Genomic DNA, 446,990 nt, shown 5'->3' with positions numbered 1-446,990 from the left:
GGACGTAGACGGTCAGGCCGTCCGGCCCCTGAACGAAGCGCCCTTCCTCGACCAGCAGGGCGGCCAGGTCGGTGCGGATGGCGAACGCCTGGCGGCGACCCTCGCGCTGGGCCCAGGGCTGGACGAAGACGTTCACCAGCAGGGAGACGACCGTGACGATCAGGGCGATCTGCAGGGCCGGCCGGATCAGGGCCCAGCGGCTGACGCCGGCGGCGTAGGCGGCGGTCAGCTCCTGCTCCCGCTGCAGCCGCGTCAGGGCGATCAGGGCGCCGACGAACAGGCCGATGGGCAGGATGACGGCGATCAGTTGCGGCAGGGCTAGCAAGGTCAATTTGACCATGACCCAGACGCTCTGGCCGCGCTCGACGATGACCTCCAATTGATCAAGGCTCTGACTCAGCAGGCCTATCCCGGCCAGCGCCGCGACCGCCGCCACGATGGGCAGGCCGATCTGGCGGAAAAGATACCTCTGAATCAGGGTCATGCGGCGGGTAAGGTCGTATAATCGGCTGCGAACGTGTTGCAGCCCAGGGCGATGCGAGCCATGTAATACACATCCGGCCGCCCCGACGAAACCGTCGCCGCGACCATGGCAAATTCAAGCGTGACCGGGGCATGATTTCTCGGTCTGGAGTCAGTTTATGAAAATCGAATTCGTCGCTTCGTCGGGTGCAGCCGAAATTCTCGCCTTGCTGGTTCATGAGGGGCGGGCGCTGGCTGGGACCGGACCGACGCTGGATCAGGCCGCCTCGGGCGCCCTGGCCAAGGCGATGAAGAACAGCCGCTTCAACGGCGCCGCCAACAGCAGCCTGAACGTCGCGGCTCCGGCGGGGATCGACGCGAACGCCGTCCTGCTGGTCGGCGCGGGCGCGGCGGACAAGCTGGACGATCTGGCGGTCGAAACCGCGGCTGCGGCCGCCTATCAGGCGACCAAGCTGTCGGGCGCCGAAGTCCTGACCATCGACGTGTCGCACCTGTCGCCGGAACTTGCCGCCCGCGCCGGATTCGCCGTGCGCCTGGCCGCCTATCGCTTCGCCAAATACCTGACCAAGCAGAAGGCCGATAAGATCCCGTCGGTGACGACCGTGCGCGTCGTGACCTCGGACGTGAAGGCCGCAGAGGCCGCTTTCCAGCCGTTGTCGGCTGTGGCCGACGCCGTGCTGTTCGCGCGCGACCTGGTGTCGGAGCCCGCCAACATCCTGTACCCGGCCGAGTTCGCGCGCCGCGTGAAGGAGCTGGAGGCCCTGGGCGCCAAGGTCGAGATTCTGGGCGAGGCCGAGATGGAGAAGCTGGGCATGGGCTCGCTGCTCGGCGTCGGGCAGGGCTCGGTGCGTGAAAGCCAGCTGGCCGTCATCCAGTGGAACGGCGGCAAGGAAGGCGAGGCCCCCATCGCCTTCGTCGGCAAGGGCGTCTGCTTCGACACCGGCGGCATCAGCCTGAAGCCCGCTGACGGCATGGAAGAGATGAAGTGGGACATGGGCGGCGCCGCCGCCGTGGCCGGCCTGATGCACGCCCTGGCGGGCCGCAAGGCCAAGGTCAACGTCGTCGGCGTTCTGGGCCTGGTCGAGAATATGCCTGACGGCGCCGCACAGCGTCCGGGCGACGTGGTCACCTCCATGTCGGGCCAGACCATCGAAGTGCTGAACACCGACGCCGAGGGCCGCCTCGTTCTGGCCGACGCCCTCTGGTACACGCAGGACCGCTTCAAGCCGAAGTTCATGATCGACCTGGCCACCCTGACGGGCGCCATCATCATCTCGCTGGGCCTGGAATACGCGGGCGTCTTCACCAATAGCGACGAACTGGCCGCCAACATCGCCGACGCCGGTCCGAAGGTGGGCGAGAAGTCCTGGCGCATGCCGATCCCCGCGGAATACGACCGCCACATCGACAGCCCGATCGCCGATGTGAAGAACATGGGCAACGGCCGCGCGGGCGGCTCGATCACCGCCGCCCTGTTCCTGCAACGCTTTACCAACGGCACGCCGTGGGCGCACATCGACATCGCCTCGACCGCCTGGGTGAAGGACTCCAAGAACCCGACCGTGCCGGACGGCGCCGTGGGCTATGGCGTGCGTCTGCTCGACCGCATGGTCGCCGACCACTACGAAGGCTGACCTCAGTTCAGGAAGGTAGGGTCGGGTGTCTGACGCCAAGCCGGAAATCTGGTTCTATCATCTGGAGCGGTCGACGCTGGAACAGGTGCTGCCGACCCTGCTGGAGCGCACGCTTCAGCGGGGATGGCGCGCCCTGATCCGGGGCGCGACCTCGCACCGGCTCGACGACATCGACGAGCTTTTGTGGACCTATCGCGACGACAGCTTCCTGCCGCACGGACGGGCTGACGGCGGACACGCTGCGCGCCAGCCTGTGCTCCTGTCCGAATCGGGCGAAAATCTGAATGGCGCTCAGGCGCTGTTCATCGTCGATGATTCAGAGCTTGGGGCCACGCAGGAGTTCGCACGTTGCTTCATCATTTTCGACGGTCGGGACGAGCAGGCGCTGAACCATGCGCGCGGGCGCTGGCGGACGCTGAAGGCGGACGGCGCCGACCTGGCCTACTGGAAACAATCGGACGAGGGCCGCTGGGAAAAGGCGGCCTGATCCTGGGCGTCGGCCTGGTCGCCCTGTCGGCCTGCGCCTCGCCGCCGCCTGTGCGACACGCCGGCCAGCCGACGGCGCCGGTGCGGACGCCGGTCTCTTCCACTGAACGGCCCTATCTGTCCGAACCGGGCGTCCGCAGCATCGACGGCGACATGTGCAAGGCCGGCGAGCTTCAGTGGCTGGTCGGGAAACCGCGCAGCCAGATTCCCGTTCCGGTGGATGTAGTGAACCGTCGCGTCGCCTGCACGACCTGTCCCGTAACCGAAGACTATTCGCCTTACCGCTTGAATATTTTCTATAATCAGCAGACGGGCCTGGTCGAACAGGTTCGCTGCGGCTGATCGAAAAGGACGCCGCCATGAAGACGATTCTGACCCTGAGCGCCGCAGCGGGCTTCCTCGCCCTGGCCGCCTGCGCCCCGACCCAGGGCGGCGGCGCGACGCCTGCGCCCGGCGGCGAGGCGACCCCCGTCGCCTGCAAGGCCAGCGACTATCAGGAGTATGTGGGGCGCAATCGCTCGACCATTCCGACCGCGCCGCAAGGCCGCATCTTCCGCGTCCTGTGCAGCAGCTGCGCGGCGACCATGGACTATCGCGAGAACCGCGTGACCTTCACCTACGACGACAAGACCAACGTGGTGACGCGCGTCAGCTGCGGCTGAATCCCCTAGAATATCCGCTCATCCCGGCGTCCGCCGGGGTGAGCGGGGATCAGGGCTGTGGGGCTTATTGCTCCAGGCCGTAGAGGGCGTCGGCGACGTCCTCTACCTTCTGGCGCACCACGGTCTCCGCGTCGCGCAGGCCGCGGTTGTAGAACAGGCGGCCGATGTCGCGGCCGATGAACTCCACCAGCATTTCGGCAGGCAACTGGCCGACCTCCACCTCCAGCTCGTCGCGCAGGTAGGCGCGCAGACGGGCAGACGCCTCCTGCATCTCGTCCTTGGTCAGCAGGGGCGGCGTCTTGCTCATCAGGAGACCTCGGCCAGGGCTTCCTCGGCGGCGATCCAGTCGGCCTCGGCCTGATCCAGATCGGCCTGGGCCTTGGCGCGGGCGCGCGTCAGGCCTTCCAGTTTCTTCGGATCATTGACGGCGGCGTTGGCCAGGTCGTCGTCCAGCCGCGCCAGGTCGGCGGTCAGCTGGGCCATCCTGTCCTCGGCCTTCTTCACCGCATGGCGGAGCGTGGACGGAGACGGCCCCTTCTTCTTTTCGGCCTTGGGCGCGACGGCGGGCGCGGGAGCCTCGGCCACAGCTTCCTCATGCTTGACCTGGCTGGGCTTCATCCCAGCCTGCTTGGCGCGGTCGAGGACGAACTTCTGATAGTCGTCCATGTCGCCGTCGAACGGCTTCACCGACCCGTCGGCGGCCAGCCACAGGCGGTCGGCCACCAGCTCCATCAGCGAGCGGTCGTGGGTGATCAGGATGACCGCGCCGGTGTATTCGTTCAGCGCGTCCAGCAGGGCGCGGCGGCTGTCGATGTCCAGGTGGTTGGTCGGTTCGTCCAGAATCAGGATGTGCGGCGCATCCATCGCCACCAGGTTCAGCAGCAGGCGCGCCCGCTCGCCGCCCGACAGCGATGCGACGGTGGTCTCCTGCTTCTCGAACGGCAGGCCGAATTGGGCCAGACGGCTGCGGCGGCTGCTTTCCGAGGCGTCCGGCATGGCGCGGCGGATGATCTCCAGCGGCGTGTCGGTCGGGTCCATCGCCTCGATCTGGTGCTGGTGGAACCAGCCCACGCGCATCTTGCCGTCGCGATGGAACTCGCCCGTCTCGACGGTCAGGGCCTTGGCGATCAGTTTGGCGAAGGTCGACTTGCCCGCCCCGTTGACGCCCAGCAGGCCGATGCGGTCGTCCAGATCCATCCGCAGGTTCAGGTTTTTCAGGATCGGCTTGCCCGGCTCATAGCCGACGTTGGCCTTCTCCAACCGGATCAGCGGCGGGGGCAGGGGGCGTTCGGGCGAAGGCAGGGTGAAGGGGGCGACGCGCTCCTCCGGCGGCAGTTCGATCCGCTGCATCTTCTCCAGTCGCTTGACGCGCGACTGGGCCTGGGTGGCCTTGGAGGCCTTGGCCTTGAAGCGGTCGATGAACTTTTGCAGGTGGGCGCGCTCGGCGTCCTGCTTGGCCTGGGTCGACGCCATCAGGCGCAGTTTTTCGGCTCGCGTCTTTTCGAAGGTGTCGTAGTTGCCGGTGTAGAGGTCCAGCTTGCGGTTCGACAGCTGCAGGATGTGGGTGCAGACGCCGTTCAGCAGCTCGCGGTCGTGGCTGATGATCAGGGCCGTGTGCGGATAGCGTTTCAGCCGCTGCTCCAGCCACAGGGCGCCTTCCAGATCGAGGTAGTTGGTCGGTTCGTCCAGCAGCAGCATGTCCGGCTCGGCGAACAGGGCGGCGGCCAAGGCGACGCGCATCCGCCAGCCGCCCGAGAACTCGGCCATCGGGCGCAGGATGTCATCGTGGCTGAAGCCGAGACCGGCCAGGATTTCAGAGGCGCGGGCGGGCGCGCTGTCGGCGTCGATCTCGATCAGACGGCCCCAGATCTCGCCCATTTCCTCCGGCTCGGCGGTTTCCAGCCGGGTCAACAGGTCGTGGCGCTCGACATCGGCTTCCAGAATGGTGTCCAGAACGCTGACGGGCGTCGCGGGGTGTTCCTGATCCACCGAGCCGATGCGGGCGGTCTTGGGCAGGGAGATTTCGTCGCCGTTGGCGGCCAGTTCACCTAGGATCAGCTTGAACAGGGTCGACTTGCCGATGCCGTTGCGGCCGACCAGGCCGACCTTGGACCCCGGCGGCAGGCTGACGGAGGCGTCGTCCAGGAACTCGCGGCCCCAGGCGTTGTAGGTCAGGTTTTTGATCTGCAGCATGGGAACCGGAAAGAAAAAGGCTTACGCGCGGGGATATTGGAAAGATGTGCGGCGCTCGCTATAAGCCGCCGACCCTCAAACTCCCAAACAAGAAGTCACTCCCATGACCGAACGTACGTTCTCGATCATCAAGCCGGACGCCACCCGCCGTAACCTGACGGGCGCCATCAACGCTGTGATCGAAGGCGCCGGCCTGCGCATCGTCGGCCAACGCCGCGTCAAGCTGACCGAAGCCCAAGCCAAGAAGTTCTACGAAGTGCACGCCGAGCGCCCCTTCTACGGCGAACTGGTCTCGCAGATGATCGCCGAGCCGGTCGTCGTCCAAGTGCTGGAAGGCGACAACGCCGTCGCCAAGTACCGCGAAGTCATGGGCGCCACCAACCCGAACGACGCCGCTGAAGGCACCATCCGCAAGCTGTTCGCCCTGTCGATCGGCGAGAACTCGGTCCACGGTTCGGACTCGCTGGAGAACGCCGGCATCGAGATCGCCCAGTTCTTCACGGACGCTGACATCGTCGGCTGATTTCCGACCCGACGCGGCCTGTTTTTCTGAGCCGCGGTCAAAAGGCTTCGCCTTTTCGACCCGACGCGGCTTGATCGTTTGCGGCCAAGCTGTGTGACAATTCGGCCCGCCCTCGGAACCGGGGGCGGGCCGTTTCGTTTTCATGGTCACGCTGTCTCTCGAAGAAGAACAAGGATGACCGCCATGAAGACGATGCTGAAACTCGCCCCGGTGATCGGCCTGACGGCTCTGTTGGCGGCCTGCGGCACGACCACGGAACAACGCGCCGCCACGGGCGCCCTGGGCGGCGCGGTCGCCGGTCAGGCGATCGGCGGCAACACCGGCGCGACCGTCGCCGGCGGCGTCATCGGCGCCGTGGCAGGCGCCGCCACCACGCCGAAGAAGCCGCACGAGTAAGGCTTTCTTCGCAAGGCGAAATAAAAAGGGCGTCGGCCGCGAAGCCGACGCCCTTTCCTTTTGTCCGTCGCCGGACGCGCCGCTTACCAGATGCGGGCGCGCTTTTGGGGGGCGATGTATTCCGCCTGATCCGGGGTGACGCCGAAGGCGGCGTACCAGGCGTCGATATTGCGCGGCGGGGTGGCGGCGCGCGCCATGCCGGGCGAGTGCGGGTCGGTGGTCAGCTGCTCTTTCAGAGCCTCTTCACGCGACTTCTCGCGCCACACCTGGGCCCAGCCCAGGAAGACGCGCTGTTCGCCCGTCAGGCCGTCGATCACCGGGGCCGGCTGGCCGTTCAGGCTGCGCTTATAGGCGTCCAGCGCCATCAGCAGCCCGCCCAGATCGGCAATGTTCTCGCCCATCGTCAGGTCGCCGTTGATGTGCATCCCCGGCACGGGCTCCTCGGCGGCGTAGATGGCGCCCAGGGTCTTGGCGCGTTCCTCGAAACGGGCGGCGTCTTCCGGCGTCCACCAGTCGCGCAGCACGCCGTTGGCGTCGGTCTTGCGGCCCTGATCGTCGAAGCCGTGGGTGATCTCGTGGCCGATCACGGCGCCGATGCCGCCGTAGTTGACCGCCGGATCGGCGTTCGGATCGAAGAAGGGCGCCTGCAGGATGGCGGCCGGGAAGACGATCTCGTTGCGCGGCGGGTTGTAATAGGCGTTCACCGTCTGGGGCGTCATGCCCCATTCCAGCGGATCGACCGGCTGGCCGATTTTGCTGCGGTTCCAGGCCCAGTCGAAGGCGGAGGCGCGCTCGACGTTGCCGTAGAGGTCGCCCGCCGTCAGCTCCAGCCCGTCATAGCTGCGCCACTTCTCGGGATAGCCGATCTTCACGCCGAACTTGGACATCTTCAGCAGGGCCTGCTCGCGCGTGGCCTCGCTCATCCAGTCCAGGGCCTTCAGGCGCTCGGTCATGGCGGCGCTGAGGTTGGCGACCAACTGCTCCATCTGCGTCTTGGACGAAGCCGGGAAGTGCAGGCGGACGTACTCCTGGCCCAGAACCTCGCCCAGCTGGCCGTCGACCAGGGCGACGCCGCGGTTCCAGCGCGGACGGTTCTCGGGCTGGCCGCGCAGGGTCTTGCCGCGGAACTCGAAGCGCGAGTCGACGAATGCGTCGGACAGATAGGGGCTGGCCTGATCGACGGTCTGGAAGGCCTGCCAGGCCTTCAGCGTCTCGATCGGGGTGTCGGCGAAAACCTGGGCGATGCCGGGGATGGCGGTGTTCTCCATCAGCACCAGGGTCGGCACGCTCTCGACCTTGGAGGCCTGCAGGAAGGCGGCCCAGTCGAAGCCCGGCGCGAAGGTCGACAACTGCGCGGCCGGGGTCGGGTTGTAGATCTTGTCGATCTGGCGGCGCTCGACCGTGGTCCAGTGCTTTTCGGCGACCTTGGTCTCGAAGGCCAGGATGTCGGCGGCGGCCTGGGCCGGGTTGCTCCACCCGGCGGCGGTCAGGGCGCGCGTGACATAGCCGACGTAGGCTTCGCGTTGCGAGGCGAAGTCGGGCTTCAGATAATAGTCGCGGTCCGGCAGGCCCAGCCCGCCCTGGCCCAGATAGGCCGAGTTGACGTTGGGGTCTTGCAAGTCCTCGAACACGGCCACCCCGAACAGGGAGCCGCCGAAGCCTTCGTGGCTGGCGCCCATCAGGCGGGCCATGTCGCTGTGGTTCGCGACGGCGCGGATGGCGGCCAGGTCGGCGGCCAGGGGCTGGGCGCCCAGCTGGTTCACGCGGGCCTCGTCCATGAAGCTGGCGTACAGGGCGCCGACCTTGCGGGCGTTGTCGTTGACCGGGTTGGCGGCGCTGGCTTCGATGATGGCGCGAAGCTGGGCCTGCGAGTTCTCATACAGGACGTCGAACGGGCCGAAGCGGGCCTTGTCGGCCGGAATCTCGGTATCGCGCAGATAGACGCCGTTGGCGTAGGCGTTGAAGTCGTCGCCTGGCTTCACGGTCAGGTCGCGGCCGTCCAGGTCGAAGCCCCAGGGCTTGATCTCGGGCGTGGTCGAGGCGGTCGCCGAGGCGTGGGCGTGTTGGGCTAAGGTCGGCTGAGCCGAGAAGGCGAGGGCGAGCGCCATGGCGGCGGCGCCCATCAGGCGGGTTTTCATCATCGGGTCTTTCCCAGTGGTGCAGACGTGCGCGATTACGCCATCAGGACGGCGCATTCGTGCTTGCGGGCAACCTGCGCTCGCCTGCGACCGGCTGTCGCATTAAAAATCGTTAAGGATTACGAGCGGCGGACGAAATCGGCGAGCGCCTGGGGATAAAGGCCGTGCTCCGCCGCCTTGACCCGTTCCGCCAGAATGTCGGGCGTGTCGCCCGGCAGGATCGGCACGCGCGCCTGGCCCAGGATCGGGCCTTCGTCGACGCCCTCGGTGACGATGTGGACAGTGCAGCCCGCCTCAAGGTCGCCGGCCTCGATGGCGCGGGCGTGGGTGTTCAGGCCGGGATAGAGCGGCAGAAGCGACGGGTGGATGTTCAGCATCCGATCCGCCCATTTCCCGACCAGCCACGGGGTCAGCAGGCGCATGTATCCGGCCAGGGCCACGACCTGGACGCCGCGTTCGGCCAGGAGGGCGTCGATCGCGCGCTCGTGCGCCTCGCGGTCCTTGCCGAAGGGCTTGTGCTCGACAGTCAGCGCCTCGACGCCCGCCGCCTCGGCCTTGGCCAGACCGCCCGCGCCCGCGATGTTGGAGACGACGACCACGACTTCATACGGCGCGTCCGCCGCCTGACCCGCTGCGATCAGGCTGGCCATGTTCGAGCCGGTTCCCGAGATCAGGACGGCGACGCGGGTTTTGGCGACGGACATGGGCGGCTCACGCGTTGGAAAAGGCGCGACTGCCATGCGGCCCCGACGGCGACTTAGCAAGAGGGACTGCGAGGCGAAGGGGAGGGCGTAGCGCCGCCGAACGAATATCGACCAACTGACGCAAACTCCGTTGCTTCTTCGGAAACGGCGGCGCTAGCGTCGATCCGCCGGAGAGTCCGGCATCCTAGGGGGAGTATCCTATATGCGTCGTCTGTTGACCGCCGCCTGCGCCGCGGCCCTGTTGGCCGCGCCGGCCGTTTCCATGGCTCAGGAAGCCGCGTCCAGCGGCGGCTCGGGTCCGATCCGCTCGGCGGCCGAACGTCTGCGCAACGCCAACGCCGAACAGATCGAGAAGAACTGGGCCCGCGCCAGCGCCGACGAACAGACGGTGACGACCAGCCACTCGATCACCGCCCACGGCCGCGCCATGCGCTACAAGGCCACGGCGGGCACTCTGACGGTCCGCAACGACGCGGGCATGCCGACGGCCAGCCTCTTCTATGTGGCCTATACGCTGGACGGCCAGCCGGTCGGCCGTCGCCCGATCACCTATATGTTCAACGGCGGGCCGGGCTCGCCGACGGTGTGGCTGCACATGGGCGCCTTCGGCCCGATGCGGGTCCAGACCGACGCCCCGGTGGTCGAGCGTCCGGGGCCGTTCAACCTGGCGCCCAACGACATGACCCTGCTGGACAAGACCGACCTGGTCTTCATCGACATGGTCGGCGCCGGCTATTCGCGCCCGCTGGGCGAGACCCCGGGTTCGGCCTTCTGGGGCGTGGATCAGGACGCGGACACCTTCGCCCGCGCCATCATGCGGTACACGACCAAGTTCGACCGCTGGTCCAGCCCGAAATACGTGCTGGGCGAAAGCTACGGCACCCTGCGCGCCGGCGCCCTGGTGCATCAGCTGGAAAGCCGCGGCATGTCGCTGAACGGCGTGGTGCTGCTGTCGTCGATCATGAACTACGGCGTGCGCCAGCCGGGCTATCCGCAGAACTTCGTCACCCTGCTGCCGACCTATGCGGCGACGGCCTGGTATCACAACAAGATACCGAACAAGCCCAGCCTGGAAGAACACGTCCAGCGCGCCCGCGAATTCGCCATCGGCCCGTACTCGGCCGCCCTGTCGAAGGGGCATCTGATCTCGGACGCCGAGCGCGCCCAGATCGCCCAGCAGATGAGCGCCCTGATCGGCATTTCGCCCGAGGTTCTGGATCAGGCCAATCTGCGCCTTGAGCTGAGCCCCTTCCGCAAGGAGCTGCTGCGCGATCGTCGCCAGACGGTCGGCCGCCTGGACACCCGCTACCTGGGCATTGACGCCAATGCGGTCGGCGGCTCGCCCGAGGAAGACCCCTCCAGCAGCGCCATCACCGGCGCCTATTTCAGCATCTTCCGCGACTATGTGGCCACGACGCTGAACTACCGCACCGACATGGATTATCGCCAGTCGGCGCGCGGCCTGCCGGGCTTCGACTGGGACTGGAGCCACCGCCCGCCGGTCGGCGGCCCGCAGACGACGCCGAACACGGCGGTCGACCTGGCCACGACCATCCGCCGCAATCCGCACCTGAAGGTGCTGGCGCTGAACGGCTATTACGACGCCGCCACGCCCTTCTTCAGCACGGAGTACGACCTGGCCCAGATGATGCTGGAGCCGCACCTGCGCGGGAACCTGGAGTTCACCTACTATGAAGGCGGCCACATGATGTACACGGCCCGCCCGGCGCTGGAGCAGCTCTACACCGACATGGCCAAGTTCTACGACGAGACGCAGAACGGCGGCATTCGCTGATCTCGGCGACAGTCTGAACAAGGAAGGCCCTGGTCAGCGCGACCGGGGCCTTTTTCTCTTCATGCCCGCTCATCCCGGCGGACGCCGGGATCCAGTGCTTTGGCTAAGGACGCGGCGCTTGCGGTCCTTACTGGGCCCCGGCGTCCGCCGGGGTGAGCGGAAGAAGCGTGGACGCAAAAAAGCCCCCGGTCGCGTTGACCGGGGGCTTTTGTCTTGTCGGAAGGCTGCCGCCTTACGCCGCCTGCAGTTGTCCGCAGACAAACGCCGTCTCGCCCGCGTTCAGCAAGGCGGCCAGCACCGGCTCGACGTTCTCCGGCGCGACGATCAGGATGAAGCCCACGCCGCAGTTGAAGGTGCGGCGCATCTCGTGATCCGAAACGCCGCCCGTCTCGCCCAGCCACTGGAAGACGGCGGGCATCGGCCAGGCGCCCCAGTCGAAGCGGGCTTCCAGGCCCTCGGCGATGCAGCGCGGCGGGTTCTCGATCAGGCCGCCGCCCGTGATGTGGGCCGCGCCCTTGATCAGGTCCGCCTTCATCAGCGGCAGGACCGGCTTCACATAGATGCGGGTCGGCTCCATTAGGGCCTGGGCCAGGGTCTGGTCCTTGGCGAAGGGGGCGTCGTCGCCCCAGGCCAGGCCGGACTTCTCGACCACCTTGCGGATCAGGGAATAGCCGTTCGAGTGCGGACCCGAGGAGGCCAGGCCGATGATGACGTCGCCGGCCTTCTGCTGATCCAGATAGGGCAGAACCTTGCCGCGCTCGACCGCGCCGACCGAGAAGCCGGCCAGGTCGTAGTCGCCGCCCGAATACATGCCCGGCATTTCGGCCGTTTCGCCGCCGACCAGGGCGCTGCCCGACTGGCGGCAGCCCTCGGCGATGCCGGCGACGACGCGGCGCGCGGCGTCCACGTCCAGCTTGCCCGTGGCGTAGTAGTCCAGGAACATCAGCGGCTCGGCGCCCTGCGCCAGCAGGTCGTTGACGCACATGGCGACCAGATCGACGCCCACGCCGTCATGGCGGCCGGTCTCGATGGCGATCTTCAGCTTGGTGCCGACGCCGTCCGTGGTGGTGACGATCAGCGGGTCTTCAAAACCGGCGGCCTTCAGGTCGAACAGGGCGCCGAAACCGCCCAGCGAGGCCTCTGCGCCGGGGCGGCGCGTGGATTTGGCCAGGGGCTTGATCGCGTCGACCAGCTGTTCTCCGGCGTCGATGTCCACGCCTGCATCGGCGTAGGTCAGACCGTTTTTCAGGGCCTCGGGGGTGTCGCTCATCGGTCACGGCTCGAAATCGGGGGCGAAAATTTGTCGCGGCGCTCTTGCCACGACGGCGTCGCGCGGGGCTATAGCATCGGAATGACGCCAATCACCACCAATGACGCGCTGATCGCCTTCTGCGAGCGTTTGGCCAAGGCCCCGTACATCACCGTTGATACGGAATTCATGCGGGAAACGACCTACTGGCCCAAGCTGTGCCTGATTCAGGCGGCGGCTTCGCCAACGGACGCCGCCATCATCGATCCGATGGCGGAGGGGCTGGATCTGGAGCCTTTCCTCGACATCCTGCGGGACGAATCGATTCTGAAGGTCTTCCACGCGGCCCGGCAGGACGTGGAGATCTTCAACAAGCTGGGCGCCATGCCGCGCCCGCTGTTCGACACCCAGGTCGCCGCCATGGCCGCCGGTTTCGGCGATCAGGTCAGCTATGAGGCTCTGGTCCGTCAGATGCTGCGTCAGGAGCTAGACAAGGGCAGTCGCTTCACCGACTGGGCGCGTCGCCCGCTGTCGGACGCGCAACTGACCTATGCCCTGGGCGACGTGACGCACCTGTCGGCCCTGTATCCCAAGCTGCGCGACCGGCTGCAGAAGGAAGGCCGTCTGGACTGGGTCATGTCGGAAATGGGCGCGGTCACGGACCCGGCCCTCTACGACACCTCGCCCGAGAACGCCTGGAAGCGGCTGAAGCCCAAGAAGTTCAACGCCAAATATCTGGCCGCCTTCGTCGCTGTCGCCGTCTGGCGCGAGCGCGCGGCCCAGGAGCGCGATCAACCGCGCGGCCGCATCCTGAAGGACGAGGCCATCGACGAGATCGCCGTCCAGGCGCCGACCGACCCCGACGCCTTCAACCGCCTGCGTTCGGTGCCCAAGGGCTTCGGCGGCTCGCGCCTGGGGCTGGAGCTTGCGGCCGAGCTGAAGCGCGTTCTGGCCGACCCTGAAGCCCACGCGCCCAAGCTTGAGCGCCCGGCGCACAACCAGCCGGCGCCGCCTTCGGTGGTGGAACTGCTGAAGGTGCTGCTGAAGGCCAAGAGCGACAACGCGGGCGTGGCGTCAAAGCTGATCGCCACCGTGTCGGACCTGGAGAAGATCGCGCTGAACGACAACGCCGACGTCGAGGCCATGAAGGGCTGGCGCCGTCAGCTGTTCGGCGAGGACGCGCTGAAGCTCAAGAAGGGCGAGATCGCCCTGGTGCTGAACGGCGCCCGCGTCGAAGTGGTCGAGATCGAGGGCTGATCAAACCCTCTCCCGGCGGGAGAGGGCTTTATATCTTCAGGGTCAGATCCATCGCTTCAGCCAGCGCCTTGGCTCGGCGTTTCGTCTGTTCGCCCAGCAGCATGTCGGCGTAGCCCGTGGCGGCGGTGACGCGCAGGGCGCCTTTCTCGACCGTGGCCGTGGCGTTGGCCAGAAGCTGCGGCGAACGGCCCGACAGGTCGCAGGCCAGCCGCATGGCCAGCCCCAGGGCCCGGGCGCGCTTCTGGCCCTTTTCCGACAGCAGGCGGTTGACCGTTTCCGGCGCGGGCGTGCGCGCCTCGCCGCCATAGCGGGCGTTCATCGCCACCGCCATGAAGGCGCGCTCGGCGTGGGTCTGGCCCGGAATGGGCGACCACAGCACCTGATCGAACACCAGGTTGGTGCGGTGGTCCGGGTGCAGCCGCGCGCCCAGGTCGGCCAGGCGGCAGACCGAAGACGTCAGCAGGGCGTCGCGTTCCTCGCCGAACACCTCGGGCAGGGCCGAGGCGACCGATTGCAGCCAGCCGTCCAGCGCGCGGGGCAGGGCGGGGTCCACGCCCTGGCGCCCGCCCCAGGCGGAACACCCCGCCAGCAGGGGATCGACGGCCCGCATGGCCGGCTCCATGCCGTGATACAGCAGCCCCTCGCGCACGCCCCAGGCCGAGAAGTTGACGGAGGTCAGCCCCAGCCGTTCGATCAGCCCCTCCAGCACCAGGGCGGCGTAGGGCAGGGTCTCGGCGCGGCGCTTGGAAAGGCCGGGCAGCTTTTCGAGCGAGGCGCGGGACTGACGCGCGACCAGTCGGGCCATGTCGCGGGCGTCGGCGGCGCTCATGGCGTATTGATGGACGATGCGGATCGGGTGATCGGCCATGGCCATGTGCATCTGGGCCAGGCTGCGCCAGGCGCCGCCGACGGCGTAGAGCGTCGGGGTCGCGTAATCGTCTCCGATCGGCTCCAGCCGCTTGGCGATGCGGCCGCGCAGGCGATCGGCGTCGAAGCCCTTGGCGTCCAGCAGGGCGAAGGGCCCCAGCGGCAGGGTCACGCCCTTGCCGCGCGGACCGTCGCCGATCCGCGTCAGCTCCAGACTGGCGCCGCCCATGTCGGCGGCCACGCCGCGCGCGCCGGGATCGCCCGCCAGCACGCCCAGCGCCGAGTATTTGGCCTCTTCCTCACCGCTCAGGACGCGGATGAGCAGCCCCGTCTCGGCGGCCACGCGCTCGCAGAACAGCGGGCCGTCCTCGGCCTCGCGCACGGCGGCGGTGGCGGCGACCAGCACCTGGTCCGGCTGGACGCCCTCGATCACGGCGGCGAAGCGGCGCAGCGCCGTCATGGCCATGACCACGCCCGGTTCAGAAAGGCGTCGGGTCGCGGCCAGATCGCGGCCCAGACCCGCCAGAACCTTCTCGTTGAACATGGTCCAGACCGCGCGGCCTTCCAGCCGGTACAGCACCAGACGCACCGAGTTGGAGCCGATGTCGATGACGGCGATCTGTTTCGACTCGTATTCGCGCTCGGGGCTCATCAGCGGCGCTTCCGCGGCTTGAGGCCCGGATAGGACAGGGCGCCGGGCAGGGTCTTCACCTTGCGGCCGCGTCCCGACAGGCTGGGGTTGGTCATGAAGTATTTGTGCGCCGAGAAGGGCCGCTCCGACCCGCTGGGGGTCACCCGGCGATAGGAGCCGTCGGGCTCCAGCACCCAGCTCTGGGCGTCGTCCTTCAGATTGGCGACCATGATCTGGTCCAGCACCTGATCGTGGACGGTGGCGTTCAGGATCGGCGTCATCAACTCGACCCGGCGGTCCAGGTTGCGCGGCATCCAGTCGGCCGAGGAGATGTAGAGCCGCGCCCGGTTGCTGGGCAGGTCGTGGCCGTTGGCGAAGGCGACGATGCGGCTGTGCTCCAGGAAGCGGCCGACGATCGACTTGACCCGGATATTCTCCGACAGGCCCGGCACGCCGGGACGCAGGCAGCAGATGCCCCGGATGACCAGTTCGATGCGTACGCCCTGCTGGCTGGCGCGGTAGAGGGCGTCGATGATCTGCGGGTCGACCAGGGCGTTCATCTTGGCCCAGATGGCGGCGGGCTTGCCCTTGGCGGCGGCGGCCATCTCCTTGCCGATCATCTCGATCAGGCTGGACTTCATGTTCAGCGGCGAGACGACCAGGGCTTCCAACTCGTCCGGCGTCGCGTAGCCGGTGATGTAGTTGAACACCCGCGTCGCGTCGCGGCCCAGCGCCGGGTCGCAGGTGAACAGGCTCAGGTCCGTGTAGATCTTGGCCGTGACCGGGTGATAGTTGCCGGTGCCGAAATGGCAGTAGGTGCGAAGGCTGTCGCCCTCGCGTCGCACGACGACGCTCATCTTGGCGTGGGTCTTGTACTCGACGAAGCCGAAGACGACGTGGACGCCCGCCCGTTCCATCTGGCGCGCCCAGCGCAGATTGGCTTCTTCGTCGAAGCGGGCCTTCAGCTCCACCAGGGCGGTGACGTTCTTGCCGTTCTCGGCCGCCTCGATCAGGGCGGCGACGATGGGGCTGTCTTTGGAGGTGCGATAGAGCGTCTGCTTGATGGCGATGACGTTGGGATCGCGCGCGGCCTGACGCAGGAACTGGACTACCACGTCGAAGCTCTCGAACGGGTGGTGGATCAGCATGTCCTTCTCGCGCACCGCCGCGAAGATGTCGCCGCCGTTGTCGCGCACCCGCTCGGGGTAGCGCGGCTCATAGCCCTTGAACTTCAGGTCGGGATGGCCGCCGGGGATCAGTTCGGATAGTTGGGCCAGCCCCAGCATCCCGTCGACCAGCACCACGTCCTGAGGCTGGGCGTGAAGCTGGCCGATGATGAAGTCGCGCAGGTCGTCGGGCATGTCCGCCTGGATCTTGATGCGGACGACCGAACCCATGCGGCGCTGCTTCAGCGCCTCCTCGAACTCCATGACCAGATCTTCGGCCTCTTCCTCGATCTCGATGTCGGAATCGCGGATCAGGCGGAACAGGCCCTTTTCCAGGATTTCGCAGCCCGGAAACATGTGGTCGATGAACAGCAGCAGCAGGTTTTCCAGCGAGACGAAGCGCGTGCGTCCCGGCGTCGAGCGCCCGTCCGTCGCCAGCGCCCAGAAGCGCCGCACCTGGGTCGGCACCGGCACCAGGGCGTAGAGGACGCGATTGTCGCTGTTGCGGCGCAGCTTCAGCGCCAGCGAGAAGCCCAGGTTCGGCAGGAAGGGGAAGGGATGCGCCGGGTCGATCGCCATCGGCGTCAGCACGGCGAACAGCTGGTTCAGGAACTCCGGCTCCAGCCGTTCGCGCTCTGTCTTGGTGATGCGGGCGCGTTCGACGATCTCGATGCCGGCGGCGGCCATCTCCTTGCGCAGGACGCGCCACTGGCGCTGCTGTTCGGCCATCAGGCCGCCCGCCGCCGCATTGACCTGTTCGAGCTGCTGGGCCGGCGTCAGGCCGTCGGGCGAGACGACGCGCACCCGCTCGCGCACCTGACCCTTCAGGCCCGCCACGCGGGTCATGAAGAACTCGTCCAGGTTGTTGGCCGAGATGGACAGGAAGCGCACCCGCTCCAGCAGGGGGTGGCCTTCGTTCGCCGCCTCTTCCAGCACCCGCCCGTTGAAGGCCAGCCAGGACAGCTCGCGGTTGATGAACCGCTCGGGCGAGGCCATCAGCGCCTCGGACAGCTCCAGCTGCGGGGCGCGCGAGGAAGGGACTTCCTCGCCGGTGGTGTCGACGGCGATAGGCGCGAGATCAGTCATGATTCCGTTGTCGCTCGCGCCTGTGACGGCTGCAACCGTGATTGTGTCGCGGCAGGCGAGACTTTGGAACGCCAGGCATAATTCCGCTCATCCCGGCGTTCGCCGGGATGAGCGGGTAGGTAAAGGGCGGCTATTCCCCGTCCAGCACCTGACGAGCCAGCACGCGCGTCACTGGGCGGTGCAGGGCGTCCAGGCGGTCGACCACGGCCTCGGCGGCGTCGGCCGAGCGGTCGATGCGGCGGACCAGATAGTCGATCAGTTCGTCGGCTGGGGTGATGTTCCGGCTGGCGAAGGCGCGGCGCAGCATGGCGGCGAAGACCACGTCGTCCGGCGCCTCGATCCCCACGGTGCGGATGGCGTTCAGGCGCGAACGCAGGTCAGGCAGGTCCGTCGCCCAGGCCCCCGGCGGATCGCGCGACACCAGCAGCAGGGCGCCGCCGCCTGACTGGGTCAGGTTGATCAGGTGGAACAGGCTCTCGTCGTCCGCGTCCTGGGCCCGGTCCAGCAGTACGGGGCGGCCCTCAAGCTCCAGAGGGTCGATCAGGGCGGCTTCGGCGCCGTGCAGGGCGATGGCGCCGGTGCGCTCGACCCAGGCGGCGGCCAGGTGGCTCTTGCCGCAACCGGCCGGGCCGAACAGGGCCAGGATGGCGCCGGGCGTTTCCGGCCAGGCGGCCAGGGCGGCCACGCCCGCCGCGTTCGCTTCCGAGATCGCCAGGTCGGAGGCGCGTTGCGGCGTCTCCTGCTGCAGCGGCAGGCGCAGTTGACGGATTTCGGCGGCCGAGGCGTTCATGATGACCGGACCCTAGCCGGGCCGGGACGCGGGCGTCTCTGTTGATAGGGCGGGATCACGGGGACAACCTGTGCGCCGCTGTGGATGGCGCATCCTGTTCGATTCAGGCGTCAGCCTTGACTTTCGGGGGCGATGATGGGCCTTTCCCCGCTCCTAATTCACGCTGTTCGACAGCCGTTTTCAGACGAAATCCGATCATGCACGCCTATCGCACCCACACCTGCGGCGCCCTCCGTTCGACGGATGCGGGCGCCAATGTTCGTCTGTCAGGCTGGATTCACCGCAAGCGCGACCACGGCGGCCTGCTGTTCATCGACCTGCGCGACCACTACGGCCTGACTCAGCTGGTCCTGCACCCTGAAACGCCGGGCTTTGAAGTGGTCGAGCGCCTGCGCGCCGAGAGCGTGATCAAGGTCGACGGCGAAGTCGTCCTGCGCGAAGGCTCGACCGTCAACGCCAACCTGCCGACCGGCGAGGTCGAGGTGCGCGTCCTGTCGGTGGAAGTGCTGTCGGAAGCCGCCGAACTGCCGATGCCGGTCTTCGGCGAGCAGGAATATCCGGAAGAGATTCGCCTGAGCAACCGCTTCCTCGACCTTCGTCGTGAGCGTCTGCACAGGAACATCGTCCTGCGTTCGCGCGTGATCCAGTCGATCCGCACCCGCATGGTGGCGCAGGGCTTCCTCGAGTATCAGACGCCGATCCTGACGGCCTCGTCGCCGGAAGGCGCGCGCGACTTCCTGGTGCCGAGCCGGATGCACCCGGGCAAGTTCTACGCCCTGCCGCAGGCCCCGCAGCAGTTCAAGCAGTTGCTGATGGTGTCGGGCTTCGACCGCTATTTCCAGATCGCGCCCTGCTTCCGCGATGAAGACCTGCGCGCCGACCGTTCGCTGGAATTCTATCAGCTCGACGTGGAAATGAGCTTCGTCACCCAGGAAGACGTCTTCCAGGCGATCGAGCCGCTGATGCACGGCCTGTTCACCGAGTTCGGCGAGGGCAAGCCGGTGTCGCCAATCGACGGGACGCACGTCTTCACCAACGACTTCGGTCAGACGATGGAGCACAAGGGTTTCGAGCGCCTGACGTTCGAACAGTCGATGAAGTGGTACGGCTCGGACAAGCCGGACCTGCGCAACCCGATCAAGATGCAGGACGTGTCGGACCACTTCCGCGAGGGCGGGTTCGGCCTGTTCGCCAAGATTCTGGGCGCCGACGAGAAGAACGCCGTCTGGGCCATCCCGGCGCCGACCGGCGGCTCGCGCGCCTTCTGCGACCGCATGAACTCCTGGGCGCAGGGCGAGGGCCAGCCGGGCCTGGGCTACATCTTCTGGTCGGACGATCAGCAGTCGTGGGGCGGCCCCATCGCCAAGAACCTGGGTCAGGAGCCGACCGAGGCCCTGATGACCTCGCTGGGTTTGGGCAAGGGCGACGCGGCCTTCTTCACCGCCGGCCTGCCGTCGGTCTTCGCCAAGTTCGCCGGTCTGGCCCGCACCCGCGTCGGCACGGAACTGAAGCTGGTCGACGAGGACCAGTTCAAGTTCTGCTGGATCGTCGACTTCCCGATGTTCGAGTGGTCGGAAGAAGAGAAGAAGGTCGACTTCAGTCACAACCCATTCTCGATGCCGCAGGGCGGCATGGAGGCGCTGGAGACGCAGGATCCGCTGACCATCCGCGCCTATCAGTACGACATCGTCTGCAACGGCTATGAGCTGTGCTCGGGCGCGATCCGGAACCACAAGGCCGAGATCATGCTGAAGGCCTTCGAGATCGCCGGCTATGACGCCTCGGTGGTCGAGGAGCAGTTTGGCGGCATGCTGAACGCCTTCCGCTTCGGCGCGCCGCCGCACGGCGGTCTGGCGCCGGGCATCGACCGCATCGTCATGCTGCTGGCGGGCGAACAGGCCATCCGCGAGGTCATCGCCTTCCCGCTGAACCAGCAGGGCCAAGACTTGCTGATGAGCGCCCCGGCCGAGGTCGAGGAGCGTCAGCTGAAGGAGCTGTCGATCCGCACCCAGCTGCCGATCAAGGTCTGATCGGAGCCATAGGGCTGAATTGGAAAAGGGAGGGGGCGACCCCTCCCTTTTTTTGCGTCCGGTCCTCAGTTGCCCGAGGTGATGACCAGGTTGCGCTGGCGCGGCGGAATCGGGGGGACGGGCGGCGTCGGCGGTGCGGGCGGCGTACGGATGACGCGGACCCCGCCGCGGCAGTTGCGGGCCGTCAGGCCGCCCGGCAGGCGGGTCGAGGCGTCGCCGCAGGCCTCTTCGACCTGATCGGCCGTCAGGCCGCGTGCCCGGGAGAGGTCCAGTCCGCGAATGTCGGTGCGGCGCAGGGAGGCGTCGCGGAAGTCGGTGCGATTGAAGCTGCCGCCGGACAGACGCGCGTTGTCCAGGTCTGCGTTGCGGAAGGAGGCGTTGTCGAAATTGCCGCCTGACAGGTTGGAGGCCTTGACGTCGGCGCTCGTGAAGTCTGCGCCGCTGGCGTTCACATTGGCCAGGGTGGCGCCGAAGATCTCGGCGTCGTTCAGGCGGGCGCGGACCAGGACGGCGCTGTTCATATTGACGCCCTGAAGCTCGGCGCCGGTCAGATTGGCGCCGGTCAGGTTGGCCCGGATCAGGACCGCGCCGGTGGCCTCTGCGCCCATCAACTGGGCGCCGCTCATATTGGCGTTGGTGAAGGTGGAGCCGACCATTTCGATGCCGCGCATGTCGGCCCGGCTGAAGTCGGCGCCGACGAAGTTCGAGCCGACCAGTTCGGCGCCGCGCAGATTGGCTCCGACAAGGGTGGCGTAGGCGAAGTTGGCGCCGGTCAGCGTCGCGCCGGACAGGTCGCGGCCCGACAACTCGCAACGGGTGCAGCTTCCCCCCAGGGAGACCATGCGCGCGACGTCGCGGTCCTGGGTCCAAGTCGTGTCCACGGCGCCGGCCAGGGCTGGGGCGGCCGTCGTCAGTCCCATAAGGGCTGAGGCAGCGAGGGCCAGGCGGCGCAGGGGTGAAATGGAGCGTTTCATCACCCCTCCTGAATGCGCCTTAGTGCGTAAATACCCTACTTAAATCGTGGTAACGAAGGCGACGCTCAACAGGCGGGAATGCGCAGGCCCGAAGGCAAAACCGTGTTCTGATCGCCGCAGGCCTGATTGAGCTGCGACTGGCTCAGGCCGCGTGCGCGCGACATCTCGGCGCCCGACAGATTGGTCCCGTTCAGCTTGGCTCCGGTGAAGGTCGCGCCTTCCAGATAGGTTCCGACGAAGCTGGCGTTGGTCAGGTCCGCCCCGGTGAAGTTCGAGCTGGACAGCACCGCGCCATAAGCCTCGACGTCGCGCAGGTCCGAGCGGCTGAAGTTGGTGCGGTTCATCACCGACAGGCTGATGTCCGCCTGACGGATGCGCGCGCCCGACAGGTTCAGGCCCGTGCGCTCCAGGCCCGAGAAGTCGCCCTGGAACAGGTTGCAGCCGGGGCAGGAGGCGCCGCGACGCACCTGGCTGATCTGAGAGGCGTTCTGCGCCGAGGCGGGCAGGGCCGTCAGCGTCAGGCCGACGGCGGCGAGAAAGGCGATTGCGGGACGGATCATGCGGATGGCTCCAGGCTTTGCGCCTGTTGCAGCAAGAAGCGGGCCGCCGTTTCGGGACAGTGCGTCCCGTTTCAACCTTGAACTTGGGGCGCCGCGCCGCAGGCGCCGCACACCGGCGTCCCGTTCCGGTTCGTCAGCATCAGGTCGCCGCACTCGGGACAGGGGCCGGCCTGCACGGGCGGCGTGGTGCGCGGCGACGGCTCCTTACGGCCGAAGGGGGCGACGATCAGATTGTCAGGCGCGGCGCCCCGCGCGAAGCCCTTGGAGATGAAGCGGGCGGCGGGCACGGGCTGGGGCGCGTCGGTGGGGGCGCCGTCCATGCCGTCCAGATTGGCGGCCTCGGGCGTGACCTGGGCCAGCTCGCGACGGTCAAGATAAGAGACGCCCAGTTCGCGGAACACATAGTCGAGGATGGAGGTCGCCGAGCGGATGGAATCGTTCCCCGTGACCCGCCCCGACGGCTCGAACCGGGTGAAGACGAAGGCGTCCACGAACTCGTCCAGCGGCACGCCGTATTGCAGGCCGATGGAGATGGCGATGGCGAAGTTGTTCATCATCGAGCGGAAGGCGGCGCCTTCCTTGTGCATGTCGATGAAGATCTCGCCCAGTTCGCCGTCTTCGTATTCGCCGGTGTGGATATAGACCTTGTGGCCGCCGACCGAGGCCTTCTGGATATAGCCCTTGCGGCGATCAGGCAGGCGGCGGCGGGTGCGGTCGCGCTCGACCACCTTCTCGACCACGCGCTCGACGGTCTGGGGCGCGGCTTGCGGCGGGGCCTCGGCGCGGCGGGGGGCTTCGACCTCGGGCAGGGTCAGGCGGAAGCTGAGCGGGGCTTCTGCACGACGCAGGGCCACGGCGCGGCGATCGTCGCGCGCGCCGTCGGCGATGGCGCGGCTGATCTGCATGGCGTCGGCGCGCCAGTCCAGCAGGCGGGGGCGGGCGTCGGGCGCGTCGCTGAACGGCTCGAGCGCCTGGCGCAGGGCCGCTTCCAGATCGGCGCCCGGCGTCGCCAATAGGGCCGTCAGCGACGGCGGCGCCGGATCCCAGTCCGACAGGTCCGGTCGGCCGAAGACATAGGCGGTCGCGGCTTCGATCTCTTCGGCCGTGAAGCCCAGGCGAGGCAGCAGGGCGCCCTCGTCCGGCGTCAGTCCCAGCACGTCGCCGATGAAGCCCGCGTCCAGCACCGGCGGAGCGAAGGCGGGGCCGAAGTCCTCGACCAGGGCCAAGGCGCGCTCGATGGCCTCCAGCTCCAGATCGGTGAAGCCCAGTTCGCGCAGGCGTCCGTGGTTCACGCCCGGCGCCTCGGCCAGGGTGCGGCGGCCGAACAGATGGCGCTCCGCCGCCTCGACATCGCCGCCCGCCGTGACAATGGCGGCGACCAGGGCGGGCCTCAGGCGTCGGGCGATTTCGTCATCGGCGGTCTGGAACACATCCGTCGCGCTGAAGGGGGACAGGCTTAGCCGCAGATCCAGCTCAGCCTCGTCGACGAACAGGCCGATCACGGCGTTGCGCCGCCCGTTCTGCTTCAGCGCGGCGGCGTCGCGTCCTTGCGCGTGAAACGCGGCGATGACGTCATCCTTGGCGGTCGCCCATTCAGGGCAGGGCGCCAGTCGGGCCGCCAGCTCGCAGGAGGTCTGGGACGCCATGTCAGCGACGCGCCGCCCAAGGGCGGACGCCTGCGCGGCGGGGTCGGTCCCGTCCTGCCTGACCGCCCAATCCGCCAGACCGCCGAGGCCCAGGGCGATGGGCCGCGCGGCCTGCGCCTCGGCCTGGCCTGTCTGGTCCAGTTCGATGTCCAGCGCCGTGGTCCACAGGGCGACAAGGGCGTCCAGGGATGCGTCGAAGTCCGCCCCCGCCAGCGCCGCCAGGGCGGGCAGGTTCAGGATCGCGCGCGCGCCCGTCTGGGCGGCGGCAATGGCCTCGGATTCGGCGGGCGAGAAGACGACCACGACCGGGCCTTCCTGCACGGCCTCGGCCACGGCGGCGGTTCGGGGATCGCCCGAGGCGGTGGTGTCGCGCGCCGCCAGAACGGGCAGGGCGGCGGGCTGTTCGACGGCTTCGATCGTGAGATCGGCGGGCTCGCCCTGAATGGCGCGCAGGATGTCGGCGTCGGCGGCGCCGCAGCGGCGCGCCGCCACGGCGGCGCGGGCCAGGGCCGGGTTGGCGGCGGGATCGGCGCAGGCTTCGCGCGGGCCTTCGCAACGGGAGACGGCGTCGGCGACCTCGCCCAGCGCCTTGGCCAGGGCCTCGGTCGCGCGCGAGGACAGGCGGCGCCCGCGCCAGGCGGCGGCCTGGGCCGACAGGGCCTGCGCCGCATCCGGTTCGGACAGGTCGATCAGCGGCAGGAAACCGTTCGTCGTCGGCAGGGCGGGGGCGGCGAGGCCCAGCAGCACGGACGCTGCGAGTTCAGCGGCGAATCGCTCGGCCTCGGCCGTCGTAGCCAGGGCGCCGCTTTCACTCCCCTCGGACGCCAGTCGCGCGGCCCAGTCGTGAATGGCGGCGTCCAGGGCGTCGGACTGCGACGGCGCATAGCTTTGAGCCCAGTCCAGCCAGGCTTCGACGCGGACATCGGTCCACCCTGCGGGCGCTGTGACCGGCGTCAGGGCGCGACCGCGCTCGATCTCGCGGAGCTCGAAAGCGAGCGTCGCGGCGAGAGGAGCAAAGCGAGCCTTGAAGCGCATTCCACGTCTCCACGCATGTCGTCTCAACCAGCTTACCGACAGATCTGACGGGCGTTCAACGTATGTTGTGGTTCGTGCGGGGGTTGCCCACAAGATGTTGAGGCGTTTCGCGTGCGCTCCATGCTGGACGTAGGGCGTCGCGGTTTCTATGATCGGCCTGCGCCGCCGGACCTTCCCTGGGCGGTGGATTCGAGTGAGTTCGACGACGTGCTGAGCAAGATCTTCACCTGGTGGAACGGCGCCACGATCGGCACCCTGTTCACCGTCGGCAAACGCGGCCAGCTGGTCGGCACGGACGAGTTCGGCAACCGCTATTACGAATCCCGCGACGGCGTCAGCTATGACGGCCGCAAGCGCCGCTGGGTCATCTATGACGGTTACGCCGAGGCGACCAAGGTGCCGCCGGAATGGCAGGGCTGGCTGCGCTACACCTATGACGAGACCCCGGCCGAGCGCCCGCTGCCGCGCCAGGCGTGGGAAAAGGATCACCTGCCGAACCTGACGGGCACGCCGATGGCGCGCCGTCCGCAAGGCTCGCTGGCCGCTTTGGGCCAACGCCCGGCCGCCACCGGCGACTATCAGGCCTGGAGCCCGGAATGACCCTTCGCCATGTCCTGCTGGCCGGGCTGGTCGTCGCGGGACTGGCGATCTCGGGCGCCGGCGTGGCCAGCGCCCTGATGGACCTGCCGCAGGACGCGACGCCGGCTCCGGCCGATCCGATCGGCGACCTGCTGCGCGACACCGGCCGCACGCCGCTGCAGCCCGTCCAGCCGCAGACTCCGCCCGCTAACGGGGGCCAGTCCCCGGCGACGAATCCGGCGGCGCCGACCGCGCCCTCGCAACCGGGCGTCCCGACCGTCGCGGTCCAGGGACAGGAAGTCGCCGTTCAGGAAGAAGTCCCGGAAGACCTGACCGCCGAAGAGGAAGAGGCCGCGCCCGCGCCCGCCGCTCCGACCACGCCGCCGGGCGTGCGTCAGCGCCGTCGCATCGCCGTCATCCAGGCGGTCGACAAGACCACGGCCGAGACCATGCGGTTCGAGGTCGAGGTCGGCGGTCGCCCTGTGCGCTTCGGCAAGACCCTGCTGTTTAAGGCCCGCGCCTGCGAGGTCTCCGCTTCGGATGAAATGACCGAGGACGCCATCGCCTATATGGAGGTCGGGGTTCAGCCGCGCGGCCTGGCGACGCCGACCGAGGCGCGTCAGGTGTTCAAGGGCTGGATGTTCGCCTCGTCGCCCAGCGTCAGCGGACTGCAGCATCCGGTCTACGACGCCTGGGTGGTCGGCTGTAAGGGCTAAAGGGCGCAGGAATGACGCATCGGAAATCCCCCAAGAAGACCGAAACCGTCGAAATTCGGCTGTCGCACGCCGCCAAGACCGCCTTCATGGCGCGATGCCGGGCCGAGGGCATGACGGCCAGCGAGGCGATCCGACGTTTTATTGATGCTGATCGGGCTGACGTCCGCGGCGCGCCGTGGCGCCAGATATGGATTGCCGCGGCTGCCGGGCTGGCGTTGGGTGCGATTGCGGCGCCGTCGCTGGCTCAGAGCCTGTCGCCGTCGCGCGCCGCTTTCGACCGCCTGGACCGTGACCGGAACGGCGTCGTCTCCTTTGAAGAGTTTCGCGCTCGCTAGCGGATGGGGTTCAAAAACCGGTCGGTCTGAAGGTTCAGCCACGTTTTGGGTCTGGTTAGGCCGGCGCCCGGTTTCCATGACGCAAGCACGATCTCTGCTCGGCCGATGAGGTTCTCGGCCGGCAGCAGACCGACGCCGACCTCGGCGGGCCACCGGCTGTCCAGCGAGTTGTCGCGATTATCGCCCATCACGAAATACCGGCCCGCCGGCACGCGATAGACGTCGGTGTCGTCGCCGGGCCGAGAAGGGCCGCCATCGTAGGTGACATAATCTCGACCGTCGCCCAGCGTTTCGTGCACGGCCAGCACCTGTCGCTCGGGCGCGTCGTGATCCTGGGTCATACCCAGGGGCGTGCGTTTGACGGCGTGTCCGTTAATGAAAACCTGGCCGCTTCGAACCTGAACCGTATCGCCTGGCAGGCCCACGACGCGCTTGATCCAGGCGACTGACGGGTCGTTGGGCCGACGAAAGACGACCACATCGCCCCTGGCCGGCGAACGCGCCAGAAGCCGCCCCGGCTTTACGGGCGGGTTGAACGGCAGCGACGCCGTGCTCCAGCCGTAGCGGTACTTCGACACGACGATGTAGTCGCCGGTGACCAGGCCCGGCTCCATCGACGAGGAGGGGATGGTGAACGGCTGGAACAGGACAGTCCTGACGACGAAGACGAGCAGCAGGGCGCAGGCCAGGGTTCGAGCGATATCGACGACTTCACGGCGCCAGGCGGGCGCTGCGTCTACAGGGGCGGGGGCGTTGGCGACATGGGTCATGACGCCATGGAGCGCGGGGTCAGTCGGGAAGACCAGCCTTATCGTGTCCCGACAATTGCAAAACCTGTCCGGACACGGCCGCCGCCACGGCTTGGACGCCTGTCAGCGGGACGAACAGCGCGGTGGGATCCGGTACGACTTTTAGGGCCGGCGCCAGCATCCGCAGATAAGCTTCCTGCGGCGTCTCCACGGCGCCGAACTGGCTGAGGTGGTCGGTCAGGAACTGCGCGTCCAGCAGGCGCCAGCCGCCCTTTCTGAGCCGCGCGACCAGATGGACCAGGGCGACCTTGGAGGCGTCTGTGGCGCGGCTGAACATGCTCTCGCCGAAAAAGGCGCCGCCCAGCGTCACGCCGTAAAGGCCGCCGACCAGCGTCTCGTCTCGCCAGCACTCGATGCTGTGGGCGAAGCCGCGCTGATGCAGTTCGATGTAGAGACGACGGATCGGGGCGTTGATCCAGGTGTCCTCGCGTCCCGGCGCGGGCGCGGCGCAGGCGTCCAGCACGGCGGCGAAGGCCGTGTTCACCCGCACCTCAAACGGCTCGCCTCGCACGGTCCGGCGCAGGCGTGACGGAATGTGGAAGCGATCCAGCGGTATGACGCCCCGCTGGTCCGGCTCGACCAGGAAGACGCGCGGATCGTCGCGCGCCTCGGCCATGGGGAAGACGCCCCGCGCGTAGCAGGCGAGCAGCGCTTCCGGTCCGAAGACGTCGGAAGGGCCGCTCGCGCTGAAGCCCGGCTCGTACAAGAGAGGCGCCTTAGGCCTTGGCCTTTTGCGCCGCCGCCCATTTCTCCAGCCAGTGGATGTCGTAGTCGCCCGACAGGATGTCCGGCTCCTGCAACAGCTTCTGGAACAGGGGGATGGTGGTGTCGACGCCGCTGATGACCGTCTCGCCCAACGAACGCTTCAGACGGGCCAGCGCCTCTTCGCGATCGCGGCCGTGGACGATCAGCTTGCCGATCAAGCTGTCGTAGTAGGGCGGGATCGAATAGCCGGCGTAGATGGCGCTATCCAGGCGCACGCCCAGACCGCCCGGGGCGTGGAACTCGGTGATCGTGCCCGGCGACGGGGTGAAGGTCTCCGAGTTCTCGGCGTTGATCCGCACCTCGATGGCGTGGCCCTTGAACTCGATGTCGTCCTGCGTGAACGACAGCGGCAGGCCCGCGGCGATGCGGATCTGTTCGCGCACCAAATCGACGCCCGTGATCATCTCCGTGACCGGGTGTTCAACCTGCAGGCGGGTGTTCATCTCGATGAAGAAGAACTCGCCGTCCTCCCACAGGAACTCGATGGTCCCGGCGCCCAGATAGCCGATGGCGGCGATGGCCTTGTTGACCGTCTCGCCGATCTTGGCGCGGCCCTCGGCCGACAGGGCGGGAGAGGGGGCCTCTTCCAGCACCTTCTGGTGGCGACGTTGCAGCGAGCAGTCGCGTTCGCCCAGGTGGACGACGTTGCCGTGGCTGTCGGCGATGACCTGGATCTCGATGTGGCGCGGCTTCTGGAGGTAGCGCTCCATGTAGACGGCGCCGTTGCCGAAGGCAGCCAGGGCCTCGGACTGGGCGGTCTGCACGGCCTCGACCAGGTCGTCGGCCGTCATCGCTACCTTCATGCCGCGCCCGCCGCCGCCGGCGGCCGCCTTGACGATCAGGGGGAAGCCGATGGTCTTGGACGCCTCGATGGCCTGTTCGACCGTCTCGACTTCGCCGTCAGAGCCGGGAACGACGGGGATGCCTGCGTCCTTGACGGTCTGCTTGGCGGTGATCTTGTCGCCCATGACCCGGATATGTTCCGGCTTGGGGCCGATGAAGGCCAGGCTGTGGGCCTCGACGATCTCGGCGAAGCGGGCGTTCTCCGACAGGAAGCCGTAGCCGGGGTGGATCGCCTGGGCGCCGGTGATTTCCGCCGCAGCGATGATCGAGGGGATGTTCAGATAGGACTTGGCCGCCGGCGCGGGGCCGATGCAGACGCTCTCGTCGGCCAGGCGCACCCACATGGCGCCGCGGTCGGCTTCGGAATGCACGGCGACGGTGGAGATGCCCATCTCCTTGCACGCGCGGTGGATGCGAAGCGCGATCTCGCCGCGGTTGGCGATCAAAACCTTGGTGAACATGGGGCTCAGGCTTCCAGCACGACCAGGGCTTCGCCGAACTCGACCGGCTGGGCGTCGCCCACCAGGATTTCAGCCACGACGCCGTCGCGCGGCGACTGGATCGGGTTCATGGTCTTCATGGCTTCGACGATGACCAGGGTCTGGCCCTTCTTCACCTTGTCGCCGACCTTGATGAAGGGATCGGCGCCCGGCGCGGGCTGCAGATAGGCGGTGCCGACCATCGGCGACTTCACCTCTTCGCCGGCGCGGGCGACGATGGTGGCCGGGTCCGACGGCATGGAGAGCGGCGCGGCGGCGGCCGGCGCGGCCTGGGCGACCGGGGCCGGGGCGGCGGCGTACTGGATCGGGGCGGCGGCGACGGTGACTTCGCGCTTCACCTTGATCTTCAGATCGCCGCGCTCGACCTCGATCTCGGTCAGATCGGTGTCGTTCAGGATGTCGGCCAGGCTGCGGACCAGGTCGGCGTCGATGTTCTTGTTCTTGTCGTCGGACATGAGGGTCTCTTCTACTTGATCTTCAGACGGCGCGCGGCGGTCAGCCCTTGGCCCCGGCGCGGCGCGCCAGGTCCAGAGCGGCCCGGACGGCCAATTCATAGCTGCGGGGGCCGAAGCCGGCGATCACGCCGGTCGCGGCCAGGGACACATAGGAGTGATGCCGAAACGCCTCGCGCGCGGCGGGGTTCGACAGGTGGCACTCGACCACGGGGATGCTTAGCGTCTTCAGCGCGTCCAGCAGGGCCACCGAGGTGTGGGTGAAGGCGGCCGGATTGATGACCAGGGCGTCGGCCTTAGTCCTGACTTCCTGGATCCAGTCGACCAGCTGGCCTTCATGATTCGACTGACGGAACACCACGCGGGCGCCTTCAGCCGCCGCCTCGCACATGGCCTGAACGTCGGCCAGGGTCTCGCGGCCATAGATATCCGGCTCCCGAACCCCCAGCAGGTTCAGGTTCGGCCCGTTCAGGACATACAGGGTGAGAGTTTCGGGCATTCGCTCGCAAAACAGGCGCGCCGCCGCGCGGAATCGAGCGCGCGTTGTAGCCTAGGTGGCGCGCGGCGCAAAGCGGGCGGGGAAAAAGGGTGACGTAGGGGGAGGGTGGCGACTTCGAGCGGGCCTTGTGGAAGTCGCCTAAGGGTGGGAACCGGACGTTACGTCGCCGGTGGAACCGCCCCGAGCAACCGAACCTCTTCACCCGATGCGACGATCTCTTCACCATCAAAGGTCCGCAACCCATAGATCGGTTCTCCAGTGGGGTCGGACACATGCTTCTCAGCTTGGAGCACGAAAACCGGGCGGGTTGAGCCATCCTCATCCTGCCAAAGCGCATACTGAGGAATAGCGATCGGGTAGGGCTCGGCCTTTAGGACATCGTTAGACGCCTGAGAAAATACAGCATCGCCTAGATCGATGTCTTCCGCCGTCGCCACCCGGCCGAGCATAAAGCCGCTCTTGGGCAATGACGGCCAAGCAGCCTCATGCGGCGCGCGCTTTTTAAGCCAATTCTTGAACATGGCAGGACCTTCGCGCAGCCCGCCAACGTCCGCAACGGGTCGAGAGGCGAAGTTCGCCTAAGGGTGGAAATCAGAAGTTGGCTCCCACCCATCCCTGAAACGACGAAAGTCCGCCCTCCGACGGGAGGGGCTGTGCCTACCCTAGGCAGTCGTCGATAGCGCTAAGGATCGCCGCTTTTGCTGCAGGTGAAGCGACATCGGTCATGTCATTGTGCTCTACCTGGGACGTGAAGATATGTATGCCCAAGTCTCGGCGTTCTGCGTCGGTTGGCAATACGTCAGGGTCAGCGGGGAAGTCGCTTGACCTTACCGAACAGACGCGAGGGCTTGAACTCCGCGGCAGCGGCATTCGGCGATTATCCAAAGAGAAGGCAACGTCAACTAGCTCAGGATGTTGCGATGCAAATAGCATGGTCATGTCGCCACCGTTCGAATGGCCAACAAGCACAGCCCTGCGTCGAGGATCTGACAGGCCGCGACGGCTCATCTCACCAATGATGAAGCCGATGCTGTCGGCTCCTACCTGCCAGACAGGCCGGCGCGTTTCTGACAGTTTGCCTGAATTGACCATAGGCGGGTCGCCGGCTCGCTCAACGTGATCTATCGAAACGACCAGATAGCCGCGCTTGACCAAGTGATCGGCCACGAAGCTGTATTCAGAATTGGATACGCCATAGCCATGCGACAGGATCGCCAGCGGTCTAACCGTACCGGAGCGTGGCATGCCATAGACGAGAATGGGCACCACGCGATGGCGGGTATTGTCGGTCACAGCAATTGATGACGGCGTCCTGCTAGCCGACCGATGTGTTGGCAGTGAATCTACGCACCCAGCCAGCATTATGATCAAGAGGATAGAAGCTCTGCGCATGCACTTCCAATATACGCTCGGAACGTCCAGCCACAACAGACAGTGCACATTCGCCCTCTCAATCGACGAAAGCCCGCCCCGGCGAACCGGAGCGGGCCTGCCAGGTCTACAACTCAGCTAGGGGTCGAAAGCGGCTGAGACCGTGGATTTGATGTTTCGCGCTGGACCGCCCATTATCGACGTCTCCGAAAGACACCTTGCCTCTCCACCCTGCATGCCCTGGAGCGAACAGTTTGCGTATCGAAGTCAACGGCGAGGCGCGGGACACCGCCGCCACGACCATTCTGGGACTGGTTCAGGAACTGTCGCTGGATCCGAAGAAGGTGGCGGTCGAGCGTAATCTGGAGATCGTGCCGCGCTCGCTGCATGGCGAGACGGCGCTGGCCGAGGGCGACAAGATCGAACTGGTGCAGTTCGTCGGCGGGGGCTGAGCAGTAGAAGCGTGGGGCGATCAAATCCCGCAACGCCGCTTCCCCCCGGCGGCGGGCGGCGCTAGGTCAGGAGCATGAATGACACCGCTCCCCGCACCGACAGCTGGACCGTCGCCGGCCGCACCTTCAACTCGCGCCTGATCGTGGGCACCGGCAAGTATCGCGACTACGCCCAGAACGCGGCGGCGGCCGAGGCTTCGGGCGCCGAGATGGTCACCGTGGCCGTGCGCCGGGTGAACCTGACCGATCCGAACCAGCCGGTGCTGACGGACTTCATCGACCCGAAGAAATACACCTATCTGCCCAATACGGCGGGCTGCTTCACCGGCGAGGACGCGGTGCGGACCCTGCGTCTGGCGCGCGAGGCGGGCGGCTGGACCCTGGTCAAGCTGGAGGTTCTGGCGGACCCCAAGACCCTGTTCCCCGACATGGAGGAGACCCTGCGGTCGCTGAAGCTGCTGACCGCCGAGGGCTTCGAGGTCATGGTCTACTGCACCGACGACCCCGTCTATGCGCGCAAGCTGGAGGACGCGGGCGCCGTGGCCATCATGCCCCTGGGCGCGCCGATCGGCTCGGGGCTGGGGGTGCAGAACCCGATCAACATCCGCCTGATCGTCGAGCAGTCCAAGGTGCCGGTGCTGGTCGACGCGGGCGTCGGCACGGCCTCGGACGCCGCCATTGCGATGGAGCTGGGCTGCGACGGTGTGCTGATGAACACCGCCATCGCCGAGGCGCGCGATCCCCTGCTGATGGCCAGCGCCATGAAGCATGCCGTCATCGCCGGGCGTGAATCCTACCTGGCGGGACGGATGAAGAAGCGGTTCTACGCCGATCCGTCCTCGCCGTTGGCGGGGCTGATCTGAGAAGGCTCAGGGGCTGACCGGAAGGTCAGCCCTTTTTCTTGGCCGCTTCAATCAGGGCGCCGACCTCGCGCGGATCGATGCCGGGGCTGGCGACGCCGTTGATGAAGAAGGTCGGCGTGCCCTGCAGGCCGAGCGCAGCGGCGGCGGCATGAATGTCGGTGACGTGGCGCGTCATTTCGGGGGCCGAGATGGCGGCGTTCGCCCTGGCCATGTCGACGCCGTTGTCGGCCAGGATGCGGTCGATGGAGGCGCGGTCCAGCGCCCGTTCCGCCATCAGGGCGTCATAGACGGCCAGGTATTTGCCTTGTTGATGCGCGGCCAGGGCGGCGCGGGCGGCGTATTGCGAGGAGACGTCCTCGCCCCGGTCCAGAATCGGCCAGTCCTTGAAGACGAAGCGCACGTCGGGATGTGCGGCCATCAGGGCGCGATACTCCGGCGCCACAGCCTTGCAGCCGGGGCAGCGGAAGTCGAAGAATTCGATCACCGTCACCTTGGCGTTCGCCGGGCCGAAGGCGGGATCGCGCGCATCGACGGCCAGCAGGGCCGGGTTGGCGGCGGCGGCGGCGTTGATGGTCTGGACGCGCGATTGGGATTCCATCGTCTCGCGCGCGGCCAGGACTTCATCCAGCACCTGAGGGTTGCTGATCAGATAGTCGCGCACCTTGCCGCCGAAACCGCCGCTCAGATAGGGCGCGGCCGACAGCGCCAGGGCGACCGCCGACATGGCCACGGCGGCGCCGCCCAAAACGGTTCCCGACAGGGCGAAGCGGCCCTTGGCGGCGGGCGGCGTCACGGCGGGCTGGTGGGTTTCAGGGCCGGGTTCGCGGGCGTCGTCGGTCATCAAGGTCTCGTCAGGCGTATTGGGAAGGCGGAGTCGGCGTCAGGCGCCGGGCGGTATGACGCCGGAGCGGCTGCGCTGTTCATTGCGGCGCTCGGCGTCGGTGATGTCTTTTTCGGTCGCGCCCGAGGCCAGGACGATGTCGGTGGCGCGGCGCCATTCGATGGAGCTGCGGTCCAGCATGTCGCGGGCGCGCATTGCGAACTGGGCGGCCTGATCCGGGCGACGCAGGGCGAACCAGTATTCGGCCGAGGCCAGTCGCGCCTCGCCCTCCTTGCCTTGGCTGGCGTAGGCCTGGGACAGCAGGCGCCAGCCCATGGTGTTCTCCGGCTCCAGCGCCAGGGCGCGCTTCAGCTGGTTCTCGGCTTCGGTCAGTTTGGAGGCGTCGCTGGTCTCGATCAGGGCGTGAGCCAGGTTGATGCGCAGCAGGGGGGCGCCCGGCTTCAGCTCGACCGATTTCTCATGCGCGCCCAGGGCCTCGGCCGGGCGGCCTTCCTCGAACAGGATCTGGCCCTTCAGCTCCCAGAAATAGGGGTTCTCGGGCTGTTCGGCCAACAGGACGTCGACCGCGTCCAGCGCCTTCTGCGTCTGGCCGTCGCGATACCAGGCGATGGCGCGGGCGTAGCGGGCGGGCAGGGTGACGTCGCTGGACGGATAGTCGCGCAAGGTGGCGTTGGGCGCGTCCATGAAGGCGCGGATCTTGGCCACGACCAGGGCGTGCTGGGCCATGCGCGCGTCGCTGTCGCGCTTGTCGTAGTGGGAGGCGGCCTCGACCGGGCGGCGCAGGGCTTCGATCCGCTGCGAGGACAGGGGGTGGCTGCGGAAATAGGGATAGCGGCGCTGATCCGAGAAGATTTCCTGGGCGCGGAAATTCTCAAAGAACTCAACCATGCCGCGTCCGGATTCCCCGGCGCGTTCCAGGGCGCGGGCGCCGGTGATGTCGGCCTCGCCCTCCTGGCTCTGCATGTAACGCAGGGCGCCGAGCGTGCCGAAATACTGGCTGGAGGCCAGCAGGGCCGCGCCCGCGTCCGGCGCGCCGGCGATCGCGGCCAGGGCGCCCAGCGCCATGGTCATGATCATCGGCTGCATCCCGGCGTTCTGGGCGCCGTCGCGCAGGGTGTGGCGGTTCTTGATGTGGCCCGCCTCGTGGGCGATCACGCCCAGGAGCTGGTTGGGGTTCTTGGTCCGCAGGATCAGGCCGGTGTTCAACCCCATGATCCGCCCGCGCGTGGCGAAGGCGTTCAGGTCGTTGTCGTTGACCAGCAGGATCTCGACCTCGTTCGGGTCCAGCCCCATGGCGTCGAGCACGGGCTCGGACCACTCATGGATGATGCCCTCGATCTCGGTGTCCCGGATCAGGCTCTGCGCCTGGGCCGCGGCGGCCGAGGCCAGCACCGCGAGGGCGCCGACGCCGGCGGCCAGATAGCGCCGAAAGCGGGTTGCGGCGGGGGGCGTCCTGGTCATGACGATCTCCAGAGCGATAGTCTCCCCCGCAGCTTCCAGCTTAATCGTGTCCGATCAACGGCGCCACCAACCGCGCTTGGGCTTGGCGGGGGGCGCGCCGATCTGGTTCGGATCGTCGGCGATGATGGCCGCGATGTCGACCTCGGCCGTCGGCGCCGGGGCTGGCTCGGCCAGGACGACAGCCTCTTCGACCACGCTCTCGGCGACGGCCGGGATCTCGCCCAGAGCCTCTTCGAGGGCTTCTTCGATCGCCTGTTCGACGCGGGCGGCCACGGCGGGCGGCACGTCCAGTTCGGCGGGGACGGGCTGGTCGGCTTCGACCGGCGCGGCCTCAACCTCAGCTTTAGCCTCAGTCGGGGCGGCTGCCGTCGCGTCTTCCACGGCGGCGGCGCTGACCTTGCGGCGCACGCGGCGGCGCTTGGGCGCTTCGGCCTGTTCGACGGCCGGAGCGGCTTCGGCGGCGGGCGCCTCGGTCGCTTCGCCTTCGATCACCACGGCGATCGGCGTGTCGGGCGAGCCGACGGGCGGCAGGCCTTCATTGGCGGCGCGGTCTTCGACCTTGGTTTCGTGGGTCAGTTCGCCCTGACCGCGACCCCGGCCGCGGCCGCGACGACGGCGCGAGCGGCCGTTGCGGCCTTCTTCCGCAGCGGCGACCTGGTCCAGGCCGACGTCCTGAGCCGTATCCTCGCCGGCGGCCTCCGGCCTGCGCTCATCCTTGCGTTCGGGACGAGGGGCGACCGGGTTGATCGGGTCGAACCAGACGTAAGGATCCTGCAGCGACGGCGTGCGGCCGCGCACCCAGGCGTAGACGTCGCGTTCGCCTTCCTCACGCATCCGGCGACCGCCGCGACGGCCCCGACGGCGGCGACCGCCCCGGCTGTCGTCGTCATCGTCGGAAGCGGCGGCTTCGGTTTCTTCGTCACGGCGACCGCCGCGACGGCGACGGCGGCGTCCGCCGCGGCTGTCGTCGTCCTGTTCGGAGCGGGCGCGGGCCTCGTCGTCGTCCTCGTCCTCGCGGTCGAGATCGGCCTCGTCCTCGTCGTCGCCGAAGTCGTCTTCGTCCTCGGCGTCTTCGTCCTCGTCGTCATAGGCGCTGTCGTCGAAGCCGTCGTCCAGGTCGGCCAGATCGATGTGGCTTTCGGGGGCGACGAAGTCCTCGTTCGTCTCGGTGCGCTCGATCGAGTGCTCGCCCTGAGCCAGGCTGTCGTCGATCTGGATGATGACGTTCAGGCCGCGCTCTTCCAGCAGGAACTGCAGATAGGCGCGCTTGTGGTTCAGGATGTACAGGGCCACGGCGGTTGAGACGCGCAGGTTCACCGAACCCGCGCCGTTCTTGCCGGCCTCGATGTCGACGGCGCGCAGGGTGGTCAGGGCCGCCGATTCGGCCGAACGGACCCGCCCGGCGCCCTGGCAGCATTCGCAGACCTCGGTCGCGCCTTCGATCACGCCCAGGCGGCGACGCTGACGGCTGATCTCCATCAGGCCGAAGCCCGAGATGCGGCCCATCTGGATGCGGGCGCGGTCCTTGGCCAGGGCGTCCTTGAGGGCCTTCTCAACCGCGCGGTTGTTCTTGCCCTCGTCCATGTCGATGAAGTCGATGACGATCAGACCGGCCAGGTCGCGCAGGCGCAGCTGGCGGGCGGCCTCGACGGCGGCTTCCAGGTTGGTCTTGGTCGCCGTGGCCTCGACGTTGCGCTCCTTGGTGGCGCGGCCGGAGTTCACGTCGATGGCGACCAGGGCTTCGGTCTGGTTGATGACCAGATAGCCGCCCGACTTCAGCGGCACGACAGGCTGGTGAATCTGGGTCAGCACCTCTTCGATGCCGTTCGCCGCGAACAGCGGGCGCGAGCCTTGGTAGAGGTGGATCTTCTTGGCCTGCGACGGCATCAGCACGCGCATGAAGTCGCGGGCCTGCTTGAAGCCCTCGACGCCCTCGACCTGAATGCCGTCGAAGTCCTTGTCGTACATGTCGCGTACGGCGCGGCGGACCAGGTTCTCTTCCTCGTGGATCATCGCCGGCGCGTTGGAGCGCAGGGTCAGTTCGCGGATCGTCTCCCACAGGCGCAGCAGGTATTCATAGTCGCGCTTGATCTCGGCCCGCGTGCGCTTGGCGCCCGCCGTGCGGATGATCAGGCCCATGCCCTGCGGCACCTTCAGCGCGGCGGCGGCGGACTTCAGCCGGCGACGGTCCGAGGTGTTGGTGATCTTGCGCGAGATGCCGCCGCCCTTGCCGGTGTTTGGCATCAGCACGCAGTAGCGGCCGGCCAGCGACAGCCAGGTGGTCAGGGCCGCACCCTTGGCGCCGCGCTCGTCCTTGACGACCTGCACCAGCAGGATCTGGCGGCGCTTGATGACGTCCTGGATCTTGTAGCGACGCATCAGGCGGCGCTTCAGGCGCTCCTCGTCGGCCAGCTTGCCGTCGGAATCGGCGTCGTCGGATTCACGGCCCAGATCGTCTTCGTCCGCGTCGTCGTGCGCCTCGGCCATGATGGCTTCGCGGTCGGCGACGGGGATCTGATAGTAATCCGGGTGGATTTCGTTGAAGGCTAGGAAGCCGTGGCGGTTGCCGCCGTACTCGACGAAGGCCGCCTGCAGGCTGGGCTCTACGCGGGTGACCTTGGCGAGATAGATGTTCCCGCGAAGCTGACGGCGGGCGCGGGATTCGAAATCGAATTCCTCAACCTGGCGGCCGTCCACGATCGCGACGCGCGTTTCTTCCGCGTGCGCCGCGTCTATCAACATGGTTTTTGACATTGAAGGTCTCTCTCAGGCGCGCCAGGCCGTGCGCCGCGAACGCAGTCGCGGGAATAGGGGCGGCTCGCCGAATGGAAATGGGGGCCAGGGCGCGCGTCATCCCCTCGCTAAAAGCGAGAGCGGCATGGTCTTGCCGTTCAGGAGCGCAGGCGGGTCGGCCCATAAGGTTGTCGGTCCTGGGCCCGGACGCGCCGATCAAGGCCGCATCCCAAACCCGTATCTTCGGATCGACGGCCAGGCCGCGCGATCCTCGGAATTGGTGAAAAGTTCAACGCCGCGAGGAGGGCGCGCCTGATCCCGACACAGTGCCGGGCGGCGCGATCGTTCGCATGCGGAACCGATAATAGGCAGATGTTGCGGAAAATAAAAGAACCGCGCGCCGGTAAGAGGTCTTAACGAAATCCTTAAACCCTGGGCTCATCCTGGTCTCTAAACTGCAGGGCGATTTCCCTCTGATGTTGGGTCGGTGGCGTGACAATCTGAGCCGTTGGGGCGTGCGCGAGTGGTCGATGACCGGCCTTGCGTTCGTCGTCATCTGCCTTGTCGCGTTCACGGCGACGCGCGGTCTGGCCTTCGGTCCGGACGGCGAAATCGTGCGTCTGCGTTTCGGCGGCGACGCCCAGCGGACCCGCGTGGTGCTGGATCTGGGCCGCTCGACGCGCGGTCAGGTGATCGAGGACGGTTCGGCCGGGCGGGTCATCCTGTCGCTGGCGGGCGTCAATCCTGCGCGCGGTCTGGAAGGCAGCGGCTCGGGCCTGGTGCGCGGCTATGAGGTCAGCGCGGCCTCGGGTGCATCGCGCGTGCGGCTGGACCTGGCGCGCGGCGCCGAGATCGAGCGCCGCTTCCTGTTGCCGCCCGGCGACGGGGTGGACCACTATCGCTACGTCATCGACCTGAAGGCCACGGGCGCCGCCGCTGCGGTTCCGGTCGCCGCGCCGCGCCGAGAACAGGCCCGCGCCGAAAAGCCCCTGATCGTCATCGACGCCGGTCACGGCGGCCGCGATCCCGGCGCCCAAGGGCAGCATGTTCAGGAAAAGGCCGTCACCCTGGCCGCCGCCCGCGAACTCAAGACGGCTCTGGAGCGCACCGGCCGCTATCGCGTGCGCCTGACCCGCGACGGCGACGTCTATGTGGTGCACGGCCGCCGGGTGCAGATCGCCCGTGACGCGGGGGCGGACCTGTTCATCTCCCTGCACGCCGACGCCGGTTCGGACCCGGCCTTGCGCGGCGCCAGCGTCTATACCCTGTCGGAACAGGGCGCCGGTCGCGCCGTGCGCGAGTTCACCAAGGGCGACGACTGGCAGCGCGACCTGCGCCTGCCGGGGCGCGACCCCTCGGTCGACCGCATCCTGCTGGACATGACCCAGCGCGCCACACAGAACCGCTCGGCTCAGTTCGCGCGGGTGCTGCTGACTCATCTGGAAGGCGCGGACCATCCGCTGCTGCGCCGCAGTCACCGCGATGCGGGTCTGGCGGTGCTGCTGGCGCCGGATGTTCCCGCCATCCTGCTGGAGATGGGCTTCATCACCAATCCGGAGGATGAGCGCGTCCTGAGCGATGAACGCGCCCGTCGCCGCCTGATGCGCTCGGTCGCCGAGGGCATCGACCGTTATTTCCGCGAGCCGGCCGCCCCGGTGATGGTCGCCGGGGATATCGCCGGCGGCTGAGGTTTCAAGCTTCCAGGGCCGCCTTCGCGCGCTTGAAGATGTCCTCGAACATTTCCTCCGTCAGTCGGCCCGTGTTCGTGTTCAGCCGTGAGCAGTGGTAGCTGTTGATCAGCGTGTAGGGGCCAACCTGGCCCTCGACGCCATGTCCTGCCGGAATGGCCGAGCCGGGATAGCCCAGCGTCCGCAGGATGCTGCGCCGCGACACGTCGCCCAGGGTCACGATCACCTTCAGCCGGGGCAGGGCGGCCAGCCGATCCACCAGGAAGGGGCGGCAGGTGTTCTCTTCCGTCGCCGTCGGCTTGTTCTGCGGCGGGGCGCAGCGCACGGCGTTGGTGATCATGCAGTCGACCAGCGTCAGGTCGTCATGGCCGTCAGGATCGTAAGACCCCTTTGCAAAGCCGGTCTTCTTTAGCGTGTCGTACAGCAGCCAGCCCGCGTGGTCTCCGGTGAAGGGGCGGCCCGTGCGGTTGGCGCCGGTGCGGCCCGGCGCCAGGCCTGCGATCAGCAGACGCGCGTTCGGATCGCCGAACGAGGGCGCCGGACCGTTCCACCAGTCCGGGTTCTGACGCGCGTTCTCGGCGCGATAGGCGACCAGGCGCGGGCACAGGGGGCAGTCGCGCGCCGGTTCCGGGGTCAACGCTGCGCTCACGCGCGATCGCTCCGGTCCAGGGTGCGGGTCACGCCCTGATTCATCGCGGCCTTGGGCTTGCCGACCTGGTTCATGATGTCGGCCAGATCAACGAAGGCGTCGGCCTGACGACGCAGGTCGTCGGAAATCTGGGGCGGTTGGCTCTTGACGGTCGAGACGACGGTCACGCGCACGCCCTTGGCCTGCAGAGCCTGCACCACGCGGCGGAAGTCGCCGTCTCCGGAGAACAGCACCGCCTGATCCAGGCGCGGCGCCAGCTCCAGCATGTCGACGGCGATCTCCATGTCCATATTGCCCTTGGTGCGGCTGTGGCCCTGGGCGTCGGTGAAGCGCTTGACCGGCTTGGTCACGACGGTGAAGCCGTTGTAGTCGAGCCAGTCGACCAGCGGCCGCACGGGCGAGAATTCTTCGCCCTCGACGATGGCCGTGTAATAATAGGCGCGGATCAACCGGCCTTCGCCGACGAACCAGGTGGACAGCTTCTTGAAGTCGAGATCGCAGTTCAGGGCGCGTGCGGCCGAATAGAGGTTGGCGCCGTCGATGAACAGGGCGATGCGGTCATCGGGATGGTCGGTCATGAACGAAAATGAGTCCGTCGATATGGTCGAGAAAATGAACGCCCCGACCGACGCCTCAGGAGAATCCTGGGGCGAGACCGATCTGGACGCGGCAGTCATCGTCGCACTGGGCTGCAATGACAAGGGTGATTGGTCGTCCTGTGTCGAGGCGCTGGAGGCGGCGCTGGCCCGGTTCCGCGCCGAGGGGGTGGATGTGCTGGCGCGTTCGTCCTGGTGGTCGTCCCAGGCCTGGCCTGACCCCAGCGACCCGCCCTTCCTGAACGGCGTGGCCGTAGTCAGCACCGTCCAGGACGCCTCAACCCTGATGCAGACCCTGGGGCGGATCGAGGATCTGTTCGGCCGAGTGCGGACGGCGCGTAATGCGCCGCGCACGCTGGATCTGGATCTGATCGCCTATGGGCGGCTCAGCGGCGATCTGAACGGGCTGATTCTGCCGCATCCGCGAGCGGCCGACCGGCTGTTCGTCATGGGGCCGCTGGCCGAGGTGGCGCCGGGGTGGACGCATCCGGTTTGCGGCCGTCGTGCGCGCGATCTGGCGGCGGCGGCCACGGTCGGCGAGGATGCTCGACCCCTGCCGAGGGGTTGACGCCGGGCCGTCTGTTGGGCGAGGGGAGGCGCAACTGACGCCGATCCGCTCCAATGCCGCCTTCGCGGCGTTGCACAATCGGCTTTCAACCTATATTTTGTGCGGTTCTCCCTGCCGCCAGAGGAAATTCATGGCCCGCGTCACTGTCGAAGACTGCATCGAAAAGGTGCCGAACCGCTTTGGTCTGGTTCTGCTGGCCGGTCACCGCGCCCGCAACATCGCCAACGGCGCGCCGCTGACGCTGGACCGCGACAACGACAAGAACCCGGTCGTCGCCCTGCGCGAACTGGCCGAGGACACCGTCACCCCGGACGAACTGCGCGAGAACATCATCACCACCCTGCAACGGGTCGATGAGCGGACCGAGGCCGAGGATGAAGCCGAAGTCGTGGCCCTGCTGGCCGAGCCGCAGCACATGAACATGGCCGAAGCCGAACTGATCCGCGCGCTGCAGAGCGACCGCGACGGGGGCCAGGAGGAACGCTACTGACGGCAGAGCCTGTCACCGGCGTCACCTCCTCAACGGCGCGGCCCCTGGCGGACACGCCGATGGACCAACCCGCGAATCTGCAAGACAAGTCGGCGTCGTCCCCTGCCGGGGCGGCGCCGAAGTCGTCTGAAGGCCCTGCATTGTCTGATACCAAGCGCGCACCGATCATGCGCCAGTTCGAACTGATCGAGGCGGTCAAGGCCTATGATCCGACTGCCGACGAGGCGCTGCTGAACCGCGCCTATGTCTATGCGATGAAGATGCACGGCTCGCAGCTGCGGGCCTCGGGCGATCCCTATTTCGCCCATCCGATCCAGGTCGCGGGCATCCTGACCGACTATCGGCTGGATACGGCGACCATCGTCACGGCCCTGCTGCACGATGTGGTCGAGGACACCTCGGCCACGCGCGAGGACATCGCCGAGATGTTCGGCGAAGAGGTCGCCGTCCTGGTCGAGGGCGTAACCAAGCTGTCGCGGCTGGAGCTTCAGGCCGAGCACACGCGTCAGGCCGAGAACCTGCGCAAGTTCATCCTGGCCATTTCGCGCGACGTGCGGGTGCTGCTGGTCAAGCTGGCGGACCGCCTGCACAACATGCGCACCCTTCACTTCGTGAAGCCGGAGAAGCGCGAGCGCATCAGCCGCGAGACGCTGGAAGTCTACGCCCCCCTGGGCCGGTCGATCGGCATCCACTCCATCGCCGCCGAGCTGGAGGAGCTGGCGTTCGAGCATCTGAACGCCACGGCGCGCGTCGCCATCCAGCGCCGCCTGGAGGCGCTGAAGCTGGAGAACGGCAGCGCCATCGAGGCCGTCTCGCCCGAGATCGAACGGGTGCTATCCGAGGCGGGGCTGACCGCGCGGGTCAAGGGGCGCGAGAAGACGCCCTATTCCATCTGGCGCAAGCTGCAGCGCAAGACGGTCGGCTTCTCGTCCCTGTCGGACATCTACGGCTTCCGCGTCATCGTCGAGAGCGAGGACGACTGTTACCGCGCCCTGGGCGTCATCCATCGCGCCTGGCCGATGGTGCCGGAGAGGTTCAAGGATTTCATCTCGACGCCGAAGTCGAACAACTACCGCTCGCTGCACACCACGGTCGTCGGGCCGGGCGGCCTGCGCATCGAGATGCAGATTCGCACCGAGATCATGGACCGTGTGGCCGAGGACGGGGTGGCGGCGCACTGGGCCTATAAGAACCAGTCCTACGGCTTCGACCGCGAGGCCATGGAGGCCGACGGCGGCCGCGATCCCCTGCTGAACCTGCGCCATCTGGTTCAGGTGATTGAGCACGGGGAAGGCGGCGAAGACTGGGTCGAGCACGCCAAGCTCGAAATGTATCTGGATCAGGTCTTCGTCTTCACGCCCAAGGGGACGCTGATCACCCTGCCGCGCGGCGGGATGCCGTTGGACTTCGCCTACGCTGTCCACACCGAGGTCGGGGACACCGCCGTCGGGGTCAAGATCAATGGCGAGCTGAAGCCCATGCGCACGGCGCTTCAGAACGGCGACGTGGTCGAGATCATTCGCGGGACCAAGCGTGAGGCGCCCACCGACTGGCGCAGCCTGACCGTCACGGGCCGGGCGCGCTCGGCCATCCGTCGTTTCATCCGCTCGTCGGAGCGCGAAGAGTTCGTGCGCCTGGGCAAGACGACGTTGGAGCAGACGCTGGAGCGGGCGGGCAAGTCGCTGGCCGACGTCAAGCTGACGGAGGTGCTGAAGACCTTCGCCATGCCGTCCGAAGAAGACATGTTCGACGCCATCGGCCGGGGCCGCCTGACCGCGACGCGCGTGGCTGAGACCCTGTTCCCGGCGCTGAAGGGCCAGTTGAAGGCCGGGCCGGAACGCAAGCGCATCGGTGAGGAATCGCCGCGCCTGTTCGTGCGCGGCGGCGGCCTGACGCCCGGCGTCAGCATCCATTTCGGCCAGTGTTGTTCGCCGGTGCCGGGCGACCGCATCGTCGGCATCCTTGAGCCGGACAAGGGGCTGACGGTCCACACCATCGACTGTCAGACCCTGGCCGATTTCGCCGATGACGACTCCGTCTGGCAGGATCTGCAATGGACGCCGCAGGCCGAGCGCAGCGCCGTCGGCGCGGTCAAGCTGCACGCCACCCTGACCAATGCGCGCGGCGTGCTGGGGCAGGTGGCCTCCATCATCGGCGAGGCGGGCGGCAACATTCTGAATCTGTCGATGGCGCACCGGCAGCACGACTTCTACGACGTCGACATCGACGTGGAGGTCGAGGACGCCCGCCACGCCACCATGATCATTGCGGCGCTGAGGGCCAATCCCTACGTCGATACGGTTGATCGCGCGCGCGGCTGAGCCGACGCTGACGCCATCAGTTTTCTCAAAGGTCGAAATGTCCCCCGAACAACAGAAGCTCGCCAATGAGGCCCAGATGGCCTCGCCCTCCTATCGTCTGGCCGCCCTGGATCAGGACTTCCTGCTGGGCGAGTCGATGCGCGGCGTGCGCTTCCTGATGGAGTATGAAAAGGCCGAGCAGGCGTTGAAGGCCTGGGGCGTGCGCTCAACCATCGTGGTCTTCGGCAGCGCCCGCGTCGGCGTGAACGGCGACGGCCGCCACGCCTATTGGTACGAGCAGGCGCGTCAGTTCGGCCGCATCGCCTCCGAACGCGGCGGCGCCTTCCGCGGCGAGCCGGGCGAGGTGCGCGACAACGTCATCGCAACGGGCGGCGGACCGGGCATCATGCAGGCCGCCAACCAGGGCGCGCACGAGGCCGGGGCGCCGTCCATCGGTTTCAACGTCACCCTGCCGCACGAGCAGTTCCCGAACCCCTGGTCGACGCCGGAGCTGACGTTCCAGTTCCACTACTTCGCCATGCGCAAGATGCACCTGGCCATGCGGGCCAATGCGCTGGTCGTGTTCCCCGGCGGCTTCGGCACGCTGGATGAACTGTTCGAGATCCTGACCCTGCGCCAGACGGACAAGGCGCCGCCGATCCCCATCGTCCTGTTCGACGAGGCCTATTGGCGTTCGGTCATCAATTTCGACACCCTGATCGAGCACGGCATGGTCAAGGCGTCGGACATGAAGCTGTTCGCCTTCGCCGATGACGCCGAGACGGTGTGGACCAAGCTGCTGGAAGGCGGCTTGAAGCCCAACTGCGACATCAAATAGGGCGCGGGTTGAGGGCGGCCGCTGCAGGGTCTAAGGACGGCCTTCATGAACACTGAAGACGTCCTAAACGAATTCCGCGACGCCGGCGCCCTGCGCGAAGGCCATTTCGTCCTCTCGTCCGGCCTGCACAGCCCGGTCTTCCTGCAGAAGAACCTGGTCTTCATGGACGGCGCCCGCTGCGAGCGCCTGTGCAAGGCGCTGGCCGAAAAAATCGTCGCCACGGTCGGCCCGGTCGATGCGGCGATCTCGCCTGCTGTCGGCGGGATCATCCCCGGCTATGAGACGGCCAAGCACCTGAAGGTCCGCTCCATGTACGTCGAGCGCGAGGGCGGCGAGTTCAAACTGCGTCGCGGCTTCTCGGTCGAGCCGGGCGAGAAGATCGTCATGGTCGAGGACATCGTCACCACGGGTCTGTCGTCGCGCGAATGCATCGCCGCCATTCAGAAGGCGGGCGGTCATGTCGTCGCCGCCGCCTGCATCGTCGACCGTTCGGGCGGCAAGGTCGATGTGGGCGTGCCCCTGATCGCCCTGGCTTCGATGGAGGTGCCGGCCTATCCGGCCGACGCCCTGCCGCCGGAACTGGCCGCCCTGCCGGTCGAGGATCCGGGCAGCCGCCGCCTGTCCAAGTAGAGAAGAGAGAACGGGATGAAGCGTCAGCGGGTTCGTCTGGGCGTCAATATCGACCACGTCGCCACGGTCCGTAACGCACGCGGCGGCGCTCATCCCGATCCGGCCCGCGCGGCCGAGGCGGCGCTGGCGGCCGGGGCCGACGGCATCACCGCCCACCTGCGCGAGGATCGTCGTCACATCACCGACGCCGACATCGACGTGCTGACGGCCCTGTGCCGCCGCGCGGACAAGCCGCTGAACTTCGAGATGGCGGTGACGGAGGAGATGCTGGCCATCGCCCTGCGTCACCGGCCGCACGCCGCCTGCCTGGTGCCGGAGCGCCGTGAGGAAGTGACGACCGAGGGCGGTCTGGCCGTCGCCGGTCATGAGGCCCGCATCGCCCCGGTGGTGAAGGCCCTGTCCGACGCAGGCATCCGCGTCAGCCTGTTCATCGAACCCTCCGAGGACCAGGTCGAGGCCGCCGCCGCGGTCGGCGCCCAGGTGGTCGAGTTCCACACCGGCCGCTATTGCCACCTGACCGACCCGGCCCAGCGCGCGGTCGAGTTCGAGCGTCTGGCCGCCGCCGCCGCCCAGGCCGACATTCTGGGGCTGGAGGTCCATGCGGGCCACGGTCTCGACTACGCCACGGCAGGCGATGTGCTGGCCATTCGCGAGATCGTCGAGCTGAACATCGGCCACTTCCTGATCGGCGAGGCGGTCTTCGTCGGCCTGGACGCCGCCATCCGCCGGATGCGCGCGGCGATGGACGAGGCTGTTTCGTGATTATCGGCGTCGGCGCCGACCTGTCGGACATCCGTCGCATCCAGGCGTCGCTGGACCGTTTCGGCGACCGTTTCAAACAGCGCGTCTTCACCGAACTGGAGCGCACCCGTTCGGATCGCAAGGCCGATCCGGCCTGGAGCTACGCCAAGCGGTTTGCGGCGAAAGAGGCCTGCGCCAAGGCCCTAGGCACCGGCATGCGCTCCGACGTCTACTGGCGCGACATGGGGGTGGTGAACCTGCCGTCCGGCCAGCCGACCCTGGCCCTGACCGGTCACGCGGCCGAGCATCTGGCCCGCCTGACCCCGCCGGGGCATGAGGCGCGCATCCACCTGACCCTCAGCGACGAACACCCCTACGCCCTGGCCTTCGTGGTGATCGAGGCCCTGCCCAAGGCCTGATGCCGCTGCGAAGGTTGCGGTTCCTTCATCATCCAGAGTCTTGCTCGCGGCGGGTTCAGCGACTACGCCTCGACCTTCAAACCCCGCGTTCGGCGGGGGATTCGAGCAGACGATGAGCGACGACCCCAAGGCGAACGGCGGAGCAGCCGACCCAGCCCTCGATCCGGCTGACCAACGGCCGATCTGGAGCGACGACGGCGACGCGCCCTTCGACATGGGGGACGATCCCGAGGCGCTCGACAGCGAGACCCCGATCTATGCGCCCCGGCGCTCCAGGAAGGCCAAGCGAGTGAAGAAAGAAAAGTCCGCGAGCAACGAAACGGTCGAGATCATCAAGACCGTCGTTTTCGCCCTGCTGATCGCGCTGGTGCTGCGGGTGCTGCTGTTCCAGCCCTTCACCATCCCGTCGGCCTCGATGGAGCCGAACCTGTACGAAGGCGACTACATCGTCGTGTCGAAGTGGTCGTACGGCTATTCCAAGCACTCGATCCCGTTCAGCCCGCCGGTGTTCAACGGCCGCATCCTGGGCAAGGCGCCGGAGCGCGGCGACATCGCCGTGTTCAAGCTGCCGCGCGACAACAAGACGGACTACATCAAGCGCGTGATCGGCCTGCCGGGCGACAAGGTGCAGATGATCGCCAACAAGCTCTACATCAACGGCGCGCCGGTTCAGGACGTGGTGGTCAGCCGCGCCCAGATGGCCGACATGTTCGGTCCGCGCGCCGTGACCCAGGTGCGCGAGACCCTGCCGGGCGGCCGCACTTTCATGACGCAGGACTTCGGCCCCGGCGGCGATCTGGACGACACCCCGCTGTATGAGGTACCGGCCGGCCACTACTTCATGATGGGCGACAACCGCGACAACTCGATCGACAGCCGCGTCGAGATGTCGGCGGGCGTGGGCATGGTCCCGGCCGAGAACCTGGTCGGCAAGGCCGAGATCATCATGTTCTCGTGGACGCCGGGCGCCTCGCTGTTCAACCCGGTCAGCTGGTTCGCCAATGTGCGCTTCAGCCGGTTCTTCAAGATCCTCGACTGATGGCCGGCGGACGCACGAATGTGCGCGCCGAGGCCGTGGCGGCCCTGCGCCAGCGCCTGGGGCATGACTTTGAGGACGCCTCCCTGCTGGAGCGCGCCCTGACGCACTCCAGCGTGGGCGAAGGGGCGGGCCCGCAGGTTCCCGCCGACAATGAGCGGCTGGAGTTCCTGGGCGACCGGGTGCTGGGCCTTCTGGTCGCGGATCGACTGGTGCGCGACTATCCGTCAGCGGACGAGGGGCAACTGTCCGCCCGTCTGCACGCCCTGGTGGACAAGAGCGCCTGCGCCCGCGTGGGCGAACGGCTGGGCGTGGGCGACGCGCTTCGGCTGTCGCCCGGCGAGACCAAGACGGGCGGCCGCAGAAAGGCCGGAGTCATCGCCGATGCTGTGGAAGCGATCCTGGCGGCCGTCTATCGCGATGGCGGTCTGATCGCCGCCCAGACCGTGTTCGAGCGCGCCTGGGCCGAAGAATTGGCCGCGCCTCCGAGTGCGGCGGTGACCAACCCCAAGTCCGCCCTGCAGGAATGGGCGCAAGGCCAGGGCCGACCGCTGCCAACCTATGAAGTGGTCCAGCGCACCGGCTCGGATCACGCGCCGACCTTCACGGTCGAGGCGACGGTGACGGGCTATGAACCGGCCCGCGCCCAGGGACGTTCGCGACAGGAGGCGGAAAAGGCCGCCGCCATCGCCCTATTGAAACGAGAAGACGTAATTTGACCGAGACCACCGAAACCACCGAGATCACCGACCAGCGCGCGGGCTTCGCCGCCATCATCGGCGCGCCCAATGCGGGCAAGTCGACGCTGGTGAACCGGTTGACCGGCTCCAAGGTCTCCATCGTCACCCAGAAGGTCCAGACCACGCGCTTCCCCGTGCGCGGCATCGCCATCAAGGGCGACGCCCAGATCGTGCTGGTGGACACGCCCGGCATCTTCACGCCGCGCCGTCGTCTGGATCGCGCCATGGTCGCCTCGGCCTGGGGCGGGGCGCAGGACGCCGACGTGGTCGTCCACCTGATCGACGCCCAGTCGCATATCGACGCTGAAGGTCGCGAAGGCACCGCCGCCGACCGCCGCTCGGCCGAGGACACTGAGACCATCATCGCCAATCTGAAGGCGACCGACACTAAGGTCATCCTGGCGCTGAACAAGATCGACGGCATGCGCCGCGACACCCTGCTTGCCCTGTCGCAGCGCCTGTTCGAGACGGGCGTCTATTCCGAGGTCTTCATGATCTCGGCGCTCAGCGGCGACGGCGTGGACGATCTGAAGACCCGCCTGGCCCTGGCCATGCCCGAGGGTCCGTGGCTGTACCCGGAAGACCAGTCGGCGGACGTGCCCCTGCGCGTTCTGGCCGCTGAGATCACGCGCGAGAAGGTCTATCTGCGCGTGCACGAGGAACTGCCCTATTCGGCGGCGGTCGAGACGACCTCGTTCGAGGACAGGCCGGATGGTTCGGCCCGCATCGAACAGACCATCTATGTCGAGCGTGAAAGCCAGCGCCCGATCGTTCTGGGCAAGGGCGGCCAGACCCTGAAATGGATCGGCCAGAAGGCGCGTGAAGAGCTGATCGAGATCCTGGATCGGCCCGTTCACCTGTTTTTGACCGTCAAAGTCGATCCCAAATGGCAGGACTCAAAGGCATTGTACGCCCAGTTCGGCCTGGAGTTTGACGTCTAGTCTCGTGTTCATCGTTCCCAAGACCGCGGGCGGAAGGCCCTGGTTCCTCTGTTCCCTCGTCGCCGCCGGCCTGATCTCGGCTGGGGCGGGCGCATGGTTCGTGAAGGCCGTTGCGCCGGAAACCCAGGCAGCCGCCGTCTATCGGACAGACCTGCCCAAGCGTCCGCCGGTCGAGGTGGTCGAGGCCCTGCCGCAGTTGAAGGAACGTCTGGACCACCTGGCGGCCAGCAAGCAGTTCACCGGCGCCGTGTTGGTGGCCAGGGGCGATCGGGTTCTGTTCCGCCAGGTCTACGGCAAGGCGAACTATGAGCAGGATACGCCCTTCGCCCTGGACACTCGTTTCCGCCTGGCCTCGGTGTCCAAGCAGTTCACCGCCGTCGCCGTTCTGAAGCTTCAGGACGAGGGCAAGCTGTCGGTCGACGATCCCGTCTGCAAATGGATCGAGCCATGCCCCGACGCCTGGCGGCCGCTGCGTATCCATCACCTGCTGTCGCACACCTCGGGCATTCCGGACGTGATGGCCCAGGCCGAGTGGGGCCGTATCCGCGTCACCCACCGCACGTCGCAGGAACTGACCGAGACCTCGGCCCGCTATGGCCTGCAGTTCGAGCCGGGCACGAAGGTCCGCTACAATAACGCCGCCTTCAACCTGGCGGCCGAGATCGTGTCAAAGGCCAGCGGCCAGCCGTTCGAGACCTATCTGGAGCAGGCGATCCTCAAGCCTCTGGGCATGAAGGACACCGGCTCGGACGTGAATGACGACGCCCAGGGTCTGGCCATGGGCTATGGCCTGTTTCCGGCGGGCCTGACGCCGCAGCCCATCGCCAACGTCAGTGTCGTGGCGGGCGCCGGGGCGCTGTATTCGACGCTGGACGATATGCTGGCCTGGAATCGGTCTCTGCATCAGGGCCACGTCCTGAGCGACAAGGCCTATGCTGACCTGATCGCCGACCATGCGCCGGACGATATGCCGGAGCGACGCGGGCCGCATCGGGCCTATGGCTACGGCATCTACGTCAGCGCCTTGGGCGAGCGGACCTCTTCGCCGTTCAGCGACCGCCAGATTTACCACACCGGCAGCTGGGCGGGCTTCCGCAACCTGGTGTCCTACCAGCCGGAGCAGGAGGTGACGGTGGTGGTGCTGTCGAACAACTATCACCTGCGCGACCTGGTGCTGCTCATCAACCAGCAGGCCATGGCCGAGGCTCTGGGTCGCCCGTTCCCCGCCGCGCTGGCGCGCTGAGGCCGATCAGGCCTTCATCGACCCCGTCTCGATGAACCGCTGGTGCCACGACAGCGCCTCGGTCAGCAGGTGGGGCGATTGCAGGCCGTATGAGCCTTTCAGCGCGCGGGCGTAATAGTCCTTCAGCGCGTCGCGATAGTCGGGGTGGGCGCAGTTGGCGATGATGACCTGGGCGCGCTGCTTGGGCGACAGGCCGCGAAGGTCGGCCAGGCCCTGTTCGGTGACGATGACCTGCACGTCCTGGGTGATGTGGTCGACGTGGCTGGCCATGGGGACGATGGCCGAGATCTTGCCGCCCTTGGCCGTCGACGGCGTGACGAAGCAGGAGATATAGGCGTTGCGGGCGAAGTCGCCTGAACCGCCGATGCCGTTCTGGATGCGCGAACCCATGACGTGGGTCGAGTTGACGTTGCCGTAGATGTCGGCCTCGATCAGGCCGTTCATGGCGATGCAGCCCAGGCGGCGGATGATCTCCGGGTGGTTCGAGATTTCCTGCGGGCGCAGGATGATCTTGCCGCGGAACTGCTCCATCCGGCTGTTCAGATCGGCGGCGGCCTCAGGGCTGAGCGAGAAGGCGGTGGCCGAGGCGACGGTCAGTTTCCCTGAGTCCAGCAGGTCCAGCATCCCGTCCTGCAGCACTTCGGTATAGGCGGTCAGATTCTCGAACGGACTGTCAGCCAGACCCGCCAGCACGGCGTTGGCGACATTGCCGACGCCCGATTGCAGCGGCAGCAGATGGGCGGGCAGGCGGCCCAGCTTCACTTCATGCTGCAGGAACTCGATCAGATGCCCGGCGATGGCCGTGGCGTTGGCGTCCGGCGCGGCGAAGGGCAGGTTGCGGTCAGGGCTGTCCGTCTCGACGATGGCGGCGATCTTGGACGGATCGACGCGGAAGACCGTCTCGCCGATCAGGTCGGTCGGCTTGGTCAGCGGGATCGGCACACGCGCAGGCGGCAGGGCCGTGCCGTAGTAGATGTCGTGCATCCCCTCCAGCGCCGCGTTTTGCCAGCTGTTGACCTCAAGGATGATCCGGTCGGCGCGGTCCAGCCAGGTCTTGTTGTTGCCGATGGAGGACGAGGGGATCAACGCCCCGTCCTCACGTATGCCCGACACCTCGACCACCGCCGTCTCCAGCGGCCCCAGGAAGCCCTGCCAGGCGACCGGCGCCACCTGCGACAGATGCATGTCCAGATATTCCATCTCGCCCTTGTTGATCTTCTCGCGGGCGATCGGGTCGGAGTTATAGGGCAGGCGGAACTCGATGCCGTCAGCTTTTGCGAGCGCGCCGTCCAGCTCGGGCCCGGTCGAGGCGCCGGTCCAGACCTTCAGCTTGAAGGGATTGCCCGCCGCGTGCTCGGCCTCGATCCGCTCGGCCAGGGCCATGGGCACAACCTTGGGGTAGCCCGAGCCGGTGAAGCCGCTCATGCCCACCGTCGAGTTGGCCGGGATCAGGGCGGCGGCGTCCTGAGCGGACATGATCTTCGACTTGAGGGCGGCGTTACGGACGCGGGACATCGCTAACCTGACGACTGGAGCCGGGGAGGGCTCATTGAACGACGCGGACATAGGCGCCGCATCACCCTGATTCCAATACGGCTTTGGTCGTAACAGTTCGTGATCACAATGGCGTTAGCCGCCGGGTTTCCAGTCCGCCGTCGGGTTGGTGTTGACCATCCACGGGATGCCGAACCGGTCGGTGAAGCTGCCGAAACCGGGAGACCAGAAGGTTTCGGCGAAGGGCATCGACACCTTGCCGCCCTCGGACAGGGCGTCGAAGAGCTGCCGCGCCTTGGCGAGGTCGTCGGTGTGATACGACACGTCGAAGCCGTTCTTGGGCTTGTCGATGTTCGGCGCGAACTCGGGCGGCATGTCGGCCCCCATGATCGCCTGATCCCCGACCTCCAGCCAGCCGTGCATCAGCCAGTCCTTGTATTTGGGATCGACCGGCATGTCGGGCGGGCCGTCGCCGTACGGAAAGGCGGCCGTGACCTTGCCGCCCAGCACGCGGGCGTAGAACTCCAGCGCCTCGCGGCACTGGCCCTGAAAGCTGAGGCTGGTGACGATCTTCATGGGATCCTCCTTCGGATGGAGGCGAAACGCGCCAGGCGGACGTCGTTTCCCGGCGCTTCCCCCATTGACGGAACAGGACTAGAACAAAGCCATGATCACCGCCGCCCTGATGATGCTTCAACTGTCCGCCGCGCCCGCAGAGACCGCGCCGATAGAGCGCACGCTGGACGCCATGCACGCCGCCGCTTCGGTGGCGGACGGCGAGGCCTATTTCGCGACCTTCACGCCGGACGCCCGCTTCATCGGCACCGATGCCGCCGAGCGGTGGAGCCTTTCGGAGTTCCGCGCCTACGCCACGCCCTACTTCTCGCAAGGGCGCGGTTGGACCTATCGACCGACGGCGCGGACCGTGGCCATCGCCCCGATCGACTGCCGCTGCGTCGCCTGGTTTGACGAGGTGCTGGACAACGACGCCTATGGGACCACGCGCGGCTCGGGCGTGCTGCGCCTGACCGACGACGGCTGGAAGATCGAGCAGTATGTCCTCAGCTTCGCCGTGCCGAACGACAAGGCGCGCGCCGTCGTCGACGCCATCAAGGCCGACTGATGGAGGTTCAGGACGACGCCTTCGTGCTGTCGGCGCGGGCGCATGGCGATACGGGGGCGGTGGTCGATCTGCTGACCGAACGTCATGGCCGCCGCGCCGCCTATGTCGCGGGCGGGGCGTCGCGCAAGATGCGGCCCTTCCTGCAGCCCGGCGCCAGAGTTGTGGCGGATCTGCGGTCGCGGACGTCGGATCAGCTGGGCTCGGCGCGGCTGGAGCCGGTGGGCGAAGGCCCCGCCGCCCTGTTCGACGACCCGCTGGCCCTGACCGGGTTGAGCGCCGCCGCAGCCGTGGCGCAGGGCGCCTTGCCGGAGCGCGAGCCGCACCCCGGCGCCTTCTACGCCTTCGAGGCGCTGATGGGGGCCTTCGCCGTGCCGGAGGTCTGGCCCGCCATCTTCGTGCGGTTCGAGGCGGGGTTGCTGGAGGATCTGGGGTTTGGTCTCGACCTGTCGCGCTGCGCCTCAACAGGGTCGATGGACGATCTGGTCTGGGTCAGCCCCCGCACCGGCCGCGCCGTCAGCCGCGAGGCGGGCGCGCCTTATGCCGACAAGCTGCTGACCTTGCCGCCTTTCATGCTGGGCGCGCAGGCCGGGCTGGGCGAGGGTGACGTGAAGGCGGGGCTGGAGCTGACGGGACACTTCCTTGAGCAGTTCGTCTTCCACGCCCTGAACCGGCCTCTGCCGCCCGCGCGGGTCTGGATGATCGACAAACTGGGCCAGGCCGGACGGCTGTAACGCCTTCGCCGGGATGAGCAGGAAGGGTCAGAGGCGGGTCAGTCCCGCAATCGCCTCACGCGTTTCCCTTTCCAACATCGCGACCAGTTCAGCGGCGGGCAGCGCCCGGCCCAGTGGCGCGGCTTGCCCGGCCCAGTGCGGAGCATAGCCGTTGTCGCCCTTGGCCCTGGCCGCCGCGTTCAGCGCCTTGCCGAGGTCGTAAGCGTAAGGATAGGCGGCGATCTTCGTCTCATCGGCGCGGCGCATGAAGGCGTTCTCCACCCCGCGCGCCGGGCGGCCGGAGATGGCCGCGCTGACCCGCGTGCGTCCCGCTTCCGGTCCCTCCAGCGCTGAACGATAGGCCGCATCCGCCGCTGACTCCGGGCAGGACGCGAAGGCCGTGCCCATCTGCGCCCCGGCCGCGCCGAGCGCCAGCGCCGCCGCGATCCCGGCGCCGTCCATGATCCCGCCCGCCGCGATCACCGGAACCGGCAGGTCGCGCGCCAGGAGGCGGGTCAGCGGCAGGGTCGCAAAGTGCGGATCGTCGGCCGGGTTGAAGACGCCGCGATGACCGCCCGCCTCGACCCCTTGGGCAACCACCATGTCGAACCCGGCGGCGACGGCGGCGCGGCCTTCCTCGGGCGTGGTGGCGCTGGCGATCAGTACGCAGCCCGCCGCCTTCAGCGCCGCGATCTGATCGGCGCGCGGCAGGCCGAAATGGACGCTGACCACGGCGGGCTTTTCCTCGACCAGCACGGCCAGCTTGGCGTCGTCGGTCAGGAAGCTCTGATAGATGTCGTTGAGCCGCTCAGGCGGCGCGGCGTCGAACTCGCTGAAGATCGGGCGCAGGCTGTCGATCCAGACGGCGTCGCGCGCCGGATCGGCCGTGATCGGCGTATGGCAGAACAGATTGACGTTGAACGGCCGGTCGGTCAGCGCCTTCACCGCACGGATGGCCTTGCGGCTCGCCTCGGCGTCGATGGCCCCCAGGGCGATGGAGCCTAGCGCCCCCGTGTTCGACACGGCGGCGGCCAGTTCGGCGGTCGAGGTTCCCGCCATCGGCGCCTGAATCAGGGGGAAGGACAGGCCGAGGCGTTCGGTCAGGGCGGTCTTCATCGGGGCTCCTTCACGCGTTTCTGCACAGATAGGCGCTGACAATCCCGGCGTCAGGCCCCGGCTGCGCTAGACTTTCCTCGTCCGATCATTGATTCGAAGCCGTATGACCATCCACACCCCGACGCCCGAAGGCGGCCGCATCGTCGAAGAACCGATGGGCGATGCGCTGTCGCGCCGCTATCTGGCCTACGCACTGTCGACCATCACCAACCGCGCGCTGCCCGACGTGCGTGACGGCTTCAAGCCGGTGCACCGGCGCATCATGTACGCCATGCATCAGATGCGCCTGAACCCGCAGGCGGCGGCGCGCAAATGCGCCAAGGTCGTCGGCGAGGTGATGGGCGGCTATCACCCGCACGGCGACGCCTCCATCTATGAGGCGTTGGTTCGTCTGGCCCAGGATTTCGCCCAGCGCTATCCGCTGGTCGACGGGCAGGGGAACTTCGGCAACATCGACGGCGATAGCGCAGCGGCCATGCGCTATACCGAGTGCAAGCTGACGCCCGCCGCCGTCCTGCTGCTAGACGGCATCGATCAGGACGCGGTCGACTTCCGTCCCACCTATGACGATCAGGACGAGGAGCCGGTGGTCCTGCCGGCGGGCTTCCCCAATCTTCTGGCCAACGGGTCGTCGGGCATCGCCGTGGGCATGGCGACCTCGATCCCGCCGCACAACGTCGGTGAATTGATCGACGCCTGCCAACTGCTGCTGGAGCAGCCGGACGCCACGACCGAAGATCTGGTCAAGATCGTGCCGGGGCCGGACTTCCCCACGGGCGGCGTCTCGGTCGAGGGCCATGCGTCCATGCTGGACGCCTATGAGACGGGCCGGGGCGGGGTGCGGCTGCGCGCGGCCTGGGACACCGAGGATCTGGGCCGGGGCGTCTGGCGCATCGTCGTCACCGAGATTCCCTATCAGGTGCAGAAGTCCAAGCTGATCGAACAGCTGGCCGACCTGATCGAGAACAAGAAGGCGCCGCTGCTGGCCGACGTCCGCGATGAGTCGGCCGAGGACATCCGCCTGATCCTGGAGCCCAAGTCCCGGACAGTAGAGCCTGAAGTCCTTATGGAAAGCCTGTTCAAGCTTTCCGATCTTGAGACGCGCTTCCCCATCAACATGAACGTGCTGGACGCCACAGGCACGCCGCGCGTCATGGGGCTGAAGGACTGCCTGCGGGCCTTCCTCGACCACCGCCGCGTGGTGCTGAACCGCCGCAGCCAGTGGCGCATCGCCCGCGTCGAGAAGCGCCTGCACCTGTTGGAAGGCCTGCGCATCGTCTTCCTGAACCTGGACGAGGTCATCCGCATCGTCCGCGAGGAAGAACAGCCCAAGGCGGCCCTGATCACGACCTTCGGACTGAGCGAACTTCAGGCCGACTTCATTCTCGACACCCGCCTGCGCCAGCTGGCCCGTCTCGAAGAGATGACGATTGAGAAGGAATTCAAGGAGCTGTCGGAAGAACTTGCAGCATTGCAGGCGTTGACGTCTTCGGAGGCCAAGCAGTGGAAGGCCATCGGCAAGGAGCTGGAGGCCGTGCGCAAGGCCCTGGTCTCGCCGCGCCGGACCGTGATCGGCGACGCGGTCGACGCCTCGGCCTTCGTCGCGCCGGAAGCCTTCATTCCGCGTGAGGCGATCACCGTCATCCTGTCGGATCGCGGCTGGATCCGCGCCGCCAAGGGCAAGGTCGACGACCCCTCCGAGTTGAAGTTCAAGGAAGGCGACAAGCTGGGCTTCCTGGTCCCCGCCTATACGACGGACAAGCTGCTGATCGGCGCCTCGGACGGCCGCATCTTCACCATCGGCGCCGACAAGTTGGCCTCCGGGCGCGGGCATGGCGAGCCGTTGCGCCTGATGATCGACCTCGACGAGAAGGCTGAGATCATCAATGTCGTGGCGCACGAACCCGATGCGAAGCTGCTGATCGCGTCCAGGGCCGGCTATGGCTTCGTCGCGCCCGAGAACGACCTTCTGGCCCAGAAGCGCGGCGGCAAGCAGGTGCTGAACGGCGAGATGCTGGCCATGTTGCGCGTGCCCAGCCAGCCGCAGGGCGACCACGTCGCCGTCATCGGCGAGAACATCAAGACGCTGATCTTCCCCCTGGCCGAGTTGCCCGAAATGGGCCGGGGCAAGGGCGTGAAGCTGCAGAACTACAAGCAAGGCGGTCTGGCCGATGTGACGGTGTTCAACGCCGAGGCGGGGCCGGAATGGGCTGACGGCGGCGGTCGTCGCCGCAACTGGCCGGACTGGAAGGACTGGCTGGGCAAGCGCGCCGGGGCCGGTCGCCAAGGCCCGCGCGGTCTGCGCAAGTTCCGCTGAGTTCAACCCTCTCCCGGCGGGAGAGGGAAGGGTGACGCCGAATTCACTGGTTGCCGGGCCTTCCGCCCCCCATATTCCGCCTGAAATGCTGGAGGAGGCTCAATGATCACCTGGATCATCATCGGCGTCATCGTCGTCATTCTGCTGTTCGTCGTGGTCGGCGCCTACAACCGGCTGGTGAAGCTGGATCAGACGGCGAACCAGTCGTTCGCCGACATCGACGTCCAGCTGAAGCAGCGCCAGGATCTGATCCCCAACCTGGTCGAGACGGTGAAGGGCTACGCCACGCACGAGCGCGGCACCCTGGACGCCGTGACCCAGGCGCGCGCCGCCGCTGCGGGCGCTCGCACGGTGGATGAGAAGGTGCAGGCCGAGAACATGCTGACCGCGACCCTGGGCCGCCTGTTCGCCGTGTCCGAGGCCTATCCGGACCTGAAGGCCAACGCCAACTTCCAGCAGCTGCAGATGGATCTGTCGGACATCGAGAACAAGCTGGCCGCCGCGCGCCGCTTCTTCAACAACGCGGTCAGCGAGTTCAACGCCGTGCGCCGCCAGTTCCCGACCGTCCTGTTCGCCGGGATGTTCGGCTTCGGCGCGGACAAGCCTTTCTTCGATGTGGGCGAGGGCGAACGCGCCGCCCTGAACGCCGCCCCGCCGACGGTGAAGTTCTAAGCCCCAATGGCGGTTTTCGGTCAGGCCGTCGGCCTCAAGACCCACATCTGGCGGAACAATACCCGGTCAGCGATCCTGCTGGCCGGGTTCCCGGTGCTGTTGGTCGGCATATTGTTCGGCGTCCAGGTGCTGATGATGGGCTTCGGCCTGCTGCCCAACTCGGGCGGCGACCTGGGGCAGGATCTGGCGCTGGCGGCGTCCATGCTGGGCTGGACCGTGCCCTTCGCCGCCATCGCGGCGGCGATCTGGTTCGTCATCGCCTATTTCGGCAATCAGATGATGATCGACGTCATGACCGGAGCGCGAAAGGTCGAGCGCCGGGTCGAGCCGGACCTCTATAATTTGCTGGAGAACCTGGCGATCTCGCGCGGGATGAAGACGCCCGCCCTGCGCATCATCGAAAGCCCGTCGCTGAACGCCTATGCGTCCGGCCTGCATGAGGGCAACTACAGCGTCACCGTCACTCGCGGCCTGATGCAGACCCTGAACCACGACGAGATGGAGTGCGTCCTGGCGCATGAGCTGACCCACGTCATCAACAAGGACGTGCGGACCATGGTGATCGCCTCTATCTTCGCAGGGATCATCAGCGTGGTGGCCGAACTGGTGTTCCGCAGCCTGTTCTATGTGCGCGGCGGCCGCGGCGGGAACAACAAGAACGCCATGCCGCTGATCCTGATCGGACTGGCCATCGGCGTGATCGGCTTCGGCCTGGCCGCCGTCATCCGCATGACCCTGTCGCGGACGCGGGAATATGTGGCCGACGCGGGGGCGGTGGAGCTGACCAAGAATCCGGACGCCATGATCTCGGTCCTGCGCAAGGTGTCGGGCCAGTCGAAGCTCGAGGCGCCGGACGAACTGCGCGGCATGTTTCTGGACAATACGGCGGAGAAGACGGGGTTCTCGGGCCTGTTCGCCACCCATCCGCCGATCGAGAAAAGGATCGCGGCGCTGGTGCAGTTCGCCGGCGGTCGGGACGACGGCCCGTGGGGTGAGGCGCGTACGGCCGTGCCGACGACCTAATTCCCTTCGTCCTTCTCCCCTTGCGGGAGAAGGTGGCCCGTCAGGGCCGGATGAGGGGTCTCTCCGAAATCTGAAGAGGGGCGGCTCTGGCCAAGGTCCAGCAACCCCATCCGTCAGGCTTCGCCTGCCACCTTCTCCCGCAAGGGGAGAAGGGTTTAGAGACGTTCCCAGCCCCATGGCCGCAGGGCCTCCAGCGGGCGGAACTCGGCCTTGTAGTCCATCTTGGGCGAGCCCTGGACCCAGTAGCCGAGGTAGACATAGGGCAGGCCCACCGTTTCGACCTGATGCAGGTGGTCCAGAATGGCGAAGCGGCCCAGGCTGCGACGCTCCAGATCGGGGTCGAAGAAGCTGTAGACCATCGACAGGCCGTCATGCAGCAGGTCGGTCAGGCAAACGCCGACCAGACGGCCGGGGCCGTCGTCCTCGCTGGGCAGGCGGTATTCGATCAGATGGGTGCGGACGGCCGTGTCCTCGACCATCGACACATAGTCGAGCCAGCCCATGTCGGTCATGCCGCCGCCGGGATGGCGGGCGGCCAGATAGCGGCGCAGAAGGTCGAACTGCTCCATCGTCGCCTCGGCCTCGACCAGATCACGCGACAGGTCCGCATTGCGCGCCAGGATGCGGCGGCGCGAGCGCGAGAGTTCGAAATCCGCCACCGGAATCCGCACCGAGACGCAGGCGATGCAGGCCTCGCACGCCGGGCGGTAGGCGATGTTCTGGCTGCGGCGGAATCCTGCCTGAGTCAGGGCGTCGTTGACGTCGGCGCCGTCGCTGAACGGCAGGTTGGCGAAGACCTTGCGCTCGAACTGACCCGGTAGATAGGGGCAGGGCGCGCTGGCGGTCATGAAGAAGCGGAGCTGGCGCGAGAAGAAGTGCTGGGTCACGGCTGTCGCTCCGTGACGGCGTCAGCGCCCGCACAGTGGCTGGATGAATAGACGCGGCTCATGTCCTGATTTGGCGCGCAACCGGCCGTTTTCGCAAGTCTTCTTCGCGTCCTACAGGCTGGTGTCCGTGGGCAGGACCGGCGCTTCGCGCAGCAGGACGATGGCGATGCGGCGGTTTCCGGCCAGCGACGGGTCGTCGGGATACAGCGGGTCGGACCCCGCCTTGCCCGCGACGGAATAGACCCGGTCGCTGCTCACGCCCGCGCTCTGCAATGTCAGGCGCGAGGCGTCGGCGCGCGCCGAGGACAGGGGCCAGTCGCCGGGGCTGCTGGCGCGGCTGGAGCCGGCGACGGCGCTGGTGTGGCCGGTGATGGTGATGCGGTTGGGCAGTTGGTTGATCACCTTGGCCACGGCGCGCAGCAGCAGTTGGGCCCTCGGGTTGGGGCGCGAGGAGCCGTTCTCGAACATCGACCGGCCTTCCTGGTCGACCAACTGGATGCGCAGGCCTTCGGGCGTCTGGTCGATGATCAGCTGTTTCGACAGCTCGGCCAGTTCGGGCATGGACTGCATGGCCTGGCGCAGGGATTCGGCGGCGCTGGCGAAGTCGGCGGCCTCACGCCGGGCGATCTCGGCGCGCAGGGCGGCTTCGCTGGCCGAGGCCAGGTTGGAGTTCTGACCCGCTTCCTGCGGGGCGTCGGGGGCCTCGGGGGCCAGTTGTTCGATGACGGCGTTGGAGCCCGCGCCCTTGGCCCCTTCGGAATCGCCCAGCGACGTGCCGCCCAGGATGCCGCCGGAGCCCGAGGTCGAGGCCGAGACGTTGGCCGGGGCGAAATATTCGGCGATGCCGCGCTTCTGCTCCGGATCGGTCGTGTTGATCAGCCACATCAGCAGGAAGAAGGCCATCATGGCCGTGACGAAGTCGGCGTAGGCCACCTTCCACGCGCCGCCGTGGTGGCCGTGGCCGGACACCTTCTTCACCTTCTTGATCAGGATCGGGCGATCGTTCAGCGCCATGGGGCGGGTCCGTCTTAACCGTGTTCGTTCGCCCTAAATCCCATGCGGGGCTTAAGAAGCGGTTGCGGTGAGATGCGACGGCGCGCCGCGCCCTTGCCGATGCGGGCTTCACGGCCTAGCTGAGGGCCATGTCCGACGCGTCCGCTTCCCCTGCCGCCGATTTCGACCCTCGCGCCTATCGCCGGGCGCTGGGCGGGTTTGCGACCGGGGTGTGCGTGGTGACGGCCCATACGGTCGACGGTCCGCTGGGAATCACGGTGAACAGCTTCACCTCAGTGTCGCTGGATCCGCCGCTGGTGCTGTGGTGCATGGACGTCAAGTCCGACCGCCACGACGCCTTCGCCGGGGCGGATCGCTTCGCCGTCCATATGCTGCCGGTCGAGGATCAGGCCATGTCCGATCGCTTCGCCTGGGGCGTTTGCCGGCTGTCGGATGATGAGTTCGCGGTCGATGATCCCGAACCGCCGCGCCTTCTGAACGCGGTGACGCGCCTGACCTGCCGGACGCACGACCGCATCGTCATGGGCGATCACTTGGTCATCGTCGGCCGGGTCGAGGCGTTCGACACCCGGCCGGGCGATGCGCTGACCTATTTCCGGGGGAAGTACGGCAAGGCCGCCGATCCGACGGCCTGATCCTTCTCCCTTTGTGGGAGAAGGTGGGCCTGAAGGGCTCGGATGAGGGGTCTCTCCGAAATCTGAAATGAAAGGGGGCTGGCGTCGGCCGATGTCCAGCAACCCCTCATCCGTATCGCTACGCGAGCCACCTTCTCCCACAAGGGGAGAAGGGCAAGATCAGCCCATCATCCGCGCGGCTTGCGGCGCGAAGTAGCTGATGACGCCGGACGCGCCCGCGCGCTTGAAGGCGTGCAGGCTTTCCAGGATGGCGCGGTCTGGGTCCAGCCAGCCGTTGGCGAAGGCGGCCTGCATCATCGCGTACTCGCCCGACACCTGATAGGCGAAGGTCGGCGCCTTGAACGTCTGCGACACCAGCCGGACGATATCCAGATAGGGCAGGCCCGGCTTGACGATCAGGGCGTCGGCGCCTTCCGACAGATCCATCGCCACCTCGCGCAGGGCCTCCTCGGCGTTGGCGAAGTCCATCTGATAGGTCTTCTTGTCGCCGGTCAGCGATTTCGAGGAACCCACCGCGTCGCGATAGGGGCCGTAGAAGGCCGAGGCGTATTTGGCCGCATAGCTGATGATCAGCGTGTCGCTCAGGCCGTTGGCCTCCAGCGCTTCGCGGATGGCCTGGACGCGGCCGTCCATCATGTCGGAGGGGGCCACGGCGTCGGCGCCCGCGTGGGCGTGGATGAAGGCCTGTTCGGCCAGCCGCTCCAGCGTCGGATCGTTGACGATGCGGCCGTCTTCCAGAACGCCGTCGTGGCCGTGGTCGGTGTAGCAGTCGAGCGCCACATCGGTCATGACGCCGATCTCGGGCGCGGCGTCCTTGATGGCCCGGATGCAGTCGGGGATCAGGCCGTCCGGATCGGTGGCGGCCGTGGCGACATTATCCTTCAGCCCGTCGTTCACATTGGGGAACAGGGCCACCATCGGAATGCCCAGATCGCGCGCCTCGACGGCGGCCTTGGCGGCCTCCTTGGGCGACAGGCGAAAGACGCCGGGCATGGAGGCGACCGGCTGGCGGTCCTCGTCGCCGTCGTGGACGATCAGCGGCCAGATCAGGTCGGCCGGCGTCAGGGTCGTCTCGGCGACCAGACGGCGCACCCACGGCTGCGAACGCAGGCGACGCGGGCGGGCGTAGGGGAAGGCGGCGGGCTGGAAGGGCATGGTCATGCGCGCGGCTTAAAACAAAGCGCGGGGAGAGGCAAAAGGCGAACTGTCCACCTATGCTTATCCCTCGGCGGGGACGGGGTGACGCGCGCACCGCCAGCCGTTAGAAGCGCCTCGAACGCCCCGTCAGAGGGCAGGCTGTAATCCGGGAGCTTTCATGGACTTCGCCCTCACCGACGATCAACGCGCCATTCAGGACGCGGCCCGCGCCTTCGCCGAGGCCGAACTGGCCCCGCATTCGGCCCGCTGGGATGAGGACAAGCACTTCCCGGTCGACGTGCTGAAGGCCGCCGCCGAGATGGGCTTCGCCGGCATCTATACGGGCGAGGAGCACGGCGGCATGGGCCTGGGCCGGGTCGAGGCGGCGGTGATCTTTGAAGAGCTGTCGCGCGGCGATGTGGCGACGGCGGCCTTCATCTCGATCCACAACATGGCGACGTGGATGATCGATACGTTCGGCTCGGACGAGCTGCGGGCGCGCTTCGTGCCGTCGCTGGTCGGGATGGAGAAGATCGCCAGCTACTGCCTGACCGAGCCGGGCTCGGGCTCGGACGCGGCGGCGCTGCGGACGACGGCGGTGCGCGACGGCGACCACTATGTGCTGAACGGCGCCAAGGCCTTCATTTCCGGCGCCGGAACGTCGGACGTCTATGTCGTCATGGTCCGCACGGGCGGCGAGGGGCCGAAGGGCATCTCGACCATCGTGGTCGAAGCGGGGACGCCTGGCCTGTCCTTCGGCGCCAATGAGAAGAAGATGGGTTGGAACGCCCAGCCGACCGCCGTGGTCAGCTTCGACGACTGCCGGGTGCCGGTCGCCAATCTGGTGGGAGAGGAAGGCGCGGGCTTCAAATACGCCATGGCCGGTCTGGACGGCGGGCGCCTGAACATCGCCGCCTGCTCACTGGGCGGTGCGCGTCTGGCGCTGGAGACGGCCCAGGAATACGTCGCTGGCCGCAAGCAGTTCGGCCAGGCCATCGGCCAGTTCCAGAACACCCAGTTCGAGCTGGCGGACATGGCGACGGACCTTGAGGCCGCCCGCCTGATGGTGCTTCGCGGCGCCTGGGCCATCGACACCGGCCACGCGGAAAAGACCAAATGGTGCGCCATGGCCAAGCGCCTGACGACCGACGCCTGCTTCCAGATCGCCGATCAGGCGTTGCAACTGCACGGCGGCTACGGCTATCTGAAGGACTACCCGCTGGAGCGGATCGTGCGCGACCTGCGCGTTCATCGGATCCTGGAAGGCACGAACGAGATCATGCGCGTTATCGTGGCGCGCGAGCTGGCGCGCTAGGCGTCAGCCGCAGCGTTTCGCCAGGTTCACCAGCGCGGCGGATTGGCCTAGATACCACGGCTCGTCCGCCTCGTTCGGGGCGTCCAGATCGACGTTGCGCGCCTGTTTTAACGCAGCCTTGCCTTCGGGCGACAGGGTGTAGACTTGGCGGTCCATGTCATCGACCGAGGGCGCCAGCCGGTAATCGGCGCCGTCGACCGTCAGGGCCAGTGCGCGGGCGGCGGGGGCGGGCGATCCCGGAAAATCATAGAAATACTGGAATGTGACCTGGCCGCCTGCGCAGTGCGCGCGGGTGATGACGTTGGTGAAGTTCCAGTTCAGGAAGCTGGCCACCGGCCCTTCGCCCGATACGTCGTGCGTCACCCACTGCGCGCTTCTTTCATCGGCTGGAGCGGCGGTTAGGGTCAGGGCGGCGGTCATCGCGGCGATGAGCATAGGGCAGGTCTTTCGTGAACTAGACGGAGCCATACCAACGCTGCATCGCATCGAATGCAAGACGGCTCTTCGGCTTTACCCGCGACGGCGCCGGCTCTAGACCCAAGGCATGAGCACTGAATCCGAAGTCATCACCCGCATCGAAAATGGTGTCGGCCGCATCACCCTGAACCGGCCCAAGGCGATCCACGCCCTGAACCGGGCCATGTGCGAGGCGATGATCGAGGCGCTGCTGGCCTGGCGCGCGGACGATGCGGTTCAGTCGGTGCTGATCGACCATGCGGGCGAGCGCGGCTTCTGCGCGGGCGGCGACATCCGCATGATCGCCGAGAGCGGGGCAGGGGACGCCTCCGAGGCCAAGGCCTTCTTCAAGGCCGAGTATCAGCTGAACCATCTGATGTTCGTCTATCCCAAGCCGATCACGGCGGTGGTGGACGGCATCGTCATGGGCGGCGGCGTGGGCATCAGCGAGCCCGCCGACGTCCGCATCGCCACCGAGCGCACCACCTACGCCATGCCCGAGACCGGCATCGGCCTGTTCCCCGACGTGGGCGGCGGCTGGTTCCTGCCGCGCCTGCCGGGGCAGACGGGCGTGTGGCTGGCCCTGACCGGCGCGCGGCTGAAGGCGGCGGATACGGTGGCGCTGGGAATCCACACCCACTTCGTCGCGTCGGAGGCTGTCGAGGCGCTGAAGGCCGATCTGCTGGCCGCGCCTGCCGATCCGAAGACGGTCGCTGACTGCGCCGCCGGGGACGCCGGGCCGTCGCCTTTGGCCCCGCACCGCGAGGCCATCGACCGCCTGTTCGCCTTCGACACGGTGGAAGAGATCGTCGCCGCCCTTGCGGCCGACGGTTCGGACTGGGCGCAGAACCAGCTCGACATCCTGAAGACCAAGTCGCCGCAGTCGCTGAAGGTGTCGCTGCGCCAGATCCGCACCGGGGCGACGCTGACCGACTTCGCCGACAACATGGCGATGGAATACGCCCTGGGCGGGCGCGTGGTTCAGACGCATGACTTCCAGGAAGGCGTGCGCGCGGTCATCATCGACAAGGACAACGCCCCTCAATGGTCGCCGGCCGAGCTTTCTTCGGTTTCGGACGCCCAGATCGAGGCCCTGTTCGCACCCTTGCCCGCCAATGAGGCATGGAAACCGCTGACCGGCTGATTTCGCGCAAGCTTCATTGTTCCGGACGGGGGAAAAGCCTATCTTGCCGGCATGAGTAAGCGCTGGACCCCCGAATCCTGGAGAAACAAGCCCGTCCTGCACATGCCGACGGACTATCCGGACGCCGCCGAGCTGGCGCGCGTCGAAGACGAGCTGCGCGCGATGCCGCCCCTCGTCTTTGCGGGCGAGGCGCGCAAGCTTACCGATCACCTTGCCCAGGTTGAAGCGGGGAACGCCTTCCTGTTGCAGGGCGGCGATTGCGCCGAGAGCTTCAAGGAGTTCTCGACCGACAACATCCGCGACACCTTCCGCCTGATCCTGCAGATGGCGGTGGTGCTGACCTTCGCCGGCCGCAAGCCGGTGGTGAAGGTCGGCCGCATCGCCGGTCAGTTCGCCAAGCCGCGCTCGTCTCCGGTCGAGGAGATCGGCGGGGTCGAGCTGCCGTCTTATCGCGGCGACATCATCAACGGCATGGGCTTCACGCCGGAAGAGCGGATGCCTGATCCGCAGCGCCTGATCCGCGCCTATAACCAGTCGGCCTCGACGCTGAACCTGCTGCGCGCCTTCGCGGGCGGTGGATACGCTGACCTCTACAACATCCACCGCTGGACGCTGGGCTTCGCCGACGACGGCGCGGGCGCGGCCTACCGCGAGCTGGCCGACAAGATCACCGAGGCCTTGGCCTTCATGGAGGCGGTCGGCGTCACGCCCGAGACGCATCCCGACCTGTCGCGCGTCGAGGTCTTCACCAGCCACGAAGCCCTGCTGCTGAACGTCGAGAGCGCCCTGACGCGCCTGGACGGTTCGACCGGCGAATGGTTCGACACCTCGGCCCACATGCTGTGGATCGGCGAGCGCACGCGGCAGCTGGACGGCGCCCACATCGAGTTCATGCGCGGCATCTCCAACCCCATCGGGGTCAAGTGCGGGCCGACCATGACGGCGGACGATTTGCTGCCGCTGATCGACGCCCTGAACCCGAACAACATTCCGGGCCGCCTGACGCTGATCGGCCGCTTCGGCCACGACAAGGTGGGCGACCGCCTGCCGGGTCTGATGCGGGCGGTGAAGGCGGCGGGCAAGCGCGTCATCTGGTCGATCGACCCGATGCACGGCAATACGCTGAAGGCCGGCAACGGCTACAAGACCCGGCCCTTCGACCGCGTCATGGGCGAGGTCCGCACCTTCATCGACGTGGCGGAGGCCGAGGGCGTCCACCCCGGCGGCGTCCACCTGGAGATGACCGGCCAGAACGTCACCGAATGCATCGGCGGCGCCCAGGCGGTCACGGAAGACGACCTGTCGAGCCGTTACCACACCCACTGCGATCCGCGCCTCAACGCGGATCAGGCGCTGGAGCTGGCCTTCCTGGTCGCCGAGCGCCTCAAGGCCGGGCGGCAGGCCCGGTCCGAGGCCGCATGACGGCAGAAGACGAAACGCCCGGCCGCGTCGCCTATCAGGGCGCGCCGGGCGCCTTCAGCCATGAGGCTTGCCTCGACCTGCGCCCGTGGGACGAGGCGGTCGGCTTTGAGACCTTCCAGGGCGCGATCGACGCCGTCCTGAGCGGCGACTGCCATTGCGCTCTGATCCCGGTCGAGAACTCGACCGTGGGCGTGGTCGAGCCCGCCGCTACGCTTGTGAAAGAGGCGGGACTGGTCGCGGTCAGCGACGCCTGGCGGCCGATCCGTCTGGCCCTGCTGGGCGCGCCCGAGACGCGCCTGTCGGACGTGAAGACGGCCGAGAGCCATCCAGTCGCCCTGCAGCAGTGCTCCAAGGCCCTGAACGAGATGAAGATCGCGGCGGTCGAGGCGTTCGACACCGGGGGCGCAGCCGCCGCCGTGGCCGAGGCGGACGACGTGACGCGCGCCGCCGTGGCGCCGGCTCGTGCCGCCGAGGTCTATGGCTTGGTGGTTCTGCGCAACGATTTGCAGGATTTCAGCGACAACCGGACGCGTTTTGTCCTGTTCACGGCCCCTCAGGCTTGACCGCGCATAAAGTTTGCGGCTTTAAGGTCTGGTCGGATCGACCTTGATCCAGAAACCGGACCGGATTCATGTCCTCGCTGCGCGCACAAATGACCGTTGAAACCACCACGCGCGCGGTGGCCGGCTTCTATTTTGGCTACGGCTATTACGGCTTTCGATACGCCGGCTGAGGCGTCGGGCTTCTAACCAACCCTGACTGTCTCACTGGCGACCGCTTCTCCCCAAGCGGCCATACCGCGCGTCCCTGCCTGATCTCTATCGGCGGACGCGGATTCCCTATCGAAAATCCCATGCCGAAAGCCATCTCCCATGTCGCAATCCGCCATCCAGCAAATCTGGCCCGCTGAAACCGTTGAATTGAGCGCCGAACAGAAGGCGCTGGCCGCCCTGCGCGCCGAAATCGACAGCCTGGACGATCAGATCCTTGAACTGTTCGAGCGCCGCCTGGCCGTCGCCGCCCAGGTGGGCAAGGCCAAGGACGCCCCCATCGGCCCCCACACCAAGCTGCGCCCCGACCGCGAACAGGCCGTCCAGGCGCGCCTGCTGAAGCAGTGCGATCCTGAGAACCGCGAGGCGGTCGAGCATCTGTGGCGCGAGATCGTCGGCTGGGGCCTGGCGCGCCAAGGCCGTCTGCAGGTCCAGGTCTGGGCCCCCATCGACCCGGCCAAGGCTGTGGACGGCGCGCGCCTGCGTTTCGGCGCCGCCGCCGACATCAAGCTGGTCCTCGACCCGCAGGCCGCTCTGGCCCATGCGGCCGAGGGCAAGGGCGTGGCTGTCCTGTCGATCAGCGGCGACGATCCCTGGTGGATCGGCCTGCGCCGCGAATGGTCGATGCTGAGCGTGTTCGACGGTTATGGCGGCGAGACGCCGACGTCTCTGGCCGTGGGCAAGATCGATCCGCCGGCACTGCCGAAGGGCCGCCGTGTCGTGGTTACGGCGGGCGGCGATGCGGGCGACGGCTCAGGCGCGCGGCGCTGGGGCCTGAACACCCACCACGGCTGGACCCTGGCCCTGACCGACGCCGACGTGGCGCCGGGCGATATCGAGGGCGGCGTCGGCGCCATCGGCTGACCGCAGGCCGTTAACTCCGTCTCAAAGCAGGGCGGGCGAGGGTGGCTGCATGGCCCGTCCCGTCCTGCACAGACTGAGCATCGTCGCCGCCCTTTCGGCGGCTGCGCCGACGCTTGCGGGCTGTGGCGTGAACGAGGGCGACCCGCACCGTTTTGAGGCGATGGCGCAATCGGTGGCCGCTATTCCCGTTTTTTCCGGAGATGAATCCGCTGCGCCTGCCACCGCGCCGCAACGGGCGGATCGGAAGGCTTCTCCGCTGAAGGTCGAACTGCTGACCCCGCATGAGCTGTGGGATGTCCGCGACGGGGGCAGGGCGCGTGTCACGCTGGCCGCCGCCCCTGCGCCCCATCCCGATCCGGAGGCGCCGCCGCCGGCGACCGCGCCTGCTCGTTCGGCCTCTTTACGTCATGTCCAGCTGGGCGCCTTTTCCAGCGAGGACAGCGCCCGCGCGGCATGGTCGCGCCTGAATCAGGGTGCGGGCGCAGCCGTGCTGTCGGGGCTTCATCCCGCCTATGAGGCCGTCGAGGTCGCCGGACGTCGACTGGTTCGTCTGAAGGTCGCCGCCTCCGCCGAACAGGCGCAGGCCCTGTGCCGTGATCTGGCGGCTTCGGACCCGTGGTGCGCCCGATCCGGCGCTGGCTCGGCCTGATCGTCCACAGGCTCAGCTTAAGGTTTCGTTGACGATTGCCCCTCGGAGGCTGATCTTGCGGCCCATGGGCGGGCGGCGGACGAAGATGAGTCGCGCCTGCTGATCACATTGGGATTTCACATGGCGCAGCCTCAGGTCATCGTCATCGGCAATGAAAAGGGCGGGGCGGGCAAGTCCACCCTGGCCATTCACATCGTCACAGGCCTTCTGCACGCCGGACGCAAGGTCGCCATCATCGACCTGGATCTGCGCCAGCGGTCGATGGAGCGGTTCTTCGCCAACCGCGCCGCCTGGACCAAGGCCAACGGCCATGATCTGCCGCAGCCGATCGTGCCGGACATGGGCGACGGCAAGGCCCTGTACAAGGCCGATGAGGCCGAGCAATTGGCCCGTTTCGAGGCCGCCTACGCCGAGGCGAAAGGCGTCGCGGACGTCATCGTCATCGACACCCCGGGCGGGGACACGGCCCTGTCGCGCGCCGCGCACGGCCGCGCCGATCAGATCGTCACCCCGATGAACGACAGCTTCGTCGACTTCGACCTGCTGGGCGAGGTCGACCCTGTGACCTTGGATCTGGTCAAGCCCTCCATCTATTCCGAAAGCGTCTGGGAGGCGCGCAAGCACCGCGCCATCACCGAGGGCCGTCAGGTGACGATCGACTGGATCGTCGTCACCAACCGTCTGGCCGTGGCCGAGGCCCGCAACCGTCGCCGTCTGGCCTCTCGCATGGCCAAGCTGGCCAAGCGGGTCGGTTTCCGCGTCGGGCCGGGTCTGCGCGACCGGGTCATCTATCGCGAGCTCTTCCCCTTCGGCCTGACCGTGGCGGACCTGTCGAACGACATCCGCCCCGTGTCGGTGTCTCTGGCCCACGTCGCCGCGCGTCAAGAGATGCGCAATCTGATGCAGGCCCTGGGTTTGGACGACGCCATCGCCGCCATGGACGCGGCGGCTTGATCGTTTCATGGGGCTGATCTGGCTGGGTCTGGCCGCCGTGGCCCTGTGGGCCATGGTGCGGCTGGGCCGTCAGACCGAGCGCGCTCGGCGGGGCTATTGGCGCATCTCTGCGACCATATTGAGCGCCGCCTTGCTGGCTGGAGCTGTGATTGCGGCGGCGCGTGGCGCGTGGCTGATCGCGGGCGGCATGGCGTCTGCGGGCGTCTGGCTGGCCGTGCAGTCGCGCATCCGGCCTGTTGCGGGCAAGGCGACCCAACCCGCCGAGCCTATGAGCAAGGCCGAGGCGCGCGCCATTCTGGGCGTGGCCGCCGATGCGGACGCTCAGACGATCCACGCCGCCTGGCGCCGCCTGATGGCCCGCGCGCACCCGGATCAGGGCGGCACCGAGGGCCTAGCCGCCCGCGTCAACGCCGCGCGGGATCGGCTGCTGAAAGGGTAGGGCTCCTTCCTTCTCCAATGAGGGGAGAAGGAAGCGGATTGGGTATTTTAATACCGCATTTAAAATATTTAACAAAATCAATCTAATGTGCCGAAATCGTTGCCGCAACCGACATTGACCTTCGGCGCGTGACCCTCTATCACCCCGGCCTCCGCCCGATCCATCTGGTTCGGGCCGCGTTTTTCGTCTTCCAGGACCCTCATCATGCTGAAGAGCACCACGGCTTCGCTGAAGCCGGCCGAGGTCGAGAAGAAGTGGATCCACATCGACGCCGAAGGCGTCGTGGTGGGCCGCCTCGCGACCTTCATCGCCAACCGTCTGCGCGGCAAGCACCTGCCGACCTACACCCCGCACGTTGACTGCGGCGACTACGTCGTCGTCACCAACGTCGACAAGGTGGTGTTCACCGGCAAGAAGAACACCGACAAGGTCTATTATCGCCACACCGGCCACCCGGGCGGCATCAAGGAAACCACCCCGGAGAAGGTTCTGGGCGGTCGTTTCCCCGAGCGCGTGCTCGAGAAGGCCGTTGAGCGGATGCTGCCCAAGGAGTCGCCGCTGGCTCGCAAGCAGATGACCCACCTGCGCCTGTTCGCCGGCGCGGCTCACGAACACGAAGCCCAACAGCCCACGACCATCGACTTCAAGTCGATGTCGTCCAAGAACACCCGGAGCGCCTGAGCATGACCGACGTGACTCAAGACACCGCCGCCGGCTTTGACGCCCTGAAGGGCCTGGGCACTGCTGCTGCCGAGGAAATCGTCCGCGAGCCGAAGATCGACGCCCTGGGCCGTTCGTACTCGACCGGCAAGCGCAAGAACGCCATCGCCCGCGTGTGGGTGAAGCGCGGCACCGGCAAGATCACCGTCAACGGCAAGGACGTGGCCGCCTACTTCGCCCGTCCGGTGCTGCAGATGATGGTCGCCCAGCCGCTGACCGTCTCGGACCGCGCCACGCAGTACGACGTGATCTGCACCGTCGAAGGTTCGGGCCTGTCGGGCCAGGCTGGCGCCATCCGCCACGGCCTGTCGCACGCCCTGACCCACTACGAGCCGGAACTGCGCAAGGTTCTGAAGCCGCACGGCTTCCTGACCCGCGACAGCCGCGTCGTCGAGCGTAAGAAGTACGGCCGCGCCAAGGCTCGCCGCAGCTTCCAGTTCTCGAAGCGCTAATCGCCGAACCCGGCGATGGGTTTACGAAGGGGCGCTTCGAGGCAACTCGAAGCGCCTTTTCTTTTGTCCTTCTCCCCTTGTGGGAGAAGGTGGCGGCCGAAGGCCGACGGATGAGGGGTTTCTCAATCGTCAAAGTCGTTGCCTGAAGATCGCCAGAATGTCGCGTCAGTGCGACCCCTCATCCGACCCGCTGCGCGGGCCACCTTCTCCCACAAGGGGAGAAGGGCAGGAGATGCGAATGACCCATACTATCTTCATCGACGGCGAGGCCGGAACCACGGGGCTGGAAATTCGCGAACGTCTGGAGGCGCGCGGCGATCTGGAGCTGATGCTGCTGGGCGACCGACGCCGCGATGTCGAGGCGCGACGCGAGGCGCTGAACAGCGCCGATGCGGTCATCCTGTGTCTGCCCGACGACGCGGCCCGCGAGGCCGTGTCGATGATCGAGAATCCGTCGGTGCGGGTCATCGACGCCTCGACCGCCTATCGCGTGGCGGACGGCTGGACCTATGGCTTCGCCGAGATGGATTCGGGCCAGCGCGCGGCCATCGCCGCCTCGACGCGGGTGTCGAACCCCGGCTGCTATCCGACAGGCTTCATCGGCCTGATGCGGCCGCTGGTGAAGGCGGGGCTGGTTCCGGCCGACTGGCCCGTGACGATCAATGCGGTCTCGGGCTATTCCGGCGGCGGCAAGGCCATGATCGCGGAGTTTGAAGCTGAGGGCGCTTCGACCGCCTTCCGCGCCTATGGCCTGACGCTGAAGCACAAGCACGTGCCGGAGATGACGAAGCACGCCGGGCTGTCGCGTCCGGTGCTGTTCTCGCCCGCCGTGGGGAATTATCGCCAGGGGATGCTGGTCGAAGTTCCGCTGCATCTGTCGGCCTTGCCGGAAACGCCCTCGGTCGAGCGGCTGCACGGCGCTCTGGTCGAGGCCTATGAGGGGCAGCGTTTCGTTGAGGTCGCCGAGATCGACGAAACCGCAGCCATGACCGGCATCGAGCCCGAGGGCCTGAACGGCACCAACCGGATGCGCCTGCACGTCTTCGGCGATCGCGGCGGAGAGCAGGCTCGTCTGGTCGCCCTGCTGGACAATCTGGGCAAGGGCGCCTCGGGCGCGGCGGTTCAGAACCTCAACATCATGCTGGGTCTGGACGAGGCGACCGGCCTCAAGTGAGGCCGGGGCGTACGATCAGTGCGCCCGCGCGGCCTTGACCGCCGACTCCACCGTCCCGCCGAAGAAGACGGCGGCGATGATGATCAGCAGGCCGTAATCGTGGCCGGGGAAGACGAGCGGCACGCCCGCCGCCAGGATGATCAGCGCAGGAAACAGGCTGGCCCAGACGGCGGTCGAGGCGGCTTCGGGGTGGATCATCGGCGGACGCTGCATGCCCATCCGTCTGGCCATCATGCCGTTCAGCGGCACGAACGCCGCCGGCACAATGATGGCGATCGCCAGGTATTTCACCAGTTGGCCTGGCGTTCCGAACAGGGTCGCCGTGGCGATCAGCAGGATCAGCGGAATGGCCGTGGCGACGGCCAGCAGCAGGTTAGGCTCGATACGCTTCAAGACTTCACTTTCACATAGGCGCCGGGCGCCGGTTCGATAGGCTTCAGCGGCCCAGCCTTGGGATCGCGCGCGGCGATCTTCTCGCCGGACTTTGCGCCCAGCCAATCGGCCCAGTGCGACCACCAGCTGCCGGGGTGTTGCTGCGCCCCGGCTTGCCATTCCTCAAGCGTTTCGGGAAGGGCGGCGTTGACCCAGTGCTGATATTTCTGGGCGGAGGGCGGGTTGATGACCCCGGCGATATGGCCCGATCCGGCCAGCGTATAGGTCACCGGCCCACCGAACAGTCGCGCCGAGCGATAGACTGAGTTCATCGGCGCGATGTGGTCCTCGCGGCTGGCTTGGAAATAGAGCGGGATGCGGACCTTCGACAGGTCGATGCGTTCGCCGTCGATCTCCAGCTCGCCCTTGGCCAGGGCGTTCTGGCCGTACATCAGGCGCAGGTATTGCAGGTGCAGCCGCTTGGGCATCCGCGTCTGGTCGGCGTTCCACGCCAACAGGTCGAAGGCGGGCGGCGCCTTGCCCATCAGATAGTTGGACACGAAGAAGGACCAGATCAGGTCGTTGGCGCGCAGGGCGTTGAAGGTGTCGGCCATCGCCGTGCCGGGCAGGACGCCGCCCGCCTCGTCCATCAGCCGCTCGATCTCGGCCAGCCAGTGCTCGTCGGTGAACAGCAACAGATCGCCTGCCTCGGCGAAGTCGTGCTGGGCGGCGAAGAAGGTGGCCGAGGCGACGCGATCATCGCCCTTGGCCGCCATGTGCGCCAGGCTGGCGCCCAGCATGGTGCCGCCGATGCAGTAGCCGACGGTGTTCACATGCGTCTGACCGGTCTGCTCCAACGTCTTTTCGACAGCGCGATAGACGCCCTTCTTCATGTAATCGTCGAGGCCGAACTCCGCCTTGTCACGGTTCGGGTTGACCCATGAGCAGACGAAGACGGTGAAGCCCTGCGCGCTCAGCCACCGGATCAGGGAGTTCGCCGGCTGCAGGTCCATGATGTAGAATTTGTTGATCCACGGCGGGAAGATCAGCAGCGGGACGGCGTGCTGCTGTTCCGTCGCGGCGTCATACTGGATCAGCTCGAACAACTCGTCGCGCCAGACCACCTGACCCGGCGCCGTGGCGACGTTCTCGCCCAGAACAAAGCGGCCATAGTCGGCCTGGCTGATCTTCAGCGACCCGGCGCCGCGCTCCAGATCGGCGGCGAAGTTCTGCATTCCGCGCACTAGGGATTCGCCGCTGGTCTCGGCCAGGGCCTTCAGCGCCACGGGGTTCGACGCCAGGAAGTTGGCGGGCGAGAAGGCGTCGGTCAGCAGGCGGGTGAAGAACTCCGCCCGACGCTTCACGCGCGGATCGACGTCCTCGACGCTGGAGACCAGACTGTTCATCCAGTCCGAGGTGGCCAGATAGGACTGGCGCATCATGTCGAACATGGGGTTCTCGGACCAGGCCGGATCGCGGAACCGCTTGTCGGACGGGGCGACGCTGTCGACTGTCTCGCCCATCGCCCGGCGGGTCGTGGTCGACCACAGCTCCATGTAGCGGCCGAACAGGTCGGCCTGCGCCTGAAACAGCTTTTCGGGGCGGGCGGCCAGGCTGGTCATGACGGAAGACATGGCCGGGGCCACGTTGAACGGATCCGGCGACAGGGCGGCGGGGCGGTCGGCCTGCGACAGGGCCGCCTCGGCCACCGCCGTCTGGGCCATCATCGCCGCCTTGGCGAGGTTCAGCGACAGGGTCTCGAGCTGCTGGCGCTGTTCGGCGCTGAAGGCCATGAAGTCGGGCGCGGCGTTCGGCGTTTGGGGCGGCGGGGCAGAGGCCTCGGCGGCGGGTTTTTCAGGCGCGGCGGCCTTCATTTCTTCCACAGGGGCGGGCTTCTTGGCGGCGCGCGGCTTGGCCGAGGTGGGGCGTCCGGACTTGCGCGGCGCGGCGGGCGCATCCGGCGTGGCGGACGGGGTCTTGGTCGGGCGCTTGGCCATGGGCGCGGAACCTCCGATGGGGGCGCGCGACGCGCACGCCTTCCTCCCGGCGCGATGATGGCATATGTCGTTGCAGGAAATGAACGTGCTGATGCTGAAAAAGACAGGTCTGGCGGCAATGCTGGGTGGAGCCGCGCTGCTGAGCGGCTGCGTCAGCGCCTTCGCGCCTCAAACCGACCCGACCTCGCCCCTGGCGCCGCGCGTGCAGCAACTGGTGGACGAGAACCGCCAGTATCCGCGCTGGGCGGACTTTCCGCGCTCCAGTCAGCCCTTGCCTGGGCCGGAACAGATCGCCGGCCGCGTCGCCACCCTGCAGGGGCGCAGCGTCGCCCTGGGCGCCGAGGTCGCGCGCATCGAGTGGACGTTGAACGAAGACCCGGCCGTCTTCGCCGAATCGATCAACCGCCGCATCGACGCCAGCCAGATGTCGCCTGAAACGGCGCGCACGGCGGAAGAGGTCGAGGCCTACGCCGAGGCGTTGCGTCAGCGCGCCAAGGCGCCGCCTCCCATCGACCGGCCGCGTCCGCAATAGTCGTGGCGGCGGCCCAAGGTCGCCGTTTGGCTTTCGTCGCCCGTCTGGGCGAATCCGGCGATCCTGCCGCTGCGGCCGCGTTTCGCCGACCTGAGTGCGAGGAGCCGTCATGGCCCATGTCCCGTCTGAACCCTTTTGCCGTCTCGGCGGCGTGCGCTGATGGCTGACGGCGCCGTCTCGCCCGCCTTCCTCGACGTATCCCGATCCCTGTCGGGCCGAGCCTGGCGGCTGCGCCCGGCCGAGGCGGGCGTGACGCGGGCGCATATCCAGGCGCTGGGTCTGGACGAGCCGCTGGCGCGGGCGCTGGCGTCGCGCGGGGTGGCGGCGGAACAGGGCGCCGACTTCCTGAAACCGACGCTCAAGGCGCTGTTCCCCAATCCGTCCAGCTTCATGGACATGGACGCCGCCGCCGCCGCCATCGTCGACGCGCTTCAGGCGCAGGCCAGCATCCACGTCTTCGCCGACTACGACGTGGACGGGGCGTCCAGCGCGGCCCTGCTGGTGCGCTGGTTCCGTACCCTGGGCGCGGACCTGCCCATCTATGTCCCCGACCGCCTGACCGAGGGCTACGGCCCCAGCGCGCGGGCCTTCGATACGTTGAAGGCGCGCGGCGCCGATCTGGTCATCACCGTCGACTGCGGGGCGGCCGCCAATGAGGCGGTGGCCTATGCGGCGGCCATCGGCCTGAAAGTCGTCGTCATCGACCACCACATGATGCGCGAAGAGCCGCCTGCCTGCCTCGCCGTGGTCAATCCGAACCGGCCGGGCTGCGGCTCGGGGCAGGGCAATCTGGCGGCGGCGGGGGTGGTCTTCGTCCTGCTGGCGGCCCTGAACCGTGAGGCGCGCGGGCGCGGCCTGTTCGAGGGCAAGGCCGAGCCCGACATCCGCCAGTGGCTGGATCTGGCCGCCATGGGCGCCATCTGCGACGTGACAGGCCTGACCGGCTTCAACCGCGCCCTGACCAGTCTGGGGCTGGGGGTCATGTCGCACTGGCGCAATCCGGGCCTGCGCGCCCTGCTGGCGGCGGCGGGCGCCGAGCCGGGACCGGCCAAGACCAATCACGCGGGCTTCATCCTCGGCCCGCGCATCAATGCGGGCGGCCGCATCGGCAAGTCGGACTTGGGCGCGCGCCTGCTGTCCACCGACGATCCTGACGAGGCGCGGATGCTGGCCCAGGAGCTGGACGCCCTGAACATCGCTCGACGTGAGGTCGAGGCCGAGGTCACGGAGCAGGCCGTCCGTCGCGTCGAGGCGACCGGCGCCCACGCCGACGACAGCGCCGCAGTGTTGGTCAGCGGCGAGGACTGGCACCCTGGCGTGGTCGGCATCGTCGCCGGACGCCTGCGCGAACGCTGGCGCAAGCCGGTCATCGTCATCGGCGTCGACGCCGTCAACGGCGTGGGCAAGGGCTCAGGCCGTTCGCAGCCCGGCATGAATCTGGGCCGGGCGGTGCAGGCGGCGTGGAACGAGGGCCTGCTGATCGCGGGCGGCGGACACGCCATGGCGGCGGGGTTGACGGTGGCGGCGGATCGCATCGACGAACTGCGCGCCTTCCTCAACGAGCGCCTGTCGGCCGAGCGCGTCGAGGCCGTGGCCCAGGACTGGGTCGAGGTCGACGCCCTGATCGACCCGCGCGCCGCCACCCGCGATCTGTTCGAGGCGTTCGAGCAACTGGCGCCCTATGGTCCGGCCAACCCGGAGCCCCTGTTCGCGCTGGAAGGCGTCCAGGCGCGCGAGCCCGTCGCCATGAACGGCGGCCATGTGCGGTGTCGCCTGGTCGGCCCTGACGGCGCCTCGGTACGGGCCATCGCCTGGCGTTGCGCTGACCTGCCGACGGGCAAGGCGCTGCTGGCGGGGCAGGGGGGATTGAACGTGGTCGGGCGGCTTCGGGCGGATGACTGGAACGGCCGTCGCGGCGTGCAGTTCGAGATCGAGGACGTCGCCGACCCGCGCATGGCTTGAGACAGTCAGCCTTGGCCGTGAAACGACGCAGGTCTTTGAAAAAGTCGCATAAATCCGCTTCGGCGCGCTTGCCATAAGCGGAATCGGCGGCTATCTACACGGTCCTCCGCGCAGCGGTCCCTTCGTCTATCGGTTAGGACGTCAGGTTTTCAACCTGAAAAGAGGGGTTCGATTCCCCTAGGGACTGCCACGCGGAGTTATCCTTCCCCCGACAATCGAAGACGTTTCCAGCGGTGATTTCGCGCGCCTGGATGCCGCCGTCTGGATGTTGGGCGACGCCGTAATCGGGCGCTGAAACGGCGTCTCTGTCGTTTTTTTGAAAAAGCGCGCGACGCCCTCTTGCATCGCCGAAAAGGGACGGCTATCAGGCCGCTCCTCCGCGCAGCGGTCCCTTCGTCTATCGGTTAGGACGTCAGGTTTTCAACCTGAAAAGAGGGGTTCGATTCCCCTAGGGACTGCCACGCGGAGCGAATAACTCCTTCTCCTGTCATTGTTATTTCTTTCACCGAGCCTTTTCGGACGGCCTTTTCGCGTGCGCGACATTTGCTTGTCGACAATATGGCGCAAAAAGGGCAACTTGTCTGTCCGAGTTGAAAGAACCGTGTTAGTGTAGCTGACCCGCATTGTCGCGGGCGGGGGTTCAAGGTGGCGAGTATTGACGTGATGGAGCCGATCGAGACCGTAAAGGTCGTCGGAAAGGTCAAATGGTTCGACGCCGGCAAGGGGTACGGCTTCATCGTGCCGGACCAGCCGGAATTGACCGAGGAACGCGACGTGCTGCTGCACGTCACCAGCCTGCGCGACGCAGGCCATGAGATGGCGGGCGAGGGCGCGGCCATCGTCTGTGAATGCGCCAAGCGGGCCAAGGGCTGGCAGGTGATCAATATAGTGGATCTGGAAGCCAGCGCCGCGCCGGCTCGGCGGGAGCTGACGCGCAGTTCGGCCCACGCCCGACCCGAAGGCCTGCCTGACGGACCGCTGGAAGCCGCCGTCGTCAAATGGTTCAATCGCACCAAGGGCTATGGATTCGTCGTGCGCGACGGTCAGGCGGGCGATATCTTCGTCCACGTCGAGACGCTGCGCCGCTGCGGCCTGGACGACCTGCTGCCGGGCGACCCGGTGAACGTGCGTTTCGCGGAAGGCCCCAAGGGGCTGGTCGTGGCCGATATCAGACCGGGCGGGTGAGTCTCGTCCGCTAGGGGGACGAAGACATGAACCACAGCCGGCGTCTCATGCTGATCCTGGCGCTTTCGGCCGCAGCCGCGACAACGGCCTGTGCGAAGAAGGGGCCGCTGGACGAGAACGGCCGCCCGCTGGAGCCGCTGGCGATCGTCACGGCCTCTGGCGAGCACAAGTTCATGGTGGAGATCGCCGACGACGATGAGGCGCGGCAGCGCGGCCTGATGTTCCGTCCGCCGCTGCCCGACGACCGGGGGATGCTGTTCCAGTTCCCCGCAGCGGGCGAGCAGAGCTTCTGGATGCGCAACACGCCCAGCTCGCTGGACATCATCTACATCGACCCGCGCGGGCGAATCGTTTCGATCGCCAAACACGCCACGCCCAACTCCGATGCCCCGATTCCCTCGAACGGCGCGGCCAATGGCGTGCTGGAACTGCGGGCCGGCCGCACGGATGAGATCGGCGCCAAGCCCGGCGACCAGGTTAAGCACCCCTTCTTTCGTCCCTGAGCCGCAATAGGGCGCCTCATCCGTTGCGGAGGCCGCCTGCTCGTGCCATGAGAGCGCTCCGTCGGTCCGGGGTGTAGCGCAGCCTGGTAGCGCATCTGGTTTGGGACCAGAGGGTCGGAGGTTCGAATCCTCTCGCCCCGACCACGGTTTAAGCCCGTTTGGGCCGGATGAGTTTTACACTCGTCCAAAAGGCAGGAAACCCTGCCGTTCGGTCGCTTCCGTTGATCGACACTCGCCCTTGGTCCCTAAAGCTTGACCCTGCGAACGTCCGCGAAGGGTGGAAAGCGGACATTGGACTTGCGTCAAGCGCCGATAGTCCAGCGTATCGATACTAGGAGGCCAAGGCCCGCGTCTCGGCGCGCGCGTCGCGACGGGCCACGTCACCGCCCATTTCGAATCCCATAGAAAATACCTGCCAGCTAAACAGCGCTATCAACACCAGCAAGGACGCAGTCTGCAAACCGCGATAGAGGGCGGCTCCCATGGGCCGCGCTTCGATGATCGACCGGCTCTTGCTCAAGAATAGATATCCGAGGATAGACGCTATCATCAGGGTGAATGGCAAAACGTTCACACTTGGCTCCATGCTGGCACTGTAACTTTATACGGGCTGCGTGTGTTCGCCAGTCATGGGCAGGCTAAAAACGGGCGATAAAAACAACGCCAGAAAAAATGCCCCGAACGTCAGCAAGGGGTCGTGAACCGAAGTTCGCTTATGGGTGGGAAGCGGACACTTCTATCTGGCCCAGAAGGCCGGATACACAGCGATATGGAAGACGATCTAAACTGCCCTACCGGCCATATGGCAGAGCACCCGCAAAACGATTGGAGAACGGTTCGCTACGATCCACGCTTCGACCTCTACTGGGTGCCGACAGGCGACGCCAAGCAGCAGTTGTTCTTTTGTCCGTGGTGCGGCGAACGGCTTCCGCCCTCTCACCGTGACCGCTGGTTTGATGAGTTGGAAGCTCGGGGGATCGATCCAAACATCGACGCCATTCCCGATGAATTTCAAAGTGGCGCATGGCGAGGCGCCATCAATGAGACCCGTACCCCAAGAGAAGGGGGCGCTATTGAGGGCCGATATATCGATTTCTTCGACCTTCCTCCCGACGGAGATGAGTGCGCAGTGTCTGATCAGGGTCGAGAGGCGAAGTTCGCCTAAGGTGGAAAGCAGACACGGACAATGCTCAGTTTAGGCATGGCCAATGCAATTCTCTCTCGCAGTCGGGCGTCACTCAGGGCTGCGTGCGCGCTATCCATGCTGGCCTTATTGGGTTGCGCAGACGAGGGCGGCCGCGGATTGCCCGGTCACTGGTTCCCCACGGAGATCAACGGCCAGGACGTCACCGGGTCTAGCGTTGAACTTTGGCTCAACGACATCCAGACAACCGATCTCATGCCCACCACTTACGAACTACGCCTTGGCTGCGCGGATGCGGGGCGATGGGATTCGAAACAGCAACTCCTAGTCAGCAACGCTACATACGCGGGCGGGGCGCCGCAGGATCAATGCCAAGCTGCGGACGCGCCCCGTCTGGACGCCTTGCGTCGCATGACCCACGAAGGGGTCACGATTGGGGTGAATCCCGAGACCTACGAGGTCAGCTTTTCGACCGCATCAGGACAATCGGCTCGCTTCACCTATTTCCCTTCACCCGTTGTCGATTAGGCCTAGTAGGCTCGCATGGCTGGATCGGCGCTCTCTCCGATTCCGCCTCGACGCTTGTTTGAAGGGGAAGCGATCCAGCGACCGTCAGGTCGAGGCGTAGCCGCCGTTGATGGCGTAGGAGAAGCCGATCGGCAGGGCGGCGCGGAACTGGGTGAAGAAGGCGGCCAGTTCGCCCAGGGTCGAGCGCGGCACGAAGATGATGTCGCCGCGCCGCATGGGCGTGATCTCGGCGCGAGGGGCGCTCAGGTCGATCACCTTCATCATGCGGACGTCGCCGGGGCCGCGTCGAATCAGGGCGCAGCGCGAGGATCTGGCGGACGGCAGCACGCCGCCGGCCATGATGACGGCCTGATAGGCGTCGATGTCGCCGGGCATGTCGAACATGCCAGGATTGCGCACCTCGCCGTCGACCCAGACCTTCATCGGACCGGCCTGGCGCAGCGTCACCTCGACCTCGGGCCGCAGCAGGTGGGGGGCGTAGCCGTAGGAAATGTCGGCCTCCAGTTCGGACAGGCTGCGATCCGCCGCCATGACGTGTCCGAGCAGGGGGAGGGAGACCCGGCCGTCGGGCGCGATCTTCAACTGGCGCGTCAGTTCCGACGCGGTCGGCAAGGCTACCTCGATATCGTCGCCGGGATAGAGCCGGTACTCAGGCTCCACCTCGGTCCAGTCGGCGAAGGGCAGGCCGGGAGAGAAGTCGTCGACCACGGTCGGTCGCGGTCGGACGCCGCCCGCAGGGGCGCCGCCGGCGCATCCGGCCAGTCCGGCGGCCAGCGCCATGAGGATGAGGCGGCGATCAAATTCCATGGTCGGGGACGGTCCAGGCGGAGAAATTTCGTCTTCGGCAAAGCTGACGGCTTATAGGTAACGCGTGGTTAACGCGTGACCCTCAGTGTGGCGCACAACAGTCATTGACCGAGAAATTCCATCTTCATGCGTTCCTCCCTCGCAGCAGCTCGTCCCCGTTACGGCGTCGTCGACGTCGTGGCCCTGCTGTTCCGCGAGCTGGTGCTGATGATCGTGATCTTCCTGGTGATCGCCGCCATCGGCGCGGCCCTCGTCTTGACCATGAAGAAGACCTACACGGCGGGCGCCAGCCTGTTCGTCGGGGTGGGCCAGGAATATGTCTATCAGCCGCGCGTGGGCATGGGCGAACGCGCCATGCCGCCCTCGGCCAGCGAGGTGGCTCAGTCCGAGGCCGCCATCCTGAACAGTCTAGAGGTCAAGCGCCGCGTGGTGCGCGCCCTAGGCGTCGAGAGCTTCCAGGGCGGCGTACCCTCGACCGAAAGCCCGGCGCGTCAGGAAGCTGCGGCGATCCGTTCGGTGGCGTCGGGTCTGGGCGTCGAGGTCACGCCGCTCAGCCCGGTCGTGGGCCTGACTTATAAGAGCGGCGATCCGGCCCTGTCGGCGCGCGTGCTGAACACGGTGATCGACCAGTATCTGACCTATCGCCGCGAGGTCTTCCAGGACCGTGCGACCTCGGCCATCCGCACCCAGCGTCAGACCTTCGAGCAGGAGTTGGCCGACGCCGACCGCGCCTATGAGGAGTTCCTGCGCACCAACGCCATCGGCGACTTCACCACGGCCAAGTCCACGGTCGCCAACAGCTATCAGTCCGTCTTCACCGAGCGGATGGGCGTCCAGGCCCAGTTGCAGCAGGCCTCACAGCGGCTGGCGACCCTGGTGGCGCAACTGGCGCGCACCCCGGCAGAGGTGGCCCTGTATCAGGATCTGAACGTCTCGGCTCAAGACCTGATCCTGCAACTGCGCACCGAGCGTGAGAGCCTGTTGGCCCGCTACCAGCCTGACGCCCAGCCGGTGCGCGAGATCGATTCCAAGATCGCCCAGCTTCAGGCCTATGTCGGCTCGGGCACGGCTGTCGGCGCCAAGGAAGTCCGCACGGGGCCGAACCCGGTCTGGGTCGAGCTGGAGACCACCCGCATCAACGCCCAGGCCGAGCGGGACGCCCTGGGCGCCCGCCTGGCGGTGCTGGATCGCCAGTTGGGCGACCTGCGCGCGCGTCAGGCGCGTCTGACCGAGCTGGAGTCGCGCAACTCGACGCTGGCCGGCAACCGTGAAGTGCTGACGGCCTCGATACGCGAGTTCCAGCAGCGCGAGACCCAGAGCCGCGCCGACAACGAACTGGTCAAGGCGGGCGCCGACAACGTCACCGTCATCGAACGCGCCCAACCGCCGTCGAAGGGCAAGAGCCTGCGCTTCCCACTGATGATCGCCGTCCTGGCTTTCGCCGGGTTTACGGCCCTGTGTGTCGGCCTGCTGCGGGTCTTCCTGCAGCGCGGCTTCGTCATGCCGGCGACCCTCAGCCGCACGCTTCAGGCTCCGGTTCTGGCCGTGGCCCCCGCCAAGAGCGCCTGAGCCTTGCGCGTGCTAGGCTGGGTCAAAGGGCGCACGTAACGATTCGCATGGTCGATCTGACGACGGAAATGGCGGGACTGTGGGCGGCGCTGGGGCCAGCGCCGGCGCATCGCGGCCGCGTGATCCTGTTCGCCGCCGCCCAGACGGGCGAGGGCGTCTCGACCGTCGCGCGCGAGTTCGCCCGCATGGCGGCCGTGCGCGGCCGTCGCCCGGCCTGGCTGGTTGATGGCGACCTGACGCAACAGGCGCAGATGGAGCAGGTGGCGGCGCAGCCTGACCGCTTCGGGCGACTGGGGCCGGCGGTTCAGGCTTCGCCGGACGGATCGGCCTTCTATGCGGTGACGCCGCCGATGCGGGATCGCGAAGGGCGGCCCGTGGCGCCGGGGCGGCTGATGACGGCCAAGACCTGCCTGGGCGGCCGCCTTTACGTCACGCGGTTCCACAACGAAATCCTGCGCGCCGGTCAACGCGCCGAGGCGATCAACGACGCCCGCTACTGGACCCGCTTGCGCGCACACGCTGACACTGTGGTCATCGACGCCCCTGCGGCGGATCGCAGCGACATGATCCTGACCCTGGCGCCGCTGGCCGACGCCACTATCCTGGTGGTCGCGGCCGAGACGACCGACGCGGCCGGGCCCGTCGCCCTGCGTGACGAGATCGACGCCCAGGGCGGCCGCATCGCCGGGGTGGTGATGAATCGGGCCAGGTGGAAGCCGCCCGCCTTGCTCAAGCGATTCATCGGCTAAGCCGAACTAGCCCTGCTCGGCCGCGCGTTTCAGTCGCTCCAGCTCGCGTTGGCCGTAGAACTGCGGCTCGAAGCCCTTCATCCAGAGAATCTTGCCCAGTCCCCGCGCCGTACGGTCGGCCATGTCGGCGCGGCTGGCGTGACGGATCAGGCTGAGCGCCAGCGTCGCCGCGCCCCAGACCGCCGTCTGCGCCGCGCCCACCGCCATCCAGCGCGCGACGCCAGGCCAGTTCTTCGCCTCTGCGGCGGTCTGGCTGGGCCCCTGGCCATAGGCGAAGGCGCGCGTCAGGGCGTAGCGCAGGGTGGCGCGATGGGGCGGGGCGAACTCATCCACCCAGGCGTCGGAGGCCCAGGCGAAACGTCCTCCGCGCGCCTGCAGGGCGGCGAACAGGACGTCGTCCTCGCCGCCGATCTGATCCGACCCGACATGGAAAGGCTGGTCGCCGGGCAGGGCTGTGGCCCGAACCAGCAGGGAGTTGCCGCAACCGTGGGCGTGATCCAGCACGCCGTCCCGGTCCGGTCCGTGACGGCCGAAGAAACGCTCCAGATAAGACGTGGTCCAGCCTGTGCCCTCGGGCACGCGTCCGCGGATGGGGCCGAAGACGGCGTCGGCGCCGGTCGCCGCCTGAGCGCTCAACAGGGCGGCCAGCCAGTCGGTCGAGGCGGCCTCGTCATCATCAAGGAAGGCGATCAGGGGCGCTGAGGTGGCGGCCAGTCCCGTGTTGCGCGCGGTGGCGACGCCGGGGCGCGGTGCATGGGTCCATATGAGCGGGGCGGGCGCTTCAGGCCGCAGGGCCTCGACCGTTTCGCGCGAACTGGCCTCGGGGTCGTTGTCGACGACGACGATCTCGCGCAGGCGCGCCGCCACGTCTTTCTGCGCAAACACGGAGCGCAGGGCGCGCGTCAAGCTGTCCAGACGGCGCATAGTGGGGATGACGACGGCGACGTCGGGCGCGCTCATATCGCCTCCGCATAGAGCGCCGCGCGATAAAGGCGCAGGGCGAAGGCGCGCAAGCTGTTCGGCAGGACGGTCGTGCGGGCGACGCCCTTGATCAGCGGACGCAGCGCCTTCAGTCCCGGCACGGCCTTCAACGCCTTGGCGACGCGATAGCTGGGGTAGGCCGAGACGAAGTCGGGATGGCGGGCCACGACGCGGGCGAAGTTCGGCGCCGACTGTTCGTATTTTGCGGCCAGGGCCTCGACTGTGTCCAGACCCATGTGGGTGGCGGGGTTGTCCAGATGGACGACCTCGAACCGGCGCGAGACGCGCATGGCCCACTCGACGTCCTCCCAGCCCCAGCCGCTGAAGCCGGAGTCGAAGGTCTCCGTATCGAAGACGTCGCGGCGGACCAGCAGGTTTGAGGTGAAGACGTATTTCTCAGGCTGTTCGGCGCGCTGGGCCGCGGGGATGCAGTCGGACCGCGCCGCCATGTGGCGATGGACGGCGAAGCGGGCGTCCTGCGGCGCCTGCAACAGGGAGAAGCCGCCGAAGGCCACCGCCGGGCGCGCGTCGCGGGCCAGATCGACCCACGTCTTCAGGAAGCTCGGATGGTCGGGCCGCATGTCGCTGTCTAGAAATAGGAAGGTCTGGCCGCGCGCGGCCTGGGCCAGGCGGTTGCGGCCTTCCGAACGGCCCTGATTGGCGTCCAGCGAGATCAGGCGCACGGGCAGGGCCATGCCGTTGATTAGGGCGCTCAGACGCGCGGTCAGCGCGGCGTCCTTGGTGCCGTCGTCGAGCACGATCAGTTCGGCCTGTCCGGCCAGGGCCTGCGCCTCGGCGTCCAGGCGCTGCAACAGGTCGGTCGGATCGTCGCGCAGGAAGGGGATCAGCACCGACAGGATCGGCTGGGCCTCGGTCCATGCGGAACTGTCATGGTGAAGGGCGTGACTCATGCCGTTTGCCTCCGTGCGCGCAGGAAGGCTTTCAGCCGCACGCTCAGGTCGCGCACCCCCGCCGCGTTCAGGGCGTAGGCGGCGACGCCGTAGACGACCATGCCGACGCCTGCGTCCAGCATCAGCTCAAGGAAGCCTCCGATCGGCGGCAGCATCATCACGACTCCCGCCATGACGGCGGCGGCCAGACCGCATCGCGCCAGGGCGTTCCACGGCACGGGCAGGGGCAGGATGCGTCGCCCGATGGTCATGGAGGCCGCCAGACCCAGCGCAAAGCTGATCGCCGTCGCCCACGCCGCCCCCATGACGCCGAAGCGCGGGATCAGCAGGACGTTCAGGATGATGTTGCTGCCCGCCGGAATGCTCATGGCCAGCAGCAGCCAGCCGGTGCGACGGCCCAGGGTGAAGGCCTGTCCGAAATAATAGGTCGTCATCCCCGACAGGAAGGCGCCCAGCGCCACCCACGGCGTGACCGAGGCGGCGACGGTGCGCAGGTCTTCGCCGATCATGAACTCGGCCAGCGGCCGCGCGACCAGCGCCACGCCCACGGCGGCGGGCAGGCCGATCAGCACCAGGGTCGAGGCCTGCTCGCGCGCAGCTGCCTGAAGATCCTCGCGCCCGCCGCGCTCCAGCGCCATGACCAGAGCCGGCGCCCCGGCCGCGCCCAGCCAGACGAACATGACGTCCAGCGTCCGGTTGGCGATGCTGTAGGCCGCGTGATAGGCGCCGACCGCCGCCTCGTTCATGAACAGGGCCAGCAGGAAGCGGTCCGTCGAGGCCAGCACCACGGTCAGCCCCAGACCGACGGCGATCGGATAGCCGTAGACGGCGTAGGCCTTCAGCCGCTGGCGATCCAGCCGTCCCCGCCGGGCTTCGCGCAGTTCGGCGGGCAGGACGAAGGGCAGGGCGGCCAGCGGCGCCAGCAGCATCCCCGCCAGCGGCGCCTCGGCTCCCATCCCCAGCAGGGCCAGGCCGACGCCGAAGGCCAGCCCTGCGACCGCGCTCCAGATGTCGATGGCGGCGGCGGGGCCGACCTCGCCCGCCGCGCGGAACCGCTCCTGCGCCAGCTTCAGGAAGCAGCGCACGGGAATCCCCGCCAGCGCCACGGCCAGCGGCAGACGGAAGCTGTCCGGCATGGGCCACAGCCAGACGGCGAGTCCGGCGACGGGCGTGAAGACGGCGGTGATCAGGAAGGCCGCGCGGTACAGGCTGGCGAAATGCTCGGCCATCTGGGCTTCATCGGACTGGGCCGCCCAGAACCGCGCCATGGAGGCTTCCAGCCAGCTGAACGTCGCCACATGGGCCAGCGTAAGCACCGAATAGGCCAGGGCGTAGCGCCCGAAATCCTCGGGCGACAGCAGGCGCGTGAAGATGATGATGGTCAGAAACCCGACCACGCCCTGCACGATATTGGCCGGCAGGTAGCCGAACACCCCCCGCCAGAACATCAGCGCACGGCCATCCGGTCGCCCAGCAGCACGGGAACGGTCACGGCGATGATCCACAGGTCCAGCCAGAAGGACTGACGCTCGATGTACTCGATGTCGAGCTGAACCCGGTCGCGCACTTCATCCGCCGTATGCAGCGGCCCGCGCGAACCCTTGATGGCGGCCCAGCCGGTCATGCCGGGCTTGATGCGGTGGCGGTGGGCGTACTCAGCGACCAGACGCGCTGACTCGGCGTCGCCGGTCTTCATGCCGATGGCGTGCGGGCGCGGCCCGACCAGCGACATCTCGCCGCGCAGCACGTTCACCAGCTGCGGCAGTTCGTCCAGGCTAGTGGCGCGCAGAATCTTGCCCAGGCGCGTCACCCGGTCGTCGCCGGCGGTCACCTGACGGCTGGCGGTGGCGTCGGAGGCTTCCTGACGCATGGTGCGGAACTTCCACACCACGATCTCTTCCTGATTGAAGCCGTGGCGGCGCTGGCGGAACAGGGCCGGCCCCTTGCTGTCCATCCGCACGGCCAGTCCGATCAGGAACAGCACGGGGCTGAGCACGACCAGAGCCAGGGCGGACAGGATGATGTCGAGAATGCGCTTGTTGAAGGCGCGGCGCTCGCCGTCCACCGCGCCGCCCAGCAGGGGCAGGGACGCCGAGGCCAGCTTCTCCAGCGCCTCGTTCCGCTGGGCCGCGCCCTTGGGGTCGACCAGCAGGGTCAGGGGGATGGGCAGAACCTCAAGGCGATGGGTCAGGGCGCGGACGCGCGCCTCGGCCTTGGGGTCGATGGCCAGGATGACGCGGTCGATGTAGGGCGTCAGCCGATGCTCCAGCAGTGCGTCCGTCCCACCCAGAACCGGCACCCCGGCCAGGGCGTCGGGCGTGCGGGCCAGTCGATCGTCGAATACGCCAAGGATATTCAGGTCGCGCCGGTCCAGCGCCTCGCGGATCAGGGATTCGGCATGGCGGGTGGCGCCGACCACGACGACGTTGGGCGTCAGGTCGCCCCGGCTGCGCCATTGGGCCACCAGCATCCGCCAGATCGTGTGCAGGCCGGTCAGAAGCACCGCGGAGGCGATCGCCCACCAGCCGTATTCCGCCAGCGGAGTTTCGTTATTGGGCAGGGCCAGACCCAGCAGGCAGGCGACCGCCCCGCCCACGCCGGCCACGGCGGCGACCCCGGCCAGATGACGCGCGGGCGCCCGGCTGTTGTCAAAACGATACAGGCCCAGCGACCGCATCAGGCCCAGGGTTATCAGCGCGCCGATCAGAATGGGCGCGGCTTCGAGCAGGGTGACGTGCGACAGACCGCCGACGTTCATGCGGCCGATCGCCACAAGGCAGAGGAAGCTCGACGCGACGATGTCGACGCCGCGGAAGTAGAAGACACGCCGCCGCGCGGCCGCGCGCTGCCGGGTGTTCAGCCAGACGTCCGGCCGCAAGGGGCCGCGTCGAGCCCGACCCGCACGCCCCGCCGGGGCGCGCGATTCGACCAGCGCCGCGCGATTCGCGCGTGCGCCTTCTGTCGCAGAGCCCAGAGTGTCAGCAGGAGTGATGGCCAAGTCTTTTTCCCGATATCGAGCAAAATAGGGTGGGAACCCCGTGTCACATGCCACTCTTATGCCGGGTTAACACAAAGGGCGTCAGTTCCGCATTGCGAAGCGTCGCGCGACTCGCTATCCACGCGGCCTGCCGGAGACGTGGCCGAGTGGCTGAAGGCAACGGTTTGCTAAATCGTCGTACCCTGTAAGGGGTACCGAGGGTTCGAATCCCTCCGTCTCCGCCAGAATTTTTTCTGAAAATCAGAAGTCAGTCGCGGCCCTCCAAAGCGGCGGCGGCCTTGGCGTCGCTGGGGCGGCGCACGGCGACGCCGTGCTGGCGCAGGATGCGCCGGGCGACCTCGGGAGCGCCGATCATGGGCAGGGGCTGGCCGAAGTGCTCGCGCCACAACTGGTCCAGGCGAACTTCCTCCGGAGTGAGCAGACGGGTCATTGGCGAGTCCTTGTTATGCAAGCGCGCAACTTCTAGGCCATCTCGTCAGGACCAAACGCAAACTCATGTAAGCTGGACCACAGTTGATGGAACCGGTGCGGTAGGGGCTTCCTGGCCTGACCTTCCCTTGCGTGATCTTGGCGCCGCCCGGCGCGCGGGTTAGGCGTGTGGTTCAACTTCTCAACGGGAGAGACGCACATGGCCGATCTGGCCCTCGCCACCGACAAGATCCGCGCCGCCGTCGGCGAAAACTCGGGTCTGGGCAAGACCGTGAAGCTGGACTTCGGCGATGACGGCAAGATCTTCATCGACGGCGCCTCGGCTCCGAACACCGTCAGCAATGACGACAGGCCGGCCGACGCCACCGTCTCGATCAAGTGGGACGACTTCGTCGCCTTGGCCGAGGGCCGTCTGGACCCGATGATGGCTTTCATGCAGGGCAAGCTGAAGATCGCGGGCGACATGATGATCGCCCAGAAGCTGGCGCCGCTGCTCAAGGGCTGAGAGCGGGCGGAGGCTTGATGTTCGACGGCGCGGCTCTGACGGGGCCGCGCCGTTTTCATGTAGGGAGAGACGCAAGATGGATTTCCGGCTGAGCGAGCGGGGCGAACACTGGCGCGAGCGGGTGCGCCGTTTCATGGAGGCGGAGGTCCTGCCGTGCGAGGCGGAGTATCGCGCCCAGGTCCGCGCCGATCCGAAGCGCCAGCCGCCGGTGATGGAAGATCTCAAGGCCAGAGCCAAGGCCGAGGGGCTGTGGAACATGTTCCTGCCGGGCGAGCACGGCGCGGGGCTGTCGAACCTGGAATACGCTCCCATCGCCGAGTTGATGGGGCGGGCGCTGTGGTCAGCCGAGGCGTTCAACTGCAACGCGCCCGACACCGGCAATATGGAAGTCCTGCACATGTACGGCGACGCCGCCCAGCAGGAACGGTGGCTCAAGCCGCTGATGGCCGGCGAAATCCGTTCGGCCTTCCTGATGACCGAGCCCGAGGTCGCCTCGTCCGACGCCACCAACATCCAGACCCGGATCGAGCGCGACGGCGACCACTATGTCGTCAACGGCCGCAAATGGTGGTCGACCAATATGGCGCACCCGAACGTCGCCGTGACCATCGTCATGGGCAAGACCGATCCCGACGCCGCCGTTCATCAGCAGCAGAGCCAGATCATCGTCCCGGTCGACACGCCCGGCTTCCGCGTCGAGCGGATGCTGTCGGTGTTCGGCTATGATGAGGCGCCGATCGGCCACGCCGAGGTGGTGCTGGAGAACGTCCGCGTTCCCGCCTCCAACCTGATCGCGGGCGAGGGGCGCGGCTTCGAGATCGCCCAGGGCCGCCTGGGGCCGGGCCGCATCCACCACTGTATGCGGACCATCGGCGCGGCCGAAAAGGCGCTGGAGCTGATGGTCGACCGCCTGCTCAGCCGCACCGCCTTCCGCAAGACCATCGCCGAGCATTCGGTGTGGGAGCAGAGGGTGGCCGAGGCGCGCACCAATATCGAGATGTGCCGCCTGCTGGTGCTGAAGGCCGCCTGGATGATGGACGAGGTCGGGGCCAAGGGCGCCAAGTCCGAGATCGCCCAGATCAAGGTCGCCGCGCCGCGTATGGCCCTGAAGGTCATCGACGACGCCATCCAGGCGTTCGGCGGGGCGGGGGTGTCGGGCGACACGCCGCTGGCAGAGCTTTACGCCATGGTGCGGACCCTGCGCATCGCCGACGGTCCGGACGAGGTGCACAACCGCACCATCGCCCGTCTGGAATACGCCGCGCGGACAGGACGCTAGGCTGTCGCTCGGCTCATAACTCGTCGCTGGGCGGACGTTTGTGGTGATGGTGGACCGAGGGCGAACTGAAGTCGCCGTCTACGATGTCGCCCAGATAGAGGTTGGAGCTGGCCTTGCTGGGCGGCGGCGGGGTGCGGCCGAACAGCCAATCCATGAGGCCGCGCTTGTCTGTGCGCGTGGGTTCGGGGGCGGGGGGGCGTCGCGGAGTCATCATGACGGACTCTCCTGAGATCGGGAATTGAACCCTTTCGCGGGTTCCTCTGTTCCACCCGCCTAGCTGTCGTCGCCCTCATTATTTTCTGCGCCGTCGAGCGGGAGTTCGTGCGCCAGAAGCAGGGCCAGGCGGCGGCGGGCCCGGTTGACCCGGCTCTTCACCGTGCCCACGGCGCAGCCGGCGATGTCGGCCGCCTCCTGATAGGAGAGCCCCGCCGCGCCGACCATGATGATGGCCTCGCGGTGTTCGGGCGGCAGGGTGTTCAGCGCCTGTTGCAGCGCCGTCAACTCGGCGGTCCATTCCTGGTTAGCTTCTGAGGTCAGGCTGGCGGCGTGGCGGCCTTCCTCGTCGGCCACTTCGCGTCGGCGGCGGGCCGCGCCGGTGTACCAGCTGTTCCTCAGAATGGTGAACAGCCAGGCTCGCAGATTGGTCCCCGTCTCGAACCGCGCTCGGTGGGCCCAGGCCTTGACCAGGGTCTCCTGAACCAGATCGTCAGCGTCCGCGCGGTTGCGCGCCAGTGAAAAGCCGAAGGCCCGCAGCGCCGGTATCTGGCAGGCCAGCATGGCGCGCCAATTGGCCGGATCGGCCAGGTCCGGCGCCCGATCGATCGGGGGCGATGATGGCGGGGGCTCGATGGCGTTCGGCCCCTCGGGCATGCGGAGCTGGGGCATGCGTCGGGATCCTGAAAAACCTGCGCCGTGTCGGCGGTTGGACCGAATCAGAACGCCGCCTGGCTGCGACTGTTCCTGTGGAACGGGACTGTGAAGGCGCGCGCAGACGGGTTCCAGCCATGCGGAACCGCCTCGTCTCAGGCCGCATTCCTACGGGGTGACCACAGCGAACACTCACCCAGGGGCAGGCGGAAACATGGCCGGAACGCAGCGCAGACCGGCGTGCGCCGCCGGGGATCTGGAACGCTATCGCCGCGTGCGCGCGGTCATGCCTGCTCTGGCCGCCGCGCTATCAGCCGAAGACCTGCAGGCCCAGTCGATGGCCCACGCCAGTCCAGGCAAGTGGCATCTCGGTCATGTCAGCTGGTTCTTCGAGACCATGCTGTTGGACAGGCCGGGCTATGAGCCATTCGATTCTCGGCTGAAGGAGGTCTTCAACTCCTATTACGAGGCGCTCGGCGAGCGCATCGGTCGAGACGAGCGGGGCCTGATGACGCGCCCCTCGCTGGCCGAGGTCATGGCCTATCGCGCCGAGGTCGACCGGCGGATGGAGACGCGCCTGGCCGACGTTTCAGCCCCGCTGGAAGGGCTGGAGCGCTACCTGTTCGAGCTGGGTCTCAACCATGAACAGCAACATCAGGAACTGTTCCTGATGGACCTGCTGCATCTGATGTCCCGGTCGCCGCTGGACCCGGCGGCCTATGATGTCGAGCCGCGCACGGCGCCCTTGCAACCGGCGCGCGGCGGCTGGCAGGCGTTCGAGGGCGGTCTGATCGAGACGGGGGCCTCGGGCGAAGGGTTCGCCTTCGACAACGAACGGCCCGCGCATCGCGTCTGGCTGGAGCCGTTCGCCCTGGCCGCCGATCTGACGACCAACGGCGACTGGCTGGCCTTCATGGACGACGGCGGCTACGCGCGGCCCGAACTGTGGCTGAGCGACGGCTGGGCGACGGTGCAGGCGCGCGGCTGGACCGCGCCCCTCTACTGGCGCCGAGCGGAAGGGCAGGGCTGGACGGTCATGACGCTGACGGGGCGACGGCCGGTCGACCTGGCCGCGCCGGTGCGCCATGTCAGCTTTTATGAGGCCGACGCCTTTGCGCGGTGGTCGGGCCGTCGCCTGCCCACCGAGGCGGAATGGGAGCACGCCGCCCGCACCCGCCCCGACGCCTTCTCCAACCTGGACAATGAGGCGTGGCAGTGGACCGCCAGCGCCTATGGCCCTTACCCCGGTTTTCGTCCGACCGAGGGCACGGCGGCCGAGTACAACGGCAAGTTCATGGCCAATCAGATGGTGCTGCGCGGCGGCGCCTCCGCCACGGCGCCGGGACATGCGCGGCCGACCTATCGCAACTTCTTCTACCCGGACCAGCGATGGGCCTTCGCAGGCGTCCGTCTCGCCGCCGACGCTGGCGAGTGCGCCAGATACGACGAGACTGACGACGAACACGAGGCCTTCCGCCGCGACCTGGTCGCAGGCCTGGCGTCATCGCCGAAGAGTCTGCCGCCCAAATGGTTCTACGACGCGCGCGGGTCCGAGTTGTTTGAGGCCATCACCCGCCTGCCGGAATACTATCCGACCCGGCAGGAAGCGGCCCTGTTGCGCCGGGTCGCCCCGTACTGGGCCGAACGTTTCGGCGCCGACGCCGTGCTGGTCGAGCTCGGCTCCGGCGCTAGCGAGAAGACGCGCATCGTGTTGGACGCCGCTCCTGATCTGGCGGCCTACGTTCCCATCGACATCAGTCCCACGGCGCTGGAAGAAGCGGCGGTCCGCCTAAGGCAGGCCTATCCGGCTCTGAAGGTGCTGCCGATCGTCGGCGACTTCGAGCATCTGGGCGTGCTGCCGTCCGAGGCAGGGCAGGGGCGGCGCGTCGGCTTCTTCCCCGGCTCGACCATCGGCAATCTGACGCCGGAGACGGCGGAGGCCCTGTTGCGCGCCATGCGCGACATGCTGGGGCCGGACGCCCTGTTCATTCTGGGCGTCGATCTGATCAAGGAGCCCTCGACCCTGATCGCGGCCTATGACGACGCCGAGGGGGTGACGGCCCGTTTCAATCTGAATGTTCTGAAGCGGGCAAATCGCGACCTGGGCGCGGACTTCGACCTGGACGCCTTTGCTCATCGCGCCGTCTGGAATGAAGCTGAAGCGCGGATGGAGATGCATCTGGAGGCCCTTCGCCCCATGACGGTGCGGCTGGGCAAGCTGGTCTTCCGTTTGACGCAGGGCGAGACGATCCACACGGAGAACTCGCGCAAATATGACGAGGCTCGCGTGCGCGCCCTAGCCGAGGCCGCCGGCTGGCGCATCGAGGCCTTCGAGGTCAGCGACGCTCCGCGCGTGGCCTTGGCCCTTCTGGCCTGCTGACCGCAACCTTTCATCAGACAAAGAAAAACGGCGAGGTTTCCCACGCCGTCGAAGAGTTCTGAAGTCGATCACGAGGATCAGCGCTTCGGCGGCGCCGTATCCTGCCCGGACTTGTTCCGTGCGCCGTGGGACGCTTCGCCGCCCTTGCGTCCGGCCTGGGCCGCGAGGGAGCGATCCTGAGAGAAGCTACGCTTCTCGCTGGGGACGCTGGCGCCGCCCTTGCGGGCGATTTCGCGCTGACGTTCCGGGTCCATCGAGGCGAAGCCTCGCTTGGAAACACCGGAGCCGCGGGTGGGCTGACCTTCGGCCATTTCAGATGTTCCTTTCGTAGACGGTGGCGCTTGCGCAAGAGAACCCGGCGCCGGCGCGGAGGTTCCGAGAAAGGATTAAAACCCTGTTCGACAATTGGGGGCTGCGTGCGTCGTCCGGCGGGCGGAACCGCGACGATTCCGGCGGGTTCATCGAGGCTCTGAGTGCAGAATTCAGGAGTTCAGCTCATGCCGGTTTCCAACGACCCGATCGCCCGCGCCGACAACGCGCCTTCGCCTGAGGATATCACTGAGGGCCGCTCGACGCGCAGCGACCGCCTTGAAGGGGCCGCCGATGAGATTTTGGCGGCGGGCGCCCGGCCGCGCCCCCTGCGTCAGGCGGTGCGCGAGGATGCGGCCGAGGTGCGCGACTGGGCGCGCCGTCACGGCTCGGAAGCCTGCGAGGCGATTCGCGACGAGCCGATCCGCATGACGCTCTATGCCCTGGGTATCGGCGTCCTGATCGGCCTTCTGGCCGCGCGCTGAACTAGGCTGGCCCGGAGGCGGGCCGGGCGATGGGCGCCGCCTTCATCGCCTGATCCGAGACGAACGGATTGGTCCTTCGCTCGGCCCCGAAGGTCGAGTGCGGCCCGTGTCCCGGCACGAAGGTGACGTCATCGCCCAGCGGCCACAGCTTGGTGGTGATCGCCGTCAGCAGGGCCTGATGATCGCTGCGCGGGAAGTCGGTGCGCCCGACCGAACCCTGAAACAGCACGTCGCCGACCTGGGCGAAGCGGGCCTCGCGATTGAAGAAGATCACATGGCCCGGCGTGTGGCCGGGACAGTGGAAGACCTCCCACGTCGTCTCGCCCAGCGTCAGCACGTCGCCGTCGTCCAGCCAGCGCGTAGGGGTGAAGCTGCGCGCTTCGGGCAAGCCGTACTTCTGACCCTGCGTGGGAATCAGATCGATCCAGAACTGGTCCTCAGGGTGCGGACCCACGATGTCGAGGCCGGTCTTCTCCTGCATCTCGGCGGCGGCGCCGGCATGGTCCAGGTGGCCGTGGGTGATCCAGATGGCGTCCAGCGTTAGCCCGCGCCGCGCGACCTCGCCCAGAATGGCGTCGACCGAACCGCCGGGATCGATGACGGCGGCCTTCTTCGTCTGCGTGCACCAGACCGTCGTGCAGTTCTGCTGAAGCGGCGTAACGGGCGTGACGAAGACGCCGATGGGGGCTGAAGGCTGGCTCATGGGCCATCAGATAGCGGGCCGATGCCCACAAAGGAACCGCGTTGCGTTGACGTTTCGGCCCCTTCTCGACATAAGGGCGGGCTCCGAGGCGCCGCTCCCGAAAGGGGCGGCCCTGTTGCTTTATCCACCGCGCGCCTTCGTGGCGTCGCCACAGAGCGTCAGATACCCGACCATGCAAGTCGTCGAAAAGTCGAACGAAGGCCTCAGCCGCGTGATCGCGGTGACCATTCCAGTCGCCGAGCTGAATGAGAAGCTCGAAGCCCGCATCAAGGAAGTGGCTCCCCAGATGAAGCTGAAGGGCTTCCGTCCGGGCAAGGTGCCGGCCTCGCACGTCAAGAAGACCTTCGGCCGTGACTTCATGGGCGAAATCATCAACGCCTCGCTGAACGAAACCAGCCAGGGCGCCCTGGAAGAGCTGAAGATCCGCCCGGCCGCGCCGGCCGAGATGAAGCTGACCTCGGACATGGACAAGGTCATCGCCGGCCAGGAAGATCTGGCCTATGAAATGTCGCTGGAAGTCATGCCGGAATTCACCCCGGTCGACCCCAAGACCCTGAAGCTGACCCGCCCGACCTATGAGGCCTCGGACGAGGATCTGGACGAGGCGCTGAAGGAACTGGCCTCGCAGGCCAAGTCCTACGAGGACAAGAAGGGCAAGACGGTCAAGGCCGCCGACGGCGACCAGCTGACCATCGACTTCCTGGGCAAGATCGACGGCGAGGCCTTCGACGGCGGCGCCGCCACTGACGCGGACCTGGTGATCGGCTCGGGCCGCTTCATCCCCGGCTTCGAAGAGCAGCTGAAGGGCGCCAAGGTCGGTGAAGAGAAGACCATCGAGGTCACCTTCCCGGAAGAGTACCAGGCCAAGCACCTGGCCGGTAAGGCCGCGACCTTCGACGTCACCGTCAAGGCCATCAAGGCCGAGGTCGAATCCAAGATCGACGACGAGTTCGCCAAGCGCATCGGCCTGGAGTCGCTGGACCAGCTCAAGGAACTGCTGAAGTCCAACCTGAACCAGCAATACGCCGGCGCTGCCCGCTTCAAGCTGAAGCGCGCCCTGCTGGACGTGCTGGACGAAGGCCACGACTTCCCGCTGCCGCCGAAGATGGTGGACGCTGAGTTCGAAGGCATCTGGGCCCAGGTTTCGGCCGACAAGGACGCCGGCCAGCTGCCGGAAGACGACGCCAAGAAGTCGGAAGACGAACTGAAGGCCGAGTACAAGAAGATCGCCGAGCGCCGCGTGCGCCTGGGTCTGGTCCTGGCCGAGATCGGCCGCGCCAACAACGTCGGCGTGACGGATCAGGAACTGTCGAACGCCATCATGGCCGAGGCCCGCAACTATCCGGGTCAGGAAAAGATGGTGCTGGACTTCTACCGCCAGAACCCGAACGCCGCCGCCCAACTGCGCGCGCCGATCTATGAGGAGAAGGTCGTCGACCTGATCGTCTCGGTCGCCGAGGTGAAGGACGAAGCTATCACCAAGGAAGAGCTGCTGAAGGAAGAAGACGAGGGCTGATTGCCTCGTCTTACGGATCGGTAACTGTTGTTATCCCGGCCGGTCCGGCAAAAGGGAAGGGTCCGCTTCAGCGGACCCTTTTTTGATTCAGGATTCAGGTTGATGGCGTTTTGGACGATGATGGCCTTTGCGGTCGGCCTCACGGGTTCCGAGCTCTCGCAGGCGCAACCCCAGATGACTTCTGGCCCCGATACGGTTCAGGTTGAAGATGTCGAGGTGGTCGCCACCCTCCGCGACGCCCAGTTGCGCGCACGCGTCGATACCTTCATCGAAAGCAATATGGCGCCGCCGGCTGGACGCCCCCTGGCGCGCTGGAGCAAGCCGGTTTGTGTGGCTACAGCGTATGTGGCGCCTCGGTATGCCCAGGCGATTATCGATCGTATCGCCTTGCGCATCATCGAGGCAGGAGGCGATGTCGCCGAGCCTGGCTGTAAGGTAGACGTGATGGTCGTCGGTACTGACGACGGTGCTGGCATGGCTAAAGCTCTGGTGAAGGACGATCCACGAGGATATCGTCCAGCTCGCGGATCTACCGACCGAGGAAGTGCTGCGTTGAACCGTTTTCAGGAGGGAATCGCCCCTGTCCGATGGTGGCATGTCAGCCTTCCGGTTAATGTCGATACGGGCGATCTGGCCGTGCGTCTCGATGGGGAGGACTACCCGGTAAACGCTGTGCGGGAGGCGTCTCGTCTCCGCACTAATGTACGTGACGATCTGGCGCGCGTAGTTGTGATCGTAGATTTCAGCAAGACAAGCGCTGTTCGAATGAGCGCCTTGGCCGACTATGTAGCGTTTATTGCCTTAGCTCAGGTGAATCCGGATGGCGATCTTGCCGGGCAGGATACCATACTGAATCTATTTAATCGTCCCACAGAATTTACTGAGATGACGCGTTGGGATCGAGATTATCTCGCGGCCCTTTATAGGGCGACGCCCAATCGATTCACCTTGCAAGCGCAGACTCGCGGTATCGCTGACGAAGTGGTTCGAGGGCGTCAGGATCGTTAAGCTGACTGAGGCAGTTGTCTTTGAGCTTTACGTCTTGCGTAGGCTGGAAGCGAACGCGATATGCTGAAGTGAAGGGGCGCGACTCAAGCGCGCCATGAATCCGAGAGACCCTATGCGCGATCCGATCGACTACATCTCCAACAACCTGGTGCCGATGGTGGTGGAGCAATCCAGCCGCGGCGAACGGTCGTTCGACATCTTTTCGCGCCTGCTGCGCGAGCGGATCATCTTCCTGACCGGTCCGTTCGAGGACGGCATGGCCTCGCTGATCTGCGCCCAGCTGCTGTTCCTGGAATCGGAAAACCCGAAGAAGGAAATCAGCATGTACATCAACAGCCCCGGCGGTCAGGTGACCTCGGCGCTCGCGATCTACGACACCATGCAGTACATCAAGTCGCCGGTCTCGACCGTAGTCATGGGCATGGCCGCCTCGGCCGGGTCGCTGATTCTGACGGCCGGCGAGGCGGGCCAGCGCATCGCCCTGCCGAACGCGCGCGTCATGGTGCACCAGCCCTCGGGCGGCTTCCGCGGCACGGCCTCGGACATCGAGCGCCACGCCGAGGACATCATCGCCACCAAGCGCCGCCTGAACGAGATCTACGTCCAGCACACCGGCCGCACCTATGAAGAGGTCGAGCGCACCCTGGATCGCGACCACTTCATGACCGCCGAGGAAGCCAAGGCCTGGGGCATCGTCGACCACGTCTATGACAAGCGCACCCAGGCCGACGACGACGGCGTGAAGGCTCCCTAAGCCTTAAACGCGCTTCGGCTGCGACAATTTACGAGGCGGGATTCGGCGACGGATTCCGCCTCGAATCGTGTTTGAGACTCGTTATCAGCAAAGGGGGCGCGCTTCATGGCGACGCAGTGGAGAGACGACGGCTTCCGGTATGGCGCCGTCACGCGCGGGCTGCATTGGGTCGTGGCCCTGCTGCTGGCGTGGCAGTTCGCGGGCATGGCGGTGAAGGAGATCGTCGGCAAGGCGCCGATCACAGCCTTCTGGGTCGGGACTCACAAGGGGATCGGCGTCATCCTGCTGACCCTGATCGTGGTGCGCGCCCTGTGGGGCCTCTACAACATGAAGACGCGCCCGGCGCACGGCGGCGGTTTCTGGGGCCTGGCCGCCAAGCTCGGACATCTGGCGCTCTACGCCTTGATTCTGATCGTTCCGGCGTTGGCTCTGCTGCGGCAGTATGGATCGGGCAAGCCGCTGGACGTGTTCGGCGTGCGCCTGATCGAGGGCGGCTGGGTCGAGGCGCCGTGGATGACCGCGCCCGCCAACGCCGCCCACGGCCTGCTGGCCTGGGTGCTGCTGGCGGCCATCGCGGGCCACATCCTGATGGTGCTGGTCCACCGTTTCATCTGGAAGGACGACACAGTCGGCCGGATGATCGGTTAGGCTGGTTCAGCCCGCCGTCACCGTGGGGGCGACGGCGGGTCGCGACGTCAGACGTCCAGGTCGGCCTGGGCGAAGCGGGCGTTTTCCTGGATGAAGTTGTAGCGGGCCTCAGCCTTGCGGCCCATCAGGCGTTCGACCAGATCCTCGATCTCTTCCTCGCTGTCGGGCAGGGCGATGCGGGCCAGAGTCCGCTTTTTCGGGTCCATGGTGGTCTCTTTCAGCTGAGAGGCCATCATCTCGCCTAGACCCTTGAACCGGCCGATCTCGGTCTTCTTGCCCTTGAAGGTCGTGGCCAGCAGTTCGTCGCGGTGCGCGTCGTCGCGGGCGTATTCCGACAGCGGCCCGGCCGAAATCCGATAGAGCGGCGGCAGGGCCATATACAGCCGCCCCTGACGGATCAGGTCCGGCATGGAGCGATAGAAGAAGGTGATCAGCAGGGCCGCGATGTGAGCGCCGTCGACGTCGGCGTCGGTCATGATGACCACGCGCTCATAGCGCAGGTCGTCGACGCTGAAGCGGCTGCCCGCCTGTACGCCCAGCGCCAGCATCAGGTCGGTCAGTTCGACGTTGGCGCGCAGCTTGTCCGCCGTGGCCGAGGCGACGTTCAGGATCTTGCCGCGCAGGGGCAGGATGGCCTGGGTCGTGCGGTCGCGCGCCTGCTTGGCCGAGCCGCCGGCCGAGTCGCCTTCGACGATGAACAACTCGGTGCCCTCGGCGGCTTGCCGTGAGCAGTCCGACAGCTTGCCGGGCAGGCGCAGCTTGCGGGTGGCGGCGGCGCGCTGGACTTCCTTGTCCTTGCGGCGACGCAGGCGGTCCTCGGCGCGGTCGATGACGAAGCCGAGCAGGGCGTTGGCCTGTTTCGGGCTTTCGGTCAGCCAGTGGTCGAAGGGGTCGCGCAACAGCTGCTCGGCCAGACGCGCGCCCTCGGGCGAGGACAGGCGGTCCTTGGTCTGACCCTGAAACTCGGGATTACGGATGAAGATGGAGATCAGGGCGCCCGCATTGGCGATGACGTCCTCGGCTGTGATCTGGGCGGCGCGCTTCTCATTGGTCAGCTCGCCATAGGCCTTCAGCCCCTTGACCAGGGCGGCGCGGAAGCCCGCCTCATGCGTGCCGCCGTCGGGGGTCGAGACGGTGTTGCAGTAGGAGGCGATGAAGCTGTCCGCATCGCCGAAGCCGATCGGCGACCAGGTGACGGCCCATTCCAGGGCGCCGGCCTCGCCCTTGCGCTCGACGCGCCCGGCGAAGACGGGGGTGACGGTTTCCAGCTCGCCCACGCGCTCGGCCAGGGCGTCGGCCAGACCGCCGGGGAAGTGCAGCGTCGCCTGGGCGGGCGTCTGGTCGGTGATGCGTTCCGGGGCACAGGTCCAGCGGATCTCGACGCCGCGGAACAGATAGGCCTTGGCCCGCGTCATGCGGAACAGGCGCGCGGGCTTGAAGGTCGCGCCGACGCCGAAGATCTGCTCGTCCGGCTTGAACCGGATCAGGGTGCCCTTCTTCTTCGACGGACCGACCTGCTGGATCGGCGCCTGCACATGGCCGCGGCTGAAGGACTGGCGCCACTCGAACCCGTCGCGCCAGACGGTGACGTCCAGGCTTTCCGACAGGGCGTTGACGACGGAGACGCCGACGCCGTGCAGGCCGCCCGAGGTCTCATAGGCCTTGCCCGAAAATTTGCCGCCCGAGTGCAGCACCGTCATGACGACTTCCAGCGCCGACTTGCCGGGGTGCTTGGGGTGGGGGTCGACCGGGATGCCACGCCCGTCGTCGCGCACCGACAGATAGCCCTCGGCGTCCAGATCGACGGTGATCAGCTTGGCGTGCTTGGCGACGGCTTCGTCCATCGCATTGTCCAGCACTTCGGCGAACAGGTGGTGCAGGGCGCGTTCATCGGTGCCGCCGATGTACATGCCGGGGCGCTTGCGAACAGGCTCAAGTCCCTCCAGCACCTCGATCGAGGACGCGGAATAGCCGGTGGCGGCCGCCGTCGCGGCGCTGGCGTGGGACGTCAGCTCGACCTTCGGCTCATGCGCGGGCGCCGGCGCCGGCTGGGGCGCGACCGGAGGCGTCGCCGCAGCGGGTGCGGGCGCAGGGGCGGCGGGCTTGGCCGGTTCGGCGTCGTCGAGATTGGAAAACAGGTCGTCCATCAGGGCATTTTGCGGCGATTCGGGGCAGGGTCTGGTAGGCTTCGAAGAGGGCGGGGGCAAGGCCCGCGTCAGCTCGGCGGATCAGGGATCAGGGCGCTCGGTCCGGGATCAGATTACGCGCCATCAGCGCCATGAATAGGGTCCACGGCAAATCCTGGTGTCTCATCAGCACGCTTTCCGACAGGCTCAGCAGCAGGAAGGCCGCCAGCCAGGCCAGGCTCCAGTATCCCTCGCGCCGTCCCAAGCCGGTCAGGCGGATCAGAACGGCCGCCGAGGTCACGGCGACGACGGCGCCGACTAGGCCGACGCCCGCCCAGCCCAACTCGGCGCGCAGGTCCAGCCAGCCCTGGTGAGCGGACGGCACGCGCCAGCCCGTTTCATGCCGGATCCACTCCATCGGCTCGGAGTCCGGCAGCCAGAAGGCGCTGTAGCCGTAGCCCAGCCAGGGCTTGCGTTCGGTCATGCGTGCGATGGCGTCCCAGATTTCGGTGCGGCCGGTCAGGCTGGGATCCTTGCCGAACAGGGCCAGAATTTCGACGGAGAACTCGCTCCATGCCCACAGGCCGCCGACCAGGGCCGCGCCCATGCACCAGACGGCGATGACGCCGAACACCGGCCCCATGCGTCGGATCAGCCGACACAGCAGAACCAGGCCGCCGCCCAGCATGGCCATGATCAGGGCGGTCTTGGACTGCGACCCCAGCAGGGCCAGGGTGCAGACCGCCAGGGCGGCCAGCGCCAGACGGCGGTCACGCTGGTCCGTCTGCGCGGCTAGCAGGGCCGAAGCGGCGATCAGGCCGAGCGTCATGACCATGCCCAGCTGGTTCTTCTCATACCAGACGCCCCGCCACAGGCCGGCGTTGGCCGCATGGTGGACGCCGAACCCTGGAAAGACGAAGACGGCGATCAGGCTGCATAGCCCCAACGCCAGAAACGTCGCGGTCAGCATCCGGGGCAGGGCGATCCCGCGAAAGACCGCGCCTAGATAGACGGCGAAGACCCCGGTCAGCCCGAGGGCCAGCACCCGCCGCTCGGTCACATCCGGCGCTTGGGACCACAGGCTGGACGCCAGCGCCAGGACGACCATCAGCAACAGGGGGATGAAGGCGGGCCAGGCCGCCGCCATTCGCCGCGCGCGAAACCCGACCATCCCCAGGATCACCAGATAGATCGGCGGCCAGACCAGCCGCAGCACTGGTGTCTCTTCCTGGTTCGGCGCGAAGATCGGGCCGAGCAGGGCGCCGGACAACAGGGCCAGGATCAGGCCTGCCGCCGCCTGTTCCCACAGGGTGGGAGCGTCGGGATCATGACGTGAAGGGGCGATCGCCCCCCTCACGCCTTCTCCACGAAGGTGTCGATGACCTTCTTCTCGCCCGCCTTGTCGAAACTCACGACCAGCTTGTTGCCCTCCACCGCGCGGACCTGACCATAGCCGAACTTCTGGTGGAAGACCCGGTCGCCGCGCGACCAGCCGGACGCCGCCTTGGGATCGGCCGTGGCGATCAGGCGGCCTTCGCCCTCGATCACCGCGCGGCGGGCATAGGCGGGCTTGGGCGTCTGGTTTGCAGTATAGGTCTGGGCGCGCTTCCAGCCGGGACTGGAATAGCTGCCGCCGAAGGAGGGGGCGTCGTCCCAGCGGCTCTTGGCCTCCTTCATGCCGGACGAGGCGCCGTAATAGCCGGTGTCAGACTGCGGCTCGACGTGGGCGATGGGCAGTTCATCGACGAAGCGACTGGGCAGCTGAGAGGTCCAGCGGCCATAGACCATGCGGTTGGCGGCGAAGCTGATGCGCGCGTCCTGCTTGGCGCGGGTGACGCCGACGTAGGCCAGACGGCGTTCTTCCTCGAGCCCCTTCACGCCCTTTTCGTCGATGCTGCGCTGGCTGGGGAAGACGCCTTCCTCCCAGCCCGGCAGGAAGACCAGAGGGAACTCCAGCCCCTTGGCGCCGTGCAGGGTCATGATCTGCACCGAGCCAGAGCCGTCGGCGTTCTCGTCGCGGCGCTCCAGATCCATGACCAGCGAAACGTGCTCCAGATAGGCCTGCAGCGTCTCGAATTGCTGCATCGACTGGGTCAGTTCCTTCAGGTTGTCCAAGCGCGTCTGGCCGCTGGTGCGGTCGGCCTTCTGCATGGCGGTGTAGCCGCTCTCGTCCAGCAGGGTCTCCGTCACCTGCCAGTGCGGCGTGCCCATGGCCATCAGGTCGCGCCAGCGGTCCAGATCGCGCACGAAGTTGGCCAGCGGCGTGCGGGTGCGCGCCTGAAGTTCGTCCGTGGTGATCAGGTGACGCACCGCCCGCATGGCTGAGACGCCGTTCTCGCGCGCGATGTGCAGGATCTTCTGGACGCTGGTGTCGCCGATGCCGCGCTTAGGAACGTTGACGATGCGCTCGAACGCCAGATCATCGTCCTCGGACTGGATCAGGCGCAGATAGGCGTGGGCGTCGCGGATTTCCGCGCGCTCGAAGAAGCGCGGCCCGCCGATGACGACATAGGGAATGGCCAGCATCAGGAAGCGTTCTTCAAACGCCCGCATCTGGAATGACGCGCGAACAAGAACGGCTATGTCCTTGTAATTCATACCCTGCTTGCGGGCGGTTTCGATCTCATCGGCGATCAGGCGGGCCTCGGCCTCGCCGTCCCAGACGCCGCGCACGCGCACCTTGTCGCCGCTGTCGTCCTCGGTCCACAGGGTCTTGCCCAGCCGGTCCTGATTGGCCGCGATCAGGGCCGAGGCGGCGCCGAGGATGTGCTTGGTCGAGCGATAGTTGCGCTCCAGCCGGATGACCTTGGCGCCGGGGAAGTCGCGCTCGAACCGCAGGATGTTGTCCACCTCGGCCCCGCGCCAGCCGTAGATCGACTGATCATCGTCGCCGACGCAGCAGACGTTGCCGGTCGAGGACGTCAGCAGCCGCAGCCACAAATACTGGGCGACGTTGGTGTCCTGATATTCGTCCACCAGGATGTAGCGGAACCGACGGCGATATTCCTCTGCTAGATCAGCATGTTTGGACAGAATGGTGATGTTGTGCAGCAGAAGGTCGCCGAAGTCGCAGGCGTTCAGCGTCGCCAGCCGCGCCTGATAGGCGGCGTACAACGCCGGCCCCTTGCCGTTGGCGAAATCCTCGCCCGGCGGCAGCTTGTCGGGCGTCCAGCCGCGGTTCTTCCAGTGGTCGATCATATGGGCCAGCGACTTGGGCGTGAACCGCTTGGTGTCGATGTTGGCCGCTTCCAGAAGCTGCTTCAGCAGCCGCTCCTGATCGTCGGTGTCCAGGATGGTGAAGCTGGATTTCAGCCCGACCAGTTCCGCATGGCGACGCAGGATCTGCGCCGCGACCGAGTGGAAGGTGCCCAGCCAGCGCAGCCCCTCTGACGACGGGCCGATCAGATGGCCGATCCGCTCGCGCATCTCGCGCGCGGCCTTGTTGGTGAAGGTGACGACCAGCAGCTCCCACGGCTTGGCCCGGCCCGTCGCCAGAATATGCGCCAGTCGCGTGGTCAGGACGCGCGTCTTGCCCGTGCCCGCGCCCGCCAGCACCAGCACCGGCCCCTCGGTCGTCTCCACCGCCTCGCGTTGCTCGGGGTTCAGACCCGACAGATAGTCGGCCGCCGTCCCTTGCGGAGTCTGGGCGCGGGCGAGGTCGGAAATGCGGGGGGCGGGCAGGTCGGTCACAGGGGCAAGCACTCGGGCGGCGTCTGGGGCGGTCGCCCCGTCGGAATCTGAAGGGAGAACATAAGCAGCACAGCGGCCAAAGTCAGGTCTAATCGCGCAAGCTGTTTCCGGAACCGTGCAGCCAGAGCGCCGTTTTCGCACACGACAGGGTCAGCAATGGGAAGGGATATCTAATGGCGGAGAACTCAAGCGGCGGCGGCAATGCCGGTCTCGCCTTCATCGTCGGCGGTCTGGTCGTGGTGGTGGCCGTCCTGGCCTGGTTCCTTCTGGGCCGAGGCGGGACGCCTGACACCAAGAATGTCGATGTCGAGGTCAAGCTGCCTGAAGTCTCGGCGCCGGCTGCGCCGGGCGGCGACTGAGGCCGCGCCATGACCGATCCCAATATCCCGCCTGAGCGCGTCGTCCATCAGACCACCGTCAACAACGCCCCAGCGCCGCGAAAGGGCGGCGGGGCGGGTCTGGCCTTCATCGTCGGGGGCCTTCTCGTCGCCGTGGCGGTGATCGCCTGGTTCGTCTTCGCCGGAGGAAGGGCGCCGGCGCCGTCAACGCCCGAATTAAACGTAGACATCAATGTGCCGACGCCGCGCCTGCCTGAGGTTCCGGACCGCCCGGCGCCGCCTGAACTGCCGCGCCCCTCTGAACCGCCGCAGGTGGCTGCACCCGAACCGCAGGGCGGCTAATGCCGTGAAGGTCGCCTTGAAGCGCGTCTATGAACCGCCGTCCGATGCGGATGGGACGCGCATCCTGGTCGACCGCCTCTGGCCGCGTGGTCTCAGCAAGGACAGGGCCCGCGTGGACCTATGGCTCAAGCAGATCGCGCCGACGACGGAGCTGCGGCAGTGGTTCGGCCATGATCCGGCGAAATGGACGGAGTTCCAGCACCGCTATCGCGCGGAGTTGGAGGCCAACGGCGATGTCGTATCCGAACTGAAGGCCGCGCTGGCCGATGGCCCGGCGACCCTGGTCTATGGGGCCAGGGACGAAGAGCACAACGACGCCGTCGTGCTGGCGGCCTATCTGGCGGACCTCTGACCAGGCGGGCGCATTGGCGCGGGCCTATTTCAGTCGATAGCTGATCGTCGTGACGACCCGGACTTTCTTGTTCGGCGTGCCGGCTTCGTCGCCCGTGCCGTCGCGCGACAGGATTTCGAACGACCCCTGTCCCGCCGTCTTGATCGGCCCCAGCGGCGCGCCGGAATCCTTGGCGAACTGTTCAGCGCCGCTGCGGGCGGCGGCGGTGGCCTCGGCGATCATGGCCGGGCGCACGTCGTTCAGCTTGGTGAAGATGTAGGAGGGGCCGTTGAAGTCCTGCAACACCACGCCCTGCCGCACCAGATCGTTCAGGTTACGAGTGGTGGTCTGGACCCGGTCGACGTCCGTGGTGCGCACGATGACGGTCTGGGTCAGGATGAAACGCGGCCCGCCGGTCTGGCTGGCGTATTCGCGCGAGCGGGTGTCGGCCACGCCCAACTGGCCCAGGTCCACGGCGTCGTCTGGATAGCCCTGGGCCTTCAGAAACTGGCGCACGATGGCCAGATCGCCGTCGATGCGCGCCTGCACCTCGGACAGAACGTCGCCCGAAGTGGTGAAACGGATCGGCAGGACGGCCAGATCCGCCTTCACGTCCTTTTCCGCCAGGCCACGCACGGTGACGGAGCGGTCGCCTGCGCGGGCGTTGACCACGCCCTGACCGATCAGGGCGCCGCCGCCGATCAGGCCCACGGCCACCAGTCCGCCGAAGACGGCGGCGGGAATCAGGCGATTGTTGTCGACGCGAGCGTCGCTCATGGCGTTTTCTCTTCTGCGAAACTGCGGTCGCCGCCCGTCCACTGCAGGGCCAGGATTCGGCAGGCGGAGGCCAGGGGGCGGCGGCCCCGCCAGGCGTCGATGCGGATCAGCAGGCCGGACCGGCTGAGCGCCAGTTCGGCTGCGATGGCGTCCAGCACGGCCCAGAACTCAGGCTCCAACGCCACCGAGGTGGCGTGGCCGGACAGCAGCACCGATCGTTTGGCGAGGCCGCTCAAGGCTTAGCGCACGCCCACCATGACGATGTCGGCGCTGTTCGAGGCGCCGCGCGTCAGCACCGAATGGCGCGTGTCCGTGGTGAAGCGCAGTGCGCCCGAGGGATCGCGGATCTCGGCGCGGGCGGCGTATTCCATGCGGCTGTCGATCTTGTCGTTCGGCACCGACAGGGTGACGGCGTAGGGCGGGCCGCGACCGTCCAGGCGCTGAGTGGTCTCGGCGACGACGCGGGCGGGGGCGTCTGCGCGACTGACGTCCTCGACCTTGACGGTCAGAACATGGCCTGGCGGCAGCATGATGCGCTCGCGATAGGTCGCCGTGACCTGCACGTCGGTGGAAGCTGCGGGGCTCTCGGGCATGGACGAGCAGGCGGCGGTGAGCATGACCGGAGCCAGGACGAGAGGGGCGAGGAATGAGCGCATCAGCATCTCCTTTGTGTGCGGCCAGCTTAGCAGAACGCGCCAGCGTCACATAAGGCTGCAACAGTAGAGAGACGGCGGGGACAAAGCGGTGCTATCGGAAGTTCCCGTTTCGTTTCGACCGAGTCGCCGGCGTGTCACAGTCTGAAGCTCCCCAATCCGAAACTGCGTCGTCGCGCCTGTCTTCACCCGCTGTGTTGGCCATCGGGGGTGTCGGGGTCTGCGCCCTGATCTGGGGCACGACCTGGTACGCCATCACCTTCCAGCTGGGCGCCGTAGACCCGGTGATTTCGGTGGTGCTGCGGTTCGGCATCGCCTCGGCCCTGCTGGCCCTGATCGTCAAGGCGACGGGCGGGCGGCTGGCCCTGACGCGGGCTCAGCATCTGGCGGCGCTGGGGCAGGGGCTGTTCTCCTTCGCCATCAGCTACGCCTTCGTCTACGCCTCGGAGGAGAAGATCGCCTCGGCCGTTGTGGCTGTGATCTTCGCCGCCCTGGCCTTCCTGAATCTGATCCTGTTCCGCGTCGCCTCGGGCCAGAAGGCCGCCGCCGCCGCCTGGCTGGGCGCAGGGCTGGGCGTGGTCGGCGTCGGCGTCCTGTCGGCGGGCGAGGTGATGGGCGCAGGTCTGGGCGTCCACGCGGTCGCGGGCGTCAGCTTCGCCGTTATCGCCGTCGTCGCCTCGGCCTTCGGCAACTGGTTCGCCTGGAAGGGGCAGCAGGCGGGCTCGCAGGTGCTGCCGTCCACCGCCTGGGCCATGGCCTACGGCACGGGGACGCTGGCGCTCTACGCCCTGGTCACGGGCGTCTCCTGGTCGGTGGCGTGGAGCCCGGCCTATGTGATCTCGTTGCTGTATCTGGCGGTGTTCGGCTCGGTCATCGCCTTCGGTCTTTATTTCACCATCGCGCGGGCGAGGGGGTATGCGACCGCCAGCTATATCTCCGCCCTGACGCCGCCGATCGCCATGCTGGTGTCGGTGATGTTCGAAGGGGCGCGCTTCGGCGTGCTGGCCTTCGTGGGACTGGCCCTGGTTCTGGCCGGGCAGGTGTTCCTGATCCGCGCGCCGAAGCGTTCGGCGGCTTGATCAGGCCTCGCCCGTTACGACCGGCGCGTCGGGACGCGCGCCCCACTCGGCCCACGACCCGTCATAGAGCCTCGACGGCCGCCCCAGCACGGCCAGTCCCAGCGTCAGGATCGCCGCCGTCACGCCCGAGCCGCAGCTGGTGATGACGGGCCGCTCCAGATCGACGCCCGCGGCGCGAAAGGCGTCGTCCAGCGCCTGAGCCTGCTTCAGCGTGCCGTCCGCATTCAACAGGTTGGAGAAGGGCAGATTCAGCGCACCCGGCATATGGCCGGCTCGCACGCCGAGGCGCGGCTCGGCGGCTTCCCCCCGAAAACGCGCAGCCCCACGTGCATCGACCACCTGAAGACCGTCCGCCAGCGCGGCGCGCACCTGATCAAAGTCCGTCACGGCGTCGGCGTCGAACCGCGCCTCGAACTTCGCAGGGACGGGAGCGTCGGCCGCGCCGCCTTGCAGAGGCCGTCCTTCGGCTTTCCATTTGGGCAGGCCGCCGTCCAGCACGCGCACGCGCCGGGCGCCCATCGTCCGCAGCGTCCACCAGACCCGCGCCGCCGAGAACAGCCCCTGTGCGTCATAGACGACGATGTCGTCGCTCTCCGCGACGCCCAGCGCGCCCATCGTCTCGGCGAAGATGTCCGGCGACGGCAGCATGTGCGGATAGGGGCTTTCCCGATCCGACACGGCGTCCAGATCGAAGAAGACGGCGCCCGGCAGCCGCTCGCGCTCGAAATCCGTTCGCGCGTCACGCCCGTCCAGCCACCAGCTGGCGTCGATGATCCTCAGGTCCGGCGCGCCCAGCCGCGAGGCCAGAGTTTCGGTCGAGATCAGGGGCGTGTCGGTGTGGGTCATTTCGTCAGCCTATCATGATCGCGTCAGCGATGGTCAGCGCCTGAGTCGCCCGATAAGTTGCGAAAACGCATCCGCGACGCCACCTGTCCGACTTATAAGTCGCGGCACAGGCCCGCGAACCGCCGTTGAAACCAGTTGAAAGCGCCGCCGTGACCTCTCCGAACGCCGTCATCACCCTGTCCGAAGGCCTCAAGAAGCCCGTCGTCATCGGCGGCGGCGCCCGCATCGTCTTCATCGCCGGCCCCTGCCAGATGGAAAGCCGCCAGCACGCGCTGGAAACCGCTCATCAGCTGAAGGAGATCGGCGAGCGCCTGAACCTCGGCATCATCTACAAGACCAGCTTCGACAAGGCGAACCGCACCAGCGCCACGGCTGCGCGCGGCATCGGCCTGAAGGACGCCCTGCCGATCTTCGCCGAAATCCGTGAAGTCACCGGCCTGCCGACCCTGACCGACGTCCACTCCGAGGCCCAGTGCGCGGGCGTGGCCGAGGCTGTCGACGTGCTGCAGATCCCGGCCTTCCTGTCGCGTCAGACCGACCTGCTGCTGGCCGCCGCCGCCACGGGCAAGGCGATCAACATCAAGAAGGGGCAGTTCCTCGCTCCTTGGGACATGAAGAATGTCATCGCCAAGGTCACGGGCGCGGGCAATCCCAACGTCATGGCCTGCGAGCGCGGCGCCAGCTTCGGCTACAACACCCTGGTCAGCGATATGCGCGCCCTGCCGGTGCTGCGCGAGATCGGCTGCCCCGTCGTGTTCGACGCGACCCACAGCGTTCAGCAGCCGGGCGGGCAGGGCACGTCTTCGGGCGGCCAGCGCGAGTTCGTGCCGGTGCTGGCCCGCGCCGCCGTCTCGGTCGGCGTCGACGCCGTCTTCATGGAGACGCACGAAGACCCGGACAACGCTCCGTCGGACGGCCCGAACATGGTGCCGCTGAGCCAGTTCGAGGCTCTGGCCGCCGAACTGATCGCCTTCGACGACCTGGCCATCAAGCTGGGTCACAAGGGGCCGATGGCGAAGACGGCGTGAATCCGCTAGTTCGGCGTCATGGCTGAACGTTCTCTCGATCTCGGCGCCCTGCAGTCCCTGCTGGAGCGCGTGCGCGACCTGAAGGTCGCCTGCGTCGGCGATCTGATGCTGGATCGCTATGTCTATGGCGAGGTCAGCCGCATCTCGCCCGAGGCGCCGATCCCCGTCCTGCGCGCGCGCCGCACCGTGGCCATGCCCGGCGGCGTGGGCAACGTCGCCCGCAACGTTGCGGCTCTGGGCGGTCAGGCCCGTCTGGGCGCCGTCGCGGGCGATGACGCGGCGGGCGCCGAACTCGCCGATCTGATCGCCGCCGAGGACCGGATCGAGGACGCCCTGATCCGGCCCGCAGGCGCCGCCACCATCGTCAAGACGCGCTTCGTCGCCGCCGGCCAGCAGCTTCTGCGGCTGGACGACGAGGCCGCCCTCCATTCCGGCTATGCGGACAGGTCCGTGTTTCAGGGCGCGGGCGCCATCCTGCTGTCCGATTACGCCAAGGGCGTGGTGGATGACGGCGCCATTCAGGCGGCGCTGTGGGCCGGAGCCGAATACGGCGCGCCGGTCATCGTCGATCCCAAGGGCCGCGACTTCGCCCGCTATGGCGCGGTCGACGTCATCAAGCCGAACGCCAGCGAACTGGCGGGCGCGACCGGCCTGCCGACCGAGACGGATGAACAGGTCGAGGCGGCGCTGGCGGCCCTGCTGTCCGCCACCACGGCCAAGGCCGTCATCGTCACCCGCGCGGGCAAGGGCATGACGCTGGCGCGGCGTGGAGGCGGCGTCGTCCACTTCCCCGGCCGGGCGCGTGAAGTGTTCGACGTGTCGGGCGCGGGCGACACCTGCCTAGCGGCCCTTGGGCTGGCGCTGGGCGCCGGCGCGACGCTGGAGCAGGCGGTGCAGTTCGCCATCCTCGCGTCGGGCGTGGTGGTGGGCAAGAGCGGCACCGCCGTCGTCACGCCCGCCGAACTGATCGAGGCCGAGATGAGCCAGCACGCGGCTCTCGCCCAGTCCAAGGTCACGCCGCTGGACGAACTGGCCGATCAGGTCGAGGCGTGGAAGCGTCAGGGTCTGAAGGTCGGCTTCACCAACGGCTGCTTCGACATCCTGCACCGCGGCCACGTCGCCTATCTGGCTCAGGCGCGAGGCTGGTGCGACCGGCTGGTGGTGGCGCTGAACACCGACTCCTCGGTGCGCCGCCTGAAGGGCGAGGGCCGGCCCGTCAATGATCTGGACAGCCGCGCCGCCGTCATCGGCGGTCTGGCCAGCGTCGATCGCGTCACCGCCTTCGACGACCCGACGCCCATCACCCTGATCGAGCGGCTGAAGCCCGATGTGCTGATCAAGGGCTCGGACTACACCAAGGACAAGGTCGTCGGCGCCGCCGAGGTCGAAAGCTGGGGCGGCGAAGTCCGTCTGGCCGACTTCGCTGACGGCTATTCCACGACGAAGACCATCGAGAAGATGACTGGAGAGCGAGCGTGACCCCGAGAATGATCGTCGTCACGGGCGGCGCGGGCTTCATCGGCTCCAACATTGTCGCCCGCCTGTGCGAGAGCGGCGCCTGGGACGTGGTCGTCTGCGACCGGCTGGAGACGGCCGATCTCGCCAAGTGGAAGAACATCGCCAAACACCCCATCGCCGACCTGTGGGCGCCCGAAGAGCTGTTCGAGCAGTTGGAGCGTCACGCCGATCGCATCGAGGCGGTGATCCACATGGGCGCCATCTCCTCGACGACCGAGCCGGACGCCGACCTGATCCTGCGCACCAACTTCAGCCTGTCGCGCGACATCTGGGACTGGTGCGCGGTGCGCAATGTGCGGATGATTTACGCTTCCTCGGCCGCCACCTACGGCGACGGCGAGGCGGGGTTTGAGGATCGCGACGATCCTGACAGCTTGAATGCACTGCGCCCGCTAAACGCCTACGGCTATTCGAAATACCTGTTCGACCAATACGCCGTGCGTCAGGCGGATCGGGGCGAGGCGCCGCGCCAGTGGGCCGGGCTGAAGTTCTTCAACGTCTATGGCCCGAATGAAGGCCACAAGGGCGGCATGAAGTCGGTCGTCGCTCAGATCTGGCCCAAGGTTCAGGCGGGCGAGACGGTCAGCCTGTTCCGTTCGCACAACCTGAACTACCCTGATGGCGGCCAGTTGCGCGACTTCGTCTTCGTCGACGACGTGGTGAGCATCATCCTGTGGCTGCTGGAGCGCGAAGACATTTCGGGCGTGTTCAACGCCGGATCGGGCCAGGCGCGTTCCTTCGCCGATCTGGCGCGCGCCACCTTCGCGGCGGCGGGCAAGGAGCCGTCCATCGCCTATATCGACATGCCCGAGGCGATCCGCGATCGCTATCAGTACTTCACCGAGGCCAGCATGGATCGCATCCGCACCCTCGGCTACGGCGGCCAGTCGACCCCGCTGGAGGAAGGCGTCCGCCGTTACGTCCAGGACTTCCTGGCCCAGCCGGACCCGTACCGCTGATGCGCTCCAAGCTGACCTTTCGACAGTGGGTCGGCTACACGGGCTTCGCGCTCGTCCTGTTGCTGACGGCGGCGGTGGCCGTGTGGCGCGGCGACATTTTGCGCGCGGGGCTGGACCCTCAGATTCCGTTCCAGACCTATGAGCCCCCGGCCGCGCCCGACTATGACGATAAGAGCGCCTGGGCGCTGCTGAACGCCCGTGCGCCGGGCGCGGGGGCTGCCCATGTCTTCTTCGTCCACTCCACCACCTACGACGGCGGCAGCGACTGGAACGGCGCCATCGACGACCGCCGCGCCTTGGCCAAGCTGCGGACCGTCGTCCTGCCCAACTACGCCGGGCCGTTCGCCTCGGCGGGCGACGTCAGCGCCCCCCTGTATCGCCAGGCCAGCCTCTACAGCCGCCTGACGCTGCGCGAGGACGCGCGCGAAGCGCGGGCTTTCGCCTATGGCGACATCGAGGCCGCCTTCGACCGCTGGCTGGCGCAGCGCCCGGACGGCCCGATCGTCCTGGTCGGGGTGGAGCAGGGCGCCGATCTGGTCGACCGTCTGCTGCATGATCGGGTGGCCAGGGACGCTTCGCTCAAGGCGCGTCTGGTCGCCGCCTATCTGGTCGAGGGGGTGACGCCGGTCAGCCGCTTCACCCACACGCCCTTGTGCCGCACAGAGGATGAAACCGGCTGCGCCCTGTCCTGGCGCGCGGTCGAGGAGAACGGCGAGGGCGAGGCCAAGCGGGTCATTCGCCGCGCCCTGACCTGGAATGATCGCGGCGCCCTGGTCGAGGCCGCGGACGCGCCCATCGCCTGCGTCAACCCGGTGACAGGATCAGTCGATGCGCCCGTATCCGAGGCGCGTGAGAGCCGAGGCGCCACCAACGCCACCAATTTGGAATGGGGCGCGCGGCCCGCATTTCAGCGCCGCCTGGTTGCGGCCGAATGCCGGGAGGGCATCCTGTGGCGCTCGCGCCTGAGCTCCGAATCCTTCCGCACGCCGGTGTCCTGGGCCGATCAGCGCCGAATCCCGGCCTACAACCTGTTCTACGCCGACATCGAGGCGGACGTGCTGCGTCGCCTCAAGGCCTGGGAAGGCGCTCACGCAGCCGCGGCCGCCTGAAGGAGCTTTAGACGGCCGCAGTCAGGCCATGCTCATGTTCAAAGCGGCCATCAGGGCGTCGCGGATGGCGGCGTCCGTGAAGGGCTTCTGCACCGTGGGATTGCCGCGCCAGTGCTCGGGCAGGCCGCTTTCGCCATAGCCGGTCGAGAAAACGAAGGGGACGCCCCGCGCCTTCAGCGCCTCGGCGATGGGGAAGACCTCCTGGCCCGCCACATTGACGTCCAGCAGGGCGGCGTCGAGATCGGTCTCGCCGGTCACGACGCGCAGGCCGTCGCCGACGTTCGATTCCGGGCCGATGACGGTGCATCCCATGTCGCTGAGAATGGTCTCCAGCAGCATGGCGACCAGGGACTCGTCCTCGACGATCAGCACGCGGCGGCCTGAAAGCACGTCGGTCATAAGGTTTCCGTTTCTAGGGGCAGGCTGATCTCGGCGCAGAAGCCTTCGGGCGGATAGGAGAGCTGCACCGTCCCATGCAGGTCATGGCGCACGTTGCGCTCGATCAGGCGGGTGCCGAAGCCGCGCCGTTCCGGCTCGGGGATGGGTTCGCCGCCGGCTTCGCGCCAGGTGATGTGCAGGCGCGGCGACTTCTGGTCGCTGATGGCCCAGTCGACCATGACGCGGCCGTCGCCGCAGGCGAGGGCGCCGTATTTGGCGGCGTTGGTGGCCAGCTCGTGGAAGATCATGCCCAGAGACACCGCGCGCGCCGGCGACAGGGCGACGTGCGGTCCGTTCATGGTCAGTCGCCCGATGCCGTGGGCTTGTGTCTCATGCTCCAGCACGGCGCGCAGGTCGGCGCCTTCCCAATGGCTGCGGGTCAGCAGGTCGTGGGTGTGCGACAGGGCCAGGATGCGCGACTGAAAGGCGGCGGCGAAGGAGCCGGGATCCTGGTGCGTGCGCGCGGTCTGCATGGCGATGGACTGGACCGTAGCCAGGGTGTTCTTCACCCGGTGGTTCAGCTCGTCGATCATCAGCTTCTGGCGCTCGGCGGCCAGCACTACGTCGGTCACATCGTGGCCCTGAACGAAGATGCCGACGATCTTTCCCTCGTCGCCGCGAATGGGCTGATAGGCGAAGTCGATGTAGCGGTGGTCCAGCGGACCGTCCTGCGCGTGCCGCAGGGCGAAGGCGCGCTGGCGGCCATAAACCGGCTCGCCCGTCTCATAGACGTCGTTGAGAAAATCCAGATGGCCCTGGTCGCTCAGTTCGGGCAGGGCGTCGCGCACCGGCTGGCCCAGAATGTCGCGATGGCTGACCAGTCGATAGCAAGCTTCATTGCAGAACTGGATCATGTGGTTGGGGCCGTTCAGCACCGCAACGAAGCCCGGCGCATTCATCAGCATGTCGGTGAGCTGCTTGCGTTCGGCTTCGAGGCGCTGGTTGTTGGCTTCGATCTTCACGGCCCGTCGGAACACTTCATCGCCCACCATGGCGTCCAGAGCGGATGACTGGCCCGCCCCGTCGACCGTCTTTTGGCGCAGACGTAGAAGCTCGGTCACATCGCTGGTGTGCTGCAGGATGTGCGTGACCTGACCGTCTTCATTCTTGATCGGCGTATGGGTGCAACTCCAGAACCGATCATCGAAGACCGGCTCTCCGTCGGGGCCGGGCGTCAGAACGGGATAGTGCAGGACCGCCAGATGATCCGGTTCGCCCGTGGCCAACACCTTGTCGAAGGAGGCGCGCAGCCGGCGGCTTTCCTCTTCGCTGTCGGGAGCGTCGCCCGGCGCGAACATTTCCATGACGTGATGGCCGATCAGGTCGTCGCGCCGGCGTTGAGTGACGTCCAGGTAGGCCTGGTTCATGCCGGCGAAACGCAGGTCGCGATCCAGCAGCATATAGGGGTTGGGAGAGGAGTCGAACGCCGCCACCAGATCGATTGTTTTGGCGAGCTTCCGCAAATCCAACCCCTATCACTGCGTCCCTAACGCGGGATAAGCGGAAAGGGTGCCCGTTTCCTGGCCTGAAAATGCAGCAAAAGTAAAGGTTGGGAGCTATGCGCTCAGGCGCAACGCCTCAGATAGGGCGTGGTACATCGGTTTGGGCCGGTAATCGACGTCATAAGGCAGGCCGCGGTTCGGCGGAGCGTCCGCATGCTGACGTTGCGGGGGCTCGGACAGCCAGGAGTGACGATCGCTCAGGCCCCAGGTGACGACGCCGCGGACCTGGGTGAAGGCCAGCATGGTCTCCAGATAGCGGCGCGTCTCATCGGCGACCTTCTGATCGCGCGCGGCCGCCGTGCCGTGGAAGCTGGATTCCTTCACGTCCAGTTCGGTGATCGTGATCTCCAGCCCCAGATCGACCAGCTGCTGCGTCATGTCGCGCAGGCCGTCGGCCGCCAGCGGTCCCTTGGACAGGTCCAGGTGCGCCTGAACGCCGATGCCGTCCAGCGGCGCGCCCGAGGCGCGCAGCCGTCGCGCCAGGGCGACGATGGCCTTGCGCCGGGCCTGATCCACGGGATTGTCGTATTCAAAGCCGTAGTCGTTGACGACCAGATGAGCCTTGGGCGCGAGTGCGCGCGCCTCTTCCAGCACGCGTTCGATGTAGGTCGGGCCGAAGGCGCGGTGGAAGACGTTGCGTCTCAGGCCGCCCGCCCCGCCCTGGGTGTCGATCGGTTCGTTGATGACGTCCCAGTCGGCGATGCGGTCGCCGTATCGCTTGAGCACGCGCTCCAGGTGCCCGGACATCAGCGACCAGTCTCGACGCCGCAGCATCTCCTGCCTGGCCCAGTCGGGCGTGCCCTGATCCCACAGCAGAGTGTGGCCGCGCACCTGCATGCCGTGGCTTTGCGAGAAATCGAGCAGATCGTCGACCGGGGCGAAGTTGAACTCGCCCTTGCGCCATTCCAGGGAGTTCCACTTCAGATGGATTTCAGGCGTCAGCACCTGACAGTCGCGCAGGACCGCGCCGCGCAGTTCGGCGTTCTGGCGCAGTTGTTCGGCCCGGACGGCGGCGCCGAAATATCGGCCCTGCGCGCTGGCGGCGTCGGCGAGGGTGGCGGTCTTCACAGGCGGAGGATCCAGCGGAAGGCCTTCGCGCACAGGACGCCACGCCGCCAGTCCAAGGGCGGGCGCAAGCGCGGCGGCGCCGATGAAGGCTCGTCTGGTGGGTCGCGGCAGCATTCGGCTGCACCTCCTCAGGAACGCGAGAAGGCTGCCTTACTACGCCTAACGTCTCGTTAAGGCGCAATCTTAAGAGGCGTCAGGGACGGGAAGTTGGGCGCGAAAACGGTGTTTCCATGAGCTGAGCCGGTAATCGTTCGCTCTTCCGGCTCTTCGTTCTAGAAGCTTCGATAGAAACCGAGCCGAACATAAGCCTGCGAACTGCGTTGATCGCCGTCGCTCAGGCCGACAGAAACTTGGATTTCTGACTTATCGTTCAGCTTGAACCCGGCCACGGGGCCGATGTGATAGGCGTTGTAGTTGGTGTCGCCTTCGGCCGCGACCTCCATGCCCAGGCGCACGCGGCCGGATGAGCCGACCTGATGGGTCAGGCTGGCCAGGACGTTGTAATCGTCCAGTTCGAAACCGTAGGAGCCGTACCAATCGACCCGCCAGGGGCCGGAGACATGGCCGCCGTCCAGGGAGACGATGACGCCGCCCTGGCCGCCGTCGCGCCGATTGCCGGGATCGGCGGGGCTGAGGTCGGTGTCGACATAGCGATAGCCGATGCCGACGCTGCCCCAGGTCGGGCCGTTGCCGAAACGATAGATCAGCTCCGCCTGGGCGCCGGTGAAGTCGGCGGCGATCTCATTCGGACCTGAGTTGTAGTCGTAGCTGCCGGTGTAGACCGAGCCGCGCACCGCAAAACCCTTCGAATCGACCGAGCCGGGCAGGCCGATCGTCGCTCCGGCATAGGCGCTGTCGGCGACGTCCAGCTGGCCGCCCGCGAACACGGTCACATCGCTTTGCGCCGAGGCCGGCCCGACCCAGGCGACGCCCGTGCAGACGAGGGCCGCCGCCGCTGGCGCGGCCAGGGAAGTCATCGGGCGTCGACGGTGAGGCATGGGTCAGTTCCTTGCGAAGTATCGAACGCGCCAGATGCTGGCGACGCCGGCGGAGACACTACAAAACGCATACAGAACAGGCGGGAATTCTGTCAGACGACCAACCTTCCCCTGGACAGTTGTTCCAGACTTTCTGCGCTTCGGTCAATGGGGGCGCGGGTGTGCGACACCCAGGAAATCAACTCCTCCATGCCCTCGTCCATCGACCGCCGAGGCGTGAAGCCGAAGGTGCGCTCGATCTTGGAGATGTCGCCGAAGCAGTGACGGATATCCCCGACCCGATAGCGGTTCAGCACTTCAGGCGCGATGTTCTTGCCCAGCAGCCGGGCCAGGACGCCTGCGATTTCGTTGATGGAGACAGGCGCGCCGCTGCCGACATTGAACACGTCCCAGATCTCGCGGTCGTCATCCAGCACGGTGGCGAAGGCCTCGGCCACGTCCTGCACATGGACGAAGTCGCGCATCTGCCGCCCGTCCTCGAACACCAGCGGCGGCTGGTCGTTCATCAGCCGCGAGATGAAGATGGCCGCCACGCCCGTATAGGGATTGCTCAGGGCCTGGCGCGAGCCATAGGCGTTGAACAGCCGCAGGGCCACGGTGGGGATGCGCAGGGCCCGGCCGACGGACAGGAACATCTCCTCATGGTCGCGCTTGTTCACCGCATAGATGGAGTTGGGCTGCAGCAGCTTCTCTTCCGGCGTGGGGCAGGGCTCCAGCGGTTCGCCGTCGACCATCAGATCCCAATGACGCGCCTCCAGCTGGGCGTGCGGGCGAATGTCGGTGGTTACATGGGCGCCGGTTGAGGGGCGGACGTAGTCTCCCTCCCCATAGATCGACATGGACGAGGCGACGGCGATCCGCTCGACCGTGTGCGGGCGCTGGGAGAGGGTCTCCAGCATGACGGCCGCCGCCATGACGTTGTTGCGGGTGTAGTCGACGATGTTGGTCATACTCTGACCCACGCCGACCGAGGCGGCGAGATGGGCCAGGTGGGTCACGCCGTCCAAGGCCGCCTCGAACACCCCGTCCTCCAGCAGGTCGCCCTTGATGCGGCGCGCCCGCGCGTCGAGGTAGACGGGCCACCCGTCCGCATCCAGTTCGGCGTCGCCGTGCACCTGGGGCGACAGACTGTCCAGCACCGTCACGCGATAGCCGCGCGCCAGCATGGCGTCGACCAGGTGGGAGCCGATGAAGCCCGCCCCGCCGGTGATGAGAATGTGCTTGTCCATGACCGTCTGCCTAGTGGTGGTGGCGAAGGATGCCGAACTCATCCAGCTTGGTGCGGACGAGGGTGTTGTTGGCGTCGATCTTCTCGGTTCGTTGCCAGGCCAGGCCGCTGTCCCGCAGATACATGACGAAGCCCAGCGTCAGCGGGATGATCCAGACGCACCACCAGACCATGATGAAGATCGGATTGACCATCAGCATGTAGCCGATGCGCGCGCCTGCGCCGTCCAGCACCAGGTCGGTCCGCCGCCACGTCTTGATGTAGAGGCCGATCATCAGGATCGAGAAGGCGACGATGTTGAAGATCGACAGGATCACCAGCCACAGCGGCAGGAAGTCGTCGCCCTGAAAGAACCGCCAAGCCGCCCAGACGCCCAAGGGAATGCCCAGGGTGTTCACCCACATGGACATGCAGGGTAGGAAGTTCATCCACACGCGGACCCGCTCGCCGAAGCTGAAGTCCATCTCCTTCAGCGGCGTCGTGAGGCTCTGGAAGAAGCCGGCGACCCAGCGTTTCCTCTGGGTGACGCCCTCGCGGAAGGTCTCGGGCACCTCTTCGATCAGGGAGCCTTCGATGATGCCCAGCGTCCGGCCGTTCTTCCAGAAGCGCTGGCCGACCTCGGGGTCTTCGATGGCGATCCAGGGGTGGAAGCTTCCTAGTTCGATCAGGTCGTCGACCTTGAAGAACAGGCCCTTGCCCAGCACCCAGTAGGGTTGCTTCGGATCGGACAGGTGGCCGTATTTGGCCCCGTCCCACGTCATGTGGTCGAAGGCGTGGAAGGCGGCGGCCAGGCTGGCGTTCAGATTGCCCGCCACATTGCGGGCCTGCAGCACATCGAACCGACGCAGGCCGATGGCGGCCGCCTTGAAGTGGTCGGCCGGCGGGCAGCTGTCGGCGTCGATGTAGTCGATCGTGAGCCCGCTCTTGTCCTTATAGGTCTCGGCCACGTGATAGGTGGCGTAGATCAGCTGGCGCGTCTTCTTGGGCGGCAGATCCTTGACCCCGGCCCGCTTGCCGCTGTGCCACCAGTAGGCCTTCGGATTCCGGTCCCAGGCGTTCCACACCATGTCCCAGCTGGCGTCGCTGGTCGGCGGCACCGCCAGGATCTCGACGAAGGGATAGGCCCGGCTCAGCCGCTGCAGACTGGCGATGGTCTCGGCGTCGTTGCTGTTGGGGATGGCCAGGACGCGATAGCGGTCGGCGGGGTAGTCCAGCTTGGCCAGAGACGTGAACGTCGTCTCCATGGTGCTCTCCAGCTCCCGCAGCACAGGATACAGCAGCACGATGAAGGGATAGTCCGCCTCGCTGGCCGGCAGGGGCTCGTCCATGTCCACGCGCTCGACGCGCAGCGAGCGGAAGTACATCTCCAGCAGGAAGCTGCCGAGATAGAGGATCTGGGAAAGAGCGAACAACCAGACCAGCAGGGTCGCCCAGTTCGGATCTTGAGTGTTCATCACGCCGCTCGCCCAGTTATTTGCCCAATAAGTCGGTGGTGGTTGCTCTGTCCCGTGGTTTTTCGTCGGTCCGTCGTCTCACGACGCGGCGGCGCCGGGCTGGGCGACTCTCTCGCCCTGAAGCTCGGCGGTGAAATAGGCGATGGTCTGTTTCAGTCCGTGCTGCAGCGGCACCTGGGGCGACCAGTGCAGGTGGGTCAGCGCCCTGGAGATGTCGGGCTTGCGACGGCGCGGATCGTCGATCGGCAGCGGGTGATAGACCAATCGCGAGCGCGACCCCGCCAGGGCGATGACCTGATGAGCCAGCTCATTGACTGTGATCTCGCTCGGATTGCCGATGTTGACCGGTCCGTCGATATCCTCGTCCGTGTCCATCAGGCGGACGAACCCTTCGATCAGGTCGTCAACGAAGCAGAAGGAGCGCGTCTGCTCGCCCGTGCCGTAGATGGTGATGTCGTTGCCGACCAGAGCCTGGACGATGAAGTTCGACACCACCCGTCCGTCGTCGGGATGCATGCGCGGTCCATAGGTGTTGAAGATGCGCACGATCCGCGTGGTTAGGCCGTGCTGCTGGCCGAAGTCCGTCACCAGGGTCTCGGCGAACCGCTTGCCTTCGTCGTAGCAGGAGCGAGGGCCCACTGTGTTGACGTTGCCGCGATAGCTCTCCACCTGCGGGTGGATTTCCGGGTCGCCATAGATTTCCGACGTCGAGGCCTGGAAGAACCGCGCCCCGTCCGCCGCCGCCCGCTTCAGCAGGTTCAGCGTGCCGATCGAGCAGGTCATGGCCGTCTTCACCCGATCATATTGGTAGTGAACCGGGGAGGCGGGGCAGGCCAGATTGTAGATCTGATCGAAGCGGCCCAGCGCCTCGTCCAGCGGCTCATTGATATCCTGCGCCACCAGGTGGAAGCGATCCGAACTCATCAGATGAGCGACGTTCGCGTGTCGACCCGTGTGGAAATTATCAATGCAGGTCACATGATGGCCGGCGTCAATCAGTCGCCCGCATAGATGCGATCCCAGGAAGCCTGCGCCGCCTGATACGGCGATCCGCTTGGAGGTTATGGCGTCGTTCTGCGGCGCATAAGAAAAGCGATTGCCTGTCATCGCCTTCAGCCTTGATGATTGTTTACAATTGCTTGAACAACGCTACCTGCATACTGTATTCGCGTGACAGGGGAGATTTCATGACCCCTGACGCCGCCGACATTGGCGTTAACTGTTCGTTAATAATTGAGTTCCATTTCGGGACGACGCCGGCGCCAAATTTCTGCCCGAATCTGTCGGTTGACGCGCGAAAACGGCGCGGCGGGGGATCGCGGGCCCGATGAACGCTGTGCAGTGGTTGGGAGCGACCGGCCTGGGGCTGCGCCTCTCGTCTCGAGGCGCCGTCATGTAATCATCTCACGCGGCGCGGCCTCATCTTGGCGGAAATACTAGGTCCCTTTCGCATTGCGCTTCCGCACATGCGGGTTCGAAGGACCGCTTGACGGCCCGGCCATCGTGGATATCTCTCTGATTGAGCGCCTGTTGTCGGCGCGCGCTTCTTCAGGCGGCCTCATCCCAGGATGTAAGAAGGCTTGTGGAGGGCAGGGGAGGCGTCGGGAAACCCATGGAGGGGTTGCACAGCACATTTACGATGCGCTCCCCGTGATAGAGTTCAATGGTGTCGAAGCCGATCCATCGCCGAGCCACCGCGTCCAGGGCGGCGATTGCCGACCTGTCGTCGTGTGCGTTCAGGACCTCGATTTCCCGTGCGGGAACGCCGGGGGTGTTGACGATGCAGTAATATGAATTCACGCCGCTTTCCTCGTAAGGCGCGCTCCAAACGAGGCGGCGTCAATTCGGTTCCACCTATGGCGAGGCGGCCGGAAACCCTCTGTAGAAGCGCCAACGGCTGGGGCATCGGCGGGGCCGACTAACTTGTCTCGCCACCCGCCAGCGAAGGACTGCGTTGCGCTAGGCCATGCCGAAGACCGCAGTGCTGGAAACCCGACACTAGCGGCCTGGTTCTGATCCGGCGCGCGTGCCGCTGCGTAGTGCTTCCTGAGCAGGAGGAAGCAAAAATGGGTAGCGATATTGCGCGCCTCGCCGTTGCGGCGGGATTGTCGGCGACCTTGGGCGCCTGCGCCACGGCCCAGGTCGAGCCTGGATCGGGCTTTCTTTCGACCTACGAGGGACTTGAGCCTCGTACTGATGTGGTAAGGGCTTCGGTCTTGCAGCGTCGTGATGATGCTCTGGCTTCATCGGTCGAGCGCATCTGGATTGCGCCTTCCGAAGTGTTCGGAGTCGCGGCCCCTATTCTCTCGCAGGCCGATCGGCAGGCTGTGCTTAACGAGGTTGATCGACAGCTCTGTTATGAGCTGAGCGAGCGGTTCGAGATTTCAGACCAGCCCGACCCCAGGGCCGGGACGGTGCGCGTGGGCGTGACCTATATTCGGCCGACCCATCAGGCGGGCTCGGCGGCGGCGGCGGTCGCCAACTTCTTCATTCCCGGTCCGGTAAAGGTGCGTGCGCCGGGCGGGACAGGGGGCCTTGGCGCCGAGGCTGAACTCGTGACCCCGGACGGACGTCAGGCCGCCGCCATTGTCTGGCGACGCGACGCCATGGTGGTGGGAACGGACAAGCCTTCATTGTCGCGCATCGGCGATGCTCATCAGCTTGCCGAACCTTTGGGCGACATGGTGGGCGACGCCTTGGCGCCGAGCGATCGAAAGATAAGATCCATACCGGACCCAGACCCCTGTCAGCGTTTCGGCCCACGTGTGCGGGTTGAGGGGTTTGTCGCAAGCTTCGCTACGGGCCTTTATGAGCCGGCGTTGAGCGGGGGGCGCGTCGTCAGCACCCCGGAACATGAGCCAAAAGACCAGCCTCATTGAACGGGAGGGAGCTACCGGAGGCGGCGCTCGGCTAACTAGCGTTGCTGGCGTCACGCAGAAGCGTCCGCCAAAGGGCAGGGCGGAATGCAGTCCGCACTGTAACGGTCGCCGTGGCCGAGCAAGTTGCTGTGACTGACGACAATGGATGCAACGCGACTGACCAACTGATGGGGTTGAATGCCTCGGTCGACCGCCAGGACGTGTGTCTCCAGTGATCCGAGGCCGTCGAACTGTTGGTGCAGCAAGGTGATCGCCGCAGGATCGGCAAGGGTTTCGCCGCCGCGTCGCCGGCAGCGGCGTATGGCCGTATCGAGCGGCGGTCTAAGAACGACATAGTGGATGGGAACCTGCAGCCTTTGGAAGGGTGACAGGAACCAGGGGCCGATGATTCCGTCGAGAATGACGAAATACCCGCCCTCAGCATAGGCGGAGGCCGCGCGCGACAGGACATCCATCACCACGCGGTTTTGGGCGTCCGATTCCGGCAGATAGGGCGGAACGGCGCCGTTTCCGATGGAGCGCCAGAAGTCGTCCGCGTGAAGATGGACCTTCGACGAGCCCGATGTTCGTGCAAGAGCGGCGGCGACTGTGGTTTTTCCGGCTCCTGGCGGCCCGGTCAGGATCAGTATTTCGCCTTTGCACCCAAGCATGGGGGCTCCTTGTCCTTGGCGCAGCCTTGACCGCGCGGCTAGGCCGCCTTGCGCCGCGTTGACCCTTTTTCGACCCTGAGCCCCTTCAGGTCGCGCAACCAGAGCTGTCCGCACGCCGCGGAAATGTCGCGCCCTTGCGTGTCGCGGACGACCACGGGGACGCCGGCGCGCTCAAGCGTCCTGCGGAACCTTCCCAGGCTATGGTCGGGCGTGCGGTCGAGGGCGACGCCTTCAACAGGGTTCCAGCGCATCAGGTTCACCCTCGCCCTCTGGCCGGCTATCATCTCGGCGAGGCGTCTTGCATCGGACTGCGTATCATTGACGCCGGGCAGGATCAGATAGACGAAGGTGACGGTGCGGTTGTGCCGTTCGGCCCAGGACAGGGCTCGATCGACGACCTCGCCAATGTCGTGCTTGCGCGCGCCGGGGATCAGGCGGTCCCGGATATCCTGCGTCGTGGCGTGCAGGGATATGGTCAGGTTCAGGCCCAGATGTTCTTCGCGCAGCCGGGCCAGAGCCTTGGGAATGCCGATCGTGGAGATCGTAATGCCTGTAGTGGGAAAATCGCATCCGCGACGGTCCCGCAGGATGCGGATCGCCCTGATGACCTGCTCATAGTTGTTGAGAGGCTCGCCGATGCCCATGAAGACGATGCGTCTGACCTTCGGGCCCAGTTGCACCACCTGTTCGACGATCTCGCCCGCCGAGAGGTTTCGCATCAGACCGGCCTGACCTGAGGCGCAAAACTGACAGGCGAATGCGCACCCGACCTGCGAGGAGACGCAGGCGGTATGCCCGTCGTGACGTCGGATCAGGACGCTCTCGACCGCATAGCCGTCGGGCAGTCCGAAGAGGATTTTCTGCGATTGGCCGCCGCGATCATGGGTGAGGCGCTTCAGCCCCCGCAATCGCAGGCCTGAGGCGTCCGCCCAGAGTCTTAGGGATCGAGGCAGGTCCGCATGAGGGGAGAAGAGCGCCCGATAGGATGGGCGGCCTTGAACGCCGCTGTTCAGGGCGTCGAACTCGGTCGCCGTGAGATCCAGGGCGAGACGGGCCGGCGAGATGGATGAAGCCACCAGGGACGGCTCGAGGTGGTCAGGCATTTTCGCGTTCCAGGACAGCAGGCGCCGTCGCACTCATGGGCGACGATATATTTATAACCAACGAGTAGGTTATAAATCAATCCTGATTGGTCCAAAGCCCGCGTCGAGCGTCAGTCGAAAGCGTGGCCGGGGTAGAGCAGCGTGAGGAGGTCGCGTGTAGCGGCCGTCATATAGGCGGCCAGATCGCCCTGCGGCGCGACGAGCCACTGCATACAGGAGCCCTGGATGACCGTCTGCACCAGACTGGCGGTTTGGGCGGGATCGTGCGGACTTGCCGGCAACCGTCTCTCGATCGCCTGCATGACCAGTCGATTGCGTTCCGCGGCAAGGTGGTGAAGAGCCGGTTCGGAAAGGTCGGCCAGGAGAAGAAGCAGATAGCGCTCCGTTCCGCCGCCGCCGCCCATCCCGGCGATGAGATCCTTCAGCATCGACCACAGAGGGTCGAGGCCAGTTTCCGGGGACAGTCCCGCAAAATAGTCGCGGACCGCCTGGGTCATGCGCTCCATGACCTTGCGGTGCAGCGTCGCCTTGTCGGTAAAACGCTGGATGAGGGCCGCTCGCGACAGGCCCACAGCGATCGCCACATCGGTCAGGGTGAACGAGGCCGGCCCCTTCTCCAGGATGACCTGGAGGGCGGCGTCGAGGACGGCTTCATCGCTCTGGCGTTTGGGGCGCGGCATGCTCGGGTCTCGTTCTGGCGGCTAGTGCGGTTGTTCCAGGCTTTTCGGCTGATCGCCGCTGTCTCCTGTCGCCGAGCTCATATCAGCCGAAGACCCATTTTGGTAACCTGCGAGAAGGTTATCAATCGGCTGAGCAGAAGCCGCGAGATCATCCGTCCCAGAGGAAGACGGACGGCGCGTCGGGCCCGCCCGCGAGCGTCCGCCGCCTTGGCCGCGCGAGGCGGGGGAGGGCTCTAGCTCGTCATCTGCCGCTTCACGGTCTTGGCGAGGCTCCAGCGGTGGACCTCGCTGGGGCCGTCATAGATGCGGAAGGCGCGGACCTCGCGGAAAATCTGTTCGACCACGGTGTCGCCGGAGACGCCGGCGCCGCCCATAATCTGAACGCAGCGGTCGGCGACGCCGAACAGGGCCTCGGACACGGCGACCTTGGTCATGGAGCTTTCAGTCGTGCCGAGCGCCCCCGTATCCAGCACGCTTGCGCACCAGTCGATCATCAGTTCGGCCTGCTTCAGCGCGATCAGGTTGTCGGCCAACATGAAGCCGACGCCCTCGTGGTCGATAAGCGGCTTGCCGAAGGCGTGACGCTTTACAGCGTAGGCCGACGCGATCTCATGGGCGCGACGGCAGGCGCCCAGCCAGCGCATGCAGTGACTGAGGCGGGCCGGGCTGAGGCGGACCTGGGCGTAGCGGAAGCCTTCGTGCGGCGCGCCGAGAATCTGATCCGAGGGGACCGACAGGCTATCTAGACGCACGATCGAATGGCCGCCGGGCATGGAGGAGTCGATCGTCTCCATCACCCGCTCAACCCGTACAGCGGGGTCAGGCAGGTCGATCAGGAACATGGTGGCGGCGGTCTTGCCGTCGCCGGGGTCGGTGCGGGCCATGACGATGCCGACAGAGGCGCCGACCGCGCCGGTGATGAAGGCCTTGCGCCCGTTGATGGTCCAGCGGTCGCCGTCCTGGACCGCGGTGGTCTGGAGCATGGAGGGATCGGAGCCGGCCCCGCCGTCCTCAGCCGGTTCGGTCATGAAGAAGGCCGAGCGGGCTTCGCCGCTGACCAGCGGATCGAGGAAGCGGCGCTTCTGGGCGTCGTCAGCGACCTTGCCCAGCAGATACATATTGCCTTCGTCGGGGGCCATGACGTTGAGGGCGATCGGGCCTAGCGGCGACAGTCCGGAGGCCTGGAGCACCAGCGCCGTCGCGCGTTGCGAGAGGTGGGAGCGGTCGGCGCCGATATGGGGCGTCAGAAGACGAGCCTCTCGGGCCAGTCCCCGCAGTTCGGCGACCAGTTCATCCGTCGGTCCGTGAGCAGTGGCGCGCGTATCCTTCTCATAGGGAATGACGACATCACGGACGAACCGTTCGACGCGCTCGGCGATGACGCGGCCCTGTTCGAGATCATTCTGGTTCACGAGGTCGTCTCCGTCTGGGCCCAGGCGAGGGCGGCGAGTTCGGGCAGGTTGTCGGCCATTGTCTGGGCATGGGCCGAGGCGGCCGTACCGCGCGCGATCCGTCCCTTGATGCCGTGAAGGATGGCCGCCAGCCGGAACATGTTGAAGGCCATGTAGAAGCGAAGATCTCGCGCCGTGGGCGGGGTGCGCCCGACGCGCTCGCAATAGGCGGCCAGGTAGTCGGCTTCGCTCGGGATGCCGAGGGCCGCCAGGTCGGCGCCGGCGAAACCGCCGATCATGTGCGGCGGCAGCCGGTACATCATCAGATGGTAGGTGAAGTCGCCTATGGGGTGCCCCAGGGTGGACAGTTCCCAGTCCAGCACGGCCCGCACTTCCTCCCGGTCCGGGGTGAAGACGGCGTTGTCGGCGCGAAAATCGCCGTGGACGACGGAAACGGCTCCGTCGTCTGGCGGAGCGTGTTCGGGCAGCCAGGCGACGAGTCGGTCCATGTTCGGATCGCGTCCGGCCAGGTCGTCCTCCAGATACTGGCGCGACCAGCGGGCGATCTGGCGGGCGAAGAAATCGCCGGGTCGGCCATAGTCGCCGAGGCCGATGGCGTCGACATTCAGAGAATGCAGTCGGGCGATCGTTGCGTTCAGGGCGTCGAAATGTGCGGCGCGGACGTCAGGCGACAGATCGGGCAGGGTGGGCGACCAGAAGATGCGTCCTTCGACCATCTCCATCAGATAGAAGGATGAGCCGATGACGGCGTCATCCTCGCACAAGGTCAGCGGCTCGGGCACGGGGAAGCCCGCCTGACGCAGCGCGGAGATCACCCTGAACTCACGCTCGACCGCGTGGGCGCCTTTCAGCACGGCGCCAGGCGGTTTGCGGCGAAGGACAAAGGCGCCGACGTCGGTGTCCAGGCGATAGGTCGGATTCGACTGGCCGCCGTTGAATTGCCGGACGGTCCTCAATTGGCCCGCCGATGGAGCATGACGCAGCAACCAGTCGGTCAGTCGGTCCAGCGGCAATTCATGGCCGGCGCGGATCGGTCCGGCGCCCTCGAAGGCGGCTTGCTGGATCATGAACAGTCCTGTGACCTGAGCAAAAGTCGGGAGCGTCCTGAAAAAAGACGCTCATGTAACTTGCGTAAATAGACCAAAAGCGCGAGGGTTCGTCCAGAGCCAGGAGACGAGCCATGCAGATCGAGCGGTTGTCGCCCATCGTCGCGACCCTCAAGCCCAGCAACCACCCCTATCTGAGCGGGCCGTGGACTCCGCAGCATGAGGAGGTGAACGCCCATGATCTGGAGGTGATCGAAGGTGATATCCCGACGGACATCGACGGCGTCTACATCCGGAACACGGAAAACCAGGTGCACACGCCGCTGGGGCGCTATCACCCGTTCGACGGCGACGGGATGCTGCATCAGATCAGCTTCCGGAACGGCAAGGCCGACTATCGCAACCGCTTCGTGAGGGGACGCTGCTTTCAGGCTGAACAGCAGGCGGGTGAGAGCCTGTGGGGCGGGATGATGGACGGGCCGGGGGTGTCGAAGCGTCCCGGATTCGGCGCCCACGGCGGCATCAAGGATTCGGCCAGCACCGACGTTGTCGTTCATGCGGGCAAGGCGCTGGCGACCTTCTATCAGTGCGGCGAGGCCTATCAGCTGGACCCCAATACCCTGGACGATGAAGGCGTCGCGTCCTGGGCGCCGCTGGACGGGGTGTCGGCTCACGCGCGGGTGGATGAACGGACCGGCGAACTGCTGTTCTTCAACTACTCCAAGCACGCGCCCTACATGTATTACGGCGTGGTCGCGCCCGACGGGCGGAGAACGCACTACACGCCGATCCCCTTGCCGGGTGCGCGTCTGCCGCATGACATGATCTTCAGCGAGAACTACACCATCCTGAACGACTTCCCGCTGTTCTGGGACGAGAAGGCGCTGAAGGCGGGCTATCACGCCGTGCGCTATCGCCCCGACATGCCGTCGCGCTTCGCTGTCATTCCCCGCTATGGGACGATCGAGGACATCCGCTGGTTCGAGGCGGCGCCGACCTATGTGCTGCACTTCCTCAACGCCTATGAGGAAGGCGACGAGATCATCATGGACGGCTACTTCCAGGAAAAGCCGATGCCGGACCCTCTGGGCGATCTGCCCGAGATCTACGCCGAGCACGCTCATATGATGGCCTTCGTCGACGAGAACAGCTTTCGGCCGAAACTGCACCGCTGGCGCTTCAACCTGAAGGACGGGACGACCAAGGAAGAGCGCTTGGACGATCGGCTGGTCGAGTTTGGCACAATCAATCAGCAGTACGCCGGTCAGCCCTATCGTTACGCCTACAGCACCACGACCAAGCCTGGCTGGTTCCTGTTCAACGGTTTCATCAAACACGATCTGAAGACTGGCGAATCCTGGACGGTGAACCTGCCTGACGGCCGTTATGCCAGCGAGGCGCCGTTCGCGCCGCGCATCGGGGCGACGGACGAGGACGACGGATATCTGGTCAGTTTCATCATCGACGAGAACGCGGGCCGGTCGGAATGCGTGCTGATCGACTGCAAACGGTTCGACGCGGGGCCGATCTGTCGCATCGCCCTGCCGCACAAGATCAGTTCCGGCACCCATGCGTGCTGGGCGGATCGTCGCTTCCTTCCGGACGGGGAGGTCTGAGGCGGGCGTGACGCTGCGGGTGGGCGGGTCGCTTGACCGGAGGGCAAAACCCGTCACATCTTGCTTTCATTAGCAGACCGTCTTGAGGCGGCGATCGGGAGGGGTTCCATGACGTCTTTGAGCATTGGAGAGGCGGCCGCGCCCTGGCGGGCGGCGCCGTTTCGCGACGCGGGCCTGCTGCCTGTCGACCTGGACGTGCAACGCGCGGCGGACGGCGAACTGCGGATGCGGACGCGCATTGCGCTGAACGATCATGACTGGAACCTGCCGCGAGCCTTCGCCGAGGTCGCCGCCCGTCAGGGCGAGATGACGGCGCTGGCGCGGCGTGATCCCGCCGCAGGCGGCGTCTGGACGGCGCAGACCTACAGCGAACTCAAGGCGGCGATGGACGCCGTCACCCAATGGCTGCTGGACCATCCGCAGCATACGGACGGCCCGGTGATGATGATGGGCGCCAACAGCCCGGCCATGGCGGCCTTTCTGTTCGGCGCTCTGGCGGCGGGCGTGCCGACAGCCCCGGTCAGCGCCCACTACGCCTTGCTGGGCGGTGATCTGGGGCGGCTGAAACATGTGATCCACAGCCTGAAGCCTTCGATCCTGCTTGTCGAAGACGCGCGCATGGCTGCCGCCGCCATTGATGCGCTGGACCTCGAAGATGCTGTCGTCATCACAGCGACGCCCGAAGCTCTGTCCCGGCCCAGCGTGTCGCTGGCCGAGGTTATGGCGACACCTCCTGGTCCGTCTGTTGCGACGGCGATTGCGGGGCTGAAGCCGGATCAGATCGCGCAGTTCATGATGACCTCCGGCTCGACGGGCCTGCCCAAGGTGGTGCCGCTGAGTTTAAGGGCGGTCGCGGCCAATACCGCGCAGGCGGCCCAGGTGGTCGGCGCGGGCTACGCGTGGTCAGGCGATATGCTGGGTTGGATGCCGTGGAACCATGTGGCCGGAGCGGCCACCCTGCGCGCGGTGCTTTTTGCGGGCGGCGCGTTCTATATTGATGACGGCAAGCCCATGCCGGGCCTGTTCGAAGAGTCGATCCGCAATCTGCGCGAACGTCCGGTGCGCTATTACATCAATGTGCCGGCGGGCTACGCCATGCTGGCCGATGCGCTGGAGGCTGACGCCGAACTGCGCCGGACCTTTTTTTCGGAACTGAGGGTCATGGTGTTCGGCGGTGCGGCTCTGTCCCAGTCGGTCAGCGATCGGATACAGGCCATGGCCGTGGCCGAGACAGGACATCGCATCATGCTGACCTCGGCCTATGGCGCGACCGAGACGACGGCGGGCTTCATGGTGGTGCATCAATACACCGATCAACTGGGGCTGGGGCTTCCTGCGCCGGGGGTCGAGGTGAAGCTGGTTCCGCATGATGACCAGCGGTTCGAGATACGCGTGCGCGGTCCCAACGTCATGACCGGATACCACGATGATGCGCAACGCACAGCTGAGGCGTTCGACGACGAGGGCTTTTATCGCATGGGCGATTTGGCGCGTCTGACGGATCCGGCCGATCCGACACAGGGCGTCTTCTTCGCCGGGCGCATGGCCGATCATTTCAAGCTGTCGACCGGATCATGGGTGTTCAGCGCCCAGATGCGCGAGGCGGCGTTGCAGACGCTGGCGCCTCTTGTCGCCGAGGTGGCGCTGTGTGATGATAACCGGCCCTGGCTGGGCGCGCTGGCCTGGCCGTCGCCGGCGGGGATCAAGTCCGAGCTGGGGATGGAGATCGGCGAGGCTCTGGCGTCCGGCGCTCTGGCCGAAGCGGTGCGTGAGCGTCTGATGTCTCATAACGCCACGGCCCACGGCGCCAGCGCCCGCATTGCGCGCCTGGCCTTCCTGACCACGCCGCCCGCCCCGAACGCACACGAGGTTTCGGACAAGGCGACGATCAACCGCCGCGCCGTCATCGATAACCGCAGGGCCCAGGTCGAGGCCCTCTACGCCGAGCCGCCGGGGCCGGGCGTGGTCGTCGCCTGAAACAGAGAGAATATCCGATGGTCTATATCCTGGGCGGCTGGCAGTCCGACTTCAAACGCAACTGGGCCCGCGAAGGGCTGGAGATCGGCGACGGTTTCGCCGAGGCCCTGCACGGCGGCCTCGACGCCGTAGGCATGGCGCCGGGCGAGATCGAGGTCGGCCATGTCGGCAACTTCGTCGGCGACCTGTTCTCGGGACAGGGGCAATTGGGCGGCTTCTTCGCCATGGCGGAGCCGGCCTTCGACGGCCTGCCGACCTCGCGGCACGAAGCGGCCTGCGCTTCGGGCAGCATCGCCCTGCTGGCGGCGATGGCGGACATTGAATCCGGCCGCTACGGAACCGCCGCTGTCCTGGGGCTGGAGATGATGCGCAATGTGCCGGGCGAGACGGGGGCCGCCTATCTGGGCGCAGCCGCCTGGGTCGGGCATGAGTATCAGGGCGCACGCTACGTCTGGCCGCGCGCCTTTTCGGAACTGACCGACGAATACGACCGTCGCTACGGCATCGACGAGGCGCACCTGCGCCGCATCTCCCAGATCAATTTCGCCAACGCCAAGCTGAACCCCAACGCCCAGACGCGGGACTACGTCTTCAACGAAGCCAGCTTTGCGGCCGATGACGAGGCTAATCCGGTCATCGAGGGCCGGGTGCGCAAGAGCGACTGCGGCCAGGTGACGGATGGGGCGGCCATGGTGGTCCTGGCCTCGGCCGAGCGGGCGGCGGACTATGCCCGGCGGCGCGGCGTGCCGCTGGAAAGCCTGCCGCGCATCAAGGGCTGGGGCCATCGCTCGGGACCGATCAGCTATCAGCGCAAGGTCGAGGCCAGCGCCGGGGGCGACTACGTCTTCCCGCAGGTCAAGCGCGCCATCGATGAGGCGCGGGCGCGGGCGGGGCTGTCGTTGGAGGCTATCGACGCCGTGGAGACGCACGACTGCTTCGCCATGACCGAATACATGGCCATCGACCATCTGGGCCTGACCGCGCCGGGCGAGAGCTGGAAGGCCATCGAGGCGGGGGACATCGAGATCGGCGGACGCCTGCCGATCAACCCGTCGGGCGGTCTGATCGGCTGCGGCCATCCGGTCGGAGCAACCGGGGTGCGGATGGCGCTGGACGCCTTCCGCCAGACGACGGGGATGGCGGGCGGCGGTCAGGTCGAGGGGGCGCGCAACGTCCAGACCCTGAACATCGGCGGCTCGACCACCACGACCGTCAGCCTGGTGATCGGCCGCGACTGAAGCTTCAGGCCTCGGGGCGGCTCAGCCGTCCTGACGCCGGACGCGGATGGCGATGGCGGCGGAGCCGTGGGCGATGGTCAGACCCTCGGGCGTCGAGACCGTGACCTCGGCCACCACCTTGCGCGGGTCGGCGTAGACCGCGCGGCCCTCGGCGATCAGCCGTCCGCAGCCAATGGGGGCGGCGTTGAGGAAGCGCATCGACAGGTCGGTGGACAGCAGGAACTCGCCTGGCTTCAGCAGGGTCATGGCCGCCCCGCCGCCGACGATGTCGACCAGGGCCGCCGTCACCCCGCCATGGACCAGACCGACGAAGTTGGAGTGGCCGGGGTCGATGTCGCACTCGACCCGCATGAAGCCTTCAGCCGCCTCGACCGGACGGGCGGCCAGGCGGTTGACGAAGCCACCCGGCCAGACCGTCTCGACCCAGCGGCGCGCCAGCTCCAGCCCGCTCTGCGCCGGGTCGAGGGCGAAGGCGGGCGGCTGGATCATCTGGGGGGATGCGGTCATGCGGCGGCGCTCCGGGGCGCGGTCAGGCCGGCGAAGCGGGCGGCGGCGGTGCGGTATTCAGCCTCCAGCCGGGCCACGACGACGGCGGTGGGCTCGACGGCGCCGACCTTTTGCAGGCCCTGACCGGCGGCCCAGATGTCGCGCCAGCGCTTGTGCGCGGCGTCGCCGGAATAGTCGCGGGTGATGGGGCCGCCTAGCGCGTCCGGGTCCATGCCCGCCGCGCGCAGGCTGGGTTTCAGCCACGAAGCAGGCGTGCCGGTGATGGCCGAGGAGACGATCAGGTCGTCGGGACCGCTGTCGACGATCATCTGCTTGTAGGGGTCTTGCGCCCGGCTCTCGGCGGCGGCCAGGAAGCGGGTGCCCATGTAGACCATGTCGGCGCCCGCCGCGATCGCGCCCGCCACGCCCGCGCCGTCGGCGATGCCTCCGCCGATGGTCAGCCAGCCGTCGAAGAACTCGCGCACCGCCGAGACGAAGGCGAAGGGCGACAGGTGGCCGGTGTGGCCGCCCGCGCCGGCGCTGATGCAGGCCAGGCCGTCGACGCCTGCGTCAGCTGCCTTCTTGGCCAAGGCCATGTTGACCACGTCGGCGAAGACCAGACCGCCATAGGCCTTGACCGTCTCCATCACCGGCTTGGGCGAGCCCAGGGCGGTGATGACGATGGGCGGCTTGTACTGGGCCACCAGGGCCAGATCCTCGGCCAGACGGGCGTTGGTCGAATGGGTGATCAGGTTGGCGACCCAGGGACCGTCGCCGGGCGACAGGGCGTCGGTGATCTGGCCCATCCAGGCGTCGAGGTCGGCGACCGTGCGGCAGTTGGGGGTCGGAAAGGCGCCGCCGATCCCGGCCTTGCAGGCGGCGATGACCAGTTCCGGGCCGCTGACCAGGAACATGGGCGCTGCGATCACGGGCAGGCTCATCGGGTGGGGGAAGGCGGTGGTCATGCGGATTTCAGGTGTCCGGATTGGTCGCCCAGGGACTGGCGCAGTTCGCGCTTCAGCACCTTGCCGACGGGGTTGCGCGGCAGGACGGCGATGACCTCCAGCCGTTCGATCTGCTTGTAGACGGCCACGTGCTTGTCGCCGGTCAGGAAGCGGTTGATGTCGCCCAGGTCGGCGCTCTGGCCGGGCTTGAAGACGACGAAGGCGCACAGGCGTTCGCCCAGGTTCGGGTCGGGCGCGCCGACCACGGCGGCGTCGGCCACGGCCGGATGGCCGATCAGATGGCCCTCGATCTCCTCGGACGAGATGTTCATCCCGCCGCGAATGATGACGTCCTTGAGACGCCCGACGAAGCGATAGAACTGCAGCCGGTCGCCCGCCAGTTCGAACAGGTCGCCGGTGCGGAACCAGCCGTCGCCGTCAAAGGCGCAGGCGTTGATCTCGGGCGCGCGCCAATAGCCGGAAAAGACCGTCGCGCCCTTGACCCGTAACTCGCCGGGGACGCCGGGCTCGGTGATTTCCTGCTCTGTTTCGGGGTCGATCAGGCGGGTGAAGATGCGGTCATGCAGCAGGGCCTTCCATTCAAAGCCGTCGCCCAGGCGCGGGAACAGGACGGCGCGCTCGGCGGCGTCGGGTACGTCCTTCTGGGCGCTGGGGAAGGAGGCGCCTTCGTTGGAGCCGAAATAGTTGACGATCTGGACGCCGTACTTCTCGTGGAAGGTGCGGACCATCCATTCCGACAGGGGCGCCGAGCCCGAGCCGATGGCGCGCAGCCGGCCGAAGTCCACGCCCTCCAGCAGGGCCTCGTTCTGCAGCAGCAGGTTCAGGATGGCGGGCGGGGCGACGGTGTAGTCGATCTTCTCGTCGCGGACCTGTTGCAGGAAGATCTGCAGGTCGAACGGCTGATGCTGCACCAGCACCCCGCCCAGCAGCAGCCAGGAGACGAAACTGGTCGAGATGCCCGCCATGTTCACCATGGGGAAGGGGTTCAGCAGGACCGCGCCGGGCTTCAGATCGGCTGCGTCTGTGACGCCGGCGCCCATGATGATCCACTCGTTGTGGCTGCGCGGCACGCCCTTGGGCTCGGCCTCGGTGCCGGAGGTCCAGCAGATGGTGACGATGTCGTCAGCGCAGATGTTCGCCGCGCGGGCGGCGGCGCGACCGGCCTCGATCTCGGCCTCGTCGAGCCCGGCGGCGCGGGCGTCGAGGTCGATGGTTCCGTCCGGCGCATGGCCGCCGACGACCAGGACGGTGTTCAGGGCGGCGGCACCCGTCTGGACCGCCAGCATCATCTCGGCGTGGGCGTGCTTGCCGATGCGGGCGGCGGTGACAACGGCCTTGGCGTCGGTCTTGCAGAGGATATAGGCCAGTTCGTGCTCGCGGTACTGGACCGGAGCGGGGGTGACGATGGCGCCGAGGCGGATGCAGGCCAGATAGATCAGGCCCAGTTCGATGACGTTGGGCAACTGCACCGCCACTACGTCGTCACGGCCGACCCCTGTTGCGTGCAGGACAGCGACATAGCGCGCCACCCTGTCCTCGACCTGGGCCCAGGTCAGGCGGGCCGGGGCGCCGCCCATGATGGCCTCGCGGTTGATGGGATCGACCACGGATTCGGCGTCGGGCATGGCGGCGACGTGGCGGCGGAACAGGTCGTCCAGCGTCTCCTCGCCCCACCAGCCCCTGGCCTTGAAATCGCGGATGCGCTCCTCCGGCACGACGATCATGTCGGTCTTCTCCCTGGTTCTCTTTTACGTCTTCCGGTCATTGAGGCGCCGGATAGATCAGTGACTTCACCTCGCCGCGCACCACCTTGCCCACCGGATTGCGGGGCAGGGCGGCGACGATATGAAGGGTCTTGGGGGTGCGCACCGGGCCGACGGCCTCGCGCACGAAGGCGGTCAGGGCCTCGGGCGTCACCGAAGGGTCGTCCAGGGCCGCGACGGCCTCCAGCCGCTCGCCCCAGACAGGGTCGGCGACGCCGAAGGCGCAGGCCTCGCGCACGGCGGGGTGGGCGTTCAGCGCCGCCTCCACCTCGCCGGGATAGATGTTGTACCCGCCGCTGATGATCAGTTCCTTCGAGCGGCCCAGCAGGAAGAGATAGCCGTCGGCGTCCAACCGCCCGATGTCGCCCGTCTTCAGCCAGCCCTCGTGGCGGGCGGCGTCGGTCTGCGCCGGGTCGTCCAGATAGACGGTGGCGGCCAGGTCGCCGCGCACCAGGATCTCGCCCTCCGCCTCGCCCGTTCGGAGCTCGCCTTCAGCGTCCAGAAGGGCGACCGACGTTTCCGGGAACAGTCGTCCGACCGAGGTTCGCAGTTCGGGCCGGACCATCTCGGCGGGCGACAGGCCGGCGATGGTCATGGGCGCTTCGGTCTGGCCGTAGAGGGTCGAGAGCACCGGCCCAAAGCGGGCCACGGCCTCGGCGATGCGCGCGGGCGGCATGGGGGCGGCGGAATAGGTCAGGTGGCGCAGGCGGGCAAAGTCGCCGGGGCCGAAGCGGCCTTCCTCCATCAGCAGATAGATCAGGGTCGGCGGCATGAAGACGGTGGTGATCCGGCTCTTCAGCTCGCGCAGGATGGCTTCGCGCTCCGGCTTGTCCAGCAGGACATGGGCCCCGCCCGTCGACAACACCGGCAGGATGTAGTGCGAGGCCCCGTGCGTCAGCGGCGCGACGGCCAGATTCACATCGTCGGGGCCGAAAGCGTAGAAGGCGTCCAGCGAGCGCAGCGCCGCGGCTCCGCTCCGGACGCTTTGCAGCACCCCCTTGGGCGCGCCGGTCGAGCCGCCGGTGAACTTCAGGGCGAAGGGCCGGTCAGGGTCGTCGCAAATCGGGGGCAGGGTCGCCGCATCGACCGGGGCCGGGCGCCAGTCGTCGAGCGCCAGCGGAAGGGCCGTCTCGCCCATGGCCGCAGCGGATTCGACGTCGTGCAGGGTCAGGCGCAGACCGGCGCGCTGCTGGAACAGGCTGTTCAGGCGCGGACCGTTGCGCGGGTTCAGCGGCGTCCAGACGGCCCCGGCGCGCAGGATGGCCAGATAGGCGACGACATGATCGGCGCTGTTGGCGGCGCACAGGCCGACGCGGTCGCCGGGTCTGACATCGCGCGCGATCAGGTCGGCGGCGGCGGCCTCGACCTGGGCGACCAGTTCGCCGTGGCAGATCGCGCGGTCGCCGTCGAACAGGGCGGGACGGTCGCGCGTGGCGGACAGGTTGTCATAGAGGGCGCGGATCGGGTGTCGGATCATGCCGCCGGGCGCTCCAGAATGGTGACGACGGTGGCCGCCTCCTCGACGCCGAGGAAGCCGCCGCCGTTCTCGGCGGCTGCGATGCGGGCGCCCTCGACCTGACGCGCTCCGGCCTCGCCGCGCAGGTGCTGGATCAGTTCATACAGCTGGCCGATGCCGGTGGCGCCGACCGGATGCCCCTTGGCCACCAGACCGCCGGACGGGTTGACCGGGGTGCGCCCGCCCAGGGCGAAATCGCCCGCTTTCAGCCGCGCCCCGACCTCGCCGGGCGCGGCCAGACCCAGGTTCTCGATCTGCTGAAGTTCCGCATAGCTGGTGGCGTCGTGAACCTCGACCAGGTCCACGGCCTCCGGTTCCAGTCCGGCCTGCTCATAGGCGGCGCGGGCGGCGCGGCGGCCGATATGGTTGGCGTAGTCGTCAGGCGCGCGGTCGGTGGCGCTGACCAGGGCGCAGCCGCGCACCCGCACGACGCGGGCGGCGGCGCCCAACCGCGCCAACCCCTTGGCCGAACAGACCACCATGGCCGCCGCGCCGTCGCTGACGGGGGCGCACATGGCGCGGGTGAAGGGGAAGACGATGGGCTTGTCGGCCAGGACCTGTTCGACCGTCATCGGCGTGCGGTATTGCGACTTGGGGTTAAGGGCGGCAGCCGTGTGGTTCTTGGCGGCGAGGCGGGCGAAGTCATCCTGCGTGGTGCCGAAGCGGGCCATGTGGGCGCGAGCCTGGGCGGCGTAGAGGTCCATGAACAGGCTGCGGCCGTCGCCCGGCGCTTCACCGCCCATGGCGGCGATATAGGCCAGCACGCCTTCGCGGTCGTGGATGTCGGTCCCGCCCATGAAGGCGGCGGCGACGCGCTCGGGCCGGTCGGGCCAGACCATCTTTTCGGCCCCGACGATCAAGGCGATATCGCCCGCACCCGCGCGCAGCCACTGGATCGCCTGATGCAGGGCCGTCGAGCCTGAGGCGCAGGCGTTCTCGACGTTGACCACGGGGATGCCGGTCAGACCCAGCGGGCGCAGGGCGATCTGGCCGCGTACCGTGTTCTGGCCCTCCAGCATGGGCTGGCGGGTGTTGGAGAACCAGGCGGCCTCGATGTCGCCGACCTGCGCGCCGGCGTCGGCCAGGGCGTCGCGCACAACCTCGGCGGTCAGGCTCTTCACCGTGTCGGCGGGGCGCTTGCCCAGGGCGGTCATCGACACGCCGGCGATGAAGACCGGCGTCGTCATGCTGTCGGACGACGACGCTGGACGATGCGGAAGCGCGCGGCGACGAAGGCCAGATCGGCCAGACAGGCGTTGCCCGCCGGGTTCAGTCCGCTGACGTGATAGTCGCTGTAGGCGGCGGCGAAGTTGATCCACATCGCCCCGGTCAGGTTGATCGTCAGATTGGCCCCTGCCTGCTCATAGAGCGGCGTCGAGCGGTCGATGAAGGCCTCGTCCGTCGAATAGAGATAGGACGAGATCGAGCCCTTGGTGCGGGCCAGATGGGTCGCCTCGGCCACGGCGGCGTCGGCCTTCATCGTCACCACGAACAGGACCGGGCCGAAATGCTCCTCGGCGTAGAGGTCGGGCGCGGAGCCATCGACGCCCAGCACGAGCGGGGTCAGGGTGCGCGCCTGGGGGAACTGCGGGTGCGCATAGGGCGCGGCTTCGCGCAGGACGCGGACGCCGGGGCGCCGTTCGACGGCTCCGCGCACATCGGCCACGGCCTTCAGGCTGACCTCGCCCTGAATGGCGCCCATGATCCCGGCGGCCAGGGCCGGGTCTTCGGCGATGGCGTCGATCTGGGCGACCAGGGCAGCGGCGAAGGGCTCGGCCAGGGCAGGGGCGACATAGACGACCTGCGGACTGGTGCACATCTGGGCCGAGAACAGGCTGGCGGCGCGCGCCACGGCGCGGGCGGCGGCGTCCAGATCGGCGACGGATTCGACCACCACGGTGTTGACGCCCGCCGTCTCGGTGAACAGCAGCTTGCCCGTCACCGTCCGTTCCAGATGACCGCCGTAGCGGGGGCTGCCGGTGAAGTCGACGGTCTGGACGGCGCGATGATCGACCAGAACCTGAGCTACCGGCTCGGCCAGGGTGTCGACGGCCAGGGTGATCAGGTTGGGATCGAAGCCGAACTCGGCCAGCACCCGGCGGCACTCGCGCGCCACGATGGCCATGGGCAGGACGGCGATGGGGTGGGGCTTGAGGATGACCGGATTGCCGGTGGCCAGACTGGCGAACAAGGCCGGATAGGCGTTCCAGGTCGGGAAGCTGGCGCAGCAGATGACCAGGCCGATCCCGCGCGGGACCAGGACATAGGTCTTGTCCAGGCTGACGGTTTCGCCGGCGAAGTCGCGTTCGTAACGGGTGCTGCGGGTCACGTCGCGCATGGCCTTGGCGGCGTAGGCCAGGGCCTCAATGCCCCGGTCCAGGGCGTTGGGGCCGGAACCGCTGAAAGCTTGCGTATAGCTCTGACCCGCGACGTGCATGACGGCCTGGGCCATTTCGAAGTTCGCGTCGTAGAGGCGTATCGCCATCTCGGCGCACAGGGCCAGACGCAGTTCTGGATCGGCGACGCGCCAGTCGGGCCAGGCGGTCTGGGCCGCTTCGATCAGGGCCTCGGGATCGCAGCGCGGATAGGTGATCCCCAGCGCTTCGCCGGTGAAGGGCGAGACCTCGGCGCCGACGCGGTCGATCACGCCGGGCAGATCCAGGTCGAAGGGACGATTGAGCTGGGCTTCGAAAGCGGCCTTGCCCGCGACGGGCTTGTCCGGGCCGTGGATCTTGGTCGAGGGCGAGTCCTTGAACGGCGACCAGGCGGCGCGGGCGGATACGGCCTTGATCGCCGCCTCGATCAGTGCGGCGTGGCGTTCGATGAGGGCGCGGCGGGCCTCGGCGGGCGGGAAGGGCGCGTTCATGCTCAGCACATCCGCTCGACGATCATGGCCGAGCCGACGCCTTGCGCGCCCGCCGCCACGACCAGACCGTAGCGGCCTTCGCACGCGTCCAGCGCATCGAGCAGGGACGACAGCAGGATGACGCCGGTGGCGCCCATCGGGTGCCCCTTGGCCAGGTGGCCGCCGCCGACATTGACCTTGTCGCTCAGCGTCGGGTGTTCCCGCGTGAACTTGGCGATGGTGACGGCGAAGGCCTCCATGAACTCGATCCTGTCCATCTCGGCCAGGGTCAGTCCGGCCTGGTCCAGCACCCGGTCCATGGCCGTGAAGCCGGCGGTCAGGGAGGCGGCGGGATCGCCTCCAGCCTCGGCCCAGGCGAGGATGCGGGCGCGGGCGCCTTCCGCCTGGCTGGAGATCAGGGCCAATCCGGCGCCGTCGCTCATGGGCGGGGCGTGCGACACGGTATGGCGGTGGTCGATGACCCGTCCCTCCAGCGCCTCGGCGTAGGGCGCGGCCAGGGCGGCGAAGGCGGGCGGCAGCGAGGCCAGGCTCTCGCTGCTGGTCTTCGGGCGCGCCGCTTCCTCGTGCGACAGGCCGTTCAGCGGAATGCGCGATGCGGTCAGCGGCGTGCCCTCGGCGAAGGCGGTGCGCTGCTGCGAGGTCAGGGCGGCGGCGTCCATCTCGGCCCGAGTGACGCCGATGTCCTCGGCCAGACGGTCGGCGGCGACGGCGACGGGGACGTAGCGGGTGCGCGGCGGGAAGCTGGCGTCCTCATAATAGTCAGCCTTGTCGCCCATGAAGGGTACGCGGGACATCATCTCGACCCCGCCGGCCAGGGCCGAACCCACGGCGCCGGTCTGGACCAGAGCCGCCGCCTGACCCACGGCGGTCAGGCCCGAGACGCAGTAGTTGTTGAGGGCGAAGGCGAAGGCGGCGTCATCCAGCCCCGCGTGCATCTTGGCGATCAGGGCGACATTGGCCCCCTGGGCGCCGACCTGTCCGACGCAGCCCAGGATCAGGGCGTCGGTGCTGCGGGGCGCATGGCCTCGCGCCTCCATGGCGTCGATCAGGCTCGTGACCAGTTCGTGCGGCTTTAGGGCGGCCAGCCCGCCGTCGGGGCGGGCCTTGCCGCGCGGGGTGCGGACGGCGTCGTGGATATAGGCGCTCAACGGATCAACCCTTCGCCATCTGATCGCCGCGCGCCCAGGTGCCGTGGAAGCCAGCGGGCACTCGCACGGGCAGCATGACGCGCGCCACCGGCCCGGCCTCGAAGTTCTGGGCGTCGATCACCTGGACCTCGGACCGGCCCGTGTTTTCGTCGGTGACGAAGGCGATGACGTAGCCGTCGTCCTCGGCCCGCGCGTCGATGCGCGGGGCGAAGGCCGGTTCGGAACCGAACATCTGCGGCTCGTAATCATAGGTCCGCGCCGCGCCCGTGTTTAGGTCGTACTTGATCAGACCTTTGAAGCGCTGAAGCTCCGTCTTCGACATGGCCACGTGATAGGACCACTGGGTCGGCTGAGCGGAATAGTCGAGGTTGACGACCGGGAACTCGCCGATGCGGTCGTCCAGTTGGCGCTTCTTCACCTCGCCGGTGCGCATGTTCATCCGCCATTCGACGGGCACGGCGTTCAGGGCCAGCACATTCACCATGGCCGCATAGGGGCCGTAGGCCGGGTTCGGCGGATAGCCGTTGGGCGTCATCATGCAGGCGGTCATGACGACCTCGTCGCCGTCCTCCCAGCTGTTGACGACGTGGTAGATGTAGCAACTGTCGGTTTCGAACCAGCGAATCTGGTCGCCGCGGCCCCGGCGCGGCGCCACGCCGAAGCGGGCGGGCTGGTCGGCGAAATGGATGTTCCACTGGCTCTTGCGCAGACCGGCGTCGGTGAAGACCACCGGCAGGTCGTGCAGGATGACGTAGTTCTCGGTCAGGCCCATGTCGTGCGGCAGGCGCGGCCCCGGCAGCTCGACGCGCTCGAAATGGGTCAGCTCGTTATTGGCGCTGACCGTGCCGTAGGTCATCCACGGCTCGTAGAGCGAATAGTCGAAGAAGACGAACTCGCCGGTGCGGGGATCGACCTTGGAATGGGCGGAGACATGGCGCGGCAGCTTGCCGCCGAAGGTCTCGACGCCGACCGTCTCCAGCGTGCGCGCATCCACCCGGACCGGATGACCCGAGATGTACCACAGCGCCATCAGCGAGCCGTTGTGCAGCACCACGTCGGTATTGGCCGTGTCCTTGTAAACCTTGTCGCCGCGCGTCGAGGCGGGATTGGCCCGCGTCGAGGGCAGCATGACGCCGCCCGCGCCGCAGCCGCCGTTCAGGTCCGCTACATGGTCCGCCGAGCGGACGAAGCGATTGCGGTATTCCGCCTTGCCGTTCTCGAAATAGACGGCGTGCAGCATGCCGTCGCCGTCGAACCAGTGGTGCATCCCCTCGGGCGCCTGGGCCGGGTTCGGGCCGTTGCGATAGAAGCAGCCGTAGAGGTCTTTCGGGATCTCGCCGATCACCTCCAGATTCAGCGCGGTCGTCTCCTTCGCCACGGGTTCATAGGCCCCCTGGAGATAGGGGTTCAGCGTGTTCAACGGGCTGAGCGGTCCGGTTTCGATCCGGCGGGCGTCGTCGGCCATGACGGCTGTTCCTTCCCTGTGCGGGCCCGGTCACGCCGCGCCCATCCTTGCTTAAGCGAACCATGAACAGTTTGGTCGTTTAACGCAAGTCACTTTGTCGCCGTCGTTCTGAGGACGGCGGCCATCAACTGATCGAAGGCGGCGTTGCCGTCGCTGAAGCTCTTCCAGTCGGTTAGGTCCATCAGGGCGGCAGCCTGTTTCGTCAGGTCGTCGGGCGTGAAGTCGTCTGCGAAGATCAGGCCCGAACCTTCGACCCGGACGGCGGGTCGCACGGCGCCGACGCCTGCCACCAGGGTCTGGCCGTTCAGAGGGCAGTTGGGCGACATCAGCCAACTGACGACCGGGGCGACTCGTTCCGGCGCCATGCGGGCGGCGCTGTCGGCGTCCAGATAGCCGGCGGTCATGCCCGTGGCGGCGTAAGGGGCGATGGCGTTGCAGGCCACGCCGTGCGACGCGCCCTCCATGGCGATGACCTGCATAAGGCCGATCAGGGCCGCCTTGGACGAGGAATAGGCCGCCATGCCGTGCACCCCGTGCAGACCAGCCGCGGAGGTCGACATCAGGATGCGGCCTGACCTCTGGGCGCGCAGGTGGCGATAGAGGGGCAGGGTCGGCGTCAGCGAGCCAAAGAAGTTGACCTCGAAGACATGGCGGAAGGCGTCGATGGTCTGCTTGTGCAGGGTCTTGGCCTCGGGCGCTCCAGCGTTGTTCACCAGACCGTCGAGGCGGCCGAAGGCGTCCAGTGCGACGGCCAGCAGGCGCTCGCCGGAATCGGCTTCCTCGACCGCCAGCGGTGCGGAGACGGCGCGACCGCCCAGGGCGATGATCTCGGCCGTGACGGCCTCGGCCGAGCCGGGCGCGTCGGCGGCGCGGGGGCGGGTGTTGACCACGATGCTGGCGCCGCGTCGGGCCAGATCCAGAGCGTAGGCTCGGCCGAGGCCGCGTCCGGCGCCGGTGACGACGATCACCTGATCCTGAAGGGGGCTCATGCGTCGGCGCCTTCGGATCCGGTCGTGCCTTTGGGGCGCGGCCAGGGCAGGAAGCGCGGCGTACGGGCGCAATAGGCGGCCCAGGCTTCGGGCCGGCTGCGCGCCATATGCTGTTCCTTGAACGGCGCGGCCGAGGCGTAGCCCATGAACCAGCCGGTGTAGAGGGGGGCGAAGGCCGTGACCCAGCCCCAGGGATGGGCCAGCGCCAGCACGAACCAGCCTGTCCACATGGCGCTTTCGCCCAGATAGTTGGGATGGCGAACGATGGCCCAGGCGCCGGTGTCCAGCAGGCGGCCCCGGTTGGCGGGCGCGCGCTTGAAGGCGGCTAGCTGGCGATCCGCCGTCGCCTGAAGGATGAAACCGCTTAACCAGACGGCGCCGCCGAGGACCAGCAGCGGCGACGGGCGCGGCGCGGGCGCTGTGAGGAGGAAGGCGAAGGGCGCGCACCACAGCCAGACGGTCACGCCCTGCAGCAGGTGGATCTGGAAGACGCTCCACCACAGCCAGGTCGGGCCGAAGCTCTTGCGCCAGTGAGCGTAGGGCTGGCGTTCGGCGTGGATATTGTGACCCCAGGTCTGGATCGCCAATCGGATGGACCAGACGCCGAGACTGAGCAGGAACAGGCCGCTGAACAGATCCAGAGGGCGGCCGGCCAGCGCGAAGATGACGCCCGCCGCCCCCAGAGGCGCCAGCGGATAGGCCACGTCCATCAACCCGTGATTGCGCTTCAGCGTCCCCGCCATCCAGCCCAAGGCGACCACGGCCAGCACGCCGCCGCCGCTTGCGATCCAGATGAACAAGGTTTCACGTAAGAGCGAAGGCGGAGTCGCGAAGGCTGCGCCGAACGCAGCCAACGGCGCCGCCATCATCACATAATGCCATGCTTTCCCGCGTGTTTTCTTCGGCATCAGGAAAAGCCAGACCGCTGCCAGACAGACCCATGCGAGGGCAGTGAACGTCCATTCATCGAGTCTCAAGGCCCCGTTCCTTCTATCACTTGCATAAAAAGACTTGCAAACATGGTTCGCTAGCGCAAGCTTCGTTTCGACCGAGGAGCATCCGATCAACGGAGCCGGGGAGGTCAGGGAGCGAAACATGAGAAAGACCGCATTCAGCGCGTCGGCCGCTACGCTGCTGTTGGCCGCAGGCCTGGCCGCGCCGGCCATGGCGCAATCAGCCCAGTCAGAGACCGCCGTCACGGTCGGCGACGTCGTCGTTACGGCCCAACGTCGTGAGCAGAGCCTTCAGGACGTGCCGATCGCCATCACCGCCTTCAACGCCGAAGCGCTGGAGCGGACGGCCGCGACCGGCATTCAGGACGTGGCAGGCAAGGCGCCGGGCGTGACGCTGACCCAGTTCAACATCGGCGAACCGCAGATCTTCATTCGCGGCGTCGGTACGACCAGCGATTCCGCCGCCAGCGACCCCTCAATCGGCGTGTCGATCGACGAGGTGTCCATCGGTCGCGCGGGCGCCAGTTCGCTGGCCTTCCTCGATGTCGAGCGGGTCGAGATTCTGCGCGGGCCGCAGGGCACGCTCTACGGCCGCAACGCCTCGGGCGGCGCGCTGAACGTCTATACGAAGAAGCCGCGTTTCGAAAATTTCGCTCAACTGACAGGGCGTCTCGGCAGCTTCGACGAACTGGGCGTCGAGGCGGTGCTGAACCGCCAATTGGGCGAGGACACGGCCGGTCGTCTGGCCCTGCGCTGGAATCAGAACGACGGCTACGCCGAAAGCCTGCCCAGCGGCCGCGGGCTTGAAGGGGGCGAACAGTTCGGCCTGCGCGCCCAGGTTCTGCATAACGCCAGGGAGTGGAGCTTCCTGGGCGGCGTCGACTATTCGAAGGACGACATGCAGGGCCACGCTCGCATTCCGGTCCTGGCGTCATCGACCCCCGCGCCCTTCGTGACCCTGGTTAATTCGCTGCGCGCGGGCATGGACGTGCGTCAGAGCTTCTCATCGGCGGACAATTATCAGAAGCGCGAGAATTGGGGTCTGACGGGCCGCGCGGACTGGACGGGGGCCGAGCATTTCGACTTCGTGTCGCTGACCTCCTATCGCAGCAACGACTACAGCTGGCGCGACAACCTGGGCGGCCTGCCGTTTCCCGGCTTCCCACTGTCCGTTGATGATCGCGCTGAAGAGAACGCCAAGCAGATCAGTCAGGAGTTCCGCCTGACCTCGAAATCCGGGGCGAACATCAACTGGGTCGCCGGTCTCTACATGTTCCGTGAAGAGGTGGAACGATCCGAGCGGTTCCTGGTCCAGACGGCCCTGCCGATCGCCCCGCCGTCGCTCGGCGGCGACACCACCTTCGATCAGGACGCGACCAACACCAGCTACGCCGTCTTCGGCCAGGCGACCATGCCGTTCGCTGACATCTGGGAACTAACTGTCGGCGCGCGATGGACCCATGATGAGCGCGAAGTGCATCAGATCGCCGTCGATAACGAAGGCGGCGCCAATCCGCCTGCGGGCATCCCGCTGGGGCCGACCGGGCAGCCCTACAACGTCAAGGCGGACGCTTCTTTTGAAGAGCCGACCTGGAAGCTGGCGCTGGCGGTCGAGCCGCTGGACAATATGCGGTTCTACGTCAGCTATGACCGGGGCTATAAGGCCGGCGCCTATCCCAGCGCCTCACAGACCGGCGTCCAGGCCACGACGCCGCTGCGGTCGGAACTGCTCGACAACTATGAGATCGGGGCCAAGACGACCCTGGCGGACGGGCGGCTGCGTCTGAATGCAGCGGCCTTCATGCTCGATTACACCGACCTGCAGGTCTATGAACTGTTGGGCCTGACCCTGGTCACGTCCAACGCCGAGGCCGAGGTGCGCGGCTTCGAGATCGAGACGGCCTTTGCCGTGAACCATAACATCACGATCGGCGGCTCCTACACTCAACTGGACGCCAAATTCACCTCGAACGCGACGTCTGGGAATCTGACTTTGCCTTACGACGGCAACGTCCTGCCGCGTTCTCCGGACAGCCAGTTCACCCTCTATGCCGACGGCCAATGGGACGTCTTCGGCGGGATGCTGGCGGCCCGCGTCGACTATCAATGGACGGACGACTTCTATTTTGATCCGTCGAACGCGCCCGAAGTCCTGGTGCCGTCCTACGGCCTGGTCAGCGCCTTTGCATCTTGGGAAGCGCCCAGCGGGCTGAAGTTCTCCGTCTACGGCAAGAACCTCGGCGACGAGGAGTATCAGCAGCACATCATCAAGAACGCCAACATCGGCTTCAGCGTCTTCGGAGCGCCGCGATCCTTCGGCGTGGCGGTCAGCAAGACCTTCTGATCCCGTCGTTCCCTGACGACCCGCCGCCCGCCCGACTTAGCGTCGGCGGGCGGATTGAGATGCGGCTTCGACTTCCCAACGGATACGGCGGGGATCCATCGGTTCGCCGCTGCCCAGATCGCAGACGACCGGCGTAATGGCCTCGCCGCTGGCCCGATCGACCAGGGTCAGAGGCGCCTCGTCCGGTCCGACCAGCCAGCGCTGGCTCCAGCCGTGCATGGCCAACACGATGGGGTAGAGCGCCAGGCCCGCCGCGGTCAGGCGGTATTCGAAACGCATCGGCGTGGTCTGATAGGGGCGCCGCTCCAGCACGCCGTGCAGCACCAGGCGATTCAGGCGGTCGGCCAGGATGTTTGTCGCCACGCCAAGGGCGGCGTGAATTTCGTCAAAGCGACGCAGACGGAAATAGGCGGCCGACAGTACAGCCCAGCTCCAATAGTCGCCCATGATCTCGGTCGAGCGATCGATGATCGGGCGGTCGGTCTCGATCGGCGCCGACCGGCGGCGACGCGAGGTCGGCGGCGGGATGACGACCAGGCCCGGTCCCGGCTTCCAGGCGACCTTGTCGGCTTTGACTTCGACCCCATGGGCGCGGGTCAGGACGGCCGGCGTCAGCCGACGCCCGGTCTCGCGATCGAAGAAGGCGATGGCGTAGCGTTCCTGCAGCGGGGACTGGGCCCAGACCTTCTCCCACTGACCCTGCACCACGGCGACGCCGAACATGTCCAGACCCATCTCGGTCAGGCGATACTCCGTTCGCGCGCTCGTTGCGACCGGGGTCTGGGCCAGCAGGCCGGCGGCCACCAGCTTCTGCAGTCGATCGGTCAGGACGCTGCGCGGCGTGCCCAGGCGTTCGCGCCAGACGCTGAAGCGGCGCACGCCATAGAAGGCTTCGCGCATGATCAATTGCGTCCAGGCGTCGCCGGTGATGGCGAAGGCGCGTGCGACCGGATTGCCCATGATCAGGGATCGAATGTCGGGTTCAGTCAAATCTCTACCTGGTCCCATGGGCGCTTGTGGTCGCGTCGCCTGCGGCCTGCTCCAGTTTGTGCCGGCAGGCCTATCCACCAGTCACATTCCAGTCAAACGCGCGGCGCCCCGGCTGGTGCTACGCTGGGGCTTGGCCAGCCCCCCGAACGTCTGGCTCCTGCCCCCTGTGGCGGGACACCTGCCATTTTCATTGCATCTACGAATAGCCGCCATTTGGTCCCGAGTGAACCTCGTCCAACTGACAGGTTCGATGGTGCAGAGGCGCGGCGTGAACCGTTGGACTGTAGATTTGGCGAGAGATGAGAATGGTGGACGCGACAGGGATTGAACCTGTGACCCCCTCGGTGTGAACGAGGTGCTCTCCCGCTGAGCTACGCGTCCGCCGGGAACGGGGCGGTCAGTGACTGCGCCGTCGGGAGGCGGGGACATAGCCCGCGATTCCGACGACGGCAAGTCTCAATTCATCAAATAGCAGCGTCGCTTGCTCAGATTCCCGCCGCCCGCGCGCCTTCCGGAGTTTCATCCTCCGGGTCGCCGGGCAGCCAGGCGACGTGGCCGTCATAGATGTCCTGGTTCAAGAGGCCTTCCTCTTTGGCGACTAGGACCGGCACGACCATCTGGCCGGTGACGTTGGTGGCCGTGCGCATCATGTCGATGATGCGGTCGATGGCGATGATGTAGCCGACGCCTTCCAGCGGCAGCCCCGCCGTCGACAGCGTCAGGGTCAGCATGACGATGCTGGTTCCCGGCACGCCCGCCGTGCCCAGCGACCCCAGCACCGCCGTCAGGCCGATCAGGATGTACTGCGTCAACGTCAGGTCGATCTGGAAATACTGGGCGATGAAGATGGAGGCGATGGCCGGATAGATGGCGCCGCATCCGTCCATCTTTACATTGGCGCCCAGCGGCACGGCGAAGGCGGCGTAGGCCTGGGACACGCCCAGCCGCTCGACCGTCTGGCGCAGGGTGACGGGCAGGGCGCCCAGCGACGAGGAGGTGGCGAAGGCCGTCTGCATGGCCGCAGCGCCGCCCCGGAAGAAGCTGACCACCTTCAGCCCGTGCAGCTTCAGCAGGCCCGAATAGACGACGAAGATGTGGAACAGGCAGGCCGCATAGATGGCGAAGATGAACTTGCCCAGCGGCAGCAGCGCCTCCCAGCCATAGCCGCCGACGACCGAGCCGATCAGGCCGAACACCCCGAACGGCGTCAGCTGGATCACCCAGCGGGTGATGCGGAACACCAGGGCCGCGCCTTCATCCACCAGCCTGCGCGCGTTCTGCGCCCGGTCGCCCAGCGCCACCAGCGCCGCGCCCAGCAGGGCCGAGAAGAAGATGATCTGCAGCACCTTGCCTTCGGCCAGGGCCGCGAAGAGGTTGGTCGGCACGACGCTCAGCAGCACCTGCAACGGCGTCGGAATCTCGCGCGCCTTGACCTCGCCCAGCGGCAGGTTCGACAGGCCGACGCCCGGATTGATGATGTGGCCGAAGGCGAAACCCACCAGCACGGCCAGCAGGGAGGTGATGGCGAACCAGACGATGGTCCGCACACCCAGCCGCACCGCGCCCACCCCTTCGCCCAGCTTGGCGATCGAGCTGGCGATGGTGAACAGCACCAGCGGCGCCACCACCATGCGGATCAGGTTCAGATAGACGTCGCCGATCGGCTGCAGCCAGACCGGCGCCTGCTCGCGCAGGATCAGACCGGCGATGATGCCCAGGGCGAACCCGGCGGCGGTGCGTTGCCACAGGGGAATGGCGAAGAAGCGACGAAGCATGACGACCCTGGGAGGAGGAACAGGTCGATCTATGTGTTTCGCAGGCGCGAAGACGGCAACAGCCGCAGGGGCGGTTGAGGGGTAGAAGTTCTAATGCCGCCTTTAGTTTTCCTTCTCCCCTTGTGGGAGAAGGTGGCCCGTCAGGGCCGGATGAGGGGTCTCTCGACATAGACCGACGAGCTATGATTTGCAGGTCGGCGCAACCCCTCATCCGTCAGGCTCCGCCTGCCACCTTCTCCCACAAGGGGAGAAGGCTTCAGCGCATCACCTCCGCCAGCGCCTCTTCAAACCCGTCGTAGTGGTCGATCATCACGTCGCCGCCCAACTCCGCGTGCGGCACGTCGTTGTAGCCGAAGCTGACGGCGATGCAGGGCACGCCTGCATCCTTGGCGGCCTTGGTGTCCGTGGTGCTGTCGCCGACCATGACGCAGCGCGACGGATCGCCGCCTGCTTTCTGAACGGCCTCGATGATGTGGGCGCCGCTGGGCTTGCGGGCCGACACCGCATCCGGTCCGGCGATGAAGGCGAAATAGCGCGTCAGCTCTAGCGCCTCGATCAGCGCCACCGACAGGTCCGTGCGCTTGTTGGTGGCCACGCACAGGGTCGCCCCGCGCGCGCTCAGCCGATCCAGCGCGGCGACGCAGCCGTCGAACGGGCGGCTCTCATCGGCGATGTGGGCCAGGTAGTGCTCGATGAAGCGGTCGAACAGGCCGGGGGCGTGGGCCTCGTCCCAGGCGGCGCCCGCTTCCATGAAGCCGTGGCGCAGCATGGCCATGGCTCCGTGCCCCACCAGGTGCCGGGTCGAGGACATGGGCACGGGCGGCAGCTCATACTCCGCCAGCATCCGGTTCAGCGTGCCGATCAGATCCGGCGCCGAATCCACAAGAGTCCCGTCCAGGTCGAAGGCGATGGTCCAGTCTTCCAGGTCGCGCTCAATGCTCACTCATCTGTCTCCCGGCTCGCGAAGACCCCGGCAATGGGCTAGATCGCAGGCAACGACAAGCCGCCGGATCGATTCATGACCGCACATCATCCCCACAGTCATCCGCGAGCCGCCATCATCCTCGCCGCAGGTCAGGGCACGCGGATGAAGTCGCCTCTGCCCAAGGTGCTGCACCTGGTCGGCGCGCGCGCCATGCTGGACCACGCCATCGATGCGGCCGAGGCTCTGGGCTGCGAGCGCATCGTCGTCGTGGTCGGCGCCCACTCGCCGGAAGTCCGCGCCCATGTCGAAAAGCGTCTGGGCGCCGACAGCATCGCCGTTCAGGATCCGCCGCTGGGCACCGGCCACGCCGTTCGCGCCGCCGAGGCCGTCTTGGGCGACTTCGTCGGCCATGTGGTCGTCACCTACGGCGATGTGCCCCTGCTGAAGGCCGCCGATATCGAGCCGGTCTTTGCCGCCCATGAAGGCGTCACCATCATCGGCTTCGAGGCCCGCGATCCCGGCGCCTACGGCCGTCTGATCCTCGACGGCGACGCCCTGCTGGCCATCACCGAGGCCAAGGAGGCGTCAGCGGACGTGCTGGCGATCACCGCCTGCAACTCGGGCGTCATGGCCGCTCCGGTCGGCCTGCTGTTTGAGCTGTTGGCCGAGGTCACGAACGACAACGCCAAGGGCGAATACTATCTGACCGACGTGGTCGAGCTGGCCCGCAGGCGCGGCGCTCCGACCCGCGCCGTCTTTGCTGCTGAAGAGTCCGTCATGGGCGTCAACGCGCAAGGCGAATTGGCCCAGGCCGAGGCCCTGTTCCAAAAGACTCAGCGCGAGCATTTCCTGGCGCAGGGCGTGACCATGAGCGCCCCAGATACCGTCCACTTCGCCTGGGACACGGACATCGGCGCGGGCGCGACCATCGAACCCTTCGTCGTCTTCGGCCCCGGCGCCAAGGTGGCCGAGGGCGCGCGCATCCGCAGCTTCAGCCATATCGAGGGCGCCAAGGTCGCGACGGGCGCCGAGGTCGGTCCCTACGCCCGCCTGCGTCCCGGCGCGGACCTGGGCGAGGGGGTCAAGATCGGCAATTTCGTCGAGGTGAAGAACGTCCGCATGGATGCGGGCGCCAAGGCCAACCATCTGGCCTATCTTGGCGACGGCGAGGTGGGGGCGAAGGCCAACATCGGCGCGGGCACGATCTTCTGCAACTACGACGGTTTCTTCAAACACCGCACTACGGTAGGCGAGGGGGCCTTCGTCGGCTCCAACTCCTCGCTGGTCGCTCCCGTGACCATCGGCGCGGGCGCCATGGTCGGCTCCGGCTCCGTGGTGACGAAGGACGTCGCGCCCGGCGACCTGGCCCTGGCGCGAGGCCAACAGACGATGAAGCCGGGCTGGGCGGCCCGCTTCATGGACACCATGCGCGCGAAGAAGGCGGCGAAATCCCAATGAGCGACCTGCAGAAGAAGAACGCCGGTGAAGCCGCCGCTCAATACGTCGAGGCCGGCATGGTCGTCGGCCTGGGCACCGGCTCCACCGCCGCCTGGTTCGTGAAAGCCCTGGCGGCGCGCAATCTGCCGGACCTGCGCTGCGTCCCGACGTCGGAACGCACCGCCGATCTGGCGCGCGAACTGGGCCTGACCCTTTCGACGCTGGAGGATACGCCGAAGATCGACCTGACCGTCGACGGCGCCGACGAGATCGGCCCCGGCCTGGCCCTCATCAAGGGCGGGGGCGCGGCCTTGCTGCGTGAAAAGCTGGTGTGGGAGGCCTCGGCCCGCTGCATTTGCATCGCCGACGCGGCCAAGGTGGTGCCGTCGCTGGGAACCTTCCCCCTGCCGATCGAGGTCGTCGCCTTCGGTCACAAGACGACCGCCAACCGCATCGCCGACGTTCTGGCCGATCATGACATCGGCTCGCCCGCCCGCGTGCGCGAGGCCGAGCGCGGCCTGATCCGCACCGACGGCGGCAACCTGATCTATGACGCCGCCTGCAAGGTCATCAACGATCCGGCCCGCCTCGCCGCCGATCTGAAAAGCCTGACCGGCGTGGTCGAGCACGGCCTGTTCCTTGACCTGACCGACCTGGCCGTCATCGGTACGGATGAAGGGTTCGAGACGATCAATCCCTGATCCAACCCCGTTTATCCCAGCGAAGGCCGGGATGAACGAACAGGGGGGCGTCGCCTTGCCCCCTCGCGCCCCGGCGCCTAAGTCGGGTCAGCGCTGCGGTTCGGCCGCGCGGATTTCAGACGATTCAGACGAATTGGACTCATCTTTTCGGGTCCATTCCCGGAGAGCCCGATGGCCCAATACGACTACGACCTCTTTGTCATCGGCGCCGGTTCGGGTGGGGTGCGGGCGGCGCGGCTGACGGCGCTGGGCGGCAAGAAGGTCGCCATCGCGGAAGAGTACCGCGTCGGCGGCACCTGCGTCGTGCGCGGCTGCGTGCCCAAGAAGTTCATGGTCATGGCCTCCGAGGTCAGTCATGCGCTGGAGATCGCCGAGGGCTACGGCTGGTCCTTCGACAATGCGAAGTTCGACTGGCCGACTTTCCTGCAGGCCAAGGATGTCGAGATCGCCCGCCTGTCGGGCATCTACGCAGCCAATCTGGCCAAGGCGGGCGTCGATCTGGTTCATGGCCGCGCCATCCTGAAGGACGCCCATACCGTCGAGATCGTCGGAAAAGGCCAGACCATCACCGCCGAGAAAATCCTGATCGCCACCGGCGGCCGCCCGTGGAAGCCGGAAGGCCTGACGGGCGTCGAACACGCCATCACCTCGGAAGAGGCTTTCCACCTGCCCGAACTGCCCAAGCGCATCCTGATCGCAGGCGGCGGCTATATCGCGGTGGAGTTCGCGGGCATCTTTGCAGGCCTCGGCGTCGAAACGACCTTGATCTATCGCGGCCCCAACATCCTGCGCGGCTTCGACGACGACGTGCGCGCCCATCTGGCGGGCGAGATCCAGAAGCGCGGCGTCAAGGTCATCCTGGGCTGCCAGCATTCCTCGATCGAGAAGACCGACAGTGGCCTGGTCAACCACCTCGAAAACGGCATGAAGATCGAGACGGACGTGGTCATGTTCGCCACCGGCCGCACGCCCCACGTCAAGGGGCTGGGCCTCGAGACCGCCGGGGTCGAACTGAACGACGACGGCGCCGTCAAGGTCGACCAGTATTCCCAGACCACGGCCGCCAACATCTGGGCCATCGGCGACGTCACCGACCGGATGAACCTGACCCCCGTCGCCATCCGCGAGGGCGTGGCCTTCCACGAGACGGTCTACCGGAACAACCCGCAGAGCTTCGACTATGAAGCCGTCGCCACGGCCGTCTTCAGCCAGCCGCCAGTCGGCACCGTCGGCCTGACCGAGGCCGAGGCCCGCCACGCCTGTCCGGGCGAGGTGGACGTCTACGTCACCCGCTTCCGGCCGATGAAATACGCCTTCACCGGCTCGGACGAACGGGTGCTGATGAAGCTGGTGGTGGATGGGGAGACCCAGCGCGTCGTCGGCTGCCACATCGTCGGCCCCGACAGCCCCGAGATGATCCAACTGGCCGCCATCGCCGTGAAGGCGGGCCTGACCAAGGCCCAGTGGGACGCCACCTGCGCCGTTCACCCGACTATGGCTGAGGAGCTCGTCACGCTGAAAGAGAAGCAGACCCCGGCCTCCATGTCCGCCGGTTGATCGCACGCCGGGGCGGCTTGCCAGCCGTCCCGTCTGCGCGCCTTATGCCGTCCGAAGGCCCCGACCGGGGCAGCAAGAGATCAAGGAGTTCATCATGAAGCCGCATCTGCTCGCCGCCGCCGTCGTCGCCGCCTTGCTGAGCGCCGCGCCCGCCCTGGCCCAGAACGCCGCCGCGCCCGCCTATCAGGCCGCCGTCGCCGACACCCTGCGCCCGGCCGACGAAGTGGCCCGCGACCCCTTGCGCCATCCCGCCGAAATGCTGGCCTTTGCTCAGGTGAAGCCGGGCCAGCGCATCGCCGACATCCGCCCCGGCGCGGGCTATTTCAGCCGCCTGTTTTCGCGGGTCGTAGGCGAGGGCGGCCATGTCTACGCCTTCGTGCCCAACCGCACGGCCGAGCGCGAGAACCCGCGCGCCGACGCTCTGGTCGCCGCCTATCCCAACATCAGCCGCGTCAACGGCGACCTGGACGCCATGAGCTTCGATGCGCCGCTGGACCTGGTCTTCATGAGCCAGGAATATCATGACTTCCACATCCCCCGTTTCGGCGTGGACGTGGCCAAGATGAACGCGGACATCTTCAAGGCGCTGAAGCCCGGCGGCCTCTATGTCGTCATCGACCACCAGGCCGCGCCCGGCGCCGCCAACACCGTGGTCGAAAGCCTGCACCGCATCGAGGGCGCCCAGCTCCGCAAGGAGGTCGAGGCCGCCGGCTTCATCTTCGACGGAGAGAGCACAGCCGTCGCCAACCCGGCCGACGACCACAGCCTGAACGTCTTCGACGAGGCGATCCGAGGCAAGACGGATCAGTTCGTCTACCGCTTCCGCAAACCGAACTGAGGCGTCTCGTCTCAAATTGGTGACTGGCGAAGCGGGACGGGCGGCGCTAACCCTCGGCCAAAATCCATAAGGGAAACGCACAGATGACTCGCATCGCCTTCATCGGCCTGGGCAACATGGGCGGCGGCATGGCCGCCAATCAGGCCAAGGCCGGGCATGACGTGGCCGCCTTCGACCTGTCGCCCGTCGCGCTGGAGCGCGCCGCCGAGGCCGGGTGCCGCACCGTCGCCTCGGTCGCCGAGGCCGTGAAGGACGCCGAGGTGGTCATCACCATGCTGCCCGCCGGGCCGCACGTGCTCGGCGTCTATTCCGACCAGATCATCGGCGTGGCCCCGGCCAGCGCCCTGCTGCTGGACTGCTCGACCATCGACGTGGAGACGGCGCGCAAGGTCGCGGGCCTGGCCAAGGAGGCGGGCTACGCCTTCGCCGACGCCCCCGTTTCGGGCGGCACCGCCGCTGCTGACGCCGGCACCCTGGCCTTCATGGTCGGTTGCGACGAGGCCGACTTCGCCCGCGTCGAACCGGCGCTGGACCCCATGAGCCGCATCACCATCCGCGCCGGCGACCACGGCGCCGGGCAGGCGGCCAAGATCTGCAACAACATGCTGCTGGGCATTTCGATGATCGGTACGTGCGAGGCCATCGCCCTGGCCGAGAAGCTGGGTCTGGAGCCGGAACGCTTCTTCGAGATCGCCTCCAAGTCCTCGGGCCAGTGCTGGAGCGTCAGCAACTACTACCCCTGGCCGGGCCCGGTGCCGACCGCCCCGTCGAACCGCGAGTATGAAGGCGGTTTCGCGAGCGCCATGATGCTGAAGGATCTGAAACTGGCCCAGGATGCCGCCGCCAAGGCGGGCGCCACGACGCCGCTGGGCGCGCAGGCCGAGGCGCTCTACGCCCTGTTCAACGGCCTCGGCTACGGCGGCAAGGACTTCTCCGCCATGGTGCAGATGCTGCGCTGCCGCATCGACACCCTGGCTTGATACAGGCGTTGATGAAGCTGAGAACCGTTATCAATTAAGGGGTTGGGACGTTTTGTCCGGCTCCTGACATGGACAAGACAGGGCGGCGCGCGCAATTAGGCCGCGAAAGCTGCATAAGCGAAAGAAGCGCCGCCTTGTTCGACTATAAGTCCGCCTTTCAGAACTCTGTGGATCAGGTCCGCAGCGAAGGTCGCTATCGCGTCTTCGCTGATCTGAAGCGGGTGCGCGGCCAGTTTCCTCGTGCGGTTCGTCGTCGCGAGGACGGCGCTCAGCAGGACGTCGTCGTCTGGTGCTCCAACGACTACCTGGGCATGGGCCAGCACCCGGTGGTGATCGACGCCATGCAGGCCGAGATCCAAAAGACCGGCGCCGGGGCGGGGGGAACGCGCAACATCTCGGGCACCACGCGTTCGGCCGTGGATCTGGAAGCCGAGCTGGCCAGCTGGCACCAGAAGGAAGCGGCCCTGCTGTTCACCTCGGGCTATGTGGCCAATGAGGCGACGCTGTCGACCCTGCAGAAGATCCTGCCGGGCCTGATCATCTTCTCCGACGCCTTGAACCACGCCTCCATGATCGCGGGCATCCGCAACGGCGGCGGCGAGCGTCATATCTTCCGCCACAACGACCTCGAACACCTCGAGGAACTGCTGGCGGCGGCGCCTGCCGCTGCGCCCAAGCTGGTCGCTTTTGAGAGCGTCTATTCGATGGACGGCGACATCGCCGACATCGCCGGCACCATCGCCCTGGCCAAGAAATACGGCGCCCTGACCTATCTGGACGAGGTTCACGCCGTGGGCCTGTACGGCGAAACCGGCGCGGGCGTGGCCGAGCGTGACGGTGTGCTGGACGGCGTCGATATCGTCGAATGCACCCTGGGCAAGGCCATCGGCGTCATGGGCGGCTACATCGCCGCCGATGCGGTGATCGTGGACGCCGTGCGCAGCTGGGCCTCGGGCTTCATCTTCACCACCAGCCTGCCGCCCGCCCTGACCGCCGGCGCCCTGGCCTCGGTCCGCCATCTGAAAGCGCACCCGGAACTGCGCGCCGCCCATCAGGAGCGCGCCGCCACTCTGAAGCGCCGTCTGTCTGAGGCGGGCATTCCCGTCCTGCCCAGCGTCAGCCATATCGTGCCGGTTCACGTCGGCAATCCGGTGCACTGCAAGCTGATCTCGGACATGCTGCTGGAAGAGCACGGGATCTACGTCCAGCCGATCAACTATCCGACCGTGCCCAAGGGGACCGAGCGGCTGCGCTTCACCCCTTCGCCCGACCATGACGACGCCATGATCGACAAGCTGGTCGAGGCGATGGACAAGCTCTGGTCGCACTGCAACGTGGCGCGTCAACCGGCCGCCGCATGACGCACGACCCCGAGCTCGGCGAGGTCATCGTCGAGTTCGTCCGCAACGGCCCCTATGTGAAATGCTCGGCCGTCCACGTGGCCACTGGCCGCGAGGTCAGCGCCATGGGGCCGGTCAACGAGCCGAAGTCCGTCGAACGGGTCGCCCTGGCCAAGTTAAAGCGCGCCTTGACCCGGATGTGAGCGCCGCTGCCGTTTTCTGACAGCAGAAAGCGGTATCCTCTTGATATGAAGGAGGAGCCCCACATGACCCTGACCGCCGCCTGCCATTGCGGAGCCGTGAAGATCGAGGCGCCGGACCTGCCCAAGCAGGCCGCATCCTGCAACTGCACGTGGTGCCATCGGACCGGTGCGGTCTGGGGCTACTACAGCCCGGATGAACTGACGATCACCGCGACGGGGCCGGTGGGCGACTATGCCCCCAACGGCATGAACCACCATCACTTCTGTGCGACCTGCGGCGGCAACACCCACGGCTTCTCGCCGGACTGGGGTTCTGTCTACAATGCCGACGGGACGCCGAAAGAGGGGCATCAGCCCGGCTCCATGCCCTCGACGCGCATCGCGGCGGTTAATCTGCGCATGGCGTCCGACCTGGACCTGTCCTCGATCAAGATCGAGCAGATGGACGGCCGCAACAACTGGTAGGCGATTTTCGCCGCCGTCCGCGATGACGTGGGCGGCGGCCTCGCATCCCCCTAGATGTTGTGGTGTTCGGCGGCGCGGCCTAGAAGGGAGCGCCGTTTCCGCCTTCAGCCTTCGGGATGCCTGCCTGTGACCGCCTTCACCCACGACTCCTACTTCTCCAAGAGCCTCGCCGACGCCGATCCGGCGATCTTCAAGGGCATCCAGGGCGAGCTTGGCCGCCAGAAGGAGCAGATCGAGCTGATCGCCTCCGAGAACATCGTTTCCCAGGCGGTGCTGGACGCGCAGGGCTCGGTCCTGACCAACAAGTACGCCGAGGGCTATCCGGGCCGTCGCTATTACGGCGGCTGCGAGTTCGTCGACATCACGGAAGAGCTGGCCCGTGAGCGCGCCAAGGAGCTGTTCGGTGCCGCCTTCGTCAACGTCCAGCCGCACTCGGGCGCCCAGGCCAACCAGGCGGTCTTCTTCTCCCTGCTGCAGCCGGGCGACACCTTCCTGGGCATGGATTTGGCCTGCGGCGGGCACCTGACGCACGGCTCGCCCGCCAACCAGTCGGGCAAGTGGTTCCGTCCCGTCACCTACAAGGTGAACGAAGACGACCATCTGATTGATTATGATCACGTCGCCGAGATGGCCCAGAAGGAGAAGCCCAAGCTGATCCTGGCCGGCGCCTCGGCCTACAGCCGCCACATCGACTTCAAGCGCTTCCGCGAGATCGCGGATTCGGTGGGTGCCTATCTGATGGTCGACATGGCCCACTACGCCGGTCTGATCGCCGGGGGCGTCTATCCCGACCCGGTGCCGCACGCCCACGTCGTCACCACCACGACGCACAAGACCCTGCGCGGCCCGCGCGGCGGCATGATCCTGTCCAACGACCTGGACCTCGGCAAGAAGATCAATTCGGCCGTCTTCCCCGGCCTGCAGGGCGGCCCGCTGGAGCACGTTATCGCCGCCAAGGCTGTGGCCTTCGGCGAGGCGCTGAAACCCGAGTTCAAGCTCTACGCCCAGCAGGTCGTGAAGAACGCCCAGGCCTTGGCGGCCGTTCTGGTCGAACGCGGCCTGGCCATCGTCTCGGGCGGCACCGACAGCCATCTGATGCTGGTCGACCTGCGTCCCAAGGGCGTGACCGGCAAGGCCACCGAGCATGAGCTCGAGAAGGCGCTGATGACCTGCAACAAGAACGGCGTGCCGTTCGACACTGCGCCCTTCACCGTCACCTCGGGCGTCCGTCTGGGCACCCCGGCGGGCACCACGCGCGGCTTCGGCGAAGAAGAGTTCAAGCAGATCGGTCACTGGATCGCCGATGTCGTCTCGTCGATGAACGGCGGCGACGAAGCCGATCCGGCCGTCGTCGCGGGCGTGGCGGCTCAGGTGCGCGAACTGACTGCGCGCTTCCCGATCTATCGCTAAGGGACCCATCGGATGAAGTGCCCCTTCTGCGGAAACGCCGACACCCAGGTGAAGGACAGCCGCCCGTCTGACGACGGCGCGGCCATCCGGCGCCGTCGGTCCTGCCCGCAGTGCAACGGGCGCTTCACCACCTTCGAGCGGGTGCAGCTGCGCGAACTGGTCATCCTGAAACGGAACGGCCGCCGCACCCCCTTCGACCGCGACAAGCTGGAGCGCTCGCTGGGCATCGCCCTGCGCAAGCGTCCAGTGCAGCCGGATCAGGTCGAGCTTCTGGTCAGCCGCATCGTGCGCCAGCTGGAAAGCCTGGGCGAGACGGAGATCCCGTCCAGCATCGTCGGCGACTTCATCATGAAGGCGCTGAAGTCGGTCGATGAGGTCGCCTACGTCCGCTACGCCTCGGTTTACAAGGACTTCCGCCACACCTCGGACTTCGCCAAATTCCTCGGCGACGAGGGTTTCGACGAGACCAAGTCCGGCCAGGACTGATGCGCCCGCGCGTCACCCTTAAGCTGGCGACCTCGCTGGACGGCCGCATCGCCACGGCCACGGGCGAAAGCCAGTGGATCACCGGGCCCGAAGCGCGCCAGCAGGGCCACCGCCTGCGCGCTGTGCATGACGCCATCCTGGTCGGCGTCGAGACGGTGCTGGCCGACGATCCCGAACTGACTGTGCGCCTTGCTGATCATGCCGGGCCGCATCCCTTGCGTGTCGTCCTCGACAGCCGTTTGCGGACCCCCGCGACGGCCAAGGCCGCATCCGGCAACACCCTGATCTTCACCACAGCCGCGCCCCACGCCATCGGCCAGGCCGAAGTCATCACCGTCGCCGCCATCGACGGCCGCCCAACCATCCCCGCTGTCCTCGACGCGCTCGCCGCCCGCAACATCGGCTCCATCCTGATCGAGGGCGGGGGCCGTGTCGCCGCCTCCTTCATCCAGGCGGGGGCGGTGGACGCGATCGAGTGGTTCCGCGCCCCGATCCTGCTGGGCGGGGAGGGCAGGCCCTGCGTCGCCTCCCTGGCGCTTGCAAAGCTGGCCGACGCCCCCAAGTTCCGTCGTCTGGGCGTCGAGCCTGTCGGAGACGATCTGTGGGAACGCTACGCCCGCGCCTGACGCCTCCTCAGGCGCGATTTCAGACGAATTAGACTAATTAGACTCTGTTTTTTGGGTCCGAAGGGACCGGAGCTTTCATGTTCACCGGCATCGTCACCGACATCGGCCGCGTTCGCAGCGTCCGTGAAACCAACCGCGACCGTCGCTATGAGGTCGAGACCGTGTGGGACACGGCGGGCATCGACCTGGGCGCTTCCATCAGCCACGCGGGCTGCTGCCTGACCGTGACGGAGAAGGGCGAGGGCTGGTTCGCCGTCGAGGTGTCCGGCGAGACCCTGTCCAAGACCAAGCTGGGCGACTGGAGCGAGGGCACCCGCGTTAACCTGGAGCGCGCCGCGAAACTGGGCGACGAACTGGGCGGCCACATCGTTTCCGGCCACGTCGACGGTCTGGGCGAGGTCGTGTCCATCACGCCTGAGGGCGGATCGCGCCGCATCTTGATCGAGGCGCCGGCGCCCCTGCACAGATTCATCGCCCCAAAGGGCTCAATCACGGTCGATGGGGTTTCCCTGACGGTGAATGGGGTGCATGAGCGCCGCTTCGACGTGAACATCATCCCGCACACGTGGGATGCGACCACCCTCGGCGGCCTGAAGGTCGGCGAAAAGGTCAATCTGGAGATCGACATGCTGGCGCGTTACCTCGCGCGGTGGCAGGAGACCGCATGATGAAACTGGCCGTCTACAACACCGACAGCCCGATCAGCTCGATCGAGGACATTATCGAGGACGCCCGCAACGGCCGCCCCTACATCCTGGTGGACGCCGAGGACCGCGAGAACGAGGGCGACATCGTCATTCCGGCCCAGTTCGCCACGCCGGACCAGATCAACTTCATGATCCGCTATGCGCGGGGCCTGGTCTGTCTGGCCCTGACGTCCGAGCGCGCCAAGCAGCTGCGCCTGCCGCCGATGGCCGCCGAGAACCGCGAGAGCATGGGCACGGCCTTCACCATCTCGATCGAGGCCAAGGAAGGCGTCACGACCGGCATCTCGGCCGCCGATCGCGCCCATACGGTCCAGGTGGCGGCCGATCCGTCGCGCACCGCCGACGACATCGTCTCGCCGGGCCACATCTTCCCGCTGGTCGCGCGCGACGGCGGCGTCCTGGTCCGCACCGGCCATACCGAGGCGGCGGTGGACATCAGCCGCATGGCCGGCCTGATCCCGGCCGGGGTGATCTGCGAGATCATCAAGGACGACGGCGAGATGGCGCGGATGCCCGACCTGATCGCCTTCGCCCAGCTGCACGGGCTGAAGATCGGCACCATCGCCGACCTGATCGCCTATCGCCGCCGCACCGAGCGCTTTGTCGAGCGCGTGATGGAGACGCCGTTCGAAAGCGTCCACGGCGGCGCGTTCAAGCTGATCCTGTACCGCAACACCATCGAGGGCGCGGAGCATGTCGCCCTGGTGCGCGGCGACATCGACCCGGCCAAGCCGACCGTCGTGCGGATGCACCAGGTCGACTTCGCCGCCGACCTGCTGGGCCATGTCGAGGCCCGACAGGACTATATTCCGAAGGCGATGCAGGCGCTGGCGGCCCAGGACGGGCCGGGCGTCGTCGTCTTCCTGCGTGATCCCGACCTGCATGGTCTGGCCGAGCGGCTGGGCGGCGTCGCCAAGCCCGCCGCCGTGGATCGTTCGCTGAAAGCCTATGGCGTCGGGGCGCAGATTCTGCTCGACCTCGGCGTCAAAGACATGATCGTGATGAGTTCGACGCGACCCAATCCGACGGCGCTGGAAGGCTACGGCCTGCGCATCGTCGGCTGGCGCGACATGGACGGAGAAGACCAATCTTGAACGACCCCACTCGCGTCCTCATTGTCGAGGCGCGCTTTTACGACGAACTGGCCGACGCCCTTCTCGAAGGAGCGAAGGACGCCCTGCGCGCGCAAGGCGTTCAGTATGACGTCGTGACCGTGCCCGGCGCCCTTGAGGTGCCGACCGTGATCGCCATGGCCGAAGAGGCCGGGCGTTATCCGACCGCGCCGCGCTATGACGGCTATGTCGCCCTGGGCTGCATCATCCGCGGCGAGACCTATCATTTCGAGATCGTCTCGGATCAGTCGGCGGCGGGCATCACCCAACTGGGCCTCAAGGGTCTGGCCATCGGCAACGGCATCCTGACGACCGAGGACGAGGACCAGGCCTGGGCCCGAGCCCGCCTCAGCGAGGGCGACAAGGGCGGCTTTGCGGCCCGCGCCTGCCTGGACCTGATCGCTATCCGCAAGCGTCTTCGCGGAGGGCTGGCCTCGTGAGCGAACCGACCAACACCACCCCGGCCACCGTCGCCGAAGTCATGGCCCAACTGGCCGAGGCTGACAAAGCCCGCGCCGAGCCCCAACTGACCAGCCGTCAGCGCCGCGCCCGCACGGTCGCCCGCCTGGCCGCCGTTCAGGCCCTGTATCAGATGGAGCTGGCGGGCGAGGGCGTCGACAGCGTCGTGCGCGAGTTCCGCAATCACCGCTTCGACGCCGACATCGACGGCGCCCCCCTGGCCGAGGCGGACGAAGACTGGTTCGCCGCCGTGGTTCATGGTGTGGTCGAGGACCAACGCGCGGTGGACGAGGCGGTCAAGGCGCGCCTGGCCTCCAACTGGCGGCTGGAGCGTCTGGACGCGACCCTGCGCGCCCTGCTGCGCTGCGGCGCCTGGGAGCTGAAGCACAAGCCCGACGTGCCGCGGGAGATCGTGATCGACGAGTACGTCGAGTTGGCCAAGGCCTTCTTCGACGATGCGGAGGCGAAGTTCGTGAACGCGGCGCTGGACGGCGTGGCGCGCGATGCCCGCGATTGACGTCGCAGGCGAATTCGAGACCATCCAGCGGCTTCTGAAGCCGCTGGCGCACCCGGAATGGGCGCGGGGGCTGGCCGACGACGTGGCCGCGCTGCCCTCGCGTCCGGGGCACGACCTCATCCTGACCAAGGATGCGATCGTCGAGGGCGTCCACTTCCTGCCCGACGACCCGCTGGACACGGTGGCGCAGAAGCTGTTGCGCGTGAACCTGTCCGACCTGGCCGCCAAGGGGGCTGAGCCGTTCGGCTACCTTCTGGCCTGTCACTGGTCCGAACGCTGCGGCTGGCCCGAGCGCGAGGCTTTCGTCGCCGGCCTGCGGCGCGATCAGGCGATTTTCGACATTTCCCTGCTGGGCGGCGACACGGTGAAGACGCCGGGGCCGGCCAGCTTTTCGGCCACCCTGCTGGGCTGGGCGCCGTCGGGCGCGGCGGTCAGTCGGGCGGGCGCGCGGCCGGGCGATCTGGTCTTCGTCACCGGCACGATCGGCGACGGCTGGCTGGGCCTTCAGGCCGCCCAGGCGACGTTGAGCCTGGAGCCGGAACGCATGGACGCGCTGGAGGCCGCCTATCGCACCCCCATGCCGCGCGTGGAGTTCGCGCCCGTCGTCCTGGGCCTGGCTACGGCCAGCGCCGACGTCTCCGACGGCCTGCTGGCCGACGCGGCCCATATCGCCGAGGCCAGCGGCGTCAGCCTCGAGATCGATCTGGAGCGATTGCCCCTGTCCGCCGCCGCCCAGGCTTGGTTTGAGGGGCGCGTCGACCCGCAGGCGGCGCTGGAGCTGCTGGCCGGCGGCGGCGACGACTATGAAATCCTGCTGACTGTCCCGGCGGGCGCCGAAAACGCCCTGCGCCGCGAGGCCGAGCGCCGCCACCTGCGCCTGACCTGCGTCGGCCGCGTGGCCGAGGGCAGGGGACTGTCCCCCCGCTATCTGGGCCAGGTCATCACGCCGACCCGCACCGGCTGGACCCACGGCTGAGGGCAACGGAATCCTAACGGGACAGGGCCAGACTGCCGCCATGAACCGTCGCGCCCTGATCCTCGCCGTCGCCGGCGCCGCCCTGTCGGGGGCGGCCGCAGCAGCCTCGCCGTCGGCGGAAACCCCCGATCAACCGGCGAGTTTCAACCTGACCGGCGTCGGCCTGCCCATCATCGTGGGCGGCCGGGTTCGGAACTACATCTTCGTGGTGTTGAAGCTGCATCTGGGCCAGGGCCACCCTCTGGATGCCGTGAAGGCCAAGGAGCCCTATCTGCGCGACGCCCTGGTCCGCGCAGGGCACCGCACGCCCTTCGTCCTGGCCGACGACTGGAACCAGTTGGACGCCCAGGCTCTGAGCGCCAGCCTGATTCGCTCGGCCGATAGGCTGATCGGCAAGGGCGCGATCGCCCGTGTCGAGGTCGTCAGCCAGGCCGCGCGCCGTCGCACGACCGTCCGCGCCGTCTAGAAGAGCGCTGTTGCGCCACGGCTCTGCTTTTGGCACGATTTAGCCGCAATTCCCGAGGGGCGTGAATTTGCGTCCGTAAGCGCACGGGGGGACCGGAAGGCGGCCGAGAGGCGAAAACGCCCGTAGCGCAGCCCATGGATCCGCGCGTCTAGTTGCATAGGGCTTGGAAACGCCATGACGTCATATCTTTGGCTGGTCATCGCGGCCGGCGCTCTGGGGGTGCTTTACGGCGCCGTCCAGACCGCCGTCCTGATGAAGGCCGACAGTGGTAATGAACGGATGCGTGAGATCGCCGCGGCGATCCAGGAAGGGGCATCCGCCTATCTGAAGCGTCAGTACACAACGATTGGCATTGTAGGGGTCGTGATCTTGGTCGCGGCCTTTTTTCTTATCGGGATCTGGGCCGCGCTCGGCTTCCTGATCGGCGCGGTTCTGTCGGGCGCGGCGGGCTATGCGGGGATGCTGATCTCCGTGCGCGCCAACGTCCGTACGGCCCAGGCCGCGTCGCAGAGCCTGTCCAAGGGTCTGGACCTGGCCTTCCGCTCGGGCGCGATCACCGGCATGTTCGTGGCGGGCGGCGCGCTTCTGGGCGTGTCCGGCTACTACGCCTTCATGACCCAGGGTCTGGGCCACGCCTCGACCAGCCGTGAAGTCATCGACGGACTGGTGGCCCTGGGCTTCGGCGCCTCTCTGATCTCCATCTTCGCGCGACTGGGCGGCGGCATCTTCACCAAGGGGGCCGACGTCGGCGGCGACATGGTGGGCAAGGTCGAGGCCGGCATCCCTGAGGACGACCCCCGCAACGCCGCCACCATCGCGGACAATGTGGGCGACAACGTCGGCGACTGCGCCGGCATGGCCGCCGACCTGTTCGAGACCTATGCCGTCACCACGGTGGCGACCATGGTGCTGGCGGCCATCTTCTTCCGCAACCAGCCCTATGTCGACGTGCTGATGCTGTTGCCGCTGGCGATCTGCGGCGTCTGTATCGTGACCTCGATCATCGGCACCTTCTTCGTCCGTCTGGGCAAGAGCGGCAACATCATGGGGGCCCTGTACCAAGGGCTCATCGTCACTGGCGTCCTGTCGTTGGGCGCGGTCTGGTGGGTGATCAACCAACTTCTGCCGGGGGCGGTCGAAACCTCGGGCGGGCTATTGATTCAGCCCATGAATCTGTTCTGGGCGGGCGTCGTCGGCCTGCTGGTTACGGCGGCCATTGTGGTGATCACCGAATACTATACCGGCACGGGCTTCCGCCCGGTGAAGTCGGTGGCCAACGCCTCGGTCTCGGGCCACGGCACCAACGTCATCCAGGGCCTGGCCATGTCGCTGGAGGCAACGGCGCTTCCGGCGTTGACCATCATCGTCGGCATCGTCGCGGCCTATCAACTGGCGGGCCTGTTCGGCATCGCCATCGCCACCACCACCATGCTGGGCGTCGCGGGGATGATCGTGGCGCTGGACGCCTTCGGTCCGGTCACGGATAACGCGGGCGGCATCGCCGAGATGGCGGGCCTGCCGCCGGAAGTCCGCGTCTCGACCGACGCCCTAGACGCCGTAGGCAACACCACCAAGGCCGTGACCAAGGGCTACGCCATCGGTTCGGCGGGTCTGGGGGCGCTGGTCCTGTTCGCCGCCTATGTGGAGGACTTGAAGTTCTTCGCGGCCGAGGCGGCGCCGGGCAGCTTCTTCCACGGCCTGGGCGCGGTCGCCTTTGACCTGTCCAACCCCTATGTCGTGGTCGGTCTGCTGTTCGGGGGGCTGCTGCCCTTCCTGTTCGGCGGCTTGTCTATGACGGCCGTGGGGCGCGCTGCTGAGGCGGTCGTGGCCGAGGTGCGGCGTCAGTTCCGCGAGAATCCGGGCATCATGACCTTCCAGACCAAGCCGGAGTACGGCCGAGCTGTCGATATCCTGACCAGCGCGGCCATCCGCGAGATGATCGTGCCGTCGTTGCTGCCGGTGCTGTCGCCGATCATCCTGTTCGTCGTCATCCTGTTCATCCAGCCGGACAAGGCCAACGCTTTCGCCGCCCTGGGGGCCATGCTGATGGGGGTGATCGTGACGGGTCTGTTCGTCGCCATCTCCATGACGTCGGGCGGCGGCGCCTGGGACAACGCCAAGAAGGTGATCGAGGAAGGCTTCACCGACAAGAACGGCGTGGTTCACGGCAAGGGATCGGAAGCGCACAAGGCCGCCGTCACCGGCGACACCGTGGGCGATCCCTACAAGGACACCTCCGGCCCGGCGGTGAACCCGATGATCAAGATCACCAACATCGTGGCGCTTCTGCTGCTGGCGGTGCTGGCGAGCGGCAAGATCGTCTGACTGCGCTTCGCTGAAACTGAAAACGCCCCGGAGAGCGATCTCCGGGGCGTTATCTTTTTTGCGCCCTATGCTCGCGACGCGGTCGCTCGCGGCTTGAGGGCCGCCTATCTTTTGGAGCTTAGTCTGGGCGGCGCTGGCCGGGCACGTCGTCCTCGGTGCGCGGCAGTTGGCCGCGGCCGACGTTGCCGAGAAGTTGTTCGAGAATGGTCAACTGGCGGCCGCGGGTCGGGGTCTCGCGGCGCTCCATGGCGATCTGGCGGCCGTCTTCCAGTCCCAGGGTGCGGACGTTGGCGACCTTTTCGCCGCCGTCGGCGAAGGTGATTTCAGTGACCGTCCGCTGCGACACTTCAGGCTTGTTGTAGGTGTAGCGCTGGGTCGTCTGGGTCAGGTAGTACCAGACGTTGTCGGTCTCGAAGGTCGAGGTGGTCGAGGGCGTGCCCAGCTTGGCCAGGACGGTCTCGCGGGTGTCGACGCCCGCCTCGATGTCCTGGGGCTTGGCGTCCACGGCCTGGAAGCCCTGGGTGGCGACGACCGGGGCGCAGGCGCCTGCAGCGGCGGCGAGCGAGGCGGCGATGATGAGCGACGTAAAACGGGGCATCGGCGATGGGCCTCTTGGAACAAGGTCTTTGACCTAACCGTCGCTGCGTCCTAGTGCAACGGCGCGGCGGAAAAGGGGCCGTAAAACCTATGTTCAAGACACTCTTCAGACGACAGACGCAAGAGCGCCAGGCTCAGGGCCTATACGCCCTGGCGGTGGAACAGGCGCGCCAGCCCGATTTTTACGCCCGCCTGGGCGTGGCGGATCGAATCGATGCGCGGTTCGAGCTCTACACCCTGCACGTCCTTCTGCTGTTCGTGCGGACCAAGGCTGAGGGCGAGCGCGGGGCCGATCTGGCCCAGAAGATGTTCGACACCTATGTCTCGGCTCTGGACAACGTTCTGCGTGAACTGGGCGTCGGCGACGTGTCTGTCGGCAAGAAGATGCGCAAGTTGGGCGAGGCTCTTTATGGCCGTATGAGCGCCTATGAGAAGGCGCTGCGCGAAGGCGACCGCGACGGCTTCCAGGCTTCAATCGCGCGCAATGTGTTCGAGAGCGACGATCCCGCCGCCGGCGCTGAACTGACCCGTTATGCGCTGGAATCGCACGAACGCCTGGCGCGTCAGCCTATTTCCGCCGTGGAAAAGGCGCCTGACTGGGCCATGATCGTCGCATGACGATTCCCGCCCTGCCTTACAGCGATCCTGTCCGCCTGCATCAGATCGGGGCGAGCCTGTCCCGGCGCCTGGAGCCGGACGCCGAGGCGCGTCAGCGCATTGCGCGCGCGCTGAACCTGAAGTCGCTGGACCGTTTTGAGGCGGACCTGGAGGTGACGGCGACGGTTTCAGGCTGGCGTCTGACCGGCCGTGTCGTTGCCGATGCGGTCCAGTCCTGCGTGCTGACGCTGGAGCCTCTGCCCGTTCATGTCGACGATCGATTCGAGATCAATCTGGTCGAGGCCGTGGATACGCCGCCTTCGGACGAGGGGGAGATCGACCTGGAGCTGGACGACGATTCGCCTGACGTGGTGGAAAACGGTCAGATCGACCTGGGCCAGTATGCGGTCGAGCAACTGGCCCTGCATCTGGACCCCTATCCCCGCAAGGATGGCGCGGTGTTCGAGCAACCGCCTGAGCCGGGCGAGATCTCGCCTTTCGGCGTGTTGCGGGCCTTGAAGCCGAACGACGGCGACAAGAGTTGACCTAAGGGCGCCTCGGTTGCATCCACAGGGTGCGACATTTGCGTCTGCACGCCCTAACATTGAAGCGCCGCGACAAGACGGCGACGGAGTCGATTTCCACTTGGCATCATCCACATTGATCTCGCTCGACGCCATGGGGGGCGACCACGGTCCTGCCGTCGTGGTCGGCGGCGTGAAGGCTTATTATTCGCTGTATGGCGGCGACGGCGTGCGCTTCCTGCTGCACGGAGACGAGGCGGCGATCCGCGCCGAGATGGCGCGCCTGCACGTATCGGACGACCTTTGCCAGGTCCGGCACACCGACAAGGTCGTCGCAATGGACGAAAAGCCTGCCCAGGCCATGCGTCGAGGCAAGGGCTCCAGCCTCTGGAACGCGATCGAGGCGGTCAAGACGGGCGAGGCCCAGGCCGCCGTCTCGGCGGGCAACACCGGCGCCTTGATGGCGATCTCCAAGCTGGTTCTGCGGATGGCGGTCGACGGGCTGGAGCGCCCGGCCATCGTCGCCAGTTGGCCGACCAAGCGCGGTTTCACCGCCGTTCTGGACGTCGGCGCCAACATTGGCAGCGATGCGCGCCAGTTGGTCGAGTTCGCCATCATGGGCGAGGCCTTCCAGTCCGCCGTGCATGGCGTGGCGCGGCCGACGGTCGGCCTGCTGAACGTCGGCTCCGAAGAGATGAAGGGCCACGAAGAGGTGCGCGAAGCCCACGCCGTGCTGCGCACCGACGCCGTTCCTGTGAACTACACCGGCTTCGTCGAGGGACATGACATCGCCGCCGGGACCGTGGACGTGGTAGTGACCGACGGCTTCACCGGCAACATCGCGCTGAAGACGGCCGAGGGCACCGCCCGCTTCATCTCGGGCCTGCTGAAGGAGGCGCTGACCTCTGGTCCGCTGGCCAAGCTGGGCGCCCTGATCGCCATGCCGGCGCTGAAGAAGATGGCGCGCCGTATCGACCCCAGCAGCGTCAACGGCGGCCCTTTGCTGGGTCTGAACGGCATCGTCGTAAAAAGCCACGGCGGCGCCACGGCCGAGGGGTATGCAAATGCCATCCGCGTGGCTGTCGAACTGGCCCGCAGTGACTATCTGACCAAGGTCAGCGCCAATTTCGCGCGTCTGGCGGCCGCGATGGACGAACCCGCGCCCGTCGTCATGGGAGAGACCGAACAGTGAGCGTCATCCGCAGCGTCGTTACCGGGGTCGGCTCCTTCCTGCCCGAACAGGTCGTCACCAACGCCGACCTGACCAAGATCGTCGACACCTCCGACGAATGGATCATCGAGCGCACCGGCATCCGCCAGCGCCACAAGGCCCGCGACGACGAACCGACCAGCGACCTAGCGCTCAAGGCGGCCGAGCGCGCCCTGGCCGATGCCGGCAAGACGGCGGCGGACGTCGATCTGATCATCGTCGCCACCACCACGCCGGACCAGACCTTCCCGGCGACGGCGGCCATCGTCCAGCGCAAGCTGGGTGCGCCGGTGGGCATCGCCTTCGACGTTCAGGCGGTCTGTTCGGGCTTCGTCTACGCCATGAGCGTGGCTGACGGCTTTGTCGCGCGCGGTCAGGCCAAATGCGCCCTGGTCATCGGCGCCGAGGAAATGACCAAGCTGATGGACTGGACGGATCGCACCACCTGCGTCCTGTTCGGCGACGGTGCCGGAGCCTTCGTGCTTGAGCCGGGCGAGGGGCAGGGGACCAAGGATGATCGCGGCGTGCTGGGCTTCGCCCTGCGCTGCGAGGGCGCCAAGGCTGACATGCTCTATGTCGACGGGGGGCCGGCCACGACGGGTACGGTCGGCCATCTGCGGATGCTGGGCAATCAGGTCTTCCGCCACGCCGTCGTGAACATCGCCGAGGCCATCACGGCTGCGGCCGAGGTTGCGGGCGTCGACATTCCCGAGATCGACTGGTTCGTGCCGCACCAGGCCAACCAGCGCATCATCAAGGGCGTGGGCGACCGGCTGGGCCTGGACGAGGACAAGGTCATCTCGACCGTGGCCATGCACGCCAACACCTCGGCCGCCTCCATCCCGCTGGCGATGGACGTCGCCATCAAGGATGGGCGAATCAAGAAGGGCGATTTGGTCCTGGTCGAGGCCATGGGCGGCGGCCTGACATGGGGCGCGTGCGCCTTCCGATTCTAGATTTGCATTGAGGACTTTGATTTCCGGCCGTTTTGCCCTTCAATGCCCCGCCAATTGATTGCGGGGAGATGCAAGTGGCCGGACATCAGACGCTTACCCGTGCGGATTTGTGCGAAGCGGTCCACGAAGAGGTCGGGTTGTCCCGGCAGGAATGCTCCGGACTGGTCGAGCGCACGCTGGACCTGATCGTCGACTCTCTTGAGCAGGGCGAGACGGTCAAGCTATCGGGCTTCGGCGTCTTCCAGGTCCGTGAGAAACGCGCCCGCATGGGCCGCAACCCCAAGACCGGCGAACCGGCCGCCATCAACCCCCGCCGCGTCATCAGCTTCCGCGCCTCACAGATCATGAAGAGCCGGGTGCACGACGCCGTCGTCGAGACCTGAGACCCTTGGCCAAAAGCCCCAAAGCCTTCCGCACCATTTCTGAAGCGGCCGATGAAGTCGGCGCCCCCCAGCATGTGCTGAGGTTCTGGGAGACGAAGTTCGAGTTCGTCGCCCCGGTGAAGCGTGCGGGCGGCCGCCGTTTCTATCGCCCCGACGACGTCATGGTGCTGAAGGCTGTGCGGCGGCTGCTGCACGACGAGGGGCTGACGATTCGCGGGGTGCAACGCCTGGTGCAGGATCAGGGTCTGGCGCGCCTGACGGCCTATGCCGACCCGGCCGCGACGCTGGAGATCGATTCGGGGGATCGGGCGGAATCGGTGTCGCAGGCGGCGGCGTTTCCGGCGGCTCCGGCGCGCCTTGAGGCTCTGTTGAGCGAACTGGAAGCGGCCAAGGCCCGGTTGGAGGGCGTTCTGCGCCGCTAAGACGGAAGTTGTTGTCGATAGAGCGTTTTAGGGTTTGCGGAGCACCGAACCGCCGTCTATACGGAGCGCCTTCGGAGCGTGGCGCAGCCTGGTAGCGCACTTGACTGGGGGTCAAGGGGTCGCAGGTTCGAATCCTGTCGCTCCGACCATCTAAATCTTTGATTTGGAATGGTTTTGAAGGGGTCGCCGTAAGGCGACCCCTTTGCAATTGGGCGCTAGCGCGCTTCGCGTGGAAGACGAGTCTTCCAATCAGAACTGTGAACAGGGCGGCTACTGCCGGACGGCGCTGCGGCCGGGACCGAAGCGGGCGCGAAAGTCCTCCAGGCGGATCGTGAACTCGTCCTGCGCCAGGAATTCCTCGTCGGTCATCTGAGGCTGCTCGTTCGGCTTGTACCAGAGTGCGTAGTTCGGCTCGTCCGAGGCGTAGCGTTTGAAGTGGGTCGAATAAGTGCGGACGCGCACGGTCGGAACCTCGCCCGTCATGTCGAAGGCCATCAAACGCAGCCAGCCGTCGCCCAGGCCCGGCGCCTTGGCGGCATCCAGTCCGGCGTCGACGGCGGCGCGGTTGCGGTCCTGATAGTCGGACAGCAGCTGATAGACGGCGCCGCCCTGGCGGTTCGGGTCACTGCGGAAAGCCTGGCCGTTGTGATGGCCGCTCAGGACCATGAAGATCTGCGGGTTGCGGCTGATCAGCTTGTCCCACACGCCCTGGGCGCTGTTGTCGAAGGGGTCGAGGGCGTTGATGTCCACGACCGGATGGGCGCGGCGCTGTCCGGTCTTGTCCAGGAAGTCGTGGGTGCTGATCAGGGTCGGCAGGCCGGGGTGGGCGTGGATGACGGTCTCGGCCCATTTCAGACTGGCGTCGGAAGGGGCGAACTGCAGGCCGATGTGCAGGAAGCGGTAGCCGCCGGCCTCGAACACCTGGGCGCTGTCCGCGCCGTCGTCGTGCGATCCGACGTACCAGGGGCGGTCCTTGAAGAAGGGCGAGGCGGCGCCGAAGACGCGGACCCATTCGGTCAGGCCGCCGACATGGATCATGCCGAGGCGGCGCAGGTCGCCTTCAGGCGCGGTCAGGTCGCGCGGCCAGGACTCTTCCCACCACTGGGCGTCATAGTCGTGATTGCCGGGCACGGCCGAGAAGGGCAGGGCGCCGTCCAGAAGGCGATAGGCGGCGATGGAGGCGGGGATCTCCACCTCGCGCACGCCCGGCGCCCATTTCGCCGGTCCGACGCCAGAGGGCAAGACGCGGGGACTGAAGCCGCGCGCGGCGTGATCCGGGTCGATGTCGATGATGGGATGCTGCCATACGTCGCCCACGCCGGTGGCGAAGACGATGTCGCCGCCGCGCGAGGCGGCGTTGTCGGCGATGAAGCGGAACTGCTCGGTCATCATGTCCCGCGCGTCGAACGGAAAGCCGGCCGCGCGCTGGCGCGTGTGATCGGCATAGTTCTGAGTGTCGGGGATCACGGCGATGGTGAAACGGGCGTCAGTCGCCTGTTGGGCCAGGCTGGGGGCGGCCGCCAGAAGGCCGAGGGCCAGGACGGTAGAGCGGAACAGCTTACGCATCATCGACATGGACGCATCTTTCTTCACGAGGAAAAGCGCGAGGCTTCGGAGCCAAGTCCGAAGCCTCGCAGGCAGGGATCAGTAGCGATAGCTCACGCGGGCGCCCCAGGTGCGCGGGGCGTTGGGCGAGCCGGTGGACGCCGAGATGAAGCGGTTGCGCGACTCTTCCGAATAGGCGTTCGTCAGGTTGTTGACGAAGAAGCCGAAGGCGTAGCTGCCGTTCATCGGACGGAACGTCAGGTTGGCGTTCATCAGCCAGTAGTCGCCGATGACCGAGTTGGACGAGGTGCTGAACTTCTCGCTGCGGTAGGCGTAGTTGGTTTCCGCCTCGACGCCCCAGTCGCCGATCTGGTGCTCATAGGCGATCGAGCCCTTGTAGTCGAAGCGCGGGAAGGGCAGGCGCTCGCCCGCGCGATCGCTGTAGATGATGGTGTTGTATTCGCCCGTCACCGGATCCTTGGCGGCTTCGGTGGCCGAGGCGTTGACGAAGAAGAACTCGTCATATTCCCCGTATTTGTAGCCGACCGCCTGGGTGATGGTCAGGTTGTCCAGGGGCTGCCAGCGCAGCTCCAGCTCGGCACCCTGGATATGCGACTTCGGCACGTTGATCATGCGGCCGACGCGCCCCGTCTGGGTGTAGAGCACGCCCTGAAGCTGCTGGTCGCGGTAGTCGTAATAGTAGATCGCCGCGTTCGCCTGGAGGCGGTTGTCGAACAGGCTGGCCTTCACGCCGGTCTCATAAGCGATCAGCTCCTCGAACTTGAAGGGCTCCAACTGATCGGGCAGGCCGCTGTTGTAGGTGGTGAAGCCGCCGGATTTCACCCCGCGCGAGACGTTGGCGTAGGCCAGGATGCTGTCGCTGAAGGCGTATTCAGCGCCGATCTTGCCGGTCCATTCGCCCATGCTTTGGGACTTGGAGGCGGTGGCGTTGACGCGTGGGACCGGGGCCAGAACCTCGGTCTTGAAGTCGTTCAGCTCGCGGGTCTCATCCTCGTAGCGCAGGCCGCCGATCAGGGTCAGGCGATCGGTCAGGCGGTAGTCGACATTGGCGAAGGCGCCTGTCGTCTGAACCTTCTGGCCGTAGGTGGTGCTCATCCAGAAGCGGAGGCTCTTCGCTTCCGAGAAGTCGGAGTAGAAGCCGCCGTCGATGTCCTCGGTCGCGTGGTAGAGACCGGCCAGCCATTGCAGACGACCGTCGCCGTTCGAGGCCAGGCGCACTTCCTGCGAGATCGTCTTGATGTCGTTGAAGAAGTAGGTGCCGGCTTCGTTCGAGGCCGTGGCGTCCCAGTCGTTGAACTCCTTGCGGTCGAAGGACTCATAGGCGGCGACGGCGGTCAGGGCGGCCCAGCCGAGGTCGTGGTTCAGGCGCAGGCTGACGCCCTTGCCCTCGTTGTCGCGGAACGGCTTGGCGTTGGGCGAGACGCCGATCAACTCGGCGAAATAGGGGGAGATGCCCCAGCCGGTGATTCGGTGGGCCGTGTCGATCGGATAGACCTTGCCGCCGCCCGAGGTGAAGGGGGTGGTGATCAGGCGCAGGCCCCGACCGTCCGACTTGTCCTGGCTGTAGTGGACGTTCAGGTCGAGGTCGGTCAGGTCGCTGGGGCGCCAGTTCAGGCGCAGGCGCAGGGCCTTGGTGTCCTTGTCGCCCAGGGTTTCGCCCGTGTCGCGGTGGTATTGCCAGCCGCCGCCCGTCTCGGCCGCGACGGCCAGGCGGGCGCTCAGGGTTCCGGCGACCGGACCCGAAACAAAGCCCTCGAACTTGGCGGCGTCATAGCTGCCGTAGCTGGCGTTGAAGCCGGCCGCGACATAGTCCGTCGGCGCTCCGGTGACGACGCTGACTGCGCCGCCGGTGGTGTTGCGGCCGTACAGCGTGCCCTGCGGCCCGCGCAGAACCTCGATGCGGGCGATGTCGAACAACTGGCCCTGGGTCATCACGCCATAGGGATAGGCGACTTCGTCGATATAGACGCCGACCGTCGAGGTGTTGTTGGCGGCGTAGTCCGTCAGGCCGACGCCGCGGATGCGGAACTGGGGCTGGCCGCCGCCCAGCTGGCTGTCGACCTCCATGCTGGGGACGGCGTTTTCCAGGTCGTTGACCGTCTGGATGTTGCGCTTGTCCAGGTCTTCGCCCGACACGACCGTCAGGGCCAGGCCGACCTTCTGCGCGGATTCCTCGCGGCGCTGCGCGGTGACGATGATGTCCTGAACGGAGGTGGCCTGAGGTTCGGTCGCGACCTCGGCCGCCGCGGGCGCGGCCGCCGCAAGGAGCAGGGCGGCGCTCGAGGCGCCGAAAAGAAGACGGTTCATGTGTCGATCCATCGGGCAGCGCGGGCGATCCAGTCGCTCAGGCTGGAAAGTTGGGGAATGTCGCGAGCAGCCGTAGTTTTCACGCCGTGCGACCGGCCTAAAAAACAACTGTTCGACAACATTTCCGCTGTAGGAGATGGTCGTGATGCTTTGGTGAAGCTTATTTGAAGTGTTGCTGTCGCGCTGCCTGTCGATGACTGTTCCGAATAAGGAACGATTGTTCGATTCAGTCGCGCTGGGTGACCAAGGTCTTGGCGACGGCTTGCAGGCGCGCGGCGTCCGGCGCATCACCCGTCGCCGCCGCCATGATGGCCGCGCCCTTGATCCATAAGGCGAAACGGGTGGCGGCGCGGCGCGTCAGGTCGAACTGAGGCGGCCAGAGTTCGCCGCGGTTGGTGTAGTTGCCGCCGCCTTCGGGCCCGCGCAGGATCATCGCCAGTTCCTGGAAGGACGGATCACGACGCGCCTGCAGGCAGACCTGGGCGATCAGACGGGCGTACTTTACGTAGAAGCCGCGCTCGCCGCCCGCAGGCGTCTCCAGGGTAAGGGCCATCATCTCGCCCCACCGCTGCATATCCGGAGGACCGGCGCCCAGCGGATGTCGGTAGTCGAGGTAGCGGGGCATCTCGCGGAAGACCGCGTGCCAAACGGCGTCGATCACGAACCGCCGCATATCCGCCCAATGGTAGGCGATGGTGGAGGTCGAAGTGCCGACCTCCGTACTGACCGAGCGGTTGGTGACGATCCCGACGCTTCCGCTCAGGATCTGGTCTGCGGCGACGTCCAGCAGACGCCGCTTGATGGAATCGGGTTCCAGTCCGTCGCCCGGCGCCTTGGGGATCACCATGCGGTCGACATAGCTTTCGGTCGCCGAGGCCGGATCGTCGGGGCGGCCGAAGGCCCGATCGATCAGGCCGCCCAACCCCTCGGCCGCAATCGCCTCATAGTCCGAGCGACCACCCAGGGCGCCGACGTAAAACTGCTCGATGATCAGGTAGGTGGAGATCGCCTCGCCGAACGCTTCCAGGCCGGGGCGACGCGACAGGAAGGCCGTCCAGGCGTCGCGCCGCATTAGATCCCAGCGTCGCAGGAGGGGGGGCAGGAAGGCCGCCGGGTCGGGGCTGACCAGCAGTTCTTCCCATACTCGGGCGAAGTCGGCCGACGGCGCCGCTCGCTCTCGCAGATAGCGGGCGGTCAGGGCCAGCAGGCTGTCGCGGCTGAGGGCCAGGTTGTCGACGGCGGCGAAGAAGGCCTCGTGGTAGGCCTCATCCTGCTCGAACGCCCTGAAGGCGATGGCTTCGATCAGCCCCGCCTTGGCGCCGAACAGATTGACGATGACGGTCGTGCTCTTGCCGACGGCCTGGGCCAGGTCGCGCATGGTCAGGCCGCCCAGGCCGACCTCCGTGACCAGGGTCATGGCCGCGGCGACGACGCGGTCGGCCTCGAGCGAGCGTGATGAAGCGATCATCGTCATCGCAGCGTGCATGGCCGCCTGAAACGGTCGTGTCGAGGCCTGATCGCCTTCTCGGGCAGGCCTGCGACGAAAAACGGCGGACCGCGTCGCGGACTCAATCCTGAAGTTGGGGCGGGAAGGGCAGCACGAACTCGGATCGTTCGGGCGTGACGCCGAAGGTCGCTTCGCCGTCGCGACCGGCATACCGACCCAGCAGGGTCGAATAGGTATAGAAGCGGATGGTGCGAGCCTCGGTGTCGAAGGCCATGAAACGCAGCCAGCCCGCGCCGCCGTTGGCCGAACCGGCCTGACCGTCCGGGCCGACGGTGTTTCCCTGATAGTCCTGGATCAGCTGATAGACGGGACGACCGGCGTCGTTGTGGTCGATGCGCAGGTTCTCGCCGTTGGACACGCCTTCGATCGGGCGGGTGTAGTTGTGGCCGCTCAGGACCAGGAAGATCATCGCGTTCTTGCGGATGAAACGGTCCCAGACCTGATCGGGCGGCAGGTTGTCAGCGCCCGCGAAATAACTGTCGTAGCCGTTGGAGCGTTCCTGCACGTCAGGCCTCAGCCATTCATGGGTGGTGACGATGACGGGCGTGTCGGGATGGGCGTCGATCACGCCCTGGGCCCAGTCCAGCGCGATCTGGGGCGGCTGCATCTCCAGCGACAGGTGCAGGAAGGACAGGCCGCCGGCCGTGAAGGTCTGGAAGCTGTTCAGGCCGTTCGTTGAGGCGCCGCCGTACCAGGCCTTATCCGTGAAGTGGCGCGACTGGGGGCCGAAGTAGAAGTTCCAGGCGCGGCCGCCCGCCAGCGGTTCGGAGGCGCCGTCGTAGCCGCGCCATGAATAGTTGTCGTAGTCGTGGTTGCCGGGAACCATGCCGAACGGCAGGCCGCTGTCGGTCAGGATCGAGACGGCGCGGTTGGCGATGTCCCATTCCTCGCGCGTGTCGAAGATCTGATACTCGCCCTCGGCGTCGGGGATGGCGCGTCGGAACTGGCCGTCGCCGTGCTGGACGATGTCGCCGACGAAGGTGACGAAGGCCAGGTTCTTGTCCTGGCAGGTCTCGACCAGATAGCGCATCTGCTGGTCGAAGGTGTCGGCGCCGCGCGGTTGGGGCAGGGTGACGTCGGCGTAGTTCTGGGTGTCGGAGACGACGGCGATGGTGAAGACCTCGGCCCAGGCCGGAACCGCCGCGCCCAGCAGCGCCGCGCTGAAGGCGACCGCCGCGCCCAGGTGTTTGAACATCGTCATATGCGTCATCCTGAAACCGATATGCAGCCGCCCTTAGCGAGGCTGTGTGACGCTTTGGCTGCGATGACGCGCCTGAGCGCATCGGGGATGCGCTGATACGGAAATGTCGTGCGACCGACATGAGGCGGTGACGATGCGGCGTCATTGGGCGCGCGGTGAAACGACAGCCAAGCCAGCCCTTCGACATGGACGACGCGACGTCCGTCCTGACGCGCGACGAGGGATTCGCGGCGCTCACGCGGCGGTTGCGGGCGCCGTTGACGCATTTCTTTCTGCGGCGTTCGAAATCGTCGGCGGATGCGGAGGAGATGGTTCAGGATCTGTTCCTGCGGCTGATGCGCCGCGCGGACCTGATGAGCCTGCAGAACGTCGACGGCTATGTCTTCGAGGCGGCAGCAAACATCGCGCGGGATCGGGGGCGCTATGAGCAGTCGCGGGGGCGAGGCCTGCATGTCGAGATCAACGACGCCGTGGCCGAGTATGACGCGCCTGACGCGGAACAGATCATCGCGGGGAGGCAGCGTTTGAAACGGATGCTGGCGGCGCTGGACGCCTTGCCGCCGCGTGCGCGGGCCGTGGTGATCCTGCGTCGCTTCGAGAACCTGACCTATCCGCAGATCGCCCGGCGTCTGGGCATTTCGGTCAGCGCAGTCGAGAAGCACATGGTGCGAGCCATGTCCGCGCTGAGGGTCGACCTGGTCGAGGGGGATCGCTGATGTTTCCGGTTCACCCCCAATCAAACGACGAGGAAGCGGTCGATCCGGCCGCCTTCTGGTTCGCGCGAATGAACGGCGGCGATACGCCCGGTCCACAGGACGAGATCGCCTTCCGGCGGTGGTTGGATGAAGATCCCGGCCATATCCGCGACTATCGCGCCTGCCAGCAGGCGTGGGGGATGCTGGAGCTTGAGGCGGGGCAGCCCGAGGTGTTGGCCCTAAGGGCGGCGGCGCTGGGGCGTGCCGATCGAGGCGCGACGCGGCGGCGGGCTCTGCTCGGTCTGACCGGCGGGGCCATTGCGGCGTCCTGCGGCGGGCTGTGGGTGATGACGGCGTCGTCACCGGCGCGGGCGCTGATCGCGACCGAGGCGGGGCAGCGACTGACCGCGCCCTTGCCGGACGGGTCGGAGGTGACGTTGGCGCCGTCTTCTCGACTGCGCCTCGATTACGGCGCCGAACGTCGCGCGGCGGTGCTGGAGGCCGGTCAGGCCTATTTCCACATTCAGCCTGACGCCGAGCCCTTCGTCCTGCGCGTCGGCGATCGCTTGATGGCGACCGCGCAGGGGCGCTTCCAGGCGACCCATGCAGACCGAGGGCCGGAGGCGCTGGTCGAACAGGGACGGCTGAGGGTGGTTCAAAGGGGCGGCGCTGGCGAGCCTCTGATCCTGACGGCGGGGCAGGGCGGGCTGGCGCGCGGCGACGAACTGCGGGCCGCGCCGGCAGACGTCGAGGCCGAGACGGCCTGGCGGATGGGGCGTCTGGTCGTGCGCGACCGTCCGCTGCGCGAGGTGGTCGAACGCTTCAATCGCTATTCGGCGGAGCGGCTGACGCTGACGGATGCGGCGGCGGGGGAGATCCGCATCTCAGGCTCGTTCCGCTATGACGGCGGACAGGAGTTCGCCCTGGCTCTGGCGCGCGGCTTCGGCCTGTCGGTGCGGCGCACGACGGACGGCGACTGGCGCATCGGATCGCCCGAAAAAACGTCTGACGAAACGGCTGCGCTTTGATGAAATTTCCGCGACGGGGTGGGGGTCTGCAGGGGCGCTTCCGTTTCTGAGGGGGAGCCGCCAACGAGCGGCGGACCAGATCTCAGGGGCTACCATGTTCATTTCCAAGCCGCGCGCCGGCGCCTTCAAGCGCATGCTGCTGGCCTGCTCAGCCGTCGCTGCGGTCGCAGCGGCGACGCCGGCTCTGGCCCAGCCGCCGAGCGGCGGCGCGGCCGTCTCCTTCGCCATCGAAAGCCAGTCGATGGAAGAGGCGCTGACGACGCTGGCGCGCACCGCCGACGTGCAGGTGCTGTTCGCGCCGGAAGCCGTGCGCGGTCGCCGCGCCAATCGCGTGGTCGGCGTCCTGGCGCCCGCCGAGGCGCTGCGCCGCATGGTGGAAGGCACGGGCCTGACCGTGACGCCAGTCGGCGCGCGCACCTTTTCTGTTGCAGTCGCTCATGCCGATCTCGGATCCGATGGCGTCACCGCGATCGAGGACGTGATCGTCACGGCCCAGAAGCGCGCCCAGCGCATCCAGGACGTGCCGCTGGCCGTCACCATGCTGAACGGCGAAGACGCCCTTCGTCGCGGCATCGACAGCGTGACTGACCTGGTGGACGAGGTTCCGGGCGTGTCGGTGAACTATGCCTTCGGCGGCGCCAACTACGGCATGATCAGCATCCGGGGCATTGGCGGGGCCGACGATTACAAGCCCAACGGCAATCCCTCGGTCGCCCTGCACGTCGACGGCGTCTATCAGACCTCGAACGCCTATCTGGGCATGCCGCTGTTCGACCTGGACCGGGTCGAGATCCTGAAAGGACCGCAAGGCACCCTGTACGGCCGCAACACCACGGCGGGCGTCATCAACGCCATCACAAAGGGGCCGGGCGAGGCGGTCGAAGGTTCGGGCCGTCTCGAGTTCGGCAGCTATGACTATCTGGCGATGGAGGGGGCCGTCGGCGGTCCCCTGAGCGACACGGTCGGCGTGCGGCTGGCCGTGCTGGCCGAGCAGGGCGGCGGCTTCATGACCGGGGCGGGCGCGGGCGACCTGGCGGGCTTCCAGCCGGTCATCGCCGGCGTGACCCAGACCCAGGTTCCGCCCATCGTCGATCCGGGCCGCCGTGAAGGTTTCGGCGACAAGGATCTGTTCGCCGGCCGGGCCACGGTCGCCTTTGACTTCACGCCGGACACCAACCTGACCGTGAAACTGTTCGGCAGCCGCGACCGGGGCGACACGCGCCAGTACGACCGCATCTCGGCGGCGCTGGACAGCAACATCGCCAACGCGGGCGAGAACGACGACCCGTACGAGTTCTATTCGTCGGAGTATCCGACCCACAGCATCGACATCTATGGCGTGTCGGCGGCGTTGCAGCACCGCCTGAGCGAAAACCTGAACCTGGCGGTGATCGGCAATGTCCAGGGCACGACCCGCTCGGTGCAGGGCAACGGCGACGGCTCGCCCTATCCGGCCTCGCGCTTCGATGCGGATGAAACGCTGAGCCAGACCTCGCTGGAGATGCGCCTGAGCGACGACACGGGCGGCCGCCTCGACTGGATCGTGGGCGCCTTCTACGTCTCGGACGACATCGACTTCGACACCCACTGGACCAGCTATACGGCCCGGACCCAGTACGACAACCTGCACAGTCAGACGCGCAACAGCTTCGCCGTCTTCGGCCAGGTCGACTATGATCTGACCGACAAGCTGACCCTGTCGGGCGGCCTGCGCTACACCCGCGACGAGGCGACCTTCAGCGGGCGCAACGACGACCTGGACCCGTGGGGCATCTCGACCTTCACCAAGACCTTCGCCACGACCAACCCCTTCATCTGGGACCGCGCCTTCGAGGATGACAATGTCTCGGGCCGGGTCACGGCCAAGTACGCCTTCACGCCGAACCTGAACGTCTTCGTCTCGGCGGGGACCGGCTATCGCGGCGGCGGCTTCGACGGCACCTCCATCTTCACCCAGGCCGAGACCCTGCCGTTCGATTCCGAGACCGTCACCGCCTATGAGGCTGGGCTGCGCTGGACGACGAACCGTCTTCGCCTGTCGGTGGATGTCTTCTCCTATGAGTTTAAGGAGCTTCAGGCGACGACCCGGCTGGCCAACGACACCAACGGCCGCGCCAACGTCGGCGAGGCCGAGAGCAAGGGGATCGAGTTCGCGCTCAACGCCGTGCTGTTCGAAAGCGCGAACCAGAGCCTGGACCTGGACGTCGCCGCCGCCTTCCTGGACACGGAGATCATCTCGTTCAGCTCGGCGCGCGTGGCCGAGGTGCTGTCGACCGTCGGCGACCCCCTGCCGGGCGCGCCGGACGTGACGGCGACGGTTTCGCTGAACCATGGCCTGGTGCTGGACAACGGCTGGCGCGTGGACAGCCGCCTGTCGGTCTCGCACCACGGCGAGGAGAGCAACCGCCTGAACGCGGCGCCGGGCAATACGGCGGACGCCTACACCCTGCTGAACGCCCGTGTGGAATTGCAGACGGCGGCGGACTGGGCGGTCTACGCCTATGGCCGCAACATCACCGACGAGGTGTATTTCCCTGAAAAGAACGGCGCCTCGCGTCTGGTCGGGGCGCCTGCGACCTATGGCGTGGGCCTGCGCTACAGGTTCTGACGACACTGAGGTTGCGCCGTCTCTCGCGTATTGGAGCGGCGGCGCAACCTCACCAGCGCGTGCCCGCTAGCGGGCAGCGGGGTTTGCCTACGACAGCGAGCAGGAAGGTTTATAGGTTGGCCGCCGGACCGGCTACGGAATGCCGCAAGCCTAGGTCAGCTTCGGCCCTGATGTCTGTCGAGGGAGGCTGATTGGCTTTGACGCGCGAGGCGTGATTAAACGAACTCATGCGCCAGATTTCATTGACCGTCATCGCCGTGTCCTTGTTGCTCGCCGGTTGCAACGCCGGCGCTTCCGCTCGAGACGGCGTGGATCAGGTGGGCACGGGATTAGGCGACGCCGTTACCGCACCGCTTGAGGATCTGAACCTCAAACGTCAGGAAATCCCGACCATTCTGCTGCAGGCGGAATCCAATCCGTATGACCTGCGCAACATGACGCGATGCTCGGTGATCGCTGCCGAAATCGGGCGATTGGATGAGGCTCTGGGGCCGGATACGGACGCTGCGCCCATCGACGATGGAACCTTCATGAGCGAGCGCGCTGCTGACGCGGCGGCGGGCGCGACGCTGGACGCCGTGCGCGGCACGGTGACGGACTTCATTCCGGCTCGCAGCTGGGTGCGCCGTCTGACCGGCGCCGACGCGCACAGCAAGCACGTTCAGTCAGCCATTCAGGCGGGCCTGCGTCGCCGCTCCTTCCTGAAGGGCGTGGGAATGCAGCGGAACTGTGCGCCTCCGGCGGCTCCTGCGGGCTTCGTTCCGCGTAGAGGCTAGGCCTTCAGATGCCGCGCGCGGAAGTCGCGACGGAATTGCTCGAAGCGCCCCTCGGCGATGGCCGCGCGCATGGCGGCCGTCAGGGCCTGGAAGAAGGCGATGTTGTGCCAGCTCAGCAGGATCTTGCCGAGAATCTCATCAGCGCGGATCAGGTGGTGCAGGTAAGCCTTTGAATAATCTTGCGATGCCGGGCAGGGAACTTCGGGGTCCAGAGGATCCTGATCCTCGGCGAAGCGCGCGTTCTTGAGATTTAGCGGGCCGTCCCAGGTCCAGGCCTGGCCGTGCCGCCCGGCGCGCGTGGGCAGGACACAGTCGAACATGTCCACGCCGCGATAGACCGCCTCGACCAGGTCGATCGGCTTGCCGACGCCCATCAGATAGCGAGGGCGGTCCTTGGGCAGGAACTCGGGCGCATAGTCCAACACCTCGCACATGGCGTCGTGGCCTTCACCGACGGCTAGACCGCCGATGGCGTAGCCGTCGAAGCCGATCTCCTGCAGGCGTTCCGAGGATTCGCGGCGCAGGTTCTCATAGGTCGAGCCCTGCTGGATACCGAACAGGGCCTGCGCGTCGCGCGTGCCGAAGGCGTTCTTGGAGCGCTGGGCCCAACGCGCCGACAACTCCATGCCCTCGCGCGCCCGTTTTTCCTCAGCGGGCCAGGCGACGCATTCGTCCAACTGCATGACGATGTCGGAGCCGAGGCGGTCAGCCTGAATCTGGATCGAGCGTTCCGGCGTCAGGACGTGCTTGGATCCGTCGATGTGGCTGGAGAAGGTCACGGCCTCCTCGGTCAGCTTGGAGATGCCCGACAGGCTCATGACCTGGAAACCGCCGGAGTCCGTCAGGATCGGCTTGTCCCAGCGCATGAAGTTGTGAAGCCCGCCGAGGCGTTCCATTCGCTCGGGCCCAGGGCGCAGCATCAGGTGATAGGTGTTGCCCAGCAGGATGTCCGCTCCTGTCTGCTTGACCTGATCCACCGTCATCGCCTTGACCGTGGCGGCGGTGCCGACGGGCATGAAGGCGGGCGTGCGAATGTCGCCGCGCGTGGTCTTCAGCACGCCGGTACGGGCGCGGCCTTCAGTGGCGGAAATTTCAAACGGAAAAGGCATGGGCGTTCCTTGCAGGGACGCGCGTCTTAGGCCGTCTGCTCTGCAACCGCCAGTCAGCGCAGCAGCGTCTCGAGACGCTCTGCGCGTTGCAGGTCTTTCGGACGACCGAAGAGGCGGCATTTCTCGATCTGTTCGGAGACGGTGGGGATGTAAATCGTCCCCCCGTTCAGTTCGACACCCTGGCGCGTGGTGAAGATGACCGGGGTCCAGTCCGCGCCTGCGCGGACGTCCATCATCGCCATGACCTCGACTGGAACCGGAGTGGTCAGGATTTCGCCGAACACCTGCGACCGGAACAGGCCTTCGCCGGGGTCTTCGATGGCTTCGCCGTGTAGGGCCTCGATCAGGCGCCGGGCGTCGCGAGGACTGGTTATGACGTCGACGTCAGGCACGTGCCACTCGGACAGGCCCGACAGGGCCATGCCGGCGCCGCCGAACACCCACCAGGGATCCTGAAGCTCACTCGCCGCTGAGGCCAGGATGTCGAAGGTCGCGGCCAGATTTTCGGGCAGGTCGTCGATGTGGCTCATTGGGCGTCTTCCCGGAACAGCAGGCTTCCGTCGCCATAAGAATAGAAGCGATAGCCGCTGTCGATGGCGTGGGCGTAGGCGGCGCGCATCGTCTCCAGCCCCGCGAAGGCGCTGACCAGCATGAACAGCGTCGATTTCGGCAGGTGGAAGTTGGTCATCAGCACGTCGCAGGCGCGGAAGCGATAGCCCGGCGTGATGAAGATGGCCGTGTCGCCGTGGAAGGGTTGGATCACGCCGTCCTCACCCGTCGCGCTTTCCAGCAGGCGCAGCGAGGTGGTGCCGACGCAGACGATGCGCCCGCCCGCCGCGCGCACGGCGTTCAGGGCGGCGGCGGTCTCGGCAGAGACCTCGCCCCACTCGGAGTGCATCTTGTGATCGGCCGTGTCGTCCGCCTTGACCGGCAGGAAGGTGCCCGCCCCGACGTGTAGGGTCACTGCGTGGGTCGTCACGCCCCTCGCGCGGATGGCGTCCAGCAGGGCCGGGGTGAAGTGCAGACCCGCCGTGGGCGCCGCGACCGAGCCGTCATGCTCGGCGAAGACGGTCTGATAATCCTTCAGATCCCGATCGTCCTCGGCCCGCTTGGCTGCGATATAGGGGGGCAGGGGCATGACCCCGACCTCGCGGATGGCGTCGTCCAGCGCCGGACCCGTCAGCTCGAAACGCAGGGTGACGAGGCCGTCCTCGCTCTTGGCGGTGATTTCGGCGTCGACCTGACCCAGAAGGCAGGCGTTGTCTTCCTCGCGACCGAAACGGACGCGGTCGCCGACCTTCAGCCGCTTGCCTGGCTTCATGAAGGCGCTCCAGACATCGGGCGCGTCGCGGTGGTGCAGGGTGGCCTCGACCGGGACCGACAGAAGCTCGCCTTCCGGTCCGGTGCGATGACGCACGCCTGACAGACGGGCCGGGATCACGCGGGTGTCGTTGAAGACCAAGGCGTCGCCCGGGTGCAGAAAATCCGGCAGGTCGCGGATGATCCGGTCCTGAAGATCGTCGCCCTTCACGACCAGAAGGCGGGCTGAGTCGCGCGGGTCGGCGGGGCGCAGGGCGATGCACGCCTCGGGCAGGTCGAAGTCGAAATCGGATGTCCGCATGGGCGGGGAATGCTCACGCCCCGCCTTTGTGGTCAAGCGAGACCCGGCGGAAAGTCGACTGGCGAAAACCGCCCCAGCCGCTATGTCAGACGCAGCCTATGGGAGTTTGAGTGCATGACCGACCGCTATCTGGACGACCTGACCGTCGGCGAAAGCTGGGACAGCGAACCCTTCACCATGACCGAGGCCGAGATCATCGCCTTCGCGACGGAGTTCGACCCCCAGCCCATGCATATCGACAAGGCGGCGGCCGAGGCCGGGCGGTTTGGCGGCTTGATCGCCAGCGGCTGGCACGTCTGTTCGCGCGTGATGCGGCAGTTCGTGGACGAAGCCTATTTCGGCCAGACGCCGCTGCTGGGCATGAATGTCGACGCCCTGTGGTGGGTGCGGCCTGTGCGCCCCGGCGACACCCTGACCGTGCGCCGCGAAATCATCGAGATCCGCCCGTCCAAGAGCCAGCCCGATCGCGGCGTCGTGCGCACCAAGACGACCGTCACCAATCAGGACGGCGATCTGGCCATGAGCTTCGAGAACCAGATGCAACTGCCGAGAAACGCTGAAGCGCGGCTCTAGGCGTCGTTCGGGCGCAGGAATAACGCCATGCCGATTGAGGCGGGCGCCGTGGGCTGAAAGCCGTATTGGGCATAGAGGCGATGAGCCTCTCCGTCGGCGATCAGGCTGATGTAGGCCTCTGCGGGCACGGCGGCGCGCAGGTGTTCGACCAGAGCCTTCATGATCGCCTTGCCCAGACCGCGTCCCTGGTGGACGGGATCGACGGCGATGTCGACGATCTGGAAGAACAGCCCTTTGTCGCCGATAACCCGTCCCATGCCGACGACTTCGCCCGACTGGTTCTCGATCACCACGGCGAAGACAGTGTTAGGCAGGCCGGCGGCCGCTGCTTCTGCGCTACGCGGGGTCAGACCTGAGATGGCCCTGAGGCGACGGTAGTCGTCGATGACGGGCGTGCGGGCGACAAGGCGGTAATCGGGGCTCATTACCTCCTGATATTGGATGCGCGGTCAGGGCGACAGGGAGAGTCATCAAAAGTTGACCTCGCGCGCTCAAGGCGTCAAAGCCCGGTGCATGCTACAGAACCTCGAAACCCTGTCCCGTGAGGCCCGTTCGTGGCCGTTTGAGCAAGCGCGCAATCTGCTGGCCCACGTGCTCAAGAAACGGCTGTCGGATGCGGAGCGCGATGCGGCCAAGCTGCTGATCGACGCGGGCAAGACGGACGAGGCTCTGGCCACGTTTGAAGCGCTGAACCGGCCGGTGATCCTGGAGACGGGTTACGGCCCGTCCGGCCTGCCGCACATGGGCACCTTCGGCGAAGTTGCGCGCACGACCATGGTGCGCAACGCGTTTCGCGCCCTGACCGGCGACCACTGGCGCACGCGCTTGATCGCTTTCTCGGACGATATGGACGGCCTGCGCAAGGTGCCGGAGGGCGTGCCGAACCCCGAGATGCTGCGCGAAGACCTGCATCTGCCGCTGACCAAGGTGCGCGACCCGTTCGGCACGCATGACAGCTTCGGCGCGCACAACAACGCTCGCCTGCGCGCCTTCCTCGACAGCTTCGGCTTCGACTACGAGTTCATGTCCTCGACCGAGACCTATCGGTCGGGCCGGTTCGACGCGACCCTGCTGACCCTGCTGGAACGCTTCGACAAGGTCATGGGCATCATGCTGCCGACCCTCGGCGAGGAGCGCCGCGCCACCTATTCGCCCTTTCTGCCGATCAGCCCGATCACCGGCCATGTGCTCCAGGTGCCGACGCTGGAGCGCAACGTCGAGCGCGGGACTATCGTTTTCGACGACCCGGCCGGCGGCCGCACCGAGGTTCCCGTCACCGGCGGCCATGTGAAGCTGCAGTGGAAGCCCGACTGGGCTATGCGTTGGACCGCGCTGGACGTCGACTACGAGATGTCGGGCAAGGACTTGATCGAGAGTGTGCGCGAGAGCGGCAAGATCTGTCGCGCCCTGGGCGGCACGCCGCCGGAAGGCTTCAACTACGAGCTCTTCCTCGATGTCGAAGGCAAGAAGATCTCCAAGTCCAAGGGCAATGGCCTGACGATGGAGGAGTGGCTGCGCTACGGCACGCCCGAGAGCCTGAGCTGGTACATGTTCCAGTCGCCGAAGTCGGCCAAGAGCCTGCACTTCAACGTCATTCCGCGCGCGACGGACGATTATCTGTCCTTCATCGAGCAGTACAAGACGCAGGAACCGGCCAAGCAGATCGACAACGCCGTCTGGCATATCCACTCAGGGACTCCGCCCGAGAGGGTCTCGCCGGTGTCCTTCGCCCTGCTGCTGAACCTGGTGGGCGTGGCCAACGCCTCGACCAAGGAACAGTTGTGGGCCTATTTCGCCAAATACCTGCCGGACGCCACGCCCGAGAATGAGCCGGTTCTGGACCGGTTGATGGGCTATGCGCTGAACTACTACGAGGACTTCGTGAAGCCCTCGAAGACCTATCGTCTGCCCGACGACAAGGAGAAGGCGGCCCTGCTGGATCTGGCGGAACGTTTGAAGACCCTGCCGGCCGACGCCACCGACGGAGAGATCATCCAGGGCGAGGTTTACGCCGTGGGCAAGGCGCACGAGTTCGAGCCGCTGCGGGCTTGGTTCCAGGCGCTGTATGAAGTGCTTTTGGGCGCCTCGCAGGGGCCGCGTTTCGGTTCGTTCGCGGCCATCTACGGCCTGTCCCAGACAATCGAACTGCTTGAGAAGGGCGCTGCAGGCGGCTTGGTCGAGGGGTAGGGATTGAAAGTTTCGGGCCGCTGATCTCATCAGCGGCCCGTCTTCGTTCTGGATCTGATCAGGCGACGAAGACGGCCCCGACCAGGGAGGCTAGAGCCAGCATCAAGAGCAGACTCTCAAACGGGGACGGCAGCCAGATTGATCGGCGATGGCGTCGGCGGGTGCTGGGGACCATGATTTTCGCTCACATTCCATAATGACCTGCAGGGCGAGCTCAGCAGAGCCGGAGATCGGCAGCGGCTGGCCGTAAAGGCTGCGCCACAGCACATCCAGAGCCACGTCTGCTTTTCCAAGTGCGCCCATGGATGCCATAGCGCACGACAATGCGGCCTCTGCCCATCCCCCGTATGGGGGAGGAAATGAACAATATCTGTTTTTTCATACGAACTGGGGCGGGGCCGGAGCGTCAGGCGGCTCTGCGTCCGACAAGAAAGATGAACGGCACATAACGACAAGGCTGGGGGAGCCTTCAGCTTAGGCAAGGCATTCTCACTCCATCGACAACTCGATGACAGGAGAGCCATATGTCGAAGACCTTCAAGGCGGGTTTGGCCGCCACCGCCATGTTCACCGCGCTGGCCGCCGCCGCTGCGCCCATGACCGCCAGCGCCATGCCTCAGTCCAACGGAATCACCAACTGCGACGCGCCGGGCGGCCGTCAGCAGGCGGGCGCCGCAATCGGCGCCGTGCTGGGCGGTCTGGCTGGCAGCCAGGTGTCGAAGAATGAGCGCGCCCTGGGCGCCGTGGTCGGCGCGGGCGCTGGCGCTGCGGCCGGATCCTATATCGGCTGCAACCAGCAGCGCACGCGCGCTGCGGCCCAGTCTAACGCCAACATGTACCGCGCCACATCCAACCTGCGCATCCGTTCGGGCCCCGGCACGCAATATCGCCAAGCCGGCAGTCTGTCGGCCGGTCAGCCCTTCACGGCCACGGGCTCGCAGGGCGAGTGGGTGCAGATCGCCGGCGGCGGCTGGGTCAACGCTCGCTACGTGGCGCCGAACTGATCGGCGGATTTCTCCCCCGCGTCGATCGAATGCGAGGGCCGTCCCGAAAGGGGCGGCCTTCTGCTGTTATTGGCTGACCCACAGGATGCGGGCCATCCACCGTATCTGGTCGCGCGGCAGGATGCGCGGCTCATAGTGCGGATTGACCGAAGTCAGAACGACTTCGCGACCATTCAAGGCGGCGATTTCCTTGGCCAGGGTCTCGCCGTCCGCCGTGCGAACCACCACCCGGTCGCCGCGCCGGACCTCGGTAGCGTCTAGGTCGACGATGACCCGGTCGCCTGGCCGATATACCGGCTCCATGGAGTCGCCGTCGATAGTCAGACTGAACAGACTGTCTTTGTGGGCAGGCAGTTCGGTCTGATCCCAGCCTTCCGCCATAGGCAGGCCGGCATCGTCGAAGAAGCCCTCGTCTCCCGCGCGAGCGAGGCCCAGAAGCGGTATGGCGCGAGGGTGCGGCGCGGCGTCATCCGCAAGTGCGGCGAACTCGCCCAGACTTAGACCGCTCGCCTGAAGCACGCGCATCAGGCTTTCCGTCGAAGGCCAGCGGGGGCGAGGAGGCTGGCCGGGCCCTAGCCGCTTGGAGGGATTAAAGCTGGTGGCGTCCAAGCCAGCGCGTCGCGCCAGACCCGAAGCCGAAACGCCCTCTCGTCGCGCCAGAGCGTCGATAGCCTTCCAAATTTGGGCGTGGGACAAGGGCAATGGCGCACGTTCCAAGAAACTCGAGCCGTCAGTCTACTTGGACGAAATAGGAATATCTACCTATGAAATTTCTACGCCTGCCGCACGACGCTCTTGCCAGGCGAAAAAGGTTCCAACGCCCAAGGCGATGATGATGCCGTATCCCGCCATGTTGACGACTGTGTAGAAGGCGGAAATTTCAGGCCGCAATTTCATGAGAACCATGACATGGCTGGCGACGGACAAGAGTTGGAAAGCGCTGGCCCACACGGGCCAAGTTCTGGGAGCTTTCCAAGCTAGAGCCACAAAAGCCGCCAAGGCGATCAGGTCGATCAGCAGTACCGGCCATTGGGTGGCGACATAACCCAAATAGCGTTGAGCCAATATCGAAAGGAACCACCCGCATAGAACGACGATCGCGCCTATCCGTTCTGGATGGCCTCCCTTCGTCAGCGCAAAAAAGCACACGATCAGGACGCTTGCCGCGCCTATGTAGCCTGCGATAAACTCAAACAACGAAAGGCCCCCATCGCCTCTAAAACGATGGGGGCCAAGCTACACCAAGCTAGTTTGAAGCCGGATAGCTGATACGTAATATTACGCCGAATTCACGCCACGCGCAGGTGGCGCTCTTGGCTGCCCATGGGGCGGCTATCCCATTCATTGGGCTTGTCGAGCGGACCCAGGGCGTAGGTGCCGTAGCCGAGACGACGATGGTCCTTCTCGAGTTCGGCGTGGCACGCGATCAGGGCTTCACGAGCGGTGCTGAGAGCGGCGATGGCTTCCATGGCCTTGGTCTGGGAGCCTGCTGCGGCGACGGCCGAGAGCGACAGAGCCGCACGTGCGCCGATCATGGTCTGAACCAGGGTCGCGGCGTGGGCGATGGCGTCATCCAGCGCTTTTTCGGTGGCGTGCAGTTCGCCGGCGACACCGGCGATGACTTCGTTGCGATCCATGACTTAACCCCTCGTTGAAAAGAACAACGAGAAAAAGTTAACGCGTATTAACTAATTTGAACAGGGCTTTCTTTACAAAATTTACAATTGACGTTGCCGCACCGCCGCTCGTCACGCGCCTTCACTTTCGGGATCCAGCAGGAAGTGGGCGGTAAGAGAGGCTATCGGGTCTTGCCGGGCGTCCTGCCACGCTTCGGCGACCACATGGGCGACGCGGCGTCCGGCCTTGTTGATTCTGGCGCGTGCGTAGACGCCGATCGGGCGACCCGAACGAAGATAGGCCACGGTGACGTTGATCGGGCGCGGCAATCGCAATCTTGGATAGGTGAGAGAGACCTGGGCCATGGCCGTCATCTCCAGCAGGGCCGCGGTTGAGCCGCCGTGCAGAGCCGGCAGCATTGGGTTGCCGATCAATTTGTCGGCGAACGGCATGACGACGGTGATCTCGTCGCCGTTCATCTGAGTTTGAAGGCCCAGGAAGCGGGCGTAGGGCAGGCTGTCGAGCAGGGAGGCGGTCATGCGACGGTCCTGGATTTCAGGTTTGCGCCGGGGCGGTGATCGCCTTCCGCGCTGACCATATAGGCGGACTGGGCGGCGGCGACGGGATCGGTCGGATCATCTTCGAAGGCCCAGGCGCGCACGAAGGCGAGATTGCGCGTCAGGCGATAGCACCGCGCTTCGGCCAGCAGATCGCGACCGGGCGCGGCGGCGCGCATATAGTCGACGCGAAGATCAAGCGTCGCCACGGGCCGAAACGTTCCCAGCCCCACCCAGACGGCCAGACCGCCGACGTGGTCCAGCAGGGTGGTGACGAGGCCGCCGGCCAGGACGCCGGTCTCGGGATCGCCGATCAGATCATCCCGATAGGGAACGCGAATGCGGACGCAATCTCCGTCCAGGCCTTCGAAAGCGAAGCCCAGGGCGTGGGTGTGCGCCGCGCCGGATGCGAGTTGCGGCAATAGAGTCTCTAGGAACGAATCCGTCATCGAGGCGTCCTGTGTTGCGTCTCGTCTTGGTCGCCCGTCAGGGGCGTCCTTGTCCAGCGAGCGGATAGATTGATGATCCGACCTCAAGATCTTCTGAGGCCCACGCCAGCCGGTCTCTACTGCCCGATTGGCGATTTCTATGTGGATCCCGTGCGTCCGGTGGATCGGGCGGTGATCACGCACGGCCATTCTGATCATGCGCGGCCGGGGCATGGCTCCGTACTGGCGACGCCTGAGACCCTGGCCATCATGGCTGAACGATACGGACCTGACTTCGCCGGACGGACGCAGCCCGCCGCTTACGGAGAAACGACGCAGGTCAACGGCGTGGCGGTGCGCTTTGCGCCCGCGGGGCATGTGCTGGGCTCGGCTCAGGCCGTCATCGAGCGAGACGGCCTGACCATGGTGGTGTCCGGCGACTATAAACGGCGACGCGATCCGACCTGCCTGCCGTTCGAGCCGGTTCGCTGTCATGTGTTCATCTCGGAAGCGACGTTCGGTCTGCCGGTCTTTGTTCATCCGTCGGACGAGGAGGAGATCGCGCGCCTGGTTCATTCTCTGGCGCAGTTTCCTGAGCGCGCCCACCTGGTCGGGGCCTACGCCTTGGGCAAGGCGCAGCGGGTGATCCGCCTGCTACGCGAGGCGGGCTGGGACCGGACCATTCATGTTCACGGCGCGCTTGAGCGTCTGAACCGCCTTTATCAGAACGAAGGGATCGACCTGGGATCGCTGGCTCCCGCCACGGGGCTGAAGGCTGGGGCCTTGGGCGGCGAGGTGGTGATTGCGCCGCCTTCGGCCATTCAAGACCGCTGGGCGCGCCGGTTCGCTGATCCGGTGACCGCCTTCGCCTCAGGGTGGATGGGCGTGAAGGCGCGAGCGCGTCAAAGGGGCGTGGAGCTGCCCCTGGTCATTTCGGATCATGCGGACTGGCCCGAACTGATCCAGACCTTTGAAGAGCTGGTGCCGGAAGAAATCTGGATCACGCACGGGCGCGAGGAAGGCCTGCTGCGCTGGGCGGAGTTGAAGGGAGTGAAGGCGCGCGCCCTGCGTCTTGTCGGCTATGACGAGGACGATGAAGAAACGCTGGGCGAGCCGGCGATGGCTTGATCGCCTTCAGGCGACGTCTCGCGCCCGCGCAGGGGCGGCGTTCGCCGGTTCCAGCGCGGTGTTCATGGCTAGGCGCAGGCGTTCCGGCTTGATGGGCTTCTCCACCACGGCCGCCATGCCGGCGGCCAGATAGGCCTTGGCGTCGTCCGGGTCGGCATTGGCGGTCAGGGCGATGATCGGAATGTCGCGCTGAGGGCCGTCGAGGGCGCGAATGGCGCGTGTCGCGCCGACGCCGTCGAGACGCGGCATCTTGATATCCATCAGGATCAGGTCGAAGGGGCGCGACTGGACGGCTTCGACCGCTTCCTGACCATCTTCGACGGTCTCGGAGGTGCAGCCGAACATCTCGCACAGGGCCTGGGCCACCACGCGGTTGGTGGCGTTGTCGTCTGCGATCAGCACATGCGGCCGCGCCTGAAGGTGAAGGCTATCCAGATCGGCGACGTTGGTCGGTTCGTCACGCTCGATGAAGGCGATCGGCGCCGACAGGTCGAAGGCGAAGGTGGCGCCGCGCCCGGTATTGTTCTCGGCCCAGATGCGACCGTCCATGCATTCGATCAGGCGTCGGCTGATCGCCAGGCCCAGTCCGGCGTCTGGCGCCGAGGGATTTAGCAGGCCGCTGGTGCGGCTTTCGTCAGCGGGACCGTCATCGCGGATGCGAGCCTCGATCTGCACGCGGTCGCCATAGGCGTGGGCCTTGAGGCTGGCCTCGACCATGCCGTGGCGGGCAAAGCTCAGGGCGTTGCCGATCAGGTTGTTGAACACTTGGCGCAGGCGGTCTGCGTCGACCATGGCCGCCAGTTCCGTGTCGCCTTCATAGCCGACCATCAGGGTGACGCCGTCCTGAGCCGCGCGCGGCGACCAATGGCTCTGCAACTCGTCCATAAGGGTGCGCAGAGGGGTGGCGGTTGCGCTGATCTGCAGTTCGCCCGCCTCGGCGCGCGCCAGGTCGAGGGCGTCGCGCAGGCTGTCCAGCATGTCCTCGGCGGAATCCATTATGGTCCGGGCATGGGCCTTGGCGGCCTCGTTCAGCGGCTGGCGATGCAGCAGCTCGGCCACGGCCAGCACCCCGTTCATCGAGGTGCTGAGTTCGCGGTTCAGCAGGCTCATGAAGCGGCTTTTGTCCCGCGCCGCAGTCTGGAGCGCGCGCTCGGCCGCGTCGGAGGAGCGGAGCTGCTCGACCAGGCGCTGGTTCTCGTGACGCTGGTCTTCATTGATGGCGCGCAGCAGCGCCACAGCCGTGCCGACGCCGCGATAGGCTCCGCCATGCGTGACGATGAAGCCGCGCATCAAGGCGCCGGGACCGCTCTTCAGGATGATGGAGGAAAAGGCGTCCACCCGAACGCCAGATTCGATCACGGCCGGTTCGGGGTCCATCACATGGACGACCTCGCGGGCTCCGTACAGGCTCTGACCCAGCGGGCCGGCCAGCTTCAGCAGGAAGTCTCCGCGCTCAATCAGGCCCATAGGGCGATCGCCGTCGACGACCGGTATCACCAAGGTGTCCGGTTCGCGCTGGAACCGCGCGAGAATGTCGCCGGTCATGGCGGTTTTCGCCACCGGCTCCACGCGGTCAGTCAGCACTTCAATCGTCGGCATTCGGCCGGCTCCTACTGAGGTTCTTTTACAATCTCAGAGAATCTTTTGCAGAAGGGTTAAGCCGCCTTGTTTATTGTCAATCTCGCGTCCTTTGCCGAGCCCGTCGCTCTGGCGTATAGGGGGCGACGTCCCATCTATCCGACCCTGGTTCCTTTTTTCGAATGCGCGCGGCCTGCGGGCCGACCGCAGGCTTGTCATGAACGCAATCGTGCAACACTCTGAAAAAACAGCTCTTGTTCTCTTTTCTGGCGGGCAGGACAGCGCCACCTGCCTGGCCTGGGCGCTGGAGCGTTTCGATCGGGTGGAGACCGTCGGTTTCGATTACGGCCAGCGTCATGCGGTCGAGATGCAGGCGCGCCAGTCTGTTCGCGAGGAACTGGTTAAAGCCCTGCCTCAATGGGCCGATCGTCTGGGTGACGATCATGTGGTCGATCTGACAGGCTTCGGCGCCATCGGCGAGACGGCGATGACGACCGAGCGCGCCATCGAGGCGGACGCGCGCGGCCTGCCGAACACCTTCGTGCCGGGGCGCAATCTGATCTTCCTGGTCGCGGCGGCGGCCCTGGCCGACAGGCGCGGGCTGGAAGTCCTGATCGGCGGCATGTGCGAGACCGACTATTCCGGCTACCCCGACTGTCGCCACGACACGATCCAGGCCACGGCCCGCGCCCTGTCCCTGGCCCTGGACAAGTCCGTGCCGGTCGAGACGCCGCTGATGTTCCTGACCAAGGCCCAGACCTGGGAGTTGGCGGATCAGATCGGCGGCCGGGCCCTGGTCGAGGCCATCATCGAGTTCAGCCATACCTGCTATATGGGCGACCGGACGCATCGCCATGTCTGGGGTTATGGCTGCGGGGCCTGTCCGGCCTGCGAACTGCGCGCGGCGGGCTATGCGCAATGGACGGCCGCATGACCTATTCGGCCAAGGAAGTCTTCCTGACGGTGCAGGGCGAGGGCGGACAGGCGGGCCGCCCCGCGATCTTCCTGCGCTTTGCCGGATGCAATCTGTGGAGCGGGTTGGAGCGGGACCGTGCAACGGCGATCTGCACCTTCTGCGATACGGATTTCGTCGGGGTGAACGGCGACGGCGGCGGCAAGTTCAAGACGGCCGACCTGATGGCTGACCATGTCGCAGGGATGTGGCGCGGTCGCGAAGGCGATCCGAAGCTGGTGGTCTGCACGGGCGGCGAGCCGCTGATGCAACTGGATACGCCGCTGATCGACGCCCTGCATGCGCGCGGGTTCGAGATCGCGATCGAATCCAACGGCACCTTGGTCGCGCCCGAGGGAATCGACTGGATCTGCATTAGCCCCAAGGCCGACGCCCCCGTGGTTCAGACCTCAGGACAGGAGCTGAAGCTGGTCTATCCGCAGTCCCTGGCTATGCCGGATCGGTTCGAGAGCCTCGACTTCCAGCATTTCTGGCTGCAGCCCATGGACGGCCCCGACCAGGCCGCCAACACCGCCGCCGCCATCGAATATTGTCTGACCCACCCGCAATGGCGGCTCAGCGTTCAGACGCACAAGTATATCGGGGTGCGGTAGGGCGAGGGCAGGGCGGCGAACCGCCCTGCCGGGATGGTCTTAGGCCGCCAGAAGCATCTGGGCGTTTTCGAACGGCAGGCCTGAATCGTCCGTCGCTCGCCGCGATTGCTCGCGGAAGCCGAGGGCTTCGTAGAAGCGCATCGCCTGATCATTGTCCGTATAGACTTCCAACATCAGCGTCCCTTTCAGTGAAAGGGCGTACGCGACCAGTGCGCGGCCGATCCCGTGGCCCTGCTGGTCGGGGGCGACAAAAAGGCCGCCGATGAAGCTGTCGAGCAGGCTGATGAAGCCGACCGGCTGACCTCCACGGCAAGCGACCCAGGTTTCCGCGCTGGGCAGGTATTGGCTCTCGATCAGGCCCTGCTGTTCGAGAAGGCGATCCTCGCCAATGAAGGCGTGCGCGAGGATCGAGGCTTGCAGCCAGATGTCCGACAACGAGGCCGTGTCGGTCGACGGGCTATAGGCACGAATGATCGTGTCCATGTGTGACATGTATTTTCCGCAGATAGATATGCAAACAGAGACTGCGCCGGATCAGGCGCAGGAAAAATCCCGCGTGGGCGGGCTTGATTGTGGGCTCTGCGCATAAATCTCCTTCTGCGAGCCGGGGCGGTTAGCAGGTGGCGAAAAGAGATTCAATGGAGTGTCGGCGAAACGCCTTGAAGAGAAGGGGACTTAGCAGTCCTTGCCCTGCCGCTGCCGTTGTTCGCAGCGGCGCTGTTCGCGTTCATGTTCGCGTTGTTCACGCTCGCGCTTGGCCTTTGTTTCCTCGTCCGAGGTGGTGACCGCGTCGAAACCTGCGCCGACGGCGGCGCCCGTCACCTTGGCCGCGCCGCCGACGACGGCGGCTCCTGCGCCGACGACGGCGCCTGCGACACAGCCCTGAAGCATCAAGGCGCCGGACAGACAGAAGGCGAGGGCGGTAAGGCGCTGGATCATGACGACAGTCTGCCGCGCCGCCTGCCTTCTGTCAGCGCGCAAAAGAAAGGGGGCGCTCTTTCGAACGCCCCCTGTGATCTTTCTATCAGGGTAGTCTTACAGGCTGTCGACCATGACCAGTTCGGCATCCTGCTTGGCCATGATGGTAATGGTCGACTCGTCGACGATGCCGGCGCCGTCGCGAGCGTTCAGCGTGGTCCCGTTGACCTCGACTTGCCCCACGGCGGGGACCAGATAGGCGCGGCGACCGGCGGCCAGGTCATAGGAAAGGCTTTCGCCCGCCTTCAGCGTGGCGGCCAGGATCTTGGCGTCGGCGTTGATCGGCAGGGCTTCGTCCGACGGATCGCCCGAGGCGACGACGGTGAAGCGGCCTGAGCGATCGTTCTTGGGAAACTCACGCTGGCCCCAGGACGGTTGAGCGCCCGGTTTGTCGGTCTCGATCCAGATCTGGAAGAGGGTGGTCGTCTCGTTCTCGAGATTGAACTCGGAGTGACGCACGCCTGTACCCGCGCTCATCACCTGAACGTCGCCCGCGCCGGTGCGGCCCATGTTGCCCATGGAGTCCTCATGGGTGATGGCCCCGGTGCGGACGTAGGTGATGATCTCCATGTCGGCGTGCGGGTGAGGCGGAAAGCCTGACCGGGCGCCGATTTCATCATCGTTCCAGACGCGCAGGCGGCCCCAGCCCATCCGCTTGGGATCATAGTAGTTGGCGAACGAGAAATGGTGCTTGGCGTTCAGCCAGCCGTGGTTGGCGCCGCCGAGGGTGTTGAAAGGTCTGACGTCGATCATGGTTCGGTCTCCCATCCGAGGAATGCTTGAAACCTAGATAGGATCGCCAAATCTTATTTGCAACTGTGTTTGTTTCTTATTGGACGTCAGCCCATCTGCGCGCGATGCCGCAGCTTGGCGTCAGCCAGGACGATGGCGGCCATGGCTTCGACCACGGGGACGCCGCGCAGGGCGACGCAGGGGTCGTGGCGGCCCTTGGTGCGGAGGTCGACCTCGGCCCCGTCACGGTTGATGGTCTGGCGCAGGGTCAGGATGGAGGAGGTAGGCTTGAACGCCACGCGCGCCGTCAGCGGCTGGCCGGTCGCGATGCCGCCCAGAACCCCGCCAGCCTTGTTCGACAGGAAGATGGGCTGGCCGTCGTCGCCCAGGCGCATCTCGTCCGCGTTGTCCTCGCCTGACAGTTCGGCGGCGCCGAAGCCAGCGCCGATCTCGACGCCCTTCACGGCGTTGACGGACATCAGGCCCGCGGCGAGTTCCGCATCCAGCTTGGCGTAGAGGGGCGCGCCCCATCCGGCCGGGACGCCCGTGACTTCCAGCGCGACGACGGCGCCGATGGACGAGCCCGCCTTGCGCACGCCGTCCAGATACCGCTCCCACGCAGGCACGACCTCGGTCGAGGCGGCGAACAGGGCGTTGTCGTAGACGGCGTCGAAGTCGACCGCTTCATCTGGGATTCTGTGCGGGCCCAGTTGGACCACGCCTGCGCGAATCCGCACATCCGGGCCTAGGACTTTGCGGGCCACCGCGCCCGCCGCCACGCGGCTGGCCGTCTCGCGCGCTGACGACCGACCGCCGCCGCGAGGGTCGCGCACGCCGTATTTGGCCTGATAGGCATAGTCGGCGTGGCCGGGACGGAAGGCGCGAGCGATCTCGCCGTAGTCCTTGGATCGCTGGTCGGTGTTCTCGATCATCAGGCTGATCGGGGTTCCGGTCGTGACCGGGCCGTCGCCGTCATCATAGACGCCTGACAGGATACGGACTTGATCGGCCTCCTGTCGCTGAGTGACGAAGCGGCTGCCGCCGGGCTTGCGCAAATCCAGCCAGGGCTGGATATCGGCTTCAGTCAGCGGGATCAGCGGCGGACAGCCGTCGACGACGCAGCCGATGGCGGGGCCGTGGCTTTCGCCCCAGGTGGTGACGCGGAACAGGTGGCCGAAGGTGTTGTGCGACATGATGGCGAGGCTTAAGCCGCCATCCGCTCCGGCGTCCAGACCCGAGTGAAGCGAAGCAGCATATCCTCGGCGGCCGAAGGCAGGTCGTCAGAAGGGACCAGCTTGACGAACAGGTCGCCGGCGGTCCGCTTGCCCCGTGCAGGCAGGCCGAGGCCGGGAAGGCGCAGTCGCACTGGCTCGACCATGTCCGGCACCAGCCAGGCGGCTTGTGGTCCGGCGTGCGTGTTGATCTCGATCCGTCCGCCGTCCCGCATCAGGCGCGGCGCGATGGGCCAATCCATGAAGAGATCCGCTCCCAGAACGGACAAGCCGTCGGCCGGTCGGATCAAGACGCGCAGCAGGGCGGGGCAGCCTTTCAGGCGGATACGGTCGGCGGTCCTCACGCCTGGAGGAACGTGGATCAGCAGGCGCCGCCCCCAGGCATTGACGATCACGCTGCCTCCGGTGAGCGCCTGCATCGGCGTCAGCACGATCAGAGGCGGCGGAGGAGAGGCGGTGCGCGCAGTGTGGACGCCTGGAGCCTCGGAATCTCTGCGTGGTGCGGGCAGGGCGCGCGTTTCGGTTTGCAACAGGCGATAGGCCGCGATTACGCGCCGGAACCGTTCGGCGTCGCCGCCGGGCTGATCCGGGCGAGAGGCCTTGATCGCGATGCGGAAGGCGGCGGCCAGAGCCTGCGGCCCTGCGGGGCCGTTGAGGCCGAGCAGGCGCCGAGCGTCCATGAAGGAGAGGCTGTCTGCGCGCATGGCGGCCACTGTGCAGGCCACATGGTCAAGACAGGGTTAACCTTATTTGCAAAGCTGACGCAGGATTGAACGAACGCCATGTGACGCGAACCGCCAGCGGGACTATAGGTCCAGCATGACCCAGTCAGTGATCCCCCCCAGCCCGTCTCGCGAAGACTATGCCGCCCAGCTCGAGGCGAACGCGGATGAAAGCCTGTTCGACCGGGACGAGCCTATCGCCCTGTTCGTGGAGTGGCTGGAGGATGCGCGAGCATCAGAACCCAACGACCCCAACGCGATGGCCCTGGCTACGGTCGATGTCGACGGTCATCCTGACGTGCGGATGGTGTTGCTGAAGGATGTCGATACGAGGGGGTTCACGTTCTTCTCCAATCAGGAAAGCGCCAAGGGCGGTCAATTGTGGTCCAGCCCAAGCGCCGCCCTGCTGTTCCACTGGAAGAGCCTGCGCCGCCAGGTGCGTGTTCGCGGCTCGGTCGAGCCGGTCAGCGTGGAAGAGGCCGACGCCTATTTCGCCAGCCGGGCGCGCGAAAGCCGAATCGGCGCCTGGGTGTCGGATCAGTCGCGCCCTCTGGCGGACCGGGCGACGCTGGAAACGCGGGTGGCGGAACAGACCGCGCGCTTTGACGGTCAGGAAGTGCCTCGTCCCGATCGCTGGACCGGCTGGCGGGTCAGGCCCGTACAGATCGAGTTCTGGCGGGATCGTCCTTTCCGCCTGCACGACCGCCTGCGCTTTGATCGGGCTACGGAAGATCAGCCCTGGCGCCGCAGTCGTCTGTGGCCCTAAGCGGTTTTGAAGCGGATCAGGCGGCGTAGCGGGCCAGAAAGGTCTCCACGGCGTCTTCGGCGATGGCGGCGGGCGAGCGGGCCGGTAGAACCTGGTCCCCGGTCACTGCCGGCACAAAGAACAGTGGGTGCTCCACCATGCCCATCAACTGGCTGGCGGCCCACGAAGGCTTGTGGAGATTCAACTCGCCCTTGGCGGCCATCTCGGCCAGGGCCGAGACCAACACTGTGCCGAAGTCGTGCTTGGCTTGCTCATAGAAGGTGGTCGCCAAGCTCTCGAAGCGGCGCCGCTCGGTCATGACCAGGCGAAAGATGGCCCTGACGAACGGGTCGCTGATGAAGTCGGCGTAGGCGGTCAGGAAGCTGTTCAATCTCGGCTGCGCCGGGCCGCTGCAGGTTTTCACCTTGGCCATGCGCTCGGCGAAATCTGCGGACGCTTCATCGATCACCGCCGCGAACAGCGCCGCCTTGTTTTCGAACATGGCGTAGAGGGTCGCCGTCGATACGCCCGCTTCGCGGGCGATCGGTTCCATCTTTGCGCCAGCGTAGCCTTCTTCGACAAAGTGCAGGCGAGCCTGGCGCACAAGGGCGTCGCGTCGAGGGTCGTCGAGGACATGGACCGAGACGGTCATCGGATTGTCACCAGCCGTTAGACGATGATCTTGCCTTTAATTTGCCACGATTGCAACGATCACGGTTAACGCACCCGATGAGGCCTGTTACTTCAGCCAGGGCTCGAGAAGGGGGTGGGCCAGAACAGGCGCGGCCAGACGCACGACGGCCTGGGGGTCTTCCAGACGCACGGCGGCGGTGGCGTCCGCGACGATGAAATCGGCATAAACCCGCGAGGGTTCCGTCAGGCGCTCGTGACCGGGGCGGACGGTGGCGAGATATTGATGGATCACCGATTCCGCCGTTCGTCCACGCTCCGTCTGATCGCGCAGCAGCCGGCGAATGAAGCGGATATCCGGCGGAGTGTCGACGAAAACGCGAATGTCGAACAGGGCGGTCAGGGCCGGCGTGCACAACAGGTGTGTGCCTTCGACGACGACGACCTGGGCGGCGGGCACCGGTTCGCCGCCCGGTTCGCGTCTATGATGAATGAAGGAGTAGAGGGGAGCGGTGACGCTGCGCCCGGCCTTGAGGTCGGTCAGATCGGAAATCAGCAGATCGTGATCGCGAGCGGCGACATCGTCAAAGTCATGCGTCGCGGCGTCGAAGCCCGGCACGGACGCCGCATCCAGATAGTAGGAATCCTCGCGCAACAGGGCGGCGACACCCTCCGGCAGCGAGGAAATCAGGGCTTCGGCCAGGGTGCTCTTGCCGGAGCCCGAGCCGCCGGTGATGGCGATCAATATGGTCATGGGCGGCTCATTCACCCGGATGCAGCCGGATGCAAGCCTTGATCGCGCGCTGAAACGGCGATCTGTCGCGGCCTGCCTTCCCTTGCGTCACGTTGCTTGTCGCTGTTCACCTGTCTTAGCGTGGGCGCAAGCGCCGCTTTCAACCAAGGCGCATAGACGAGGGAAGACGCCGAATGCTGGGTATGATGCAGGACTGGCCGTTGACGGTCGACAAGATCCTCGATCACGCGAAGAACTGGCACGGGGAGCGTGAGGTCGTCACGCGTTCGGTCGAGGGGCCGATCGTCCGCACCACCTACGCCGCCATCCATGAACGGGCGCGCCGCGTGTCGAACGCCTTGCTGGGCTGGGGAATCAAGCCAGGCGACCGCGTCGCGACACTGGCCTGGAACACCGGCAACCATATCGAGACCTGGTATGGCATCATGGGGATCGGGGCCGTATGCCACACCCTGAACCCGCGCCTGTTCCCCGAACAACTGGCCTACATCATCAACCACGCCGAAGACCGGATCATCTTCACCGACCTGACCTTCGTGCCGTTGCTGGAAGCCGTTCTGCCGCATTGTCCGACGGTCGAGCGCGTCGTCGTCATGACCGACGCCGCCCACATGCCGCAGGCCAAGCTGCCCAGGGCGGAGGCCTATGAGACTGTGCTGGAGCAATCGTCCAGTGATGTGACCTGGGGCGGGTTCGACGAGCAGACGGCTTGCGGCCTCTGCTACACCTCAGGCACGACGGGCAACCCGAAGGGCGTGCTGTATTCGCACCGCTCCAACTTCATCCATACGCTGCTGGGGATGCAGACGACGGTTCTGGGAGGCACGCCGAGCGAAGTCATTCTGCCCGTGGTGCCGATGTTCCATGCCAACGCCTGGGGCATCGCCTTCGCCGGGCCTGCGGCGGGCTCCAAGCTGGTCATGCCGGGCGCCAAGATGGACGGCGCTTCCATTTATGAGTTGATCGAGACCGAGGGCGTCACCTTCTCGGCCGCCGTGCCCACGGTTTGGCAGGGGCTGTTCGGTCACATGGTGGAGAACAATCTGAAGTTCTCGACTCTGCGAAAGGTGCTGATCGGCGGTTCGGCTTGCCCCGAGGCTCTGATCCGCGGGTTCCAGGACAAGTTCGGCGTCGAGGTGGTGCACGCCTGGGGCATGACCGAGACCTCGCCCATCGGCACCATCGCCAATCTGACGCCGGAGCTGAAGGCGCTGCCTTATGACAAGCAGATGGCCTGGCGCATGAAGCAAGGCACGCCGCCGCTGGGCGTCGAGCTGAAGATCAAGAACTACGGCGGCCAGGACATGCCGCATGACGGCAAGACCTATGGTCGGGTCATGGTCAAGGGACCGACTGTCGCCGGCGCCTATTTCAAGGGCGAGGGCGGCGATATCCTGGATCACGAAGGCTTCTTCGACACGGGCGATATCGCCAGCGTCGATTCCCACGGCTTCATGCAGATCACCGACCGCGCCAAGGACGTCATCAAGTCGGGCGGGGAGTGGATCAGCTCGATCGACATCGAGAACATCGCCGTCGGCCATCCCAAGGTCGCGCTGGCCGCCGTCATCGGCGCGGCCCATCCCAAGTGGGACGAGCGGCCGGTGCTGATGGTCAAGCTCAAGGAAGGAGAGGCCGAGGACAAGCAGGAGCACCTCGACTTCCTGCAGGGCAAGATCGCCAAGTGGTGGATGCCGGACGATGTGGTCTTCGTCGACGACATTCCTCTGGGCGCCACCGGCAAGATCGATAAGAAGACGCTGCGCGAGCGGATGAAGGACTATCAACTGCCCGCCGCCGGCTGACAGCGACGGAGGACGCCATGTCGACCACACGCCCCAAGGGCCAGCCTCTGGCCGTGATGTTGCTGCTCGTTGCGCTTCTGGCGCCGACGTTGTTGCTGGTCGCGGTCTGCGGCGCGCGGGTGGGCGTGTGGAGCGCTGATTTCAGTCTGGGCGTGCTGGCCCTGAAAGCGGGGCGGGTGCTGGCCTATCTGGGCTTGGCGGCCGCCCTGGCCGCCTGCCTGATGGCGTTTCGCGAGCGTCGACTGTTGGGGATTGCGGGAGCGGCGCTGGGGATCGCGGGTGTGACGCTGGGCGGCTATCTGGTTCAGGAGCGCCGTTTCACCGATGCTCCGCGCGATGTGGCGACCGATCCAGCGGAGCCGCCGGCCTTCGCGCGTATTCTGGCGGCGGAGCGGCGCCTTGCGGGCGTGCCCGAAACCCGGCCTCAGGCCTGTGAAGGATTGAGTCCCGCGCCGACCCAGGTCGCGCCGGAGACCGCCGCCTGGGCGCTCGAAAAGGCGGGGTTCACGGTTCTGGGCACGGCGCCTTTCCGTGTGGACGGACGCAAGGAAGGCGCGTGGTTCGGCCTGACTCATGATGTCACTGTCCGGATTCGTCCTGGCCGCACCGACGTTCGCGTCGCCGGGCGCGACAACCTTCAGGTCGGGGATGAGGCTTGTCGTCTCGCCAAGGCGGTCGTCGCAGAGCTGACCCCTTAAAGGGCTGGATCGGTCAGTCGCCAACTGGCGGCCATCTCTGGCTGAGGGGATGCCTGGACGCGTCCCTCATTCGCCAGCTTGATCAGGTGGGCGAGCACAGAAAGGCTGGCGGCGGGCCACAGTCGCGGATCGACGGCGGCGTATAGGGCGGGCACCATGTCTGCGATCATCTGGTCGCCTGACGCGAGCCGAGCCATGATCTGGGCCTCACGCTCCAGCCTGTGGTCGCGATAGGCCTTCAGGAAGGGGGCGACCTGGGTGATCGCCGGGCCGTGCGTCGGCCATATCGTCGAGAAACCACGCGCGAGGACGGCGTCCAAGCTGTTCATGTAATCGGCCATATCGCCGTCCGGCGGAGCCACCACTGTGGTCGACCAACCCATCACATGATCGCCGCTGAACAGGGCGTTCTCCTGTCGCAGCGCGAAGGCCATATGGTTGGAGGCGTGTCCAGGCGTGGCCATGGCTTCCAGCGTCCACCCGTCGCCCTCGATCCATTCGCCTCCGGCTAGGAGCACATCGGGGCGGAAGTCGGCGTCATCGTCCTCATCCAGCGCGGCTGAGACATGCAGGGGCCGCTCAGGCGGTCGAGCCGCCAGGATCGGCGCGCCGCCGACGGCCTCGGCCAGCGAGCGGGCGAGGGGGGCGTGGTCGCGATGGGTGTGCGTCACAAGGATGTGGCTGACCACGCGGCCTTCAATGGCGCGCAGCAAGGCCGAAAGATGAGCGTCATCGTCCGGTCCGGGATCAATCACTGCCACTTCGGCGGCCGGCAAGCTGCGTCCGACGATATAGGTTCCTGTACCTGTGAAGGTGAATGGACCCGGATTGTCGGCGATCACGCGTTGAATCAACGGGGAGACCTGATCGCGTCGCCCGTAGGCGAAGTCGAACTGACGGAGATAGGGGATCATGGCCAGCCTCCCTGCGTGTGCGAATCCAGCAGCCGCTTCTCCACAAAGGAGAGCGGCTCGCACCATAGCCGGACTCGAGAGTAAGCGCGTGCCGTTTGCTTTTTTAGACTACTGCCGCTTGACGCGAACTGCCCGGCTCTTGCCGGCGGTTAGCAGGTAACTGCCCAGAGCTGCGCGGCGCACCCTGACTTCTATGCCGCTCCGATTCTGGAAACGGACAGGCGCAGAATCGATCTGCCGCCATTCGCCGCCGTCAGCCAGACGGAAGGTCCATTTGCCCTCATGATCCTGACCGGCGCTCACCAAGGTCGTTTCAACGGAGTCGACCTCCGGCTCAGCATCCGTCCCGCCGCCGCCTCGGCTGAAGAGCGCAGGAAGGGCTGGAGCGCTGAAGCCGAAGAGCTGGCGCCGTGCTTCGCGAATCTGTTGGCGCTCCATCACCACCAGTTCGCCTTGGCGTTCCGCCGTATCCAGGGCGTCTGCCGTTCGGTCGAAGCAGGCCAGGCGAACGGCGGCGTCCGGCATGGCGCGACATTCGGAAAGATCGCTCAGGAGCGTTGAACGTTCAGAGGACTGAACTTGCGCCAAAGTGTCGCAGCTGAGGCCAAATGTGCCGATCGCGGCGACGCAGAAGGTCAACATTATTCGCATTCTTGGCCCATCCCGAAATCATGATTTTGAAGATATCGGATCATCGCATGAGATTTGGCGAAATGTCATCCGAGTCATTGCGTGGCGAAATTGCGACATGCTGAAGGCTCAGTCGTGAATCTGATGTAATTTGCGTGGCCTGTAGTCGCGTGTCGTGGCTACTTTTCGATCGGGTATCGGGCGCGCCTTATAGCTTAGGTGATGGTCGAGATTATCCCGTGGTCGACGGATGGGGGTGGACCTCATCAGAGTCGTCCACAACTTAGGAGGATAAGCTTTGAATTTTCAGATCAAACGTGAGCGTCTTCTGGCGTCGACGATGATCGCGGGCCTTGCGCTGGTCGGCTTCGCCGCGCCGGCTGCAGCCCAGACCACGCCGAGTCCCGAGGCCGATCAGCCGAGTCAGGTGAGCGACATCGTCGTGACCGGCTCGCGCCTACGTCAGCCGAACCTGACCACTACAAGCCCTGTGACCCAAGTCACGGGCGAAGACATCGACGTCCAGGGCGTGACCCGCGTTGAAGATCTGGTCACCCAACTGCCTCAGGCTTTCGCTGCCCAGAACTCGACGGTCGCCAACGGCGCCTCTGGCACGGCGACGGTGTCGCTGCGGAACCTCGGCTCGTCGCGCACTCTGGTGCTGATCGACGGCAAGCGGATGGGGTATGGCTCGCCGCAGGACGATGCAGCGGACCTGAACCAGATTCCCGGCCAGATGGTCGAGCGCGTTGAAGTGCTGACCGGCGGCGCCTCGGCTGTCTATGGTTCGGATGCCATCGCGGGTGTGGTGAACTTCATCATGCGCAAGAATTTTGAGGGCATCGAGATCGATGCCCAATATGGCTTCAACCAGCACAACAACGATTATGACGGCGTGGGCAACCTGCGCGACGTTATTCAACGTCGCTCCGCCTCGAACCCATCGCAGTTCCAGTTGCCCGACGATAACGTCTATACGGGGTTCAGCCGTGAAGTGAACCTGCTGATGGGCGTCAATGCCCCTGATGATCGTGGTAATATCACGCTATATGCTGGCTATCGTAAGAACAACAAGGTGTTGGGGCGCGACTACGATTATTCGTCCTGTTCTCTTTCGGCGCCAGCAGCTAGTACGCCTCCGGGTGAGTTTAACTGCGGTGGTTCTGGCACGTCATTTCCCGGCCAGTTTACGGATTTCGGCGGCAATGAATTCCTGATCGATATCGATAACGATCCCACAACGGATGATGTTGACGTCAACCCGCTGCCGAGCTTCGCCTATACCGTGAACGGTACAGGCTTCCGCAACTATGTTGGCGCGACGGATGCATACAATTTCGGTCCGTCCAACTATTTTCAGCGGCCGGATGAGAGGTACACGCTGGGGGTTTTCGGTCACTACGATGTGACTGACAAAATCGAAGTGTATACTCAGCTGATGTTCAACGATTACTCCACGATCGCTCAGATCGCGCCATCGGGTAATTTCTTTGGCGAGTTCAAGAACGGTTTCCGCACTACCGATGGGTCGTCGTTTATCAACTGCGACAGCCCTCTTCTGAATGCGCAGCAGGCGACCAATCTTGGATGCGGGGCGCAAGCTACGGCCGCCTACAACACCTGGGTGATCCAAAACGACAACAAGACGTTCTCGCTGTCGTCCCCGGGGGCGACTACGCCTGGCGGCAATGAGGCTTTCCGCCTGTTGGAAGACCCTAACCTGGTGCCGTTGTACATCGGGCGACGTAACGTTGAGGGCGGCGGACGTCAGTCCGACATCCGCTTCGAATCGTATCGTGGCGTGATCGGAGCCCGAGGCGATCTAAATGACGCCTGGAGCTACGATCTGTCGATCCAGTATTCTCGTGCGCAGTACACCAATATCTACCGCAACGAATTCTCGAATACACGGTTGGCGCGTGCTCTCGATGTCGTGCTGGATCCCAGCACCAATACGCCGGTTTGCCGTTCGGTGCTTGCCGGTATCGACGCTGATTGCGTTCCCTACGATATCTTCAAGCCAGGCGGCGTGTCGCAAGCGGCTCTGAACTATCTGCAGGTGCCGCTGGTCGCGACGGGTTGGACGACCCAGCAGGTGGCTTCGGGTTCGTTGACGGTTGATTTGGGCGCCTATGGAGTGAAGTCGCCTTGGGCCACGCGGAGCGTTCAGGCGGCCTTCGGCGGCGAGTATCGCCGAGACGCTCTGGATCTGACGCCTGACGTGTCGTTCTCGACGGGGGACGGCGCCGGTCAAGGCGGTCCGACGCTGGGCCTGAATGGTGCGAACCAGGTTTACGACGTCTTCGTTGAGGCTCAGATCCCGATCGCCGAAGGCATGGCTTTCGCCGATCAGCTGTCGCTCGACTTAGCTTACCGTCACTCGGAGTATGATCTCGGCGGCGGCACGGATTCCTGGAAGATCGGCGGCGACTGGGCGCCTATTCCTTCGCTTCGTTTCCGAGCCAGCGCGCAACGCGCGGTTCGAGCGCCGAACGTCATCGAACTGTTCACCGCGCAGGGCTTCAATCTTTTCGATATGGATGATGATCCCTGCGACTTCACCGACCCGAACGAAGATGGCACCGCGTCGCAAGCTGCCTGCGTGGGCACCAATCCTTGGCAGGTGTCGCAAGGCCAAGCTGACGGCGGCAACCTGAGCAGCCCGGCCGGCCAGTACAATGTCCTGCAGGGGGGGGAGACGAGCCTGACGCCGGAAAGCTCCGACACCCTGACTTTGGGGGTGGTGTTCACGCCGGAGTTCCTGCCGGGCTTCAATCTGACGCTCGACTACTTCGACATCCAGATTGACAATCTGATCTCATCGGTCGGCCCGCAGAACGCATTGGACGCCTGTTACGAAGGCGGCTTCATGACGGCCTGTAACAATATCCAGCGGAACGCCAACGGCCAGCTTTGGGTCGGCACCGGCAATGTGGTGGATCTGAACACCAACATTGGCGGTCTGAAGACTTCGGGCGTCGATGTCGCCGCCAACTACAACGTCGATCTGGCTGACTTTGGCTGGAGCGGCGTCGGCAGCTTGGGCTTCGCCCTGATCGGTACTTGGCTGGATAAGCTTGAGACCGACACCGGTCTGGGTCTGGCCCGATCGACGTATGACTGTGCGGGGTTCTACGCCAACCAGTGCGGCGTGCCGAACCCCGAGTGGCGTCACCGCTTTCGGGTTGACTGGAACACGCCGATCGACGGCCTGAACCTGAACGGCACGTGGCGGCATTACGGCGAGGCCGAGATCGCGGTTCTGGGTTCGGATGGTAGCCTGAACAACTCGCCGAGCGACCGTATTGATCGCGTTCTGGATTCTCAGAACTATTTCGATCTGGCGGGCACTTGGCAGATGCGGGATAATATCTCTCTGCGCGCTGGCGTGAATAACGTCTTCGATTCCGATCCGCCGCTGTCCTACAGCGTCGGCACGACGGGTAACAACAATACCTACCCGCAGCTGTATAACGCCATGGGTCGCTACTTCTTCTTTGGCGTCACGGCAAACTTCTGAGGATTTGTTGGATGGCAAGAAGGCGGCGGATTACATATCCGCCGCTTTTTTGTGTTTCGTAGGGCTGCTTTTTGATTACTCGCGCCGCACCCGGACGGCTCGATTCGAGCCGAGATTAAGAAAGTAGCTGCCTAGTGCCGCCTTGCGGACGCGAACCTCTTCCCCTTGGCGAGCCCTACGGTTGGCGACACGCGTGTTGTCGATCTGTCGCCATGTCGAGCCGTCTGCAAGGTGGAAAACCCAGGCCCCGTTCGCAGCGGCGGTGGCGCGCTCCAGCGTTGTCTCTAGGCTTTCTATGGCATCTCCTCCGAACATGGCCGGAAGGTTAGGCGCGGAGAAGCCGAAGACCGCTCTCTTGGCGGCCTCAACCTGCGCGCGCTCCATAATCACAACCTCACCGCTGTTCGCTGCGGCGCGTAGAGCGGCCATGCGCTCGTCGTAACAGGTCAGTCTTTGTTCGTTTGCGGTGAGGCCCTGACATTCGGACAGTCTTTCGAAAGCGGTGGGGCCGCTTTGGGCCTTAGCGCTTCCGGCGATGAGCAGGGAGAGGGTGATAATGGCCAAAAAGCGGCAAATGGGGGGAGATATTGCCAATATTTCCATGACTTTTGAAATTCTATTTTGAGTTGAGGGGCGGTTTGTAAGTGTCAATTTCTAGGCTATTTGGATACTTATGTGGCGATTTTGAGACACGTGAGGGGCTAACTCGCGTCAATATCGTAAAGGTCAATGAACAAGTTCAAATATGAAGATAGATGCAAAGTCAGCCGCGGTTTCGAATCGCTAGAAATTGAGGCTGGGTTGGGGGTGTCGGCGTTTTTGGGAATATCCGCTTTCCGCTGCGCTCCTTCATTTAATGGAGGAAGAATTGATTTCCATGGAACATCGCAAGCGATTGCTAGCGACCACGATGATTGCCGGAGTGGCTGCTATCGGCTTCGCTGCGCCTGCGTTCGCGCAGAGTGCGCCGCAGGAGGAGGTCTCCCGCGTTGATGAAGTCGTGGTGACCGGCTCGCGCATCGCCCGTCGCGATGCGGTCGCCGAGAGCCCGATCCTGACTGTCCAACAGGAGGACATGACGCACTCCGGTTCGACTACGGTTGAGCAGTATCTCAATACCCTGCCGCAAGTGACTGCAGGCCTTAGCTCGCAGTCGAACAACCCGAGCTCGAACGGCCGCGCCTTTATCGATCTGCGCGGTCTGGGGTCTGGCCGTAACCTGGTGCTGATGGACGGCCGTCGTCCGATGGGCTCGACCGCTGGCGGCACGGTCGATGTCAATACCATTCCTGCGGCTCTGATCGAGCGCGTCGAGATCATCAGCGGCGGCGCGGCCTCGACCTACGGTGCGGACGCCGTGTCGGGCGTGGTCAACTTCATCATGAAGAATGACTTCGAAGGCATTCAGATCGACTCCCAATACCGTCTCACCGAAGAAGGTGACGGGCAGGAGTGGGGCACTGACATTACCTTTGGCGGCCAATTCGGCGACGGTAAGGGGAATGCGGTTTTCAACGCCAGCTACTTCAACCGTGAGGTCATGTACAAGGGCGCGCGTGATTTTGCTTCGCAAGCCTCTACAACGACGGCGATCTTCCCTGGCGGTTCGGTTGCGCTAGGCGCTAACACGCCGACGCAAGGGGTCGTGAATGGCCTCTTTGGCGGCCCGAACAACTGCGACGCTTCGGGCGGCTGGGCCGGTTTCGGATTTAATCCGGATGGAAGCCTGTTCTGTACGGGTCTGGAAACGAGCAGCGTCTACAACATGTACGGCTATAAGGGGCCGGAATCTGCTGTAGCCACGAATTTCGCACCGAACATCTTCTCGTACAACTTTGAGCCGGACAACATCCTGGTCCTGCCGATGGAACGTTGGAACCTGTTCACGCGCGTGAACTATGAGCTCAACGACCACTTCAAGCCTTACGTCCAGGCGCTGTACACCAACTATAACGCCAAGCAGGAGCTCGCTCCGACGCCAGCCGGCGGTTCGACGGGCTGGAACGTGGCGGTCAGCAATCCGTTCATTGGATCGCAACTAGGATCGCTTCTGGCGGCGCGCGCTCGTCCGAACGATCCGTTCGCCTTCTCGAAGCGCTTCAACGACTTGGGCGGCCGTACTGGCTTCAACACCCATGACGTCTGGCAAGTCCTGTTGGGCACCAAGGGATCGCTGCCCCGCACCAATACCTGGACCTATGATGTCTATGCTTCGTATGGCCGCACATCGCTGAACGAAATCCAAGGCGGAAATGTTCGCCGCGACCGCGTCGGCCAGTTGCTTGGTCATATCGACGCCAAGGGGGCGACGGAAAGCCAGGCCGACTATGACGCGCGCGTCGCCGCTTTCCGGGCTCCGACGGTCGCTCAGCAAGCAGCCCTTTCTGGCGGCGCTTGCCCTAACGGCCTCAACCTGTTCGGCGCCGCGCCGATCGATGCCAGTTGTGCGGCTTGGGTCAGCCTTGAAGCCAAGAACCTGACCGTTGTTGAGCAGTCCGTGGTTGAAGCTGTTGTCAACGGTGATCTGTTCCAACTGCCCGCCGGCCCGGTTCAGGGTGCTTTCGGCGCCAGCTATCGTGAACTGGATTTCGACTTCCGTCCGGATAGCGGGCTGCAGCCTGGTCTAGTGGCTGGTTTCAACCAGCAGCTGCCGACTTCTGGCTTCTTGAACTGGAAAGACATCTTCGCCGAACTGTTGGTGCCGGTCGTTAAGGATGTAGCTTTCGCCAAGGATGTGTCGCTGTCGCTTGGCTATCGTGTTTCGGAGAACTCCCATTCGGGCACGACCAATAGCTGGAAGGCCAATCTTGAGTGGGAAGTGAATGACTGGCTTCGCGCACGCGGTGGTTATCAGACGGCGGTTCGCTCGCCGACGATTTCGGAACTATTTGCTCCTCAGGTGAACAACTTCCCGTCCTTCAACCGCCTCGATCCGTGTGACGTTCGCTTGCCGGCTACTGCAGCATACAGCCGCAATGGCCCGAACGGCGCCAAGATCGCGCAACTGTGCCAGACGCAGTCGGCTGTGGCTGGCGGCGCCAACTTCACCTGGTCGGGTCAGATTCCCGCAATTACGGGTGGCAATCCGGATCTGAAGCCGGAAGAGGCCAATTCTTGGACCGCTGGCTTCGTGGCGCGTTCGCCGTTCAGCACGGGCGGTTGGGCTGATAGCCTCTATCTGTCGGTGGACTATTGGTCGATCAAGATCGAAGACGTTATTGCTTCGATCGGTGTCGGCACGATCGTTCAGCGCTGCTTCAACCTGGATAACGCGAACCCGACCTACGACCCCAACAACGATTGGTGCCGTCTGTTTGAGCGCAACCAAGCCAACGGCTCGGTGCAGAATGTCGTCCAACTGTCGCGTAACCAGGCGATGACGGAAACCAGCGGCGTTGACTTCAACTTCGGTGTTGGTTTCGAACTGGGTGGCGCTGGAGCGTTGGACTTCAACGTTCTGTCGACCTGGGTCGAAAAGTACGAATCCCAGACCACTCCGCTGGATCCGGTGCGTGACTTTGTTGGCACCATTGGTACCGGCACGGGGTCGGCCACGCCGGAATGGCGTCATACCATCAGCACGAGCTGGCGCTTGGACCCGTTCTCGGTCACGGGTACGGCTCGCTTCATCGACGAGATGGTGCATAGCAACACTGTCACGGGCGGTTCCGGTACTGGCGTGGATTCGATGTGGTATTTCGATCTGCGTGCAACCTATGACGTGAATGACGCCGTGTCTCTGCGTGTGGGTGTGAACAACCTGTTCGATGAGCAGCCGCCGCTGTATTCGCCGAATATCCAGGCAAACACCGACCCGTCGACCTATGATGTTCTGGGTCGCCGTTACTTCGTGGGCCTGACTGCGCGCTTCTAATAGAAAAGATATCTTGAATACTGGACGGCGGATCGATTGATCCGCCGTCTTTTTTTATGAGCGTTGGCTTGCTGAACGGACGCACCTTACGAGCGCCGAGAGACGAGACGAAGCGAGTGTCGTCATGTTGAAACGACACATTATGATGTTGTGTAATGGAGAATTTGAAGGCGGGAGCAGCGCGCCACTCCCTCATTTCTGAGAAGGAGTGGCGCGAGTGACGGGGCTCGAACCCGCGACCTCCGGCGTGACAGGCCGGCACTCTAACCAACTGAGCTACACCCGCGTTTCTCTCCCCGCGAGGAGGAGAGGAGGGGCGAATACGGTTCGTCGCGCTTTCGGTCAAGCGCATTGTGGCGCTTTTACTAAAAAATCTGCGAATTCAGACTCTAGCAACCGCAATCCAGGCCTTCGGCGTCGGGCGGAGCCGCGCCGCCGAGGCCGAGCGCCTTCTGCATGAAGACGACGTCGCGCCAGCCGTCGAACTTCCACTCGGCGTCGCGGAAAGCGCCGACGTGGATGAAGCCTGCGGCTTCATGCAGGGCGATGGAGCCGGTGTTGGCGCTGTCGCCGATCACCGCCACCACCTGACGCATTCCCAGGGCCTCGCAGGCCCTGAGCAGGGCGTCCAGCAGCGTCTTGCCGACGCCCCGTCCGCGAAACGCTTCGGCGACGTAGATCGAATCCTCGACCATGAAGCGATAGGCCGCGCGCAGGCGATAAGGCGCAGCATAGGCGTAGCCCGCGACCGCTCCGTCGATTTCGGCGACCAGAACCGGCAGACCTAGGGCCGCGGGTGCGGCTAAGCGCGCTCGCATTTCATCAGCACTGGGGGACGTCCAGTTCGAACGTCCCCGTGCCGTTCAGCACGCTGTCGGCGTAGATGGCTGTTACGGCCGCCAGGTCGGCTTCCGCGAACGGCCGGACGATCACGCCTTTTCCCAACCTTTTTCGACCGCCCAGACGGCGAAGGCGTAGTCGTGGGCGATGTCCTTCAGATAGTCGAAGCGGCCCGACGAGGCGAAGTGACCCGCCTCCATGTTGATCTTCAAGAGCACCGGCTTGCCCGAGGTCGAGGCCGGACGCAGCTTGGCCACCCACTTCTCCGGCTCCCAATAGGTGACGCGCGGATCGGACAGGCCGCCGGTCGCCAGCAGGGCCGGGTAGGGCTTGGCCTCGATCTGGTCATAGGGGCTGTAGCTCAGCATGTAGTCGTAGGCGGCTGCATCCTCGAGCGGATTGCCCCATTCAGGCCATTCCGGCGGGGTCAGGGGCAGGCTGGTGTCGCTCATGGTGTTGATGACGTCGACGAAGGGCACGCCGCCGATCACGCCCGCCCACAAGTCCGGCCGCATGTTGGTGACGGCGCCCATCAGGAGGCCGCCTGCGGATCGGCCTTCGGCGACGATGTTCCCGGCCTTGGTGTAGTTTTGCGCGATCAGGTGTTCAGCGGCCGCGATGAAATCGGTGAAGGTGTTCTTCTTGGTGAAGCGCCGGGCGGTCAGGAACCAGTTCCAGCCCTTGTCCGAGCCGCCGCGGATGTGGGCGATGGCGTAGATGAAGCCGCGATCGACCAGCGACAGTCGGTTCGTCGCGAAACTGGCCGCCATCGGTATGCCGTAGGAGCCGTAGCCGTAGAGCAGCAGCGGCGCCGAGCCGTCGACCGGCGTGTTCTTGCGGCGCAGCACCGTCACCGGCACCAGTTCGCCGTCAGAGGCCGGGGCGTTCAGCCGTTCGACCACATAGTCCGCCGGATTGTGGCCCGAGGGGATTTCCTGAACCTTGCGCAGGGTGCGTTCGCGCGTCTTCAGATCGTAGTCATAGGTCGAGGTCGGCGTGGACGGCGAGTTGTAGCCATAGCGCATGACCGTGGTGTCGAACTCCGACGCCCCGCCCAGCGACAGGGCATAGGCGGGCTCGTCCACGGCGATCTCATGCTCGGTGCCGGCGCGGTCGCGGATGACGATCTTGGTGTTGGCGTCGGCGCGTTCCTGACGTCCCAGATAGTCCTTCACCAGGGCCACGCCCTCGATGAAGCGACCGGGCGTGTGCGGGATCAGATCCTTCCAGTTGGCTTTGCCGGGCGAGGCGGTCGGCGCCTCCATGACCTTGAAGTCGACGGCGTCGTCGGCGTTGGTGCGGATCACCCAGCGGTCGCCCCAGTGGTCCAGGTCATACAGGCGACCGACGTGGCGCGGCTCGGCCACCACGGGCGCGGCGGTGGGATTTGAAGCCGGGATGATGCGGCTTTCCGACGTTTCCTGGTTGCCGATAGAGATGACGATAAAGGCGTCGTCGGCGGTGCGGCCGACGCCCTGGAACATGCCCTCGTCGATTTCTTCATTGACCAGCGTGGTTTCGCCGCCGCGCGCCGGGCGACGGAAGATCTTGTCCGGGCGGCCGCTGTCGTCGCGGTTGGTCCAGAAGATCCACTGGCTGTCGGGCGAGAAGGTGAAGTTGGCGCTGGCCGATTCGATCGGGTTGGGCAGCACCTCGCCGGTCGCCAGATCCTTCACATAGATCTTGTAGACTTCCGAACCCTGGGCGTCCTCGGCATAGCCGAAGAGGGCGTGGTCGGGGCTGTGCTCGGTCGCCGAGACTTCCGAATAGGCCTTGCCCTCGGCCAGCTTGTTGCAGTCCAGCAGGATGATCTCGCCATCCTTTTTCCCGCGGGGGCGGCGGCAATAGAGCGGATGCTGGTCGCCGGTGTTATAGCGGACGTAGTATTCCCACGGCCCGTCGGCGGCGGGGACGGAGCTGTCGTCCTCCTTGATGCGGCCCTTCATCTCCTCGAACATCTGCGCCTGAAGCGGCAGGGTGGAGGCCATCATGGCTTCGCGGTAGGCGTTCTCGGCGGTCAGGTGCTCCTTGACGTCGGCCTTGATCAGCGAAGGATCACGCAGCACGGCCTGCCAGTTGTCGTCCTTCATCCACTGATAGTCGTCGACGCGGACGCGGCCCAACTGTTCAATGCGGACGGGAACCTTCTTGGCGACGGGCGGCGTGGGTTTTGACATCGAGGCTCCGGTACTCTGGCGGGCAAGGGCGGGGGAGGCGGCGACCACGCCGACGGCGGCGGTCGAGGCGATCAGTTCACGGCGGTTCATGGCGTGGGCTTCCCCCTGGAATATGATTTGAGCTGGACCTTGTGCCCGGCGACGCTCGGCGTCAAATGGCGGCATGATCATTCAGGATCTTCCGCCCGAACAACCCGCTGTCGTCGCTCCGCCGCCCGAATGGGATCTGACGGTCGGCGTGATCAACGCCACTGTGCAATTGGATCAAGCCATCAGCGACGGCCAGAGGAAGGTCGGTACAGGTTTCCTTATCGCCGCGCCTCGGCCCGACGGCGCGCCGCGCGTGGTGCTGGTGACGGCGCGGCACGTGCTGGACGTCATGCCGGGCAATGAGGCGCGGATCGGCTGGCGCACGGCCGAGGCGGACGGCGCCTGGAAATTCACGCCGGAAAGCCTGACGATCCGCGACGCGAACGGCGCGCCGTTGTGGACCGCGCATCCGGAGCGTGACGTGGCGGTGATGGAGATCACGGCGCCGCCCGCCTTCGCCCAGGCGGCGATTCCCGCCGGATGGCTGGCTGACGCCGAGGCCTTCGATCGCTGGCGTATGGGACCGGGGGATGAACTTTTGGCGCTGGGCTATCCGCATGGGCTGTCGGCCAACCGGGCGGGCTTTCCCATCCTGCGGCTGGGGCGGATCAGCTCCTGGCCGCTGACGCCGATTCGGCACTTCCCGATCTTCCTGCTGGATTTCGTGGTGGCTCAGGGGAACTCCGGAGGGCCGGTCTTCTGGACTCCGGCGGCGCGCCGCGTGCCGGGGGCGCCGGTTCCCGACCACCCCTTTATCGCCGGTGTGCTGGTGCAGGAGGTTCAGAGCGGCGGACAGGGTATCGACCTGGGCGTCGTGGCCCACGCCGAATATGTACGCGAGACGATCGTCCTGCTGGATCAGTCGACCGCTACGCCCGAAACGCAGTCGAACGCCGCGCAGTAGCGGCGGCGCATTTCGTTTCTGATCGGGGCCGGGTCTTCCGGGCTGGCCTGGGTGACCTGAGCATGCCAGGCGTCCCAGCCGATCGGTTTCCGCGTCGGCAGATAGTCCACGCCGTGCAGCGCAAGGACGCGAGCGACCCCTGCGGCGTGCCAGGCTTTCTCAGCTTCAAGGTCGGGATACAGTTCGGCCATCCAGCCGCGCAGCAGCGCCGCCTTTTCGGGCGGCATCTCGTTGACCTTCCAATCCCGGATCGAGCGTTCGGCCGCAGAGCGGCTGCCGCTATAGAAGCTGTCGGTAAAGGTCTGGGCGACCTGGATATGTTCTGGGCCTGGTTCGGGGCCCTCCCACGGTTGGCGCAGCGGTTCGTTGTCTTCGTTCAGGATGTCGAAGGGCAGTTCGATGCTGAAAGGGACGCCCGCAGGCTGGGCGACGCGCCCTCGGAACACGACGGCCAGTGCGGCCTGCTGAAAGCCCGCATCGGCCGGCTTTGCCGACATGGCCGCGCACCTGGACAGAGCGCCGTCTTCATTATTGACGCACTCGAGCGTGACGGTTCCGTTGATCCGCAGGTCTCTGGCCAGGGCTGGGTAGTCGGCAGGCTTCACATCCGGCGCCGTCTCCCAATGTGCAGGTTCGACCAGCAGAGCCAAGGTCGCTAGAAGCGTAATCATGCGAGGAACTCCGGACTATTCAGGGGTGGCGACGGTTTCGGCCGTCGGCCCGCAATCGTAACGGGCGCAAAAACGGCGACGCAGTTCGATCATCGGTTCGCGAGGATAGAGATCGCGACTGGCCTCGTTCAACTGTGGAACCCAGGATTCAGTCCAGTCATCCGGCTGTTTGGGCGGCATGGCGTCCAGCCCGCGGACGGCCAGGACGCGCGCCGCGGCCAGAGCCCGTCGCTGACGCTCCGTCTCCAGGTTTCCGAACAGTTCGGCGATCCAGCCTTCGGTCGTCCGGCGCATCTCGGGCGGCATCTGATCCAGCCGCCAGTGGCGTCGCAAGCGGACGACCGGTTCGACGCTGCGTCGGGCGTAGCGACGGCCGCTTTCCAACTGTGCGGCGTTGGGCGTCGGGCCGGACCAGGGTGACGGCGGTGCGTCGCTGAATGGCGAGCTATTGAACGGCACGCGGACCTTGAACACGCGCTCTTCGGGCGAAATGTCGGGCAGGGCGGGCGTCAATCGCGCCCGCTGGATCACGCGAACGGCCGCCTCGGCGAATCCCAGCCCATCGGGCCTTGCGCGCATGGCGGTGCAGGCGCTGGGCAGGCCTTCGGCCGTCGCCAGACAGTTCACTTCGGCCCAGCCGCTGATGTTCATGGCGGCGGCGAACGGCGGAAAGTCGTCTGACGTCGGCGTAGGGCGTGCTACCCAGTCGACGGGCGGTTCTTCAGCGGCGAGCAATGGGCCGTTGAAAAGGACGGCCGTGATGAGGATCGTAGCGCTGAATATCGCTCTCATAAGAACGCCTCCCGCGCCTAGGTGGCACAGGAGGCGCTTTACGCTCAAGTCATAGAACAGCGATCAGCCCGCCAGGGCTTCGGCGCTCATGCGTTGCAGCAGGTCGCCGCCCTGTCCGACGGCGGCCAGACGGCTGGAGACGTGGCCCAGCACATTGGCGGCGTAGACTTCATAGAGGTCCAGCTTGCCCTGCAGCCAGACGGCGTCGCCGTCGTTGGCGTCCAGCTTCGCCTTGGCGGCAAGAGCGCCCTTGGCCAGCATCCAGCCGCCGACCACGTCGCCCATCAGTTTCAGATAGGCGTCGGCGCCCGCCAGAACGTCGGCGGCGCGGGCCGGATCCGACTTGGCGTCCAGCAGCCACAGGGTGGCGTCCTCGATCGCCTCGATGGCGGTGGCGAAACGCTCGACCGGCTTGCCGACATAGAGGCGGTCGATCTGGGCCAAGGTCGCCTTCATCTCGGCGATCAGGGCCTTGGCCGACTCGCCGCCGTCCATCGACAGCTTGCGCCCGACCAGATCCATGGCCTGGATGCCGTTGGTGCCTTCATAGATCGGGGCGATGCGGGCGTCGCGATAGTATTGGGCCGCGCCGGTTTCCTCGATGAAGCCCATGCCGCCGTGGACCTGAACGCCCAGCGAGGCGACCTCGCAGCCGACGTCGGTGGACCAGGCCTTGGCGATCGGGGTGAACAGGTCCTCGCGGCCCTTCCAGGCCTTGCGCTCTTCCTCGGTGGCGGCGTGGCGGGCCAGGTCGGCGGCGACGCCGGTGGACAGGCAGATGGCGCGGGCGGCGGCGACCTTGGCCTTCATCACCGACAGCATCCGGCGCACGTCAGGGTGGTCGAAGATCGGCGCGTCCTTCTCGCCCGTCCAGACGCTGCGGCCCTGACGGCGCTCCAGCGCATAGGCCAGGGCGTGCTGATAGGCGCGCTCGGCGATGCCGACGCCTTCGACGCCGACGGCCAGGCGGGCCGCGTTCATCATGACAAACATATGGGCCAGACCCTGGTTCGGCTGACCGACCAGTTCGGCGCGGGCGCCTTCATAGCTCATGACGCAGGTAGGCGAGGCGTGGATGCCCAGCTTGTGCTCGACGCCGACCGGGCGGAAGGCGTTGCGCTCGCCCAGAGAACCATCGGCGTTGACGGCGAACTTGGGCGTCAGGAACAGGCTGATGCCCTTGGGCCCGGCAGGGGCGTCGGGCAGGCGGGCCAGCACCAGGTGGACGATGTTGTCCGCCGCGTCGTGGTCGCCCCAGGTGATGAAGATCTTCTGGCCGCTCAGGGCGTAGGTGCCGTCGCCGTTGGGGACGGCCGTCGCCGTCAGGGCGCCCAGGTCCGAGCCCGCGTGCGGCTCGGTCAGCACCATGGCGCCGGTCCATTCGCCGCTGACCAGCTTGGGCAGGTAGGTCGCCTTCTGATGTTCGTTGCCGACCTGCTCCAGCGCCTCGATGGAGGCCAGCGACAGCATGGGGCACAGGCCGAAGGCCATGTTGGCCGAGTGGACGGTCTCATAGGCCGCCAGTTCCAGCGCCTTGGGCAAGGCCTGTCCGCCCGCCTCCGTCGAAGCGGTCAGGCTGGTCCAGCCGCCCGCTGCGAACTGTTGGTAGGCGTCGGCGAAGCCGGGGGCGGCTGTCACGGCGCCGTTGGCGTATTTGGCGCCCGCCAGATCGCCAGGGCGGTTCAGCGGAGCCAGAACCTCTTCCGAAAACTGCCCGGCGGCGTCCAGCACGGCCGAGGCGACATCGGCGTCGTAATCGGGAAAGGCGCCGGTCGCCGCCACCTGGCCGATCCCGGCCACGGCGTCGAGGGCGAAAGCGATGTCACGGACGGGGGCGCGGTAGCTCATCGGTTATCCTCAGAAAGACGTTGCGCTTCTGTCGGCCGCCGCGCCCTTGGGCGCAAGCCCGCTTGGACTTTGGTCGAGATTCCGCGCACTGTAGCCCCCTGTTTGAACGGCTGACGCCGCGTAAGGAAAGGCCGACCGTGCCCGCCGACCGACCCGCCAGGGGCGACAGCCCCGAAATCGCCGCCGAGGCGCTGAAGACGGGACGTCTGGTCATCCTGCCGACCGAGACGGTCTATGGGCTGGCGGCCGACGCCTCCAACCCTCAGGCGGTGGCGCGCATCTTCGAGGCCAAGGGGCGGCCGCGCTTCAATCCCCTGATCGCCCATGTCGCCAACGCCGTGGACGCCGAGGCTATCGCGGTGTTCGACGCCAAGGCGCGGGCTCTGGCCGAGGCCTTCTGGCCGGGGCCGCTGACCATTGTGGCGCCGGTGCGCGATCGCGAGCGGGTGTGCGATCTGGCGCGGGCGGGGCTGGACAGCGTGGCCGTGCGCGTGCCGGGCCATCCGCGCGCGCGGGCGGTCATCGGCGCCTTCGGCGGGCCGGTCGTCGCGCCCTCGGCCAACCGTTCGGGACGGCCCAGCCCGACGACTTTCGGCGACGCTCTGGAAGAGACGGGCCAGGCCGTTGGTGCGGCGGTAGACGGGGGCCCCTGCGCTGTGGGCGTGGAGAGCACCGTCGTCTCGGTGTTGGACGGTCAGGTCGCCCTGCTGCGTCCCGGCTCCGTCACGCGCGAAGAGATCGAGGCGGTCGCCGGGCCGCTGGCCGAAGGCGGGCAGGGGCATCGCTCTCCCGGCCGCTTGGCTCTGCACTATGCGCCCGACGCACCAGTGCGGATCGAGGCGGAGGGCGTCAGGGACGGCGAAATCCTGCTGGGGTTCGGCGCGGGCGTCGGCGATCCGCGTTGGAGCCTCAGCCCGAGCGGCGACCTGCGCGAGGCTGCGGCCAATCTGTTTCGTCTGTTGCGAGAGGCGGATCGTACTCGGCCTGTCGGGATCGCGGTGTCGCCCATTCCGGCGAAGGGGCTGGGCGAGGCGATCAACGACCGCCTGCGCCGTGCGGCGGGCTTCGTGGGCTAGAGAAACCGCGCCTTCACATCCACGCTGGACGCCTTGCCGACCTTGGGCAGGCAGGTCTCAAGCCAGGTGTCGGCCGCTGTCCGACCGTGCTGTTTCAACTCGTTCAGATAGCTCCACTCCGTGTCGAATTTGGAGTGAAGCGACTGGCCTCCCAGCCATTCGTCGGCCTCGATGACGTGGATGCGGATTCCACGCCGACGGTCTTCGCCGGGCTTCAGCTTGCCCTCGGCGATCAGATCCTGAACGAAGGCGACGGCCCTCAGTTCGGCGACCAGCGGGGCGTTGAAGACGATCTCGTTCAGACGGTCGTTGATGTCGCCCGCCTCGCGCGGGGCCTCGTCGCGCTGGAACGGATTGAGCGGCAGCAGAAGGATATCGTCCGGCGTGTCGGTGTAGAACAGCGGCCACAGCGCCGGATTGGCCAGATAACCGCCATCCCAATAGGGCTCGCCCTCGATCTCGACCGCTTGAAACAACTGGGGCAGGCAGGCTGAGGCCAGCAGCACCTCCGGCGCCATTTCTTCGGACTTGAAGATGCGCGAGCGGCCCGCGCGCACCGCCGTCGTCGACACGAACATCTGAATGGACGAGGCGCGCAGGGCCTCGAAATCCACCGCCGTCTCCAGCACCCGGCGCAGCGGGTTCAGGTTGAAGGGGTTGAAGGAGTAGGGGCTCATCGACAGGGCCAGCGTCTGTCCCGCCTGCCACATCGGCGTGCCCTTCAGCCAGTCCGGCGTCAGAGCCTTGGACCAGACGGCGCTGTCGCCGAAGACGTTGCGGCCGCCGGATTGGTTCACCTCGCGCCATAGGGTGTCGAGCGCCTCGCGACCGCCCTCGGCGCCGCCGCGCTTGAGCCCGGTGATCAGGGCGGCGGCGTTCATCGCTCCGGCCGAGGCGGCGGTGACGGCGCGCACGTCCAGCACATCGGCCTCAAGCAGTCGGTCCAGCACGCCCCATTGAAAGGCGCCGTGCGCGCCGCCGCCCTGCAGGGCCAGACAGACAGGTTTGCGTTTCGCCATCAGCCTCTCCGTCTTTCGGCCCGAGCGGCCGCTCAGAAGGCTATTGCGCCGTCCAGCCGCCGTCGACGGAGAAGTGGGCGCCGTTGGCCGAAGCGCCGAGGTCCGACGCCAGATAGAGGAAGATACCCGCCAGTTCGTCGGTCGTGACGAAGCGCTTGGTCGGCTGCGAGCCGAGAATGACGTTTTTCATCACGTCTTCCTCGCTCATGTTGCGGGTGCGGGCCTGATCCTGAATCTGCTTGGCGACGATCGGCGTCTCGACAAAGCCGGGGCAGATGGCGTTGCAGGTGATGTTCTCCTGCGCCAGCTCCAGCGCCACCGTCTTGGTGAAGCCGATCACGCCGTGCTTGGCCGCGACATAGGCCGACTTGAACGGGCTGGCGACCAGACCGTGGGCCGAGGCGACGTTGATGACCCGGCCGCGACCCTGGGCCTTCATGATCGGGATAGCCGCCTTGGTGGCGTAGAAAGCCGAGGACAGGTTGATGGCGATGATCTTCTCCCACGCATCGGCGGGGAAGTTCTCGACCGCTTCGACGTGCTGGATGCCGGCGTTGTTGACCAGGATGTCGAGACGACCCAACTCGCGCTGCGCCGTGGCGATCATGTCCTCGATCTGATCCGGCTGGGTCATGTCCGCGGGATGATAAAGGACGCGCACGCCGGTTTCGGCAGCCAGGTCCGCGCGCGTCTTCTCAATGGCCTCGGCGTCGCCCAGGCCGTTTAGCATCACATCGCCGCCGCATAGGGCCACGGCCCGCGCAAACGCCAGACCGATACCCGAGGTCGAGCCGGTGACGACCGCGACGCGGCCTTTGAGATCGTTCATCGCGAACATGACAGAAGGAACCCGTGGAAGATGTTGCTGCAACGCAACCTAACCGCAGTCGTTCAATCTGGCGATCAGGAATTTCCTTCCCTGATGAATATCCAGTCCGTGTCCGTCGAAAGACTCTTGTCGAAGCGATAGCCGTCACGATCAAAGGCTTTCAGATCCTCGACCTTTTCCAGGCGGTTCTCGATGGCGAAGCGGGCCATGCCGCCGCGGGCCTTCTTGGCGTAGAAGGAGATGATGCGGGCCTCGCCGTCCTTCTTCTCCTTGAAGTGGGGGGTCACGACCGGCAGCTTCAATGCACGCGCATCGACCGCGCCGAAATATTCGTGGCTGGCCAGGTTCACCAACGTCTGCTCGGCTAGTTTTCCGGCGTCTTCGTTCAGGCGCAGCGAAATCCGCTCGCCCCAGAAGTCGTACAGGGTGGCGCCGCGCTTGGTCTTCAGACGGATGCCCATTTCCAGCCGATAAGGCTGAATCGCATCCAGCGGCCGCAGCAGACCATAGAAACCCGACAGGATGCGCAGGTGATCCTGCGCCCAGTTTAGGTCGTCGACCGACAGTGTGCGCGCCGACAGCCCGTCATAGACATCGCCTGCGAAGGCGAAGACGGCCTGGAGCGCGCCTTCCGACGCATCGTTGTCGAAGGCCTGAAAGCGCTGATAGTTCAACTCGGCCAGGGCGTCGGAAATGGACATCAAGCGGCGTAGGTCTGCACGGCTGAGTTCGCGCGTCACCTTGGCCAGTTCGGCGGTCTCATCGGCGCATCGCCTCGGCGTCACGGGGGCGTCGATGGCGGGCGGATTGAAGTCCAGCTTTTTGGCCGGGGACAGGACGATCAACAAGACGATCGACTCCGTATGCGTCTCAAGAGCGGGCCTCATAGGCCGCTTCCACGAGGTTTTGAACCGCGAGAAACGTCACATACGGTCGCAAGCCCTCAAAAAAGAACCGCTGGATTCATGATCCGCTGTGGATCGATGGCCTGACGGATCGCCTGCATCGTGGCGACCTCAAGCGGCGATTTATAGCGACGGGCCTCGTCGGTTTTCAGCCGCCCCAGCCCGTGTTCAGCCGAAATCGAGCCGTCATAGCGAGCGACCACATCGTGGATGACCTCGGACCCTTCCATCCAGCGCGCGATGAAGGCGGCCACGTCCTCACCCACGCCGGGGATCACATCATAGTGAAGATTGCCGTCGCCGACGTGGCCAAAGACCGACACCCGGCAGCCGGGATGGAATTTTTCAACCGCCGCCGTCGCCTCGTCGATGAAGTCCGCGATTCGCGAGACGGGAACCGAGACGTCGTGTTTCCATCCGCCGCCTTCGGGCTTGAGGGCGGCCGAATGCTCTTCGCGCAGACGCCAGAATTCGGCCTTCTGGGCGTCGTTCTGGGCGATGGCGGCGTCGACGATCAGGCCTTCCTCGAAGGCGGCGGTCAGCAGGCGCTCCATCGCCGCCTCAGCGCCGTCCGGCTCGCCCGAGGCCAGCTCGATCAGCACATACCAGGGCGGCGTGGTTTCCAGCGGTTCGCGCGTGTCGGGGATGTTCTTCAGCACCAGGCTCATGCCCAGCCGCTTCATCAGCTCGAAGGCCTCGACCCCGCCGCCGGTCTCGGCCTTGGCGCGGGCCAGCAACACGACCGCGTCGTGGTGGCTCTCTAGTCCGACGATGGCCGTAGCGCGGCTGCGCATGATGGGAAACAGCTTCAGCGTCGCGGCCGTGATGACGCCCAGGGTGCCTTCGGCGCCGATGAACATCTGCTTCAGGTCATAGCCGGTGTTGTCCTTGCGCAGGCGCTTCAGGCCGTTGAACACCTGACCGTCGGGCATGACCGCCTCGATGCCCAGCACCAGGTCGCGCATCATGCCGTAGCGCAGGACGGCGGTGCCCCCCGCATTGGTCGAGATGACGCCGCCGATGGTGGCCGACCCCTCGGCCGCGAGGCTGAGGGGGAAGAAGCGGCCCTTCTCCTTCGCCAGTTCCTGCGCCTCCAGCAGGGTCACGCCCGCCTCGACCGTCATGGCGTCGTCCAGCGGCGTCACATCGCGCACGGTCCGCAGCCTGCGCGTGGACAGCAGCACCTCGCCGTAAGGGATTTGGCCGCCGACCAGGCCCGTGCCGCCGCCCTGCGTCACTATGGCTGTGCCGTGGCGGGCGCAGATCTCGACGGCGCGGGCGACTTCTTCGGTCGTGCGCGGTTGCAGCAGCAGCGGCGTCTCGCCGGTCCAGCGGCCGCGCCACTCCGTCAGCCACGGGGCCATCTCGGCGGCGTCTTGCGTCCAGGCGCCGGGCAGGGCGGCCTTGAGTTCAGCGAGGGATTCTGGCGTCGGGAGGGTCATATCGGCCTTGTGGCAAAAGGCGGCCCGTGGTGGAAGCGCAAAACCATGCCTTCTGGCGGTCAATTTGGGGGCAAAACATGATTCCGACACCAGCCGTGGGCGTGGTGTGCCTCAAAGGCGAGGAAGTGCTTCTGATCCGTCGCGGCACGCCGCCGCGCGCGGGCGAGTGGAGCCTGCCCGGCGGCCGCTTGGAGCCCGGCGAGCGCCTGGCCGCCGCCGCTCTTCGCGAACTGCGAGAGGAAACAGGCGTCGAGGCGGATCTGATCGGCCTGATCGATGTTGTGGATGGGCTGTTTCCAGAGGCGGGGCGACATTATGTCCTGATCGACTACGCCGCGCGCTGGACGTCGGGCGTGGTCGTCGCGGGCGATGACGCCGCCGATGCAGGCTTTTTCCCGCTCGAGACGGCTCTGATCATGGTCGACTGGGAAGAGACGCGACGCATCATTCGTATGGCGCGGCGAATGGCTGACGCGGATGTCATGCTGACGGAACCGGATTCTGTGGCGTGATGCACCCTGGGCGGCTAAGCTCTTTCTCCAACCGGAGGGCCTAATGAATTTTTCGCTGATTTTCTTTGTGATGTTCGCAGTCTTTGCGATCATCTTCCTGTTCAGCGTGATCAAGATCGTGCCGCAAGGCCGTGAATTCACGGTGGAACGGTTCGGCAAATACACCAAGACCCTGACGCCGGGCATCCATATCCTGACCCCGTTCGTCGAGCGCATCGGCCGCCGCATGAACATGATGGAGCAGGTGTTGGACGTGCCGACCCAGGAGGTCATCACCCGCGACAACGCCATGGTGAAGGTCGACGGCATCGTCTTCATCCAGGTGATGGATGCGGCCAAGGCGGCCTATCGCGTGGACGACCTGACCTACGCCATCGCCCAGCTGTGCATGACCAACCTGCGGACCGTGGTCGGCTCGATGGAACTGGACGAGGTGCTGAGCCAACGCGACAGCATCAACACCCGCCTGCTGCACGTCATCGACGCCGCGACCGAGCCGTGGGGCATCAAGGCCAACCGCATCGAGATCAAGGATCTGACGCCGCCGGTGGACATCACCAACGCCATGGCCCGTCAGATGAAGGCTGAACGCGAGCGCCGCGCCGTCATCACCGAGGCTGACGGCGAGAAGCAGGCCGCCATCGCCCGCGCCGAGGGCGCCAAGCAGGCCGCGATCCTGGAAGCTGAAGGCCGTCGCGAGGCCGCCTTCCGCGACGCCGAGGCCCGCGAGCGTGAAGCCGAGGCTGAAGCCAAGGCCACGGCCATGGTGTCGGAGGCGATCGCCCGCGGCGACGTCAACGCCATCAACTACTTCGTGGCCCAGAAGTATGTGGAAGCCTTCGCCGAGCTGGCCCGCAGCCCGCAGCAGAAGACGGTCATCGTGCCGTCGGAAATGGGCGCCCTGGTCGGCACCATTGCGGGCGTCGGCGAACTGGTCGGCCTGGCCAAGGAGCAGCAGCAGGTCCGCACGGACGCGCGTCAGGCCGCGCCGCGCCGTTCGGGCGGCGCCGTGCCGACGACGGAGTAGGACATGGACTGGTTCGTCTCCCTCTACGCCTCGCAGCCGTTCTGGTTGTGGCTGGCGATCGGCGTCGTCCTGCTGGGCATAGAGGCGGCGGCTTCGACCGAGTGGCTGTTGTGGCCGGCGGTGTCGGCGGGGCTGACGGCCCTGCTGTCCGCCTTGGCACCGCAACTGGGCCTGCCGGTCGAGATCGGCGTCTTTGCGGCGCTGACGGTGGCCTCAACCGTCCTGTCGCGTCGTTTGATCAAGCGGGTGAATCCCAAGGATCAGCCCGACATCAATGATCGCGACATCCGTCTGGTCGGCGAGCGCGCTCGGGTGGTCGAGCCCTTTGTCGGCGGGCGCGGCCGGGTCTTCGTATCGGGATCGGAATGGCCGGCCGAGATCGAAGGCGCTTCGCCCCTGGCGGGCGAGAGCGTCATCATCGAGTCGGTGTCGGGGCCTCTGCTGAAGGTGCGGGCGCTCTAGCGTCCGCGCATTTCCGCCACGCCGCGATTGGCCAGGCTGTCGGCCCGCTCGTTCAGGGCGTGGCCGGCGTGGCCTTTCACCCAGTGCCATTTGACTTCGTGGCGGTTGCGGGCCTCGTCCAGGCGCCGCCACAGGTCTTCATTCTTGACCGGCTTCTTGTCGGCTGTCTTCCAGCCGCGCGCCTTCCAGCCGCGAATCCATTCGGTCACGCCCTGCATGACGTATTTGCTGTCGGTGTGCAGATCGACGCGGCAGGGACGTTTCAGCGCCTCCAGCGCCATGATCGCGGCCATCAGCTCCATGCGGTTGTTTGTGGTCAGGGCCTCGCCGCCCCAGAGTTCCTTCTCGTGACCTCCGCCCGTTTGCAGGATCGCCCCCCAGCCGCCGGGGCCGGGATTGCCCTTGCAGGCGCCGTCGGTGTGGATGATGACGTGATCGTTGAGACTCATGGCCGCGATGCGTACAGCGTCCCTTGGCGCGTCGCCATCACTCAGCCTATATGACGCACAACAATCAGTCGGTGGGGCCGCGTCTCGGTGAGTCCCCTTGAGGAGGTATCGCCATGGGCTCCATGAGCATCTGGCATTGGGCCATCGTCGTCGTCGTCGTGCTGGTCCTGTTCGGCGGCCGCGGCAAGTTGTCGGGTATCATGGGCGACGCCGCCAAGGGCATTCGCGCCTTCAAGGACGGCCTGAAGGACGACACGGGCGCCAAGGACAAGGAAGCTCCGGGCGCCTTGCCGCGCACGGACGCCGAAAAAGAAGAACTGAACCGCTGATCCTCGCCGGAAGACGCTGAATCATGGGTGGTCTTGGCCCCGGAATCGGCGGGTTCGAAATCCTTGTCATCGGTCTGGTGGCCCTGCTTGTGGTGGGGCCCAAGGACTTGCCCATGCTCATGCGCCGGGTCGGCCAGTTCGTCGGCAAGGCGCGCGGCATGGCCAATGAGTTCCGCGCCAGCTTCGACGAAATGGCGCGCCAGTCCGAGCTGGACGACCTCCGCAAGGAGGTCGAGGCGTTGCGGTCAGGGCAGGGGATGTACGCCCTGGGCGCCGAGGCGGACGAAGCCTTCAAGGACATTCGTAAGGAGCTGGAGGCGCCGATCGGAGCGCCTGCCGTCGCTGCACCCGCCGTACCGGTCGCGGACGAGGCCCCTCAGCCCGTGGCCACGGGCGTCGATGAATGGCCGGATACTGCTCCGGACGCCGTTGCGCCTGAACCTGCGCCCAAATCCGTCGCCAAGCCGCGCGCCAAGAAGGTCGCCGCCGTCCCTGCCGACGCCGCCAAGACCAAGGCGCGTAAGCCGGCCGCCAAGCCTGGGCTGAAAGCTGACGCCGTTCGTCCCAAGGTCACGCGCACCAAGAAGGTTGATCTATGAGTCGCGCTGAACACGACGAAGCCGAGATCGAGGCTTCCCGCGCGCCCCTGATGGATCACCTGATCGAGTTGCGGTCGCGGCTGATGATCTGCGTGGTCGCCTTCGTCATCGCCTTCATCGGCTGTTTCGCCTTTTCCGAGGCCCTCTATCTATTCCTGGTGAAGCCCTATGTGGTCTCGGCCGCCTTCCACCAGACGGTAGGGGCTCACGGCCATGTGTCGCCGTTCAGCCTGATCCTGGGCACGGCCGGGCTGATCCCCGTGCCGGATGTGGATCACAACAGCGTAAAGCTGATCTACACCGCCCCGCTGGAGATACTGTTCACCAAGATGAAGCTGGCGGGACTGGGCGCCGTCATTGTGGCCTTCCCGGTGTTGGCCTGGCAGCTGTACCGCTTCGTCGCGCCGGGCCTGTATCGCAACGAGAAGGGCGCCTTCCTGCCCTTCCTGATCGCCGCGCCGGTGCTGTTCCTGCTGGGCGCGGCGCTGGTCTATTACGTCATGCTGCCGTTCGTGATGTGGTTCTCGCTGAGTCAGCAGATCATCGGCGAGGGCGTGGCGGCTGAACTGCTGCCCAAGGTGTCGGACTATCTGAACCTGGTGACGGCGTTGATCCTGGCCTTCGGTCTGTGCTTCCAATTGCCGGTCGTGATGACCCTGCTGGGGCTGGCGGGCCTGATCAACAGTCAGATGATGGCCAAGGGGCGTCGCTACGCCATTGTCGCCGTGGTCGTGGTCGCCGCCGTGGTCACGCCGCCCGATCCGATCAGCCAGCTGATGTTGGCTGTGCCGATGGTCCTGCTCTACGAGGTCTCCATCTGGTGCGTCCGCATCATCGAACTGCGCCGCAAGAAGGCCGATGCCGCTGACGGGCTGGCGGCCTGACGGTTTAGGACCAGCGCTCCTGGGCGGCTTTTCCTGATCGATAAGACAACACGAAAAAGCCCCGGACGGCGAACCGTCCGGGGCTTCTTGTTTCGGACTGATCCGGGGATCAGCAGCTGTAGTACATGTCGAACTCGACCGGGTGCGGGTGCAGTTGCAGCCGGGCGACCTCTTCCTGCTTCAGCGTGATGTAGGCGTCGATGAAGTCGTCATCCATGACGCCGCCCTTCTTGAGGAAGGCGCGGTCGGCGTCGAGCGCCTCAAGGGCCTCCTTCAGCGAACCGGCGACTTCCGGGATCGAGTGACGCTCTTCCGGCGGCAGGTCGTACAGGTTCTTGTCGGCGGCCGCGCCCGGATCGATGCGGTTCTCGATGCCGTCCAGGCCCGCCATCAGCAGAGCTACGAACGTCAGATAGGGATTGCCCATGGGGTCGGGGAAACGGGCTTCCAGGCGCTTGGCCTTGGGCGAGGTGACGTGCGGGATGCGGATCGAGGCCGAGCGGTTGCTGGCCGAATAGGCCAGCTTCACCGGCGCCTCATAGCCCGGCACCAGCCGCTTGTAGGAGTTGGTGGTCGAGTTGGCGAAGGCGTTGATGGCCTTGGCGTGCTTGATGACGCCGCCGATGTACCACAGGCATTCCTGCGACAGGCCGGCGTACTGGTCGCCGGCGAACTGGGGCTTGCCGTCCTTCCAGATCGACATGTGGACGTGCATGCCCGAGCCGTTGTCGCCGAACATCGGCTTGGCCATGAAGGTCGCCGACTTGCCATAGGCGTGGGCCACGTTGTGGATCACGTACTTATACAGCTGCATCCGGTCTGCCATGGTCAGCAGGTCGCTGAACTTCAGGCCCAGTTCGTGTTGCGCCGGGGCGACTTCGTGGTGGTGCTTCTCGGGGTCAAGGCCGAGATCTCGCATGACCGCCAGCATCTCGCCGCGCAAATCCTGGCCGGAATCGACCGGGTTGACCGGGAAGTAGCCGCCCTTGGTCGACGGACGGTGGCCTAGGTTGCCTTCGGCGTATTCGGCGCCCGTGTTTGCCGGCAGCTCGCTGGAGTCGAAGCTGTAGCGGGTGTCGTGCGGCGCGGTGTTCCAGCGCACGTCGTCGAAGACGAAGAACTCGGCTTCCGGGCCGAAGAAGACGGTGTCGCCCACGCCCGACGACTGGACATAGGCCAGGGCCTTCTTGGCCATCGACCGGCTGTCGCGGTTGTAAGGCTCGGCCGTGTCCGGGTTCAGGACGTCGCAGAACAGGAACAGGGTCGTCTGCTGATAGAATGGGTCGATGAAGGCGCTCGACAGGTCCGGTTTCAGCAGCATGTCGGACTCATTGATGGCTTTCCAGCCCGCGATCGACGAGCCGTCGAACATGGTGCCTTCTTCCAGGAAGTCCTCGTCCACCATGCCGATGTCGAAGGTCACGTGGTGGACGCGGCCGCGCGTGTCGGTGAAGCGAAGGTCGACGTACTGGACGTCCTTGTCCTTGATCTCTTGCAGGATCTTGTTGGCGGCGCTCATGGGGGGAGGTCCTGTAGCTGGGGAATTGAAATCGGCCGCCCCGAGGGGCGGCCGTCAGACTAGATGGCTTGGGCGCCGGTTTCGCCCGTGCGGATGCGGATGACGTCTTCGAGGGTGGTGATGAAGATCTTGCCGTCCCCGATCTTGCCGGTGCGGGCGGCGTTCTGAATCGTCTCGACCACGGCAGGGGCCAAGTCATCCGCCACCACGACCTCGATCTTGATCTTGGGCAGGAAGTCGATGACGTACTCGGCGCCGCGATAGAGTTCCGAATGGCCCTTCTGGCGGCCATATCCCTTGGCCTCCAGCACGGTCATGCCCTGCACTCCGATGTCCTGGAGAGCGTCTTTCACTTCATCCAGCTTGAACGGCTTGATGACGGCTTCAATCTTCTTCATCGCGGATCCCGAGCCGGCTCCTTTGTTGGTCCGACGCTCGGGTGGTAAAGGGACATTGCATTGCACAATATGGCAAGCGATTTTCGTCCGTTGAGGCCATCCGTGAACGGAAATCCACATGAAGTCGCATAACGACCCCGGCGAATGGCGCGATCGCCTGCCTTGGCCTGCCGCTGAGACCCACAAGCACATGCGCGGTCGTCTGGGCGTGGTGTCGGGCGGCGCGCTGTCGACCGGCGCGGCGCGGCTGGCGGCGCGGGCCGGGCTGCGCGGCGGTGCAGGACTGGTGAAGGTCTTCTGCCCGCCGGACGCCGCCGTGGTTCTGGCGCCCAGCCTGGAGGCCGTGATGCTGGCCGCCTTCACCGGGCCGGAGCAGCTTCAGGCCCTGGCGGAGCCGATGGATGCCGTCGTCATCGGTCCTGCGGCGGGATTGACCGACGCCACGGCGCACAACCTGATGGCTCTGGCGCGAACGGGGGCGGCCCTGATCGTGGATGCGGACGCCTTGACCCTGTTTCAGGATCGACCTCAGGAGCTGTTCGCCCTGCTGGATCGCGACGACGTCCTGACCCCGCATGAGGGAGAGTTTGAACGCCTGTTCCCGGGGCTTTTGGCCGCGGCGGGGCGTGAGGCGGCGGCGATGGAGGCCGCGCGTCGCGCAGGGGCCGTCGTGGTGCTGAAAGGGGCCGCAACCGTCATTGCGGCCCATGATGGGCGCTGCACGGTCAGCACGCATGGCTCCCCCTGGTTGGCGACGGCGGGCAGCGGTGATGTTTTGGCAGGCCTGATCGGCGCCCTTGTCGCCCAGCATATGGACAGCTTCGACGCCGCCTGCGCGGCGACGTGGATGCATGGCGATGCGGCCCGACGTTTCGGGCCGGGGCTGATCTCGGAAGACTTGCCCGACTTGATCCCGGTCATTCTCCGAGGATTGGCTGAAATCTGAGCGACAGGGTCGGAACGGGCGTTCCAGCTGGACAATAGCCAGCATCACCTGCATGACATCGGCATGCAAAAACAACGGTTTTCAAAGCTAAAGGCGCTGGGGCTGATCGCCCTGGTCATCGTGTCGCCGTTGGCTGGGGCCGGGGCGGCCTTTGCGCTTTCGAATTGGAATGCGGGCGTTTTCGGCGGCGCCTTCGCCGTCGCCGGGCTGACGTCAGGATTTCTGATGCGCCTGCCGCGCGTCCAGGCGGCGCTGCGTCTTATTCTGCCTCAGACGATAGAGTGAGGCGTCGTTTTCCAGGAAACGACCATGGTGCGGATGAGAGGACTCGAACCTCCACGCCTCGCGGCGCCAGAACCTAAATCTGGTGCGTCTACCAGTTCCGCCACATCCGCATAGGTTCGCTTGAGGCTGTAGGCGAGGGCGGTGATTTGGGCAATCCCGTCTGGATATGAAAAAGGCTCCGGATCGCTCCGGAGCCTTCTCATTATCGGGTCTGCCGCGCTTCGCGCTGCTTTAGGCCGAAGGACTGACCGTGATCAGTCCTTCTTGTTGTCGACGCCGTGGCCGAGAGCCTCGACCGCCGATTCCAGGGTCGTGTCCTCGGTGATGTCGATGCCCTTGGCCAGCTTCGAATGGGCGAAGCCGTACAGGCCGTAGATCAGGGCGCCGACCAGGGCGTAGACGCCCAGGATGGTCAGCGGCAGCGGGTTGTCGTTCAGAGCGTGCGTCACCATCGGGATGAAGTTGAACGACGCCAGGGTCAGACAGGCCAGGATGCCCAGAACGGCCGTGACCATGCCGCCCGGCACCTTGAACGGACGCTCCATCTCCGGGTGCTTGATGCGCAGGACAATGACCGACAGGCAGACGATGGCGAAGGCCGTCGCCGTGCCCAGCGACACCAGATCGCCCAGGATCGAGATGGGCAGGAAGGACGCCGCAATGGCGATGACGATGCCCAGCAGGATGGTGCCGATCCACGGGGTGCGGAACTTCGGGTGCACCACGGCGAACGCCTTGGGCAGCAGGCCGTCGCGCGCCATGGTGTAGAAGATGCGCGTCTGGCCGTAGCACAGCACCAGCATGACCGAGGACAGGCCCGTGATGGCGCCGATCTTGATCAGGAAGGCGATCAGGTTCAGCTGACCGCTCGGCGCGCCGGCCAGCGGCACATTGGCCCATTCCAGGCCCATGCGGTCGATGGCGACGGCGATCGGCGCCGGCGAGGCCAGCTCCAGGTAGGGGACGACGCCGGTCATGACGGCGGCCACGATCATGTAGATCAGGGTGCAGACGAACAGGGCGCCCAGGATGCCGATCGGCACGTCCTTCGACGGGTTCTTGGCTTCGGCGGCGGCGGTCGAAACCGCTTCAAAGCCGACGTAGGCGAAGAAGATGATCGAGGCGCCGCGGAAGATGCCGCCCACGCCGAACTGGTCCCAGCTTTCGCCTTGCGGCGGGATGAAGGGATCCCAGTTGGCCGGGTTGATGTACTGCAGGCCTACGGCGATGAAGGTCAGCAGGACGATGATCTTGATGACGACGATGGCGTTGTTGATGTTCGCCGATTCCGACACACCCAGCACCAGCAGGCCGCAGACGGCGGCGATGCCGACGGCCGCGACCAGATTGAAGGTGCCCGTCAGCGGGAAGCCTGCATTGTCGCCCGAGGCGACGTACTGGATCAGAGGGGTGGCCCACTGGGGCCCTTCGCCGCCGGGATAGGTTATTGTCGGGAACAGACTGGCGCTTAGGCCGAAGTCGTTCAGGATAGACACCACATAGCCGGACCAGCCGACCGCCACGGTCGAGGCCGCGACGCCGTATTCCAGCACCAGCAGCCAGCCCATGACCCAGGCGAAGACCTCGCCCAGGGTGCCGTAGGCGTAGGTGTAGGCCGAACCCGACACCGGCATGGTCGACGCCAGTTCGGCGTAGCACAGGCCCGCCAGGGCGCAGGCGATGCCGGCGATGACGAAGGAGAACATGATGGCCGGGCCGGCGTGGGCCGAGGCCACCTGACCCGTCAGAACGAAGATGCCGGCGCCGATGATGGCGCCGATGCCCAGGCTCATCAGATTCATCGGACCGAGGGTCCGTTTCAGCTCGCTCTTGGCGGCTTCCTTCTGAATCTGGGCGATGGATTTTTTAAGAAATAGCCGGTTTCCGGCAGGCTTTACGCCATCTGCAGACATGCAGGTGCGCCCCCAACTTATGCGACGACCCCTCCCGGGTCGCCTTCTTGGGCGGGGACGCTAGCCATCTGAACGCTCAGGCGCAACGCGGTTTACGACGGATGACGCGTCGACGACGCTTTCGTGAACCCTGTCGAAGGCGCTACAGCCCGCTTCATGTTGCCGATTCACGCCGTTCTTGAGCCGCTGAAGGCGGCCCTGGCCCAGACCCACGCCGTCGTCCTGGCCGCGCCGCCGGGCGCGGGCAAGACCACGGTCGTGCCCTTGGCCTTGCTGGATCAGCCGTGGCTAGGCGAAGGCAAGGTTCTGGTGCTGGAGCCGCGACGACTGGCCGCGCGCGCCGCGGCCGACCGCATGGCCGCCTCTCTGGGTCAGAAGGCCGGCGGAACCGTCGGATATCGCACCCGCCTGCAGAGCCGGATCGGCTCTGAAACCCGAATCGAGGTGGTCACCGAGGGCGTCTTCACGCGGATGATTCTCGACGACCCTGCGCTGGAAGGCGTGGGCGCCGTTCTGTTCGACGAATTCCACGAACGCAGCCTGGATGCCGACCTGGGCCTAGCCCTGGCGCGCGAGAGCCAGTCGGTGTTGCGCGACGACCTGCGCCTGCTGGTCATGTCGGCCACGCTGGACATCGTGGGCGTGTCGCGCCTGCTGGACGACGCGCCCGTCATCGAGGCCGAAGGGCGGATGTTCCCGGTCGAGACCCGCTACCTGGGCCGAAACCCGGTCGAGCGGCTCGAGGACGCCGTGGCCAAGGCCGTGATCCAGGCCTTGCACGATGAGACCGGCTCCATCCTGGCGTTCCTGCCGGGGCAGGGCGAAATCTACCGGGTCGTTCAACGGCTGAACGATCGTCTGCGCGATCCGACCGTCGATGTCGTCGCCCTCTATGGCGCACTGGACAAGGGCGAGCAGGACCGCGCCATCGAGCCTGCGGCGCTCGGCCGCCGCAAGGTGGTGCTGGCGACCTCGGTGGCCGAGACGAGTCTGACCATTGAGGGCGTGCGCGTGGTCATCGACGGGGGTCTGTCGCGCGTGCCGCGATTCGATCCGTCCAGCGGCCTGACGCGGCTGGCTACGGTCAAGGTCAGTAAGTCGTCGGCTGAGCAGCGCCGGGGCCGCGCGGGCCGGGTCGAACCCGGTGTTTGCTATCGCCTGTGGGACCAGGAGCAGACGCGCGGCCTGGTCGCCCATCAGCGGCCCGAGATTCAGGAGGCGGACCTCACCGCCTTCGCCCTCGATCTGGCGCGGTGGGGTGCGAAGTCGGTCGAAGGGCTGGCCCTGCTGGACCCGCCCCCTGCCGGGGCCATGGCCGAGGCGCGCAGGGTGCTGGCCCGTCTCGGTGCGTTGGACGCCAAGGGCGATCTGACGCCGCACGGACGGCGGTTGACGCGCATTCCGCTTGCGCCGCGGCTGGCGCATATGGTCGCGGTCGCCTCGGATCAGGGCGACGCTCTAGGCGGGGGGAAGATCGCGGCCGTGCTCAGCGAACCGGGGCTGGGCGGGAACGGCGTCGATCTGCACGATCGCCTGAAGGGGTTTGAGCGAGATCGCTCGCCGCGCGGCCGCGATGCGATGAAGCTGGCCGAACGCTGGGCGCGGGCGGCAGGCGGCGGTCGAGACGGAGAGGCGGATGCAGGTCTGCTGCTGGCCGAAGCCTTCCCTGAACGCATCGCGCGCGCCAAGGGCAAGCCGGGCGAGGTGCTGATGGCCTCGGGGCGCGGCGCCTTCATCGAGCCGACGGACCATCTGGCCTGCGAACCCTGGCTGGCTGTGGCTGAGCTGGGAGGCGGCGACGCCCGCGACCGCATCCGTCTGGCGGCGGGGCTGGACGCCTCGACGCTTGAAAGCGATCTGGCGCATCTGATCGAGGTCGAGGACAGGCTAGCGCGCGAGCCTTCGGGCAAGCCGGTGATCCGCCGTATCCGTCGCATCGGCGCCCTTGTGCTGGATGAAAAGGTCGTCGGCGCGCCGGACCGAGCGGCCATGACGGCGGCGCTGAAATCGGAGATCGAGGCCGGGGGGCTGGGCGCGCTGAAATGGGGCGAGCAGGCGAGGGCGCTCCGCGCGCGCCTGGCCTTCCTGCGTGGGCTGGACGAGGCTTGGCCCGACGTGTCGGATGAAGGCTTGCTGGCGGCGCGAGAGGAGTGGCTGTGGCCGTTGCTGGACGAGGCGCGGTCGCTGGCCGACATAGGCGACGGCAGGCTGGCGGAGGCCTTGCGCGGCCTGATCCCTTGGGACTTGCAGCGCAGGTTGGACGAGCTGGCGCCGATGCGCCTGACCACGCCGCTCGGCAGCGCGGGCGTCGACTATGCCGCCGAGGGCGGGCCGCGCGTCGAAATCCGCGTGCAGGAACTGTTCGGGGTGAAGACCCATCCGACCGTGGGCGGCGGCCGCGTTCCCTTGACGCTTAGCCTGCTGTCGCCCGCACGAAGGCCGGTGCAGGTGACGAAGGACTTGCCGGGATTCTGGTCTGGTTCATGGGCTGCGGTGCGCAGCGAGATGCGGGGCCGCTATCCGCGCCATCCGTGGCCGGAAGACCCGGCCAATGCGACGGCGACCAATCGGGCCAAGCCGCGCGGAACCTGATCCTGTCCGCTTGACGCCTGACAGCGGCGCGCCGCAAAGATCGTGCGTCAACCGTAAGGATTTCGCGTGACCGACGTCGCCGTTTCACCGCCTTCCGCCTCCAAGCGGCGCGTTCTGTTCGCCAGCCTGATCGGCACGACGATCGAGTTCTACGACTTCTACATCTACGCCACGGCGGCGGTGCTGGTTTTTCCAGACCTGTTTTTCCCCGGCGGGGATCGGATGACGGCCATGCTGGCATCCTTCGCCACCTTCTCCATCGCCTTCTTCGCTCGACCGATCGGCGCGCTCGTCTTCGGCCATTTCGGCGACCGAGTGGGTCGGAAGGCGACCCTGGTGGCGGCGCTGATGACCATGGGCCTGTCGACCATCGCCATCGGCCTGCTGCCGACCTGGCATTCGGTCGGAGTGATCGCGCCTCTGCTGCTGGCCCTGTGCCGGTTCGGTCAGGGGCTGGGCCTCGGCGGCGAGTGGGGCGGGGCGGTGCTGTTGGCGACCGAGAACGCCCCGCCGGGCAAGAAGGCCTGGTTCGGCATGTTCCCGCAACTGGGCGCGCCGATCGGCTTCATCCTGTCGACCCTGTCTTTCATCATCCTCAGTCAGGTGATGAGCGAGAGCCAGTTTATGGCCTGGGGGTGGCGCGTTCCCTTCATCGCCAGCGCCCTGCTGGTCGTCGTCGGGCTGTGGATGCGGCTGAAGATCACCGAAACGCCCGAGTTCAAACGCGCCATCGACCGCGCCGAACGGGTCCAAGCGCCCGCACTGACGCTTGTGACGCGCCACAAGTTCGCTTTGCTGACCGGAACCCTGGCGGGGCTGGCGACCTTCGTCCTGTTCTATCTGATGACGGTCTTCGCCCTGGGCTGGGGCACGACCAGCATGGGCTACACGCGCGAGCAGTTCCTGCCGATCCAGTTGCTGGGCGTCTGCTTCTTCGGCCTAATCATTCCGTTGGCGGCCTTGGCGGCGGACAAATGGGGGCAGGGGCGGACCCTGCTCGTGACCACCGTCGCCATCGCCCTGTTCGGTCTGATCCTGGCGCCCTTGTTCGGCGGCGGAGGCAAGGCGGGCGTGGTCGCCTTCTTCATCATCGGCTTCAGCCTGATGGGATGCACCTATGGGCCGCTGGGCGCTGCGTTGGCGAGACCATTTCCGACGAGCGTGCGATACACCGGCGCGTCCATGACCTTCAATCTGGCGGGCATCCTCGGCGCCTCGCTGGCGCCCTATGCCGCGACCTGGTTGGCGGGTCGCTACGGCCTTCACGCCGTCGGCGGCTATCTGACCCTGGCGGCCGTGCTGACGGTTCTGGCCTTGATCGGCATGGCTCGCATCAAGACCGAAGGCGAGGCCTAGAGGCTGGAGCCGTAGGCCGCGTCCGTCACGGCATAGACCATGACCCCCGTGGCGACGGCCAGGTTCAGGCTGTCCGCCCGGCCGCGCATCGGAATCTTGACGTTCAGGTCGCAGGCGGCGGCCAGTTCATCAGTCAGGCCCGCCTGTTCATTGCCCATCATGATGATGGCGGGATGGCGCACAGGACTGTCGCGATAGCCGTGCATCGCATCCAGGCGGGTGCCGATCACGCTGCCAGGCCATTGGGCGCGCCAGGCCAGGAACTCTTCGCGCGACGCCTTGCTGATGGTCACGGCGAAGACCGAGCCCATGGTCGCGCGCACCGCCTCGACAGAGAAGGGATCGACGCAGTCGCCGATCAGGATGACGCCGCCACAACCGGCCGAGTCCGCCGTGCGGATGATGGTGCCCAGATTGCCCGGATCGCGCACCTGCTCCAGCGCCACCCAGCAGGGTTTGGCGTCGGGCTGGATGGCGTCCAGCGGGGTATAGACCTGTTCGAATACGCCCAGCACCGTCTGCGGATTGTCGCGGCGGCTGATCTTTTCGAGGATGGCGTGGGTGACGACGATGATCTGGCCGCCGGCCTTCAGCGTTTCAGCCTTGGCGCGGTCCAGCAACGGATGCGGGCGGGCGTCCTGACCGACCAGCAGCATGACCGGGGCGCGGCCCTGATCCAGCGCTTCACCGATGAATTTCAGCCCTTCGGCCAGGAAGCGGCCGGTCGCCTCGCGCTCCTTGCGCATGTGCAGGGCGCGTACGGCCTTGATCGTGTCATTGGTCAGAGAGGTGATGAGGCGTTCGGTCATCAGGCGCGCTCCCCATCGTTGCTCCACCGTGCGAAGAAGCTGAGGCCGATGGCGCGGGCGTTCTTGCCGTCTTCGGACAGGGCCAACTCGCCCCAGTCGATACGGCCGCCGCGATCATGGGTCGCCTCGGCCATCATGTGCGCCAGCGATAGGCCGGAAATCCGCGCGGCATAGGCGTTCAGCAACAGGAAGGAGGCGTCGTCTGACAGCAGGGCGGCGCAGTCTTTCAGCAGCCCCGGCATGTCCTCGAACAGGCGCCAGACCTCGCCGTTGGCGCCGCGACCGTATTTCGGCGGGTCCAGGATGATGCCGTCATACTTGCTGCCGCGACGGACTTCACGCGCCACGAACTTGCGGGCGTCCTCGACGATCCAGCGGATCGGGCGGTTGGCCAGGCCTGACAGTTCGGCGTTCTCGCGGGCGTAGGCGACCGACTTCTTGGAGGCGTCGACGTGTGTGACGTGGGCGCCCGCCGCCGAACAGGCCAGGCTGGCCACGCCGGTGTAGCCGAACAGGTTCAGGATCTTGGGTTGCTGCAGGGTGCGGACGCGGGCATCCAGCCATTCCCAGTTGGCCGCCTGCTCGGGGAAGAAGGCCAGATGGCGGAACGGGGTGAACCGCCCCATGAAACGCACGTCGCGCCATTGCAGAGGGAAGGCGTCGATCGGTCCGTGCGCGTCGAAGCGCCAGCGGCCGGAATCCTCTTCCTCCTGTTGCGGGTCGAACATGGCGTTGGCGCGCTCGAAGGCGTTCTCGTCACGCGCCTTCCAGAAGCACTGCGGCTCGGGCCGTACGACGGTGTAGCGACCGTAGCGCTCGAGCTTGCGGCCGTCGCCGCTGTCCAGAAGGGCGTAGTCCGACCACCCGCGCGTGACGAGGGTTTCGGGCGAGGATGAGAGAACCGGAGCCATGCGCGCTGATAGGCGCTCAGGCGGCCGCTCGTCCAGCGTCAGCACCGTCGATCATGGCGATATCAGGTTCGGGTTCAGCCTGATGCGGGGTCTTGTCCCAGTGATGCGGTTCAAGGACCAGGCGAATGACGGCGTGAGCGAACGCCAGGCTGAGCAGGCACCAGTAGGCGAGGGAGGCCAGCATGTCGCTTGCGCGATAGATACCGCCAGCTTGCCGCGCGCCCTGGTGCTTCAGCAGCCAGGCGGCGGCGATACCGGATACGAGGACGACTGTTCCTTGTGGCGAGAACTCGGGTAGACGGCCCGCGACAAACGCGGTCAAGGCCACGCAGAACACCCAGGCGGCGCAGACGGCATGAATAGCGGCTGACGCCACTCCGGCGCCGACGGTGGCGGCCAGCGCCGTCCAGCCTCGCCAGCCCATTCCCTCTCGATAGCGCGTATGGACCGCCAGGGTTTGCAGGTACCCTTTCAGCCAGCGTGTGCGTTGGGGCAACCAAAGCGGCAAGGGGCCGGGTGGCGGTTCGTATGTCGGCCTCTGGATGACGCCGAGCCGATAGCCGGCGCGCCAGATGCGAAAGCCCAGATCGGCGTCCTCGGTGACGTTCCAGGCGTCCCAGCCGCCCAGCGCCCGTAAGACGGGCACGCGGAAGTGGTTGCTGGTTCCGCCGAGAGGAAAGGGCAGGGCCAGACGACTCATGGCCGGTAGTGTGACCTCAAACAGGGCGGCGTATTCGGCCGCGAACTGTCGGTCGAGAAAGGGGCTGGCGCTGGCCTTGTTCCTGCAGCGGATGCGTAGCGGCGCCTGAAGGCAGGCCAGGCTGTCGCCTTCATGGATGAAGCGCGTCGCCGCCTCGCGCAGTTGCAGCGGGTCGGGATCGTCTTCTGCATCATAGATGGTGATCAGGTCGCCGCTACAGCGCGCCAGTGCGTAGTTCAGGGCGCGGGGCTTGGTCTTGGGGGCGCCGGGCGGCACGATCAACACCTGAAGCCAGTCAGGTCTGGACAGGTCCAACGCAGCCTTGATCGTCGCGACGTCATCCGCCTCAAGCGCGAGAAAGCCTTCGAGACGATCGCTCGGATAGTCAATGTCGGTCAGCCGTTCGATCAGTTGCGGCAGGACGGCCGTCTCCTGATACAGGGCCGCCACAACGGTGTAGCGAGGCCATGAACATGACGGGTCCGCGCAAATTTGCGGCGTGTCAGACAAGGGCTGGACACGGCTGTTCCAGAGCAGGAACAGCCTCCATGCGGCCAAGCTCATGAAGCCGATCTGCAAGCTCAGAAGTACGACCGACCCCGACAGCGGGGCCATGGCCGTGGCGCCCAAAACGCCGGTGAGAATGAGGGTGAGACCTAGCGTCTGACGGGTTGTCAGCGTGGTCCGCGCAGACTTCAGAGCATCGTCGTCCGCCCGGGCGGCCGTTCCCCTTCGCATCGTCGCCCTCCTGACCAGAGACCGACGTTATACTGACATTTCTGTAAAGCAATATATTTGGCCGGAGCCGACTTTTGCGGTTATCACTGGCCACACACGAGAGTTCAGCTTGGGGAGCATTCGAGTGTCGCTCGCATCTGCCGCATCGTCGCGTTCGACACGAAAACCCAAGGGTGAAGGGCACGAGCGCCGTGCAGAAATCCTGGCGGCGGCGGAAGGTATCTTCGTCGAGCGGGGCTATGAAGGCGCCACCATTCGCAAGATCGCGGATGAGGTGGGCCTGTCGTCGACCGCCCTCTATATGCACTTCGCGGACAAGGGCGAAATCCTCAACGAGATCTGTCGCAACGCCTTCGACACCCTGGCCGAGCAACACCGACGGACCTTGGCGGAGGATGCGCCTCCCTTGGCGCGGCTGCGGCGGATTGTCGAAAACTATATGGCGTTCGGCTTCGCCAATCCCAACGCCTATCGCCTGGCCTATCTGACTCCGCAGGTCCATACGCGCCACGGCGCCGAGACCGTGGCGCAACAGAGCGGGGCCGACCTGTTCCGCGCCTTTGTTAGCGTGGTCGAGGAGGCGGTCGATCAAGGCGTGCTGCGAGGCGATCCCCGCACGCTGGCGCAGGTCATCTGGGCCAGCGCCCATGGGCTGGTCTCGATCATGACGACCAAGCCTTATTTCGATTGGGCGGATCGTGAGACCTTGGTTCGCACACAGATGGACGCCTTGTTCGCGGGATTGACCGCCTCGTGAAGGTCGCGATCGCGGCGGTCGTTTCGGTCATGGCGTGTTGGAGCAGCGTCGCGGCGGCTGAGCCGTTGCGGGTCATGGCGCTGGACCAGTGCGCCGATCAGTTCGTCCTCGCCCTTGCCCCTGACGCTGAGCTGGGTCTGTCGCCGAGAGCGGATGATCCCGATTCATGGCTGCGCGCTGACGCCCAGGGTTATCGGCGAGTGCGGCCGACGTTGGAGGCCGCCGTTGGGTTTCGACCCGATATGGCGGTGCGCTACTGGGGCGGCGACGCCCGCCTTCTGGCCGCCTTGGAGCGCGATGGCGTCCGCACGGTTACGATATCAGACGCCACGGACATGGATGGGGTTCGCGCCAACATTCATGCCGTAGCTCAGGCTCTGGGCCGCCCTGAGCGAGGCAAGGCTTTGGTGCAGCGCATGGAGGCGCAGTTGGCCAAGGCCGAAGGCGCAGGCCGAGGGCGCAAGGCCGTCTATGTCACGGCCAGCGGCTTCACTTCCGGGCCGGGCTCCTTGATGGACGCTGTCCTGCGCGCGGCCGGGTTTCACAATGCAGTCGAACGGCCGGGTTATCAACCTCTGGGTCTGGAAAGGGTGCTGCTGACGCCGCCCGCCCTATACGTGAAGGGCTTCTTCGACCTGGCGCGTTCGGATTGGCGCGGAGCGGGGCGGCATCCGGTGATGCAGCGCGCCATGCGAGGGCGGACGGCGGCCGAACTGCCCGGCGCGACGCTGACGTGCCCGGCCTGGTTCGCAGCTGACGCCGCCGCGCAGCTGGCCGAGCAGGCGTCATGAGCAAGACTTCGACGCTGAATATCGGCTTGGCGATGGCGATCACGTTGGCGATCGCACTGGCGGTGACTCTGGGCGAGACCAGTTTCAACCCCGCCGATTATATGATGGCCTTGGGCGCTCCGGGATCCGGACCTGGCGAGGTGCTGTGGCTCGTGCGCGCGCCCCGAGCTGTCTGCGCCCTGTTCGTCGGCGCGGCTCTGGGGCTGGCGGGGGCGGTGATGCAGGGGCTGTTGCGCAACCCGCTGGCCGAACCGGGCGTGCTGGGCGTGTCCGCGACTGCGGCCGTGGCCGCCGCGACGGCTATCGTGCTGGGTCTGGCGGCGATCCCCGGCGCGGTGGAAGTTTCGGCTCTGTTCGGCGCGACGGTCGGCGGCGGGCTGTTGATCGCCCTGGCCGCACGGGTGAGGACGCCGGAGGCGCTGATCCTGTTCGGCGTCGCTCTGTCCAGTTTCGCGAGCGCGTTGACCGCCTTGATCTTCAATCTGTCGCCGTCGCCGATCGCCTCGGCGGAGGTGATGAACTGGCTGCTGGGCTCGGTCGAGAACCGCAGTTGGATCGATGTCGCCTGGGTGGCGCCCGCCGTCCTGATCGCCGCCTTGCTGGCGCGAGGCGCGTCGCCGGGCCTGCGGATGCTGACCCTGGGCGAGGAGGCGGCGCGGGCGTCCGGCCTGTCAATGGGGCGAATGCGCGTGCTGGCGCTGGCGGCTGCCGCCGTGGCGGCGGGCGCTGCGGTGGCTGTGGCGGGCGTCATCGGCTTCGTCGGTCTGGCGGCGCCGCATCTGGTGCGGGCGGCGGTGCGCGGCGATCCGGGGCGACTGCTTCTGCCCTCGGCCCTCGCGGGCGGCTTGATTCTGGTCGCCGCCGATCTGGCCGCGCGTATGCTGCCGACGGATCAGGAGCTGAAGCTGGGCGTCTTCACCGCCCTGGTCGGCGCGCCTTTGTTCGCCCTGATCGCCTGGCGCGCGGCGCGGGAGTGGCGGCTGTGAGCCTTCTGCTGGAGCTAGAGAACGCACACGTCCGCGTCGGCGGGGTTAATGTGCTGAAAGGCGCGTCCCTGTCGGCGCGGCCGGGCGAGGTGGTCGCCCTGTGCGGGCCGAACGGGGCGGGCAAGTCGACGACGGTGCGCGCCGCCCTGGGGCTGACGTCGCTGACGCAAGGCGCCGCGCGCCTGGGCGGGGATGAGGCGCGGCGTCTGTCCGAGCGTCAGCGCGGCGAGCGCGCAGCCTATCTGCCACAGGACCGTTCGATTGCGTGGAACTTGCCGGCGGTCGAGCTGGCGGCGCTGGGCGCGCCCTTCCTGGCGGGCGCCGCCGCGCTGGACCGTGCGCGCGCCGCGCTGAACGAGGTGGGCGTCGGTCATCTGGCGGGTCGGGGCGTGGCCGAGATGTCGGGCGGAGAACGCGCGCGCGTCCTTTTGGCCCGCGCCCTGACGGTTTCCGCTCCCTTGCTAGTCGCGGACGAGCCGATCGCCGGTCTGGACCCCGACGCCCAGCTTCTGGTGCTTGAGCGGCTGCGGGCGCGCGCCGACGCCGGGCATGGCGTCCTGGTCAGCCTGCATGACCTGACTTTGGCCGCACGCTTCGCTGATCGGGTCGTGGTGCTGGATCAGGGGCGGACGGCGGCGGAGGGGGCGCCGATCGAGGCTCTGTCGCCGCGCGTGCTGAAGATCGTCTTCAACCTCGACGCCGTCTGGCTGGAGGCCTTGGACGGGCCGCTGCTGGCGGCCCGCCGTCTGTCGTCCCAGTAGCTGATCAGGGTTGATAAGGACGCGGCCCGGCGTTGGGCGGCGTGCCTCGGGCCAGGTCCGCTGACGGCGTCAGCGGCGCCGAGCCGCCGTTCAGGCGGGCGCGATAGACCTGCATGTTCTCCATCACCCGCATCATGTAGTTGCGCGTCTCTGTGAAGGGGGCGCATTCGATGAAGTCGATGGGATCGACCTGGGCCTGACGCGGGTCGCCGCAGCGCGCGGTCCATTGCGGCGGGCGCGCTGGGCCGGCGTTGTAGCCGACGGAGGCCAGCAGCGGCGACCCGCCGAAATTGTTCATCAGTTCGCCCAGGTGGTAGCTGCCCAAGGTCATGTTGACCTCCGGATCCCACAGCTGTTCGGAGCTGAATGAACGGCCCATGCGGCGTGCTACGCCCTGCGCCGTCGCGGGCAGAAGCTGCATCATGCCCCGCGCATCTGCGTGCGAGCGGACCAGAGGATCGAAGCTGGATTCCTGACGGGTGATGGCCAGGGCGAACTCGTTCGGCGCCATGCCCGGAACCTGTTGCGGCAGGCGGATCGGATACATGCGCTCCGGCATGACGAAGCCGCGCTGGCTGGCCGCGCGGCCGACCATCATCGAGCCGAACTGGTCGCCGTAGCCCTGCATCAGGTCGAACAGCAGCGACAGGTCGTAGGGCGACGGCAGGGTGTCATCCAGATGATAGGCGAAGACCCGCATCAGGGTCTTCTCGCCGATTTGCCCCAGAATGCGGGTGGCGCGCACCACCTCATTGCCCTCGAAGCGGTTCACGTCTTCCGCCGACGGCGACGGCTCGCCAGGCAGAGTCAGGGTCGTCGCGCCCGCCTTTTCCGCTGCGAGCTGACCGTAGAAGGTCTGCCAGTGCTCGGCGCCCGCCTGATACCAACGCTGGGCGTCCTGTCGGTCGCCGCGCGCCTCGGCTGCGCGGCCCAGCCAGTACAGGGCGCGGCCCTGGGTGATCGGGGTCGAGGAGGCGTTGCGCAGGACTTCGAAATGCTGCGCCGCCGTCGCCGGGTCGTTCAGCTTGGTAAGGGCGACCCAACCTGCGAAGAATTCAGCGTCGACCTTGCGCTCGCCTGAAGGGAAGCCGTGGCCGTTCATGGCGGCGTAGGCAGCGCGGGGGTTCCCTTGTTGCAGGGCGTCCAGGAAGTAGTTGCGGCGCTCGCTCCACAGGGTGTTCTGGCCGTCGGCGTGCGACGGCGCAGCGGGTAGGGCGGACAACAGGGGGAAGGCTTCGGATTGACGTCCAGCCGAGCGCAACAGGCGCACCCGTTCCAGCACCACGGCTGGATCATTGGCCTGGCTCTGAGACAGGCCGCTGACGATCACATCGGGAGCGTAGGCGGTGCGCAGCGCCATTACGGTGTTGGCGACAGCCTGGCGATCGGCAGGGACCAGGGCGACCATGGCGCGCGTCGCCGGGCCGTGCGGCCCCAGCAGCAACATGTCCAGCCGCGCCACATGATCGTCGCTGGTCAACCAGCCGCTCCAACGCGCATAGATTCGACTTTGTTGAGCTTCTTCAAAGCTCTGATTGCGCCACCAGTCGCGAATCAGGGTCTGGGCCTCCTGACGGCGACCCTTCTGCTCCAGCGCGCCGGCCAGGGCGATGGCGCCCTGAGCCGTGGTCGGTGCGGTTCCGCTGAAGAAGGCCAGGACGGCGTCCGGCGATTGACCCGCCATGTCCAGCGCACGCTCGCCCGCCGCCCGACGCGAATCGCCGCGCGGCCAGTTGGCCAGGTCGGTCTGGGCCAGCGCCAGATCGCTGTAGGACATTTGCTTGTCCGAGGTGTCGACCAGCGCCCACTCGACCAGCTTGCGCGCGGTCGGATCGGAAATGCGCGCCATGATGGACTGGGTGCCCACGACGTCGCGCGCCCGCGCGGCCGTCAGCCCCTGCTGCACCAGGGCGGCGTCTTGGCTGCTGATGATCCCGCCCTGACTGGCGGAATAGGGCGTCGGCGTGCTGTTCAGCACGTCCTGAGCCGGTGGAGTCAGTATCGCCAGGGCGGCGGCCACGGTCGTCGCGATCATCAGATATCTGATCCTCATTCATCTTTGGTTGCGGCCAAGCGGCGGGCAACCTACCCTTTGCCGATTAGTGACGGGCGGAACGCCGCCCATTTTTCCGCGCAGGTATGTTGTTCCCATGACCGCCCCCTTGTTCAAGGGCGTGATCACCGCCCTGATCACACCTCTTCGTGACGGAAACGTGGACGAGGCCGCTTTCAAGCGCCTGTTGGAACGCCAGATCGCCGCTGGGGTTCACGGCGTCGTGCCGATGGGCACCACGGGAGAGAGCGCCACCCTGCACCTGGACGAGCATAAGCGCGTGGTCGAGCAGTGTGTCGAGATCGCCGCCGGCCGAATCCGCGTCATCGCCGGCGCGGGTTCGTCTGCGACGGACAAGGCGGTCGAGCTGACCCGCTTCGCCAAGACGGTCGGCGCAGACGGCGCTCTGGTCGTCACGCCTTATTACAATCGCCCGTCGCAGGTCGGGATGCAGGCGCATTTTGAAGCCGTGGCCGATGCCGTGCAGCTGCCGATTCTGCTCTACAACGTGCCCGGTCGTACCGGCGTGGACCTGTCGAACGAAACCGTTGCGGCTTTGTCGGCGCACCCGAATATCGTCGGCATCAAGGACGCCAGCGGCGACGTGGCGCGGGCCAGCTGGATGCGCGCCAACATCGACGGCGCTTTCGACCTGATCTCGGGCGATGACTCCAGCTATCTGGGCTATGCCGCCCACGGCGGCGTGGGCGTCATCTCCGTGACCTCGAACGTCGCGCCCGAGGCCATGGTCGCCCTGTATGACGCCATCCAGGCCGGCGACTTCGCCGCCGCCCGCTCGTGGCAGGAGCGCCTGATCGGCCTGCACAAGGCGCTGTTCCTCGACAATTCGCCGTCGCCGACCAAATACGCCCTGGCCAAGCTGGGCCTGTGCACGGAAGAGGTCCGCCTGCCGCTGTCGCTGACGGCCGCCCCCGTGAAGCCCGCCATCGACAAGGCGCTGGCCGAGGCCGGGGTCTCCTGATGGCCGCAGACGCGCCCAAGCAGAAGACGATCGCCGAGAACCGACGCGCGCGCTTCGACTATTTCCTTGAGGACCACATCGAGGCCGGGATCCAACTGCTGGGCACCGAGATCAAGGCGTTGCGCGACGGTCGGGCCAATATCGCCGAAAGCTACGTCTCGCCTGAAGGACGCGAGATGGTGCTGATCAACGCCGACATCCCGCCCTACAAGATGGCGAACCGCTTCAATCACGAGCCGCGCCGCCATCGGAAGCTGCTGCTGCACCGCAAGCAGATCGACAAGCTGATCGGCGCCGTTCAGCGCGACGGCCGCACCATCGTGCCGGTGCGGCTGTATCTGAACGAGGCGGGCAAGGCGAAGCTGGAAATCGCCCTGGCCAAGGGCAAGAAGCTGCATGACAAGCGCGAAGCCTCGGCTGAGCGCGACTGGCAGCGCGACAAGGCGCGCCTGCTGCGCGACAAGGGATAAGTGCAGTTCCGCTTTGCGCGCCGCGCGACGCGCGATAAACGACGGATCATGGGGCGCGTCTTGCGGAGTTCGTGGTGAAGATAGCCGAACGCTGGTTCGTCATGGCGGGCGTGGCCCTGCTGGGCGCCATCGCCGTGGCCGGTGTGGTGGTGGCGATCTACGCCGCCTGGGTCTTGCACGACATGCCGGACGCCTCCGAGCTGGCGGACTATCGTCCGGCGACGGCGACGCGCGTCTATGCCGAGGACGGCACTCTGATCGGCGAGTTCTCGGACCAGCGCCGTATTTACGTCACCTATGACCAGGTGCCGCAGACGGTCGTTCACGCCTTCCTGGCGGCCGAGGACCAGAACTTCTTCAGCCACGGCGGCATCGATGTGTCGGGCATTGGCCGGGCCATGTTCAAGAACGTCTTCAACGTGCTGTCCGGTCGTCGCCTGGAAGGCGGCTCGACCATCACCCAGCAGGTGGCCAAGAACGTCCTGCTGACCAGCGAGACCAGTCTGAACCGCAAGCTCAAGGAAGCCGTCCTCTCAAGCCGTCTTGAAGCGACGCTGAGCAAGGAGCAGATCCTCGAGCTGTATCTGAACGAGATCTACCTGGGCTATCGCTCCTATGGCGTGGCCTCGGCGGCCTACAACTATTTCGGCAAGTCGCTGGATCAGCTGACGCCGGACGAGGCGGCCTTCCTGGCGGCCCTGCCCAAGGGGCCGACCAACTATCATCCCAAACGCTACCCCGAGGCCGCGCTGGGACGCCGGAACTGGGTGCTGGGCGAAATGGCCGACAACAAGTGGCTGTCGGACGAACAGTTGAAGACGGCCCTTGCCCGCCCGCTGAACACCCGTTCGGCGCCGCGCCGCGCGGAATACGCCGACGCAGACTTCTTCGTCGAAGAAGCGCGCCGTCGCGCCATCGCCCTGTTCGGTCAGGAAGAGGTCAACCGCGGCGGCTATTACCTGCGCACCACCCTGGATCCGCAGCTGCAATCGGCGGCGCGCGACGCCCTGATGCGCGGGCTTGAGGACTACGACCGTCGTCACGGCTGGCGCGGCGCCTGGGGCACGACCGATTTCGCCGAAGGTTGGCAAGCCGAGGCCCAGAAGCGCACGACTCCGCCTGAGCGCCGTTCGTGGCAGGCGGCCGCAGTCGAAAACGTCAGCGGAAGCACCGTCCGGGTCCGCACGGCCAAGGACGATCAGACGGGCACGCTGCGCGCGGCCGACGTGACCTGGTCCAACGCCGGGCGTCGCCCGCTGAAGCGCGGCGATCTGATCTTCGTCGAGCGCCAGGGCGGCCAGTTCGCCCTGAAGCAGGTGCCGGCCGTCAACGGCGCCCTGGTCGCCATCGAGCCGCAATCGGGCCGCGTCCTGGCGATGGTCGGCGGCTATTCCTACGCCCTGTCCAGCTTCAATCGCGCGACCCAGGCCCGCCGCCAGCCCGGTTCGGCCTACAAGCCCTTCGTCTATGCGGCGGCGCTGGAAGGCGACTTCACCCCGGCCTCGATCGTTCTGGATGCGCCGATCAGCTTCCCCGGCGGCCCCGGCGGTCGCGCCTGGACGCCTCAGAACTACAGCCGCCAGTTCTACGGCCCGCAAAGCCTGCGTCGCGGCCTGGAATTGTCGCGCAACGTCATGACCGTGCGTCTGGCCCAGGCGGTCGGCATGAAGAATGTCGTCGACCTGTCCAAGAAGATGGGCGTGGTGGACGACATGTCGCCGAACCTGGCCATGTCGCTGGGCGCTGGTGAAACGACGCCGTATCGCATCACGGCCGCCTACGCCGCCTTCGTCAACGGCGGGCGCCGTGTCGATCCCTATCTGATCGAACTGGCTCAGGATCGGAACGGTCAGACTATCCATCGCGCCGACCGTCGCCAGTGCCGCGACTGCAGCCGTGGTTTCAGCGGTCAGGAATCGCCGCGCCTCCAAGACCGCGGAACCCAGGTGATCGACCCGATCACCGCCTATCAGATGAGCTCCATGCTGGAGGGCGTGATCCAGCGCGGCACGGGCGCCCGCGCCCGAAGCCTGGGCCGCTGGGTCGGGGGCAAGACGGGCACGACCAATGAATATCGTTCGGCCTGGTTCGTCGGCTTTTCGGCCGACATCGTCGTCGGCGTCTTCGTGGGCTTCGACGACAACCGCTCTCTGGGCGGGGGCGAGGCGGGGGCTTCGACCGCTGTGCCGATCTTCATCGACTTCATGGAAGACGCCTTGAAGGAACGCCCGGCGCGTCCGTTCGTGAAGCCCAAGAACGCCATCTTCCGCACCGTGAACGGCATTGAGGAAGCCTTCCGGCCCGGCACCGAGCGCCAGTTGCGTGAAGAGGCGCCGCGTCCGGCTGCGCCGGAAGGACCGCAGAACTACTACGACGTCATTCGTCGCGAGCAGGAAGCCAAGTCGCAGGCCCCGGCGCCGGTCGCGCCGCCGCCGGTCGCGCCGCCGCCGCCCAAGAAGCAGCCTGCTGAGGACTTGAGCGACCTCTACTGACGCTCTAGGTAAGCCCACCACCCGGCGCGCCTGTCACCAGGCGCGCCGTTTCACCCTATGTCGCGGAGATTGCGATGAGACCGGATGTCGAGGCCATGAAGGCCGACATCGAGCAGAGCGTCGCTCTGCTCAGGAGGCGACTTTGACTGGGATGTCGCTCTAAGAAAGCTCGATGAGCTGAACGCGCGGGTCGAGGATCCGACGCTGTGGGACAATCCCGAGCAGGCCCAGGCCGTCAGCCGCGAACGCTCGCGCCTGGAAGCCCAGGTCAGCGCCGTCAAGGAAATGGAGCAGGGTCTCGAAGACGGGATCATGCTGGCCGACATGGCCGACGAGGAGGGCGACGAAGCCACCCTCGAGGACGCGCGCGAGCAGTTGAAGGCCATCAAGGAACGCGCCGCCCGCGCTGAACTTGAAGCCCTGCTGTCCGGCGAGGCCGACGGCAACGACGCCTATCTGGAAATCAACTCCGGCGCCGGGGGCACTGAGTCCAACGACTGGGCCGGGATGCTGATGCGGATGTACAGCCGCTGGGCCCGCGCCCACGGTTATGAGGTCACGATCGAGGCCGAAGAGCAGGGTGAACAGGCGGGCATCAAGTCCGCGACCCTGCAGATCGCCGGGCCGAACGCCTATGGCTGGCTGAAGTCAGAATCGGGCGTTCACCGCCTGGTCCGCATCAGCCCTTATGATGCGGCGGCCAAGCGCCACACCAGCTTCGCCTCCATCGGGGTGTCGCCGGTCGTGGACGATACGATCGAGATCGACATCAATCCGGCCGATGTGCGCACCGACACCTATCGCGCTTCGGGCGCCGGCGGTCAGCACATCAACAAGACCGACTCGGCGGTGCGTCTGACTCACGTTCCCACCAACACCGTGGTCGCCTGTCAGGCGGGACGTTCGCAACACCAGAACCGCGAACAGGCCTGGAAGATGCTGCGCGCGCGTCTGTACGAGCTCGAGCTTCAGAAGCGTGAAGCTGCGGCTCAGGCTTTGGCCGACGCCAAGACCGATATCGGCTGGGGGCACCAGATCCGCTCCTACGTCCTGCAACCATATCAGATGGTGAAGGACTTGCGGACGGAGGTAGAGACCTCGGACACCCAGGGCGTTCTGGACGGCGACCTGGATCCGTTCATGGGGGCTGCGCTCGCGGCCCGCGTGGGCGAGACCCGCGAGGGCTGAACGGCCCACCGGATCGACTCATAAAAAAGGGCGGCCTTCGCGGGCCGCCCTTTCTCGTTATGGCTGCCGGCGCCGATCAGGCGGCGGGCTTGGCCTCGACCTTGGCGTCCGTCTTTGCGGGGGCGGGCTTTTCGGCCGGGGTAGGGGATTCCAGCATGTTGGCGCCGGGCGTGTCGCGCTTAGCCTGGGTGCAGCGGCCCTGGAACCAGGCGCCTTGCTCGATCGACAGTTGTTCCTGAGTGATGTCGCCCTCGACGCGCGAGGTGGCGAACAGCTTGACCTGCTTGGCGACGATGGCGCCTGAGACGCGGCCGCGCACCTCAAGGATGTCGGCGTGGACCGTGCCTTCGACCGCGCCGCCTTCGCCGATCACTACGCGCACGACGCGGATATCGCCCTTCAGCGAGCCGTCGACCTGAAGCTCGCCCGCTCCAGAGATGTTGCCTTCGTACTTCACGCCGGCCGACAGCGTCGACAGGCTGGACGAGCGCGCGGCGGGGCGCGCCGGCTCGGGCGCACGGGCAGGGGCGGCGGAGATCGGGGCGGCGGCGGGGGTCGGCTTGGCCGGTTCGGGCGGCGTCGGAATGCCCAGTCCGCTCGAGGTACTGTTATCGAGGGGTTTGTTCTTGTTGAACATCTATACTCTCCGCGTCACGCCGGGATGACCGGCGTTTGGTCAATGTCAGCCCCTGAGGATACAATCCCTGCCGATACTTAGGGGGGGCTGAGACGGAGAGGTCAAGCGGGGCCTTTCGAACCCTGCTCGCCGATCACAGCGCTTCGACGGCGGCCAAAACCTCTTCGGCATGACCCTTCACCTTCACGTTCCGCCAGGCGCGGCGGACTGCGCCCTGGCTGTCGATCAGGAAGGTGGCGCGTTCGACGCCCATGTATTCGCGGCCGTAGAGCTTCTTCTGCACCCAGACGCCCCAGGCTTCGGTGACCACCCCGTCTTCGTCTGAGCCGAGCACCACTTTGAGGTCATGCTTGGCCTTGAAGCGGTCCAGCTTCTTCACCGTGTCGCGCGACACGCCGATCACCACGGCGTCGGCCGCCGCGAAGCGATCGATCAGGGCCGAGAAGTCCTGCCCCTCGGTCGTGCAGCCCGGCGTGTCGGCCTTGGGGTAGAAGTAAAGGACGACGTTCTTGCTCTTCAGCCCGACCAGCGACACGCGCCCGCCGCCGTCTGTCGCCAGGTCGAAAGCGGGGGCGGGGGTGTTTTCGGTGATGTCGGTCACAGCGCTCTCCCTAAAACCGGCCGCACCAGCACCAGCTTCTTCTTGCCGGCGCCGAGTTTCAGCACGCCGTCGGCGTTCAGGTCGGCCTCTTCGATCAGGCGGGCGCCGTCGTTGACGACCTCGTCGTTCAGGCGAAGGCCGCCGCCCTGGGCCAGACGGCGCGCTTCGCCGTTGGAGCCGCTGAGGCCCGCCTTGGTCGTAACGGCGGCGATCATGGCGCCGATCACCTCGTCGCGCGGCAGTTCGACCGTCGGCAGGTCGGCCGACAGCTGGCCTTTCTCGAAGGCGGCCTCGGCGGCGGCGCGGGCGGCCTGGGCGGCCTCGACGCCATGCAGCATGGAGGTGGTGGCGTCGGCCAGCGCCTTCTTGGCGTCGTTGATCTCGGCGCCTTCCAGCGCCTCATAACGCTCGATCTGGTCCAGCGGCAGGTCGGTGAACAGGCGCATGAAGCGGCCCACGTCGCCGTCCTCAGTGTTGCGCCAGTATTGCCAGTAGTCGAAAGGCGACAGGGCGTCGGCGTTCAGCCACACGGCGCCGCCGACCGTCTTGCCCATCTTCTGGCCAGAAGCGGTGGACAGGAGCGGCGTGGTCAGGCCGAAGGCGGCCTTGTGGTCCACCTTGCGGGTCAGTTCGACGCCGTTGATGATGTTGCCCCACTGGTCCGAGCCGCCCATCTGCAGCGAACAGCCATAGCGGCGGTTCAGCTCCAGGAAGTCGGTCGCTTGCATCAGCATGTAGTTGAACTCGAGGAAGGTCAGCGGCTGCTCGCGATCCAGGCGCAGCTTGACCGAGTCGAAGCTCAGCATCCGGTTGATGGTGAAGTGGGTGCCGTAGTCGCGCAGGAACTGCAGATAACCGAGCTGCGACAGCCACTCGTCGTTATCCAGCATGATGGCGTCGGTCGGCCCATCGCCGAAGGTCAGGAATTTCTCGAACACGCCTTTGATGCCGGCGATGTTCTCGGCGATCTTTTCCTCGGTCAACAGCGGACGCTGGGTGTCTTTGAACGACGGGTCGCCGACCTTGGTCGTGCCGCCGCCCATCAAAACGATCGGCTTGTGCCCGGCCTGCTGCAGACGGCGCAGCAGCATGATCTGGATCAGGTGGCCGACGTGCAGCGACGGCGCCGTCGCGTCAAAGCCGATATAGCCCGTGACCACGCCGGACGCCGCCGCCTCGTCCAGTTCAACCGGATGGGTGATCTGGTGGATATAGCCGCGCGCCTTCATCAGGCGCAGGAAGTCCGACTTGAAGGCGGTTTCGGAAACGGTTTGGATCGTGGGCTCGGTCATGGTCGGGTCCGTAGCATCAGAACCGGCGGCCGTCTTCCGAGGAATAGTGCCGCCGAGGGAAGGGCGGCAAGGATCGCGGCCGCTCTCTAGTAGAGGCCGTAGTAATAGGCGGCGAAAAGGGCCGGTTGCGCGATCATGGGCGCTAGCTACGTCGCGCACGACGTGGCAGTCAAGCCGCCATGACGACCTCTCCGAAAAAGACTCTACGCGTGCTCGGCTTTATGACCGGCACCTCGCTGGACGCCGTGGACATGGCGGTGATCGAGACGGACGGCCACCACATCCTGTCCTTCGGTCCTGCCGGAGAGATGAAGCTGGACGGCGAGACCCGCGCCATCATCGAGGACGCCATCGACGACGCCTTCGACTGGGAACGCGACGAAGAGGAACCGGACAGCTTCGAGGACGCGCGCATGGCGGTGGCCGACGCGCATCTGGCCGCCGCGCTCGGCTTCATGGCGGTGAACGGGATAAAGTCCGGCGCGCTGGATCTGGTCGGCGTCCACGGCCAGACCGTGCTACATGAGGCGCCGACGCCCGAGCGGCCCGGCCGCACGGTCCAGTTGATCGACGCGATCAGCGTGGCCGAGGGGCTGGGCGTGCCAACGGCCTTTGACTTCCGCAGCGCCGATGTGGCGGCGGGTGGGCAGGGCGCGCCGCTGGCGCCCGTCTATCACGCGGCGCTGGTCCGCAAGGCGGGCCTGTCAGGGCCGGTCGCCGTGCTGAACCTGGGCGGCGTGGGCAATATCACCCTGATCCGCGCAGACGGCGGGCTGGAGGCCTTCGACACCGGCCCGGCCAACGGCATGGTCGATCTGCTGGTTCAGTCCCGCATGAAGAAGCGGATGGACGAGGGTGGCCGTCTGGCGGCGGCCGGGACGGTCGATCAGGCCGTGCTGGACGCCTATCTGGCCCATCCCTATTTCGCGGCGACCGGGCCGAAGTCGCTGGATCGTTTCGACTTCTCGCTGGATCCGGTTGCAAGCTTGTCGCTTGAGGACGCTGCCGCGACCCTGACAGCCTTCGCGGCGCAGGCCGTGGCGTTGGGCGTCGCCCGTTGTTCGGAGCAGCCCAAGGAGATCGTCGTCTGCGGCGGCGGTCGCCATAACCCGGTGTTGCTGGCCGCCATTCGTGATCGCGTGGGCGTCCCCGTCTCGACGGCCGAGGACAAGGGCTGGCGCGGCGACTCCATTGAGGCCGAGGCCTTCGCCTTTCTGGCGGCGCGCTGCCGTCTGGGCCTGCCGATCAGCTTCCCCGGCACGACAGGCGTTCCGGCGCCGATGACTGGCGGCCGGATCGTCGAGCCGGGAGCGGAATAGTGGCGGCCTCGTCTCGTTTCTGGGGCGTCGCCAGCGGTCTGGCGGCGGGCGCTCTGTGGGGGCTGGTCTTCCTGGCGCCCAAGGTCGTGCCCGAGGCCTCGCCCCTGCTGCTGACGGCGGGGCGTTACCTGGCCTACGGTCTGATCGCGGTCCTGCTGATCGCGCCGCGTTGGCGGCGAGTGACGGCGGCCCTGACGCGCAAGGCGTGGGGTGCCCTGGTGTGGCTGAGTCTGGCGGGCAACCTGATCTACTTCGCCTTCCTGGTGGTCGGGGTGCACTACGCGGGCGTCGCGGCCTCGGCTCTGATCGTCGGCATGGTGCCCGTGGTGGTGGCCTTGTGGGGGCTGCGGGACAAGGAGTCGCCGCCGTTGTCGCGTGTGGCGCCGCCCATCGCCGTGGCGGCGCTGGCCGTCGGCCTGATCGGCTGGGAATCGCTCAGCCAGGGCGGCGGCGCGGCGGCGCAAAGCGGAACGGCCGCCTTGATCGGCCTGGGTTGCGCCGTGGCGGCCTTGCTGTCCTGGACCGCCTTCGCCGTAGGCAACAGTCGTTGGATGGGACGCTTGCCGGACATCACCCCGCATGAGTGGTCGCTGCTGACCGGGGTGGTCACGGGAGGGCTGGCGCTGCTGCTGGTCATCCCGTCGCTGTTCATGCTGGACGGCATGACGGATGACGCCTGGCTGCGCCTGATCGGCGTCAGCGCGGGGGTGGCCATCTTCGCCTCGGTCATCGGCAACGCTTTCTGGAACCAGGCCAGCCGCCTTCTGCCCCTCACAATGCTGGGCCAGATGATCGTGTCCGAGACGCTGTTCGCCTTCATCTATGGCTTCATCTGGGAGCAGCGCGGCCCGACGGTGATCGAGGTCGTCGCCATGATCCTGATGATCGTCAGCGTCGTCTGGTGCGTTCGCGCCCACCGCCCGGCGGCCTTGGCGGCGGCGGAAGGCGAGCACTAGAGAACGACGTAATTCCGTCTTAATCTGCGGTCCAAGTTCTTCATCAGGGAGGGACACATGATTGCATGGATCGCCACACTGTTTCTGTTGGGTCAGGCAGAGGTCTCCGCGCCTTCCAGTGAACTGAGCGCCGAGGCGCGCGCCCTGATCGCTCCCGTGCTTGAAACAATCACCGAGGAACAGCGACGACAAGCGCAAGCGCCGCCTCCTCAGGATCACGAGGAACGTTTTCTCCGGATGTATCGCCTGGATCAGATGGGGCGACAGGCGATGCAGAAAGTCGATCTGAGCACTCTTCCCCCGGATCAGGAGCAGGCCGCCAACATGGCGATGTGGCAGGCTCAGGAGGACGTGGACGAGGCCAATCTGAACGCCTTGCTCGCCATGCTGCCGCCGGAGGGCTGGTTCCTCAAAAGCCGCTATGGCGAGGGGCCGTCGCAGACGGCCTTTCTCATCATCCAGCATTCAAACCTTGAGCAGTGGCGACGTTTCGTGCCGGTGCTCGAGCCTCTCGTGGCGACGGGCGAGGTTGATGGGGCGCAGTTCGGTCTGATGTACGATCGGCTGGCTGTGAACGAGGGGCGTCCGCAACGTTATGGAACGCAAGTGACCTGCAAGAAGGGGCGTTGGGTCATCGACTACGACAACCTTGAGGATCCCGCGAACGCCGACCATCGCCGTGCTGAAGCAGGGTTTCCGCATACGCTGGCCCAGTACGAAGCGCGTTTTGCCTCCTGGCCGACTTGCCGCGAAAACTGAGCAACGCCTGCCGTCGCCACGCGTTGAGGTCATAGCGGACCGGGCCCCTCTGGCGACCCTTCATCGCGATGTCGGCCGCGTCGTTGGAAACGGCTCGCGAAGGCGTCGATGGAACTGTTGCTATTGGAGTGGTTGGGCAAGCCCGTCTGGATGTGGGCGGGTTTTCTGACGGTCGTCATCGCCTTGTTGGCGCTGGATTTAGGGCTGTTCAATCGGCGAGATCATGAGATCGGGGTTCGTGAAAGCCTGGCGCTGTCCGCCTTCTACATCGCCGTGGCTTTGGTCTTCGGCGCGTGGCTGTGGTCATCGCAGGGGGCTGACAGCGCCGTCGAATACCTGACCGCCTACGCTGTCGAAAAAAGTCTGGCGATGGACAATGTCTTCGTCATCGCCTTGATCTTCAGCGCCTTTTCCGTGCCGCGCCTCTATCAGCACCGGGTTCTGTTCTGGGGGGTGCTGGGCGTCATCATTCTGAGGGCGATCATGATCGGCGGGGGGCGGTGCTGGTCGCCCGCTATCACTGGGTGCTTTATCTGTTTGCCGGGTTTCTGATGCTCACGGGCGTGAAGATGTTCCTTGCGCGCGGCGAGGAAACGGACATCGCCGACAACGCCCTGCTGAAGTGGTTCCGACGACGGATGCGGGTGACGAACGACCTGCACGGGCATGCCTTCTTTGTCCGCACGCAAAGCCGCCGCTCCGGCGAGGTGAAGCTGCACGCCACGCCGCTGTTTCTGGCCCTGGTGACGATCGAGATCGCTGACGTGATCTTCGCCGTGGACTCCGTGCCGGCGGTCTTCGCCATCACGACGGACGCCTATGTCGTCTACACGTCCAACATCTTCGCCATACTGGGGCTGAGGGCGCTCTATTTCGCCCTGGCGGCGGTGATTCACCGCTTCGCCTATCTGAAACAGGCGTTGGCCGTTCTGCTGGTTTTCATCGGCGGCAAGGTGTTCGCCGCGCCGTTGCTGGGGATCGAGAAGGTGCCGCCCGCCGTCTCACTATCGGTGACGGCGGCGATCCTGGCGACGGGAGTGGTCTGGTCCCTGTGGCGGACCCGCGCGGAGGCCGGACCTCCGCGCTGATCTTCGGGACGTCAGGCCGGCTTTTCGGCCAGGCGCTTGTCCAGATAGGCGCCGACGCGGCGCTCGACGGCCCCGATATGGTCCTGCCAGAAGTGGGTCGCGCCTTCTTCCAGCTCATAGTCGATGACGATGCCCTTCTGGGTGCGCAGCTTGTTGACCACGCGCTCAACCTCGGCCGGGGGCACCACCGTGTCAGCCGTGCCATGCAGGAACAGGCCCGAGGCCGGGCAGGGGGCCAGGAAGCTGAAGTCGTAGATGTTCGAGGGCGGCGACACCGAGATGAAGCCGTCGGTCTCGGGACGGCGCATCAGCAACTGCATGCCTATGTAGGCGCCGAACTGATAGCCCGCGACCCAGGTCTGGGTGGCGGCGGGGTTGTTGGCCTGCAGCCAGTCCAGCGCCGTGGCCGCATCGGCCAGTTCGCCGATGCCGCTGTCGAACTCGCCCTGGGACTTGCCCACGCCGCGCGAGTTGTAGCGGAGGGTGGCGAACCCGCGCTGAACGAACAACTGGTGCATCGTCAGGGCGACCGGGTTGTTCATATGCCCGCCCGCCTTGGGGTGCGGGTGCAGGATCAGGGCGATCGGCGCATCAGGCCGCTTGCCGGGCGAATAACGGCCTTCGATGCGGCCAGAGGCGCCGGGCAGAATGACTTCAGGCATGGATCGCGGTCCCTACAATCAATAGAGGTTTCGCCGGACGGATAATACTTGACCGAGGAGGTAGGACTTTCTAAGTCCCCGGTGCGTGACGCACTCGCCAGCGAGGCCGGGGGTCTTAGCATGGCCGCCCCGAAAAGCGTTAGAATTTTGAGGTTATAGGGATGCGCCTGTCGACAAAGGGACGTTACGCCGTGATGGCGATGGCCGATCTGGCGAAAAACGGCTCGGGCCGGGCCGTGTCCCTGGCCGAAATCGCCACCCGTCAGGAAATCTCGCTCAGCTATCTGGAACAGCTCTTCGCGCGGCTGCGCAAGGGCGGGCTGGTGAAGAGCGTTCGCGGGCCGGGCGGCGGCTATCGTCTGGCCAAGGGGCCGGAAGAGACGGTCGTGGCGGATATCGTCCTGGCCGTCGATGAACCGATCCGCGCCACCCGCTGCGCCGCCCATGGCACGCCGCGCGGCTGCATGACCGGCGGCGCGCGCTGCATCACCCACGACCTTTGGGAAGATCTAGGCGCCGAGATTCATCGCTATCTCGCCGGGGTCAGCCTGGCCGATGTGGTTGAAAAACGCACCAACCGGGCGCGCATGGGCCAGAAGGATGCGGCGTCCATGGAGGCCGCAGCATGAGCGTCTATCTGGACTACAACGCGTCGGGCCTGGTCCGTCCTGAAGTTCAGGAGATCATGGCCAAGGCCTTGGCCGACAACGGCAATCCGTCGGCCGTGCACGCCGCCGGGCGCCGCGCCCGTGCGCGAGTCGAGACCGCTCGCGCTCAGGTGGCCGATCTGGTCGAGGCCGATCCGACGGGGATCATCTTCTCATCCGGCGGGACCGAGTCTAACGCCCAGGCCATACACAGCGCCCTGGCCGCCGGTTGCGAGCGGCTGATCGTCGGCGCGACCGAGCATCCTTGCGTGGCCGAGGCGGCCGCCGTCAGCGGCGTTCCGGTCGAGGTGCTGCCGGTGGATGCGGACGGCGTGGTCGATCTGAGCTGGTTGGCCGAGGCGCTGGCGCGTCCGGGCCGCGCGGTCGTCGCCATTCATCACGCCAACAATGAAAGCGGCGTGATCCAGCCGATCGCCGAGGCGGCGAAATTGGTCCGTGCAGCGGGCGGCTGGCTGCACGTCGACGCTATACAGTCAGCGGGCAAGATTCCGGTGATGATGCGGGCGCTCGGCGCCGACAGCCTGACCCTCTCGGCGCACAAGTTGGGCGGGCCTCAAGGCGTGGGCGCCCTGGTGCTCAAGGACGGCGTGTCCGCCGTTCGCATTCTGCACGGCGCCGGTCAGGAGCGCGGCCTGCGCGCTGGGACCGAGAACGTTCCGGGCATCACCGGGTTCGGCGTTGCCGCCGACTGCGCGGCCCGTGATCTGGACGCCGCCGGGGCTCATGTCGTCTGGCGCGACGCGGCCGAGGCGAAGGTCAAGGCCGCGGGTGCGACCATCATCGGCGGTGCGGTTCCGCGTCTGCCCAACACCCTGTTCATGGCGGTCGAAGGCTGGGACAGCCCGCAGCAACTGATCACCCTCGATCTGGTCGGCGTCATGGTTTCGGCCGGTTCGGCTTGTTCGTCCGGCAAGGTCAAGCCGTCCAAGGCGATCAGCGCCATGGGCCTGCACCATCTGGCGACCGGGGGCGTGCGCGTCTCCGGCGGCTGGGGCACGACCGAGGCCGACTGGACTCGCTTCGCCGATGCCTGGGTCGCGGCCTGGGAAAAGCACAAGGCGCGCTTGCAAGAGCGCGTAAAGGAAATCGCGTAACTTATGGCTATCGTTCAGGAAACAATCGATACGGTCGCGGAGCTGGAGCGATACAAGTACGGCTTCACCACTGACGTCGAGCAAGAGTTCGCCCCCAAGGGCCTGAACCCCGACATCATCCGCTTCATCTCCGACAAGAAGGGTGAGCCGGAATGGATGCTGGAATGGCGTCTGGCCGCTTATGAGCGTTGGCAGGCGATGGAAGAGCCGACCTGGGCGGCGGTGAAATACGATCCCGTCGACTATCAGGATCTCTACTACTATGCCGCGCCGGTGAAGAAGGAGGGGCCGAAGTCGCTGGATGAGGTCGATCCCGAACTGCTGGAGGTCTACGCCAAGCTGGGCATTCCGCTGAAGGAGCAGGAGGTTCTTGCCGGCGTCCAGGGCGCGCCCAAGGTGGCGGTCGACGCCGTGTTCGACAGCGTCTCGGTCGTCACCACCTTCAAGGAGGAGCTGGCGAAGGCGGGCGTGATTTTCATGCCTATTTCCGAAGCCTTGCGGGAATATCCTGATCTGGTGCGTCAGTACCTCGGCACCGTCGTCCCGGTCAGCGACAACTATTTCGCGGCCCTGAACAGCGCGGTCTTTTCTGACGGCAGCTTCGTCTACATCCCGCCGGGCGTGCGCTGCCCGATGGAGCTGTCGACCTATTTCCGCATCAACGCCAGCCAGACCGGCCAGTTCGAGCGCACCCTGATCATCGCCGACAAGGGGGCCTACGTCTCCTATCTGGAGGGCTGCACCGCGCCAATGCGCGACGAGAACCAGCTGCACGCGGCGGTCGTGGAGATCATCGCGCTGGACGACGCCGAGGTGAAATACTCGACCGTCCAGAACTGGTACCCCGGCGACGCCGAGGGCAAGGGCGGCATCTACAACTTCGTCACCAAGCGCGCCGACTGCCGCGGCGACCGCTCCAAGGTCAGTTGGACGCAGGTGGAAACGGGCTCGGCCATCACCTGGAAATACCCGTCCTGCATCCTGAAGGGCGAGGAAAGCTCGGGCGAATTCTATTCTATCGCCATCACCAACGGCCATCAGCAGGCCGACACCGGCACCAAGATGATGCACCTGGGCAAGAACAGCCGCAGCCGCATCATCGCCAAGACGGTCTCGGCGGGTAAGTCGGACTCGACCTATCGCGGCCTGGTGTCGATCCACCCCAAGGCGACCGGCGTGCGCAACTTCACCCAGTGTGACAGCCTGTTGATCGGCAAGGAGTGCGGCGCCCATACCATCCCCTACATTGAGGTCTGCAACGGCTCGGCCCAGTTGGAGCACGAGGCGACCACGACCCGCCTGTCCGAGGATCAGCTCTTCTACGCCCAGCAGCGCGGTCTGTCGGAAGAGGAGGCCGTGGCCCTGCTGGTAAACGGCTTCGTCCGCGACGTCCTGCAGGAACTGCCGATGGAGTTCGCCGTCGAGGCCCAGAAGCTGGTGGCGATCAGCCTTGAGGGGAGCGTGGGGTGAAGGCTATTCCTGCGGCTGTTATTCTGGTTGGAATTTCGGCTTGTTCTCCAGCATCCGATAAGAAGGCAGAGTCTGATAACGTCTTTGTCTTCGACGGTCGTTTGATTTCGATAGATGGTGTGGACACGCCGAATACGCGTATAGAGATACTCCTTACTCGTTCACCAAAGAGCGACTCGCTCCCGGATCAATATGCGCTTAGAGCGGACTGCATAGATTCTGGCTTTTTGAACAAGGCTGACGGTCGTTACTGGAGTGGAATGACGCCATCCAAGAACGGCGAGATGGAGGATTTTATTCGCGAAGTTCCTCTGGATGCCCGATGCCCCATCGAAGACCGCAGCCGATACGTGCGGCTTGTGGGGATCATGAGGGAAGGTGCGAAGCTGGATTTTGACACCCAGCAGACAACCGCAACCTTTTCGGCACCGACCAAAGGAACGGCTAAGTTCCAGGTTCAACCTAATTTCGTAATCGATTGATCTGATGCTCAAGATTAACAATCTCCACGTCTCCGTCGCCGACAAGCCGATCCTCAAGGGCCTGACGCTCGAAGTGCCGGCGGGTGAAGTGCACGCCGTCATGGGACCGAACGGGGCGGGCAAGTCGACGCTGGGCTACAGCCTGTCAGGGCGTCCCGGCTATGAGGTGACGGACGGTTCCGCCTCGTGGAACGGCGTTGACCTACTGGATATCGAACCGGCCGAGCGGGCGGCGGCGGGCCTGTTCCTGTCGTTCCAGTATCCGATTGAGATCCCCGGCGTTCCGGCCATGACCTTTATCCGCACGGCCCTGAACGCCCAGAAGCGCGCGCGCGGCGAGGAAGAGGTTTCGGCCCCCGCCTTCCTGAAGCTGGTCAAGGCGGCGTCTCAGTCGCTGAAGATGGACTTCGACATGCTGAAGCGGCCGCTGAACGTCGGCTTCTCCGGCGGCGAGAAGAAGCGGATGGAGATCCTTCAGATGGCTCTGTTGGAGCCGTCGCTGCTGATCCTGGATGAGACAGACTCGGGTCTCGACATCGACGCCCTGCGCATCGTCGCGGACGGGGTGAACGCCATGCGAAGCCCGGAGCGGTCGATGCTGGTGATCACCCACTATCAGCGCCTGTTGGACTACATCAAACCGGACCGGGTGCACGTTCTGGCGGGCGGCCGCATCGTCGCCTCGGGCGGACCGGAAATGGCGCATGAGCTGGAGGCGGAAGGCTACGACAAGTTCCTGCCGGAGGCGGCATGAAGGCGCTGGCCCGGCTGGACCTGACCGACGCCGCGACCTTCCCCTCGCGGCGGGTCGAGGAATGGAAATACAGTGATCTGAAGCGCTTTCTTCGTGAAGCGCCTGAGCCGTCCGGCACGGCCGTCGTGGGCGCGCCGGGGCCGTTCTACGATCTGGGCGGCGACGCCATCGTCTTCGCCAACGGCCGCCCGGTCGGGGTGAAGGACTACATCGCCTCTGGCGATCAGACGCTGCGTCTGCGCTTTATCTCGGATGCGACGGGCACGGGCCATACGGCGGCGGCGCGCGTTGTCGCTCGCCCCGGCGCGCGCCTGCTGCTGCTGGAGACGCATGAGGGCAAGGGCTCGGCCTATGTCGCTCACAACAAGGTCGAGATCGACGTCGCCGCAGACGCCGAGGTCGTCCGTGTCGTCCTGACCGACGAGCCTGCCGACGCCATTTCGGTGGCCGAGGCCGAGGTGCGGCTGGAGGCGGGCGGGCGCTATCGTCAGACCATCGTCGCCACCGGCGCCAAACTGCAACGTCTTGAGACCCGCCTGCGCCACGGAGCGGAAGGCGCCGACGCGCGTGTGGACGGCCTCTATCTGCTGAATGGCGCGCGCCATTCGGATCAGACCTCGGTGATCGACCACGGCGCGGCCAACGGCACGACCAGCCAACTGATCAAGGGCGTGGTCCGCGACGAGGCGCGCGGCGTTTTCCAGGGCAAGATCCTGGTCCAGAAGGGCGCCGACGACACCGACGCGCGGATGGGCCACCACGGCCTGATCGCTTCGGATCGCGGCGAGATCGACGTGAAGCCTGAGTTGATCATTTACGCCGACGAGGTGCAGTGCGCCCACGGCGCGACCGTCGGGACGCTGGACGAAAGCGCCCTGTTCTACATGCAGCAGCGCGGCATTTCGGCCGATGAGGCCCGCGCCCTGTTGACCCATGCCTTCCTGATCGAGGTCGTCGACCGCATCGAGCACGAAGGCGCCAGAGAGGTGGTGCGGGAATGGCTGACGGCTCGCCTGTGACGAATGCTTCCGTGAAGGGGTTCGACCCCTATGCCGCCCGCGCGCAGTTCCCGATCCTGTCGCGACAGGTGAATGGAAAGCCGCTGATCTATCTGGACAGCGCCGCCTCGGCCCAGAAGCCGCGCGCGGTGATCGACGCCCTGGTCGCGTCGATGGAGGGCAGCTACGCCAACGTCCACCGGGGTCTGCACACCCTGTCGAACGAGGCGACGGAGGCCTATGAGCGTGCGCGTGAGATCGTGGCTCGCTTTTTGAACGCGCCCTCAGCCGACCATATCGTCTGGACCAAGGGCGGGACCGAAGCGATCAATCTGGTCGCCAACGGCGTCGGCCTGTCGATCCAGCCGGGCGACGAGATCATCGTCACCGAGATGGAGCACCACTCCAACATCGTGCCGTGGCACTTCCTGCGCGAACGGCGCGGGGCGGTTCTGAAATGGGCGCCGATCAGGGACGACGGTTCGCTGGACATGGAGGCCTTCGCCGCCCTGCTGGGGCCGAAGACGAAGCTGGTCGCCGTCACCCATATGTCCAACGTGCTAGGGACCATCAATCCGGTCGCCGAGATCACCCGTCTCGCCCATGCGGCCGGGGCGCGGGTGCTGATCGACGGCTGTCAGGGCGCGGTCCACGCGGAGCCGGACGTCCAGGCCATCGGTTGCGACTACTATGTCCTGACCGGCCACAAGCTATTCGCACCCACGGGCATCGGCGTCCTGTACGGCGCGGCGGAGGCGTTGGAGGCCCTGCCGCCTTATCAGGGCGGCGGCGAGATGATCGTCACGGTCGAGAAGGAAGGCGTGACCTACGCCAAGCCGCCGCACCGTTTCGAGGCCGGCACGCCGCCGATCCTGGAAGCCATCGGCATGGGCGCCGCGGTCGAGTGGCTGTCGCAATATGATCCGGCGGCCATTCAGGCGCATGAAATGGCCCTGTATCACCATGCCGTCGAGCGTCTGCGTGGGCACAACTGGCTGCGGATTCTGGGCGAGGCGGAAGGGAAGGGCGCGATCCTGACCTTCACCGTCGAGGGCGCGCACGCCCATGACGTGGCCCAGATCATGGACCGTTACGGCGTCGCCGTCCGCGCCGGACTGCACTGCGCCGAGCCGCTGGCGAAAAGACTGGGCGTGAGCGCAAGCGCGCGCGCCTCCTTCGCCCTATATAACACCGTGGAGGATACAGACGCCTTCGTGGACGCGCTGATGAAGGCGCGGAACTTCTTCGTGTGACGAGTATGGACGCCAAGACCGACAACGCGATCAGCGACAGCGACGCCTTCGCCGCCAGCTGGGACGAGCCGCAAAAGAGCGCCCTGTCACAGGCTGAGCTGGACAAGCTGACGGACGACCTGATCGAGGCGCTGAAGACGGTGTATGACCCGGAAATCCCGGTCGACATCTATGAGCTGGGCCTGATCTACAAGGTCGACGTGTCTGACGACCGCGACGTGCTGGTCGAGATGACGCTGACGGCGCCGGGTTGCCCCGTGGCGGGCGAGATGCCCGGCTGGGTCGAGACGGCGGTGGCCAAGGTCGAGGGCGTGCGCAGCGCCAAGGCCAACCTGGTGTTCGATCCGCCGTGGGACTCCTCCAAGATGAGCGACGAGGCCAAGCTGGCCCTGAACATGTTCTGAGGAGGCCCTGATGACCGAACTTCAGACTGCAACGACCCGGCCCCGGCGGCCCCGGCCCAAGGCGGTGACCCTGACGGACGCCGCCGCCGCGCGCGTGCGCGAAATCATGGACAACGCCGAGAAGGATTACGTCGGCCTGCGCGTCGGCGTGAAGAACAGCGGCTGCGCCGGGCAGGAATACACCTTCGCCTATGCGGAAGAAGCCCTGCCGCTGGACGAGGTGGTCGAGGACAAGGGTGTCACCATCCTGATCGAGCCCAAGGCGGTCCTGTTCCTGATCGGCACCGAAATCGACTATGAGGTGACGAAGCTGGCGTCCAAATTCGTCTTCCGCAATCCGAACGAGACGGACGCCTGCGGCTGCGGTGAGAGCGTCACCATCATCCCCGCCGCTGCTCTGGACGCCGACTGACATGATCCGATTGGAGGGGGTGACCCGGCGCTATCGCAGCGCGGCGGGCGACCGCACGGCGCTGGACGCCGTCGATCTGCATGTCGCGCGCGGCGAGGTGTTCGGCGTGGTGGGCCGTTCGGGGGCGGGCAAGTCCACCCTGATCCGCGCCATCAACCGGCTGGAGACGCCTGATGCGGGCAAGGTCTTCGTTGATGGGCAGGAAATTACCGCCCTGAACGCCGCCCAACTGCGCGCCGCGCGGCGCGGCATCGGCATGATCTTCCAGCACTTCAATTTGCTGAACGCCAAGACGATCGAGGACAACGTCGCCTTCCCCTTGCGGCTGGAGGGGCGGCCTGAGGCTGAGGTGAAGGCGCGGGTGAGGGAGCTTCTGGCCCAGCTGGGATTGGCCGATCATGCCAAGAAGCATCCGTCCCAGTTGTCGGGCGGCCAGAAGCAGCGCGTCGGCATCGCTCGCGCCCTGGCCTGCGGCCCTAGTGTCCTGTTGTGCGACGAGGCGACCAGCGCGCTGGACCCTGAGACGACCGAGGATATCCTGACCCTGCTGGACGGGCTGAACCGCGATCTGGGCCTGACCATCGTGCTGATCACCCACCAGATGGAGGTGGTGCGCCGCGTCTGTGATCGGGTGGCGGTGCTGAAGGACGGCCGGATCGTGGAGCAGGGCGCGACGGCCGACGTCTTTCTGCATCCGCAGCACGCTGTGACCCGCGCCATGCTGGCCGAGGGCGAGGAGGCGATCGACGCTTCAGTCGCGCCCGCCGGGGCGCGCATGGCCCGCCTGACCTTCCGCGGCCCCTCGACCTATGAGCCGGAATTGAGCCGTGTCGCGCGCACGGCGGGCGTGGACTATTCGATCCTGTCCGGCCGCATCAGCCGCATCCGGGGCGAGCCCTATGGCCAGATGACGGTGGCCTTTACCGGCGGCGACGCCGAGGCGGCTCTGGCGCAACTGGCCGCGCGCGGCGTCGTGGTGGAGGCGGTCTGATGTTCGCCAATGTGGACTGGGCCGATATCGGCAAGGCGACGATCGACACCCTGTTGATGCTGGGCGGGTCGATGGTGCTGACGGTGATCCTGGGCGTGCCGCTGGGCGTGCTGCTGTATCTGTCGGGCAAAGGACGGCTGGCGGCCAATCCGGTGTTGAACGCCGTGCTGTCCTTCGTCGTCAATGTGCTGCGGTCGGTGCCCTTCATCATCCTGCTGATCGTCATGCTGCCGGTGACGGTGCTGTTGGTCGGCACCTCGCTGGGTGTGGCGGGGGCCATTCCGCCGCTGGTCGTGGGGGCCGCGCCCTTCTATGCGCGCCTGGTCGAGACGGCGTTGCGTGAAGTGGACAAGGGCGTGGTCGAGGCGACGCAGGCCATGGGCGGATCAACCTTCCAGATCGTGACGCGCGCCCTGTTGCCGGAGGCTCTGCCCGGCATCATCGCCGGCGCGACCGTCACTGTCATCGCCCTGGTCAGCTACACCGCCATGGCGGGCGTGGTGGGGGCGGGCGGTCTGGGCGACCTGGCTATCCGCTTCGGCTATCAGCGGTTCCAGACCGACGTCATGGCCGTGACCGTAGTTCTGCTGCTGATCCTCGTACAAATTCTGCAGATGATCGGCGACCGTCTGGTCGCTAAGGTTTCGCACCGCTGATTTTACGAAAGCCTGCCCCATGATCCGCCGTTCGCTGCTGCTGTCCGCCGCCGCTGTCCTGACGCTCGCCGCCTGCGGCCAGGGCGCGGACAAGAAGGCGGGGGCCGACGGCGCGCCGCTGCTGGTCGGCGCCACCGCCGTACCGCACGCTGAAATCCTCGAGCAGGTGAAGCCGATCCTGGCCGCCGAGGGCGTGCCGATCGAGATCAAGGTCTTCAACGACTACGTTCAGCCGAACGTGCAACTCGCTGAAAAACGGTTGGATGTGAACTATTTCCAGACCAAGCCCTATCTGGACGAGTTCAACACGGCGCGCAGCACGAACCTGATCACCGTGGCAGGCATCCACGTCGAGCCGCTGGGCCTGTATTCGCGCAAGCACAAGGCGCTGGCCGATCTGCCGAACGGCGCCCAGGTGGTTCTGCCCAACGATGCGTCGAACACCGGCCGCGCCCTCCTGCTGCTGCAGGCGGCGGGCCTGATCACCCTGACGGATCCGCAGAACCCGCTGCAGACCGTGCGCGACATCGCGACCAATCCCAAGGGGCTGAAGTTCCAGGAGGTCGAGGCCGCGACCATCCCGCGCATCCTGCCCCAGGTGGACGGCGCGGTGATCAACACCAACTACGCCCTCGACGCCGGGCTGAAGCCCAAGACCGACGCGCTTCAACTGGAAGGCGCCGACAGTCCCTATGTGAACTATCTGGTCGCCCGCCCGGACAATCAGAACGACCCGCGCATCCAGGCCCTGGCCAAGGCCCTGCGCGGCCAGGCGATCAAGGACTTCATCGCCTCGAAGTATGAAGGCGCTGTGATCCCGGCGGCCTAGGCTGCGGCGTTGACCGCCTCGGCCGCTGCGGCGGCCTTGGCGGCCTCGTCCGGCGTGGAGACCAGAACGGCGGGCGTGACCGGCTGACCTGTCGCCTCGGCGATCAGCTCGGCGGTCTTGCCTTCCACAGCGGCTTCCAGCCGCTCAAGAAACTCGGCCTTGGGCAGGCCAGTCGGGATGGGTTCGAGGAATTCCAGCGTCGCCGTGCCGGGGTTCTTGCGAAACTCCTCCAGCGGCCAGAACAGGCCCAGGTTGGTCGCCAGCGGCACGACCGGCATGTCGAAGTCGCGATACATGTGCCAGACACCCGAGCGATAGCGGAACTTCTCTCCGACCTTGGCCAGATGGCCTTCAGGGTAGATCAGGATCTTGCGCCCCTCGCGATGGGCGTCGGCGGCGCGCTCCTTGAGCGCGGCGCGGGCGGCGTGGCCGCCGCAGTTGTTGACGACGATGGCGCCCAGCTTCCTCAGCACGGTTCCCAACAGGGGGAACTTCTCCAGATGGTCGCCGGTGACGAAGGCCACATCGTCGAACTGGTCATAGGTGGCGAAGCCGTCGCCCCAGCTCTGGTGCTTGGAGGCGATGATGAAGGCGCCGGCCGGAATTCGTTCCTTGCCGCGCGTCTCGATGCGGATGCCCGCGAACAGGCTCATGGCCTGAACCATGCGCCGGACATAGCGGCGGATGATCCAGCTTGTGGCCTTGCGGCCGGGCGCCAGGGCCGCAAAGGCGGCGGCCAGGCCGTAGGTGATGGAAAGCGCCCAATAGGCGATGTTGAACAGCAGGCTTCGCATTGGGCGACTATGCCAGCCTGACGTTCAGAGGCGAGCGCAAAGTGAAGCCTGTCAGATCAACGCACGGGTTGGCCCGCACGGATACGGGCGATGACGGCTTCCAGTTGCGCCTGAGGCATGCCGCCGGGGATCAGATTGCCGTTGATGATGAAGGCGGGGGTTCCGCTCAGGGCCAGGGCGGAGGCTTCGCGCGTGTTGCGCAGAATCACCGCGTCGATCTCTTCGCGGTGCGCAGCCAGATCACGATCCAACTGGTTCATGTCGACCCCGGCCGCGCGTGCGAGACTGCGCGCCTGCTGGTCGGTCTCGATACGCCCCTTGGCGCTCATGAAGGCCTTGTGCACCTCATGATACTTGCCCTGATAGTTGGCGGCCATCGCCAGGCGGGCCACGTTCTCGGACACGGCGCCGAAGATGGGCCATTCCTTGTAGAGGATGCGCACCTTGGGATCGGCCTTCATAAGGCCTTCCAGCTCCGGGATCATCATTTTGCAGTAGGGGCAGTTGTAGTCCATGAAGCCGATGATGATGATATCGGCGTTCTCCGCGCCGATGAACGGCGTCGCCGGATCGCGCAGCAGGTCGCTGAAGCCGACTTCCGCCACCATGGGCAGATCCTGAGCGCCCGACGCCCCAGCCGCCGCGACGGTCGCCGGAGCATTGCCGGCGTCGGCCGGACCGCACGCGGCCAGGGTCAAGGCGACGGCGAGCTTCATTGCGAGGGCGGGGTTCTTCATCGGGTCAGGCTTTCCTGCTTCGTTCGACGCGCGGATGCACGATCAGGTCGGGGAGGGACCGCGCCAGGGCGACGGTTGATGCTTCTTGGTCGAGGCGTCCGCTTAAGTCACGCTTAAGGCGGCGGGCGACGCCTTGTTCAGGCGGGCGACTTCGGCGGCGACCTGTTCGGGCGCGATCTCGCCCATATGCGCCTTCGCCAGCGTGCCGTCCGCATGAAGGAAGAGCGTCACCGGAATGCCGACCGTGCGATAGTGGCGCGGCAGGGCCATGCCGGTGTCGAGCAGGACGTGCCGTAGGGATAGGCCCTCGCGCGCCAGGTAATCGTGGACCGTTTCCCGGCTCTCGCCCTGATTGATGAACAGGAAACGGATGTCGGAGTGAGACTGCTCGGCCTGCGCCAGGGCCGGCATCTCTCGGCGGCACGGCGGGCACCAGGTCGCCCAGATGTTGATGACGGTGGGCCGATTGACGGACTGGGCCAGATCGATCGGCGGGCCTTCCAACTGGACCAGAGTCAGTTCTGCGGGAGGCAAGGGCTCGGTCGCCGAGGCCAGTTGATGCGTCGTGACCCAGACCAGCGCGGCCGCCGCCACGGGGGCGAGGGCCCAGGCGCGTTCCTGCCGGGTCTTCAGAAGCAGGAAGGTGGCCAGGGCGATGAAGGGCAGAACCCACAGCCAGGCGAATCCGCCTTGCCACACGGCGAAGGCGCGCATGGGATCGCCGCTGAAATACGCCCAGTTGGCGACGACATGGGCCAGGCGGGCGACGGCGACCCCACCGATGGCGACGACCGTGCTCCACAGGTTGAAGCGGCCGCTGATCCGACTGACCAGGATGCTGGAGCCGATCATGAAGACGACGACGCCCGCGATGATGGCGAAACGCTCGCCGGACAGGACCAGGGGGCCGAGCGACAGGCTGTTCATTCGGCCGCTCCCGCTCGTTCCAGCGAGGTCAGGACGGCGCGGGCCGAGGCCTCGCCGATCAGGCGGCTTTCGGCGGCTTCCTTCGAGGTTCTGGACAGGAAGATCATGGTCGGCGGCCCGACGACGCCATATCGGTCGAGCAACTCGCGTACTTCGGGCGTGCTTTGAGTCACATCGACCTTGATCAGGTCGACAGCGCCGAGTTCGGCGAGGACTTCATCGTTCTGGAAAACCTCGCGCTCCATCACGCGGCAACTGACGCACCATTCTGCGGTGAAATAGACCAGAGCCGGTCGAGACTTGGCGGCGGCCTGGGCGACGGCCGTCTCAAGCGCAGCATTGTCGGCGACCACGACCGCCGGAGCGGCTGTGAGAGACGAGGCGCCGGGGGCCGCGAGCGCGGGGCGAGCCAAAGGGGCCAGGGGCCGCCAGGGACTGACGGCGTCGAGGCTGACGCCTATCAACAGCAGGACGCCCCAGATGGCGGCGATCAGGCCAGCCGCGCGAGCGACGCTGTTCAGGACGCCTGACGCCGCCGGGCGGAACAGGCCCAGGGCGGCGGCGGCCGCGAAGCACAGGGCTGCGCCCAGAGACAGGGTCGCGACTGGCGGCAGGATGCGGCTGGCCAGCCACCAGGCCATGCCCAGGAAGATGAAGCCGAAAACGATCTTCACGCGGTTCATCCACGCTCCGGCCTTGGGCAGGAAGCGCGCGCCCGCGGCTCCGAAGACGATCAGCGGCACGCCTTTGCCCAGCCCCAGGAAGAAAAGGGCGGCGGCGCCGAGAATCACATCCCCAGTCTGGGCGATATAGAGCAGGGCTCCAGCCAAGGGAGCGGTGACGCAGGGGCCGGCGATAAGCGCCGACAGGAAGCCCAGCCCAGACGCCGAGACTACGGAACGCCGTCCCGTCCCGGTGTCGCGCGACAGGCGGCTGGTCCAGGCTGAGGGCAGTTGAAGCTCGAAGGCGCCGAACATGGAAACTGCGAGGACTGTGAAAACGACGGCCAGGCCGCCTACGGCCCAGGGCGATTGCAACACCATCTGCAGGTTCTGACCCGACCAGGCGGCGGCGACGCCCAGCAGGCCGAAAGCCACGGCCAGACCCAGGACATAGGCGACCGACAGCAGCAGGCCGCGTCGCGTGCCTTGCCCGTCCACGCCCCGTCCGATGACGCCCGCCAGGATGGGGTACATGGGAAAGACGCAAGGCGTGAACGCCAGCAACACGCCGAAGCCGAAAAAGGCCAGCAGCACCCAGACCGTTCCTCCTTGGCGCGACAGTCGGTCAACGAAGCCCTGATCCTGTTGCAACTGGATGGCGGCTGCGGGGAGGACGATATCCGGCTCAGATGAATCGATGAGCACAGGTTCCGCCTCGGCGCTTTCTGCGGCGTCGGTCGTCTGAGCCGCTGGCGTCTTCTGCAAGGCGAGTACGGCTGCGGCCTGGGCCGTTGCGGCTTCGGCCTCGCGCGAGGCGATGCGGGCGCTCGGCAGGGCGGGGACGTCGACCGTTCGCGTGGTCGGCGGATAACAGATCGAGTTTTCCAGACACCCCTGATAGGTGATGTTGATGGACGCAGGCTCGTTCGCGCGCTTCAGCGCGTCCGCCGACAGAACCGCGCGCCCAACATCGCGCCAGATGTCGACGACGCCGAAGCCGGGGTCGTCCTTCTTTTCTCCGGCTCGAAGGCGAAGGGGAAGCGCAGTCTTGCCGTCCGGCGCCGTGGCGGCCGTATGGTCCTTGTAGAGATAGTGCCCCGGCGCGATCTTCCAGGCGAACACCATGTCGCCGTCGGCTTCACGCGAAATCTGGAGGGTGAACGCCTCTTCAGGGGAAAGCAGAGGCTGGCCGAAGCTCTGACCCAGCCCCTGGGCCAGGCTCGGCGCCGGAGCTGACAGCATGAGGACGGCCAGGACCGCCAGGAGGCGCGAGAAAGTGATCTTCATACCTGTCAGGTCGGAGAAGGAGCTTAAGTCAGGCTTAAGCCGAGGTTCGCATCAATAGCCAATGAGATTGCTCACTGTAGAAGACGATCCGGTTCTGGCCGACGGATTGCGTGTCGGCCTGGGGGCCTGCGGCTGGACCGTCGAGCCGGTCGCCAGGGTCGAAGAAGCCCTGGCTGCGCTCGAAAGCTCGACCTTTGATGCGGTCGTGCTGGATTTGGGCCTGCCGGATGGCGACGGCCTGGAGATCCTGCGTTTCGTACGGCGCCGAGACATGGACGTCGGCGTGGTGATCTTGTCAGCGCGCGACGATAGCCGCGATCGCATCACGGGGCTGGACGCCGGGGCCGACGACTATGTGGGCAAGCCGTTCGATCTGGATGAGCTGGCGGCGCGCCTAAGGGCGGTCCGTCGTCGTGTGTTGGGGCGTTCGCAACCGGCGCTGTCGCACGAGGGGGTGACGCTGGACCCGAAGTCGCGTCTGGCCTGGCGGGGCGAGGGCGATCTGCACCTGTCGCGGCGCGAGTTCGCCATCCTTGAAGCCCTGATGGAGCGCCCGTCGCAGGTGCTGTCGCGCAGCCAGTTGGAGGAACGCCTCTACGGTTGGCAGGAGGATATCGGCTCCAACGCCGTCGAGGTCCACATCCATCATCTGCGCGCCAAGCTGGGCGCCGACTTCATCCGCACGGTGCGCGGTCTGGGGTACAAGCTCCAATGATGTCCATCCGAACGCGGCTGTTCGCCATTCTGGCGCTGGTGACCGCCTTGGTCTGGGGCGGGGCGGTCGTCTGGGTCGAAGTTCAGACACGCAATGAGGTGCAGCGCGTGTTGGACCGACGTCTGATGGAGTCGGCCCGGATGGTGTCGTCCATGATGCAGCCAGGCAGTCTGTCGCCTGTCGTCAATGAAGAAGGGGGCGGCCGTCTGGCGGCTTATGACCAGCAACTGGCCTGCCAGATATGGTCGATGCAGGGCGAGTTGATCGCACGGTCGCGAAGCGCGCCATCTGCCATGTTGGCCAGCGGCGCGGATGGATTCTCCGAACGCGTCATCAATGGCGAGCGTTGGCGCGTCTACACCGTCCATGTGCCCGAAGGCGGCTATCGTGTCATGGTCGGCGACAATCTCGCGGTCCGTGAACATCTGGTGGGCAGCGTCGTCACCGGCCTGCTGGGGCCGGCTGTTCTGGGCCTGCTGGCGCTTGGCGTTCTGATTTGGTGGTCGGTGGGGGCGGGGCTGCGGCCTATTCAGCAGATGACCCAGGCGCTCGCCAGTCGCCGAGCGGACGACCTGACGCCGGTTGATGTAGCGCCGGGCGGCAAGGACTTGCAGCCTTTCGTCTCGGCGCTGAACGACCTGATCGCCCGCGTCAGCGAAGCGCGTCGCCGAGAGACCGAGTTCACCGCCGCCGCCGCTCATGAACTGCGGACGCCGCTGGCGGGTCTGCGGGTTCAAGCGCAGATCGCGGCCAATGCGACGGATGAGGGCGTGCGCAAACACGCGCTGGAGCAGATACAGACCTCGGTCGACCGCACTGCGCGCCTTGTGACGGGGCTTCTGGCGTTGGCGCGTGAAGACGAGGCGGCTATCGAAGCCGACGATAGGCGCTGGATCGACCTGCGCGCCCTGTTCGCCAATGACGCGGATGCGCGTTTGGAAGTCCTAGATCAGGCCTTCCGGATTTACGTTCAGCCGGATCGTTTCGAGACGGCGGCCGCCAATCTGCTGGCCAATGCTCAAGCCATGGCCTGCAGCCGTATCCGTGTCGCAGTCGAAGGTCAGGGGGGCGACGCCATTCTGGTGGTCGAGGACGACGGTCCTGGCGTTTCGACGGCCGATCTGGAGCGTCTGGGCCGCCGCTTCTTCCGCACCTCCGATGCGCCGGTCGGCGGCAGCGGTCTGGGCCTGTCCATCGTCCTGTCGACGATGAAGGCGCATGGCGGGGCTGTGCGCTTTACACCCTCCGCGCTGGGCGGCTTGCGGGTCGAACTGCACGGCCTGCCGATCCGGCCGGCCTGATCGAAGACTCAGGCGGGCATTTCGATGGCGGCCACGGCCTGCGCCGCCAGACCTTCATTGCGGCCGACGAAGCCCATTTCCTCGCTGGTCGTGGCCTTCACGCTGACGGCGTCCAGCGGCAGTTTCAGCAGGTCCGCCAGCCGCTCGCGCATGGCCAGGCGATGCGGCTTCACCTTGGGCTGCTCGCAGATCAGGGTCACATCGACATTGATGATACGCCCGCCGCGCAGGGCTACCCGTTCGGCGGCGTAGACCAGAAAGCGGTCGGACGAGGCGCCTTTCCACTTGGGATCGCTGGGCGGGAAGTGATCGCCGATGTCGCCGTCAGCGATGGCGCCCAGGATGGCGTCGGTCAGGGCGTGCAGCCCCGCATCGGCGTCCGAATGGCCGATCAGGGTCCGATCGTGCGGTATCTCGACGCCGCACAGCCAGACGGAGGCGCCCGGCCCCCAGCGGTGGACGTCATAGCCCTGACCGACGCGGGTGACGGTGCGGGCGGCGGACAGGGCCTCGGCCATGGCGAAATCCTCTGGATAGGTCAGTTTCATCAGGCGCGGATCGCCCGGGATCAGTCGGACGCGGCCGCCCGCGCGCTCGACCACGGCGGCTTCGTCGGTGGCGGCTTCATCAGCGGGCCAGACGGCATAGGCGTCGCGGATGGTCTGGATGCGGAAGGCCTGCGGGGTCTGCGCGCGCCACAGGTTCTCGCGATCTACGGCGTCGACGACCATGCCCTGATCGCCACGGCGCAGGCTGTCCGCGACGGGCAGGGCGGGCAGGGCGCCGTCGGCGCTTTCCAAACCGGCCAACAGGCTCGCGATCACCTCAGGGCTCAAAAAGGGACGGGCGGCGTCGTGGATCAGCACCGGCTCTTCATCGGCGCCAGTCAGGGCTGACAGGCCTGCGCAGACGGATTCGGCCCGAGTGTCGCCGCCCGTGACGGCCCGCCACCCAGTCAGGCCCGCAAGGGCGGACTGAAGTTCCGATGCAGCGTCAACGGCGATCACGACGACGACTTCGCGCGCGCCCGCCTCCAGCAAGGCCTCGACAGGCCAGCGCACGACCGGCTTGCCGGCGACGATGCGCCACTGTTTGCCGCCGCCCGCTCTGGAGCCTGAACCGGCGGCCACGACGATCGCTGAGAATCCCATGCCGGTCTTCTAGGCGTCCCGGTTCCGCTTGACGAGAGGGGCCTTCTTCGGCGCTAAGGAGCCTCATGACGACCGGGTTGCAGATTGGCGATGTGAAGATCGCAGGGCGGGTGCTGATGGCGCCCATGACCGGGATCACGGACCTGCCGTTCCGTGTGCTGGCGTCAAAGCTGGGCGCCGCCTATGTGGCGACGGAGATGGTGGCGGCGGCTGAACTGGCGCGCGCCCGTCCCGACGTGGTGCGGCGCGCAGCCGTCGGCGGCGGCCTGCCGCTGACGGTGATCCAGCTAGTCGGCGGCGATGCGGCGGCCATGGCCGAGGGCGCGCGCATGGCCGAGGCGGCGGGCGCCGACATTATCGACCTGAATTTCGGCTGTCCGGCCAAGGAAGTCACTGGCGCCGCCTGCGGCTCGGCCCTGATGCGGACGCCGGATCAGGCCGCGCGGATCATGGAAGCGGTCGTTGGGGCCGTCAGCCGCCCGGTCAGCGTCAAGATGCGGCTGGGCTGGGACGAAAACAGCCATAACGCCGCCGATCTGGCGCGTCGGGCCGAGGCGCTGGGCGTCGCCGCCGTCACAGTGCACGGCCGCACGCGCAAGCAATTCTACACCGGCGTCGCCGATTGGGACGCTGTGGCCGAGGTCAAACAGGCGGTCGCCATCCCCGTCATCGTCAACGGCGACATCATCACCGCCGAACAGGCGCGTGAGGCGTTGGACCGTTCGGGCGCCGACGCCCTGATGCTGGGACGCGGGGTCTATGGTCGGCCTTGGCTGGCGGCGCATCTGGAGCGCGCTCTGATTGACGGGACACAGCTTCAGGAGCCGTATCGCGAAGAGCGTCTGGCCATCGTCATCGAGCATCTGCGGGCGTCCGCCGCCTTCTACGGCCTGCCCCTGGGGCTAAAAATGTTCCGCAAACACCTGGGCTGGTACATCGAACAGGCGCCCTGGCCTGCCGATCCGCTGGAACGCCGCGCCGCCAAGGCCCGCCTATGTCGCCTGGAGACCCCCGAAGAGGTCGAGACTGCCCTGACCGACTTATGGCTAGGCGTGACGCATTTGAGCAACTTCGATGTTGAAAACAGGACACAGGTGTTCGAAGCTGTGGCCTGATGTCGGACACGCCCGTTTCCACGGCTGAGCAACAGACTCCAGAGCGTTCGTTCTGGGGCCGTCTCGCCGATGGTCGCGCCCGGGCCCTGTTCGGAACCGCCTACGCCATCGCCTTTCTGATCACCGCCGCCGCCATCTGGCTGGTGGCGATCGCGCCGGGCGCTACGGCGGGCGGCGATGCGCGCACGGCGGCCAGCCAGATCGTGCTGTTCATTCTTCTGGCCAATCTGATCCTGATCGCGGGCCTGGCGGCGGTGATCGGCGGACGAGTGCTGCGCCTGACGCGCAATCGGAATGATCCGGGCGCGCGCCTGCACCTGCGCTTCGTCACGCTTTTCTCGCTCGTCTCCGTCGTGCCGGCCGTGCTGATCGCCCTGGTGTTCGGCCTGCTGGTCAACCGAGGAGTGGATCAGTGGTTCAGCACCAATGTCCGTTCGGCGGTCGAGAATGGAGCCGAGATCGGCCGCGCCTATGTCGCCGACGTAGGCGCCGGGCTGGAGGTCGATCTGGAGACGATGGCGACTGAACTGGGCGGAGTACGCGACCTGTTCGACAATCGGATCCAGTTCTCGCGCGCCCTGTCTCAGATCGGCGATTTCTTCGGCTATCCGGCGCTCTACATTCTGGATGACGAGGGGCGCGTTCTCGCCAGCGGCGAACAGCCGGGCGCGCCGCCCTATGTCGCGCCGCCGCGTGAGGCTTTCGAAACCGTGGCCGGCGGCGAGGTGGCCCCGACGACGGTGACGGAAAACCCCGACATGGTTCGGGCGCTATATCCCTTGCCGGATTACGGCCACGCCTATCTCTATGTCGTGAGACCGCTGGCGCCGGGCCTGATCCAGCGCATGCGCAACGGCGAGGAATCCATCACCGCCTATCGCGCCGCCGAGGAAAGCCGTGCGCGCATCCAGGCGGCCTTTGCGCTTAGCTATCTGGAGACGGCCCTGCTGGTGCTAGTGGGCGCGGTCTGGTTGGCCATGTCGGCGGCCAGTTCGATCTCGGCGCCGATCGGGCGCCTGGTGAAGGCGGCGGACCAGGTGGCTGGGGGCGATCTGGACGCGCGGGTCGACAACGCCGGAGCGCCGTCCGAAATCATCGTCCTGTCCGAGGCCTTCAATCGGATGACCGAGGACATCAAGACCCAGCAGGCTGCGTTGAAGACCGCCTCGGACGAGGCGCAGGGCCGCAGTTTGTTCATCGAAACCGTTCTGTCAGGCGTTAGCGCGGGCGTGATCGGTCTGGACCGGATGCGTCGCATCTCGGCAATCAACGACAGCGCCAGTCAGTTGCTGGGTCTCGACCCGGAACAGGTGCAGGGCCTTCGTCTGGCCGATGTGGCGCCGGAACTGGGCGAACTGTCCGAGCGTGGCGAGGCCCATATCGAAGAAGACATAGACGTCAGCCGCGACGGCGAGGCCCTGCGTTTGCGGGTCCGCATCGAGGGCGGGCAGGGCGGCGAGATGGTGCTGACCTTCGACGACATCACCCGTCTGGTCACGGCTCAGCGCAACGCTGCCTGGCGCGACGTGGCGCGCCGCATCGCCCATGAGATCAAGAACCCTCTGACGCCGATCCAGTTGTCGGCCGAACGCCTGCGTCGCCGCTATCGCGAGCGCGTGGGCGATGACGTCGAGGTGTTCGATCGCTGCACTGAGACCATCATTCGTCAGGTAGGCGACATCGGTCGAATGGTGGACGAGTTCTCTTCTTTCGCCCGTATGCCCGCCCCACGCTTCTCGATGGAGAACCCGGCTGAAATGCTGCGCGAGGCGGTGTTCGCCCAGCGTGTGGCCGTGCCTGATATCGGGGTGGATCTGGTGGAGCCGCTGCCCAGCGTCGTACTGCAATGTGACGGCCGCATGGTGGGGCAGGCCCTGGCCAATATCCTGAAGAATGCGGGCGAGGCCGTCGGCGCCAAGCGGGCGCGCGATCCCGTCGCTGAAGAGGCGCTGGGCATCATCGCCAGGCTCGACATTGAGGATGAGCGCGCCGTCTTCACCATAGAGGACGACGGCGTCGGCCTGCCGGCCAAGGATCGCGACCGGCTGACTGAGCCCTATGTCACCACGCGTGAGAAGGGCACAGGCCTGGGCTTGGCCATCGTCAAGCGCATCTGCGAGGACCACGGCGGCGAGTTGCGGCTGGCCGACGCAGAAACACTATCGGGCGCGCGCGTATGCCTGATCTTCCCACTGACCCAGAACCATAAGTCCGCTCATCGCGCTTCCGGCGCGGCGAGCGTGGCGAGTTAAGCGAGGCGTCATGCGTAATACTGGTGCTGATATTCTGGTCGTTGACGACGAAGCGGACATCCGCGAACTGGTCTCGGGCCTGCTTGAGGACGAGGGCCATTCGGTCCGCACGGCGGCCAATTCGGACGAGGCGCTGGCCGCCATCCGGGCGCGCAAGCCGTCCCTGGCGGTGCTCGACATCTGGATGCAGGGCGGCGGCCTGGACGGGCTGGAACTGCTCGATGTCGTGCGCGAGCTGGATCAAGACCTGCCGGTCGTCATGATCTCGGGCCACGGCAACATCGAAACCGCCGTCAGCGCCCTGAAGCGCGGCGCCTATGACTTCATCGAAAAGCCGTTCAAGTCCGACCGGCTGGTCGTGGTGGTGGAGCGCGCCCTGGAGGCGGCCGCCCTGAAGCGTGAAAACCGGCGCCTGCGCGCCCAGACGCTGACGCCCAGCGGATTGATCGGCAAGTCCGTCGCCGCTCAGACTCTGCGCAGCACCATTTCCAAGGTCGCGCCGGCCAACAGCCGCATCCTGATCTCAGGCCCGCCGGGTTCCGGCAAGGAACTGGCGGCGCGCCAAATTCATGAGGCGAGCCCGCGTGCTAAAGCCGAGTTCGTCGCCATTTCCGCCGCCGGGATGGCGCCCGAACGCCTGGATGTCGAACTGTTCGGGGAGGAAGGCGTCGATGGTCGGCCGCGCAAGATCGGCGTTTTCGAGCAAGCTCATAACGGCACCCTGTTCCTGGATGACGTCGCTGACATGCCGCGCGAAAGTCAGAGTCGCATCCTGCGCGTCCTGGTCGAGCAACGCTTCCGTCGGGTCGGCGGCGAACAGGACGTTCAGGTCGATGTGCGGGTCATCAGCTCGACCTCGCGCGATCTGCGCATCGAGATCGGCGAGGGGCGCTTCCGCGAAGATCTCTTCCACCGCCTGAACGTGGTGCCGATCCGGGTGCCGCCGCTGTCGGAACGTCGCGAGGATATCGCCGAGTTGGTGGAGTATTTCGTAGAGAGTCTTTCGGCCTCTCAAGGGCTGCCGCATCGACGCATCGCCGACGACGCCCTGGCTGTGCTTCAGGTCCATCCCTGGCCGGGCAATGTGCGCCAGTTGCGCAACAACATCGAACGCCTGCTGATCCTGGCGACCGGCGGTCCGGACGAGCCGATCACGGCGGACATGTTGCCGCAGGAGGTGGCGTCGTCCGCCAGCCCGACATCCTTGGGCGCCGACCGGATCATCGCCCTGCCGTTGCGTGAGGCGCGCGAAGTGTTCGAGCGGGAGTATCTGTCGGCTCAGATCATGCGATTCGGCGGAAATATCTCGCGTACGGCCGCCTTCATCGGCATGGAAAGATCTGCGTTGCATCGCAAGCTTAAGTCGCTGGGCGTGTCGCCCGCACGCGGCGGAGACGAAGAAGGAGAGGGCGCCTGATGTCCAGGGTCGCCTATGTAAACGGCATCTATCAGCCGCACGGTCAGGCCGTGGTCCATATCGAGGATCGCGGGTTCCAGTTCGCCGACGGCGTCTATGAGGTCTGGTCGGTCTTCGACGGCAAGCTGGCTGATTATCAGGGCCATCTGAGCCGCTTGGCCCGCAGCCTGACTGAACTGCGGATCGACATTCCCATGTCGGCCGAGGCTCTGGGCATCGTGCTGCGTGAGACGATCCGCCGGAACCGGGTGCGCAACGGCATCGTCTACATCCAGATCACGCGCGGCACCGCGCCGCGCGACCACGCCTTCCCCAAAGACGTGGCGCCCAGCGTCATCATCACCGCCAAGTCGATCGACCTGAAGAAAGGCGAGGCTCTGGCCGCCAAGGGCGCAGCCGGCGTCACGCATCCGGACATGCGCTGGGGCCGTTGCGACATCAAAACTGTGGGCTTGCTGCCCAACGCCCTGGCCAAGCAGGCGGCGCGCGAGCACGGCGCCTATGAGGCCATCCTATTCGATGAAATGGGCATGGTGACGGAGGGCTCCTCGACTAACGCCTGGATCATCGATGAGAACGGCAAGCTGCGGACCCGCGACACCCAGGCCAACATCCTGCGCGGCATCACGCGCGCGGCGATCCTGAAGCTGGTCGAGGCCGAGGGGATTGAGCTGGAAGAGCGCGCCTTCAGCGTTGAGGAAGCCAAGCGCGCCCGCGAAGTCTTCGTCACGGCGGCCAGCTCCTTCGTCATGCCGATCACATCGCTGGACGGAACCCGCATCGGCGACGGCAAACCCGGCCTGGTGGCGACCCGCCTGCGCGAGATTTATCTGGAACAGGCGCGCCGCGAAGCCATTTAAGGCGTTGCCGCATCGGCGGGGGCGTGGCTAAGGTCGCGGATGCGGGCGACGCGCCCGCTTCGCGGCCATTCCGCCGCCGATTAAAAAGACCAAGAACAGGATCAACCTGCCATGTCGCAAGACAAACGACAGAACCTCCAGGACACCTTCCTGAACAGCGTCCGCAAGACGAAGACCCCGCTGACCATCTTCCTGGTCAACGGCGTCAAGCTTCAGGGCATCGTCACCTGGTTCGACAACTTCTGTGTGCTGCTGCGTCGCGATGGTCAATCGCAGCTGGTCTACAAGCACGCCATCTCGACCATCATGCCGTCCGCGCCCGTGCAGCTGTACGAGCCCGACGCCGAAGAAGACTGATTGACCTCCAAACTCATTGACCACGCCGTCCCGCTGATCCGGGCCGTCGTCATCCACCCCGACCGCCGCGGCGACAATGCGCGCCACGCGACCGAACGCCTGGAAGAAGCCGTGGGCCTGGCCCAGGCGCTGGACCTCGACGTGCGGGCGCAGGAGATCGTGCGTCTGCGCTCCGTCACGCCCGCCACCCTGATCGGGCGGGGCAAGCTGGAAGAGATTTCGGCGCTGATCCTGGCCGCCGACGCCGAAGCGGTCGTCGTCGACGATCAACTGACCCCGGTGCAGCAGCGCAACCTGGAACGCTTCTGGGACATCAAGGTCATCGACCGCACCGGACTGATCCTCGAGATCTTCGGCCGCCGCGCCCGCACCCGCGAAGGGCGTCTGCAGGTCGAGTTGGCGCGTCTGGAATACGAACGCTCTCGCCTGGTTCGCACCTGGACCCACCTGGAGCGCCAGCGCGGCGGAACCGGCGGCACGGGCGGCCCCGGCGAAACCCAGATCGAGCTGGACCGGCGGATGATCGCCGACCGCATAGTTCGCCTGAAGGCGGAACTGGAAGAGGTGCGTCGTACGCGCGGCCTGCACCGCAAGGCGCGCAAACAGGCGCCGTTCCCGTCGGTCGCCCTGGTCGGCTACACCAATGCTGGCAAGTCGACGCTGTTCAACCGGCTGACCGGGGCCGAGGTGATGGCCAAGGATCTGCTGTTCGCGACCCTGGACACGACCCAGCGCACCATCCGCCTGCCGCAGGGACGCCCGGCCATCATCGCCGACACCGTGGGCTTCGTCTCGGACCTGCCGCACGAACTGGTCGAGAGTTTCCGCGCCACGCTTGAAGAGGTCGGCGAGGCCGATCTGATCCTGCATGTGCGCGACATCGCCTCGCCCGACAGCACCGCCCAGGCCAAGGACGTCGAGGCGGTGCTGGAGCAGATTCCGACGCCCGAAGGCAAGACGCGCCGCATCCTCGAAGTCTGGAACAAGATCGACCTGCTGGAGCCCGAAACCCGTGAAGCCGTCGTCGGCCAGGCCGAACGCCTGGCGCGCGATGGACAGGCCGTGGCTGTGTCCGCCTGGACCGGCGAGGGGATCGAGACCCTGCGCGAGATCATCGCGGGCCTGATCGACGATGATCCAGAGACGCATCTGACGGTCGAGCCGCATCGCGGCGACCTGTTGGCCTGGCTCTACGCCAACGGCCGGGTGACGGGGCGCGAGACGGACGATGAGGGCCGGATTCACCTGACGGTCCGCCTCCATCCCGCCGCGCTGGGGCGGCTTGAACGGCTGTATCCGGGCGTGATCGACTGATCCTGTCATGCACCTGATCGAGACCATCCTCTTCCTGCTGCTGGCCGTTGTGCTGTCGGGATGGGTGGCTCGCATCACGCGCATCGCCCTGCCTCTGGTGCAGATCGCCCTGGGGGCGGGGGTGGTGCTGATCACGGGGCAGTCGGTCGACCTGAAGCCGGATGTCTTCTTCCTGCTGTTCCTGCCGCCCCTGCTGTTCGTGGACGGCTGGCGCATCCCCAAGGAAGCCCTGTTTCGGGACAAGGTGGTGATCCTGGAGCTGGCGCTGGGGCTGGTGGTCTTCACCGTCGTCGGCCTGGGCTTCCTGATCCACTGGATGATCCCGGCCATGCCGCTGGCCGTGGCCTTTGCGTTGGCGGCGATCCTATCGCCGACGGACCCGATCGCGGTCCAGGCCATCGCCGGGCGCGCGCCGATCCCCAAGCGACTGATGCACATCCTGGAAGGCGAGTCGCTGCTGAACGACGCCACCGGCCTGACCTGCATGCGGATCGCCGTTATTGCGGCGACGACCGGCGCCTTTTCCCTGAGCAGCGCTTTCGGAACCTTCGCCTGGCTGGCGCTGGCGGGCGTGGCGGTGGGCCTCGCCGTCACCCTGGTCATCGGCCTGGTGAAGGCCTTCATCAGCCGCCGCTGGGGCGAGGACGTCGGCGGCCAGATCCTGATCAGTCTCCTGATGCCGTTCGCGGCCTATCTGGCGGCGGAAGCCATCCACGCCTCGGGCATTCTGGCGGCGGTGGCCGCCGGCGTGACCATGAGCTTCACCGAGCGCCAGGGTTCAGCACTAGCCGCCACGCGTATCCGCCGCGCCGTAGTTTGGGATACGGTGCAGTTCGTCGCCAACGGCCTGATCTTCGTCATCCTGGGCGAGCAGATGCCGTCCATCATGGCCCGCGCGGCGGAGGTGATCCGCACCACCCAGCATAGCGAGGTCTGGTGGCTGGCCGTCTATGTCTTGGCGATCGTCGCCGCTCTCGCCGTATTGCGTTTTGTCTGGGTGTGGACGTCGCTGAAGCTGACCCTGTTCCGCCGCAAGGGTCGTAGCGCGCCGCCCAAGGTGGGCCTGCGGCTGGTGGCGGTCATGTCGCTGGCCGGGGTGCGCGGCGCGATCACCCTGGCGGGCATATTGACGCTGCCCTTCTATCTGGCGAACGGCTCGGCCATGCCGGCGCGGAATCTGGCGATCTTCCTGGCGGCGGGAGTGATCATCGTCTCCCTGGTCCTGGCGACAGTCGCCTTGCCGCGTCTGCTGAAGGGCGTGCAGCTTCCGCCCGAGGACGATCATCAAGCCGAAGAAAGCCGGTCCCGCGTCGCCGCCGCCTGGGCCGCTATTCGCGCCATCGAGGACGCCCAGCACGCCATGGCCGAGGGCAAACTCGACCCTGACTTCTACGCCGAGACGGCGACGCGGGTGATGGAAGTCTATCGCCACCGCATCGACATGCGGGCCAACATGGAGGCTGACGCCGTTGTCCAGGCCCGCCGCGCCGATGAGATCGAACGCCGTCTCCGCCTGATCGGTCTTGTCGCTGAACGTGAGGAACTGGTGCGCCTGGGTCGCCAGCGGCTGATTGATGAAGAGACAGCGCGCAAGCTGATCCGCGAGATCGACTTGCAGGAACTGCGCTACGTCTAGGCGGCGTCTGTGATCCAGGCGGCCAGGTTCGCGTAGCTGTCGAACACTTGATGTGCTCCGGCCAGCTTCAGACGCTCGGGGTGATCGCCGCGAATATGGCCGCCTGCGCACAGGCCGACCACGGTCATGCCCGCCGCGGCGCCCGCCAGGACGCCGGTCGGGCTGTCCTCGATCACCAGAGTGCGTTGCGGCGCCGCCTTCATGGCGTCGGCGGCGTACAGGAACAGGTCGGGGTGCGGCTTGCCCCGGCTCACATGAACGGCGGCGCTGAAGATCGGTCCGGCGAAGGCGTCGTGGGCGCCGAAGCAGCGCAGGCCCAACTCGATCCAGTCGGGCGGACTCGACGAGGCGATGCAGCGCCGTTCGTCTCGCCCAGCCAGGAAGGCGTCGAAGCCCGCGACGGCTGTCAGGTCACGTTGGGCGCGATCGTGACAGCGGCGCGTCCATTCATCCTGCACGCCGGGCGGGCAGGGCGCGCCCAGTCGTTCGGCGATGATGGGCTCGCAGTCCAGCCATCGCTTGCCCAGATAGGTCGCCAGGGCGTCGTCCAGCGTGGTCGGCAGGCCGATCTCGCTGAGCAGTTCGGCCATCACCGCATTGTTCAGAATCTCGCTGTCGGCGATGACCCCGTCATAGTCGAAGATGATGAGGTCGAACGGCCCCCGGTTCACGCCCGCTCGGCCGCCTTGGCGGCGTCCCACAGGGCGTCCATCTCAGGCAGGTCGGACTGTTCCGGCGTGCGGCCGTCCTTTTCCAGTTCAGCCTCGATGAATTCGAAGCGGCGCACGAATTTGGCGTTGGCGGCGCGCAGGGCGTCTTCCGGTTCGATCTCCAGCTTACGGGCCAGATTGGCGACGACGAACAGAAGGTCTCCCAGCTCCTCGCGGGCCTTGTCCTTGTCGCCGGCGGCGATCTCGACGCGCAGTTCCTGAACCTCTTCGGCCAGCTTGTCGAAGACCTCGTCGGTCGAGGGCCAGTCGAAGCCGACGCGGCCTGCGCGCTTGGTCAGCTTGGCGGCGCGGGTCAGCGCGGGCAGTCCGACGGGCACGTCGTCCAGCACGCCATGCTGTTCCTTGGCCTTGCGCTCGGCGGCCTTGATGTCCTCCCAGCGCGCCTTCTGGGCCGGGCCGGTGACCTTGGCGGCTTCATCGCCGAAGACGTGCGGGTGGCGGCGAACCAGCTTGTCGGCCATGGCTTCGGCCACATCCTCCAGGCGGAAATGCCCCGCCTCCTCGGCCATGCGCGAGTGGAAGACGACCTGGAACAGCAGGTCACCCAGTTCGACCCTCAGCTCGTCCATGTCGCCGCGCTCGATGGCGTCGGCGACCTCATAGGCCTCCTCGATCGTATAGGGGGCGACCGTCTGGAAGGTCTGCTCCATGTCCCAGGGACAGCCGCCGTTCGGATCGCGCAGGCGAACCATGATGTCCTTCAGGCGGTCGACGGGGTGGGTCATTCAGGCGTGTCCGGCGTCTCTTTGCGCCAGGGCGGCGCGGATTTCGTCATGCCGCTGCGGCGTCAGGGGATAGCCCTTCAGCACCCAGGCGGTGGCCGCCAATAGCAGGCCCGGCACGGCGATGAACAGGATCTGCAGGACCAGCAGCGAGAACTCGCTGTTCCCCTCCGGTCCCGGCAGAGCCTTGAACCCGACCAGCGGCAGGATGGCGTAGGGGATCAGGGCGAAGACGTGACCCATCTTGGTCGTGGCCGACAGGATGGAGAACATCAGGCCGGTGCGGTCCACGCCCGTCTCCAGCCGCACCTCGTCGCCGGCGTCCGCCATCATGGCGCGTAACAGGAACAAGCCCGCCGCATAGGGCAGGCCGGCGATGAACATGGCGACCGCCGTCAGCGCGAAGTTGCCGCCGGGAACCAGGGTCGCGCCGACATAGAAGACGGCGAAGATCAGGCTGGCCACGGCCAGGGCGCGGTCCTTGCCGATCTTGGTCGCCAGCCAGGCCCAGATGGGCGCCCCGACCAGGCCGGCCATGAAGTAGATCAGCATGAACAGCGACGCCTGGGTGTGGTCGTAGCCCTTGATCTGACCGAAGAAGAAGAACAGCAACGACCCGGTGATTCCCGGCGCGATGCCCAGCAACAGGTCGGCGATCAGCAGCTTGCGCACCGTCTTCATCTTGAACAGGGCCAGGTAAGCGCTCGGCCCGCCGTGCGGTGCGGCGCCCGCGTTGACCGGCTCGGGGACGGCGACCATGGCCAGGCCGATGGTCAGCGGCAGGGCGATGATGATGGCCCAGCCCATAATGCGAACGCCGTCGACGTAGTTTCCAAGGCCGGTCTTCACCACGATGGTCGGCAGGATCAGGATCAGGATCACGCCGATGATGTTGAACACCTGCCACCAGCCATAGACGCGACTGCGCTGGTCGTACTGCGGCGCCAGCACGGCGGCCCAGCCCAACTGGCCCAACGTTCCCATGGAGAAGCCGAGGTAGAGCACCAGCAGCCAGGCGAACAGATAGACCGGCCCCGCGCCCGGCTGAACCGTCACGAACATCATCAGCGCCGCCAGCATCAGGATCGGCGTCGCCACGGCCATCCAGGGCCGATAGCGGCCCAGGCGCGTGCGCGTCTTGTCCATGCCCCAGCCGATGAAGGGGTCGAACACGATGTCGATCAGCCGCACGGCCATGAAGACAGCGGCCACCATGCCCATCTCGATGCCGACATGGGTGGCGTAAAATTCCGGCAGGGTGACGGGCAGGGCCACGCCGAAGGCCGCCAGCGGCAGGCACGGGCCTGAGAAGGCGGCCAGAATGGCGTTGGATCGGCGCGGCGCGTCGGGCGCGGCGATGGCGGACGAAGGCGCGGCAGTTGCGGTCATGCGGTCACGGCCCGTTCGCGGCGCGAGTCGGCCGCAACCGTCACCATGCAGGTTTTCGACGCAGGCGCGAAGACTGTGCGGGGGCTTGCGGCGACTCTCATCCTGGGGCCTGCTGCGGCCATGTGGAAAGCGTCCGCCTCTCTCTTCGCCGCCCTGACCGTCGCCGCCTTAGCCGGGCAGGCGCGCGCCGAGGCGCCCGAACCGATTCCAACCGCGCAAATCTGCGACCGGACGCCTGGCGCATGGGACGACACGGCCGAGGCGAACGCCATATCGCTTTACGCCTTGGAGTGGACGCCGTTCGGGCCTTCGGAACTGGGTTGGGAAGCCTATGTGCCGCTGATGCAGCAAGAGGTCGGCTCGCCATGCGATCCGACGTCAGCGGGCTTCGCCGAGGCCCTGGCGACGTTTCAGGCGCGCTATGGCCTGGCCGCCAGCGGACGGTTCGATCAGGCGACTTTCCAGGTGTTGCGCGGCCTATGGCAAGAGCGACGGCCCTTCGTCATGGCGCGGGTGAGGGGAGAATGCCCCGATCCGCCGCCCGTCGGCGACCTGGCCTATCTGACCACAGGCGAAGAACACGCCGAACGCCTGACGCGGCTGCTGCGCCGCGACGTACTGGACGCCTATCGCGCCATGGCGGCGGCGGCGCGCGCCGAGGTTCCCGAGATCGCTGCAGAACCGGAGCTGTTGCGCGTCTTCTCCTCCTTCCGCGATCCTGAGGCTGATGCAGCGCGATGCGCCCGCGACGGCAATTGTGACGGCCTGCGTCGCGCCGCCTGCTCGCCGCACCGCACCGGCACGGCCGTCGACCTATATGTCGGCCACCTGCAAGGCATGGGGGTCGATTCCACCGACGTTCACAGCCGTCGCCATATGAGCCAGACCCCGACCTATCGCTGGCTGGTCAAGAACGCCGGGCGGTTCGGCTTCGTGCCCTACGTCTATGAACCCTGGCACTGGGAGTGGGTCGGTCGATGATCCGCCCCCTGGCGCATGGCGAAGCGGCGCTGGCGCGCGAGGTGTTCGGGCGCGATCTGCGGCTGGACGACATCCGCTTACTGGGCTCGCCCTGGCCGTTCGACCGGGCGTTCGTACCGGGGCGCTGGTTCGGGCGCGACTGGATCGTCTGGCCCAAGGCGACCCTGGCGCCGGATTTGTCGCAGGCGCCGCTGCGGACCCAGGCCGTCTTCGTTCATGAGCTGGTTCACGTCTGGCAGGCCCAGAACGGCGTCAACCTGCTGACCGGAAAGCTGAAGGCGGGCGACGGGCCGGGCGCCTACGCTTATCCGGTGGATGAACGCTGCGAGTGGATCGGCCTGAACATCGAACAGCAGGCCATGGTGGTTGAGCACCGCTTTCTGCAGTCTAGGGGCGCGCGGGTTCCGGCCGATCCGGCCTTCTATCAGCGCATCTGTCCGATCGGCATGGCGGATTTTTGAAACGAGGCTCTTGTAGAGCCGCATGAGAACCTTAAATTAGGCACTGACGCAGTTGCTATATGGACGTCATATTTCACTCTCCCTGGACCCGTAACGCCCAAGAAGCTGCACGGTGAACATCATGCGCCAGCCAGCACTCTTTTTTGGTCACGGCTCCCCCATGAACGCCTTGGGCGGTCCCTTCGCGGACGCCTGGCGCGCGCTGGGAGAGGAGATCGGCAAACCGAAAGGCGTCGTCATGGTCTCGGCTCACTGGGAGACACGCGGGCTGGGCGTGACGGCGCAGACGCGACCGGAAACCATCCATGATTTCGGTGGCTTTCCACCTAAACTTCACGCCATGCAGTATCCTGCGCCCGGCTCGCCCGCTCTGGCGGACCGGGTGGCGGAGCTGACCGGCGCGGTTCAGACGACGCAGTGGGGACTGGATCACGGAACCTGGTCCGTGCTGGCTCATGTCTGGCCGGACGCTGACGTGCCCGTGGTGCAGTTGTCGCTGGATCGCACCATCGACGTCCGCGCGCATTATGAACTGGCCAAGCGCCTGCGTCCCTTGCGTGAGGAGGGCGTGATCGTCGCCGGTTCGGGCGACTTCGTGCACAATCTGCGGACGTGGAAGCGGGCGGGCGGCGATCCCTATGACTGGGCCGTCGACTTCAACGAGGCGGTCAAGCGCGCCTTCACGGCGGGCGACCATGACGCCCTGATCGACTGGGTCCACCTGGCCGAACAGGCGCAGCTCAGCGTGCCGACGGACGAGCATTATCTGCCGCTGCTCTATGTGGCCGCCCAGCAGGCTCCGGGCGAGCCCTTGAGCTTCTTCAACGACGTGATTGAGGGCGGCTCGATCTCGATGACGGGCGTCCGGATCGGCTGACCGGACGCCGCGCCACCTATCTTAACGGCGGCCGCCGCGCAGGGCGTTGTCCAGCGACCACGGCCCCGGTCCGGCGAAGACCAGATACAGGAAGACGAAGCAGTAGAGGGCCGCCAACTCCCCGCCGTTGTTGATGGGGTAGGGGCTCTGCGGCGCGTGGACCATCCAATAGGCCGCGGCGGTGAAGCCCGACAGGATGAAGGCGGTCGGGCGGCTGAACAGGCCTAGCACCATCAGGACACCGCCGACCAGTTCGATCGGTCCGGACCAGCCCGCCAGCGTCGACAGATCGACCACGCCGCCGCGCCCGCCCGGCGGGAAACCCAGGATCTTCTGCGCGCCGTGCTGAAGCAGCAGCAGACCGGAGACGATTCTCAGAATGCTAAGAAGATGCGGCTCCCAATTGGCCAGGGATGTCGAACGTCGGGCCATGAAGTCTCCTCGGCCGTAGCGCCCCGCAAGCGGGACCGGACAGCCGAGGGTATGACACTGGCGCCGAACGGCAAGCGCCTTGTCACGCGCGCTTCAGTTCATCCTCAACCATTTTCTGGATGGTCACATAATCGGTCTTGCCGGTGCCCAGGACCGGGATGGTGTCGACTTTGATGATCTTCTTCGGCACGGCCAGCTCGGGCGCGCCGTTGTCGCGGGCCCATTCCGTCAGACGGGCGCCTTCGGCGCCTGCGACGTCTGTAACCAACACCAGGCGTTCGCCCTTTTTGCTGTCGGGCACGGCGACGACGGCATGGTGGCCGGTCGGCCAGACGCCGCCGGCCATGCCCTCGACTGCTGTCAGGGACACCATCTCGCCGCCGATCTTGGCGAAGCGCTTCACCCGACCCAGGATGGTGATGTAGCCCTCGGCGTCGATGTCGACGATGTCGCCGGTGTCGTGCCAGCCGTCGGCCAGCGGCTCCAGATTGTCGGGGTCGTTCGGCGAGATGTAGCCTTCCATCACGTTCGGCCCACGCAGGTAAAGGCGACCGCCGACCTCGATGCCCTCGACCGGCTCGATCCGGTATTCCATGCCTGGCAGGATCTGGCCCACCGTGCCCGGCCTGTTGCGGTCGGGATGGTTCACCGCCACCACGGGCGCCGCCTCGGTGGCGCCGTAACCTTCCAGCAGTTCGACGCCGCCGAACTTGGTGTTGAACATCTGGCGCGTTTCGTCGCGGACCTTTTCCGCACCCGCCACGGCGAACTGCAAGGTGGCGAAGTCGCCGGGTTCAGCCACGCGGGCGTATTGGTTCAGGAAGGTGTCGGTCGCGAACAGGATCGACGCCTTCACCTGGGGCAGCAGGTCGGTGATCTGCTTGGCGTGCAGCGGCGAGGGATATTCAAACGCCTTCAGCCCCTGCAGCAGCGGCAGGATGACCCCGCCCGTCAGGCCGAAACAGTGGAAGGTCGGCAGCGGGTTGAACATGACCCAGTCAGGGTCCAGCTCGATGTGGGCGGCCACCTGGCGGGCATTGGCGATCAGGTTCTTCTGGCTCAGCACCACGCCCTTGGGCGCGCCGAAGCTGCCTGAGGTGAACAGGACCACGCCCGCCGAATCCGGATCGGTCTTCACGCGGAACCGCTTGGGCGCCATGCCGGCGCTGAGGCCGAACAACTTGTCGGCCAGGCCGATGGTCTTGCGGATGTCGTCCAGCCAGACGATCTCGGAAACCTCGTCCAGGGCCTCCATCAGGTCGTCCAGTTTGGCCTGCGCGACGAAGCGCTTGGCCGACAGGATCTTCTTCACGCCCGCCGTCTTCAGCGCGGCCTTCAGATTGGCCTCGCCCGAGGTGAAGTTCAGCATGACCGGCACGCGCCCGAAGGCGTGCAGGGCGAAGAAGGTCACAACCACGCCCGCGCTGGACGGCAGCAGCACGCCGACGCGTTCGCCCGGCTGAGTCAGTTTGGCGATCTTGCGGCCCAGCACGAAGGCGGCGCGGATCAGGCCGGTATAGGTCAGGGGGTGGCGATCCTGGTCCTCCAGAATCTCCTTGTCGCCGTAGCGGGCGCGCGCATCGACCAGCGCGTCGAACAGAGTCTCGTCGTAGACCTTTTGGTCCAGGGCTGCCCGCAGCAAGCACGTCCTCCTTCGGAGAGCTCTGAGGGGGCTCTCTCGGTTACAAGAGGCCGGAACCTAGTGACGTAAGGTCGCCTTGAAAAGATGCGTAACGTCGCGTGATGGCGTTCTGTTGTCGGACTGAAACCGTCTATGCCTTGCCTTTGACCCACGGAAAGCCGACATAGCCTCAAGAATTGGGCCGCCTTCATAAACAGGAGCCAGACCGCCGGCGATGGTCACGCTGATCGACACCCTGCAGAAGAAGCCGTCCGAGCTTCGTCACCCGGAAAAGCAGAACCGCCCGGAATCGGCGGTGCTGAAGAAGCCTGATTGGCTGCGCGTGAAGGCGCCCGGCTCGGGCCAGTACAACGCGACCAAGGACATCGTGCGCTCCAAGGGGCTGCATACCGTCTGTGAAGAGGCCGCCTGCCCGAACATCGGCGAGTGCTGGAGCCAGAAGCACGCCACACTGATGATCATGGGCGACACCTGCACGCGGGCCTGCGCCTTCTGCAACGTCAAGACCGGCCTGCCGCAGCCGCTGGACCCGGAAGAGCCGGCCAAGGTCGGTCTGGCCGTGGCCCAGATGGAGCTGAACCACGTCGTCATCACCTCGGTGGACCGTGACGACGTGTCCGACGGCGGCGCCGCCCACTTCGCCGAAGTGGTGCGCCAGATCCGTATTCAGGCCCCCAAGACCACGATTGAAATCCTGACGCCCGACTTCCTGCGCAAGGACGGCGCGGCCGAGGTGATGATCGACGCGACGCCCGACGTCTTCAATCACAACCTCGAGACGGTTCCGCGCCTCTATCTGAAGATACGCCCCGGCGCTCGCTACTTCCACTCCCTGCGCCTGTTGCAGATGGTCAAGGAGCGGGCCCCCAACCAGTTCACCAAGTCCGGCATCATGGTCGGCCTGGGCGAGACCAAGGAAGAGGTCATGCAGGTGATGGACGACATGCGCTCCGCCGGCGTCGACTTCATCACCATCGGCCAGTACCTGCAGCCGACGCGCAAGCACGCCGCCATCGACCGCTTCGTCACGCCCGAAGAGTTCAAGGCCTATGAGGCGATCGCGCGGGCGAAGGGCTTCCTGATGGTGTCGTCGTCGCCGCTGACGCGTTCGTCGCACCACGCGGGCGACGACTTCGCCCGGCTGCGGGCGGCGCGCGAGGCCCAGTTGTCGACCCGGAACGGCCGCTGATCCTTTGGCCGTCCATCGCGTAACGCGCATCCTGCCCTATGCGCCGGAACAACTTGCCGCGCTGGTGGCGGACGTGCGCGCCTATCCCGACTTCGTGCCGTGGATCACGTCCATGCGGGTCTGGAACGTGCGGGACGAGGCGCCGGGCGTTCACTTGCTGGACGCCGAGGCGGGGGTCGGCTTCGCCTTCCTGACCGAGAAGTTCTCGACATGGGTGCGTCACGACGTTCATGCGCCCAAGGTCGAGGTCGGCCTGATCCGCGGTCCGTTCAAGCATCTGAAGAACCGCTGGGAGTTCCATCCGCATCCGCAGGGAACGCGCCTGGAATTCTCCATCGACTTCGCCTTCAAGTCGCGCATGCTGGACATGATGCTTCAGGCGAACTTCGACCGGGCGGTCGACAAGCTGATCCAGTGTTTCGAGAGCCGGGCCAAGGCTCTCTACGGCAAGAGGTAGGACCATGGGCGCGCCTTTCGACTTCGATGCGACGGTCGTGGGCGCGGGAGCTGTGGGGCTGGCCTGCGGCCGGGCGCTGTCGCAACGCGGCCTGACGGTGCTGGTGCTGGAGAAGGAGCCGCACATCGGCGAGGGCGTCTCCTCGCGCAATTCCGAGGTGATCCATGGCGGCCTCTATTATCCGACCGGCTCTTTGAAGGCGAAGTTCTGCGTCGAGGGAAGACGCGCCCTCTACGACTTCTTGGAGAGCCGCAAGGTCGATTACTGGAAGTGCGGCAAGCTGGTCGTAGCGACCGAGGAAGCCGAGGTCGAACGCATCGAGGCCATCTTCCAGCAGGCCACGACCAACGGCGTCGAGCGCCTCGAGCACCTGACCGGCGTCCAGGCGCGAGCGCTGGAGCCGGCGCTGAACGCTCATGCCGCCATCCTGTCGCCCGAAAGCGGAGTGTTCGACAGCCACGGCTATATGCTGGCCCTTCAGGGCGAGATCGAGGACGCGGGCGGCGCGGTCGTCATCTCGGCGCCGTTCGAGGGGGCGGAACGCCTGCCAGGCGGGGGATTCTCCATCCGTGTGGGCGGGGAGGGGGCGATGACCCTGACCAGCCGCCTGCTGGTCACGGCGCCTGGCCTGTCGGCCCAAAAAGTCGCGGCGCGAATCGAGGGCTACCCCACGGCAGACATTCCCGCGCGCCATCTAGGCAAGGGCATCTATTTCCGTCTGACAGGACCGGCGCCGTTCAACCGCCTGATCTATCCGCCGCCGATTCCCGGCGCGCTGGGCACCCATTATCGCAAGGATCTGGGCGGGCAGGGCGTGTTCGGCCCCGACCTGGCCTATGTCGAGACCGAGGACTATTCGGTCGATCCGGCCAAGGCGGAAGAGTTCGCCCGCTATATCCGCCGCTTCTGGCCCGGCGTGACGGTCGAGCGGCTGACGCCCGACTATGCCGGCATCCGGCCCAAGCTGCACGGGCCGGGCGAGCCGCAGCCTGACTTCCAGCTTCATGGCGTGGCGAATCACGGGATGGAGGGGCTGGTGGCCCTGTTCGGCATCGAAAGTCCCGGCCTAACGAGTTCGCTGGCTATCGGCGAGGCCGTGGCGCAAAGCCTGACGGCCGGGGTTTAACGCCTCTTCCGTCAGTCTGCGTCGAGACCCTTGAAATCGGTTGCGTCTTCATGCATAAGCCCGCCCTCGCGTGGCGGCTCTTATCGGGGGGCCGCCGCTGTTGTTTTCGCGTCTTCACCGGCGCACCGACTTAGAGATTGAGACGGACATGGCCGTTCCGAAGCGCAAAGTATCCCCCTCGCGTCGCAACATGCGTCGTGCTCATGACGCCCTGGGCGCCAACACCTATGTCGAAGACAAGGACACCGGCGAACTGCGTCGTCCGCACCACATCGACCTGAAGACCGGCATGTACAAAGGCCGTCAGGTTCTGACCCAGCAGGAAGACTAAGTCTTCCTCTGGCGATCCGGCTTCGGTCGGGCGCAAAATTCAGCGGCGCGCGAGTTTCTCGCGCGCCGTTTTCGCATATGCCGCCTCAGCTTCGCCTGTGGCGATTCCAGCGGGTCTGGTCTAAACCGACCCCACCTTTTCCAACTCAGTCAGAGCGCAGAGTTTCATGACCGATATCGTCGACATCGTCGCCCGCCAGATTCTCGACAGCCGGGGCAATCCGACGGTCGAAGTGGACGTGATCCTGGAAGACGGCAGCTTCGGCCGCGCGGCGGTGCCGTCGGGCGCCTCGACCGGCGCGCACGAAGCCGTTGAACTGCGTGACGGCGACAAGGACATGTGGGGCGGCAAGGGCGTCGAAAAGGCGGTCGACGCCGTCAACGGCGAGATCTTCGACGCCCTGTCCGGCATGGACGCCGAGGATCAGCGCCGCATCGACGAGGCCCTGATCGAGCTGGACGGCACCGAGAACAAGTCGCGCCTGGGCGCCAACGCCATGCTGGGCGTGTCTCTGGCCGTGGCCAAGGCCAGCGCCATCTCGGCCGGTCTGCCGCTGCACCGCTACATCGGCGGCGTCTCGGCCCGCATCCTGCCCACGCCGATGATGAACATCATCAACGGCGGCGCCCACGCCGACAACCCGATCGACATCCAGGAATTCATGATCATGCCGACGGGCGCCGAGAACTTCTCGGAAGCCCTGCGCATGGGCGCCGAGATCTTCCACGCACTGAAGAAGGCGCTGAAGGACGCCGGCCATAACACCAACGTCGGTGACGAGGGCGGCTTCGCCCCGAATCTGGCCTCGGCTGACGAAGCCCTGACCTTCATCACCAAGGCGGGCCAGGCGGCCGGCTATCTGGCGGGCGAGGACTTCCACCTGGCGCTGGACGTCGCATCGACCGAATTCTTCAAGAACGGCAAGTATGAGCTGACCGGCGAGGGCAAGTCCTTCGACGCTGAGGGCATGGTCAACTACCTGGCCGACCTGGTCGAACGCTTCCCGATCGTCTCGATCGAAGACGGCTGCGCAGAGGACGACTTCGACGGCTGGAAGCTGCTGACGGACCGTCTGGGCGACCGTGTCCAACTGGTCGGCGACGACCTGTTCGTGACCAACCCGCGCCGTCTGGCCGCAGGCATCGGCGAAGGTCTGGCCAACTCCATCCTGATCAAGGTCAACCAGATCGGCACCCTGTCCGAGACCCTTGACGCCGTCGATATGGCGCACCGCGCGGGCTACACCGCCGTGATGTCGCACCGTTCGGGCGAGACCGAAGATTCGACCATCGCCGACCTGGCCGTGGCGACCAACTGCGGTCAGATCAAGACCGGCTCGCTGGCCCGTTCGGACCGCACGGCCAAGTACAACCAGCTGCTGCGCATCGAAGAGATGCTGGGCGATCAGGCCGCCTATTTCGGCGACGGCATGCTGCTGAAATAAACCGCATCACGAAGATGTGCTGGACGCCGCCTCCGAACCTCGGGGGCGGCGTTCGCAATTACGGCCAAGCTACGGTTCGTTAGGCATTTTCGGTCACTGATAGGTCACCGTGTTTATGCGCGCTCAGAAGGAGCGTCCGCCGTGCCCGAGCAGATGAAGCCCTATTTGCCGTCCGTCCTGCTGTTGCTGCTGATCGCCTATCTGGGCGTACAGGCCCTGACGGGTGAACGCGGCCTGCTAAGCGGCGGTGAACGCGACGCTTTGCTGGCGCAGCGCCAGACCCAGCTGATGCGCCTGGCCGAGCAGCGTCAGGATCTGGAAGTCCGCGTTCGCTATCTGCGCACCGAGAGCCTGTCGAAGGATCTGCTGGAAGAACGGGCGAGGGCGGTGATCGGCTTCGCCGACCCGCGTGACTATGTGGTCCGCCTGAACGGCCCGACCGACCACAACCCTGACGCGACGCGCGCCTCCTGAACTATTGTTACAGCCCGGTCGGCTGCTTTGCGTTTCGGGAACGAAGGCTGCTAAAGCCCCTTTCCGTAACGATAAGAGTCCCTGATACAGGGGTGTAAGCCGGGAGATGCCGGATGGCGAAAGCCGCCGCTCAGAAAAACTCGCCCAGCGCGGGCGACAAGATTCCGAACACGCCTCAGGCTTCCAAGGAAGACCTGCTGCGTTTCTATCGCGAGATGGTCCTCATCCGCCGCTTTGAAGAGCGTGCGGGCCAGCTGTACGGCATGGGCCTGATCGGGGGCTTCTGCCACCTGTACATCGGTCAGGAAGCCGTGGCCGTCGGCGTTCAGGAGAGCGTCAAGCAGGGCTACGACAAGATCATCACGGGCTATCGCGACCACGGCCACATGCTGGTCGCGGGCATGGATCCGAAGGAAGTCATGGCCGAGCTGACGGGCCGCATCGGCGGATCGTCCAAGGGCAAGGGCGGGTCGATGCACATGTTCGACGTGCCGACCGGCTTCTACGGCGGTCACGGCATCGTCGGCGCCCAGGTGGCGCTGGGCACGGGCCTGGCCTTCGCGGGCAAGTATCGTGGCGATGACTCGGTCAGCTTCGTCTATTTCGGCGACGGCGCCTCGAACCAGGGGCAGGTCTACGAGAGCTTCAACATGGCCCAGCTGTGGAAGCTGCCGGCCATCTACATCATCGAGAACAACCAGTACGCCATGGGCACGAGCATCGAACGCTCGTCGTCCACGACCGAACTGTATCAGCGCGGCGCCAGCTTCGGCATTCCGGGCGAACAGGTCGACGGCATGGACGTCCTGGCCGTGCGTGACGCCGCCGCCCGCGCCGTGGCCCGCGCCCGCGCCGGTGAAGGCCCCTACATTCTGGAAGTGAAGACCTACCGCTATCGTGGCCACTCCATGTCCGACCCGGCCAAATACCGGACCAAGGAAGAGGTGGACGAGGTCAAGAAGACCCGCGACCCGATCGACCACCTGAAGATGCTGCTCGCCGCCGCCAAGGCGACCGAGGACGAGCTGAAGGCGATCGATAACGAAGTGAAGGCCATCGTGGCCGAAGCTGTGCAGTTTGCTCAAGAGAGCCCTGAGCCGGATGCGTCCGAGCTCTACACCGACGTCTACGTGGAGGCCTGATACGTGACGGACATTCTGATGCCGGCGCTGTCCCCCACGATGGAAGAGGGCACGCTGACCAAGTGGCACATCAAGGCAGGCGACGTCGTGTCGGCCGGCCAGGTGATCGCCGAGATCGAAACCGACAAGGCGACGATGGAAGTCGAAGCCGTCGATGAAGGCGAAGTGCTGGAGATTCTGGTGTCGGAAGGCGCCGAGGGCGTGAAGGTCAACACGCCGATCGCACGCTTGGCCGGTGAAGACGGCGCCGCGGCGCCGGCCGCCAAGGTTGAAGAGGCCCCGAAAGCCGAAGCGAAGACCGACGGCGCGCCTGCCGATGCTCCGGTGAAGCCCAAGGTCGAACTGCGTGATCCGGAGATTCCGGCCGACGCCAAGCTGGTCAAGACCACCATCCGCGACGCCCTGCGCGATGCCATGGCCGAGGAAATGCGCCGCGACGAGGCTGTCTTCCTGATGGGCGAGGAAGTCGCCCAGTATCAGGGGGCCTATAAGGTCAGCCGCGACCTGCTGCAGGAATTCGGCGACCGTCGCGTGGTCGACACCCCGATCACCGAGCACGGCTTCGCCGGCCTGGGCGTCGGCGCCGCCATGGCGGGCCTGAAGCCCATCGTCGAGTTCATGACGTGGAACTTCGGCATGCAGGCCATCGACCACGTGATCAACTCGGCGGCCAAGACCCTGTACATGTCGGGCGGCCAGATCCGTTGCCCGATCGTGTTCCGCGGCCCGAACGGTGCCGCCGCCCGCGTGGCGGCCCAGCACAGCCAGGACTATTCGGCCTGGTACGCTCAGGTTCCGGGCCTGAAGGTCATCGCCCCCTATGACGCCGCAGATGCGAAGGGCCTGCTGAAGGCCGCCATCCGCGACCCGAACCCGATCGTCTTCCTCGAGCACGAGATGATGTACGGCCTCGAGTTCGACGTGCCGGACGTCGAGGACTATGTGGTGCCGATCGGCAAGGCCAAGGTTCGTCGCGAAGGCACGGATGTCACCATCACGGCGCACAGCCGTATGGTCGGCTTCGCCCTTCAGGCCGCTGAAAAGCTGGCCGAAGAAGGGGTTTCGGTCGAGGTCGTCGACCTGCGCACCCTGCGTCCGCTGGATCACGAAACCATCGTCGAAAGCGTCAAGAAGACCAACCGTCTGGTCTCGGCCGAAGAGGGCTGGGGTCCGATGGGCGTCGGCGCCGAAGTGGTGGCGCGCGTGATCGAACACGCCTTCGACTATCTGGATGCTCCGCCGCTGCGCGTGCACCAGGAAGACGTGCCGTTGCCCTACGCCGCCAATCTGGAAGCCCTGTCCCTGCCGGGCGTCGACAAGATCGTCGCCGCCGCGAAGAAGGTGATGGCATGACCGATATCCTGATGCCCGCCCTGTCTCCGACGATGGAAGAGGGCGTCCTGGCCAAATGGCACGTCAAGGTCGGCGACACCGTCTCGGCGGGTGACGTCATCGCCGAGATCGAGACTGACAAGGCGACGATGGAAGTCGAAGCCGTCGATGAGGGCGAAGTGCTGGAGATTCTGGTGCCGGAAGGCGCCGAGGGGGTGAAGGTCAACACGCCGATCGCCCGCCTGTCCGGCGACGCCGTGGCGCCTGCGCCCAAGAAGACCGAAGCTCCGACCGAAGCGACTAAGGCGGAAGCGCCTAAGGCTGAGGCTCCAAAGGCTGAAGCCGCGCCCGCTCCGGCCGCGCCGAAGTCGGACGACGGCGGCCGCATCTTCGCCTCGCCGCTAGCGCGCCGTCTGGCCGCCCAGGCCGGTCTGGATCTAAAGACCGTCAAGGGCACCGGCCCGCACGGCCGCATCGTCAAGCGCGACGTGGAGGCCGCAGGCAAGGGCGGCGCTCAACCGGCGGCCGCCGCGACGGCGGCGGCTGCACCCGCCGCAGAGCCGCGCAAGGCCCTGTCGCTGGCGCAGATGGGCATTCCGGACGGCAGCTATGACCTGATCCCGCTGGATGGCATGAAGAAGGCCGTCGCCCGCCGCATGGTCGACAGCGTGCAGAACGTGCCGCACTTCCCGCTGTTCATCGACTGCGAGATCGACCAGTTGATGGCCGTTCGCGCCAAGGTGAACAAGATGCTGGAGCCGCAGGGCGTCAAGGTCTCGGTGAACGACTTCGTCATTAAGGCCGCCGCCCTGGCGCTGAAGATGGTGCCGGAGGCGAACGCCTCCTACACCCCTGAAGGCATCGCCATGCACCACAACGCCGACGTCTCCATGGCGGTGGCGATTGACGGCGGCCTGATCACCCCGATCATCCGCAAGGCCGAGACCAAGGGCCTGGCCCAGATCGCGACCGAGTCCAAGGATCTGGCCAAACGTGCGCGCGAGCGCAAGTTGAAGCCGGAAGAGTTCCAGGGCGGCACCTTCTCCGTGTCCAACCTGGGCATGTTCGGCATCAAGCAGTTCACCTCGATCATCAATGAGCCGCAGGGCTGCATCATGAGCGTGGGCGCCGGCGAACAACGCCCGGTCGTCAAGGACGGCCAGATCGTGCCGGCCACCGTCATGACCGTGACCCTGACCTGCGATCACCGCGTGGTCGACGGCGCGACGGGCGCCCGCTTCCTGCAGGCGTTCAAGCCGCTGATCGAAGATCCCGTGGCGATGCTGGCGTAAGGGAGGAGAGGGGTCATGACCTCGGTCTATGACTTCTCCGCCCGGGCCATCGACGGCGCGGACGTGTCGCTGGACCGCTTTCGCGGTCAGGCGTTGCTGATCGTCAATACGGCGTCCAAGTGCGGCTTCACCGGTCAGTATGACGGGCTGGAGAACCTGCACCGCGACTTCGCCGACGCGCCGTTCGAAGTCCTGGGCTTTCCCTGCAACCAGTTCGGCCAACAGGAGCCGGGGAGGGCGGCGGAAATCGCCGCCTTCTGCGCCAGCAGCTTCGATGTGACCTTCCCCTTGTTCGACAAGATCGAGGTCAACGGGCCGAACCGCCATCCCCTCTATGCGTGGCTATCCCGACAGAAGCGCGGATTCCTCGGCTCCCAAGCCATCAAATGGAACTTCACCAAGTTCCTGACCGACCGCGAAGGCCGCGTCGTCGCGCGCTATTCGCCCCAGACTGAACCCGAGGCCATCAAGGCCGACATCGAGAAGTTGATCTGATCATGGCCCAAGAATTCGATCTCGTCGTCATCGGCTCGGGCCCCGGCGGTTACGTCGCGGCCATCCGCGCCAGCCAACTGGGCCAGAAGGTCGCCATCGTCGAGCGCGAGAACCTGGGCGGCATCTGCTTGAACTGGGGCTGCATCCCGACCAAGGCCCTGCTGAAGTCGGGCGAGAAGTTCGAAAGCCTGTCGCACCTAAAGGACTACGGCCTGTCCGCCTCGGGCGCGTCGTTCGACTTCGACGCCATCATCCAGCGTTCGCGCGGCGTGGCCAAGCAGTTGAATCAGGGCGTCGGCTTCCTAATGAAGAAGAACAAGATCGAGGTCATCGAAGGTTCGGCCAAGCTCGAGAAAGGCGCCGCCGCCCCGAAGGTCGTCGTGGCTCTGAAGGCCGGCGGCTCGCGCACGATCGAAGCCAAGACCGTCATGCTGGCCGTCGGCGCCCGCGCTCGCGCCCTGCCGCAGATCGGGCTCGAGGCCGACGGCGACAAGATCTGGGCCTACCGCGACGCCCTGGCGCCGAAGAAGCTGCCCAAGACCTTCGTGGTCATCGGCTCGGGCGCCATCGGCATTGAATTCGCCAGCTTCTACCGCGCCCTGGGCGCCGAGGTGACGATCGTCGAAGCCGTCGACCGCATCATGCCAGTCGAGGACGAAGAGGTCTCCAAGGCCGCCCAGAAGGGATTCGAGAAACGAGGCATCAAGTTCAAGCTCGGCGCCAAGGTGACGAAGGTCTCCAAGGATTCCAAGGGCGTGAAGGTCGATCTTGAAGTCAACGGCAAGACCGAAAGCCTGGAGGCCGAGGTCTGCATCTCGGCCGTCGGCATCACCGCCAACACCGACGGCATCGGTCTGGAGGCGCTGGGCGTCGAACTGGACCGCGGCCACATCAAGACCGACAGCCACTGCCAGACCAATGTGAAGGGCCTCTACGCCATCGGCGACTGCGCCGGCGCGCCCTGGCTGGCGCACAAGGCCTCGCACGAAGGCATCCACGCCGCCGAGCACATCGCCGGCTTCAAGACGCCGAATGTCCATTCGCCGATCGCCGGCTGCACCTACGCCCAGCCGCAGGTCGCCTCGGTCGGGGTGACGGAGCAGGGCGCCAAGGCCGAGGGCCGCGAGGTCAAGATCGGCCGCTTCCCCTTCAAGGTGAACGGCAAGGCCATCGCGGCGGGCGAGACCGACGGCTTCGTCAAGGTCATCTTCGACGCCAAGACCGGCGCCCTGATCGGCGCCCACATGATCGGCGCCGACGTCACCGAGATGATCCAGGGCTATGTCACCGCCATCACCATGGAAGCGACCGAGGAAGACATCCACGGCATCGTCTACCCGCACCCGACCATGTCCGAGGCCATGCACGAGGCGGCTCTCGACGCCTATGGTCGCGTGATCCACATCTAGGGCGGTTGTTAGAAAATCTGAACTGTGGCTAACAGGGTCGCTCCTCGCCACGGTTCGGATATTCCATGATTGTCGCGCCTGACGTCCTCGGCCTGATCGGCAACACGCCCTTGGTGCGCCTGAAACGCGCGTCTGAGGCCACGGGTTCTGAAATTCTGGGCAAGGCCGAGTTTCTGAACGTCGGCGGTTCGATCAAGGATCGCGCCGCGCTCAGCATCATCCGCGCGGCGCGCGCCTCGGGCGCGTTGAAGCCCGGCGGAACAATCGTCGAGGGCACAGCGGGCAACACCGGCATCGGCCTCGCGCTGGTCGGGGCGGCGTTGGGCCATCCGGTCGTCATCGTCATGCCGCGCACCCAGACGGAAGAGAAGAAGCGCGCCGTCCGCCTGCACGGCGCCCGTCTGATCGAGGTGGATCCTGCGCCCTTCGCCAGCCCGAACCATTTCGTCCACTTCTCGCGCCGTCTGGCCGAGGAACTGAACGACAGCGAGCCGAACGGCGCCTTCTACGCCGATCAGTTCGACAATCTGGCCAACCGTCAGGCTCACTATGAAGCCACCGGACCCGAAATCTGGAAGCAGACCGACGGCCGCGTCGACGGCTTCATCTGCGCCGTGGGTTCGGGCGGGACGCTGACCGGAACCACGACCTATCTGCGCGAACAGAACCCGGCGCTGAAGATCGGCCTCGCCGATGTGCCCGGCGCCTCACTCTACAGCTGGTTCACCGAGGGCGTGCTGAAAGGCGAGGGCGGTTCGGTCGCCGAGGGCATCGGCGTCAATCGCATCACCGGCAACCTGAACGGCCTGTCGGTCGATCACGCCTATCGGATCGAGGACGCGGAATTCCTGCCCATCCTGTTCGACCTGGTGCGAGAGGAGGGGCTGTCCCTCGGCCCGTCCAGCGGCGTCAACATCGCCGGCGCCATCCGTATGGCGCGTGATCTCGGCCCCGGCCATATCATTGTGACCGTGCTGTGCGATGCGGGCCAGCGCTACGCCAGCAAGATCTACGACCAAGCCTTCCTGAACACGCGCGGCCTGCCGACACCTGAGTGGATCAGCCGATGACCCGCCGCAAAGAGATCGCCATCGAAAGTCGGATTCCGCCTCTCAACGCCCTGAAGGCGTTCGAGGCCGCCGCACGTCGCCTGAACATCACACGCGCCGCCGAAGAACTGTCGGTCACGCCAGGCGCCATCAGCCAGCAGATCCGAATTCTGGAGGAACACGCCGGGGCGCCGCTGTTCCACCGCGAAGGCCGTCAGATCGCCCTGACCGAGCTGGGCGCTGAACTCTATCCCTTGCTGCGTGACGGTTTCGACTATCTGAAACGGGCAGGGGATCTGCTGTATCGCCCCGATCGCCGACACGCCCTGGCGGTCAGCGTGCCGCCGTCCTTCGCCTCGAAATGGCTGGCGCCGCGCATCGCCCGTTTCACAGCCGCGCACCCTGAGATCGAGGTGTGGATGTCCGCCGACATGCGCCTGGCCGACGTCAGCGGCGGCCGGGTCGATGTGGCCGTTCGTTATGGCCGGGGCGACTATTCCGGGGTGCGATCCGAAAAGCTGCTTGACGCCGACGTAACCCCGGTTTGCGCTCCGTCGTTAACCATGGGCGGGAACGCCTTACACCGTCCGGCAGACCTGGCGCATCATGCCTTGATCCACCTGCGTCCAAGCGAGCTGGAGGAACCGCGTCCGGACTGGGCGGCCTGGTTCAAGGCCCGTGGACTGACGAGCATCGACGCCCAGTCAGGGCCGCGCTTTGATCAGACCGCCTTGGCCATTGAGGCGGCCGCACACGGACAGGGGGTGGCCTTGGCGCCGTATGCTTTCGTGGCGGGGGATCTGGCGTCCGGTCGCCTGGTGGCGCCTTTCGCCGACGGCGCGCTGAGCACGGCGCTAGCTTATTACGTTCTGATCAAGCGCAGCGGCGCGTCAACGCCCGCCAGAGCCTTCGCCGCCTGGCTCAAGGAAGAGGCGAAAGCCGCCGCAGACGCGAGCGTCGATGATCTGTGAGGCGATGTTCGATTTGTCGTCTAAGATATATTATGCGAAGGCCGACCAAGTTCATTTCCGTTGCAACATGAGCTCAAGCCCAAGCTGCGCAGCCATTCAAAACAGCGCAGCAGCTTGGGCTTGGGCGGGCTCCATTCGACACGTATGCCCTTGATCATTCCCGTCTAATCCTGCTGAAGCTACGACAGCTACGGTTGGTTGTGTGTTTTGGCGTATGAGTTTGATCCCAGCATCCTTGCGCGGTCCAGTATGCACCGATGCGCTCGGGCTACCTCGGTATGCCGCAACGATATGGCTTGATTTTCTCAACGCACACCAGGCCATCGCGACGCGCGAAAAACATGCCTTTGCTATATCCCAACTCTATCATGATGCTGAACGCCTGAATCCGCCAGTCGACCTCGATCGAGCGCTTGTTGCTGCGGATCTCAACGCTATCCAACGCGTACTGTCCTCAGCCTTGTTAGGTCATCAGTCTCAAACGGCGCCGGAGAAGCGTTGGGCGCTCCAAAGGCGCTTCGTGTTCGGTGTCCTAAGTATGATTAACGGGGCCGATCCTCGAGATCTATCGAAGGACCTGCAGCGTCTTCAGCGCTCCTATTCGCAGCTACGCGCCCAGCCAAAAGCAGCTACTGCGTCGATCCAAGTAAAGTCCTTGCCTGCCATTGTCCTAGAAGATGTGTTTGACATCGTGAACCCCGACAGCGAGAGAAATCCGTTTCGCACTGAGACAAATCGGTGGCGGAATTATGCCATGGCTCTAATGCTATTCCAGCTTGGCTTGCGTCGCAGTGAATTGCTTCTTCTTACACCCGATAGCCTTCAGAATGAGTTCGATTTTCGCACGGGAGAACAGGTATTTTGGGTCAGTATTCGCCCGCCAGAGCACGAAGATCGACGATCCAGTTCACCGCAACTGAAGAACCATTGGGCAAGCCGCGACCTGCCGCTGTCGAGAGCACTTACAGCAGCGATTGACAACTATATCGTTCATTATCGCGGTGACCCGGCGCATGGGTACCTATTCTCTTCGCAGGAAGGGGCTCCGATATCCAAGCAGTCTCTCAATGAGATATTCCTGAAGATAAAACGGAGTCTTTCTGCTCAGGCGCGCAATGCCTTGGCCGCGCGAGCTAATGACCAACTCTCGCCCCACTCGCTTCGACACACAGCAGCTGTAGTCAGGTATCAACGATTTTCGGAGGGCGGGATGGAGTTTGAGGAAATAGGGCGCAGGATTCGTCCCTTTATGGGGTGGGCTCCAGGTTCAGAAATGCCATTTCACTATGCTCGCGCATTCTTCGAGCCGCGCTACGCGAAGATGTGGAACGAAAGTTTCGATGACACTCTGGCAGCGTTGCGAAGCGGAGTGTGGAGCTAGTGGTGCAGTATTCACTTTTTCCGCTCGATCAACAGCCCCCTCCCCTCCCTGCTTTGCCGGCCATGCCGCCCTTGGTCAGGTACAGGGATCGTTACGGCCGCAAAGATGTGACGCTTAAACAGCCTGCTCTGAGCGAGTGGTCGCTGCACATTAATGGAGGTATTAGAAACCTCAGATTGAGCTTTGATCACCCATGGATCGATCAGTTTATCCGGGCGCATTTAGCTGACAGATTAATTGAAGGTTCGGTTACAACCGTAATGAACTACGGCCATCGCTATATAGCGATGCACGACGAGGGAAAGCTTCACGCGATAGTGTTTGCGGTTGCGACTTTGACCCCTAACGATTTTCAAAAACTATGGATCGATCAGTTCCGAGATCAACTATCTAGGCATGACGCTGTTGCGATAAGATCTGCGATACGTTTCGCGTGCGCTTGGGAAATTGGACGCTGGCATCCCGCTGATTTGGATTTTGTTCGCGCGCTTCCTGGACACGATCTGGATAAATATAAAGGCGTTCGAGACGCCTCGAGCTTTCTTCCCACTGCTTCGCAAAGCCAGATAGTAGAATTTATCGATCAAACGGTTCGTAACCTAGACAGTTCGGGTTCAGATCGAATTCGAGTTGCGGCCATCTTGGCCCTGTCTTTCCAGTTCGGCCTTCGGCGCACTCAAATTGCATCGCTAGAGATGTCTGACTTTACTTTTCACAGCGATGACGCGTTGCATATACGTGTCGAGTTGTTGAAGCAGCGGCGTCAGAAAGTCGGCAGGTTGGTGACGCGGCGAATGCAGCAGAGTTGGGTACCGATCCTCCGGCGATGGATTGCCTGCCGTCCGGCTGGTGAAGTCAAGTTCTTTGGCCTAGCACCAGAGCGGATCGGCACTTTGATTGCCGACGCATTGCTTGAAATCACAGGGGCCAGTTACTCAAGCCAGACCCTTCGACACACCAGTGCTCAACGCCTTGTCGACGCTGGAATTTCACACGAGTCTCTGAGCGATTTTCTTGGGCATACAGATACGACAGCCGCCCAAGTGTATTTTGCCGCGTCTCAGAACCAGGCCAAACTGGTGAACATGGCGTTGGGCTATTCGCCCACATATCAAGGCGTCGCTGCTGCGGCCCGCGGTGATATGATCACGGCCGCACAGCTTCTCTCAAGACCAGTTGATCAGCAGATTTCAGGGATGCCTCACGGCGTCCCGATTTCGGGGATCGGCGCCTGCCAAGCAGGGCAATCGTCATGCCAGAGGAACCCAGTCCTAGCTTGCTATACTTGTCACAAGTTTCTCCCTGTGGCTGATCCTGAAGTGCACGCAACACTGTTGGTTGAAATGCGGGATGTCGTGCGTTCATTTGACCAACCACAACTTATAGATCGCGTTAGTCCGGCAATGATGCAGCTCCGTGTCACGCTCGAAGCCATAGAAGAGGTCGTCGGGATGGCGAGTGCTGGTGCATCACATGCCGTCTGAACTGGACTCTTTCATTCTTCGTGCGCAGCAGATTGCAATTGATCATCAGCTGGACTGGGAGGTTCCATACGATCTGGAGGACGGACGCATCCCTCGCGAGAGCTGGTGGGACTTGCGCGCTGCGGCGAAGCATGGCGCTGGAGAGCGCGCATTCCTCTCGACATTCGGAACTCTCGGGTCGGGTGCGGCGGCGCTCCAAACGCTGTGTGGTGGAGTTATGCCTGCCGTCATGGGACGTGATTGGATCGAACTCTACAAGGCGCTTTTGCTGCACGATCTTTTCGTAAAGCGAAACAAGCCCAGGAACGGGATCTCTAACCTGGGCAACCCCTTCCGCCTTCTTGCTGGCTGCGTAGGGTCAGCATCGCCCTCGCAAATAACCTCCGATCAGGTGCGTTTGGCCTACAATGTTGGGCTCATGGCGAGCACTTCGGGGCAGTGGGCTCGCTTGTTAAAGGGGATGATATCGGGCTGGTTTGATGCTTTTCAGTTAGCCGAACGTCGACCTCTGGCCCAATATTGTTCTGCCTATCCGGATAGGGCGCTCGTTCAAGAACAGGAGGCCAAGCTCGTCCAGGTGGCGCGGCGTCAGCTTGACACGAAGAGGCCTGACTCCCTTAGATCAAAACTAAGCATTCGTCATTTTGAGGATAAACTTCCTGAACAGGAAGATTTGTCGGAACTCGTTCGGATCGTGTTTAGCGAAACTCCGCGCACCACTTCAGATTTAATTCGATTCCATCAAGCAAGGGTACTTATTGTAACCGGTTTTAGAGTTGGAGAGTTAGTTCTCCTGCCCGAAAAAACACTCGTAAACAGGAATGACTCTCCGCCCCATCCGCGCATATACGGCCCACCGGAGCCAGGGACCGGCTTGCTTCATTTTGCTGAGAAGCAGCATCAGGATGGACCGGGACAAGAATTTGTCGAAGCTCTGCATCACGTGCCGAGCCTGCTCGCTCCTATTGTGCGAGAATCTGTAGCAGCCGTCCTTCGCGCAACGGCGCCACAAAGGCTCATGTTGCAGCGCCAACACGCCGAACAACGGCTTTTTGTCGGACTGTCTAACGACGATCTTCTCCCGTGGGCTGAAGCTTATCGCCGAATGTCTGGTATTATGCAGACGTCCCAGGAGCCTATCCCAGCAGACCTGCGCTCAAAATATCGCTCCAACTATGATCCCGCAATTTTGAACGAAATGCGCGATCATCAAGACCACCACGTTCACCAGAGCGGAGAACACAAGCAGGTCCGGGAATATTTCCGTCGCATGGAAGCTGCGTTGCAAAGGCCGATTCTTCGACGCAGCCGAGGAGAACTATTTAGTTTCGCTCTGAGGGAGAGGAATGACGGACGAGGTGTTTATATTCGCGCAGGCGACATGGAAGTTTACGCACGCGATCATCTTCAACTGAAATTGCCAGACGAGAGGGTGGTGCAGTTCGGCGAGAAAGATCTGCGTAGCGACGCTTTCCTTTTTCTGCTCCCTGGAAAGATCATCGCGGAAGAAAAGTACGATGCGATCGTCGATATCGACCGGTATTTTTCGGTGAAAAGGGCAGACAAAGCAGACCTAGAGCTACAGCTGGGCGGGAAGAATCCGGGCCTCATATTCAAAAAGTACGGCAAGAGCGAGCAGGCTAGATCGTTCTCAGTAAACCCTCATTCGTTGCGACATTTTCAGACCACTGAAATGTTCAAGTTGGGCGTGGCTGACACCATCATTACAAAGCGCTTCAATCGCACTTCGGTGGCTCAGAGCTACACTTATGACCATCGGTCTGTATCTGAACGCCTTGAGGAGATGGAGCCGGGACAGTCACGTCTGGCGGACGAAATGTTAGGCCCGAAAGCGCGCAAGGCGTTCGATCTGATACGCAGTAGAAAGATCCAAGGCCCTGTCGTTAAGCGGTTTCTGGAGCTTCAAACTATCATGGGCGATGAAGCGGCATTTGAATACCTTAATGCTGAAGCTGGATCTCTGCATATTACACCTTACGGATTTTGCCTTAATAGCTTCGCTGCCAGTCCGTGTTTGAAGCATCTCGAGTGCTTCAATAGCTGCTCGCACTTGGTTCGGACCGATGCGGCAGCGGAACAGGACAACTTGCAGACGTTGAAGCGCCGATTTGAGGTGCATATCGATAGGCTGAGGCAAACTGGGAGCCGCGCCCCTCATTTTCAAACACAGATGCAGCATGCGGAATCACGGCTCGCTGGAGTGAATGCGGCGTTGGACGCAGCTCCTGGCGAGAAGGTATTCCCTAGCTCTAACAGTCGCTATTTGCCACCCGAATGAATAAGCCCCCACATCCAAAGCAGGTTGAACTGGCCCGCATTCTCGAAGAGATGATTCTGCTCGACGAGACCATTACCTTCAACGCGGTGTCGCGTAAGGCCCAAAGTCACTTCCCCTTTGCGTCATCGCTTTCGAGGCCTTCAATGCTGAAGAATGCCGTTGAAGAAGCCCGGCGTCGGCAGAATGCGGTGAGGGTTCACGCCTCAAAGCTAAGCAAGTCTGGACCACTTGTAACCGCGGCAAGATTGAGCGCCGCCGAGGCCCGTGTCCGGGACTTGGAGGATCAGAACAAGTTGCTCATTGCCGGGCTTCGGGCATCATTGCTCGCCATCGGTCGCCTCGGGGGAGCCGCCGCATGGCAGGAGCACTTCCCTGTCTATAGCGAAGCCTTCAAGCAGCTACGCGAGTTGGGCGGAGTTCCGTCTGCCGAAGTTGCTCAACTTCCGTCGGCCATATCGTCAGATTGGGGCTGCAACAGAACCCAGGCTTCGACGCCCAAGCCGTCTGCCAAAGCGCCAATGCTGTCGATCGACAAATTGCGCTCCGATCGCTCGACAGAGCCCACATAGGTTCGATGGAGGTTCGACGCCGCGCCCAGGTCTTCCTGGCTTAGGTGCTTGGCGCGACGCAAGCGGCGCACGTTAGCCGCTACGATATTGCGAAGCCCCTCTCCTCTCCCCTCTGACATGAGCGGGAACGTCGATGGATGATGACTTTACGTCGACAGACGTTAAGTAGCATTCCATGGTCCTCACTGATGCTCCGGATTCTGAAGCCGACACCTCCCCAGCCTGGACGGTTCTGGTGGCCAATTCGGCCTGTGGTGAATTGTCTGCAATGGCGCGTAATGAGGGTATCTCGCTGCCCCAGTACGTTGCGGACCTAGTCTCGATGCGCGCCGCAGTCGAGCTAGTCGCACCATCCCCAACATGGTTGGCCATCCCGATCGATGTGGCCGCCATACAATTCACGCCATCGCCCGAGCTAGCTGAACGGATCGAGGCGCTCAGCCAAATCACTGGCCAGCATCATGACGTCATAGTTAGTAACCTCGCCAGCGGAGGTCCTCCCATGCCGCCGCCCCAACTACCACTAGGCTATTTGCGTACGGATCCAGGGCGCGGACGGATATTCGGTATGTATTTCGAGATTGCAGGATTCCAGTACTCGCTGATGCGCCATTTGGGGGGCGATGCGTTTCGCAATAGCCAGGCGTTGGATGCTGCATTTCTGGCGTTGGCTTCGCAGGCCGCGAGCACGGGGAAATTCATGAACGAGTCGATCTCCGAGGCCGCACGGCAGTTTGCTACCAAAGTCGTCATGATCGCCAATAGGCGGAGCGTTTCCCCTAGGGATGTAACGATGGCGGGTCGAAGCAAGGCAACGACCGGGCGCCGGGCCTCAACGGCATCCGAGACTGAAGGGGTTTCAAAAGCCGATCAGAACAGCGTTCCTAGACGCGCCAGTTCGCAACCTGCACATCAACCACGCGGAGGTGATCCTTTTGCAGCTTTCAGCGAGTGGCATGAGGATATCGACACCGAAGCATATAAGAACCTGTAATGACGCCGGTTCACGACGTTCAGCTTCACATGGCCGCGCGAATGAACGCAGCCCTTGCCTCAGAAGGTCCAAGCGCCGCACTGCTGTGTTTTATCGAGGACTTAGAGGAGTTTGGGTTGCTGGGGGATGTAGCGAAAGCAGCAGGGTTGACGTCACAGAGAGTTATAGGACTCCTCTCCGGCAAGCGAAGTCCACCATTCGCTACAGTCGTTACTCTATGGAAAGCGGCTGGGCTTCGGATCACGTTCAAAGCTGCACCAACAAGAGAAGGTTGATACTTCCGTAAATAAGGTAGCGGACGCACTCGCCTGTCAGGGATTGGCGTCCTAGCATCGTTAATAACCGCTGCCAGAAATGATCTGCGGATGATCCGACCAGGGCTTAAGGCACAGCCAAGCCGTCTGGATTTGGATGTCAGCGCGGTTGAAGACTGGAACGGGCTGTGCTGGGGCCTTACCCAGCCTGAGGTTGTTCATGCGTAGGTATCGAACAAGATAAGTCGGCTCCAAAGCGAACCTTATAACAGATTGCCATGGTTGCCTGACACCGTTAGCTACGCCCTGATGTCTCGGTCGATAATCAGATTGGCGAGAATTTTTGCGGCGCTGACCTTGGTCATCGCCGTCTTCGCCGTGATTCCGGCGACCGATGCCGCAGCCTGCGCCCCCGAGATCCCCGCTCTCGAGCAGGTGCTCGATGCTCATCCCGGCGATACGCATGACGGCCAGGGCGCCGAACCTGGGGCCTGCGCACACGGCCATTGCCACCATACGGCCAGCGAGCGTCACGCCATCCCCGAAGTCGACGTGACGGCGCCGCATGCGCCTGCCCCGCGCTTGATCCCCGGCGACGACACGACCGTGTCCTTCGCCCCCAACGGCCTCAAGCGCCCTCCCAGAGCCTGATCAGAAGCCTGCGCCTTCGCGCGCCCTCCTTCTGAATCAATTCTGGAAGTCCAAACATGTCTCCGACAATTCGTCGTCGGCCGCGCCTCGCGGCCGGCTGCGCGCTGGTCGTGCTCGCCGCCCTTGCGGCCGGGCCGGCCTGGGCCGAGCCTGCGCCCGCCTATGCCGAACTCCTGGCCCGCCTGGACCAGACGCCGGCCGCATCCGAAGCGGTCGCCCTGGTCGACGCCGCCGAGGCCCGTGTTCGACAGGCCCGCGTTCGGCCCAATCCCAATCTTTCCCTCACCGCCGAGAATGTCGGCGGCTCGGGTCCCTACTCTGGTTTCGGCGCGGCTGATCTCAGCCTCTCCTTCAGCCAGGATCTCGAACTGTGGGGGCGCAGGCCGGCGCGAGTGAACGTCGCCCGGGCCGAAGCAGGATCAGCGGCTCTTCGTCGCGACCTGACCCTCATTGACGCTGGCGGCCGACTGGCCCTGACCTACGCCGAGGCCGAAGCCGCCCAGCGCCGGACCCAACTGGCCGAGGAAGGTCTTTCCCTGGCACTGGCGGACGCGCGCGCCGCCCTGGCCCTTGTCGAGGAAGGACGCGAGCCTCTCCTGCGCGGGGTCCAGGCCGAGAGCGAAGCCGCCGCCGCCCGGGCCCGCCTGGACGAAGCCCAGGCCGAACGCCAGGCCGCCCTAGCCCGACTGACTGCTGTCGCCATGCTGCCCGCTCCGGCCACCTCGATCGAGGCCAGCCTGCTCGACGCCGCAGTCAGCGTCCAACCGACTCCGGTCGACAGCGCCCCGACGGTCCGTGTCGCGGAGTCCGAGGCCACGGCCGCCGAGCGCCGCATCGAGGTCGAGCGCATCAACGGCCGACCAGACGTCACCGCCAGCGTCGGCGTGACCCGGTACGGCTTGGAGGACGAGACCGCCTTGACTGTCGGCCTCAGCCTACCCCTGCCCCTGTTTAATAGGAACCGCGGCAATATTGATGCGGCCCGAGCCGAGTTCCGCGCCGCCGAGGCCCGCGTCCTCCAGGCGCGGCAGGACGCCAATGCAGACCGGTCGGCCGCGACGGCCCGCCTCGCCTCCTCAGGCAGCCGTGTCTCGGCGGCCGACGCAGGGGTGAAGGCGGCCGAAGAAGCCTACCGCCTGTCGCGGCTCGGCGCAGACGCCGGACGCATCTCCCAGCTCGAACTGCGCGTCAGCCGCACCGCCCTGATCAACGCACGCTCCGCCGCCGTCGACGCTCGCCTCTCGCGCGTCCGCGCCGAAATCGATCTGGCGCGCCTGGAAGGCCGCGCCCCGTTCCAAGGAAACTCCTGATGCGCCTCAAGACATCCAACAAGACCCTGTTGATCGGCGGCGTCGCCGCCCTGGTCCTTCTGGGCGGCGGGGGGCTCTATATGACCCTGCAGAAGCCGACGGCGACGCAGGCGGAAAAAGCCGCTCCGCCGAAGGCCGCGGACCAGGCCGAGGGCGAAGCGGGCCACGCCGACGAAGGCGAGACCCCGGAAGGCGTGGTCGAGCTCAGCGCCGAACAGCTCAAGGCGGCCGGCATCTCCGTCGTGGCGGTGTCCCGCGGCGGCGGCGGCGAGACGCGCCTGTCCGGCCGGGTCGAGGCCATGACGGACGCGCGCGCCGCCGTCGGCGCCATGGTCGGCGGCACGGTCGAGCGCGTGCTGGTGGCGCCGGGCCAGGCGGTTCGCGCCGGCCAGCCCCTGGTCAGCCTCGTCAGCGGCGAAGGCGCCGCCCTGCGCGCCGATATCGACGCCGCCTCGGCGGCGGCGACGGCGGCCCGCCAGGCCTTCCAGCGCAACCGCAACCTGGCCGACCAGGGCGTTGTCGCCCGTCAGGAGGTCGAGGCCTCCCAGGCCCAGGCCGCCAGCGCTGAGGCCATGGCCCGCGCCGCGCGGGCGCGGGCGACGGCCGCCGGCTCGCCCAACGCCTCGGGCCGGATGAGCGTGGTCAGCCCCATCTCGGGCGTTGTCACCAACGTCCAGGTGGGCCCGGGCGGCTTCGTGGCCCAGGGCGGCGTGGTCGCCGAGGTGACCAATCCGGCCCGCGTCGAACTCGTCTTCAACGCCCCGCCGCAACTGGCGGCCCAGGTCCGTGTCGGCTCACACATGCGCGTCACCGGCCCACAGGGCGAGTTCGACGCCCTGGTGGTCGGGGTCGCGGCCGACGCCGGCTTGCAGGATAGCGGCGCGACCGTGATCCGCGCCCGTCCGGACGGCGGCGGCCTGCCGCCGGCGGGTTCGCCCGTCACCGGCGCCGTGGTCACCGGAAATCCTGCCGGCGACGCCCTGACCGTGCCGTCCGAAGCGGTGCAGACAGTCGACGGCGCCACCGTGGTCTTCGTCCAGAATGATCACGGCTTCCGCGCACAGCCCGTCCTCGCGGGCCGTCAGGCCGGGGGCTCCACCGAGATCCTGCGCGGCCTGACCGGAGCCGAACGCGTCGCCTCGACCAACGCCTTCCTGCTCAAGGCCGAACTGGCCAAGGGCGAAGCCGAGCACGGCCACTAGGGGGAGCGACAATGTTCAAAGCCATTATCGAGGCGTCCGTCCGCTTCCGCTGGTTCATCGTCCTCGCCACGACGCTGGTCGCGGCCTGGGGCCTGTTCCAGCTCACCAAGCTGCCGATCGACGCCGTGCCCGACATCACCAACCGCCAGGTGCAGATCAACACCGTAGCCCCGGCCCTGGCCCCTGAACAGATGGAGCGCCAGGTCACCTATCCGCTGGAAACGGCCATGGCCGGCATTCCCGGCCTGCAATCAACCCGCTCCCTGACCCGCAACGGTTTCAGCCAGGTGACGGTCATCTTCACCGACCAGACCGACATCTATTTCGCCCGTCAGCAGGTGGCCGAACGGATGGCCCAAGCCCGCGAAAACCTGCCCGAGGGCGTCGAGCCCGGTCTGGCCCCGATCACTACGGGTCTGGGCGAGGTCCTGATGTGGACGGTCGACTTCAAGCCTTTCGACGCCAAAAAGGCGCGGGTCGGCCAGCCCGGCTGGCAGCCCGACGGGGCCTATCTGACGCCCGACGGCGAGCGGCTGGCGACCCCCCAGGCGAGGGCGACCTATCTTCGCACCGTGCAGGACTGGATCATCGCGCCGCGCATGCGCACGGCCAAGGGCCTGGCGGGCGTGGACGTCAACGGCGGGTATGTGAAGGAATACGCTGTCCGTCCTGACCCCGCGCGCCTGGCCGGCTACGGCCTGGGCCTCAACGACCTGATCCAGGCCCTGGACCGTGCCAACAACCAGGCGGGGGCCGGCTATGTGCAACGGGCGGGCGAAGCCTTGACCGTCCGCACCGACGCCCTGGCCCAGACCATCGAAGATCTGGCCCAGGCCCCCGTGGTCAACCGCAACGGCCTGGTCGTCCGCGTCGCCGACGTGGCCGTGGTCGAGATCGGCCAGGCGCCGCGTCTGGGCGGGGCCAGCCGCGACGGCCATGAGGCGGTCATCGGCACGGCCCTGATGCTGGCGGGCGAAAACAGCCGCACCGTGGCCCAGTCGGCTGCGGACCGGCTCCAGGAGGTGGGCGCCAGCCTGCCGCCCGACATCGTGGCCGAACCCGTGCTGAACCGCAGCGCCCTGGTCAACTCCACCATCAAGACGGTGGCCAAGAACCTGACCGAAGGGGCGCTGCTGGTCATCGTCGTGCTGTTCCTGCTGCTGGGGAACATCCGCGCCGCGACGATCACGGCCCTGATGATCCCGATCAGCTTCCTGTTCGCGGTCATCGGCATGAACCGTTTTGGCATCAGCGGAAACCTGATGAGCCTCGGCGCCCTCGATTTCGGCCTGCTGGTCGACGGCGCCGTGGTGGTGGTCGAGAACACCCTGCTCATGCTCAGCCAGCGCCGAGCGGATGTGGGCCGCGCCCTGACCCGCCACGAACGTCTGGGCGTCGCCGCCAGCGCCGCGCGCCAGATGGTCAAGCCCGCCGCCTTCGGCCAGCTGATCATCCTGCTGGTCTTCACCCCCCTGCTGATGCTGGAAGGGGTCGAGGGCAAGACCTTCATCCCCATGGGCGCCACGGTCATGCTGGCCCTGGTCGGCGCCTTCATCTTCTCCTTCACCTTCGTCCCGGCCATGACGGCCCTGCTCGTGCGCGAACCCAAGACCGTCCATGTCGATGACAAGGGAGAAGCCCTGGAGCATGAAACCTTCCTGCTGCGCCACGCGCGCCGCTGGATCGAACCGGCCATCCGTGCGGCCGTCGATCGCCCCAAGGTGGTCCTCGCCGCCGCAGTCGGCGCCCTCGTGATCGGCGGCGTCGCCTTCACCACGCTCGGCCGGGAGTTCATCCCGACCCTGGACGAAGGCGACATCGCCATGCAGGCCCTGCGCGTGCCCTCGGCCTCGCTGGAGCAATCCCTAGCCATGCAGATGGCGCTGGAGCGTGTCATCAAGGCCCAACCCGAGGTCAAGACCATGTTCTCCCGAACGGGGACCGCGGAGGCGGCGGTCGACCCCATGCCGGCGAACATCTCCGACGCCGTCATCGTGCTGAAGAACCGCAAGGAATGGCCTGATCCGAAACTGCCGAAGGAGGAGTTGATCGCCCGCATCGAAAAGGCCGCCTCGACCCAGCTGGGCAACAGCTTCGAGTTCAGCCAGCCGATCGAGCTGCGCTTCAACGAGCTGATCTCGGGGGTCCGCACCGATCTGGCCGTCATGGTCTATGGCGACGACTTCGCCCAGCTCCAGGCGACGGCCGACCAAGTGGCCAACGCGCTGCGCGCCACACCGGGCGCGGCGGACGTTCGCGTGGAGCAGGCGTCAGGTCTGCCGACCCTGACGGTCAGCGTCGACCGCTTCGCGGCGGCCAACTACGGCCTGGCGGCTGCGGACGTGTCGGAAGCGGTCTCGGCCGCTGTCGGCGGCGCCGAGGCGGGGCAGATCTTCGAGGGCGACCGCCGTTTCGACGTCGTGGTCCGTCTGGACGACGCCCAGCGGAACGATCCCGCCGCCCTCGCCGCCCTGCCGGTCACGACCTCGACCGGCCTGACGGTGCCCCTGTCCTCGGTCGCCCGCATCCAGGTGGCCGAGGGTCAGAACCAGATCAGTCGCAACGACGGCAGCCGCCGCATGGTGGTCCAGGCCAATGTGCGCGGCCGCGATCTGGGCGGCTTCGTCGGGGACGCCCAAGACAGGGTCGGCGCCCAGGTCAAGCTTCCGACCGGCTATTCGCTCAAATGGGGCGGGCAGTTCGAGAACCTGAAGCGGGCCGAACAGCGGCTGGGCCTAGTCATCCCTGTGGTCTTCGTCCTGATCGGCATCCTGCTGTTTATGGCCCTGGGATCCTTCGCGGAGGCAGGGCTGGTGTTCGCCTGCGTGCCTCTGGCGCTGGTCGGCGGGGCGCTCGCCCTCCTGCTCAGGGGCATGCCCTTCTCGGTCTCGGCGGCGGTCGGCTTTATCGCCGTGTCGGGCGTCGCGACCCTGAACGGTCTGGTGCTGATGCAGGCCATTCGAGAGCGGCTTCAGACGGGACAGAACCCGCACGACGCCGCCCTCTTCGGCGCCTTCAGCCGCCTGCGCGCGGTCCTGACCACAGCCCTGGTGGCCATCGTCGGCTTCATTCCCATGGCGATCGCTTCGGGAGCCGGCGCTGACGTCCAGAAACCCTTGGCCACCGTGGTCATCGGCGGCCTTCTGACGGCCACGGCCCTGACGCTGCTGGTCCTGCCGACCTTCGCCGCCAAGGCGGTCCGTCATCGCAAGGCAGAAGGGATCGAGGACTGATGGGCGGATCCCAGGAACAGGAGATGCTTCAACGTCGCACGCTTCTCGTCGTGCTGGCGCTCAACGTCCTCCTGTTCGTGGGTCTCGGAGTCGGCGGCCTGTTCGCCGACTCCAGCGCCCTCCTCGCCAACGCGCTCGACAACGGCTCCGACGCCGCGGTCTATCTGATCAGCTTCCTGGCCGTCGGTCGGGCGATGATCTGGAAAACCCGCGCCGCCCGGTTGTCGGGGATCATGCTGCTGATCTTCGCCGCCGGCGTCCTGCTGGACGTCGGACGGCGCTGGATCGTCGGGACCGAACCGGTCGGCTGGACCATGATGGGCCTGGCCGTCATCGCGGCGGCCGTGAACCTGATCTGCCTCGCCTTGCTCAGGCGTCAAGACGGCGACGACGTCAACCTGCGGGCGGCGCGAACCTTCAGCTTCAATGACTTCGCCTCGAACGGGGGCATCCTCGTCGCCGGCGGACTGGTCATGGTCATGGATCAGGCCTGGCCGGATCTGGCGGTAGGCCTGATCGTCGCCGGCATCGCCTTCAAGGGCGGAATGGACATCCTCCGCGACGCACGCAGCGTCGCAGTTGAAGGAGCAATCTCGTGAATCTTCCCGAACAACACGGGCGTGACGGCACCGCCGTCCCGATCGACATCCAGGGCGTCCAGAAATGGCGCAAGCTCTTCATCCTGGCGGGCCTTTTCGCTCTCCTGGCATGGACGCCCCTGGTCAGGGCCCGCCCCGAATTTGAACACCCCGTCGAACACCTCGGCCTTATCGCCATCATGATCTGCATCTTTGGCCGCGCCTGGTGCTCCCTCTACATCGGCGGTCGCAAGAAACAGGAGATCGTCTCGAACGGCCCCTATTCCCTCTGTCGCAATCCGCTCTACGTCTTCAGCTTCATCGGCGCCTTCGGCGTCGGCGCCATGTCGGGCAGCCTGACCATCGGCCTTGTGTTCGCCCTGGCCTGCTGGGGGGTCTTCCGGGCGGTCGTCGAAAGGGAGGAGCGCTTCCTCGCCGGCGCCTTTGGCGCGACCTATGAACGGTACCGCCTCCGGACGCCGCGTTTCCTTCCGGATCTCCGTCTGTGGCGCGATGAGGCGGAACTCACCGTCCGACCCGCCTTCTTCCTTCGCACCCTGAGAGACGGCCTCGTCTTTCTTCTCGCCCTGCCCCTGTTCGAATTGCTGGAAGGCCTGCAACAGTTCGGCTGGTTCAGCGTCATCTTCCAACTGCCCTGAGACGGAGCATGGAACGCCAGCGTCTTGTGACCTCTCTCGCGGCGCTTCTTGCGGCCCTCGCCTTCCTTGCGGGCGCCGCCGTTCGCCTCGCTTCGCACGAGCGCGACGTCCAGGCCGAGTCACGCGCCCCCTAGCCTTCAGCCCCCTCTTCCGCATCCGAGGAGTTCAAGCATGCCTAGCACCGTCAGACTCGACATACCGGTCCTTCTCCCCGAAGCGCCCGACGCCTTGGACGCCTGCGTCGAGCGCCTCGTCAAACGCCTGACCGGCGCGCCCGGCCTGTCCCAGATCCACGTCGCGGAATCCCCGACCGGGCCCCAGCTCTGCCTGCACTACGACGCCAAACTCCTGTCGCCGGACGAGGTGCGCCGCAAGGCGCTCCAGGCCGGGGTCGAGATCAGCCGTCGCTTCGGCCACCTGGTCGGCTGGACCCAAGGCGTGCGCCATGCGCGGCACGCCCGTTCGCTCGAGGCCGACCTCAAGGCGGAGCCCGGCCTCCTTGAGGTCGGCCTCGACGCCGCCGGCGCGGTCCGCGTCGAGTTCGACCAGAACCGGATCACCCGCGACCAGCTGATCAAGACGCTCGCCGGCCACGGCCTGACCTTCTCCCCCCAGCCCTTCCCGGCCAGGGCTGAACACGCCGCAGACGACCACGCCGGCCACGACCACGATCCCGGGAAGGAGGATCACGCCGACCATGATCACGCCCACGGAGGGATTTTCGGCGCCAACACCGAACTGATCTTCGCCCTTGCCGCCGGCGGCACCCTGGGCCTCGGCTTCGCCCTGGAAAAACTGGCGTCGGGCCTGCCGGGCTGGATCCCGCTCGCGCTCTTCCTCAGCGCTTACGGCCTGGGCGGCTTCTTCACCGTGCGCGAAGCGATCGACAACCTCAGGCGCAAGCGCTTCGAGATCGACACCCTGATGCTGGTGGCGGCGGCGGGGGCGGCGGCGCTCGGCGCCTGGGCGGAAGGCGCCCTGCTCCTCTTTCTCTTCAGCCTCGGCCACGCCCTGGAGCACTACGCCATGGGCCGGGCCAAGCGCGCCATCGAGGCCTTGGCGGAACTCGCCCCGCGCACCGCCAGGGTGCGGCGTGACGGCGAGGTGATCGAGATACCGGTCGAGGCGCTTGAAGTCGGCGAGGTGGTGGTGGTCAGGCCCAATGAACGCCTGCCCGCCGACGGCTTCGTCATCAAGGGGGCCACCAGCATCAATCAGGCCCCCGTCACTGGGGAGAGCATGCCGGTCGACAAGCAGCCGGTCGATGATCTCGCCGAGGCCCGGGCCCGCCCCGCCTCCATCCTCGCCGCATCCGCCGTTTTCGCCGGGACGATCAACGGCGCCGGCGCCATCGAGATCGAGACCACCCGCAAGTCCAGCGACACCACCTTGGCCAAGGTCGTGCGCATGGTCAGCGAGGCGGAGACCCAGAAGTCGCCCACACAAAGGTTCACCGACCGGTTCGAGCGCGTCTTCGTCCCTCTCGTCCTGGGCCTGGCCTTCATCCTGCTCTTCGCCTGGGTGGTGGTCGACGAACCCTTCCGCGACAGCTTCTACCGCGCCATGGCGGTCCTGGTGGCCGCCAGCCCCTGCGCCCTGGCTATCGCCACGCCGAGCGCCGTCCTGTCGGGCGTCGCCCGCGCCGCTCGCGCCGGCGTCCTGATCAAGGGCGGCGCGCCGCTTGAGAGCCTCGGCGCCGTCGACGCTATCGCCTTCGACAAGACCGGTACCCTGACGGAAGGCCGCCCGCGGATCACCGACGTCATCCCCGTCGACGGCGCCGACGAACGCGCCCTGCTGACGGTGGCGGTCGCCGTGGAACGGCTCAGCGATCACCCCTTGGCTGAAGCCATCGCCCGGGACGGCGCGGCGCGTCTCGACGGCGCCGCCGTCCCTGCCGCTTCAAGCCTGCAGAGCCTGACCGGCAAGGGCGTCGCCGCCGAGCTCGAGGGCGTCACGGTCCAGATCGGCAAGCCCGAGATGTTCGGATCGGACGGCGTGCCGGTTCTGAGCGTCCAGGCGACCGAGGCGGTCGATCGCCTCCGCGCCCAGGGCCGCACCCTGATGGTGGTGCGCCAGGGCGAACGCGATCTCGGCGTGATCGGCCTGCTGGACACGCCGCGTGCGGCCGCGCGCGACGCCCTGACAAGACTGAGAGCCCTGGGCGTCCGGCGCATGATCATGATCTCGGGCGACCACCAGAAGGCGGCCGAAGCCATCGCCGGCCAGGTCGGCCTGACGGAGGCCTGGGGCGACCTCATGCCGGACGACAAGGTCGAGGCGATCAAGCGCCTCCGCGCCGAGACCAAGGTCGCCATGGTCGGCGACGGGGTCAACGACGCCCCCGCCATGGCCACGGCCACGGTCGGCGTGGCCATGGGCGCGGCGGGCTCCGACGTCGCTCTGGAAACCGCCGACGTGGCCCTCATGGCCGATGATCTGTCCAATCTTCCCTTCACGGTCGGCCTGAGCCGTCGCACCCGAACCGTCATCCGCCAGAACCTGTTCGTCAGCCTCGGCGTGGTCGCCTTCCTCGTGCCAGCCACCATCCTCGGTCTCGGCATCGGCCCGGCCGTCGCCCTGCACGAAGGCTCCACCCTCTTAGTGGTGTTCAACGCCCTGCGCCTGCTCGCCTACCGCGATCGCCAGGCGCCCGCATCCTATCCGGGATAAAGCCCATGAAACGCCTTAGCTGGCTCACCCTCATCGCAGCCTTCCTGGCGGCTGCAGCCTTTCTGTTCGGCATGATGTCGCGTCAATCCCCGCCCGATCGTCCGGCGGCTGCGGCCGTCCAGCCGATCGACGAGCACGCCGGCCATGCCGACGCCCTGGGAGACGCGGCCTCGACCCGCTCTTTCAAGGAGGCCAATGAACGTCTTCACCAGGCCACTGACATTCGCTGGACCGGCGACGCCGACGTCGACTTCATGCGCGCCATGATCGCTCATCATGAGGGCGAGATCGCCCTGGCCCGGATCCAGTTGCAGCACGGCTCCGACAAGGACGCTCGTGGGCTGGCCCAGGACCTCATCCGGGCGCGCGACACGGAAATCCTTCGAATGCGCCTCTGGCTGGCGCGACGCGAAACTCAGCCTGCGCCGGAGAGCGGCGCCTGACATGGCGCGCACCGTTCGATGGAAGGAAGGCCGGCCCGGCAAGCGTCGCGGCAGACGCCCTCCGCCGCCCCGGCCGAACCCGCTTCTTGACGGGCTCGCTGTCCTGACGGCGAGCTTGGTGAGCGCCGGCGCTGTTCTCACCTTCGCCATCTTCTGCTTCAGCACGCTCGGATGGCCGGTGCACGTGGTATAGGCGTCGGCCTTCCCCTCCTTGCCCTGGCCGGTCTGCGGCTCGCTCCACGCGCCCGTCCGGGCCTAGCCCTGACCCTTCTGTTCAGCCTGCTCTGGCTTGGAGGCTCCGGCTTTCTCTACGCCGTGCGCGACGACCTGAATCCTTTACGCCACTATCACGGCCCGCCCGGCGCGGCTCACGGCGACGCCGGCGCTTCGCGCCCAAGCGAGGCCTCCGGTCCCTCAGGTCATGCTCAAGGCGCCGAGACGGCGTCCTCTGGCTGAGGCGTCTCACGTAGGGCGTCCAGCACCCGACAGTCCTCGACGGTCGTCCGGCCGCAGCGATCCAGGACAGAGACGAGGGTGTCCTCCAGCCGACGCAGGTCCATGATCTTGGCGCGCACCTCTGCAAGATGCTCCATGGCGACGGCGTCGGCCGCCCCGCAAGGGGCAGAGGTGGGCCCTCCTGACAGGCTCAACAGGCTTCGGACAGCATCCAGGGAGAAGCCGAGATCTCGCGCGCGCCGCACAAAGGCGAGCCGGTCCAGATGGTCCTGGCCATAGATGCGATGACCGCCTTCGCCACGACGGGGTGCCTCGAGGACGCCGATCCGCTCATAATAACGGATGGTGACCACCTTGCACCCCGTGCGCCGCCCCAGATCGCCAATGGAGAAATTCTCGGCCATGCCCTTGAACCTATACCCGCTATAGGTCGCATATCGGTCGGCGAACCCTATTCGCAACCCTGGTTCCTCATGTCCGACTGCTGCCCATCCTCCGCAAAGCCCTCTTCCGATGCGCCGGAGAAGGCCGTCTGCTCGAGCCGGCCACCCTCTCCCGCCCCCACAGACGCCCAGTACTGTTGTTCTGGACCGACCGCCTGCGGCTCGACCAACGAGACTGAACCGGCACCGACTGCCCATTTGGCGGGTGACGACTGCTGTTCGGCCAAAGGGGACGAGATCGCCGCCCTCGGCGCCCATGCCGACGTGCGTCGTGTCCTGATCCTGGTTCTGGCGATCAACGTGGTCATGTTCTTCGCCGAATTCGGCGCCGGCCTCGTCGCGCAGTCCACCGCCCTGATGGCTGATTCGATCGACATGCTCGGCGACGCCTTGGTCTACGGCCTGAGCCTCTACGCCCTGAACCGGAGTCTGCGGTGGCGCGCTGGCGCCGCCTTGGTCAAGGCGGGCGTCATCGCCGCCTTCGGCGTCTGGGTCTTCGTGGAGGTCGTCCGCAAGGTGGCGGGCGACGTCACTCCGACCGCTGAAACTATGGGCCTGTTCGGGGTGATCGCCCTCGTCGCCAATCTCGTCTGCCTGGCGCTGCTCTATCGCCACCGGAACCGGGACGTGAACCTGTCCAGCACCTTCGAGTGTTCGCGCAACGACGTGATCGCCAATACCGGCGTCATCGTCGCCGCCGGAGGCGTGCATCTGTTCAGCGCCGGCTGGCCTGACATCCTGGTCGGCGGCGTGATCGCCCTCCTCTTCTTCCGGTCGGCGATCAAGGTGCTTCTGCAGGCGTGGCCCCAGTTCCGGGCCGCCCGTCCTCAAGCCATCTCCTTAGACTGAACATATCAACGTTCGCTGCGAGCAGCCCTGAAGGGACTGGCGGCGAAGTTTGTACACTGGACCATGCGTCAGGAGAGATTTTTTGCCGGATCGTCCTGACCGGGCCTCATCGGCAGGTGCCCTGCCAGAGCTCCCAGTGTCGATGGCTGGCTGATTGATGCCGACGGTGGGCCACGGGGCGAGCCAGCTAAGCGCCAGGAGCAGTCATTGGCTTCTCGACGGACAGCTGACATTCCATCCTTGCTTAGCGTTCCCGGCTTGGTTGACGACACCATTAATTCCATTATTTTGGAATCATGGAATCCGAAGCCGCCATCCTCGCTCTTGCCGCCCTAGCCCAACCGACACGCCTTGAGGCCTTCCGTCTGCTGGTGCGGCACGAACCCGAAGGCCTACCCGCCGGCGAGATCGCGGATGCCCTGGCGGTGCCCGCCAACACCATGTCGGCGCACCTCGGGGTTCTGTCCCGCGCCGGCCTGGTCAATTCGGAGCGCCACAGCCGGTCGATCATCTACCGGGCGGACCTGGATCGCCTCCAGGCGCTGGTCCTGTTCCTGCTGAAGGACTGCTGCCAGGGCCGCGCCGAACTGTGCGAGCCGCTACTGGCCGAACTCTCGCTCTGCCGCGCATGAGGACACCATGGACGTCGTCATCTATCACAACCCTGCCTGCGGCACGTCGCGCAACGCCCTGGCCCTGATCCGACACGTCGGAATCGAGCCGCAAGTCATCGAGTATCTGAAGACGCCGCCCAACCGCGCCATGATCCAGGCGCTGGTCGAACGGATGGGCGTCCCCCTGCGCGGCCTTCTGCGCGAGAAGGGCACCCCCTTCACCGAACTGGTCCTCGGAGACCCTGATTTGACCGATGACCAGATTCTGGACGCCATCGAAGCACACCCGATTCTGCTGAACCGTCCGATCGTGGTCGCGCCGCTAGGCGTGAAGCTATGTCGCCCGTCCGAAGCGGTCCTCGACCTTCTGCCTTCAGAAGGACTCAAGCCCTTCACAAAGGAGAACGGCGAAGTCGTCATCGATGCCGAGGGCCGGAGGGTCCGCTGATGGTCGACGCCGTCATCACTGAACAGCCGAAGCGCCGCCTGTCCTTCCTAGATCGCTGGCTGACCTTGTGGATTTTCGCTGCCATGGCGCTGGGCGTACTGTTGGGCACGGTCGCGCCGGGGCTTCCCGCTTGGATCGACGGTCTGTCGGTGGGGACGACTAACATCCCCATCGCCATAGGTCTGATCCTGATGATGTATCCGCCGCTGGCGCGCGTGAAGTACGAGGAACTGCCGCGCGTCTTCGCTGACAAGCGCGTGCTGCTGCTCTCCCTGTTCCAGAACTGGGTGCTGGGGCCGGTGCTGATGTTCGTCCTGGCGGTCATCTTCCTGCGCGATCAGCCGGAATACATGACCGGCGTCATCCTGATCGGCCTGGCCCGCTGCATCGCCATGGTGCTGGTCTGGAACCAGTTGGCGCGCGGAGATAATCAGTATGTGGCGGGCTTGGTCGCCTTCAACTCGATCTTCCAGATCGCCTTCTTCAGCCTCTACGCTTGGCTGTTCCTGACCATTCTACCGCCCCTGTTCGGGCTGGAGAGCAGCGTGGTCGACGTCAGCGTCTGGACCATCGCTGGCGCTGTCCTGGTCTATCTGGGCCTGCCCTTCCTCGGCGGCTTCCTGACCCGACGGACCCTGGTCGCGAGGAAGGGGAACGACTGGTACGAGACACGCTTCCTGCCGCGCATCGCGCCGATCACCCTGATCGCCCTGCTGTTCACCATCGTCGCCATGTTCAGCCTCAAGGGCGGCGAGGTGGTCGCCCTGCCGCTGGACGCCCTGCGCATCGCCATCCCCCTGACGATCTACTTCTTCGTCATGTTCGTGGTCAGCTTCCTGATGGGGCGGCTGATCGAGGCCGAATATCCGCGCACCACGGCCCTGGCCTTCACCGCCGCCTCCAACAATTTCGAACTGGCGATCGCCGTCGCCATCGCAGCGTTCGGACTGGCCTCGCCGGTCGCCTTCGCCGCCGTCATCGGCCCGCTGGTCGAGGTGCCGGTGCTGATCTTGCTGGTGTCGGTCGCCCTGTGGCTGGGCCGTCGCTACTTCCCCGCGACCGCCCCGAAGAAGGACGCCTGCTAATGGCCTTCAACGCCGTGGCACTGCCCGATCCGACGCCCGACCTAATCACTGTGCTGGAGGCCGCTGGTCTCCCCACAGACGATCTTCACGAGTCCGGTCGGCGCTTCTACCGTTTCGAGGACGATGGCGGGCTGATCGGCTTTGGCGGACTCGAGCAGGTCGGCTCGGATGCCCTGATCCGCTCCATCGTCGTCGTCGACGCCCGTCGCGGCAGCGGTCTGGGCGCGGAGGTCCTCTCGTGGCTGGAAGCCAGGGCGGCCGAACAGAAGGCGACCGCCCTCTACCTGCTCACGACTTCGGCGACGGCCTTCTTCCAGCGGCAGGGCTACGTCATTCTGCCGCGTTCAGCGGCGCCGGCCGCCATCGCCGCCTCCCGCCAGTTCAGCGGCCTGTGCCCCGTTTCCGCGACCTTCATGTTTAAGGATTTGCGTTCCCAATGACCCGCCTTCGCGACCTGCCTGATCCTGACCATCTGCCCGCGCTCGACCCGGCTTACCTGTCCAGCCAGCCCGCTCTGGGCCTCGGCCCGAACGATCATCCGCCGCGCATCCTGCTGCTCTACGGTTCGCTGCGGGATCGCTCTTTCTCGCGCTTGGCCGTCGAGGAGGCCGCGCGCCTGCTGCGCTTCATGGGCTGCGAGACGCGCATCTTCGATCCGTCTGACCTCCCGCTGACGGATCAGGTCGATTACGACGACCATCCCGCCGTTCACGAGCTGCGCGAGCACGCCCTGTGGTCGGAGGGCATGGTCTGGAGCAGCCCTGAGCGCCACGGCCAGATTTCCGGGATCATGAAGCTTCAGATCGATCACCTGCCGCTGAGCATGGGCGGTATGCGCCCGACTCAGGGCCGCACCCTTGCCGTCATGCAGGTCTCCGGCGGCTCGCAGAGTTTCAACGCGGTCAACACCCTGCGCCTGCTCGGCCGCTGGATGCGGATGATCACCATCCCCAACCAGTCCAGCGTCGCCAAGGCCTTCCTGGAGTTCGACGACGACGGCCGCATGAAGCCGTCCAGCTACTACGATCGCATCGTCGATGTGATGGAGGAACTGGTGCGCTTCACCGTCTTGACGCGGTGGCACGCAGGTCAGTTGGTGGATCGCTATTCCGAGCGAAAGGCGTCGGGCGTGCCGATCGATGCGGCCAATGACCTGTCAGCGATCGCGATCAGGTCTGCGTAGCATCAGACTGGATTGCTGGAGAATGGCCACGGAAATCAGCGGCGAATCCAAAGCAGCCCACAGACGCCTGAGCGCGCCCCTGACCGGCTCGCCGGCAGAGGTCTTCGCGGTCTTCCTCAAACTCGGCCTCACGTCGTTCGGCGGCCCCGTCGCGCACCTCGGCTATTTCCGGAACGAGTTGGTCGCTCGACGCCGTTGGATCGATGAAGCCGGATACGCCGACCTGGTCGCCATGTGCCAATTCCTGCCAGGGCCGGCCTCCAGCCAAGTGGGCTACGCCTTGGGCTTGTGGCGCGCCGGCCCATTGGGTGGCGTTGCGGCATGGTGCGCCTTCACGCTGCCGTCCGCCGCGCTTCTGGTCTTGTTCGCCATGGGCGCAGCCTCGCTCCACGGGCCAGTTGGAATGGGCCTGCTTCATGGACTGAAGCTGGTGGCCGTGGCTGTGGTCGCTCAGGCGGTCTGGGGGATGGCCCGCACCCTGACCCCTGATTGGCAAAGAGCAGTCATCGGCCTAGCCGCTGTTGTAATCCTGATGTTGCTCGGCGGAGCGACAGGCCAGATCGTCGCTATCGTCCTCGGCGGTCTGGCGGGGCTGCGCCTTTGCCGCACGACGACCGCCGCGCCAGGGGCGACTGCAAGCTTCCCGATTTCACGGCGCGCCGGCGCAGGGGCCCTGGTCCTGTTCCTTCTGCTTCTGGCGGGCCTACCGCTCGCCTCCATGGCGACAGGGTTCCACGGCGTCGCCTTGCTGGACGTCTTCTATCGAGCCGGCGCCTTCGTTTTCGGAGGCGGTCACGTCGTTCTGCCCCTGCTCGAAGAAGGCGTGGTGCAGCCCGGCTGGATCGATTCCAATGGCTTTCTTGCGGGCTATGGCGCAGCCCAAGCCGTCCCGGGGCCGCTTTTCACCTTCGCCGCCTATCTGGGCGCCGTGATGGAGCCTTCTCCGAATGGACTCGCTGGGGCCGCCCTTTGTCTCGTGGCGATCTTCGCGCCGGGATTGCTGCTGGTGACAGGCGTGCTGCCGTTCTGGAGCCTGCTGCGCGCCCGACCGGCGGCCCAGGCGGCGATGCGCGGTGCGAACGCGGCGGTCGTCGGCATTCTCGCTTTCGCCCTCTATACCCCAGTAGGAACCAGCGCGATCCTGAGTCCGATCGACTTCCTCGTGGCGCTGGCCGGCTTCGTTCTGTTGACGGTGTGGAAGTGCACACCATGGATAGTCGTTGCCCTGACCGCCGCGAGCGGGGTCGCCTTCGCACTGATCTGAGCCGAGCCCGCGCCCGTCGCGATGTATCCAGGACTCCTGCATGGTGAACAAGGCAGACCTTGCACTCCGAGTGCTCGTAGCGGCATGGATGCCGATGGGGCATCATGACAAGAGCCATCTTCCCGTCGGGCGGTCGCATTGATGAGTCCTCCCAAGAGGGTTCGTCATTCTTGCCCCACCGGAGGGGCTTCGTCGGCTTATGGTCAGGTGTCCTCGCCTATTCGCGCTGATGTCGGCGACGCGCCAGATGCGGTCATTCCTTGTCGGCCGGAAAGCCGACGTTAGGTGTACGCCCGAGTGTCTGGTTCCCGGCCGATGGCCTGCGGGCCTTCGACATACTCGCGACGTCTGGCTCGCGACGTCTGGTCGCCGCCGGTGTCCGGATTCGCGAAATCGAGCTTTCCTGGCGGGCCGCAAGTTGTTGGGAATTCGTCGCCGCATATGCGTGCCTGGAGACCAGCCTAGGGGGCAGCGACACTTGATGCGGAAGTGAGCAGCGGTCATCAATGCGTTGACCATAGGATGCAGACCGGCGATACGCGGGCGGCGCTCGCGACCATTCTGCGTGTCCTCGACCCGGGCGGCCTGTCGCCCGAAGACAGCCTCAGGCGCCTCGCGCAAAATCTGCTTCATCTCCCTACGGACCTCACTCGGGTCCTCACCCCTTTGACGATGACCGCGCCCCATGCCCCAACTGATTGAGGATGCCGATGTAGACGTTCTCGAGCCCCGCCAACTCGTGCGGATCAGCGCCCTGCACAGGGGCTTCCTCTACCAGCACCTCTATGCGGCCGCCTGCGTGCTCAACATGGCCAACTCCGGTGCCACGGCCGTGGTGATGGAGCGCGACGAGGACGTTGAACTCGTACAGGCGACGGGCCGCCTCTACATACAGGTCAAGACGCGCTCCGCCCCCCTCGCCTCCGGGGATGTCGACGGCGCGCTCGCGCGGTTCGCCGACCTGCGCGACGCCCATGCCCGCGGTGATCGTCCGGGCGCGCCGCGGTTCCTAATTGTCAGCAACGTCGCACCGAACGGACCGCTGGCCGAGGCCCTCGCCGCCGCCGACTGGCCGGCCGACGTGCAGATCGCCTGGCCGGGGCAGTCCAGCGATCTGCCCGTGCCCGACGCCTGGCCGGACCTGGAGGCGGGGCTGGCTGCCTGCCAGGCGGCCGCGGCCGGCGTGGCCTTCGCCGGACTGCCGCCTGAGGCCCTAGTCTGGAAACTGGCGGCCGTCGCCCAGTACGCCGCCACCGGGGCGGGCGACCGTCGCGTGACGGTCGATCAGCTCCCCGCCCTCTATGAGCAGTTCGTCGTTCAGCTGCAGACGTTCCCGCAACCGCCCCAGCCTTACCGGCCGCAGCCGGACGAGCCGCGCCTGGACGACGGCGACCGTCTGCGGCTGCTGACGGGGTTCTCCGGCGCAGGCAAGACGGCCTGGGCCTCACACGCGGCCCGTCATTCGGCGGCGCCGCTGGCCTATTTCGACGTCGGCGACCTGCCGGCGGCGGCGGTGGCCAACAGCCTCGGCCGCGAGCTCGCGGCCCGATTTCTGACGCAGCCCGAAAGCGCCCGGGCAATCGCGGCATTGCCGGAGGCGTTCGGTCTGGACCTGTTCAGGCATCTGGCCGCCCTGTTGGCCCAACAGAATATTCCGGTCGTGGTCGTGCTCGACAATGTCCAACGGATGGATGTCGGCGCGCTGCGCCAGTTGCTGACGGCGGCGCCCGCGCTCCGGTTCGTGATGATCGCCCAGCCCTGGCTAGGCACCGACGAGCTCGCCCTCCTGTTGCCGATCCAGCGGCAAGAACTCGCCGGCTGGAGCGCTGACACGATCGCGGCCGAGTTCGATGCGGCCGGCGCACGGATTGATGCGGCCACCATCACGCGACTGGTCCGCCTGACGTCGGCCCTGCCCTTGCTGATCCAGAGCGCCGCGCGCCTGGCGGTCGATCACTACAGCGGCGATGCGGCCGCGTTCTGCGCGGCGGTCGAGGCCAGCGATCAGGCCGTCGAGACCGCCCCCGAGATCATCCTGCGACGGGCCTTCGAAGACCTGGGCGAGGCGGAACAACTGGTCGCCTCCGCCTTGAGCCTGCTGGACGCGCCCCTGACGCGAGAGGAGGTGAAAGCGTGGGCCGGCGCCCAGCTCGGGGAGCCGGCGCGTGTCCAGCCGGCGGTCAAATCGCTCATTCGCGCGGGCCTGGTGCAGATCGTCGGCGGAGACGGCGTGCGGCTGCACGATGCATTCCGCATCCCGGCCGCCGCCGCACTCGCCCAGACCCCGGCGGTCGAGCAGACGTTGCTCGAAAGCCTGCGCGACCTGATCGGCGAGTCCCTCGTCGGGAACGCCCGGTTCGGGCGCTTCGCGGTCTGGATGCGGCTGCTGGCCCGCACCGGCCAGATCGACACCCTCGTCGATCTGGCGACCTTCGAGATGTTCCACGAGCGCGGCGATCCGGTCGAGCTCTACGCCGTCCTCGAAACCTATGCCGCGACGGTGGAGGACCCGGAAGAACGGTTCTGGGCGCTCGACGCCCTGGCCTTCTGGGACCAGCGCTATGAGCGCTGGGAGACCTTCGCAACCCGGGTCGCCGCCATCGAACCGATCCTCGCCTCCGGCGTCCTCGGCAAGGTCGCGACCCTGGCTGCGGTGATGAAGGTCATGGCCGCACAGGGCGAGGCCGGCAACATGAAGGCCGTGCGCGCCGCCTACGACCGCGCCGCCCGCCTGCCGGACCTGACCGAGGTGCAGACCCTGGTCCTCAACTACAACCTCGCCTTCTCCCAATTGAAGGCGAAGCGACCGGGCGACGCGGCCAAGACCGTCGGCGGCGTGATCCGCGGCTATTACCGGCGCCTCGGCCTGAGCGAGGCCCGGATCCTCGGCCTGAACCCGCCTGATATCCTCGCTTTGATCACACCCTACGAGGATATGGACGACGATTTCCGCCATATCGGCGATGCGCTGGATCTGGAGTGTCATGCCCTCGAAGCGCTACGGCGGCTCCAGCCGTTGCATCGAATGTTCGCACTGAAGTTCTATGTTCTGGGTAACGCTCACAGGTCCTACATGAAGACGGCGCTGCAGTTCGTCGACGACATGCGCGAAATGGGCCAGCACGGCCAGGCGCGTCAGTTTATGGAAGGGATGGTCCTGCCGAACTTGCTGGCCGTTGCGAATATGGTCGTGCCAGTTCGCCGGATGTATGCCCTGCTTCTGGCGGAGACCGGCGATGCCACCGCCGGCCTGGCCGAGATGGCGACCCTCGGCGCTTACGACATGCCCGATTACGAGCGCAGCCTGTTTGAGGCGCAATGGGCCATGATGCGGCTAACAGCGAGCTGACGCCCCTGCGTAGCGGCCAACGCCCGAGTTTCCACGAGAGCCGTAGCTTTATCGCGGCACGCGCCGTCGATCACGACCTTGATGGTCATGCTCGCCCCAACAGACTCGTCGCCAAAAGTAGACAGTCCCAAAGTCATCTGAGATTCAGACCTCAGAATTCGGAGGTTGACCGGCACCATGCCCGAAAGCGGACGTCGCCAAAGCCCGAGTTGAGTCAGAAGCGGACCTCCGTCTTCGCTTCTAGCGTTTATCCACAACCTATCTACGTCTAGTGTTTCGTGCCCATCGCGCCTCTGCAGCCGCCCTGAGCGCGTTGAGGTTTGCAACATAAGCGCTGTCGCCGAGCGCAACGGCCGCTTCTCTCAAACTGCATTATTTTCGGTGTTAATTCAGCCATTTATGGCTGCAACAGTTTCCGAACATGTGCAGTCTGCGAAATATACTATTGGGCTTTTGATCCATAGCCTGAGCGTTCACGGCGTTGTACGGCTTGGTACGCTATGAAAAACATCTTCCTCGCGTCCGTGATCACCTCATGCGTCCTTCTTGCCCTGGGTGCGCCGGCTCAAGCCCAGGCCGTGATCGGCTATGGAGCCTTTACGCCTCTGCCTCAGGCTGGCGAACAGCCTGACCCCCAGCGCGACTATCGCGTCATCGTCGATCTGACCCAGGGCGGTCCTGACGACAAGCCGTTGAAGGGATTGGAACGTGTCGCACGCCTGACCAATATGCTGGCGGCGAACGGCGTCCCTGCCGAGCGGCGAAAGATCGTTGTTGTGATGCATGGCGGCGCGTCTCTGGCCTCTCTGTCTGATGCAGCGTGGGCAGCGCGCGGCAAGGGCGAGACAAACCCGAACAGCGCCCTTGTTCGCGCCCTGACGGCTGCCGGGGTCCAGGTGCGGCTTTGCGGTCAGTCCATGGTCGCCAACGGCTTGACGGAAGCCGATCTGGAGCCGGGCGTGCAGGTCGATCTCGCAGCGTTGATGACGGTCATCCACCATCAGCAGGCGGGCTACGCCCTGATCATGAACTGATCGAACGCCCTTCTGAGAAGAGCGTTTAGAGGTCGAAAGCGCCTCGCCAACCATCAAACGCCACTTCAACGTTTGAAGGCAAAGAGTGTGACAAGGTATTGTAATCCAAATCTATATGAAGGTTCGTCAGCACGGCTTTGGAAACCTCTGCGCGCGCGATCCACTCCAAGGCTAGATCGACGTGAGCATGGGTTGGATGCGGCGTGTAGCGCAGCGCGTCGATGATCCACAGCTGAGCGCCGCTCACGGCTTCCAGAGCCGCGTCGTCCAGGTCTGAGACGTCGCTTGAATAGGCGACGGATCCCAAGCGGTATCCGACCGAGCGGATCGGTCCATGCATTTGGTCGAAAGTCATGACGGGGATCGGGCCGCCGGGTCCCTCCACTTCCCATGACTGGCCGTGCGGCGGGAGGCGATGAGCCTCGACGATAGCCGGATAGCCGTGGTGGCTCTCAAAGATGTAGTCGAAGCGCCGCGTCAGGGCGTGGTGGGTGGCCGCATCCATCCAGGCGGGAATGCGTCGACGCGCGTGGGCGGCGAAGACGCGAAGGTCGTCGATGCCATGTGTCTGATCCGCATGGTCGTGGGTGTAGAGAACCGCGTCGATATGACGGACCTCGGCGGCCAGCATCTGCTGACGGAAGTCGGGCGAGGTGTCGATCACCACGCTGGTCACGCCATCCGGGCCGTGTCGGCGCGCCAACATGGAGCAACGGGTGCGCCGATTGCGCGGTTCGGATGGGTCGCAGTCGCCCCAGTCGCCGTCGCCGCGCGGCACGCCGCCGGACGAGCCGCAGCCGAGAATGACGACTTCCAACTCGCCCTGCCCGCTCATTCGGCGGGCCTGGGAATGCGATCGAACAGGTTGAAGAAGGCGTCAGTCGTCAGCTCATCGGCTTGTTCAGGCGTCCAACCGCGTATCTCAGCCAGCCTTTCCAGCACCAGACCGACATAGGCGGGTTCATTCCGGCGGCCGCGATGCGGGATGGGCGCCAGATAGGGGCAGTCGGTTTCAACGATGATGCGATCTTCAGGCATCCGACGAATGACCTCCCTCACCTCCTCGGCCGCCTTGAAGGTGGCGATGCCTGAAACCGAGAACCAGGCGCCGAGTTCCATCGCAGTTTCAGCTAGTTCCAGGCCGCTGGTATAGCAGTGCATCAGGAACTTGAACGGCGCGCGGCGGTGTTCTTCGCGCAGGATGTCGGCCATGACCTCATCGGCTTCGCGCGTGTGGATCACCAGAGGCAGGCCCGTGCGGCGCGCCGCCTCGACGTGCTGGCGGAAGACCGTCGCCTGAACATCGCGCGGACTGAGGTCATAGTGGAAGTCCAGGCCGCATTCGCCGATGCCGATGACGCGCGGACGATCCGCCAGCTCAACCAGGCGGTCCACGGTCAGGTCGGCATAGTCCTTGGCCTCGTGCGGATGGACGCCGACCGTGCACCAGATGTCGGCGTTGTTCATCGCCAGGGCGTGCGTCGCCTCGAAGGTCGACAGCTTGTCGGAAATCTCGACCATCAGCCGCACGCCCGCCTGGCGCGCACGGTCGATCACCGCCTCGCGATCCTCGTCGAACTGGGGGGCGTGCAGGTTGACGTGACTGTCGATAAGCATATCAGGCGGCGGCTTTCGTGCGGGCGATGTCGGCCAAGGCTCCGGCCAGGACGTCTCCCTTATCAAGATTCAGCCCGATGGCGCGATCGGGCAGGTCGGACAGTCGCCCCCAAAGCTCGGCCCAACGTGCGCCTTCGCGGCCCCCAGAGTCGACGGCCCGGCGTTTCGCCGCTGCGATCAGGCGATCCATCAGAGCCTCGAACCGCGCCTGCCCTTCCGCGCCGCGGAAGCCGTCGGCGATAGCCAGTTGTTCCGCGCGATCAATCTCTGGTCCATCGACCCAGGCGCGAGCGAGACGGTCGACCTCGGTCATGGCGCCCGACGCCAGATCCAGAGCTGCGCCAGGCGAGCCCCCAGCCATGGCCGCGGCGGCCAAGGCTTCATCGTTGGACACGCCCGTGCGCTGACGCACCAGGTCGGTCAGACGCGCCTCGGACCAAACCGGAAAGGTCAGCCGCCGACAGCGAGAGCGGATAGTGGCCAACAAACGGCCCGGCGCATGGGTGACCAGGAAGAGCACGCCGCTTTCAGGCGGTTCCTCAAGAATTTTAAGCAAGGCGTTGGCCGCGTTGATGTTCAGGTCATCCGCCGCATCAATGATGGCGACGCGGTGCCGGGCCTGGGACGGGCTCTTGGCGAAGAATTCCGGCAGGTCGCGAGCCTGATCGACGGAGATGGCGCGCTTCAGCTTGCCGCCCTCGACTGCTCGCTCCAACACCAGAAGGTCCGGGTGGGCCTGAGCGGACACCAGGCGGCTGACGGGGTCATGCGGCGCGGCGCCCAGCGGCCCGCGCGACGGGTCCGGCGCGGCCCCCAGAAGTCGACGAGCGGCGCGATAGGCGAAGCTGGCCTTGCCCGACCCCTCGACCCCGCACAATAGCCAGGCGTGGTGCAGCCGTCCTCGATTCAGCGCGTCCAGAAAGGCTTCCTCTGCCTGGATGTCGGCGATCAGGTCGAAGCGGTCGCGCGGATGCTCGCTCAAAGCAGCCGCTCCTCCACCACGGCCCACAGCCGGGCCGCGACGTCGTCGACCTCGCCCGTCGCATCAAGGACGACGCAGCGTTCAGGGTGACGTTCGGCCACCTTGAGGAAGCCGTCGCGCAGTTTCTGGTGGAAGGCCAACCCCTTGGATTCGAAGCGAGTCTCGAACAGCCCGCGCCCGAAGGCCCGATCCAGACCGACCTCGACCGGCAGATCGAACACCAGGGTCAGGTCCGGCTGGTCGCCGTTGACCACGGCGTCGTCCAGCGCTTCGATCAGGCTTTCCGGCGTCCCCCCGCCAGCGCCTTGGTAGACGCGGCTGGAATCCGCGAAACGGTCACAGACCACCCAGCGCCCGGCCTCAAGCGCGGGCAGAATTGTCCGCTCCAGATGGTCCGACCGCGCCGCATACATCAGCAGCGTCTCGGTGCGCGCCGACCAGCGATCCGCCTCGCCCGACACGGCGATGTTGCGGATCTCCTCAGCCCCCGGCGATCCGCCGGGTTCGCGCGTCTGGAGCACGTCGAGGCCGCGCGCGCGCAAGCGTTCAACCAGCAGGCGCGCCTGGGTCGTCTTGCCGGCGCCCTCGCCGCCTTCGAAAGTGATGAATCTGCCTCGCTGCACCCGCGCACAATGGCGAGCGAGCCGCGGGAAGCAAGCCCGTTCAGCCGCCTATCAACAAGGCATCGTCAAAGCCGCGCGCCATAACGGCCTGACGAGCGCGTTCAGCAGCCCCGGCATCGGGCCACGGGCCGACCACGACACGGAACAACGGCCGTCCGTTCCTGTCGATGTTCTGCACCACGGCCTTGTCGCCGAGGCGTCGTGCGACCTGGTCTGCGCCGCGTCGATCAGAATAGGCGCCGGCCTGTACCCAATAGGCGTTCGAGGCCGCCGGTTGCGCTGCTGTGTAGACGGGCTGCGGAGCGGGCTGGGACGGGACCGCTGTGTTTTCGTAATAGGGGCGCGGCCCCGGGGACTGCGTCTGAACCTGAGTTGCTTGGGGCCGGCGCGCGCTGTCGGCTTCTGCTCGGCGGAGAGGCGTTCCTCCGCCCTGGCGCGGCGCAGGGCCGACATAACGGACGCGCACGTCCCCCACGCCTTGCTGCAGGAGGCCCAGTTCCTCGGCGGCTCCGCGCGACAGATCGATGATGCGTCCATCGACAAACGGTCCCCGGTCATTGACGCGCAGTATGACCCGGCGCCCATTGGCGCGGTTCGTCACCTCGACCAGGCTGGGCAAGGGCAAAGTCTTATGAGCGGCGGTCAGGCCGTTCATGTCGAACCGTTCGCCGGTCGAGGTTGAACGCCCGTGATGATAGCTGCCGTACCAGGACGCCTGCCCTACTTCGTCGTAGTTGGGCTGTTCCTTCGGATGGTACCAGCGACCGCGGATCTGATAGGGACGCATAGTGCCCGAAACGATCGGAGCCGGATCGGTCACGACGGGCGCGCCGATCGGCGCATCGCCCTTGCCGCCCAAGCTGGCGCACGCCGCCAGGGTCGAGAAGGCGGCGGCGATCATCGTGCCCTTCAGCAGTCTCGCCCACATGTTGCTTTTACTCCGACCGACTATCGATTTGGCCGAAATTAACGGCGGAGGTTTCCGGTTTGGTTAACGTCCCGTTTGCGCGTATGGCCTTGCGGTAAAGCCCCTCCCCGGCTGAACGTCAGAACCGAGCGCCTTGACCCCCTCCCTGTACAAGACCCGCACTGGGGTCTTTCTTCTCGCCACCCTATGCTGTGCGCTGTGGGGCAGCGCCTTTCCGGCCGTAAAAAGCGGCTACGCCCTGCTGAAGATCGCGCCGACTGACATCGCCAGTCAGCTGATGTTTGCAGGGTGGCGCTTCGCTTTGGCGGGGGCGATCCTGCTGATCGTCGCCCTGGTGATGAAGAAGCCTGTTCTGGCGATGAGCCGTGGCCAGGCGGGACAGGTCGCCCTGCTTGGGCTGACCCAGACGGCCATCCAATACGTCTTCTTCTATATCGGCCTAGCCCATGCATCAGGCGTCAAATCCTCGATCATGAACGCGACCAGCGTCTTCTTCAGCGTCGTTCTGGCTCATTTCATCTATGCGGACGACCGTCTGAGCGCCCGCAAGGCGCTAGGATGCCTGATCGGCTTCATGGGCGTGGTCGTGGTCAACCTGGGCGGCGGCGCGCTCGGCTTCGATTTCACCCTGCTGGGCGAAGGTTTCATCGTGATCGCGGCTTTCGTCCTGGCGGCGGCCTCCATCTATGGCAAGCGGCTGTCGCGCAGCCTCGACCCCATGGTGATGACCGGCTGGCAGTTGTTTGTCGGCGGCCTGATTCTGACGGTCGCAGGCATGGGGATGGACGGAGAATTGCAAGGGTTCGACCTGACATCCGCAGCCCTGCTGCTTTACCTGGCTCTGCTGTCCTCAGTCGCCTTTGCGTTGTGGAGCCTGCTTTTGAAGCACAACCCCGTGGGCATGATCGCCGCCTTCAACTTCCTGATCCCGGTCTTCGGCGTGTCGCTGTCGGCGCTTTTCCTAGGCGAGTCCATGTTGCGCTGGAGCTATCTGATCGCGCTGGTTTTGGTTTGCGCGGGTATCTGGCTGGTCACACGTTCGGGCGCCGTGTCGAAGGTTAGCGGCGCCTAACGCTTTCCGCTTGGGTCACGCCCGCCTTGCCGCTATGCACAGGCGAACGCGAGCCGACTCGCGTGGGACAGGTGGCCGAGTGGTTTAAGGCAGCGGTCTTGAAAACCGCCGTAGGTGGAAGCCTACCGTGGGTTCGAATCCCACCCTGTCCGCCATGTTCATCGCCCTACATTCTGCGTGCTTTTTAAGCGATGCGCGTCAGGCGGCGATGTTTCCCCACAACACGACTGTTGAAGTGTGTTTCTAGCGCTCCGGACGTTTAAGGGCGCCGTCCGTTTCGTCCGTAGTGGTCTTCAGGGCCTCAACGGCCTCCCTCTGGAGACGATCATGTCCACTTTGAATCCCTTTTCCTTCATCGCTGTCTCTGCCGCCGTTCTGTTGTCGGCGGCGCCGGCTACGGCGCACGCCCGCCTGGTCAGCGCCACGCCCGCGGCCAAGTCGGCCGTCGCGTCGCCGCGTGTCGTGGCCCTGACCTTCAGCGACCGTGTGGCTCCGGCCTTCTCCAACTTCGACGTCGTCAACGCCGTCGGTGCCAAGGCGACGGTTCGCACCCAGGTCAGCCAGGACGGCAAGACGATCACGGGAACCCTGGCGCGCCCGCTTGCGGCCGGCGCCTATGTCGTCAACTGGCGCATCGCCTCCACCGACGGCCATCGCATGACCGGCAGCTACGACTTCACCGTGCGCTGATATGGTCGAGGTCTGGATCGTCGTCCTGCGCGGCGTGCAATACGCCGCCGGGGCGCTGCTGCTCGGCCTGCCCGCCTTCATGCTCTACAGCGCGCGGGCGGTCGGACCGCTAAACCTGCGCTGGCCGCGTCTGACCATAGCCTGGGCCGCAGCGGTCCTGATGGTGGCCGCGCCCGCCGCCCTGCTGGCTCAAACCGCTATGATGGCGGGCTCCCTAAGCGCAGCGCTCAAGCCGGAAGCCCTGGGCTTCATGGTCACGGGCATGGGGCTGGGCAAGGCGTTGGTCGTGCGGATGCTCGCGGCGGCTCTGGCCTTGGCGGTGGCGCTGCTGCTGCGTCCCGGTCGGCTGGCGTGGAGCGTGCTGGCGCTGCTGGGTCTCGTCGTCTCGGCCAGTTTCGCCTGGACCGGCCACGGCGCAGCGACGCAAGGGCCGGGACATCTGATCCACCTGGCCTCGGACATTACCCATGCCGTAGCGGCCTCCATCTGGGTCGGCGCCCTGGCGGCCTTCGCCGTCCTGATCGTGCGGCGACCGTCAGCGGATCCTGCCTGGGACGCCGGCGTGGCGCGCAGCCTGACCGGATTCGCCGGGGTCGGTACGGCGGCGGTCGGCGCCCTGATCGTGACGGGGCTGATCAACAGCGTCTATCTGGTCGGCGTCTCCAAAGCGCTGAGTTTGACCGCCAGCTCCTATGGCGTCCTGCTGATGATCAAGCTGGCGCTGTTCGGCCTGATGGTCTGTTTGGCGGCCGCCAACCGATTCCGTCTGGCGCCCTTGATGGCTTGTGATGCGGGCCAGGCCATGCCGCATTTGAAAAAGAGCCTGGCGATCGAGTTCGCCATGGCGCTGGCGATCCTGGCTGTCGTCGCCGTGATGGGCGTCCAGCCGCCCCCCGCTTCCCTCTAGGCGTCGAGCCTGGGTCGTGACGCGATCTTTCGCCACGCCCCCCACTTGGCGTAGGTTGCCATTATCGGAACCATGCCCGTTCGACGCGCTCCTTTCCAAGGGAAGACGCGTCGCCTCGCGTATGAAGGATCGAGCCCGCGAAAGGCGCAGAATGACAGACGACATGGAACGCATGCTGGCGACGCCGCCTTCAACCGATGAGACCTCACGATTGGCGGGCCTGGAGAACCGGGTCTGGCGCCGGATCGAAGAGCGGCAGGAGCAGCGTCGCATGAGCCAGGTGCGCCTGGCCGTCATGGCTGTCGCCCTGCTGGTCGGCGTGACCAACGGCGGCATGCTGGGCCAGGCATTCAAGCCTGGTCGGTCGGACATCCAGGTTTTCAGCGTCTCCGCTGGTCTGTCGCCGATGACCCGCTTCGAGGTCGGCGGATGAGCGCCAACTGGAAGTCCATCGCCCTGACGGTCGTCCTGGCCGCCCTGGCCAGCGGCGGCGCCGCCTGGCTGGCGGCCGGCTGGATGATGAAGCAGCACGAGACCCCCAGCGTGCACGACATCGTGCACCAGAAACTGGACCTGACCGCCGACCAGGACGCCCGCCTGGATCAGATCGAGGCGAGCTTCGCCGTCCAGCGCGACGCGCTGGAGGCCGATGTCCGCGCCGCCAATCGCGAACTGGCCGACTCCATCGCCGCCAGCAAGGGCGACAGCCCCGAGGTCCGCGCCGCGGTCGACCACTTCCACGACGCCATGGGCGCCTTGCAGAAGGCCACCATCGCCCATGTGTTCGAGATGCGCGCGGTGTTGACGCCGGAACAGGCCCGCATCTTCGACAAGGAAATCGCCGGCGCCCTTACGCAAGAGCCCCGGTAAGGTCGAGGTGGAGGTCGAGGGCGATACAGACGAGGCGCGCGCGGCGCGCGGCGACCGCACGGCCTTCACCGCCCTGATGGCGGCGACCAGCGGCGACCTCTATCGCTTCGTTCGCCGATATGTCGGCGACACAGACGAGGCGCACGACCTGCTGCAGGAAACCTATGTCTCGGCCTGGCTGGCCATCCGGCGCTATGACCCGACGCGGCCCTTCGCGACCTGGCTGCGCTCGATCGCCATCAACAAATGCCGCGACTGGGGCCGCAAGCGCACCGTGCGCCGCATCGTGCGCGGCGTCATGGGGCTGGACACGCCCGAAGCCATGGCCGTGGGCGAGGATGCGCCGGAAGCCGAGACTCAGTTGGACGACCGCCGTCGCATGGACGAGATGAATCGCGCCCTTGCCTCCCTGCCCGACAATCTGAAAGCGCCCCTGCTGCTGGCCTCGCTTGAGGGGCGTTCTCACGGCGAGATCGCCGAGGTTCTGGGCGTCACGCCCAAGGCGGTGGAGACCCGCATCGCCCGCGCCAGGCAGAAATTGAACCAGACCCTGGCGCGCTAAGGCGTCGGCATGCTGCGGCGCCCTGCCGCAACGGTGATGCAAGGGGCGGCCGTTTCGCCTGCGTATCCCGATCAGACCCCTCCCCGCGCGCCTTTACGGGCGAACGGCCTCTTTGAGACTTGGACTTCATGGCGACATCATCACTGGACCGTCGAACCCTGTTGCGAGGCGCCGCCCTGGGCGGCGGCATTCTGGGCCTGCAGGGCCTTCTGCCCGCCTGGGCGCAGACCGGATCGCCGGGCCTGCGCGCCGACCTGCCGACGCTGACCGGACCGAACATCGACCTGAGCGTAGGCGACGCCAGCTTCACCGTCGGCGGCCGCACCGGCCACGCCTTCATGGTCAACGGCCTGCTGCCTGCGCCCCTGCTGCGGATGCGCGAGGGCCAGAACGTGCGCCTGTCGGTGACCAACAATCTGGACGAGGACACTTCGATCCACTGGCATGGCCTGTTGCTGCCGTTCCAGATGGACGGCGTGCCCGGCGTCAGCTTCCCCGGCATCAAGCCGCACGAGACCTTCGTCTATGAGTTCCCGATCAAGCAGTCGGGCACCTATTGGTATCACAGCCACTCTGGCCTTCAGGAGGCCATGGGCCACTACGGCCCCATCGTCATCGACCCGGCGGGGGCCGATCCGGTCGCCTATGACCGCGAACACGTCCTGGTCCTGTCGGACTGGAGCTTCCTGCATCCGCATGAAATCCTCGACAAGCTGAAGAAGAGCCCCGGCTACTTCAATATGCAGAAGACGACCCTGGCCGGACTGCTGGACGGTTCTGACGGCATGAACCTGTCGGAGCGCCGGATGTGGGGCGGGATGCGGATGGACCCGCGCGACATCCTGGACGTCAACGGCACGACCTACACCTATCTGGTCAACGGCCACGGCCCGGAAGAGAACTGGACCGGCCTGTTCCGGCCGGGCGAGCGCGTTCGCCTGCGCATCATCAACGCCTCGGCCATGTCGATCTTCAATTTCCGCATTCCCGGCCTGCCGATGACCGTAGTCCAGGCCGACGGCGAGAACGTCCGCCCGATCGAAGTCGACGAGTTCCAGATTTCGGTCGCCGAGACCTATGACGTCATCGTCCGCCCGACCGAGGACCGCGCCTACACCATCGTCTCCGAAGCCATCGACCGTTCGGGCATGGGTCGCGCCACCCTGGCGCCGCGCATGGGCATGACGGCCGAGGTTCCGCCGCTGCGCAAGGTGCCCAACCTGACCATGAAGGACATGGGCATGGGCGGCATGGATCACAGCGCGCACGGCGCCGCGGGCGCCGATCACGCGGCCATGGGCCACGGAACGGCGGCAGGCACCGCGGCGTCCGCTGCCCCGATGGACCACAGCGGCATGAGCATGCGCGATCCGAACAACGCCCCGGCCGACATGGCCGTCGGCGTCGGCGTGGACGCCATCGCCCCGGCCCCGTCCAACCGCCTGGCCGACCGGCCGCAGGGCCTGGATGACGTCGATCATCGCGTGCTGGTCTACGCCGACCTGCGCTCGCTGACGCCGAACAAGGACACTCGCGCGCCATCGCGCACCATGGAGATCCACCTGACCGGCAATATGGAGCGGTTCATGTGGGGCTTTGACGGCCGCAAATTCTCGGAGGTGGTCGAACCGATCCGCTTCGAGCTGAACGAGCGTGTGCGCGTGACCCTGGTCAACGACACCATGATGGCCCACCCCATCCACCTGCACGGCCACTTCTTCGAGCTGGTCAACGGCCACGACGGCCATCAGCCGCTCAAGCACACCGTCAACGTCGCGCCGGGCGGCAAGGTCACTTTCGACCTGACCGCCGACGCGCCCGGCGACTGGGCCTTCCACTGCCACCTTCTGATGCACATGCACGCGGGCATGTTCAACGTCGTCACCGTTCGCCCGCTGGCTGGAGCCGCCTCGTGAAGTCTCTTTCCCTCTCCCTGGCCCTCGCGCCCCTGATGCTGGCTGCGGGCGGTCCCGCCCTGGCCCAGAGCCACGCCGGTCATGCGGATCACATTCCCGCAGCAGCTCCTGCGCCCGTCGCACAGGCGACGCCCTCGGCCGCCAAGCCCGCGCACGACTGCCCCATAATGCGTGAGGGCAAGCCCTGCCCCATGCATGGAGCCGCCTCCGGCGCTCAGTCTGACCCGCACGCTGGTCATGACATGAGCGGTCACGCCGGGCACGGCACGGCTCCGGTTGATGCCCATGCCGGCCACAACACGGCTCCGGCCCAGGCGGCCCCGGCGGATCCCCACGCGGGTCACGACATGGTCACGGCCCAAGCCGCCCAAGCGGACCCGCACGCAGATCACAACACCGCGCCGGCCGATCCGCATGCCGGTCACGATATGAGCAGCCACGCGGGGCACGGCGCTCCCGCGACTGATCCCCATGCGGGCCACGCCATGGCTCCCGCCCAGGCGACCCCGGCCGATCCCCACGCGGGTCACGACATGAGCGCCGCGCGCGGCGGGCCCAACATCCCGACCAGCGTGGACGCCGTCGGCGGCCGCATGGTCGAGACCCCGCCCCCGGCCGCCGCTCGCTCGGCTCCGGCCCACGCCGCCGACCTGCTATTCGACCCGGCCGTGATGGCCGCTTCGCGCAAGCAACTTCTGGTCGAGAATGGCGACATCCGCTCGACGGCCGTACTGATCGACTCCATCGAGGCCAGCTTCGGCGACGGCGCAGACGGCTACAGCTGGGGCGCTCAGGGCTGGACCGGCGGCGACATCAACCGCTTCTGGTGGAAGACCGAGGGTGAAGGCGAGATCGACGGCACGCTGCACGAGGCCGAGGTTCAGGCTCTCTACAGCCGCGCCATCGCGCCCTTCTGGGACCTGCAGGCGGGCGTGCGCCAGGACTTCCGTCCGGACGGCGACGACACCACCCACCTGACCGTCGGCGTTCAGGGCGTGGCTCCCTACTGGTTCGAGATGAGCGCCGCCGCCTTCCTCTCGACCGAGGGCGACCTGACCGCCCGCGCCGAGGCCGAATACGACCAGCGCATCACCCAGAAGTGGATCCTGCAACCGGCGATCGAAGTGGCCCTGTCGGCCAGCGACATCCCGGAACTTGAGATCGGCTCGGGCCTGACGTCGGTCACCGCCGGTCTTCGCCTGCGCTATGAAATCCGCAAGGAGTTCGCCCCCTACGTAGGCGTCGAGTGGACCCGTTCGCTGGGCGACACCGCCGACTACGCCAAGGCCAGAGGCCAGGATCCCGAAGACACGCGCTTCGTGGTCGGCATCAAAGCCTGGTTCTGAATCTGAAGAGAAGATTGGTCATGTTGAAGACACTGGTTCTCACCGTTGCGTTGGCCTCGCTGGCTGGCGCGGCCGCCGCTCAAGACCCGCACGCCGGTCATGCCCGACATGGCGGCTCGCAGACGAAGGCTTCGGGCATCGTCACCAACCCGGCCGACGGCGCCATGACGCATGGCTCCCCGGAACGATTCAGTGTGACCTTTCCTCATCCGATGACGCTCAAGACCGTCACCCTGACGGCTCAGGGACGGGCGCCGATCACGGTCACAGCGCCGTCGGCCCCGGCCGCTCGAACCGTCAGCGCGCCTCTGCCTCGCCTCGCCCCAGGCAACTATGCGGCGGCCTGGACAGCCGAAGGGCCGGACGGCCATCGGATGAACGGCTCGACCCGCTTCATGGTCCACTAAAAAGCTTAAACAAGGCCTCTGGGTCGTGGTGCTGACGAAGAACAAGCACCACGACCTAAGCCGACTTCAATCCATCAACCGATAGCCGACCCCAGGCTCGGTGGCGATCATTCGGGGCTGCCCAGGGTCGATCTCAAGTTTCTGGCGCAGTTGCCCGATGACGACCCGCAGATACTGGGTGTCTTCGGCGTGAGCCTTGCCCCAGACGGCGGTCAGCAGGTCGCGGTGGCCAACGACCTTGCCGACGTTGCGCGCCAGATGGGCCAGGACATCATACTCCTTGGGCGTCAGACGAACGGCTTCGCCTGCGCGAGTAATGTTGCGGCGTTCCAGGTCGATGATCACCTCGCCCGCCGTCAGCGGCCCCGCCGCCTCGGCGCGCGGCGCCTGACGCAAATTGGCCCGCAGCCGGGCCAGAAGTTCGCCGACGCCGAAGGGCTTTTCGACATAGTCATTGGCGCCCAGATCGAGCGCCGCGATCTTCTCGGCCTCCTTGTCCCGCGCCGACAGGATGATGATGGGGCCGACATAGAATTCCCGGGCGCGGGCCAGCACGTCTTTGCCGTCCATATCGGGCAGACCCAGGTCCAGCACCACGGCGTCGGGACTCCACAGGGCGATGCCGCGCAGACCCTCTTGCCCGCTGTCAGCACGGCGCGGCTCATAACCGGCGGCGTCCAGCGCTGGAGATAGGAAGCGGTGGATTTGGGCCTCGTCGTCGATGACGAGAATCTGGGGGCGAACGGCGGCCATGCGACAGACCTTAAAGCAGGCTCGGGTGGGTGACGACGGCCTTGGGCAGGCTGATCAGGATGCGGGTGCCTTTTCCGTCCTGGATCGGACTGGCGGCGGCGATGCGGCCGTTCATGGCCTCGACGAAGCCCTTGGCGATGGCCAAGCCTAACCCCGCCCCTTTGGTGCGGTCCGACGGCTCCTCCATGCGGCGGAACTTGTCGAACACCCGCTCCAGTTCGGCGGTGGGAATGCCCTTGCCTTCGTCCTCGATCGAGATGACCACGGCGCCCCGATCTTCATAAGCGGCCAGTTCGACCGTCGAACCGTCAGGGCTATAGGCGATAGCGTTCTCGAGGATATTGACCAGCGCCTGTTCCAGCAGCCCCTGATCGACCATGACTAGGCTGAGTTGGGCCGGGAAGTCGCGGGTCAGCTTGCGCTCGCCCAGACGTCGCGCCACGCGCTTACCCGCTGCGTTCAGCACGTCGCGCACGTCGACCCAGTCGGAACGGATGTTCAGGCCGCCGCCCTCCAGCCGGGTCATGTCCAGCAGATCGCCGACGTAGCGACTGAGGCGCTCGGCCTCCTCGCGGATCGACAGCAGAAGGTCGGCGCGGACGGCCGGCTTAAGCTTGTCGCCCAGGTCGATCAGGGTGGTCGAGGCCCCCAGCACCGTCGACAGCGGCGTTCTCAGATCATGGCTGACTGAGTTCATCAGCGCGCCGCGGAAGCGGTCGGTGCGGCGCAGGGTCTCGGTTTCGACCGCCTGACCGGCCAAATCGGCGCGCTCGACCGCCACCGCCCCCTGATCCAGCAGAGCCAGAGCCAGTTTCTCCTCGTCAGAGCCCGGCGACAGGGCCGCCGCCTCAATCCCCGCCACCCCTGCGCGATCGCGCACGCCCTGAAGCGGCCGGAAGGTCCACCGCGCCTGAGGCAGGGTGCCGGTGCCGTGGCCGGCGGGTTCGCCCCTTTCCCAAGCCCAGCGCGCAGCGGCCATGGCCTCCGCGTCCAGTTCGGGCTTGCCCGGCGCCCCAGCCGTCAGGGTCAATTCGTTCTCGACAGGCAGCAACACCACAGCCCCGGCGCCGGCGGCCGCCGCCGTCTGTTCGGCCAGGATGCGCGCCGCCTCGCCCCGGTCGCCGATGCCGGTCAGGCGCTGGCTGGCGGCCAGCAGGGCGGATACGGCCGAGGCGCGGCGCTGGGCCGCCCTGGCCTGCTCGCGCACCCGGCCCGCCAGGGCGCCAGTCGTCAGGGCGACGCCCCAGAAGACGATCAGGGTCAGCACGTCCGTCGGCGACCCGATGGCGAAGCTGAACTTCGGTTGCAGGAACAGAAAATTGTAGGTCAGGAAGGCGACGGTCGCCGCCGCCAGCGCGGGCCGCAGCCCATAGAGGGCGCCCGCCGCCAGAACCGCCGTCAGATAGATGACGCCCAAGTCCACACGCTCGAAGGTCCGGTCCAGCAAGAGGGCCAGTCCCGTCGCTGCAATGACGCAGGCGACGCCGACGGCGTAGCCGCGCCACCCTCCGGCCAGGTTCAGGCGCACGTCTTTCGGCGCTTTCGGTTCCGGCTCGACCTCGTCGGTGACGACGTGAACGGCCACGCCTCGCGCCTGACGCAGCAGTTCGGCGGCCAGAGACCGGCCCAGCCACTCCGACAGGCGGCTTTCGCGTCCCTTGGCCAAGACGATCTGGGTGACATGGTTTTTGTGAGCGTGATCCATGATGGCGCGCACCACGTCGTCGCCGCTGAGAACCACGGTGCGCCCGCCCAGTTGCTCGGCCAGTTTCAACGCATCGGACAACTTGCCCGCCGAGCCGACGCCGTGGCGCGCGCCAGACGGCCGATCAACATGAGCCACGGTCCAGGGCGCGTCCATCATCATGTCGGACATGCGCCGCCCTGTCCGCACCAGAGGGCCGGCCATGGCGTCGCCCGCCACCAGAACCAGGATGCGCTCGCCCGCCGCCCACGGCCCGGCCGCGCCCTGTTCGCGCAGACGGGCGGTCAGCTGATCGTCCACTGTCTGGGCTGCGCGGCGCAGCGCCAGTTCGCGCAGGGCCGTCAGATTCTCGACCTTGAAGAAGTTGTCCGAGGCCAGCCGCGCCGTCTCGGGCACATAGACCTTGCCCTCGGCCAGACGCTTGCGCAGCTCCTCGGGGGTGATGTCCACCAGCTCGATGTCGTCGGCGCGCGACAGGGCGCTGTCGGGCACGCTCTCGCGTTGGCGGACGCCCGTGATGCGCAGCACCACGTCCGATAGGCTCTCCAAATGCTGAACGTTCAGCGTGGTCCAGACGTCGATCCCGGCCTCCAGGATCTCCTCCACGTCCTGCCAGCGCTTCGGATGACGCGAACCCGGCGCGTTGGAGTGGGCGTATTCGTCGACCAGCAGCAGGTCCGGACGGCGCGCGATGGCTGCGTCGATGTCGAACTCCAGCAGGGTCCGTTCGCGATAGGCGATGGGCCTGCGGGCCATCACTTCCAGCCCGCGCAGCAGGCTCATCGTCTCTTTGCGGCCATGGGTCTCGACCACGCCGACGACCACGTCCTCGCCCTCGGCCTTTCGTCTCCGGGCGGCGCGCAGCATCTCATAGGTCTTGCCGACGCCTGGCGACATGCCCAGAAAGACCTTCAGCCGCCCACGCTTGCGCGGGGCGGCCGGGGCCTGATCCGTAGAGAGAATCGGCGACGTCATCCGCCCTCGGTCGTCAGAAGGCCGAAGCGAGCGTCCAGCGCCTGATTGGTCAACAGCACATTGACCCGCGGTTGGCCCAGCACGCCGAACGTCCGGCCCTCGACATGCTGTCGGATCACTTCGCGCACCTGTGCCTCCCCTACGCCGCGCGCCTTGGCGATGCGGGCAGCCTGAAGCTCAGCGTAGGCCGGAGAGATATGCGGGTCGAGACCCGACGCAGAGGCCGTCACGGCGTCGGCGGGGATGGCCTTTACGCCCGCCTCGCTTTGCAAGGCGTCGGCGTCCGTCTTCACCCGCGCGATCAGATCGGGATTCAACGGGCCGAGGTTGGAGCCGGACGAGGCGGCGGCGTCATAGCCGTCCCCCGCCGCCGACGGCCGGGGGTGCAGATACCCCGGCGCGGCGAACGTCTGGCCGACCAGGGCCGAGCCGACCACTCGCCCCTCCTTGTCGCGAACCAGGCTGCCGTTCGCCTGATCCGAAAAGGCCGCCTGGGCCACCCCCGTCACGGCCAACGGATAGCCGACGCCCAGAACGCCGGTGAACAGGGCGATCATGACGATCGCCGGGCGAATATGGTTCAGCATCAGAAGTTCGCCTTCAGGCTGGCGACGACGCGGCTGTCATAGGCGGAGCCGAAGCCGTGCTCGTCGGTGTCGAAGTAGCGGACGTCCAGGCTCAGCCGCTCCGTCAGCTGATAGGCCGCGCCCAGGTTCCAGGCCGTGTAGTCGAAGGCCGACGACACCCACTGACGCCCCACGGCCGCCGAGAGCGTCCATTTGTCGGCGGGGCTGACCGCCGCATTGATCTCGGCATAGGTCGCCTCGTCCTCGGACGCACCGAAGAAGTCCGGCGAATAATAGATCGCCGCGCCCAGCGTCGCCGGGCCGACCGCGCGCGAAGCGGAGGCCTTCAGCTCGACATAGTCATAGTCTGCACCGTCCGGTTGGCCGGCGTAGACATAGCCGACCACGCCGAAGTCCCAGTCGAAGCCAGCGAACGCAGGGCGAACGCCCGCATAGAGGTCGATCTCGGCGTCGGTGTCGGCGTCTCCGGCGAAGGAGACGTTCCCGGCCCAGGCCCCGGCGTAGAAGAGGCCTTGCGTCACATCGACCCCGGCCGAGATCGCCGGATCGCCTTCGTTCTGGCTGACGCCCCGGAAGACATAGTCCGATCCGATGGCGGCGTTGAAGGCGACCTCGGGACGGTCGCCTTTCGCAACGTCCTGAGCCTTGGCGTCCGTGGGCGCCGTGCACAGGCCCAGGGTGATGACGGCGATCAGGCAGGCCCCGCCCACCAGGGCGTTGTTGAGGTCCGAACCGTCGAGTTTCTTACGTTTACGCATAGTGGTTTTCCTTGCGCCTCAGGGTCGGCTTCAGGCCAGGCCGAGAGCGGAGATGACGATGTCGATGAGCTTGATGCCGACGAAGGGCGCGATCAGACCGCCCAGTCCGTAGATCAGCAGGTTGCGGCCCAGCAGCTTGCCCGCCCCCACGGCGCGGTATTTCACCCCGCGCAACGCCAGCGGGATCAGGGCGACGATGACCAGGGCGTTGAAGATGACCGCCGACAGGATGGCGCTTTCCGGGCTGGACAGCTTCATCACGTTCAGCGCCGCCAGCGACGGCAGGCCGACCACGAACATCGCCGGGATGATGGCGAAATACTTGGCCACGTCGTTGGCGATGGAGAAGGTGGTCAGGGCGCCGCGCGTGATCAGCAGTTGCTTGCCGACCTCGACGATCTCGATGACCTTGGTCGGGTCGCTGTCCAGATCGACCATGTTGCCGGCCTCGCGCGCGGCTTGGGCGCCGGTCTGCATGGCCACGCCGACATCGGCCTGAGCCAGGGCGGGCGCGTCGTTGGCCCCATCGCCGCACATGGCGACCAGACGGCCCTTGGCCTGCTCCGCCTTGATCAGGCGCATCTTGTCCTCGGGCGTGGCCTCGGACAGGAAGTCGTCGACCCCGGCTTCAGAGGCGATAGCCGCCGCCGTCACCGGGTTGTCGCCCGTGATCATGACGGTGCGTAGGCCCATGCGGCGCAGGTCGGCGAAGCGCGCCTTCACTCCCGGCTTGACCACGTCCTTCAGGTGGATGACGCCGACCAGGGCCTCGTTCTCGACCACGGCCAGGGGCGTGCCGCCCGAGCGGGCGATGCGGTCTACTGCGGCGCGGAACTCGGCGGGGGCCTCAGCCTCGGCCAGCCCCAGGGCCTTGAGCACGGCGTCCACCGCCCCCTTGCGCCACGAGCGGCCGTCCGCTTCGAGGCCCGACTGGCGGGTCACAGCGGTGAACGGAATGGTCTTGGCGCCGGCAGGCATGTCGCCCGTCACCCCGGCGTTGCGGCCCAGTTCGACGATGGAGCGGCCCTCAGGCGTCTCATCGGCCAATGAGGCCATGACCGCCGCGCGCATCGCCGCTTCGGGACGGACGCCCGGCGCGGGGATGACCTCGGTCGCCATTCGGTTGCCGAAGGTGATGGTGCCGGTCTTGTCGAGCAGCAGGGTGTCGACGTCGCCTGCCGCCTCCACCGCGCGGCCCGAGGTGGCCAGAACATTCACCTTCAGCAACCGGTCCATGCCGGCGATGCCGACGGCGGACAGCAGCCCCCCAATGGTCGTGGGGATCAGGGTGATGAAGAGCGCGCCCAGGACGATAGGGTCCAGCTTGATGCCCGAATAGGCGCCCAGACCCAACAGGGCCGCGACCGCGATCAGGAAGATCAGGCTCAGGCCGGCCAACAGGACCGACAGGGCCAGTTCGTTCGGCGTCTTGCGACGGTCCGCGCCCTCGACCATGGCGATCATGCGGTCGAGGAAGGTGGCGCCGGGGGCCGAGGTGATGCGCACCTTGATCCAGTCGGAGACGACCGTGGTGCCGCCCGTGACGGCCGAACGGTCGCCGCCGCTTTCGCGGATGACGGGCGCGCTTTCGCCGGTGATGGCGGCCTCGTTGACCGAGGCGACGCCTTCGATGATCTCGCCGTCCGAAGGGATGACGTCTCCGGCCTCGACCAGAACGATCGCGCCGATCTCCAACTCATGCGCCGGGGTCGGGACGACCGTGCCCGTCGTGGGGTCGACGATCAGCTTGGCCTTGGTGGTGACGCGTGAAGCGCGAAGGCTGTCGGCCGCCGCCTTGCCGCGCCCCTCGGCGATGCTTTCCGCCACGTTGGCGAACAGCACCGTGGCCCACAGCCACAGGGCCAGTTGGACGGCGAAGCCCGCCGCCTGCCCTGTCGCCACGGCGGCGACCGCTGAGACGGTGGCCAGGGCCGCGACGATCCAGGTGGCGAAGATCACCGGGTTGTTGAGAAGCTTGGTCGGGTTCAGCTTGACGACGGCGTCGCCGAGCGCCCGGCCGAGCATGGCCCCATTCAACCCGCCCGCGATGGGCGCAGCAGATCGGGAGCTCGACGGATCGAGCGTGACTTGGGTCATGACGGATATCCGATCAGAACCGGGCCGTGACCTGGAGCATGTCGAAATGCTCCACGATCGGTCCCAGGGAGAGTGCGGGGAAGAACTGGAGGCCGCCGAGGATCAGGATCACCCCGATCAACAGGCCGATGAACAGCGGACCATGCGTGGGCAGGGTGCCGACCGACGGCGCCAGGCGGGGCTTGGCGACCAGGGCGCCGGCGACGGCCAGAACCGCGACGGCGGGCACGAACCGGCCCAGCAGCATGGCCAGACCCAGAGTGGTGTTCCACCACGGCGTATTGGCGCTCAATCCGCCGAAAGCCGAACCGTTGTTCCCCGTCGCCGAGGTATAGGCGTAGAGGATTTCGGACAGGCCATGCGGTCCCTTGTTCAAAAGGCTGGCCAACGCTTCGGGCAGGACCGCCGCGGCAGCCGAGAAGCCCAGCACAGACAAAGGCACGACCAGCACCACCAGCATGGCGAACTGGATCTCGCGCGCCTCGATCTTCTTGCCCAGATATTCGGGCGTGCGACCGACCATCAGGCCCGCCACGAAAACCGCCAGCATGGCCATCAGCACCATGACTGCGACGCCGGAACCGATCCCGCCGGGCAGGATCTCGCCCAGCTGCATCAGGAACATCGTCACCGCTCCGCCCAGCGGCATATAGCTGGCGTGCATGGAGTTGACCGACCCGTTCGAGGCGCCTGTCGTCTGGGCCGCCCAGGCGACGGAGGCCGGCACGCCGAAGCGGACCTCCTTGCCTTCCATGTTTCCGGCGGACGTATCGACGCCGGCCGCGACCAGAGCGGGCGCAGGTTGGCTTTCGATGACATAGAGGGCCGAACCCGCCGCACCCAGCAACAGGATCGCCGCGACCACCAGGGCGCGCACGTCCTTCTTGGCCATGACGCTGCGGCCGAAGGCGAAGAAGGCCGCCCAGCCCAGGATGTTCACGCTGATCGCCGTGATCAGATTGGTCAGCGGTGTCGGGTTCTCCAGCGGGTGCGCCGAGTTGACGCCGAACACGCCGCCGCCGTTGATGCCCAACTGCTTGATGGCCAGTTGGCTGGCGGTCGGGAACAGGCTGATCGTCTGCGATCCGCCCTCCAGCGTCGTCGCCTGGGTCGAGGCCGCCAGCGACTGCACCACGCCCAGACCGGCCAGAGCCACAGCCACGATGAAGGCGATGGGCAGCAGGACATAGAGGCTGGTGCGCGTCAGGTCGGCCCAGAAGTTGCCGACACCCTCGCCGCGACTGGCGATGAAGGCCCGCGCCAGCGCCGCCGCAATCGTCGCGCCGGTGGCGGCCGAGACGAAGTTCTGCACCGTCAGCCCGACCATCTGGCTGAAGGTCGAGACGGTGGTTTCACCGCTATAGCTCTGCCAGTTGGTGTTGGTGACGAAGCTGACGGCGGTGTTGAAGGCCAGATGCGGGCTGACGCCGTCGAACCCCTGCGGGTTCATCGGCAGGACGCCCTGCAGGCGCAACATGACGTAAAGCAGTAGGAAGCCCGCCAGGTTGAACGCCAGCAAGGCGCCGGCATAGCCCAGCCAGCCCTGACTGCGCGTCGGATCAACCCCGGCGGCGCGATAGAACAGACCCTCTACCGGCTTCAGCACAGGGTCCAGCCAAGTGCGCTCGCCGTTCCAGACACGCGACATATAGACCCCGATCGGCCAGCCGAGCATGACGGCCAGACCGAGGGTCAGGGCGATCTCCGCCCATCCTTGAATGTTCATGAGAAGACGGCTCCGTTCAGAACCGCTCGGGCCGCAGGAGGGCTGCGACCATATAGACGGCGATGACCAGGGCGCCGACGCCCCAAAGGACGTTCAGCCACACGGTCACAACCTCCTCAACACAATGGCGAGGGCGGCGAAGGCCACGAAGGCTCCAACGCCGATCGCCACAAAAATCAGATCGGCCATGCCGATACCTCCAGCTCAGTTAGGGCCGGAAGAGACGCTTTCGGGGCGTAAGCGGGCCATTCGGAAAGCCGCCCCCCGCATAAGGCGCGCATAAAGCATCAAGGTCGAAGGGGTTTCAGAACAGGCGACTTGCCCTGATCCGCTCCCTCATCGGCGGCCGCGACTAAACCCCTTGCACCACCCTCTAAAACTGTGAATATGAGGTCATCTTCAATTTTAGGGTTCAGTGATGGTTCAGGCGGTTGAACACGCTTCAGAGATGGTCTCGGAGTGGGTCGAGGTCACGCAGGCCATGATTGACGACTTCGGTCGCGCGACCCTGGACAGCGATCCCTTTCACAACGATCCCGAATGGGCCAAGGACAACACCCCTTATGGCGGCACGATCGCTTTTGGCTTTCTGACAGTGTCCCTGCTGACCCATCTGGCGGCGAAAGCGATCGAGGGTGCGGGCGGCAATTTCAAACCTGAAGGCGGCTACTTCCTGAACTATGGATTCGACCGTATGCGTCTGGTCGCGCCGGTGCCGACGGGCAGTCGCGTGCGGGGTCGCTTCGTCAAGGGACCGGAGCAAACGGATGAAGCTGGACGAGTGCGCCGCTCCATGGACGCCGTGATCGAAATCGAGGGCGGCGAGCGCCCTGCCCTGGTGGCGACCTGGCTCAGCGTCTGGGTGCCTGACAGCGTCGAAGCGAGGGCCTGATGTCCAGCGTTCAGCAGCGGTTGATGCCTTCCAGGACGATGTCGGCGGTAGGAGATTCGCCGCTGCTGACGCTGATTTCCGACTACGCCGCCTGGTATGGCGAGCAGACGCCTGATGCGCCGGCGGCGACGCTGGACGGTCAGGTTCAGACGTATGCGGAGCTAGCGCACGGCGTGGACGCCCTCGCCCGCGCCATGATCGCCGCCGGCGTCGGCAAGGGCGATCGCGTCGCCATGCTGGCCCCGCCCTCCCCTGACTTTCTGACCATCTTCCTGGCCACGGCCGCGGTTGGGGCCATCTGGGTCGGATTGAACCCTCGCTACCGCTATGAAGAACTGGCCTATGTCGTCAGCGACTGCGCGCCGCGCCTGATCATCGGGCGTCGCCGTGTGGCTGGACGAGATTACGTCGAGGATCTGGAAGCCCTGTCGGCGAACGTTTCGGCTGATCTGGTCCTGATCGGCGACGACGACTTGGACGCCCGCGCCCATCTGCCGTTAAGCGTCTATGTCGCCCAGGGCGAGGCCGTGTCCGACGAAGCCCTGGCGGAGCGCAAGCGGTCCGTCGCGACCCGCGATCCCTGCCTGATCGTCTACACCTCAGGCAGCACGGGCAAGCCGAAGGGTGCGGTCCTGCATCATGAAGGACTGATCCTTCCCGCCCTGGAGCAGGGCGAACCCTTGCGCGGCGAACCGCTGTGCATGTTGAACTACCTGCCGATCAACCACATCGGCTGCGTCGGCGACATCACCGCCATGGTTCTGGTCAACGGCGGCAAGCTGGCCTTTCTGGAACAGTTCGACGTCGAAACGGGACTGAACACGATGGCGTCGGAGGGCGTCACCCTGTGGGGCACGGTGCCGTCCGTGTTCGAGATGACGGTGGCTCATTCCGCCTTCGCCCAGACCAACCTGTCGGCGGTGCGGCGCGTCTTCTGGGGCGGGGCGGCCATGCCTGCGCCGACGATCAAGGCGCTGATTCCCGTCGCGACCTGCATGGGCACCAACTACGGCCTGACCGAATCCTGCGGCCCTATCACTGCCACTGGAGACATGACGGTTCAGGATGACGCCGACATCGCCTTCGCCACGGCCTCGGTCGGACGACCGACCCGTCATTATGAAGTCCGCCTGCGCGCCGAAGACGGTTCGCTGGTCGAAAACGCCGGCGTCGACGGCGAGATCGAGGCCAGGGGCGCGCCCCTATTCCTCGGCTACTGGAACCGATCTGACGCCACAACCGCCGCCTTCACCAAGGACGGCTGGTTCCGCACTGGCGATGTCGGCGCCTGGCTGGATGACGGCCGCCTTCGCATCACCGGGCGGCTGAAGGAAATGTACAAATCTGGCGGCTACAACGTCTATCCGCGCGAGATCGAGATCGCGCTGGAAGGCCACCCCGCCATCACCGAAGCCGCTGTTGTGGGCGTTCCCGATCCCGTCTGGGGCGAGGTGGGCGTCGCCTTCGTCATCGCCCGCGCCGGCGTCGACGCCGCTCAGCTTCAGGCTCATTGCCGCGAGCGGTTGGCCAACTACAAGATTCCCAAGCGTTTCGTGATCGAGCTGGACCTTCCGCGTCTGCCGGTCGGCAAGGTGGACAAGATGGCGCTGCGCCGTCTGGCCGTGGAGGACTAATGGACGCCGCCGTCAAGACGCCGAACACCGTGGACCCGGCGACGCCTTTGCGCCCTCGCCTGCTGGCCGGATACGGCCTGGCCAATATCGGCCTGGCCTGTTTCCTGATCACGCCGCAACTGCTGCTGCTCTACTTCCTGACCGACACCCTTGCGGTGCCGGCGGCGACGGCGGGCGTGGTCCTTCTGTTGCCGAAGATCTGGGAAGTGGTGTTCGACCCTGTCGTCGGCCTTTGGTCGGATCGGCTGCGCGGGCGGATGGGGCGACGCTGGCCCTTGATGGCGGCAGGCGCGGCCCTGTTTCCATTAGGGTTCGCGGCCATGTTCGCCCCGCCGACGCACCTGACGGGCTTCTGCGCCGTGATCTGGGTCATGGCGGCCTATATGGCGGCGACGACGGCCTACGCCCTGTTCTCTATCCCTTACGCCGCCATGCCGGGCGAGATTTCGCGACGTCAGCAGGACCGGACCCGCGTCGTAGCCTGGCGCGTCGGCTTCCTGGCGTTCGGCCTGATGGTCGCGGGCGGGATGTCGCCCATGTTGGTCGAAATGGCGGGCGGCGGCCGTCCCGGCTATGCGGTCATGGGTCTGTTGTTGGCGCTGATGGCGGGCGGCGCCCTGCTGGGGTCTTTGCGCGCGGTTTGGAAACTGCAGGACCGCAAACGCGACTTCGGCGCGCCGCTGAAGCCGGTCAAGGCGTTGGCGGCCGGTGTGCGCGCCACCCTGGGCAACCCGGCCTACCGCTTCCTGTGGATCGGCTACGCCTTCCAGACGGTCGCCATGGGGGCCCAATCGGCGATGATGCCCTATGCCGTCACCTATCAGATCCAGGCGTCTTCGGGCGTGCTGGCGCAACTGTTCCTAGCCGGAGCCGTCGTTCAGGTCGCGGCCATGCCCTTGTGGGTCAAGATCGCCGACCGTTGGGGCGCGACGCGCGCGGCGATCGGCGCCGCCGCAGCCTATGCTCTGGCTACCTTGGGCTATGTGTGGTGCGGGCCGGGCGATGTGGCCCTCGCCACCGCCGTCGCCACCCTGGCGGGCCTGGGTCAGGCAGGATGTTATGTTCTGCCGTTCGCCCTGATGCCAAGCGTAGTCGCGGCCCGCGACCAGAAAGAGGCTGAAGCCAACCTCGGTCTGCTGACGGCCGTCTGGGTCTCGGGTGAAAAGCTGGGTTTGGCCCTGGGTGGCGCGGCCGCGGGGGTGCTGTTGGGCCTCGCGGGCTATGTCTCAGGGGGGCAGGCGCAGCCGGCTTCGGCTCTAGCCGCTATTCCCCTGCTGTTCGCGACAGGTCCGGCGCTCATGCTGGCGTGCAGCGCGCCGCTGCTGTTCAAGCTGGATCGACTGCGTCGTCGCCAGGGACGTCCGCTCTAGGCGGCGGGCCGCGATCGCGAGAGGAAGCCGGCCAGCCTCACGGCCGCTTCCGGCAGGTCGTCGCTCGTTGGGGAGTCGCCATAGGCCAGCTGGTGCCAGACCACGCTGACTGCGTCCGACAGGGTGTCGTCAGCATCAGCCCCCATGCGCGCCAAGACCTCGATGAAGGATTCATCCGGCAGAACGATCATCTTGCGGGCGATTTCATCCGCCATGGCGACCAGCATGTAGCCAGCCAGGCGCACGGCGTCTGGGTCGTCCTCGGCGCGCCGACGCTGGATGCTCTCGGCCACGACCTCGGCCCAGCGGCGGTTGATCTTCTGGCTGATCTGCAGGAATTCGGGAACATAGTCGCCGACCTGGAAGACGCACTTCATCAGGCCGGGATTAGCCCGACAGACCCGGAACCACAGACGGTTAGTCGAACGGATTCGGGCGAATGGCGTATCGCCCGACGCCGGCGTCATCGCCTTGGCGACATAGTCATCGAAGAAGCGGGCCAACGCCTCGACGGAGATCTCGGTCTTGTCCTTGAAGTAGACGTAGAAGGAGCCTTCGGCGACTTCGGCCTGGGCTGTGATGTCGCCGACGCGCATGGCGTGAAAGCCGCGCTCCTCCAGCACCTGGGCTGCGGCCAGCAAAAGCCGTGCGCGCGTGCGCTGACCCTTCTGACGCGGCGGGTTGTCCCGCAGCTCGGCGGCCAGATAGGAGGAATAGCTCTGCAGTTGCATCAACGCCTCGTCAGCGACGAGGTCGGATCACGCCCCAGCCCGCCGTTTCGATCAAGAACCGGCGGCGTCCGACCAGGCCGAACGCCGCCAAGCGTCCCTTAGTAACGCAAACGCAGATAGACGCCAGCCGAGCGAGGCTCGCCCATCGACACCCGGTCCATGCCCAGAGCCTCCAGGTTGACGATGCCGCGCTGATAGACTTCGTCTGTCAGGTTGCGCGCCCATAGGCCGACCTCGGTCTTGCCGTCCGGCAGAGCCCAGCCCAGTTCGCCATTGACCGTCCAATATCCGTCCTGACTGAGCCGCTCGACATTGCCCGAGCTGAAGTAGAACTTCGAACGATACGACCCCGACAGGGTCATCAGCAGATCGCCCTTGTCCGCCAGACTGTGCTGATAGGACACAGCCCCGTTGAATGTGAACTCCGGCGCGGTCGGCAGGCGGTTGCCCGAGAAGTCTTCCCCGACCGAGATGTAGTTCTTGTATTCGCTGTCCAGCACGGCGGCGCCCAGCGAGATGTCCAGCCCCTTCATCGGCGCAACGGTCAGTTCGATTTCGGCGCCCTTGATGACGGCGTCCGAGGCGTTGTCGAGGATCGGCACGCTGGTCGGGCCGCGCACGACGTAGCTGTAAACCTGCAGGTCCTGATAGTCGTAGTAGAAGGCCGCTGCGTTCAGGCGTGCGCGACGTCCGAACAGCTCGCTCTTGAAGCCGACCTCATAGGCGTTCAGCACCTCATCGTCATACGGACCCAGGTCCTGAACGTCGGTGATCATGCCGCCCGCGAAGCCGCCGCTCTTGTAGCCGCGGTTGTAGCTGACATAGGCGCGCGAGTTGTCGCTGATGTCATAGTTCAGCACGGCCCGGCCCGAGATGCTCTCGAACGACTTGGAGCCGTGGAAGTCGACCAAGGTCACGCCCGCCTCGGTGAAGCGGCTATTATAGTCCATGGTCTTGTCGTCGCGCGACCAGCGCAGGCCCGCGACCAGCGACAGACGCTCGGTCAGCTTGTAGTCGACCTCGCCGAAGACGGCGTAGCTCTCGGTCTTCAGGTCGTGCGGATAATAGATGGTGCCCACGCCCATGGCGACGCCGGTCATCGGGTCCGGCAGGGTGTTCAGCAGGTCGAGGCCGATCTCGAACGTGTTGTCCGACTTCAGGCTGTCGTTCATGTAGAAGACGCCTGCGACCCAGTCGAAACGGCCGCCGCTGTTGGACTGCAGACGGAATTCCTGAGTGAACTGATCCTGATCGACCCGATAGAAGCCCTTGATCAGGTTATTCGGGCCTGAATCCGTGTTCTCGTCGTCGCGGTGGCGCGCGCTGACGAAGCCGGTGACCGACACCAGCGACAGCTCGCCCAGATCGACCGTGGTGGTGACGTCGGCGTTGAACAGCTTCAGCCGATCGCGGCCTTCCATCGAATAGTCGCCGGCGTAGGGATCGCCGTCGGTATCGACATAGCCCAGGGCGTCGGTGCAGGCCGAAGTGCCGTAGAAGCTGGGCAGGCACCAGCCGTCAGGCCCTGTGGCGGCTGCAGTGTGGGGGATCAGCCCCCTCGCCTGCCCTTGCAGGGCGCCGTTGCGGCTATTGCCGCCGCCGACGTGAGCCAGCACCTCGACACGATCGTTGGGGGTGTAGAGCAACGACATCCGAGCCGCCCAGCGGTCGCTGTCGTTGACGTTGTGTCCCGTCAGACGGTTCTTCGTATAGCCGTCGTCGCGGACGTAGTTGGCCGCCGCGCGGAAGGCCAGGACGTCCTCGATCATCGGGCCGCCGACGCCGCCTTCCAGTTCTAGCCGCTCGCGCGAGCCGTAACGGGCGGTCATGTCAGCCGTATAGTAGTCCGTCGGGCGACGGCTGGTGATGTTCAGGGCGCCGCCCGTGGTGTTGCGGCCGAACAGCGTGCCCTGCGGCCCGCGCAGCACCTCGACCTGCGATAGGTCGAAGAAGGAATCCAACTGCATGATCGACGAGCCGCGGATCACGCCGTCCACATAGACAGCGGTCGGGCTGGGGTTGGTCGGGTTGAAGTCGTTCGAGCCGACGCCGCGGATATAGACCTTGGGCGCAACCGAGGAGTCTCCGCCGTGGACCTGAAGACCCGGCGCCAGACCGCTCAGCTCCAGCACGTTGTTGACATTCATCCGGTCCAGATTTTCGCCCGAATAGGCGGTGATGGAAATCGGCACATCCTGCAGGTTCTGGGCGCGGTGCCGCGCCGTCACCACGATTTCTTCGACAGTTGCGATGTCCGGAGCAGGTTCCGACTGGGCTTGGGCGTTCGCCGCCACGGCGAGCGCCACAGTGCATACGGCTCCGAATAGATTGCTCTTCTTCACGCTATCTTCCCCTTCGCCTCTATGTGTCGTTGAAATTAAATATGAGGCCATATTCATATACGACGCATTCCACGACCACTGTCAATGTGGAGCCAGGCGACATGGATCGCCGCGACATCCTCGCTTTCTTGCAGGACGGTGCCAGGCGCATGGTCGCGCCATGCTGCAAGAGCCCCTGCTGCCCTCTGAACTAGGCCGCAAGAGCGTATCCTCACCAATCGAGCGGCCAAGATTGCATGCCAACGGGATACGAACGGCGACGCTATTTCGATTCCGCAAACGATCAGGGGATCTGATTAGTCACACAAACGAGACGTGCGTCCGTCGCGACGAAGCTTGCGATCGTTATGTTCGGAGGAACGCCCCGAAGGGCGATTTCTTCTGCAAAAACCGATGGCTGGGGAACTAGGACTCGAACCTAGAATGACGGTACCAAAAACCGTAGTGTTACCATTACACCATTCCCCAGCGGTCCGGTGTTTCCCGCCGAGCGCTGTGCGTCGCGGCGAGGGCGGTCATCTACGCCAAGGCTCCGGGGGATGCAACACCTGAAAACGAAAGAATTTTCATCGACCCGAGACTTTTTTCGAGAGCCTCATTTACCCGCTTGCGAGGGCCGGTCGGCATGGCTATAAGCCCCCTCCTCGACGCAGATGGCGGCCCACGGACCGTTTGATTTGCGAAAGTCGGAGTGTGGCTCAGTCTGGTAGAGCACCGCGTTCGGGACGCGGGGGTCGTAGGTTCGAATCCTATCACTCCGACCATCTTTCTTACATCGTTAAGCGAATGACACGGCGTAGGCCGTGCCTTTTCGAGCGTCGCTGCTAGGTTTGCAGCATGACACAACGCCTTACCCCCTCTGAAGTGCTGGATTTCTGGTCTGACGCCGGGCCGGAGAAATGGTTCGCCAAGGATGTCGCCTTTGATCGCGCCTTCTCCGATCGCTGCTGCAACACGCACTACGCCGCAGCGCGCCGCGAACTGGATCATTGGGTCGAAGCGCCCGACGCCGCCCTGGCTCTGATCATCCTGCTGGATCAGCTGCCGCGAAACGCCTTTCGCGATACAGCCCATATGTTCGCGACCGATCTCTTGGCGCTGAAATTCTCAAAAGATGCGATTGATCGCGGACATGATCGCAAGGTCGCCCCGGAACTACGCTCTTTTATCCTGATGCCGCTGATGCACTCTGAATCATTGGCGGATCAGGAGCGGCTGCTGCGCCTGTTAAGCCCGGAAACAGAAGCCGAAACCTACAAGTTCGCCGTCATCCATCGGGACATCATCGCCCGCTTCGGCCGCTTTCCGCACAGGAACAATTGCCTGGGTCGGGACAGCACTTCCCAGGAGCTGGAATTCTTAAATTCCGGAGGTTTTTCGGGATAACATCTGCAGAGCGTTGGTTGATTTACGGGTATGGCGAAGCTAAGGCCCAGGCTTCTTCAACAGCCAGCCGCAGACATCATGAATCGCTACGCTCTCGCCCTGACGGCGACATCGGCCCTCATCGCAGCCTTCGCCACACCAGCGGAAGCGCAGATCTTCGGCCGTCGCGGCAATGCGGAAACGACTCAGGTCATCAATGAGACGCCGCGCTGCACTCAGAACCTGGGCACGGTGGCGATCGCCGAAACACAAGGCGTCCTGTTCGATCAAATGGGCCTGGGGGCGCCGACCGAACTGCTGCGCACGGTAATTCGTGAATCCGGCTGTTTCACCCTGATCGAGCGCGGGCCGGGCATGGACCTGGTGGAGCGTGAGCGCAGCCTCGGCGGCGGCGCCCGCGTTCGCACCGCTGACTTCGTTCTGGTCGCCGAATTGGCGAATCCGATCGAGCCGACCGACAACGACCGCGGATCTGGCCTGCTCGGTTCCCTGGCGGCGGTCGGGGGTCGAGCCCTGCTCACCGCCGGCCTCGCTGCGGCGACGGGCGGGGAAATGGGCGGCGGCCTCGGAGGTTTTGGCGGCCTGGGTGCCAGCCTCAACCCCTTGCAGATGCAGGCTCTCAACGCCGCCACGAACATGGCCGGAAATGTCCTCGGCGGTCAGGGCGGGCAAGCCGCTCAGGGACCGGCGCCTTCCCTGAACGCCAATACGGTCGAACGGATTCGCGATCTCAAGAAGGATATCGGACGCGGCAAGGAAGACGCCCAGGTCGTCTTCTCTCTGGCCAGCGTGCCTCTGGCTGAAACGGTCGGCAACACGCGCGCCGTGGCGAACAAAGGCGACCTGCGCAGCCTGCGTATCCGCGACAATCATTTCGGCGGCCGCGTCGGCGCAGGCTACGAAAGCGAAGAAGAAGGCAAGATCATCGCCCTGGCCATGGTGCGCGGGTATGCCGACCTGGTGACCAGCCTGGGCGGCACCGGCTCCCAAATTCCGGAAGTCACCCGCGCCAACCGTGAAGCCATCGCCGCTGAAACCGCCAACCGCGAAGCGGAGGCGCGTCGCGTGGCGGCTGAAGAACGCCGCGAACTGGAACGGGCCGAACGCGAACGCGAAGCTGAACGTCGCCGCATTCGCGACGAAATCCGCCGCGAGGAAGACGACCGCCGTCGCTACGCCGAGCGCCCGTCCATGTCGCCCTCGATGTCGAGCCGCAGTCTGGCGCTGCCGACGATCCTGCGCGCCGCCCCCGACGGCGAGACCATTCGGCCTCTGGCCGCGCGCGAGGTGGTGTTCCCCACCGGAAAGGAGCGCGGCGGCTGGATCGAGGTGCTGGATAGCGACGACAACATCGGCTGGGTGCAGAACGAGCGTTTGGCGCCCGCACGCTGACCACATCGCCGCCGCCCTTTAGCAAAGCGTCCGCCGGCTCGATCGGCGGACGCTTTCTCTTTTCTGTGAGCAAGCGAATCAGGCGCCTGCCGTCGGCGCCGAATCAGCGGCATCCTCTCTTCCCATGAACGCCGCCGTCGCCCTTGCTGATCTCGAAACTCGTACGGCGGCCGCGCCTGCCGATCATCCTGAGTGGCAGTATCTAAATCTGCTGCGGGACATTCTCGACAACGGCGTACGGCGAGACGACCGCACCGGCACCGGCACCCTGGGCGTCTTCGGCCGCCAGATGCGCTTCGACCTGTCCAAGGGCTTCCCCCTGCTGACGACGAAGAAGCTGCACACACGGTCGATCTTCATCGAATTGCTGTGGTTCCTGCGCGGCGAGACCAACATCGCCTGGCTGAAGGACAACGGCGTCAGCATCTGGGACGAATGGGCCGACGCCGACGGCGACCTCGGCCCTGTCTATGGCAAGCAGTGGCGCTCCTGGGCCGCACCCACCGGCGCGAGCATCGACCAGATCCAGAAGCTGGTGCACGGCCTCAAGACCAATCCCAACAGCCGCCGTCACATCGTCAGCGCCTGGAACCCGGCCGACGTTGACGACATGGCCCTGCCGCCCTGTCACTGCCTGTTCCAATTCTTCGTCGCCGACGGAAAGCTGAGCTGCCAGCTGTACCAACGCTCGGCCGACGTCTTCCTGGGGGTGCCGTTCAACATCGCCTCCTACGCCCTGCTGACGCACATGCTGGCCAAGGTCGTGGGGCTGGAGCCGGGCGACTTCGTCCACACCTTAGGCGACGCCCACCTGTATCTGAACCATCTGGAGCAGGCCGAGTTGCAACTGAGCCGTGCTCCCCTGCCCCTGCCGACCTTGAGCGTGGCGGACAAGGACGACGTGTTCGGCTTCGAGCTGTCGGACTTCGTGTTGAACGACTACCAGTCCTGGCCTCACATCAAGGCCGCCGTCGCCGTCTAAGGCGGCCTGATCCCGATGAAACTCACCGACCTCCAGGCGGATGTCCTCCGCATCTCCGACATCTATGCGCGCGAACATTCCATCGACCGCGATCGCGATTGGGCCCTGCTGAAGTTGCAGGAAGAGCTGGGCGAACTGACCGCCGAGCATCTGCGCCTGACCCAACGGGCGCGCGGCGCCGCTGATGCTCAGGCCCTGGCCGACGAAGCAGCCGACGTTCTGGGCATGCTGCTGATCTACTGCGACCGCGCTGGCATCAACCTAAACGCCGCGATGCAGCGCAAATGGCTGCGCTGGTTGAGGGCGGATACGTAAACTCACGTAACGGCGACTGGCGAATTCAGCGATTTGAGCGCACCCTCCCGCGATCCGTCATTAGGCGGTGACTGGAAACGGGAGGGTTCCATGGTCAAGAAGTTCGCCGCCGAACTGGTCGGTACGCTGGTTCTGGTGCTTTTCGGATGCGGGGCCGCCGTGCTGGGCGGGTTCGATCATGTCGGGCAGTTGGGCATCGCTCTAGCCTTCGGCTTCGCCATCGTCGCCATGGCCTATGGCATCGGGCCAGTGTCGGGCTGCCACGTCAATCCGGCTGTCAGCCTGGGCGCCTTCGTCGCCGGACGGATGAGCGCCAAGGACATGGTCGTCTACTGGATCGCCCAGTTCATCGGCGCAATCATCGGCGCAGCCATCCTGGGCATGATCGCCAAGACAGGCTTCGCCAGCCTGGGCCAAAACGGCTTCGACGCCGGATCGCCGGGCGGGTACGGCCTGCACGCCGCCCTAGTTTTCGAGATCGTCGCCACCGCCATCTTCCTGATCGCCATCCTGGGCGTGACAGGGGCCCAGGGGCACGGCGCCTTCGCCGGGGTCGCCATCGGCATCACCCTGGCCGTCATCCACATCGTCGGCATCCAGGTGACGGGCGTGTCGGTCAACCCAGCCCGCAGCTTCGGCCCGGCCCTGCTGGTCGGGGGCCAGGCGCTGAGCCAGGTCTGGGTCTTCTTCGTCGCTCCGGCGATCGGCGCGGTGATCGGCGGCCTGCTGTTCCGTGCGAAACTGCTAGAGCCGGACGCCTGATCAGATCGAGGCGGCGCTGTCCAGCGCCGTCATCGGCATGCGCGCCAGCCTGGCGCTGAGCGCATCTCTGTCTTCGGGCGCGGGCACGAGCACGACGCTGTTCTTGACCGCGCCCATCGACACCGTGGCCCGATAGGCGAAAGCCTGACCGTCGCGCGCGACGAAACTGACGATCGCGGCGTTGTTCTGAGGTCCAGCGAGACCGCCGAAGCCGGCCGATAGCTCATGCTCGCCCGGATCGACCGCCAGGGCGGTGAACTTGCCGCCCTTGATCTGGGCGAATTCACGACCATCCAGCGCCAGGTTCATGCCCGCAGCCATGGCCACAAAGCCTTCGCGATAGACGATGACCAGGGCTTTGCCGGGTGGCGGCGTCAGGCTGACCGCCGCCGCGCGATCAGCTTCGGACGCCGCGACGCCGGCGCGGTTTCCCGCCAGATTGGCCATGATGTAGGCGGTGAACGCGCCGGCGAAGAGACCGGCCATCATCGGCAGCACGCCCAGATCCGCTCCAACAGCTCCGCCCAGGAAACCGATACCGAAGGTAACGATCAAGAGGACGACGAATCCGACGATCAACGGCTTGGCGTACTTGTTCACACGAGGCTCCGGGGGCATTTGACAGAAAAGTTCCAACCTCAACGGAAGACCAGCTTGGCTGTTCCCTCAATCGCCCTTGTCGTCGCCCGCGCCAGGAACGGCGTCATCGGTCGCGACGGAGATCTGCCCTGGCGGCTGCGCTCGGATCTGCAGCGTTTCAAGGCCGTGACCGTGGGCAAACCCTGCATCATGGGCCGCAAGACGTGGGAGAGCCTGCCGTTGAAGCCCCTGCCCGGCCGCCTGAACATCGTGCTGACCAAGGACGAATCCTACGCCGAGGCGGGTCTGGCCAAGGGCGCCGTGGTCTGCGCCACCCTGGACGAGGCCCTGTCCATCGCGCGTGAACAGGCGGCGGAGGACGGCGTGGACGAGGTCTGCGTCATCGGCGGCACGGCGATCTTCGCCGCCGCCCTGCATCGCGCCAAGCGTCTTTACATCACCGAGGTCGAGGCCGAACCTGAAGGCGACGCCGTCTTCCCGCCCTTCGACGAAACCGCCTTCGTCCGCACCGCGTTCGAACCGCACGAAGCGGGCGAGAAGGACGACCACGCCTTCGCCTTCACCGTTCTGGACCGTCGCTGAATCAAGGAGAGCCGAATGATCGTCGCCACCACCAATGAACTGGCCGGTCATCGCGTCGTGCGTCAACTGGGCGTGGTGCGTGGCATCACCGTGCGCTCGCGCAACGTCATCTCCGACGCCATCGGCGGGGTGCAGTCGATGATCGGCGGCAAGGTCGGCGCCTACGTCAAACTGGCCGAGGCGGCGCGGCAGGAAGCCTATGACGACCTGATCGCCCACGCGCGCGAGATCGGGGCCAACGCCATCCTTGCCATGCGCTACGACGCCAATGAGATCATGCCCGGCGTGACCGAGGTGCTGGCCTACGGCACCGCCGTGGTGGTCGAGCCCGTCTGAAGCTAGCGGGCGATCGTCACGCTGACCGGCGCGCGGGCGGCCACGGCCTTGGCGGTCGAACCCATCAGCCAGTTGACCAAGCCCTTGCGGTCGCCCGTACCCACGACGATGTGGTCCGCGCCCAGTTGAGCGGCGGCGATCAGGGCGTCAGGGACATCATGACCCTCAATCGTCACAGCTTCGACCGATTTGCAGTGACGGCGTGCCTCGGCCATCGAGCGGGTCAGGATGGCCTCCAGCTCCTCGACCTTCCAGGCGCGAATGTCGGGGTGGCCGCTGGCCGAACTAAGCGGATTGACCGCCACCAGCGCCAGCTTGCCGCCCTTCGCCTGGGCCAGTTGCGCCGCCACACGCACGGCTGCTTCGGCGTGCGCGCTGCCGTCGATGCCGCAGACGACCACGGACGTTTGCTGTTCCGTCATCACCCCCCTCCTTCAGAGGCCCAGCGTCACAGCGACCTGCGCCGCGATCTGGTGGAAACGGTCGGACGCCTGATGCTGCGGGTCCGCGGCGACCAATGGCCGCCCCGCATCGCCCGCGCGTCGCAACGCTCGGTCCAGCGGCAGATCGCCCAGATAGGGCGCGTCCAGACGCGCGGCCTCGGCTTCGGCGCCGCCGGTCCCGAACACCTCGCCGCTCATGTTCTCGATCAGACCCAGGGTCGGCACGCCGACCTTTGCGAACAGGGTGTGCGCCCGGCGCGCATCGGCCAGGGCCACTTCCTGAGGCGTCGAGACGATCACCGCCCCATCCAGCGGCGTCTTCTGGATCAGGGTCAGCTGCACGTCGCCGGTGCCGGGCGGCAGGTCGATGACCAGGACGTCCAGCGGCTGCTCTTCCGTGCCCCAGCGTGTCTGGGTCAGCATCTGGGTAATGGCCTGCGACGCCATCGGCCCGCGCCAGATCATGGCGTCCTCGGCCTTGGTCAGCAGGCCGACCGACATGGCTTTCAGGCCGTACGCCGTATGCGGGACCATGGCCCCGTCCTCATAGGCGGGCTGGCCCGACAGGCCCAGCATGGTCGGCAAGGACGGACCATAGACATCGGCGTCCAACACCCCGACCGACAGGCCGCGCGCCGCCAGGGCCGCCGCCAGATTGACCGCAACCGTCGACTTGCCGACGCCGCCCTTGCCGCTGGCCACGGCCAGGACGCGCTTCACATGGGCGGGGCGATCCGTCGGGACCGGCGCCTTGGGCCGCCCCTGATCGGTCGCGGCCTTCGACAGGCCCGCCGTGCGGCGCGGCGCTGCGGCCACAGCCTCGGCGGTCAGGACGACCGACACGCGCTCCATGCCCGGAATCGCCTTCAGCGCCGTTTCAGCCGCGTCGCGCACGGGAGCGTACAGCGCCGTTTCCTTGGCCGGAACTTCCATGACGAAGCCCGCGCGGCCGTCGGCCACGACCAGCCCCTGCACCAGTCCGGCCGTCGCCAGCCCCTGGCCCGACTTCGGGTCGATCACGGCGTCGAGGGCGGCGAGAACGGCGGCGCGGTCGGTCACGATGGAGACTCCTTGTGGCTCGACGGACTTGCCGGGCCGATGACGGGCGTTCTATCGCCCTAAGCGTCCGTTCGCGAGTTGATCCTTTGTCCCAGCCCCTCGTCACCCTGATCGCCGGTCCTACCGCCTCGGGCAAGTCGCGCCTGGCGATGGAGCGCGCGCGCGAAACGAATGCCGTCATCATCAACGCCGACAGCCAGCAACTCTACGCCGACCTGCGCGTGCTGAGCGCCCGCCCCTCGGCTGAGGATGAAGCTGCGGTCTCGCATCGCCTCTACGGCGTCGCTGACGCCGCCGACGCCTGGTCGGTCGGTCGATGGAGTCGGGCTGTCATGGACCTGCTGGCCGAACTGGCGGCTGAGGGGCGCCCCGCCCTGCTGGTCGGCGGCACCGGCCTCTATTTCAACGCCCTGACGAAGGGGCTGGCCGATATTCCGCCTGTACCGGTCGAAACTCGCGACGCCGTTCAGGCCGAGTTCGACGCTGAAGGCGAAGCCGCCTTTCGCAGCCGCCTGGCCGAAGTCGACGCCGCCGCCGAAGCCGCCGTCTTTCCCGGCGATCGGCAGCGTCTGGTCCGCGCCCTCAGCGTGCATCGCGCCAGCGGCCGCGCGCTCAGCGCCTGGAAGGCCGACACCCGACCGCTATTGCCTCCCGACAGCTATGACGCCCTGGTCGTTGAGCCGTCGCGCGATCGTCTTTACGCCTCATGTGACGCACGGGTGGATCTGATGATGGCGCACGGCGCGCTGGACGAGGTGCGCGCCCTCGTCGCCCGCGATCCGGACCCGGACCTGCCCGCGATGAAGGCGGTCGGCGTGCGCGAACTGGCGGCGCATCTGGCGGGTAACCTATCGCTGGAGGACGCAGTGATGGCCGTGAAGCAGTCCACCCGCAACTATGCCAAGCGCCAGTTGACCTGGTTCCGCAACCAACAGAAAGATTGGCAACGACGATCCCCAGGTTGACGGACCGACGTTCGACATACACTGTCTAACCTCTTGGGGAGTTTCCAATCATGATTTTGTCCGTCCTTTTTACTGCCGCGTTCCTTAACGCCCAATCAGAACCGTCACGTCCTGTCCCTTCTACGCCCGCGAATGAGCGTTCAAACCCTGAGCGTATGATTTGCAAAAGAGAGCGCGTAGTGGGGTCTAATCGTCCCCAACGCATCTGCATGACGGCCCGCGAGCGCGACGCGATACGAGACGCATCACGAAATCAGATCGATCGTGTGCAAGAGCAGCCCGTCGAATTACCTCGAATGGGCGGTTGAGGTTATCTGACCTTCCAAGATTTTTCTGGGCGTCTTGGCACGCTCAGAGCTACATTCTATATTGATCCTGCTCGGGTTCGCCCGGGCTATGGCGATAAACGCGCCTGTAATAAGCGGACCGGACCCGGGTGCGATTCCCGGCGGCTCCACCAACTTCTTCCCCCGCGTTATCGGCGGAGGCAGCATGGGGCCGACTAGCATCGACGGACGTGTAAAGAGGATTGCTTTCGCTCGTCCTGGCCCACCGTATCGGGCCTTTATCTAACTGCGAACGATAACTTCGCTGGAGAAGTCCGCCTCGCCGCGTAATGCGGTTCGGTTGATTTCGAACACTTAAGTCCTAGGGGTTCAGATCCTTAGGCGGGGCCCGGGGGGCGCCTGGCAACAGAAGCCCCCCACTTTTCAAACGTCTCGGGGGTCTGGCGACAGAATCCCGGCGCTTATCCCGACATCGAAATTCCTTTGCCGTAGGCGACTCTGCGTCTTCCGTCGCTCGCCTTGGGCGGGTAACAGTCGCGCGTTCCCCTTTCTTGAGGCGCCGATGACGGATCAAACTCCCCCTGTCGACGAGATGCACTATGAGCAACTCGCCCAGGACGCCTTGCGCGGCGTGATCCGCCTGGCGCTTGAGCGCGCGGCCGAGCCCGAAGGCATTCCCGGCGCCCACCACTTTTACATCACCTTCAAGACCCGCGGCGCCGGCGTCAGCGTCCCGCCGGACGTCCTGGCCAAATACCCGGACGAGATGACGGTGGTGCTGCAGCACCAGTATTGGGATCTGGCGGTCGAGCCGGACCTCTTCTCGGTCATGCTGAAGTTCGGCGGCGCGCCCAAGGTGCTGACCGTTCCCTACAGCGCCGTGGTCCGTTTCTACGATCCCAGCGTGCAGTTCCTGCTGCAGTTCGACGAGCCGGAAATCGTCGAGGCCGAGATCGCGCCCCTGTCGCCGCCCGCACGCGACCCGGACGCCGCCCCGCCTCCGCCCTCAGACGACGATGGGCCGAAGGTCGTTTCGCTGGACCAATTCCGCAAGAAATAACATCTTCGCGCCAAAGGGCGCGCAACCTTTGGCTGCAGACAAGCGTTGCCGTAACCTCCCCTTCCTTACCTAAGCGAGGTCGCTTCGATGCGTCTGTCTCTCATGTCCGCCGCCGCCGTTTCCCTGACGCTGGCCGCCTGCAGCCAGCCTGAAGCGACGCCGCCGGCGGAAACCCCAACCGCCTCGACCGAAGCCGCGCCCGCAACCGTTGAAACCGCCGCTGCTGACTGGAACGCCCTGAACACCCAGATCGGCAAATATCCCAACGAGACCAAGCTTCTGGAAGACAGCGCGATCACGGCTGATCTGAAGACGCTGCTGGGCGACAAGTTCGACGTCCTGACGACCAATATGCAGACCCAAGCGCCGCTGCAAAAAGACGGCGCCGTCCTGTTCACTTCGGGCAACAAGCAGCATGAGGGCGGCGTCAACGCGGCCTATCTGCTGATCGACCCGGCGAGCAAGGCGTTGGAAGTCGGCCTGTGGGAAGGCGGCAAGCTGACCACCTACAAGACCGCCGGCTCGACCATCGCCAAGCCGAAAGACGTGCAGACGCTGATCTCCAACGCGGCAGGCTGATCCGCCTTCAAGACTGACTTTAAAGATAGGGGTCGCGCCTGGCGCGGCCCCTATTTTCGTGGCCCTATCTGCGGGGAAAGACTCGAATGATGATGCGCTCGCGCTCGCCTTCGCGTCGCTCGACCAACAGACGGGCGACCTGGCTGTCGTCGTGAAACAGATAGCCCTTGATGGCGTCCAGAAGGGCCTTGGCCAGGTTGTCCAGATCCATCCACGGCGGATCGCCGACGTGCTCCATCACGATCTCGACGACGTAGTCGCCCCAGGAGGGTCGCGACGCCCATTCCTTGCGCATGAACTCATAGACCAGAGGCTTGTAGTATTTGGCCTGGGTGGTCAGGCCGTCGATGGTGATCTCGACCGCCTCGCCCTGCTCGCGGGCCCTGACCTTTCCGGTTCCGATCCAGCCGTCCACGCGTCGTCCGCCTTTCGTGAAGTGCGGCTCGCCTTGCCCCGCCGCGCCTGCGTGCTACACCGCCGGGCATCTTCCCGCCACGCCTGAGAGACGAGTCCCGCGCACATGAGCAACGTTCGTATCGAAACCGACACCTTCGGCCCCATCGAGGTCGCCGCCGATCGCTATTGGGGCGCCCAAGCCCAGCGTTCGCTCGGCAACTTCAAGATCGGCTGGGAAAAGCAGCCCCTGCCGGTCGTGCGCGCCCTGGGCATCGTCAAGCGCGCCGCCGCCGAGACCAACCGCGATCTGGGCAAGCTGGACGCCAAGCTGGCCGACGCCATCATCGCCGCCGCCAATGAAGTGATCGAAGGCAAGCTGAACGACCACTTCCCCCTGGTCGTCTGGCAGACGGGTTCGGGCACCCAGTCGAACATGAACGCCAATGAGGTGATCTCGAACCGCGCCATCGAGATGCTGGGCGGCGAGATGGGCTCCAAGAAGCCGGTCCACCCCAACGACCACGTCAACATGAGCCAGTCGTCGAACGACACCTATCCGACGGCCATGCACGTGGCCTGCGCCGAGCAGGTGGTCAACGACCTGATCCCGGCGCTGAAGCACCTGCACGCCGCCCTAGACGCCAAGGCCAGGGCCTGGGCCCACATCATCAAGATCGGCCGCACCCACACCCAGGACGCCACGCCGCTGACGCTGGGCCAGGAGTTCGGCGGTTATGCCCATCAGGTCGCCATGGGCATCGAGCGCATCGAGCAGACCCTGCCGCGCCTGATGGAGCTGGCCCAGGGCGGCACCGCCGTCGGCACCGGCCTGAACGCTCCGATCGGCTTCGCTGAAAAGGTCGCAGCCCAGATCGCGGGCATCACCGGCCTGCCCTTCACCACGGCGCCGAACAAGTTCGAGGCCCTGGCCGCGCACGACGCCATGGTCTTCACCCACGGCGCGATCAACACGGTCGCCGCGTCGCTGTTCAAGATCGCCAACGACATCCGCTTCCTGGGCTCGGGTCCGCGCGCGGGTCTGGGCGAACTGTCGCTGCCGGAAAACGAGCCGGGCTCTTCCATCATGCCGGGCAAGGTCAACCCGACCCAGAGCGAAGCCCTGACCCAGGTCTGCGCCCAGGTGTTCGGCAACAACGCCGCCATCTCCTTCGCCGGTTCGCAGGGCCACTTCGAACTGAACGTCTACAACCCGGTGATGGCCTACAACTTCCTGCAGTCCGTGCGCCTGGTCGCCGACGCGGCCATCAGCTTCACTGACAACTGCGTCGTCGGCATCGAGCCGCGCGAGGACAACATCAAGCACGGTCTGGAAAACAGCCTGATGCTGGTCACGGCCCTGAACGCCAAGCTGGGCTACGACACCTGCGCCAAGATCGCCAAGACGGCGCACAAGAACGGCACCACCCTGCGCCAGGAGGCCGTCGGCGGCGGTTATCTGACAGACGCCGAGTTCGACGAATACGTTCGTCCCGAGAAGATGATCTCGCCGCAGTAAGCCGCGCTTATCGCCAGACATGAAGACGCCGGCCGGATTCGCTCCGGTCGGCGTTTTTCATGCTCAGTCCTTGTCGCGAATGGTCCGCCCCACGGGCGCCAGCGACAGCTTGGCCAGTTCGACGTTCTTCAGCGCGAACGGAATGCCGATCAGGCTGACGAACTGCGGGACGGCGATCAGGAGATGCGCCAGGGCTATGTACCACCCCGCCAGCACCAGCCAGATCACGTTCAGCCCGACGCCCAGGCAACCCGCGCCCAGGTCAGTCGGGTTCGGATCGCGCCAGACGATCTCGCGCCCGAACGGCCAGAAGGAATAGCTGGCGATGCGCCATGCCGAAAACGCCCACGGCAGACCCACGACCGTCAAGGCCAGCAACAGCCCGCCGAACAGCCAGGCCAGGCCTGAGGCGAACCCGCCCAGGAAGAACCACAGCAGGTTCAGGATCAGTCGGATCAAATCGGTCGCTCCTTCGCGTCAATCACCCTCTTCATATGGCGAAAGGCCCCGCTGAAATCAGCGGGGCCCGGATGAAATCGCGGTAAGGCGACACCTTAGTGTTTCTCGGTCCAGCGCGCCTTGGCTTCGTCCTGGGTCATGTTCAGATGGACGTGCTCGTCCACGTGCGTGACCCAACTGACAGGGATCATGTGGTGCTTGAAGCCTGAACCGAGGTCCAGCTTCGCCAACTCGATCTGGTCGCCCATCACATGATCGACGCGGCCGACATGGCGGCCGTCCGAACCGACGACTTCCTGATGTTCCTTGATCATCGAGGCGTTTATCATTGACGCTCTCCGTTACTATGGGGACCGCCTCGGAACGGCCTGGCCGCTAGAGGGTTCACCGCAAAGCCAGGCGAGGAAGTTCACAATGTCGATGATCATTCACCACGCGCCGCAGTCCCGCTCGACCCGCCTTCTGTGGCTGCTGGAGGAACTGGGCGCCGATTATCGCATCCACTACGTCGACATTCTGCGGCGTGAGGGCCAGGGCCGAACCGACCCAACCAACCCCCACCCGCTGAAGCAGGCCCCGGCGCTCGAGGTCGACGGCCAGGTGCTGATCGAATCGGTGCTGATCTTCCTGTTCCTGACCGATCGCCACCCCGAGGCAGGCCTGGCGCCGGGACCGGCCGATCCGCGCCGGGCCGAGTACCTGTCGTGGTTGGGGCTCTACAACAATGTGCTGGAGACAGTGCTGACCTCCGGTCCGCCCGCCGGTTGGAACGAGACTCAGAAGGCCGCCTATGCCGAACTGGACCGTCGTTGGCGCACGGCGATCCAGGGCGGCGACTACATCCTGGGAGCGTTTTCAGCCCTCGACATCCTGTTCGGCAGCCTGCTGCAGTGGTTTCGCGCCGCCATGCCTGCGGGCGAGCCTTATGACGCCTATGTCCAGCGGATCGGCGCCCGCCCGGCGCTGAAGCGCGCCTGGGCCAAGGACAGCCCGGACGGCCATGTCTGATGGGTGAGATCGTCAACCTGAACAAGGCGCGAAAGGCCCGCGACAAGGCCGCCGCCAAGCGGACGGCCGAGGCCAACCGCCTGACCTTTGGACGCACCCGCGCCGAACGTGATGCGGCCAGGACCGAACGCGACCGTGACGCCAGGCGTCTGGACGGTCACAAACTGGACGACGACGCCTAGACCGTCACGACACCCGGGCCGAAGCGCGCTCCAGCAAGGCGGCCGGCGTTTCATCCGGCTGCATCTCGGCGACGCCGACGTCGAGCTCAACCACGAAGGGCGAGCGGTTCGGCCCCGCGTCGAAGGCGGTGCAGGCGATCACCGCCGCGATCCGTTCCGCCGTCAGCCGGGCCGCAGCGTGATCCGTCGCGGGCAAGGCCAGGGCGAAGGTTTCCGACGACAGACGGGCGGCCGTGTCCTCCACCCGCACCAGGCGCGACACCATGGCGCCGATCTGGGGCATGGCCCGTTCCAGCCAGCCGCCCGCACGGACCGCCGCCATGGTTTCGCTATTCGGCACGCGCAGGACGCACACGGACAGGCGTCGGTTCCGCTCACGCGCGCCCTTGGCGATGCGCGCCAAATGCGCCGCGAACAGGTCGCGGCTGAACAGCCCGGTCTCAGGGTCCATCAGGTCGCAACCACGCACAGCGTCTAGAGCCCGCCTCAAGCCCTGCCGACGGCGATGATTGCGCGCCAAGGCCAGCACCCGCTCGGCTGCTTCCTCCTCTGAAGTCTCTGCGGCGGCGACGTCTGCGAACCCTCGTTCAAACAAGGCAGCCAGATCAGGCTCGACCTTCTCGCGCAGATAGAGGGTCAGGGGGATATGATAGAGGCGCGTGTTGCGACGCATGCCCGCCGCGATCGACAAGGCCGGCGCATGATCCCGATCCCCCCACAGCACGGCGGCGTCGAACGCGCGCTCGTGCAGATAGTCGAAGGCCGTATAGGGAGTCGGCGCCGCCACAGCCTCTGCGCCCGCCGCCGCCAGCGCGTTGGACAGGGCCAGGAAGCGGCGGTCAGCCGCGCCCGCCGTCAGCACCTGCAACGGCGTGTCGCCCAGCGTCGGCTCAGGCAGATCGACGCTGTGAGCCGCAAACGTCGCCTGGCGCAGCCTGAACTCTTCCTCGGCCACCGCCGCGCGCGTCAACTGCTCCAACCGGAAGACCGTCTGCAAAGGATGCGGATGGGTCGACACAACCAGATCGCATCCATCGCCTCCAGGCTCTGACGCAGCGCCCAGGCCCAGGATCGACAGATAGCGCGGGGCGGCGGCGCTGCGCAGGCGCTCCAGCCCGCCTTCAGCCAGGCTCTTCAACTCGACCACGGCCGCATCCACAGCCAAGTCCGACACCGCCAGAAGCGCGGCATCCAGCGAGCGCGCCGTCACGGTGCGCCATCCTAGTCGGTCCAGTCCTTCGCAAAGCGAGCCAAGCTGATCGTCGGCGTCGGCGACGACCAGAACGCGCGGATCAGATTCCAAACACTGTCTCCTTGGCCTGGGCGGCTCGCCCCCGCGACCGCTCCAGAACCGCCATGATACCGGCGCCGACGAGGCCCGCAATGGGCAAGGCTGATCATCCGATGACGACATTGGGACTTCTCACCTTGCTGCGAATGGGGTTAATCCGCCCCCTTCGTTGACGATCGAGACTGCCGATTGACCCGTTCCAAGCCGATCACGGCCCAACCCCGGCTCTGGCTGCGCCTGATGACACGGGCTTTCAGCCGCAGTTGGGGTCGCGACGTCATGCTCTACACGGGCGGCGTGTCCTTCTTCGCCCTGCTGGCGTTGTTCCCGGCCATCGCCATCCTGATCGGCTTCTACAAGGCCGTTCTGACCATCGGCCAAGTCAGCGAGCAGGCCGCCGCCCTGGCGGACGTCATCCCTTCGGCCGCGCGCACCCTGTTCCTGAACGAGATCGACCGTCTGGCGAACGCCTCGGCGCGCACCGTCTCTGCCCAGAGCGCCATCGCCCTGGTGATCGGCGCCTATGCGGCGCACCGTGGGTTCAAGGCCCTGCTGGCCGGATTGAACCTGATCCACGACGAGACCAACCCGCTCGGCTTCTTCAAGTTCAACATGCTGGCCTTCCTGGTCGCGCTGGCCGCCTTCGTGCTGTTCACCATCGTGTCGGGCGCCGTGGTGACGTCGCGCCTGATGGAGCACGCCTATGCCGATCAGCCCGTCGGCTGGCTGGCGCTGCCGCTGGACGGCCTGTGGCCCGCCCTGGGTCTATGGCTGGGGCTGACCATGCTCTACCGCTACGCCATGGCCCACGCCAAGCGCGTCGCCTGGAAGGCCGCGATCATCGGCGGCCTGGTGGCCACGGTCATGTCCACCTTCTTCTCCTGGCTGTGCACCATCTATGTCGAGCAGATCGTTCACCTGGGCGCGACCTACGGCTCGGTCGGCGCCGTGGTGGTGCTGCTGATCTGGCTGTCATGGAACGTCAACGCCGTCTTCTACGGCGGGGCCTTCGCCACGGAACTGGAGATCGAATGGGAGACGCGCGCGGTTCCGCCCGAGCCAGCCGCCCTGCCCGACACCGTCGTCAATCTGTCAGAGCGGCGCCAGTCTCGACAGTGATGCTCAGGACGCCGTCCGTCTCATCTATATGAACCACGCGGCCGCCCAGTTCCTGCATCAGGAACGGCACGTCGATCCGCGCCATGGCGTCCGTGGCCAGCAAGGTCAGTTGAACGCCCGGCGCCCGTCCCTCCAGCGCCTTGCGCAGACGCAAGCTGGGCACCGGGCATCTATGCCCGCGCGCGTCCACCGTCATCACGGCCTCGCTCATTCCGACACGGCGTCCATCAGCAGCCCTAGAGCCGTCCGCACGCTTTCCAACCGGATCGCATCGCGTCCGATGTCGCCGAAGCGCTTTTCCAGATGCACGGTGCGGCCGTTCAGGCCGTGCACAGCAAAATGCACCAATCCTACCGGCTTCTGCGGCGAACCGCCCCCAGGGCCCGCGATGCCCGTCACAGACACGGCGATGGAGGCCCGCGAGCGCGCCACGGCGCCTTCAGCCATGGCGCGGGCCGTCGATTCGGACACGGCGCCGAAGCTCGCCAACAGATCGCTGTCCACGCCTAGCATCTCGACCTTGGCCTCATTGCTGTAGGTGACGAACCCGCGATCCAGCACGGCGGACGAGCCTGCAATCGCCGTCAGCGCGCCCGACACCAGTCCGCCCGTGCAGCTTTCAGCCGTGGCGATCATCAGGCCCTTCGCCTCCGCCTGACGAACCACGGCCTCGGCGATCGCCTCGATATCCTGCGGCAACATAGGAATTCGCTCCGTCCACGAGTCGTCATAGCCTCATCGGACGGAATCAGCCGCCCGACGTCGAAAGCAGCGAATGACCGATCAAACTCTGACGCCGGCGCATCGCAAGGTCGATGCGATAACACCTGCGGCCTTCGCCGTCGCCATCTTCACCTCGGCCAGCCTGGTATTCGTCGTTCAACCGATGACGACCAAGCTGGTGCTGCCGCTGCTGGGCGGGTCGCCGTCGGTGTGGAACACCGCCATGGTCTTCTTCCAGGCAGCCCTGCTGGCGGGCTATCTCTACGCCCACCTGCTGCAACGCATCCCGTCGATACGGGCGCAGGCGGTGATCCACTTGGTGCTGTTGGCGGCCGCAGCCCTCTTCCTGCCGCTCAGCATCACCGAGGCCCTTGGCGATCCTGACGCAGCCGCGCCGATCTGCTGGCTGCTCGGCGCGCTGGCGCTGTCGGTCGGCGCCCCGTTCGCGGTCCTATCGGCCACGGCGCCCCTGTTGCAGGCCTGGTATGCGCGCGTCCGTGCAGGACGACCCGACGGCGCCAACCCCTATGTCCTGTACGCCGCCTCCAATCTGGGAAGCTTCCTGGCCCTGTTGGCCTATCCCGCCCTGATCGAACCGCTGGCCTCCCTGTCGGGACAAAGATGGGGCTGGACCGTGGGCTATGGCGTCTTCGCCATCATGCTGGTGGGCCTTGCGATCCTCATGCCGCGCGCGGCGAGCATCACTCAGCCCCAAAAGGCCGCTGAACGCAGCCCGCCCATTCCCTGGCGTCGGAAGGTGGTGCTGGTCCTGCTCGCGGCGGCTCCATCCAGCCTGATGCTGGGCGTCACCGCTCACCTTTCGACGGACGTGGCCTCCGCTCCCTTCCTCTGGGTCGCGCCCCTAGCCCTCTATCTGCTGACCTTCGTCATCGCCTTCCAGGCGAAGCCGTGGATTCCCCTGCACATCACCCTGATGCTGCAGGCCTTCCTCACGGTGCTGATCGCCGCCCTGGTCGGGATGACGACCGGCCAGTGGCTGGCGCTGCTGGGCCTTCACCTTCTGGGTTTCTTCTTCACCGCCCTGATGTGCCACCAACAGATGGCGGCGCGACGTCCAGCGCCGGACCGCTTGACGGAATTCTACCTGTTGCTGTCGCTGGGCGGCGTGTTGGGCGGCGCCTTCACCGCCCTGATCGCGCCGGTCGTGTTCGAGACGGTGCTGGAATATCCGCTGGTCATGGTGCTGGTCTGCCTGGCCCGTCCCTGGCTGGGCGATCGTCCCGCCAAACATGAAATCTGGCTTATGGCCGCCGGCTTGGCGACCGCCGTCTTCGTCCCCCTGCTGTTCGAGATGCTGCGCTACAACCCGTCTCTGAGAACGGCCTTCAGCGATTTCGGCCTGACCACGACGGCGCAGATCATTCTGGGCGTCGCCGCCATTCTCGCCTTCGTGGTTCGGGATCGAGTGCTCATGTTCACGGCTGTCGTCGCGACCATGACCCTGTCCGCCCACTACATCGGCCGCGGCTATGACTGGAGCCTGTCCGAGCGCAGTTTCTTCGGCGTCATGCGCGTGGCGGTCACGCCCGACCCCAAGCTGGGCGGCGATATCCATGTGTTGATGCACGGCACCACCTTGCACGGCGCCCAGGCCCGCCATCCGGACTTCGCCTGCGCCCCGACCATGTACTACGCCCGCACCACGCCCCTGGGCCAGGCGGCCGAACTGATCCAGGCCCGCAGCCCAGCCGCCGTCATCGGCGTGGTGGGCCAGGGCTCCGGCGCCATGGCCGCCTACAAGCGCGCCACGGATCAGATGTCCTTCTTCGAGATCGACCCCATGGTCGACCGCATTTCGCGCGATCCGAACTGGTTCACCTTCATCTCGGACTGCGCCGACGGGCCGATCCGCACAGTGCTGGGCGATGCGCGGCTGACGCTGAACAAGGAGCCTCGCGGCACGTATGACCTTCTGGTCATCGACGCTTTCTCGTCCGACGCCGTGCCGACCCATCTGCTGACCCGCGAAGCGATCGAAGGCTATTTGAAGCTGCTGAAACCCACAGGCGTCGTTGTGCTGCACCTGTCCAACCGCAATCTGGAGATCACCCTGCCCGCCGTCGCCGCCGCACGCGAACTGGGCGCGGCCGAACTGCATCAGGTTTATATCGAGAACCCAGAGGCCGCCCTGATGGCCGAAGCCTCGACCGAGGCCCTGGTCATCTCGCCGACCGCCGAGGGGCTGGCCGACTTCAAGGCCGACGGCCGCTGGCGCAAGCTGGAGCCGACCAAGGTGCGGCCGTGGACCGACGACTACGTCAACCTGTTCGACGCCCTGATACGCAGCATGAAGGCCCGCGTCGGCTGAGGCGCGGGGGCTAGGCCGCCCCCGCCACCCGCGCCAGATCGGCGGTGATGCGCTCGGCGACCTTCAGTCGATCCTCCGGCGTGGGCCAATCGCCCTTCACCACGATCTTCTGATCCGGCCGGATCTTCCAGAAGGCGTGATTCTTCTGGATCAGACCCACCAGCCCGATCGGGTTGGGGAAGGTGTTGTTTCGCAGAGTCAGCACTGCGCCCTTGGGCCCGATGTCGATCTTCTCGATCATGGCCGTGCGGCAGTTGGCCTTGATCCCCACGATCCGCAGAAGCTGCTGCGCCTCGTCCGGCAGGGGGCCGAACCGGTCGATCAGCTCGGCGGCCATGGCCTCGCGGTCCTCCATCTTCTCGGCGTCGGACAGGCGGCGATACAGGCTCAGGCGGACGTTCAGGTCTGGGACATAATCCTCTGGAATCAATACGGCCGCGCCGACATTGATCGAAGGCGACCAACCGCGATCCGGCGCCGCCTCGCCCTGCTCGCGCAGTTCGGCGACGGCGTCCTCCAGCATCTGCTGATACAGTTCGACGCCGACCTCGCGGATGTGGCCCGACTGTTCGTCGCCCAGCAGGTTGCCGCCGCCGCGCTGGTCCAGATCGTGGCTGGCCAACTGGAAGCCGGCGCCCAGGTTGTCCAGCGATTGCAACACCTGCAGACGCCGCTCCGCCGACAGGCTCAGCGGCTTGGTCGGATCGGTCGTCAGATAGGCGAAGGCCCGCGCCTTGGACCGGCCGATCCGGCCTCTGATCTGGTGCAGCTGAGCCAGACCGAACATGTCGGCGCGATGCACGACAAGCGTGTTGGCCGTCGGGATGTCGATGCCGCTCTCGACGATGGTGGTCGAGACAAGCACGTCATATTCGCCATCGTAGAAGGCGCTCATGACGGCTTCCAGTTGGGTTGGACTCATCTGACCGTGGCCGACGACAAACTTCACCTCGGGAACCTGCTCGCGCAGGAACCGCTCGATGTCGGGCAGATCCTTCAGGCGCGGCGCGACGTAATAGGCCTGACCGCCGCGATATTTCTCGCGCAGCAGGGCCTCGCGTACCAGCACCGGATCCCACGGCGTGACATAGGTCCGCACCGCCAGACGATCGACCGGCGGGGTGGCGATGATCGACATCTCGCGAATGCCCGACAGCGCCATCTGCAGGGTGCGCGGGATCGGCGTGGCCGTCAGAGTCAGCAGGTGAACATCGGCCCGCAGGGACTTCAGCTTCTCCTTGTGCTTGACGCCGAAGTGCTGCTCCTCGTCGACGATGACGAGGCCCAGATCCTTGAAGCCGACCTGATCGGCCAGAACCGCGTGGGTGCCGACGACGATCTCGAAACTGCCGTCCTTCAGGCCTGCGCGCGTCTCGTTCGCGTCCTTGGCTGTGACCATCCGCGACAGGTGGCGCACCTTGATCGGCCAGCCGGCGAAGCGCTCTGAGAAGGTCTTGAAGTGCTGGCGCGCCAGAAGGGTCGTCGGGCAGACGATGGCGACCTGTTGGCCCGTCATAGCCACGACGAAGGCGGCGCGCAGGGCGACCTCCGTCTTGCCGAAACCGACATCGCCGCAGATCAGACGATCCATCGGCGTGCCCTTGCCCAGGTCCTCCAGCACGTCGCCGATGGCGTTCAGCTGATCGTCCGTTTCCTCGTAGGGGAAGCGGGCGCAGAACTCGTCGAACAGGCCCGCGGGCGGCACGATGGCGTCGGACACCCGCAGCGCCCGCTTGGCGGCCAGGGCGATCAGCCCTTCGGCCATGGCCCGCAGACGCTCCTTGGCCTTGGCCTTGCGCGCCTGCCAGCCCGCGCCGCCCAGACGGTCCAGCTGAACTCCCTCTGCGTCCGTGCCGTAACGCGTCAGAAGATCAATGTTTTCAACTGGCAGGTAGAGTTTGCTCTCACCCGCGTAGAGGAGTTCGAGACAGTCGTGCGGCGCCTCCTGGATCTCCAGCGTCCGCAGCCCCTCATAACGGCCGATGCCGTGATCCAGGTGAACGACCAGATCGCCCGCCGTCAGGGCGGACGCCTCAGCCAGAAAGTTGGACGCCCGCCGCTTGCGCTTGGGCCGCGCCAAACGGTCGCCCAGAATGTCGGTCTCGGAGATGACGGCCAGATCATCGGTGGCGAAGCCATGCTCCACCGGCAACACCGCGCGCAGATAGATGCCGTCCGGCGCGCCGCGCACATCGTCCCAGTCCCGCACCGCCACGACGTGCGTCAGACCGTGATCGCCCAGCATGGCCGCCAGACGTTCGGCCGAACCTTCGGACCATGAGGCGAACAGGACGCGTTTGCCCTGCCCCTTCAGCGCCTCGGCGTGTTGGGCCACGGCCGCGAACAGATTGACGCTGTCCTGCGACCGCTCGGCGGCGAAACTGCGGCCTAGACGGCCACCGGCGTCCTCGCCCGAACCAGCGGCCAGCGGCGACAGGCGACGCACGGCGCGACCGGCCAAGGCGCTGTTCCAGTCGCCGTCGTCCAGATAGAGCCGTGCTGGCGGCAGGGCGCGATAGGTCGCCCCGCCCTTGCCGCGCGCTGCCTCCTTGCGCGCCTCATAGGCGTCGACGGTCAGGTTCCAGCGCTCCGCACGCGCCTGCTCCGTCTGGCTGTCGAGAAAGACCGGCGCCGCATCCGGCAGATAGTCAAACAGCGTATCCAGCCGGTCGTAGAACAGCGGCAGCCAGTGCTCGACGCCCTGACGGCGCGCTCCCTCGCTGACGGCGGCGTACATGGGCTCGTCGCCCGGCGCGCCGAAAAGGTTCAGATAGCCGCTGCGGAAACGCGAGATCGAATCTGCGTCCATCAGCACTTCGGACACGGGCGATAGAGAGACGGCCTTCAACTGGCGCGTCGAACGCTGGGTCTCGGGGTCGAAGGCGCGGATCGATTCCAGCTCAGACCCGAACATGTCGAGGCGCACCGGCTCCTCAAATCCCGGCGGGAAGACATCGATCACACCGCCGCGAATGGCGTATTCGCCACGTTCCGACACGGTGGATGCGCGCACATAGCCGTTGGCCGCAACGTAACGTTCCAGAGAGGCCGTATCGAGATCAGCGCCGACCTTGGCCGCAAACCCGGCCCCAGTGACGGCGCTGCGCGGCGGCGTGCGCTGGGCGGCGGCCGCGACGGTGGCGACCACCAGCAGCGGCGTCCTGTCCGCCGGATCGCGCGTCGCCAGCCGGGTCAGGGTCGCCATGCGCTGAGCGGCGACCGAAGCCGTGGGGCTCAGCCGGTCATAGGGCAGACAGTCCCACGAAGGATATTCAAGAACTTCAATATTCTTGGCGAAGAAGCGGAACGCTTGGATGAAATTGCCTGTGCGCTGATAATCGCGCGCGATAAATAAAGCGGTCCCGCCCTGGGCCTTGATCCGCTCGGCGACGATCAGGGCGTCCAGCCCTTCCGGCGCGCCGCCCAGCTCCATGTCGGTCCGCGCCAGCGCCGCGTCCATCAACCGATGCCCTTGGCCACTTCGGCGGCGACATGGGCGCGCATGAAGGCGCGGATGCGGGCCATCATCGGGCCTTCGAACTCGGGCGGGGTCGGTTCGCGCTCAATGATCCAAGCGTAGAGATACTGGTCTTCTTCATCCAACAGGCGCTCGAACTCGGTCAGTTCAGCGTCGTCCAGCGTCGGCACGATCTGATCGGCGAAGGGCCCCAGCACCATGTCCGCCTCGCGGAAGCCCCGGCGCCAGGCGCGGAAGGCGATGCGGCCCAGGCGTGTCTTGCGGTCGTCAGAGTTCAGGGCGTCCTCGGGACGTGCGTCGATATCGGCCACGCGGTTTCCTTGCCTGTCCGTTCACTTCGGTAAGAGGCCGATCAGATAGCGTTCCAGACGCCGCTGCGCCAGCTATGCTGAATCATCATGAGACCCGAGATTCTCTTTCCCCTGTTCGCCGACGTCTCCACGCTGAAAGGCGTGGGGCCGCGCAGCGCGCCCCTGGTGCAGAAAGTGGCGGGCCCGCTCGTGCGCGACGTGCTGTTTCTATCGCCCAGCGGCGTGATCCAGCGTCGCCGCACCACGGCGATGGAGGCCGTCGACGGCGAGATCGGCGTCTTCGAGGTGACGATCGACCGTCTGATCCCGCCGCACAAACACGGCGCCCCCATCAAGGTGCGCGCCATCGATGACACGGGCTTCATTCACCTGATCTGGTTTGCTGGATCGCCGCGTCATATCGAGAGCCTGGCCCCGCGCGGATCGCGACGACTGGTGACCGGCAAGGTCGAGCGCTTCAACAGCGAAGTCCAGATCGCCCATCCGGACTACATCCTGCCCGTCGAAAAGGCGGATGAGATTCCGCTGTCCGAGCCGGTCTATCCGGCGACGCAGGGGCTGACCTCGCGCCAGATCCGCAAGCTGGCTCAAGGCGCGCTGGCCCTCGCCCCTGAACTGTCGGAATGGCAGGAGCCGAACTGGCTGGCGGCGCGACGCTGGGTCGGTTGGCGCGCGGCGCTGGAGGCGCTGCACGCCCCCGCGAACGAATCGGACCTCGCGCCTGACACGCCGGTGCGCCAGCGCCTGGCTTATGACGAACTGTTCGCCCACCAACTGGCCCTGGCGCGCCGTCGCCGCGCGCGCCAGATCACGCCCGCCGCTCGCATTGCACCAGGTGAAGCCTCTGCCCGCCTGCTGGCCGCCCTGCCCTTCGCCCTGACCCGCGCACAGGATCAGGCCGTCGCCGAAATCCGCGCCGATCTGGCGTCCGGTGAACAGATGGGGCGGCTGCTTCAAGGCGATGTCGGCTCGGGCAAGACCGCCGTCGCGGCCCTGGCTCTGGCCGATGCGGCCTCCAGCGGCTTTCAGGCCGCCCTGATGGCGCCGACCGAGATTCTGGCGCGACAGCACTACGACAAGCTGTCGCCCCTGCTGGATCAGGCGGGCGTGTCCAGCCTGCTTCTGACCGGACGCGACACGGCGGCTGAGCGGCGTGGCAAACTGGCTGCTCTGGTCTCGGGCGACGCCCAGGTCGCCATCGGCACGCACGCCCTGTTCCAGGATGCGGTGCAGTTCAACCGTCTGGCCCTGGCCGTCATCGATGAACAGCATCGCTTCGGCGTGCGTGAGCGCCAACGACTACAGGCCAAGGGTGATCCGGCTCTGGGCGGCGTCCATCTGCTGACCATGTCGGCGACGCCGATCCCGCGCACGTTGGAACTGACGCAATACGGCGAGCTGGAGGTCAGCCGTCTGATGAAGAAGCCGCCCGGCCGCACGCCCGTCACAACGGCTGTCCTGCCGCTGGCGCGCATCGGCGAGGTGGCGAAACGGCTGAAGGCGGCGATCGAGGCCGGCGCCCAGGCCTATTGGATCTGTCCTCTGGTGGCGGAATCCGAAGCCATCGACCTGGCCGCCGCCGAGGATCGGGCCGAAGATCTGCGCAAACTTCTGGGAACCGAGGTCGGTCTGGCTCACGGCCAGATGCCGGGCGCCGAGCGCGAAGCGGTGATGGCCGAGTTCGCGGCGGGCCGCCTGCCCGTCCTGGTCGCAACGACCGTGGTCGAGGTCGGCGTCGACGTGCCCAACGCCTCCATCATGGTGATCGAGCATGCCGACCGCTTCGGTCTGGCGCAGCTTCATCAGCTTCGCGGGCGCGTGGGGCGCGGGGCCAAGGCCAGTGCCTGCATCCTGCTGTACGGCGGCGAGGACGGCGCCCTGGGCGAGATAGCGAAGGAGCGGCTGGAGACCCTGCGCCGCACCGAGGACGGCTTCGTCATCGCCGAGGAAGACTTTCGCCTGCGCGGCGGCGGCGACCCGCTGGGCCTGAAACAGAGCGGCTTCCCGGCTTATCGCTTCGCAGACCCGATCCGGCATCGCTCGCTGCTGCTTGCGGCGGCGGACGACGCGCGTCTGCTGTTGGGCCGCGACCCTGAGCTGACCAGCGAGCGCGGTCAGGCCGTGCGTCTGCTGAAGGCCCTGTTCGACTGGAAAAGCGAACGCCCCTCAGCGGACTGAGGCGCGTCATAAAACTCAGCCAGGTTTCGAAGCGATCAGCCTGCGTTGCGGGCGATGCGTTCGACTTCCTTGCGGACCTGAGCCTCGACGATGGCGGGCAGGTTCGCGTCCAGCCAGTCCTTCAGCATGGGGCGCAACATCTCGCGGACCATGGCCTCGACCGTATTGCCGCTCATGAAGTTCATGTCGGCAGCCGACGCGACCGGCGCAGGCTCGGGCTTCTGGAAGCTAGCGGCCAGTCCGGCGAAGGCCGAGGCCGCACTGGCCGCAGCGGTTTCGCCGACTAGGGTTTCGACCTCTGCCGTCGCGACGGCGGGTTGCGGCGCCGCCGGCGCGGGCTCGGTCGGGAAAGGCGCAGCGTCCGCCACGTCCAGATCGCCGATGGCTTCGGTTGCCGGCGCCTCATAGGGCTCGGTCAGTTCCAGCACCTCGTCTTCGATCGGCGCGGGCTCGGGCGCGGCGACGACGGGTTCTGGCTCCGGCGCGGGCTCGGGAGCCGCTTCCACCACAGGGGCGGTTTCGGCCGGAGCGTCGTCTTCAGAGATGATCCGGCGGATCGACGCCAGAATCTCTTCCATCGTCGGTTCCTGGGCGGCTTGTTCGGTCATGTCGGAACCTCAACCTGGGCGCTCGAACGGGGACACTCGCCAACCGATGCGGACTAGGCAGGCGACGATGGGGACCAAGCCGTCAGACTCGCCTCCCCCTTGAATCCTGTCGTCGCATCAACGCCCGTCGGAATCAACGGACGTTTTGTCGATCAGCCTTCAGCCCTGGGGAGCAGTGCGAACGACTTCACCCTTCAACTGCCGATCAACGGGCGCATCTTCCACATCGACGGCGGGCGTCGTCGCCGGGGCAGCGACGCGGTCGATGGCCTCGATCACGCCATCCCAAGGCAGGGCGCCGCGATTGCGTACCGCACGATAGTTGTCGGACGGATCATAGGCCTCGATCGTCGGATCCAGGTTGGGGCCGCCCAGACGGCCCATGGCCGCCAGAAGCTGTGCCTGGGCGACATACTCGTTGCGACGGGCGCTGGTCAGGGCGACTTCCGCGCTGCGCAGTTCAAGCTCCTGGTTCAGCACGTCCAGGGTGGTGCGCAGACCGACCTGAGCCTCCTGGCGCACGCCCTCGGCCGCCACCGAAGCAGCGCGCACCGCCTGTTCGCCAGCCAGAACGCTGGAACGCGCCGAAGCGCTCTGGGCATAGGCCGAACTGACCGATTGCAGAACCGTGCGACGTTCACCCTCGACGTTGATCTGGGCGGCGTTGGCGCGCTCCAGGGCCTGGGCGACGCGCGAACGGTTCAGCCCCCCGGTGAACAAGGGCACGGAGACGGTTGCGCCGGCGGTAAAGCTGGTGCGATCGCCCAGGTCCAAGCCCGACAGATCATTGGCCGTCCCGCCATAGGAGGCGTTCAGGCGCGCCGAAGGCAGGTACTCCGCCCGCGCCGCCGCCACATTGGCCTCGGCCGCGCGCTGGGCGTGAACAGCGGCGAGCACGCCGGGGTTTTCGGCCAGGCCGACGTCCATCGCGGCGTCGAAATCGGTCGGCAGGCCCGGCAGCGTCGGCAGCGTCTGCAGGTTGGACGGCGCCTGTCCCACGACGGCGGCGTAGGCCGCGCGCGACACCGACAGTTGCGCCTGAGCGCTGGCCAGATCGGATTCCGACTGCGCCAGACGAGCTTCGGACTGCGCGACGTCAGTGCGGGTGATTTCGCCGACCTCGAATCGAGCGTTCGACTCATCCAGTTGGCGACGCAACACCTTCAGGTTCTCCTGGCGGATGCGCAAAATCTCCAGATCGCGGGTGACATCGGCATAGGCCTGAATGACCGTCACCATGACCTGCTGCTCGACCTGACGCAGATTCTCACGGCCGGCCAGGACATTGGCTTCGGCCGCAGAAATGCCGTGCGACACGCGCCCGGCTGTCCAGATGTTCTGCGTCAGACTGATGCTGGCGCTGGCGCCGTCGCTTTCGATCGTACCGCCGCTGGTGCTGCTGCTGCCCGGCAGCGTGCCCGTGGCGTCAGGCACGCCGTCGCCGTTGGTGTCGATCGGGAAGGTCTGACCAGGGATCGTCGTCGTCACACGATCGGTGCGGGTGCGGCTGTAATCGACACCCGCCGAAGCGTTGATGGTCGGCCGCAGGCCGGCGCGCGCCTGGACGATGCTCTCATCCAAGGCCCGTTGATTCGCCCGCTGCGCCAGCAGGGTCGGGTTGGTGCGATAGGCCAGACCGATAGCCTCCTGCAACGACTCGGCGAAGACCGGCGTCGCCCCCATCGTCAATGCGACCAGTGCGACCGAAGCGAGCGCGCGCGAGCGTTTCAACATGAACCTGTCCCTGCCTGACGCCCCCATCCGGCGCGCCTGTAGTGCCTTGTATCCGCGTAGTTGGAGGCTAGGCCCGCCCGACGCCAGTTAAGTTTTTTTCACGCAGGGCGACGCCCCTTCCGTCGACACAAGTGGCCTTAGAGCGCAAACGCGGGCGCCGGGACCATTTCCGCCAGCAACTCAGGCGCAGCGTCGAACAGCTCGCGCCGCGAAACGCCTTCACGACCGCGCACATAGAGCACAGCCGCGCCGCTGGCGCCGTCGCGCTCCACCACAGCCAGACGACCGCCGGGACGCAGGGCCGCGATCCAGGATTCGGGACGCTCGATCACGGCGCCCTCGCTGACGATCAGGTCATAGCCTTCGCCCTGCGGCTGGCTCAGGGGCGCAACCACGGTCTCGACCCCAGCCTCGGCCAAGGGGGCGCCGACCACATCGAACACGGCCGCGTCGGATTCCTGAGCCGTCACCGACAGGCCCATATGCGCCAGAACGGCGGCGGCGTAAGGCGCGGCGATCGCCAGGGCCTTTTCACCGGCGCGGGCGTCCAGGCCCTGCAACAGCTTGGCCACATCGCGCGGCAACATCAGACGACGGTCGCCCGCGATTTCCGGCTCGACGTCGGCATAGGCCGAGAAGGCGCGGTCGGCGGCGCAGAATCGCTCGCGCTCCACAGCGCCGATGGCGGCGTGCAGTTGGCGGTCGGTGACGTCGTTCACGCGGACCTGCGAGTCCAGCATCACCTTGCGGGCGGCGGCGAAATCCATAATCCGAAGTCCTTACAGGTCGGCTCAGGCCAAGAAATGTGACGCGCTTATAGGTCCGTGCGTTGCAGCGGACAATCCGATCTGATAGCTGACGGCCCTCGCGATGGCGGGGCCCCACCGATACGGGGTCACGGCCTGATGGCGGAGTGGTGACGCAGAGGACTGCAAATCCTTGCACCCGGGTTCGATTCCCGGTCAGGCCTCCATCGCGATGAACATCGAGAAAGCCGCTCTTCGGGGCGGCTTTCTTGTTTTCGGACCTAATCCGCTCCCGCAGTCGTCAGATGATGCAGGGCGACAGCGCTGGTCGCAGCCACGTTCAGCGAATCGAATCCCCCCGCCATCCGGATGCCCACCGGACGACAGCGCGCGATGATGTCCCGCGGCAGCCCCGGCCCTTCGCTGCCCAACAGAAGGGCCGTGCGCCTGCTCGGCTTCAGCTCCGCCAGCGTCTGTTCCGCAGAGGGCGTCAGGGCCAGCACCTCGAACCCCCTGCCCTGCAACAGGTCGATCATGGCTTCGGCCTCCAGCCCCGTCGCCATCGGCGTCCGCAGCACGGCGCCGACCGAGACCCGGATTGCCTTGCGATAGAAAGGATCGCAACAGGTCTGATCCAGCAGCACCGCTCCGGCTCCAAAGGCGGCGGCGTTGCGGAACAGCCCGCCCATGTTGTCGTGATTGCCGATTCCACACGCCACGACCGCCACGGCCCGCTCCGGCAGGCTGTCCAGCAACGCGCCCGGTTCGACGGGCTCAGGCTTGCGTCCCAAGGCGAGAACGCCTCGATGCAGATCAAACCCCGCCACAGCGTTCAGGACCGCCTGCGACGCCACATGAACCGGCACATCGCCCGGCAGACGCTCCAGCACCTCCCGCAGCTTCTCCAGGCGCTTCTCGGCGATCAGAATGGATACGGGCGTGCAGCGTGACGCCTCGGACGCCAGCACGCGCAACACCACCTCGCCCTCAGCGATGAACAGACCGTGCCGCCCGGTCAAATCGCGCTCCTTCACATCGCGAAAGGCGGCGATGCGCGGATCATCAGGGTCGTTCACATGGATCGGAGTCATGCGGAGCCTTGTAGCGCAGGGCTTTGCGAAAAAATTTGGCGATTTCTGTCTTTTACCAGTTGCGTGAATCGAAAAGGCGCTGCTATACGCCGGCCTCCCCCGAGGGGATGTTCCGCGGTAGCTCAGTGGTAGAGCAGCCGACTGTTAATCGGCTGGTCGTAGGTTCGAATCCTACCCGCGGAGCCACTCGGGGGCATTAAGCCTGAAGACCATTGGGCTTAATACTTCCCCCTACCAGCTCCCATTTGCCAGACCGCGCGAAGCATGTTTTCGCTTCCTCGCCCATTCTGATGCCCCCTGAAGGCCCTCGAGACATAAGCGCTGGATGGATAGCGTCGCCCGCTTTTCACCGCTGTTTTCACGAGAATTCTACGAACCTCAGGATCTTGGCGAGACCTGATGTCCACTCGAGGCATTGAGCGCTACAGGCAGGCGGCTTCAGATTGACCTCGCTCGAAGACGCCCTTGCTGGGAGACAACTGATAACCGAGGCCATGGACCGAGCGAATGTAGCGGGGTCGCTGGGCGTCTTCCTCGACAAGCTTTCGCAAACGCGAAATAGTCACGTCCACGCCACGCCCGCCGTAAAAACCGGGATGCAGCTTTGCGCGCGGCAAGGGGCGTCCGCCGGCAAGGGCGAGCCGCCTCAACACAAAGGTCTGCATGGGGCTTAGAGGCTGACGATTACCGTCTGCCATCAAGAATTCATCCGCAAGGTCGAAGGACACGCGCCCCATCTCAATCCTCGGCACCAAGGATCGGTGAAGCGGTCTGTCTGCTAGGCCGTGTTCGAGACGCCCGATCAATGAACGGACCCGACCTCGCCTTCCCTGGCATCCGACCGCAAGCGAAAGTCCATTCTCCTGCGGGATCGTAAGCCGCAAACACGCGTCGGATGACGTCAGTCGCTCGCGCTCTGACGCCGGAACCCGAGCGCCGTAGACAATCGCATCAAATATCAGCGCCTCCGCCAGTCGCGCGGCGCCCTGGATGTCGGCGACGGCGGATAGGCGGTATCCGGCGCCCACCAGCGCGTCAGCCAGATATCGGCGCTCAGAGGCCCGAAGGCCGATTAGCATTTCCTCATGATCAACCCCCCCCGATTCAAACCCGCCCATCATGCTGTCCACCCAGACATGGTATGGGTGGACGGCGGCCACTTCCACATGGGCGCGGATCGTCACTATCCGGAAGAAGCCCCCCGCCGCCCGATTCAGGTCGATGGTTTCTGGATCGATCCTACGCTCGTCACCAATCGGCAGTTCTCGGGCTTCGTCGAGGCTACCGGATGGGTCACCCTGGCCGAACGCCCCGCTGATCCCAAGGACTATCCCGGCGCCGACCCCTCGATGTTGATCCCGGCCTCATCGGTCTTTACTCCGACCCGAGGCCCGGTCGATCTGTCGAACCACCTGAACTGGTGGACCTATACGCCGGGCGCTTCATGGCGAAACCCGCTCGGCCCTGACAGCGGCCTTGAAGGCCTAGAAGATCACCCCGTGGTTCACGTCGCGCTGGAAGACGTGGAAGCCTACGCCAGATGGGTTGGACTGGACCTGCCGACCGAGGCCGAGTGGGAGTACGCCGCATGGGGCGGCCGCGAGGACGCCGAATATGCTTGGGGCGACGAACTGGAGCCGGACGGCAAACATCACGCAAACGTCTGGCAAGGCCGTTTCCCTTACGAGAACACCGCCGCAGACGGCTGGGTCCGCACCTCGCCGGTCAAGGCCTACGCCCCAAACGGGTTTGGCCTCTACGACATGATCGGCAACGTCTGGGAATGGACCCGGGACTGGTGGTCTGTGGCCGCACCCCCGCCCGCCAAGAGCTGCTGCGCGCCCGTCAACCCGAGGGGCGGCGCCAAGTCCAGCAGCGGAGATCCCCTTGCTCCACGCCTCCCGCGTCGGGTGATGAAGGGCGGTTCCCCATCTCTGCGCGCCGAGCTATTGCCGCCGATACCGGCCTGCAGCCCGTCATCCACAAGCCGTCGACACCTCGACTTCGCATATCGGCTTTCGGTGCGTGAAGCGGCGGCCGCGACCGGGTGACAGCCCCTTTCAAGCGACCCAAACCCTTGAAGTCGGATTTGTCCACGCCATGCCCGTCCTGCACGGCGTCTAGCCGCGAGGATTGCGCACGCTATCCCTCTGCGGATCGAAGTGCTGTCTATAGCTGATCATCGGCGCCTTTCTATTGGCGCCTGGTTCATGATCGGCAATCAGAGGGCCCCGGCGCGACGGCGGGTCTAGCCATTCACGGTGACGATCCTTCTGTTCGCCTTTGACAAGGTATTGTGACGAATGCGCTGAAGGGGTTCAGAAACGCCGCTGCAACGTCAACCGCACTGCGCGGCCGATGGGGTTTTGTACATCCCGGCCATAGCCAGGCGCTGGCGCACCATCACCTAGACGTGCTTGAGGCCTTTCATCGAACAGATTTGAAACCTCCAGGCTCACTTGCAGGCCCCCAGCCCTTCGGCGCATCGCTTCAGCATCAACGACGGATGCCGCGCGAGTAGAGGCCATCTGAAAACTCAGCTTCAAATCCATTGCTGCGAATGGCTTCAACAGCAAGTCCGTCGGCCCATCGGCGCCACTCAACCGTCGTGTGCGATAACCGTCTTGCCATCGCGCTGAAGCGTTTAACGCCCAACGCCCGCGTCGCGCATCGATCAGCAAGCGCGCGTCCTGCCTCGACACTCCGCCCCCGTCTCCCTTCAGCCGATTCAGCTCAGGAAGTCCGTTCGCCAGCGACAACGTGTTGCGCAAACGATAGCTATGATTCAGCGACACCCGCAGAATCGTCGCTTCGTCGCCAACAGCCCCAGAGGAGCGCGGCAGATTGAAGTTCAAACTGCTGGTCAGGCCTTCCGTCAGGTTGGCGCCGAAGTTGAGCGGGCGATAATCAACAGAGATCAGCCGCCCATCCAGATCTCGACGGAATCGCTCTGGAAAGGCCGCTTCGACATCCTCTGTCAGGTCTGGCAGGGAGCCGACCCCGTTCGTCGTCCTGTCGCGTTGATAGCCCAGGTTGGCGGATAGACTCCACCGCGTGAACGGTCCCAGCGACGTCGTCAGCGAAAGACGCTCCGAGCGCGGCTGTCGCAAGTCGGGGTTTCCTCCGATGATCGGTACGATCTCCACCGCTTGGCCGCTGCGGAAGTCGAACACTACTCGCGGCGTGTCATGATACAGGGGCTCGGACCTCAAATTGTTCGAAATGCCGTCGTTCGCGGAGGACCAGAGGCCATTAAGGCGCACCTTCTGACGCGGAACCCAGGTCAAGGCCGCGCTCAGCTCATCGCCGGATCCTGCGCCCGTGTCCCGAACGCCGCCGCCTACCGTCGCCAGCAGATCGCCTAAGCCCCGCAACAGGCCCTCACGCGCGCCCGCCTTGGCCAGTGGAACGGCCAAAGAGCCCCTCGCCTCCCGAGTCTGAAAGCGGCTTGTCGCGCGGCCCTGTTCGCGCTCGACCGTCGAGCGACTATCCATGAAATTGCCGTTGAAATTGGCGACCAGGGGACCGGCGGGCAGTTCCATCAACGTCCGCCCGACGGATCCGCTCAGGCCCATCATGCGGTTTTCGCTGCGCGTATCGCCAAAGCCGCTCTCGCGCGCTCGCGACGCCTGACCGGTCGCGTTCACCTGAACCTGCCATCCCAACGCCTTGCCGCTCAGTCCGAGAGCGCCGCCCAGGCTTTCATTTCGTCTGAGACTGTCGACGATCTCATCCCCGAAACGCACGCGCGATGGGCTTTCCCTAGCCTGACCGTTCAGACTGAGGACGCTCGACCAATCGCCGAGCGGTCGTGTCATGCTGAGGTTCAACGCCGCCAGATCGGTAGCAGGACGCAGGGTAACAGCGCCGCCCGCCAGAGCATCGCCCTCCTCCCGGTCACGTTCATCGGCACGCAGGGCGGTATCGCGCGACACACGAGCGCCCATCTGCAGGGTCCGTTCCCCTTCGATCGCAGAGCGACGCAGGTCAACCGACAGCGACGACGTTCCGCCCTGCGTCGGACGTCCGCCAGACACCCGACCGTCGTAGCTCTGGAATTGTCGCTGCAGGACCAGATTCACCACACGCTGCCCAGGCGCGCCGCCATAAAGAGCCGCAGCCTCGACGGGCAGTACTTCGGCGCGAACCAGAGCGTCCGGCGGAAAGCCGGTGAAAGCGCCTGGGTTGGCCACGCGCTTACCGTTGATGACCACCAGCGGCGCCTCGCCGACGTCATAAGTCTCGCCCAACCGCTGCAGAACCTCGCCGATGTCCCAGGCGCCCAAGGAGTCAATTTCCGGGCCACCCAGCTCGACTTCGGGCGAGACCAAAGCCGCACCGCGGCGACCGCGAACCTCTACGTCCCGGTAATGGTTACCGTCGTGCTGGGGTGCGACGCCGCGCCTACCGCGATCCACGGCCCGGCGTTAGGCTTCACAACCGAACCGCAGAACCCGCTTCCAGGGCTGAAGGTCATGCCCGTCAGATGCACGTCGCTGCCGACGACGGTGGCCGTCGCTGAGAAATCGCAATCAATCGTCAGCGACTGGCTGAAGTTGATGGTGCCCGTCACAGTTCCCGAAGTCGGGAACGGCGAAGCCATCGCCGGGGCGGCCGACAAGGAGGCCAGGGCAGCAGCAGCAACTAGAGCCGTAATTTTAATTTTAGTCATGATAGTTTCCTCCATTTTGCAATGACCAGCAATAGATTTACCGATCGAATTATATTAAAGGCACTTCACGATAGTACTCATACGCCAAACTGCAGAAGATTGCAATCTATCAAATTAAAAACGCTTAGTAACACTAAAAGCAAAAACTCTAGGATCAAGTGTAAACACGTTAGTGGTTAATCCAGTGTCATCACTATTAGTAAACATGTCGGTTATAGGCGCATCATCGAATACGTTTTTTACATAAGCTGACAACACCATGTCCTTCGCCTCATTTTCCATGACAATAGAAATATTAGCGTTATCCCAGGACTTAAGTTTATCATACTCGGTATTGTATATTCTGGCATAACTTTGATCTTGCCAGTAGTAGTCACCACGGAGCGTCAAGTCCCACCCACCAACATATAAGGTGTATTGGGCACCTATATTCGCAGTCCAGTTTGGAGAATTAGGCAGCTCGTTACCGCCGAGATCGGCCATAAAACCACGCCCGCCATTCGGCGCCTCGGTCAAGGCATCATAAGTGAAGCCATAGAGAGAGTAGAGCGGCAGGAAAGTTTCGAACTCAGGATTGAAAGACCCATACCTCTTCGAGCCAGCGCATAGACCCTGCAACCCCCACATAGTCGTATCGACGCCCAAGTTGGCCTGCAGAATGCGCTCCACATACTTGGTTGGAGCAATACAATTCGAAGGCACCTGAACCCAAGGGCGCAGCAAGGTCCAATCAGCATTGCCCTGGGTGCGGTTCATGACGTCGATAGACCCTTCGCCGTCACCGATACGCGTATTCAGATAGCCAATGTTGGAATCGATGCGGAAACGGTCCGTCACATGGAACACGCCCTCCAGCTCAACACCCCAGATACGCGCGTCAAAATTCTCGTTCAGGGAGATGCGGTCGACGATCTGCGAAACCTGATAGTCCTTGTAGTCATAATAGAAGGCGTTTGCGTTCAACCGCACACGACCGTTGCGGAAAGTGTTCTTGGCGCCGATCTCGAAGGCGTTGACGTATTCCGGTTTGAAATCTTCGGCCAGCGGCTGGTACTGGATCACCTTGGGATTGATGTCGATGCGAGGCGGATTGGTTCCGCCGCCCTTGTAGCCTCGCGCATAGGACGCATAGATCAGGGTGTCGTCGGTGAACGACAGCTCCGGCTTCCAGTCCATCACGAAGCGCCCCGTTACAGCCCCCCATGATTGCTTGATATCCGGATGAGCCGGGTAGCCCTGGCTGACATACCCCCCCGACGAAACCGATTCCGAACCGTCCAGGGTCGCGCCCATCAGCAACTGGCTGGGGTATGGCGTAGTGATCTTCTGATCATCGGTGTAGCGCAGCCCCACCGTCATGCGCAGGTCGGGCCGAATGTCCCAATAACCTTCACCGAACAAGGCCCAAGACCGAACCTTCACGGCATTCTTGCTGCGGAAGTAGTTGTGACCGTCCCCTGTCAGATTGGACAAAGGTGAACTATCGACATGCACGCACTCCTTCCACTTTGTGGCATTGCTGCTGTCACAAAGCTGTGCAACCAACCCCTGCGTTGGCGTGACATTCGGATTGACGTTGTAAAAATATTCGGCGATCAAGGTAAATAGGTTATTGAATACATAATAATTATCCTCTGTCTTGAAGTCCAAATAGTTGGCCCCAAGACTGAAATTGAACGTTCCGTCGAGATCCGACTGGAGTCTTAGCTCCTGCGACCACTGCCTGTTGTCAGACATGCTCATATCCGCGCTGATCATACGATTTGAGCGCCCCAACTGCGGGTCTGTATAGTATCCACCAGGAGTTATATAAGGGCCCGGCCCAAAAATTGGCCGCCCCGCGGCACTTACGTAAGAAAGAGATGAATCCGCAAATATAGGATTGCTTACAAAGCGGTTATAGTCCTGCGTAGACCAGAAATCGTCTTTAGCATATGCAGTCTGAGAGATCAGGGACAGTCCGTCCGAAATCTTGAACTCCATGTTCAGCTGTATGACGTCGTTCTGAGCGCGAAATTTCGGATCATAAGCGCTGCCGATTTCCCTCAGGTCACGCGACTGAGTAACCCCTTCATATGGATCGACGCGATAGTCGATGGCGTTGACAATGACAGAGCGATTTGACGGCAACCGTCCATACTGGATAGAGCCCGCTATGAAGGTGTGACCGAAAGCACCGGCATTGGGCGTGTCATAAGCCGCGTCGCTGAATAGGGTGCGTGGCAGGCAGCCCTGGCTCAGCCGGTTCCGCAGGAAGGTGGAAGTGACCGCCGTATTACCAACCTGGCTCGGCCCCGGATCTTTGGTGCAGAGCTGCTTACCCGTGCGGGACCGTTCGTCATCCTCCTCGAAATGCTCCCAGATCAGATTGGCGTTAAAGCGGTCGCTCGGCTCCCAGACCGCCGACAGGCGCGTGGTGAACAGGTCTCGATTGTTGACGTTACGTTCCGTAAAAGTATTGTAGTCAAAGCCGTCCCGCTTGGTCAGGCTTGCCGCGCCACGTACCCAGAAAGTGTCCGTCAGCGGAATATTCACCATCATCTGACCACGCATGGAGCCATAGTTTCCGGCTTCCGCCTTCAACATGGCCTCGAACTCGGGCCCCGCCAGGTTGGGGATCATGTTGACGACGCCGCCGGTGGCGTTACGGCCATACAGCGTACCCTGCGGCCCGCGCAGCACCTCGACGCGATTCACGTCCAAATATTCCTGCTCGAACAGACGATTGCGGGTCAGCGGCGTATTGTTGAAGCTAACCGCCACGGCCGGGTCTGACGAGGCGGAAATGGCCTTAGTCCCAATGCCGCGGATGGAGAAGTTGTACATGCTGAAGTTCGACTTCGAGAAGCTGACGTTCGGGATCGCCCGCATCAGTTCCGAACCGCCCTCAATCTTCATGGCGTCCAGATTTTCAGCCGACAGCGCCGTGACTGCAATCGGCACGTCCTGAATCGACTCCTCGCGCTTCTGCGCCGTAACGATGATGTCGCTGACGGCGGTAGCCTCCTGTGACGGCGCGGAGTCTTGAGCCAAGGCCGGACCGGCCGCGACTGCAAGAACGAAAGCAGACGCGGTGACAGCCAGACGCGCACGATTACAGGCTGCTGAAGCCATGAATACCCTCCCCTGAACGGTCCTGCTCCCCAGCTGGACCGCATATGCTTCCTCCCGCCTTGTATGATGTGCCGAAGACGAGGCGGATGCGCCGACGGCTGAGCCTATCGATCCATCTATTCATAATCGTGTCAACAGCTACTTACATAAATGTCTGCTGACGCTAGGGAAGTTTCGGCTGGACGATAGTTCAGCTTCCTATTCGATACCCATGTTTTCTATAGACGATTCCAACCCGCACACTAATATTGACATGGGTGTTATTTGTTTAATTTTCCGGGGAGCATTGAGCATGGATGCAGACGTCATCATCGTCGGCGGCGGCCTGTCGGGCCTCGTCGCTGCAAATGTGCTGACGCGTGCAGGACGGCGAGTCGCTCTGGTTGATCAGGAGAATGCCGCCAACCTGGGCGGGCAGGCCTTCTGGTCCTTCGGCGGCCTGTTCCTGGTGAACTCGCCCGAGCAACGGCGGCTGGGCGTGCGTGACAGCCTGGACCTGGCGTGGCGCGACTGGCAGGGCAGCGCCGGCTGGGATCGCCTGGGCGCGCCATTGGCTGAAGATGAGTGGGCGGTGCAATGGGGCCGCGCATACGTGGAATTCGCGGCCGGAGAAAAACGCGACTGGCTCAGCCGACACGACATCAAACTGACGCCCATGGTCGGCTGGGCCGAACGCGGCGCGGGCAAGGCATTCGGTCACGGCAATTCCGTTCCGCGCTTCCATGTCGCCTGGGGCACGGGCACAGGCGTATCCGAGCCGTTTGCGCACCGAGCCAGAGAAGCAGCGAGAACCGGGCGGCTGACCTTTCACCACCGGCATAGAGTCGATCAGATTTTGGTCGAAGGCGGGCGGGTGACCGGCGTTGCGGGCGCCGTGCTGGCGCCCGATGACGCGCCGCGAGGCGCCCCCTCCAATCGCCAGGTCATCGGCGACTTCACCCTGAAGGCCGACGCAGTGATCCTGGCGACGGGCGGCATCGGCGGCAACCATGAGATGGTCCGCCGCTACTGGCCCGAACGGCTGGGCGCGCCGCCGAAGACCATGATCACCGGCGTGCCCGCCCATGTGGATGGGCGGATGCTGGACATCGCCGCCAACGCCGGCGCGCGCCTCGTGAACAGGGACCGCATGTGGCACTATGTGGAGGGCGTGCAGAACTGGGCGCCGATCTGGCCCGACCATGCGATCCGCATCCTGCCGGGACCGTCGCCGCTGTGGTTCGACGCCCTAGGGCGGCGCCTGCCCTTCCCGGCCCTGCCCGGCTACGACACCATCGCCACGCTGAAACATCTGCGCACGACGCCCGATCTGATCGAGCACGACCACTCCTGGTTCATCGTCACCGAGACCATGCTGGCCAAGGAGTTCGCCCTGTCCGGCTCGGAGCAGAACCAGGACATCACCAACCGCAACCTTCTGGGCGTGTTGCGTTCGCGCCTGGGCAAGGCCGCGCCTCGAGAAGTCGCCGCCTTCCGCGACAAGGGCGCCGACTTCGTGGTCGCCGATGATCTGGAGGCATTAGTCGGGAAGATGAACGGCCTGACCGAGCAGCCATTGCTCGACCCAGCCCTGATCCGCGCCCAGATCGAGGACCGCGACGCCCAGGTGGCCAATCCCTACGCCAAGGACGTGCAGATCCAGGGCATTCACAACAGCCGGCGGTATCGCGGCGATCGTTGGGCCCGCACGTCTGCGCCGCACAGGGTGCTGGACCCGGCGGCCGGGCCGCTGATCGGGGTCAAGCTGCACGTCCTGACGCGAAAGTCGCTGGGCGGGCTGCAGACTGACCTGTCCAGTCGCGTGCTGACGTCGGACGGAACGCCGCTGGAAGGACTTTACGCCGCCGGCGAAGCTGCGGGCTTCGGCGGCGGCGGATTGCATGGTTACAATGCGCTGGAGGGCACCTTCCTGGGCGGATGTATCTTCTCGGGACGGGCGGCGGGGCGCGCGCTGGCGGGCCAGGCCTAAGAGGGACAATCGCGCCGCCATCTGGCGCACGGGGAGAAACGACGCATGGATTCCGCAATGGCCACCATCGGCCTGCCCGTCGCGCTGGGCATCATCATGTTCGGCCTGGGCCTCGGACTGACGCCTGCAGACTTCGCCCGCGTAGCCCAGCGGCCCAAGGCGGCAGGCGTGGCCCTGGCCTGCCAGTTGCTGTTGCTTCCGGCCATTTGCTTCGGGCTGGTGCTGCTGTTCCGCCTGCCGCCCGTTCTGGCGGTCGGCATGATGCTGCTGGCCGCCTCCCCAGGCGGAACGACCGCCAATCTCTACAGCCACTTGTTCCGGGGTGATGTGGCGCTGAACATCAGCCTGACGGCCATCAACTCGATCATCGCCGTCGTCACACTGCCCGTCGTGGTCAATCTGGCGATCGCCTTCTTCCAGCCCGGCGACCTGCATGTCGGCCTGCAATTCAAGAAGACCGTAGAGGTCTTCATGATCGTTCTGGCGCCTGTGGCGTTGGGGATGCTGGTGCGCGGATGGCGCCCTGCCTTCGCAGCCGCCATGGACCGGCCGGTGCGGATCGCCTCCATCCTGATCCTGGTGCTGGTCATCGTCGGCGCCGCCGCCTCCAGCTTCGATGTGTTGATGAGCCAGATCGGCAACCTGGCGGGCGTCACCGTGGCCTTCTGCCTGCTCAGCCTGGGCGTCGGCTACGGCGTGCCGCGCCTGCTCAGGATCGAGCGCCCGCAGGCCGTCGCCAGCGCCTTTGAGGTCGGGCTGCATAACGCCACCCTGGCCATCGTCATCGCCCAGTCGGTGTTGAACAGTCCCGAGATGCCCCTGCCCGGCGCCGTCTATGGCGTGCTGATGTTCCCGCTGGCGGCTGGCTTCGGCTTCCTGATCACGCGCAGAAAGCCCGGCCGGGCCTAGTCACGCAGGTCGCGGCGCAGCACCTTGCCCACATTGGTCTTGGGCAGGGGCTCGTCGCGGAAGACGATGATGCGCGGCACCTTGTAGGCGGTCAGCCGCTCACGGCAGTGGGCGACGATCATCGCCTCTGTCAGCTCGGACGAGCGCGGTACGATGACCACCTTGATCCGCTCGCCCTGCACCGGGTCGGGGACGCCGACAGCGGCTACCTCGTCCACCAGGGGGTGGGCCGCCACCACATCCTCGACCTCGTTCGGATAGACGTTGAAGCCGGACACCAGGATCATGTCCTTGATCCGGTCGACTAGCCGCACTCGGCCGTCCGCCTGCATCACGCCCACGTCGCCCGTCGCCAGCCAGCCGTCGGACGACAGGATCTTGGCCGTCTCTTCCGGCCGGTTCCAGTAGCCGCGCATGACCTGGGGGCCGCGCACGCATAGTTCGCCCGGCTCGTCGATCCCGCACCAACTTCCGTCGTCGCGACGCATCCGCACCTCGGTAGAAGGCACAGGAAGCCCGACCGTGCCGTCGAAGCCCATCGTCTCAGGCCGCTCGATATCCACATAGCCGATGCAGACCACCGGCGAGGTTTCGGTCAGGCCATAGCCTTCGATCAGCGGCGCGCCGGTCACGCTCTGCCAAGCCTCGGCCACCGACGCCTGGGTCGCCATGCCCCCGGCCACGGTCAGGCGCAGATCGGAAAAGTCGCGATCGCGGAAGGCCTCATTCTTCAGCAGGCCGGCGAACAGGGTGTTCAGTCCGGTGAAGGCCGCGAACCGCTCCTTCCTCAGCACCCACTCCACCCGCTTCGCGTCGCGCGGATTGGCGATCAGGATGTTGCGCCCCCCTACGCCCACGAACATCAGCAGGTTCGCCGTCAGGGAGAAGATATGATAGAGCGGCAGCATGGTGACGTTGCCCACCACCTGATCCTGCGGGATCTGGGCCATGATCCAGGCGCGTCCCTGCAGAACATTGGCGATGATGTTCCGATGGGTCAGCATGGCCCCCTTGGCCACGCCGGAGGTGCCGCCTGTATACTGCAGGAAGGCGAGGTCTTCCGCCTTCGTCTCGACCGGCTTCAGCGACAGTCGCCGCGCCCGACGCATCACGGCGGGCCAGCGTTCAGCCTGCGGGATGCGCCACTTCGGCACCAGCTTTTCGACATGGCGCAGCAGGGCGGTGATCGCCGTCCCCTTCACCGGCCCCATCATGTCGCCCATGGCCGTGACGACGACATGGCGGATGTCCGTCCCCACAATCGCCCGTTCAAGAGTGGCGGCGAACATTTCCATCACGACGATGGCGACCGCGCCGCTGTCCTTGAGCTGATGCTGCAGCTCGGGCGGGGTGTAGAGCGGGTTGACGTTGACCACCACAGCCCCAGCGAACAGCACGCCGAACAGCGCCACCGGATACTGCAGGCAATTCGGCATCATCAACGCCACCCGGTCGCCGGGCCGCACGCCCTTGACCTGCAACCAGGCCGCAAAAGCTCGCGCTTCCGAAAGCGTCCGCCCATAGGTCACGCCCGAGCCCATGCTGACGAAGCCGACGCGGTCCGCATATTTTCGGGCGTCCGCCGCGAACAGGTCGCCGACCGAGGACCACTGCGCCAGTTCGTCGTCGATCATCGCCGGCACGTCGGGTCGATAGGCGCGCGTCCAGAATCGCTCGGCCCACAGGCGCTCGGCATCGGTCTGCGTCACATCCAGCATCGCGCTCATTTCTCGATCACGGCGACGACGCCCTGCCCCCCGGCTGCGCAGATTGAGATTAGGCCGCGCCCCTTGCCCGCCCGGTTCAGCATGTGCGCCAGATTACCCAGGATACGCCCGCCCGTCGCCGCGAACGGATGCCCCGCCGCTAATGACGAGCCGTGGATGTTCAACCGCTCCCGGTCGATGGGGCCCGGCGCCCGATCCAGCCCCAGACGGGCGCGCGCATAGTCGTCGCTTTCCCAGGCCTTGAGTGTGCACAGCACCTGAGCAGCGAAGGCTTCATGGATTTCATAGAAGTCGAAATCCTGAAGCGTCAGCCCCAGCTTGGCCAGCATTCGCGGCACAGCGTAGACGGGCGCCATCAGCAGGCCTTCCTCGCCGCTGACAAAGTCCACGGCCGCTGTTTCGCCCGCCCTCATCCAGGCAAGGATAGGCAGACCCCGCGCCCTCGCCCATTCCTCGCTAGCCAGCAGCACCGTCGAGGCGCCGTCCGTCAGCGGGGTGGAATTGGCCGCCGTCAGCGTGCCGTTCTCACGATCAAAGACCGGCCTCATCGCCGCGACCTTGGCCGGATCGATATCGGGCCGCAAATTGTTGTCGCGCTGCAACCCGTTGAAGGGAGAAACCATCTCGTCGAACAGTCCGGCCTCATAGGCCGCCGACATATTGCGATGGCTGCGGATCGCCAGGGCGTCCTGCTCCTCACGCGGGATGGCCCAGTGCTTGGCCATCAGCTCGCAATGCTCGCCCATCGACAGGCCCGTGCGCGGCTCAGCGTTGCGCGGCGGCTCAGGCCGGAAGGGCGCGGTTAATCCCGCTCGCGACAAGGCCCTTAACCGGCCCAACATCGTTTTCTCACGGTTAGCGGCCAACAAGGCGCGGCGGAAACCTTCATTCAGAGCGATCGGCGCATCTGAGGTGGTGTCCACCCCGCCGGCGATCCCGACCTCGATCTGGCCCAGGGCGATCTTGTTGGCGACCAAGATGGCCGCCTCCAGGCCGGTGCCGCAGGCCTGCTGCACGTCATAAGCGGGCGTGTCGTGGCCCAGCGTCGTCCCCAGCACGCTTTCGCGCGTCAGAGCGATGTCCCGCGAGAGCTTCAGCACAGCGCCCGCCGCCACCTCGCCCAGCCGCAGCCCATGAAGGTCATAGCGGTCGATCAGGCCCTGCAGGGCTGCTGTCAACATGTCCTGGTTCGACGCCTCGGCGTAGGCGGTGTTCGACCGGGCGAAGGGAATGCGATTGGCGCCGACGATGGCGACACGGCGCGGCGAGGACAGGGTCAGCATCAGCCGATGATCTCCGATGGGGCCAGGGCGCTCAGGCGTCCTCGCACGTGAAGGCGCTCGCCCGTCGGATCGCGCACCTCGAAGTTGCGATAATCCGGCGAAACGAACAGCGCCGCCGTTCCCGGCAGCAGCAGCGGAGCGCGGAAGGAAACCTCGATCTCGGCCGCCTCCAGTCCATCGGGCGGCGTCAGAGCGGCCAGCGCCCGCGCCTGGGTCCACATGCCATGGGCGATGGCGCGCGGAAAACCGAACAGCCGCGCCCCAAGGGCAGAGGTATGGATAGGATTGGCGTCCCCGGACACCCGCGCATATAGACGCCCCAGATCGCAAGAAAGCGACCAAGACTGATGCTGCGTCATTTTGGCCGCCGCTTCCATCTCCGGCGCCGCAGCGCCGCACCCAGCGCCGCCGCGCTTCAAATAAAGGCTCTCGGCCTCCCAGACGACCACGCCGTCCCGCCCCATCGTGGTCAGGATGCTGAACGCCTGCCCGCGCTCATGCGACATCAGGCGACCGAAGCGGACATGCGGACTCAACGCCTCGGCCGGCCTCAGCCTCGCATATTGGCGAATGCGGTTATGCAGGTGCACCAAGCCCGCCAAGGGAAACGGAAAGTCCGAGCGCATCATCAGACGCAAATGCATCGGAAAGGCCAGGATGTGCGGCCAGGTCAGGGGCACGCCCTGTGCGGTCACGAAACCGCACAGCCGTCCGTAGGCCCCGATCGCATCGGCATCCAGACGCAGCGGCTGCGCCGCCAGTTCCGCCTTCGGTAGGTCGCAACTCCCCGTTTCACCACGCAATACGCCCCGTATCGCGCCGCCCGCCAGTTGCAGCATAGAGACCGGGGCGGCCGCTTCTGCTCCCCTCATCTTTTGGCCCTCCGCATCCGTCAGGCCCCCAGCAGGCTCTGACCGCAGACGCGCACCACGGCGCCGTTCACGCCGCCGTTGTCCGCCTCAGCCAGCCAAAGAGCCGTTTCGGCCACGTCGACCGGCTGGCCGCCCTGCCCCAGGCTGTTCATCCGTCGTCCCGCCTCACGAATGGCGAAGGGGATGGCGGCGGTCATGCGCGTCTCGATGAAGCCGGGCGCGACGGCGTTGACGGTGATCCCATGCCCCGTCTCGGCGGCCAGACGCCGGACGGCGCCGATCCAGCCTGCCTTGGACAGGGCATAGTTGGCCTGCCCCTTGTTCCCCGCGATGCCGCTGAGCGAGGACACCGCCACGATCCTTCCGTTCGCCCGAATCTGGCCCGCATCCAGTAAGGCGCGCGTCAGGGCCAGCGGCGCACCCAGATTGACAGCCATGACGCTGCCCCACTCGGTCGCCGACATTCTGGCCAGCGTGCGATCACGCGTAATCCCTGCGTTGTGGATCACCGCGTCATAGCCGTCCGCCGCCCGCGCCGCCTCAACCAGACGTTCCGCCGCATCGGCTGCGGTAATGTCGACGCTTAACGCCTCGGCCCCGATCTGGGCGGCTAAAGCACGCAAGTCAGCCTGCGCGCTAGGCGCGTCAAGCGCGGTCACTGCACAGCCTTCGGCTGCGAACAGTCGCGCCATGGCCGCACCGATCCCACGCGACGCGCCGGTGATCAGGACTCGCCTCCGGCCAGTGGAAATCGACGCGGACGCCGCCGCGCCGATCGTAATCACCTGGCCCGAGACATAGGCCGAGCGCGGCGACAGGAAGAAGGCCAGGCTGGACGCCGCGGCCTCTTCCCCACCCGACGCGATCCGCAAAAGTTGCGCCGTCCCGCCCTCGCGCGCCTCCTTGGCCAAGGAGCGGACAAAGCCCTCCACTCCCCGCTGAACAGCCTCCCCCTCGGCGTCCGCCATGCTTTCGGGCGGTCGGCCGATCACCACCATTCGACTACAAGGTCCAAGGCGGCGCACCGCCTCATGAAAGAAGCGATAGAGGTCCGCGGCGCCGGACGCCCGGTCGGTGTCGGAAGCGTCGAAGATCAACCCGCCATAGCGCGCGCCTTCATCTGGCGTCGTATGAAGATCGACGCTCCACTGGCCCGCCAGTCGATGCAGAAGCGATGACAACCGCCCGCCGCCGCCCAGCAGCAGGGGTCCGACAGGCGGCGCTCCGGCCTCAGCCCTGCGGCGCAACGGCAAGGGGCGCGGCAAACCCAGAGCACCGGTCAACCAGCCGCCCATACCGCTGTTGGCGAAGTCCAAATAACGATCCGACATCAGGCGGCCTGCCGCCCCTTGCCCGTCGCCCCTGGACGACCCGACGCCGCCTCACGACGGGCCAGCCCGTCCGCCAGGCCGAAGTCCTGAGGAAAGTCGTCGACCATGATCGCCTGGATCGCCACCTCGGCATAGCGCTCGATCAGCACGCTTTCGACGGCGTCGATCAAGCCTTGCGTCTCCGCCTCTCGCGCCCAGTCCGCCAGTCGAGTGAGATCCTGCGGCGCGCGAGACAAGCGTCCGGTCCTGATCGCCGATTTCAGCCGCGCTTCGACAGCCTCCACCTGTGGGTAGAGGTCGAAGGCCACGAGGACGGCGGCGATGGGATCGACCTCCACGCTGGCGCTCCATGATCCAGCCACCAGTCGATCCCGCGCAGGGCCATGGCGCTGGATCAAACCCGCGACCTCGGCGGCGCACTTGTCGCCGGGCGTCGGCGCCTTGAGGCCGAACGGCGCCCCCGCCAGTTTCAGGAACAGGGCCGCGCCCCGGCTCGGGTGATTGGCCAGCAGGTCTCGCCAGGCCGTCGTCGCACGGTTCAGTGCGTCCTGCGCCGCCCAATGAATGAAAGGCAGGTCTTCGGCCGGACGCCCCTCGTCCTCGAAACGCTTCAACGCCGCCGACAGGATGAAAAGCTGGGACAGCATATCGCCCAGTCGCCCCGTCAGAGCGCCCTTGCGCTTCAAGGCGCCGCCGACCGTCGCCATCGAGACTTCCGAGGCCAACGCCAGAAGGGTCGAAAGCCGCGTCGCCTGTCTGTAATAGCGACGCAATTCAGGTGCGGCGTCGCGCGGCGCCGTGATCAGCGCGCCGCCGGTCAGGCTGAACCCGACCGCCCGCGCCATATTGCCCAGCACGAAGCCGACATAGCCGAACAGGGCGCGATCAAACGCCTTCAAGTCCCGCATCTCGGCTGTCCGCATCATCGGCAGGACATAGGGATGGCAACGGATCGCGCCTTGGCCGTAGATGATCAAGGTGCGCGTCATGATGTTGGCGCCCTCGACCGTGATGGCGACCGGAATCTGCTGATAGGCGCGGGCCAGGAAGTTGCCGGGGCCCATGCAGACACCCTTGCCTCCGATCACGTCCATGCCGTCGTTGACGATGATGCGAGCGCGTTCGGTCACATGGTATTTGGCGATGGCCGAGACGACCGAAGGCTTCTCGCCCTGATCCAGCGCCGCCGCCGCCAACCGCCGCACGGCGTCGGTGGCGTAAAGATGCCCCGCCATCCGAGCCAGGGCCTCCTGCACCCCCTCGAAGGCGCCTATCGGCTGGTTGAACTGGCGACGGATGGCGACATAGGCGCCGACCATGCCCACGGCCAGCTTGGACATCCCCACGTTCGACGACGGCAGGGAGATGGCCCGGCCCGCCGCCAGACACTCCATCAGCATCCGCCAGCCGTTTCCAACCTGCTCACGCCCGCCGATGACCATCTCCATCGGCACGAAGACATCATCGCCCTCGATCGGACCGTTCTGGAAGACAGCGTTCAGGGGCCAATGGCGCCGCCCGATCCGCACGCCCGGATGCTCGCGCGGGATCAGGACGCAGGTGATCCCCGGTTCATCGCCCTGATCCAGCAGCCCCTCGGGATCAACCGCACGGAAGGCCAGGCCGATCACCGTCGCGATGGGCGCCAGGGTGATGTAGCGCTTGCGCCAGGTGATGCGGAAGCCCAGCGTCTCCCGCCCCTTCCACATGGCCTTGCAGACCACGCCGGTGTCGGTGATCGAAGCGGCGTCCGAACCCGCGAAGGGGTTGGTCAGGGCAAAGCAGGGAATCTCTTCCCCGCGCGCCAGTCGCGGCAGATAGTGGTTTTTCTGCTCTTCCGTGCCGTAGTGCAGCAGCAGTTCGGCCGGTCCCAGAGAGTTCGGCACCATCACCGACACCGCCGCCGCCGAACAGCGCGTCGATAGCTTCTGGATCACCTGGCTGTGGGCGTAGGCCGAGAAGCCAAGGCCTCCGTAGGCCCTTGGGATGATCATGCCCAGGAACCCCTTGTCCCGCGCATAGGCCCATGCCTCAGGCGACAGATCCTGCCAGACGGCGGTGCTGTCCCAGTCGTTGGACAGGTCGCACAGCCGTTCGGTCTCTACATCGAGAAAGGTCTGCTCTTCATCCGTAAGGCGTGGCGCAGGCGTCGCCAGAAGACGCTTCCAGTCCGGCCGCCCCGAGAACAATTCGGCGTCCCACCAGACGTTGCCGGACTCGATCGCCGCCTGCTCGGTCGCGCTCATACGCGGCATAACGCGGCGAAACACGCTCATCGCCGGGCGAGATAGCAAGATGCGGCGCACAGGCCGGATAAGCAGCAACACCAGCAGGGCCGCGACAGCCGCGCCCGACACGATCCATATCCACATGAACGATCCCTCCGCCCTAGCGACAGGCGAAGTCGCTCAGACTGTCTTCCATTGTCCTAAAAGGAGGAAACGCGGCCGCCCCGCCCGCGCTCCCTCGCTCGCGCCTCAGCCCTTGCCGCCCAGGTAGGCGTTTCTAACCGCCGCAGGCACGCGTTCGTAGACGTCCGGCCTGCGAATACGCAGGCGCCGCCGCGCTTGATCCAACGGCTCTGCCAGCAAGGCTTCGTAATCCAGTCCTGGAAGCCAGGCCGCACGGCGCCCGTCGCGCCAGGCCTGAAACACCGCCCGCGCGCATGGATAGCCGGTGCGCGCCCGTGCGAACTGCACGGCGATCGCCGCCGCGATCAGGCCGAAGCCGGAACTCCGCGTCTGCGGCAGAGAAAAGGCCACGACGCAGGCCTCGCCCAGGGCGTCCGTGTGATAGCCCGTCAACACGTGCCAGATGTCGTGCACGTCTCGCAGGCGTCTCCCGTACCAGGCGCGCGGATGCGCGGCCTCGATCTCGCTATCCGTCACCTTGCGGCTTTCTTCAGCGAGGCCGTAAGCGGATAAATCTTGTGAGACGATGAAATCCAGATAGGCCGCGCCGACGCTGCCTGCCGGCATGGTCTTCAACCACTCCCGATCCTGCAGTCGGTCCGCCAATTCCAAACGGCGATACGCCTGAACGCCGCCTTCGGAGGAGTTCAGCAACTTTGCATAGCCCCAGTCGACCGAACGTCCCGCCAAGGCGTTCATGATCTCGAACACCTGTTCGGTATCATCCTTGTCCGCCACCAACCGACGTATCGCGCGCGCCGCACGAACGGGCTGAACTCTACGTTTCAGCGTGCGAGAGGCTTCGCGAAAGCCCGTTATGGCTCCACTATCATCAAGCGCCGTCGCGACCATGGCTTGCAGTCTCCTTGGACGACTCGTAAGACACGTTACCTACATGGATGTCATTTACATAAATGTCAATTAAAATCGCCGATAAGCCGCGCCGCCGACGGCGCTCGCCCGAGGAAGCCCGCCGCGAAGCCTTGGCGTCAGCGCGCGACCTCCTGCTGTCTGGCGGACCGAACGCCGTGACCCTGGCTGCGGTCGCGGGAGAAATAGGCGTCACCCACGCCAACCTGATCCACCATTTCGGCTCCGCCGCCGGACTGCAGTCGGCGCTCATGGGCTCGATGGTCGCCGATCTCAGCAACGCCTTGGACGCCGCAGTCGCCCGGCTTCGGACAGATGAAGGCGCTCCATTGGAGCTCATCAACGCCGTCTTCGACGCTTTTTCGACCGGCGGCGCAGGCCGACTGGCGGCCTGGATCGCATTGTCTGGCGACCTGTCTCACCTCGAACCCGTTCGAGAGGCCGTTCAGAATTTGGTTGTCGCCATCCAGGAAAAGATCGGCCTGGGCGGCGATCGATCAGACGAGATCATCGGCTCGGCCGTTCTCTTCATTGCGCTCAGCGCATTCGGCGAAGCGCTGATCGGCGACCCTTTACGGGAGATGCTGGGTCAATCGGACGATGCCAGCCGCCGCGTCGTGGCCAGCTTGCTGCCTGCCTTCCTCACCATGCACCCACGCACGTGAGATCAAAAGAAAGCCCGACGCAATGAGCATCGGGCCGAAAGTCGTTTGGTGATGGTGGGTGTCCTCGAAGAAAGAAGACCGCCTCTTGATCAACTGGTTTGGTTAATGCCGCATTAACGACGATCAGGCCTGAAATTCATGCGCCTGCATCAGGAAACCAGGTCGTCTGGCGCGCAGCGCCTGACAACTGGCGTGTGACCCGCCACCCCTCTCCTGCGCGCTCGACCCGATCAGGGGGCGCGCCAGGGCCCGGATAGCGGAATATCCGTCCCTCCACCTCGATATCGCTCGCGCGATCTCCCACAGCAGGAACGACAACGCTCCAACGACCATGCGAATCCGCCACGCCCTGGGCCGTTCCTCCTCCGGCTTGGACCGCGACTTTTCGGCCAGGGTCAGCGCGGCCCGAGGCGATCAGACCGCGACCGTCGCCGTCCAAAGCGTCCAAGGTCGGTCCTGGCGTCAGGCGCAGGCTGGCGCCGCCGTCGGTCAACAAGGCGGCCAGACGCCCGCCTTCCCCGACCACCAGCAGACGTTGCGGTCCCGGCGTCGTCGCCTGCCCGATCTGGATCTCAGGCGTCAGAATCTGCCCGACCGCCGCAGGACCGACATGCAGCTCGAATCGCCCCTGCGCATCCGCGGCGGCGGCCACGGCAGAACCATCAGCGCCGCTGAGGATCACGCGCGCGCCCGGCGCGGCTTCTCCCCGCACCAAGACGCCTCCAGACGCCTGGGACAACACGCTGGTGATGCGCGGCGTCGCCATCCAGTCGCCATCCTGGACTTCGGCCGTATCGGCTTCCACATCGCTCTTGGGAGCGCCGCACGCCGAAAGCGCCGTCGCCAATCCCAGCGCCAGGCTCAAACTCAGTCGCAGGCCGATCCTTCGTTCCATCCTGTCCCGCATCGCTATAAGGCTGTGTGTCCAGATAGACGGCTCCGTTCGCTTGGCCCAGCCCCTTCAACCCGGCCCGCTTGGCGCTCCCCGCCTGTCTTCACTTGCCGCCCGAGGTCACCAAAGGTTCCATGTCCCTGCCCTCCGTCAACATCGCCCCGTTCGAGGGCCAATCCGTCTGCCTGTTCTGCGGCTCTTCCGACGGGACCGACCCGCGCTACATCCAGGCGGCCGCGGAGTTCGGCAAGGCTGTAGCCGAGGCGGGTTGGCGCTTCGTCTATGGCGGCGGCGGCGTGGGCCTGATGGGCGCCTCGGCCCGCGCAGCGCATGAAGCCGGCGGCCGCGTCGTCGGCATCATGCCCGCCTTCCTGCGCAGCCGTGAGCGCCTGTTCGACGATGTGGAGACGATCGTCGTCACCTCCATGCACGAGCGCAAGCAACTGATGTACGACGAATCCGACGTCTTCGTCGTCGCGCCCGGCGGCGTCGGCACGCTGGAAGAGGTCGTGGAGCTGCTGTCGTGGAAGCGGCTGGACCTGCACGCCAAACCCGTCATCTTCCTGAATCTAGACGGTTTCTGGGACGGCTTCTTCACCCTGATCGAACATACGGTCGAAAAGGGCATGACGCCGGCCAGCTTCCTGGAGGCCTATGTCAGCGTCGATTCGGTCGAGGGCGCGATCGAAGCCATGAAATCAGCTCAGGACACGCCCCACTTGCAACATGATCGTCGGTAAGTAAACGTGCGTCAGTAACGCCAGTCCGTCAGGCGAGAAGCTGGATTGACAGTTTTCTTAAAAAACGGCCTATGGCGATGCTGGGCGTGCGCCCCACCCTTATCGGAGACTGTTCATGCGTGCTCTTCTCGCCGCCGTCGCCCTGTTCGCGGCCGCCCCTGCCTTCGCCCAGACCCCGGCCACCAGCGCCACCCTGGCTGACGCCGCCAAGGCCCCGACCGGCCGTGTGATCGTCGACGGCGCCGCCTGGCGCTGCGAAGGCGACGCCTGCACCGCCACCGGCGGCTCCAACCAGCCCGCGTCGCGCGCCTGCCGCCGCGTGGTCGCCAAGCTGGGTCCGGTGACCAGCTTTTCCTACAAGGGCCAGGCCCTGAGCGCAGAAGAGATCGCCGCCTGCAACGCGGGCTGATCCAGCTTCAACCCTGAACGAAAAAGGCCGCCTTCACGACGAAGGCGGCCTTTCTTCTATCCCTTGGACGGACCCGTCAGGCGGTTTCGCCCTTCAGGCGCTGGATAATGCGTTCGCGCCCGATCAGCGGGATCATGGCCGCCATGTCCGGTCCGTGCGCCTGGCCCGTCAGGATCAGACGGAGCGGCATGAACAGACCCTTGCCCTTGGCGCCGGTCTTGTCCTTCACCGCCAAGGTCCAGGCCGACCAGACGTCGGCGTCAATGGTTTCGGGCAGCAGTTCCAGAGCCGCGGCGGCGAAGGCGGCGTCCTCGATCACCGGCGTCACCGGACCCGTGACGATCTTCGCCATCTCAACAACATCGCCGAACTTGCTGAGGTTGCCCTTCACCGTGTTCCAGAAGGTCTCGCCCAGATCGACGCCCAGGGCTTCCAGGCGCGGCTTGGCGGCGGCGTAGTCGATGGCGTGCACCGCCTGTGCGTTCAGGCGATCCAGATCAGCCGTGTCGTAGCGGGCGGGCGAACGCCCCATCTTGGAGAAGGCGAAGGCCTCGCCCAAATCCTGAAGCGAAGCGGCGACTTCCAGATTGTCCGAGGTACCGATCTTGCCCAGGTGGCTGGTGATGGCGATCGGCTCATAGCCGTCGGCGCGCATGTCCATGATGGCCAGCGAACCCAGACGCTTGGACAGGGCCGTGCCGTCGGCGCCGACCAGCAGCGGCATGTGAGCGAATCCGGGAACCTTGGCCCCCAGCGCCTCGAATATCTCAATCTGGGCGCCGGTGTTGGTGACGTGGTCCTCGCCCCGGATGATGTGGGTGATCTCCATGTCGATGTCGTCGACGACCGACGGCAGCGTATAGAGGAACAGCCCGTCCTCGCGGATCAGAACCGGGTCGGACATGGAGGCGGTGTCCACCTCGGCATGACCGCGCGCCAGGTCTTCCCAGGCGACGCGCTTGCCTTCCAGCTTGAAACGCCAGTGCGGACGGCGGCCCTCGGCCTCCAGCGCGGCCTTTTCAGCATCTGTCAGGGACAAGGCGGCGCGGTCATAGATGGGCGGCAGGCCGCGCGACAGCTGCACCTTGCGGCGGCGGTCCAGTTCGTCGGCGGTTTCATAGCAGGGATAGAGGCGGCCATCGGCCTTCAAGCGGGCGGCGGCCTCTTCATAGCGGTCGAACCGCTTGGACTGGTTGTAGCGTTCGTCCCAGGTCAGGCCGAGCCACTTCAGGTCGATCTCGATGTTGTCTTCCGACTCCTGGGTCGAACGGACCAGGTCGGTGTCGTCGATGCGCAGCACAAAGGCGCCGCCCTGCCCCTTGGCGAACAGCCAGTTCACCAGAGCCGTGCGGACATTGCCGACGTGCAGCTTACCCGTGGGAGACGGAGCGAAACGAACCTTGACGGACATGAGGATCCTGCGAGCCTGAAAGCGAAGGCGGCCGGGCGGCCCGCCGCGAACCATGATGATCCGGGCAGAGCGTCCAGTCTCTGAAAACGTCGAAAAGGCGTCGCACCTGTGCAGGCGCGACGCCGTTCCGATAAGCGTCTAGGTCGATCACGTCCCCTTCGAAGTCAAGAGAAACGCGACCGGAACTCCAGATCAGTTCTGCGCCGGCTTCTGGTCCAGAATCTCGATCAGCGACCAGCGGGTGGAAGACGCATCGGCCGGGGGATTGGCGACCGGCGTACCGCGAACGCGCAGGCGGTATTCCACGCCCAGCTTATGCTCGAACCCTTCGTAGCCGAAATAGTGCAGCTCCCAGGGCGCGCTCTCGGTCTCACGCACCTGTAGACAGGTCGTCCGCGCCACGCCCGCCGTGCAGGGGCGCACTTCAGAGGCCACATAGACAACCTTCTCTACGACGCCGCCCTGGCCCGCAGGACGCGTGGGGTCGACTGCAGATGTCTGGGCGCAGGCCCCAAGCGCCAACAAAGCGACAGCCGAAAGAGAGGCGAACGTACGGGTCATGAAACATCCTTGCATAGATTAAGAGCAACGACGGCAGATCAACGCCGTCGCAGCGCAGAATGGCTCAAGCTTGGAGCAAACCCGAACTTTTCGTCATTTGACGAAAGTTTGCATCGCTTCAGTCGTCGCGGTGGACCCGCTCACGACGTTCATGCCGCTCCTGAGCCTCCACTGACAAGGTCGCCGTCGGGCGAGCCTCCAGACGACCCAGCCCGATCGGCTCGCCGGTATCCTCACAGTAGCCGTAGGTGCCGTCCTCGATTCGGCGCAGCGCGTCATCGATCTTGGAGATCAGCTTGCGTTGCCGGTCGCGAGTCCGAAGCTCCAGCGCGCGATCGGATTCCGATGAGGCCCGATCCACCAAGTCAGGATGGTTCTCGGTCTCGGCTTTCAGATTGGTGACAGTGCCCTTCGACTCGCGAAGAATGTCGTCTTTCCAGGACAAAAGCTTTTTCTTGAAATAGGCGACCTGCCGTTCGTTCATGAACGGTTCGTCGTCGGTCGGCCGATAAACAGCCGTATCCCCGGACGCTTCAGAGGCCAATGCGGTCATCGCACTCACACTCGTTCTCTATCGCGCCCCCCTGCGGCGCATGGGCCGTATAGGCAAGCGCAAGAGTCGCGGCAATGGCGTTCGCGAGTCCGTGATATGGCTAAGCTGCGCTTCCGCAGGGACAGTGTGACGAATTATCCTCACAAAGCCCCGGGAATCGGGGGTTCAGCCGAAGTTTCAACGCCTTCAGGAGCGCGATCGACTCATTTCCGCTTTCGCCAATTCTACCGAAGCGCGCAGATCGATCTGGTCCAGCACAGCCTTCAGGCCCGGCTCATGCTCTTCATCGCGCTCTTCGCGCAGGTCGCGGGCCAAACGCCCAAGGGCTGTCGCCCCGTCCTGACCGCCCAACAGCGCCAGCTTCAGCTCGTCCAGTCGGTCCAGCATACCCGAGCCCCGGCGAATGGCGCGACGGCGGCGCTCAGTCGGGTCTTCCACGCCCTGCAACGCCATCAGAGCAGCAGCGCTCGCGACGCCTGACGCGGATGAGGTCGCGCCGGCCTGAGCCGCAGAGACCGCGCCTCCGGCCGTCGGCAAGGCGAAGCCGCCCGCGCCACGCGCAGCGGGTCGCGCAGCCGGCGTCGAAGCGGCGCCCAAGGGTCCGGTGACCTTCATACAAGACGTCTCCTTCTACGTTTCGCATCCTGCACTCGGGGGGCTGAAGTCTTGGTTAACAGCCCGGCAAAACCTGCCGTCAACCACCGGGTCGAAAATCGACCGATATTGAATTCACTCGTATTTTCTTCTGGCACGATCCTCGCATGGTTAATGACGAACGCTCACGCAGGGACGTCTGTCGTATGCAGAAGTTGCTTACCGCCCTTATCGGCCCGGCCATCGCGGCCCTGGTTCTCGTCGCCCAGCCGGGCGTGGCCGAGGCCCAGTCGCGCATCAAGGACATCGTCTCCATCGAGGGCGTCCGCTCGAACCAGCTGGTCGGCTACGGCCTGGTGGTCGGCTTGAACGGCACCGGCGACAGCGTCCGCAACTCGCCCTTCACCCGCCAGTCGCTGGAAGGGATGATGGAGCGCCAGGGCGTCAACATCCGCGGCGCCAACCTGAACACCAAGAACGTGGCCGCCGTCATGGTCACGGCCGAGCTGCCGCCCTTCGCCACGCCTGGCTCACGGCTGGACGTCAGCGTTTCGGCCATGGGCGACGCCAAGAGCCTGCTGGGCGGCACGCTGCTGGTGACGGCGTTGCAGGGCGCGGACGCCGAAATCTACGCCGTGGCGCAAGGATCGGTGCAGACGGGCGCCGTCTCGGCCTCGGGCGCATCGGGGTCTTCGATTACACGGGGCGTGCCGACCGCGGGCCGCATCGCCTCGGGCGGGGTGGTGGAGCGTGAGACGGGCTTCGACCTCGGCTCCATGCCTTCGGTGCGCCTGACCCTGCGAAACCCGGACTTCACCACGGCCCAGCGCATCGCCGCCGCCATCAACCAGACCTACCCCCAGACCGCCTTCGCCGAGAACGGCACCGTGGTCGCCATCCGCGCGCCGCAGAACTTCGGCATGGCCGGCTTCCTCAGCCGGGTCGAGAACCTGCCGGTCCAGATCGACTCCCCGGCCAAGGTCATTATCGACGAGGTTAACGGCGTCATCGTCATGGGCGAGGCCGTGCGCATATCCACCGTCGCCGTGGCGCAGGGCAATCTGACCGTCTCGGTGCAGGAGACGCCCCTGGTCAGCCAGCCCGAGCCCTTCAGCCGCGGCGGCCAGACGGTGGTCGTGCCCCAGTCCGACATCAGCATTTCGGAAGAGACCGGCCGTCAGATGCGGATCGTGGGCGGCTCGACCTCCTTGTCCACCCTGGTCAACGGCCTGAACGCCCTGGGCGTCAGCCCGCGCGACATGATCAGCATCCTGCAGGCCATCAAGGCCGCCGGCGCCCTGCAGGCCGAAATCGAGGTGATCTGATGAGCCCCCTCGCCGCCTCCCCCGATCTGCAGCGCGCCAACCTTCCAGCCGACGCATCTCCGTCAAAGGATCGCGAAGCCATGCGACGCACGGCCGAAGCCTTCGAGGCCAGCTTCCTGTCGCAGATGATGAAGCCCATGTTCGAGGGCCTGAGCACCGAAGCGCCCTTCGGCGGCGGCGCGGGCGAAGCCGCCTGGCGCGGCTTTCTGGTCGACGCCATGGCCCAACAGACGGTGAAGGCCGGCGGCGTCGGCCTGGCCGACAGCGTTCTGGCCCAGATGATCAAGATGCAGGAGCAAGGCGCATGACCGCCGACGTCGAAACCGCCGCCCTGCGCGTACAGCACCTGACGCGCCTGACCCGCGACCTGACCGAGCGGCTGTCGTTGGAAATGGAGGCTCTGCGCGCCCACCGCGCCCAGGATCTGAACGAGGGCATGACCCAGACGCAGGAGATGGCCAACCTCTATCGTCGCGAGTCGGCGCAGGTGAAAGCCAATCCCGCCGCCATCGCCATCGCCCCGGAGGCTGACCGCCGCGCCCTGATCGAGGCGACCGAGGCCTTTGAAACGGTGCTGGCTGAACACGCCGTCACCGTGGAAGCGGCGCGCCAGGTTTCCGAAGGTCTGGTCCGCACCATCGCGGCCGAGGTGGCGGGCGCCCGCGCGCAGGGCGTGGGTTACGGCGCTTCGGGCCAGGCCATGCAAGGCGACGGGCGGGCCGTAGCCTTGAATCGCACCGCCTGACCCCAGCCGTCGCTATTCCTTAACAGCCTGCGTCTTATGGCTTCGGCATGAACCTGACCCCGCGCCTCCTGGGCCTGGCCTTCGCCGCTGCCGACGCCCTGATCGAAGTCGATCAGCACGGCGTGGTGCGCTTCGCCCTGGGTTCCGGCGCCGTCGCGGGCCAACAGACGGCCGCCTGGGTCGGCCATCCCCTCAGCGATCGCCTGTCGATCAACAGTGCAGCCGTTCTTCAGAACCTGCTGGCAGAGCTGCGTCCCGGCCAGCGCAGCCCGGCTGCCGAAGTCCTGGTCGACTGCGGCGACGGCCGCATGCGTCGAGCCACCCTGCGCGCCTTCGCCCTGCCTGACATCGCTCCGGCGCAATCCTGCGCCCTGTCCTATGAAGGCGAGCCCTTCGTCGTCGAGGACGCGCCCCTGCCCGCCGGCGCCCCGACCAGAGACGCCGAGGGCTTCCTCAATCATGCCCGCGCCAGTTTAGCAGGCGGCGAGGCCGGCGCCCTGCAGCGGTTAGCGCTGGCCTTCATCGACGTGAACGGCCTGCAGGGCGTCGATCCCGCCACGCTGGAACGCGTCCACAGCCGCATCGGCGCCTCTCTGAACGCCGCCTCGCACGACGGCGCCAGCGCGGGTCAGCTGACGTCAGATCGCTACGCCCTGATCCGCAGCCTGGACGATACGCGCGACCTTGCGGCGGAAATGCAGAAGGCCGGTCAGGCCGAGGGTCTGGCCCTGTCCGCCGTCGCGACGCAGAGCGCTCTAGGCGGCGACGCGGCCTCGGCCCTGCGCGCCATGCGGTTCGCCATCGAGGGTTGCCTGAAGGACGGCGGGCTGGATCAGCCCGAATTGTCCTTCGCCGATTCCCTGCAACGCACGCTGAAGGACGCCGATCGTTTCCGCAGCATCGTGCGCGACCGCGAGTTCGCCCTCTATTATCAGCCCATCGTCGACCTGAAGACGCGGGCGGTGCACCATTTCGAAGCCCTGGCCCGCTTCGGCAAAGGATCAGGCCCCGCCGCCGCCATCCGCATGGCCGAGGAACTGGCCCTGATCGACGGCTTCGACCTGGCCGTGGCGGAGAAGGCGGTGCGCCGCCTGCGCGAGCCGGGCGGCGGCCTGCTGAAGATCGCCGTCAACGTCTCGGGCGCTTCCCTGGCCAGCGACGCCTATGTAGCCGCCCTGTTGAAGATGACCGCCTCGGCGCCCGACGACCGACGTCGCCTGATGGTCGAGGTGACGGAGACCGCCGCCCTGGCCGATTTGGCCGCCGCCGACCGGCGCCTAGGCGCCCTGCGCAACGCCGGGATCAAGGTCTGCATCGACGATTTCGGCGCAGGTTCGGCCTCCTTCGACTATCTGCGCGGCCTGTCGGTGGATGCGGTGAAGATCGACGGCGCCCTGGTGCGGGATATCGACATCGACGCCCGCACGCGCACCCTGATCGCCCATCTGGTCGAGCTGTGCGGCTCGCTGGAGCTGGAGACTATCGCCGAGATGATCGAGACGGATCAGGTCGCCGACGCCCTGCACGATCTAGGGGTCACTCACGGTCAGGGCTGGCTGTTCGGCCGGGCCGAGCCAGAGCCGCGCACCATCCTGAACACCCCCGCCATCCGCGGCCGCCGTCAAGGCGTGGTCGAAGGCTGGAGTTGACCATCCTTCAGCACGATCGTCCGTTTGACGCCCAGATTTTCCAGAAAATCAGCGTCATGGCTGACCACGACCAAGGCGCCGTCATAGCCTGACAGGGCGGCCTCGACCGCCTCGACGGAATCGATATCCAGATGGTTGGTGGGTTCGTCCAGCACCAGCAGCTGCGGCGGCTCCGCGCCCGTCATGATGCAAGCCAGCGCCGCGCGCAGACGCTCTCCGCCCGACAGTTCGCCCACACGTCGGTCCGCCTGCACATTGCGGAACAGAAAGCGCGCCAGAGCCGCACGCGCGGCGTTCGGCGCGCCCTGCGGGTTCAACCTCAGCCAGGCGTCCACCAGGGTTTCGTCGGACTTCAGCATGGCCGCCTGTTGATCCAGCAGAGCCGCGCGGACCGGCCGCTCGACCGTCCCCGACGAAGGCTCTGACAAGCCGGCGATCAGTTTCAGGAGCGTCGTCTTGCCCGCCCCGTTAGGACCGATCACAGCGACACGCTCCGGCCCGGTCAGGCGCAGCGAAAGCGGCCCCAGCAAGCGGCGTCCGTCATTGACCGTCACGACCGCATCACTCAGGTTCAGCACCGTGCGCCCGCCAGGCAGGCCCGTCGACGGCATGGCCAGGGCCATCTGGCGCACGCGTTCGACACGCTCGCGCGCCTCGGCCAATTCCGCCTCGACCGCCTGACGCTTGCGCTCGGCCAGGCGCTGGCCGCGCGCGCCGCTCTCCTCGGCCCGCTGGGCCTGAGCGTCGAGCAATATCTTCGGATCAGAGCTGTTGGCGCGCGCCGATTTGCCCGCACGGTCGCGCCGAGCCTGACGCTCCTGCGCCGCCTGATTTTCGCGCTGCACGCGGCCGATGGCGCGCTCGGCCTGCTCCAGATCGCGTTCGGCGGCGGCTCGTTCAGCGTCGCGGCGCTCGACATACAGCTCCCAGCCGCCGCCATGCACCCGCGCGCCCAGACTGGACAGTTCCACGATGCGATCCACGCGGCGCAGCAAGGCGCGGTCGTGGCTGACCAACACCACCCCGCCCGGCCAGTCGGCCACCACATCGGCGATCATGGCGCGGGCCTCAGCGTCCAGATGGTTGGTCGGCTCGTCCAGCACCAGCAGGTCCGGCGCCGCCAGCTTCAACCCCGCCAGTCGCAGGCGCGTCTGTTCGCCGCCGCTCAAGTCCGCCGTGCGGCGATCCAGCGCCAGATCGGCCAGACCGACCTCGGCCAGAGCCGCCTGCATCCGCTCTTCCAGCGTCCAGTCCGCCTCGGCCATGTCGTCCAGCGAGCCTTCGCCCGCCAGCACGCGATGCAGGACGGCCAGAGGCTCGGCCACGCCCAGCGTATCCGCCACAGTCTCGTCATCAGCCGGAGTCTGGGCCTGCGCCAGCCAGCCGACGGTTCCGGCGCGCGAGATCGCGCCCTCAGCGGGTTCAGCCAGACCGGCGACAAGGCGCAGCAGCGTGGTCTTGCCCACGCCGTTGCGGCCCACGACGGCCGTGCGTTCGCGCCCGAAGGCGAGCGTCAGATTGTCGAAGAGGCCTCTACCGTCAGGCGTGCGGGCCGCGACGCTGTTGAGCGTCACGAGTGCGGATGCGGATCGGTTTGGGCTTGGGTTGAGCGAGAACATAGGCGAACACGAGCAGCGGCACGGAAAGGGCGAAACCGATTTCCAGGGTGCTGATCATGATCGTCACGCCTCCTCACTGATGCGTTGGCTGAGTGAAGGATGGGGACGGACGTTTCGTAACGCAACCCCCAATTTGCGGCGCAGCTTTCGCAATGCAGCGGCGGGACGCCTTGGACAATCGGCGTCATGGCCTTCCGCGACGCCGCTTCCTATCTTGCTGATATGAGCACGCCCGACCGCCCCGTCGCCTTTCGCATCGACCGTCCCGTGCCGGACCGGGCCGAGGCCGCCGCCCGTCGCGAAGCCGCCGTCGCCCGCATCCGCGCCGAAACGGGCATCGACGAGACCATGATCGACGCCCTGGTCGAAGGTTTCTACGCCAAGGTGCGCGAGGATGATTTCATCGGCCCGATCTTCGCCGCCCGCATCGACGACTGGGGCCCGCATCTGGAGCAGATGAAGCTGTTCTGGTCGTCCGTCGCCCTGTCGACCGGCGTCTATCAGGGGCGGCCCATGCCCAAACACCTGCCCCTGCCGATCGACGCGCGTCATTTCGATCACTGGCTAGGCTTGTTCGAGGCGACCGCCCGCGAACTATGCCCGCCCGTCGCCGCCGAACATTTCATCGTCCGCGCCCGCCGCATCGCCGAAAGCCTTGAGCTGGGCGTCGCCAACGCCCACGGCGTCCTGGTCGGCCCCGGCGAACGCTATCGCCGCCCAGAAACGCCGTGGGTGCCTGAAGCAGACTAGAAGTTCTCATATTGTTCTTGCTGTTTCCAGCGAATTGATCCCCATATAGCGTCGTCGCCCCGGACCGTTTTCGGGGTCTTCCGCGTTCCCGGATTCCATGACCGAAAAGCACAACTTCATCCGCGTTCGCGGCGCCCGCGAGCACAACCTCAAGGGCGTGGATCTCGACATTCCGCGCGAGCAGCTGGTGGTCATGACCGGCCTGTCGGGGTCGGGCAAATCCTCGCTGGCGTTCGACACCATCTACGCCGAGGGTCAGCGTCGCTATGTCGAGAGCCTGTCGGCCTATGCGCGCCAGTTCCTTGAGCTGATGGGCAAGCCGGACGTGGACCTGATCGAGGGCCTGTCTCCGGCCATCTCCATCGAACAGAAGACCACGTCGAAGAACCCGCGCTCGACCGTCGGCACCGTCACCGAGATCCACGACTATATGCGCCTGCTGTGGGCGCGCGTGGGCGTGCCCTATTCGCCCGCCACCGGCCTGCCGATCGAAAGCCAGACCGTCAGCCAGATGGTCGACAAGCTGACCGCACTGCCCGACGGCGAGCGCATCCTGCTGCTGGCGCCGGTCGTTCGCGGCCGCAAGGGCGAGTACAAGAAGGAAATGGCCGAGTGGCAGCGTCAGGGCTTCCAGCGGCTGAAGATCGACGGCGAATTCTACGCCATCGAGGATGCGCCCGCGCTCGACAAGAAGTTCAAGCACGACATCGATATCGTCGTGGACCGCATTGTAACCAAAGAAGGCCTTGAAGGCCGCTACGCCGACAGCATTCAGACCGCACTGGGTCTGGCCGACGGCATCGCCACGGCGGAATGGGCGAATGCGCCTGAAGGCGAAGAGCCGCGCCGGATCGTCTTTTCCGAGAAGTTCGCCTGCCCCGTCTCGGGCTTCACCATCAGCGAGATCGAGCCGCGACTGTTCTCGTTCAACAACCCCTTCGGCGCCTGCGCGGCCTGTGACGGTCTGGGGGTCAAGCTGGCCTTCGACGCCGATCTGGTGATCCCGGACCGCGACAAGACCCTGCACAAAGGCGCAGTGGCGCCGTGGGCGCGCGGTCCGTCACCTCTCTATACGCAGACGCTGCAATCGCTGGCCCTGCACTACGGCTTCTCGATGGACAAGGCGTGGCGCGACCTGCCGGAGAAGGCGCAGAGCGTCATCCTGCGCGGCTCGGGCGGCGACAAGATCAAGTTTGTCTATGACGACAACGCCCGCAAATACGAGGTCTCCAAGCCGTTCGAGGGCGTGCTGCCGAACCTGGAGCGCCGCTGGCGCGAGACCGACAGCGCCTGGGTGCGCGAGGAGTTGGGCCGCTATCAGTCCGAAACTCCGTGCGAGGTCTGCGGCGGCAAGCGCCTGAAGCCCGAGGCCCTGGCGGTCAAGGTCGGCGGCGAGGACATCGCCGACATCTCCAACCTGTCCATCTCCAAGGCCTTCTTGTGGTTCTCAACCCTGGAAGACGGCCTGACCGAAAAGCAGATCGAGATCGCCCGACGCATCCTGAAGGAGATCACCGACCGCTTACGTTTCCTGAACAACGTCGGGCTGGACTATCTGAACCTGTCGCGCAGTTCCGGCACCCTGTCGGGCGGCGAGAGCCAGCGCATCCGGCTGGCGTCGCAGATCGGCTCAGGCCTGACCGGCGTGCTGTATGTGCTGGACGAACCGTCCATCGGCCTGCACCAGCGCGACAACACCCGTCTGCTGGACAGCCTGAAAGGCCTGCGCGACCTGGGGAACTCCGTGCTGGTGGTCGAGCACGATGAAGAAGCCATCCTGACGGCCGACTACGTCATCGACATGGGTCCGGCCGCCGGCGTCCACGGCGGCACGGTCTGCGCCGAAGGCACGCCCGCACAGGTCATGGCCAACCCCAACTCCCTGACCGGCCAATACCTGACCGGCGCGCGAGAGATCGAGCTGCCGCCCGAAGGCCGCCGCCCGATCGATCGCAAGCGGATGTTGAAAATCTCGGGCGCCACGGGCAACAACTTGAAGAACGTCACGGGCGAGATCCCGGTCGGCGTCTTCACCTGCATCACCGGCGTGTCGGGCGGCGGCAAGTCGACCTTCACCATCGAGACCCTGTACAAGGCCGCCGCACGGCGCCTGAACAATGCGTCGGACGCGCCCGCTCCGTTCGACCGGATCGAGGGGCTGGAGCATTTCGACAAAGTCATCGACATCGACCAGTCGCCCATCGGCCGCACCCCGCGCTCGAACCCCGCCACCTACACCGGCGCCTTCGGCCCGATCCGCGACTGGTATGCGGGCCTGCCCGAGGCCAAGGCGCGCGGCTACGGCCCCGGCCGCTTCAGCTTCAACGTCAAGGGCGGCCGCTGCGAGGCCTGTCAAGGCGACGGCGTCATCAAGATCGAGATGCACTTCCTGCCCGACGTCTACGTCACCTGCGACGTCTGCAAGGGCAAGCGCTACAACCGCGAAACGCTGGAAATCGTCTTCAAGGGCAAGAGCATATCCGACGTTCTGGACATGACGGTTGAAGAGGCGGCGCGCTTCTTCACCGCCGTGCCCTCGATCCGCGACAAGATGCTGACGCTGGAGCGCGTGGGTCTGGGCTACGTCAAGGTCGGCCAACCCGCCACCACCCTGTCCGGCGGCGAGGCCCAGCGGGTCAAGCTGTCGAAGGAGCTGTCGAAGCGGGCGACCGGCAAGACGCTCTACATCCTCGACGAGCCGACGACCGGCCTGCACTTCGAGGACACGCGCAAGCTGCTGGAGGTGCTGCAGGAGCTGGTCGAGAACGGCAACACCATCGTCGTGATCGAGCACAACCTCGACGTCATCAAGGTGGCCGACCACCTGCTGGACTTCGGCCCCGAAGGCGGCGACGGCGGAGGAGAGATCGTCGCCGTCGGCACGCCGGAACAGGTCGCGGCGAACCCCGCCAGTTGGACCGGCCGCTACCTCAAGGAGGTGCTGGACCGGCACGAGGAACGCCGCCGCATCGCCGCCCTGACCGCCGAACCCGCGCCCGCCAAGCGCGCCAAAGCCCGGAAGAGCGCCTGACCCAAAAAGAACGCCGCGCCCCTTTCGGAGCGCGGCGTTTTCATTTCCGCCGACGCCGTCGGATCAGACGCGCGGCACGCCCTTGATGCCCAGATAGGCGGCCGAGAACGGCGCATAGATGATGGCCGCCTGGGCCGCCGACAGCAGGGCGTTGACCACGCCCCACACCAGCAGCGCCGGCCAGAACTTCACGAGCAGCGTGGCGATATTGGTCGTCTCAGCCCCCGCCAAGCTCTCCAGACCGCCGAAGATCAGATTCAGCGGCGCAATGACGATGGAGCCCAAAAGCCCCACCAGCATCGACATGACGCCTGCCAGCACCGCCATGCCGAGCAGCGGCCAGAAGCGGCCCTTGGTCATGGCCCAGCTTTCCTTGATGGCGATCTTCTGCTCCGCAAAGGTCATCGGCGCGACCAGGCTGAGACGCACGGCCAGCCAGACGGCAACCGCCGCGCCGCCGAGCCCCGCCAGCACCGCCGGCAGGATCAGGAAGGGCGCGCCCATGCTGGCCGCCAGCCCCACGAAGACGCTCACCAGCGCCGTTCCCCCCATCACGACGCCGAACATCAGCAGCGCCACGAGCAGCGTAGCCCCCAGGATACGCAACTCATCGCGGCCCAGGCGCAGATAGCCGAACCGCTTTTCCTCGGGCCGGATGACGGAACGCGCCACCGCCGCCGTCAGCACGGCGCTGAACAGAAGCGACAGCGGCAGAGCCAGCCCCATCATGGCGCCATAGGCCTGCCCCAAGCTGGTGAGGTCGCTCATAGACGGTTCGGCGCTCTGCTCGATCTGCTCGGCCATGTTGATGATGTTGATCAGGCTGCCGCCCGCCACAGCGAAGAAGACCGCGAAGAAGACAATATAGGCCGCGGCCCAGGCCAGAAGGGCCATCGGCGCCCGACGGGCCAGACGGAAGCCCTCAAAGGCGGATTCGGTGGCGTTGAAACTCATGCTGGCTCCTCGATTCTCGCTCAGCTTAACGCAGCTGCGCCGGTTTCGTCCTGTTTCTGCGTCGCCAGCATCTGCCGACAGGCCGACACGCCGGGCGCGATCCAGATGGCGACAATGATTCCGTAGTAGATCGCGATCATCACAAAGGCCGCAACGCCCACAGCCACGGCCACGCCGAGATTGAAGTCAGGAACCCCGCCCTGTGCGCTCTCGACCCATGCCGCCAACTGGGGCCAGAAGGGAATGCTGACGCCCAGCGCGATCAATCCGGCTACGACCAGAAACAGCACATGGATTACGAGGGTGATGGCGATGGTCGCCGCGAACAGGCCCAGCAGAACGCCGACTCGTCCCTTCGTCATCTTCCACCCCGACACGAAGGCGAAGTCCTGCGAAGCGATGCTCAGCGGCATGATCATAGATGTCCGAAGAGCCGCCCAGACAATGCCCACGATCCCCGCCAGTCCCACCGCCACGCCCATGATCACGGCCGCCGTTTCAGACACCATCCAGAAGGCCGCCCCAAAGGCGAAAGCCAGCAGAACAACGACCAGCATCACGCCATAGCAGCCTGCCATGACGGCCAGGCCGGCCACGGCCACCCTCGCCTCGTCCATGCCGACGCGAAGATCGAAAAAGCGACCCGGCGCGCGCTCGGGCCACAGCACGGCGCGGCAAATGGCGGCGATGATCAGCACATAGCCGACCAGTTGCACCACATTGATCAGCATGGACCAGGCCTGCATCCGCATCATGGCTGCGAGCGCCTGCGGGCTGGGGTCCGCATCCTCGGCCATCGCTTCGGGACCGATGGTCATGAACAGGTCGATCATGACAATGACGGACAGCATGACGGGCAAGGCCAGGATGACGCCCCAGGCCAGTACATCGCCAGGGCGGCGCCGGATCAGGTGAAAACCGTCCGACAGCGCCTCATCAATCTGGAATCCATGGGTCATGAACAGCCTCCGTCGCCGCTTATAAGGACCAACGGCGCCCTCCGACAGCCTTGACCGCACGCCGCTGCATGACAGGCGACGTCCACGAGGCTATTAGGCCGCCATGTCGAACGCGTCTTCCACTCCCCGCCCCGTCCACGTCATCGGCGGAGGCCTCGCCGGATCCGAAGCGACCTGGCAGATCGCCCAGGCGGGCGTGCCCGTCATCCTGCACGAAATGCGCCGGGACGAGCCGGAGCAGGTGCGGACCGACGCCCACCACACCACGGGCCTGGCCGAGCTGGTCTGCTCCAACTCCTTCCGGTCGGACGATTGGGAATACAACGCCGTGGGCCTGCTGCACGCCGAGATGCGGGCGCTGGACAGCCTGATCATGGCCTCGGGCGACGCCAATCAGGTGCCGGCGGGCGGCGCCCTGGCGGTCGACCGCATCGGCTTTTCGAATGCTGTCACGGCCAAGCTGGAAGCCCACCCCCTCGTGACCATCGTGCGTGAAGAGATCGCGGGCATTCCGCCGGAAGAGTGGGATAACGTCATCGTCGCCACCGGCCCGCTGACCTCGCCCGCCCTGGCCGACGCCATTCTGAAGGCCACGGGCGAGGAATCGCTCAGCTTCTTCGACGCCATCGCGCCGATCCTGCACGCCGACAGCATCGACTTCGACGTGGCCTGGCGCCAGTCGCGCTATGACAAGGAGGGCCCCGGCGGCGACAAGGCGGCCTACGTCAACTGCCCGATGGACAAGGCCCAGTATGAAGCCTTCATCGACGCCCTTCTGGACGGCCCCAAGGCCGACTTCAAGGAATGGGAGAACGTCCCCTATTTCGACGGCTGCCTGCCGATCGAGGTCATGGCTGAGCGCGGCCGCGAGACCCTGCGCCACGGCCCGATGAAGCCGGTCGGCCTGACCAATCAGCACAACCCGACGGTCAAGCCCTACGCCATCGTCCAACTGCGTCAGGACAATGCGCTGGGCACCCTGTTCAACATGGTCGGCTTCCAGACCAAGCTGAAGTACGGCGCCCAGACCGACGTCTTCCGCATGATCCCCGGTCTGGAGAACGCCCAGTTCGCGCGCCTGGGGGGCCTGCACCGCAACACCTTCCTGAACAGCCCCAAGCTGCTGGACAAGCAGATGCGGCTGAAGGCCATTCCACGCCTGCGCTTCGCCGGCCAGGTGACCGGGGTCGAGGGCTATGTCGAGAGCGCGGCCATGGGCCTGCTGACCGGCCGTCTGGCCGCCGCCCAGGCGCTGGGCCGCGACCTGGCCCCGCCGCCGCCGGAAACGGCCATGGGCGCCCTGGTCGAACACATCACCGGCGGCCACCTTGAAGGCTCCAAGTTCCAGCCGATGAACATCAACTACGGCCTGCTGCCGCCGCTGGAGGCGCCCAAGATCGATGAGGACGGCAAGCGCATCCATCCCAAGGAACGCGGCCGCGCCAAGAAGCGGCTGCAGAGCATCCGCGCCATGGATGCGCTCAAGGCCTGGCGGGACGCCGCAGCCTAGCGCAGCTTCGCGCCGCCGGGTTTGAAGGCCAGGGTCATCGCCGCCATGGCGACGAGGCCCAGCCCCATCAGCATCCAGGCCTGACTCAGGTCTGACAGGCGGTCGCGCAGAAGCCCGGCCGCCAGCGGCGACAGGCTGGCGATGATGTAGCCGCCGCCCTGAACGAAGGCGAGCAGGTCGCCTGAGCGCACCGGGTCGTCGATCTGATCCATGGCCAGGATCAGGGTCAGCGGAAACACCGCCCCGATACCCAACCCCAGCAGCAGCATGATCGGAACCGCCAGGCTGACCGGCGTCAGCACCAGTCCGGCCAGCCCAACCAGCGCCAGAGCCACCGCCGTCAGCATCGGTCCGCGCCGGTCGGGAAAACGCGCGATGAACAGGGACACCAGCACGCCCGCCGCGACCTCGGCTCCCGTCATGCCGCTGAGCAGAAAGCCCGCCGTCGCGCGCGTCTGCCCCATGTCGACGTAATAGGGCGGCAACCAGGCCAGGACGAGCGTATAGGCCGAGGTGCCCAGCCCCAGGATCGGGACCAACGCCCAGGCCCTGGGCTGCTTCCAGAACGGAACCTCGGGGTGGGCTCCTTCGGCTATGGCCGCGCGGTTCGGCTCTTCAGCCGCCGGGGCGCGCGAGGCGACGATCCAGACGACCGCCGCCAGAAACGCCGGGACCGCCCACAACGCTAGGGCTCCAGCCCAGCCGACCGCCTCGGCCAGTCCCGCCGCCGTCGCCGCCGCCACGGCGGCGCCGCCCATGATGCCGGTCGTATAGACGCCCATGACCGTGCCGAAGCACATCGGAAAGGCCCGTTTGATGACCACGGGCGCCAGGGCCTGAATCAGGGCCACCCCGACGCCGACCACCACGGCGCTGGCGATCAGACCAGCTGTCCCGTCAAAGACCGCACGCGCCAGACAGGCCAAGCCGATCAGGACGGCGCCTAACAGGACGCCCTTGCGCTCGCCCAGCCGTCGCCGCAGCGGACGGATCGACAAGGTGCCGACGCCGATCATCGCCACCGGCAAGGTGGTCAGCAAACTGGCCGTGGTCGAACCCATGCCGGTCGCCGCTTCGATCAGATCCAGCAGAGGCCCGACCGCCGCCATCGCCGGGCGCAGGTTCAGCGCCAGGGCGAAGATGGCCGCGATCAACAGCAGACCCGCGCCGCGCGAAGGTTGCGGGGCGTTCGACTGATCCATCCGAGGTGACTCCGGCTGCGGAAGACGATAATGTCTCGCCATCAAGTATCTTGATGTCAAGGCAATGACCGATCGCGCTTCCCGCGCCGCCGCCCAATGGGCGGTCGCGCGCCCCGACCTCGACCTGCTGGCCATGGAGACGCTGGGGCGTCTGCACGAGGCCTCCATCCTGGTGACGCGTGAGCGGCAGGCGCCGCTCTACGCTCGCCACGGGCTTCAGCATGGCGAATTCGATGTTCTGGCCACCCTGCGGCGCGCGCCCTCGCCGGACGGTCTGACGCCGACGGCGCTTTATGAGGCGACGATGATGTCGTCGGGCGGCATGACGGCGCGGCTGGACCGGCTGCAGAAATCCGGCCTGATCGAGCGCACGCCCCACCCCAGCGACCGCCGCGCCTCTCTGGTCAGGCTGACGGCCAAGGGGTTCGACTTGATCGACACGCTGATGCCGCTGCACATGGCCGAAAGCCAGGCCATGCTGGCCGACCTGTCGCGAGATGAGCAGGCCGCGTTGAGCGCCCTGCTCGCCCGGTTGATCGGCGCGCTGGAGCCTTAGGCTCGCTTCATCCGGCGGTTCCAGGGCATCACCGCCAGCAAGCGCGCCATGCCGCAGAAGCCGGTCGCGCCCGCCACGAACAGGCCCGCGCCGACGAAGGCGCTGATCCCCCAGAAACCGGGGTGGACCATAACGCCCAGCGCCCCGCCCAACAGGATCAGGCCGCCCGCCGCCATCTGCACCTGACGCATCAGCTCCAGCGGCTGCTTGCGGTCGGCGACGACCGGCAGGCCCGCCTTCTTCCATCCATCCAGGCCGCCTGCCAGCACGTGGGCCGGACCATCGATCCGAGCAGCCAGCCGGTCGCAGTTCCCGGCCGTGCGGTTGCCGCTGCGGCACATGAAAATCACGTCGCCGCCGGGCTTGAGGCCCAGATCGGCGCTTTCAAAAGCCGACAGGGGCGCGGCGACGGCGCCGGCAATATGTTCGCGCGCGTGCTCGTCCGGCTCACGAACATCGATCAGAACGGCCTGACCGGCCTTCAGACGGGCGGCGACATCAGCGGGCGTCAGAGAGATCAGCGTATTCATCGTTTTTTCCTTAGGAGAGAGGCGGCGCTCAACGCGCCTCGGGCGGGCAGAAAATCTCGGCCAACACCCCGATCACCTTCAGGGCGGCGGGATCGGCTATGCGGTAGAAGACGGCGGTGCCGCTCTTGCGCGCGCTGACCAGACCATCTTCGCGCAGACGCGCCAGATGCTGCGACAGCGCCGATTGCGAAAGACCGACCTGCAGTTCAGACACCTGACGTTCGCCCTCGCCGATCTGGCACAGGATCATCAGCCGATGTTCGTTTGACAGGGCCTTCAGCAGGCGGGACGCATCGCCCGCGCTGGCTTGAAAGCGCTCCAGTCCCATACGTTCGAGATCAACCATGGCGCTGATATATGCCATGCATCTAAATTAGCAATAACTAATACATTGAGATCTAGCGCAATGCGTCAGACACGCCCTCGCAAGACGGCCCAGAACAGGCGCAACCGCTTGAAGGGTTCAGGTTCATCCGCGCGCATCAACGCCGCGGCGGCCACGGCAGGGAAAGCCGCGGCGGGCAACGCCCTAAGCATTTGGTTGGCCTCAGCGCGCGCGGCTTGGGCCTCATCCGTTCGTCCGGTCTGGGCCAGGCCTCGCAGCCGTCCGGCGACGGCTGCCGACGCCTCATGCCCCTCGCCTGCCAGAATACGCACCGCCGCCTGCATGGGACCGGCATAGAAGGCGTCCAAATCATGTGGTTCGCCATGCACGCGGCCGATATGCGCCTCGATCAGAGCGTCGAACGGCGCCCGCTCCAGGCCATGACGCGTCACCGTCGCCGTCAGGGCCTCCAGCACCGGATGGCCTACGCGGGGCGTGTCGGTGAAGACGCCCTCCATCTGCTCGCCCCACCAGGCGTAGCGCATCTCGGCCAACAGCGGCTGGGTCACGCGCGTCGGAATGGCCAACAGTTCCGCCTCGAAGGCGTAGAGGGCGATCAGATCGGCGCGCGCCTGTTCGTCCGCGACGAAGCGGCTGGCCAGCCAGCGGTCGAGGTCGGCGGCGCGAACCTGGGCATCAAGATCAACAGTCATGGCGACAGGCCCTTCGACCATTGACGCGCCCGCATCAAGCCCCAGAACGCACACGGCCCGCCTCCCTTGCGGAAGACGGGCCGTGGTTCAGTTTCCGGCGACGCCCTTACGGACGGCTGGCCATGCCCAGCTTGACCGGAGTCGTATCGGCCTTGCCGCCGCCGCTGCGATCCACGCCCCACAGCAGGATGATCGGCGCGCCCACATAGATGGACGAGAAGGTGCCGATCACGACGCCGAAGGCCAGCGTGATCGAGAAGCCGCGCAGGGCCTCGCCGCCGAAGACGGCCAGGACGATCAGCACGATCACGGTCGTCAGGCCGGTGATGATGGTTCGCGACAGGGTCTCGTTGATCGACAGGTCGATCACCTCGCGCAGAGGCATGACCTTGTACTTGCGCAGGTTCTCCCGCAGGCGGTCGAACACGACGACGGTGTCGTTCATCGAATAGCCGATGACCGTCAGCAGGGCCGCGACCAGGTTCAGGCTGAACTCCATCCGCAAGGCGACGATCAGGCCGAAGGTCAAGGCCACGTCGTGCAGCAGGCCCGCCACGGCGCCGATGCCGAACTGCCAGGGGAAGCGGAAGGCGATGTAGAGGAACATCAGCACCACAGCCACCAGCAGGGCCATCACGCCGTTGGTCAGCAGTTCGCCCGAAACCTTGGAGCCCACGACGCTGACGCCCGAATAGGCCACGTCGCCGACAGCGGCGCTGATCGCGCCCTCGACCTTCTGAACGACGGCCGTCTGGTCTTCGTTATCGGGCACCTGGAAGCGGACGATAGCGGTCGAACCATCGTCCAGGTTGTTGTCGCGTCGCGCAATGCCCTGCACCTGGACATCGCCCAGATCCAAACCGCTGACGGCGCCGCGCAACTTGTCGAGCTCCAGCGTCTGACCGGCGGGCTTGGCGACTTCCATCGAGGCGCCGCCCCGGAAGTCGATGCCCAGGTTCAGGCCGGGATAGAAGCAGCCGATGATCGCCGCCACCGTCAGGATCGCCGACAGCACGGCGAAGCCCTTGGCGTATTTGACGAACTGGAAGTTCGTCTTGTGCGGCAGCAGTTTGATAAGAGGCCAACCCTTCATCGACATCACTCCGCGATCGGCAGTTTCTTCGGCTTGGCGATCTTGAGCCAATAGCCGAGCAGGACTTGGGCCGTCAGCACCGAAGAGAAGACGGAGGTGAAGACGCCGATGGTCAGGGTCCAGGCAAAGCCGCGCACGGGACCGGCGCCGAACATGAACATGATCAACGCGGCCACCAGGGTGGTCAGGTTGGCGTCGATGATGGTGCCCATGGCGCGGTTGAAGCCCGCGTCCATCGAGGCCACCACGGAACGTCCCTGACGCGCCTCGTCGCGCATCCGCTCATAGATCAGCACGTTGGCGTCAACGGCCACGGCGAAGGTCAGGATCAGACCGGCGATCCCCGGCAGCGTCAGCGTGGCCTGGGTCAGCGACATGGCCGCGACGATCAGGATGCCGTTCAGGATCAGGCCGATCACCGAAATGCCGCCGAACAGGAAGCCGTAGGCCAGAATCATGAAGATCACGATGACCGCAAAGCCCAGGGCGGTCGACAACGCGCCCGCAGCCACGGCGTCGGCGCCCAGCTCGGCGGTGACGACGCGGCGTTCCTCGACCTTCAGCGGCGCCGGAAGGGCGCCGCCGTTCAGCAGATTCACCAGCTCAGACGCCGAAGCGATGGTGAAGTTGCCGGTGATCTGACCTCGCCCGCCGGTGATCGGCGACTGGATGGTCGGGGCCGAAATGACCTTGCCGTCCAGGATGATGGCGAAGGGCTTGCCGAGGTTCTGGGCCGTCGCCTCGCCGAAACGACGCGAGCCCTGGCTGTCGAACTGGAAGTCGATGGCCGGGCGGTTGTTCTGATCGGCGCCGACGCCGGCCCGGGTCAGGTTCTCGCCCGAGACCAGGATGCGGCGCTTGACCAGATAGGGAGTGCCAAGGTCGTCGACCAACAACTCTGCGTCGGGCGGCACGCGGCCGGCCAGGGCGTCGTTCAGCCCCGTCGGCGAGGTATCGACCATCTGGAAGGTCAGTTGAGCCGTACGACCCACCAGACGCTCCAGCTCGGCCGGATCGCTTTGCCCCGGCGCCTGGATGACGATCCGGTCGGCGCCCTGGCGGGTGATGGCGATTTCCTTGGTGCCCGAGCTGTCCAGACGGCGACGGACTACCTCGATCGACTGATCGACGGCGGTCGCGCCCATGCTGGCCAGGGCCGCGTCGGTGAAGGCGTAGCGGATACGGCCGCCGCCCAGCTTGGTCGCCACGCGGTCCGGCTGCCCCGTAGGACCGACGCCCTGCTGGGCCATGGTGCGCAGGGTGTTGAAGGCCGTGTCATAGGCCGCGCCCTCGGCGACAGTCACGACGACGCCGCCCGCTTCGCGCTGCATGCCCATGATGTTGACCTGGTCTTCCCGCAGGGAAACCCGAACGTCTTCCATCAGGTTGGAGATGCGCTTCTCGCGCATCTCGGGCACGTCTACCTCGAGCAGGAGGTACGAGCCCCCCTGAAGGTCCAGGCCCAGGTTCAGGCCGTTGCTGGGCAGCCAGCTCGGCAGAGCTTCGCGCTGCGCCGGGGACAGCACGCTTGGATAGGCCAGGAACAACCCGAGGACGAGCGACAGCGCGACCAGGGTGATTTTCCAGCGTGAAAGCTGAATCATGTCTCGGTTCTCTTCAGGGCCGGCGCGCGCCGCGCCGAGGCGAGGCTATCAGCCCTTGTCGTTGGCGGCGATGGCGGTGCGGTTGCGCACCTCGGCGATCATCGCCTTGACCACGCGGACGTTCACGCCCTGCGAGATCTCGACCATGGCCTCGGCGTCCTCGACGCGCGTGACCTTGCCGACCATGCCGTTGGACAGGACGACTTCGTCGCCGCGCTTGACGCCGGCGATCAGGGCCTGATGCGCCTTCATCCGCTTTTGCTGCGGGCGGATCATCAGGAAGTAGAACAGGATGAAGATCGCGACGATCGGCGCAATCTGGATGACAAGGGCCATCAGGCCGCCGTCTTGGGTTGCAGTCATTGGAAACTCCCCGACGCGGGCCGCGCCTTCATCGGGGGCCCTTCGAAAAACAAGGCGCGGAACCTAGGGCGCGCCGGGCCGATTTGCAACGCGACGCAATGACAAGAGCATCCGGGCGTCGCCGCCCGGACACGTCTTTAATCATGCAATCAGCGCGGAAGGACCGTCAGCGGGTCCAAAGCGACCGGATCATCGCCGCGCATCTGACGCACTTCATAATGGATCGACGGACGCCCATCGCCCGCCGTCAGACCCACCGTGCCGATGGCTTGACCGGCCCGAACCTGCGCCCCGTCGCGCACCGTGGCCGAGCCCAGATGACCGTAAACCGTGCGCCATCCGTCGCGGTGGACGATCAGGACCGTCAGCCCCTGCCCCACGATATCGTCGCCGACGTAGGCCACCGTGCCGTCGGCCGAGGCCTTGACCTCGGTTCCTGCCGAAGCGCCGATGTTGATGCCGTTGTTGCGTTCGCCCATGCCCACCGGGCCGAAACGGCGCAGAATATCCCCCCGCACCGGCCATTGCAGGGCCAGAGGTTGACCGACCGCCGTCGACGGCGGGCGCGACGGCGCAGCCGCGGCAGGCGGCGCGGCGGGGGTGCGCGACGGCGGCGGCAGGGGCGCATTGCCGCTGGGCGGCGGCGGCGGCGGCGGCGCGACGCCGTTGTTCGGCGTCCTCACCCCGACCGGCGACGGCCCCGTGGCGTAAGGATCGGCGCCCGCGTCCACCGCGCTGTCCGGCAGAATGATGCGTTGCCCCGCAGAGATCGCGCCCCGCGGCCCCAGGCCGTTCAGGTCGATCAGAATCTGCACCGGCGTACGGAAACGACGCCCCACGCCCGAAATGGTGTCGCCCGGCTGAATCACATAGGTCGCGCCAGGCATGGCCGGATTGCCGGCGGCAGGCGGCGGCGTCACCGTGACCGGCGCTCCGGTCGAGGGATAAGCTGGACCGCCCGCAGGGGGCAGGCCGCCGCCTTCGATGCTGCCAGCCGGAGCACGGGGCCCTTCCTCGTAAGGCGGAGGCGCAGGCTGCTGCGGCTGCGTCGCCGGCCCTTGGTAATAGGGATTGTTCGGATAGGCGCCGGGCTGCTGGCCCTGGGGTTGCCCCTGCTGTTGCGGATAACCGCCCGCCCCCATCGGCCGGGTCGAGTAGCGCGGCTCGTTCGGATAGGTCGAACACGCCGTCACCGCCAGCGCCCCGCCGACGACCGCCGCCGCCCTGATCCAGCCTGTGAAGCCGCTCATGCGTCTCTCCGTATTAACCTTGTTCAGCATTCAGAAGCCGGTTTGCCCCGACCCGTGGCCGAATCCAACCCGGCAACCCGCGCGAAAGTGGGGCGGAAAGGTTAATGGAGCGGTGAGATTTCGCCCCTCACCCTTCTTTTGCCGTCCCTTCGACTAGGGGAACGAAGCGGACCTCGCACAGGCTTTCCCGCTGGAAACTGCCGTCGGGCTGGCCGGTGTAGCGGTTCAGCATCTGCACCGAGGTGCGTCCCACAGGCGCGACCAGAACGCCGCCCGGCTTGAGCTGTTTCAGCAGTTCCGTCGGCTCGTGCGGCGAGGCCGCCGTGACCATGATCCGGTCGAACGGCGCCTGCTCCGGCCAGCCCTGCCCGCCATCGCCGTGGCGGGTGAAGACATTGTCGATTCTCAGGATTTTCAATCGGTTCTCGGCCTCAGTTAAGAGACTTTTGTAACGCTCGACCGAATAGACGAAGCGCGCCATGCGGCTGAGGACCGCGCACTGATAGCCGCTACCGGTGCCGATCTCGAGCACGCGATGCCGCGGCTGGACGTCCAGCGCCTGGGTCATCAGGCCGACGATGAAGGGCTGGCTGATCGTCTGGGCGCAGTCGATCGGCAGGGCCTGATCCTCCCACGCCTGATCGAGGAATTTCTCATGGACGAAGACGGCGCGGTCAATGGACTCCATCGCCTTCAGAACCCGCGCGTCCGTCACCCCCTGACGCCGCAGCGACAGGATCAATCGGCCCGCGCGGTCGTCCTTGAGACTCATTTTTCCTGCGGCCCCTTGGGCGGGGCGCCGCCCAGCACCTTCTTCAGATCATTGACCGACTGCATGTGCGTCAGGTCGATGTGCAGCGGCGTAACCGAGATGCGGCCCTCGTCCATCGCCCGCAGGTCGGTGCCGTCGGCGTGCTCCTGCGGCGCGCCGCGGAAGGCCATCCAGTAGTAGTCGCGGCCGCGCAGGTCGGTGCGGCGGATGGCGTGCATCTCGCCGATGTCGCGGAAGCCCTGGCGCGTCACCTCGACCGTCTTGACCAGTTCAGGCGGCAGGCGCGGGAAGTTGACGTTCATGACCACGCCCTCCCCCCATTTCTGCTCCAGCAGGCGGGCGACGATGCCGGGACCGAAGGCCTCGGCCGTTTCCCAATGAGCAATCGCTTCGTCGTGGAACCGCTCCAGCGACTGCGACAGGGCGATGGAGCGGATGCCGAAGGCCATGCCCTGAAGAGCGCCCGCCACCGTGCCGGAATAGCTGACGTCCTCGCCGACGTTGTGGCCGCGATTGACGCCCGACAGCACCAGATCAGGCTTTTCGGGCATGATGTCGTTGACGGCCAGGATGACGCAGTCCGTCGGGGTGCCGGTCACGGCGAACCGCTTGTCGCCCAGCGGATTGACGCGCAGCGGCTCGGTCAGGGTGATGCCCCGCCCCTTGGCCGACTGCTCGGTCTGGGGCGCGACGACCCAGACGTCGTCCGACAGGGCGCGGGCGATCTTCTCCAGGCACGCCAGGCCCTCGGCCTCGATGCCGTCGTCGTTGGTCAGAAGGATACGCATCAGTTGGACGCCACGCCTACAGTCTTGAGTCCGCCCATATAGGGCTGCAGGGCGGCCGGAACCGCGATGGTCCCGTCCTCCTGCTGATAGTTTTCCATCACCGCGACCAGGGTGCGGCCGACCGCCAGACCCGAACCGTTCAGGGTGTGCAGGAACTCGGTCTTCTTCTCGCCCGCGCGCTTGAACCGGGCGTCCATGCGCCGGGCCTGGAAGTCGCCGCAGTTCGAGCAGGAGCTGATCTCGCGATAGGTGTTCTGGCTGGGCAGCCAGACCTCGAGATCATAGGTCTTCTGCGCCGAGAAGCCCATGTCGCCCTTGCACAGCAGCACCTTGCGATAGGGCAGCTCCAGCGCCTGCAGCACCGCCTCGGCGCAGCCGGTCATGCGCTCATGCTCGGCCTCAGAATCCTCAGGGCGACAGATGGAGACCATCTCGACCTTGGAGAACTGGTGCTGGCGGATCAGGCCGCGCGTATCGCGCCCTGCCGACCCGGCCTCGGCCCGGAAGCACGGCGTCAAGGCGGTCATACGCAGGGGCTGGGCGACCTCGTCCTCGGACAGGATCTGCTCACGCACCAGGTTGGTCAGGGAGACTTCGGCGGTGGGGATCAGCCAGTGTCCGCTGCGGCGTTGCTCAAAGGCTCGGTTTGTTTGATCTGGATCGTGAGCCTTAAGCGATTGCTCAATGGCTTCCTGACGAGAGTCGGGGTGCATGAACTTCGGATCGCCGATATTGGTCAAGCTGTCTGCAACCGTTTGGGCAAAGTCAATCGCGTATCTGTTGAGTTCTCCGATTCCCGGAAGCGCCAGAAACTGATCGTCGGAAAACTTCGGCAATTGCCCAGTGCCGAACATCGCCTCATCCTTGACGAGGAAAGGCGGATTCACCTCCTGATACCCGTGCTTGTCCGTCTGCAGGTCCAGCATGAACTGGCCGATAGCTCGCTCCAGACGCGCCAGTTGCCCCTTCAGCACGGCGAAGCGCGAGCCGGACATCTTGGCGGCGGCTTCAAAGTCCAGCAGGCCCAGAGCCTCGCCCAGATCGGCGTGATCCTTGGCCGGGCCGGTCGTGCGGGGTTCGCCCCATTTCAGGACTTCGACGTTGTCGTTCTCGTCCTCGCCGTCCGGCACATCGGCGGCGGCCAGATTCTTCAGCCCCGCCAACAGGTCGCGCAGTTCGGCGCCCTTGGCCGTTTCAGCATCGCCCGCCTCGGCGATTTCGCCTTTCAGCGCTTCGACCTCGGCTTTCAGGCGGTCGGCCTCGGCCATGTCCTTCTTGCCCATGGCGGCGCCGATGGCCTTGGAGGCGGCGTTGCGCTTGGCCAGCGCGTCCTGTCCGCGCGTCTGAGCCGCGCGCAGGTCCACGTCCAGCGCCAGAATGCGCGCGACCACATCAGCGGCGTCATCCACGCCGCGCGACGACCAGCCTGCGACGAAGGCTTCGGGATTGTCGCGAATGGCTCGGATATCGTGCATGGCGTCGCTCTTTCGGCGCTCAAGGAAGGGAGAGCCGAAGGCTGTAGCGCCCCGCGCGGAGTCGGGCAAACCCCGCGCCCGATTTCTTAACCCTGACGCGCGGCCTTCACCTTGATCTCGACGCCGATGGCCTTGGACACCCAGTCGCCGCCCGCGTCGGACGCCATGCCCATGTTCAGCGCCGTGCGGTCCAGCTCCAGCCTACCCTCGACCGTCGCCGTCCCGTTCGCCTCGTCGAAGGTGAAGGGCAGGACGACCGGGACCGTCGTCGTCTTGATGCGTAGGGTTCCCGTCGCCTCATAGCGGTTCCCGCCCAGCGCCTTGAACGCCGTCGCCTCGAAGCGAGCGGTGGGATAGCTCGCCGTGTCGAACCATTCGGCGCCCGGCAGACTGCCTTCCTGCGTCGCGTCGCCAGTCTTGGCCGTGCCGGTCTGGACCATCACCACGGCTTTCGAGCCCGCCAGATCAGCCGGATCGAACCAGACTTGCGCCTCCCACTGCTCGAACCGGCCGGTGAAGGCCTTGCCGGTGTGGGTTCCGGTGAACTGGATGGTCGAGGCGGCCTTGTCCACGGTCCAGGCGGCGGCCGTACCTGGCGTCACCGCCGCGTCAGCCGCAGGCGCGGCGGCAGGAGCCGAGGCCACCGCCTGCCCTTCCGCCTTGGGCGCCGGCTTGGCGGCCAGGCCGAAGGCGGCGCCGATCACGACCACGAAGGCCACGCCCGCCAGCCGCTCAGCCCAACGCACGGCCGGGGTCGGCTCGGGCGCGACGCCATGGGCGTCATCGCCGTGCGGCAGGACCGGGATCATGTGCGACAGCACGCCGTCGCGATCCAGGAACTGGTGTTTCAGCGCCGCGGCGACGTGCAGGACGACCAGGACGATCATGCCCCAGGCCAGCTTGCTGTGCGCGCCCATGGCCATCCACGCCGTCGTGCGGCGAACGGCTTCGGAAGCGTGTTCGATGAAGGGCAGATGCGGAATGGTGAACAGGCCGAACCAACTGGTCGCCACGGCCAGCGGCGTGTCCGTGACCACAGCCCATCCGGTCGAGACATAGGCCCACCCTGTCAGCGGAAGAGCCAGCATCAGGGCGTAGAAGGCGGCATGCGTCGCCCGCGCGGCGAACTGCTCCCACCCCTTCATGGCGCCGGGCAGAGCCGGAACCGGGTGCGTCAGCCGCCACACGATCCGCAGCACCGTCAGCGCCAGGATCAGGAAGCCGATCGACTTGTGAATCTGGAAGACGCGATAGGCCAGCGCCTGGCTGTCCGGCTCGACGATGGCGTCGCTCATCCACCAGCCCATCGGGATCATCGACAGGATGGCGATCGCGATCAGCCAATGCAGGGTGATGGCGACGGCGCTGTAGCGGCTGGGGCGGCGGGTCATGAGAGCTCTCGCGTCAGTCTGAATATGAAGAGGGCGGGACCGAACGGCCCCGCCCCTTCGTCGTGTCGCAGCCTATCAGACGGCGGGAGCCGCCGGGGCGACTTCTTTGATGAACTCGGCGTCGAAGCGGATCGTCACTTCATCCCCGACCGGGCCCAGCGCCATGCCGAAGTCGGTGCGCTTGAACTTGCCCTCAGCCGAGAAGCCGATGGCCGGCGCCGGCACGAACGGGTGCTTCTCCAGGTCGCCGTTGAAGGTGGCGTCCAGCGTCACCGGCTTGGTCACGCCCAGGAAGGTCAGATCGCCCGTCACCTTGGCCGTGCGCGTGCCGGTCAGCTCGACCTTGGTCGACTTGAAGGTGATCTGCGGGAAAGCGGTCGCGTTCAGGAAGTTCTTGTTCTTGGCGATGTCCTCGCTCCAGCTCTTGAAGCCGGTGGCGGCGTGGGTGCCGACGTAGTCGCCCGGATAGTTGGCGTCGACCGAAGCCGGGTCGATGGTCGCCTCGACCGTGCTGTTGGCCAGGTTGGCGGTGTCCAGCGTGATCTTGGCGTCGAACTTGTTGAAGCGCGCCGTGTAGTTCGAGATCGAGTTGTGCGGCAGCGACCACTGCAGCGAGGCGTGGGTCGGGTCCATCACATAGACGCCCGAGGTGGCCTTCAGCGCGACCGGAGCGGTCGAGGCGGCGTCGGTCGTCGGGGCGCCGGCGGTGTCGGCGGGCTGGCTGCAGGCGGCCAGCAGGGCGGCGGCCGAAACGGCGATCAGGGCGGCTTTTATCTTCATGGGAGAGGAAACCTCAAACAGGCGGTTGAAACGAAAACTAGACAGACAGTCCGGAAACAGGTCGAGTGTCCGTCCAGCCTCGCCGTCGGACTGCAACAGTATAAGTTGCCATTCACGCGCTTCAAGCCCCCCCGATCACGAAAACCGCCTTCGACCTCACGAAAAAAGGATTGAGGTGCGTCTACGGGCGACGGCGCCTATCCTCGCGACTCACATGACCATCCGTCGCCTCCCCCCCGAAACCGTCAACCGCATCGCCGCCGGCGAGGTGGTCGAACGACCCGCCAGCGCCATCAAGGAACTGGTCGAGAACGCCATCGACGCCGACGCCCGCAGCATCGAGATTCAGGCGGACGGCGGCGGCCTGACCCGCATCCTGATCGCCGACGACGGCAAGGGCATCCCTCGCGACGAACTGCCCGTCGCCATCGAACGCCACGCCACGTCGAAGCTGGAGCCGGACGATGCGGGCGACGTGGACCTGCTGCGCATCTTCACCCTGGGCTTCCGAGGCGAGGCCCTGCCTTCCATCGGCTCGGTCGCTCGCCTGAACATCACGACCCGTGCGCGCGCCGAAACCGGCCAGCCTCAGAACGACGCCTGGGCCATCTCCGTCGAGGGCGGCGCCCAGCGGCCCCTGTCGCCCGCCGCCTTCCCCGGCCCGCACGGGGCGCGGGTCGAGGTGCGCGACCTGTTCTACGCCACCCCTGCCCGGCTGAAGTTCATGAAGTCCGAGCGGGCCGAGGCCATGGCCATCTCCGAGGAGATCAAGCGCCAGGCGATGGCGCACGAAGCGGTGGCCTTCACCCTCAGCCTGGACGGCAAGACGACGCTGCGCCTGCCCGCCGAACATCTGGGCGACGAGGGGCGGCTGAAACGTCTCGGCGCCTTGCTGGGCCGCGACTTCGAGGCCAACGCCCTGCTGATCGATCAGGAGCGCGACGGCGTGCGCCTGTCCGGCTATGCGGGCCTGCCAACCTATTCGCGCGGCAATGCGGCGCACCAGTTCCTGTTCGTCAACGGCCGCCCGGTGCGCGACCGCCTGCTGCAGGGCGCCCTGCGCGGGGCCTACGCCGACTTCCTGGCGCGCGACCGGCACCCGGCGGCGGCCCTCTTCATCGACATCGACCCGCTGTATGTCGACGTGAACGTCCATCCGGCCAAGGCAGAGGTGCGCTTCCGCGATCCGGCGCTGGTGCGCGGCCTGATCGTCGGCGCCCTGCGCCACGCCCTGCACGCGGCGGGACACCGCGCCTCGACCACGGTCGCCGCCGACGCCCTGTCCGGGTTCCGGCCGCATACGGGCGAGGCGCTCTACAACTCGGCCGCGCCGCAGACGCTCAGCAACGCCGCGCCGGGCTGGAGCGGCTGGCAGGGCTGGTCGCAACCGGCCGCCACCGCCCAGAACCTGCCGGGCCTCAACGAACGCTCCGCCCGCGTCGAGCACACATGGAGCGGGGAAGCGGCCGCCCCAAGCTTCCGCACCCTGAGCGAGATCCAGGCCGAACACGCGGGCCAGATTGCGCCCGGCGCTTCGGCCCCAGTCGACCTGATCGACTATCCGCTGGGCGCCGCGCGGGCGCAGCTTCACGCCAACT

The 446,990-nt window shown here is 66.2% G+C and carries 434 protein-coding genes, 13 tRNA genes and 1 other RNA gene (2 of these 448 running past the window's edge); 247 read left to right on the top strand and 201 right to left on the bottom strand.

The genetic code is table 11. The features are described 5' to 3' along the window. Positions 1-484, bottom strand: the start of a protein-coding gene (locus B3D50_RS10220) for an LptF/LptG family permease (RefSeq protein WP_286951064.1). 650 nt of this gene lie to the left of the window's left edge; only the first 484 of its 1,134 coding nucleotides appear in the window; the start codon lies at positions 482-484; its stop codon lies beyond the left edge, outside the window. A 157-nt stretch (positions 485-641) separates the two neighbouring features. On the opposite strand from B3D50_RS10220, the gene B3D50_RS10215 reads away from it, so the two are divergent. Genes B3D50_RS10215 through B3D50_RS10200 form a run of 4 tightly spaced genes read left to right on the top strand, consistent with a single transcriptional unit; the run spans position 642 to position 3,265 of the window. Further along, positions 642-2,117 (top strand): leucyl aminopeptidase, encoded by a 1,476-nt coding sequence (locus B3D50_RS10215; RefSeq protein WP_286951063.1) that lies wholly within the window; start codon positions 642-644, stop codon positions 2,115-2,117. A 25-nt stretch (positions 2,118-2,142) separates the two neighbouring features. Further along, positions 2,143-2,604 (top strand): DNA polymerase III subunit chi, encoded by a 462-nt coding sequence (locus B3D50_RS10210; RefSeq protein WP_269297852.1) that lies wholly within the window; start codon positions 2,143-2,145, stop codon positions 2,602-2,604. Positions 2,605-2,654: 50 nt separating this feature from the next. Then, positions 2,655-2,945 (top strand): hypothetical protein, encoded by a 291-nt coding sequence (locus B3D50_RS10205; protein ID WP_286951062.1) that lies wholly within the window; start codon positions 2,655-2,657, stop codon positions 2,943-2,945. Positions 2,946-2,962: 17 nt separating this feature from the next. Beyond that, positions 2,963-3,265, top strand: coding sequence for a hemolysin (locus B3D50_RS10200; protein WP_076222732.1), 303 nt, complete (start codon positions 2,963-2,965; stop codon positions 3,263-3,265). Positions 3,266-3,329: 64 nt separating this feature from the next. Here B3D50_RS10200 and B3D50_RS10195 read toward each other — a convergent pair whose 3' ends face one another. Continuing rightward, the gene (locus B3D50_RS10195) at positions 3,330-3,572 is read right to left on the bottom strand and encodes a DUF2164 family protein (protein WP_286951061.1); all 243 of its coding nucleotides are present in this window, start codon (positions 3,570-3,572) and stop codon (positions 3,330-3,332) included. Next, positions 3,572-5,458: an ABC-F family ATP-binding cassette domain-containing protein gene (locus B3D50_RS10190; RefSeq protein ID WP_286951060.1), complete on the bottom strand. Its 1,887-nt coding sequence runs from the start codon at positions 5,456-5,458 to the stop codon at positions 3,572-3,574. Before B3D50_RS10190 ends, B3D50_RS10195 begins: the two co-directional genes overlap by 1 nt. Positions 5,459-5,561: 103 nt before the next feature. Between B3D50_RS10190 and ndk the strand changes: the two genes are divergently transcribed. Further along, the gene (gene ndk / locus B3D50_RS10185; protein WP_003165416.1) at positions 5,562-5,981 is read left to right on the top strand and encodes a nucleoside-diphosphate kinase; all 420 of its coding nucleotides are present in this window, start codon (positions 5,562-5,564) and stop codon (positions 5,979-5,981) included. Between the two features lie 174 nt (positions 5,982-6,155). Further along, positions 6,156-6,377, top strand: a complete 222-nt coding sequence (locus B3D50_RS10180; protein ID WP_369822373.1) for a hypothetical protein — start codon at positions 6,156-6,158, stop codon at positions 6,375-6,377. 83 nt (positions 6,378-6,460) lie between these two features. Here the strand turns inward: B3D50_RS10180 and B3D50_RS10175 are convergent, their stop codons facing one another. Beyond that, positions 6,461-8,518, bottom strand: a complete 2,058-nt coding sequence (locus tag B3D50_RS10175; RefSeq protein ID WP_286951059.1) for a M13 family metallopeptidase — start codon at positions 8,516-8,518, stop codon at positions 6,461-6,463. A 116-nt stretch (positions 8,519-8,634) separates the two neighbouring features. Next, complete coding sequence (purN, locus tag B3D50_RS10170) at positions 8,635-9,219, bottom strand: phosphoribosylglycinamide formyltransferase (RefSeq protein ID WP_286951058.1); 585 nt, start codon at positions 9,217-9,219, stop codon at positions 8,635-8,637. Between the two features lie 202 nt (positions 9,220-9,421). Here purN and B3D50_RS10165 point away from each other — a divergent pair, with 202 nt between their 5' ends. Continuing rightward, positions 9,422-11,014 carry a S10 family peptidase gene (locus tag B3D50_RS10165; protein ID WP_269297837.1) on the top strand — a complete coding sequence of 531 codons (1,593 nt, stop codon included), beginning with the start codon at positions 9,422-9,424 and terminating at the stop codon, positions 11,012-11,014. Between the two features lie 232 nt (positions 11,015-11,246). Here B3D50_RS10165 and purM read toward each other — a convergent pair whose 3' ends face one another. Beyond that, a complete protein-coding gene (gene purM, locus B3D50_RS10160; RefSeq protein ID WP_286951056.1) occupies positions 11,247-12,284 on the bottom strand; it encodes a phosphoribosylformylglycinamidine cyclo-ligase in 1,038 nt (345 codons plus the stop codon). Positions 12,285-12,365: 81 nt separating this feature from the next. Here purM and rnd point away from each other — a divergent pair, with 81 nt between their 5' ends. Continuing rightward, on the top strand, positions 12,366-13,520 hold the full coding sequence (gene rnd / locus B3D50_RS10155) for a ribonuclease D (RefSeq protein ID WP_003165412.1): 1,155 nt from the start codon (positions 12,366-12,368) through the stop codon (positions 13,518-13,520). A 28-nt stretch (positions 13,521-13,548) separates the two neighbouring features. On the opposite strand, the gene B3D50_RS10150 is transcribed toward rnd, so the two are convergent. The 3 genes from B3D50_RS10150 to B3D50_RS10140 form a co-directional block, all read right to left on the bottom strand. Next, positions 13,549-15,039, bottom strand: a complete 1,491-nt coding sequence (locus B3D50_RS10150) for a Ppx/GppA phosphatase family protein (RefSeq protein ID WP_286951055.1) — start codon at positions 15,037-15,039, stop codon at positions 13,549-13,551. After that, complete coding sequence (locus B3D50_RS10145; protein WP_286951054.1) at positions 15,039-17,270, bottom strand: RNA degradosome polyphosphate kinase; 2,232 nt, start codon at positions 17,268-17,270, stop codon at positions 15,039-15,041. The genes B3D50_RS10150 and B3D50_RS10145 overlap by 1 nt, the downstream gene beginning before the upstream one ends. Positions 17,271-17,400: 130 nt before the next feature. After that, a complete protein-coding gene (locus tag B3D50_RS10140) occupies positions 17,401-18,060 on the bottom strand; it encodes a DnaA ATPase domain-containing protein (protein ID WP_286951052.1) in 660 nt (219 codons plus the stop codon). Between the two features lie 197 nt (positions 18,061-18,257). Between B3D50_RS10140 and aspS the strand changes: the two genes are divergently transcribed. Continuing rightward, a complete protein-coding gene (aspS, locus tag B3D50_RS10135) occupies positions 18,258-20,090 on the top strand; it encodes an aspartate--tRNA ligase (protein ID WP_286951051.1) in 1,833 nt (610 codons plus the stop codon). 65 nt (positions 20,091-20,155) lie between these two features. Here aspS and B3D50_RS10130 read toward each other — a convergent pair whose 3' ends face one another. From B3D50_RS10130 to B3D50_RS10120, 3 genes are all read right to left on the bottom strand, one after another. Next, positions 20,156-21,064 carry a pentapeptide repeat-containing protein gene (locus tag B3D50_RS10130; RefSeq protein ID WP_088409900.1) on the bottom strand — a complete coding sequence of 303 codons (909 nt, stop codon included), beginning with the start codon at positions 21,062-21,064 and terminating at the stop codon, positions 20,156-20,158. A gap of 65 nt (positions 21,065-21,129) precedes the next feature. Then, positions 21,130-21,624, bottom strand: coding sequence for a pentapeptide repeat-containing protein (locus B3D50_RS10125; RefSeq protein WP_286951050.1), 495 nt, complete (start codon positions 21,622-21,624; stop codon positions 21,130-21,132). A 71-nt stretch (positions 21,625-21,695) separates the two neighbouring features. Beyond that, positions 21,696-24,305: a TSCPD domain-containing protein gene (locus B3D50_RS10120; RefSeq protein WP_286951048.1), complete on the bottom strand. Its 2,610-nt coding sequence runs from the start codon at positions 24,303-24,305 to the stop codon at positions 21,696-21,698. Positions 24,306-24,512: 207 nt separating this feature from the next. Here B3D50_RS10120 and B3D50_RS10115 point away from each other — a divergent pair, with 207 nt between their 5' ends. From B3D50_RS10115 to B3D50_RS10105, 3 genes are read left to right on the top strand one after another with little or no spacing between them, the layout of a single operon-like run. Beyond that, positions 24,513-24,905 carry an NADH:ubiquinone oxidoreductase subunit NDUFA12 gene (locus tag B3D50_RS10115; RefSeq protein ID WP_076222814.1) on the top strand — a complete coding sequence of 131 codons (393 nt, stop codon included), beginning with the start codon at positions 24,513-24,515 and terminating at the stop codon, positions 24,903-24,905. Further along, the gene (locus B3D50_RS10110; protein WP_286951047.1) at positions 24,902-25,600 is read left to right on the top strand and encodes a DUF2155 domain-containing protein; all 699 of its coding nucleotides are present in this window, start codon (positions 24,902-24,904) and stop codon (positions 25,598-25,600) included. Before B3D50_RS10115 ends, B3D50_RS10110 begins: the two co-directional genes overlap by 4 nt. Positions 25,601-25,611: 11 nt before the next feature. Continuing rightward, positions 25,612-25,935, top strand: a complete 324-nt coding sequence (locus tag B3D50_RS10105; protein WP_128116088.1) for an EF-hand domain-containing protein — start codon at positions 25,612-25,614, stop codon at positions 25,933-25,935. Here B3D50_RS10105 and lepB (B3D50_RS10100) read toward each other — a convergent pair. The 7 genes from lepB (B3D50_RS10100) to B3D50_RS10070 all read right to left on the bottom strand — a co-directional run bounded on the left by lepB (B3D50_RS10100) (position 25,932) and on the right by B3D50_RS10070 (position 31,096). Continuing rightward, positions 25,932-26,705 (bottom strand): signal peptidase I, encoded by a 774-nt coding sequence (gene lepB / locus B3D50_RS10100; RefSeq protein ID WP_286951046.1) that lies wholly within the window; start codon positions 26,703-26,705, stop codon positions 25,932-25,934. The genes B3D50_RS10105 and lepB (B3D50_RS10100) overlap by 4 nt on opposite strands. A 19-nt stretch (positions 26,706-26,724) precedes the next feature. Continuing rightward, the gene (gene aat, locus B3D50_RS10095; RefSeq protein WP_409516111.1) at positions 26,725-27,360 is read right to left on the bottom strand and encodes a leucyl/phenylalanyl-tRNA--protein transferase; all 636 of its coding nucleotides are present in this window, start codon (positions 27,358-27,360) and stop codon (positions 26,725-26,727) included. Between the two features lie 100 nt (positions 27,361-27,460). Further along, on the bottom strand, positions 27,461-28,813 hold the full coding sequence (gene accC, locus B3D50_RS10090; protein WP_286951043.1) for an acetyl-CoA carboxylase biotin carboxylase subunit: 1,353 nt from the start codon (positions 28,811-28,813) through the stop codon (positions 27,461-27,463). Positions 28,814-28,818: 5 nt separating this feature from the next. Beyond that, positions 28,819-29,307 (bottom strand): acetyl-CoA carboxylase biotin carboxyl carrier protein, encoded by a 489-nt coding sequence (accB, locus tag B3D50_RS10085; protein WP_286951041.1) that lies wholly within the window; start codon positions 29,305-29,307, stop codon positions 28,819-28,821. A gap of 40 nt (positions 29,308-29,347) precedes the next feature. Continuing rightward, a complete protein-coding gene (gene aroQ, locus B3D50_RS10080; RefSeq protein WP_286951039.1) occupies positions 29,348-29,803 on the bottom strand; it encodes a type II 3-dehydroquinate dehydratase in 456 nt (151 codons plus the stop codon). 158 nt (positions 29,804-29,961) lie between these two features. Then, positions 29,962-30,324 (bottom strand): hypothetical protein, encoded by a 363-nt coding sequence (locus B3D50_RS10075; protein WP_286951038.1) that lies wholly within the window; start codon positions 30,322-30,324, stop codon positions 29,962-29,964. Positions 30,325-30,460: 136 nt separating this feature from the next. Further along, on the bottom strand, positions 30,461-31,096 hold the full coding sequence (locus B3D50_RS10070) for a hypothetical protein (protein WP_286951036.1): 636 nt from the start codon (positions 31,094-31,096) through the stop codon (positions 30,461-30,463). A 332-nt stretch (positions 31,097-31,428) separates the two neighbouring features. Between B3D50_RS10070 and thiS the strand changes: the two genes are divergently transcribed. Together thiS and B3D50_RS10060 are read left to right on the top strand one after the other, a co-directional pair. Next, positions 31,429-31,626, top strand: a complete 198-nt coding sequence (gene thiS / locus B3D50_RS10065) for a sulfur carrier protein ThiS (protein WP_003165397.1) — start codon at positions 31,429-31,431, stop codon at positions 31,624-31,626. A gap of 74 nt (positions 31,627-31,700) precedes the next feature. Beyond that, entirely contained in the window at positions 31,701-32,489 is a 789-nt protein-coding gene (locus tag B3D50_RS10060; protein WP_286951033.1) for a thiazole synthase, read from the top strand. Positions 32,490-32,514: 25 nt separating this feature from the next. Here B3D50_RS10060 and B3D50_RS10055 read toward each other — a convergent pair whose 3' ends face one another. The 3 genes from B3D50_RS10055 to B3D50_RS10045 are packed head-to-tail and all read right to left on the bottom strand — an operon-like array spanning position 32,515 to position 37,545. Then, positions 32,515-33,330, bottom strand: coding sequence for a DsbA family protein (locus B3D50_RS10055; RefSeq protein ID WP_286951032.1), 816 nt, complete (start codon positions 33,328-33,330; stop codon positions 32,515-32,517). Between the two features lie 39 nt (positions 33,331-33,369). Beyond that, entirely contained in the window at positions 33,370-34,791 is a 1,422-nt protein-coding gene (locus tag B3D50_RS10050; RefSeq protein ID WP_286951031.1) for a M48 family metalloprotease, read from the bottom strand. Between the two features lie 54 nt (positions 34,792-34,845). Further along, positions 34,846-37,545, bottom strand: a complete 2,700-nt coding sequence (locus B3D50_RS10045) for an Rne/Rng family ribonuclease (RefSeq protein WP_286951029.1) — start codon at positions 37,543-37,545, stop codon at positions 34,846-34,848. Between the two features lie 509 nt (positions 37,546-38,054). Between B3D50_RS10045 and B3D50_RS10040 the strand changes: the two genes are divergently transcribed. Then, entirely contained in the window at positions 38,055-39,212 is a 1,158-nt protein-coding gene (locus B3D50_RS10040; RefSeq protein WP_112999882.1) for an N-acetylmuramoyl-L-alanine amidase family protein, read from the top strand. A 4-nt stretch (positions 39,213-39,216) separates the two neighbouring features. On the opposite strand, the gene B3D50_RS10035 is transcribed toward B3D50_RS10040, so the two are convergent. After that, complete coding sequence (locus B3D50_RS10035) at positions 39,217-39,861, bottom strand: uracil-DNA glycosylase (protein WP_286951028.1); 645 nt, start codon at positions 39,859-39,861, stop codon at positions 39,217-39,219. Beyond that, on the bottom strand, positions 39,858-40,439 hold the full coding sequence (locus B3D50_RS10030) for an NYN domain-containing protein (RefSeq protein WP_046654225.1): 582 nt from the start codon (positions 40,437-40,439) through the stop codon (positions 39,858-39,860). The genes B3D50_RS10035 and B3D50_RS10030 overlap by 4 nt, the downstream gene beginning before the upstream one ends. 22 nt (positions 40,440-40,461) lie before the next feature. Here B3D50_RS10030 and folK point away from each other — a divergent pair, with 22 nt between their 5' ends. The 11 genes from folK (at position 40,462) to B3D50_RS09975 (ending at position 50,403) form a co-directional block, all read left to right on the top strand. Then, positions 40,462-41,025: a 2-amino-4-hydroxy-6-hydroxymethyldihydropteridine diphosphokinase gene (gene folK / locus B3D50_RS10025; RefSeq protein ID WP_286951027.1), complete on the top strand. Its 564-nt coding sequence runs from the start codon at positions 40,462-40,464 to the stop codon at positions 41,023-41,025. Between the two features lie 130 nt (positions 41,026-41,155). After that, complete coding sequence (gene rpoZ / locus B3D50_RS10020; RefSeq protein WP_003165386.1) at positions 41,156-41,515, top strand: DNA-directed RNA polymerase subunit omega; 360 nt, start codon at positions 41,156-41,158, stop codon at positions 41,513-41,515. 59 nt (positions 41,516-41,574) lie between these two features. Then, the gene (locus tag B3D50_RS10015; protein ID WP_376745494.1) at positions 41,575-43,836 is read left to right on the top strand and encodes a RelA/SpoT family protein; all 2,262 of its coding nucleotides are present in this window, start codon (positions 41,575-41,577) and stop codon (positions 43,834-43,836) included. Between the two features lie 37 nt (positions 43,837-43,873). Continuing rightward, positions 43,874-44,653 carry a TIGR00730 family Rossman fold protein gene (locus tag B3D50_RS10010; protein WP_076222809.1) on the top strand — a complete coding sequence of 260 codons (780 nt, stop codon included), beginning with the start codon at positions 43,874-43,876 and terminating at the stop codon, positions 44,651-44,653. Between the two features lie 45 nt (positions 44,654-44,698). Continuing rightward, positions 44,699-45,283, top strand: coding sequence for an orotate phosphoribosyltransferase (pyrE, locus tag B3D50_RS10005; RefSeq protein ID WP_286951026.1), 585 nt, complete (start codon positions 44,699-44,701; stop codon positions 45,281-45,283). A gap of 15 nt (positions 45,284-45,298) precedes the next feature. Beyond that, entirely contained in the window at positions 45,299-46,045 is a 747-nt protein-coding gene (locus B3D50_RS10000; protein WP_269297786.1) for a pyridoxine 5'-phosphate synthase, read from the top strand. Then, positions 46,042-46,443 carry a holo-ACP synthase gene (acpS, locus tag B3D50_RS09995; protein ID WP_003165381.1) on the top strand — a complete coding sequence of 134 codons (402 nt, stop codon included), beginning with the start codon at positions 46,042-46,044 and terminating at the stop codon, positions 46,441-46,443. Before B3D50_RS10000 ends, acpS begins: the two co-directional genes overlap by 4 nt. A gap of 112 nt (positions 46,444-46,555) precedes the next feature. Beyond that, positions 46,556-47,482 carry a signal peptidase I gene (lepB, locus tag B3D50_RS09990; protein ID WP_286951024.1) on the top strand — a complete coding sequence of 309 codons (927 nt, stop codon included), beginning with the start codon at positions 46,556-46,558 and terminating at the stop codon, positions 47,480-47,482. Next, a complete protein-coding gene (gene rnc, locus B3D50_RS09985) occupies positions 47,482-48,198 on the top strand; it encodes a ribonuclease III (RefSeq protein ID WP_003165378.1) in 717 nt (238 codons plus the stop codon). Before lepB (B3D50_RS09990) ends, rnc begins: the two co-directional genes overlap by 1 nt. Then, complete coding sequence (gene era / locus B3D50_RS09980; RefSeq protein ID WP_286951023.1) at positions 48,195-49,160, top strand: GTPase Era; 966 nt, start codon at positions 48,195-48,197, stop codon at positions 49,158-49,160. Before rnc ends, era begins: the two co-directional genes overlap by 4 nt. Positions 49,161-49,164: 4 nt before the next feature. After that, the gene (locus tag B3D50_RS09975; protein ID WP_286951022.1) at positions 49,165-50,403 is read left to right on the top strand and encodes a serine hydrolase domain-containing protein; all 1,239 of its coding nucleotides are present in this window, start codon (positions 49,165-49,167) and stop codon (positions 50,401-50,403) included. Positions 50,404-50,409: 6 nt separating this feature from the next. Here B3D50_RS09975 and B3D50_RS09970 read toward each other — a convergent pair whose 3' ends face one another. Together B3D50_RS09970 and B3D50_RS09965 are read right to left on the bottom strand one after the other, a co-directional pair. Further along, positions 50,410-51,918 (bottom strand): acetyl-CoA hydrolase/transferase family protein, encoded by a 1,509-nt coding sequence (locus B3D50_RS09970; RefSeq protein WP_414632913.1) that lies wholly within the window; start codon positions 51,916-51,918, stop codon positions 50,410-50,412. Between the two features lie 114 nt (positions 51,919-52,032). After that, entirely contained in the window at positions 52,033-52,473 is a 441-nt protein-coding gene (locus B3D50_RS09965) for a VOC family protein (RefSeq protein ID WP_286951019.1), read from the bottom strand. A 91-nt stretch (positions 52,474-52,564) separates the two neighbouring features. On the opposite strand from B3D50_RS09965, the gene B3D50_RS09960 reads away from it, so the two are divergent. Both B3D50_RS09960 and recO read left to right on the top strand, forming a co-directional pair. Next, positions 52,565-53,020, top strand: a complete 456-nt coding sequence (locus B3D50_RS09960) for a nuclear transport factor 2 family protein (RefSeq protein ID WP_286951017.1) — start codon at positions 52,565-52,567, stop codon at positions 53,018-53,020. Continuing rightward, complete coding sequence (gene recO / locus B3D50_RS09955) at positions 53,020-53,751, top strand: DNA repair protein RecO (protein ID WP_286951016.1); 732 nt, start codon at positions 53,020-53,022, stop codon at positions 53,749-53,751. Before B3D50_RS09960 ends, recO begins: the two co-directional genes overlap by 1 nt. 27 nt (positions 53,752-53,778) lie before the next feature. On the opposite strand, the gene B3D50_RS09950 is transcribed toward recO, so the two are convergent. Then, complete coding sequence (locus B3D50_RS09950; RefSeq protein WP_286951015.1) at positions 53,779-54,846, bottom strand: NAD(P)H-dependent flavin oxidoreductase; 1,068 nt, start codon at positions 54,844-54,846, stop codon at positions 53,779-53,781. 103 nt (positions 54,847-54,949) lie between these two features. On the opposite strand from B3D50_RS09950, the gene parC reads away from it, so the two are divergent. The 3 genes from parC (at position 54,950) to B3D50_RS09935 (ending at position 58,858) form a co-directional block, all read left to right on the top strand. Next, complete coding sequence (parC, locus tag B3D50_RS09945; RefSeq protein ID WP_286951013.1) at positions 54,950-57,163, top strand: DNA topoisomerase IV subunit A; 2,214 nt, start codon at positions 54,950-54,952, stop codon at positions 57,161-57,163. A gap of 102 nt (positions 57,164-57,265) precedes the next feature. Then, positions 57,266-57,835: a LemA family protein gene (locus B3D50_RS09940; protein ID WP_046654201.1), complete on the top strand. Its 570-nt coding sequence runs from the start codon at positions 57,266-57,268 to the stop codon at positions 57,833-57,835. A 6-nt stretch (positions 57,836-57,841) separates the two neighbouring features. Next, positions 57,842-58,858: a M48 family metallopeptidase gene (locus B3D50_RS09935; RefSeq protein ID WP_286951012.1), complete on the top strand. Its 1,017-nt coding sequence runs from the start codon at positions 57,842-57,844 to the stop codon at positions 58,856-58,858. Positions 58,859-59,013: 155 nt separating this feature from the next. Here B3D50_RS09935 and B3D50_RS09930 read toward each other — a convergent pair whose 3' ends face one another. After that, positions 59,014-59,745: an arginyltransferase gene (locus tag B3D50_RS09930; RefSeq protein ID WP_286951011.1), complete on the bottom strand. Its 732-nt coding sequence runs from the start codon at positions 59,743-59,745 to the stop codon at positions 59,014-59,016. Between the two features lie 111 nt (positions 59,746-59,856). Beyond that, a complete protein-coding gene (locus B3D50_RS09925) occupies positions 59,857-60,759 on the bottom strand; it encodes a flagellar motor protein MotB (RefSeq protein ID WP_076222691.1) in 903 nt (300 codons plus the stop codon). A 128-nt stretch (positions 60,760-60,887) separates the two neighbouring features. On the opposite strand from B3D50_RS09925, the gene B3D50_RS09920 reads away from it, so the two are divergent. Then, a complete protein-coding gene (locus tag B3D50_RS09920; protein ID WP_003165358.1) occupies positions 60,888-61,394 on the top strand; it encodes a flavin reductase family protein in 507 nt (168 codons plus the stop codon). A gap of 159 nt (positions 61,395-61,553) precedes the next feature. Here B3D50_RS09920 and hemB read toward each other — a convergent pair whose 3' ends face one another. Continuing rightward, the gene (hemB, locus tag B3D50_RS09915) at positions 61,554-62,555 is read right to left on the bottom strand and encodes a porphobilinogen synthase (protein ID WP_286951010.1); all 1,002 of its coding nucleotides are present in this window, start codon (positions 62,553-62,555) and stop codon (positions 61,554-61,556) included. Positions 62,556-62,709: 154 nt separating this feature from the next. Here hemB and B3D50_RS09910 point away from each other — a divergent pair, with 154 nt between their 5' ends. Then, the gene (locus B3D50_RS09910) at positions 62,710-63,846 is read left to right on the top strand and encodes an isobutyryl-CoA dehydrogenase (protein WP_286951009.1); all 1,137 of its coding nucleotides are present in this window, start codon (positions 62,710-62,712) and stop codon (positions 63,844-63,846) included. Positions 63,847-63,849: 3 nt separating this feature from the next. On the opposite strand, the gene B3D50_RS09905 is transcribed toward B3D50_RS09910, so the two are convergent. Continuing rightward, positions 63,850-64,281: a hypothetical protein gene (locus tag B3D50_RS09905; protein WP_286951008.1), complete on the bottom strand. Its 432-nt coding sequence runs from the start codon at positions 64,279-64,281 to the stop codon at positions 63,850-63,852. A 109-nt stretch (positions 64,282-64,390) separates the two neighbouring features. Between B3D50_RS09905 and B3D50_RS09900 the strand changes: the two genes are divergently transcribed. From B3D50_RS09900 to argC, 10 genes are all read left to right on the top strand, one after another. Continuing rightward, positions 64,391-65,446, top strand: coding sequence for an enoyl-CoA hydratase/isomerase family protein (locus B3D50_RS09900; protein WP_286951007.1), 1,056 nt, complete (start codon positions 64,391-64,393; stop codon positions 65,444-65,446). 51 nt (positions 65,447-65,497) lie between these two features. Continuing rightward, on the top strand, positions 65,498-66,868 hold the full coding sequence (locus B3D50_RS09895) for a class II 3-deoxy-7-phosphoheptulonate synthase (RefSeq protein ID WP_269297748.1): 1,371 nt from the start codon (positions 65,498-65,500) through the stop codon (positions 66,866-66,868). Further along, the gene (locus tag B3D50_RS09890; RefSeq protein ID WP_286951005.1) at positions 66,865-67,431 is read left to right on the top strand and encodes a prephenate dehydratase domain-containing protein; all 567 of its coding nucleotides are present in this window, start codon (positions 66,865-66,867) and stop codon (positions 67,429-67,431) included. The genes B3D50_RS09895 and B3D50_RS09890 overlap by 4 nt, the downstream gene beginning before the upstream one ends. 309 nt (positions 67,432-67,740) lie before the next feature. Beyond that, a complete protein-coding gene (locus B3D50_RS09885) occupies positions 67,741-68,502 on the top strand; it encodes a chorismate mutase (RefSeq protein ID WP_286951004.1) in 762 nt (253 codons plus the stop codon). Between the two features lie 49 nt (positions 68,503-68,551). Beyond that, positions 68,552-69,151: an SPOR domain-containing protein gene (locus B3D50_RS09880; protein ID WP_286951003.1), complete on the top strand. Its 600-nt coding sequence runs from the start codon at positions 68,552-68,554 to the stop codon at positions 69,149-69,151. A gap of 120 nt (positions 69,152-69,271) precedes the next feature. Then, the gene (locus B3D50_RS09875) at positions 69,272-70,105 is read left to right on the top strand and encodes a division plane positioning ATPase MipZ (protein ID WP_286951002.1); all 834 of its coding nucleotides are present in this window, start codon (positions 69,272-69,274) and stop codon (positions 70,103-70,105) included. A gap of 7 nt (positions 70,106-70,112) precedes the next feature. After that, positions 70,113-70,544: a molecular chaperone DnaJ gene (locus B3D50_RS09870; RefSeq protein WP_286951000.1), complete on the top strand. Its 432-nt coding sequence runs from the start codon at positions 70,113-70,115 to the stop codon at positions 70,542-70,544. Between the two features lie 207 nt (positions 70,545-70,751). Beyond that, positions 70,752-71,225 carry a 50S ribosomal protein L13 gene (rplM, locus tag B3D50_RS09865; RefSeq protein WP_181409293.1) on the top strand — a complete coding sequence of 158 codons (474 nt, stop codon included), beginning with the start codon at positions 70,752-70,754 and terminating at the stop codon, positions 71,223-71,225. 2 nt (positions 71,226-71,227) lie between these two features. After that, entirely contained in the window at positions 71,228-71,716 is a 489-nt protein-coding gene (gene rpsI, locus B3D50_RS09860; protein ID WP_003165345.1) for a 30S ribosomal protein S9, read from the top strand. A 238-nt stretch (positions 71,717-71,954) separates the two neighbouring features. Next, complete coding sequence (argC, locus tag B3D50_RS09855; protein ID WP_286950998.1) at positions 71,955-72,890, top strand: N-acetyl-gamma-glutamyl-phosphate reductase; 936 nt, start codon at positions 71,955-71,957, stop codon at positions 72,888-72,890. 15 nt (positions 72,891-72,905) lie between these two features. Here the strand turns inward: argC and B3D50_RS09850 are convergent, their stop codons facing one another. Beyond that, positions 72,906-73,283 (bottom strand): hypothetical protein, encoded by a 378-nt coding sequence (locus B3D50_RS09850; RefSeq protein ID WP_269297733.1) that lies wholly within the window; start codon positions 73,281-73,283, stop codon positions 72,906-72,908. Continuing rightward, on the bottom strand, positions 73,280-75,259 hold the full coding sequence (phaC, locus tag B3D50_RS09845) for a class I poly(R)-hydroxyalkanoic acid synthase (RefSeq protein ID WP_286950997.1): 1,980 nt from the start codon (positions 75,257-75,259) through the stop codon (positions 73,280-73,282). The genes B3D50_RS09850 and phaC overlap by 4 nt, the downstream gene beginning before the upstream one ends. Positions 75,260-75,338: 79 nt before the next feature. On the opposite strand from phaC, the gene B3D50_RS09840 reads away from it, so the two are divergent. The 7 genes from B3D50_RS09840 to B3D50_RS09810 all read left to right on the top strand — a co-directional run bounded on the left by B3D50_RS09840 (position 75,339) and on the right by B3D50_RS09810 (position 79,585). Continuing rightward, positions 75,339-75,791: a hypothetical protein gene (locus B3D50_RS09840; protein WP_286951138.1), complete on the top strand. Its 453-nt coding sequence runs from the start codon at positions 75,339-75,341 to the stop codon at positions 75,789-75,791. A gap of 159 nt (positions 75,792-75,950) precedes the next feature. After that, a complete protein-coding gene (gene recJ, locus B3D50_RS09835; RefSeq protein WP_286950996.1) occupies positions 75,951-77,753 on the top strand; it encodes a single-stranded-DNA-specific exonuclease RecJ in 1,803 nt (600 codons plus the stop codon). A gap of 115 nt (positions 77,754-77,868) precedes the next feature. Then, positions 77,869-77,943, top strand: a tRNA-Glu gene (locus tag B3D50_RS09830). A gap of 196 nt (positions 77,944-78,139) precedes the next feature. After that, positions 78,140-78,214 (top strand) — tRNA-Glu (locus B3D50_RS09825). Between the two features lie 202 nt (positions 78,215-78,416). Beyond that, complete coding sequence (locus tag B3D50_RS09820) at positions 78,417-78,938, top strand: cold-shock protein (protein WP_286951137.1); 522 nt, start codon at positions 78,417-78,419, stop codon at positions 78,936-78,938. Positions 78,939-78,964: 26 nt separating this feature from the next. Next, entirely contained in the window at positions 78,965-79,441 is a 477-nt protein-coding gene (locus B3D50_RS09815) for a DUF192 domain-containing protein (protein ID WP_112999877.1), read from the top strand. 67 nt (positions 79,442-79,508) lie between these two features. Beyond that, positions 79,509-79,585: transfer RNA gene (locus B3D50_RS09810), tRNA-Pro, on the top strand. 187 nt (positions 79,586-79,772) lie between these two features. Here B3D50_RS09810 and B3D50_RS09805 read toward each other — a convergent pair. Continuing rightward, the gene (locus B3D50_RS09805; protein WP_143255421.1) at positions 79,773-79,961 is read right to left on the bottom strand and encodes a hypothetical protein; all 189 of its coding nucleotides are present in this window, start codon (positions 79,959-79,961) and stop codon (positions 79,773-79,775) included. Between the two features lie 249 nt (positions 79,962-80,210). On the opposite strand from B3D50_RS09805, the gene B3D50_RS09800 reads away from it, so the two are divergent. Then, the gene (locus B3D50_RS09800; protein WP_286950995.1) at positions 80,211-80,606 is read left to right on the top strand and encodes a DUF6980 family protein; all 396 of its coding nucleotides are present in this window, start codon (positions 80,211-80,213) and stop codon (positions 80,604-80,606) included. A gap of 96 nt (positions 80,607-80,702) precedes the next feature. After that, the gene (locus B3D50_RS09795; RefSeq protein ID WP_286950993.1) at positions 80,703-81,113 is read left to right on the top strand and encodes a hypothetical protein; all 411 of its coding nucleotides are present in this window, start codon (positions 80,703-80,705) and stop codon (positions 81,111-81,113) included. Positions 81,114-81,197: 84 nt separating this feature from the next. Here B3D50_RS09795 and B3D50_RS09790 read toward each other — a convergent pair whose 3' ends face one another. Further along, the gene (locus tag B3D50_RS09790) at positions 81,198-81,920 is read right to left on the bottom strand and encodes a polysaccharide biosynthesis/export family protein (protein WP_286950991.1); all 723 of its coding nucleotides are present in this window, start codon (positions 81,918-81,920) and stop codon (positions 81,198-81,200) included. A gap of 126 nt (positions 81,921-82,046) precedes the next feature. On the opposite strand from B3D50_RS09790, the gene B3D50_RS09785 reads away from it, so the two are divergent. After that, the gene (locus B3D50_RS09785) at positions 82,047-83,489 is read left to right on the top strand and encodes a GumC family protein (RefSeq protein ID WP_286950990.1); all 1,443 of its coding nucleotides are present in this window, start codon (positions 82,047-82,049) and stop codon (positions 83,487-83,489) included. A gap of 47 nt (positions 83,490-83,536) precedes the next feature. Next, positions 83,537-84,238 carry a hfsB gene (locus tag B3D50_RS09780; protein ID WP_286950988.1) on the top strand — a complete coding sequence of 234 codons (702 nt, stop codon included), beginning with the start codon at positions 83,537-83,539 and terminating at the stop codon, positions 84,236-84,238. 6 nt (positions 84,239-84,244) lie between these two features. Here the strand turns inward: B3D50_RS09780 and B3D50_RS09775 are convergent, their stop codons facing one another. The 4 genes from B3D50_RS09775 to B3D50_RS09760 are packed head-to-tail and all read right to left on the bottom strand — an operon-like array spanning position 84,245 to position 89,008. Next, a complete protein-coding gene (locus tag B3D50_RS09775; RefSeq protein WP_286950987.1) occupies positions 84,245-85,198 on the bottom strand; it encodes a glycosyltransferase family 2 protein in 954 nt (317 codons plus the stop codon). Next, entirely contained in the window at positions 85,195-86,130 is a 936-nt protein-coding gene (locus tag B3D50_RS09770; RefSeq protein WP_286950985.1) for a glycosyltransferase family 2 protein, read from the bottom strand. The genes B3D50_RS09775 and B3D50_RS09770 overlap by 4 nt, the downstream gene beginning before the upstream one ends. Then, positions 86,127-87,578 carry a lipopolysaccharide biosynthesis protein gene (locus B3D50_RS09765; protein WP_286950984.1) on the bottom strand — a complete coding sequence of 484 codons (1,452 nt, stop codon included), beginning with the start codon at positions 87,576-87,578 and terminating at the stop codon, positions 86,127-86,129. Before B3D50_RS09765 ends, B3D50_RS09770 begins: the two co-directional genes overlap by 4 nt. Beyond that, positions 87,578-89,008 (bottom strand): exopolysaccharide biosynthesis polyprenyl glycosylphosphotransferase, encoded by a 1,431-nt coding sequence (locus tag B3D50_RS09760; RefSeq protein WP_286950983.1) that lies wholly within the window; start codon positions 89,006-89,008, stop codon positions 87,578-87,580. The genes B3D50_RS09765 and B3D50_RS09760 overlap by 1 nt, the downstream gene beginning before the upstream one ends. A gap of 252 nt (positions 89,009-89,260) precedes the next feature. Between B3D50_RS09760 and B3D50_RS09755 the strand changes: the two genes are divergently transcribed. Then, positions 89,261-89,352, top strand: a tRNA-Ser gene (locus B3D50_RS09755). A gap of 23 nt (positions 89,353-89,375) precedes the next feature. Here the strand turns inward: B3D50_RS09755 and B3D50_RS09750 are convergent. Beyond that, on the bottom strand, positions 89,376-89,558 hold the full coding sequence (locus tag B3D50_RS09750; RefSeq protein WP_286950982.1) for a hypothetical protein: 183 nt from the start codon (positions 89,556-89,558) through the stop codon (positions 89,376-89,378). Between the two features lie 198 nt (positions 89,559-89,756). Between B3D50_RS09750 and B3D50_RS09745 the strand changes: the two genes are divergently transcribed. Both B3D50_RS09745 and B3D50_RS09740 read left to right on the top strand, forming a co-directional pair. After that, on the top strand, positions 89,757-90,062 hold the full coding sequence (locus tag B3D50_RS09745; RefSeq protein ID WP_286950981.1) for an SCP2 sterol-binding domain-containing protein: 306 nt from the start codon (positions 89,757-89,759) through the stop codon (positions 90,060-90,062). Positions 90,063-90,138: 76 nt separating this feature from the next. Beyond that, the gene (locus tag B3D50_RS09740) at positions 90,139-91,341 is read left to right on the top strand and encodes an acyl-CoA dehydrogenase family protein (protein ID WP_286950980.1); all 1,203 of its coding nucleotides are present in this window, start codon (positions 90,139-90,141) and stop codon (positions 91,339-91,341) included. Between the two features lie 13 nt (positions 91,342-91,354). Here the strand turns inward: B3D50_RS09740 and B3D50_RS09735 are convergent, their stop codons facing one another. Next, positions 91,355-91,555 carry a hypothetical protein gene (locus tag B3D50_RS09735; RefSeq protein WP_046654165.1) on the bottom strand — a complete coding sequence of 67 codons (201 nt, stop codon included), beginning with the start codon at positions 91,553-91,555 and terminating at the stop codon, positions 91,355-91,357. Between the two features lie 59 nt (positions 91,556-91,614). Beyond that, entirely contained in the window at positions 91,615-92,226 is a 612-nt protein-coding gene (locus B3D50_RS09730; RefSeq protein ID WP_232464008.1) for a sigma-70 family RNA polymerase sigma factor, read from the bottom strand. A 196-nt stretch (positions 92,227-92,422) separates the two neighbouring features. Here B3D50_RS09730 and egtB point away from each other — a divergent pair, with 196 nt between their 5' ends. Then, positions 92,423-94,588, top strand: coding sequence for an ergothioneine biosynthesis protein EgtB (gene egtB, locus B3D50_RS09725; RefSeq protein WP_286950979.1), 2,166 nt, complete (start codon positions 92,423-92,425; stop codon positions 94,586-94,588). 77 nt (positions 94,589-94,665) lie between these two features. On the opposite strand, the gene B3D50_RS09720 is transcribed toward egtB, so the two are convergent. Further along, complete coding sequence (locus tag B3D50_RS09720) at positions 94,666-94,899, bottom strand: general stress protein (protein WP_003165326.1); 234 nt, start codon at positions 94,897-94,899, stop codon at positions 94,666-94,668. A 186-nt stretch (positions 94,900-95,085) separates the two neighbouring features. Here B3D50_RS09720 and B3D50_RS09715 point away from each other — a divergent pair, with 186 nt between their 5' ends. Next, a complete protein-coding gene (locus B3D50_RS09715) occupies positions 95,086-95,382 on the top strand; it encodes a hypothetical protein (RefSeq protein ID WP_003165325.1) in 297 nt (98 codons plus the stop codon). A gap of 1 nt (position 95,383) precedes the next feature. On the opposite strand, the gene B3D50_RS09710 is transcribed toward B3D50_RS09715, so the two are convergent. Continuing rightward, a complete protein-coding gene (locus B3D50_RS09710; RefSeq protein ID WP_003165324.1) occupies positions 95,384-96,085 on the bottom strand; it encodes an MBL fold metallo-hydrolase in 702 nt (233 codons plus the stop codon). 172 nt (positions 96,086-96,257) lie between these two features. On the opposite strand from B3D50_RS09710, the gene tig reads away from it, so the two are divergent. The 4 genes from tig (at position 96,258) to B3D50_RS09690 (ending at position 100,011) form a co-directional block, all read left to right on the top strand. Beyond that, positions 96,258-97,601: a trigger factor gene (gene tig / locus B3D50_RS09705; RefSeq protein WP_286950978.1), complete on the top strand. Its 1,344-nt coding sequence runs from the start codon at positions 96,258-96,260 to the stop codon at positions 97,599-97,601. 102 nt (positions 97,602-97,703) lie between these two features. Further along, complete coding sequence (locus tag B3D50_RS09700) at positions 97,704-98,609, top strand: hypothetical protein (protein ID WP_286950977.1); 906 nt, start codon at positions 97,704-97,706, stop codon at positions 98,607-98,609. Positions 98,610-98,721: 112 nt separating this feature from the next. Continuing rightward, positions 98,722-99,363: an ATP-dependent Clp protease proteolytic subunit gene (locus B3D50_RS09695; RefSeq protein ID WP_003165321.1), complete on the top strand. Its 642-nt coding sequence runs from the start codon at positions 98,722-98,724 to the stop codon at positions 99,361-99,363. 105 nt (positions 99,364-99,468) lie between these two features. Further along, the gene (locus B3D50_RS09690; protein ID WP_286950976.1) at positions 99,469-100,011 is read left to right on the top strand and encodes a cytochrome b; all 543 of its coding nucleotides are present in this window, start codon (positions 99,469-99,471) and stop codon (positions 100,009-100,011) included. A gap of 47 nt (positions 100,012-100,058) precedes the next feature. On the opposite strand, the gene parE is transcribed toward B3D50_RS09690, so the two are convergent. The 3 genes from parE to B3D50_RS09675 form a co-directional block, all read right to left on the bottom strand. After that, on the bottom strand, positions 100,059-102,158 hold the full coding sequence (gene parE, locus B3D50_RS09685) for a DNA topoisomerase IV subunit B (RefSeq protein ID WP_286950975.1): 2,100 nt from the start codon (positions 102,156-102,158) through the stop codon (positions 100,059-100,061). A gap of 88 nt (positions 102,159-102,246) precedes the next feature. Next, positions 102,247-103,494 carry an O-antigen ligase family protein gene (locus B3D50_RS09680; protein ID WP_286950974.1) on the bottom strand — a complete coding sequence of 416 codons (1,248 nt, stop codon included), beginning with the start codon at positions 103,492-103,494 and terminating at the stop codon, positions 102,247-102,249. Next, on the bottom strand, positions 103,491-105,839 hold the full coding sequence (locus tag B3D50_RS09675) for an ATP-dependent helicase (protein WP_414632912.1): 2,349 nt from the start codon (positions 105,837-105,839) through the stop codon (positions 103,491-103,493). Before B3D50_RS09675 ends, B3D50_RS09680 begins: the two co-directional genes overlap by 4 nt. Before the next feature lie 161 nt (positions 105,840-106,000). Here B3D50_RS09675 and B3D50_RS09670 point away from each other — a divergent pair, with 161 nt between their 5' ends. The 3 genes from B3D50_RS09670 to B3D50_RS09660 are packed head-to-tail and all read left to right on the top strand — an operon-like array spanning position 106,001 to position 106,859. Continuing rightward, complete coding sequence (locus B3D50_RS09670; RefSeq protein ID WP_286950973.1) at positions 106,001-106,186, top strand: hypothetical protein; 186 nt, start codon at positions 106,001-106,003, stop codon at positions 106,184-106,186. A gap of 9 nt (positions 106,187-106,195) precedes the next feature. After that, a complete protein-coding gene (locus B3D50_RS09665) occupies positions 106,196-106,507 on the top strand; it encodes a hypothetical protein (RefSeq protein WP_164917947.1) in 312 nt (103 codons plus the stop codon). Positions 106,508-106,511: 4 nt separating this feature from the next. Next, a complete protein-coding gene (locus tag B3D50_RS09660) occupies positions 106,512-106,859 on the top strand; it encodes a DUF488 domain-containing protein (RefSeq protein ID WP_269297683.1) in 348 nt (115 codons plus the stop codon). Between the two features lie 24 nt (positions 106,860-106,883). Here B3D50_RS09660 and B3D50_RS09655 read toward each other — a convergent pair whose 3' ends face one another. The 3 genes from B3D50_RS09655 to B3D50_RS09645 are packed head-to-tail and all read right to left on the bottom strand — an operon-like array spanning position 106,884 to position 108,271. Next, positions 106,884-107,615, bottom strand: a complete 732-nt coding sequence (locus B3D50_RS09655) for an SIMPL domain-containing protein (RefSeq protein WP_286950972.1) — start codon at positions 107,613-107,615, stop codon at positions 106,884-106,886. Then, the gene (locus B3D50_RS09650; RefSeq protein WP_040345615.1) at positions 107,612-107,851 is read right to left on the bottom strand and encodes a ribbon-helix-helix domain-containing protein; all 240 of its coding nucleotides are present in this window, start codon (positions 107,849-107,851) and stop codon (positions 107,612-107,614) included. The genes B3D50_RS09655 and B3D50_RS09650 overlap by 4 nt, the downstream gene beginning before the upstream one ends. A gap of 3 nt (positions 107,852-107,854) precedes the next feature. Next, complete coding sequence (locus B3D50_RS09645; protein WP_286950969.1) at positions 107,855-108,271, bottom strand: YbaY family lipoprotein; 417 nt, start codon at positions 108,269-108,271, stop codon at positions 107,855-107,857. A 131-nt stretch (positions 108,272-108,402) separates the two neighbouring features. On the opposite strand from B3D50_RS09645, the gene B3D50_RS09640 reads away from it, so the two are divergent. Continuing rightward, positions 108,403-109,347 carry a DMT family transporter gene (locus tag B3D50_RS09640; protein WP_286950968.1) on the top strand — a complete coding sequence of 315 codons (945 nt, stop codon included), beginning with the start codon at positions 108,403-108,405 and terminating at the stop codon, positions 109,345-109,347. Here the strand turns inward: B3D50_RS09640 and sseA are convergent, their stop codons facing one another. Continuing rightward, complete coding sequence (gene sseA, locus B3D50_RS09635) at positions 109,348-110,193, bottom strand: 3-mercaptopyruvate sulfurtransferase (RefSeq protein WP_286950967.1); 846 nt, start codon at positions 110,191-110,193, stop codon at positions 109,348-109,350. Between the two features lie 125 nt (positions 110,194-110,318). On the opposite strand from sseA, the gene kdsA reads away from it, so the two are divergent. The 4 genes from kdsA to B3D50_RS09615 are packed head-to-tail and all read left to right on the top strand — an operon-like array spanning position 110,319 to position 114,807. Further along, positions 110,319-111,221 carry a 3-deoxy-8-phosphooctulonate synthase gene (kdsA, locus tag B3D50_RS09630; protein ID WP_412138689.1) on the top strand — a complete coding sequence of 301 codons (903 nt, stop codon included), beginning with the start codon at positions 110,319-110,321 and terminating at the stop codon, positions 111,219-111,221. 18 nt (positions 111,222-111,239) lie between these two features. Then, positions 111,240-112,700, top strand: coding sequence for a D-glycero-beta-D-manno-heptose 1-phosphate adenylyltransferase (gene rfaE2, locus B3D50_RS09625; RefSeq protein WP_286950966.1), 1,461 nt, complete (start codon positions 111,240-111,242; stop codon positions 112,698-112,700). A gap of 8 nt (positions 112,701-112,708) precedes the next feature. Beyond that, the gene (rfaD, locus tag B3D50_RS09620) at positions 112,709-113,698 is read left to right on the top strand and encodes an ADP-glyceromanno-heptose 6-epimerase (protein ID WP_286951135.1); all 990 of its coding nucleotides are present in this window, start codon (positions 112,709-112,711) and stop codon (positions 113,696-113,698) included. Then, the gene (locus B3D50_RS09615; RefSeq protein WP_286950965.1) at positions 113,698-114,807 is read left to right on the top strand and encodes a DUF3089 domain-containing protein; all 1,110 of its coding nucleotides are present in this window, start codon (positions 113,698-113,700) and stop codon (positions 114,805-114,807) included. Before rfaD ends, B3D50_RS09615 begins: the two co-directional genes overlap by 1 nt. Before the next feature lie 21 nt (positions 114,808-114,828). Here the strand turns inward: B3D50_RS09615 and B3D50_RS09610 are convergent, their stop codons facing one another. From B3D50_RS09610 to B3D50_RS09575, 8 genes are all read right to left on the bottom strand, one after another. Next, positions 114,829-115,206 (bottom strand): response regulator, encoded by a 378-nt coding sequence (locus tag B3D50_RS09610; protein ID WP_040345610.1) that lies wholly within the window; start codon positions 115,204-115,206, stop codon positions 114,829-114,831. After that, a complete protein-coding gene (locus tag B3D50_RS09605; RefSeq protein ID WP_286950964.1) occupies positions 115,203-116,708 on the bottom strand; it encodes a sensor histidine kinase in 1,506 nt (501 codons plus the stop codon). Before B3D50_RS09605 ends, B3D50_RS09610 begins: the two co-directional genes overlap by 4 nt. A gap of 93 nt (positions 116,709-116,801) precedes the next feature. Next, positions 116,802-117,929 (bottom strand): endo-1,4-beta-xylanase, encoded by a 1,128-nt coding sequence (locus tag B3D50_RS09600; protein ID WP_286950963.1) that lies wholly within the window; start codon positions 117,927-117,929, stop codon positions 116,802-116,804. A gap of 158 nt (positions 117,930-118,087) precedes the next feature. After that, on the bottom strand, positions 118,088-118,813 hold the full coding sequence (gene bcsS / locus B3D50_RS09595; RefSeq protein WP_286950962.1) for a cellulose biosynthesis protein BcsS: 726 nt from the start codon (positions 118,811-118,813) through the stop codon (positions 118,088-118,090). 92 nt (positions 118,814-118,905) lie between these two features. Beyond that, a complete protein-coding gene (locus B3D50_RS09590) occupies positions 118,906-120,042 on the bottom strand; it encodes an NAD-dependent epimerase/dehydratase family protein (protein WP_286950961.1) in 1,137 nt (378 codons plus the stop codon). 10 nt (positions 120,043-120,052) lie between these two features. Continuing rightward, complete coding sequence (locus B3D50_RS09585) at positions 120,053-121,495, bottom strand: glycosyltransferase family 2 protein (RefSeq protein WP_286950960.1); 1,443 nt, start codon at positions 121,493-121,495, stop codon at positions 120,053-120,055. Between the two features lie 78 nt (positions 121,496-121,573). Next, the gene (locus tag B3D50_RS09580) at positions 121,574-122,560 is read right to left on the bottom strand and encodes a UDP-glucuronic acid decarboxylase family protein (RefSeq protein ID WP_286951134.1); all 987 of its coding nucleotides are present in this window, start codon (positions 122,558-122,560) and stop codon (positions 121,574-121,576) included. A gap of 483 nt (positions 122,561-123,043) precedes the next feature. Continuing rightward, the gene (locus B3D50_RS09575; protein WP_269297650.1) at positions 123,044-123,295 is read right to left on the bottom strand and encodes a hypothetical protein; all 252 of its coding nucleotides are present in this window, start codon (positions 123,293-123,295) and stop codon (positions 123,044-123,046) included. Positions 123,296-123,561: 266 nt separating this feature from the next. Here B3D50_RS09575 and B3D50_RS09570 point away from each other — a divergent pair, with 266 nt between their 5' ends. Next, on the top strand, positions 123,562-124,374 hold the full coding sequence (locus B3D50_RS09570) for a DUF3313 family protein (RefSeq protein WP_286950959.1): 813 nt from the start codon (positions 123,562-123,564) through the stop codon (positions 124,372-124,374). Positions 124,375-124,424: 50 nt separating this feature from the next. On the opposite strand, the gene B3D50_RS09565 is transcribed toward B3D50_RS09570, so the two are convergent. From B3D50_RS09565 to B3D50_RS09545, 5 genes are all read right to left on the bottom strand, one after another. After that, on the bottom strand, positions 124,425-125,024 hold the full coding sequence (locus B3D50_RS09565; RefSeq protein WP_286950958.1) for an AAA family ATPase: 600 nt from the start codon (positions 125,022-125,024) through the stop codon (positions 124,425-124,427). Between the two features lie 38 nt (positions 125,025-125,062). Beyond that, entirely contained in the window at positions 125,063-126,160 is a 1,098-nt protein-coding gene (rlmN, locus tag B3D50_RS09560; protein WP_286950957.1) for a 23S rRNA (adenine(2503)-C(2))-methyltransferase RlmN, read from the bottom strand. A 77-nt stretch (positions 126,161-126,237) separates the two neighbouring features. Then, positions 126,238-126,807, bottom strand: a complete 570-nt coding sequence (locus tag B3D50_RS09555) for a TetR/AcrR family transcriptional regulator (RefSeq protein WP_286950956.1) — start codon at positions 126,805-126,807, stop codon at positions 126,238-126,240. Positions 126,808-127,040: 233 nt separating this feature from the next. Further along, complete coding sequence (locus tag B3D50_RS09550; RefSeq protein ID WP_286950955.1) at positions 127,041-128,219, bottom strand: acyl-CoA dehydrogenase family protein; 1,179 nt, start codon at positions 128,217-128,219, stop codon at positions 127,041-127,043. After that, positions 128,216-129,286: a phosphotransferase gene (locus tag B3D50_RS09545; protein ID WP_286950954.1), complete on the bottom strand. Its 1,071-nt coding sequence runs from the start codon at positions 129,284-129,286 to the stop codon at positions 128,216-128,218. The genes B3D50_RS09550 and B3D50_RS09545 overlap by 4 nt, the downstream gene beginning before the upstream one ends. A gap of 113 nt (positions 129,287-129,399) precedes the next feature. Between B3D50_RS09545 and B3D50_RS09540 the strand changes: the two genes are divergently transcribed. From B3D50_RS09540 to B3D50_RS09530, 3 genes are all read left to right on the top strand, one after another. Further along, positions 129,400-130,881, top strand: coding sequence for a carotenoid oxygenase family protein (locus tag B3D50_RS09540; protein ID WP_286950953.1), 1,482 nt, complete (start codon positions 129,400-129,402; stop codon positions 130,879-130,881). A 108-nt stretch (positions 130,882-130,989) separates the two neighbouring features. Then, on the top strand, positions 130,990-132,858 hold the full coding sequence (locus B3D50_RS09535) for an AMP-binding protein (protein WP_286950952.1): 1,869 nt from the start codon (positions 130,990-130,992) through the stop codon (positions 132,856-132,858). 17 nt (positions 132,859-132,875) lie between these two features. Further along, on the top strand, positions 132,876-134,096 hold the full coding sequence (locus B3D50_RS09530; protein ID WP_286950951.1) for an acetyl-CoA acetyltransferase: 1,221 nt from the start codon (positions 132,876-132,878) through the stop codon (positions 134,094-134,096). A 21-nt stretch (positions 134,097-134,117) separates the two neighbouring features. On the opposite strand, the gene B3D50_RS09525 is transcribed toward B3D50_RS09530, so the two are convergent. From B3D50_RS09525 to B3D50_RS09480, 10 genes are all read right to left on the bottom strand, one after another. Further along, complete coding sequence (locus B3D50_RS09525; protein WP_114815993.1) at positions 134,118-134,603, bottom strand: PaaI family thioesterase; 486 nt, start codon at positions 134,601-134,603, stop codon at positions 134,118-134,120. Next, positions 134,600-135,547, bottom strand: coding sequence for an NAD(P)H-dependent flavin oxidoreductase (locus tag B3D50_RS09520; RefSeq protein WP_286950950.1), 948 nt, complete (start codon positions 135,545-135,547; stop codon positions 134,600-134,602). Before B3D50_RS09520 ends, B3D50_RS09525 begins: the two co-directional genes overlap by 4 nt. After that, positions 135,544-137,271, bottom strand: coding sequence for a class I adenylate-forming enzyme family protein (locus B3D50_RS09515; protein WP_286950949.1), 1,728 nt, complete (start codon positions 137,269-137,271; stop codon positions 135,544-135,546). The genes B3D50_RS09520 and B3D50_RS09515 overlap by 4 nt, the downstream gene beginning before the upstream one ends. Before the next feature lie 37 nt (positions 137,272-137,308). After that, complete coding sequence (locus tag B3D50_RS09510) at positions 137,309-138,787, bottom strand: class I adenylate-forming enzyme family protein (protein WP_286950948.1); 1,479 nt, start codon at positions 138,785-138,787, stop codon at positions 137,309-137,311. Next, positions 138,784-140,013: a thiolase family protein gene (locus B3D50_RS09505; protein WP_286950947.1), complete on the bottom strand. Its 1,230-nt coding sequence runs from the start codon at positions 140,011-140,013 to the stop codon at positions 138,784-138,786. Before B3D50_RS09505 ends, B3D50_RS09510 begins: the two co-directional genes overlap by 4 nt. Next, positions 140,010-141,692 carry an aldehyde dehydrogenase family protein gene (locus B3D50_RS09500; RefSeq protein WP_286950946.1) on the bottom strand — a complete coding sequence of 561 codons (1,683 nt, stop codon included), beginning with the start codon at positions 141,690-141,692 and terminating at the stop codon, positions 140,010-140,012. The genes B3D50_RS09505 and B3D50_RS09500 overlap by 4 nt, the downstream gene beginning before the upstream one ends. 2 nt (positions 141,693-141,694) lie before the next feature. Continuing rightward, positions 141,695-142,840 carry an acyl-CoA thiolase gene (locus tag B3D50_RS09495; RefSeq protein WP_286950945.1) on the bottom strand — a complete coding sequence of 382 codons (1,146 nt, stop codon included), beginning with the start codon at positions 142,838-142,840 and terminating at the stop codon, positions 141,695-141,697. Positions 142,841-142,844: 4 nt separating this feature from the next. After that, entirely contained in the window at positions 142,845-144,305 is a 1,461-nt protein-coding gene (locus tag B3D50_RS09490; protein WP_286950944.1) for a carotenoid oxygenase family protein, read from the bottom strand. Between the two features lie 89 nt (positions 144,306-144,394). Further along, positions 144,395-145,294: an SDR family NAD(P)-dependent oxidoreductase gene (locus B3D50_RS09485; protein ID WP_286950943.1), complete on the bottom strand. Its 900-nt coding sequence runs from the start codon at positions 145,292-145,294 to the stop codon at positions 144,395-144,397. Then, positions 145,291-146,094, bottom strand: a complete 804-nt coding sequence (locus B3D50_RS09480; protein ID WP_286950942.1) for a DUF1295 domain-containing protein — start codon at positions 146,092-146,094, stop codon at positions 145,291-145,293. The genes B3D50_RS09485 and B3D50_RS09480 overlap by 4 nt, the downstream gene beginning before the upstream one ends. Positions 146,095-146,389: 295 nt before the next feature. Between B3D50_RS09480 and B3D50_RS09475 the strand changes: the two genes are divergently transcribed. Next, on the top strand, positions 146,390-148,591 hold the full coding sequence (locus tag B3D50_RS09475) for a TonB-dependent receptor (protein ID WP_286950940.1): 2,202 nt from the start codon (positions 146,390-146,392) through the stop codon (positions 148,589-148,591). Between the two features lie 36 nt (positions 148,592-148,627). On the opposite strand, the gene B3D50_RS09470 is transcribed toward B3D50_RS09475, so the two are convergent. The 4 genes from B3D50_RS09470 to B3D50_RS09455 form a co-directional block, all read right to left on the bottom strand. Continuing rightward, positions 148,628-149,581 (bottom strand): winged helix-turn-helix transcriptional regulator, encoded by a 954-nt coding sequence (locus tag B3D50_RS09470; RefSeq protein WP_286950938.1) that lies wholly within the window; start codon positions 149,579-149,581, stop codon positions 148,628-148,630. A gap of 306 nt (positions 149,582-149,887) precedes the next feature. Continuing rightward, positions 149,888-149,962: transfer RNA gene (locus tag B3D50_RS09465), tRNA-Val, on the bottom strand. 104 nt (positions 149,963-150,066) lie between these two features. Further along, positions 150,067-151,356 (bottom strand): dicarboxylate/amino acid:cation symporter, encoded by a 1,290-nt coding sequence (locus tag B3D50_RS09460; RefSeq protein ID WP_286950936.1) that lies wholly within the window; start codon positions 151,354-151,356, stop codon positions 150,067-150,069. 256 nt (positions 151,357-151,612) lie between these two features. Continuing rightward, complete coding sequence (locus tag B3D50_RS09455; protein ID WP_286950935.1) at positions 151,613-152,299, bottom strand: HAD-IA family hydrolase; 687 nt, start codon at positions 152,297-152,299, stop codon at positions 151,613-151,615. A 75-nt stretch (positions 152,300-152,374) separates the two neighbouring features. Between B3D50_RS09455 and glmU the strand changes: the two genes are divergently transcribed. The 18 genes from glmU (at position 152,375) to B3D50_RS09365 (ending at position 168,886) form a co-directional block, all read left to right on the top strand. Next, complete coding sequence (gene glmU / locus B3D50_RS09450) at positions 152,375-153,739, top strand: bifunctional UDP-N-acetylglucosamine diphosphorylase/glucosamine-1-phosphate N-acetyltransferase GlmU (RefSeq protein WP_286950934.1); 1,365 nt, start codon at positions 152,375-152,377, stop codon at positions 153,737-153,739. Continuing rightward, positions 153,736-154,419 carry a ribose-5-phosphate isomerase RpiA gene (gene rpiA, locus B3D50_RS09445; RefSeq protein WP_286950933.1) on the top strand — a complete coding sequence of 228 codons (684 nt, stop codon included), beginning with the start codon at positions 153,736-153,738 and terminating at the stop codon, positions 154,417-154,419. Before glmU ends, rpiA begins: the two co-directional genes overlap by 4 nt. A gap of 171 nt (positions 154,420-154,590) precedes the next feature. Then, positions 154,591-155,976 carry a glutathione-disulfide reductase gene (gene gor, locus B3D50_RS09440; protein ID WP_269297599.1) on the top strand — a complete coding sequence of 462 codons (1,386 nt, stop codon included), beginning with the start codon at positions 154,591-154,593 and terminating at the stop codon, positions 155,974-155,976. Positions 155,977-156,070: 94 nt separating this feature from the next. Beyond that, positions 156,071-156,814: a class I SAM-dependent methyltransferase gene (locus B3D50_RS09435; RefSeq protein WP_269297597.1), complete on the top strand. Its 744-nt coding sequence runs from the start codon at positions 156,071-156,073 to the stop codon at positions 156,812-156,814. Positions 156,815-156,897: 83 nt separating this feature from the next. Then, a complete protein-coding gene (mmsB, locus tag B3D50_RS09430; RefSeq protein ID WP_286950932.1) occupies positions 156,898-157,794 on the top strand; it encodes a 3-hydroxyisobutyrate dehydrogenase in 897 nt (298 codons plus the stop codon). Positions 157,795-157,928: 134 nt separating this feature from the next. Further along, entirely contained in the window at positions 157,929-159,155 is a 1,227-nt protein-coding gene (gene hemA / locus B3D50_RS09425) for a 5-aminolevulinate synthase (RefSeq protein WP_286950931.1), read from the top strand. Continuing rightward, the gene (locus B3D50_RS09420; protein WP_286950929.1) at positions 159,152-159,337 is read left to right on the top strand and encodes a DUF6898 family protein; all 186 of its coding nucleotides are present in this window, start codon (positions 159,152-159,154) and stop codon (positions 159,335-159,337) included. The genes hemA and B3D50_RS09420 overlap by 4 nt, the downstream gene beginning before the upstream one ends. Before the next feature lie 45 nt (positions 159,338-159,382). Further along, positions 159,383-159,802 carry a GFA family protein gene (locus B3D50_RS09415; RefSeq protein WP_286950928.1) on the top strand — a complete coding sequence of 140 codons (420 nt, stop codon included), beginning with the start codon at positions 159,383-159,385 and terminating at the stop codon, positions 159,800-159,802. A 126-nt stretch (positions 159,803-159,928) separates the two neighbouring features. Then, the gene (gene glyA, locus B3D50_RS09410) at positions 159,929-161,212 is read left to right on the top strand and encodes a serine hydroxymethyltransferase (RefSeq protein ID WP_286950927.1); all 1,284 of its coding nucleotides are present in this window, start codon (positions 159,929-159,931) and stop codon (positions 161,210-161,212) included. A gap of 12 nt (positions 161,213-161,224) precedes the next feature. After that, positions 161,225-161,698 (top strand): transcriptional regulator NrdR, encoded by a 474-nt coding sequence (gene nrdR, locus B3D50_RS09405; protein WP_024352817.1) that lies wholly within the window; start codon positions 161,225-161,227, stop codon positions 161,696-161,698. After that, positions 161,698-162,324 (top strand): bifunctional diaminohydroxyphosphoribosylaminopyrimidine deaminase/5-amino-6-(5-phosphoribosylamino)uracil reductase RibD, encoded by a 627-nt coding sequence (gene ribD, locus B3D50_RS09400; RefSeq protein ID WP_286950926.1) that lies wholly within the window; start codon positions 161,698-161,700, stop codon positions 162,322-162,324. The genes nrdR and ribD overlap by 1 nt, the downstream gene beginning before the upstream one ends. Positions 162,325-162,401: 77 nt before the next feature. After that, positions 162,402-162,992, top strand: coding sequence for a riboflavin synthase (locus tag B3D50_RS09395; RefSeq protein WP_286950925.1), 591 nt, complete (start codon positions 162,402-162,404; stop codon positions 162,990-162,992). Next, complete coding sequence (gene ribB, locus B3D50_RS09390) at positions 162,989-164,125, top strand: 3,4-dihydroxy-2-butanone-4-phosphate synthase (protein WP_286950924.1); 1,137 nt, start codon at positions 162,989-162,991, stop codon at positions 164,123-164,125. The genes B3D50_RS09395 and ribB overlap by 4 nt, the downstream gene beginning before the upstream one ends. Continuing rightward, a complete protein-coding gene (gene ribH, locus B3D50_RS09385) occupies positions 164,122-164,583 on the top strand; it encodes a 6,7-dimethyl-8-ribityllumazine synthase (RefSeq protein ID WP_040345280.1) in 462 nt (153 codons plus the stop codon). The genes ribB and ribH overlap by 4 nt, the downstream gene beginning before the upstream one ends. 41 nt (positions 164,584-164,624) lie before the next feature. Then, positions 164,625-165,119 (top strand): transcription antitermination factor NusB, encoded by a 495-nt coding sequence (gene nusB / locus B3D50_RS09380; protein ID WP_087141445.1) that lies wholly within the window; start codon positions 164,625-164,627, stop codon positions 165,117-165,119. Beyond that, positions 165,106-166,095 carry a thiamine-phosphate kinase gene (thiL, locus tag B3D50_RS09375; RefSeq protein ID WP_286950922.1) on the top strand — a complete coding sequence of 330 codons (990 nt, stop codon included), beginning with the start codon at positions 165,106-165,108 and terminating at the stop codon, positions 166,093-166,095. Before nusB ends, thiL begins: the two co-directional genes overlap by 14 nt. A gap of 40 nt (positions 166,096-166,135) precedes the next feature. Then, positions 166,136-166,561: a hypothetical protein gene (locus B3D50_RS09370; RefSeq protein WP_286950920.1), complete on the top strand. Its 426-nt coding sequence runs from the start codon at positions 166,136-166,138 to the stop codon at positions 166,559-166,561. 174 nt (positions 166,562-166,735) lie between these two features. Then, entirely contained in the window at positions 166,736-168,886 is a 2,151-nt protein-coding gene (locus B3D50_RS09365) for a sodium-translocating pyrophosphatase (protein WP_286950919.1), read from the top strand. Between the two features lie 118 nt (positions 168,887-169,004). Here the strand turns inward: B3D50_RS09365 and B3D50_RS09360 are convergent, their stop codons facing one another. Continuing rightward, positions 169,005-169,484: an outer membrane protein assembly factor BamE gene (locus B3D50_RS09360; RefSeq protein WP_003164749.1), complete on the bottom strand. Its 480-nt coding sequence runs from the start codon at positions 169,482-169,484 to the stop codon at positions 169,005-169,007. A gap of 89 nt (positions 169,485-169,573) precedes the next feature. Between B3D50_RS09360 and B3D50_RS09355 the strand changes: the two genes are divergently transcribed. From B3D50_RS09355 to B3D50_RS09325, 7 genes are all read left to right on the top strand, one after another. After that, complete coding sequence (locus tag B3D50_RS09355) at positions 169,574-170,101, top strand: ubiquinol-cytochrome C chaperone family protein (protein WP_040345284.1); 528 nt, start codon at positions 169,574-169,576, stop codon at positions 170,099-170,101. Beyond that, positions 170,098-170,625: a YceD family protein gene (locus B3D50_RS09350; RefSeq protein ID WP_128719990.1), complete on the top strand. Its 528-nt coding sequence runs from the start codon at positions 170,098-170,100 to the stop codon at positions 170,623-170,625. Before B3D50_RS09355 ends, B3D50_RS09350 begins: the two co-directional genes overlap by 4 nt. Before the next feature lie 100 nt (positions 170,626-170,725). Further along, positions 170,726-171,796, top strand: coding sequence for a phosphate acyltransferase PlsX (gene plsX / locus B3D50_RS09345; protein ID WP_088411635.1), 1,071 nt, complete (start codon positions 170,726-170,728; stop codon positions 171,794-171,796). Next, a complete protein-coding gene (locus B3D50_RS09340; protein WP_003164752.1) occupies positions 171,793-172,770 on the top strand; it encodes a beta-ketoacyl-ACP synthase III in 978 nt (325 codons plus the stop codon). Before plsX ends, B3D50_RS09340 begins: the two co-directional genes overlap by 4 nt. 74 nt (positions 172,771-172,844) lie before the next feature. Further along, on the top strand, positions 172,845-173,153 hold the full coding sequence (locus tag B3D50_RS09335; protein ID WP_369822381.1) for an integration host factor subunit alpha: 309 nt from the start codon (positions 172,845-172,847) through the stop codon (positions 173,151-173,153). Between the two features lie 5 nt (positions 173,154-173,158). Continuing rightward, positions 173,159-173,575 (top strand): MerR family transcriptional regulator, encoded by a 417-nt coding sequence (locus B3D50_RS09330; RefSeq protein ID WP_286950918.1) that lies wholly within the window; start codon positions 173,159-173,161, stop codon positions 173,573-173,575. A 72-nt stretch (positions 173,576-173,647) separates the two neighbouring features. After that, a tRNA-Pro gene (locus B3D50_RS09325) sits at positions 173,648-173,724 on the top strand. A 121-nt stretch (positions 173,725-173,845) separates the two neighbouring features. Here the strand turns inward: B3D50_RS09325 and B3D50_RS09320 are convergent. From B3D50_RS09320 to B3D50_RS09305, 4 genes are all read right to left on the bottom strand, one after another. Next, positions 173,846-175,150: a serine/threonine protein phosphatase gene (locus B3D50_RS09320; RefSeq protein ID WP_286950917.1), complete on the bottom strand. Its 1,305-nt coding sequence runs from the start codon at positions 175,148-175,150 to the stop codon at positions 173,846-173,848. 69 nt (positions 175,151-175,219) lie between these two features. Beyond that, positions 175,220-177,448, bottom strand: a complete 2,229-nt coding sequence (locus B3D50_RS09315) for a TonB-dependent receptor (protein ID WP_286950916.1) — start codon at positions 177,446-177,448, stop codon at positions 175,220-175,222. A 226-nt stretch (positions 177,449-177,674) separates the two neighbouring features. Further along, positions 177,675-178,916: a TetR/AcrR family transcriptional regulator gene (locus tag B3D50_RS09310; protein WP_286950915.1), complete on the bottom strand. Its 1,242-nt coding sequence runs from the start codon at positions 178,914-178,916 to the stop codon at positions 177,675-177,677. Positions 178,917-179,016: 100 nt separating this feature from the next. Further along, the gene (locus B3D50_RS09305) at positions 179,017-180,156 is read right to left on the bottom strand and encodes a metallophosphoesterase (protein WP_286950914.1); all 1,140 of its coding nucleotides are present in this window, start codon (positions 180,154-180,156) and stop codon (positions 179,017-179,019) included. A gap of 185 nt (positions 180,157-180,341) precedes the next feature. Between B3D50_RS09305 and B3D50_RS09300 the strand changes: the two genes are divergently transcribed. The 4 genes from B3D50_RS09300 to B3D50_RS09285 all read left to right on the top strand — a co-directional run bounded on the left by B3D50_RS09300 (position 180,342) and on the right by B3D50_RS09285 (position 185,263). Next, positions 180,342-180,872, top strand: coding sequence for an RNA polymerase sigma factor (locus tag B3D50_RS09300; RefSeq protein ID WP_286950912.1), 531 nt, complete (start codon positions 180,342-180,344; stop codon positions 180,870-180,872). Beyond that, entirely contained in the window at positions 180,872-181,879 is a 1,008-nt protein-coding gene (locus B3D50_RS09295) for a FecR family protein (RefSeq protein ID WP_286950911.1), read from the top strand. The genes B3D50_RS09300 and B3D50_RS09295 overlap by 1 nt, the downstream gene beginning before the upstream one ends. Before the next feature lie 94 nt (positions 181,880-181,973). Further along, positions 181,974-184,487, top strand: a complete 2,514-nt coding sequence (locus B3D50_RS09290) for a TonB-dependent receptor domain-containing protein (protein WP_286950910.1) — start codon at positions 181,974-181,976, stop codon at positions 184,485-184,487. Positions 184,488-184,714: 227 nt separating this feature from the next. Beyond that, complete coding sequence (locus B3D50_RS09285; RefSeq protein WP_286950909.1) at positions 184,715-185,263, top strand: hypothetical protein; 549 nt, start codon at positions 184,715-184,717, stop codon at positions 185,261-185,263. Here the strand turns inward: B3D50_RS09285 and tgt are convergent. From tgt to queA, 3 genes are read right to left on the bottom strand one after another with little or no spacing between them, the layout of a single operon-like run. Then, positions 185,260-186,372 (bottom strand): tRNA guanosine(34) transglycosylase Tgt, encoded by a 1,113-nt coding sequence (gene tgt / locus B3D50_RS09280; RefSeq protein WP_286950908.1) that lies wholly within the window; start codon positions 186,370-186,372, stop codon positions 185,260-185,262. The two genes, B3D50_RS09285 and tgt, sit on opposite strands and share 4 nt — an antisense overlap. A 53-nt stretch (positions 186,373-186,425) precedes the next feature. After that, a complete protein-coding gene (locus tag B3D50_RS09275; RefSeq protein WP_286950907.1) occupies positions 186,426-186,902 on the bottom strand; it encodes a hypothetical protein in 477 nt (158 codons plus the stop codon). Further along, positions 186,899-187,993, bottom strand: coding sequence for a tRNA preQ1(34) S-adenosylmethionine ribosyltransferase-isomerase QueA (gene queA / locus B3D50_RS09270; RefSeq protein ID WP_286950906.1), 1,095 nt, complete (start codon positions 187,991-187,993; stop codon positions 186,899-186,901). Before queA ends, B3D50_RS09275 begins: the two co-directional genes overlap by 4 nt. 114 nt (positions 187,994-188,107) lie before the next feature. Between queA and B3D50_RS09265 the strand changes: the two genes are divergently transcribed. Continuing rightward, the gene (locus B3D50_RS09265; RefSeq protein ID WP_003164766.1) at positions 188,108-188,566 is read left to right on the top strand and encodes a MaoC family dehydratase; all 459 of its coding nucleotides are present in this window, start codon (positions 188,108-188,110) and stop codon (positions 188,564-188,566) included. Here B3D50_RS09265 and B3D50_RS09260 read toward each other — a convergent pair. Then, positions 188,563-188,991 (bottom strand): GNAT family N-acetyltransferase, encoded by a 429-nt coding sequence (locus tag B3D50_RS09260; protein WP_003164767.1) that lies wholly within the window; start codon positions 188,989-188,991, stop codon positions 188,563-188,565. The genes B3D50_RS09265 and B3D50_RS09260 overlap by 4 nt on opposite strands. Positions 188,992-189,079: 88 nt before the next feature. On the opposite strand from B3D50_RS09260, the gene B3D50_RS09255 reads away from it, so the two are divergent. Together B3D50_RS09255 and B3D50_RS09250 are read left to right on the top strand one after the other, a co-directional pair. Next, positions 189,080-190,753, top strand: coding sequence for a lysine--tRNA ligase (locus tag B3D50_RS09255; protein ID WP_286950905.1), 1,674 nt, complete (start codon positions 189,080-189,082; stop codon positions 190,751-190,753). A 524-nt stretch (positions 190,754-191,277) separates the two neighbouring features. Next, on the top strand, positions 191,278-191,757 hold the full coding sequence (locus tag B3D50_RS09250; protein ID WP_286950903.1) for an SH3 domain-containing protein: 480 nt from the start codon (positions 191,278-191,280) through the stop codon (positions 191,755-191,757). A gap of 66 nt (positions 191,758-191,823) precedes the next feature. Here the strand turns inward: B3D50_RS09250 and B3D50_RS09245 are convergent, their stop codons facing one another. From B3D50_RS09245 to B3D50_RS09225, 5 genes are all read right to left on the bottom strand, one after another. Continuing rightward, positions 191,824-192,282 carry a S24 family peptidase gene (locus B3D50_RS09245; RefSeq protein ID WP_313413716.1) on the bottom strand — a complete coding sequence of 153 codons (459 nt, stop codon included), beginning with the start codon at positions 192,280-192,282 and terminating at the stop codon, positions 191,824-191,826. 237 nt (positions 192,283-192,519) lie between these two features. Next, entirely contained in the window at positions 192,520-192,954 is a 435-nt protein-coding gene (locus B3D50_RS09240; RefSeq protein ID WP_269297533.1) for a hypothetical protein, read from the bottom strand. Positions 192,955-193,046: 92 nt separating this feature from the next. Beyond that, a complete protein-coding gene (locus B3D50_RS09235; RefSeq protein ID WP_269297531.1) occupies positions 193,047-193,394 on the bottom strand; it encodes a hypothetical protein in 348 nt (115 codons plus the stop codon). A 111-nt stretch (positions 193,395-193,505) separates the two neighbouring features. Then, positions 193,506-193,913 carry a PaaI family thioesterase gene (locus B3D50_RS09230; RefSeq protein WP_286950900.1) on the bottom strand — a complete coding sequence of 136 codons (408 nt, stop codon included), beginning with the start codon at positions 193,911-193,913 and terminating at the stop codon, positions 193,506-193,508. Further along, complete coding sequence (locus B3D50_RS09225) at positions 193,910-194,380, bottom strand: PaaI family thioesterase (RefSeq protein ID WP_286950899.1); 471 nt, start codon at positions 194,378-194,380, stop codon at positions 193,910-193,912. Before B3D50_RS09225 ends, B3D50_RS09230 begins: the two co-directional genes overlap by 4 nt. Before the next feature lie 72 nt (positions 194,381-194,452). Here B3D50_RS09225 and B3D50_RS09220 point away from each other — a divergent pair, with 72 nt between their 5' ends. After that, positions 194,453-195,487: a ligase-associated DNA damage response exonuclease gene (locus tag B3D50_RS09220; protein WP_286950898.1), complete on the top strand. Its 1,035-nt coding sequence runs from the start codon at positions 194,453-194,455 to the stop codon at positions 195,485-195,487. Between the two features lie 6 nt (positions 195,488-195,493). Here the strand turns inward: B3D50_RS09220 and B3D50_RS09215 are convergent, their stop codons facing one another. Next, on the bottom strand, positions 195,494-197,086 hold the full coding sequence (locus B3D50_RS09215) for a response regulator (protein ID WP_286950896.1): 1,593 nt from the start codon (positions 197,084-197,086) through the stop codon (positions 195,494-195,496). 205 nt (positions 197,087-197,291) lie between these two features. Here B3D50_RS09215 and queC point away from each other — a divergent pair, with 205 nt between their 5' ends. After that, positions 197,292-197,999, top strand: a complete 708-nt coding sequence (gene queC / locus B3D50_RS09210; RefSeq protein WP_409516084.1) for a 7-cyano-7-deazaguanine synthase QueC — start codon at positions 197,292-197,294, stop codon at positions 197,997-197,999. Continuing rightward, positions 197,996-198,631 (top strand): 7-carboxy-7-deazaguanine synthase, encoded by a 636-nt coding sequence (gene queE / locus B3D50_RS09205; protein WP_286950893.1) that lies wholly within the window; start codon positions 197,996-197,998, stop codon positions 198,629-198,631. Before queC ends, queE begins: the two co-directional genes overlap by 4 nt. 39 nt (positions 198,632-198,670) lie before the next feature. Here queE and B3D50_RS09200 read toward each other — a convergent pair whose 3' ends face one another. From B3D50_RS09200 to B3D50_RS09180, 5 genes are all read right to left on the bottom strand, one after another. Continuing rightward, a complete protein-coding gene (locus B3D50_RS09200; RefSeq protein WP_286950892.1) occupies positions 198,671-199,114 on the bottom strand; it encodes a GNAT family N-acetyltransferase in 444 nt (147 codons plus the stop codon). Between the two features lie 192 nt (positions 199,115-199,306). Continuing rightward, the gene (locus tag B3D50_RS09195; RefSeq protein ID WP_286950891.1) at positions 199,307-199,570 is read right to left on the bottom strand and encodes a hypothetical protein; all 264 of its coding nucleotides are present in this window, start codon (positions 199,568-199,570) and stop codon (positions 199,307-199,309) included. Positions 199,571-199,666: 96 nt separating this feature from the next. Further along, positions 199,667-200,362 carry a pirin family protein gene (locus B3D50_RS09190; protein WP_286950890.1) on the bottom strand — a complete coding sequence of 232 codons (696 nt, stop codon included), beginning with the start codon at positions 200,360-200,362 and terminating at the stop codon, positions 199,667-199,669. A gap of 86 nt (positions 200,363-200,448) precedes the next feature. Beyond that, complete coding sequence (aroC, locus tag B3D50_RS09185) at positions 200,449-201,534, bottom strand: chorismate synthase (protein WP_286950889.1); 1,086 nt, start codon at positions 201,532-201,534, stop codon at positions 200,449-200,451. Positions 201,535-201,545: 11 nt separating this feature from the next. Then, positions 201,546-202,277 (bottom strand): J domain-containing protein, encoded by a 732-nt coding sequence (locus tag B3D50_RS09180; protein WP_286950888.1) that lies wholly within the window; start codon positions 202,275-202,277, stop codon positions 201,546-201,548. 115 nt (positions 202,278-202,392) lie between these two features. Here B3D50_RS09180 and pdxH point away from each other — a divergent pair, with 115 nt between their 5' ends. Continuing rightward, a complete protein-coding gene (pdxH, locus tag B3D50_RS09175) occupies positions 202,393-203,061 on the top strand; it encodes a pyridoxamine 5'-phosphate oxidase (RefSeq protein ID WP_286950887.1) in 669 nt (222 codons plus the stop codon). Between the two features lie 16 nt (positions 203,062-203,077). Here pdxH and B3D50_RS09170 read toward each other — a convergent pair whose 3' ends face one another. Both B3D50_RS09170 and udk read right to left on the bottom strand, forming a co-directional pair. Continuing rightward, a complete protein-coding gene (locus B3D50_RS09170) occupies positions 203,078-203,692 on the bottom strand; it encodes a TetR/AcrR family transcriptional regulator (protein WP_286950886.1) in 615 nt (204 codons plus the stop codon). A gap of 87 nt (positions 203,693-203,779) precedes the next feature. Next, the gene (gene udk, locus B3D50_RS09165; protein ID WP_286950885.1) at positions 203,780-204,424 is read right to left on the bottom strand and encodes a uridine kinase; all 645 of its coding nucleotides are present in this window, start codon (positions 204,422-204,424) and stop codon (positions 203,780-203,782) included. Between the two features lie 173 nt (positions 204,425-204,597). Between udk and B3D50_RS09160 the strand changes: the two genes are divergently transcribed. Then, positions 204,598-206,229, top strand: coding sequence for a long-chain-fatty-acid--CoA ligase (locus tag B3D50_RS09160; protein ID WP_286950884.1), 1,632 nt, complete (start codon positions 204,598-204,600; stop codon positions 206,227-206,229). 17 nt (positions 206,230-206,246) lie between these two features. After that, positions 206,247-206,927, top strand: a complete 681-nt coding sequence (locus B3D50_RS09155; protein ID WP_286950882.1) for a DUF1499 domain-containing protein — start codon at positions 206,247-206,249, stop codon at positions 206,925-206,927. Here the strand turns inward: B3D50_RS09155 and B3D50_RS09150 are convergent. Both B3D50_RS09150 and B3D50_RS09145 read right to left on the bottom strand, forming a co-directional pair. Next, entirely contained in the window at positions 206,924-207,841 is a 918-nt protein-coding gene (locus B3D50_RS09150; RefSeq protein ID WP_286950881.1) for an MBL fold metallo-hydrolase, read from the bottom strand. The two genes, B3D50_RS09155 and B3D50_RS09150, sit on opposite strands and share 4 nt — an antisense overlap. 108 nt (positions 207,842-207,949) lie before the next feature. Beyond that, positions 207,950-208,483 (bottom strand): hypothetical protein, encoded by a 534-nt coding sequence (locus B3D50_RS09145; RefSeq protein ID WP_286950880.1) that lies wholly within the window; start codon positions 208,481-208,483, stop codon positions 207,950-207,952. 286 nt (positions 208,484-208,769) lie between these two features. Here B3D50_RS09145 and B3D50_RS09140 point away from each other — a divergent pair, with 286 nt between their 5' ends. Further along, positions 208,770-211,991 (top strand): TonB-dependent receptor domain-containing protein, encoded by a 3,222-nt coding sequence (locus B3D50_RS09140; RefSeq protein WP_286950879.1) that lies wholly within the window; start codon positions 208,770-208,772, stop codon positions 211,989-211,991. 75 nt (positions 211,992-212,066) lie between these two features. On the opposite strand, the gene B3D50_RS09135 is transcribed toward B3D50_RS09140, so the two are convergent. Further along, positions 212,067-212,594, bottom strand: coding sequence for a hypothetical protein (locus B3D50_RS09135; RefSeq protein WP_286950878.1), 528 nt, complete (start codon positions 212,592-212,594; stop codon positions 212,067-212,069). A 274-nt stretch (positions 212,595-212,868) separates the two neighbouring features. Between B3D50_RS09135 and B3D50_RS09130 the strand changes: the two genes are divergently transcribed. Continuing rightward, positions 212,869-215,865 carry a TonB-dependent receptor domain-containing protein gene (locus B3D50_RS09130; RefSeq protein ID WP_286950877.1) on the top strand — a complete coding sequence of 999 codons (2,997 nt, stop codon included), beginning with the start codon at positions 212,869-212,871 and terminating at the stop codon, positions 215,863-215,865. A 209-nt stretch (positions 215,866-216,074) separates the two neighbouring features. On the opposite strand, the gene B3D50_RS09125 is transcribed toward B3D50_RS09130, so the two are convergent. The 4 genes from B3D50_RS09125 to B3D50_RS09115 all read right to left on the bottom strand — a co-directional run bounded on the left by B3D50_RS09125 (position 216,075) and on the right by B3D50_RS09115 (position 218,972). After that, positions 216,075-216,151 (bottom strand) — tRNA-Asp (locus tag B3D50_RS09125). 103 nt (positions 216,152-216,254) lie between these two features. Beyond that, positions 216,255-216,683: an N-acetyltransferase family protein gene (locus B3D50_RS09120; RefSeq protein WP_313413715.1), complete on the bottom strand. Its 429-nt coding sequence runs from the start codon at positions 216,681-216,683 to the stop codon at positions 216,255-216,257. Between the two features lie 4 nt (positions 216,684-216,687). Further along, complete coding sequence (locus tag B3D50_RS15790) at positions 216,688-216,798, bottom strand: GNAT family N-acetyltransferase (protein WP_409516080.1); 111 nt, start codon at positions 216,796-216,798, stop codon at positions 216,688-216,690. Further along, the gene (locus B3D50_RS09115) at positions 216,795-218,972 is read right to left on the bottom strand and encodes a S9 family peptidase (protein ID WP_286950875.1); all 2,178 of its coding nucleotides are present in this window, start codon (positions 218,970-218,972) and stop codon (positions 216,795-216,797) included. The genes B3D50_RS15790 and B3D50_RS09115 overlap by 4 nt, the downstream gene beginning before the upstream one ends. Positions 218,973-219,045: 73 nt before the next feature. Here B3D50_RS09115 and B3D50_RS09110 point away from each other — a divergent pair, with 73 nt between their 5' ends. After that, a complete protein-coding gene (locus B3D50_RS09110; RefSeq protein WP_286950874.1) occupies positions 219,046-219,876 on the top strand; it encodes a trypsin-like serine peptidase in 831 nt (276 codons plus the stop codon). Here B3D50_RS09110 and B3D50_RS09105 read toward each other — a convergent pair. The 3 genes from B3D50_RS09105 to B3D50_RS09095 all read right to left on the bottom strand — a co-directional run bounded on the left by B3D50_RS09105 (position 219,831) and on the right by B3D50_RS09095 (position 223,187). Then, a complete protein-coding gene (locus B3D50_RS09105) occupies positions 219,831-220,481 on the bottom strand; it encodes an energy transducer TonB (RefSeq protein WP_286950873.1) in 651 nt (216 codons plus the stop codon). The two genes, B3D50_RS09110 and B3D50_RS09105, sit on opposite strands and share 46 nt — an antisense overlap. 81 nt (positions 220,482-220,562) lie before the next feature. Further along, positions 220,563-221,282 (bottom strand): energy transducer TonB, encoded by a 720-nt coding sequence (locus B3D50_RS09100; protein WP_286950872.1) that lies wholly within the window; start codon positions 221,280-221,282, stop codon positions 220,563-220,565. Positions 221,283-221,402: 120 nt separating this feature from the next. Then, positions 221,403-223,187 (bottom strand): acyl-CoA dehydrogenase, encoded by a 1,785-nt coding sequence (locus tag B3D50_RS09095; RefSeq protein ID WP_286950871.1) that lies wholly within the window; start codon positions 223,185-223,187, stop codon positions 221,403-221,405. A gap of 137 nt (positions 223,188-223,324) precedes the next feature. Between B3D50_RS09095 and B3D50_RS09090 the strand changes: the two genes are divergently transcribed. Further along, positions 223,325-224,263: an L-threonylcarbamoyladenylate synthase gene (locus tag B3D50_RS09090; protein WP_286950870.1), complete on the top strand. Its 939-nt coding sequence runs from the start codon at positions 223,325-223,327 to the stop codon at positions 224,261-224,263. On the opposite strand, the gene B3D50_RS09085 is transcribed toward B3D50_RS09090, so the two are convergent. The 4 genes from B3D50_RS09085 to B3D50_RS09070 all read right to left on the bottom strand — a co-directional run bounded on the left by B3D50_RS09085 (position 224,260) and on the right by B3D50_RS09070 (position 228,458). Next, the gene (locus B3D50_RS09085) at positions 224,260-225,282 is read right to left on the bottom strand and encodes a patatin-like phospholipase family protein (RefSeq protein ID WP_286950869.1); all 1,023 of its coding nucleotides are present in this window, start codon (positions 225,280-225,282) and stop codon (positions 224,260-224,262) included. The genes B3D50_RS09090 and B3D50_RS09085 overlap by 4 nt on opposite strands. Before the next feature lie 40 nt (positions 225,283-225,322). Then, positions 225,323-226,120 carry a 3-hydroxybutyrate dehydrogenase gene (locus B3D50_RS09080; protein WP_286950868.1) on the bottom strand — a complete coding sequence of 266 codons (798 nt, stop codon included), beginning with the start codon at positions 226,118-226,120 and terminating at the stop codon, positions 225,323-225,325. 65 nt (positions 226,121-226,185) lie between these two features. Next, positions 226,186-226,959 (bottom strand): peroxide stress protein YaaA, encoded by a 774-nt coding sequence (gene yaaA / locus B3D50_RS09075; RefSeq protein WP_269297982.1) that lies wholly within the window; start codon positions 226,957-226,959, stop codon positions 226,186-226,188. A gap of 95 nt (positions 226,960-227,054) precedes the next feature. Continuing rightward, the gene (locus B3D50_RS09070; RefSeq protein WP_286950867.1) at positions 227,055-228,458 is read right to left on the bottom strand and encodes an FAD-binding oxidoreductase; all 1,404 of its coding nucleotides are present in this window, start codon (positions 228,456-228,458) and stop codon (positions 227,055-227,057) included. A 77-nt stretch (positions 228,459-228,535) separates the two neighbouring features. Here B3D50_RS09070 and B3D50_RS09065 point away from each other — a divergent pair, with 77 nt between their 5' ends. The 3 genes from B3D50_RS09065 to B3D50_RS09055 all read left to right on the top strand — a co-directional run bounded on the left by B3D50_RS09065 (position 228,536) and on the right by B3D50_RS09055 (position 230,459). Then, the gene (locus tag B3D50_RS09065; RefSeq protein WP_286950865.1) at positions 228,536-228,970 is read left to right on the top strand and encodes an NUDIX hydrolase; all 435 of its coding nucleotides are present in this window, start codon (positions 228,536-228,538) and stop codon (positions 228,968-228,970) included. A gap of 70 nt (positions 228,971-229,040) precedes the next feature. Then, entirely contained in the window at positions 229,041-229,997 is a 957-nt protein-coding gene (locus B3D50_RS09060) for an SPFH domain-containing protein (protein ID WP_409516083.1), read from the top strand. 3 nt (positions 229,998-230,000) lie between these two features. Continuing rightward, positions 230,001-230,459, top strand: coding sequence for an NfeD family protein (locus B3D50_RS09055; protein WP_286950863.1), 459 nt, complete (start codon positions 230,001-230,003; stop codon positions 230,457-230,459). Here B3D50_RS09055 and rnhA read toward each other — a convergent pair. After that, the gene (rnhA, locus tag B3D50_RS09050; protein WP_286950862.1) at positions 230,456-230,908 is read right to left on the bottom strand and encodes a ribonuclease HI; all 453 of its coding nucleotides are present in this window, start codon (positions 230,906-230,908) and stop codon (positions 230,456-230,458) included. The genes B3D50_RS09055 and rnhA overlap by 4 nt on opposite strands. A 113-nt stretch (positions 230,909-231,021) precedes the next feature. Between rnhA and B3D50_RS09045 the strand changes: the two genes are divergently transcribed. From B3D50_RS09045 to tatC, 3 genes are read left to right on the top strand one after another with little or no spacing between them, the layout of a single operon-like run. Then, positions 231,022-231,237: a twin-arginine translocase TatA/TatE family subunit gene (locus B3D50_RS09045; protein WP_003164813.1), complete on the top strand. Its 216-nt coding sequence runs from the start codon at positions 231,022-231,024 to the stop codon at positions 231,235-231,237. 23 nt (positions 231,238-231,260) lie between these two features. After that, the gene (tatB, locus tag B3D50_RS09040) at positions 231,261-231,836 is read left to right on the top strand and encodes a Sec-independent protein translocase protein TatB (protein WP_286950861.1); all 576 of its coding nucleotides are present in this window, start codon (positions 231,261-231,263) and stop codon (positions 231,834-231,836) included. Then, complete coding sequence (gene tatC, locus B3D50_RS09035) at positions 231,833-232,720, top strand: twin-arginine translocase subunit TatC (RefSeq protein WP_286950860.1); 888 nt, start codon at positions 231,833-231,835, stop codon at positions 232,718-232,720. The genes tatB and tatC overlap by 4 nt, the downstream gene beginning before the upstream one ends. 109 nt (positions 232,721-232,829) lie before the next feature. Here tatC and glnA read toward each other — a convergent pair whose 3' ends face one another. Together glnA and B3D50_RS09025 are read right to left on the bottom strand one after the other, a co-directional pair. Next, a complete protein-coding gene (glnA, locus tag B3D50_RS09030; RefSeq protein ID WP_286950859.1) occupies positions 232,830-234,239 on the bottom strand; it encodes a type I glutamate--ammonia ligase in 1,410 nt (469 codons plus the stop codon). Positions 234,240-234,298: 59 nt separating this feature from the next. Beyond that, positions 234,299-234,637, bottom strand: coding sequence for a P-II family nitrogen regulator (locus B3D50_RS09025; protein WP_046653933.1), 339 nt, complete (start codon positions 234,635-234,637; stop codon positions 234,299-234,301). A 118-nt stretch (positions 234,638-234,755) separates the two neighbouring features. Here B3D50_RS09025 and B3D50_RS09020 point away from each other — a divergent pair, with 118 nt between their 5' ends. Together B3D50_RS09020 and B3D50_RS09015 are read left to right on the top strand one after the other, a co-directional pair. Further along, positions 234,756-235,583, top strand: a complete 828-nt coding sequence (locus B3D50_RS09020; RefSeq protein WP_286950857.1) for an NAD(P)H-hydrate dehydratase — start codon at positions 234,756-234,758, stop codon at positions 235,581-235,583. 63 nt (positions 235,584-235,646) lie between these two features. Continuing rightward, positions 235,647-235,868: a hypothetical protein gene (locus B3D50_RS09015; RefSeq protein WP_286950855.1), complete on the top strand. Its 222-nt coding sequence runs from the start codon at positions 235,647-235,649 to the stop codon at positions 235,866-235,868. A gap of 25 nt (positions 235,869-235,893) precedes the next feature. Here B3D50_RS09015 and B3D50_RS09010 read toward each other — a convergent pair. Together B3D50_RS09010 and B3D50_RS09005 are read right to left on the bottom strand one after the other, a co-directional pair. Then, positions 235,894-235,978 (bottom strand) — tRNA-Leu (locus tag B3D50_RS09010). A 144-nt stretch (positions 235,979-236,122) separates the two neighbouring features. Then, a complete protein-coding gene (locus tag B3D50_RS09005) occupies positions 236,123-237,781 on the bottom strand; it encodes an amino acid permease (RefSeq protein ID WP_286950853.1) in 1,659 nt (552 codons plus the stop codon). 156 nt (positions 237,782-237,937) lie between these two features. Between B3D50_RS09005 and hrpB the strand changes: the two genes are divergently transcribed. Together hrpB and B3D50_RS08995 are read left to right on the top strand one after the other, a co-directional pair. After that, a complete protein-coding gene (gene hrpB / locus B3D50_RS09000) occupies positions 237,938-240,373 on the top strand; it encodes an ATP-dependent helicase HrpB (protein WP_286950851.1) in 2,436 nt (811 codons plus the stop codon). Positions 240,374-240,439: 66 nt separating this feature from the next. After that, positions 240,440-241,729, top strand: coding sequence for an MFS transporter (locus B3D50_RS08995; protein ID WP_269297443.1), 1,290 nt, complete (start codon positions 240,440-240,442; stop codon positions 241,727-241,729). On the opposite strand, the gene B3D50_RS08990 is transcribed toward B3D50_RS08995, so the two are convergent. Genes B3D50_RS08990 through B3D50_RS08980 form a run of 3 tightly spaced genes read right to left on the bottom strand, consistent with a single transcriptional unit; the run spans position 241,726 to position 244,764 of the window. After that, positions 241,726-242,538: a TrmH family RNA methyltransferase gene (locus tag B3D50_RS08990; protein ID WP_286950847.1), complete on the bottom strand. Its 813-nt coding sequence runs from the start codon at positions 242,536-242,538 to the stop codon at positions 241,726-241,728. The two genes, B3D50_RS08995 and B3D50_RS08990, sit on opposite strands and share 4 nt — an antisense overlap. Beyond that, on the bottom strand, positions 242,538-243,449 hold the full coding sequence (locus B3D50_RS08985; RefSeq protein WP_269297439.1) for a class I SAM-dependent methyltransferase: 912 nt from the start codon (positions 243,447-243,449) through the stop codon (positions 242,538-242,540). Before B3D50_RS08985 ends, B3D50_RS08990 begins: the two co-directional genes overlap by 1 nt. Positions 243,450-243,465: 16 nt before the next feature. After that, positions 243,466-244,764, bottom strand: a complete 1,299-nt coding sequence (locus tag B3D50_RS08980) for a glycosyltransferase family 2 protein (RefSeq protein WP_286950845.1) — start codon at positions 244,762-244,764, stop codon at positions 243,466-243,468. 247 nt (positions 244,765-245,011) lie between these two features. On the opposite strand from B3D50_RS08980, the gene B3D50_RS08975 reads away from it, so the two are divergent. Genes B3D50_RS08975 through B3D50_RS08960 form a run of 4 tightly spaced genes read left to right on the top strand, consistent with a single transcriptional unit; the run spans position 245,012 to position 248,182 of the window. Beyond that, positions 245,012-245,644, top strand: a complete 633-nt coding sequence (locus B3D50_RS08975) for a TetR/AcrR family transcriptional regulator (protein ID WP_286950843.1) — start codon at positions 245,012-245,014, stop codon at positions 245,642-245,644. Next, positions 245,641-246,435 carry an ABC transporter substrate-binding protein gene (locus B3D50_RS08970; protein WP_286950841.1) on the top strand — a complete coding sequence of 265 codons (795 nt, stop codon included), beginning with the start codon at positions 245,641-245,643 and terminating at the stop codon, positions 246,433-246,435. The genes B3D50_RS08975 and B3D50_RS08970 overlap by 4 nt, the downstream gene beginning before the upstream one ends. After that, the gene (locus tag B3D50_RS08965) at positions 246,432-247,421 is read left to right on the top strand and encodes a FecCD family ABC transporter permease (protein WP_286950839.1); all 990 of its coding nucleotides are present in this window, start codon (positions 246,432-246,434) and stop codon (positions 247,419-247,421) included. Before B3D50_RS08970 ends, B3D50_RS08965 begins: the two co-directional genes overlap by 4 nt. Further along, on the top strand, positions 247,418-248,182 hold the full coding sequence (locus tag B3D50_RS08960) for an ABC transporter ATP-binding protein (RefSeq protein WP_286950837.1): 765 nt from the start codon (positions 247,418-247,420) through the stop codon (positions 248,180-248,182). The genes B3D50_RS08965 and B3D50_RS08960 overlap by 4 nt, the downstream gene beginning before the upstream one ends. A 4-nt stretch (positions 248,183-248,186) precedes the next feature. Here B3D50_RS08960 and B3D50_RS08955 read toward each other — a convergent pair whose 3' ends face one another. Then, a complete protein-coding gene (locus B3D50_RS08955; RefSeq protein ID WP_286950836.1) occupies positions 248,187-250,217 on the bottom strand; it encodes a lytic transglycosylase domain-containing protein in 2,031 nt (676 codons plus the stop codon). A 115-nt stretch (positions 250,218-250,332) separates the two neighbouring features. Here B3D50_RS08955 and dapA point away from each other — a divergent pair, with 115 nt between their 5' ends. The 4 genes from dapA (at position 250,333) to prfB (ending at position 255,367) form a co-directional block, all read left to right on the top strand. Further along, positions 250,333-251,217 (top strand): 4-hydroxy-tetrahydrodipicolinate synthase, encoded by an 885-nt coding sequence (gene dapA / locus B3D50_RS08950; RefSeq protein WP_286950834.1) that lies wholly within the window; start codon positions 250,333-250,335, stop codon positions 251,215-251,217. Then, positions 251,217-251,687: an SsrA-binding protein SmpB gene (gene smpB, locus B3D50_RS08945; protein ID WP_003164831.1), complete on the top strand. Its 471-nt coding sequence runs from the start codon at positions 251,217-251,219 to the stop codon at positions 251,685-251,687. Before dapA ends, smpB begins: the two co-directional genes overlap by 1 nt. Positions 251,688-251,788: 101 nt before the next feature. Beyond that, positions 251,789-254,179 (top strand): penicillin-binding protein 1A, encoded by a 2,391-nt coding sequence (locus tag B3D50_RS08940; protein WP_286951132.1) that lies wholly within the window; start codon positions 251,789-251,791, stop codon positions 254,177-254,179. Between the two features lie 74 nt (positions 254,180-254,253). Next, positions 254,254-255,367, top strand: a protein-coding gene (gene prfB, locus B3D50_RS08935; RefSeq protein ID WP_112999793.1) for a peptide chain release factor 2 whose coding sequence is annotated in 2 segments (ribosomal slippage) — positions 254,254-254,322 and positions 254,324-255,367 — 1,113 coding nt in all. Because the reading frame shifts where the segments join, the coding sequence is not laid out codon by codon here. Between the two features lie 76 nt (positions 255,368-255,443). On the opposite strand, the gene B3D50_RS08930 is transcribed toward prfB, so the two are convergent. The 3 genes from B3D50_RS08930 to tyrS form a co-directional block, all read right to left on the bottom strand. Continuing rightward, a complete protein-coding gene (locus B3D50_RS08930) occupies positions 255,444-256,004 on the bottom strand; it encodes a bactofilin family protein (RefSeq protein ID WP_088411686.1) in 561 nt (186 codons plus the stop codon). A gap of 133 nt (positions 256,005-256,137) precedes the next feature. Then, the gene (locus tag B3D50_RS08925) at positions 256,138-256,605 is read right to left on the bottom strand and encodes a peroxiredoxin (RefSeq protein ID WP_286950833.1); all 468 of its coding nucleotides are present in this window, start codon (positions 256,603-256,605) and stop codon (positions 256,138-256,140) included. Beyond that, positions 256,602-257,897, bottom strand: coding sequence for a tyrosine--tRNA ligase (tyrS, locus tag B3D50_RS08920; RefSeq protein ID WP_286950832.1), 1,296 nt, complete (start codon positions 257,895-257,897; stop codon positions 256,602-256,604). Before tyrS ends, B3D50_RS08925 begins: the two co-directional genes overlap by 4 nt. 179 nt (positions 257,898-258,076) lie before the next feature. Between tyrS and B3D50_RS08915 the strand changes: the two genes are divergently transcribed. From B3D50_RS08915 to B3D50_RS15780, 5 genes are all read left to right on the top strand, one after another. Further along, positions 258,077-259,216, top strand: coding sequence for an anhydro-N-acetylmuramic acid kinase (locus B3D50_RS08915; protein WP_286950831.1), 1,140 nt, complete (start codon positions 258,077-258,079; stop codon positions 259,214-259,216). Continuing rightward, a complete protein-coding gene (locus tag B3D50_RS08910; protein ID WP_286950830.1) occupies positions 259,216-260,172 on the top strand; it encodes a DMT family transporter in 957 nt (318 codons plus the stop codon). Before B3D50_RS08915 ends, B3D50_RS08910 begins: the two co-directional genes overlap by 1 nt. A gap of 57 nt (positions 260,173-260,229) precedes the next feature. After that, the gene (locus tag B3D50_RS08905) at positions 260,230-260,931 is read left to right on the top strand and encodes a DUF6624 domain-containing protein (protein ID WP_286950829.1); all 702 of its coding nucleotides are present in this window, start codon (positions 260,230-260,232) and stop codon (positions 260,929-260,931) included. A gap of 108 nt (positions 260,932-261,039) precedes the next feature. Further along, positions 261,040-261,483 carry a TerC family protein gene (locus tag B3D50_RS15785; RefSeq protein WP_409516079.1) on the top strand — a complete coding sequence of 148 codons (444 nt, stop codon included), beginning with the start codon at positions 261,040-261,042 and terminating at the stop codon, positions 261,481-261,483. After that, positions 261,483-262,019 carry a TerC family protein gene (locus tag B3D50_RS15780; RefSeq protein ID WP_409516082.1) on the top strand — a complete coding sequence of 179 codons (537 nt, stop codon included), beginning with the start codon at positions 261,483-261,485 and terminating at the stop codon, positions 262,017-262,019. The genes B3D50_RS15785 and B3D50_RS15780 overlap by 1 nt, the downstream gene beginning before the upstream one ends. 11 nt (positions 262,020-262,030) lie before the next feature. On the opposite strand, the gene B3D50_RS08895 is transcribed toward B3D50_RS15780, so the two are convergent. Further along, a complete protein-coding gene (locus B3D50_RS08895; protein ID WP_003164840.1) occupies positions 262,031-262,681 on the bottom strand; it encodes an alpha/beta hydrolase in 651 nt (216 codons plus the stop codon). Between the two features lie 161 nt (positions 262,682-262,842). On the opposite strand from B3D50_RS08895, the gene B3D50_RS08890 reads away from it, so the two are divergent. Genes B3D50_RS08890 through B3D50_RS08835 form a run of 12 tightly spaced genes read left to right on the top strand, consistent with a single transcriptional unit; the run spans position 262,843 to position 272,692 of the window. After that, positions 262,843-263,310 (top strand): Rrf2 family transcriptional regulator, encoded by a 468-nt coding sequence (locus B3D50_RS08890; RefSeq protein WP_269297405.1) that lies wholly within the window; start codon positions 262,843-262,845, stop codon positions 263,308-263,310. Beyond that, the gene (locus B3D50_RS08885; protein ID WP_286950827.1) at positions 263,307-264,443 is read left to right on the top strand and encodes a cysteine desulfurase family protein; all 1,137 of its coding nucleotides are present in this window, start codon (positions 263,307-263,309) and stop codon (positions 264,441-264,443) included. The genes B3D50_RS08890 and B3D50_RS08885 overlap by 4 nt, the downstream gene beginning before the upstream one ends. Before the next feature lie 3 nt (positions 264,444-264,446). Next, positions 264,447-265,913, top strand: a complete 1,467-nt coding sequence (sufB, locus tag B3D50_RS08880) for a Fe-S cluster assembly protein SufB (protein ID WP_286950825.1) — start codon at positions 264,447-264,449, stop codon at positions 265,911-265,913. Next, positions 265,910-266,395: a hypothetical protein gene (locus tag B3D50_RS08875; RefSeq protein WP_286950824.1), complete on the top strand. Its 486-nt coding sequence runs from the start codon at positions 265,910-265,912 to the stop codon at positions 266,393-266,395. Before sufB ends, B3D50_RS08875 begins: the two co-directional genes overlap by 4 nt. A gap of 4 nt (positions 266,396-266,399) precedes the next feature. Then, entirely contained in the window at positions 266,400-267,149 is a 750-nt protein-coding gene (gene sufC, locus B3D50_RS08870; RefSeq protein WP_286950823.1) for a Fe-S cluster assembly ATPase SufC, read from the top strand. Continuing rightward, positions 267,146-268,168, top strand: coding sequence for a Fe-S cluster assembly protein SufD (gene sufD / locus B3D50_RS08865; protein WP_286950822.1), 1,023 nt, complete (start codon positions 267,146-267,148; stop codon positions 268,166-268,168). Before sufC ends, sufD begins: the two co-directional genes overlap by 4 nt. Then, on the top strand, positions 268,147-269,400 hold the full coding sequence (locus tag B3D50_RS08860; protein ID WP_286950821.1) for an aminotransferase class V-fold PLP-dependent enzyme: 1,254 nt from the start codon (positions 268,147-268,149) through the stop codon (positions 269,398-269,400). The genes sufD and B3D50_RS08860 overlap by 22 nt, the downstream gene beginning before the upstream one ends. Before the next feature lie 5 nt (positions 269,401-269,405). Beyond that, positions 269,406-269,804, top strand: a complete 399-nt coding sequence (locus tag B3D50_RS08855) for an SUF system Fe-S cluster assembly protein (protein ID WP_088411695.1) — start codon at positions 269,406-269,408, stop codon at positions 269,802-269,804. A 10-nt stretch (positions 269,805-269,814) separates the two neighbouring features. Continuing rightward, the gene (locus B3D50_RS08850; RefSeq protein ID WP_040345340.1) at positions 269,815-270,216 is read left to right on the top strand and encodes a HesB/IscA family protein; all 402 of its coding nucleotides are present in this window, start codon (positions 269,815-269,817) and stop codon (positions 270,214-270,216) included. 1 nt (position 270,217) lies between these two features. Next, positions 270,218-271,207 (top strand): methionine ABC transporter ATP-binding protein, encoded by a 990-nt coding sequence (locus B3D50_RS08845; RefSeq protein ID WP_286950819.1) that lies wholly within the window; start codon positions 270,218-270,220, stop codon positions 271,205-271,207. Beyond that, entirely contained in the window at positions 271,207-271,863 is a 657-nt protein-coding gene (locus tag B3D50_RS08840) for a methionine ABC transporter permease (protein ID WP_286950817.1), read from the top strand. Before B3D50_RS08845 ends, B3D50_RS08840 begins: the two co-directional genes overlap by 1 nt. 19 nt (positions 271,864-271,882) lie before the next feature. Next, on the top strand, positions 271,883-272,692 hold the full coding sequence (locus B3D50_RS08835) for a MetQ/NlpA family ABC transporter substrate-binding protein (RefSeq protein WP_286950816.1): 810 nt from the start codon (positions 271,883-271,885) through the stop codon (positions 272,690-272,692). Here B3D50_RS08835 and B3D50_RS08830 read toward each other — a convergent pair. The 4 genes from B3D50_RS08830 to dsbD form a co-directional block, all read right to left on the bottom strand. Further along, positions 272,689-273,486: a lysophospholipid acyltransferase family protein gene (locus B3D50_RS08830; RefSeq protein WP_286950815.1), complete on the bottom strand. Its 798-nt coding sequence runs from the start codon at positions 273,484-273,486 to the stop codon at positions 272,689-272,691. The genes B3D50_RS08835 and B3D50_RS08830 overlap by 4 nt on opposite strands. Before the next feature lie 56 nt (positions 273,487-273,542). Beyond that, positions 273,543-274,202 carry a DsbA family protein gene (locus B3D50_RS08825; RefSeq protein ID WP_286950814.1) on the bottom strand — a complete coding sequence of 220 codons (660 nt, stop codon included), beginning with the start codon at positions 274,200-274,202 and terminating at the stop codon, positions 273,543-273,545. 123 nt (positions 274,203-274,325) lie between these two features. Further along, positions 274,326-275,150, bottom strand: a complete 825-nt coding sequence (locus B3D50_RS08820; protein ID WP_286950812.1) for a TlpA disulfide reductase family protein — start codon at positions 275,148-275,150, stop codon at positions 274,326-274,328. After that, the gene (gene dsbD, locus B3D50_RS08815) at positions 275,147-277,099 is read right to left on the bottom strand and encodes a protein-disulfide reductase DsbD (RefSeq protein ID WP_286950810.1); all 1,953 of its coding nucleotides are present in this window, start codon (positions 277,097-277,099) and stop codon (positions 275,147-275,149) included. The genes B3D50_RS08820 and dsbD overlap by 4 nt, the downstream gene beginning before the upstream one ends. A gap of 61 nt (positions 277,100-277,160) precedes the next feature. Between dsbD and B3D50_RS08810 the strand changes: the two genes are divergently transcribed. Next, the gene (locus B3D50_RS08810; RefSeq protein WP_286950809.1) at positions 277,161-277,814 is read left to right on the top strand and encodes a response regulator; all 654 of its coding nucleotides are present in this window, start codon (positions 277,161-277,163) and stop codon (positions 277,812-277,814) included. Further along, the gene (locus B3D50_RS08805) at positions 277,811-279,115 is read left to right on the top strand and encodes an ATP-binding protein (protein ID WP_286950808.1); all 1,305 of its coding nucleotides are present in this window, start codon (positions 277,811-277,813) and stop codon (positions 279,113-279,115) included. The genes B3D50_RS08810 and B3D50_RS08805 overlap by 4 nt, the downstream gene beginning before the upstream one ends. An 8-nt stretch (positions 279,116-279,123) precedes the next feature. Here the strand turns inward: B3D50_RS08805 and B3D50_RS08800 are convergent, their stop codons facing one another. Continuing rightward, positions 279,124-280,266, bottom strand: a complete 1,143-nt coding sequence (locus B3D50_RS08800; protein ID WP_286950806.1) for a bifunctional 2-C-methyl-D-erythritol 4-phosphate cytidylyltransferase/2-C-methyl-D-erythritol 2,4-cyclodiphosphate synthase — start codon at positions 280,264-280,266, stop codon at positions 279,124-279,126. A gap of 65 nt (positions 280,267-280,331) precedes the next feature. Between B3D50_RS08800 and dusB the strand changes: the two genes are divergently transcribed. The 7 genes from dusB (at position 280,332) to B3D50_RS08765 (ending at position 289,217) form a co-directional block, all read left to right on the top strand. Then, positions 280,332-281,381: a tRNA dihydrouridine synthase DusB gene (gene dusB, locus B3D50_RS08795; protein ID WP_286950804.1), complete on the top strand. Its 1,050-nt coding sequence runs from the start codon at positions 280,332-280,334 to the stop codon at positions 281,379-281,381. Further along, positions 281,381-283,633 carry a sensor histidine kinase NtrY-like gene (locus tag B3D50_RS08790; RefSeq protein ID WP_286950803.1) on the top strand — a complete coding sequence of 751 codons (2,253 nt, stop codon included), beginning with the start codon at positions 281,381-281,383 and terminating at the stop codon, positions 283,631-283,633. Before dusB ends, B3D50_RS08790 begins: the two co-directional genes overlap by 1 nt. A gap of 10 nt (positions 283,634-283,643) precedes the next feature. Continuing rightward, positions 283,644-285,050 carry a sigma-54-dependent transcriptional regulator gene (locus tag B3D50_RS08785; protein WP_003164859.1) on the top strand — a complete coding sequence of 469 codons (1,407 nt, stop codon included), beginning with the start codon at positions 283,644-283,646 and terminating at the stop codon, positions 285,048-285,050. After that, positions 285,050-285,910, top strand: a complete 861-nt coding sequence (locus B3D50_RS08780; protein WP_076222442.1) for a D-amino-acid transaminase — start codon at positions 285,050-285,052, stop codon at positions 285,908-285,910. The genes B3D50_RS08785 and B3D50_RS08780 overlap by 1 nt, the downstream gene beginning before the upstream one ends. A 111-nt stretch (positions 285,911-286,021) precedes the next feature. Continuing rightward, positions 286,022-286,267 carry an RNA chaperone Hfq gene (hfq, locus tag B3D50_RS08775; protein ID WP_003164861.1) on the top strand — a complete coding sequence of 82 codons (246 nt, stop codon included), beginning with the start codon at positions 286,022-286,024 and terminating at the stop codon, positions 286,265-286,267. Further along, entirely contained in the window at positions 286,268-287,581 is a 1,314-nt protein-coding gene (hflX, locus tag B3D50_RS08770; RefSeq protein ID WP_286950799.1) for a GTPase HflX, read from the top strand. A gap of 7 nt (positions 287,582-287,588) precedes the next feature. Further along, positions 287,589-289,217, top strand: a complete 1,629-nt coding sequence (locus B3D50_RS08765) for a Na+/H+ antiporter (RefSeq protein ID WP_286950798.1) — start codon at positions 287,589-287,591, stop codon at positions 289,215-289,217. Here the strand turns inward: B3D50_RS08765 and B3D50_RS08760 are convergent. The 3 genes from B3D50_RS08760 to B3D50_RS08750 are packed head-to-tail and all read right to left on the bottom strand — an operon-like array spanning position 289,214 to position 292,059. Then, positions 289,214-289,888, bottom strand: coding sequence for an HAD family hydrolase (locus B3D50_RS08760; RefSeq protein WP_286950797.1), 675 nt, complete (start codon positions 289,886-289,888; stop codon positions 289,214-289,216). The genes B3D50_RS08765 and B3D50_RS08760 overlap by 4 nt on opposite strands. Further along, a complete protein-coding gene (gene mazG, locus B3D50_RS08755; protein ID WP_269297358.1) occupies positions 289,885-290,673 on the bottom strand; it encodes a nucleoside triphosphate pyrophosphohydrolase in 789 nt (262 codons plus the stop codon). Before mazG ends, B3D50_RS08760 begins: the two co-directional genes overlap by 4 nt. Next, positions 290,674-292,059 (bottom strand): MFS transporter, encoded by a 1,386-nt coding sequence (locus tag B3D50_RS08750; RefSeq protein ID WP_269297356.1) that lies wholly within the window; start codon positions 292,057-292,059, stop codon positions 290,674-290,676. 120 nt (positions 292,060-292,179) lie between these two features. On the opposite strand from B3D50_RS08750, the gene B3D50_RS08745 reads away from it, so the two are divergent. The 3 genes from B3D50_RS08745 (at position 292,180) to ygiD (ending at position 294,378) form a co-directional block, all read left to right on the top strand. Then, a complete protein-coding gene (locus B3D50_RS08745; RefSeq protein WP_112999795.1) occupies positions 292,180-293,040 on the top strand; it encodes a M15 family metallopeptidase in 861 nt (286 codons plus the stop codon). Beyond that, entirely contained in the window at positions 293,037-293,501 is a 465-nt protein-coding gene (locus tag B3D50_RS08740) for a hypothetical protein (RefSeq protein ID WP_286950794.1), read from the top strand. Before B3D50_RS08745 ends, B3D50_RS08740 begins: the two co-directional genes overlap by 4 nt. A gap of 121 nt (positions 293,502-293,622) precedes the next feature. Beyond that, the gene (gene ygiD, locus B3D50_RS08735) at positions 293,623-294,378 is read left to right on the top strand and encodes a 4,5-DOPA dioxygenase extradiol (protein ID WP_286951131.1); all 756 of its coding nucleotides are present in this window, start codon (positions 293,623-293,625) and stop codon (positions 294,376-294,378) included. A 21-nt stretch (positions 294,379-294,399) separates the two neighbouring features. On the opposite strand, the gene B3D50_RS08730 is transcribed toward ygiD, so the two are convergent. Further along, positions 294,400-294,810 carry a DoxX family protein gene (locus B3D50_RS08730; protein WP_286950793.1) on the bottom strand — a complete coding sequence of 137 codons (411 nt, stop codon included), beginning with the start codon at positions 294,808-294,810 and terminating at the stop codon, positions 294,400-294,402. Positions 294,811-294,892: 82 nt separating this feature from the next. Continuing rightward, positions 294,893-296,449: an AMP-binding protein gene (locus tag B3D50_RS08725; RefSeq protein ID WP_409516081.1), complete on the bottom strand. Its 1,557-nt coding sequence runs from the start codon at positions 296,447-296,449 to the stop codon at positions 294,893-294,895. 217 nt (positions 296,450-296,666) lie between these two features. Between B3D50_RS08725 and lipA the strand changes: the two genes are divergently transcribed. The 16 genes from lipA to B3D50_RS08645 all read left to right on the top strand — a co-directional run bounded on the left by lipA (position 296,667) and on the right by B3D50_RS08645 (position 314,327). Further along, positions 296,667-297,641: a lipoyl synthase gene (gene lipA, locus B3D50_RS08720; RefSeq protein WP_286950790.1), complete on the top strand. Its 975-nt coding sequence runs from the start codon at positions 296,667-296,669 to the stop codon at positions 297,639-297,641. A 4-nt stretch (positions 297,642-297,645) separates the two neighbouring features. Continuing rightward, positions 297,646-298,098: a type II toxin-antitoxin system RatA family toxin gene (locus B3D50_RS08715; RefSeq protein ID WP_003164871.1), complete on the top strand. Its 453-nt coding sequence runs from the start codon at positions 297,646-297,648 to the stop codon at positions 298,096-298,098. 4 nt (positions 298,099-298,102) lie between these two features. Continuing rightward, complete coding sequence (locus B3D50_RS08710) at positions 298,103-299,224, top strand: NAD(P)/FAD-dependent oxidoreductase (protein WP_286950788.1); 1,122 nt, start codon at positions 298,103-298,105, stop codon at positions 299,222-299,224. A gap of 148 nt (positions 299,225-299,372) precedes the next feature. Further along, the gene (rpmF, locus tag B3D50_RS08705) at positions 299,373-299,555 is read left to right on the top strand and encodes a 50S ribosomal protein L32 (protein ID WP_040345353.1); all 183 of its coding nucleotides are present in this window, start codon (positions 299,373-299,375) and stop codon (positions 299,553-299,555) included. A 166-nt stretch (positions 299,556-299,721) separates the two neighbouring features. Next, complete coding sequence (gene eno / locus B3D50_RS08700) at positions 299,722-300,999, top strand: phosphopyruvate hydratase (RefSeq protein ID WP_003164875.1); 1,278 nt, start codon at positions 299,722-299,724, stop codon at positions 300,997-300,999. Between the two features lie 153 nt (positions 301,000-301,152). Further along, on the top strand, positions 301,153-301,473 hold the full coding sequence (locus tag B3D50_RS08695) for an FtsB family cell division protein (RefSeq protein ID WP_269297977.1): 321 nt from the start codon (positions 301,153-301,155) through the stop codon (positions 301,471-301,473). A 113-nt stretch (positions 301,474-301,586) separates the two neighbouring features. After that, positions 301,587-302,615, top strand: coding sequence for a pyruvate dehydrogenase (acetyl-transferring) E1 component subunit alpha (gene pdhA / locus B3D50_RS08690; protein ID WP_003164877.1), 1,029 nt, complete (start codon positions 301,587-301,589; stop codon positions 302,613-302,615). A 3-nt stretch (positions 302,616-302,618) separates the two neighbouring features. Continuing rightward, positions 302,619-303,968, top strand: a complete 1,350-nt coding sequence (locus B3D50_RS08685) for a pyruvate dehydrogenase complex E1 component subunit beta (protein WP_286950786.1) — start codon at positions 302,619-302,621, stop codon at positions 303,966-303,968. Further along, positions 303,965-305,239, top strand: a complete 1,275-nt coding sequence (locus B3D50_RS08680) for a pyruvate dehydrogenase complex dihydrolipoamide acetyltransferase (RefSeq protein ID WP_286950785.1) — start codon at positions 303,965-303,967, stop codon at positions 305,237-305,239. The genes B3D50_RS08685 and B3D50_RS08680 overlap by 4 nt, the downstream gene beginning before the upstream one ends. 15 nt (positions 305,240-305,254) lie before the next feature. Then, positions 305,255-305,734, top strand: a complete 480-nt coding sequence (locus B3D50_RS08675; protein ID WP_286950784.1) for a glutathione peroxidase — start codon at positions 305,255-305,257, stop codon at positions 305,732-305,734. 2 nt (positions 305,735-305,736) lie between these two features. Next, positions 305,737-307,143 (top strand): dihydrolipoyl dehydrogenase, encoded by a 1,407-nt coding sequence (gene lpdA / locus B3D50_RS08670; protein ID WP_286950783.1) that lies wholly within the window; start codon positions 305,737-305,739, stop codon positions 307,141-307,143. A 65-nt stretch (positions 307,144-307,208) separates the two neighbouring features. Next, positions 307,209-308,213, top strand: a complete 1,005-nt coding sequence (locus tag B3D50_RS08665; protein ID WP_286950782.1) for a cysteine synthase A — start codon at positions 307,209-307,211, stop codon at positions 308,211-308,213. After that, complete coding sequence (gene gcvA, locus B3D50_RS08660) at positions 308,210-309,163, top strand: transcriptional regulator GcvA (protein ID WP_286950781.1); 954 nt, start codon at positions 308,210-308,212, stop codon at positions 309,161-309,163. The genes B3D50_RS08665 and gcvA overlap by 4 nt, the downstream gene beginning before the upstream one ends. A gap of 220 nt (positions 309,164-309,383) precedes the next feature. After that, entirely contained in the window at positions 309,384-310,544 is a 1,161-nt protein-coding gene (locus B3D50_RS08655) for a site-specific integrase (protein WP_167349643.1), read from the top strand. Between the two features lie 2 nt (positions 310,545-310,546). Beyond that, complete coding sequence (locus B3D50_RS08650; protein ID WP_145915904.1) at positions 310,547-312,028, top strand: site-specific integrase; 1,482 nt, start codon at positions 310,547-310,549, stop codon at positions 312,026-312,028. Beyond that, positions 312,018-314,327, top strand: a complete 2,310-nt coding sequence (locus B3D50_RS08645; RefSeq protein ID WP_145915903.1) for a hypothetical protein — start codon at positions 312,018-312,020, stop codon at positions 314,325-314,327. The genes B3D50_RS08650 and B3D50_RS08645 overlap by 11 nt, the downstream gene beginning before the upstream one ends. A 436-nt stretch (positions 314,328-314,763) precedes the next feature. Here the strand turns inward: B3D50_RS08645 and B3D50_RS08640 are convergent, their stop codons facing one another. Beyond that, entirely contained in the window at positions 314,764-315,015 is a 252-nt protein-coding gene (locus B3D50_RS08640; RefSeq protein WP_025977014.1) for a helix-turn-helix domain-containing protein, read from the bottom strand. A 56-nt stretch (positions 315,016-315,071) separates the two neighbouring features. Between B3D50_RS08640 and B3D50_RS08635 the strand changes: the two genes are divergently transcribed. The 9 genes from B3D50_RS08635 to B3D50_RS08595 all read left to right on the top strand — a co-directional run bounded on the left by B3D50_RS08635 (position 315,072) and on the right by B3D50_RS08595 (position 326,893). Then, a complete protein-coding gene (locus B3D50_RS08635) occupies positions 315,072-315,890 on the top strand; it encodes a hypothetical protein (protein ID WP_145915902.1) in 819 nt (272 codons plus the stop codon). Between the two features lie 584 nt (positions 315,891-316,474). Further along, positions 316,475-316,795 (top strand): hypothetical protein, encoded by a 321-nt coding sequence (locus B3D50_RS08630; RefSeq protein WP_143276087.1) that lies wholly within the window; start codon positions 316,475-316,477, stop codon positions 316,793-316,795. A gap of 56 nt (positions 316,796-316,851) precedes the next feature. After that, the gene (locus B3D50_RS08625; RefSeq protein WP_025977016.1) at positions 316,852-318,105 is read left to right on the top strand and encodes a TolC family protein; all 1,254 of its coding nucleotides are present in this window, start codon (positions 316,852-316,854) and stop codon (positions 318,103-318,105) included. Next, on the top strand, positions 318,105-319,307 hold the full coding sequence (locus tag B3D50_RS08620; protein ID WP_025977017.1) for an efflux RND transporter periplasmic adaptor subunit: 1,203 nt from the start codon (positions 318,105-318,107) through the stop codon (positions 319,305-319,307). The genes B3D50_RS08625 and B3D50_RS08620 overlap by 1 nt, the downstream gene beginning before the upstream one ends. 11 nt (positions 319,308-319,318) lie before the next feature. Continuing rightward, positions 319,319-322,540 (top strand): efflux RND transporter permease subunit, encoded by a 3,222-nt coding sequence (locus tag B3D50_RS08615; protein WP_025977018.1) that lies wholly within the window; start codon positions 319,319-319,321, stop codon positions 322,538-322,540. A 23-nt stretch (positions 322,541-322,563) separates the two neighbouring features. Then, entirely contained in the window at positions 322,564-323,139 is a 576-nt protein-coding gene (locus B3D50_RS08610; protein WP_234288684.1) for a cation transporter, read from the top strand. Then, a complete protein-coding gene (locus B3D50_RS08605; RefSeq protein ID WP_025977020.1) occupies positions 323,136-323,777 on the top strand; it encodes a methyltransferase family protein in 642 nt (213 codons plus the stop codon). Before B3D50_RS08610 ends, B3D50_RS08605 begins: the two co-directional genes overlap by 4 nt. 171 nt (positions 323,778-323,948) lie before the next feature. Next, positions 323,949-326,450, top strand: a complete 2,502-nt coding sequence (locus B3D50_RS08600; protein ID WP_025977021.1) for a heavy metal translocating P-type ATPase — start codon at positions 323,949-323,951, stop codon at positions 326,448-326,450. A 5-nt stretch (positions 326,451-326,455) separates the two neighbouring features. Next, the gene (locus tag B3D50_RS08595; RefSeq protein WP_025977022.1) at positions 326,456-326,893 is read left to right on the top strand and encodes a DUF305 domain-containing protein; all 438 of its coding nucleotides are present in this window, start codon (positions 326,456-326,458) and stop codon (positions 326,891-326,893) included. Between the two features lie 425 nt (positions 326,894-327,318). On the opposite strand, the gene B3D50_RS08590 is transcribed toward B3D50_RS08595, so the two are convergent. After that, positions 327,319-327,753, bottom strand: a complete 435-nt coding sequence (locus B3D50_RS08590) for a MerR family transcriptional regulator (RefSeq protein WP_025977023.1) — start codon at positions 327,751-327,753, stop codon at positions 327,319-327,321. Positions 327,754-327,990: 237 nt separating this feature from the next. Here B3D50_RS08590 and B3D50_RS08585 point away from each other — a divergent pair, with 237 nt between their 5' ends. From B3D50_RS08585 to B3D50_RS08545, 9 genes are all read left to right on the top strand, one after another. Further along, positions 327,991-328,641 (top strand): cation transporter, encoded by a 651-nt coding sequence (locus tag B3D50_RS08585; protein ID WP_025977024.1) that lies wholly within the window; start codon positions 327,991-327,993, stop codon positions 328,639-328,641. 296 nt (positions 328,642-328,937) lie between these two features. After that, positions 328,938-329,273 carry an ArsR/SmtB family transcription factor gene (locus B3D50_RS08580; protein WP_003163806.1) on the top strand — a complete coding sequence of 112 codons (336 nt, stop codon included), beginning with the start codon at positions 328,938-328,940 and terminating at the stop codon, positions 329,271-329,273. Between the two features lie 7 nt (positions 329,274-329,280). After that, positions 329,281-329,703, top strand: a complete 423-nt coding sequence (arsC, locus tag B3D50_RS08575; protein ID WP_286950777.1) for an arsenate reductase (glutaredoxin) — start codon at positions 329,281-329,283, stop codon at positions 329,701-329,703. Further along, on the top strand, positions 329,703-330,788 hold the full coding sequence (gene arsB / locus B3D50_RS08570) for an ACR3 family arsenite efflux transporter (RefSeq protein ID WP_286950776.1): 1,086 nt from the start codon (positions 329,703-329,705) through the stop codon (positions 330,786-330,788). Before arsC ends, arsB begins: the two co-directional genes overlap by 1 nt. Then, a complete protein-coding gene (gene arsN2 / locus B3D50_RS08565; protein ID WP_286950774.1) occupies positions 330,788-331,228 on the top strand; it encodes an arsenic resistance N-acetyltransferase ArsN2 in 441 nt (146 codons plus the stop codon). The genes arsB and arsN2 overlap by 1 nt, the downstream gene beginning before the upstream one ends. Beyond that, complete coding sequence (gene arsH / locus B3D50_RS08560) at positions 331,225-331,971, top strand: arsenical resistance protein ArsH (protein WP_286950773.1); 747 nt, start codon at positions 331,225-331,227, stop codon at positions 331,969-331,971. Before arsN2 ends, arsH begins: the two co-directional genes overlap by 4 nt. Positions 331,972-331,993: 22 nt before the next feature. After that, positions 331,994-333,235: a chromate efflux transporter gene (gene chrA / locus B3D50_RS08555; RefSeq protein WP_003163811.1), complete on the top strand. Its 1,242-nt coding sequence runs from the start codon at positions 331,994-331,996 to the stop codon at positions 333,233-333,235. A gap of 685 nt (positions 333,236-333,920) precedes the next feature. Further along, entirely contained in the window at positions 333,921-336,584 is a 2,664-nt protein-coding gene (locus B3D50_RS08550) for an AAA family ATPase (RefSeq protein WP_286950772.1), read from the top strand. Between the two features lie 524 nt (positions 336,585-337,108). Then, positions 337,109-337,618 (top strand): DsrE family protein, encoded by a 510-nt coding sequence (locus tag B3D50_RS08545; RefSeq protein WP_286950770.1) that lies wholly within the window; start codon positions 337,109-337,111, stop codon positions 337,616-337,618. Between the two features lie 25 nt (positions 337,619-337,643). On the opposite strand, the gene B3D50_RS08540 is transcribed toward B3D50_RS08545, so the two are convergent. Genes B3D50_RS08540 through B3D50_RS08520 form a run of 5 tightly spaced genes read right to left on the bottom strand, consistent with a single transcriptional unit; the run spans position 337,644 to position 341,768 of the window. Further along, positions 337,644-338,453, bottom strand: coding sequence for an MBL fold metallo-hydrolase (locus B3D50_RS08540; RefSeq protein WP_286950769.1), 810 nt, complete (start codon positions 338,451-338,453; stop codon positions 337,644-337,646). Continuing rightward, positions 338,450-339,235, bottom strand: coding sequence for a TatD family hydrolase (locus B3D50_RS08535; RefSeq protein ID WP_269297319.1), 786 nt, complete (start codon positions 339,233-339,235; stop codon positions 338,450-338,452). The genes B3D50_RS08540 and B3D50_RS08535 overlap by 4 nt, the downstream gene beginning before the upstream one ends. A 1-nt stretch (position 339,236) precedes the next feature. Continuing rightward, a complete protein-coding gene (locus B3D50_RS08530) occupies positions 339,237-340,217 on the bottom strand; it encodes a DNA polymerase III subunit delta' (RefSeq protein ID WP_286950767.1) in 981 nt (326 codons plus the stop codon). Continuing rightward, complete coding sequence (gene tmk / locus B3D50_RS08525) at positions 340,214-340,840, bottom strand: dTMP kinase (RefSeq protein ID WP_286950766.1); 627 nt, start codon at positions 340,838-340,840, stop codon at positions 340,214-340,216. Before tmk ends, B3D50_RS08530 begins: the two co-directional genes overlap by 4 nt. Before the next feature lie 40 nt (positions 340,841-340,880). Next, positions 340,881-341,768 carry a septal ring lytic transglycosylase RlpA family protein gene (locus B3D50_RS08520; protein ID WP_286950765.1) on the bottom strand — a complete coding sequence of 296 codons (888 nt, stop codon included), beginning with the start codon at positions 341,766-341,768 and terminating at the stop codon, positions 340,881-340,883. A gap of 133 nt (positions 341,769-341,901) precedes the next feature. Between B3D50_RS08520 and B3D50_RS08515 the strand changes: the two genes are divergently transcribed. The 10 genes from B3D50_RS08515 to B3D50_RS08470 all read left to right on the top strand — a co-directional run bounded on the left by B3D50_RS08515 (position 341,902) and on the right by B3D50_RS08470 (position 349,538). After that, positions 341,902-342,840, top strand: a complete 939-nt coding sequence (locus B3D50_RS08515) for a DMT family transporter (protein WP_286950764.1) — start codon at positions 341,902-341,904, stop codon at positions 342,838-342,840. A gap of 65 nt (positions 342,841-342,905) precedes the next feature. After that, positions 342,906-342,995 (top strand) — tRNA-Ser (locus tag B3D50_RS08510). Between the two features lie 172 nt (positions 342,996-343,167). Next, complete coding sequence (gene copC, locus B3D50_RS08505) at positions 343,168-343,530, top strand: copper homeostasis periplasmic binding protein CopC (protein WP_286950762.1); 363 nt, start codon at positions 343,168-343,170, stop codon at positions 343,528-343,530. Between the two features lies 1 nt (position 343,531). Continuing rightward, positions 343,532-344,437, top strand: coding sequence for a copper homeostasis membrane protein CopD (copD, locus tag B3D50_RS08500; protein ID WP_286950760.1), 906 nt, complete (start codon positions 343,532-343,534; stop codon positions 344,435-344,437). A 163-nt stretch (positions 344,438-344,600) separates the two neighbouring features. After that, positions 344,601-344,870, top strand: a complete 270-nt coding sequence (locus B3D50_RS08495; RefSeq protein WP_233126659.1) for a hypothetical protein — start codon at positions 344,601-344,603, stop codon at positions 344,868-344,870. Continuing rightward, a complete protein-coding gene (locus B3D50_RS08490; RefSeq protein WP_003165023.1) occupies positions 344,867-345,307 on the top strand; it encodes a Spy/CpxP family protein refolding chaperone in 441 nt (146 codons plus the stop codon). Before B3D50_RS08495 ends, B3D50_RS08490 begins: the two co-directional genes overlap by 4 nt. A gap of 7 nt (positions 345,308-345,314) precedes the next feature. Further along, complete coding sequence (locus B3D50_RS08485) at positions 345,315-345,869, top strand: RNA polymerase sigma factor (RefSeq protein ID WP_286950756.1); 555 nt, start codon at positions 345,315-345,317, stop codon at positions 345,867-345,869. A 128-nt stretch (positions 345,870-345,997) separates the two neighbouring features. Next, the gene (locus tag B3D50_RS08480) at positions 345,998-347,785 is read left to right on the top strand and encodes a copper resistance system multicopper oxidase (RefSeq protein ID WP_286950754.1); all 1,788 of its coding nucleotides are present in this window, start codon (positions 345,998-346,000) and stop codon (positions 347,783-347,785) included. Beyond that, complete coding sequence (locus B3D50_RS08475) at positions 347,782-349,131, top strand: copper resistance protein B (RefSeq protein WP_286950752.1); 1,350 nt, start codon at positions 347,782-347,784, stop codon at positions 349,129-349,131. The genes B3D50_RS08480 and B3D50_RS08475 overlap by 4 nt, the downstream gene beginning before the upstream one ends. 20 nt (positions 349,132-349,151) lie before the next feature. Further along, complete coding sequence (locus tag B3D50_RS08470) at positions 349,152-349,538, top strand: copper resistance CopC family protein (RefSeq protein WP_286950750.1); 387 nt, start codon at positions 349,152-349,154, stop codon at positions 349,536-349,538. A gap of 66 nt (positions 349,539-349,604) precedes the next feature. Here the strand turns inward: B3D50_RS08470 and B3D50_RS08465 are convergent, their stop codons facing one another. Genes B3D50_RS08465 through B3D50_RS08435 form a run of 7 tightly spaced genes read right to left on the bottom strand, consistent with a single transcriptional unit; the run spans position 349,605 to position 358,248 of the window. Beyond that, positions 349,605-350,291, bottom strand: a complete 687-nt coding sequence (locus tag B3D50_RS08465) for a winged helix-turn-helix domain-containing protein (protein WP_286950748.1) — start codon at positions 350,289-350,291, stop codon at positions 349,605-349,607. Between the two features lie 10 nt (positions 350,292-350,301). Further along, on the bottom strand, positions 350,302-352,971 hold the full coding sequence (locus B3D50_RS08460) for a sensor histidine kinase (RefSeq protein WP_286950745.1): 2,670 nt from the start codon (positions 352,969-352,971) through the stop codon (positions 350,302-350,304). Continuing rightward, positions 352,968-353,558, bottom strand: coding sequence for a potassium-transporting ATPase subunit KdpC (gene kdpC, locus B3D50_RS08455; RefSeq protein ID WP_286950743.1), 591 nt, complete (start codon positions 353,556-353,558; stop codon positions 352,968-352,970). The genes B3D50_RS08460 and kdpC overlap by 4 nt, the downstream gene beginning before the upstream one ends. Next, complete coding sequence (locus tag B3D50_RS08450; RefSeq protein ID WP_286950741.1) at positions 353,558-354,316, bottom strand: TorF family putative porin; 759 nt, start codon at positions 354,314-354,316, stop codon at positions 353,558-353,560. The genes kdpC and B3D50_RS08450 overlap by 1 nt, the downstream gene beginning before the upstream one ends. 30 nt (positions 354,317-354,346) lie before the next feature. After that, a complete protein-coding gene (kdpB, locus tag B3D50_RS08445; protein WP_286950740.1) occupies positions 354,347-356,413 on the bottom strand; it encodes a potassium-transporting ATPase subunit KdpB in 2,067 nt (688 codons plus the stop codon). Between the two features lie 13 nt (positions 356,414-356,426). Continuing rightward, the gene (kdpA, locus tag B3D50_RS08440) at positions 356,427-358,139 is read right to left on the bottom strand and encodes a potassium-transporting ATPase subunit KdpA (RefSeq protein WP_286950739.1); all 1,713 of its coding nucleotides are present in this window, start codon (positions 358,137-358,139) and stop codon (positions 356,427-356,429) included. A gap of 16 nt (positions 358,140-358,155) precedes the next feature. Further along, on the bottom strand, positions 358,156-358,248 hold the full coding sequence (locus B3D50_RS08435) for a potassium-transporting ATPase subunit F (RefSeq protein ID WP_286950738.1): 93 nt from the start codon (positions 358,246-358,248) through the stop codon (positions 358,156-358,158). Between the two features lie 309 nt (positions 358,249-358,557). Here B3D50_RS08435 and B3D50_RS08430 point away from each other — a divergent pair, with 309 nt between their 5' ends. Genes B3D50_RS08430 through B3D50_RS08420 form a run of 3 tightly spaced genes read left to right on the top strand, consistent with a single transcriptional unit; the run spans position 358,558 to position 362,035 of the window. After that, a complete protein-coding gene (locus B3D50_RS08430) occupies positions 358,558-359,031 on the top strand; it encodes a MaoC/PaaZ C-terminal domain-containing protein (RefSeq protein WP_286950737.1) in 474 nt (157 codons plus the stop codon). 38 nt (positions 359,032-359,069) lie between these two features. Beyond that, positions 359,070-360,665: a class I adenylate-forming enzyme family protein gene (locus B3D50_RS08425; RefSeq protein ID WP_286950734.1), complete on the top strand. Its 1,596-nt coding sequence runs from the start codon at positions 359,070-359,072 to the stop codon at positions 360,663-360,665. After that, positions 360,665-362,035: an MFS transporter gene (locus B3D50_RS08420; protein WP_286950733.1), complete on the top strand. Its 1,371-nt coding sequence runs from the start codon at positions 360,665-360,667 to the stop codon at positions 362,033-362,035. The genes B3D50_RS08425 and B3D50_RS08420 overlap by 1 nt, the downstream gene beginning before the upstream one ends. Here the strand turns inward: B3D50_RS08420 and B3D50_RS08415 are convergent. The 3 genes from B3D50_RS08415 to B3D50_RS08405 all read right to left on the bottom strand — a co-directional run bounded on the left by B3D50_RS08415 (position 362,032) and on the right by B3D50_RS08405 (position 365,576). Continuing rightward, positions 362,032-362,766 carry a TetR/AcrR family transcriptional regulator gene (locus tag B3D50_RS08415; RefSeq protein ID WP_286950731.1) on the bottom strand — a complete coding sequence of 245 codons (735 nt, stop codon included), beginning with the start codon at positions 362,764-362,766 and terminating at the stop codon, positions 362,032-362,034. The genes B3D50_RS08420 and B3D50_RS08415 overlap by 4 nt on opposite strands. Before the next feature lie 98 nt (positions 362,767-362,864). Then, positions 362,865-365,108: a TonB-dependent receptor gene (locus B3D50_RS08410; RefSeq protein WP_286950729.1), complete on the bottom strand. Its 2,244-nt coding sequence runs from the start codon at positions 365,106-365,108 to the stop codon at positions 362,865-362,867. Between the two features lie 394 nt (positions 365,109-365,502). Further along, a tRNA-Gln gene (locus B3D50_RS08405) sits at positions 365,503-365,576 on the bottom strand. Positions 365,577-365,795: 219 nt separating this feature from the next. On the opposite strand from B3D50_RS08405, the gene B3D50_RS08400 reads away from it, so the two are divergent. From B3D50_RS08400 to B3D50_RS08375, 6 genes are all read left to right on the top strand, one after another. Then, positions 365,796-365,872: transfer RNA gene (locus B3D50_RS08400), tRNA-Pro, on the top strand. 73 nt (positions 365,873-365,945) lie between these two features. Beyond that, on the top strand, positions 365,946-366,494 hold the full coding sequence (locus B3D50_RS08395; RefSeq protein ID WP_286950727.1) for a DUF924 family protein: 549 nt from the start codon (positions 365,946-365,948) through the stop codon (positions 366,492-366,494). Positions 366,495-366,572: 78 nt separating this feature from the next. Next, positions 366,573-367,886 (top strand): SH3 domain-containing protein, encoded by a 1,314-nt coding sequence (locus B3D50_RS08390; RefSeq protein WP_286950725.1) that lies wholly within the window; start codon positions 366,573-366,575, stop codon positions 367,884-367,886. Positions 367,887-368,010: 124 nt separating this feature from the next. Next, positions 368,011-368,868, top strand: coding sequence for a thymidylate synthase (locus tag B3D50_RS08385; RefSeq protein WP_286950722.1), 858 nt, complete (start codon positions 368,011-368,013; stop codon positions 368,866-368,868). 15 nt (positions 368,869-368,883) lie between these two features. After that, positions 368,884-369,183 carry a phosphoribosyl-ATP pyrophosphohydrolase gene (locus B3D50_RS08380; RefSeq protein ID WP_286950720.1) on the top strand — a complete coding sequence of 100 codons (300 nt, stop codon included), beginning with the start codon at positions 368,884-368,886 and terminating at the stop codon, positions 369,181-369,183. A gap of 90 nt (positions 369,184-369,273) precedes the next feature. Continuing rightward, positions 369,274-369,945 carry an aquaporin gene (locus tag B3D50_RS08375; protein WP_286950718.1) on the top strand — a complete coding sequence of 224 codons (672 nt, stop codon included), beginning with the start codon at positions 369,274-369,276 and terminating at the stop codon, positions 369,943-369,945. Here B3D50_RS08375 and B3D50_RS08370 read toward each other — a convergent pair whose 3' ends face one another. After that, positions 369,946-370,545, bottom strand: coding sequence for a hypothetical protein (locus B3D50_RS08370; protein WP_286950716.1), 600 nt, complete (start codon positions 370,543-370,545; stop codon positions 369,946-369,948). Positions 370,546-370,599: 54 nt separating this feature from the next. Here B3D50_RS08370 and B3D50_RS08365 point away from each other — a divergent pair, with 54 nt between their 5' ends. Further along, positions 370,600-371,127, top strand: a complete 528-nt coding sequence (locus B3D50_RS08365; RefSeq protein ID WP_286950715.1) for a dihydrofolate reductase — start codon at positions 370,600-370,602, stop codon at positions 371,125-371,127. A gap of 15 nt (positions 371,128-371,142) precedes the next feature. Continuing rightward, positions 371,143-371,463 (top strand): YbjQ family protein, encoded by a 321-nt coding sequence (locus tag B3D50_RS08360; RefSeq protein ID WP_286950714.1) that lies wholly within the window; start codon positions 371,143-371,145, stop codon positions 371,461-371,463. A gap of 2 nt (positions 371,464-371,465) precedes the next feature. On the opposite strand, the gene B3D50_RS08355 is transcribed toward B3D50_RS08360, so the two are convergent. Further along, positions 371,466-371,885 (bottom strand): universal stress protein, encoded by a 420-nt coding sequence (locus B3D50_RS08355; RefSeq protein WP_286950713.1) that lies wholly within the window; start codon positions 371,883-371,885, stop codon positions 371,466-371,468. A 12-nt stretch (positions 371,886-371,897) separates the two neighbouring features. Continuing rightward, positions 371,898-372,965 carry an Mrp/NBP35 family ATP-binding protein gene (locus B3D50_RS08350; protein ID WP_286950711.1) on the bottom strand — a complete coding sequence of 356 codons (1,068 nt, stop codon included), beginning with the start codon at positions 372,963-372,965 and terminating at the stop codon, positions 371,898-371,900. An 86-nt stretch (positions 372,966-373,051) separates the two neighbouring features. Between B3D50_RS08350 and miaA the strand changes: the two genes are divergently transcribed. From miaA to B3D50_RS08330, 4 genes are all read left to right on the top strand, one after another. Further along, the gene (gene miaA, locus B3D50_RS08345) at positions 373,052-373,930 is read left to right on the top strand and encodes a tRNA (adenosine(37)-N6)-dimethylallyltransferase MiaA (RefSeq protein WP_286950709.1); all 879 of its coding nucleotides are present in this window, start codon (positions 373,052-373,054) and stop codon (positions 373,928-373,930) included. 338 nt (positions 373,931-374,268) lie between these two features. Then, positions 374,269-374,638, top strand: a transfer-messenger RNA (tmRNA) gene (gene ssrA / locus B3D50_RS08340). 141 nt (positions 374,639-374,779) lie between these two features. Next, positions 374,780-375,277 (top strand): SspB family protein, encoded by a 498-nt coding sequence (locus tag B3D50_RS08335; RefSeq protein ID WP_046652932.1) that lies wholly within the window; start codon positions 374,780-374,782, stop codon positions 375,275-375,277. An 87-nt stretch (positions 375,278-375,364) separates the two neighbouring features. Then, the gene (locus B3D50_RS08330) at positions 375,365-375,856 is read left to right on the top strand and encodes a hypothetical protein (RefSeq protein WP_286950705.1); all 492 of its coding nucleotides are present in this window, start codon (positions 375,365-375,367) and stop codon (positions 375,854-375,856) included. Positions 375,857-375,920: 64 nt separating this feature from the next. On the opposite strand, the gene B3D50_RS08325 is transcribed toward B3D50_RS08330, so the two are convergent. Continuing rightward, positions 375,921-376,271 (bottom strand): RusA family crossover junction endodeoxyribonuclease, encoded by a 351-nt coding sequence (locus tag B3D50_RS08325; protein ID WP_286950703.1) that lies wholly within the window; start codon positions 376,269-376,271, stop codon positions 375,921-375,923. A 105-nt stretch (positions 376,272-376,376) separates the two neighbouring features. Here B3D50_RS08325 and fumC point away from each other — a divergent pair, with 105 nt between their 5' ends. Then, positions 376,377-377,768 carry a class II fumarate hydratase gene (gene fumC, locus B3D50_RS08320; RefSeq protein ID WP_286950700.1) on the top strand — a complete coding sequence of 464 codons (1,392 nt, stop codon included), beginning with the start codon at positions 376,377-376,379 and terminating at the stop codon, positions 377,766-377,768. 63 nt (positions 377,769-377,831) lie between these two features. On the opposite strand, the gene B3D50_RS08315 is transcribed toward fumC, so the two are convergent. Both B3D50_RS08315 and B3D50_RS08310 read right to left on the bottom strand, forming a co-directional pair. Beyond that, on the bottom strand, positions 377,832-378,227 hold the full coding sequence (locus B3D50_RS08315; RefSeq protein ID WP_286950699.1) for a YccF domain-containing protein: 396 nt from the start codon (positions 378,225-378,227) through the stop codon (positions 377,832-377,834). A 95-nt stretch (positions 378,228-378,322) separates the two neighbouring features. Continuing rightward, entirely contained in the window at positions 378,323-378,556 is a 234-nt protein-coding gene (locus tag B3D50_RS08310; RefSeq protein WP_003165122.1) for a DUF2171 domain-containing protein, read from the bottom strand. Positions 378,557-378,641: 85 nt separating this feature from the next. On the opposite strand from B3D50_RS08310, the gene B3D50_RS08305 reads away from it, so the two are divergent. Then, the gene (locus B3D50_RS08305) at positions 378,642-379,235 is read left to right on the top strand and encodes a glutathione S-transferase family protein (protein WP_286950696.1); all 594 of its coding nucleotides are present in this window, start codon (positions 378,642-378,644) and stop codon (positions 379,233-379,235) included. Then, entirely contained in the window at positions 379,235-379,417 is a 183-nt protein-coding gene (locus B3D50_RS08300; RefSeq protein ID WP_286950694.1) for a DUF4169 family protein, read from the top strand. Before B3D50_RS08305 ends, B3D50_RS08300 begins: the two co-directional genes overlap by 1 nt. Positions 379,418-379,421: 4 nt before the next feature. Here B3D50_RS08300 and B3D50_RS08295 read toward each other — a convergent pair whose 3' ends face one another. Next, on the bottom strand, positions 379,422-380,720 hold the full coding sequence (locus tag B3D50_RS08295; RefSeq protein ID WP_286950692.1) for a diguanylate cyclase domain-containing protein: 1,299 nt from the start codon (positions 380,718-380,720) through the stop codon (positions 379,422-379,424). 177 nt (positions 380,721-380,897) lie between these two features. Here B3D50_RS08295 and B3D50_RS08290 point away from each other — a divergent pair, with 177 nt between their 5' ends. Beyond that, a complete protein-coding gene (locus tag B3D50_RS08290; protein WP_286950689.1) occupies positions 380,898-381,827 on the top strand; it encodes a YihY/virulence factor BrkB family protein in 930 nt (309 codons plus the stop codon). Here B3D50_RS08290 and B3D50_RS08285 read toward each other — a convergent pair. Both B3D50_RS08285 and B3D50_RS08280 read right to left on the bottom strand, forming a co-directional pair. Then, complete coding sequence (locus B3D50_RS08285) at positions 381,793-382,038, bottom strand: sulfurtransferase TusA family protein (RefSeq protein ID WP_286950688.1); 246 nt, start codon at positions 382,036-382,038, stop codon at positions 381,793-381,795. The two genes, B3D50_RS08290 and B3D50_RS08285, sit on opposite strands and share 35 nt — an antisense overlap. Next, a complete protein-coding gene (locus B3D50_RS08280) occupies positions 382,035-382,529 on the bottom strand; it encodes a CinA family protein (RefSeq protein ID WP_286950686.1) in 495 nt (164 codons plus the stop codon). The genes B3D50_RS08285 and B3D50_RS08280 overlap by 4 nt, the downstream gene beginning before the upstream one ends. 73 nt (positions 382,530-382,602) lie before the next feature. On the opposite strand from B3D50_RS08280, the gene B3D50_RS08275 reads away from it, so the two are divergent. Beyond that, positions 382,603-384,879, top strand: coding sequence for a spermidine synthase (locus tag B3D50_RS08275; protein WP_286950684.1), 2,277 nt, complete (start codon positions 382,603-382,605; stop codon positions 384,877-384,879). Positions 384,880-384,889: 10 nt separating this feature from the next. Here B3D50_RS08275 and mfd read toward each other — a convergent pair whose 3' ends face one another. Then, the gene (gene mfd, locus B3D50_RS08270) at positions 384,890-388,339 is read right to left on the bottom strand and encodes a transcription-repair coupling factor (RefSeq protein WP_286950682.1); all 3,450 of its coding nucleotides are present in this window, start codon (positions 388,337-388,339) and stop codon (positions 384,890-384,892) included. Next, positions 388,339-388,668: a succinate dehydrogenase assembly factor 2 gene (locus tag B3D50_RS08265; protein ID WP_286950680.1), complete on the bottom strand. Its 330-nt coding sequence runs from the start codon at positions 388,666-388,668 to the stop codon at positions 388,339-388,341. The genes mfd and B3D50_RS08265 overlap by 1 nt, the downstream gene beginning before the upstream one ends. 87 nt (positions 388,669-388,755) lie before the next feature. On the opposite strand from B3D50_RS08265, the gene recG reads away from it, so the two are divergent. Beyond that, a complete protein-coding gene (gene recG / locus B3D50_RS08260; protein ID WP_286950678.1) occupies positions 388,756-390,846 on the top strand; it encodes an ATP-dependent DNA helicase RecG in 2,091 nt (696 codons plus the stop codon). A 35-nt stretch (positions 390,847-390,881) separates the two neighbouring features. Here the strand turns inward: recG and B3D50_RS08255 are convergent, their stop codons facing one another. From B3D50_RS08255 to B3D50_RS08245, 3 genes are all read right to left on the bottom strand, one after another. Further along, complete coding sequence (locus B3D50_RS08255; protein WP_286950677.1) at positions 390,882-391,454, bottom strand: DUF2497 domain-containing protein; 573 nt, start codon at positions 391,452-391,454, stop codon at positions 390,882-390,884. 159 nt (positions 391,455-391,613) lie between these two features. Continuing rightward, positions 391,614-393,188: a TolC family outer membrane protein gene (locus B3D50_RS08250; RefSeq protein ID WP_286950676.1), complete on the bottom strand. Its 1,575-nt coding sequence runs from the start codon at positions 393,186-393,188 to the stop codon at positions 391,614-391,616. Positions 393,189-393,325: 137 nt separating this feature from the next. Continuing rightward, on the bottom strand, positions 393,326-393,955 hold the full coding sequence (locus B3D50_RS08245; RefSeq protein ID WP_269297226.1) for a protein-L-isoaspartate O-methyltransferase family protein: 630 nt from the start codon (positions 393,953-393,955) through the stop codon (positions 393,326-393,328). 132 nt (positions 393,956-394,087) lie between these two features. Between B3D50_RS08245 and B3D50_RS08240 the strand changes: the two genes are divergently transcribed. Next, positions 394,088-394,161, top strand: a tRNA-Cys gene (locus B3D50_RS08240). 54 nt (positions 394,162-394,215) lie between these two features. Here B3D50_RS08240 and B3D50_RS08235 read toward each other — a convergent pair. Then, a complete protein-coding gene (locus B3D50_RS08235) occupies positions 394,216-395,025 on the bottom strand; it encodes a TrmH family RNA methyltransferase (RefSeq protein WP_286950675.1) in 810 nt (269 codons plus the stop codon). A 111-nt stretch (positions 395,026-395,136) separates the two neighbouring features. On the opposite strand from B3D50_RS08235, the gene B3D50_RS08230 reads away from it, so the two are divergent. Beyond that, positions 395,137-395,211 (top strand) — tRNA-Asn (locus B3D50_RS08230). Between the two features lie 236 nt (positions 395,212-395,447). Here the strand turns inward: B3D50_RS08230 and B3D50_RS08225 are convergent. Further along, a complete protein-coding gene (locus B3D50_RS08225) occupies positions 395,448-395,753 on the bottom strand; it encodes a winged helix-turn-helix domain-containing protein (protein ID WP_269298456.1) in 306 nt (101 codons plus the stop codon). Positions 395,754-396,110: 357 nt separating this feature from the next. Between B3D50_RS08225 and B3D50_RS08220 the strand changes: the two genes are divergently transcribed. Then, the gene (locus tag B3D50_RS08220; protein WP_286950674.1) at positions 396,111-397,076 is read left to right on the top strand and encodes a formylglycine-generating enzyme family protein; all 966 of its coding nucleotides are present in this window, start codon (positions 396,111-396,113) and stop codon (positions 397,074-397,076) included. Positions 397,077-397,343: 267 nt separating this feature from the next. Here B3D50_RS08220 and B3D50_RS08215 read toward each other — a convergent pair whose 3' ends face one another. The 3 genes from B3D50_RS08215 to B3D50_RS08205 all read right to left on the bottom strand — a co-directional run bounded on the left by B3D50_RS08215 (position 397,344) and on the right by B3D50_RS08205 (position 402,811). Further along, the gene (locus B3D50_RS08215; RefSeq protein WP_286950673.1) at positions 397,344-399,356 is read right to left on the bottom strand and encodes a TonB-dependent receptor; all 2,013 of its coding nucleotides are present in this window, start codon (positions 399,354-399,356) and stop codon (positions 397,344-397,346) included. A gap of 26 nt (positions 399,357-399,382) precedes the next feature. After that, positions 399,383-399,697, bottom strand: a complete 315-nt coding sequence (locus B3D50_RS08210) for a hypothetical protein (protein WP_286950672.1) — start codon at positions 399,695-399,697, stop codon at positions 399,383-399,385. A gap of 114 nt (positions 399,698-399,811) precedes the next feature. Beyond that, positions 399,812-402,811 carry a TonB-dependent receptor gene (locus tag B3D50_RS08205; protein ID WP_286950671.1) on the bottom strand — a complete coding sequence of 1,000 codons (3,000 nt, stop codon included), beginning with the start codon at positions 402,809-402,811 and terminating at the stop codon, positions 399,812-399,814. A gap of 292 nt (positions 402,812-403,103) precedes the next feature. Here B3D50_RS08205 and B3D50_RS08200 point away from each other — a divergent pair, with 292 nt between their 5' ends. Together B3D50_RS08200 and B3D50_RS08195 are read left to right on the top strand one after the other, a co-directional pair. Then, a complete protein-coding gene (locus tag B3D50_RS08200; RefSeq protein ID WP_286950670.1) occupies positions 403,104-404,780 on the top strand; it encodes an FAD-binding dehydrogenase in 1,677 nt (558 codons plus the stop codon). 45 nt (positions 404,781-404,825) lie between these two features. Then, complete coding sequence (locus B3D50_RS08195) at positions 404,826-405,689, top strand: bile acid:sodium symporter family protein (protein ID WP_286950669.1); 864 nt, start codon at positions 404,826-404,828, stop codon at positions 405,687-405,689. Here B3D50_RS08195 and B3D50_RS08190 read toward each other — a convergent pair. The 6 genes from B3D50_RS08190 to B3D50_RS08165 form a co-directional block, all read right to left on the bottom strand. After that, positions 405,686-407,416 (bottom strand): AMP-binding protein, encoded by a 1,731-nt coding sequence (locus B3D50_RS08190; protein WP_286950668.1) that lies wholly within the window; start codon positions 407,414-407,416, stop codon positions 405,686-405,688. The two genes, B3D50_RS08195 and B3D50_RS08190, sit on opposite strands and share 4 nt — an antisense overlap. Continuing rightward, complete coding sequence (locus B3D50_RS08185; protein ID WP_286950667.1) at positions 407,413-408,699, bottom strand: acetyl-CoA C-acetyltransferase; 1,287 nt, start codon at positions 408,697-408,699, stop codon at positions 407,413-407,415. The genes B3D50_RS08190 and B3D50_RS08185 overlap by 4 nt, the downstream gene beginning before the upstream one ends. Continuing rightward, entirely contained in the window at positions 408,699-409,538 is an 840-nt protein-coding gene (locus B3D50_RS08180) for a MaoC family dehydratase (RefSeq protein ID WP_286950666.1), read from the bottom strand. The genes B3D50_RS08185 and B3D50_RS08180 overlap by 1 nt, the downstream gene beginning before the upstream one ends. 53 nt (positions 409,539-409,591) lie before the next feature. Continuing rightward, positions 409,592-410,902 carry a 3-oxoacyl-ACP reductase gene (locus B3D50_RS08175; RefSeq protein WP_286950665.1) on the bottom strand — a complete coding sequence of 437 codons (1,311 nt, stop codon included), beginning with the start codon at positions 410,900-410,902 and terminating at the stop codon, positions 409,592-409,594. Further along, complete coding sequence (locus tag B3D50_RS08170) at positions 410,902-413,274, bottom strand: acyl-CoA dehydrogenase (protein WP_286950664.1); 2,373 nt, start codon at positions 413,272-413,274, stop codon at positions 410,902-410,904. The genes B3D50_RS08175 and B3D50_RS08170 overlap by 1 nt, the downstream gene beginning before the upstream one ends. A gap of 105 nt (positions 413,275-413,379) precedes the next feature. After that, positions 413,380-414,165 carry a Coq4 family protein gene (locus B3D50_RS08165; RefSeq protein ID WP_286950663.1) on the bottom strand — a complete coding sequence of 262 codons (786 nt, stop codon included), beginning with the start codon at positions 414,163-414,165 and terminating at the stop codon, positions 413,380-413,382. A 62-nt stretch (positions 414,166-414,227) separates the two neighbouring features. On the opposite strand from B3D50_RS08165, the gene B3D50_RS08160 reads away from it, so the two are divergent. Beyond that, positions 414,228-414,848 (top strand): TetR/AcrR family transcriptional regulator, encoded by a 621-nt coding sequence (locus B3D50_RS08160; protein WP_286950662.1) that lies wholly within the window; start codon positions 414,228-414,230, stop codon positions 414,846-414,848. 136 nt (positions 414,849-414,984) lie between these two features. Here B3D50_RS08160 and B3D50_RS08155 read toward each other — a convergent pair whose 3' ends face one another. Continuing rightward, entirely contained in the window at positions 414,985-415,743 is a 759-nt protein-coding gene (locus B3D50_RS08155) for a hypothetical protein (protein ID WP_286950660.1), read from the bottom strand. A gap of 131 nt (positions 415,744-415,874) precedes the next feature. On the opposite strand from B3D50_RS08155, the gene B3D50_RS08150 reads away from it, so the two are divergent. Together B3D50_RS08150 and B3D50_RS08145 are read left to right on the top strand one after the other, a co-directional pair. Then, positions 415,875-416,480, top strand: a complete 606-nt coding sequence (locus B3D50_RS08150) for a TIGR00730 family Rossman fold protein (RefSeq protein ID WP_076222622.1) — start codon at positions 415,875-415,877, stop codon at positions 416,478-416,480. A 115-nt stretch (positions 416,481-416,595) separates the two neighbouring features. After that, the gene (locus B3D50_RS08145) at positions 416,596-416,889 is read left to right on the top strand and encodes a CC_3452 family protein (protein WP_286950657.1); all 294 of its coding nucleotides are present in this window, start codon (positions 416,596-416,598) and stop codon (positions 416,887-416,889) included. Between the two features lie 76 nt (positions 416,890-416,965). Here B3D50_RS08145 and gltX read toward each other — a convergent pair whose 3' ends face one another. From gltX to B3D50_RS08125, 4 genes are all read right to left on the bottom strand, one after another. Further along, positions 416,966-418,300, bottom strand: coding sequence for a glutamate--tRNA ligase (gltX, locus tag B3D50_RS08140; RefSeq protein WP_286950656.1), 1,335 nt, complete (start codon positions 418,298-418,300; stop codon positions 416,966-416,968). 192 nt (positions 418,301-418,492) lie between these two features. Continuing rightward, positions 418,493-418,861, bottom strand: coding sequence for a DUF4377 domain-containing protein (locus B3D50_RS08135; RefSeq protein WP_286950655.1), 369 nt, complete (start codon positions 418,859-418,861; stop codon positions 418,493-418,495). A 118-nt stretch (positions 418,862-418,979) separates the two neighbouring features. After that, complete coding sequence (gene dksA / locus B3D50_RS08130; RefSeq protein ID WP_286951130.1) at positions 418,980-419,414, bottom strand: RNA polymerase-binding protein DksA; 435 nt, start codon at positions 419,412-419,414, stop codon at positions 418,980-418,982. Positions 419,415-419,600: 186 nt separating this feature from the next. Next, on the bottom strand, positions 419,601-420,029 hold the full coding sequence (locus tag B3D50_RS08125; RefSeq protein WP_286950654.1) for a flagellar assembly protein FliX: 429 nt from the start codon (positions 420,027-420,029) through the stop codon (positions 419,601-419,603). Positions 420,030-420,214: 185 nt separating this feature from the next. On the opposite strand from B3D50_RS08125, the gene B3D50_RS08120 reads away from it, so the two are divergent. From B3D50_RS08120 to B3D50_RS08105, 4 genes are read left to right on the top strand one after another with little or no spacing between them, the layout of a single operon-like run. Beyond that, entirely contained in the window at positions 420,215-421,333 is a 1,119-nt protein-coding gene (locus B3D50_RS08120) for a flagellar basal body P-ring protein FlgI (protein ID WP_286950653.1), read from the top strand. Then, a complete protein-coding gene (locus tag B3D50_RS08115; protein ID WP_286950651.1) occupies positions 421,333-421,641 on the top strand; it encodes a rod-binding protein in 309 nt (102 codons plus the stop codon). The genes B3D50_RS08120 and B3D50_RS08115 overlap by 1 nt, the downstream gene beginning before the upstream one ends. Then, positions 421,638-422,078 (top strand): hypothetical protein, encoded by a 441-nt coding sequence (locus tag B3D50_RS08110; RefSeq protein WP_046654081.1) that lies wholly within the window; start codon positions 421,638-421,640, stop codon positions 422,076-422,078. Before B3D50_RS08115 ends, B3D50_RS08110 begins: the two co-directional genes overlap by 4 nt. A 47-nt stretch (positions 422,079-422,125) precedes the next feature. Then, positions 422,126-423,727: an EAL domain-containing protein gene (locus tag B3D50_RS08105; RefSeq protein WP_286950649.1), complete on the top strand. Its 1,602-nt coding sequence runs from the start codon at positions 422,126-422,128 to the stop codon at positions 423,725-423,727. On the opposite strand, the gene B3D50_RS08100 is transcribed toward B3D50_RS08105, so the two are convergent. Both B3D50_RS08100 and B3D50_RS08095 read right to left on the bottom strand, forming a co-directional pair. Continuing rightward, positions 423,700-425,301, bottom strand: coding sequence for an ABC-F family ATP-binding cassette domain-containing protein (locus tag B3D50_RS08100; protein ID WP_286950648.1), 1,602 nt, complete (start codon positions 425,299-425,301; stop codon positions 423,700-423,702). The two genes, B3D50_RS08105 and B3D50_RS08100, sit on opposite strands and share 28 nt — an antisense overlap. Next, positions 425,267-425,404 carry a hypothetical protein gene (locus tag B3D50_RS08095; protein WP_286950646.1) on the bottom strand — a complete coding sequence of 46 codons (138 nt, stop codon included), beginning with the start codon at positions 425,402-425,404 and terminating at the stop codon, positions 425,267-425,269. Before B3D50_RS08095 ends, B3D50_RS08100 begins: the two co-directional genes overlap by 35 nt. 128 nt (positions 425,405-425,532) lie before the next feature. Here B3D50_RS08095 and B3D50_RS08090 point away from each other — a divergent pair, with 128 nt between their 5' ends. Beyond that, entirely contained in the window at positions 425,533-426,096 is a 564-nt protein-coding gene (locus tag B3D50_RS08090; protein ID WP_286950645.1) for a group III truncated hemoglobin, read from the top strand. Between the two features lie 97 nt (positions 426,097-426,193). Next, on the top strand, positions 426,194-429,127 hold the full coding sequence (gene uvrA, locus B3D50_RS08085) for an excinuclease ABC subunit UvrA (RefSeq protein ID WP_286950644.1): 2,934 nt from the start codon (positions 426,194-426,196) through the stop codon (positions 429,125-429,127). A gap of 63 nt (positions 429,128-429,190) precedes the next feature. On the opposite strand, the gene B3D50_RS08080 is transcribed toward uvrA, so the two are convergent. Both B3D50_RS08080 and B3D50_RS08075 read right to left on the bottom strand, forming a co-directional pair. Beyond that, positions 429,191-430,081, bottom strand: coding sequence for a hypothetical protein (locus B3D50_RS08080; protein ID WP_286950643.1), 891 nt, complete (start codon positions 430,079-430,081; stop codon positions 429,191-429,193). A 20-nt stretch (positions 430,082-430,101) separates the two neighbouring features. Further along, positions 430,102-431,040, bottom strand: coding sequence for a hypothetical protein (locus B3D50_RS08075; RefSeq protein WP_286950642.1), 939 nt, complete (start codon positions 431,038-431,040; stop codon positions 430,102-430,104). Positions 431,041-431,143: 103 nt separating this feature from the next. Between B3D50_RS08075 and trmFO the strand changes: the two genes are divergently transcribed. Beyond that, positions 431,144-432,550: a methylenetetrahydrofolate--tRNA-(uracil(54)-C(5))-methyltransferase (FADH(2)-oxidizing) TrmFO gene (gene trmFO / locus B3D50_RS08070; RefSeq protein WP_286950641.1), complete on the top strand. Its 1,407-nt coding sequence runs from the start codon at positions 431,144-431,146 to the stop codon at positions 432,548-432,550. On the opposite strand, the gene B3D50_RS08065 is transcribed toward trmFO, so the two are convergent. After that, complete coding sequence (locus B3D50_RS08065) at positions 432,547-433,752, bottom strand: MFS transporter (RefSeq protein ID WP_286950638.1); 1,206 nt, start codon at positions 433,750-433,752, stop codon at positions 432,547-432,549. The two genes, trmFO and B3D50_RS08065, sit on opposite strands and share 4 nt — an antisense overlap. A 64-nt stretch (positions 433,753-433,816) precedes the next feature. Between B3D50_RS08065 and B3D50_RS08060 the strand changes: the two genes are divergently transcribed. Beyond that, complete coding sequence (locus tag B3D50_RS08060) at positions 433,817-434,308, top strand: MarR family winged helix-turn-helix transcriptional regulator (protein WP_046654092.1); 492 nt, start codon at positions 433,817-433,819, stop codon at positions 434,306-434,308. Here B3D50_RS08060 and B3D50_RS08055 read toward each other — a convergent pair. The 12 genes from B3D50_RS08055 to B3D50_RS08000 all read right to left on the bottom strand — a co-directional run bounded on the left by B3D50_RS08055 (position 434,305) and on the right by B3D50_RS08000 (position 445,392). Further along, entirely contained in the window at positions 434,305-434,838 is a 534-nt protein-coding gene (locus B3D50_RS08055) for a rhodanese family protein (protein ID WP_003165254.1), read from the bottom strand. The genes B3D50_RS08060 and B3D50_RS08055 overlap by 4 nt on opposite strands. 28 nt (positions 434,839-434,866) lie before the next feature. Further along, a complete protein-coding gene (locus tag B3D50_RS08050; protein WP_269298367.1) occupies positions 434,867-435,184 on the bottom strand; it encodes an ArsR/SmtB family transcription factor in 318 nt (105 codons plus the stop codon). Between the two features lie 65 nt (positions 435,185-435,249). Continuing rightward, positions 435,250-435,876, bottom strand: a complete 627-nt coding sequence (locus B3D50_RS08045) for a squalene/phytoene synthase family protein (RefSeq protein ID WP_286950637.1) — start codon at positions 435,874-435,876, stop codon at positions 435,250-435,252. A gap of 106 nt (positions 435,877-435,982) precedes the next feature. After that, positions 435,983-436,975, bottom strand: coding sequence for a protein translocase subunit SecF (gene secF, locus B3D50_RS08040; RefSeq protein WP_003165257.1), 993 nt, complete (start codon positions 436,973-436,975; stop codon positions 435,983-435,985). Continuing rightward, complete coding sequence (gene secD / locus B3D50_RS08035) at positions 436,975-438,573, bottom strand: protein translocase subunit SecD (RefSeq protein WP_286950635.1); 1,599 nt, start codon at positions 438,571-438,573, stop codon at positions 436,975-436,977. The genes secF and secD overlap by 1 nt, the downstream gene beginning before the upstream one ends. A gap of 48 nt (positions 438,574-438,621) precedes the next feature. Beyond that, positions 438,622-438,936 carry a preprotein translocase subunit YajC gene (gene yajC / locus B3D50_RS08030; protein WP_003165259.1) on the bottom strand — a complete coding sequence of 105 codons (315 nt, stop codon included), beginning with the start codon at positions 438,934-438,936 and terminating at the stop codon, positions 438,622-438,624. A gap of 149 nt (positions 438,937-439,085) precedes the next feature. After that, positions 439,086-440,186 (bottom strand): peptidoglycan DD-metalloendopeptidase family protein, encoded by a 1,101-nt coding sequence (locus B3D50_RS08025; protein ID WP_128115361.1) that lies wholly within the window; start codon positions 440,184-440,186, stop codon positions 439,086-439,088. A 127-nt stretch (positions 440,187-440,313) separates the two neighbouring features. Beyond that, positions 440,314-440,958, bottom strand: coding sequence for a protein-L-isoaspartate(D-aspartate) O-methyltransferase (locus B3D50_RS08020; protein ID WP_286950634.1), 645 nt, complete (start codon positions 440,956-440,958; stop codon positions 440,314-440,316). Next, positions 440,955-441,746: a 5'/3'-nucleotidase SurE gene (gene surE, locus B3D50_RS08015; protein ID WP_046654098.1), complete on the bottom strand. Its 792-nt coding sequence runs from the start codon at positions 441,744-441,746 to the stop codon at positions 440,955-440,957. Before surE ends, B3D50_RS08020 begins: the two co-directional genes overlap by 4 nt. Continuing rightward, positions 441,746-443,221 (bottom strand): serine--tRNA ligase, encoded by a 1,476-nt coding sequence (gene serS / locus B3D50_RS08010; RefSeq protein ID WP_286950633.1) that lies wholly within the window; start codon positions 443,219-443,221, stop codon positions 441,746-441,748. Before serS ends, surE begins: the two co-directional genes overlap by 1 nt. An 86-nt stretch (positions 443,222-443,307) precedes the next feature. After that, on the bottom strand, positions 443,308-444,612 hold the full coding sequence (locus B3D50_RS08005) for a YceI family protein (protein ID WP_286950632.1): 1,305 nt from the start codon (positions 444,610-444,612) through the stop codon (positions 443,308-443,310). Positions 444,613-444,687: 75 nt separating this feature from the next. Next, complete coding sequence (locus B3D50_RS08000) at positions 444,688-445,392, bottom strand: YceI family protein (protein ID WP_286950631.1); 705 nt, start codon at positions 445,390-445,392, stop codon at positions 444,688-444,690. Positions 445,393-445,606: 214 nt separating this feature from the next. Between B3D50_RS08000 and mutL the strand changes: the two genes are divergently transcribed. Beyond that, positions 445,607-446,990, top strand: partial view of a DNA mismatch repair endonuclease MutL gene (mutL, locus tag B3D50_RS07995; RefSeq protein ID WP_286950630.1) — the 5' portion only. 539 nt of this gene lie beyond the right edge of the window; 1,384 of the gene's 1,923 nt are visible here — the first part of the coding sequence; the start codon lies at positions 445,607-445,609; the stop codon falls past the right edge of the window.

This window comes from Brevundimonas sp. UBA7507, assembly GCF_002478355.1.
Classification (GTDB): Bacteria; Pseudomonadota; Alphaproteobacteria; order Caulobacterales; family Caulobacteraceae; genus Brevundimonas; species Brevundimonas diminuta_D.
The sequence above is the reverse complement of the archived record's forward strand: the minus strand, read 5'-3'. Positions and strand labels throughout refer to the sequence as shown.

Excerpts from the sequence above, each read along its gene's own strand:
- B3D50_RS10215 (WP_286951063.1), top strand. The coding sequence starts at position 642 with ATGAAAATCGAATTCGTCGCTTCGTCGGGTGCAGCCGAAATTCTCGCC.
- B3D50_RS10200 (WP_076222732.1), top strand. The coding sequence starts at position 2,963 with ATGAAGACGATTCTGACCCTGAGCGCCGCAGCGGGCTTCCTCGCCCTG.
- B3D50_RS10195 (WP_286951061.1), bottom strand. The coding sequence starts at position 3,572 with ATGAGCAAGACGCCGCCCCTGCTGACCAAGGACGAGATGCAGGAGGCG.
- B3D50_RS10190 (WP_286951060.1), bottom strand. The coding sequence starts at position 5,458 with ATGCTGCAGATCAAAAACCTGACCTACAACGCCTGGGGCCGCGAGTTC.
- ndk (WP_003165416.1), top strand. The coding sequence starts at position 5,562 with ATGACCGAACGTACGTTCTCGATCATCAAGCCGGACGCCACCCGCCGT.
- B3D50_RS10180 (WP_369822373.1), top strand. The coding sequence starts at position 6,156 with ATGACCGCCATGAAGACGATGCTGAAACTCGCCCCGGTGATCGGCCTG.
- B3D50_RS10175 (WP_286951059.1), bottom strand. The coding sequence starts at position 8,518 with ATGATGAAAACCCGCCTGATGGGCGCCGCCGCCATGGCGCTCGCCCTC.
- purN (WP_286951058.1), bottom strand. The coding sequence starts at position 9,219 with ATGTCCGTCGCCAAAACCCGCGTCGCCGTCCTGATCTCGGGAACCGGC.
- B3D50_RS10165 (WP_269297837.1), top strand. The coding sequence starts at position 9,422 with ATGCGTCGTCTGTTGACCGCCGCCTGCGCCGCGGCCCTGTTGGCCGCG.
- purM (WP_286951056.1), bottom strand. The coding sequence starts at position 12,284 with ATGAGCGACACCCCCGAGGCCCTGAAAAACGGTCTGACCTACGCCGAT.
- rnd (WP_003165412.1), top strand. The coding sequence starts at position 12,366 with ATGACGCCAATCACCACCAATGACGCGCTGATCGCCTTCTGCGAGCGT.
- B3D50_RS10150 (WP_286951055.1), bottom strand. The coding sequence starts at position 15,039 with ATGAGCCCCGAGCGCGAATACGAGTCGAAACAGATCGCCGTCATCGAC.
- B3D50_RS10145 (WP_286951054.1), bottom strand. The coding sequence starts at position 17,270 with ATGACTGATCTCGCGCCTATCGCCGTCGACACCACCGGCGAGGAAGTC.
- B3D50_RS10140 (WP_286951052.1), bottom strand. The coding sequence starts at position 18,060 with ATGAACGCCTCGGCCGCCGAAATCCGTCAACTGCGCCTGCCGCTGCAG.
- aspS (WP_286951051.1), top strand. The coding sequence starts at position 18,258 with ATGCACGCCTATCGCACCCACACCTGCGGCGCCCTCCGTTCGACGGAT.
- B3D50_RS10130 (WP_088409900.1), bottom strand. The coding sequence starts at position 21,064 with ATGAAACGCTCCATTTCACCCCTGCGCCGCCTGGCCCTCGCTGCCTCA.
- B3D50_RS10125 (WP_286951050.1), bottom strand. The coding sequence starts at position 21,624 with ATGATCCGTCCCGCAATCGCCTTTCTCGCCGCCGTCGGCCTGACGCTG.
- B3D50_RS10120 (WP_286951048.1), bottom strand. The coding sequence starts at position 24,305 with ATGCGCTTCAAGGCTCGCTTTGCTCCTCTCGCCGCGACGCTCGCTTTC.
- B3D50_RS10110 (WP_286951047.1), top strand. The coding sequence starts at position 24,902 with ATGACCCTTCGCCATGTCCTGCTGGCCGGGCTGGTCGTCGCGGGACTG.
- B3D50_RS10105 (WP_128116088.1), top strand. The coding sequence starts at position 25,612 with ATGACGCATCGGAAATCCCCCAAGAAGACCGAAACCGTCGAAATTCGG.
- lepB (WP_286951046.1), bottom strand. The coding sequence starts at position 26,705 with ATGACCCATGTCGCCAACGCCCCCGCCCCTGTAGACGCAGCGCCCGCC.
- aat (WP_409516111.1), bottom strand. The coding sequence starts at position 27,360 with ATGGCCGAGGCGCGCGACGATCCGCGCGTCTTCCTGGTCGAGCCGGAC.
- accC (WP_286951043.1), bottom strand. The coding sequence starts at position 28,813 with ATGTTCACCAAGGTTTTGATCGCCAACCGCGGCGAGATCGCGCTTCGC.
- accB (WP_286951041.1), bottom strand. The coding sequence starts at position 29,307 with ATGTCCGACGACAAGAACAAGAACATCGACGCCGACCTGGTCCGCAGC.
- aroQ (WP_286951039.1), bottom strand. The coding sequence starts at position 29,803 with ATGCCCGAAACTCTCACCCTGTATGTCCTGAACGGGCCGAACCTGAAC.
- B3D50_RS10075 (WP_286951038.1), bottom strand. The coding sequence starts at position 30,324 with ATGTTCAAGAATTGGCTTAAAAAGCGCGCGCCGCATGAGGCTGCTTGG.
- B3D50_RS10060 (WP_286951033.1), top strand. The coding sequence starts at position 31,701 with ATGAATGACACCGCTCCCCGCACCGACAGCTGGACCGTCGCCGGCCGC.
- B3D50_RS10055 (WP_286951032.1), bottom strand. The coding sequence starts at position 33,330 with ATGACCGACGACGCCCGCGAACCCGGCCCTGAAACCCACCAGCCCGCC.
- B3D50_RS10050 (WP_286951031.1), bottom strand. The coding sequence starts at position 34,791 with ATGACCAGGACGCCCCCCGCCGCAACCCGCTTTCGGCGCTATCTGGCC.
- B3D50_RS10045 (WP_286951029.1), bottom strand. The coding sequence starts at position 37,545 with ATGTCAAAAACCATGTTGATAGACGCGGCGCACGCGGAAGAAACGCGC.
- B3D50_RS10040 (WP_112999882.1), top strand. The coding sequence starts at position 38,055 with ATGACCGGCCTTGCGTTCGTCGTCATCTGCCTTGTCGCGTTCACGGCG.
- B3D50_RS10030 (WP_046654225.1), bottom strand. The coding sequence starts at position 40,439 with ATGACCGACCATCCCGATGACCGCATCGCCCTGTTCATCGACGGCGCC.
- folK (WP_286951027.1), top strand. The coding sequence starts at position 40,462 with ATGGTCGAGAAAATGAACGCCCCGACCGACGCCTCAGGAGAATCCTGG.
- rpoZ (WP_003165386.1), top strand. The coding sequence starts at position 41,156 with ATGGCCCGCGTCACTGTCGAAGACTGCATCGAAAAGGTGCCGAACCGC.
- B3D50_RS10015 (WP_376745494.1), top strand. The coding sequence starts at position 41,575 with ATGGACCAACCCGCGAATCTGCAAGACAAGTCGGCGTCGTCCCCTGCC.
- B3D50_RS10010 (WP_076222809.1), top strand. The coding sequence starts at position 43,874 with ATGTCCCCCGAACAACAGAAGCTCGCCAATGAGGCCCAGATGGCCTCG.
- pyrE (WP_286951026.1), top strand. The coding sequence starts at position 44,699 with ATGAACACTGAAGACGTCCTAAACGAATTCCGCGACGCCGGCGCCCTG.
- B3D50_RS10000 (WP_269297786.1), top strand. The coding sequence starts at position 45,299 with ATGAAGCGTCAGCGGGTTCGTCTGGGCGTCAATATCGACCACGTCGCC.
- lepB (WP_286951024.1), top strand. The coding sequence starts at position 46,556 with ATGAGCGACGACCCCAAGGCGAACGGCGGAGCAGCCGACCCAGCCCTC.
- rnc (WP_003165378.1), top strand. The coding sequence starts at position 47,482 with ATGGCCGGCGGACGCACGAATGTGCGCGCCGAGGCCGTGGCGGCCCTG.
- B3D50_RS09970 (WP_414632913.1), bottom strand. The coding sequence starts at position 51,918 with ATGTCCCGCGTCCGTAACGCCGCCCTCAAGTCGAAGATCATGTCCGCT.
- B3D50_RS09965 (WP_286951019.1), bottom strand. The coding sequence starts at position 52,473 with ATGAAGATCGTCACCAGCCTCAGCTTTCAGGGCCAGTGCCGCGAGGCG.
- B3D50_RS09960 (WP_286951017.1), top strand. The coding sequence starts at position 52,565 with ATGATCACCGCCGCCCTGATGATGCTTCAACTGTCCGCCGCGCCCGCA.
- recO (WP_286951016.1), top strand. The coding sequence starts at position 53,020 with ATGGAGGTTCAGGACGACGCCTTCGTGCTGTCGGCGCGGGCGCATGGC.
- B3D50_RS09950 (WP_286951015.1), bottom strand. The coding sequence starts at position 54,846 with ATGAAGACCGCCCTGACCGAACGCCTCGGCCTGTCCTTCCCCCTGATT.
- parC (WP_286951013.1), top strand. The coding sequence starts at position 54,950 with ATGACCATCCACACCCCGACGCCCGAAGGCGGCCGCATCGTCGAAGAA.
- B3D50_RS09940 (WP_046654201.1), top strand. The coding sequence starts at position 57,266 with ATGATCACCTGGATCATCATCGGCGTCATCGTCGTCATTCTGCTGTTC.
- B3D50_RS09935 (WP_286951012.1), top strand. The coding sequence starts at position 57,842 with ATGGCGGTTTTCGGTCAGGCCGTCGGCCTCAAGACCCACATCTGGCGG.
- B3D50_RS09925 (WP_076222691.1), bottom strand. The coding sequence starts at position 60,759 with ATGGCGCTGAACGATCGCCCGATCCTGATCAAGAAGGTGAAGAAGGTG.
- B3D50_RS09920 (WP_003165358.1), top strand. The coding sequence starts at position 60,888 with ATGTCCGACGCGTCCGCTTCCCCTGCCGCCGATTTCGACCCTCGCGCC.
- hemB (WP_286951010.1), bottom strand. The coding sequence starts at position 62,555 with ATGACCATGCCCTTCCAGCCCGCCGCCTTCCCCTACGCCCGCCCGCGT.
- B3D50_RS09910 (WP_286951009.1), top strand. The coding sequence starts at position 62,710 with ATGGACTTCGCCCTCACCGACGATCAACGCGCCATTCAGGACGCGGCC.
- B3D50_RS09905 (WP_286951008.1), bottom strand. The coding sequence starts at position 64,281 with ATGCTCATCGCCGCGATGACCGCCGCCCTGACCCTAACCGCCGCTCCA.
- B3D50_RS09900 (WP_286951007.1), top strand. The coding sequence starts at position 64,391 with ATGAGCACTGAATCCGAAGTCATCACCCGCATCGAAAATGGTGTCGGC.
- B3D50_RS09895 (WP_269297748.1), top strand. The coding sequence starts at position 65,498 with ATGAGTAAGCGCTGGACCCCCGAATCCTGGAGAAACAAGCCCGTCCTG.
- B3D50_RS09890 (WP_286951005.1), top strand. The coding sequence starts at position 66,865 with ATGACGGCAGAAGACGAAACGCCCGGCCGCGTCGCCTATCAGGGCGCG.
- B3D50_RS09885 (WP_286951004.1), top strand. The coding sequence starts at position 67,741 with ATGTCGCAATCCGCCATCCAGCAAATCTGGCCCGCTGAAACCGTTGAA.
- B3D50_RS09880 (WP_286951003.1), top strand. The coding sequence starts at position 68,552 with ATGGCCCGTCCCGTCCTGCACAGACTGAGCATCGTCGCCGCCCTTTCG.
- B3D50_RS09875 (WP_286951002.1), top strand. The coding sequence starts at position 69,272 with ATGGCGCAGCCTCAGGTCATCGTCATCGGCAATGAAAAGGGCGGGGCG.
- B3D50_RS09870 (WP_286951000.1), top strand. The coding sequence starts at position 70,113 with ATGGGGCTGATCTGGCTGGGTCTGGCCGCCGTGGCCCTGTGGGCCATG.
- rpsI (WP_003165345.1), top strand. The coding sequence starts at position 71,228 with ATGACCGACGTGACTCAAGACACCGCCGCCGGCTTTGACGCCCTGAAG.
- argC (WP_286950998.1), top strand. The coding sequence starts at position 71,955 with ATGACCCATACTATCTTCATCGACGGCGAGGCCGGAACCACGGGGCTG.
- phaC (WP_286950997.1), bottom strand. The coding sequence starts at position 75,259 with ATGGCCAAGCGCCCGACCAAGACCCCGTCCGCCACGCCGGATGCGCCC.
- B3D50_RS09840 (WP_286951138.1), top strand. The coding sequence starts at position 75,339 with ATGAACGTGCTGATGCTGAAAAAGACAGGTCTGGCGGCAATGCTGGGT.
- recJ (WP_286950996.1), top strand. The coding sequence starts at position 75,951 with ATGGCTGACGGCGCCGTCTCGCCCGCCTTCCTCGACGTATCCCGATCC.
- B3D50_RS09820 (WP_286951137.1), top strand. The coding sequence starts at position 78,417 with ATGGAGCCGATCGAGACCGTAAAGGTCGTCGGAAAGGTCAAATGGTTC.
- B3D50_RS09815 (WP_112999877.1), top strand. The coding sequence starts at position 78,965 with ATGAACCACAGCCGGCGTCTCATGCTGATCCTGGCGCTTTCGGCCGCA.
- B3D50_RS09800 (WP_286950995.1), top strand. The coding sequence starts at position 80,211 with ATGGAAGACGATCTAAACTGCCCTACCGGCCATATGGCAGAGCACCCG.
- B3D50_RS09795 (WP_286950993.1), top strand. The coding sequence starts at position 80,703 with ATGCTGGCCTTATTGGGTTGCGCAGACGAGGGCGGCCGCGGATTGCCC.
- B3D50_RS09790 (WP_286950991.1), bottom strand. The coding sequence starts at position 81,920 with ATGGAATTTGATCGCCGCCTCATCCTCATGGCGCTGGCCGCCGGACTG.
- B3D50_RS09785 (WP_286950990.1), top strand. The coding sequence starts at position 82,047 with ATGCGTTCCTCCCTCGCAGCAGCTCGTCCCCGTTACGGCGTCGTCGAC.
- B3D50_RS09780 (WP_286950988.1), top strand. The coding sequence starts at position 83,537 with ATGGTCGATCTGACGACGGAAATGGCGGGACTGTGGGCGGCGCTGGGG.
- B3D50_RS09775 (WP_286950987.1), bottom strand. The coding sequence starts at position 85,198 with ATGAGCGCGCCCGACGTCGCCGTCGTCATCCCCACTATGCGCCGTCTG.
- B3D50_RS09770 (WP_286950985.1), bottom strand. The coding sequence starts at position 86,130 with ATGAGTCACGCCCTTCACCATGACAGTTCCGCATGGACCGAGGCCCAG.
- B3D50_RS09765 (WP_286950984.1), bottom strand. The coding sequence starts at position 87,578 with ATGTTCTGGCGGGGGGTGTTCGGCTACCTGCCGGCCAATATCGTGCAG.
- B3D50_RS09750 (WP_286950982.1), bottom strand. The coding sequence starts at position 89,558 with ATGACCCGTCTGCTCACTCCGGAGGAAGTTCGCCTGGACCAGTTGTGG.
- B3D50_RS09745 (WP_286950981.1), top strand. The coding sequence starts at position 89,757 with ATGGCCGATCTGGCCCTCGCCACCGACAAGATCCGCGCCGCCGTCGGC.
- B3D50_RS09740 (WP_286950980.1), top strand. The coding sequence starts at position 90,139 with ATGGATTTCCGGCTGAGCGAGCGGGGCGAACACTGGCGCGAGCGGGTG.
- B3D50_RS09735 (WP_046654165.1), bottom strand. The coding sequence starts at position 91,555 with ATGATGACTCCGCGACGCCCCCCCGCCCCCGAACCCACGCGCACAGAC.
- B3D50_RS09730 (WP_232464008.1), bottom strand. The coding sequence starts at position 92,226 with ATGCCCCAGCTCCGCATGCCCGAGGGGCCGAACGCCATCGAGCCCCCG.
- egtB (WP_286950979.1), top strand. The coding sequence starts at position 92,423 with ATGGCCGGAACGCAGCGCAGACCGGCGTGCGCCGCCGGGGATCTGGAA.
- B3D50_RS09720 (WP_003165326.1), bottom strand. The coding sequence starts at position 94,899 with ATGGCCGAAGGTCAGCCCACCCGCGGCTCCGGTGTTTCCAAGCGAGGC.
- B3D50_RS09715 (WP_003165325.1), top strand. The coding sequence starts at position 95,086 with ATGCCGGTTTCCAACGACCCGATCGCCCGCGCCGACAACGCGCCTTCG.
- B3D50_RS09710 (WP_003165324.1), bottom strand. The coding sequence starts at position 96,085 with ATGAGCCAGCCTTCAGCCCCCATCGGCGTCTTCGTCACGCCCGTTACG.
- tig (WP_286950978.1), top strand. The coding sequence starts at position 96,258 with ATGCAAGTCGTCGAAAAGTCGAACGAAGGCCTCAGCCGCGTGATCGCG.
- B3D50_RS09700 (WP_286950977.1), top strand. The coding sequence starts at position 97,704 with ATGGCGTTTTGGACGATGATGGCCTTTGCGGTCGGCCTCACGGGTTCC.
- B3D50_RS09695 (WP_003165321.1), top strand. The coding sequence starts at position 98,722 with ATGCGCGATCCGATCGACTACATCTCCAACAACCTGGTGCCGATGGTG.
- B3D50_RS09690 (WP_286950976.1), top strand. The coding sequence starts at position 99,469 with ATGGCGACGCAGTGGAGAGACGACGGCTTCCGGTATGGCGCCGTCACG.
- parE (WP_286950975.1), bottom strand. The coding sequence starts at position 102,158 with ATGGACGACCTGTTTTCCAATCTCGACGACGCCGAACCGGCCAAGCCC.
- B3D50_RS09670 (WP_286950973.1), top strand. The coding sequence starts at position 106,001 with ATGGCGGAGAACTCAAGCGGCGGCGGCAATGCCGGTCTCGCCTTCATC.
- B3D50_RS09665 (WP_164917947.1), top strand. The coding sequence starts at position 106,196 with ATGACCGATCCCAATATCCCGCCTGAGCGCGTCGTCCATCAGACCACC.
- B3D50_RS09655 (WP_286950972.1), bottom strand. The coding sequence starts at position 107,615 with ATGAGCGACGCTCGCGTCGACAACAATCGCCTGATTCCCGCCGCCGTC.
- B3D50_RS09645 (WP_286950969.1), bottom strand. The coding sequence starts at position 108,271 with ATGCGCTCATTCCTCGCCCCTCTCGTCCTGGCTCCGGTCATGCTCACC.
- sseA (WP_286950967.1), bottom strand. The coding sequence starts at position 110,193 with ATGACCCACACCGACACGCCCCTGATCTCGACCGAAACTCTGGCCTCG.
- rfaE2 (WP_286950966.1), top strand. The coding sequence starts at position 111,240 with ATGGCTGAACGTTCTCTCGATCTCGGCGCCCTGCAGTCCCTGCTGGAG.
- rfaD (WP_286951135.1), top strand. The coding sequence starts at position 112,709 with ATGATCGTCGTCACGGGCGGCGCGGGCTTCATCGGCTCCAACATTGTC.
- B3D50_RS09615 (WP_286950965.1), top strand. The coding sequence starts at position 113,698 with ATGCGCTCCAAGCTGACCTTTCGACAGTGGGTCGGCTACACGGGCTTC.
- B3D50_RS09610 (WP_040345610.1), bottom strand. The coding sequence starts at position 115,206 with ATGACCGACGTGCTTTCAGGCCGCCGCGTGCTGATCGTCGAGGACGAG.
- B3D50_RS09600 (WP_286950963.1), bottom strand. The coding sequence starts at position 117,929 with ATGCTGCCGCGACCCACCAGACGAGCCTTCATCGGCGCCGCCGCGCTT.
- bcsS (WP_286950962.1), bottom strand. The coding sequence starts at position 118,813 with ATGCCTCACCGTCGACGCCCGATGACTTCCCTGGCCGCGCCAGCGGCG.
- B3D50_RS09590 (WP_286950961.1), bottom strand. The coding sequence starts at position 120,042 with ATGGACAAGCACATTCTCATCACCGGCGGGGCGGGCTTCATCGGCTCC.
- B3D50_RS09585 (WP_286950960.1), bottom strand. The coding sequence starts at position 121,495 with ATGAACACTCAAGATCCGAACTGGGCGACCCTGCTGGTCTGGTTGTTC.
- B3D50_RS09570 (WP_286950959.1), top strand. The coding sequence starts at position 123,562 with ATGGGTAGCGATATTGCGCGCCTCGCCGTTGCGGCGGGATTGTCGGCG.
- B3D50_RS09565 (WP_286950958.1), bottom strand. The coding sequence starts at position 125,024 with ATGCTTGGGTGCAAAGGCGAAATACTGATCCTGACCGGGCCGCCAGGA.
- B3D50_RS09555 (WP_286950956.1), bottom strand. The coding sequence starts at position 126,807 with ATGCCGCGCCCCAAACGCCAGAGCGATGAAGCCGTCCTCGACGCCGCC.
- B3D50_RS09545 (WP_286950954.1), bottom strand. The coding sequence starts at position 129,286 with ATGATCCAGCAAGCCGCCTTCGAGGGCGCCGGACCGATCCGCGCCGGC.
- B3D50_RS09540 (WP_286950953.1), top strand. The coding sequence starts at position 129,400 with ATGCAGATCGAGCGGTTGTCGCCCATCGTCGCGACCCTCAAGCCCAGC.
- B3D50_RS09535 (WP_286950952.1), top strand. The coding sequence starts at position 130,990 with ATGACGTCTTTGAGCATTGGAGAGGCGGCCGCGCCCTGGCGGGCGGCG.
- B3D50_RS09530 (WP_286950951.1), top strand. The coding sequence starts at position 132,876 with ATGGTCTATATCCTGGGCGGCTGGCAGTCCGACTTCAAACGCAACTGG.
- B3D50_RS09525 (WP_114815993.1), bottom strand. The coding sequence starts at position 134,603 with ATGACCGCATCCCCCCAGATGATCCAGCCGCCCGCCTTCGCCCTCGAC.
- B3D50_RS09520 (WP_286950950.1), bottom strand. The coding sequence starts at position 135,547 with ATGACCACCGCCTTCCCCCACCCGATGAGCCTGCCCGTGATCGCAGCG.
- B3D50_RS09515 (WP_286950949.1), bottom strand. The coding sequence starts at position 137,271 with ATGATCGTCGTGCCGGAGGAGCGCATCCGCGATTTCAAGGCCAGGGGC.
- B3D50_RS09510 (WP_286950948.1), bottom strand. The coding sequence starts at position 138,787 with ATGATCCGACACCCGATCCGCGCCCTCTATGACAACCTGTCCGCCACG.
- B3D50_RS09505 (WP_286950947.1), bottom strand. The coding sequence starts at position 140,013 with ATGACGACGCCGGTCTTCATCGCCGGCGTGTCGATGACCGCCCTGGGC.
- B3D50_RS09500 (WP_286950946.1), bottom strand. The coding sequence starts at position 141,692 with ATGAACGCGCCCTTCCCGCCCGCCGAGGCCCGCCGCGCCCTCATCGAA.
- B3D50_RS09490 (WP_286950944.1), bottom strand. The coding sequence starts at position 144,305 with ATGGCCGACGACGCCCGCCGGATCGAAACCGGACCGCTCAGCCCGTTG.
- B3D50_RS09485 (WP_286950943.1), bottom strand. The coding sequence starts at position 145,294 with ATGAGCCCCCTTCAGGATCAGGTGATCGTCGTCACCGGCGCCGGACGC.
- B3D50_RS09475 (WP_286950940.1), top strand. The coding sequence starts at position 146,390 with ATGAGAAAGACCGCATTCAGCGCGTCGGCCGCTACGCTGCTGTTGGCC.
- B3D50_RS09460 (WP_286950936.1), bottom strand. The coding sequence starts at position 151,356 with ATGCTTCGTCGCTTCTTCGCCATTCCCCTGTGGCAACGCACCGCCGCC.
- glmU (WP_286950934.1), top strand. The coding sequence starts at position 152,375 with ATGACCGCACATCATCCCCACAGTCATCCGCGAGCCGCCATCATCCTC.
- rpiA (WP_286950933.1), top strand. The coding sequence starts at position 153,736 with ATGAGCGACCTGCAGAAGAAGAACGCCGGTGAAGCCGCCGCTCAATAC.
- gor (WP_269297599.1), top strand. The coding sequence starts at position 154,591 with ATGGCCCAATACGACTACGACCTCTTTGTCATCGGCGCCGGTTCGGGT.
- B3D50_RS09435 (WP_269297597.1), top strand. The coding sequence starts at position 156,071 with ATGAAGCCGCATCTGCTCGCCGCCGCCGTCGTCGCCGCCTTGCTGAGC.
- mmsB (WP_286950932.1), top strand. The coding sequence starts at position 156,898 with ATGACTCGCATCGCCTTCATCGGCCTGGGCAACATGGGCGGCGGCATG.
- B3D50_RS09420 (WP_286950929.1), top strand. The coding sequence starts at position 159,152 with ATGACGCACGACCCCGAGCTCGGCGAGGTCATCGTCGAGTTCGTCCGC.
- B3D50_RS09415 (WP_286950928.1), top strand. The coding sequence starts at position 159,383 with ATGAAGGAGGAGCCCCACATGACCCTGACCGCCGCCTGCCATTGCGGA.
- nrdR (WP_024352817.1), top strand. The coding sequence starts at position 161,225 with ATGAAGTGCCCCTTCTGCGGAAACGCCGACACCCAGGTGAAGGACAGC.
- ribD (WP_286950926.1), top strand. The coding sequence starts at position 161,698 with ATGCGCCCGCGCGTCACCCTTAAGCTGGCGACCTCGCTGGACGGCCGC.
- B3D50_RS09395 (WP_286950925.1), top strand. The coding sequence starts at position 162,402 with ATGTTCACCGGCATCGTCACCGACATCGGCCGCGTTCGCAGCGTCCGT.
- ribB (WP_286950924.1), top strand. The coding sequence starts at position 162,989 with ATGATGAAACTGGCCGTCTACAACACCGACAGCCCGATCAGCTCGATC.
- nusB (WP_087141445.1), top strand. The coding sequence starts at position 164,625 with ATGGCCCAACTGGCCGAGGCTGACAAAGCCCGCGCCGAGCCCCAACTG.
- thiL (WP_286950922.1), top strand. The coding sequence starts at position 165,106 with ATGCCCGCGATTGACGTCGCAGGCGAATTCGAGACCATCCAGCGGCTT.
- B3D50_RS09370 (WP_286950920.1), top strand. The coding sequence starts at position 166,136 with ATGAACCGTCGCGCCCTGATCCTCGCCGTCGCCGGCGCCGCCCTGTCG.
- B3D50_RS09365 (WP_286950919.1), top strand. The coding sequence starts at position 166,736 with ATGACGTCATATCTTTGGCTGGTCATCGCGGCCGGCGCTCTGGGGGTG.
- B3D50_RS09360 (WP_003164749.1), bottom strand. The coding sequence starts at position 169,484 with ATGCCCCGTTTTACGTCGCTCATCATCGCCGCCTCGCTCGCCGCCGCT.
- B3D50_RS09355 (WP_040345284.1), top strand. The coding sequence starts at position 169,574 with ATGTTCAAGACACTCTTCAGACGACAGACGCAAGAGCGCCAGGCTCAG.
- B3D50_RS09350 (WP_128719990.1), top strand. The coding sequence starts at position 170,098 with ATGACGATTCCCGCCCTGCCTTACAGCGATCCTGTCCGCCTGCATCAG.
- B3D50_RS09320 (WP_286950917.1), bottom strand. The coding sequence starts at position 175,150 with ATGTCGATGATGCGTAAGCTGTTCCGCTCTACCGTCCTGGCCCTCGGC.
- B3D50_RS09315 (WP_286950916.1), bottom strand. The coding sequence starts at position 177,448 with ATGAACCGTCTTCTTTTCGGCGCCTCGAGCGCCGCCCTGCTCCTTGCG.
- B3D50_RS09310 (WP_286950915.1), bottom strand. The coding sequence starts at position 178,916 with ATGATCGCTTCATCACGCTCGCTCGAGGCCGACCGCGTCGTCGCCGCG.
- B3D50_RS09305 (WP_286950914.1), bottom strand. The coding sequence starts at position 180,156 with ATGACGATGTTCAAACACCTGGGCGCGGCGGTCGCCTTCAGCGCGGCG.
- B3D50_RS09300 (WP_286950912.1), top strand. The coding sequence starts at position 180,342 with ATGGACGACGCGACGTCCGTCCTGACGCGCGACGAGGGATTCGCGGCG.
- B3D50_RS09295 (WP_286950911.1), top strand. The coding sequence starts at position 180,872 with ATGTTTCCGGTTCACCCCCAATCAAACGACGAGGAAGCGGTCGATCCG.
- B3D50_RS09290 (WP_286950910.1), top strand. The coding sequence starts at position 181,974 with ATGTTCATTTCCAAGCCGCGCGCCGGCGCCTTCAAGCGCATGCTGCTG.
- B3D50_RS09285 (WP_286950909.1), top strand. The coding sequence starts at position 184,715 with ATGCGCCAGATTTCATTGACCGTCATCGCCGTGTCCTTGTTGCTCGCC.
- tgt (WP_286950908.1), bottom strand. The coding sequence starts at position 186,372 with ATGCCTTTTCCGTTTGAAATTTCCGCCACTGAAGGCCGCGCCCGTACC.
- B3D50_RS09275 (WP_286950907.1), bottom strand. The coding sequence starts at position 186,902 with ATGAGCCACATCGACGACCTGCCCGAAAATCTGGCCGCGACCTTCGAC.
- queA (WP_286950906.1), bottom strand. The coding sequence starts at position 187,993 with ATGCGGACATCCGATTTCGACTTCGACCTGCCCGAGGCGTGCATCGCC.
- B3D50_RS09265 (WP_003164766.1), top strand. The coding sequence starts at position 188,108 with ATGACCGACCGCTATCTGGACGACCTGACCGTCGGCGAAAGCTGGGAC.
- B3D50_RS09260 (WP_003164767.1), bottom strand. The coding sequence starts at position 188,991 with ATGAGCCCCGATTACCGCCTTGTCGCCCGCACGCCCGTCATCGACGAC.
- B3D50_RS09255 (WP_286950905.1), top strand. The coding sequence starts at position 189,080 with ATGCTACAGAACCTCGAAACCCTGTCCCGTGAGGCCCGTTCGTGGCCG.
- B3D50_RS09250 (WP_286950903.1), top strand. The coding sequence starts at position 191,278 with ATGTCGAAGACCTTCAAGGCGGGTTTGGCCGCCACCGCCATGTTCACC.
- B3D50_RS09245 (WP_313413716.1), bottom strand. The coding sequence starts at position 192,282 with ATGCGCGTGCTTCAGGCGAGCGGTCTAAGTCTGGGCGAGTTCGCCGCA.
- B3D50_RS09235 (WP_269297531.1), bottom strand. The coding sequence starts at position 193,394 with ATGGATCGCAACGAAGTCATCGCCGGTGTCGCCGGCGAACTGCACGCC.
- B3D50_RS09230 (WP_286950900.1), bottom strand. The coding sequence starts at position 193,913 with ATGACCGCCTCCCTGCTCGACAGCCTGCCCTACGCCCGCTTCCTGGGC.
- B3D50_RS09225 (WP_286950899.1), bottom strand. The coding sequence starts at position 194,380 with ATGACGGATTCGTTCCTAGAGACTCTATTGCCGCAACTCGCATCCGGC.
- B3D50_RS09220 (WP_286950898.1), top strand. The coding sequence starts at position 194,453 with ATGATCCGACCTCAAGATCTTCTGAGGCCCACGCCAGCCGGTCTCTAC.
- B3D50_RS09215 (WP_286950896.1), bottom strand. The coding sequence starts at position 197,086 with ATGCCGACGATTGAAGTGCTGACTGACCGCGTGGAGCCGGTGGCGAAA.
- queE (WP_286950893.1), top strand. The coding sequence starts at position 197,996 with ATGACCTATTCGGCCAAGGAAGTCTTCCTGACGGTGCAGGGCGAGGGC.
- B3D50_RS09200 (WP_286950892.1), bottom strand. The coding sequence starts at position 199,114 with ATGGACACGATCATTCGTGCCTATAGCCCGTCGACCGACACGGCCTCG.
- B3D50_RS09195 (WP_286950891.1), bottom strand. The coding sequence starts at position 199,570 with ATGATCCAGCGCCTTACCGCCCTCGCCTTCTGTCTGTCCGGCGCCTTG.
- B3D50_RS09190 (WP_286950890.1), bottom strand. The coding sequence starts at position 200,362 with ATGATCGACGTCAGACCTTTCAACACCCTCGGCGGCGCCAACCACGGC.
- aroC (WP_286950889.1), bottom strand. The coding sequence starts at position 201,534 with ATGTCGCACAACACCTTCGGCCACCTGTTCCGCGTCACCACCTGGGGC.
- B3D50_RS09180 (WP_286950888.1), bottom strand. The coding sequence starts at position 202,277 with ATGCGCGCAGACAGCCTCTCCTTCATGGACGCTCGGCGCCTGCTCGGC.
- pdxH (WP_286950887.1), top strand. The coding sequence starts at position 202,393 with ATGACCCAGTCAGTGATCCCCCCCAGCCCGTCTCGCGAAGACTATGCC.
- B3D50_RS09170 (WP_286950886.1), bottom strand. The coding sequence starts at position 203,692 with ATGACCGTCTCGGTCCATGTCCTCGACGACCCTCGACGCGACGCCCTT.
- udk (WP_286950885.1), bottom strand. The coding sequence starts at position 204,424 with ATGACCATATTGATCGCCATCACCGGCGGCTCGGGCTCCGGCAAGAGC.
- B3D50_RS09160 (WP_286950884.1), top strand. The coding sequence starts at position 204,598 with ATGCTGGGTATGATGCAGGACTGGCCGTTGACGGTCGACAAGATCCTC.
- B3D50_RS09155 (WP_286950882.1), top strand. The coding sequence starts at position 206,247 with ATGTCGACCACACGCCCCAAGGGCCAGCCTCTGGCCGTGATGTTGCTG.
- B3D50_RS09150 (WP_286950881.1), bottom strand. The coding sequence starts at position 207,841 with ATGATCCCCTATCTCCGTCAGTTCGACTTCGCCTACGGGCGACGCGAT.
- B3D50_RS09145 (WP_286950880.1), bottom strand. The coding sequence starts at position 208,483 with ATGTTGACCTTCTGCGTCGCCGCGATCGGCACATTTGGCCTCAGCTGC.
- B3D50_RS09135 (WP_286950878.1), bottom strand. The coding sequence starts at position 212,594 with ATGGAAATATTGGCAATATCTCCCCCCATTTGCCGCTTTTTGGCCATT.
- B3D50_RS09130 (WP_286950877.1), top strand. The coding sequence starts at position 212,869 with ATGGAACATCGCAAGCGATTGCTAGCGACCACGATGATTGCCGGAGTG.
- B3D50_RS09120 (WP_313413715.1), bottom strand. The coding sequence starts at position 216,683 with ATGCGAGCGCGCTTAGCCGCACCCGCGGCCCTAGGTCTGCCGGTTCTG.
- B3D50_RS09115 (WP_286950875.1), bottom strand. The coding sequence starts at position 218,972 with ATGAACCGCCGTGAACTGATCGCCTCGACCGCCGCCGTCGGCGTGGTC.
- B3D50_RS09110 (WP_286950874.1), top strand. The coding sequence starts at position 219,046 with ATGATCATTCAGGATCTTCCGCCCGAACAACCCGCTGTCGTCGCTCCG.
- B3D50_RS09095 (WP_286950871.1), bottom strand. The coding sequence starts at position 223,187 with ATGAGCTACCGCGCCCCCGTCCGTGACATCGCTTTCGCCCTCGACGCC.
- B3D50_RS09085 (WP_286950869.1), bottom strand. The coding sequence starts at position 225,282 with ATGGCGAAACGCAAACCTGTCTGTCTGGCCCTGCAGGGCGGCGGCGCG.
- B3D50_RS09080 (WP_286950868.1), bottom strand. The coding sequence starts at position 226,120 with ATGTTCGCGATGAACGATCTCAAAGGCCGCGTCGCGGTCGTCACCGGC.
- B3D50_RS09070 (WP_286950867.1), bottom strand. The coding sequence starts at position 228,458 with ATGACCCTCCCGACGCCAGAATCCCTCGCTGAACTCAAGGCCGCCCTG.
- B3D50_RS09065 (WP_286950865.1), top strand. The coding sequence starts at position 228,536 with ATGATTCCGACACCAGCCGTGGGCGTGGTGTGCCTCAAAGGCGAGGAA.
- B3D50_RS09060 (WP_409516083.1), top strand. The coding sequence starts at position 229,041 with ATGTTCGCAGTCTTTGCGATCATCTTCCTGTTCAGCGTGATCAAGATC.
- B3D50_RS09055 (WP_286950863.1), top strand. The coding sequence starts at position 230,001 with ATGGACTGGTTCGTCTCCCTCTACGCCTCGCAGCCGTTCTGGTTGTGG.
- rnhA (WP_286950862.1), bottom strand. The coding sequence starts at position 230,908 with ATGAGTCTCAACGATCACGTCATCATCCACACCGACGGCGCCTGCAAG.
- B3D50_RS09045 (WP_003164813.1), top strand. The coding sequence starts at position 231,022 with ATGGGCTCCATGAGCATCTGGCATTGGGCCATCGTCGTCGTCGTCGTG.
- tatB (WP_286950861.1), top strand. The coding sequence starts at position 231,261 with ATGGGTGGTCTTGGCCCCGGAATCGGCGGGTTCGAAATCCTTGTCATC.
- tatC (WP_286950860.1), top strand. The coding sequence starts at position 231,833 with ATGAGTCGCGCTGAACACGACGAAGCCGAGATCGAGGCTTCCCGCGCG.
- glnA (WP_286950859.1), bottom strand. The coding sequence starts at position 234,239 with ATGAGCGCCGCCAACAAGATCCTGCAAGAGATCAAGGACAAGGACGTC.
- B3D50_RS09025 (WP_046653933.1), bottom strand. The coding sequence starts at position 234,637 with ATGAAGAAGATTGAAGCCGTCATCAAGCCGTTCAAGCTGGATGAAGTG.
- B3D50_RS09020 (WP_286950857.1), top strand. The coding sequence starts at position 234,756 with ATGAAGTCGCATAACGACCCCGGCGAATGGCGCGATCGCCTGCCTTGG.
- B3D50_RS09015 (WP_286950855.1), top strand. The coding sequence starts at position 235,647 with ATGCAAAAACAACGGTTTTCAAAGCTAAAGGCGCTGGGGCTGATCGCC.
- B3D50_RS09005 (WP_286950853.1), bottom strand. The coding sequence starts at position 237,781 with ATGTCTGCAGATGGCGTAAAGCCTGCCGGAAACCGGCTATTTCTTAAA.
- hrpB (WP_286950851.1), top strand. The coding sequence starts at position 237,938 with ATGTTGCCGATTCACGCCGTTCTTGAGCCGCTGAAGGCGGCCCTGGCC.
- B3D50_RS08990 (WP_286950847.1), bottom strand. The coding sequence starts at position 242,538 with ATGACCGAACGCCTCATCACCTCTCTGACCAATGACACGATCAAGGCC.
- B3D50_RS08985 (WP_269297439.1), bottom strand. The coding sequence starts at position 243,449 with ATGGCTCCGGTTCTCTCATCCTCGCCCGAAACCCTCGTCACGCGCGGG.
- B3D50_RS08980 (WP_286950845.1), bottom strand. The coding sequence starts at position 244,764 with ATGGCCCCGCTGTCGGGGTCGGTCGTACTTCTGAGCTTGCAGATCGGC.
- B3D50_RS08965 (WP_286950839.1), top strand. The coding sequence starts at position 246,432 with ATGAGCAAGACTTCGACGCTGAATATCGGCTTGGCGATGGCGATCACG.
- B3D50_RS08955 (WP_286950836.1), bottom strand. The coding sequence starts at position 250,217 with ATGATCGCGACGACCGTGGCCGCCGCCCTGGCGATACTGACTCCACCG.
- dapA (WP_286950834.1), top strand. The coding sequence starts at position 250,333 with ATGACCGCCCCCTTGTTCAAGGGCGTGATCACCGCCCTGATCACACCT.
- smpB (WP_003164831.1), top strand. The coding sequence starts at position 251,217 with ATGGCCGCAGACGCGCCCAAGCAGAAGACGATCGCCGAGAACCGACGC.
- B3D50_RS08940 (WP_286951132.1), top strand. The coding sequence starts at position 251,789 with ATGGCGGGCGTGGCCCTGCTGGGCGCCATCGCCGTGGCCGGTGTGGTG.
- B3D50_RS08930 (WP_088411686.1), bottom strand. The coding sequence starts at position 256,004 with ATGTTCAACAAGAACAAACCCCTCGATAACAGTACCTCGAGCGGACTG.
- tyrS (WP_286950832.1), bottom strand. The coding sequence starts at position 257,897 with ATGACCGAGCCCACGATCCAAACCGTTTCCGAAACCGCCTTCAAGTCG.
- B3D50_RS08915 (WP_286950831.1), top strand. The coding sequence starts at position 258,077 with ATGACGACCTCTCCGAAAAAGACTCTACGCGTGCTCGGCTTTATGACC.
- B3D50_RS08905 (WP_286950829.1), top strand. The coding sequence starts at position 260,230 with ATGATTGCATGGATCGCCACACTGTTTCTGTTGGGTCAGGCAGAGGTC.
- B3D50_RS15785 (WP_409516079.1), top strand. The coding sequence starts at position 261,040 with ATGGAACTGTTGCTATTGGAGTGGTTGGGCAAGCCCGTCTGGATGTGG.
- B3D50_RS15780 (WP_409516082.1), top strand. The coding sequence starts at position 261,483 with ATGCTCACGGGCGTGAAGATGTTCCTTGCGCGCGGCGAGGAAACGGAC.
- B3D50_RS08895 (WP_003164840.1), bottom strand. The coding sequence starts at position 262,681 with ATGCCTGAAGTCATTCTGCCCGGCGCCTCTGGCCGCATCGAAGGCCGT.
- B3D50_RS08890 (WP_269297405.1), top strand. The coding sequence starts at position 262,843 with ATGCGCCTGTCGACAAAGGGACGTTACGCCGTGATGGCGATGGCCGAT.
- B3D50_RS08885 (WP_286950827.1), top strand. The coding sequence starts at position 263,307 with ATGAGCGTCTATCTGGACTACAACGCGTCGGGCCTGGTCCGTCCTGAA.
- sufB (WP_286950825.1), top strand. The coding sequence starts at position 264,447 with ATGGCTATCGTTCAGGAAACAATCGATACGGTCGCGGAGCTGGAGCGA.
- sufC (WP_286950823.1), top strand. The coding sequence starts at position 266,400 with ATGCTCAAGATTAACAATCTCCACGTCTCCGTCGCCGACAAGCCGATC.
- sufD (WP_286950822.1), top strand. The coding sequence starts at position 267,146 with ATGAAGGCGCTGGCCCGGCTGGACCTGACCGACGCCGCGACCTTCCCC.
- B3D50_RS08860 (WP_286950821.1), top strand. The coding sequence starts at position 268,147 with ATGGCTGACGGCTCGCCTGTGACGAATGCTTCCGTGAAGGGGTTCGAC.
- B3D50_RS08855 (WP_088411695.1), top strand. The coding sequence starts at position 269,406 with ATGGACGCCAAGACCGACAACGCGATCAGCGACAGCGACGCCTTCGCC.
- B3D50_RS08850 (WP_040345340.1), top strand. The coding sequence starts at position 269,815 with ATGACCGAACTTCAGACTGCAACGACCCGGCCCCGGCGGCCCCGGCCC.
- B3D50_RS08845 (WP_286950819.1), top strand. The coding sequence starts at position 270,218 with ATGATCCGATTGGAGGGGGTGACCCGGCGCTATCGCAGCGCGGCGGGC.
- B3D50_RS08840 (WP_286950817.1), top strand. The coding sequence starts at position 271,207 with ATGTTCGCCAATGTGGACTGGGCCGATATCGGCAAGGCGACGATCGAC.
- B3D50_RS08835 (WP_286950816.1), top strand. The coding sequence starts at position 271,883 with ATGATCCGCCGTTCGCTGCTGCTGTCCGCCGCCGCTGTCCTGACGCTC.
- B3D50_RS08830 (WP_286950815.1), bottom strand. The coding sequence starts at position 273,486 with ATGCGAAGCCTGCTGTTCAACATCGCCTATTGGGCGCTTTCCATCACC.
- B3D50_RS08825 (WP_286950814.1), bottom strand. The coding sequence starts at position 274,202 with ATGAAGCTCGCCGTCGCCTTGACCCTGGCCGCGTGCGGTCCGGCCGAC.
- B3D50_RS08820 (WP_286950812.1), bottom strand. The coding sequence starts at position 275,150 with ATGAACAGCCTGTCGCTCGGCCCCCTGGTCCTGTCCGGCGAGCGTTTC.
- dsbD (WP_286950810.1), bottom strand. The coding sequence starts at position 277,099 with ATGAAGATCACTTTCTCGCGCCTCCTGGCGGTCCTGGCCGTCCTCATG.
- B3D50_RS08810 (WP_286950809.1), top strand. The coding sequence starts at position 277,161 with ATGAGATTGCTCACTGTAGAAGACGATCCGGTTCTGGCCGACGGATTG.
- B3D50_RS08805 (WP_286950808.1), top strand. The coding sequence starts at position 277,811 with ATGATGTCCATCCGAACGCGGCTGTTCGCCATTCTGGCGCTGGTGACC.
- B3D50_RS08800 (WP_286950806.1), bottom strand. The coding sequence starts at position 280,266 with ATGGGATTCTCAGCGATCGTCGTGGCCGCCGGTTCAGGCTCCAGAGCG.
- dusB (WP_286950804.1), top strand. The coding sequence starts at position 280,332 with ATGACGACCGGGTTGCAGATTGGCGATGTGAAGATCGCAGGGCGGGTG.
- B3D50_RS08790 (WP_286950803.1), top strand. The coding sequence starts at position 281,381 with ATGTCGGACACGCCCGTTTCCACGGCTGAGCAACAGACTCCAGAGCGT.
- B3D50_RS08785 (WP_003164859.1), top strand. The coding sequence starts at position 283,644 with ATGCGTAATACTGGTGCTGATATTCTGGTCGTTGACGACGAAGCGGAC.
- B3D50_RS08780 (WP_076222442.1), top strand. The coding sequence starts at position 285,050 with ATGTCCAGGGTCGCCTATGTAAACGGCATCTATCAGCCGCACGGTCAG.
- hfq (WP_003164861.1), top strand. The coding sequence starts at position 286,022 with ATGTCGCAAGACAAACGACAGAACCTCCAGGACACCTTCCTGAACAGC.
- B3D50_RS08765 (WP_286950798.1), top strand. The coding sequence starts at position 287,589 with ATGCACCTGATCGAGACCATCCTCTTCCTGCTGCTGGCCGTTGTGCTG.
- mazG (WP_269297358.1), bottom strand. The coding sequence starts at position 290,673 with ATGACCCACCCCGTCGACCGCCTGAAGGACATCATGGTTCGCCTGCGC.
- B3D50_RS08750 (WP_269297356.1), bottom strand. The coding sequence starts at position 292,059 with ATGACCGCAACTGCCGCGCCTTCGTCCGCCATCGCCGCGCCCGACGCG.
- B3D50_RS08745 (WP_112999795.1), top strand. The coding sequence starts at position 292,180 with ATGTGGAAAGCGTCCGCCTCTCTCTTCGCCGCCCTGACCGTCGCCGCC.
- B3D50_RS08740 (WP_286950794.1), top strand. The coding sequence starts at position 293,037 with ATGATCCGCCCCCTGGCGCATGGCGAAGCGGCGCTGGCGCGCGAGGTG.
- ygiD (WP_286951131.1), top strand. The coding sequence starts at position 293,623 with ATGCGCCAGCCAGCACTCTTTTTTGGTCACGGCTCCCCCATGAACGCC.
- B3D50_RS08730 (WP_286950793.1), bottom strand. The coding sequence starts at position 294,810 with ATGGCCCGACGTTCGACATCCCTGGCCAATTGGGAGCCGCATCTTCTT.
- lipA (WP_286950790.1), top strand. The coding sequence starts at position 296,667 with ATGGTCACGCTGATCGACACCCTGCAGAAGAAGCCGTCCGAGCTTCGT.
- B3D50_RS08710 (WP_286950788.1), top strand. The coding sequence starts at position 298,103 with ATGGGCGCGCCTTTCGACTTCGATGCGACGGTCGTGGGCGCGGGAGCT.
- rpmF (WP_040345353.1), top strand. The coding sequence starts at position 299,373 with ATGGCCGTTCCGAAGCGCAAAGTATCCCCCTCGCGTCGCAACATGCGT.
- eno (WP_003164875.1), top strand. The coding sequence starts at position 299,722 with ATGACCGATATCGTCGACATCGTCGCCCGCCAGATTCTCGACAGCCGG.
- B3D50_RS08695 (WP_269297977.1), top strand. The coding sequence starts at position 301,153 with ATGAAGCCCTATTTGCCGTCCGTCCTGCTGTTGCTGCTGATCGCCTAT.
- pdhA (WP_003164877.1), top strand. The coding sequence starts at position 301,587 with ATGGCGAAAGCCGCCGCTCAGAAAAACTCGCCCAGCGCGGGCGACAAG.
- B3D50_RS08680 (WP_286950785.1), top strand. The coding sequence starts at position 303,965 with ATGACCGATATCCTGATGCCCGCCCTGTCTCCGACGATGGAAGAGGGC.
- B3D50_RS08675 (WP_286950784.1), top strand. The coding sequence starts at position 305,255 with ATGACCTCGGTCTATGACTTCTCCGCCCGGGCCATCGACGGCGCGGAC.
- lpdA (WP_286950783.1), top strand. The coding sequence starts at position 305,737 with ATGGCCCAAGAATTCGATCTCGTCGTCATCGGCTCGGGCCCCGGCGGT.
- B3D50_RS08665 (WP_286950782.1), top strand. The coding sequence starts at position 307,209 with ATGATTGTCGCGCCTGACGTCCTCGGCCTGATCGGCAACACGCCCTTG.
- gcvA (WP_286950781.1), top strand. The coding sequence starts at position 308,210 with ATGACCCGCCGCAAAGAGATCGCCATCGAAAGTCGGATTCCGCCTCTC.
- B3D50_RS08645 (WP_145915903.1), top strand. The coding sequence starts at position 312,018 with ATGCCGTCTGAACTGGACTCTTTCATTCTTCGTGCGCAGCAGATTGCA.
- B3D50_RS08640 (WP_025977014.1), bottom strand. The coding sequence starts at position 315,015 with ATGTCAGAGGGGAGAGGAGAGGGGCTTCGCAATATCGTAGCGGCTAAC.
- B3D50_RS08635 (WP_145915902.1), top strand. The coding sequence starts at position 315,072 with ATGGTCCTCACTGATGCTCCGGATTCTGAAGCCGACACCTCCCCAGCC.
- B3D50_RS08625 (WP_025977016.1), top strand. The coding sequence starts at position 316,852 with ATGTCTCCGACAATTCGTCGTCGGCCGCGCCTCGCGGCCGGCTGCGCG.
- B3D50_RS08620 (WP_025977017.1), top strand. The coding sequence starts at position 318,105 with ATGCGCCTCAAGACATCCAACAAGACCCTGTTGATCGGCGGCGTCGCC.
- B3D50_RS08615 (WP_025977018.1), top strand. The coding sequence starts at position 319,319 with ATGTTCAAAGCCATTATCGAGGCGTCCGTCCGCTTCCGCTGGTTCATC.
- B3D50_RS08610 (WP_234288684.1), top strand. The coding sequence starts at position 322,564 with ATGCTTCAACGTCGCACGCTTCTCGTCGTGCTGGCGCTCAACGTCCTC.
- B3D50_RS08600 (WP_025977021.1), top strand. The coding sequence starts at position 323,949 with ATGCCTAGCACCGTCAGACTCGACATACCGGTCCTTCTCCCCGAAGCG.
- B3D50_RS08595 (WP_025977022.1), top strand. The coding sequence starts at position 326,456 with ATGAAACGCCTTAGCTGGCTCACCCTCATCGCAGCCTTCCTGGCGGCT.
- B3D50_RS08590 (WP_025977023.1), bottom strand. The coding sequence starts at position 327,753 with ATGGCCGAGAATTTCTCCATTGGCGATCTGGGGCGGCGCACGGGGTGC.
- B3D50_RS08580 (WP_003163806.1), top strand. The coding sequence starts at position 328,938 with ATGGAATCCGAAGCCGCCATCCTCGCTCTTGCCGCCCTAGCCCAACCG.
- arsC (WP_286950777.1), top strand. The coding sequence starts at position 329,281 with ATGGACGTCGTCATCTATCACAACCCTGCCTGCGGCACGTCGCGCAAC.
- arsB (WP_286950776.1), top strand. The coding sequence starts at position 329,703 with ATGGTCGACGCCGTCATCACTGAACAGCCGAAGCGCCGCCTGTCCTTC.
- arsN2 (WP_286950774.1), top strand. The coding sequence starts at position 330,788 with ATGGCCTTCAACGCCGTGGCACTGCCCGATCCGACGCCCGACCTAATC.
- arsH (WP_286950773.1), top strand. The coding sequence starts at position 331,225 with ATGACCCGCCTTCGCGACCTGCCTGATCCTGACCATCTGCCCGCGCTC.
- chrA (WP_003163811.1), top strand. The coding sequence starts at position 331,994 with ATGGCCACGGAAATCAGCGGCGAATCCAAAGCAGCCCACAGACGCCTG.
- B3D50_RS08550 (WP_286950772.1), top strand. The coding sequence starts at position 333,921 with ATGCCCCAACTGATTGAGGATGCCGATGTAGACGTTCTCGAGCCCCGC.
- B3D50_RS08540 (WP_286950769.1), bottom strand. The coding sequence starts at position 338,453 with ATGAGCGGGCAGGGCGAGTTGGAAGTCGTCATTCTCGGCTGCGGCTCG.
- B3D50_RS08535 (WP_269297319.1), bottom strand. The coding sequence starts at position 339,235 with ATGCTTATCGACAGTCACGTCAACCTGCACGCCCCCCAGTTCGACGAG.
- B3D50_RS08520 (WP_286950765.1), bottom strand. The coding sequence starts at position 341,768 with ATGTGGGCGAGACTGCTGAAGGGCACGATGATCGCCGCCGCCTTCTCG.
- copC (WP_286950762.1), top strand. The coding sequence starts at position 343,168 with ATGTCCACTTTGAATCCCTTTTCCTTCATCGCTGTCTCTGCCGCCGTT.
- copD (WP_286950760.1), top strand. The coding sequence starts at position 343,532 with ATGGTCGAGGTCTGGATCGTCGTCCTGCGCGGCGTGCAATACGCCGCC.
- B3D50_RS08495 (WP_233126659.1), top strand. The coding sequence starts at position 344,601 with ATGGAACGCATGCTGGCGACGCCGCCTTCAACCGATGAGACCTCACGA.
- B3D50_RS08490 (WP_003165023.1), top strand. The coding sequence starts at position 344,867 with ATGAGCGCCAACTGGAAGTCCATCGCCCTGACGGTCGTCCTGGCCGCC.
- B3D50_RS08480 (WP_286950754.1), top strand. The coding sequence starts at position 345,998 with ATGGCGACATCATCACTGGACCGTCGAACCCTGTTGCGAGGCGCCGCC.
- B3D50_RS08470 (WP_286950750.1), top strand. The coding sequence starts at position 349,152 with ATGTTGAAGACACTGGTTCTCACCGTTGCGTTGGCCTCGCTGGCTGGC.
- B3D50_RS08465 (WP_286950748.1), bottom strand. The coding sequence starts at position 350,291 with ATGGCCGCCGTTCGCCCCCAGATTCTCGTCATCGACGACGAGGCCCAA.
- B3D50_RS08460 (WP_286950745.1), bottom strand. The coding sequence starts at position 352,971 with ATGACGTCGCCGATTCTCTCTACGGATCAGGCCCCGGCCGCCCCGCGC.
- kdpC (WP_286950743.1), bottom strand. The coding sequence starts at position 353,558 with ATGCTGAACCATATTCGCCCGGCGATCGTCATGATCGCCCTGTTCACC.
- B3D50_RS08450 (WP_286950741.1), bottom strand. The coding sequence starts at position 354,316 with ATGCGTAAACGTAAGAAACTCGACGGTTCGGACCTCAACAACGCCCTG.
- kdpB (WP_286950740.1), bottom strand. The coding sequence starts at position 356,413 with ATGACCCAAGTCACGCTCGATCCGTCGAGCTCCCGATCTGCTGCGCCC.
- kdpA (WP_286950739.1), bottom strand. The coding sequence starts at position 358,139 with ATGAACATTCAAGGATGGGCGGAGATCGCCCTGACCCTCGGTCTGGCC.
- B3D50_RS08430 (WP_286950737.1), top strand. The coding sequence starts at position 358,558 with ATGGTTCAGGCGGTTGAACACGCTTCAGAGATGGTCTCGGAGTGGGTC.
- B3D50_RS08425 (WP_286950734.1), top strand. The coding sequence starts at position 359,070 with ATGTCGGCGGTAGGAGATTCGCCGCTGCTGACGCTGATTTCCGACTAC.
- B3D50_RS08420 (WP_286950733.1), top strand. The coding sequence starts at position 360,665 with ATGGACGCCGCCGTCAAGACGCCGAACACCGTGGACCCGGCGACGCCT.
- B3D50_RS08415 (WP_286950731.1), bottom strand. The coding sequence starts at position 362,766 with ATGCAACTGCAGAGCTATTCCTCCTATCTGGCCGCCGAGCTGCGGGAC.
- B3D50_RS08395 (WP_286950727.1), top strand. The coding sequence starts at position 365,946 with ATGACACAACGCCTTACCCCCTCTGAAGTGCTGGATTTCTGGTCTGAC.
- B3D50_RS08390 (WP_286950725.1), top strand. The coding sequence starts at position 366,573 with ATGAATCGCTACGCTCTCGCCCTGACGGCGACATCGGCCCTCATCGCA.
- B3D50_RS08385 (WP_286950722.1), top strand. The coding sequence starts at position 368,011 with ATGAACGCCGCCGTCGCCCTTGCTGATCTCGAAACTCGTACGGCGGCC.
- B3D50_RS08380 (WP_286950720.1), top strand. The coding sequence starts at position 368,884 with ATGAAACTCACCGACCTCCAGGCGGATGTCCTCCGCATCTCCGACATC.
- B3D50_RS08375 (WP_286950718.1), top strand. The coding sequence starts at position 369,274 with ATGGTCAAGAAGTTCGCCGCCGAACTGGTCGGTACGCTGGTTCTGGTG.
- B3D50_RS08360 (WP_286950714.1), top strand. The coding sequence starts at position 371,143 with ATGATCGTCGCCACCACCAATGAACTGGCCGGTCATCGCGTCGTGCGT.
- B3D50_RS08355 (WP_286950713.1), bottom strand. The coding sequence starts at position 371,885 with ATGACGGAACAGCAAACGTCCGTGGTCGTCTGCGGCATCGACGGCAGC.
- B3D50_RS08335 (WP_046652932.1), top strand. The coding sequence starts at position 374,780 with ATGACGGATCAAACTCCCCCTGTCGACGAGATGCACTATGAGCAACTC.
- B3D50_RS08330 (WP_286950705.1), top strand. The coding sequence starts at position 375,365 with ATGCGTCTGTCTCTCATGTCCGCCGCCGCCGTTTCCCTGACGCTGGCC.
- fumC (WP_286950700.1), top strand. The coding sequence starts at position 376,377 with ATGAGCAACGTTCGTATCGAAACCGACACCTTCGGCCCCATCGAGGTC.
- B3D50_RS08310 (WP_003165122.1), bottom strand. The coding sequence starts at position 378,556 with ATGATAAACGCCTCGATGATCAAGGAACATCAGGAAGTCGTCGGTTCG.
- B3D50_RS08305 (WP_286950696.1), top strand. The coding sequence starts at position 378,642 with ATGTCGATGATCATTCACCACGCGCCGCAGTCCCGCTCGACCCGCCTT.
- B3D50_RS08300 (WP_286950694.1), top strand. The coding sequence starts at position 379,235 with ATGGGTGAGATCGTCAACCTGAACAAGGCGCGAAAGGCCCGCGACAAG.
- B3D50_RS08285 (WP_286950688.1), bottom strand. The coding sequence starts at position 382,038 with ATGAGCGAGGCCGTGATGACGGTGGACGCGCGCGGGCATAGATGCCCG.
- B3D50_RS08280 (WP_286950686.1), bottom strand. The coding sequence starts at position 382,529 with ATGTTGCCGCAGGATATCGAGGCGATCGCCGAGGCCGTGGTTCGTCAG.
- B3D50_RS08275 (WP_286950684.1), top strand. The coding sequence starts at position 382,603 with ATGACCGATCAAACTCTGACGCCGGCGCATCGCAAGGTCGATGCGATA.
- mfd (WP_286950682.1), bottom strand. The coding sequence starts at position 388,339 with ATGGACGCGGCGCTGGCGCGGACCGACATGGAGCTGGGCGGCGCGCCG.
- recG (WP_286950678.1), top strand. The coding sequence starts at position 388,756 with ATGAGACCCGAGATTCTCTTTCCCCTGTTCGCCGACGTCTCCACGCTG.
- B3D50_RS08255 (WP_286950677.1), bottom strand. The coding sequence starts at position 391,454 with ATGACCGAACAAGCCGCCCAGGAACCGACGATGGAAGAGATTCTGGCG.
- B3D50_RS08250 (WP_286950676.1), bottom strand. The coding sequence starts at position 393,188 with ATGTTGAAACGCTCGCGCGCGCTCGCTTCGGTCGCACTGGTCGCATTG.
- B3D50_RS08245 (WP_269297226.1), bottom strand. The coding sequence starts at position 393,955 with ATGGATTTCGCCGCCGCCCGCAAGGTGATGCTGGACTCGCAGGTCCGC.
- B3D50_RS08235 (WP_286950675.1), bottom strand. The coding sequence starts at position 395,025 with ATGACTCCGATCCATGTGAACGACCCTGATGATCCGCGCATCGCCGCC.
- B3D50_RS08220 (WP_286950674.1), top strand. The coding sequence starts at position 396,111 with ATGATCAACCCCCCCCGATTCAAACCCGCCCATCATGCTGTCCACCCA.
- B3D50_RS08210 (WP_286950672.1), bottom strand. The coding sequence starts at position 399,697 with ATGACTAAAATTAAAATTACGGCTCTAGTTGCTGCTGCTGCCCTGGCC.
- B3D50_RS08205 (WP_286950671.1), bottom strand. The coding sequence starts at position 402,811 with ATGGCTTCAGCAGCCTGTAATCGTGCGCGTCTGGCTGTCACCGCGTCT.
- B3D50_RS08200 (WP_286950670.1), top strand. The coding sequence starts at position 403,104 with ATGGATGCAGACGTCATCATCGTCGGCGGCGGCCTGTCGGGCCTCGTC.
- B3D50_RS08195 (WP_286950669.1), top strand. The coding sequence starts at position 404,826 with ATGGATTCCGCAATGGCCACCATCGGCCTGCCCGTCGCGCTGGGCATC.
- B3D50_RS08190 (WP_286950668.1), bottom strand. The coding sequence starts at position 407,416 with ATGAGCGCGATGCTGGATGTGACGCAGACCGATGCCGAGCGCCTGTGG.
- B3D50_RS08185 (WP_286950667.1), bottom strand. The coding sequence starts at position 408,699 with ATGCTGACCCTGTCCTCGCCGCGCCGTGTCGCCATCGTCGGCGCCAAT.
- B3D50_RS08180 (WP_286950666.1), bottom strand. The coding sequence starts at position 409,538 with ATGCTGCAACTGGCGGGCGGCGCGATACGGGGCGTATTGCGTGGTGAA.
- B3D50_RS08175 (WP_286950665.1), bottom strand. The coding sequence starts at position 410,902 with ATGTCGGATCGTTATTTGGACTTCGCCAACAGCGGTATGGGCGGCTGG.
- B3D50_RS08170 (WP_286950664.1), bottom strand. The coding sequence starts at position 413,274 with ATGTGGATATGGATCGTGTCGGGCGCGGCTGTCGCGGCCCTGCTGGTG.
- B3D50_RS08165 (WP_286950663.1), bottom strand. The coding sequence starts at position 414,165 with ATGGTCGCGACGGCGCTTGATGATAGTGGAGCCATAACGGGCTTTCGC.
- B3D50_RS08160 (WP_286950662.1), top strand. The coding sequence starts at position 414,228 with ATGTCAATTAAAATCGCCGATAAGCCGCGCCGCCGACGGCGCTCGCCC.
- B3D50_RS08155 (WP_286950660.1), bottom strand. The coding sequence starts at position 415,743 with ATGGAACGAAGGATCGGCCTGCGACTGAGTTTGAGCCTGGCGCTGGGA.
- B3D50_RS08150 (WP_076222622.1), top strand. The coding sequence starts at position 415,875 with ATGTCCCTGCCCTCCGTCAACATCGCCCCGTTCGAGGGCCAATCCGTC.
- B3D50_RS08145 (WP_286950657.1), top strand. The coding sequence starts at position 416,596 with ATGCGTGCTCTTCTCGCCGCCGTCGCCCTGTTCGCGGCCGCCCCTGCC.
- gltX (WP_286950656.1), bottom strand. The coding sequence starts at position 418,300 with ATGTCCGTCAAGGTTCGTTTCGCTCCGTCTCCCACGGGTAAGCTGCAC.
- B3D50_RS08135 (WP_286950655.1), bottom strand. The coding sequence starts at position 418,861 with ATGACCCGTACGTTCGCCTCTCTTTCGGCTGTCGCTTTGTTGGCGCTT.
- dksA (WP_286951130.1), bottom strand. The coding sequence starts at position 419,414 with ATGACCGCATTGGCCTCTGAAGCGTCCGGGGATACGGCTGTTTATCGG.
- B3D50_RS08125 (WP_286950654.1), bottom strand. The coding sequence starts at position 420,029 with ATGAAGGTCACCGGACCCTTGGGCGCCGCTTCGACGCCGGCTGCGCGA.
- B3D50_RS08120 (WP_286950653.1), top strand. The coding sequence starts at position 420,215 with ATGCAGAAGTTGCTTACCGCCCTTATCGGCCCGGCCATCGCGGCCCTG.
- B3D50_RS08115 (WP_286950651.1), top strand. The coding sequence starts at position 421,333 with ATGAGCCCCCTCGCCGCCTCCCCCGATCTGCAGCGCGCCAACCTTCCA.
- B3D50_RS08110 (WP_046654081.1), top strand. The coding sequence starts at position 421,638 with ATGACCGCCGACGTCGAAACCGCCGCCCTGCGCGTACAGCACCTGACG.
- B3D50_RS08105 (WP_286950649.1), top strand. The coding sequence starts at position 422,126 with ATGAACCTGACCCCGCGCCTCCTGGGCCTGGCCTTCGCCGCTGCCGAC.
- B3D50_RS08095 (WP_286950646.1), bottom strand. The coding sequence starts at position 425,404 with ATGATCAGCACCCTGGAAATCGGTTTCGCCCTTTCCGTGCCGCTGCTC.
- B3D50_RS08090 (WP_286950645.1), top strand. The coding sequence starts at position 425,533 with ATGGCCTTCCGCGACGCCGCTTCCTATCTTGCTGATATGAGCACGCCC.
- uvrA (WP_286950644.1), top strand. The coding sequence starts at position 426,194 with ATGACCGAAAAGCACAACTTCATCCGCGTTCGCGGCGCCCGCGAGCAC.
- B3D50_RS08080 (WP_286950643.1), bottom strand. The coding sequence starts at position 430,081 with ATGAGTTTCAACGCCACCGAATCCGCCTTTGAGGGCTTCCGTCTGGCC.
- B3D50_RS08075 (WP_286950642.1), bottom strand. The coding sequence starts at position 431,040 with ATGACCCATGGATTCCAGATTGATGAGGCGCTGTCGGACGGTTTTCAC.
- trmFO (WP_286950641.1), top strand. The coding sequence starts at position 431,144 with ATGTCGAACGCGTCTTCCACTCCCCGCCCCGTCCACGTCATCGGCGGA.
- B3D50_RS08065 (WP_286950638.1), bottom strand. The coding sequence starts at position 433,752 with ATGGATCAGTCGAACGCCCCGCAACCTTCGCGCGGCGCGGGTCTGCTG.
- B3D50_RS08060 (WP_046654092.1), top strand. The coding sequence starts at position 433,817 with ATGACCGATCGCGCTTCCCGCGCCGCCGCCCAATGGGCGGTCGCGCGC.
- B3D50_RS08055 (WP_003165254.1), bottom strand. The coding sequence starts at position 434,838 with ATGAATACGCTGATCTCTCTGACGCCCGCTGATGTCGCCGCCCGTCTG.
- B3D50_RS08050 (WP_269298367.1), bottom strand. The coding sequence starts at position 435,184 with ATGGTTGATCTCGAACGTATGGGACTGGAGCGCTTTCAAGCCAGCGCG.
- B3D50_RS08045 (WP_286950637.1), bottom strand. The coding sequence starts at position 435,876 with ATGACTGTTGATCTTGATGCCCAGGTTCGCGCCGCCGACCTCGACCGC.
- secF (WP_003165257.1), bottom strand. The coding sequence starts at position 436,975 with ATGTCGATGAAGGGTTGGCCTCTTATCAAACTGCTGCCGCACAAGACG.
- secD (WP_286950635.1), bottom strand. The coding sequence starts at position 438,573 with ATGATTCAGCTTTCACGCTGGAAAATCACCCTGGTCGCGCTGTCGCTC.
- yajC (WP_003165259.1), bottom strand. The coding sequence starts at position 438,936 with ATGACTGCAACCCAAGACGGCGGCCTGATGGCCCTTGTCATCCAGATT.
- B3D50_RS08025 (WP_128115361.1), bottom strand. The coding sequence starts at position 440,186 with ATGAGCGGCTTCACAGGCTGGATCAGGGCGGCGGCGGTCGTCGGCGGG.
- B3D50_RS08020 (WP_286950634.1), bottom strand. The coding sequence starts at position 440,958 with ATGAGTCTCAAGGACGACCGCGCGGGCCGATTGATCCTGTCGCTGCGG.
- surE (WP_046654098.1), bottom strand. The coding sequence starts at position 441,746 with ATGCGTATCCTTCTGACCAACGACGACGGCATCGAGGCCGAGGGCCTG.
- serS (WP_286950633.1), bottom strand. The coding sequence starts at position 443,221 with ATGCACGATATCCGAGCCATTCGCGACAATCCCGAAGCCTTCGTCGCA.
- B3D50_RS08005 (WP_286950632.1), bottom strand. The coding sequence starts at position 444,612 with ATGACCCGCCGCCCCAGCCGCTACAGCGCCGTCGCCATCACCCTGCAT.
- B3D50_RS08000 (WP_286950631.1), bottom strand. The coding sequence starts at position 445,392 with ATGAAGATAAAAGCCGCCCTGATCGCCGTTTCGGCCGCCGCCCTGCTG.